At 70.9% G+C, this 461,373-nt stretch carries 371 protein-coding genes and 7 pseudogenes (2 of these 378 cut by a window edge); 183 read left to right on the forward strand and 195 right to left on the reverse strand.

All coding sequences use genetic code 11. The annotated features are described in order from the left end of the window. Positions 1–650, reverse strand: partial view of a glycoside hydrolase family 2 protein gene (locus ABZ928_RS01190; protein ID WP_361514359.1) — the beginning only. 1,723 nt of this gene lie to the left of the window's left edge; only the first 650 of its 2,373 coding nucleotides appear in the window; its start codon is at positions 648–650; its stop codon lies beyond the left edge, outside the window. A gap of 166 nt (positions 651–816) precedes the next feature. On the opposite strand from ABZ928_RS01190, the gene ABZ928_RS01195 reads away from it, so the two are divergent. From ABZ928_RS01195 to ABZ928_RS01205, 3 genes are read left to right on the forward strand one after another with little or no spacing between them, the layout of a single operon-like run. After that, complete coding sequence (locus tag ABZ928_RS01195) at positions 817–2,130, forward strand: ABC transporter substrate-binding protein (protein WP_361514360.1); 1,314 nt, start codon at positions 817–819, stop codon at positions 2,128–2,130. Continuing rightward, positions 2,130–3,071: a sugar ABC transporter permease gene (locus ABZ928_RS01200; protein WP_361514361.1), complete on the forward strand. Its 942-nt coding sequence runs from the start codon at positions 2,130–2,132 to the stop codon at positions 3,069–3,071. Before ABZ928_RS01195 ends, ABZ928_RS01200 begins: the two co-directional genes overlap by 1 nt. Further along, on the forward strand, positions 3,068–3,913 hold the full coding sequence (locus ABZ928_RS01205) for a carbohydrate ABC transporter permease (protein WP_361514362.1): 846 nt from the start codon (positions 3,068–3,070) through the stop codon (positions 3,911–3,913). Before ABZ928_RS01200 ends, ABZ928_RS01205 begins: the two co-directional genes overlap by 4 nt. Before the next feature lie 30 nt (positions 3,914–3,943). On the opposite strand, the gene ABZ928_RS01210 is transcribed toward ABZ928_RS01205, so the two are convergent. The 3 genes from ABZ928_RS01210 to ABZ928_RS01220 form a co-directional block, all read right to left on the reverse strand. Further along, a complete protein-coding gene (locus tag ABZ928_RS01210) occupies positions 3,944–5,212 on the reverse strand; it encodes a ribonuclease D (RefSeq protein WP_361514363.1) in 1,269 nt (422 codons plus the stop codon). Positions 5,213–5,366: 154 nt separating this feature from the next. Continuing rightward, positions 5,367–6,029, reverse strand: coding sequence for a response regulator transcription factor (locus ABZ928_RS01215; protein ID WP_059195623.1), 663 nt, complete (start codon positions 6,027–6,029; stop codon positions 5,367–5,369). A 235-nt stretch (positions 6,030–6,264) separates the two neighbouring features. Beyond that, complete coding sequence (locus ABZ928_RS01220) at positions 6,265–6,933, reverse strand: DUF3000 domain-containing protein (RefSeq protein WP_361514364.1); 669 nt, start codon at positions 6,931–6,933, stop codon at positions 6,265–6,267. A 99-nt stretch (positions 6,934–7,032) separates the two neighbouring features. Between ABZ928_RS01220 and hemE the strand changes: the two genes are divergently transcribed. After that, positions 7,033–8,112, forward strand: coding sequence for a uroporphyrinogen decarboxylase (gene hemE, locus ABZ928_RS01225; RefSeq protein ID WP_361514365.1), 1,080 nt, complete (start codon positions 7,033–7,035; stop codon positions 8,110–8,112). 15 nt (positions 8,113–8,127) lie between these two features. Here the strand turns inward: hemE and ABZ928_RS01230 are convergent, their stop codons facing one another. After that, positions 8,128–8,946, reverse strand: a complete 819-nt coding sequence (locus tag ABZ928_RS01230; RefSeq protein WP_361514366.1) for a rhomboid family intramembrane serine protease — start codon at positions 8,944–8,946, stop codon at positions 8,128–8,130. A 125-nt stretch (positions 8,947–9,071) separates the two neighbouring features. On the opposite strand from ABZ928_RS01230, the gene ABZ928_RS01235 reads away from it, so the two are divergent. Then, positions 9,072–9,395, forward strand: coding sequence for a hypothetical protein (locus ABZ928_RS01235; RefSeq protein ID WP_361514367.1), 324 nt, complete (start codon positions 9,072–9,074; stop codon positions 9,393–9,395). A 3-nt stretch (positions 9,396–9,398) separates the two neighbouring features. Here the strand turns inward: ABZ928_RS01235 and ABZ928_RS01240 are convergent, their stop codons facing one another. Both ABZ928_RS01240 and ABZ928_RS01245 read right to left on the reverse strand, forming a co-directional pair. Further along, positions 9,399–10,784, reverse strand: coding sequence for an FAD-dependent oxidoreductase (locus ABZ928_RS01240; protein WP_361514368.1), 1,386 nt, complete (start codon positions 10,782–10,784; stop codon positions 9,399–9,401). A 106-nt stretch (positions 10,785–10,890) separates the two neighbouring features. Beyond that, positions 10,891–11,886, reverse strand: coding sequence for a DUF4349 domain-containing protein (locus tag ABZ928_RS01245; RefSeq protein ID WP_361514369.1), 996 nt, complete (start codon positions 11,884–11,886; stop codon positions 10,891–10,893). Between the two features lie 159 nt (positions 11,887–12,045). On the opposite strand from ABZ928_RS01245, the gene hemG reads away from it, so the two are divergent. Both hemG and hemQ read left to right on the forward strand, forming a co-directional pair. After that, complete coding sequence (gene hemG / locus ABZ928_RS01250) at positions 12,046–13,497, forward strand: protoporphyrinogen oxidase (RefSeq protein ID WP_361514370.1); 1,452 nt, start codon at positions 12,046–12,048, stop codon at positions 13,495–13,497. A 5-nt stretch (positions 13,498–13,502) separates the two neighbouring features. Beyond that, positions 13,503–14,234 carry a hydrogen peroxide-dependent heme synthase gene (gene hemQ, locus ABZ928_RS01255; protein WP_030605776.1) on the forward strand — a complete coding sequence of 244 codons (732 nt, stop codon included), beginning with the start codon at positions 13,503–13,505 and terminating at the stop codon, positions 14,232–14,234. A 63-nt stretch (positions 14,235–14,297) separates the two neighbouring features. Here hemQ and ABZ928_RS01260 read toward each other — a convergent pair whose 3' ends face one another. The 5 genes from ABZ928_RS01260 to ABZ928_RS01280 form a co-directional block, all read right to left on the reverse strand. Then, complete coding sequence (locus ABZ928_RS01260; RefSeq protein ID WP_361514371.1) at positions 14,298–15,914, reverse strand: alpha/beta hydrolase; 1,617 nt, start codon at positions 15,912–15,914, stop codon at positions 14,298–14,300. 99 nt (positions 15,915–16,013) lie between these two features. After that, positions 16,014–16,814: a TIGR04222 domain-containing membrane protein gene (locus tag ABZ928_RS01265; RefSeq protein ID WP_361514372.1), complete on the reverse strand. Its 801-nt coding sequence runs from the start codon at positions 16,812–16,814 to the stop codon at positions 16,014–16,016. A gap of 85 nt (positions 16,815–16,899) precedes the next feature. Beyond that, positions 16,900–17,667 (reverse strand): DUF4142 domain-containing protein, encoded by a 768-nt coding sequence (locus ABZ928_RS01270; protein ID WP_361514373.1) that lies wholly within the window; start codon positions 17,665–17,667, stop codon positions 16,900–16,902. A gap of 331 nt (positions 17,668–17,998) precedes the next feature. Continuing rightward, positions 17,999–19,330, reverse strand: coding sequence for a DUF692 domain-containing protein (locus tag ABZ928_RS01275; protein ID WP_361514374.1), 1,332 nt, complete (start codon positions 19,328–19,330; stop codon positions 17,999–18,001). Positions 19,331–19,557: 227 nt separating this feature from the next. Continuing rightward, positions 19,558–20,340, reverse strand: coding sequence for an MBL fold metallo-hydrolase (locus tag ABZ928_RS01280; protein ID WP_361514375.1), 783 nt, complete (start codon positions 20,338–20,340; stop codon positions 19,558–19,560). A gap of 131 nt (positions 20,341–20,471) precedes the next feature. On the opposite strand from ABZ928_RS01280, the gene ABZ928_RS01285 reads away from it, so the two are divergent. Next, complete coding sequence (locus ABZ928_RS01285) at positions 20,472–21,377, forward strand: AraC family transcriptional regulator (protein WP_361514376.1); 906 nt, start codon at positions 20,472–20,474, stop codon at positions 21,375–21,377. 34 nt (positions 21,378–21,411) lie between these two features. On the opposite strand, the gene ABZ928_RS01290 is transcribed toward ABZ928_RS01285, so the two are convergent. Next, complete coding sequence (locus ABZ928_RS01290) at positions 21,412–22,128, reverse strand: aminoacyl-tRNA hydrolase (RefSeq protein WP_361514377.1); 717 nt, start codon at positions 22,126–22,128, stop codon at positions 21,412–21,414. Positions 22,129–22,236: 108 nt separating this feature from the next. On the opposite strand from ABZ928_RS01290, the gene ABZ928_RS01295 reads away from it, so the two are divergent. Next, positions 22,237–23,109, forward strand: coding sequence for an ATP-binding cassette domain-containing protein (locus ABZ928_RS01295; protein WP_361514378.1), 873 nt, complete (start codon positions 22,237–22,239; stop codon positions 23,107–23,109). Beyond that, entirely contained in the window at positions 23,106–23,777 is a 672-nt protein-coding gene (locus ABZ928_RS01300; RefSeq protein WP_361514379.1) for an ABC transporter, read from the forward strand. The genes ABZ928_RS01295 and ABZ928_RS01300 overlap by 4 nt, the downstream gene beginning before the upstream one ends. Here the strand turns inward: ABZ928_RS01300 and ABZ928_RS01305 are convergent. After that, entirely contained in the window at positions 23,769–23,948 is a 180-nt protein-coding gene (locus ABZ928_RS01305; protein WP_361514380.1) for a hypothetical protein, read from the reverse strand. The two genes, ABZ928_RS01300 and ABZ928_RS01305, sit on opposite strands and share 9 nt — an antisense overlap. Before the next feature lie 42 nt (positions 23,949–23,990). Further along, the gene (locus ABZ928_RS01310) at positions 23,991–24,848 is read right to left on the reverse strand and encodes a polysaccharide deacetylase family protein (protein ID WP_361514381.1); all 858 of its coding nucleotides are present in this window, start codon (positions 24,846–24,848) and stop codon (positions 23,991–23,993) included. A 112-nt stretch (positions 24,849–24,960) separates the two neighbouring features. Here ABZ928_RS01310 and ABZ928_RS01315 point away from each other — a divergent pair, with 112 nt between their 5' ends. After that, positions 24,961–25,653, forward strand: a complete 693-nt coding sequence (locus tag ABZ928_RS01315) for an alpha/beta fold hydrolase (protein ID WP_361514905.1) — start codon at positions 24,961–24,963, stop codon at positions 25,651–25,653. Between the two features lie 22 nt (positions 25,654–25,675). On the opposite strand, the gene ABZ928_RS01320 is transcribed toward ABZ928_RS01315, so the two are convergent. From ABZ928_RS01320 to zapE, 5 genes are all read right to left on the reverse strand, one after another. Beyond that, on the reverse strand, positions 25,676–27,058 hold the full coding sequence (locus ABZ928_RS01320) for a PhoX family protein (RefSeq protein WP_361514382.1): 1,383 nt from the start codon (positions 27,056–27,058) through the stop codon (positions 25,676–25,678). Positions 27,059–27,149: 91 nt separating this feature from the next. Next, positions 27,150–27,938: an SPFH domain-containing protein gene (locus tag ABZ928_RS01325; RefSeq protein WP_361514383.1), complete on the reverse strand. Its 789-nt coding sequence runs from the start codon at positions 27,936–27,938 to the stop codon at positions 27,150–27,152. Between the two features lie 95 nt (positions 27,939–28,033). Next, complete coding sequence (locus ABZ928_RS01330) at positions 28,034–29,488, reverse strand: SulP family inorganic anion transporter (RefSeq protein WP_361514906.1); 1,455 nt, start codon at positions 29,486–29,488, stop codon at positions 28,034–28,036. An 8-nt stretch (positions 29,489–29,496) separates the two neighbouring features. Next, positions 29,497–30,075: a carbonic anhydrase gene (locus ABZ928_RS01335; RefSeq protein WP_361514384.1), complete on the reverse strand. Its 579-nt coding sequence runs from the start codon at positions 30,073–30,075 to the stop codon at positions 29,497–29,499. Positions 30,076–30,433: 358 nt separating this feature from the next. After that, positions 30,434–31,558, reverse strand: a complete 1,125-nt coding sequence (gene zapE / locus ABZ928_RS01340) for a cell division protein ZapE (protein ID WP_361514385.1) — start codon at positions 31,556–31,558, stop codon at positions 30,434–30,436. 361 nt (positions 31,559–31,919) lie between these two features. Between zapE and ABZ928_RS01345 the strand changes: the two genes are divergently transcribed. From ABZ928_RS01345 to msrB, 4 genes are all read left to right on the forward strand, one after another. After that, positions 31,920–32,669 carry a pyrimidine reductase family protein gene (locus ABZ928_RS01345; protein ID WP_361514386.1) on the forward strand — a complete coding sequence of 250 codons (750 nt, stop codon included), beginning with the start codon at positions 31,920–31,922 and terminating at the stop codon, positions 32,667–32,669. 133 nt (positions 32,670–32,802) lie between these two features. Further along, positions 32,803–33,276 (forward strand): indole-3-glycerol phosphate synthase, encoded by a 474-nt coding sequence (locus tag ABZ928_RS01350; protein WP_361514387.1) that lies wholly within the window; start codon positions 32,803–32,805, stop codon positions 33,274–33,276. 83 nt (positions 33,277–33,359) lie between these two features. Continuing rightward, positions 33,360–34,748, forward strand: a complete 1,389-nt coding sequence (murC, locus tag ABZ928_RS01355) for a UDP-N-acetylmuramate--L-alanine ligase (protein ID WP_361514388.1) — start codon at positions 33,360–33,362, stop codon at positions 34,746–34,748. A 26-nt stretch (positions 34,749–34,774) separates the two neighbouring features. Then, on the forward strand, positions 34,775–35,188 hold the full coding sequence (gene msrB, locus ABZ928_RS01360) for a peptide-methionine (R)-S-oxide reductase MsrB (RefSeq protein ID WP_361514389.1): 414 nt from the start codon (positions 34,775–34,777) through the stop codon (positions 35,186–35,188). A gap of 14 nt (positions 35,189–35,202) precedes the next feature. Here the strand turns inward: msrB and ABZ928_RS01365 are convergent, their stop codons facing one another. After that, positions 35,203–36,066, reverse strand: coding sequence for a helix-turn-helix domain-containing protein (locus ABZ928_RS01365; protein WP_361514390.1), 864 nt, complete (start codon positions 36,064–36,066; stop codon positions 35,203–35,205). Positions 36,067–36,297: 231 nt separating this feature from the next. On the opposite strand from ABZ928_RS01365, the gene ABZ928_RS01370 reads away from it, so the two are divergent. From ABZ928_RS01370 to ABZ928_RS01385, 4 genes and pseudogenes are all read left to right on the forward strand, one after another. Continuing rightward, on the forward strand, positions 36,298–36,624 hold the full coding sequence (locus ABZ928_RS01370) for a ribbon-helix-helix protein, CopG family (RefSeq protein WP_361514391.1): 327 nt from the start codon (positions 36,298–36,300) through the stop codon (positions 36,622–36,624). Positions 36,625–36,653: 29 nt separating this feature from the next. Next, entirely contained in the window at positions 36,654–37,106 is a 453-nt protein-coding gene (locus ABZ928_RS01375) for a hypothetical protein (protein WP_361514392.1), read from the forward strand. Between the two features lie 472 nt (positions 37,107–37,578). Then, on the forward strand, positions 37,579–38,367 hold the full coding sequence (locus ABZ928_RS01380) for a hypothetical protein (protein ID WP_361514393.1): 789 nt from the start codon (positions 37,579–37,581) through the stop codon (positions 38,365–38,367). 171 nt (positions 38,368–38,538) lie between these two features. Then, positions 38,539–38,718, forward strand: a pseudogene (locus tag ABZ928_RS01385) (peptide-methionine (R)-S-oxide reductase); the annotation flags it as partial. Positions 38,719–38,987: 269 nt separating this feature from the next. On the opposite strand, the gene ABZ928_RS01390 reads toward ABZ928_RS01385, so the two are convergent. From ABZ928_RS01390 to ABZ928_RS01405, 4 genes are all read right to left on the reverse strand, one after another. Beyond that, positions 38,988–39,641, reverse strand: a complete 654-nt coding sequence (locus ABZ928_RS01390) for a cutinase family protein (RefSeq protein WP_361514394.1) — start codon at positions 39,639–39,641, stop codon at positions 38,988–38,990. 233 nt (positions 39,642–39,874) lie between these two features. Further along, on the reverse strand, positions 39,875–40,486 hold the full coding sequence (locus ABZ928_RS01395) for a response regulator transcription factor (RefSeq protein ID WP_361514395.1): 612 nt from the start codon (positions 40,484–40,486) through the stop codon (positions 39,875–39,877). Next, positions 40,483–41,664 (reverse strand): ATP-binding protein, encoded by a 1,182-nt coding sequence (locus ABZ928_RS01400; RefSeq protein ID WP_361514396.1) that lies wholly within the window; start codon positions 41,662–41,664, stop codon positions 40,483–40,485. The genes ABZ928_RS01395 and ABZ928_RS01400 overlap by 4 nt, the downstream gene beginning before the upstream one ends. Positions 41,665–42,104: 440 nt before the next feature. Beyond that, a complete protein-coding gene (locus ABZ928_RS01405) occupies positions 42,105–42,362 on the reverse strand; it encodes a hypothetical protein (protein ID WP_361514397.1) in 258 nt (85 codons plus the stop codon). A 175-nt stretch (positions 42,363–42,537) separates the two neighbouring features. Between ABZ928_RS01405 and ABZ928_RS01410 the strand changes: the two genes are divergently transcribed. Then, complete coding sequence (locus tag ABZ928_RS01410; protein ID WP_361514398.1) at positions 42,538–44,676, forward strand: tetratricopeptide repeat protein; 2,139 nt, start codon at positions 42,538–42,540, stop codon at positions 44,674–44,676. Here the strand turns inward: ABZ928_RS01410 and ABZ928_RS01415 are convergent. Next, positions 44,586–45,110, reverse strand: a complete 525-nt coding sequence (locus ABZ928_RS01415) for a hypothetical protein (RefSeq protein ID WP_361514399.1) — start codon at positions 45,108–45,110, stop codon at positions 44,586–44,588. The genes ABZ928_RS01410 and ABZ928_RS01415 overlap by 91 nt on opposite strands. Further along, complete coding sequence (locus tag ABZ928_RS01420) at positions 45,107–46,363, reverse strand: hypothetical protein (protein ID WP_361514400.1); 1,257 nt, start codon at positions 46,361–46,363, stop codon at positions 45,107–45,109. Before ABZ928_RS01420 ends, ABZ928_RS01415 begins: the two co-directional genes overlap by 4 nt. A gap of 286 nt (positions 46,364–46,649) precedes the next feature. Between ABZ928_RS01420 and ABZ928_RS01425 the strand changes: the two genes are divergently transcribed. Then, on the forward strand, positions 46,650–49,841 hold the full coding sequence (locus ABZ928_RS01425) for a tetratricopeptide repeat protein (RefSeq protein WP_361514401.1): 3,192 nt from the start codon (positions 46,650–46,652) through the stop codon (positions 49,839–49,841). A 378-nt stretch (positions 49,842–50,219) separates the two neighbouring features. Here ABZ928_RS01425 and ABZ928_RS01430 read toward each other — a convergent pair whose 3' ends face one another. Continuing rightward, positions 50,220–50,681 (reverse strand): hypothetical protein, encoded by a 462-nt coding sequence (locus tag ABZ928_RS01430; protein WP_361514402.1) that lies wholly within the window; start codon positions 50,679–50,681, stop codon positions 50,220–50,222. Positions 50,682–50,874: 193 nt separating this feature from the next. Here ABZ928_RS01430 and ABZ928_RS01435 point away from each other — a divergent pair, with 193 nt between their 5' ends. Continuing rightward, complete coding sequence (locus ABZ928_RS01435) at positions 50,875–51,219, forward strand: hypothetical protein (RefSeq protein WP_361514403.1); 345 nt, start codon at positions 50,875–50,877, stop codon at positions 51,217–51,219. Positions 51,220–51,235: 16 nt separating this feature from the next. After that, a complete protein-coding gene (locus tag ABZ928_RS01440; protein WP_361514404.1) occupies positions 51,236–53,179 on the forward strand; it encodes a caspase family protein in 1,944 nt (647 codons plus the stop codon). Positions 53,180–53,187: 8 nt separating this feature from the next. Here the strand turns inward: ABZ928_RS01440 and purU are convergent. Continuing rightward, positions 53,188–53,394, reverse strand: a pseudogene (purU, locus tag ABZ928_RS01445) (formyltetrahydrofolate deformylase); the annotation flags it as partial. A 137-nt stretch (positions 53,395–53,531) separates the two neighbouring features. Between purU and ABZ928_RS01450 the strand changes: the two are divergent. Further along, positions 53,532–53,618, forward strand: a pseudogene (locus ABZ928_RS01450) (5'-nucleotidase); the annotation flags it as partial. A 12-nt stretch (positions 53,619–53,630) separates the two neighbouring features. Here the strand turns inward: ABZ928_RS01450 and ABZ928_RS01455 are convergent. The 4 genes and pseudogenes from ABZ928_RS01455 to ABZ928_RS01470 all read right to left on the reverse strand — a co-directional run. Further along, a pseudogene (locus ABZ928_RS01455) lies at positions 53,631–54,056 on the reverse strand (response regulator transcription factor); the annotation flags it as partial. Next, on the reverse strand, positions 54,053–55,621 hold the full coding sequence (locus tag ABZ928_RS01460) for a histidine kinase (RefSeq protein WP_361514405.1): 1,569 nt from the start codon (positions 55,619–55,621) through the stop codon (positions 54,053–54,055). The gene ABZ928_RS01460 and the pseudogene ABZ928_RS01455, both read right to left, overlap by 4 nt. 21 nt (positions 55,622–55,642) lie before the next feature. Next, positions 55,643–56,500, reverse strand: coding sequence for an ABC transporter permease (locus tag ABZ928_RS01465; RefSeq protein ID WP_361514406.1), 858 nt, complete (start codon positions 56,498–56,500; stop codon positions 55,643–55,645). Then, entirely contained in the window at positions 56,500–57,432 is a 933-nt protein-coding gene (locus ABZ928_RS01470) for an ABC transporter ATP-binding protein (RefSeq protein WP_361514407.1), read from the reverse strand. Before ABZ928_RS01470 ends, ABZ928_RS01465 begins: the two co-directional genes overlap by 1 nt. Positions 57,433–57,710: 278 nt before the next feature. Here ABZ928_RS01470 and ABZ928_RS01475 point away from each other — a divergent pair, with 278 nt between their 5' ends. After that, complete coding sequence (locus ABZ928_RS01475; RefSeq protein WP_361514408.1) at positions 57,711–59,426, forward strand: SpoIIE family protein phosphatase; 1,716 nt, start codon at positions 57,711–57,713, stop codon at positions 59,424–59,426. On the opposite strand, the gene ABZ928_RS01480 is transcribed toward ABZ928_RS01475, so the two are convergent. After that, positions 59,423–60,835, reverse strand: a complete 1,413-nt coding sequence (locus tag ABZ928_RS01480; protein WP_361514409.1) for a sensor histidine kinase — start codon at positions 60,833–60,835, stop codon at positions 59,423–59,425. The genes ABZ928_RS01475 and ABZ928_RS01480 overlap by 4 nt on opposite strands. A gap of 39 nt (positions 60,836–60,874) precedes the next feature. Beyond that, a complete protein-coding gene (locus tag ABZ928_RS01485) occupies positions 60,875–61,537 on the reverse strand; it encodes an RraA family protein (RefSeq protein WP_361514410.1) in 663 nt (220 codons plus the stop codon). Between the two features lie 128 nt (positions 61,538–61,665). Here ABZ928_RS01485 and ABZ928_RS01490 point away from each other — a divergent pair, with 128 nt between their 5' ends. Beyond that, a complete protein-coding gene (locus ABZ928_RS01490) occupies positions 61,666–62,910 on the forward strand; it encodes an MFS transporter (RefSeq protein ID WP_361514411.1) in 1,245 nt (414 codons plus the stop codon). A 301-nt stretch (positions 62,911–63,211) separates the two neighbouring features. On the opposite strand, the gene ABZ928_RS01495 is transcribed toward ABZ928_RS01490, so the two are convergent. Then, positions 63,212–64,183 (reverse strand): lysylphosphatidylglycerol synthase transmembrane domain-containing protein, encoded by a 972-nt coding sequence (locus ABZ928_RS01495; protein WP_361514907.1) that lies wholly within the window; start codon positions 64,181–64,183, stop codon positions 63,212–63,214. 217 nt (positions 64,184–64,400) lie between these two features. Here ABZ928_RS01495 and ABZ928_RS01500 point away from each other — a divergent pair, with 217 nt between their 5' ends. Continuing rightward, entirely contained in the window at positions 64,401–65,876 is a 1,476-nt protein-coding gene (locus ABZ928_RS01500) for a glycoside hydrolase family 3 N-terminal domain-containing protein (RefSeq protein WP_361514412.1), read from the forward strand. Positions 65,877–65,907: 31 nt separating this feature from the next. Here ABZ928_RS01500 and ABZ928_RS01505 read toward each other — a convergent pair. Further along, positions 65,908–67,193: pseudogene (locus tag ABZ928_RS01505) on the reverse strand (glycosyl hydrolase). Between the two features lie 8 nt (positions 67,194–67,201). Here ABZ928_RS01505 and ABZ928_RS01510 point away from each other — a divergent pair. Together ABZ928_RS01510 and ABZ928_RS01515 are read left to right on the forward strand one after the other, a co-directional pair. Further along, complete coding sequence (locus ABZ928_RS01510) at positions 67,202–68,242, forward strand: BadF/BadG/BcrA/BcrD ATPase family protein (RefSeq protein WP_361514413.1); 1,041 nt, start codon at positions 67,202–67,204, stop codon at positions 68,240–68,242. Next, positions 68,239–70,470, forward strand: coding sequence for a glycoside hydrolase family 3 N-terminal domain-containing protein (locus ABZ928_RS01515; protein ID WP_361514414.1), 2,232 nt, complete (start codon positions 68,239–68,241; stop codon positions 70,468–70,470). The genes ABZ928_RS01510 and ABZ928_RS01515 overlap by 4 nt, the downstream gene beginning before the upstream one ends. Here ABZ928_RS01515 and ABZ928_RS01520 read toward each other — a convergent pair. The 6 genes from ABZ928_RS01520 to ABZ928_RS01545 form a co-directional block, all read right to left on the reverse strand. Then, positions 70,460–71,347 carry a carbohydrate ABC transporter permease gene (locus ABZ928_RS01520; protein ID WP_361514415.1) on the reverse strand — a complete coding sequence of 296 codons (888 nt, stop codon included), beginning with the start codon at positions 71,345–71,347 and terminating at the stop codon, positions 70,460–70,462. The two genes, ABZ928_RS01515 and ABZ928_RS01520, sit on opposite strands and share 11 nt — an antisense overlap. Next, on the reverse strand, positions 71,344–72,366 hold the full coding sequence (locus ABZ928_RS01525) for a sugar ABC transporter permease (RefSeq protein ID WP_361514416.1): 1,023 nt from the start codon (positions 72,364–72,366) through the stop codon (positions 71,344–71,346). Before ABZ928_RS01525 ends, ABZ928_RS01520 begins: the two co-directional genes overlap by 4 nt. 2 nt (positions 72,367–72,368) lie before the next feature. Beyond that, the gene (locus ABZ928_RS01530) at positions 72,369–73,745 is read right to left on the reverse strand and encodes an extracellular solute-binding protein (protein ID WP_361514417.1); all 1,377 of its coding nucleotides are present in this window, start codon (positions 73,743–73,745) and stop codon (positions 72,369–72,371) included. Between the two features lie 134 nt (positions 73,746–73,879). After that, a complete protein-coding gene (locus ABZ928_RS01535) occupies positions 73,880–74,548 on the reverse strand; it encodes a peptidyl-prolyl cis-trans isomerase (protein WP_361514418.1) in 669 nt (222 codons plus the stop codon). Continuing rightward, complete coding sequence (locus ABZ928_RS01540) at positions 74,545–78,768, reverse strand: glycoside hydrolase (protein WP_361514419.1); 4,224 nt, start codon at positions 78,766–78,768, stop codon at positions 74,545–74,547. The genes ABZ928_RS01535 and ABZ928_RS01540 overlap by 4 nt, the downstream gene beginning before the upstream one ends. Positions 78,769–78,900: 132 nt before the next feature. After that, positions 78,901–79,782: a MurR/RpiR family transcriptional regulator gene (locus tag ABZ928_RS01545; RefSeq protein ID WP_361514420.1), complete on the reverse strand. Its 882-nt coding sequence runs from the start codon at positions 79,780–79,782 to the stop codon at positions 78,901–78,903. A 188-nt stretch (positions 79,783–79,970) separates the two neighbouring features. On the opposite strand from ABZ928_RS01545, the gene ABZ928_RS01550 reads away from it, so the two are divergent. The 9 genes and pseudogenes from ABZ928_RS01550 to ABZ928_RS01590 all read left to right on the forward strand — a co-directional run bounded on the left by ABZ928_RS01550 (position 79,971) and on the right by ABZ928_RS01590 (position 96,141). Further along, positions 79,971–80,744: an SIS domain-containing protein gene (locus ABZ928_RS01550; protein ID WP_361514421.1), complete on the forward strand. Its 774-nt coding sequence runs from the start codon at positions 79,971–79,973 to the stop codon at positions 80,742–80,744. A 636-nt stretch (positions 80,745–81,380) separates the two neighbouring features. Continuing rightward, positions 81,381–84,707 (forward strand): annotated as a pseudogene (locus ABZ928_RS01555) (LamG domain-containing protein). A 238-nt stretch (positions 84,708–84,945) separates the two neighbouring features. Continuing rightward, positions 84,946–91,893: a polymorphic toxin-type HINT domain-containing protein gene (locus tag ABZ928_RS01560; protein WP_361514908.1), complete on the forward strand. Its 6,948-nt coding sequence runs from the start codon at positions 84,946–84,948 to the stop codon at positions 91,891–91,893. A gap of 30 nt (positions 91,894–91,923) precedes the next feature. Continuing rightward, positions 91,924–92,328, forward strand: coding sequence for a hypothetical protein (locus ABZ928_RS01565; RefSeq protein ID WP_361514422.1), 405 nt, complete (start codon positions 91,924–91,926; stop codon positions 92,326–92,328). A 289-nt stretch (positions 92,329–92,617) separates the two neighbouring features. Continuing rightward, the gene (locus ABZ928_RS01570; RefSeq protein ID WP_361514423.1) at positions 92,618–93,067 is read left to right on the forward strand and encodes a hypothetical protein; all 450 of its coding nucleotides are present in this window, start codon (positions 92,618–92,620) and stop codon (positions 93,065–93,067) included. A 741-nt stretch (positions 93,068–93,808) separates the two neighbouring features. Continuing rightward, entirely contained in the window at positions 93,809–94,225 is a 417-nt protein-coding gene (locus ABZ928_RS01575; RefSeq protein WP_361514424.1) for a hypothetical protein, read from the forward strand. Between the two features lie 80 nt (positions 94,226–94,305). Next, on the forward strand, positions 94,306–94,815 hold the full coding sequence (locus ABZ928_RS01580; RefSeq protein ID WP_361514425.1) for a hypothetical protein: 510 nt from the start codon (positions 94,306–94,308) through the stop codon (positions 94,813–94,815). A gap of 87 nt (positions 94,816–94,902) precedes the next feature. Further along, positions 94,903–95,331, forward strand: coding sequence for a hypothetical protein (locus ABZ928_RS01585; RefSeq protein ID WP_361514426.1), 429 nt, complete (start codon positions 94,903–94,905; stop codon positions 95,329–95,331). 405 nt (positions 95,332–95,736) lie between these two features. Further along, complete coding sequence (locus ABZ928_RS01590; protein WP_361514427.1) at positions 95,737–96,141, forward strand: hypothetical protein; 405 nt, start codon at positions 95,737–95,739, stop codon at positions 96,139–96,141. A gap of 106 nt (positions 96,142–96,247) precedes the next feature. Here ABZ928_RS01590 and ABZ928_RS01595 read toward each other — a convergent pair whose 3' ends face one another. Then, positions 96,248–96,439, reverse strand: coding sequence for a hypothetical protein (locus ABZ928_RS01595; protein WP_361514428.1), 192 nt, complete (start codon positions 96,437–96,439; stop codon positions 96,248–96,250). Positions 96,440–96,450: 11 nt separating this feature from the next. Further along, a complete protein-coding gene (locus ABZ928_RS01600) occupies positions 96,451–97,302 on the reverse strand; it encodes a helix-turn-helix transcriptional regulator (protein WP_361514429.1) in 852 nt (283 codons plus the stop codon). A gap of 271 nt (positions 97,303–97,573) precedes the next feature. Between ABZ928_RS01600 and ABZ928_RS01605 the strand changes: the two genes are divergently transcribed. Next, complete coding sequence (locus ABZ928_RS01605) at positions 97,574–98,062, forward strand: ATP-binding protein (protein WP_361514430.1); 489 nt, start codon at positions 97,574–97,576, stop codon at positions 98,060–98,062. A 95-nt stretch (positions 98,063–98,157) separates the two neighbouring features. On the opposite strand, the gene ABZ928_RS01610 is transcribed toward ABZ928_RS01605, so the two are convergent. Beyond that, positions 98,158–101,277, reverse strand: a complete 3,120-nt coding sequence (locus ABZ928_RS01610) for a beta-N-acetylglucosaminidase domain-containing protein (RefSeq protein WP_361514909.1) — start codon at positions 101,275–101,277, stop codon at positions 98,158–98,160. A gap of 310 nt (positions 101,278–101,587) precedes the next feature. Between ABZ928_RS01610 and ABZ928_RS01615 the strand changes: the two genes are divergently transcribed. From ABZ928_RS01615 to ABZ928_RS01630, 4 genes are all read left to right on the forward strand, one after another. Then, on the forward strand, positions 101,588–103,351 hold the full coding sequence (locus tag ABZ928_RS01615; RefSeq protein ID WP_361514431.1) for a beta-galactosidase family protein: 1,764 nt from the start codon (positions 101,588–101,590) through the stop codon (positions 103,349–103,351). Further along, a complete protein-coding gene (locus tag ABZ928_RS01620) occupies positions 103,351–105,666 on the forward strand; it encodes a beta-galactosidase (protein WP_361514432.1) in 2,316 nt (771 codons plus the stop codon). The genes ABZ928_RS01615 and ABZ928_RS01620 overlap by 1 nt, the downstream gene beginning before the upstream one ends. 141 nt (positions 105,667–105,807) lie before the next feature. Further along, the gene (locus ABZ928_RS01625; protein WP_361514433.1) at positions 105,808–106,878 is read left to right on the forward strand and encodes a LacI family DNA-binding transcriptional regulator; all 1,071 of its coding nucleotides are present in this window, start codon (positions 105,808–105,810) and stop codon (positions 106,876–106,878) included. Between the two features lie 219 nt (positions 106,879–107,097). Beyond that, entirely contained in the window at positions 107,098–109,992 is a 2,895-nt protein-coding gene (locus tag ABZ928_RS01630) for a SpoIIE family protein phosphatase (protein ID WP_361514434.1), read from the forward strand. On the opposite strand, the gene ABZ928_RS01635 is transcribed toward ABZ928_RS01630, so the two are convergent. Next, positions 109,964–111,433: a HAMP domain-containing sensor histidine kinase gene (locus ABZ928_RS01635; RefSeq protein ID WP_361514435.1), complete on the reverse strand. Its 1,470-nt coding sequence runs from the start codon at positions 111,431–111,433 to the stop codon at positions 109,964–109,966. The genes ABZ928_RS01630 and ABZ928_RS01635 overlap by 29 nt on opposite strands. Next, positions 111,430–112,182, reverse strand: coding sequence for a response regulator transcription factor (locus tag ABZ928_RS01640; protein WP_361514436.1), 753 nt, complete (start codon positions 112,180–112,182; stop codon positions 111,430–111,432). Before ABZ928_RS01640 ends, ABZ928_RS01635 begins: the two co-directional genes overlap by 4 nt. A gap of 90 nt (positions 112,183–112,272) precedes the next feature. Here ABZ928_RS01640 and ABZ928_RS01645 point away from each other — a divergent pair, with 90 nt between their 5' ends. The 4 genes from ABZ928_RS01645 to ABZ928_RS01660 are packed head-to-tail and all read left to right on the forward strand — an operon-like array spanning position 112,273 to position 115,800. Continuing rightward, entirely contained in the window at positions 112,273–113,613 is a 1,341-nt protein-coding gene (locus ABZ928_RS01645; protein ID WP_361514437.1) for a ferredoxin reductase family protein, read from the forward strand. A gap of 10 nt (positions 113,614–113,623) precedes the next feature. After that, a complete protein-coding gene (locus ABZ928_RS01650) occupies positions 113,624–114,385 on the forward strand; it encodes an FMN-binding protein (RefSeq protein WP_361514438.1) in 762 nt (253 codons plus the stop codon). A gap of 10 nt (positions 114,386–114,395) precedes the next feature. Next, positions 114,396–115,139 carry an FAD:protein FMN transferase gene (locus ABZ928_RS01655; protein ID WP_361514439.1) on the forward strand — a complete coding sequence of 248 codons (744 nt, stop codon included), beginning with the start codon at positions 114,396–114,398 and terminating at the stop codon, positions 115,137–115,139. A 22-nt stretch (positions 115,140–115,161) separates the two neighbouring features. Then, the gene (locus tag ABZ928_RS01660; RefSeq protein ID WP_361514440.1) at positions 115,162–115,800 is read left to right on the forward strand and encodes an SMI1/KNR4 family protein; all 639 of its coding nucleotides are present in this window, start codon (positions 115,162–115,164) and stop codon (positions 115,798–115,800) included. 86 nt (positions 115,801–115,886) lie between these two features. Here the strand turns inward: ABZ928_RS01660 and ABZ928_RS01665 are convergent, their stop codons facing one another. The 13 genes from ABZ928_RS01665 to ABZ928_RS01725 all read right to left on the reverse strand — a co-directional run bounded on the left by ABZ928_RS01665 (position 115,887) and on the right by ABZ928_RS01725 (position 134,295). Then, positions 115,887–117,953 (reverse strand): glycosyltransferase family 39 protein, encoded by a 2,067-nt coding sequence (locus tag ABZ928_RS01665; protein WP_361514441.1) that lies wholly within the window; start codon positions 117,951–117,953, stop codon positions 115,887–115,889. Next, positions 117,950–118,774, reverse strand: a complete 825-nt coding sequence (locus tag ABZ928_RS01670; RefSeq protein WP_361514442.1) for a glycosyltransferase — start codon at positions 118,772–118,774, stop codon at positions 117,950–117,952. Before ABZ928_RS01670 ends, ABZ928_RS01665 begins: the two co-directional genes overlap by 4 nt. A gap of 158 nt (positions 118,775–118,932) precedes the next feature. Then, the gene (fxsT, locus tag ABZ928_RS01675; protein WP_361514443.1) at positions 118,933–122,289 is read right to left on the reverse strand and encodes an FxSxx-COOH system tetratricopeptide repeat protein; all 3,357 of its coding nucleotides are present in this window, start codon (positions 122,287–122,289) and stop codon (positions 118,933–118,935) included. Continuing rightward, positions 122,286–123,593, reverse strand: a complete 1,308-nt coding sequence (locus tag ABZ928_RS01680) for a CHAT domain-containing protein (RefSeq protein ID WP_361514444.1) — start codon at positions 123,591–123,593, stop codon at positions 122,286–122,288. Before ABZ928_RS01680 ends, fxsT (ABZ928_RS01675) begins: the two co-directional genes overlap by 4 nt. After that, positions 123,583–125,520 carry a magnesium chelatase gene (locus ABZ928_RS01685; RefSeq protein WP_361514445.1) on the reverse strand — a complete coding sequence of 646 codons (1,938 nt, stop codon included), beginning with the start codon at positions 125,518–125,520 and terminating at the stop codon, positions 123,583–123,585. The genes ABZ928_RS01680 and ABZ928_RS01685 overlap by 11 nt, the downstream gene beginning before the upstream one ends. A 178-nt stretch (positions 125,521–125,698) precedes the next feature. Further along, entirely contained in the window at positions 125,699–126,640 is a 942-nt protein-coding gene (locus ABZ928_RS01690) for an AAA family ATPase (protein ID WP_361514446.1), read from the reverse strand. Further along, positions 126,637–127,002: a CU044_2847 family protein gene (locus ABZ928_RS01695; RefSeq protein WP_361514447.1), complete on the reverse strand. Its 366-nt coding sequence runs from the start codon at positions 127,000–127,002 to the stop codon at positions 126,637–126,639. The genes ABZ928_RS01690 and ABZ928_RS01695 overlap by 4 nt, the downstream gene beginning before the upstream one ends. 82 nt (positions 127,003–127,084) lie before the next feature. After that, entirely contained in the window at positions 127,085–128,287 is a 1,203-nt protein-coding gene (locus tag ABZ928_RS01700) for an FxsB family cyclophane-forming radical SAM/SPASM peptide maturase (RefSeq protein ID WP_361514448.1), read from the reverse strand. Further along, entirely contained in the window at positions 128,284–128,463 is a 180-nt protein-coding gene (locus ABZ928_RS01705) for a YxD-tail cyclophane-containing RiPP peptide (RefSeq protein ID WP_361514449.1), read from the reverse strand. Before ABZ928_RS01705 ends, ABZ928_RS01700 begins: the two co-directional genes overlap by 4 nt. 160 nt (positions 128,464–128,623) lie before the next feature. Continuing rightward, the gene (gene fxsT / locus ABZ928_RS01710; RefSeq protein WP_361514450.1) at positions 128,624–131,611 is read right to left on the reverse strand and encodes an FxSxx-COOH system tetratricopeptide repeat protein; all 2,988 of its coding nucleotides are present in this window, start codon (positions 131,609–131,611) and stop codon (positions 128,624–128,626) included. Between the two features lie 88 nt (positions 131,612–131,699). Beyond that, a complete protein-coding gene (locus ABZ928_RS01715; protein WP_361514451.1) occupies positions 131,700–132,956 on the reverse strand; it encodes an FxsB family cyclophane-forming radical SAM/SPASM peptide maturase in 1,257 nt (418 codons plus the stop codon). 35 nt (positions 132,957–132,991) lie between these two features. Next, positions 132,992–133,189 (reverse strand): YxD-tail cyclophane-containing RiPP peptide, encoded by a 198-nt coding sequence (locus tag ABZ928_RS01720; protein ID WP_361514452.1) that lies wholly within the window; start codon positions 133,187–133,189, stop codon positions 132,992–132,994. 20 nt (positions 133,190–133,209) lie between these two features. Next, positions 133,210–134,295, reverse strand: coding sequence for a hypothetical protein (locus ABZ928_RS01725; RefSeq protein ID WP_361514453.1), 1,086 nt, complete (start codon positions 134,293–134,295; stop codon positions 133,210–133,212). Between the two features lie 322 nt (positions 134,296–134,617). Here ABZ928_RS01725 and ABZ928_RS01730 point away from each other — a divergent pair, with 322 nt between their 5' ends. From ABZ928_RS01730 to ABZ928_RS01740, 3 genes are read left to right on the forward strand one after another with little or no spacing between them, the layout of a single operon-like run. After that, positions 134,618–135,769 (forward strand): ABC transporter ATP-binding protein, encoded by a 1,152-nt coding sequence (locus ABZ928_RS01730; RefSeq protein ID WP_361514454.1) that lies wholly within the window; start codon positions 134,618–134,620, stop codon positions 135,767–135,769. Further along, complete coding sequence (locus ABZ928_RS01735; RefSeq protein WP_361514455.1) at positions 135,766–136,422, forward strand: ABC transporter permease; 657 nt, start codon at positions 135,766–135,768, stop codon at positions 136,420–136,422. The genes ABZ928_RS01730 and ABZ928_RS01735 overlap by 4 nt, the downstream gene beginning before the upstream one ends. Continuing rightward, positions 136,419–137,087 (forward strand): ABC transporter permease, encoded by a 669-nt coding sequence (locus tag ABZ928_RS01740; RefSeq protein ID WP_361514456.1) that lies wholly within the window; start codon positions 136,419–136,421, stop codon positions 137,085–137,087. Before ABZ928_RS01735 ends, ABZ928_RS01740 begins: the two co-directional genes overlap by 4 nt. On the opposite strand, the gene ABZ928_RS01745 is transcribed toward ABZ928_RS01740, so the two are convergent. From ABZ928_RS01745 to ABZ928_RS01760, 4 genes are read right to left on the reverse strand one after another with little or no spacing between them, the layout of a single operon-like run. Next, a complete protein-coding gene (locus tag ABZ928_RS01745) occupies positions 137,088–137,615 on the reverse strand; it encodes an ATP/GTP-binding protein (protein WP_361514910.1) in 528 nt (175 codons plus the stop codon). Between the two features lie 34 nt (positions 137,616–137,649). Next, positions 137,650–138,075, reverse strand: a complete 426-nt coding sequence (locus ABZ928_RS01750) for a DUF742 domain-containing protein (RefSeq protein ID WP_361514457.1) — start codon at positions 138,073–138,075, stop codon at positions 137,650–137,652. Between the two features lie 41 nt (positions 138,076–138,116). Then, positions 138,117–138,590, reverse strand: coding sequence for a roadblock/LC7 domain-containing protein (locus ABZ928_RS01755; RefSeq protein WP_361514458.1), 474 nt, complete (start codon positions 138,588–138,590; stop codon positions 138,117–138,119). Next, positions 138,587–141,064, reverse strand: a complete 2,478-nt coding sequence (locus ABZ928_RS01760) for an ATP-binding protein (protein WP_361514459.1) — start codon at positions 141,062–141,064, stop codon at positions 138,587–138,589. The genes ABZ928_RS01755 and ABZ928_RS01760 overlap by 4 nt, the downstream gene beginning before the upstream one ends. A gap of 288 nt (positions 141,065–141,352) precedes the next feature. Here ABZ928_RS01760 and ABZ928_RS01765 point away from each other — a divergent pair, with 288 nt between their 5' ends. Further along, positions 141,353–142,318 (forward strand): ABC transporter substrate-binding protein, encoded by a 966-nt coding sequence (locus ABZ928_RS01765; protein WP_361514460.1) that lies wholly within the window; start codon positions 141,353–141,355, stop codon positions 142,316–142,318. Between the two features lie 206 nt (positions 142,319–142,524). Here ABZ928_RS01765 and ABZ928_RS01770 read toward each other — a convergent pair whose 3' ends face one another. The 6 genes from ABZ928_RS01770 to ABZ928_RS01795 form a co-directional block, all read right to left on the reverse strand. Next, positions 142,525–143,115 (reverse strand): ATP/GTP-binding protein, encoded by a 591-nt coding sequence (locus ABZ928_RS01770; RefSeq protein WP_361514461.1) that lies wholly within the window; start codon positions 143,113–143,115, stop codon positions 142,525–142,527. After that, entirely contained in the window at positions 143,102–143,458 is a 357-nt protein-coding gene (locus ABZ928_RS01775) for a DUF742 domain-containing protein (RefSeq protein WP_361514462.1), read from the reverse strand. The genes ABZ928_RS01770 and ABZ928_RS01775 overlap by 14 nt, the downstream gene beginning before the upstream one ends. Position 143,459: 1 nt before the next feature. Further along, complete coding sequence (locus tag ABZ928_RS01780; protein WP_361514463.1) at positions 143,460–143,891, reverse strand: roadblock/LC7 domain-containing protein; 432 nt, start codon at positions 143,889–143,891, stop codon at positions 143,460–143,462. 29 nt (positions 143,892–143,920) lie between these two features. Continuing rightward, positions 143,921–146,491, reverse strand: coding sequence for a nitrate- and nitrite sensing domain-containing protein (locus ABZ928_RS01785; protein ID WP_361514464.1), 2,571 nt, complete (start codon positions 146,489–146,491; stop codon positions 143,921–143,923). Between the two features lie 73 nt (positions 146,492–146,564). Beyond that, positions 146,565–147,548 carry a substrate-binding domain-containing protein gene (locus ABZ928_RS01790; RefSeq protein WP_361514465.1) on the reverse strand — a complete coding sequence of 328 codons (984 nt, stop codon included), beginning with the start codon at positions 147,546–147,548 and terminating at the stop codon, positions 146,565–146,567. A 196-nt stretch (positions 147,549–147,744) separates the two neighbouring features. Then, positions 147,745–149,238, reverse strand: coding sequence for an LCP family protein (locus ABZ928_RS01795; RefSeq protein ID WP_361514466.1), 1,494 nt, complete (start codon positions 149,236–149,238; stop codon positions 147,745–147,747). Between the two features lie 165 nt (positions 149,239–149,403). On the opposite strand from ABZ928_RS01795, the gene tatA reads away from it, so the two are divergent. Beyond that, the gene (gene tatA, locus ABZ928_RS01800; protein ID WP_361514467.1) at positions 149,404–149,616 is read left to right on the forward strand and encodes a Sec-independent protein translocase subunit TatA; all 213 of its coding nucleotides are present in this window, start codon (positions 149,404–149,406) and stop codon (positions 149,614–149,616) included. A 3-nt stretch (positions 149,617–149,619) separates the two neighbouring features. On the opposite strand, the gene ABZ928_RS01805 is transcribed toward tatA, so the two are convergent. The 3 genes from ABZ928_RS01805 to ABZ928_RS01815 form a co-directional block, all read right to left on the reverse strand. Next, positions 149,620–150,861 (reverse strand): cytochrome P450, encoded by a 1,242-nt coding sequence (locus ABZ928_RS01805; protein ID WP_361514468.1) that lies wholly within the window; start codon positions 150,859–150,861, stop codon positions 149,620–149,622. A 194-nt stretch (positions 150,862–151,055) separates the two neighbouring features. After that, positions 151,056–151,526 (reverse strand): DUF6114 domain-containing protein, encoded by a 471-nt coding sequence (locus ABZ928_RS01810; protein WP_361514469.1) that lies wholly within the window; start codon positions 151,524–151,526, stop codon positions 151,056–151,058. After that, entirely contained in the window at positions 151,526–152,164 is a 639-nt protein-coding gene (locus ABZ928_RS01815) for a DUF6230 family protein (protein WP_361514470.1), read from the reverse strand. The genes ABZ928_RS01810 and ABZ928_RS01815 overlap by 1 nt, the downstream gene beginning before the upstream one ends. Before the next feature lie 609 nt (positions 152,165–152,773). Here ABZ928_RS01815 and ABZ928_RS01820 point away from each other — a divergent pair. Next, complete coding sequence (locus tag ABZ928_RS01820; protein WP_361514471.1) at positions 152,774–153,424, forward strand: Tat pathway signal sequence domain protein; 651 nt, start codon at positions 152,774–152,776, stop codon at positions 153,422–153,424. Positions 153,425–153,496: 72 nt separating this feature from the next. On the opposite strand, the gene ABZ928_RS01825 is transcribed toward ABZ928_RS01820, so the two are convergent. From ABZ928_RS01825 to ABZ928_RS01840, 4 genes are all read right to left on the reverse strand, one after another. Further along, positions 153,497–153,859, reverse strand: coding sequence for a hypothetical protein (locus tag ABZ928_RS01825; protein WP_361514472.1), 363 nt, complete (start codon positions 153,857–153,859; stop codon positions 153,497–153,499). Positions 153,860–153,875: 16 nt separating this feature from the next. Continuing rightward, positions 153,876–160,397 carry an RHS repeat-associated core domain-containing protein gene (locus tag ABZ928_RS01830; protein WP_361514473.1) on the reverse strand — a complete coding sequence of 2,174 codons (6,522 nt, stop codon included), beginning with the start codon at positions 160,395–160,397 and terminating at the stop codon, positions 153,876–153,878. A 219-nt stretch (positions 160,398–160,616) separates the two neighbouring features. After that, positions 160,617–163,337 carry a LamG domain-containing protein gene (locus ABZ928_RS01835; RefSeq protein ID WP_361514911.1) on the reverse strand — a complete coding sequence of 907 codons (2,721 nt, stop codon included), beginning with the start codon at positions 163,335–163,337 and terminating at the stop codon, positions 160,617–160,619. Between the two features lie 1,494 nt (positions 163,338–164,831). Continuing rightward, positions 164,832–165,749, reverse strand: a complete 918-nt coding sequence (locus tag ABZ928_RS01840) for a lytic polysaccharide monooxygenase (RefSeq protein ID WP_361514474.1) — start codon at positions 165,747–165,749, stop codon at positions 164,832–164,834. A gap of 348 nt (positions 165,750–166,097) precedes the next feature. On the opposite strand from ABZ928_RS01840, the gene ABZ928_RS01845 reads away from it, so the two are divergent. The 9 genes from ABZ928_RS01845 (at position 166,098) to cyc2 (ending at position 177,381) form a co-directional block, all read left to right on the forward strand. Continuing rightward, positions 166,098–167,900 (forward strand): S8 family serine peptidase, encoded by a 1,803-nt coding sequence (locus ABZ928_RS01845; protein WP_361514475.1) that lies wholly within the window; start codon positions 166,098–166,100, stop codon positions 167,898–167,900. A gap of 299 nt (positions 167,901–168,199) precedes the next feature. Continuing rightward, positions 168,200–168,847 (forward strand): ScbR family autoregulator-binding transcription factor, encoded by a 648-nt coding sequence (locus tag ABZ928_RS01850; RefSeq protein WP_361514476.1) that lies wholly within the window; start codon positions 168,200–168,202, stop codon positions 168,845–168,847. A 22-nt stretch (positions 168,848–168,869) separates the two neighbouring features. Beyond that, the gene (locus ABZ928_RS01855; RefSeq protein ID WP_361514477.1) at positions 168,870–170,051 is read left to right on the forward strand and encodes a damage-control phosphatase ARMT1 family protein; all 1,182 of its coding nucleotides are present in this window, start codon (positions 168,870–168,872) and stop codon (positions 170,049–170,051) included. Positions 170,052–170,183: 132 nt separating this feature from the next. Then, a complete protein-coding gene (locus ABZ928_RS01860) occupies positions 170,184–171,041 on the forward strand; it encodes a TIGR03619 family F420-dependent LLM class oxidoreductase (RefSeq protein ID WP_361514478.1) in 858 nt (285 codons plus the stop codon). Positions 171,042–171,097: 56 nt separating this feature from the next. Continuing rightward, on the forward strand, positions 171,098–172,072 hold the full coding sequence (locus ABZ928_RS01865; protein ID WP_361514479.1) for an ABC transporter substrate-binding protein: 975 nt from the start codon (positions 171,098–171,100) through the stop codon (positions 172,070–172,072). Positions 172,073–172,116: 44 nt separating this feature from the next. Then, the gene (locus ABZ928_RS01870; RefSeq protein WP_361514480.1) at positions 172,117–172,863 is read left to right on the forward strand and encodes an ABC transporter permease; all 747 of its coding nucleotides are present in this window, start codon (positions 172,117–172,119) and stop codon (positions 172,861–172,863) included. Positions 172,864–173,069: 206 nt separating this feature from the next. Beyond that, on the forward strand, positions 173,070–174,038 hold the full coding sequence (locus ABZ928_RS01875; RefSeq protein ID WP_361514481.1) for an ABC transporter permease subunit: 969 nt from the start codon (positions 173,070–173,072) through the stop codon (positions 174,036–174,038). A gap of 47 nt (positions 174,039–174,085) precedes the next feature. After that, positions 174,086–174,835, forward strand: coding sequence for an ABC transporter ATP-binding protein (locus ABZ928_RS01880; RefSeq protein WP_361514482.1), 750 nt, complete (start codon positions 174,086–174,088; stop codon positions 174,833–174,835). Between the two features lie 383 nt (positions 174,836–175,218). Then, positions 175,219–177,381: a germacradienol/geosmin synthase Cyc2 gene (gene cyc2, locus ABZ928_RS01885; protein WP_361514483.1), complete on the forward strand. Its 2,163-nt coding sequence runs from the start codon at positions 175,219–175,221 to the stop codon at positions 177,379–177,381. Positions 177,382–177,400: 19 nt separating this feature from the next. Here cyc2 and ABZ928_RS01890 read toward each other — a convergent pair whose 3' ends face one another. After that, positions 177,401–178,207 carry a hypothetical protein gene (locus ABZ928_RS01890; protein WP_361514484.1) on the reverse strand — a complete coding sequence of 269 codons (807 nt, stop codon included), beginning with the start codon at positions 178,205–178,207 and terminating at the stop codon, positions 177,401–177,403. A gap of 164 nt (positions 178,208–178,371) precedes the next feature. Here ABZ928_RS01890 and phsA point away from each other — a divergent pair, with 164 nt between their 5' ends. Both phsA and ABZ928_RS01900 read left to right on the forward strand, forming a co-directional pair. After that, a complete protein-coding gene (phsA, locus tag ABZ928_RS01895; RefSeq protein WP_361514485.1) occupies positions 178,372–180,258 on the forward strand; it encodes an O-aminophenol oxidase PhsA in 1,887 nt (628 codons plus the stop codon). Between the two features lie 87 nt (positions 180,259–180,345). Then, positions 180,346–180,933: a PDZ domain-containing protein gene (locus ABZ928_RS01900; RefSeq protein ID WP_361514486.1), complete on the forward strand. Its 588-nt coding sequence runs from the start codon at positions 180,346–180,348 to the stop codon at positions 180,931–180,933. On the opposite strand, the gene ABZ928_RS01905 is transcribed toward ABZ928_RS01900, so the two are convergent. Next, positions 180,926–181,669: a phosphodiesterase gene (locus ABZ928_RS01905; protein ID WP_361514487.1), complete on the reverse strand. Its 744-nt coding sequence runs from the start codon at positions 181,667–181,669 to the stop codon at positions 180,926–180,928. The two genes, ABZ928_RS01900 and ABZ928_RS01905, sit on opposite strands and share 8 nt — an antisense overlap. A 138-nt stretch (positions 181,670–181,807) precedes the next feature. Between ABZ928_RS01905 and ABZ928_RS01910 the strand changes: the two genes are divergently transcribed. The 3 genes from ABZ928_RS01910 to ABZ928_RS01920 all read left to right on the forward strand — a co-directional run bounded on the left by ABZ928_RS01910 (position 181,808) and on the right by ABZ928_RS01920 (position 184,726). Further along, positions 181,808–182,440 carry a LysE family translocator gene (locus tag ABZ928_RS01910; protein WP_361514488.1) on the forward strand — a complete coding sequence of 211 codons (633 nt, stop codon included), beginning with the start codon at positions 181,808–181,810 and terminating at the stop codon, positions 182,438–182,440. A 159-nt stretch (positions 182,441–182,599) separates the two neighbouring features. Beyond that, positions 182,600–183,727: an aminopeptidase P family protein gene (locus ABZ928_RS01915; protein WP_361514489.1), complete on the forward strand. Its 1,128-nt coding sequence runs from the start codon at positions 182,600–182,602 to the stop codon at positions 183,725–183,727. 57 nt (positions 183,728–183,784) lie between these two features. Then, positions 183,785–184,726: an aminoglycoside phosphotransferase family protein gene (locus ABZ928_RS01920; RefSeq protein ID WP_361514490.1), complete on the forward strand. Its 942-nt coding sequence runs from the start codon at positions 183,785–183,787 to the stop codon at positions 184,724–184,726. A gap of 110 nt (positions 184,727–184,836) precedes the next feature. Here the strand turns inward: ABZ928_RS01920 and treZ are convergent, their stop codons facing one another. Further along, positions 184,837–186,582 (reverse strand): malto-oligosyltrehalose trehalohydrolase, encoded by a 1,746-nt coding sequence (treZ, locus tag ABZ928_RS01925; protein ID WP_361514491.1) that lies wholly within the window; start codon positions 186,580–186,582, stop codon positions 184,837–184,839. Positions 186,583–186,766: 184 nt separating this feature from the next. Between treZ and ABZ928_RS01930 the strand changes: the two genes are divergently transcribed. The 3 genes from ABZ928_RS01930 (at position 186,767) to ABZ928_RS01940 (ending at position 189,238) form a co-directional block, all read left to right on the forward strand. Continuing rightward, the gene (locus tag ABZ928_RS01930) at positions 186,767–187,318 is read left to right on the forward strand and encodes a DUF1707 and FHA domain-containing protein (protein ID WP_361514492.1); all 552 of its coding nucleotides are present in this window, start codon (positions 186,767–186,769) and stop codon (positions 187,316–187,318) included. A gap of 139 nt (positions 187,319–187,457) precedes the next feature. Then, the gene (locus ABZ928_RS01935) at positions 187,458–188,822 is read left to right on the forward strand and encodes a M14 family zinc carboxypeptidase (RefSeq protein ID WP_361514493.1); all 1,365 of its coding nucleotides are present in this window, start codon (positions 187,458–187,460) and stop codon (positions 188,820–188,822) included. After that, on the forward strand, positions 188,819–189,238 hold the full coding sequence (locus ABZ928_RS01940; RefSeq protein WP_361514494.1) for an SSI family serine proteinase inhibitor: 420 nt from the start codon (positions 188,819–188,821) through the stop codon (positions 189,236–189,238). Before ABZ928_RS01935 ends, ABZ928_RS01940 begins: the two co-directional genes overlap by 4 nt. A gap of 40 nt (positions 189,239–189,278) precedes the next feature. Here the strand turns inward: ABZ928_RS01940 and ABZ928_RS01945 are convergent, their stop codons facing one another. Both ABZ928_RS01945 and lpdA read right to left on the reverse strand, forming a co-directional pair. Then, positions 189,279–190,529, reverse strand: a complete 1,251-nt coding sequence (locus tag ABZ928_RS01945) for a M14 family zinc carboxypeptidase (RefSeq protein WP_361514495.1) — start codon at positions 190,527–190,529, stop codon at positions 189,279–189,281. A gap of 176 nt (positions 190,530–190,705) precedes the next feature. Further along, a complete protein-coding gene (gene lpdA / locus ABZ928_RS01950) occupies positions 190,706–192,124 on the reverse strand; it encodes a dihydrolipoyl dehydrogenase (protein ID WP_361514496.1) in 1,419 nt (472 codons plus the stop codon). Positions 192,125–192,208: 84 nt separating this feature from the next. On the opposite strand from lpdA, the gene ABZ928_RS01955 reads away from it, so the two are divergent. Beyond that, positions 192,209–193,102, forward strand: coding sequence for a LysR family transcriptional regulator (locus ABZ928_RS01955; protein WP_361514497.1), 894 nt, complete (start codon positions 192,209–192,211; stop codon positions 193,100–193,102). A 157-nt stretch (positions 193,103–193,259) separates the two neighbouring features. On the opposite strand, the gene treY is transcribed toward ABZ928_RS01955, so the two are convergent. Further along, positions 193,260–195,617 carry a malto-oligosyltrehalose synthase gene (treY, locus tag ABZ928_RS01960; protein ID WP_361514498.1) on the reverse strand — a complete coding sequence of 786 codons (2,358 nt, stop codon included), beginning with the start codon at positions 195,615–195,617 and terminating at the stop codon, positions 193,260–193,262. A gap of 80 nt (positions 195,618–195,697) precedes the next feature. Beyond that, the gene (glgX, locus tag ABZ928_RS01965) at positions 195,698–197,818 is read right to left on the reverse strand and encodes a glycogen debranching protein GlgX (protein WP_361514499.1); all 2,121 of its coding nucleotides are present in this window, start codon (positions 197,816–197,818) and stop codon (positions 195,698–195,700) included. Positions 197,819–198,011: 193 nt separating this feature from the next. On the opposite strand from glgX, the gene ABZ928_RS01970 reads away from it, so the two are divergent. The 4 genes from ABZ928_RS01970 (at position 198,012) to ABZ928_RS01985 (ending at position 202,413) form a co-directional block, all read left to right on the forward strand. Next, positions 198,012–198,833 carry a Tat pathway signal sequence domain protein gene (locus ABZ928_RS01970; protein ID WP_361514500.1) on the forward strand — a complete coding sequence of 274 codons (822 nt, stop codon included), beginning with the start codon at positions 198,012–198,014 and terminating at the stop codon, positions 198,831–198,833. Between the two features lie 76 nt (positions 198,834–198,909). Then, on the forward strand, positions 198,910–200,223 hold the full coding sequence (locus ABZ928_RS01975) for a copper amine oxidase (RefSeq protein WP_361514501.1): 1,314 nt from the start codon (positions 198,910–198,912) through the stop codon (positions 200,221–200,223). 115 nt (positions 200,224–200,338) lie between these two features. After that, on the forward strand, positions 200,339–201,580 hold the full coding sequence (locus ABZ928_RS01980; RefSeq protein ID WP_361514502.1) for an SAV2148 family HEPN domain-containing protein: 1,242 nt from the start codon (positions 200,339–200,341) through the stop codon (positions 201,578–201,580). A 110-nt stretch (positions 201,581–201,690) separates the two neighbouring features. Further along, positions 201,691–202,413, forward strand: coding sequence for a 3'-5' exonuclease (locus tag ABZ928_RS01985; RefSeq protein WP_361514503.1), 723 nt, complete (start codon positions 201,691–201,693; stop codon positions 202,411–202,413). An 18-nt stretch (positions 202,414–202,431) separates the two neighbouring features. Here the strand turns inward: ABZ928_RS01985 and ABZ928_RS01990 are convergent, their stop codons facing one another. After that, the gene (locus ABZ928_RS01990) at positions 202,432–203,295 is read right to left on the reverse strand and encodes an aminoglycoside phosphotransferase family protein (RefSeq protein ID WP_361514504.1); all 864 of its coding nucleotides are present in this window, start codon (positions 203,293–203,295) and stop codon (positions 202,432–202,434) included. 189 nt (positions 203,296–203,484) lie between these two features. Here ABZ928_RS01990 and ABZ928_RS01995 point away from each other — a divergent pair, with 189 nt between their 5' ends. The 4 genes and pseudogenes from ABZ928_RS01995 to mgt all read left to right on the forward strand — a co-directional run bounded on the left by ABZ928_RS01995 (position 203,485) and on the right by mgt (position 207,789). Continuing rightward, the gene (locus ABZ928_RS01995) at positions 203,485–204,420 is read left to right on the forward strand and encodes a sugar ABC transporter permease (RefSeq protein ID WP_361514505.1); all 936 of its coding nucleotides are present in this window, start codon (positions 203,485–203,487) and stop codon (positions 204,418–204,420) included. Further along, positions 204,417–205,250 (forward strand): carbohydrate ABC transporter permease, encoded by an 834-nt coding sequence (locus tag ABZ928_RS02000; RefSeq protein ID WP_361514506.1) that lies wholly within the window; start codon positions 204,417–204,419, stop codon positions 205,248–205,250. The genes ABZ928_RS01995 and ABZ928_RS02000 overlap by 4 nt, the downstream gene beginning before the upstream one ends. Next, a complete protein-coding gene (locus tag ABZ928_RS02005) occupies positions 205,250–206,536 on the forward strand; it encodes a sugar ABC transporter substrate-binding protein (RefSeq protein ID WP_361514507.1) in 1,287 nt (428 codons plus the stop codon). The genes ABZ928_RS02000 and ABZ928_RS02005 overlap by 1 nt, the downstream gene beginning before the upstream one ends. Positions 206,537–206,546: 10 nt before the next feature. Continuing rightward, a pseudogene (mgt, locus tag ABZ928_RS02010) lies at positions 206,547–207,789 on the forward strand (macrolide-inactivating glycosyltransferase). Between the two features lie 65 nt (positions 207,790–207,854). On the opposite strand, the gene ABZ928_RS02015 reads toward mgt, so the two are convergent. Then, positions 207,855–210,119 carry an MMPL family transporter gene (locus ABZ928_RS02015; RefSeq protein WP_361514508.1) on the reverse strand — a complete coding sequence of 755 codons (2,265 nt, stop codon included), beginning with the start codon at positions 210,117–210,119 and terminating at the stop codon, positions 207,855–207,857. 226 nt (positions 210,120–210,345) lie between these two features. Here ABZ928_RS02015 and ABZ928_RS02020 point away from each other — a divergent pair, with 226 nt between their 5' ends. Beyond that, positions 210,346–210,897: a DUF1697 domain-containing protein gene (locus ABZ928_RS02020; protein WP_361514509.1), complete on the forward strand. Its 552-nt coding sequence runs from the start codon at positions 210,346–210,348 to the stop codon at positions 210,895–210,897. Here the strand turns inward: ABZ928_RS02020 and ABZ928_RS02025 are convergent. After that, complete coding sequence (locus ABZ928_RS02025) at positions 210,866–211,711, reverse strand: transglutaminase-like domain-containing protein (RefSeq protein WP_361514510.1); 846 nt, start codon at positions 211,709–211,711, stop codon at positions 210,866–210,868. The two genes, ABZ928_RS02020 and ABZ928_RS02025, sit on opposite strands and share 32 nt — an antisense overlap. 57 nt (positions 211,712–211,768) lie before the next feature. On the opposite strand from ABZ928_RS02025, the gene ABZ928_RS02030 reads away from it, so the two are divergent. Continuing rightward, a complete protein-coding gene (locus ABZ928_RS02030) occupies positions 211,769–212,803 on the forward strand; it encodes a 2-dehydropantoate 2-reductase N-terminal domain-containing protein (RefSeq protein WP_361514511.1) in 1,035 nt (344 codons plus the stop codon). 49 nt (positions 212,804–212,852) lie between these two features. Next, positions 212,853–213,470, forward strand: coding sequence for a DsbA family protein (locus tag ABZ928_RS02035; protein ID WP_361514512.1), 618 nt, complete (start codon positions 212,853–212,855; stop codon positions 213,468–213,470). Between the two features lie 25 nt (positions 213,471–213,495). Here the strand turns inward: ABZ928_RS02035 and ABZ928_RS02040 are convergent, their stop codons facing one another. Next, the gene (locus tag ABZ928_RS02040; RefSeq protein WP_361514513.1) at positions 213,496–214,782 is read right to left on the reverse strand and encodes an MFS transporter; all 1,287 of its coding nucleotides are present in this window, start codon (positions 214,780–214,782) and stop codon (positions 213,496–213,498) included. Positions 214,783–214,838: 56 nt separating this feature from the next. Here ABZ928_RS02040 and ABZ928_RS02045 point away from each other — a divergent pair, with 56 nt between their 5' ends. Then, positions 214,839–215,822 (forward strand): ArsR family transcriptional regulator, encoded by a 984-nt coding sequence (locus ABZ928_RS02045; RefSeq protein WP_361514514.1) that lies wholly within the window; start codon positions 214,839–214,841, stop codon positions 215,820–215,822. 60 nt (positions 215,823–215,882) lie between these two features. Here ABZ928_RS02045 and ABZ928_RS02050 read toward each other — a convergent pair whose 3' ends face one another. The 20 genes from ABZ928_RS02050 to ABZ928_RS02145 all read right to left on the reverse strand — a co-directional run bounded on the left by ABZ928_RS02050 (position 215,883) and on the right by ABZ928_RS02145 (position 238,301). Next, positions 215,883–216,623: a sirohydrochlorin chelatase gene (locus tag ABZ928_RS02050; RefSeq protein WP_361514515.1), complete on the reverse strand. Its 741-nt coding sequence runs from the start codon at positions 216,621–216,623 to the stop codon at positions 215,883–215,885. Positions 216,624–216,628: 5 nt separating this feature from the next. Beyond that, a complete protein-coding gene (locus ABZ928_RS02055) occupies positions 216,629–217,549 on the reverse strand; it encodes an ABC transporter permease (RefSeq protein WP_361514516.1) in 921 nt (306 codons plus the stop codon). After that, on the reverse strand, positions 217,536–218,321 hold the full coding sequence (locus ABZ928_RS02060) for an ABC transporter ATP-binding protein (RefSeq protein ID WP_361514517.1): 786 nt from the start codon (positions 218,319–218,321) through the stop codon (positions 217,536–217,538). Before ABZ928_RS02060 ends, ABZ928_RS02055 begins: the two co-directional genes overlap by 14 nt. A gap of 36 nt (positions 218,322–218,357) precedes the next feature. Next, on the reverse strand, positions 218,358–219,452 hold the full coding sequence (locus ABZ928_RS02065) for an ABC transporter substrate-binding protein (protein ID WP_361514912.1): 1,095 nt from the start codon (positions 219,450–219,452) through the stop codon (positions 218,358–218,360). 282 nt (positions 219,453–219,734) lie between these two features. Next, complete coding sequence (locus ABZ928_RS02070; RefSeq protein WP_361514518.1) at positions 219,735–221,069, reverse strand: GTP-binding protein; 1,335 nt, start codon at positions 221,067–221,069, stop codon at positions 219,735–219,737. Between the two features lie 2 nt (positions 221,070–221,071). Continuing rightward, on the reverse strand, positions 221,072–222,019 hold the full coding sequence (gene cysD / locus ABZ928_RS02075; protein ID WP_361514519.1) for a sulfate adenylyltransferase subunit CysD: 948 nt from the start codon (positions 222,017–222,019) through the stop codon (positions 221,072–221,074). Then, complete coding sequence (gene cysC, locus ABZ928_RS02080) at positions 222,016–222,579, reverse strand: adenylyl-sulfate kinase (protein WP_361514520.1); 564 nt, start codon at positions 222,577–222,579, stop codon at positions 222,016–222,018. The genes cysD and cysC overlap by 4 nt, the downstream gene beginning before the upstream one ends. Further along, positions 222,576–223,286: a phosphoadenylyl-sulfate reductase gene (locus ABZ928_RS02085; RefSeq protein ID WP_361514521.1), complete on the reverse strand. Its 711-nt coding sequence runs from the start codon at positions 223,284–223,286 to the stop codon at positions 222,576–222,578. Before ABZ928_RS02085 ends, cysC begins: the two co-directional genes overlap by 4 nt. After that, positions 223,283–223,462, reverse strand: coding sequence for a hypothetical protein (locus tag ABZ928_RS02090; protein ID WP_361514522.1), 180 nt, complete (start codon positions 223,460–223,462; stop codon positions 223,283–223,285). The genes ABZ928_RS02085 and ABZ928_RS02090 overlap by 4 nt, the downstream gene beginning before the upstream one ends. Further along, positions 223,459–225,156, reverse strand: coding sequence for a nitrite/sulfite reductase (locus ABZ928_RS02095; RefSeq protein ID WP_361514523.1), 1,698 nt, complete (start codon positions 225,154–225,156; stop codon positions 223,459–223,461). Before ABZ928_RS02095 ends, ABZ928_RS02090 begins: the two co-directional genes overlap by 4 nt. A gap of 128 nt (positions 225,157–225,284) precedes the next feature. After that, on the reverse strand, positions 225,285–225,368 hold the full coding sequence (locus tag ABZ928_RS02100) for a putative leader peptide (protein ID WP_310591794.1): 84 nt from the start codon (positions 225,366–225,368) through the stop codon (positions 225,285–225,287). A gap of 127 nt (positions 225,369–225,495) precedes the next feature. Then, entirely contained in the window at positions 225,496–226,068 is a 573-nt protein-coding gene (locus ABZ928_RS02105; protein ID WP_361514524.1) for a GNAT family N-acetyltransferase, read from the reverse strand. A gap of 17 nt (positions 226,069–226,085) precedes the next feature. Continuing rightward, positions 226,086–227,339: a hypothetical protein gene (locus ABZ928_RS02110; protein ID WP_361514525.1), complete on the reverse strand. Its 1,254-nt coding sequence runs from the start codon at positions 227,337–227,339 to the stop codon at positions 226,086–226,088. Between the two features lie 151 nt (positions 227,340–227,490). Beyond that, positions 227,491–228,780 (reverse strand): GAF domain-containing protein, encoded by a 1,290-nt coding sequence (locus ABZ928_RS02115; protein ID WP_361514526.1) that lies wholly within the window; start codon positions 228,778–228,780, stop codon positions 227,491–227,493. Between the two features lie 294 nt (positions 228,781–229,074). Further along, entirely contained in the window at positions 229,075–230,709 is a 1,635-nt protein-coding gene (locus ABZ928_RS02120; RefSeq protein WP_361514527.1) for an acyl-CoA dehydrogenase family protein, read from the reverse strand. 110 nt (positions 230,710–230,819) lie between these two features. After that, a complete protein-coding gene (gene sbnA, locus ABZ928_RS02125) occupies positions 230,820–231,767 on the reverse strand; it encodes a 2,3-diaminopropionate biosynthesis protein SbnA (RefSeq protein ID WP_361514528.1) in 948 nt (315 codons plus the stop codon). Between the two features lie 42 nt (positions 231,768–231,809). Continuing rightward, the gene (sbnB, locus tag ABZ928_RS02130; RefSeq protein ID WP_361514529.1) at positions 231,810–232,841 is read right to left on the reverse strand and encodes a 2,3-diaminopropionate biosynthesis protein SbnB; all 1,032 of its coding nucleotides are present in this window, start codon (positions 232,839–232,841) and stop codon (positions 231,810–231,812) included. After that, positions 232,838–233,803 carry a TauD/TfdA family dioxygenase gene (locus ABZ928_RS02135; RefSeq protein WP_361514530.1) on the reverse strand — a complete coding sequence of 322 codons (966 nt, stop codon included), beginning with the start codon at positions 233,801–233,803 and terminating at the stop codon, positions 232,838–232,840. Before ABZ928_RS02135 ends, sbnB begins: the two co-directional genes overlap by 4 nt. Positions 233,804–233,817: 14 nt before the next feature. Continuing rightward, positions 233,818–235,884, reverse strand: coding sequence for a non-ribosomal peptide synthetase (locus ABZ928_RS02140; protein ID WP_361514531.1), 2,067 nt, complete (start codon positions 235,882–235,884; stop codon positions 233,818–233,820). Then, positions 235,881–238,301 carry a Pls/PosA family non-ribosomal peptide synthetase gene (locus ABZ928_RS02145; RefSeq protein ID WP_361514532.1) on the reverse strand — a complete coding sequence of 807 codons (2,421 nt, stop codon included), beginning with the start codon at positions 238,299–238,301 and terminating at the stop codon, positions 235,881–235,883. Before ABZ928_RS02145 ends, ABZ928_RS02140 begins: the two co-directional genes overlap by 4 nt. A gap of 444 nt (positions 238,302–238,745) precedes the next feature. Between ABZ928_RS02145 and ABZ928_RS02150 the strand changes: the two genes are divergently transcribed. Further along, positions 238,746–239,888 carry a YihY/virulence factor BrkB family protein gene (locus tag ABZ928_RS02150; RefSeq protein WP_361514533.1) on the forward strand — a complete coding sequence of 381 codons (1,143 nt, stop codon included), beginning with the start codon at positions 238,746–238,748 and terminating at the stop codon, positions 239,886–239,888. A gap of 54 nt (positions 239,889–239,942) precedes the next feature. Here ABZ928_RS02150 and ABZ928_RS02155 read toward each other — a convergent pair whose 3' ends face one another. Beyond that, a complete protein-coding gene (locus ABZ928_RS02155; protein ID WP_361514534.1) occupies positions 239,943–240,779 on the reverse strand; it encodes an NmrA family transcriptional regulator in 837 nt (278 codons plus the stop codon). An 80-nt stretch (positions 240,780–240,859) separates the two neighbouring features. Between ABZ928_RS02155 and ABZ928_RS02160 the strand changes: the two genes are divergently transcribed. Further along, positions 240,860–241,795, forward strand: a complete 936-nt coding sequence (locus ABZ928_RS02160) for an AraC family transcriptional regulator (RefSeq protein ID WP_361514535.1) — start codon at positions 240,860–240,862, stop codon at positions 241,793–241,795. Between the two features lie 34 nt (positions 241,796–241,829). Next, positions 241,830–242,516: a helix-turn-helix transcriptional regulator gene (locus tag ABZ928_RS02165; protein ID WP_361514536.1), complete on the forward strand. Its 687-nt coding sequence runs from the start codon at positions 241,830–241,832 to the stop codon at positions 242,514–242,516. Here ABZ928_RS02165 and ABZ928_RS02170 read toward each other — a convergent pair. Then, positions 242,499–242,900, reverse strand: coding sequence for a VOC family protein (locus ABZ928_RS02170; protein WP_361514537.1), 402 nt, complete (start codon positions 242,898–242,900; stop codon positions 242,499–242,501). The two genes, ABZ928_RS02165 and ABZ928_RS02170, sit on opposite strands and share 18 nt — an antisense overlap. Before the next feature lie 88 nt (positions 242,901–242,988). Between ABZ928_RS02170 and ABZ928_RS02175 the strand changes: the two genes are divergently transcribed. Further along, the gene (locus ABZ928_RS02175; RefSeq protein WP_361514538.1) at positions 242,989–243,597 is read left to right on the forward strand and encodes a class I SAM-dependent methyltransferase; all 609 of its coding nucleotides are present in this window, start codon (positions 242,989–242,991) and stop codon (positions 243,595–243,597) included. Here ABZ928_RS02175 and ABZ928_RS02180 read toward each other — a convergent pair. Further along, a complete protein-coding gene (locus ABZ928_RS02180; RefSeq protein WP_361514913.1) occupies positions 243,584–244,216 on the reverse strand; it encodes a VOC family protein in 633 nt (210 codons plus the stop codon). The genes ABZ928_RS02175 and ABZ928_RS02180 overlap by 14 nt on opposite strands. Before the next feature lie 87 nt (positions 244,217–244,303). Here ABZ928_RS02180 and ABZ928_RS02185 point away from each other — a divergent pair, with 87 nt between their 5' ends. Together ABZ928_RS02185 and ABZ928_RS02190 are read left to right on the forward strand one after the other, a co-directional pair. After that, a complete protein-coding gene (locus tag ABZ928_RS02185) occupies positions 244,304–244,960 on the forward strand; it encodes a ThuA domain-containing protein (protein ID WP_361514539.1) in 657 nt (218 codons plus the stop codon). Between the two features lie 146 nt (positions 244,961–245,106). Further along, on the forward strand, positions 245,107–246,744 hold the full coding sequence (locus tag ABZ928_RS02190; RefSeq protein WP_361514540.1) for a serine/threonine-protein kinase: 1,638 nt from the start codon (positions 245,107–245,109) through the stop codon (positions 246,742–246,744). A gap of 12 nt (positions 246,745–246,756) precedes the next feature. Here the strand turns inward: ABZ928_RS02190 and ABZ928_RS02195 are convergent, their stop codons facing one another. The 7 genes from ABZ928_RS02195 to ABZ928_RS02225 all read right to left on the reverse strand — a co-directional run bounded on the left by ABZ928_RS02195 (position 246,757) and on the right by ABZ928_RS02225 (position 255,318). After that, on the reverse strand, positions 246,757–247,800 hold the full coding sequence (locus ABZ928_RS02195; protein ID WP_361514541.1) for a LacI family DNA-binding transcriptional regulator: 1,044 nt from the start codon (positions 247,798–247,800) through the stop codon (positions 246,757–246,759). Positions 247,801–247,937: 137 nt separating this feature from the next. Further along, positions 247,938–249,599 (reverse strand): family 43 glycosylhydrolase, encoded by a 1,662-nt coding sequence (locus ABZ928_RS02200; RefSeq protein WP_361514542.1) that lies wholly within the window; start codon positions 249,597–249,599, stop codon positions 247,938–247,940. A gap of 22 nt (positions 249,600–249,621) precedes the next feature. Beyond that, positions 249,622–250,527: a carbohydrate ABC transporter permease gene (locus ABZ928_RS02205; RefSeq protein WP_361514543.1), complete on the reverse strand. Its 906-nt coding sequence runs from the start codon at positions 250,525–250,527 to the stop codon at positions 249,622–249,624. Next, positions 250,527–251,411: a sugar ABC transporter permease gene (locus tag ABZ928_RS02210; RefSeq protein ID WP_361514544.1), complete on the reverse strand. Its 885-nt coding sequence runs from the start codon at positions 251,409–251,411 to the stop codon at positions 250,527–250,529. Before ABZ928_RS02210 ends, ABZ928_RS02205 begins: the two co-directional genes overlap by 1 nt. 11 nt (positions 251,412–251,422) lie before the next feature. Further along, positions 251,423–252,760 (reverse strand): extracellular solute-binding protein, encoded by a 1,338-nt coding sequence (locus ABZ928_RS02215; protein WP_361514545.1) that lies wholly within the window; start codon positions 252,758–252,760, stop codon positions 251,423–251,425. A 329-nt stretch (positions 252,761–253,089) separates the two neighbouring features. Continuing rightward, positions 253,090–254,175: a LacI family DNA-binding transcriptional regulator gene (locus ABZ928_RS02220; RefSeq protein ID WP_361514546.1), complete on the reverse strand. Its 1,086-nt coding sequence runs from the start codon at positions 254,173–254,175 to the stop codon at positions 253,090–253,092. A gap of 129 nt (positions 254,176–254,304) precedes the next feature. Further along, the gene (locus ABZ928_RS02225; RefSeq protein WP_361514547.1) at positions 254,305–255,318 is read right to left on the reverse strand and encodes a hydroxyacid dehydrogenase; all 1,014 of its coding nucleotides are present in this window, start codon (positions 255,316–255,318) and stop codon (positions 254,305–254,307) included. Positions 255,319–255,923: 605 nt separating this feature from the next. Here ABZ928_RS02225 and ABZ928_RS02230 point away from each other — a divergent pair. The 7 genes from ABZ928_RS02230 (at position 255,924) to ABZ928_RS02260 (ending at position 267,344) form a co-directional block, all read left to right on the forward strand. Next, positions 255,924–257,273 (forward strand): extracellular solute-binding protein, encoded by a 1,350-nt coding sequence (locus ABZ928_RS02230; protein ID WP_361514548.1) that lies wholly within the window; start codon positions 255,924–255,926, stop codon positions 257,271–257,273. Continuing rightward, a complete protein-coding gene (locus ABZ928_RS02235; protein ID WP_361514549.1) occupies positions 257,270–258,271 on the forward strand; it encodes a sugar ABC transporter permease in 1,002 nt (333 codons plus the stop codon). The genes ABZ928_RS02230 and ABZ928_RS02235 overlap by 4 nt, the downstream gene beginning before the upstream one ends. Before the next feature lie 29 nt (positions 258,272–258,300). Continuing rightward, positions 258,301–259,164, forward strand: a complete 864-nt coding sequence (locus tag ABZ928_RS02240; protein ID WP_361514914.1) for a carbohydrate ABC transporter permease — start codon at positions 258,301–258,303, stop codon at positions 259,162–259,164. Between the two features lie 73 nt (positions 259,165–259,237). Continuing rightward, complete coding sequence (locus ABZ928_RS02245) at positions 259,238–260,764, forward strand: glycosyl hydrolase family 28 protein (RefSeq protein WP_361514550.1); 1,527 nt, start codon at positions 259,238–259,240, stop codon at positions 260,762–260,764. Between the two features lie 53 nt (positions 260,765–260,817). Then, positions 260,818–264,207: an alginate lyase family protein gene (locus tag ABZ928_RS02250; protein WP_361514551.1), complete on the forward strand. Its 3,390-nt coding sequence runs from the start codon at positions 260,818–260,820 to the stop codon at positions 264,205–264,207. A gap of 25 nt (positions 264,208–264,232) precedes the next feature. Next, a complete protein-coding gene (locus ABZ928_RS02255; protein WP_361514552.1) occupies positions 264,233–265,483 on the forward strand; it encodes an alginate lyase family protein in 1,251 nt (416 codons plus the stop codon). Between the two features lie 172 nt (positions 265,484–265,655). After that, the gene (locus ABZ928_RS02260; RefSeq protein ID WP_361514553.1) at positions 265,656–267,344 is read left to right on the forward strand and encodes a carboxylesterase family protein; all 1,689 of its coding nucleotides are present in this window, start codon (positions 265,656–265,658) and stop codon (positions 267,342–267,344) included. Here the strand turns inward: ABZ928_RS02260 and ABZ928_RS02265 are convergent. The 4 genes from ABZ928_RS02265 to ABZ928_RS02280 form a co-directional block, all read right to left on the reverse strand. After that, positions 267,226–269,088: a beta-L-arabinofuranosidase domain-containing protein gene (locus ABZ928_RS02265; protein WP_361514554.1), complete on the reverse strand. Its 1,863-nt coding sequence runs from the start codon at positions 269,086–269,088 to the stop codon at positions 267,226–267,228. The two genes, ABZ928_RS02260 and ABZ928_RS02265, sit on opposite strands and share 119 nt — an antisense overlap. A 256-nt stretch (positions 269,089–269,344) precedes the next feature. After that, positions 269,345–270,400 carry a LacI family DNA-binding transcriptional regulator gene (locus ABZ928_RS02270; protein WP_361514555.1) on the reverse strand — a complete coding sequence of 352 codons (1,056 nt, stop codon included), beginning with the start codon at positions 270,398–270,400 and terminating at the stop codon, positions 269,345–269,347. A 167-nt stretch (positions 270,401–270,567) separates the two neighbouring features. After that, on the reverse strand, positions 270,568–271,500 hold the full coding sequence (mmuM, locus tag ABZ928_RS02275) for a homocysteine S-methyltransferase (protein ID WP_361514556.1): 933 nt from the start codon (positions 271,498–271,500) through the stop codon (positions 270,568–270,570). Between the two features lie 210 nt (positions 271,501–271,710). Next, positions 271,711–273,843, reverse strand: a complete 2,133-nt coding sequence (locus tag ABZ928_RS02280; protein ID WP_361514557.1) for an autotransporter — start codon at positions 273,841–273,843, stop codon at positions 271,711–271,713. A 227-nt stretch (positions 273,844–274,070) separates the two neighbouring features. On the opposite strand from ABZ928_RS02280, the gene ABZ928_RS02285 reads away from it, so the two are divergent. Both ABZ928_RS02285 and ABZ928_RS02290 read left to right on the forward strand, forming a co-directional pair. Continuing rightward, positions 274,071–275,180, forward strand: a complete 1,110-nt coding sequence (locus ABZ928_RS02285) for a glycoside hydrolase family 43 protein (protein WP_361514558.1) — start codon at positions 274,071–274,073, stop codon at positions 275,178–275,180. After that, the gene (locus tag ABZ928_RS02290) at positions 275,177–276,586 is read left to right on the forward strand and encodes an RICIN domain-containing protein (protein ID WP_361514559.1); all 1,410 of its coding nucleotides are present in this window, start codon (positions 275,177–275,179) and stop codon (positions 276,584–276,586) included. The genes ABZ928_RS02285 and ABZ928_RS02290 overlap by 4 nt, the downstream gene beginning before the upstream one ends. Positions 276,587–276,598: 12 nt before the next feature. Here the strand turns inward: ABZ928_RS02290 and ABZ928_RS02295 are convergent, their stop codons facing one another. Further along, positions 276,599–278,284 (reverse strand): rhamnogalacturonan lyase B N-terminal domain-containing protein, encoded by a 1,686-nt coding sequence (locus ABZ928_RS02295; protein WP_361514560.1) that lies wholly within the window; start codon positions 278,282–278,284, stop codon positions 276,599–276,601. A 204-nt stretch (positions 278,285–278,488) separates the two neighbouring features. Between ABZ928_RS02295 and ABZ928_RS02300 the strand changes: the two genes are divergently transcribed. From ABZ928_RS02300 to ABZ928_RS02310, 3 genes are all read left to right on the forward strand, one after another. After that, a complete protein-coding gene (locus ABZ928_RS02300) occupies positions 278,489–279,559 on the forward strand; it encodes a rhamnogalacturonan acetylesterase (protein WP_361514561.1) in 1,071 nt (356 codons plus the stop codon). Between the two features lie 198 nt (positions 279,560–279,757). After that, positions 279,758–281,452 carry a DUF2264 domain-containing protein gene (locus ABZ928_RS02305; RefSeq protein WP_361514562.1) on the forward strand — a complete coding sequence of 565 codons (1,695 nt, stop codon included), beginning with the start codon at positions 279,758–279,760 and terminating at the stop codon, positions 281,450–281,452. A 23-nt stretch (positions 281,453–281,475) separates the two neighbouring features. After that, positions 281,476–283,476: a PE-PGRS family protein gene (locus ABZ928_RS02310; protein ID WP_361514563.1), complete on the forward strand. Its 2,001-nt coding sequence runs from the start codon at positions 281,476–281,478 to the stop codon at positions 283,474–283,476. Between the two features lie 27 nt (positions 283,477–283,503). On the opposite strand, the gene ABZ928_RS02315 is transcribed toward ABZ928_RS02310, so the two are convergent. Next, positions 283,504–284,886 carry a hypothetical protein gene (locus ABZ928_RS02315; RefSeq protein ID WP_361514564.1) on the reverse strand — a complete coding sequence of 461 codons (1,383 nt, stop codon included), beginning with the start codon at positions 284,884–284,886 and terminating at the stop codon, positions 283,504–283,506. Positions 284,887–285,011: 125 nt separating this feature from the next. On the opposite strand from ABZ928_RS02315, the gene ABZ928_RS02320 reads away from it, so the two are divergent. Beyond that, complete coding sequence (locus ABZ928_RS02320; protein WP_361514565.1) at positions 285,012–285,380, forward strand: VOC family protein; 369 nt, start codon at positions 285,012–285,014, stop codon at positions 285,378–285,380. A gap of 32 nt (positions 285,381–285,412) precedes the next feature. Here ABZ928_RS02320 and ABZ928_RS02325 read toward each other — a convergent pair whose 3' ends face one another. Beyond that, positions 285,413–285,997 (reverse strand): WHG domain-containing protein, encoded by a 585-nt coding sequence (locus tag ABZ928_RS02325; protein WP_361514566.1) that lies wholly within the window; start codon positions 285,995–285,997, stop codon positions 285,413–285,415. Positions 285,998–286,124: 127 nt separating this feature from the next. Between ABZ928_RS02325 and ABZ928_RS02330 the strand changes: the two genes are divergently transcribed. After that, positions 286,125–286,817 carry a hypothetical protein gene (locus ABZ928_RS02330; protein WP_361514567.1) on the forward strand — a complete coding sequence of 231 codons (693 nt, stop codon included), beginning with the start codon at positions 286,125–286,127 and terminating at the stop codon, positions 286,815–286,817. A 308-nt stretch (positions 286,818–287,125) separates the two neighbouring features. Here ABZ928_RS02330 and ABZ928_RS02335 read toward each other — a convergent pair whose 3' ends face one another. After that, positions 287,126–288,445: a jacalin-like lectin gene (locus ABZ928_RS02335; protein WP_361514568.1), complete on the reverse strand. Its 1,320-nt coding sequence runs from the start codon at positions 288,443–288,445 to the stop codon at positions 287,126–287,128. A gap of 146 nt (positions 288,446–288,591) precedes the next feature. On the opposite strand from ABZ928_RS02335, the gene ABZ928_RS02340 reads away from it, so the two are divergent. Continuing rightward, positions 288,592–289,191 carry a helix-turn-helix domain-containing protein gene (locus tag ABZ928_RS02340; protein WP_361514569.1) on the forward strand — a complete coding sequence of 200 codons (600 nt, stop codon included), beginning with the start codon at positions 288,592–288,594 and terminating at the stop codon, positions 289,189–289,191. Between the two features lie 32 nt (positions 289,192–289,223). Continuing rightward, positions 289,224–290,528: an MFS transporter gene (locus ABZ928_RS02345; protein ID WP_361514570.1), complete on the forward strand. Its 1,305-nt coding sequence runs from the start codon at positions 289,224–289,226 to the stop codon at positions 290,526–290,528. Between the two features lie 52 nt (positions 290,529–290,580). Here ABZ928_RS02345 and ABZ928_RS02350 read toward each other — a convergent pair whose 3' ends face one another. Further along, positions 290,581–291,129 carry a hypothetical protein gene (locus tag ABZ928_RS02350; RefSeq protein WP_361514571.1) on the reverse strand — a complete coding sequence of 183 codons (549 nt, stop codon included), beginning with the start codon at positions 291,127–291,129 and terminating at the stop codon, positions 290,581–290,583. Positions 291,130–291,289: 160 nt separating this feature from the next. On the opposite strand from ABZ928_RS02350, the gene ABZ928_RS02355 reads away from it, so the two are divergent. Then, positions 291,290–293,242, forward strand: a complete 1,953-nt coding sequence (locus tag ABZ928_RS02355) for a calcium-binding protein (RefSeq protein ID WP_361514572.1) — start codon at positions 291,290–291,292, stop codon at positions 293,240–293,242. A 67-nt stretch (positions 293,243–293,309) separates the two neighbouring features. Here ABZ928_RS02355 and ABZ928_RS02360 read toward each other — a convergent pair whose 3' ends face one another. The 9 genes from ABZ928_RS02360 to ABZ928_RS02400 all read right to left on the reverse strand — a co-directional run bounded on the left by ABZ928_RS02360 (position 293,310) and on the right by ABZ928_RS02400 (position 304,902). After that, complete coding sequence (locus tag ABZ928_RS02360) at positions 293,310–294,110, reverse strand: ABC-2 family transporter protein (RefSeq protein ID WP_361514573.1); 801 nt, start codon at positions 294,108–294,110, stop codon at positions 293,310–293,312. A 4-nt stretch (positions 294,111–294,114) separates the two neighbouring features. Then, on the reverse strand, positions 294,115–294,918 hold the full coding sequence (locus ABZ928_RS02365) for an ABC-2 family transporter protein (protein ID WP_361514574.1): 804 nt from the start codon (positions 294,916–294,918) through the stop codon (positions 294,115–294,117). A 1-nt stretch (position 294,919) separates the two neighbouring features. Continuing rightward, the gene (locus ABZ928_RS02370; RefSeq protein ID WP_361514575.1) at positions 294,920–295,924 is read right to left on the reverse strand and encodes an ATP-binding cassette domain-containing protein; all 1,005 of its coding nucleotides are present in this window, start codon (positions 295,922–295,924) and stop codon (positions 294,920–294,922) included. Between the two features lie 124 nt (positions 295,925–296,048). Further along, positions 296,049–298,913 (reverse strand): glycoside hydrolase family 2 TIM barrel-domain containing protein, encoded by a 2,865-nt coding sequence (locus ABZ928_RS02375; RefSeq protein WP_361514576.1) that lies wholly within the window; start codon positions 298,911–298,913, stop codon positions 296,049–296,051. A 41-nt stretch (positions 298,914–298,954) separates the two neighbouring features. Then, on the reverse strand, positions 298,955–299,842 hold the full coding sequence (locus ABZ928_RS02380; RefSeq protein ID WP_361514577.1) for a carbohydrate ABC transporter permease: 888 nt from the start codon (positions 299,840–299,842) through the stop codon (positions 298,955–298,957). Next, positions 299,839–300,804, reverse strand: coding sequence for a sugar ABC transporter permease (locus ABZ928_RS02385; protein WP_361514578.1), 966 nt, complete (start codon positions 300,802–300,804; stop codon positions 299,839–299,841). Before ABZ928_RS02385 ends, ABZ928_RS02380 begins: the two co-directional genes overlap by 4 nt. A 20-nt stretch (positions 300,805–300,824) precedes the next feature. Continuing rightward, positions 300,825–302,081, reverse strand: coding sequence for an extracellular solute-binding protein (locus ABZ928_RS02390; protein WP_361514579.1), 1,257 nt, complete (start codon positions 302,079–302,081; stop codon positions 300,825–300,827). A gap of 207 nt (positions 302,082–302,288) precedes the next feature. Further along, the gene (locus tag ABZ928_RS02395; RefSeq protein ID WP_361514580.1) at positions 302,289–303,533 is read right to left on the reverse strand and encodes an ROK family protein; all 1,245 of its coding nucleotides are present in this window, start codon (positions 303,531–303,533) and stop codon (positions 302,289–302,291) included. 115 nt (positions 303,534–303,648) lie between these two features. Beyond that, positions 303,649–304,902 carry an FAD-binding protein gene (locus ABZ928_RS02400; protein ID WP_361514581.1) on the reverse strand — a complete coding sequence of 418 codons (1,254 nt, stop codon included), beginning with the start codon at positions 304,900–304,902 and terminating at the stop codon, positions 303,649–303,651. A 117-nt stretch (positions 304,903–305,019) separates the two neighbouring features. Here ABZ928_RS02400 and ABZ928_RS02405 point away from each other — a divergent pair, with 117 nt between their 5' ends. From ABZ928_RS02405 to ABZ928_RS02455, 11 genes are all read left to right on the forward strand, one after another. Beyond that, positions 305,020–306,027, forward strand: a complete 1,008-nt coding sequence (locus tag ABZ928_RS02405) for a hydroxyacid dehydrogenase (protein ID WP_361514582.1) — start codon at positions 305,020–305,022, stop codon at positions 306,025–306,027. Between the two features lie 92 nt (positions 306,028–306,119). After that, positions 306,120–306,818, forward strand: coding sequence for a pyridoxamine 5'-phosphate oxidase family protein (locus ABZ928_RS02410; RefSeq protein ID WP_361514583.1), 699 nt, complete (start codon positions 306,120–306,122; stop codon positions 306,816–306,818). A 57-nt stretch (positions 306,819–306,875) separates the two neighbouring features. After that, complete coding sequence (locus ABZ928_RS02415; RefSeq protein ID WP_361514584.1) at positions 306,876–308,207, forward strand: radical SAM protein; 1,332 nt, start codon at positions 306,876–306,878, stop codon at positions 308,205–308,207. Positions 308,208–308,479: 272 nt separating this feature from the next. Further along, entirely contained in the window at positions 308,480–309,964 is a 1,485-nt protein-coding gene (locus tag ABZ928_RS02420; RefSeq protein WP_361514585.1) for a cellulose-binding domain-containing protein, read from the forward strand. Positions 309,965–310,099: 135 nt separating this feature from the next. Beyond that, the gene (locus ABZ928_RS02425; protein WP_361514586.1) at positions 310,100–311,314 is read left to right on the forward strand and encodes an ROK family transcriptional regulator; all 1,215 of its coding nucleotides are present in this window, start codon (positions 310,100–310,102) and stop codon (positions 311,312–311,314) included. Continuing rightward, a complete protein-coding gene (locus ABZ928_RS02430) occupies positions 311,311–312,414 on the forward strand; it encodes an enolase C-terminal domain-like protein (protein ID WP_361514587.1) in 1,104 nt (367 codons plus the stop codon). Before ABZ928_RS02425 ends, ABZ928_RS02430 begins: the two co-directional genes overlap by 4 nt. Positions 312,415–312,537: 123 nt before the next feature. Further along, positions 312,538–314,121 (forward strand): ABC transporter substrate-binding protein, encoded by a 1,584-nt coding sequence (locus ABZ928_RS02435; protein WP_361514588.1) that lies wholly within the window; start codon positions 312,538–312,540, stop codon positions 314,119–314,121. 15 nt (positions 314,122–314,136) lie between these two features. Beyond that, on the forward strand, positions 314,137–315,090 hold the full coding sequence (locus ABZ928_RS02440; protein WP_361514589.1) for an ABC transporter permease: 954 nt from the start codon (positions 314,137–314,139) through the stop codon (positions 315,088–315,090). 115 nt (positions 315,091–315,205) lie between these two features. After that, positions 315,206–316,054: an ABC transporter permease gene (locus tag ABZ928_RS02445; RefSeq protein WP_361514590.1), complete on the forward strand. Its 849-nt coding sequence runs from the start codon at positions 315,206–315,208 to the stop codon at positions 316,052–316,054. Further along, positions 316,051–316,782 (forward strand): SDR family NAD(P)-dependent oxidoreductase, encoded by a 732-nt coding sequence (locus ABZ928_RS02450; RefSeq protein ID WP_361514591.1) that lies wholly within the window; start codon positions 316,051–316,053, stop codon positions 316,780–316,782. The genes ABZ928_RS02445 and ABZ928_RS02450 overlap by 4 nt, the downstream gene beginning before the upstream one ends. Before the next feature lie 136 nt (positions 316,783–316,918). Then, positions 316,919–318,856, forward strand: a complete 1,938-nt coding sequence (locus ABZ928_RS02455) for a right-handed parallel beta-helix repeat-containing protein (RefSeq protein ID WP_361514592.1) — start codon at positions 316,919–316,921, stop codon at positions 318,854–318,856. Between the two features lie 24 nt (positions 318,857–318,880). Here ABZ928_RS02455 and ABZ928_RS02460 read toward each other — a convergent pair whose 3' ends face one another. The 5 genes from ABZ928_RS02460 to ABZ928_RS02480 form a co-directional block, all read right to left on the reverse strand. Then, on the reverse strand, positions 318,881–319,447 hold the full coding sequence (locus ABZ928_RS02460; RefSeq protein ID WP_361514593.1) for an ATP-binding protein: 567 nt from the start codon (positions 319,445–319,447) through the stop codon (positions 318,881–318,883). Between the two features lie 149 nt (positions 319,448–319,596). Beyond that, the gene (locus ABZ928_RS02465) at positions 319,597–320,553 is read right to left on the reverse strand and encodes an MEDS domain-containing protein (protein ID WP_361514594.1); all 957 of its coding nucleotides are present in this window, start codon (positions 320,551–320,553) and stop codon (positions 319,597–319,599) included. Positions 320,554–320,568: 15 nt separating this feature from the next. Beyond that, on the reverse strand, positions 320,569–323,112 hold the full coding sequence (locus tag ABZ928_RS02470) for a LuxR C-terminal-related transcriptional regulator (RefSeq protein WP_361514595.1): 2,544 nt from the start codon (positions 323,110–323,112) through the stop codon (positions 320,569–320,571). A 199-nt stretch (positions 323,113–323,311) separates the two neighbouring features. Next, positions 323,312–324,082: an SDR family NAD(P)-dependent oxidoreductase gene (locus ABZ928_RS02475; RefSeq protein ID WP_361514596.1), complete on the reverse strand. Its 771-nt coding sequence runs from the start codon at positions 324,080–324,082 to the stop codon at positions 323,312–323,314. A 190-nt stretch (positions 324,083–324,272) separates the two neighbouring features. Beyond that, positions 324,273–325,634, reverse strand: coding sequence for a DUF3500 domain-containing protein (locus ABZ928_RS02480; RefSeq protein WP_361514597.1), 1,362 nt, complete (start codon positions 325,632–325,634; stop codon positions 324,273–324,275). A gap of 466 nt (positions 325,635–326,100) precedes the next feature. Here ABZ928_RS02480 and rsgA point away from each other — a divergent pair, with 466 nt between their 5' ends. From rsgA to ABZ928_RS02495, 3 genes are all read left to right on the forward strand, one after another. Then, positions 326,101–327,216 carry a ribosome small subunit-dependent GTPase A gene (gene rsgA, locus ABZ928_RS02485; RefSeq protein WP_361514598.1) on the forward strand — a complete coding sequence of 372 codons (1,116 nt, stop codon included), beginning with the start codon at positions 326,101–326,103 and terminating at the stop codon, positions 327,214–327,216. 146 nt (positions 327,217–327,362) lie between these two features. After that, on the forward strand, positions 327,363–328,721 hold the full coding sequence (locus ABZ928_RS02490) for an AlkA N-terminal domain-containing protein (protein WP_361514599.1): 1,359 nt from the start codon (positions 327,363–327,365) through the stop codon (positions 328,719–328,721). Beyond that, positions 328,718–329,239: a methylated-DNA--[protein]-cysteine S-methyltransferase gene (locus tag ABZ928_RS02495; RefSeq protein ID WP_361514600.1), complete on the forward strand. Its 522-nt coding sequence runs from the start codon at positions 328,718–328,720 to the stop codon at positions 329,237–329,239. The genes ABZ928_RS02490 and ABZ928_RS02495 overlap by 4 nt, the downstream gene beginning before the upstream one ends. On the opposite strand, the gene ABZ928_RS02500 is transcribed toward ABZ928_RS02495, so the two are convergent. The 3 genes from ABZ928_RS02500 to ABZ928_RS02510 form a co-directional block, all read right to left on the reverse strand. Further along, positions 329,236–329,604, reverse strand: a complete 369-nt coding sequence (locus ABZ928_RS02500) for a PPOX class F420-dependent oxidoreductase (protein WP_361514601.1) — start codon at positions 329,602–329,604, stop codon at positions 329,236–329,238. The two genes, ABZ928_RS02495 and ABZ928_RS02500, sit on opposite strands and share 4 nt — an antisense overlap. Positions 329,605–329,676: 72 nt before the next feature. Next, complete coding sequence (locus ABZ928_RS02505) at positions 329,677–330,159, reverse strand: DUF456 domain-containing protein (protein WP_361514602.1); 483 nt, start codon at positions 330,157–330,159, stop codon at positions 329,677–329,679. A 118-nt stretch (positions 330,160–330,277) separates the two neighbouring features. After that, positions 330,278–331,270 (reverse strand): helix-turn-helix transcriptional regulator, encoded by a 993-nt coding sequence (locus ABZ928_RS02510; protein WP_361514603.1) that lies wholly within the window; start codon positions 331,268–331,270, stop codon positions 330,278–330,280. 177 nt (positions 331,271–331,447) lie between these two features. Between ABZ928_RS02510 and ABZ928_RS02515 the strand changes: the two genes are divergently transcribed. The 3 genes from ABZ928_RS02515 to ABZ928_RS02525 all read left to right on the forward strand — a co-directional run bounded on the left by ABZ928_RS02515 (position 331,448) and on the right by ABZ928_RS02525 (position 338,571). Further along, positions 331,448–335,206, forward strand: coding sequence for a S8 family serine peptidase (locus ABZ928_RS02515; RefSeq protein ID WP_361514604.1), 3,759 nt, complete (start codon positions 331,448–331,450; stop codon positions 335,204–335,206). A 332-nt stretch (positions 335,207–335,538) separates the two neighbouring features. Then, on the forward strand, positions 335,539–336,801 hold the full coding sequence (locus ABZ928_RS02520) for a protein phosphatase 2C domain-containing protein (RefSeq protein ID WP_361514915.1): 1,263 nt from the start codon (positions 335,539–335,541) through the stop codon (positions 336,799–336,801). Positions 336,802–336,828: 27 nt separating this feature from the next. Beyond that, positions 336,829–338,571 (forward strand): pyruvate dehydrogenase, encoded by a 1,743-nt coding sequence (locus ABZ928_RS02525; protein WP_361514605.1) that lies wholly within the window; start codon positions 336,829–336,831, stop codon positions 338,569–338,571. On the opposite strand, the gene ABZ928_RS02530 is transcribed toward ABZ928_RS02525, so the two are convergent. Beyond that, positions 338,568–339,974 (reverse strand): helix-turn-helix transcriptional regulator, encoded by a 1,407-nt coding sequence (locus ABZ928_RS02530; protein ID WP_361514606.1) that lies wholly within the window; start codon positions 339,972–339,974, stop codon positions 338,568–338,570. The genes ABZ928_RS02525 and ABZ928_RS02530 overlap by 4 nt on opposite strands. Positions 339,975–340,198: 224 nt before the next feature. Here ABZ928_RS02530 and ABZ928_RS02535 point away from each other — a divergent pair, with 224 nt between their 5' ends. Beyond that, on the forward strand, positions 340,199–340,813 hold the full coding sequence (locus ABZ928_RS02535; protein WP_361514607.1) for a hypothetical protein: 615 nt from the start codon (positions 340,199–340,201) through the stop codon (positions 340,811–340,813). A gap of 844 nt (positions 340,814–341,657) precedes the next feature. Continuing rightward, a complete protein-coding gene (locus tag ABZ928_RS02540; protein ID WP_361514608.1) occupies positions 341,658–342,110 on the forward strand; it encodes an ATP-binding protein in 453 nt (150 codons plus the stop codon). 75 nt (positions 342,111–342,185) lie between these two features. Here ABZ928_RS02540 and ABZ928_RS02545 read toward each other — a convergent pair whose 3' ends face one another. Both ABZ928_RS02545 and ABZ928_RS02550 read right to left on the reverse strand, forming a co-directional pair. After that, positions 342,186–343,229: a DUF2637 domain-containing protein gene (locus tag ABZ928_RS02545; protein ID WP_361514609.1), complete on the reverse strand. Its 1,044-nt coding sequence runs from the start codon at positions 343,227–343,229 to the stop codon at positions 342,186–342,188. A gap of 315 nt (positions 343,230–343,544) precedes the next feature. Next, a complete protein-coding gene (locus ABZ928_RS02550) occupies positions 343,545–344,390 on the reverse strand; it encodes a (2Fe-2S)-binding protein (protein WP_361514610.1) in 846 nt (281 codons plus the stop codon). 449 nt (positions 344,391–344,839) lie between these two features. Between ABZ928_RS02550 and ABZ928_RS02555 the strand changes: the two genes are divergently transcribed. Next, positions 344,840–345,640 (forward strand): GntR family transcriptional regulator, encoded by an 801-nt coding sequence (locus ABZ928_RS02555; protein WP_361514916.1) that lies wholly within the window; start codon positions 344,840–344,842, stop codon positions 345,638–345,640. 126 nt (positions 345,641–345,766) lie between these two features. Next, positions 345,767–346,060, forward strand: coding sequence for a hypothetical protein (locus ABZ928_RS02560; RefSeq protein WP_361514611.1), 294 nt, complete (start codon positions 345,767–345,769; stop codon positions 346,058–346,060). Between the two features lies 1 nt (position 346,061). Here the strand turns inward: ABZ928_RS02560 and ABZ928_RS02565 are convergent, their stop codons facing one another. Continuing rightward, a complete protein-coding gene (locus tag ABZ928_RS02565) occupies positions 346,062–346,835 on the reverse strand; it encodes a hypothetical protein (protein ID WP_361514612.1) in 774 nt (257 codons plus the stop codon). A gap of 404 nt (positions 346,836–347,239) precedes the next feature. Then, on the reverse strand, positions 347,240–348,913 hold the full coding sequence (locus ABZ928_RS02570) for a PucR family transcriptional regulator ligand-binding domain-containing protein (RefSeq protein ID WP_361514613.1): 1,674 nt from the start codon (positions 348,911–348,913) through the stop codon (positions 347,240–347,242). 501 nt (positions 348,914–349,414) lie between these two features. On the opposite strand from ABZ928_RS02570, the gene ABZ928_RS02575 reads away from it, so the two are divergent. Both ABZ928_RS02575 and ABZ928_RS02580 read left to right on the forward strand, forming a co-directional pair. Next, positions 349,415–350,872, forward strand: a complete 1,458-nt coding sequence (locus ABZ928_RS02575; RefSeq protein WP_361514614.1) for an NCS2 family permease — start codon at positions 349,415–349,417, stop codon at positions 350,870–350,872. 52 nt (positions 350,873–350,924) lie between these two features. Continuing rightward, positions 350,925–352,079 (forward strand): XdhC/CoxI family protein, encoded by a 1,155-nt coding sequence (locus tag ABZ928_RS02580; protein WP_361514615.1) that lies wholly within the window; start codon positions 350,925–350,927, stop codon positions 352,077–352,079. Between the two features lie 20 nt (positions 352,080–352,099). On the opposite strand, the gene ABZ928_RS02585 is transcribed toward ABZ928_RS02580, so the two are convergent. Together ABZ928_RS02585 and ABZ928_RS02590 are read right to left on the reverse strand one after the other, a co-directional pair. Continuing rightward, on the reverse strand, positions 352,100–352,657 hold the full coding sequence (locus ABZ928_RS02585; RefSeq protein WP_361514616.1) for a class I SAM-dependent methyltransferase: 558 nt from the start codon (positions 352,655–352,657) through the stop codon (positions 352,100–352,102). Positions 352,658–352,677: 20 nt separating this feature from the next. Continuing rightward, on the reverse strand, positions 352,678–353,118 hold the full coding sequence (locus ABZ928_RS02590; RefSeq protein WP_361514617.1) for an SRPBCC family protein: 441 nt from the start codon (positions 353,116–353,118) through the stop codon (positions 352,678–352,680). 128 nt (positions 353,119–353,246) lie between these two features. Between ABZ928_RS02590 and ABZ928_RS02595 the strand changes: the two genes are divergently transcribed. Both ABZ928_RS02595 and ABZ928_RS02600 read left to right on the forward strand, forming a co-directional pair. Beyond that, positions 353,247–354,257, forward strand: a complete 1,011-nt coding sequence (locus tag ABZ928_RS02595; protein WP_361514917.1) for a DUF2278 family protein — start codon at positions 353,247–353,249, stop codon at positions 354,255–354,257. Positions 354,258–354,355: 98 nt separating this feature from the next. Next, entirely contained in the window at positions 354,356–355,594 is a 1,239-nt protein-coding gene (locus tag ABZ928_RS02600) for a cytochrome P450 (protein WP_361514618.1), read from the forward strand. Between the two features lie 39 nt (positions 355,595–355,633). Here the strand turns inward: ABZ928_RS02600 and ABZ928_RS02605 are convergent, their stop codons facing one another. The 3 genes from ABZ928_RS02605 to ABZ928_RS02615 all read right to left on the reverse strand — a co-directional run bounded on the left by ABZ928_RS02605 (position 355,634) and on the right by ABZ928_RS02615 (position 359,500). Then, complete coding sequence (locus tag ABZ928_RS02605) at positions 355,634–356,401, reverse strand: polysaccharide deacetylase family protein (RefSeq protein ID WP_361514918.1); 768 nt, start codon at positions 356,399–356,401, stop codon at positions 355,634–355,636. A 111-nt stretch (positions 356,402–356,512) separates the two neighbouring features. Beyond that, positions 356,513–357,961 carry a family 43 glycosylhydrolase gene (locus tag ABZ928_RS02610; protein WP_361514619.1) on the reverse strand — a complete coding sequence of 483 codons (1,449 nt, stop codon included), beginning with the start codon at positions 357,959–357,961 and terminating at the stop codon, positions 356,513–356,515. A 39-nt stretch (positions 357,962–358,000) separates the two neighbouring features. Beyond that, the gene (locus ABZ928_RS02615; RefSeq protein ID WP_361514620.1) at positions 358,001–359,500 is read right to left on the reverse strand and encodes a family 43 glycosylhydrolase; all 1,500 of its coding nucleotides are present in this window, start codon (positions 359,498–359,500) and stop codon (positions 358,001–358,003) included. 156 nt (positions 359,501–359,656) lie between these two features. Here ABZ928_RS02615 and ABZ928_RS02620 point away from each other — a divergent pair, with 156 nt between their 5' ends. Next, positions 359,657–360,067 (forward strand): (2Fe-2S) ferredoxin domain-containing protein, encoded by a 411-nt coding sequence (locus ABZ928_RS02620; RefSeq protein WP_361514621.1) that lies wholly within the window; start codon positions 359,657–359,659, stop codon positions 360,065–360,067. Between the two features lie 156 nt (positions 360,068–360,223). Here the strand turns inward: ABZ928_RS02620 and ABZ928_RS02625 are convergent, their stop codons facing one another. Continuing rightward, entirely contained in the window at positions 360,224–360,790 is a 567-nt protein-coding gene (locus ABZ928_RS02625; protein WP_361514622.1) for an EF-hand domain-containing protein, read from the reverse strand. Positions 360,791–360,921: 131 nt separating this feature from the next. Beyond that, positions 360,922–361,110 (reverse strand): hypothetical protein, encoded by a 189-nt coding sequence (locus ABZ928_RS02630; RefSeq protein ID WP_361514623.1) that lies wholly within the window; start codon positions 361,108–361,110, stop codon positions 360,922–360,924. A 270-nt stretch (positions 361,111–361,380) separates the two neighbouring features. Here ABZ928_RS02630 and ABZ928_RS02635 point away from each other — a divergent pair, with 270 nt between their 5' ends. Further along, positions 361,381–362,679, forward strand: coding sequence for a hypothetical protein (locus ABZ928_RS02635; protein WP_361514624.1), 1,299 nt, complete (start codon positions 361,381–361,383; stop codon positions 362,677–362,679). Between the two features lie 8 nt (positions 362,680–362,687). After that, positions 362,688–363,428, forward strand: coding sequence for a hypothetical protein (locus ABZ928_RS02640; protein ID WP_361514625.1), 741 nt, complete (start codon positions 362,688–362,690; stop codon positions 363,426–363,428). 9 nt (positions 363,429–363,437) lie between these two features. Here ABZ928_RS02640 and ABZ928_RS02645 read toward each other — a convergent pair whose 3' ends face one another. After that, entirely contained in the window at positions 363,438–363,911 is a 474-nt protein-coding gene (locus tag ABZ928_RS02645; RefSeq protein ID WP_361514626.1) for an Lrp/AsnC family transcriptional regulator, read from the reverse strand. A gap of 79 nt (positions 363,912–363,990) precedes the next feature. Here ABZ928_RS02645 and ABZ928_RS02650 point away from each other — a divergent pair, with 79 nt between their 5' ends. Further along, positions 363,991–365,022 carry a Glu/Leu/Phe/Val dehydrogenase dimerization domain-containing protein gene (locus ABZ928_RS02650; RefSeq protein ID WP_361514627.1) on the forward strand — a complete coding sequence of 344 codons (1,032 nt, stop codon included), beginning with the start codon at positions 363,991–363,993 and terminating at the stop codon, positions 365,020–365,022. A 100-nt stretch (positions 365,023–365,122) separates the two neighbouring features. Beyond that, positions 365,123–365,875, forward strand: a complete 753-nt coding sequence (locus tag ABZ928_RS02655) for a class I SAM-dependent methyltransferase (RefSeq protein ID WP_361514628.1) — start codon at positions 365,123–365,125, stop codon at positions 365,873–365,875. 52 nt (positions 365,876–365,927) lie between these two features. Here ABZ928_RS02655 and ABZ928_RS02660 read toward each other — a convergent pair whose 3' ends face one another. Genes ABZ928_RS02660 through ABZ928_RS02670 form a run of 3 tightly spaced genes read right to left on the reverse strand, consistent with a single transcriptional unit; the run spans position 365,928 to position 369,073 of the window. After that, on the reverse strand, positions 365,928–367,067 hold the full coding sequence (locus tag ABZ928_RS02660) for an FAD-dependent monooxygenase (protein ID WP_361514629.1): 1,140 nt from the start codon (positions 367,065–367,067) through the stop codon (positions 365,928–365,930). Between the two features lie 36 nt (positions 367,068–367,103). Further along, positions 367,104–368,123 carry an asparaginase gene (locus ABZ928_RS02665; RefSeq protein WP_361514630.1) on the reverse strand — a complete coding sequence of 340 codons (1,020 nt, stop codon included), beginning with the start codon at positions 368,121–368,123 and terminating at the stop codon, positions 367,104–367,106. 35 nt (positions 368,124–368,158) lie between these two features. Then, positions 368,159–369,073, reverse strand: a complete 915-nt coding sequence (locus ABZ928_RS02670; RefSeq protein WP_361514631.1) for an ornithine cyclodeaminase family protein — start codon at positions 369,071–369,073, stop codon at positions 368,159–368,161. A gap of 69 nt (positions 369,074–369,142) precedes the next feature. On the opposite strand from ABZ928_RS02670, the gene ABZ928_RS02675 reads away from it, so the two are divergent. Further along, a complete protein-coding gene (locus tag ABZ928_RS02675; RefSeq protein WP_361514632.1) occupies positions 369,143–369,751 on the forward strand; it encodes a TetR/AcrR family transcriptional regulator in 609 nt (202 codons plus the stop codon). A 26-nt stretch (positions 369,752–369,777) separates the two neighbouring features. Then, on the forward strand, positions 369,778–370,737 hold the full coding sequence (locus ABZ928_RS02680) for a DMT family transporter (RefSeq protein ID WP_361514633.1): 960 nt from the start codon (positions 369,778–369,780) through the stop codon (positions 370,735–370,737). 11 nt (positions 370,738–370,748) lie between these two features. On the opposite strand, the gene ABZ928_RS02685 is transcribed toward ABZ928_RS02680, so the two are convergent. Further along, a complete protein-coding gene (locus ABZ928_RS02685) occupies positions 370,749–372,200 on the reverse strand; it encodes a PucR family transcriptional regulator ligand-binding domain-containing protein (RefSeq protein WP_361514634.1) in 1,452 nt (483 codons plus the stop codon). Between the two features lie 124 nt (positions 372,201–372,324). On the opposite strand from ABZ928_RS02685, the gene ABZ928_RS02690 reads away from it, so the two are divergent. From ABZ928_RS02690 to ABZ928_RS02700, 3 genes are read left to right on the forward strand one after another with little or no spacing between them, the layout of a single operon-like run. Continuing rightward, positions 372,325–373,860 (forward strand): cytosine permease, encoded by a 1,536-nt coding sequence (locus ABZ928_RS02690; RefSeq protein ID WP_361514635.1) that lies wholly within the window; start codon positions 372,325–372,327, stop codon positions 373,858–373,860. Positions 373,861–373,862: 2 nt separating this feature from the next. Further along, positions 373,863–374,291, forward strand: coding sequence for a nuclear transport factor 2 family protein (locus tag ABZ928_RS02695; RefSeq protein WP_361514636.1), 429 nt, complete (start codon positions 373,863–373,865; stop codon positions 374,289–374,291). Between the two features lie 14 nt (positions 374,292–374,305). Further along, positions 374,306–375,745, forward strand: a complete 1,440-nt coding sequence (locus tag ABZ928_RS02700; protein WP_361514637.1) for a gamma-aminobutyraldehyde dehydrogenase — start codon at positions 374,306–374,308, stop codon at positions 375,743–375,745. 32 nt (positions 375,746–375,777) lie between these two features. On the opposite strand, the gene ABZ928_RS02705 is transcribed toward ABZ928_RS02700, so the two are convergent. Beyond that, entirely contained in the window at positions 375,778–376,932 is a 1,155-nt protein-coding gene (locus ABZ928_RS02705; protein ID WP_361514638.1) for a magnesium and cobalt transport protein CorA, read from the reverse strand. A 145-nt stretch (positions 376,933–377,077) separates the two neighbouring features. Between ABZ928_RS02705 and ABZ928_RS02710 the strand changes: the two genes are divergently transcribed. Next, positions 377,078–378,181 (forward strand): winged helix DNA-binding domain-containing protein, encoded by a 1,104-nt coding sequence (locus tag ABZ928_RS02710; protein WP_361514639.1) that lies wholly within the window; start codon positions 377,078–377,080, stop codon positions 378,179–378,181. A gap of 102 nt (positions 378,182–378,283) precedes the next feature. Here ABZ928_RS02710 and ABZ928_RS02715 read toward each other — a convergent pair whose 3' ends face one another. The 3 genes from ABZ928_RS02715 to ABZ928_RS02725 all read right to left on the reverse strand — a co-directional run bounded on the left by ABZ928_RS02715 (position 378,284) and on the right by ABZ928_RS02725 (position 383,078). Then, positions 378,284–379,075, reverse strand: coding sequence for a serine protease (locus ABZ928_RS02715; RefSeq protein ID WP_361514640.1), 792 nt, complete (start codon positions 379,073–379,075; stop codon positions 378,284–378,286). Between the two features lie 225 nt (positions 379,076–379,300). After that, a complete protein-coding gene (locus tag ABZ928_RS02720; protein WP_361514641.1) occupies positions 379,301–382,114 on the reverse strand; it encodes an AAA family ATPase in 2,814 nt (937 codons plus the stop codon). Between the two features lie 148 nt (positions 382,115–382,262). Next, the gene (locus tag ABZ928_RS02725) at positions 382,263–383,078 is read right to left on the reverse strand and encodes a helix-turn-helix transcriptional regulator (RefSeq protein WP_361514642.1); all 816 of its coding nucleotides are present in this window, start codon (positions 383,076–383,078) and stop codon (positions 382,263–382,265) included. A gap of 113 nt (positions 383,079–383,191) precedes the next feature. Between ABZ928_RS02725 and ABZ928_RS02730 the strand changes: the two genes are divergently transcribed. Continuing rightward, entirely contained in the window at positions 383,192–384,856 is a 1,665-nt protein-coding gene (locus ABZ928_RS02730; RefSeq protein WP_361514643.1) for an AMP-binding protein, read from the forward strand. After that, on the forward strand, positions 384,853–386,442 hold the full coding sequence (locus ABZ928_RS02735) for an AMP-binding protein (RefSeq protein ID WP_361514644.1): 1,590 nt from the start codon (positions 384,853–384,855) through the stop codon (positions 386,440–386,442). The genes ABZ928_RS02730 and ABZ928_RS02735 overlap by 4 nt, the downstream gene beginning before the upstream one ends. Here the strand turns inward: ABZ928_RS02735 and ABZ928_RS02740 are convergent. Both ABZ928_RS02740 and ABZ928_RS02745 read right to left on the reverse strand, forming a co-directional pair. Next, on the reverse strand, positions 386,439–386,942 hold the full coding sequence (locus tag ABZ928_RS02740; RefSeq protein ID WP_361514645.1) for a GNAT family N-acetyltransferase: 504 nt from the start codon (positions 386,940–386,942) through the stop codon (positions 386,439–386,441). The two genes, ABZ928_RS02735 and ABZ928_RS02740, sit on opposite strands and share 4 nt — an antisense overlap. Positions 386,943–387,092: 150 nt before the next feature. Then, positions 387,093–387,773 carry a hypothetical protein gene (locus ABZ928_RS02745; protein WP_361514646.1) on the reverse strand — a complete coding sequence of 227 codons (681 nt, stop codon included), beginning with the start codon at positions 387,771–387,773 and terminating at the stop codon, positions 387,093–387,095. Positions 387,774–387,939: 166 nt separating this feature from the next. On the opposite strand from ABZ928_RS02745, the gene gcl reads away from it, so the two are divergent. Next, positions 387,940–389,727 (forward strand): glyoxylate carboligase, encoded by a 1,788-nt coding sequence (gene gcl, locus ABZ928_RS02750; protein ID WP_361514647.1) that lies wholly within the window; start codon positions 387,940–387,942, stop codon positions 389,725–389,727. A 327-nt stretch (positions 389,728–390,054) separates the two neighbouring features. Here the strand turns inward: gcl and ABZ928_RS02755 are convergent, their stop codons facing one another. From ABZ928_RS02755 to ABZ928_RS02770, 4 genes are all read right to left on the reverse strand, one after another. Then, positions 390,055–390,291, reverse strand: a complete 237-nt coding sequence (locus ABZ928_RS02755) for a hypothetical protein (RefSeq protein ID WP_361514648.1) — start codon at positions 390,289–390,291, stop codon at positions 390,055–390,057. Between the two features lie 299 nt (positions 390,292–390,590). Next, the gene (locus tag ABZ928_RS02760; RefSeq protein ID WP_361514649.1) at positions 390,591–392,048 is read right to left on the reverse strand and encodes a catalase; all 1,458 of its coding nucleotides are present in this window, start codon (positions 392,046–392,048) and stop codon (positions 390,591–390,593) included. 184 nt (positions 392,049–392,232) lie between these two features. Beyond that, positions 392,233–393,126 (reverse strand): 2-hydroxy-3-oxopropionate reductase, encoded by an 894-nt coding sequence (locus tag ABZ928_RS02765; RefSeq protein WP_361514650.1) that lies wholly within the window; start codon positions 393,124–393,126, stop codon positions 392,233–392,235. Positions 393,127–393,154: 28 nt separating this feature from the next. After that, positions 393,155–393,994 carry a TIM barrel protein gene (locus ABZ928_RS02770; RefSeq protein ID WP_361514651.1) on the reverse strand — a complete coding sequence of 280 codons (840 nt, stop codon included), beginning with the start codon at positions 393,992–393,994 and terminating at the stop codon, positions 393,155–393,157. Positions 393,995–394,132: 138 nt separating this feature from the next. Here ABZ928_RS02770 and ABZ928_RS02775 point away from each other — a divergent pair, with 138 nt between their 5' ends. The 7 genes from ABZ928_RS02775 to ABZ928_RS02805 all read left to right on the forward strand — a co-directional run bounded on the left by ABZ928_RS02775 (position 394,133) and on the right by ABZ928_RS02805 (position 399,894). Then, positions 394,133–394,414, forward strand: a complete 282-nt coding sequence (locus ABZ928_RS02775; RefSeq protein WP_361514652.1) for a hypothetical protein — start codon at positions 394,133–394,135, stop codon at positions 394,412–394,414. Further along, positions 394,411–394,779 carry a helix-turn-helix domain-containing protein gene (locus ABZ928_RS02780; RefSeq protein WP_361514653.1) on the forward strand — a complete coding sequence of 123 codons (369 nt, stop codon included), beginning with the start codon at positions 394,411–394,413 and terminating at the stop codon, positions 394,777–394,779. Before ABZ928_RS02775 ends, ABZ928_RS02780 begins: the two co-directional genes overlap by 4 nt. A gap of 124 nt (positions 394,780–394,903) precedes the next feature. Next, on the forward strand, positions 394,904–395,413 hold the full coding sequence (gene uraD, locus ABZ928_RS02785; protein ID WP_361514654.1) for a 2-oxo-4-hydroxy-4-carboxy-5-ureidoimidazoline decarboxylase: 510 nt from the start codon (positions 394,904–394,906) through the stop codon (positions 395,411–395,413). A 6-nt stretch (positions 395,414–395,419) separates the two neighbouring features. Beyond that, positions 395,420–395,818 (forward strand): hydroxyisourate hydrolase, encoded by a 399-nt coding sequence (uraH, locus tag ABZ928_RS02790; RefSeq protein WP_361514655.1) that lies wholly within the window; start codon positions 395,420–395,422, stop codon positions 395,816–395,818. Between the two features lie 5 nt (positions 395,819–395,823). Continuing rightward, complete coding sequence (gene pucL, locus ABZ928_RS02795) at positions 395,824–396,747, forward strand: factor-independent urate hydroxylase (RefSeq protein WP_361514656.1); 924 nt, start codon at positions 395,824–395,826, stop codon at positions 396,745–396,747. Between the two features lie 142 nt (positions 396,748–396,889). Continuing rightward, complete coding sequence (locus ABZ928_RS02800; RefSeq protein WP_361514657.1) at positions 396,890–398,266, forward strand: 8-oxoguanine deaminase; 1,377 nt, start codon at positions 396,890–396,892, stop codon at positions 398,264–398,266. 260 nt (positions 398,267–398,526) lie between these two features. After that, on the forward strand, positions 398,527–399,894 hold the full coding sequence (locus tag ABZ928_RS02805) for a nucleobase:cation symporter-2 family protein (protein ID WP_361514658.1): 1,368 nt from the start codon (positions 398,527–398,529) through the stop codon (positions 399,892–399,894). Here ABZ928_RS02805 and ABZ928_RS02810 read toward each other — a convergent pair. The 3 genes from ABZ928_RS02810 to ABZ928_RS02820 all read right to left on the reverse strand — a co-directional run bounded on the left by ABZ928_RS02810 (position 399,891) and on the right by ABZ928_RS02820 (position 402,220). After that, positions 399,891–400,700: a chitosanase gene (locus ABZ928_RS02810; RefSeq protein ID WP_361514659.1), complete on the reverse strand. Its 810-nt coding sequence runs from the start codon at positions 400,698–400,700 to the stop codon at positions 399,891–399,893. The two genes, ABZ928_RS02805 and ABZ928_RS02810, sit on opposite strands and share 4 nt — an antisense overlap. A gap of 73 nt (positions 400,701–400,773) precedes the next feature. After that, positions 400,774–401,385, reverse strand: coding sequence for a 3'-5' exoribonuclease (locus tag ABZ928_RS02815; protein ID WP_361514660.1), 612 nt, complete (start codon positions 401,383–401,385; stop codon positions 400,774–400,776). 43 nt (positions 401,386–401,428) lie between these two features. After that, positions 401,429–402,220 carry a helix-turn-helix domain-containing protein gene (locus tag ABZ928_RS02820; RefSeq protein WP_361514661.1) on the reverse strand — a complete coding sequence of 264 codons (792 nt, stop codon included), beginning with the start codon at positions 402,218–402,220 and terminating at the stop codon, positions 401,429–401,431. A gap of 86 nt (positions 402,221–402,306) precedes the next feature. Between ABZ928_RS02820 and ABZ928_RS02825 the strand changes: the two genes are divergently transcribed. Beyond that, complete coding sequence (locus ABZ928_RS02825) at positions 402,307–403,170, forward strand: NAD(P)H-binding protein (RefSeq protein WP_361514662.1); 864 nt, start codon at positions 402,307–402,309, stop codon at positions 403,168–403,170. A 143-nt stretch (positions 403,171–403,313) separates the two neighbouring features. Here ABZ928_RS02825 and ABZ928_RS02830 read toward each other — a convergent pair whose 3' ends face one another. After that, positions 403,314–404,750 (reverse strand): MFS transporter, encoded by a 1,437-nt coding sequence (locus tag ABZ928_RS02830; RefSeq protein WP_361514663.1) that lies wholly within the window; start codon positions 404,748–404,750, stop codon positions 403,314–403,316. A 102-nt stretch (positions 404,751–404,852) separates the two neighbouring features. On the opposite strand from ABZ928_RS02830, the gene ABZ928_RS02835 reads away from it, so the two are divergent. After that, positions 404,853–405,281 (forward strand): helix-turn-helix domain-containing protein, encoded by a 429-nt coding sequence (locus ABZ928_RS02835; RefSeq protein WP_361514664.1) that lies wholly within the window; start codon positions 404,853–404,855, stop codon positions 405,279–405,281. On the opposite strand, the gene ABZ928_RS02840 is transcribed toward ABZ928_RS02835, so the two are convergent. The 4 genes from ABZ928_RS02840 to ABZ928_RS02855 all read right to left on the reverse strand — a co-directional run bounded on the left by ABZ928_RS02840 (position 405,241) and on the right by ABZ928_RS02855 (position 408,489). Further along, positions 405,241–405,663, reverse strand: a complete 423-nt coding sequence (locus ABZ928_RS02840; protein WP_361514665.1) for an acyl-CoA thioesterase — start codon at positions 405,661–405,663, stop codon at positions 405,241–405,243. The two genes, ABZ928_RS02835 and ABZ928_RS02840, sit on opposite strands and share 41 nt — an antisense overlap. Positions 405,664–405,718: 55 nt before the next feature. Continuing rightward, complete coding sequence (locus ABZ928_RS02845) at positions 405,719–406,354, reverse strand: hypothetical protein (protein WP_361514666.1); 636 nt, start codon at positions 406,352–406,354, stop codon at positions 405,719–405,721. Between the two features lie 210 nt (positions 406,355–406,564). Next, a complete protein-coding gene (locus ABZ928_RS02850) occupies positions 406,565–407,167 on the reverse strand; it encodes a histidine phosphatase family protein (protein ID WP_361514667.1) in 603 nt (200 codons plus the stop codon). Positions 407,168–407,280: 113 nt separating this feature from the next. Beyond that, the gene (locus tag ABZ928_RS02855; protein WP_361514668.1) at positions 407,281–408,489 is read right to left on the reverse strand and encodes a pyridoxal phosphate-dependent aminotransferase; all 1,209 of its coding nucleotides are present in this window, start codon (positions 408,487–408,489) and stop codon (positions 407,281–407,283) included. Positions 408,490–408,576: 87 nt separating this feature from the next. Here ABZ928_RS02855 and ABZ928_RS02860 point away from each other — a divergent pair, with 87 nt between their 5' ends. Next, positions 408,577–409,218 carry a helix-turn-helix domain-containing protein gene (locus ABZ928_RS02860; protein ID WP_361514669.1) on the forward strand — a complete coding sequence of 214 codons (642 nt, stop codon included), beginning with the start codon at positions 408,577–408,579 and terminating at the stop codon, positions 409,216–409,218. 26 nt (positions 409,219–409,244) lie between these two features. Here the strand turns inward: ABZ928_RS02860 and ABZ928_RS02865 are convergent, their stop codons facing one another. From ABZ928_RS02865 to ABZ928_RS02875, 3 genes are read right to left on the reverse strand one after another with little or no spacing between them, the layout of a single operon-like run. After that, positions 409,245–410,054, reverse strand: coding sequence for a hypothetical protein (locus ABZ928_RS02865; RefSeq protein ID WP_361514670.1), 810 nt, complete (start codon positions 410,052–410,054; stop codon positions 409,245–409,247). Further along, a complete protein-coding gene (locus ABZ928_RS02870; RefSeq protein WP_361514671.1) occupies positions 410,054–411,328 on the reverse strand; it encodes a VWA domain-containing protein in 1,275 nt (424 codons plus the stop codon). Before ABZ928_RS02870 ends, ABZ928_RS02865 begins: the two co-directional genes overlap by 1 nt. A 45-nt stretch (positions 411,329–411,373) precedes the next feature. Then, on the reverse strand, positions 411,374–412,888 hold the full coding sequence (locus ABZ928_RS02875) for an IucA/IucC family protein (RefSeq protein WP_361514672.1): 1,515 nt from the start codon (positions 412,886–412,888) through the stop codon (positions 411,374–411,376). 95 nt (positions 412,889–412,983) lie between these two features. Between ABZ928_RS02875 and ABZ928_RS02880 the strand changes: the two genes are divergently transcribed. Beyond that, positions 412,984–414,435, forward strand: a complete 1,452-nt coding sequence (locus ABZ928_RS02880) for an IucA/IucC family protein (protein ID WP_361514673.1) — start codon at positions 412,984–412,986, stop codon at positions 414,433–414,435. Between the two features lie 136 nt (positions 414,436–414,571). After that, entirely contained in the window at positions 414,572–415,402 is an 831-nt protein-coding gene (locus ABZ928_RS02885) for a class I SAM-dependent methyltransferase (protein WP_361514674.1), read from the forward strand. 12 nt (positions 415,403–415,414) lie between these two features. On the opposite strand, the gene ABZ928_RS02890 is transcribed toward ABZ928_RS02885, so the two are convergent. The 4 genes from ABZ928_RS02890 to ABZ928_RS02905 all read right to left on the reverse strand — a co-directional run bounded on the left by ABZ928_RS02890 (position 415,415) and on the right by ABZ928_RS02905 (position 423,778). Next, positions 415,415–418,381 carry a BTAD domain-containing putative transcriptional regulator gene (locus ABZ928_RS02890; RefSeq protein WP_361514675.1) on the reverse strand — a complete coding sequence of 989 codons (2,967 nt, stop codon included), beginning with the start codon at positions 418,379–418,381 and terminating at the stop codon, positions 415,415–415,417. A gap of 64 nt (positions 418,382–418,445) precedes the next feature. Beyond that, the gene (locus tag ABZ928_RS02895; protein WP_361514676.1) at positions 418,446–419,282 is read right to left on the reverse strand and encodes an alpha/beta hydrolase; all 837 of its coding nucleotides are present in this window, start codon (positions 419,280–419,282) and stop codon (positions 418,446–418,448) included. Continuing rightward, on the reverse strand, positions 419,279–422,362 hold the full coding sequence (locus ABZ928_RS02900) for a BTAD domain-containing putative transcriptional regulator (RefSeq protein WP_361514677.1): 3,084 nt from the start codon (positions 422,360–422,362) through the stop codon (positions 419,279–419,281). Before ABZ928_RS02900 ends, ABZ928_RS02895 begins: the two co-directional genes overlap by 4 nt. 117 nt (positions 422,363–422,479) lie before the next feature. Beyond that, entirely contained in the window at positions 422,480–423,778 is a 1,299-nt protein-coding gene (locus tag ABZ928_RS02905) for a glycosyltransferase (RefSeq protein WP_361514678.1), read from the reverse strand. 123 nt (positions 423,779–423,901) lie between these two features. Between ABZ928_RS02905 and ABZ928_RS02910 the strand changes: the two genes are divergently transcribed. Then, positions 423,902–424,807, forward strand: a complete 906-nt coding sequence (locus tag ABZ928_RS02910) for a HipA family kinase (protein ID WP_361514679.1) — start codon at positions 423,902–423,904, stop codon at positions 424,805–424,807. A gap of 14 nt (positions 424,808–424,821) precedes the next feature. Continuing rightward, positions 424,822–425,100 (forward strand): SelT/SelW/SelH family protein, encoded by a 279-nt coding sequence (locus ABZ928_RS02915; protein ID WP_361514680.1) that lies wholly within the window; start codon positions 424,822–424,824, stop codon positions 425,098–425,100. Between the two features lie 16 nt (positions 425,101–425,116). On the opposite strand, the gene aceB is transcribed toward ABZ928_RS02915, so the two are convergent. Beyond that, on the reverse strand, positions 425,117–426,742 hold the full coding sequence (aceB, locus tag ABZ928_RS02920) for a malate synthase A (RefSeq protein ID WP_361514681.1): 1,626 nt from the start codon (positions 426,740–426,742) through the stop codon (positions 425,117–425,119). Positions 426,743–426,929: 187 nt separating this feature from the next. Beyond that, entirely contained in the window at positions 426,930–427,529 is a 600-nt protein-coding gene (locus tag ABZ928_RS02925; RefSeq protein WP_361514682.1) for a nucleotidyltransferase family protein, read from the reverse strand. A gap of 216 nt (positions 427,530–427,745) precedes the next feature. On the opposite strand from ABZ928_RS02925, the gene ABZ928_RS02930 reads away from it, so the two are divergent. Further along, on the forward strand, positions 427,746–428,030 hold the full coding sequence (locus ABZ928_RS02930; protein WP_361514919.1) for a DUF5955 family protein: 285 nt from the start codon (positions 427,746–427,748) through the stop codon (positions 428,028–428,030). Positions 428,031–428,058: 28 nt separating this feature from the next. On the opposite strand, the gene ABZ928_RS02935 is transcribed toward ABZ928_RS02930, so the two are convergent. Next, positions 428,059–428,853: an IclR family transcriptional regulator gene (locus ABZ928_RS02935; protein WP_361514683.1), complete on the reverse strand. Its 795-nt coding sequence runs from the start codon at positions 428,851–428,853 to the stop codon at positions 428,059–428,061. Between the two features lie 270 nt (positions 428,854–429,123). Between ABZ928_RS02935 and allB the strand changes: the two genes are divergently transcribed. The 4 genes from allB (at position 429,124) to ABZ928_RS02955 (ending at position 433,557) form a co-directional block, all read left to right on the forward strand. Then, positions 429,124–430,461 (forward strand): allantoinase AllB, encoded by a 1,338-nt coding sequence (gene allB / locus ABZ928_RS02940; protein WP_361514684.1) that lies wholly within the window; start codon positions 429,124–429,126, stop codon positions 430,459–430,461. A 60-nt stretch (positions 430,462–430,521) separates the two neighbouring features. Continuing rightward, a complete protein-coding gene (gene alc / locus ABZ928_RS02945) occupies positions 430,522–431,637 on the forward strand; it encodes an allantoicase (protein ID WP_361514685.1) in 1,116 nt (371 codons plus the stop codon). Between the two features lie 93 nt (positions 431,638–431,730). After that, complete coding sequence (locus ABZ928_RS02950; RefSeq protein ID WP_361514686.1) at positions 431,731–432,744, forward strand: hypothetical protein; 1,014 nt, start codon at positions 431,731–431,733, stop codon at positions 432,742–432,744. Positions 432,745–432,756: 12 nt separating this feature from the next. After that, positions 432,757–433,557: a hypothetical protein gene (locus ABZ928_RS02955; RefSeq protein WP_361514687.1), complete on the forward strand. Its 801-nt coding sequence runs from the start codon at positions 432,757–432,759 to the stop codon at positions 433,555–433,557. Positions 433,558–433,560: 3 nt separating this feature from the next. Here ABZ928_RS02955 and ABZ928_RS02960 read toward each other — a convergent pair whose 3' ends face one another. Continuing rightward, positions 433,561–434,307, reverse strand: a complete 747-nt coding sequence (locus ABZ928_RS02960; RefSeq protein ID WP_361514688.1) for an SDR family oxidoreductase — start codon at positions 434,305–434,307, stop codon at positions 433,561–433,563. A 111-nt stretch (positions 434,308–434,418) separates the two neighbouring features. On the opposite strand from ABZ928_RS02960, the gene ABZ928_RS02965 reads away from it, so the two are divergent. From ABZ928_RS02965 to ABZ928_RS02975, 3 genes are all read left to right on the forward strand, one after another. Continuing rightward, positions 434,419–435,237: an AIM24 family protein gene (locus ABZ928_RS02965; RefSeq protein WP_361514689.1), complete on the forward strand. Its 819-nt coding sequence runs from the start codon at positions 434,419–434,421 to the stop codon at positions 435,235–435,237. An 84-nt stretch (positions 435,238–435,321) separates the two neighbouring features. Beyond that, positions 435,322–435,948 (forward strand): dihydrofolate reductase family protein, encoded by a 627-nt coding sequence (locus tag ABZ928_RS02970; RefSeq protein ID WP_361514690.1) that lies wholly within the window; start codon positions 435,322–435,324, stop codon positions 435,946–435,948. Positions 435,949–436,039: 91 nt separating this feature from the next. Then, positions 436,040–436,945, forward strand: a complete 906-nt coding sequence (locus ABZ928_RS02975) for a DMT family transporter (protein ID WP_361514691.1) — start codon at positions 436,040–436,042, stop codon at positions 436,943–436,945. Between the two features lie 123 nt (positions 436,946–437,068). On the opposite strand, the gene ABZ928_RS02980 is transcribed toward ABZ928_RS02975, so the two are convergent. Further along, complete coding sequence (locus ABZ928_RS02980) at positions 437,069–437,455, reverse strand: ribonuclease domain-containing protein (RefSeq protein ID WP_361514692.1); 387 nt, start codon at positions 437,453–437,455, stop codon at positions 437,069–437,071. 86 nt (positions 437,456–437,541) lie between these two features. Continuing rightward, positions 437,542–437,742 (reverse strand): hypothetical protein, encoded by a 201-nt coding sequence (locus ABZ928_RS02985; RefSeq protein WP_361514693.1) that lies wholly within the window; start codon positions 437,740–437,742, stop codon positions 437,542–437,544. A gap of 170 nt (positions 437,743–437,912) precedes the next feature. Here ABZ928_RS02985 and ABZ928_RS02990 point away from each other — a divergent pair, with 170 nt between their 5' ends. From ABZ928_RS02990 to ABZ928_RS03010, 5 genes are all read left to right on the forward strand, one after another. Continuing rightward, on the forward strand, positions 437,913–439,172 hold the full coding sequence (locus ABZ928_RS02990) for a histidine kinase (protein WP_361514694.1): 1,260 nt from the start codon (positions 437,913–437,915) through the stop codon (positions 439,170–439,172). A gap of 435 nt (positions 439,173–439,607) precedes the next feature. Next, positions 439,608–440,735, forward strand: coding sequence for a hypothetical protein (locus tag ABZ928_RS02995; protein ID WP_361514695.1), 1,128 nt, complete (start codon positions 439,608–439,610; stop codon positions 440,733–440,735). A gap of 175 nt (positions 440,736–440,910) precedes the next feature. Next, positions 440,911–441,582 carry a hypothetical protein gene (locus tag ABZ928_RS03000; protein ID WP_361514696.1) on the forward strand — a complete coding sequence of 224 codons (672 nt, stop codon included), beginning with the start codon at positions 440,911–440,913 and terminating at the stop codon, positions 441,580–441,582. A gap of 3 nt (positions 441,583–441,585) precedes the next feature. Beyond that, on the forward strand, positions 441,586–442,260 hold the full coding sequence (locus ABZ928_RS03005; protein WP_361514697.1) for an RES family NAD+ phosphorylase: 675 nt from the start codon (positions 441,586–441,588) through the stop codon (positions 442,258–442,260). Between the two features lies 1 nt (position 442,261). Further along, positions 442,262–445,138 carry a CHAT domain-containing protein gene (locus ABZ928_RS03010; protein ID WP_361514698.1) on the forward strand — a complete coding sequence of 959 codons (2,877 nt, stop codon included), beginning with the start codon at positions 442,262–442,264 and terminating at the stop codon, positions 445,136–445,138. 7 nt (positions 445,139–445,145) lie between these two features. Here the strand turns inward: ABZ928_RS03010 and ABZ928_RS03015 are convergent, their stop codons facing one another. Beyond that, complete coding sequence (locus ABZ928_RS03015) at positions 445,146–446,993, reverse strand: caspase family protein (RefSeq protein ID WP_361514699.1); 1,848 nt, start codon at positions 446,991–446,993, stop codon at positions 445,146–445,148. A gap of 171 nt (positions 446,994–447,164) precedes the next feature. Between ABZ928_RS03015 and ABZ928_RS03020 the strand changes: the two genes are divergently transcribed. The 3 genes from ABZ928_RS03020 to ABZ928_RS03030 all read left to right on the forward strand — a co-directional run bounded on the left by ABZ928_RS03020 (position 447,165) and on the right by ABZ928_RS03030 (position 450,258). After that, positions 447,165–448,220 carry a hypothetical protein gene (locus tag ABZ928_RS03020; protein ID WP_361514700.1) on the forward strand — a complete coding sequence of 352 codons (1,056 nt, stop codon included), beginning with the start codon at positions 447,165–447,167 and terminating at the stop codon, positions 448,218–448,220. Positions 448,221–448,313: 93 nt separating this feature from the next. Beyond that, positions 448,314–449,012: a response regulator transcription factor gene (locus ABZ928_RS03025; protein ID WP_361514701.1), complete on the forward strand. Its 699-nt coding sequence runs from the start codon at positions 448,314–448,316 to the stop codon at positions 449,010–449,012. A gap of 61 nt (positions 449,013–449,073) precedes the next feature. After that, positions 449,074–450,258, forward strand: a complete 1,185-nt coding sequence (locus ABZ928_RS03030) for a cytochrome P450 (RefSeq protein ID WP_361514702.1) — start codon at positions 449,074–449,076, stop codon at positions 450,256–450,258. Positions 450,259–450,298: 40 nt separating this feature from the next. On the opposite strand, the gene ABZ928_RS03035 is transcribed toward ABZ928_RS03030, so the two are convergent. Then, on the reverse strand, positions 450,299–451,300 hold the full coding sequence (locus tag ABZ928_RS03035; protein WP_361514703.1) for a Gfo/Idh/MocA family oxidoreductase: 1,002 nt from the start codon (positions 451,298–451,300) through the stop codon (positions 450,299–450,301). Between the two features lie 129 nt (positions 451,301–451,429). Here ABZ928_RS03035 and ABZ928_RS03040 point away from each other — a divergent pair, with 129 nt between their 5' ends. The 8 genes from ABZ928_RS03040 to ABZ928_RS03075 all read left to right on the forward strand — a co-directional run. After that, the gene (locus ABZ928_RS03040) at positions 451,430–452,167 is read left to right on the forward strand and encodes a GntR family transcriptional regulator (protein WP_361514920.1); all 738 of its coding nucleotides are present in this window, start codon (positions 451,430–451,432) and stop codon (positions 452,165–452,167) included. A gap of 203 nt (positions 452,168–452,370) precedes the next feature. Continuing rightward, positions 452,371–453,375, forward strand: coding sequence for a sugar ABC transporter substrate-binding protein (locus ABZ928_RS03045; protein ID WP_361514704.1), 1,005 nt, complete (start codon positions 452,371–452,373; stop codon positions 453,373–453,375). Next, the gene (locus tag ABZ928_RS03050; RefSeq protein ID WP_361514705.1) at positions 453,372–454,409 is read left to right on the forward strand and encodes an ABC transporter permease; all 1,038 of its coding nucleotides are present in this window, start codon (positions 453,372–453,374) and stop codon (positions 454,407–454,409) included. Before ABZ928_RS03045 ends, ABZ928_RS03050 begins: the two co-directional genes overlap by 4 nt. After that, positions 454,406–455,176: an ATP-binding cassette domain-containing protein gene (locus tag ABZ928_RS03055; protein ID WP_361514706.1), complete on the forward strand. Its 771-nt coding sequence runs from the start codon at positions 454,406–454,408 to the stop codon at positions 455,174–455,176. The genes ABZ928_RS03050 and ABZ928_RS03055 overlap by 4 nt, the downstream gene beginning before the upstream one ends. A 117-nt stretch (positions 455,177–455,293) precedes the next feature. Next, positions 455,294–456,442: an ROK family glucokinase gene (locus ABZ928_RS03060; RefSeq protein ID WP_361514921.1), complete on the forward strand. Its 1,149-nt coding sequence runs from the start codon at positions 455,294–455,296 to the stop codon at positions 456,440–456,442. Between the two features lie 8 nt (positions 456,443–456,450). Continuing rightward, positions 456,451–457,032 (forward strand): sugar kinase, encoded by a 582-nt coding sequence (locus ABZ928_RS03065; RefSeq protein ID WP_361514707.1) that lies wholly within the window; start codon positions 456,451–456,453, stop codon positions 457,030–457,032. A gap of 125 nt (positions 457,033–457,157) precedes the next feature. After that, the gene (locus tag ABZ928_RS03070) at positions 457,158–460,025 is read left to right on the forward strand and encodes an SNF2-related protein (RefSeq protein WP_361514708.1); all 2,868 of its coding nucleotides are present in this window, start codon (positions 457,158–457,160) and stop codon (positions 460,023–460,025) included. Continuing rightward, a protein-coding gene (locus ABZ928_RS03075; protein WP_361514709.1) for an SWIM zinc finger family protein crosses the window boundary here: on the forward strand, positions 460,022–461,373 show its 5' portion. The gene runs 1,111 nt beyond the window's last position; the window shows 1,352 of its 2,463 coding nt (coding positions 1–1,352); its start codon is at positions 460,022–460,024; its stop codon lies beyond the right edge, outside the window. The genes ABZ928_RS03070 and ABZ928_RS03075 overlap by 4 nt, the downstream gene beginning before the upstream one ends.

Below are 461,373 nucleotides of genomic sequence, written 5' to 3' on the forward strand. Positions count from 1 at the left end.
GTCGCCTCCACGTCGAGCGGCGCCTCGACCCGGGTCCGTTCGACGTCGACGGCCAACTCCACGACACCCAGGCCCTGTTCGACGGTCACGAGCGGCCGTACCCGGGAGATCCGGGCCGTCGACCAGTGCTCGAGACGCACCGGCCGCCAGATCCCGGCCGTCACCAGCGTCGGCCCCCAGTCCCAGCCGAACGAGCAGGCCATCTTGCGGATGTACTGGAAGGGCTCGTCGTACGCGGCCGGCCGCTCCCCGAGCCGCCCGCGCACCGCCTCGGCCTCGGCGTAGGCGGAGACGAACCGCACCGACAGCCGCCCTTGGAGGCCGGTCACATCGAAGCGGTACGAGCGGTGCATGTTCCGGGTCCGCCCCAACAGCCGCCCGTCCAGCAGGACTTCGGCGACGGTATCGAGCCCCTCGAAGACGAGGTCGGTCTGCTCCTGCCCGCCGCCGACCGCCCTCAGCTCGGTCTCGTACGTCCACTCCCGCCGCCCCACCCACGCCACCTCGGTCTCGTTGCGCCCGAGGAAGGGATCCGGAATGACCCCCGCGGCCAGCAGATCGGTGTGGACGCACCCGGGGACGGCGGCCGGGAGTGCGGCCCCGTCGTGCAGCAGGGTCCATCCTTCGGCGAGCGGTGTGGCCTGAAGCATGTACGCACTCCCTAAACCGATCAAGTCCAGAGCTACGAAAACATTTCGGCATCCTTGGCGGGATAGGGACTTTACCGGTTAAGACAACGCTGTCAGAGTTCCGAACCAGCCAACCCGCAAGTGCTCGTCCGTCCCGTGAACGTCCCGAGAACGGAGCTGATGCACAATGAACCGCCGTACAGTCCTGGCCCTGACCGTGGGAGCCGCCCTGCTCATCCCGGGGTGCACCGGCACCGGAGGTTCCACAAAAGGTGCCGACGCGAAGGCCGCTGACGACCCGTCAAAAGTCACCGGAACCATCAAGGTCCTCACCGTACGGACCGACCTCATCCAGGACGGCACGCTGAAGAAGTACGCCGCCGAGTTCAACAAGACCTATCCGAAGGTCAAGGTCGAGTTCGAGGGACTCACGAACTACGAGTCCGAGGTCAAGATCCGTATGAACACAGAGAACTACGGCGACGTCCTGCTGATCCCCGCGGTGATCAAGAAGGCCGACTACCCCAGGTTCTTCGCCTCGCTGGGCACCCAGGAGGAGCGCGCCAAGAAGTACCGCTTCACCGACTACACCACCGTCGACGGCAAGGTCTACGGCCAGACCACGAACGGCGGCATGCCCGGCTTCATCTACAACAAGCGCGTCTGGAAGGAGGCCGGGATCACCGAATGGCCCACCACCCCGGCCGAGTTCCTCGCTGACCTCAAGGCCATCAAGTCCAAGACCGACGCCATCCCGTACTACACCAACTTCTCGGCCGGCTGGACGCTCACCTCCTGGACGTACGTCGACGGCGCCGTCCACTGCGACCCGCAGGCGACCACCAAGCTCGCCGAGAGCGACCCGTGGGCGAAGGGCGCGGACCTGCGCGTGGGCGACACCCTCCTCTACGACATCGTGAAGTCGGGCCTGATCGAGAAGGACCCGACGACGAGCAACTGGGAGGAGTCCAAGCCCAGGACCGCCAAGGGCGAGATCGCCACCCAGTGGCTCGGCACCTGGGCCATCGTCCAGTTCCAGGACGCGGCGAGGAAGGCCGGCGCCGACCCCGACGACATCGGCTTCATGCCGTTCCCGTCCCAGACGGACGGCAAGTTCTGCGCGACGGTCGCCCCGGACTACAACCAGGCCGTCAACGTCCACTCGAAGCACAAGGAGGCGGCTCGCGCCTGGATCGACTGGTTCACCGACAAGTCGACCTACGTCGCGGACAACCTGGCCATCTCCCCGCTGAAGGACGGGGCGATGCCCAAGGTGCTCCAGCCGTACGAGGACGCCGGCGTCAAGCTCATCGAGGTCGACGACACCAAGGGCGCCGAGGTCAAGCAGATCGACAACACCTCCGAAGTCGGCATCTACGCCCCCGAGTACCGCCAGAACCTGGTCGACCTGGCCCGGGGCGCGCGCAAGGGCAGCCTCGACGACTTCCTCGCCGACCTGAGCAAGCGCTGGACGGACGCCCAGAAGAACGCGGGGTCCTGATGACGGACACCACCGAGAAGGCGGCCGTGGAGGTGATCCCGGCCGCCCCCGTCCCGGCCCCCGCCGCCCGCAGGCACCGCGTGTGGCGAGGCGTCACCCCCTGGCTCTTCCTCCTCGCCCCGCTCGCCCTCCTCGTCACCTTCACCTACGCGCCGATCGTCAACATGCTGGCGTACAGCTTCACCGACTGGGACGGCGTGAGCCCCGAACTCCACTACACGGGCGTCGAGAACTACCAGGAGGTCTTCACCCGCCCCGACCTGTTCGAGGTCTTCTGGGTCAGCGGCTACTACCTCGCCGCCTCCGTCATCCAGATCGTCGCCGCCCTCTACTTCGCCACGGTCCTGAGCTTCGACGTCCGCTTCCGGAACTTCTTCAAGGGCGTGCTCTTCTTCCCGTATCTGATCAACGGGGTGGCGATCGGCTTCGTCTTCCTCTACTTCTTCCAGGACGGCGGCACCCTCGACTCGGTCCTCAGCCTCTTCGGCTACCACACCGACCACGCCTGGCTGGGCACCCCGGCCTCCGCCAACACCTCACTCGCCGGCGTCTCGGTCTGGCGCTATCTGGGCCTGAACTTCGTCCTTTTCCTGGGCGCGATCCAGTCCATCCCCGGCGAGCTGTACGAGGCGGCCGAACTGGACGGCGCCAACCGCTGGCACCAGTTCCGCTACATCATCGCGCCGGGCATCAAACCGGTCCTGACCCTGACGGTGATCCTGTCCATCTCCGGCTCGCTCTCCGTCTTCGAGATCCCGTACATCATGACGGGCGGCGCGACCGGCACCGAGACCTTCGTGATCCAGACGGTCAACCTGGCGTTCCGCTTCAACAAGACGGGCCTGGCCTCGGCCGCCGCGGTGGTCCTGCTGCTGATCATCCTGCTGGTGACCTGGGTCCAGCGGCGCCTGGTCCCCGACGACAAGGTGGACCTCGTATGACCCGACCTCGTACGACCCGCCGCGCGGTGTCCCGCACCCTCGTGTACCTGTCCCTGATCGCCGCGACGGTGGTGGTCCTGCTCCCGCTCCTGGTGGTCCTCCTCACCTCCCTCAAGTCCGAGAAGGAGATGGCCAATTCGAGCGGCGCCCTCGAACTCCCGGGCAACCTCCTGAACTTCCACAACTACGCGTCGGCGTTCAGGGACGGCGAGATGCTCTCGGCGTTCGCCAACACGGCGATCATCCTGGCCGTCTCGATCGGCGGCACGGTCCTCATCGGCTCGATGACGGCCTACGCCATCGACCGCTTCACCTTCCGCTTCCGCAAGCTGGTGGTGGCACTCTTCCTGATAGCCGCCCTGGTCCCAGGAGTGACGACCCAGGTGGCCACGTTCCAGATCGTCAACAGCTTCGGCATGTTCGACACCCTCTGGGCCCCGATCGCCCTCTACATGGGCACCGACATCGTCTCGATCTACATCTTCCTTCAGTTCGTCCGCTCGATCCCGATCTCCCTGGACGAATCGGCCCGCCTGGACGGCGCCAACACCTTCACGATCTACCGCAAGATCATCTTCCCGCTGCTGAAGCCGGCGATAGCGACGGTGGTGATAGTGAAGGGGATCACCGTCTACAACGACTTCTACATCCCCTTCCTCTACATGCCCTCGGAAGATCTTGGCGTGATCTCGACGTCCCTGTTCCGCTTCCGAGGCCCGTACGCAGCCCACTGGGAGGTGATTTCGGCAGGAGCGGTCTTGGTGATCCTCCCGACGCTGATCGTCTTCCTCAGCCTGCAACGCTTCATCTACAACGGCTTCATGCGAGGAGCGACCAGGTGATGAGCGCCCCGACAGGGGCGCGGCGCCGTATCAAGCGGTCAACGCACTCACAAGAACCGGAGTGACAAGCTCAACCTGCCAGGGCCGAGCCCCCAGCCCCGCAAGCGCGAGCCCCACCGACTCGGCGTCCACGCTCGCCGGCGGCTCCCAGCAAACCCGCCGAACCGTATCCGGAGTGATCAGATTCTCCTGAGGCATGTTGATCCGCTCGGCCAGCGCGGAAACACCGGCCCGAGCCGCCGACAACCGAGCCGCCGCAGCGGGGTCCTTGTCGGCCCAGGCCCGCGGCGGCGGCGGTCCCGTCACCGGCTGCCCAGGCGCGGGCAACTGCGCCTCGGTCAGCCCCTTCGCCCGATCCACGGCCGCCTGCCACTGCTCCAGCTGCCGCCGCCCCATCCGATGCCCGAACCCGTTCAACGCGGCCAGGGCCTGAGCATTGGCAGGCAGCGACAAGGCGGCTTCGACAATGGCCGCATCCGACAACACCTTGCCCGGCGACACATCCCGCCGCTGGGCGATACGGTCCCGCGTCTGCCACAGCTCCCGCACGACCGCCAGCTGCCGACGCCGCCGCACCTTGTGCATCCCGGACGTCCGACGCCAGGGATCCTTACGAGGCTCGGGCGGCGGAGCCGAGGCGATCGCGTCGAACTCCTGCCGCGCCCACTCCAGCTTCCCCTGCCGGTCCAGCTCCTTCTCCAGCGCGTCCCGCAGATCGACGAGAAGCTCCACGTCGAGCGCGGCGTACCGCAGCCACGGCTCGGGCAGCGGCCGGGTGGACCAGTCGACGGCGGAGTGTCCCTTTTCGAGTACGAAGCCCAGGACGCCCTCGACCATCGCGCCGAGGCCGACCCGGGGGAACCCGGCGAGCCGTCCGGCGAGCTCGGTGTCGAACAACGATGTCGGCAGCATGCCTATCTCGCGGAGACAGGGCAGGTCCTGGGTGGCGGCGTGCAGCACCCACTCCACTCCGGAGAGCGCCTCGCCGAGCCCGGAGAGGTCCGGGCAGGCCACGGGATCGATCAGTGCGGTTCCGGCGCCCTCGCGGCGCAGCTGGACCAGGTAGGCGCGCTGTCCGTACCGGTAGCCGGAGGCGCGCTCGGCGTCGACGGCGACGGGGCCGGAGCCGGCCGCGAACGCGGCGATCACCTCGGCGAGGGAGTCGTCGTCCGTGATCACGGGCGGAACGCCCTCTCGGGGTTCGAGCAAAGGAATCGGCGCCGGTTCGACGTCGTCCGGAGGGGCGCCTCCGGTGGTTCGCAGTGAGCTGTCTGCTGCGGTCTCTTGGGCGTCGGTCACATGTCAAGGGTATCTGTGTATGGACAGCGCCCGCCGACGGAACGTTCCGTCGACGGGCGCTTGAGGGTCGTAAACCAGTCAGGTCAGTGAATGATCCGGTTTGCGTTCGGGGAGGGGGCCGGGAGGGGGGGCGGGGGAAGGCGTCGGGACGGGGTCAGTGGATGATTCCGGTGCGCAGCGCCACCGCCACCATGCCGGCCCGGTCACCGGTGCCGAGCTTGCGGGCGATGCGGGCGAGGTGGCTCTTGACGGTCAGCGCGGACAGGCCCATCGAGACGCCGATGGCCTTGTTGGACTGGCCCTCCGCGACCAGTCGCAGCACCTCGACCTCACGGCCGGAGAGCTCGCGGTAGCCGCCCGGGTGGCTCGGGGCACCCGGGGGGCGGCGGTGCATTCCGGCGGCGCGGGAGCCGATGGGGGCGGCGCCGGGTCGGGTGGGGAGCCCGACGTTGGTGCGGGTGCCGGTGACGACGTAGCCCTTGACTCCGCCCGCGAGGGCGTTGCGGACGGCGCCGATGTCGTCGGCGGCGGAGAGGGCGAGGCCGTTGGGCCAGCCCGCGGCGCGGGTCTCCGACAGCAGGGTGAGGCCGGAGCCGTCGGGCAGGTGGACGTCGGCGACGCAGATGTCGCGGGGGTTGCCGATGCGGGGACGAGCCTCCGCGACGGACGAGGCCTCGATGACGTCGCGTACACCGAGTGCCCACAGGTGGCGGGTGACGGTGGAGCGGACGCGGGGGTCGGCCACGACCACCATCGCGGTCGGCTTGTTCGGGCGGTAGGCGACCAGGCTTGCGGGCTGCTCGAGAAGAACGGACACCAGGCCTCCTGGGGTGGGGGACGGCTTTGAGGTCACAGTCGTCTTCGGCACCAAACCCGTAGGCCTTTAGAGAAAGATCACGATCTAGTGAGTAACAATTGGTGCAATTCGGACGTGTGGTCGATCGTTCGGTGAGCGATTGGGTTCGTTCGAGGGTTCACTCCTGACCGAAAGTGGCCGTGTCGACAAAGTGATCCCCAAAAAGATCCCCAGGACGGATGCCTGTGTCATGACGTCAGCGGGACTGCGGACCCCGTCGCTGCGGCAGCGTCACCACCGACGCGTCCCCCGGACCGGCCGGCGGCAGCCCCGCGACCTGGGCCAGCAGATCGCACCACGACGCCAGATGCCCCGCCGTGTCCGGCACCCCGCCCAGACCCTCGCGCGGCGTCCAGGACGCCCGGATCTCGATCTGAGAGGTGGACGGACGCTCGGACAGTCCCCCGAAATAGTGGGAGCCGGCCCGCGTCACCGTGCCGCTCGGCTCGCCGCACGCCAGGCCACGCGCCTGGAGCGCGCCCGTCAGCCACGACCAGCACACGTCGGGCAGCAGCGGGTCCGCCGCCATCTCCGCCTCCAGCTCCGCGCGCACCAGCGTCACCAGCCGGAACGTGCCCCGCCAGGCGTCGTGCCCGTCCGGGTCGTGCAGCAGCACCAGCCGGCCGTCCGCCAGATCCTGGTCGCCGTCGACGACCGTCGCCTCCAGCGCGTACGCGAACGGCGCGAGCCGCTGCGGCGCGCGCGTGGTCTCCATCTCGATCTGCGGCCGCAGCCGCGCGGCCCTCAGCGCGTCGACCGCAGCCCGGAAGGCCGGCGGAGCATCATCGCCCGCATTGCGCTCCCCCTCCTTCGCGTCGTCCATTCCGCCAGCGCCGTCCGACAGTCGTCCCTGAGCCGCAGCCATGCGGGGAAGATTAAGGGGAACGGGGGCTTAGTGCAGGGAGGGACACCCCTCTTGGGGTACGCGGGCTTGTCGGTTCCGGCACCGTGCGAGACTTTCCCCGTGAGTGCCAACGAGACCCCCACGGCCCAGTCGCCGGCCGCCACGCGCGACGCAGTCCAGGATTCGGCCTTCCTCAGGGCCTGCCGACGCGAGCCCGTGCCGCACACCCCCGTCTGGTTCATGCGGCAGGCCGGGCGCTCACTGCCGGAGTACCGCAAGGTCCGCGAGGGCATCCCGATGCTCGAGTCCTGCATGCGACCCGAGCTGGTCACCGAGATCACCCTCCAGCCGGTGCGCCGGCACAACGTGGACGCGGCGATCTACTTCAGCGACATCGTCGTCCCGCTCAAGGCCATCGGCATCGACCTCGACATCAAGCCCGGCGTCGGCCCGGTCGTCGAGAAGCCGATCCGCACCCGCGCCGACCTGGCCCAGCTGCGCGACCTCACCCCCGAGGACGTCTCCTACGTCACCGAGGCGATCGGCCTGCTCACCCGCGAGCTCGGCGCCACCCCGCTCATCGGTTTCGCGGGCGCGCCTTTCACCCTCGCGAGTTACCTCGTGGAGGGCGGTCCGTCCCGGACGTACGAGAACGCCAAGGCGATGATGTACGGCGACCCCGAGCTCTGGGCCGATCTGCTCGACCGTCTCGCGGACATCACGGCGGCCTTCCTGAAGGTCCAGATCGAGGCGGGCGCCAGCGCCGTCCAGCTCTTCGACTCCTGGGCCGGCGCGCTCTCCCCGGCCGACTACACGAACTCGGTGCTGCCGCACTCCGCGAAGGTCTTCGACGCGGTCGCCGGGTACGGCGTCCCGCGCATCCACTTCGGTGTCGGCACCGGTGAGCTGCTGAAGCTCATGGGCGAGGCCGGCGCGGACGTCGTCGGCGTCGACTGGCGCGTCCCGCTCGACGAGGCGGTCCGCCGGATCGGCCCCGGCAAGGCACTCCAGGGCAACCTCGACCCGACCGTCCTGTTCGCCGGCACGGACGCCGTCGAGGCCAAGACCCGCGAGGTCCTGGAGACGGCGAAGGACCTCGAAGGCCACATCTTCAACCTCGGCCACGGCGTCATGCCCTCCACCGACCCGGACGCGCTGACGCGGCTCGTGGAGTACGTCCACACGCGGACGGCCCGCTAGGGCTTTTCAAAAGGGTCACCACGTGTGCCGGGGCCGCGCCTTCCTGCCGAACAGCAGGCCGCGCGGTTCCGGCGGCGGGATCGTGCCCGCCTTGAGCGGCCAGGCGAGCACCATGCCCACCAGGAACCCCACCACGTGCGCCGCGTACGCGACCGTGCCCGCGTCGGAGACGCCCTCGCCGGACGAGTACACCGCCTGGAGCACGAACCAGAAGCCCAGCACCAGCCAGGCCGGCAGCCGCAGCGGCAGGAAGACCAGGAACGGGACCAGCACCCACACCCTGGCCTTCGGATACAGCACCAGATAGGCGCCCAGCACCCCGGCGATCGCCCCGGACGCGCCGATCAGCGGGTCGCCCGAGTCGTCGTTGAGCAGCGCGAAGCCGTACGACGCCGCGTAGCCGCAGACGACGTAGAACAGCGCGAAGCGCACATGGCCCATGCGGTCCTCGACGTTGTTGCCGAAGATCAGCAGGAACAGCATGTTGCCCAGCAGATGCAGCCAGCCGCCGTGCAGGAACATCGCGGTGAACACGGACAGCACGGGCGACTTGTCGTACGTCGGCGGGCCGACCGCGCAGCCCGCGCCGCCGGGGCCAACGTCGCCCGTGGGGACCACCCTGGGCAGCTGATGGTGGATCAGCTCCTGCGGCACCGCCGCGTAGTGGTCCAGGAACGCCTGGAGATGACAGAGCTGGGACAGGCTGCTGTCCCCCGCCACGGAACCGGCGAGGCCGGGCGTGTACAGGAAGACCAGCACGTTCGCGGCGATGAGCGCATACGTCACCACTGGGGTGCGGCGCACGGGGTTCACGTCATGGACGGGGATGACCACAAGGAAGTACTGCCCGGGATGCGGCGGGCAAATCGGTGAACGCCGGTACGCGCGCGTGCGTATGACTCCTCAACCGCCCGCGGCACGGGGAAGGCGGGTCGCGGGATGAACGTGAGGAACAGGCGATGAACGACCGAGTTACTCCTCCGATCCACGCTCTGCCCGACGGCGAGGCGGAAGTCGCGGTGGTGCTGCGGCTGCCCTGGGAAGACGTGGCCCGGCTGGGCCAGGACGCGGGGCGGCTCGCCTCGCAGATGCAGCGGCCGGTGACCCTCGACGAGGCGGTGAGCCACCGGCTGCGGTCCACGCGGACCGCCTCGCACGCGAAACCGGCGGGGGAGCAGCCCCCGGCGGTCGCCGCGCCGAGCGCCTCCGTCTCCTCCCTGCCGCCCCGGCCGCCCGCCGATCAGGCCCGCCAGGCCATCGAGCGGATCAACGGCTCGGCGTAGCCGTCAGGAGGCCCGCACTTTCAGCGCCGCCTTGCGGGCCGCGACCAGGACCGGGTCCCACACCGGGCTGAAGGGCGGGGCGTAGCCCAGGTCCAGGGCCGTCATCTGCTCCACCGTCATCCCGGCCGTGAGCGCCACCGCCGCGATGTCGACCCGCTTGCCCGCGCCCTCCCTGCCGACGATCTGCACGCCGAGCAGCCGCCCCGTGCGGCGCTCGGCGAGCATCTTCACCGTCATGGGGGAGGCGCCCGGGTAGTACCCCGCGCGGGAGGTCGACTCGATGGTGACCGACACGAACTGAAGGCCCACCCTGCGCGCGTCCTTCTCGCGCAGTCCCGTCCGTGCGATCTCCAGATCGCAGACCTTGCTGACCGCCGTACCGACCACGCCGGGGAAGGTCGCGTAACCGCCGCCGACATTGGCGCCGATGACCTGCCCGTGCTTGTTGGCGTGGGTGCCGAGCGCGATGTGTCGTTCCTGGCCGGAGACCAGGTCGAGGACCTCCACACAGTCCCCGCCCGCCCAGATGTTCTCGTGCCCGCGCACCCGCATGGCCAGGTCGGTCAGCAGCCCGCCGTAGCGCCCCACGGGCAGACCGGCGGCCTTGGCCAGCTCGGTCTCCGGGCGCACCCCGATCCCCAGCACCACCACGTCCGCCGGGTACTCGGCGTCCTCCGTGGCCACCGCGCGGACCCGTCCGTCCTCGCCCGTCAGGACCTTGGTGACCTCGGCGTCGTCGACCATGGTGATCCCCAGGCCCTCCATCGCCTCGTGCACCAGCCGCCCCATGTCCGGATCGAGCGTCGACATCGGCTCGCTGCCCCGGTTGACGACGGTCACCTCGTACCCGCGGTTGATGAGGGCCTCGGCCATCTCGACGCCGATGTAACCGGCCCCGACCACCACCGCCTTGCGCCCACGCGTGCGTGCCAGCGTGTCGAGCAGCGCCTGCCCGTCGTCCAGGGTCTGCACCCCATGAACCCCCGGCGCGTCCCCGCCCGGCATGTCAGGGCGGATCGGACGGGCCCCGGTCGCGATCACGAGTTTGTCGTACGACGTCCAGGACTCGGCCCCGGAATCGAGATCACGCGCGCGTACCCGCTGCCCGGCCACGTCGATCTCCGTGACCTCCGTGCGCATGCGCAGATCGATGTCGCGGGCCCGGTGCTCCTCGGGCGTGCGGGCGATCAACTCGTCGCGCTCCTCGACGTCCCCGCCCACCCAGTACGGGATGCCGCACGCCGAGTAGGAGCTGAAGTGGCCCCGCTCGAACGCCACGATCTCCAGCTCCCCGGGCCCCTTCAGCCGACGCGCCTGCGACGCCGCGGACATTCCCGCGGCGTCACCGCCGATCACGACCAGTCGTTCGCTCGCAGCGCTCATGTTCATGCGAACACGCTAGGCCCTGCCCTCACATTCCGGTCGTCCGCCCGAAGGGCGGGCGCCGCGGGGCAGGCGGGAATGTGAGGGCAGGGTCTTGAGGGGGCAGGGCATTTCAGTCCTGTTCGCTGCCCCGCTCCTCGCCCTGCTCCTCGGTGGTCCGGGGTCGCGGCGCCGGGTAGGCGGTCGGGAGCGGGCCGAGGGCGGTCGACACGCTTGCCGGGGCCGGGCGGCGGGGCAGGCGGGGGCGTACCCAGCGCAGCCAGATCAGCAGGATCAGGGCGAGTCCCGCGGCGAAGGGGAGCACCGCGGCCAGGGCGACCACGATCCAGCGCAGCATCGACACGAACGCGCCCCAGCCGCCCGACAGGGCGTCGAGGACGGTCGGGTCGTCGTCCTCGGCGGCCTTCTTCACCGGCTTCTCGGACAGCGACAGCGTGATGGTGGCCAGGCTCGTGCGGTCCTTGAGGGACGCCTGGCGGGCCAGCAGGGCCTCCAGGTCGGACTGACGGGTGCTCAGCTCGCCCTCCAGGGTGACGACGTCGCTCAGCTTGGTGGCCTGGTCCATCAGCTCGCGGATCCGGGCCACGCTCGCCCGCTGCGTCTTGATCCGGCTCTCCACGTCGACGACCTGATCGGTGACGTCCTGCGCGTTCGCCGTGCGCTCCAGGAGCTTGCCGGAGCCCTCCAGTTCGGCCAGGACCTCCTCGTACCGGTCGACCGGCACCCGCAGCGTCACCTGCGTCTCCTCGGCGCCCTCCTCGTCGCGGGAGGTGGACTCCTTGCCGACGTAACCGCCCGCGCTCTCCGTGGTGGTCCGGGCCGCCTCCAGCGCCTTCGGCACGTCCTTGACCTGCACGGTCAGCTCGGCGGTGCGGATGATGTGGCTGGTCGGGAGCTTGGGCGCCGTGGTGGCCTGCTTGGCGCCGCCGCCCGAGCCGTCCGCTGCGCCGCCCGGAGCGGCCTCCTTGGCGTCCGCCTGCCCGGCCTTGTCGGAACCGCTGCCCGAGTCCGAGTCGCTCGCGCCGGAGCAGCCGGTCAGGGCGAGGGCCGCGGCCAGCAGAAGGCCGGCCAGGGCCTGAACAGGTCGTACGGAACGTCGTGCGCGCATCTGGCGTACCCCCCGAGGGTCGTGACGGACTGACGCCCCTTCGACGCCCGGCCGCACCGGAACGTTGGGGCGGAACGGTTCCGATGCGGTCACGGTCGGGACTCGGACAGGCCATGAGGCCCTGGCCGGAGTGTCAGTGGCGTCTGAGAGGGTGGAGCCATGAGCGGATCAGGTACGACGGAGCACGTCGTCGTCATCGGAGCCGGGATCGCGGGCCTCGCCGCCGCGCACCGGCTGCTGCAACGCGGGGCACGGGTGACCGTCCTGGAGGCGTCCGGCCGCGTCGGCGGCAAGCTGCTGCCCGGCGAGATCGCCGGCGCGCGCGTGGACCTCGGCGCCGAGTCGATGCTGGCGCGCAGACCGGAAGCCGTCGCCCTCGCGCGCGAAGTGGGCCTCGACGACCGCCTCCAGCCCCCCGCCACCGCGACCGCCTCGATCTGGACCCGCGGCGCCCTGCGCCCCATGCCCAAGGGCCATGTCATGGGCGTCCCCGGCACCGCCTCCGCCCTCTCCGGCGTCCTCTCCGACGAGGGCCTCGCCCGTATCGAGCGCGACGCCGACCTGCCGCGCACCGAGGTCGGCGACGACGTGGCGGTGGGCGCGTACGTCGCCGAGCGCCTGGGCCGCGAGGTCGTCGACCGGCTGATCGAGCCCCTCCTCGGCGGGGTCTACGCGGGCGACGCGTACCGCATCTCGATGCGCTCGGCCGTGCCCCAGCTCTTCCAGGCCGCGAAGACGCACACCTCCCTCACGGAGGCCGTGCGCGAGATCCAGGCCAAGGCGGCGGCCAACCAGCAGACCGGCCCGGTGTTCATGGGCATCGAGGGCGGCGTGGGCAGCCTGCCGCTCGCGGTCGCGGAGTCCGTACGCGCGCGGGGCGGCGAGATCCTGACCGGGACGCCGGTGACCGAGCTGCGCCGCGAAGGTGCCGAGGGCTGGCGGGTCGTGGCAGGGGACCGCGTCCTGCACGCGGCGTCCGTCGTCGTCGCCGCCCCCGCACCGGCTGCCGCAGACCTCCTGCGCGCCGAGGCCCCCGAGGCCGCCGCCGAACTCGCCGGCGTCGAGTACGCCTCCATGGCCCTGATCACCCTGGCCTACCGCCGCACCGACACCGCCCTCCCGGAGGGCAGCGGCTTCCTGGTCCCACCCGTCGACGGCCGCACCATCAAGGCGTCCACGTTCGCCTCCCAGAAGTGGGGCTGGATCGCCGACGAGAACCCGGACGTGGTCGTCCTGCGCACCTCCGTCGGCCGCTACGCCGAGACCGCGATCCTGGAGCGCGACGACCAAGACCTGGTCGACGTCTCCCGGCACGACTTGAAGGCGGCCACCGGCCTGGACGCCACCCCCCTCGAAACCCGCGTCACCCGCTGGACCGACGGCCTGCCCCAGTACCCCGTCGGCCACCACGCGCGCGTGGCCCGCATCCGCGACCACGTGGCCAAGCTCCCCGGCCTCGCGGTCTGCGGAGCCCAGTACGACGGAGTCGGCATCCCGGCGTGCATCGCGAGCGCGTACGCGGCCGTCGACCGGATCCACGGAGACGACCGCGGTGTGCAGGAGCTCACCGCCAACCCGGTGCAGAGTCTGCACGAAGGAGCAGGAGAATAAGGACCATGAGCAACGACGCCCCCACCCCCGAGGCCGGCCGGATCCCGAACAAGGGCAAGCTGGCCAAGGACCTCAACGAGGTCATCCGCTACACGCTCTGGTCCGTCTTCAAGCTGAAGGACGTCCTCCCCGAGGACCGCGCGGGCTACGCCGACGAGGTCCAGGAGCTGTTCGACCAGCTCGCCGCCAAGGACGTCACGATCCGCGGCACCTACGACGTGTCAGGGCTCCGCGCCGACGCCGACCTCATGATCTGGTGGCACGCCGAGACCGCCGACCAGCTCCAGGAGGCGTACAACCTCTTCCGCCGCACCAAGCTGGGCCGCGCCCTGGAGCCGGTCTGGTCGAACATGGCGCTGCACCGCCCCGCCGAGTTCAACCGCTCGCACATCCCGGCGTTCCTCGCCGACGAGACGCCCCGCAACTACGTCAGCGTCTACCCCTTCGTGCGCAGCTATGACTGGTATCTCCTGCCCGACGAGGACCGCCGCCGCATGCTCGCCGACCACGGCAAGATGGCCCGCGGCTACCCGGACGTCCGAGCCAACACGGTCGCCTCCTTCTCCCTCGGCGACTACGAATGGCTCCTGGCCTTCGAGGCCGACGAGCTCTACCGCATCGTCGACCTCATGCGCCACCTGCGCGCCTCGGAGGCCCGCATGCACGTCCGAGAAGAGGTCCCGTTCTACACGGGCCGCAGGAAGTCCGTGGCTGATCTGGTCGCCGGGCTCGCTTAGGGCTTTCAGGGGCGCGGGGAACTGCGCGACCAGCCCCAACCGGTCCGCAGTTTCCCGACGGCCTTACTTGGCAGCTCGCGGTTTCGGCTCAGCATGCCCCGCACAACCGGCTCGCCGTACCGGCAGCCGACCCTCCAACAGATACGCGTCCAAGTACCCGTTGACGCACCGGTTGGGCCCACCGGCAATCCCATGCGTCCCGGCATCCCGCTCGGTCACCAGCACCGACCCCGACAACCGCCGATGCATCTCCAACGCCCCCTGATAAGGCGCGGCGGCATCCCGCTCGGCGGCCAGGATCAGGACGGGCGGCAACTCCCCGGGCCCCGTCCGCACATCGACAACCTGCTGACGAGGCGCGAGCCAGTACGCGCAGGGCAGGTTCATCCACACGTTGTCCCACGTCTCGAACGGCGCCACCCGGGCCAGCCGCGTGTTGTCCCGGTCCCACACCTTCCAGTCCGTCGGCCAGGACGCGTCATTGCACTCGACGGCCGTGTAGACCGCGTTGGCGTTCTCGGCCTCCTTCGCCGCCTCCGGATGCGGCCCCGCCTGCGCGATCAGCTGCTTCGGGTCGCCCTTGAGATAGGCGGACAGCGCCTCCGCCCGGTGCGGCCAGTAGTCGTCGTAGTACCCGGCGGACAGGAACGCCCCCTGCAACTGCCCGGGCCCCACCTTGCCGCCCGCCGGCTCGGCCGCCAGCTGTGCCGCGGCCCGCTCGTAGCTGCGCAGCACCTTCTCCGCCGTGTCGCCCAGCCCGTACACCTTGTCGTGCTTGGCGATCCACTCCCGGAAGTCCGCCCAGCGCCCCTCGAACGCGGCGGACTGGTCGAGGTTGTTGCGGTACCAGATCTGCGCGGGGTCGGGGTTCACCGCCGAGTCGAACACCATCCGCCGCACGTGCGAGGGGAACAGCGTCGCGTACAGCGCCCCGAAGTAGGTGCCGTAGGACGCGCCCATGAACGTCAGCTTCTCCTCGCCCAGCGCCGCGCGCAGCACGTCCAGGTCACGGGCGTTGTTGAGCGAGGTGTAGTGCCGCAGCGAGCTGCCCGCCCGCTTGGCGCAGCCGCGCGCGTACGCCTTCGCCTGCGCGATGCGCTCGCGCTTGTACGACTCGGAGGGGTGCGTGGGTGCCTGTGAGGGCGCCTTGTAGAACTGCTTGGGGTCCTGGCAGGACAGCGGCGCCGAGCGGCCCACCCCGCGCGGGGCGTAGCCGACGAGGTCGTACGCCGCCGCGAGCCGTTTCCACTCGGGCATGACGCCGATGATCGGGAAGTACATGCCGGAGCCGCCGGGGCCGCCCGGGTTGTAGACCAGGGCGCCCTGCCGGGGCACCTTGCGCTTGCTGTTGGCGGGGTCCTTGTGGGTGGCGCGGACCCGGCTGACGGTGAGTCTGATCTGCTTGCCGCCGGGGTCGGCGTAGTCGAGCGGGACGGAGACCGTGCCGCACTGGACGTTGCCCGGCAGATCCTCGACCGCGGCGCACTTGCCGAAGGCGATCCCCTCGGCACGGGCGACCGCGGCCGCCGTCGCGGTGCCGAGCCGCTCGGCCGCGCCGGGAGCGCCCCACGCGCCCGGCGCTCCCGGCGCGGCCGAGGCGCTGCCGGCCGGGGCGGCGGCGAGGGCTGTCAGGAGCAAGGACCCGGCGGCCGAGTAGAGGGCGGGGGCGGGGGCTCTCATCGCGTTTCCCTTTCGGTGCACGGCAGCAACAAAAGGGATGTTTCGTTCGGTTGTGGGCGAAGGCAAGCACTGTCAAGCCGGTGTCGGCGCCAATGCCCCCTATGCGCCCCTGGTGTGACCGGCGCGCCAGTGCTGCTCGCGGTCGGCGAAGGCCGCCCGCAGGCCGGGTTCACCGACGGCGCGGACGCCTCGTACGGCGACGGTGGTGAGGTACGTACGGTCGTCGCCGCCGCTCGTCCGCCGGGCCAGGGCGCCCAGCAGCCGCTGGCCGGCGGGGGAGGCCCAGCGCGAGTAAGGGTGGACCTCGATGCGGGCGATGGCCAGGCAGCTCAGGGTGAGCGCGAGGGGCAGCGCGAACCAGAGGGCGACCAGATGGCGCGGCATCTCCGACGGGGCGGGCGACAGCAGCGCGGTCGCGCCCAGCGCGAGGACGGCGACGGCGGCGAGCTGCACCTGGCGGACGGCGGCCGCGACCGACGTGCGCGCGCCGTCGGGCACGGCGAGTCCGGCGCGGACGAGACGGTCGGCGAGGCCGCGTACGGGGGCGGCGGTGGCCGCGGCGTCCCGGACCGGGGCGATACGGGACTGCCCTTCCGGCCCGATGGCCCCTATGACGGACCGCTCGATCTCGTCCCGGCCGCGCGGGTCGACGACCGTCGCCCAGCCGGTGTGCGCGAGCAGCAGCCGGCGCTGGCGGGCCATGGAGACCAGGGTGAGGTCGGCGACCCGGCGCGGGCCGCCGGACAGGAACGCCGCCTCGTACAGCGTGAGGTCGTGTCCGCGGCCCGCGACCCCCTTGTCGGTGTCGTCGGCCGCGGCGTGCACGGCGGCCAGGCACAGCCGGGTGCACGCGGTTCCGGCGGCGGCCCAGGCCAGCAGCAGGAGAAGGACCCAGAACATGACGCTGTTCTATGCGAGATGGTCTGACCGGCGCCATGCCTTGTTCACAATCCGGACGGATGTTTGCCGGTATGTGACGTTCCCCTTAGCTCGCACTGGGCGGCGGGCTGGTGGCGGGTGGGGGCAGCGAGTAGCTCGGGGTCACCGGGACGGCCGGGGACGGGCTCGCCGTCGGGCCGGGTGGGGCCGGGGAGCGGGTGAGCGGGGGAGGGTTGGCGGAGGCCAGGTCCTGGGCCAGGGCGTCGAAGTCGACGTAGCCGGTGGCCTCCAGGATCTTGATGTGGTCCAGGACGGTCGAGTTGGCGTCGTCGGCGAGGGTACGGACGAGGGCGTTGCGGGTGCTCGCGCGGACCTGGGCGACGACCGAGAAGACCCTGCCGTGGGCGAGGCGCAGGATGTTGGCGAACTGGCGGTCGTAGTCGACCCCTTGGGCCGCGTCGAGGGTCGCCAGCCACTCCTTCTGCTGGTCGTTCGGTTCGTTGGGGAGCGTCAGACCCAGCTGCGCGGCGACGTCACGGACCCGCTCGTCCAGGAACGTGTGCCCCTCCACGAGATGCCGCCCCGCCGTCCGTACGGCCTCGGTCGTGCCCTTCTGCTGGGCCTGCTGACCGGCGGGCAGCTCCCATAGCCCGGCCAGCCGGACCTTGGTGATGAAGTCCCGGTCCAGTGCCGACAGCGGCCCGTACTGCGTCGACACGGTCTCGGCGTTGAGCACGTCGACTCCGGTGCCCGACCGGTCGGCGTACGACCAGAGCGGGAAGACCAACGCCAGCAGCGTCGCCGTCAGGCCGGTGATGATGATCCCCGTGCCGCTGATGATGCCTCGGCCTTTGATGGGGGGTCGCGGTCGCATGGTGCCTCCTGTTACGGCACCGCACGCTAATGAGATTCGAGTGCGGGGTTGGCATGTTACTGCGGGGTCTACGCCAACTGCCGTACAGGGACGATTGGTTGTATCCGGGACACCAAGGGCGAATGGCGGAGGGAGAGTTGGGGGCAAATGACCGCAAAGGGTGCCGGATCGAGTGTGTGGGGAATGTGTCGCGACGGTGGTGTTATTCCGGGCACACTCGGGCGTGGACGGGGTGGGACCGGGCGTCTGGCCACCGCCCTCCCGCCGACGTAGGCGGGATCCGCCCGTTGCGGTCCGGGCCGACGGTGGGCGGCGGGGCGCCCCCGGACGGTCACCGGCGCAGCAGCACCCGCCGGGTCGCGCGCGCCAGCCGTACGCCCGGCCGGTGCGACCGCGGCCGCGACCCCGAGCGCTCCAGCCACCACTCCCGCAACTCGGCCCGCGCCGACGAGTCCTCCGGCAGACCGGCGTGCGCGTCCGCGCCCAGCAGATACCCGGCGAAGTTCAGCGCGTCCCGCCGGTAACCGTCGGTCATCGGGTGCCCGTGGGCGTACCCGAGGAACGCGGCCCGGTACCCCGCCCCGAGGATCACCGGCAACTCCGGCGCCACCTTCGCCACGACATCGGCCCGCTTCCCGGCCAGCGCCCGCGCCTGCACCCCGACCCGCACCCGATCGAACCCCTCGGGCACCGGCGTCCCGGCGACGAGCGCGGAGAGCAGCGCGGTCTGGGCGAGGGCGAGCCGCTGGCGGGCGGGGGAGGGGGCGGACACCGAGGGGGCGGGGGAGGCGTCGGAGGTGAGGCCGGCCGCCGAGCGAGTGGGCTGCCCGGCCGCACCGCTCCCCTTCGCCAGCGCCTCCCGGATCGCCGCCAACTCCCCCTCCAGCTCGGCCGGTTCGGGGAAGTTCTCGTCGCGCTCCAGGAGGACCCCCGGCGGGGAGACGCGGGAGGCGAGGTCGGTGAGGATGTCGAGGACCGGGCGGGGGACGGGGTGGGCGTGGCTGTCGTGCCAGACGCCGTCCCGTTCGAAGCCGCCGGCGACGTGGACGTAGGCGATGGCCTCCAGGGGGAGGTCGGCGAGGGCCTCCGCGGGGTTCTCGCCCCGGTTGACGTGGTTGGTGTGGAGGTTGGCGACGTCGATCAACAGCCGGACCCCGGTGCGGTCGGCCAGGTCGTACAGGAACTGCCCCTCCGTCATCTCCTCGCCCGGCCAGGCGATCAGCGCGGCGATGTTCTCGACGGCCAGCGGGACCGGCAGGGCCGCCTGTGCGATGCGGATGTTCTCGCACAGGACGTCGAGGGCGTCGCGGGTGCGCGGCACCGGCAGCAGATGGCCGGCCTCCAGGCGCGGCGAGGCCGTCAGGGGCCCGCCCGCCCGTACGAACGCGATGTGCTCGGTGACCAGCGGCGAGCCCAGCGCCTCGGCGCGCTCGGCGAGGGCCGTCAGCCGGCTCTCGTCGGGGCGGTCGGCGCCGCCGAGGCCGAGGGAGACGCCGTGCGGGACGACCGTCACCCCGCGCTCGCGCAGCCGCAGCAGCGACTCGGGGAGATGTCCGGGGCAGACGTTCTCGGCCACGGCCTCGACCCAGTCGATGCCCGGCATGCGCTCCACGGCGTCCGCGATCTCCGGCCGCCACCCGATTCCCGTGCCCAGTCGCTCCATCGTCCCCGTCCCCTCCTCCGGCCGACTCTCCGCTCCACCTGGATCCGCTGTGTCGTCCCCTTCGACGGCCCACTGTTTCCGGCGTGACGGAGGTATGGCCCCGGTGCCCGGTCCCGAATCCCTCCGCCCGGTCGTTCAGAGGAACATTTGAGGTTCCGGGCACCAGTGCCAGGAGGTACGGGGCGCGATGCGGGAACGTTCAGCCCCGCTTCCTCCTGTAGGGCGGTTCAGGCGCCCTGCGCGTCGAAGAGGTACTGGTTGCCGATGTCGATGAGGAACGGGCCGCCGTAGGACGGGTAGCGCTCCAGGATCGCCGTCTTGTACGCCTCGCCGTCGTCGCCGAGCAGTTCGCGCGCGGCGTCGAGGTAGGCGCCCAGTTCGGTGTAGACGGCCGGTGTGGCGGGCAGCCCGTGCCCGGCGAGGATCGTGTCGTAGGAGGTGTCGGCGGCCAGGGTGTCGAGGGCCTTTTGCCAGCCGTCGATGTCGTTGTTGCCCAGGAACAGATGGGTGGCGTGGTAGACGAGGTCCTGTGCGACCAGGACGCCCTGCTCGGGCAGCCTGATGACGAGTTCGTCGGCCGCCTCACCGCCGGCCACGGCCTCGAAGACGAACGGCACACCGTCGATGACCTCGACACCGGGCGTGATCTCGACGGTCGGCGTGACATCGGCGACCGGGATCAGCGTGCCGCTCGGGTCCTGCGCGTCGCCCTGGGCGGCGATCTGGTCCCGTACGGCGGGCAGCGCGTGCACGGGCGCCCCGAAGCGGGCCGCGCCGTGGAAGTGGTCGGGGTGGGCGTGCGTGATGACCAGCCGGTCGATCGGCTTGCCCAGCCCCTCGGCATAGGCGACGACCTCGTCGGCGTACGCCAGCGCGTACTGCGCGTCGACGGCCACGATCCGGGCCGGGGTCTCGATCAGCTGGGTGGTGACATTCAGACTGTCGTCGGGTGCCATGTAGCTGTGGACGCGGACGGTGCCCTTGTCGATGACCGTGACGGTGCCGTTCATGGTGCGCTTCTCCCTGGTCGGGCGGTATCCGGTCCAACCGCCATGCCATCCACTGTCGCCCGCGCGCCACGGATCGGCGAGATACGCTGAAGACCCCTGATGGTCAAAAACGGACATGAGTGAGGTCTCCGATGCCGCCCTCCGAAGCCGGAGAAGCCGGCGCCGGCACGCAGGACGGGCCGATCCCGGGTTTCACCTTCAACCCGACCGCCGCCCCGGTCCAAGGATTCGAGCTGACCGAGCTGACGAGCCTGCACGAGCGCATGAGCGACGGCAGCCTCCAGCGCGTCCACCGCGTCGACTTCCACACCGTCACCCTGATCACGGAGGGCAGCGGGGAACACACGGTCGACTTCGTCACCCACCCCTGCCGCCCCGGCACCCTGATGTGGATCCGCCCCGGCCAGGTCCAGCGCTTCGACCGCCCCGGCACCCTGCGGGGCACCCTCCTGCTGTTCACCCCGTCCTTCCCGCCCGGCCTGGCGGGCATCGACCGCCTGGTGCGCGACTGGTACGGCCCCGTCTGCCGACAGTTGGGCACAGGCCAGGACTACGAGACCCTGTCAGCCCTGCTGAGCAGACTCCGCGCCGAGTTCACCCGCCCGGAAGGCACGGCTTCCCAGGAGATCCTCCAACTCCTCCTGGCCACCGTGCTGTTGCACATCGACCGCCTGCCACCACCGGGCACGGACGCCGACGCACACCGGCACGGCGAGGTCTACGACCGCTTCCGCACCGAACTGGAACGCTCCTACGCCACCACCCGCCGCGCCGAGGACTACGCCCACCTCCTCGGCTACACGGTCAAGACCCTCAGCCGAGCCTGTCTCGCCGCCACCGGACAGCCCGTCAAACAGGTCATCGACGCCCGCGTGGCCCTCCAGGCCCAGCGCCTGCTCGCCCACACCGACGAACCGGTCGCGGTCATCGCCCGCCGCCTCGGCTTCTCCGAACCCACCAACTTCGGCAAGTTCTTCACCCGTCACACAGGGACGACCCCTGGCGCCTTCCGCCACACCCACCACACCGCACAGTGACCCGGTGCGCGTCAGCCCCGCCCCTCAACTCGCGTCACCGCAAAGCCGGATGGTCGGCGACGACCGTGCAGGACCCCGGCGCGATCTCCGTGAACCCGGCATCCCGCACCAACGGCAGCCCACTGCCCACGAGTTCAGCCCACTGCTCCCGCCCGGCGGTCCGTACGGCGACGGGGAACCCGGCATCCCGCCAAGCGGCCCGCTCCTCCTCCGACAGCTCCCACCAGGCGAGTTGGGCCCCATGCCCCGCCTGAGCCATCGCCTTCCCGGCCGACATCTCGACGTCCGGGCTCATCCACAGCACCGGCACTCCGGGACCGGCTTCCACCGGCGGCTCGGGGTCGTCCAGATCGGTCCCCGACACCTGAAGCTTGGCCAGTTCCTTGGGCCACCCGTCCAACGGCACCGGCGGAAACACCCGCACCTCGGCCGACTTCCCGGTCACCGTGATCCCCGGCAGCCCCTCAGCCTTCCGCCACTCACCCCCACGGGCCCGCCGCACGACCTTCCGAATCCGAGCGTCCTGCCAGTCCCGCATCACCTGTGCCCACTCCCCGTCCCCGAGCGACCGAGAGTCACTGAGCATGACGAGCACGGCACGGGCGGCGGTCTCAAGAGCATCGGTGCGGGCGGGGGGCGCGGTGCGCTCGATCCGTACCACCAGGGGCAGCACGAATTGCGGCGCTTGATCACGGGCGGTGGCCGAGTGCTGGAAGGGACTATCGCTGGGAGGCGTCGAATCAGGGCTCACATCAGCCAACCCTAAGGGGCGCGGGGCCGTATCGATTTTGCGGCTACCGCCGCGTGGGCGCGACCAGCCACAGACAACCGTCAGTCACCACACGACATCATGACCACCATGGAACGCGCTCTACAGCTGACCAACGTGGGCCGCCGCTACGGCCTACGCGGTCCCTGGGTCTTACGAGGCATCAACCTGACCCTCCCCCCTGGAACCCTGACCCGCATAGAAGGCCCGAACGGCACCGGCAAATCCACGCTCCTGCGCGTACTGGCCCGCCTGGACTCCCCCTCCGAGGGCAAGATCAAAGGCCACCCCCGCACCGCCTACGTCCCCGAACGCTTCCCCTCCACCCTCCCCTTCACCGCCCTCGGCTACTTGACCCACCTCGCCACCATCCACGGCCTCACCCGCGCCTCGGCGCAGCTGGCCGCCTCCGACACCCTGGACCGCTTCGGCGCCACCCCCTACGCCCACACCCCCATGGCCCACCTCTCCAAGGGCAGCAGCCAGAAGGTCGCCGTGGCCCAGGCCCTCCTCGCCGACCCGGAACTGCTCGTCCTGGACGAGGCGTGGACCGGCCTGGACGCCGACGCCCGCGCCGAGTTGGAGCGGGCCGTCGCGGAGCGCACCGCGGCAGGGGGCGCCGTCGTGTTCGTCGATCACGATCCGAACCGTCTGGCGGGGGTGCCGGACGCGACGTACGCCGTACACGAGGGCGGACTTCACCGCCGTACGACGGACGACACCGTCACCCCCACCGGCCCGCACACGACCGTCGTCGTCCAGGGGCCGCCCGGCGGACGGCTGCCCGAGGACGCGCTCCGCACCGCCACCACCGCCGACGAGACGACCCCCGGCATCTACCGGCTCACCGTCCCCGCGTCGCACTCGGACGTGCTGCTGCGCACGCTCCTGACGGCGCGCCCGTCGTGGCATGTGGTGAGCGTGGGCGACGAGACAGACGAGACAGAGGAAGGCGGCCGATGACCGCGCTGCTCCGCTATCAGGCCGCTCTGCTCGTGCGCTCGCAGCGGTGGCTGCCGCCGTTCATTCTGTACCTCGTGTTTCTGGGGGTCGGGGTGCAGAGCGGGCAGCCGATTCTCGACTCGCTGGGGTACGCGGCCGCCGCGCTGCTGCCGGTCGCCGCGTGGCTGGTGCGGATCTGTGTGTCCAACGAGCCGCCCGCGGCCCGCGCCTGTGTGTCGGCGGCGGTCGGGCCCGCGCGGGCGCATCTCGCCTCGCTGCTGGTGGCACTCGCCGCCGCGGTGGTCCTCGGCTCCGCCGCGACCCTCGTCGTGACGCTGATCAGCGATCCGGTGAGCGCCGACCACCAGATCCGGGTGCCGCGGCTCCCGGCCGGTGCGGCCGGGCTGTGCGCCGCGCTCGCCTGCGCCCTGCTCGGTACGGCCGTCGGGGCGCTCACGACCTGGCCGTTGCTGCGTTCGCCGGGGCGGGCGGTGCCGACGATGCTGCTCGCGGCGCTCATGGCGGTGGTGACGACCGGCTCGCCGGCGCAGGCGGCGGTCAGCGGTCTGGTCGGAGGTTCGCGGGAGGGCTCGGTGCCGGTTCCGCTGCTGCCGCTGGGCGCGGCCGTCCTGGCCATGGCCGGGGCGACCGCCGTGGCCTGCGCGCTGACGTCGAGGAGGTCACCCTGAGCAGGCCGTGCGCTGGGCTTCCTGCCACTCGCAGACCGGGCACAGGGTGATCCCCTTGTACGACTCCGGGTACTCCGTGGGCTTTCGGCACAGCACGCACTCCGCGTACGGCGGCCCCTCGGCGACGGGCGGGTTCGGGACGTCGCCGATCGTGCAGTAGTCCTCTCTCATGCCTCCAGCGTAGGGCGGTCGCCTTCAGCCCCCCTCGACCAGTCAGCGCCCGCCGCCGCCCGCCCCGATCAGCTCGGACACCTTCACGAACCGGTAGCCCTTCGCGCGCAGCTCCGGCACGATCGTGCGCAGCGCGCGTTCGGTCGTCGGGGCGGCGCTGCGGGTGCAGTGCATGACGACCACGGAACCCGGCCGCACGCCCTCCAGCACCTGCCGCGCCACCGCGTCCGCGTCCGTCGCGAACGCATCCCCGCTCACCACGTCCCACTGCACGGCGGTGACACCGGCCGGGATGAGCGCCTTGAGGGCCTCGCGGTCGTAGCAGCCGCCGGGGAAGCGGAAGTACGGCATCGCGTTCGGGACGCCCGCCTTACGGAAGGCGGCGTACGCGCGTTCGACGTCGGCGCGCATCCGGTCCTGGGACACCGTCGGGAGCCCGTAGCAGTCGCCGGTGAAGGCGTAGTGGCTGTACGAGTGGTTCGCGACCTCGAACAGGGGGTCCCGTCCGATCGAGCGGGCCTGGGACGGGTACTCCTCGGCCCACCGCCCCGTCATGAACACGGTCGCCGGGACCTTCATCGCCCTCAGCGTCGCGATGAGCCGCGGGTTGTCGAAGTGCTCGCCCGCCGCCGCCCTCGGTCCCTGATCCGCCGTCATGTCGGCGTCGAAGGTGAGCGCGACGGTCCTGCCGTCCGTGCGGGGGCCGTTCTTGAAGACCGGGGTGAGACCGGCGGGGCCCGGGGCGAGGGTCGGGGGACGGGAGGGAGCGGTGGAGCTGGGGGTGGACGCGGTAGGGGCCTGGTGGGCGGTCCGGGGTGCCTCGGGGGCGGTGGCGCAGGCGGTGAGGGCGGCGGCGCCGAGTGCGCAGGCGGCCGCTGCTTGTCGTACTCGAATGATCACCGGATGAACATAACGGGAGGAAACGGTCGTTCCTGGGATTGTCTTCGCTGAACAATCGTCTTATATAAGCGTCTACCTCGACTTCGGCGGCACCGGCCGGCCGCTCGTCGCCCTGCACGGGCGTCTGTCGGAGGGCGCCACCTTCGCGGAGCTCGCCGCGGCCCTGGCCCCCGAGTGGCGGCTGATCGCGCCGGACCAGCGCGGGCACGGTGAGTCCGACCGGGCCGACGACTACTCGCGCGAGGGGTATCTCGCCGATGTCCTGGCGCTCCTGGACCATCTGGGGCTGGACCGGGTCGTCCTGCTCGGACACTCCCTCGGCGCCATCAACGCCTACCAGTTCGCCGCCCGCCACCCCGAGCGGATCGAGGCGCTCGTCAACGCCGAGGGGTGCGCCTCGCTCGGCCTGGACGGCTCGAACCCGTTCGGTTTCCTGCTGAACCTGCCCTACGACGCCCCGAGCCGGGAGGAACTCGCGGCCGACCTCGGTCCGGCGGGGCCGTACTTCTCCGACCGGCTGCGGGAGAACCCCGACGGGAGCTGGCGGCTGCCCTTCCACCCGCAGGAGATGTACGACTCCGAGGAGCGGGTGCACGGCGATCACTGGGCCGACTGGACGGCCACCACCTGCCCGGCGCTGCTCGTCCACGGCACCAAGGGCATCATCCCGGCCGAGCAGATCGAGGCGATGGTCGAGCGCCGGCCCGGCACGGTGTCCGCCGAGCTCGACGCCGACCACTTTGTCTACACGGCGGCGCCGGAGGCCTTCGCCGCCGCCGTGCGGTCCTTCCTCAGCGCCCTCTGAGGCGCCCCGGCCCTCCGGCGGGTCAGCGGCGCCAGGGGCCCGTCACCGCGAACGTCGTCCCGGGCGTGTAGCAGTTGACGTACATCGTCCGGCCGTCGGGTGAGAAGGTGACGCCCGCGAACTCACCCCACTCCGGCGCCTCCGGCGTCCCGATGTTCTGCCGGCCGCGGGCCATGGCGTACACCTCGCCCCGCCGTGTGACGCCGTAGACGTGCTGCGCCCCGTTGCCGTCCTCGCACACCATCAGGCCGCCGCTGGGGGCGAGGCAGATGTTGTCGGGGGACTCGCCGGGGAGCTGGATGTCGGTGTCGGGGCCGAAGACGATGACCAGGGTGAGGCGGCGCGAGGAGGGGTCGTAGCGCCAGATCTGGCCGAAGTGGTCGGCGGCCGAACCCTCCGCGCTGTGGGCGAAGGACGACACGAAGTACACGCACTTCCCGCCCCAGTAGCAGCCCTCCAGCTTCTGTGCGTGCGTGATGCCCTTCGGGCCGAAGTCCTGGAGGCGGACCGGAGTTTGGGCGGCGAGCGGGTCCGGTACGTCGACCCATTCGACGCCCTCGAACGTGGCGCCGATCTCCTGGATGGACGACAGGTCCGGTACGCCCGGGACCCGCATCGCCTGGAGCCTGCCGCCCGCGCGCAGTGAACCGGGGCCGCCCAGCGGCTGGTTGGGGAGAAAGCGGTAGAACAGGCCGAACGGCTTGAGGAACGCGTCCTCCGTCTCGTAGACGATGCCCCGGTACGGGTCGACGGCGATCGCCTCGTGCTGGAAGCGGCCCATCGCGGTCAGCGGGACCGCGCCCGAGCGGTGCGGGTCGGCGCCGTCGACCTCGAAGATGAAGCCGTGGTCCTTGGTGTAGCCGTTGGTGCCGGCCTTGTCCTCGGTCTCCTCGCAGGTGAGCCAGGTGCCCCAAGGGGTGGGCCCGCCCGCGCAGTTGACCGCCGTACCGGCGATGGCGACCCGCTCCGACAGGACGTTGCCGTGGCGGTCGAGGGTCAGGGCCGTACAGCCGCCCTTGCCCGCGGGGTCGTAGGTGAGGCCCTCCACCGTCGGGACGGGGATGGCCGCGGTGACCCGGTTCTCGTGGTTGCGGACCAGGTGGACCCGGCCGTTTCTGCCGGCAGAACGCCCGGCAAAGGCAGCCATGCCGTCGTGGTTGGAGGGGACCTTGCCCTCGCCGGAGCGGAGCTGGTCGCCCTCACGGGAGAGGACCCGGTAGCGGAAACCTTCCGGCAGGTCGAGCAGGCCGTCCGGGTCGGGGACGAGGGGGCCGTAGCCCGTGTGGCCGAGGTTCTGGGCCGCGGCGGCGGTCCCGGCGAAGAGTTCGGAGAGGGCGCCGGTGAAGGCGATGCCCGCCCCCAGGGCACCGGAGCGGGCGAGGATCTGACGTCGTGTTGCGGACATGGAGCAGCAACCTTCCTGCTGGCGGACAGGATGTGACGCCGCTGTGTCTATCACCTGGGCCCGGCCGCGGGAACCACGCGCGTAGCACGTGTCACTTGTCGGCAGGCTTGTCGGCCGGTCCCTGCTGCGCCTTCTCCAGGAAGCGCAGCAACTCCACCGGGAAGGGCAGGACGAGGGTGGAGTTCTTCTCGGCGGCCACCGCCACCACCGTCTGGAGCAGCCGCAGCTGGAGCGCGGCGGGCTGCTCGGACATCTGCTTCGCGGCCTCGGCGAGCTTCTTCGAGGCCTGGAGCTCGGCGTCCGCGTTGATGATGCGGGCGCGGCGCTCACGGTCGGCCTCGGCCTGCCGGGCCATCGAGCGCTTCATCGCGTCGGGCAGCGACACGTCCTTGATCTCGACCCGGTCCACCTGCACGCCCCACCCCACGGCCGGGCTGTCGATCATCAGTTCCAGGCCCTCGTTGAGCTTCTCGCGGTTGGAGAGCAGATCGTCCAGCTCGCTCTTGCCGATGATCGAACGCAGGGACGTCTGTGCCATCTGGGAGACCGCGAACTTGTAGTCCTCGACCTTCACGAGCGCGCTCGCCGCGTCGATCACCCGGAAGTAGACGACCGCGTCCACCCGCACGGTCACGTTGTCGCGCGTGATGCCCTCCTGGGCGGGGATCGGCAGCGTGACGATCTGCATGTTGACCTTGTGCATCCGGTCCACGAACGGGATCACCATCGCGAACCCGGGCGCCCGTACGTCGTCCAGCAGCCGCCCGAGCCGGAACACCACCCCGCGCTCGTACTGCTTGACGACCCGCGCCCCCGCGGCGACATAGACGACACCGGCCGAACCGGCCGCCGCGGCCACGGTGAGCAGCTCCTGGAGCATGACCCACCCCCTCGATCGGAGGGCTTTTATCTGCTCCTGCAACGATATGCCCGGTGCCTGGTCCGAGGCTACGGACCAGGCACCAGGGGTGCACGCTAGGGCGCGGTCACCCGCACCGGTTCCGTGCCGACCGCGCTGTGGCGCTCGGCCCAGTTCTCCAGGGCCGTACGGCAGGCGTGGTCGAGGTGGTGCAGACCGGAGAGGTCCAGCTCCACCGGACGGTCCTGGGGCAGCGCCTCCAGGCTGTCGAGGATCTTCGGCAGCCGCAGGAAGGTCGCGTTGCCCGACAGATACGCCTGGACCGGGCCCGCGCCCTTGTCCACGACCTCCAGTTTCAGGTGCGAGGCCTCCCAGGCGGTCTTGGCGACCGCCAGCGCGAGACCGATGAGGACGCCCTCGAACATGCTGACCGCGACGATCGACAGCGCCGTGACCACGAGGATCAGCGCCTCACCCCGGTGCTCGCGCCACAGCGACACGATCTCCCGTACGGGGATCAGCTTGGCGCCGGAGTAGACCAGGATGCCCGCGAGGGCCGGGATCGGTATGTACGCGAGGACGCCCGGCAGCAGCGCCGCGAACAGCAGCAGCCATACGCCGTGCATGACCCGGGACGCCTTCGTCCGCGCGCCCGCCTGGACGTTGGCCGCGCTGCGCACGATCACCGCGGTCATCGGCAGCGCGCCGAGCACACCGCACAGCGCGTTGCCCGCGCCCTGCGCGACCAGTTCCTTGTCGTACTCGGTACGCGGCCCGTCGTGCAGCCGGTCCACCGCCGCCGCGCTGAACAGCGACTCGGCGGACGCGATGAGCGTGAACGCGAGGATCGTGGCGAGCACGCCGATGTCCGCGAGTTCGCCGAAGGCGCTGAAGGACGGCGGCTGGATGGAGCCCAGCAGGCCCTGCACCTCGACCGTGGCCACGGGCATCGAGAACGCCAGGGCCGCGAGCGTGGCCAGCCCGACCGCGGCGAGCGGACCGGGGACGGTACGGACCGTCGCCGGCATCCGCTTCCAGAACACGAGTACGGCGATGGTGCCGATGCCGAGCCCGAGCGAGGCCAGCGCCCCGGTGTCCCCGAGGGCGTCCACGAGCGCGCCGGGCAGCCCGGCTATCTTGCCCAGGCCCGAGGCGGGGGCCTTGGCGTCCGCCATCGCGTACAGCTGTCCGGCGATCAGCACGAGGCCGATACCGGCGAGCATGCCCTCGACGACGGAGACCGAGATGGCCCGGAACCAGCGGCCGAGCTTGAGGGTGCCCATGAGGATCTGGAGCACCCCGGTGGCGAGCACGATCACCCCGAGGACGGGCAGCCCGAACTCCCGCACCGCCTCGAAGACCAGCACGGTCAGACCCGCCGCCGGTCCGGAGACCTGAAGGCTGCTGCCGCGCATCAGACCGGTGACGATGCCGCCCACGATGCCGGTGACCAGACCGAGTTCGGCCGGGACACCGGAGGCGACGGCCACGCCCACACAGAGCGGGAGCGCGACCAGGAAGACGACCAGGGAGGCGGCGAAGTCCCGCCGCAGATGAGGGTGGTTGGTCATCTTCATGCTCACAGGGCCCCGAACGTGTCGGTGTCCGCGCTGTGTTCCAGCACCGCTCCCGTATGCACCTCGTAGTACCAGGCGCGGAGCGTGAGTTGACGGTCCGCCAGCTTCTTCTCGATGAACGGATACGAGCGCAGCCGCAGCACCTGCGCCAGGACGTGACTCTGTACTCCCTCGGCGACGGCCGGGTCCTCGGCCGCTCCCGCCGGACGCGGCTCGGCGCGGGCGAGCCAGTCGCGCACGGCCGGTACGGCGGTCAGGTCGTCGCCGCGCACCAGGGCGCCGACGGCACCGCAGTGCGAGTGACCGCAGACCACGATGTCGCTGACGCCGAGGACTTCGACGGCGTACTCGATGGTGGCCGCCTCGCTGGTGGGGTGTTCCGAGGCGTACGGCGGGACGATGTTGCCGGCGGTGCGCAGCTCGAAGAGCTCGCCGGGGCCGGCGCCCGTGATCAGGGCCGGGACGACCCTGGAGTCGGAACAGGTGATGAACAGGACTTGCGGGGACTGCCCTTCGGCGAGCTTGGCGAACTCCTCAGGGCGCTGTCCGAACAGACGGGCGTTGTCGATGAGGGGCTGCATATGTGGTGACTCCTCCTGGCGCGCCTGCGACGGCGCGTCGGGCTTGCACGACAGATGTGGGGGGACGCGGCGATCTAGGGCCGCTGAGCTCTGTGAGCTCTGGTCAGAGGATCACTGACCGTGTGCGCGCATGCGAACGTTGCCGTTACTGCGAACGGTTGGAGGGATTGCGACATGCGTCCCCCTTTCGGCAGTTCACGATCCACGCACGGACCAAGGCTTGGTCAACGCCTGGTCAAGAAACACGTTAACCCTGCAAAGTTGTTTGCAGGGTTAACTTAGCGTTTCGGGCTGAAGAGAGCCTGAAAAGCGTGGTCGGCTGGCCTGAAGTACCTCTTGACCTGGGAGAGTTGCCGGGTTAGAGAGCCTCGACGATCCGCTTGCCGTCGCGGGCCAGCGCCGTGAGCCGGGAGATGGCCCGGAAGTACTTCTTGCGGTAGCCGCCGTTCAGCATCTCCTCGCTGAACAGCTGGTCGAACGGCAGTCCGGACGCCAGCACCGGCACCTCACGGTCGTACAACCGGTCCGCGAGCACCACGAGCCGCAGCGCGGTCGACTGATCCGGAATCGGCTGTACGTCGGTGAGGCACACCGCCTTCAGGCCATCCGCCAGCGCGCCGTACCGGCTGGGGTGGACGCGGGCGAGGTGCTCCAGCAGATGCGGGAAGTCGTCGAGCGAGGCGCCCTCGGTGGCGTACGCCGCCTTGGTGACCTGCTCGTCCGAGTACGGCGCCGGAGCCTCGGGCAGCCCGCGGTGCCGGTAGTCCTCGCCGTCGATGCGCAGCGTACGGAAGTGGGCGCTGAGCCCCTGGATCTCGCGCAGGAAGTCCACCGCCGCGAAGCGGCCCTCGCCGAGCTTGCCCGGGAGGGTGTTGGAGGTGGCGGCGAGCGCGACCCCCGCGTCGACCAGTTTGCGGAGCAGACTGGACACCAGGACGGTGTCGCCCGGGTCGTCGAGCTCGAACTCGTCGATGCAGAGGAGGCGGTGCCCGGAGAGCGTCTGCACGGTCTGCTGGAAACCGAGGGCGCCCACGAGGTTGGTGAGCTCGACGAAGGTGCCGAACGCCTTGAGACCGGGCTCGGCCGGGGTGGCGTGCCAGAGGGAGGCGAGGAGGTGGGTCTTGCCGACGCCGTAGCCACCGTCGAGATAGACACCGCGAGGGCCGGCGGGGACCTTGGGCGCCTTGCCCCTCCCCTTCTCCTTCGCCTTCCCGAACCCGAAGAACCCGCGCTTCCCGCCGGCGACGGCATGCGCCCCGCCGAGTCCGCCCGCGAAGCCTTCGAGGATCTTGACGGCCTCGATCTGGCTGGGCTGGTTCGGGTCCGGTATGTACGTGCTGAAGCGGACCGAGTCGAAGCGCGGCGGCGGCACCATCTCGGCGACCAACCGGTCGGCCGGGACGTACGGCTCGCGGGCGCACAAGGACAGCGGGGCCGCGTCTGCTATAGGGCTGATCCCCTGGGCGGCGGAGGAGGACGACACGGTTCCCCATGCTAAGCGCCGTGCCACACTGCACGACATGCGACGCCTGTTCCCTGTGACCGACCAGACAGCGACGAGGGCCTCCGGCGGTGGGGCCGGGGGTGTGGGGGCGGGGGGTGCCGACGTGGGCCCTGGGGGTGGTGGGCCTGAGTGGGCCTTCGGGTCCGGTGGGGTCGCTGAGGTGCCTGGGGCTGGTGGGGCTGGTGGGGCTGATGGGACCGGTGGGGTCGATGGGGTCGGTGGGCCCACTGGCACCAGTGGGGACCCTACGGGGGAGGGGCGGAGCGCCCGTGTCCGTGGTGCCGACGCCGGACGCTTCCGGTCCGCCGGTTCCGGACTGCGGGTCCTCCCGATCCCGAACGTGGTCGACCTGATCGACCGCGAGTGGAGCCTCGACGAGCTGGCCGATGCCTACGCCTACCCCGAGGCCCTCGCCGGCGGGCAGCCGGTGCCGTGGCTGCGGGCCAACATGGTGTCCACGCTCGACGGCGCCGCGCAGCACGACGGGAAGTCGCAGCCCATCTCCACCGCGGCCGACATGCGGATCTTCGGCGCGCTCAGGGGGCTGGCGGACGTGATCGTCGTAGGCGCGGAAACGGTACGCCAGGAGGGGTACCGCCCGGCACGCGCGCGTGCGGAGTTCGCGGCGCGGAGGGAGGCGGCCGGGCAGAGCCCCGCGGCGGCGATCGCGGTCGTCAGCGCGAGCCTCGATCTGGACTTCTCCCTGCCGCTCTTCACGTCCCCCCTCGTCCCCACCCTGATCCTCACCGGCGCCGCGGCCGCCCCCGACCGGATCGCGGCGGCGGAGAAGGCCGGCGCGCGGGTGGTGACCGCCGGTGACGGGGTCGGGGTGGAGCCCGCCCGCGCCGTACAGGCACTCGGCGATCTCGGATTCACCCGATTGCTCACGGAGGGCGGTCCGCGGCTGCTCGGACAGTTCGTGGCGGCCGGGGTCCTCGACGAGCTCTGTCTGACCGTCTCCCCGATGCTCACCGCGGGAGACGCGCAGCGGATCGCCGGGGGGCCTTCTGCAGCGGTTCCGCAACGGTTCGCACTGGTGTCCCTCCTGGAGGAGGAGGGGTTCCTCTTCAGCCGCTACCAGCGGTCCTGAAATTCGTTCAGCGGTACCGTCGATCCCGAAAACGGCGGAATCTACCGTTCCGTTTAGCTTCCGACGGGCACACTAAATCTCGCAGCCTCCGTGAGATCACGGGGCAGGATGGTTTCCGCAGAAGGGGCGCGCGGTGTTCACAAGCGTACTGATGATCGAAAAGGCCCTGACCTCCGCCGACGTGGAGTTCGTCACCACCTTGCACGGGGACGAGCAGGTCTCCTTCCACGTACTGCTCCAGCCGCGCGGCGACCAGGCGGACCGCCTGCTGCGGGCCATCGACGACGTCGCGCTGGGCGAGCTGGACGAGGCGGCCAAGGAGCGCGAGGTGCCCGAGGGCGATGCGGCGAGGCCCTTCGGGGAGCGGGCGCTGGAGGTTTCGCTCCAGGCGCTGCGTGCGTCCGGGGGTTCGGCGGAGGGGCGGTTGATCGAGGATCATCCGCTGGACGCGCTGAAGGGGCTGGTGGAGGAGGTCGGGGCGGATGAGGTGATCGTGCTGACCGATCCGCACTATGTGGAGGAGTTCTTCCACCGGGACTGGGCTTCTCGGGCTCGGCACAAGGTGGGGGTGCCGGTGCTGAAGTTGTTCTCGCACAGCAAGGCGTGAGAGCCAGCCGCCATCACCCATATCCCATTGCATAGGGTGGTCGCCGTACGTCCGCCGTATCTGTACGCACAGGGAGACATCACGTGGCACCCGGCACCCTTCCCACCGCCATGGACCGACCGCACTTCATCGGCATCGGCGGCGCCGGGATGTCGGGGATCGCGAAGATCCTCGCGCAGCGCGGTGCCAAGGTGGCCGGCAGCGATGCGAAGGAGTCGGAGACCGCCGCGGCCCTGCGGGCGCTCGGGGCGACCGTGCACATCGGGCACGCGGCGGAGCATCTCGCCGAGGACGCGAGCTGTGTGGTCGTGTCGTCGGCGATCCGGCAGGACAATCCGGAGCTGGCGCGCGCGGCCGAGCTGGGGATTCCGGTGGTGCACCGTTCCGACGCGCTGGCCGCGCTGATGGAGGGGCTGCGGCCGATCGCGGTGGCGGGTACGCACGGGAAGACGACGACCACCTCGATGCTGGCGGTCTCCCTGTCGGAGCTGGGGCTGAAGCCCTCGTACGCGATCGGCGGCGACCTGGACGCCCCCGGCTCCAACGCGCTGCACGGCGACGGTGAGATCTTCGTCGCCGAGGCGGATGAATCGGACCGCAGCTTCCACAAGTACGCCCCCGAGGTCGCGATCGTCCTCAACGTCGAGCTCGACCACCACGCGAACTACGCGTCCATGGACGAGATCTACGAGTCCTTCGAGACCTTCGCCGCGAAGATCGTCCCCGGCGGCACCCTGGTGATCTCCTCCGACCACGAGGGCGCGCGCGAGCTGACCCGGCGGGTGGCCGGTGCGGTGCGGACGGTGACGTACGGCGAGGCCGAGGACGCCGACGTACGGGTGCTGTCGGTCGTGGCGCAGGGGCTGAAGAGCGAGGTCACCGTACTGCTCGGCGGGAAGGAACTGACCTTCACGGTCTCCGTCCCCGGCCGCCACTACGCGCACAACGCGGTCGCCGCCCTCGCGGCGGGCGTCGCGCTCGGCGTGCCGGCCGAGGAACTGGCCCCGGCGCTGGCGGCGTACACGGGGGTGAAGCGGCGGCTCCAGCTGAAGGGCGAGGCGGCCGGGGTGCAGGTCATCGACTCCTACGCCCACCACCCGACCGAGATGACCGCCGACCTGGAGGCGATGCGCGCGGCCGCCGGCGACGCCCGCATCCTCGTCGTCTTCCAGCCCCACCTCTTCTCCCGCACCCAGGAGCTGGGCAAGGAGATGGGCCAGTCGCTGTCCCTCGCGGACGGCTCGCTGGTCCTGGACATCTACCCGGCCCGCGAGGACCCGATCCCCGGGGTCACGAGCGAGCTGATCATCGAGGCGGCGCGGGCCGCGGGCGCGGACGTGACGCCGGTGCACGACAAGGCGGACGTCCCCGCGGTGGTCGCGGGAATGGCGAAGCCCGGTGATCTCGTTCTCACCATGGGCGCGGGCGACGTCACGGACCTCGGCCCGCGCATCCTGGACCGTCTCGCGTAGCTGACTTTGGATAGGGGCTGAGCTTCATGTCGTACGACGTCGAAAAGCCGGACGAGCAGTGGCGCGCGGAGCTGAGCCCGGCCGAGTACGCCGTGCTGCGCCAGGCCGGTACGGAGCCCGCGTTCACCGGTGAGTACACCGACACCAAGACGACCGGCGTCTACTCCTGCCGCGCCTGCGGTGCCGAACTCTTCACCTCCACCACGAAGTTCGAGTCCCACTGCGGCTGGCCGAGCTTCTACGACCCCAAGGACACGGACGCCGTGGAGCTGCTCCAGGACCGGTCCCACGGGATGGTGCGGACCGAGGTGCGGTGTGCGCGGTGCGGGTCGCATCTTGGCCATGTGTTCGAGGGGGAGGGTTACCCGACTCCGACGGATCAGCGGTACTGCATCAACTCGATCTCGTTGCGGTTGGTGCCGGAGGACGACGCGGGCTGATGGCTTGCCGTTGGTCATCGCCTGCCATAGCGCGTGCGACCGTGGCTCGGGCGATAGGCGCTCTTCACGATCTCTGCGAGGTCTTCTTCACTGAACATGCGGTGTCCGCCGATCTGGCGGTAAGGAACATGGCCGCATGCTGATTCGGTTCGGAGCCAGGAGAGCGATACTCCGAGGCGCTCTGCAGCCTGGGTGATGGTGTATAGCAACGGGCCCTTCTTTCGGGCGGGTTCGATCTTTGTGTCTGCCCTGTTGCCCGACGCTCGTATCGTGGTTTCGACAGGAAGCCCGAGCACCGCGGCGTCGGCGGCTGCGAGCAGGGCACCGAGTCCGCGTAGCCTGGCCGCGTCGCCGACACCGTCATTAGGACCGGGCAAGCCGAGGGCGCGCCTGCCCTGAGTCGCCGGATCGGAGGACGGCAGGAGCAGGGCGGTGAGGCGGTAGTCCTCTTCGGTCAGAGTGGCACCTGCTTCGAGTTCTCTGCTCAGCCGTTGTCGTTCGGTCTGCAATGTCCGCTTGTTCAGGGTCAGGAGGCGCTCACGCAGCTCTTTCCAGCCGGGGTGGGCCTGCACCGTGGCGAGGGCCTCATCGGCCAGTTCATACCCCGGGTGTCCGGTTGCTTTCCGGTGCAGGGAACAGACCTGCCCGCCCTGCTCGATCGGTAGCTTGCAGGGAAACCCGAAGAACGAAGCCACCGGCTCAGGGCAGCGCGGCCGGTCGGGGGCCAATGAGCCCCACATCCCCTTGCGGATGTAGGTGATCTGCTGCGCCACACGATGGATGTCCTTCGTGGGCACGCCCCACGCCTTGGCGGCATCGCGGGGGGTGAGGTGATCCAAAGCTCGGAGCCGCTCCATCGGCGTTACGGAACTGTCCATCCCGCCCTTTCTCTGGTTCGCGTGGATGTTGTCCGAATTCTCGTGAATCGGCTGCTTGGCGTGTGACTGCTGAATGGATTTGGGTCTATTGGGCTTCGTGCCTGCTCGTTGGGTTTCCGATGATGACCGGCTTTGACTGCGGGCGCAGGTGCCCTCCCTTCGGCACTCGGGCGATTTCCGGGCGAGGTGCTACCGCTTGGCCTTGCGTAATACGCGTCATACACTGCTGGTATGGCGAAGACCCGGATCAGTATCAGTCTCGACGTGGCACAGGCCGAGCGGATCAAGGAGCACGCCGAGCGAGCGGGCTTGGACGTGTCGGCCTATCTGGTCCATGCGGCCACGCGGCAGATGGCGGAGACTGACGCCATAGAGGAGCAGTTCGCCGGTGTGGACGCGCTCATTGCCAGGGCCGAGGCCGAGGCCGACGCGCTGTCGGAGGAGCCGGCGGCGGGCGCTGGGGATCTCACCGAGCAGGAGCGTCGTGAGGTCGAGGAGGCCCTCGGGCTGGTGCATGGCGCAGATCGGAATGCGGATCGTCCGGGGCATGCAGCGTGAGCGCACGGGTCCCGGTCTACGACACCGGGATGCTGATCGCGCTCGCCGACCGCAAGGCCAAAGCCGTCGCCCTGCACGAGGGGCTGCGCTCCGCTCCGCATCGGGCGTTGGTGCTCGGCCCGGTCTTTGCCCAGGTCTGGCGGCCTCGTCCGGCCCTGGTGCATACGCTGTCCGGCGTGCTCAAGGACTGCACGGTGCCGCAGGCCCGTTCCGCTGAGTCTCCGATGCGGGACACGAAGGCCGGACGGCCGGAATGTCTGGCCTGCGCAGCGGGACCGGACCTGGCCGACTGGCGTCGCGTCGCGACCGCGCTCGGGCAGGCGGCCTTGCCTGCGAAGAAGCGCCCGGATGCGGTGGATGCCTGGGTGGCGCTGGCCGCCGCCCGGCACGGCAGCGCGGTCATCTTCACCAGCGATCCGGACGACATCCGCGCCTACCTGGAGGTGCTGGCCCCGTCGGACGTGCACGTGGTCACGATCTAGAGGGCGCAACCCGTTGTCAGCGGTACTGCATCAACAGCATCTCGTTGCGACTGACGGCGGGCGAAGACTGATCCGGACGTGCGCCCGGCTCATCTGCCGTCGGGCTCCGGCCTGGCCTTACGGCTTGGTCATGACCCTTTCTCTGTCGGGGGCTTCTCAATTCTGCCCGGGAGTTCCTGTCAAGGCGTGTACGCGTGGTGCATCGACGGAGGCCGTTGGCGGCTGCTTGACGCGGGTGCGGGGCGCCTCGGGGCGGGCTGGAGATCGAAGTGTGCAGCGAGCCGGGCAGATTCAGCGGAGGGCTGTTGAGAGGGCGTCAGTCACGGCCGCAGTGAGAGCGAGCACTGCGAGGCATGCGGCGGCAGCCTGCATCACCGCAGCCGGGTATGTGGCACGTTCGAGGCGGGCGAGCTTGCCTGCGCCGGCGCCAACCAGCAGCGCGAGCAATACCATCAGCACGGAGGAGCGCGATGTGGCGCTTGCAGAGCTGCGTAGGCGACTCATGGACGGGTTGGCGCACGCTGGGCTGACGAAGACGCAGCTTGCACGCCAGGCGAATCTGGGGCGCACAACTGTGCAAGAGGCGTTCCAGCCCGGTGCCTTCGTTCCGTCAGCCAGTACTGTTTTGGCGCTGGCCGGAGTCCTGCGTTTGCCGGGCGATGAGCTGCTGAATCTTCGCAGGGCGGCCTCCGGAGAGATCCCCGTTACCGGAAAAGACGGCCCCGGAAAGCCGGTCGGCGAGTGGAACGCCTACGACTTGGAGGTTCACCCTGCCGGACTTGCGCTGCGTGGACACGAAAACGGCAAGGCCCCCGAGCAGGCGCTGCCCGGCTATGTGTCACGTGACCACGACCAGATCCTTGCCCACGCAGTGAGGGATGCTGCGCGAGGTCAGAGCCGGATGGTTGTCTTGGTCGGGACCTCGTCGACAGGCAAGACGAGGGCTTGCTGGGAAGCCGTCCAGCCGCTTGCGAACCAGGGCTGGAGACTCTGGCACCCCTTCGGTGTCGGCGGGCGGAGGCCGCACTTGAGGATCTCGAACGGGTTCAGCCGTACACGGTGGTATGGCTCAACGAGGCTCAGCACTACCTGGGAGATGGCGCAGATACGGGACGAAGCTGGGGATCACGGTGGAGCTGATGCCCTCTATCGCCTGGCCGCCGACGTAGGCGACGACGAGGTGTGGAGAGCCCAGGGAGCGGCCTTGCGGTGGCCCCACGGGCTGGAGCCCGACGGGACGCCCACACAGTTTTGGAAGTAGGTGGGCATTTCCGCTCATGTCGTGACCGACTCCGGCTTCCGGCGTCAATGAGCTCACCGCGGGTCGTGTGCTGTGTGCGGTCACGGGCTAGCCGTTGGCCTACTGTCCCCAGCGTGGCTGGTCCTCGGGCCGAAGGGAAGACCCGGGGTGCTGGCGTGAAAGAGACATGTATGGCCGAGCTTCTACGATGCACGCAACTCCGATGCGGTGGAACTTATTGAGGATCGGTCGCGTGGGATGGTGCGGACTGAGGTGCGGTGTGCTCGGTGCGGCTCTCACCTTGGGCATGTGTTCGAGGGGGAGGGGTATGCCACCCCGACGGATCAGTGGTACTGCATCAACAGTATCTAGCTGAGGTTGGTGCCGGACGAGGGCTGACTCGCCGTCCCGGCGAAGCCCTGTCTGGCGGGTCCGAGCCCGAGTCATCTGCGCGCCCTGACGTGCCGTAGCGAGAAGGTGCCCCGACCGGCCGAGGCCGGGGCACCGCAGAGCGGTCCGGTGCCAGGTAGCGGATACGGCCGGTACGTCGCCGGACGCACCGCTCCTGCGCACCGGCCGCCGATGGGCCCGGTTGGTGTGTAGTTGTCAGGAGTTGCGTCGCGGGAGGGCACGATGACCGCTCAGCGGGTCGACAGGCCGGCCAGGAACCTTCCGCCATGGCGCGTGGCTTCCGGAATGTAGGCGCAGTGTGTCGTGCACTTGCGTGTGACGAGCATTGTCGCGGCGTCTGCGGCCTGCCGGGCAGCTTCGCTCGCGCTCGTGCCGTATCCGGTGCCGCAGACCGGGTCACCGGAAACGCACCAGCTCTGGATTCGGCTCATCCACTCCGGAGGGATGTAGGGGTCCTTCTTGGGGTCGAATCCGAAGCCGAAGAGGTGCGCGAGCCCTCGGTTTCCGTGCTTCTCGTCGTACCACTGGGGATCTCCGAGGAGTACGACGCCGACCACTTGGGACTTCAGCGCGGGCGACGCGTTCCGCAGCCAGACGTCGACACTCCACGCACCCGCTGAGTAACCCACGAGGACCAGCCGGGCCGGGCTGCACAGCTTATTGGTGTGGTCGACCATGTCGTCGAGGGCCTCGATGCCCTGCTCTACCGGATTCTCGTCCACCGGTTTGCCGTGGAGCCAGTCCCAGAAGTCCACGCCGGTCCGCTTCGGATGGGCGAGGAAGATCGCGTTGGCGGATTGTCCCCGCTTGTGCATGGCGTCCAGGTAGTGCTCCCAGACGCTGTGGACCATCGGCGACGTGTGGTCCTCGTTCAGACCGTGCACCCCCAAGAAGGTGGCGGTGCATGGCGCGGCAGGCGCTCGGGGCGCTGCCGTCGCCGTTGGTACAACTGTTGCGGTGCTCCCTGCTGCCAGCAGAAACGCGGCAACACTGCAGACCAGCCTCCGCCTGGTTTTCGACCACATGGTGTCCCTCCGGCTCGTGCGGGTGATGCGGAGCTCAGCATGGAGGTCGGTGCAGGCTGTCCGGCAGGTCAGAAATGACGGTCTGGCCAAGGTCAGCGGGAGGGAGGAGAGATGCCGTATTCGGCGGCGAAGCGCAAGAGTTCGATCCGTCGTCGCCGGTGGAGCTTGTCCCGGACGTTGCGGAGATATCCGAGCTCGGTGGTCAGAGCGATACCGAGGCTGCGGGCGATCTGCTTGTCGGTTTCACCGTCGGCCACGAGTTCCAGTACTTGCAGTTCGCGCTGAGTGAGATCGATCTCGCGCCATGACAGAACGTGCGCCGCGAGCGCCGGATCGAGTTGCCGAGGGCCGACGTACAGACCTCCGCGGGCCACAGACCGGACGGCCGCCAGGACTTCGTCCTCCTCGCTGTGTTTGGTCATATAGCCGCGCGCACCGGACTTGATCGCAGCGGTGACCGTGGCAGGGGCTCCCTGGTTCGAGAACACCAGCACCCGGTGACCATGGGTGGCGAGCCTGTGCACCACGGGGATACCGGACAGTCCCCTGAGGGTCAGGTCGAGGAGAACGACATCCGCTCGCACGAACTCCTCGGCCGTGACGTCTTCGACCCTGTCGGCGAAGGCCACCACCGTCATGTCAGGTGTGTTCTCCACCATCTTGACCAGGTGCTCACGGAACATCGGATGGTCCTCGAGGATCACGACTGCGATCGGAGCGGCACCCACAGCGTCACCTTGGTTCCCTCCCCGGGGCACGACTCGATCGCCGCCGTGCCCCCGACGTGTTCCATCCGCCCGACGACCGAGTTGCGGATGCCGAAGCCGGCGCTCTGTCGCTCGACGTCGTAGCCGACGCCCTGGTCCCGCACGGTCACGCGGACAGCCCCGCTCCGCACGGTCAGCCGTACCACTGCGTGTCCTACCCGGGCGTGCTTGACGACGTTCGCGAGGGCTTCCCTGACCGCGCCGGCGATGGCCAGCGTGGCCATCGGCCCGGGCTCCGCAGGTAGTTCATCGGCGATGAGTTCGACAATGAGGCGGCGCGGATGGAATTCGACCACCAAGTCCCTCAGTTCCCTGTCGAGCGCACTCCCGTGGTGTCCGTCGATGGCCGCGAGCACGGTCCTGATGTCGTCGGCCTGTCGCTCCGCGTCGACACGGATCGTGGACAACCGTTCTTCCGGTGGGAGTTCAGCAGCCGTCGCTTTCTTGCCGATGAGCTCGAGTGTCTGCAGCACGCTGTCGTGCAGCGACTTGAGCTGTTCCACACGCCCTGCTCGGAAGGCCGCCGCCGCGCTGGAATAGGCCGCTTCCCATGAGAGTGCCGCGATGATCGCGCTGACGACGAAGCTGGTCAGCAGCCACAGATCCCGAGCGACGATGTCCGCCCAGCCGGGCGAGGTGATGTCGTACCCGTTCAGCCATGCCATGCCGAGCTGCACGGGCAGCGCCGCGCCCACGAGGATCACCAGTCCGGTACGGATTCCTTGTAGTCCTGTCCACAACATGGTGGTTCCCCAGAGGTACGGGTTGAACAGATCGTGGTTCTGCAGATAGACCGTGTGCTCAGGGATGACGGCACTCGCCCAGAAATTCGCCGTCACGGCAAGGCCTAGGTCTGCTGCGCAGAACGCCGTCGACTTCAACAACGATGCCGCCCGGCGCCGGACCACCAGGAACAGCAGGATGCCGTTTCCTGCGATCAAGGCCCCCATGGCCGTAAGGAGCTGGGGCTGCTCGGACAGTAGTTTCGCAGCGGCGACGATCATGATGGCGAGGGAGAGAGTCCGCCAGGCCGCGCCGCCGAGAGCGATCCAGCGGAGGTGATTCACCCGTGCCATGGCATCGGCTTCGGGGGAATCGGCACTGCGGCTGCTCACTCTGCGCATCAGCGGCCCCCCGGATGAACACCGCGCTGTCCTGGAAAGCGTAGTGTGAGGCGCTTACCTCTAGGAATACGGAAAAAGGCGGCTTCGTCCGCACGGTTCCCGTCTCGCCGGCGGTACTTGGCCGTTCTGCGGCAATGAGGCGCGATAGGCCACGGCTGATGGTCGGGCCCGTAGGGCCGCCTGGTGGACGACGGGTGCTCGGTGCGGGTCTCGTCTTCGGCATGCGTTCGACGAGGAGCGGTATGCGACCCCGACTGACCCGCCACGTGCCGACCACACCTGCACCTGGGCGAGGCGTGAGACGGGCTGAGCGAGTGGCTGAACCGTCGGCCTGGACGACCGGTGCCGGCCAGGAGTCCATCTCCGACATTGTCCTGTGAGGGGGGGCAGAGCCCCGCACCGCCGACTGGAGCGGGAGAAGGGGGCTGCTGTTACGCCCACTGGTCCCAAGCGGACGCCAGGTCGGAGTGCAGTGTGACCCGTGGGTCTTCCGTCAGCGGTGTTCGGATCTCGGTGGGAGCGCCGATGAGGTGGAAGGCGATCGCGGGACAGGGTGTGAACGCCTTCTGAATGGATGCGGCGGAGATGCCGTCACCGCAGCGCAGCTTCTGCAGGTCGAGAAAGAACTCGCGGCATCCCGCGCTGCTGCGGGTGCCGAGTTCCTGGCTCGTGCGCTGAGCGGTGGCCAACCAGCCGCGAAAACAACGCTGTTAATATACCTACCGCCTGTTCTGATCCGCGGACACCCCGTCGCCTGGGGCGATGCCGGTGCGCGTGACCCGTCTGGCGTCCCATGGATATCGACCGCGTGTGCGGAAAGGATTCTCCCGACGCATCGGTACGGACGCGCGGTGGGGGGCACACGTGCAGGGCCACGGGCTCGGTTCCCGCAACGAGTTGAGCGGCACGGTGCATGGTGCGGTGGTTCAGACGGGTGTGGTGTATGGCGGTGTGCACTTCGGTTCAGAGGTAAGCCCCGTCGGACAGACGCCCTGGGAGCTGCCGCCTTGCGGGCATGTGGTCGACCGCGTACCGGAGTTGGACGCACTGGAACGGCATCGGGCCCGTGTCATGAGGGAGAAGCGGCACATGCTGGCCGCGGTGAGCGGACTGGGCGGTGTCGGGAAGACCACCCTGGCCCTGAGATGGCTGAACACCCTGCGCCCGCATTTTCCGGACGGTCAGCTCTACGCGGACCTCGGAGCCCAGTCGACCGGTGGGCCGGTGCTGCCGTACGAGATACTCGGCCGCTTTCTGCGGGCTCTGGGAGCTCCCGGGCAGCAGGTCCCCGCCGACCCGGCCGAACGGGCGGCGCTGTACCGGTCGTTGACCGCCGGCCGACGTCTTGTCGTGCTGCTCGACGACGCGGCCACCGCAGCCCAGGTGCGCCCCTTGTTGCCGGGCGGCGGGAACGTGACGGCGGTGACCAGCCGCAGCCGGTTGACCGGGCTGGCCGTCGACGGTTGCTGTGCCGTTCACCTGGAGGCGCTCGCCCCGGAGGCGGCCATAGAACTGCTCGCCGACACGCTGTCCGACGACCGGGTCACCGCGGAGCCCGAGGACGCCCGCACCTTGGTCGAGTTGTGCGCAGGGCTGCCCCTGGCCGTCCGGGTCGCCGGGGCCCGGCTGTCGGCGCGACCGAGGCGGCGTATCACCACGATGGTGCGCGCGCTCGAGGAAGAACACGACCGGTTGGAGGCGCTGGCCATCGACGGTGATCACAATGTCCGGGCAGCGCTGGACGTGTCGTACCGGGTCCTGCCGCCCTCGGCCGCACGGCTCTACCGGCTGCTGGGACTGCACCCGGGCCCCGAGTTCGCCACCGCGGCGGCGACGGCGGTGTCCGGCGCGCAGGACGCGGCGGAACTGCTGGAGACGCTGCACGACGCGAGCCTGCTCTCCGAGGTCGGAGAGGGGCGCCATCGGTTTCATGACCTCGTGCGGCTGCACGCCATCGCGATGGCACAGCAGGACGAACCACGCGCCGAGCGGGAGCGGGCCATACGTCGTCTCGCCGACCACTACCTCGCGAGCGCCACGCGCGCCGAGGCGGTCATCGACCCCCAACACCGCACCATGGCCCGGGACTACGGCGACGGGCCGGTGGTCACCGCGGACGTCGGCCACGACGCCGAGGCGGCCCTGGACTGGCTGGAGCGGGAGCTGCCCAATCTGATGGCGGTGCTCCGCCAGTCCCGCGCCGCCGGATTCCCCACGGTCGGCTGGCAGCTCGCCGACGCCCTGTGGCCGCTCTTCCTGCGGCGGAAGTACTACGACGACTGGCACGCCGCGCACGACGAAGGCGTGGCGGCGGCAAGGGAGTTGGGGGACATCGCGGCGGAGTGCCGGATGCTCACCTCCGGCGGGGTGGGGCGGCTCGGCTCGGGGGATCACGACCTCGCCCTGGAGCTGTTCGAGCGTGCCGCGCGGTTATTCGAGCAGCGCGGCGACCGGCTCGGGCGCGCCCGTACGCTCAACTACCGGGGGCTCGCCCTGCAGCGGCTCGAACGGCTGGACGAGGCAGCCGAGTTATTCCAGCGGGCCGCCGTTGAACTGCCGGCCTGCGGGGACCGGCGAGCCGGTGCGCTGGCCCGGCTGAACCTCGCCGACCTCGCGCTCGCCACCGGAGATCCCGATGGCGCGCTGGAGCACGGCGGTGCTGCCCGCGACTCGCTGGAGGAAACCGGCGACGCGTACAACGCCGCACGGGCGGACACACTCCTGGGCCGCTCGTGTCTCGCGCTGCGGCGGGTCGACCAGGCGGGAGAGCGGTTCTCCGCCGCGCTGGTGACACTGCGCGGGATGGCCGCGAACTACGAGATCGCCCGCGCCGTGGGCGGTCTGGGCGAGGTCGCCGAGCAGCGTGGGGACGCGCGCACTGCCCGGGACCACTACCGCGAGGCGCTGGATCTCTACTCCTCCGTGGGCCGGTCGCAGTCGCCGGACGCGGAGTCCGTACGGCGCCGGCTCCACCGGGCGCCGAGCGGGGAGCCGGAGGACTGACCGCGGAGGAGGCGCAGGGGTCTCATCCCGAACTCCTCGGCCGGCAGCCCGGCCACCAGCCACGCATGGGCCAGCGAGGCGACGGTTCCCCACACGTCCGCCGGTCGCCCCGCCCCGCAGGCGGTGAGTTCGCAGATGGTTCCCGCAAGGCCGATCCGAAGCCGGCAGTGAGAACGCCGGTACGCCGCGGTCACCAGAGCACCCGGATGGAAGTAGGCCAGGGCGTCGGCCCTTGCCGGGTCCGTGTCAGGTTCGATCAGCACATCGCCGAGCTGGGTCCAGCGGGCCGGTGCGGGAAGCCGGGTGCGCGCGTGATCGTCCACGCTCACGCTCCCGGTGACCGGGTTCAGCAGCACGGTGCGGACCCGGTGGACCCGGCCGTGGTGCGACACCGCCGTGTCGTATGCCAGGGCGACCACCGTCCCTGGCGTCATGGCACGGTCGGGGTGCCCGGTTCGTCGTACCGCACCGTGAGCGGCAGACGTGCCGGTTCCGTGGTCGGCCGGGTGGCGGGGGCCCGTAAGCGCAGTTTGCGATAGAGCAGGGCGCGCATCTTGTGGGAGAACCGGCCGGGTTCCGAGGTGATGCGGGCGGCGACCCGCGCGTATCGATGCGGGCGACAGGCCGCGGAACTCCGCCTCAGCTGGGGAAGCAGCGGCCGGTCCGGGCGCAGTCGGGGCGCGAAGGACATGAGTTCGGCCAGCGGCGAGCCCGGATCCACGTCGGGGTCCGCCCGCCCTGCCATCAGGACGGGTACGCCGGTCATGGCGCCGTACAGCGAGACCGAACCGTGGTCGCCCACGATGTAGTCGGCGGCGACGACCGCTCCGGCCCAGTCCCCGTACGGGCTGACCAGGGTCATGCCCGAGCGGGTCAGTCCGGCGAGCCAGGAGCGGACCTGCCAGTCGCCGTGCGCGTTCCAGATGTGGGGATGCAGGAGCGCGGCGATCCGGAACCGGTCCCGGGGCAGTTCGGCGACCAGTCGCTGCAGGACGTCCCAGCCGTGCGCGAGGAGCGAGTCGGGACCCCAGGTCGAACAGACGAGGATCAGCTGCTGCCCGGCCCTCGCGTTCAGCGCCTCCCGGTAGAGGGCCCGGGAGGGGACGCTCGCGGCGATCCGGTCGAAGCAGGGGTCGCCCACCACCTGCGCCGACGGCACCGCCTCGGGGCATTCGTGGCCGAGCCTGGTCAGCTCCTCGTGATGGGCGAGGACGATCACCTCGGGCACGACCATGCCGTCGCGCACCAGCCGCTGCCTGCTGAGCCCGTACACACCGCGCTGCGCCGCTGCTGGACCGTTCCGCCCGGCCGGGGCGATCTTGTTGTGGCCGGCCCCGTGCGGCAGCACGATCACCGGAGTCTGCAGTTCGTGCAGACTGCCGTGGCTGGCGGCCAGCGCGAGGTGGAAGTGCGTCTGCACCGCCTGGTTCCAGGGCAGCACCAGGCCACCCAGCCGGTCCAGGAACTCGGCCACGCCGTTGCTGAACACATCCGGTGCCTGGGTGAAGAAGGTCTGCACCCTTACATCGCCCTCCCACAGGCGTATCGCGTCGAGCAGCCGTTGCCCCGCGATCACCGTGTGCACCACGACCAGGACTCGCCTGTGAGTCCGACGGGTGGCCCAACGCTCGACGTCCAGCCGCACCGGCACATGGCGCCAGTGCGGCTCGGACACGGTCACGCTCATCGTCGTTTCCCCCGGTTTCCCTTCATGCCTGCGCGGGCGTGGCCGGGCACGGTCCGCGAGGGACGCTTGGCGGCCCATGGCAGAGGGGGTGCCCCCGCGGGCAGGATGGCGGACTTGCAGGAACCCTGCACTCCTGTGGAACCCCGGCCTCACCACCGGTGTGCGCCCGTCGCGCTTCGGTGCGCCCCTGCGTCCACCCCGCACTCGGGAGAACGGTGGAACGAGTGTCGTACGTCTGTACGGTCACTGCCGAAGGCGGCAGGAAGAAGCACACCCGTCGGGGGTAATGGTGGAACTTCTTGCGCTGGGGCCGCTCGAGTTGTGGAACGGCCCCCAGCAGTACGAACTCGGATCCCTGAAGGAGCGCTGCGTGTTGGCCGCCCTCGTGCACGCCCGGGGTGAACCGGTCGCCGTAGACACGCTGATGGACCGCGTCTGGAACGGTGACCTGCCGCCAACTGCCGTGGAAACACTGCACAGTTATCTGTCCCGGCTGCGACGGCGGCTGCGTGCGGCGGTCGGCGACGAACGGGCACGGGTGGATCGGCCCTCGCCCCGGCTGTACCAGTTGCGGGTCGACCCGGAGGACATCGATCTGCTGCGCTTCCAGCGGCTTCGGACCGACGCGGCCGCAGCGGCCGTACGAGGGGAGAAGGAGCTGGCCATCGGGCGGCTGCGCACGGCCGAAGCGCTGTGGCGCGGTGAGCCGTTGACGGAGTTCGTCGACAACGTCTGGGCGCTGTCGGCGCGGGCCCGGCTGATCGAGGACCATCGGCGGGTCCGCGAGGAACGGATCGGTCTGGAGCTGTCGCTGGGCCGCCATGCCGACCTGGTCGGTGAACTCCAGGAGCTCGCCTCGCAGAATCCCTTCGCGCAGCAGGTGATCGCCTCCCTGATGCTCGCTCTGTACCGCTCCGGACGCCACGACGAGGCGCTCGCCGTCTACCGTGACACCCGCGGACGGCTTCAGGAGAGCCAGGGCATCGAGCCGGGCGCGGAGCTTCAGGATCTCCATCTGCGGATGCTGGAACAGGACCGCACGCTGCAGGCCGCGGACACCGGCTCCGCCGCTTCGGCACTCGTGCGGGAATCCCGCAACTGTCTGCCCCGTGACACACGTGACTTCACCGGGCGGGCCGGTGAACTGCGCATCCTGCTGGCCGCGTCCGCCGGCGCGTCGTCCGGTACCTCCTCGGGTACGGACGCCGCGGTCGGCGCCCTGCCCGTCACCGTCGTGCACGGCATGCCCGGCATCGGCAAGACCGCGCTGGCCGTGCACGCGGCCCACCGGCTCTGCGCCGCCTATCCCGACGGGCAGTTCTACGTGGACCTGCGGGGCTTCAGCAGCCAGCAGCCCCTCGACGCGGCCGAGGCACTGGCCGTCCTGCTCCACTCGGCCGGATCGTCCGGAGAGCTGCCGGACTCGCTGGAAGAGAGAACGGCTCGCTGGCGGGAGTGGACGGCACGGCACCGTGTGCTCGTGGTGCTCGACAACGCCAGGGACGCCGGTCAGGTCAGGCCCCTGCTGCCGGGCAGCCCCGCCTGCCGCGCCATCGTGACCACCCGGAGCAGGCTCGCCGGGCTCGACAGCGCCGCCTCCCTGCCCGTGGACGCGCTGTCCAGGGCGGAGGCCGTGGCGCTCTTCACCCGGATCGTCGGCAGCTCGCGGACAGCCGCCGAACCGGAGGCCCTGGAGCGGGTGGTGGAGGTGTGCGGCTGCCATCCGCTGGCCGTGCAGCTCATGGCCAGCCGCTTCCGCCACCGGGACTCATGGACTCTGCAGGACCTGCTGGACCGGCTGACGCAGGCGACCGACCCCCTCAAGGAGTTCGACGACCTGATCGCGGCGGTCTTCGAGTTCTCGTACCGGGGACTCGGTGCCCCCACACAGCTGCTGCTCCGCCGCCTCGCCCTGCACCCGGGCCCCGACATCACCCTCCGGGCGGCGACGGCGCTGGCCGGCCCGGAGTTCGGGGGAGAGCCGAGGCTGCTGGAGACGTGCGTCGACGACCTGCTGGATGCCAGTCTCCTCGAAGAACCTTTGCGGGGACGCTACCGACTGCACGATCTGACCCGGGCCTTCGGTCTGAGGGCCGGCGTCCGGACACTCGAGGAAACGGCCCGCCGCGCATCGGTGGGCCGACTCGTCGCCTTCCACCTCGCCACGGCCCGGCGGGCCGACCGTTACGCTCACCCCCACCGGCGGACGATTCCGGTGAGCGCGGACGAGGAGTCGGGCCACGCGGCGGAGTTCTCCGGCGCGGACGAGGCCACGGTGTGGCTGACGGTGGAACGCGCCAACCTCCTGGCCGTCGCGCGCACGGCCGCGGCCGACTACCCCGAGTACGCCGGGCTGTTCCCGAGCGTTCTGGCGCGCTCCCTCAAACTGTGGGGGACCTGGGACGTCGCGGCGGACCTCTTCGACGCGGCCGTACCGGCTCTGCGCGCCCTGGGCGACCGGTCCGCACTCGCCCGCACCCTCACCGACCGGGCGGACCTGTTGGCCCAGCGCAACCACGGCGAGGCCTTACGCTGCGCGACCGAGGCCCTGTCGATCTACGAGGATCTGCTGGACGCCCACGGTCGCGCCGACGCACTCCTGCAGTCGGGCCGTGCCCATCTCGCGGCCGGTCACGGCGGCACGGCGATGCGCGCCCTCGAAGCGTCGCTCGCGCTGTACCGCGAGGCCGGCGACCGGGCCGGGGAGGCGGAGTGCCTCAACGTGGAAGGCGCGGCGCTGTATTACGCGGGGCAGTACGACGAGGCTCTCCACCGGGTGCACCTGATGCAGGGCATCTACGAGGAGCTGCCCGACCCCTACGGGCTGGCCCAGGCCCTGAACAACCGCGGTGAACTCCACCACCTCCAGGGACGCCACGACGAGGCTCGCGACTGCTACGAACGCTCTCTCGTCCTGATGCGGCAGCACGGCGGCCGGCAGGAGGTCGCCATCCTCGACAGCAACCTCGGCGCGGTGCACCAGGCGGCGGGACGGACGGACCGCGCGCTGGCCTGCTACCGCCGAGCCCTCGCCGCGCACCGCGCGGGCGGCGATGTGCTGGGCGAGGCCGATGTGCTGATCAGCATGGGGGTGGCCCACGCCCGATCGGGACGCAGCGGTGAGGCCTTGCTGCACTTCACGATGGCGGAACAGATCGCCGCCCGCATCGACAACCCGTATGAGCGGCTACGGGCGTTGATCGGCGCGGCGGACGTCCAGCGCGACGCGGGACGGCTCGAACTCGCGGCCACGAGTTATGGGCAGGCGCTCGAAGTGGCGCGGAGCGTCGACTTCCCGCTGGGTTCCGCGCACGCGCTCGCGGGCCTCGCGCGCACGGCCGCCCTGCGTCCGCACGACACCGGGCAGGTCTGGCAGTACGGCGAACAGGCGGTCGCCCTGTACCGGCGGGTGGGCGCCGGTGCGGAAGCGGAGAAGCTGCTGCGGTTGCTGATGACGCACGAGTCGACCGGCTCCTGAGCCCCCTCCCAGGAGCCGGTGACATCCGCTGTCACCACATCCAGCGGAAGACCACCACGGTGACGAAGGCGACGCCTGTGACGTGGAACGAGGCGGTGTAGAGCCTTAGTGCGGTTCTCAAAGCACTCCTCAGATGAAGCGGTACGAGTAGGTGAGGCAGGGGTGATCACTCCGGCTGGCGAGTAGTAAAGCGGAGGATCGAGGAGTGCTGCGGCATGTTTGCGGAAGTCGAACTGGCGTGGTAGAAAGCTGCGCGACTGTCGCTGCAACTCTCCACGTGAGCAGCGTTTTTGTTCGAAAGGCGGATCGATGTCGCCGTGCCGGTGACCGTTTGCGACCTCGTAAGCCGCCCTCGCGCCCGCGGCTGCCTTGTCGGACTCAGTCGGACGGAGCGTCCTGGGGAGGGTCGTACGTGTTGTGAAAGGTCAGGCCGGTGAAGGAATGCCCTTGGAACACGGGGCCGTTCACCGTGCCGCCGGTGATGCTGTTGTGCACCGTTGCCGCCGTACCGGCTGTTCCGGCCTCCGCTGCCGGGGCGAACTCCTCCACGAGCAGCCGGAGTTCGGTGACTGCGTCCGAGTCATGACGCAGCAGGGCACGCAGACGCAGCCGCAGCAGCGCGGTGACATCGTCGATGAGGGCCTCCTCGTCGGGGGACCCGGCCGCCGCGATCAACGCGTCCCGGGAACGCTCCAGTTCCCCGCTCACGGCGGCCTCGTCACCGCCGCGCGCGAAGACCCTCAGCACACGTTGCTTCGCCTGCTCCCATGTCTCGGTGACCATGAGACCGACCGCCGTCGTCGCCCCGCTGGTGATGAGTGTCGCCAACTCGGCTTCCACGGCGCCCCCTTGACGGTGTGGACCCTCGCACGGTGTCACGTGTGTCCACGGTAGGCGCGAGGAGCGCGGGCCGCCAGCGGTGTGCCCGGCGCCCGGCCTCTCCCGGACGCGGACGATCGAATGCGTGACATCGAGCGTCAACCAGCTCCACTGTCCCTACAGTTGAGGCACCTCGATGAGCAGGGGGAGCTCAATGGATGCTGCGGAAGTCGAAGCGGGCGGCCTCGGTGAGTCGGCGTTGACCTTCTGGGTCTCGTACGACGAAGAAGCTGAGGGCGCGGGGGACTCGATGGGGCTATTCGGCGGGAGCGGTGAAGCCGTGCTGCGCAGCATTCCCCTGGGACCGTTGCGCAAGAACCTCACGGAGGCGGTCGACGCGCTGCAAGGACTGTTCGCAGACATCACCGCACGCGGCGGCACGCTCCCGTTGCGCGAAGTGCAGTTGTCCTTCCAGGTGTCAGCGGGCGGCGGCGTTCAGTTCGTCGGCACCTCGCAGATGCAGAGCGGCCGCGGCATCGTCCTGGTCTTCCGGCAGTGACAGGCGGCCGGACAGCGTGGGGACCTACAAGGCGCTGCTCGTCGGTGCCAGCGACTACGAGATGCACGGAATCCAGTCCTTGCCCTTCATTCCCGGGGACTTGGCACGCCTGTCGGCCGTCCTGCGGACCCACGGCTTCCAGAGCGTGGATGTCTACTCCCGTGCCGACACCGGCAGACACATCACCGCCAACTTCATCAACGCCCGCGTCGCCGGATTCCTCCGCCGAGCCAGTCCCGGCGACACGCTCCTGATTCTGCTCAGCGGCCACGGCGTCCACGCCCGCGGCACGGACTACCTGGTACCCGAGGACATCGATGAGGACACGCACCCCTTCGAGTCCGGCTGCGTAGCCATCGACTGGCGACACCTCCTCGACGAAACACCGGCCGCTCATGTCGTCATCCTCATCGACGCCTGCCGCGAGGGCATCGACCAGGACTCCATGGGCGTCTCGAGTGTCAAGGGATGGGGTCGGCAGAAGGTCCGTGCCGCGCTGCGCCGCAAAGTGGCGTATGTGTACGCCTGTTCACCAGCTCAGCTCTCGCTCTTCGTCCAGGGACATGAGCAGGTCCAGGACCGCCTGGACCACGGAACCGTGCCGGGCGAGTCTTTCAGCCTCTTCTCCCGTTCGGTGTCCGATGTCGTGGCCTCGCTGCCGCAGGGATTTCCGCTGTCGCTCCTCGATTTCAAGGACCGGACCGAGAAGCGGGTGACGGAACTGCACCGGGCGTACGGGAAGCGAGGTGAGCCCCAGTCGATCCGGGTGGTGACCGACATCGCCCAGCACGACTTCTACTTCCTGCCACCCCCACCCCTGCCTCAGGGCAACGGGCTGTTGCCCGGAGAAACCCTCCGGGCCGGCCGCTCGGTCAGCTCGGCCAATGGTGCTTTCACGTTCACGTACCAGGCCGACGGCAACCTCGTGCTGTACCGCGAGAGCGACGGCCTCCCCTTGTGGAGCGCGGCCACCGGCGACCGACCGGTCGGGGTGTGCATCTTGAACGGCGACGGCAGTCTCGTCGTCTATGACGCAGCGGGCCATGAGATCTGGGCATCCGGCACCCTCGGCAACCCAGGGAGCCGACTGGTCATCGAGGACGACGGGAACGCCGTCATCCGCGGATCGGACGGCACGCCCCTCTGGACGACCGACACAGCCGGACCGCCCGATGGCTCGTCGAGCGCATGGGCGAGCCCCCGGCAGATGCCGATCCCGCAGCTCCCGGACCGGGCAGCCACCATGTCCGGCCCCGGGGACCGGAGTGATACGACCCTTCACGCCGAGCCCGCGACCGCTCCGGACGACTGGTTCAGCCGCTTGTACGGGCCTGACGGGCAAGGGGGCCCCTACAGCGAGGCCGACCAGACCGACCCGCCCGTACCGTCCGCCCCACTGGAACCGCAGCCCGGCCCGGTGCAGCGGGAGCCCCGGCCGCCAGGACGCATCCGGAAGCTGCTGACCGTCTGGCGCTCCCGGCGCAAAACGGCGGCGGAACGGCGCGCCGCACTGCGCGCCCAGCAGGCCCCGGCCGCCCCCGTCTGGTCCGGCTTCTGGCTGCCCAACTCCCCAGTACGAACTCTCATCGCCTGCGTGTTCATGCCAGGCGTCACGCTGCCCGCGCTCGGCATCGCCACGACCGGTTTCACGGCCGGGCTCACTCATCGGAATGGGCCTCCCGTGTACGGCCTTGTCTTCTACGCCGTCATCGTCTCGATGGCGCTGTTCATCCTGTGGGTCTTCGCACTGGCGGCTTGCGTTCCTCTCGTCGAGTACGGCTCCGATCAAGTCATGCAACATCCGCGGCAGGACGTGAGCGGGGCGATCGCGGGGCTCGTCGTCTTCAGCTACATCCCCGGCACCCTCTACACGCTGATCACGGGGCTCGTCGAACCGCGATGGCTCGGTCCCATAAACACTTTGGGATACGAGTTCGCCCATGCCGTGGGCCTGTTCTAGAGCCACCGTCAGCTGAAGACCACGGTCCTGTTGCCGTGGATCAGGTCGCGGCTGTGGCAGTACCAGTTGACGGCACGGGCCAGGGCCAGGCGTTCGGTGTCGCGGCCGACTGTGATGAGGCGGGCGGGGTCGTGGCCGACGCGGATGATCTCCTGCTCGATGATCGGGCCTTCGTCGAGGTCTGCGGTGACGTAGTGGGCGGTCGCGCCGACGACCGTCTCTGCCCAGCTTCCGGCCAGCCATGCGGGCGTGCCTGCCGTGTTGCTCCATGAAGTCGGTGCCCAAGCCCTTGCTGAAGGGACTCAGTACCATGAATGAGGCGTGTGTGCGAATTGATGCTAGGGAGAGTCCCATGGCCTACGAACTTGAAAAGCGCCTGGTCATCGGTATCGCCTCCAGCGCCCTGTTTGACCTGGCGGAGGCAGATGTCGTCTTCCGTGTCGGTGGGGGCCAGGACCTGGTGGGCGTAGGCGTCCAGGAGGCGGCGGGTGAGGCTGGGGGCGACGACGGCGTCGCCGGTGGCCACCGCGTGGATGCCGGCGATGAGTTCCTCGGGGCGGGCGTCCTTGAGGAGGAAGCCGCTGGCGCCGGCGCGCAGGCCTTCGTACGCGTACTCGTCGAGGTCGAAGGTGGTGACGATGAGGACGCGGGTGCGGCCGCCGGAGGCGACGATCCGGCGGGTCGCCTCCAGGCCGTCCATGCCGGGCATGCGGATGTCCATGAGGACGACGTCGGGGCGGAGTTCGGCGGCCAGCCGGACGGCCTCGGCACCGTGGGACGCCTCGCCGACCGGGGTCAGGCCGGGGGTGCCCTCCAGGAGCATGCGGAAGCCCATGCGCTGCAAGGGCTGGTCGTCGGCGATCAGCACGGTGGTCATGGCAGATGGTCTCCCGGAACCGAGGTCTCGCTGGGCACCGACAGCATGTCCAGTACTACGTCCACGGCCCAGCCGTATCCCGTGTCGCGCGGGCCGATGGTGACCGTGCCGCCGTACATGGCGGCGCGTTGGCGGATTCCGACCAGGCCGTGGCCCGGAGCGTCGAGCTGAGCGGGTGGCTGTCGCGGTGTTCCGGGTGGTACGCCGGTGTCGGCCACCCTGATGTGCACCGTAGCGGTGTCGGCTGTGACCGTGACCTCGGCCGTCGTGGCCGTGCCCGCGTGCTTGAGGGTGTTGGTCAATGACTCCTGCACGATCCGGTACACCGTCAGCTGTACGCCGCTCTCCAGCGCGTCGAGGTCGCCCACCGTCCGGTAGGTGACGTTCGGTCCGGCCGCGCGTACCCGGGCCAGGAGGGGGTCCAGGTCGCGGACTCCGGGCTGTGGGGCGAGCAGGCGCTGCTCGGCCTGGTCGGCGCGCAACACGCCCAGTACGCGCCGGAGTTCGCTCATGGCCTGGCGGCCGGTGTCGGCGAGGATGCGGAGGGCCTCGGCGGAGTCCGTCTCGTCGCGGTGGGTGGCCAGGACCGCGGCGCCGTCGGCGAGGCCGACCATGACCGAGAGGTTGTGGCCGACGATGTCGTGCATCTCGCGGGCCACGCGGGAGCGTTCGGCGGCGGCGGTGAGGCGGAGCCGCTGCTCGTGCTCGACCTCCAGGCGGCGGGCCCGGTCCTCCAGCGCCGCCAGGTACATCTCGCGGATCCGCAGGGTCAGGCCGAGGGTGATGGCCGCCGTGGTCGTTCCCAGGAGGAAGAACATGCCCGGGACGGGGCGGTCCACCGGGACGAGGACGCAGACGGCCAGGACCACTTCGACGACGGCGACGGCGGCGGCCCAGCCGAGTACCCGCAGGGGGCCTCGTCTCGCCAGGGTGCAGAGCGCGATGAGCGTGCTGATGCCGGCCGGGGACCAGAGGCCCATGCTCGACTGGACCAGGGTCACGAGCGCGATCACGAAGTACGTGACGGCGGGGGCCCTGCGGCGCCACCACAGGGGTACGGCGAGTGCCGCGAGGAACGCGAGCAGGACGGCTGTCGGTGGCTGGCCCTGGGCGTCCGTGACCGCGAACGGGCCGTCGCCGCCACCGGAGCGCAGGTCGGGCACGCTGGCGGCGGCGACGAACAGCACCACCGCGGTGTCGAGCAGCCAGGGGTGGCGGCGGTCCAGGGACCGACGGTGACGCTGTCCGCGGAGGAGGCTGCCGAGGAGGGGGTGCGACCAGACTGCGTCCAGGGTGGGGGAGGGTGGGGTGGGGGTGAGTTTGGGGGTGGGGGGAGTGGTGTCGCGCCCGGGGGAGGGTGGAGCGGGGGCGAGTCCGGGGGAGCGTGAGCTGGCGTCGAGCCCGGGGGGCGGCGGGAACTCCGTGCCCCCGGCGGCGTCCGCGCCCCGCGCCGGGGCGGCGTCCCGGGCCGTATCCGCGCCCCGCGCCGTGCTCGCGCCCCGGGCTCTGCCCCAGCCCCTGAGGATTCCGCCCCGTAGGCCCCCGCTCCCCGGAAGGATGGACACGATGGCTACCCCAGCCCGGCCTCAGGCGTCCGTCCGGCGGAGCCGGAACGCGGCTGCCGCCAGGGTCAGCGCGACCCAGCCGACGAAGACCGCCAGCCCGGCGCCCGGCGCGAGGGAGTCGGAGGAGTCGTGGAGGGCGTAGACCGCGGAGCCCGCGTTGTTGGGGAAGTAGGGGCTGAGGGTGTCGTACCAGGAGTCGGGGAGGAGGGAGGCCAGGCCGGGGAGGATGAGGAGGATGCCGACCAGGGCGGCGATGGCTCCGGCGGAGGAGCGCAGCAGCATGCCGAGGGCGACGCCGAAGACGGCGACGAGGCCGAGGTAGACGCCGGCGCCGAGCAGGCTGCGGAGCACACCGTCATCGGAGAGTGACAGGGAGATGCTCTCGCCGTCCAGACCCGGGACGCCGAGCTGGAACGCGGCCAGTGCGCCGACCGTGGTGAGGACCAGGGCGACCGGGCCTATCACGGCGGCCTTGGAGAACAGCACCGGCAGCCTGCGCGGTACGGCGGCCAGGGTCGAGCGGATCATGCCGGTGCTGTACTCGCCCGCGGCGAGGAGGACGCCGAGCACGCCGATGGCCAGTTGCGCGAGGGACACCCCGGTCAGGGCCAGGCTGACCGCGTCGCTGTCGGAGGCGGAGCCGCCGGGCGGGCCGCCGGCCGCGGCGCCGTCGGGGCTGTAGGTGTACGCGGCGACCGCGCCGAAGAGAACGAGCAGGAACACGGCGACGCCCAGGGTGATCCAACTGGAGCGCAGCGACCAGAACTTGACCCACTCCGAGCGCAGTACTCGGACGCCGGTCACCTTGTACGTCGTCGGAGACACAGCCGTCTCGGGCTCGGAGGCCGCGGACAGGCGGCGGGGTGCGGTGATGGGCATCAGGCGGCCTTTCGGTGGTCGGTGCCGACGGGCGCGCTCTGGTACTCGACGACATCGCGGGTGAGGTCCATGAAGGCCGTCTCCAACGACACGGCCTGCGAGGTGAGTTCGTACAGCGCCACCCCGTGCTGAGCCGCGATCGCCCCGATCTCGCGGGCGTCGCGCCCGGCGACCAGCAGCTCCTCGGCGGAGGCGGAGGTGATCGTGACGTCAGGACCGGCCAGCAGCGCGCGCAGCCTGGCCGCGTCGGCGGACGCGACCTTCACCCCGCCCCCGCCGGCGTCCCGGGTGAAGTCCTCGACCGTGGTGTCCGCGAGCAGCCGTCCGCGCCCGATGATCACCAGGTGGTCGGCGATCAGCGCGGTCTCGCTCATCAGATGCGAGGACAGCATCACCGCGCGGCCCTCGTCCGCCAGCCCGCGCAGCAGGTTGCGCACCCACAGCACGCCCTCGGGGTCGAGGCCGTTGACGGGCTCGTCGAGCATGACGATCGCCGGGTCGCCCAGGAGCGCGGCGGCGATGCCGAGGCGCTGGCCCATGCCGAGCGAGAACGCGCCCACCCGCTTCCCGGCCACGCTGCTCAGTCCGGCCAGCTCGATCACCTCGTCCACCCGGCGGCGCGGAATGCCATGGGTGTGCGCGAGGGTCGTCAGATGGCTGAACGCGCTGCGGCCCGGGTGGACGGACTTGGCCTCCAGCAGCGTGCCGATCTCGTGCAGCGGCGCCGCGTGCTCGGCGTACGCCTTGCCGTTGACCGTGACCGAGCCTCCGGTGGGGGCGTCCAGGCCGACGATCATCCGCATGGTCGTGGACTTGCCCGCGCCGTTCGGCCCGAGGAAACCCGTCACCTCGCCGGGCTTCACCGTGAAGCTCAGATGGTCGACGACCGTCTTGTCCCCGTACCGCTTCGTCAGCTCACGTGCTTCGATCATGGATGCCGCCTGCCTTTCCCTGCCTCGAACCAGAACTAGAACGAGAACTAGAACTCGAACCCGAATTCGAATTCGAACTTGGCCGGGGATGCGCCGCGGCCTCTGTGATCGACGCTATGGGCGGGGCGGCGCGCGGCCGTGGGACCGCGGGGGAAACCTCGGGGCCCCAGTGGTACCGCGGTACCAGCGGCGCCTCCTCCGCAGGCAGCAGACGCCCGCCGGCATCGGGGGTGCCCTCTCCGCGTGCGCCGGGGTCCGAGCCGTGGTCGGATGCCGGTGTGCGAGAGGAGCGGAGCAGGGAGGACGACGGCCCGGACGACTTCTGGGACGCCTCGTCGGCGCACCTGCCCGCGCTGCTGGCGCAGATCCTCGACGGCACCCCCGCCGCGATCGGCGTCCTCGACACCCGGCTGCGCTACCGGTACGTCAATCCCACGCTGGCCCGGATGAACGGCGTACCCGCCGAGGAGCACGTGGGACGGACCGTCGCCGAGGTGGTGCCGGACGTCGAGGCGCGCGAGGACGTCCTGCTCGCCGTCATCGCCGACGGCATCTCGCGCGAGACCGTCTCCAGCGGCCACACCCGGGCCGACTCGCCCGTGGAACGCCGCTACTGGCACGGCGCCTACCACCGCCTGGAACACGAGGGCAGGCCGATCGGCCTGGTCGGCATCCTGCTGGAGATCTCGGTCGCCCGGCAGGAGCAGCTGGAGCTGCAACGCGCCCAGGAGCGCCTCGCCCTGCTCGACGAGGCCGCCACCCGCGTCGGCACCACCCTGGACATGGCGACCACCTGCCAGGAGCTCGCGGAGTTCCTGGTGGCCAAGCTCGCCGACGCGGCCACCGTGGAGGTCTTCCCCGAGCACGGCACCAGCCGCACACCCCCGGACGGCACCCTGCGGCTGCTCCGCGCGGCCATGGCCTCGACGCCCGAGCTGGAACCGGTGGTACGGGGCCTCGGGCGCCCCGGCGAGTACGTCGACTACCAGCCCGGCTCGGCCATCCCGCACTGTCTGCGCACCGGCCGCCCGGTGATCGACAACGTGCCCACCGACGCCGAGCTCCGCCGCTCCGCGCCCGACGCCGGACGGGTCGCCGCGTACCGGGCGGCGGGCATCCACTCCGCGCTGATCGTGCCGCTGACCGCACGCGGCCACGACGTCGGGACCGTCAGCATGGTCCGGGCCGACGGCTCACCCGTCTTCGACGAGACCGACGCCGTCATCGCCCAGGACCTGGCGGGCCGGGCGGCCATCAGCCTCGACAACGCCCGCCGCTACACCGCCGAGCACAACGCCGTCGTCCAGCTCCAGCGCGCCCTCCTGGCCGAGCCCGGCACCCCGCACCCCAATCTCGACGTCGCCTACCGCTACCGGCCCGCCGGACGCGGGGTCCTGGTCGGCGGGGACTGGTTCGAGACGGTCCCCCTGCCCCAGGGCCGCACGCTCCTCGTCCTGGGCGACGTCATGGGGCACGGCCTCGACGCCGCCGTCGCCATGAGCCGCTACCAGGCCATGCTGCGGGTCATCGCCGCCCGCGAGTCCGCCCCCGACCGCATCCTGCGCGAACTCGACCACCTGCTCCACACCACCGGCGCCGAACGCCCCGCGACCTGCGTGGCCGCCGTCGTCGACCCCCATCAGGGCATTTGCACCTACGCCAGCGCCGGACACCTGCCTCCCGTCCTCTTCGCCCCCGACGGCCGCGCCGCGCTCCTCCCCGTCCAGCCCGGCCCGCCCCTGGGCACCGGCCACCGGCAGTACGTCCCGTACGCGGGGCCCTACGAGCCCGGCCACACCCTCCTCCTCTACACCGACGGCCTCGTCGAACGCCGCCACGAGGACATCGACGCCTCCCTGCACCGCCTCACCCGCATCCGCGCCGCCGCCGGCACCCTCGACCCCGGCGGCCTCCTCGACCTCGTCCTCACCGAGGCCGCGCCGGACGACCCGGAGGACGACATCGCCCTGGTCGCGGCGCGGCTGCGGGGTTAGTCGGCCGCCGGTCCCTCGCCCGCGAAGACGCGCGGTACGTCGAGGGTGACGTCCACGGTCCAGCCGTTGCCCGTGTCGCTAGGGCCGATGGTGACCGTGCCGCCGTACATGGCGGCGCGCTGGCGGATGCCGACGAGGCCGTGGCCGGGGCCGGAGGCGTCGGGCTGCGGGTGCGGGTGCGGTCGTGGGTTCGGTGGTGTTCCCGGTGATACGCCGGTGTCGGCGATCCTGATGCGTACGGTGTCGGCGCCGGCGGTGACCGTGACCTCGGCGGTGGAGGCCGTGCCCGCGTGCTTGAGGGTGTTGGTGAGGGCCTCCTGGACGATCCGGTACACGGTGAGCTGCACACCGCCGCTGAGCCCGCCGAGATCGCCCGCCGTCCGGTAGGTGACCGTGAGGCCGGCTGCCCGTACTCGCGCGAGCAGGGGATCGAGGTCGTCGAGGCCCGGCTGGGGGCTCAGGGCGCCCTTCTCGTCCTGTTCCTCGCGCAACACGCCCAGTACGCGCCGGAGTTCGCCCATGGCCTGGCGGCCGGTTTCGGCGAGGATGCGCAGGGCCTCGGCGGAGTCCGTCTCGTCGCGGTTGCCGGCCAGGACCGCGGCGCCGTCGGCGACGCCGACCATGACCGAGAGGTTGTGGCCGACGATGTCGTGCATCTCGCGGGCGACCCGGGAGCGTTCGGCGGCGGCCGTGAGCCGTACTCGCTGGTCGCGCTCGATCTCCAGGCGGCGGGCCCGGTCCTCCAGCGCCGCCAGATACATCCGCCGGGTGCGCAGGGTCAGGCCGGTGGCGGTGGCCGCGGTCACCGTCCCCAGCATGAAGAAGAGACCGAGCACCCAGTGCCTCGCGGGCACCAACACACAGACGGTCACGGTCACTTGGACGGCGGCCACCACGACCGCCCGGCCGAGCAGCCGCGGGGAGCCGTGCAGGGCCAGCGTGAACAGCGCGATCAGCACGCTGATGCCGGTCGGCTGCCACAGGCCCAGCAGCGACTGGACGAGCGACAGCAGCGAGACGACGAAGAAGACGGCGGCCGGGGCCCGACGTCGCCACCACAGCGGCACGATGAGCGCGACGGCGAAGAGGTACGGGACGGCGGCGGGCAGTTGGTCCCGGGAGTCGGTCGCCCCGAACGGAGCCGCGTCGCCTCCGGCGAGCAGGTCGGGCAGGCTCACGCACACCACGAACACCATCACCGCGACATCCACCAGCCACGGGCTCCGCCGGTTCAGCCGACGCAGCCGACGCTGCGCGCGCAGGAAGCCGCGCAGCATGGGGTGGGTCCAGAGGGCGTCCAGCCCGGAGGGCGCCGGGGGCGCGGGGGCCCTCCGGGCGAGGTCGGCGGGGTCGACGGGGTCGGCCGGCCCGCCCGGGTCGGCGGGGGGTGCGGCGCGGTGCGGGCGCATGGTGCACATTGTCGCCGGTGCGGTGGTGCCCGGCCCGCCTCAGCCGTTGAAGCCCAGTCCCTTCAGCGCCTCGTCGATGCGTGCGCGGTGGTTCGTTTCCCAGGTGTCGAGGGACTCCTCGGCCTCCTGGGCGAGCTTTGCCAGGGCCGCTGTCAGGATCTCCTCCTCGCGGGCGGCCGGGGTGACGACGATACCCTCCTCGTCGGCGACGACGATGTCGCCGGGGTGGATGAGGACGCCGCCGACGTGGGCCGGGGCGCCGAGGGTGCCGAGTTCGTTCTTGGTGCCGGGGATGGGGATGACGCCACGGGCGAAGACGGGGAAACCGGCCTCGCGGACCTCGGCGAGGTCGCGGATGAGGCCGTCGACGACGAAGGCGGCGATGCCCCGGCGCTGGGCCACGGCACACACGTTGCCGCCCGCGAGGGCGTAGTCGAGGTCGCCCGACTCGACCACGACGACCGAGCCCGGCTCGGCGCGGTGGATGGCCGCGTGCAGCATCAGGTTGTCGCCGGGCTCGCAGCGCACCGTGTACGCGGGGCCCGCGACGCGCGGCGCGTCCCAGAGCGGGCGGATGCCGATGTCCATGACCTGGGCGCGGCCGAGGAGGTCGGCGAGGGTGGTGGGGGGAACGTCCGTGAACGCGTGCCGGGAGGCGGGCCCGGAGGCGTCTTCGAAAGCGTCCTTCGATGCGGTGTCCATCGTTCCATTCGACCCGGACCACGCCGTGCTCCTCAAGATCGAACGGGGTAAAGAGATCGCCGCAAAAGTTGCCCGGCGCTGCGACTCATGCCGTCATGGACGGGGGATCACGGAGTCTGGGAGCACGTATGACCGACGTGGCGATGTCCGGTGACGACCGCCCCACCGCTGCCGCCTGGCGCAACCTCGTGATGGCCACGGTCGGGTTCACGCTCACCTTCTGGGCCTGGAACCTGATCGCCCCGCTGGCCTCCGACTTCGACGACGACCTGCACATGTCGTCGTTCGCGCAGTCCGAACTGGTCGCCATCCCCGTGCTGGTCGGTTCCCTCGGCCGGGTGCCGGTGGGCGCGCTCACCGACCGCTACGGGGCGCGGCTGATGTTTCCGCTGGTCAGCGCCCTGACGATCATCCCGGTACTGCTGCTCATCCCGTCCCACAGCTCGTACGTGACGCTGATCATCGTCGGCTTCGTCCTCGGCCTCGGCGGCACGACGTTCGCCATCGGGGTGCCGCTCGTCAACTCCTGGTTCCCGCCCAAGCACCGGGGCGCGGCGCTCGGCGTCTTCGGCATGGGCATGGGCGGCGTGGCCCTGTCCGGCTACTTCACGCCCCGCATGTACCACCACGGCGAGAACCTCCCCTTCCTCGTCCTGGCGATCGCCCTCGCCGTCTACGCCGTCCTCGCCTGGTTCCTCATCAACGACCGCCCGGACCGGCCGATCCCGTCCACCCCGCTCACCACCCGCCTCGGCCAGGCGGGCCGGCTGCGGGTGACCTGGGAGCTGTCCGCCCTCTACGCGATCGGCTTCGGCGGCATCGTGGCGTTCGGTGTCTACCTGCCGACCTACCTGAAGACCTGGTACGAGCTCGACGCCACCGACGCGGGCACCAGGGCCGCCGGATTCGCCCTGGTCGCCGTGGTGTTCCGGCCCATCGGCGGCTGGCTGTCGGACCGGATCCACCCGGCCGTGGTCACCGCGTGGGCGCTGGGCGCGGTGGCTCTCCTGGCCGTCGTCCAGGCCTTCGACCCGACCCTGGTGCCGGGCGCCACGATCTGTCTGCTGATCATGGCCGCCGCCCTCGGTGCCACCAGCGGCTCGGTGTTCGCCCTGGTCGCCCGGGTCACCCCGCAGCCCCAGGTCGGCAGCGTGACCGGCATCGTCGGCGCGGTGGGCGGCCTCGGCGGCTTCGTACCGCCGCTGGTCATGGGCGCCGTCTACAGCGCCAAGGACTCCTACTCCATCGGCTTCATGCTCCTGTCGGACCTCGCCCTGGCGGGCTGTGTCTACGCGTACGGCCGGATGCGCGACGCGGGCCGGGAGACGGCACCGGCGGCGGAGGCGCGGCGGAAGGAACGGGTCCCGGGCTGACCGCCGCGCACCGGAGCCGGGGCGCGGCCTGACGGCCGGGGTACCGGAGCCGGGGCGCGGCCGGTCCCGGCAACGCCCTGACGGTCCCGGAACCGCAGCTCACCGACCATCTGACCGAGGCGATCGCCGAGGCGGTGCCCGAGTCGGCGCGGCGCCGGCTGGCGGGGCCGCGTCACCGGAGCCGGATCCCGGGTCGAGCGCCGCGCACCGGGGCGGCTCCTGGACCGGCCGTTGCCCGCAGGTGCGGCTCGCCGTGTCGATGCGGGAGCCGTTCAGCCCCACGGCGCCCCCCCTCGCGGCCTCACAGCACCTTCCGCCGCACCAGCTCCGACAGCACCAGCGCCCCCGGCAGCAGCGGCACCCACACCGTCAGGACGCGGTAGCCGACGACGGTCGCCGTCGCCAGGCCCATCGTCGTGCCGAAGGCGACCAGGGCGAGGACGAGGGCCGCGTCCACCGGGCCGATGCCGCCCGGCGCGGGCACCGCACCGGCCATCGTGCTCGCGGCGAGGAACGCGAAGGCCACCTGCGTCCAGGACAGCGACAGGCCGAGCGCGGCCCCGACTGAGAAGATCACGCAGGCCTGGAGCAGGGGAGCGGCGGCCGCCCCGCCCCAGAGGGCGAGGATCCGGCACGGGCGGGTGTGCAGGAGCCGTACGTCGGTCAGGGCGGTGCGGACGAGGCCGCGCAGCGGGCGTACGAACGTGACGAGCAGGGCCACCGTGAGCAGACCGAGGGCCATCGCGGCGGCGGCGAGGAACAGGGTCCGTCGGTCGGGGACCAGGTCGCCGAGGTGCAGCAGGCCCGGCGAGGCCACGACGAAGGCCACCAGCACGAACGTCTTCGCGACCGGTCTGACCAGCGAGTACAGGGCGAGGGAGGCGGTGGCGCGGGCCAGCGGGACGCCCTGGCGCTGGAGGAAGCGCAGGGTGACGGCGTGGGCGCCGATGCTCGCCGGGAGGACATGGTTGGCGGCGCCCGCCGCGAACTGCGACGCGAGCAGCGGCCCCGGCGGGAGCGGCTCGGGGACCGCGCCCTGCCGTACACAGGCGGCGGACACCCAGCCAAGGCCGGTGAAGAGGACCCCGGCCAGCAGCCACCAGGGGTCGGCGGCGACGAACAGCGCGGCACCGTCGTACGCGGAACGGCGATCGATCAGCAGCCAGGCCGCGATCAGGAGAAGGGGGAGCAGGAGGGGTGCCGTACGCAGGAGGCGGGTGACTTCGGGGCGGGGGACTGCTTCGGATCGGGGCGCGTCTTCGAGCGGGAGCAGTGTCACGGCGCACGTGGTCCTTCCAGTGGGGACTACCGAAAGGGGACTATCGAAAGGGGACGACCGAAAGGTGCCCCGGCGGCATGACCACGGGGTGTCGAGGAGCCGAAAGCCGCACGACGAGCGGCCGAGCGCAGTGCGTGGGGCCGACGTGGGGTGAATCAAACTATCCATCACAATGTTGACTTCCGGCTGAATCAGCCAGAAGAATCCCGACGTGACCCCTTCAGCGCACCCGCCCCTCGGCCCCGTCCTCCCGTCCGACCTGGACGAGGCCGCGCACCGCTGTCTCGTCGCCGGGTTCGACGGCACCACGGCCTTTCCTGACACCCTGAAACGGCTGGTGGACCGGGGTCTCGGCGGGGTCATCCTGTTCACCCGGAACGTCCGGGACGCCGAGCAGGTCAGGGAGCTCACCGACGCGCTGAGGGCGATCCGGCCGGATCTGCTGGTGGCCATCGACAACGAGGGCGGCGGCATCGGCCACCTGGTCGGCGCGGGCGCGCCCGAGGTCCCCGGCTCCTACGCCCTCGGCGTCGCCGACGACCCGAACCTGACCGCCCGCTGCGCCGACGCCCTCGCCGGGCACCTCGCGACCCTCGGCATCAGCGTCTCGTACGCCCCCGTCGCCGACCTCCAGCACCTGCCCAGCAACCCGATCGTGCGCACCCGCTCGTTCGGCGCCGACCCCGAGGCCGCCGGACGGCATCTGCGCGCCTGGATCACGGCCACCGAGGCGCGCGGCATCGCGTCCTGCGCCAAGCACTTCCCGGGCCACGGCGGCACGGACACCGACAGCCACCACGGCATCGCGGTCGACCCACGGCCCGTCGACGCCCTGCGCGCCGACCTGGAACCGTTCCGGGCGGCCGTGGACGCGGGTGTGCCGATGCTGATGAGCGCGCACGTCGTCTTCCCCGCGCTGGACGCCAACCGGCCCGCCACCCTCAGCCGCCGCATCCTGGGCGACCTGCTCCGCCACGACCTCGGCTTCGACGGGGTCCTCGTCAGCGACGCCCTGGAGATGAAGGCCATCGCCGACGAGTACGGCGAGGCGGCCGGCGCCCGCATCGCCCTCGCCGCCGGGGCCGACCAGGTCATCGTCGCCGTACCGGACCTGGAGGTCACCCTCGCCTGCCGGGACGCCGTCCTCGACGCGCTCGGCACCGGCATCCTGCCCGAGGAGCGGGTCTGGGAGGCGGCGGAACGGGTCCGGCGGCTCGCCGAGCGGTACGCGGCCCCGGCCACGGCCGTCGCCGCGTGGGACGCGGGGGCTGGACTTGAGGCCGCGCGCCGGGCCGTACGCGGTCAGGGCGTGCCGTCCCCGGTGCGCGGCGCACATGTCGTCGACCTCTTCCCGCATCCGCACCCCGCCCTCAACTGGGGCGGCGAGGACCTCCTCACCGAGGTCCGCGCCCTCGACCCCACGGCCGTGGGCACGGCGGTCGCCGGCGAACCCGAGTACGCGGACGCCCTCGTCGACGGCATCCTCCGCAGCGCCCGCCCGCTGGTCGTCGCCACCTCCGACGCCGGCCTCCACCCCTGGCAGGCCCGCCTGCGCGACGCCCTCCTCGCCCGCCGCCCCGACGCGATACGCGTCGACACCGGGCTGCCGGAGGGCGGCGCGCTGTGCTCGTACGGGCGGGGCCGGGTGAACCTGAGGGCGGTGGCGGAAGTGCTCACCGGGGACTGATCAGGAGAATCCCAAACCGGTCAGGACAGTGTCAGGACAGTGTCAGGACTTCCTTGATGCCCCGCGCCGCCAAGTACCCCTCGTCCTCCGCCCGTTCGGCCAGTACGACCGCCAGGCACGCCCCCTCCGACCGAAGCCGCATCCACTCCTCGAAGTACTCCCCGCCCGGCCCCGACACCGACCGCGTACCCGGTGTGCAGTCCAACAGCAGGGCGGTGTCGCGGGGTTGGGCGGCGGACAGCGGCTCGGCGATCGTCTCCCGCAGCGCCTCGGCGATCGGCTTGGGGCGGCCCGCGGCGTCGAACAGGCCCAGCGTGTACTCGAGTTCGGGGAAGTCGGCGAGCGAGCGGTCCACGTCGTGGGAGCACCACCACGTCACACCCCACAGTCCCTCGCACCCGGCCGCGTTCCGTACGGTCGCCCGCGCGAACTCCGGGGCGTCGGCGGCGGGGATGTGCGGTTCCGGCGCGCCCGTCTCCTGGACCCACACCGGACGCGCCGGATCCTCGGCGTACGCCTTCGCCAACTCGGTGCCGTACTCGGCGAGATGGCGCACCTGCGGGGAGCGGGGGCCGTAGCGGCGGGCACAGTCGCCGGAGAACACCCAGGGGTGGACGGTGGTCAGATCGCCCTTGCGGGCCGAGGCCTCGGGGGTGAAGGGGTGGTCGTCGCCGTACCAGGCGGCGTCGTACGCGGAGTGGGTGACCAGGCCGCCCTGCGCGCCGAGTCCGTCCCGGGCGGCGGCGAGGAGCGTGTCGAGGTAGTGGTCCACCTCGGCCGGGGTCACCGGGTTGTGCTCGACGAGGTTGTTGAGCTCGTTGCCGAGCTGGAGCCCGAGGAGATGCGGGCGGCCGGCGAGGGCGCGGCCGAGGGTGCGGAGCAGCTCCGCCTGGGCCTCGATCGCGTCCGGGTCGGTGAAGACATTGCGGTGGTGCCAGCTGCGGGTCCACTCCGGGTAGAAGTCGAAGCTCGACAGATGGCCCTGCACGCCGTCCACGAGGACGTCGAGACCGGCCTCACCGGCGAGGTCGACGAGCTGGACCAGCTGGTCGACGGCGGCCGGGCGGACGAGGTTCCGGTTGGGCTGGAGCAGCGGCCACAGATGGAAGACACGGACGTGGTCGAGCCCGAGGCCGGCTATCTGCTCCAGATCCTCGCGGGCGTGCGCCGCGTCGAAGTCCTGCCAGGAGTGGAACCAGCCGCGGCGGGGCGTGTAGTTGACGCCGAAGCGGAGAGTGCGGATGGGATCCTCCTCGGGTTCGGTGCCAGTCGCCTCTTGCCCTGGCTCTTGTCCTGCGCGAATGTATCAACCACCATAGTCAGTGATGGGCAATGATTTGAACCAGAATTCCGGAAGCCGGGGCAGAGGCCTTTCCGAGGGTCTCGTCGTCGGCCTCGACGCGGGCGGCACCCGCACCCGTGCCATGTGCGCGTCCGCCTCGGACAGCCGGCTGCTGGGCGAGGGCGCGGCCGGTCCCGGCAACGCCCTGACGGTCCCGGAACCGCAGCTCACCGACCATCTGACCGAGGCGATCACCGCGGCGGTGCCGGAGTCGGCGCGGGGCCGGGTCGTCGCCGTGGCCGGCGGCTTCGCGGGCGCGACGGGGGCCTCCGCGGACGACCCCGGGTACCTCCACGCCCGCTCCGCGCTCACCGAGGCTCTCCGGCGCCTCGGCATCCCGTCCGGCCCCGTCGAGATCCGCAGCGACATCGAGGCGGCCTTCGCCTCCGCCCCGGGCACCCCGTCCGACGGCCTCGCCCTGGTCGCCGGCACCGGCGCGGTCGCCATGCGGATCGCCGGGCGCCGGGCCACGACCACGGTGGACGGCGACGGGTGGCTGCTGGGCGACGACGGCAGCGGGTTCTGGATCGGCCGGAGCGCGGTACGGGCGGCGCTGCGGATGGCGGACGGGAGGGGGGAGGGGACGGTGCTGGCGGTGCTGGTGGGGCGGGCGTTCGGGGTGCCGGGTGAGGTGCTGCCGGGGACCGGCAGTGTCCCTGACTGGTCCCCCGCCCACCGCGAGGACTACCGGCGGCACCTCCTCCCCGCCGTCATGGCCGACCCCCCGATCCGCCTCGCCCGACTGGCCCCGCTCGTGGTCGAGGCGGCCGGAGAGAAGGACCCCGTGGCGATGGGCATCCTCGACGAGGCGGCCGGCCAACTCACCGACACCGTACGGGCGTTGAACCACCGCCCCGGCGAACCCCTCGTCGCCACCGGCGGCCTGCTCGGTCCCGACGGCCCTCTCACCGCGCCGTTGACCACCCGCCTGCACGCCCTCGGCCTGACCCTCGACTGGGTCGCCGACGGCTGCCGGGGTGCCGTGGCACTGGCCCGGCTCGCCCAGCAGGGAGACGGACGATGAACGAGCCCCTCTACCGCGACGCCACCGTCCCCGTGGACGCCCGTGTCCAGGACCTCCTCTCCCGTATGACCCTGCGCGAGAAGGTCGGCCAGCTCAACCAGCGCATGTACGGCTGGGACGCCTACCGCCGTACCCCCCAAGGGAGTTACGAACTCACCGAAGCCCTGCACGCCGAGACCGAGCGCTTCGCCGGACTCGGCGCCCTCTACGGTCTCCAGCGCGCCGACGCCTGGTCCGGCGTCGACCACACCAACGGACCCGGCGTCGAGGAAGGCGCGGCCCTCGCGCAGCTCGTGCAGCGGCATGTGGTCGAGCGCAGCCGGCTCGGTATCCCGGCCCTGTTCGTCGAGGAGGTGCCGCACGGGCACATGGCCCTCGACGGCACGGTCCTGCCCGTCAATCTGGCCGTCGGCGCCACCTGGGACCCCCAGTTGTACGAGGCCGTCGCCGCGCATGCCGCCGCCGAACTGCGCGCCCGCGGCGGGCATGTCGCCCTGGTGTCGGCCCTGGACATCGCCAGGGACCCGCGCTGGGGCCGCACCGAGGAGTGCTTCGGTGAGGATCCGTACCTCGCGGCCTGTCTCACCGAGGCGTTGGTGCGCGGGATGCAGGGCGAGCGTTCCGGCGACGGGCGCTTCGACGACGACCGCGCCCCGGTGGTCCTCAAGCACTTCGCCGGTCAGGGCGCCACCGTCGGCGGCCGCAACTCGGCCGAGTCGGAACTCGGCCTCCGGGAACTGCACGAGATCCACCTCCCGGCCGCCCGCGCCGGCATCCGCGCCGGGGCCGCCGCCGTCATGGCCGCGTACAACGAGGTCGACGGGCTGCCCTGCGCCGGAAACCGGGCCCTGCTCACCCAACTCCTCAGAGAACGCTGGGGGTTCGACGGCCTCGTCATGGCGGACGGCCTCGCCGTCGACCGCCTCGCCCGCATCACCGGCGACAAGGTCTCCGCCGGGGCCCTCGCCCTCGACGCCGGTGTCGACCTCAGTCTGTGGGACGAGGGGTTCACCCACCTGGAGGAGGCCGTCGAACGGGGCCTGGTGGGAGCGGAAGTCCTCGACCGGGCCGTCGCCCGAGTCCTGAGGCTCAAGTTCCAGCTGGGCCTCTTCGAGCAACTCGGCCCCGCCGCACCACCCGCCTTCCCGAAGCACGGGCGAGACGTCAGCCTCGCCGTCGCCCGCGCCTCCGTCACCCTCCTCCACAACAGGGACGGCGTCCTCCCCGTCGCCGGAAGCGTCTCCCGCATCGCGGTGATCGGCCCCCAATCCGCCACCACCGCCCACCAGTTGGGCGACTACACCGCCCCCCAACGCCCCGACACCGGCACCAGCGTCCTCGACGGACTACGCCAACTCGCCCCACCCGGAACCGACATCCGCCACGCCCGCGGCTGCGCCCTCACCGGCGACGACCTCTCCGGCATCCCCGAGGCGGTCGCCGCGGCCGCCGCCTCCGATCTGGCGGTGCTGGTGCTGGGCGGCAGCAGCGCACGCACCCCCGACACCGAGTTCGACGCCAACGGCGCCGCCCTCAAGGCCGTTTCCGAGATGACCTGCGGCGAAGGCGTCGACCTGGCCGAGCTGCGGCTGGGCCCCGCCCAGTACCGGCTCCTGGACGCGGTCGTCGCGACCGGCACGCCCACCGCCGTCGTGCTGATCCAGGGCCGCCCGCATGTCGTTCCCGACACGGGCGGTGCGCTGCTCACCGCCTGGTACCCGGGACCGTGGGGCGGGCACGCGATCGCCGAGGTGCTGCTCGGGCTCACGGAGCCCGCGGGCCGCCTCCCCGTCTCCGTACCGCGCTCCGCCGCCCAACTCCCCGTCTACTACAACCACAAGGACACCGAGTACGGCGGTTACGTCGACGAGAGCGCGGAGCCGCTCCACTCCTTCGGGCACGGACTGTCGTACACGACCTTCGAGTACGGCACACCCCGTGTCTCCGGCGGCACTGTCACGGTGGAGGTCACCAACACCGGTGCGCGGTACGGCCGTACGGTCGTACAGGTCTATCTCAGGCGGCTGATCACCTCCACCTGGCCGCGCGCCCTCGAACTGTGCGCGTTCGAGGGCGTCGGTCTGGCACCGGGCGAACGCCGTACGGTCGTTCTGCCGCTCGCCCTGTCGATGACGGAAGCCCGGACCGACTCCGTCGAGATCCGTGTCGCGGAGTCGGCCCGGGAGGCATTGCGGGCCGTGCCTGTGGTGCTGGACCTCAGATCTTGACGGCTCCGGACGAGACGCCCTTGTAGAACCACCGCTGGGTGATCACGAACAGCACCAGCACCGGGATCACGGAGATCACCGAACCGGCCATCACCATCCGCTGGTCGTAGCCGAACGACGAGCTCTGGAGCCGGGAAAGTCCCAGCGTCAGCGTCATGTTGCCCTCGGAGCGCAGCACGATCAGCGGCCAGAGGAAGTCGTCCCAGGCGCTGATGAAGGTGTTGATGACCACCACCAGGATCGCGCCCCACGCGGACGGGAGATACAGATACCGGAAGCGCTGCCACTCGTTCGCGCCGTCGAGCATCGCCGAGTCCTCGATCTCGCGCGGTACGGCGAGGAAGGCGCCGCGCATCAGAAGGACGTTGATGGCGCCGACGAAACCGGGGAGCCAGACACCGGCCAGGCTGTCGACCAGGCCCAGATCGCGGATGCTGATGAACAGCGACACCATGATGGACTCGAAGGGGAACATCATCGAGGCCACCAGGACCACCCAGACCGCCTTGCGGCCCTTCCAGCCGGGCTTGGAGAGCATGTAGCCGGCGGTGGTGGAGAAGACCAGCTGGCTGGTGACCGACAGGGCCACCACGATCAGGCTGTTCTTGATGTACGTGGCGACCGGCACCTGTTCGAAGACCGTGCGGTAGGCGCGGAGGGTGGGGTCGTGGGGGAGGATCGTGGCGTTCGCGCCGAAGACGTCCTCGCTCGTGCTCTTGAGGGACGCCAGCAGTTGCCAGAGGAGCGGGCCGACCGTCAGGCCCAGTACCAGGAACAGCAACAGGTAGCGGACGACGAGTTCGCGCGGGCGGCCGTAGTCCCGCCAACGGGGCATCAGACGGCGGCGCTTGGCCGCCGGGACGGTCGCCGTGGTCATGCGTCGTCCTCCTTCGTCAGGCGCTGCGCCAGCAGGGTCAGGCCCAGGGTGAGCGCGAACAGGGCGACGCTGACGGCCGAGCCGTACCCCGCGTTGCCGGTGATCGGGTCCAGGCCGACGTCCCGGATGTAGAAGGGCAGGGTGCGGTCGGCGCCGCCGGGGCCGCCCGTGGAGCTGCCGAGCATGTAGATCTCGGTGAACACGCGGAGCGAGCCGATGCCGGTGAGGGTGCCGACGAGCATCATGGCCTGCCGTACGCCCGGGATCGTGATGTGCCAGAAGCGGCGGACCGCGCCGGCGCCGTCCATCTGGGCCGCCTCGTGCAGTTCCTTCGGGACGTTCCCGAGGGCGGCCAGGTAGAACACCATGTACCAGCCCAGGCCCTTCCACAGGGTCAGGCCCATCGCGGACAGCAGGATCAGCCACGAGTCGGACAGGAACGGGATCGCCGACTTGATCAAGTGGGCTTTCTCCAGCCAGGTGTTGACCAGTCCGTCGTCCGCGAGCAGCCACTGCCAGCTCAGACCGACGACCACGCTGGAGGCCAGCACCGGGGTGTAGAAGGCGGACCGGAAGAACCCGATGCCCGGGAGGTTCTTCTCCACCAGCACCGCCAGCATCAGCGGCAGCAGCACCATCAACGGGACGACGATCACCGCGTACAGGATGCTGTTGCGGGTCGCCAGCCAGAAGTCCGAGTCGTCCAGCATCCGCGTGTAGTTGTCGAGCCCGACGAAACTCGCCGCGCCGCCCAGGGGTTTGGCGTTCGTGAACGACAACAGGACGGTGTTGAGGAACGGGAACACCCCGAACACCACCGCGCACACGATCGCGGGCGCCGTCCACAGCCACGGCAGCCACCAACGGCGGTACATCGCCGCCCCGTTGGCGCCCGCGGCGGGCCCGGGCAGTACGGCCCGGGCGAGCCGGCGGGCGCGGGACGGGGTGCCCGTGCCCCGCGCGGAGCCGGAACTCTCCGCGCCGGACACGGACACCGGCCTAGTGATCTGAGCCGTCACCGTCAGCTCGCCTGCTTCAGCAGCTCGTTGGCCTTCTCCTGGGCGTCCTTCACGGCGTCCGCCGCGCTCTTCTTGCCCTGCATGGCCAGCTGCACCTGGGAGACGATCGCGTTCTGCACGGCCGGGGAGAGGTTGGTCTGGTTGGTGTCGGCCGTCTTGAGCTGGTCGGCGACGAGCTTGCGGGCCTGCGAGAACGGGTCGTCACCGGTGACGTTCTGGAAGAACGGGTCGTTCAGCGACTCCGTGGTGGTCGGGAAGATCACCACGTCCGGGTCCTTGCACCAGGCCGTCTGGTTCTCGGCGTTGGTGAGGAACTCCGCGAACGACAGCGCCGTAGGAGCGTTCTTGCTCGTCGCGGCGACCGAGATGTACTGCGGGGCACCGGCGGACGCCCGGCCGAGCGCGTCGTAGGGCTGCTGGCCGACGGCCGTCTTCGCGTAGATCGACGGGCTGTTCTGCTTCACGAACCGCACGAAACTCGGGTTCGTCGAACCGTAGGCCACCTTGCCCTGGCTGTAGAGGGTGGACGGGTCGTTGCTGGAGGACAGCGAGTCCTTCGGCATCGCGCCCTCCTTGTACAGCTTCGCCATCCACTCCACCCACTGGGTGGTGCGCGGGTCGTCGCCGAAGACGGCGGACTTGCCGTCGGAGGAGAGGACCTTGATGCCCATCTGGTCGAAGTCGGCGGGGATCCGCCAGATCGGGTTGGCCATCGTGGCGTAGTACTTGCCGTCGGCCGCCTTGGCGATCTTCTCGTAGTCCGCGAACAGCCCGAACATGGTCGTCGGGGGCTTCGCCGGGTCGACGCCGGCCTTCTTCAGCAGGTCGGCGTTGTACGTCAGCAGGACACCGCCGGTGTACCAGGGCAGCGTGGTGTGGATCGACTTGCCGTCGGCGTCCTTGAAGGTCGCGGACTTCCAGAACGACTCGACGAAGGGCTTGGAAGCGGCCGGGTCCTTGGTACCGACGTCGAGCAGGTACCCGGCCTTGGTTAGGGCCGTCGCCGTCGGCGCGTTGACGTTGATGACGTCCGCGAGCGTGCAGGCCTGGGCGTCGGCGACCGTGCGGGTGGTGAATGTGTTGTCGCCGGGGTCGTCGATCCACTTGACCTTGGTGCCGGGGTGGGCCTTCTCGAAGTCGGCGATCACCCCGTTGAAGAAGTCCCCGAAGTCCTTCTTCAAGTTGGTCGTCTGGAAGGTGATGTCACCCTTGACCTCGCCGGTGAGCTTCCCCGACCCGACGTTCCCCTTGTCGACCTTGCAGCCGCCGGCCGTGGCGTCCCCGTCGTCCGAGCCACCGCCCGAGAGGCCGCAGCCGGCGGCGGTGAGCGACAGAACGGCGATACAGGTCAGGGTGCGGGTCAGTCTCTTTGCACGCATGCGATGGGTCCTCCGGCCTGGCTGGTTCAATTAACCAACTTCGACTCTGGTTGATGAAAAGGTGGACCAGAATTCATCGGAGGTCAATGCCTCGCCGTGTTGCTTTTAGGTTCCGTGGGGGATCACGTGGGGGATCAGTGGCGGTGTTCGTGGTCCGGGTGTGACGGATCGCCGGGGTGCTCGTGGCCCGGGGCGTACGAGACGGCCGTCCTTGCTCGGTCCAGCCAGTCGAAGAAGGCGCGGCGGGCCGCTGCGCGGCGGAGTTCGTGGGTGATGGCTTCGCGGACCTCGTCGTAGGGGAGGAGGTCCGACGTCTCGTGGAACGGGTCTGCTCCGCGGGCCAGGGCGGCGGGGGTGAGGTAACGGTCCCGGTTGCGGTCGTAGTAGTCGTACACGGCCTCCTCGGGGATGTGTTGCTCGCGTTCCAGGTGGTCGAGGAGGGTGCGGGCGGCTGAGGAGTGGGCGAGGGCTACGGCGACGATGCTGCCCAGGTCTGCGACGTCGCGCTCTGCGGGGAGGGGAGTGATTTCGGGTGCGGCGCCGTCGTGGCTGGTCGCGCCCCGCGGCGGAGCCGCTGATGGATACAGCCCCGCGCCCCTGAGCGGGCTGCGCTGCGCGCAAGCCCGCTGGGCCAACTCGTCGATCACCACCACCTGCGTGGCCCAGCGTCTGCGCTGTCGCTCGGCCCTTGTGAAGGCCTCTGGGCGGGTCTCCTGGTCGCGAGCCGGGATGGCTTTCAGGAGTGCGTCCACTCGGGCCTTCGCTATGGGGTCTCCGTTCACGGACGCCGCATGGTCCGTCATGGCTTCACCTCCAGCTCCACGGCCTCCGTATACGCCACACAGCCATGCCAGCCGATCTTCGCCATCAGCCAGTACGTCCCTGGCGGCACCGCCGAGCCGTCCACCTCGATGACGGACTCCAGCTCCTCCCCGCCCGCCACCGTGAAGCCCTGGACGCCTGGTCCGACGCCGGCCCACGTGCCCCAGGAGGACACGGCCCAGAGGGTGCCGTTGATGGGGCCCCGGGTGGTGTTGCGGAGGGTCACGGGGACGCGGACGCGTTCGTCTCGGCGTACGACCAATCGGTCAACTCCTAGTTTGGGTAGGAGGGTTGGGCCGGTGTGGCCGTCCGCCACGTCCAGCGCCACCACGTCCTCGTACGTCTGGCCGCCGTACTCCAGCCGTGCGGCGAGCCAGTGGCGGCCCGGTTCCGGGTCGGGCGGCGGGAGGACCGTGACCTCGGTGAGGCTGAAGCCGCCGGGTGGGAGCGTGTAGGGGAGTTCGGCGGGCTCGGTGGACCAGCCGGGGGATGTCTCGAAGGTGACCGTGCCCGAGACCGGCGCGTCGGTCAGTTCCGAGGCGATGCGGACGGTGGCCGTGACGGGGGCGGAGACGGTGAGGGGGCTGGGGGAGAGGTACACGGTGACCGGCATGTTGCCGCGCGGGGCGGGGCCGGAGTTGTGGAGCCAGTAGCGGGTGTGGACGGGCTGGGCGGGTTCGGCGGCGGCGATGCCGGGTGCCGGTGGGGTGCCGGCCGCGTTCGCGGGCGTGGCCAGTACGGTCGCCACCTCGAAGCCCGCCAGGTCGACCAGCAGGCCTTCCTGGGCGTCTGGTGTCAGGGGCTCCCCCGGTGTCTCCAGTACGTCGGCCCGGGCGCCCTCCGTCCAGCCGTGCGGTCGGTGGATGCGGGCCTGGGCCGGGCGGCCGTTCACCTCGTGCATGCGGACCACGACACCGGTGCCGGGGTCCGGCTGTGCCGTGCCGCCTCTGGCGAGGGGGGAGCCGGTCGGTTTGAGGGCGTCCAGCAACACCTCGCCCGCGGGCTCCAGTTGGAGGAGGGTGGTGTTGCGGGGGAGCAGGGCATCCTTGGCCCCGGCGCGTACCCGGGCGGTCAGGGGGCGGTTGAACTCGTGACCTCGTTTGGGGAGTTGGCCGTCACGCCAGTCTCCTTCGCCCGCTACGACGGCGTACTCGAAGGTGTGCGACCAGCGTTGGAGCTGGAAGGCGGATCCGTCGGGGGCCGTACGGCGTGGTGGGTCGACCCAGATGCCGGAGGGCCAGCCGGTGCAGGAGCGCATGAGGGACATGTAGAGGTCGCCGGACGAGGTGACCACGCAGCCCGGGGTGCCCCGGTTGAGGATCGAGAAGCTCCGGCTGTCCCACGCGTCGCCCGGTGGCAGCGCCTCGCCGCCGCCCGCCGCGGTTGCCGTGACGGTGAAGTCGTCCAGGTCGGCGACGAGCGCGTCGACCGCCTTGGTGTCGTCGTCCCCGCCCGCCACGACCAGCAGCGGCAGCCGCTCCAGGTCCCGCAGATCGGCGCCCGGCACCCACTCCTCCCGCAGCGAGGCGCGCGGCGCGACCCATACGGCCGCCACGCCCTCCTCGGCGAGCTGCCGCCGGAGTTCGCGCCCGGCGGCCGGGTCCCAGGCGAGGGCCTCGGCGACCACGGAGTTGCGGTCGGGGCCGCCCACGGCGATCCGGATGTCGGGGAGGTTGGAGTCGACCTCCAGGTCGCCGTAACGGGGGCCGCCCGCGATGGTCGAGGTCGCGGTGACCCCGGCCCGGACCAGCGCGGCGGCGAGCCCGGCGCCCAGTTCACCGGCCACGCCCCAGTCGGCGTAGATCAGTTCGGCGACCCCGATCGAGCGGTGCCCGAGGAGCGTGCCGGAGCCGTCGTGCACGGCGACCCGGGCGGTGGACCCCAGCCCGAACCAGGTGTTGGCCGGGTTGTCGAGCGTCCACGGGAACTGCTCGCTGTCCACCTCCACGAACCCGAACCCCCGCCCGATCACCGCGTCCGCGACCTCGTGCACCGGCAGTCCGCCGCGTACGTCGGACGGCCAGCGGACGCGGATGAGCCGGTCGGCGCCGTCGTAGCCGTCGACGGTGGTGGAGAGGTCGAGGCGGTCGACGCCCTTCCAAAGGGTCAGCCGCTGCGTGTACGTGAAGAGGCCGAGGTCGGCGCGGACGGTGACGCGCTGCCCGGCCGGAGAGTGCTCGACCTCGACGGACGCCTCAACGTCCGTGCTGCGGGCGGCGGTTGTGCCGGTCGGGGTGAGGTGCCAGGGGCCCTCGCCGAAGCGCGGGTGCCTCGGGTACTCCTCCTGTACGACGAGTTCGTTGCCGATGTCGCCGGGGCGCAGCAGCTCCCGGACCCCTTCTTGAAGGGCTCGCAGGCTGCTGACACCGCCGCCGCGTGCCGGGTCGACGGTCAGCTCGTAGAACTCGTTGCGGATCGTGGCCCCTTCGCCCGGAGACCACTGCGAGGCGGTGCCCTCGGCCAGCGGTACGGCCTTGAGCCCCATCCCCGGTACCTCCGGCACGACGACACTCAGCCGGCCGTCTTCCTCGCGCACGGCGGGCAGCGGGAGCCCGGTGCTCTCGTCGACCGGCAGAAGCCCTCCGTTCTCGAAACTGAGCACGTCTTTCCGAGCCCAGGTCGCGGAGTTGAGGACGACCAGGTCCGGGCCGCCGCCCGGCAGCGGGACGACCCGGTCGGCGAGGGCCTGGGTGGCATCGGCGTGCACGGTCCGGGCGAGGTCGTACAACTCCCGCCAGCCGGTGAGGAGATCGATGTAGACCTGGTCCGACTCCGAGCCGGTGATGGCGTCGTGATGCGCGCCGTAGACGAGCTGCCGCCACGCCTTGTCGAGGGCCGCGTCCGGATACGGGTGCCCGGTGGTGAGGGAGGCGAGCGTCGCCCAGGCCTCGGCGTCGGAGAGGAGCGTCTCGCCGTACCGCTGGGCCTGTTTGGTGTCGATGTAGGAGACGTCCTTGCCGGTGTAGACGGGGTTCATGTCCCGCGTCTGCGGCGAGGCCTTGCGGCCCTCGGCGTCGAGCTCCGCGCGCACGGCGGCGAAGAAGTTCCGGGGAATCGCGCTGATGAAGCGCGGCCAGACGTAACGGGCGTTCCAGTCACGGTGGATGGACATCACCCAGCGGCACGGCGGCGCGTAGTCCCCGCCGACCGGCAGCATCACATTGCGGGTGAGCGCGACCTTCTTGAGCCCCTTGAACAGCTTGAACGCGGCCTGTTCGGCCTCCGGCAGCGTGGGCGCGTTGTCGATCGCCCATCCCGCGCCGTAGTGATTGACCATGTACGCGGTGAGGATGGACCGCCCCGAGGGCGCGACCCAGTCGAACTCGGCCGGGAACTGCATCCGTTGGGGATCGCGAGGTTCCTCCCCGAAGACGGACAGCGTCGGCCCCCACTGATGGAACGGCCCGCGAGCCCAGGAACTGGACGTCACCCCGGCGTCCGCCATCAGCCCAGGAAACTGCGGATCGTGCCCGAACGCATCGAGCTGCCAAGCGGTTTCGGGCGACGCACCCATGATCCCGCGCTGGTACCCATCGCCGTACAACGCGTTGCGTACGGTGGCCTCGGCGCCGGTGAGGTTGGTGTTCGGCTCGTTGTAGGTGCCGCCCATGATCTCGACGCGTCCGGTGCGGATCAGCTGGCGCAGGAAGGCGCGCTCCTCCGGGAAGGCGTCCCAGTACGGCTTGAGGTAGTCGACCTCCGCGAGCACGAAGGTGTAGGCCGGGTCGCGCCGCGCGAGGTCGCAGTGGGCGCGCACCAGGCTCATCCCGGACTGGCCGCGCGAGTCGAAGGTGCGCGCCGGGAGCCCGGAGCCGGCCGGGTCGTCGGCGACGTCCCAGGTCTCGGTGTAGGCGGCCTGGGTGTTCCACCAGACGGGGTCGTAGTGGAAGTGGCTGACCATGAACATGGTCCAGCCGGGCTCGGCGGGGGTGAACGGGGCGGTGCGGCGGGCGACCTCGGAGCCGTCCGTGGCGGTCACCGTGATGTGCTCGCCGTCGCCGGCCACGGGTATCTCCGCGCGTACGGTGCCGTCCTCGCCCACGGTGACCCGTGTCTCGCCGACGCCGTGGACGCCCGGCCCCTCGGCGGTGAGGGTCACCGTACGGCCCGGGACGTGCTCGATCTCGGCGACCACCACCTGGTACGCCTGCTCGGGGGTGCCGACGAAAAGCTCGGTCGACTCGACAGAGATGACGCGCATGGGTCTCCTACGAGAGTGCTCGGCGGAGCCCCATCCTGGCATCGCAGGGATGGTTCAAACAACCATCTACGCGTGTTCTCGGTGAATCATCTATGCAATATCACTGTCGGTCGGCAGGCCGCCGCCGGGCCGTCAGCGACCGCGCCGCCCCTTCGCCGAGTGCTGCGGCACGATGTGGTCGGTCAGGGCGAGCGAGGCGCTCGCGCGCTGGTAGGAGAGCTGCGCGACCCGGACGTAGAGGCAGTCGAGCAGTACCAGGACGGAGTGCCGGCCGCCGATGCCGGTGAGGAAGTTGGTCTCCGAGGCCGACGACACGAGCCGGATGTCGGCGGCCTTGGCGAGCGGTGAACGCGGGTCCGAGGTGAGCGCCACGGTGGTCGCGCCCCGCTCCTTGGCCAGCTCGAACGGCTCGATGGTCTCCCGGGTGGCCCCCGAGTGCGAGATGCCGACGGCCACGTCCGCCGGGGTGAGCAGGGCGGCGGAGGTGGCCGCGCCGTGCACCTCGGTCCAGCCGCGCACCGAGCAGCCGATACGGAACAGTCGCGTCTCGGTCTCCAGCGCCACGGCCCCGCTGCCGCCGGTGCCGTACAGATCGATACGGCGGGCCCGGGCCATGGCCTGCGCCGCGCGCTCGATCGCGTCGAGGTCGATCCGGTCAATGGTCTGCTGCACAGCCCGCAGATCGGCGCTGCCCACCACCTGCACGACCCGCTCCAGGCTGTCGTCGGGCGAGATGTCCGGCCCGATCTCGGCGGTGCCCCAGTCGGAGACCTCGCCCCGGCCGTGCTCCTTGGCCAGCTCGATCAGCAGATGCTGGTAGGAGTCGAGCCCGATGGCCCGGCAGAACCGGGTCACCGTCGCCTGGGAGGTGCCGGTGCGGCGCCCCAGCTCGGCGGCCGAACAGTGGGTGACGGCGGCCGGATCCTCCAGGATCAGGTCGCCGACCTTGCGCAGGGAACCGGCCAGCCGGGGCAGCTCGGTGCGGATCAGTGAGGTGACGTCCGTGGGAGGCATGGGGAGAAGGTATCAGCCACCGGGTGGATGGCTCCTTGAATACCAGGACCGGGTGAACCGGGTGGGGAGCGGGTGCGCAGGCGGATTGAATGCAGGGGGCAGGTTGTGATTTATTGATTCACCGATGGAGATGTATAGGGTGGTTCAATCCATCAGCGGTTGATCTACCAGTGGGGAGTGAGTGCCGCGTGTCCGTCGAGTCCGTCGAGTCCGTCAGCGCCCAGGGCTTCGCGCAGCAGAGCCTGGCCGTCCTTCAGCAGATCACCGAGTCCGCCCGCGCCGACGTGGCCCGCGCCGCGGAACTGATCGCCGACTGCGTACGCGCCGACGGGGTCATCCAGGCCTTCGGCACCGGGCACTCCCAGGCCATGGTCCTCGAAGTCGCGGGCCGCGCGGGCGGCTTGGTCCCCACGAACCGCCTCCAGATCGCCGACCTCGTCCTCTACGGCGGCGACGCCCCGTCCGTCCTCGACGACCCGCTCCTGGAGCGGCAGCCCGGGGTGGCCGCGCGCCTGTACGACTTGGCCGCCCCCCGCCCTCAGGACCTGTTCGTCGTCATCTCCAACTCCGGCGTGAACAACGTCATCGTGGAGATGGCCCTGCGAGTCAAGGAACAGGGCCACAAACTGCTCGCCATCACCTCCCTCACCCACACCAACGCCGTCCCCGCCGGCCACCCCAGCGGCAAGAAGCTCGCCGACCTGGCCGACGTGGTCCTCGACAACGCCGCCCCGGTCGGCGACGCGCTGTTGGAGCTGCCGGGCGGGGGCGCGGTGTGCGCGCTGTCCACGCTCACAGGGGTGATGCTGGTGCAGATGGCGGTGGCGGAGGCGTCGGCGGTGCTGCTCGCCGCCGGGGAGCGGCCGCCGGTGTATGTGTCGGCGAATGTGCCGGGGGGGTTCGAGGGGAACCTGGAGCTGGAGAAGCGGTATGCGGGGCGGGTTCGGCGGACGGCGAGCTGATGAGGGTCACCACCGTCGGCGTGTCGGAATGAAGTCGGCCGAAAGGGAGCGCTAAGAAGCGGGCCGATTCATTCCCGAAGCGGGCAAATCACCTGGTGCGGAGAGAGGTTGGTCTGGCCAGTTCGAAGCTGTTGGGGTACCTGATGCATTGTTGCCTTTGGTTGACGGAGGGTGAGGCTGTGGTTTGAATATGGGCACAATTTGAAGATCGTGTGACACGGGGGGCGTGTTTCTGTGCGATTCGGCTCGTCTGCTAGACGCATATCGAAATGTCATGCGCATGATCAACATGCCGATGCGAGGGTCGCGGCGGTCGTGGTCGCCGCCCTGCTGGCAGTCCTGGTGTCACCCGTTCAGCAGACTTCCGCGTCTGCCGCGGAGTCGGATCCCCCTTCTCTGACCGAGGGGCAGCGTGCGTTGGAGCAGGCTGCGGAATCCGGTGAGCGTGTGGAAATGGTCGGGGAGCGTACGGACCGGTCGACGGTCTTCGCGAACCCGGACGGGTTCACGTTCACGCTGGAACAGTCGGTGGTTCCCGTGCGGGTGCCGAAGCCGGACGGCGGGTGGCAGGCGCCGGATGCGACTTTGGTGAAGCGCTCGGACGGTTCGGTGGGGCCAAGGGCCGCGGCGGTCGAGATGGCGTTCTCGGCGGGTGGTGAGCAGGCGCCGTTGGCTTCCATCGAGGATGCGGGCAAGTCCCTGGAGCTGCGGTGGCCGGGGAAGCTGCCGGAGCCGGAACTGGACGGTACGCGGGCGGTGTACGCGGAGGTCCTGCCGGGTGTGGATCTCCAGGTGGCGGTGACACCGGAGAGCTTTCAGCCGGTGTTCGTGGTGAAAACGCCGGAAGCTGCGGCGAGCGACGAGCTGAAGAAGTTGACCTTCGGACTGAAGGCCCAGGGGTTGGACGTAGTTGAGGGGGCGGCCGGGAATCTGACGGCTGTTGACGGAACTGGCCAGACCGTGTTCCGGGCGCCGCCGGCGCGAATGTGGGACTCGGCGGGCGATGCATCGGCAGCGACTGGCGAGACCTCCGGTACGCAGACATAGCTGATGAAGACTCAGGTCCTCACGGAAGGCGAGCCGAGCGGTGCCTCCGCCGACCCCGCCGAGGCGGCTCCCTCAGGTTCGGGTGTTGAGCCGGGCCAGGGCGACACCTTCGCCCGGATGGATGTGCAGGTAACCGAGGACTCGCTGTCCGTCGAGCCCGACACGGCGATGCTCACCAAGACCGACGCGGACGCGTTCCCGCTGTTCATCGATCCGACAGTGACGTGGGGGGAGTCGGAGCGCACCTTGCTGCGCAGTGACGGCTACGAGTCGTACGGCTGGGGAAACGGCGACGACGACCAGGGCAAGGGCGCGGGAAAGTGCGGCACCTGGAACGGCTACTACTGCGGTCCGGGATACGTGCAGAAGCTGTACTTCGAGTTCTCGCCCGCCAGCCTGAAGGGCAAGAAGGTCCTGGATGCAACCTTCCGAGTGACGGAGCCGTGGGCATTCCAGTGCGACCCGCGCTGGGTGGACCTGGTCCGGACGAACAACATCTCCTCCGCCACGACCTGGTCCTCGCGTCCGAAGGAACTGGACCTGATGGTGGACCGGTACGTCTCCGCGGGCCGTGGTTCGCTGTGCGACCCGGACTCCCCGGACGCGCCGATCGAGTTCAACGACAACCCGGAGGAGACCAACGAGAACCTGACCTCGACCGTGGCGAACTTCGCGGCGGGCAGCTTTTCCCGGCTGACTCTGGAGATCAAAGCGCACGACGAGAGTGACGCCTCGGCCTGGAAGCGGTTCAAGAACGACGCCGTCCTCGCCGTGAAGTTCGTGGGTGTGCCCGACAAGCCGAGCGCGATCGGTCTGGTCACCGGTTCCGGCACGGTCTGTGAGTCCGACGAGAACGACCCGGCAGTCATCTCCAGCCCCTTCCCGACCCTGACCGCGACTGCGCAGACCAAAGCGGGCGGTGAGAAGGAAGCGCAGCTGCACATTGCCTACGACCTCGACCAGAAGAGCGGCAGCAGTTGGGTGGACACCCCGGCGGACTGGGGCGACGAGCGCCCCTCCTCCGGCTACGTCGGTGACAACACCAAGGTGAACCTGGTGTGGTCCAACCTCACAGACAGCACGCTCTATCGGTACCGGGCCTGGGTGCGTTCGTACTACAACGACGGTGCCAGCTATCTGGCCGGGCCTTCGAACGCCTCGTCGTCCAACTGGTGCTACTTCAAGGTGGACTCCAGTGCCCCAAAGCAACCGATCATCACGATCGGTACCCCGTACGAGGAATGCGCGACCAACGACTGCACCGCACACGGCGAACCGGGGATGAAGGGAACATTCACCTTTGAACCTGCCGCTGGCGACACCAACATCGCCTACCAGTACAGACTGTCGTCGGATGCTGCCTGGTCGCCCGACCAGAAGGGTTCCTCCGTAACGCTGCCCATCACGCCCACGAAGGCAACCTTGTACACCCTGTACGTGCGGGCCAAAGATGGCATCGGCCGGTACGGTGCGCAGTCCGTTGTCAGCTTTTTGGTAGGCGATGGTCAGAAGCCAGTCGGGCAGTGGCAGTTCACCGAAGCCGACGGTGCCGCAGTGGACACCGCCACCTGGGACGGCCCGGACAACGCGACTCTGGCCGGCGGCGCAGCCCGCGACGACCGCGGCCGCCGAGGCCTGATCACGAGGGATGCCGCGGGCGCACCGCTGCCGACACAAGTCTCCGACAAGGGACTGGCACTCGACGGCAGCACAGGCTACGCGGCCACGACCGGCACGGTCCTGGACACCTCGCAGTCGTACACAGTCAGCGCCTGGGTGCGGGTCGACCCGTCATCCACGAAGACCGTCACGGCGCTGAGTCAGTCGTCGGCGACGACAAGCCCATTCGCCAAGAACTACAGCCCGTTCATCATCTCCTACGGCACCAAGTGGAGCATGCGCGTCCTGGACAAGACCGGCGCATTCCATGAGGCGGCGGCACCGAACGCGATGCCCAAGGGTGTGTGGACGCACATCGCCGGTGTCCATGACGCCGCTGCGAAGAAGATCTACCTGTACGTAAACGGCAAGCTCCAGGCGTCGACCGACGCCGGGGCCGCATGGCACGCCGACGGCGCGTTTCAGATCGGGCGCCTGCTGTACGGCGACAGCTACGTGGATTACTTCAAGGGCAGCATCGACGAACCCAAGGTGTGGCAGCGAGTGGTGTCCGACGGAGAGATCGCCGAAGAGGCGAAGCAGTTGACGTCGAAGACGTACGCGGATGTGGAGTTGGTCGCGAACTGGTCGGCGGACCATGGCTCCGGCACCACCATCGCGGACACCACGTCTGGCTACGGTCGCTCGCTGACCTTGGCCGGCGGTGCCTCGCTCGACGGTGAGGCGATCGTGCTGGATGGCGTGGACGACGCTGCCACGGTGACCGGGCCGGTAGTGGACGACACCGGTTCGTTCACGGTGACCGCCCTGGCGGACTTGGACGGCGACACGCTCAAGAACAAGGGCGTCGGCTACATCGGTCAGGTGGTCGGTCAGCGCACATCAGACGGTTCTGCGTGGGGCTTCTGGTACGAGGTGGAGACACAAGGGGCCGAACTGGACCAGGAGACAGGAGAGGAGAAGACCGTCACGAAGGGCTACTGGCACTTCGGTCGGCTCAACTCCGACGGCACGTTCAGCGCAGTGGCCTCGGAAGCGGTCGCGGTCATGGACAGCATGGTGCGGCTCACCGGTGTTTTCAACGCCCAGGACGGCACGATCAGCCTGTACGTCGGTGCCGTGAACAACGGTGAAAAGGCATTCACCGCGAAGATCGGCACGGGCGACTTCGCCATCGGCAAGGGCTTCAACAGCAGCGCCTGGAAGTACTACCTGCCCGGGCGAGTCGCCGAGGTCCGACTGTGGGCGGGCGCGATGGCCGGCTCGGACCAGGTGGACGAGACCGTCGGCGACTGACCCGGAGGTGGCGGGACAGCACACCAAGCGGCCGCCCCGCCCCCTCCGGCTTTCCACTTCGACCCACCTTTCGGGTCACTCTCCGACCCGCTCTCCGGGTCCTTCAGCCAACACAAGCGGGGGCAGCACGATGACGATGAGCAGAGGGACGTCTCCGTGGGGACGCGTCAGACGAAGTGGATGGCGCAGGTCGGCCAGGCTGCTGGTGCAGTCGTTGGCCTTGGCGCTGGTCGTGCCGATGGGCGTAGCCCAGGTGGCTCAGGCCGCGGAGTCCGGAGGGCTGGGCCGCCCGGACGTCCCCGAGTCTCGGGTGAGCAAGGTCAAGGAGTTCGACGGCCCTGGCGCGAAGAAGGCACGGGAGCAGGTAGCCCGGGACAAGAAAGCCAACAAAGCGCAGGCCGAGCAGGCGCAGACCGAGCGGAAGGCTGCCTGGCCCGGCCAGGGCGAGGCGAAGCTGACCCTTGCCGGGGGCAGAGCGGCCAAGGCGAGTCCTGGCGGGGTTCCGGTGACGCTGGCTCCTCCGTCCAACGACAAGGCTGCGACGGGCCAAGCTCGCGTGACCGTGCTGGACCGGAAGGCCGCCCGCGCGGCAGACATCACGGGCGTGCTGTTGACCGCAGAGGCGGACACAGCAGGTACCGCACAAGTCAGCGTCGACTACAGCGACTTCGCTTCCGCCGTGGGCGGCGGCTGGGCGCAGCGGCTGCACATGGTGCAGCTTCCCGCATGCGTGCTCACCACCCCAGAGAAGGCCGAGTGCCGCATACAGCGTCCACTGCCGTCGCAGAATGACTTCGACCAGCAGTCGGTCTCGGCGCAGGTGCGCGTCGCGGAGTCCACGGACGGCGACTCGACCCAGCTCCTAAAGGCCGTGGACAACACGACCGCCACTGCCACGGTCCTGGCCGTCACCGCCGCGGCGGCCGGCTCCGGCGAGTCGCCCAGCGGCTCCGGAAACTACTCGGCGACCCCGCTTTCGGAATCCTCATCCTGGGAGGCGGGCGGCAGCTCCGGTTCCTTCACTTGGTCCTACCCCTTCACCCTGCCTCCGGCCGCGGCGGGCCCGCAGCCGCCGCTGGCGCTGTCGTACGACTCGGGCAGCGTCGACGGCCGCACTGCCAGGTCCAACAACCAGGGCACGTCTGTCGGTGAAGGCTTCGGGATCACAGACTCCTACATCGAGCGCTCATACGGATCGTGTGACGACGACGGCCACGACGACATATTCGACCTCTGCTGGAAGTACGACAACGCGAGCCTCGTCCTGAACGGCAAATCGTCACGGCTGGTCAAGGACGACGACAGCGGTCAGTGGCGGCTGGAGAACGACGACGCCTCGACGGTGACCCGATCCACCGGCGCGGACAACGGCGACGGAAACGGCGAGTACTGGACGGTCACCACCGGCGACGGCACCAAGTACGTGTTCGGTCTGAACAAGCTGGAAGGTGCAGACACTCAGCGCACCAACTCCACTTGGACCGTAGCGGTGTTCGGTGACGATCCGGATGAGCCTGGCTACAGCAACGGCGACTCCTTCAGCGCCCGGTCGGTGGTCCAGGCCTGGCGATGGAACCTGGACTATGTCGAGGACACCCGCGGCAACGCGGCGACCTACTGGTACTCGAAAGAAGCGAACTACTACAAGAAGAACCAGGCGACAAAGGCGAGCTCGTACTACAACCGAGGTGGATATCTCAACCGGATCGAGTACGGCCTGCGTAAGGACGCACTGTTCACGGACAAGGCTGACGCGAGGATCACCTTCGGCTACGCCGAGCGCTGCACGGCCGCGGATTGTTCCAGTCTGACCGACGCCACCTCGGACAACTGGCCGGACGTACCGTTCGACGCGATCTGCTCGCAGGACGACACCGACTGCGACGCGACCGGCCCGACGTTCTTCTCGCGCAAGCGTCTGACCGGCATCGAAACGTCCTCCTACAACGCCACGAGCGCCGCGTACGACGCGGTGGACTCCTGGGCCTTCACCGAGCAGTACCTGGACGGCGGGGACATCGGTGACAGTTCCGACCAGGTGCTGACCCTGAAGTCGATCAAGCGCACGGCCAAGGCGGGCACCACCAGCATCGCCATGGACCCGATCACGTTCACCTACCAGATGCGGTCCAACCGCGTCGATGCCACGGACAACATCCTCCCGCTGACCCGTCCCCGGATCTCCACGATCACCTCGGAGACCGGTGCCCTCACCACGGTGACGCTGTCGGGCGAGGAGTGCGTGCGCAGCCAGGTCATCTCTGCCGCGCCGGACACCAACACCCGTTCCTGCTATCCGCAGTTCTGGAACATCAACGGTGCCACGGAAGCCTCCATCGACTGGTTCCAGAAGTACCGGGTGCTGGCCGTCACCGTCTCCGACCCGGCCGCCGACAACGAGGCCGTCGAGCACTCCTACGACTACAGCGGCGCGGCCTGGCACTACAACGACTCACCGTTCACGCCGAAGAACGAGCGCACTTGGTCCCAGTGGCGCGGCTACGCCCAAGTCACCGCTTGGACCGGTGCCACGAGCGTCACCCGCTCGAAGACCCTCTCCCTCTTCCTGCAAGGCATGCACGGCGATCAGAAGAGCGACGGCACCACCAAGTCCGTCACGGTCGCCCCACTGTCGTCTCCCGCCCTCGGCGCCGCGTCGGTGAACGACAAGGACGAGTACGCGGGTCAACTGCGCGAGCAGGTCACCTACGACGGCTCCACCGCGATCTCGGCGACGGTCAACGACCCCTGGTCACAGGAGACGGCCCGGCAGAGCCCACCCGGCGCCGGCGACCACGTCGCCCGATTCGTCCGTACCGAGAAGGTCCACAGCTACACCTACTTGACGGCGTCCCAGACCTGGCGCGAACGCCAGACGAGCACAACGTTCGACGGCTACGGCATGCCCGTCACGGTCGACGACTTCGGCCAGGTGGGCAAGGGGTCCGACGAGACCTGCACCCGTACCTGGTACGCCCGCAACGGCGTCGTCGGCATCAACAGCCTTGTCTCCCGCACCCGTACGGTCGCCCGCACCTGCGCCACCACGGACGCCTCGCTCACCCTGCCCGCGTCCATGGACCCGGCCAAGCCATCGCGGGGCGACGTGCTCGCGGACGTGAGCACCGTCTACGACAACACGAGCGCCACGACCTGGTCACCCTCGCAGACGCCCACGACGGGCCTCGCAACCTGGACCGGCCGTGCCACCGGCTACGCCGCCACCGCCAACAGCGACGGCGACCGGCTGCCCTCCGGCTGGCAGCGTGTCTCCGCGACGACGTACGACACGCTGGGCCGCCCCCTGAGCGTCAGCGACGCGACCACGAACCCGCCCAAGTCCCTCGCCTACACCCCGGCCGACGCGGGCCCGCTGACCAAGACGATCACCACCGACCCCAAGACCTACAAGACGACGAGCTTCCTGGACGCGCGACGCGGCCAGCCGCTGCGCATCTACGACGCCAACCTCAAGAAGACCGAGCTGTCCTACGACGCCCTCGGCCGCCTCACCCAGGTCTGGCTGCCGAACCGCGACAGTGCCAGCCAGTCTCCGAACCAGAAGTTCGCCTACCACCTGGACAGCACCCAGTCCTCCTGGGTCTCTACGTCGACCCTGAAGAAGGACGGCGAGACCTACAACACCAGCTACACGCTGTTCGACTCCTCCCTGCGCCCTTTGCAGACCCAGGCCCCGACTCCTGAGGGCGGACGCCTGCTGACGGACACGCGTTACGACACGCGGGGCCTGGCCTACGAGACGTACGCCGACATCTTCGACACCAGCAGCACCCCCAACTCGACCTACACACGCGCCGAGTACGGCGAGGCGCCCACCCAGACGGGGACGGTGTTCGACGGGGCGGGGCGCCCCACAACCTCCAGCCTGCTCGTCTACGGCGTAAAGAAGTGGTCCACCACCACCAGTTACACAGGCGACTCCACCGCCACGACGGCCCTAGCGGGCGGCTCGGCCCAGCGGACCATCAGCGACGTCCGCGGCAAGGCCGTGGAGACCCGCGAGTACGCGAGCACGAGTCCTGCCGACACCGCCTACGGGGCTGGCACCGGTGCCGCGTACACCTCCACGAAGGTCGCGTACGGACTGGACGGCCAGGAGAAGACGATCACCGGGCCGGACAACGCGACCTGGTCGTACGGGTACGACCTGTTCGGCCGCAAAGCGAGCTCCACTGACCCCGACAGCGGGGCGACGCTCACCGAGTTCGACACCCTCGACCGTGCCGTCAAGTCCACGGACTCCCGGGGCCAATCCGTCCTGACCGAGTACGACGTGCTCGGCCGCGTGACGGGAACCTGGAAGACCTCCAAGACAGACATCAACCAGCTCACCAGCTATGCGTACGACACCATTCTGAAGGGTTTGCCCACCTCTTCCACGCGCTATGTGGGCGGCAAGGCGGGCGCGGCCTACACGCAGGCTGTCACCGCCTACGACACCCTTGAGCGGGCCACGGCAACCGAACTGCAGCTGCCTGCCAGCGACGCGCTCGTCAAAGCCAACCCGGCCCTCGCGACACTGAAGTACGAGATGTACTACAACCTCGATGGCACGCTCAAGCAGACGAAGGAACCTGCGGCCGGGGGCCTTTCGGCCGAGAGCCTCGATTACGGATACGACGCCCTCGGCAACCTGACCTCCATCGGCGGCTCGACCGGTTACCTGCTGGACGTGGACTACTCGGCCCTCGCCCAGCCGAACCTGCTGACCCTGGGCGCGGGCGGCACCGACAACAAGAACCTCTACGTCGCCAACAACTTCGAAGCCGGCACCGGCCGTGTGACCCGCAGTTTCGTCACGGACCAGACGCACGGCTACATGCTCCAGGACCTCAACTACGCCTACGACGAGGCCGGAAACGTCACCTCGATCAGCGACCCAGCCCTGCTGGGCGGTGCCAGTTCTGCAGAGACCCAGTGCTTCGCCTACGACGGTCACCGCCGCCTGGTCGATGCCTGGACCCCGTCCTCGCAGAAGTGCTCCGACACCAAGAGCTCGTCGAGTCTGTCGGGGCCGGCCCCGTACTGGACCACGTACTCCTACAACGCGGCGGGCCAGCGGACCGGGGAGACGATCCACAAGTCCACCGGCGACACCAATACGACGTACTGCTACACCAGCACCACCCAGAAGCACACCCTGACCGGCACCACCACCAAGGGCGACTGCGCCAGCCCCGAGCGCACCTACAAGTACGACGCGGGTGGCAACTCCTGGCAACGCCCCGGCAAGTCGGGCACCCAGACACTGGACTGGTCGACCGAAGGCGAGCTCAGCAAGCTGACCGAGAACGGTGTAGCGACCGACTATCTCTACGCCGCTGACGGCAGCCTGCTGATCCGCAACACGCAGAACGGCGAACGCGTCCTGTACGCCGGCTCCACCGAACTCCACCTCCGTGCCAACGGTACGCTCTGGGCTCAGCGCACCTACGGAGCCAGCGGAACCAACTCCGCGGTGCGGTCCAACCAGTCCGGTACCGAGAAGGTCACTTATCTCACCGGCGACCAGCACAACACGGCGTCGTTGTCGGTGAACCGCGACACCGGGCAGACCTTCACCAAGCGCTACACCACACCGTTCGGCGCGGACCGCGGTACCCCCTTGTACGGACCCTGGCCCGACGACAAGGGCTTTCTGGGCCAGACGAGAGATGCCACCACCGGCCTCACTCACATCGGCGCCCGTGAATACGACTCGTCCATCGGTCAGTTCATCAGCGTCGACCCGCTCCTGGACCCGAGCGACGACCAGAGCCTGAACGGTTACAGCTACGCGGGCAACAACCCGGTCACCTTCAGCGACCCGAGCGGTCTGTTCTGCGATGGCTGCAGCGTCGGCAACGACGACAGTGCCTGGACCCCTGAACACGGGCCTGGCTGCACCACCGAGGGCTGCTACGACGAGGACGGCAACAAGACCAGCGGAAGCGGCGGGGGCGGGGGTACTGCCACCAACGACGGCTCCAGCACGACCCCCAGCACTACCCCACCCGTGGTTGACCGGGTCATCATCCCGGATAAGGACCAGCTGTATGCGATGGGCTACGGCGGGGGCTACCCGGACTCGATCACCTACGCCGAGATGCTCTCAAAATGGGCAGAAAAGAAGTGTTACGACCGGAGGAACGTCGAGGCATTCTGCGACACGGCCACGCGTGCGGGGCTAGTGCGCACCGACAGTGCGAATGACCCGTGGGGTGTCAAGGCCACATACCACTGTCTCACCGGCCGCGGGGACTGTGGCGAGGCCATCGTTGATGCCGTCATCAACCTCGCCACGCTTGCCTTCGGATCCACCGGGAAAGCGCTAGCGGCACGTGGCGCGTCACCAGCGGTCGCAGCGGAGGCAGAGGCTGCCGCAGCCAACTTGATGAAGGCATCGTGCAGCTTCACGCCCGATACACCGGTCCTGTTGAAGAGCGGCGAAACCAAAGCAATCAGCGAGGTCAAGGTCGGCGACAAGGTCGCTGCTGCCGATCCTGACACCGGCAAACGCCAAGGAAGCAAGGCCGTCACCCATCGCTTCGCCCACCAGGACGACGACCTAGTCGACGTGACTGTACGTACCACCGACGGTCACACATCCGTCCTGCACACCACCGCCGACCACCCCTTCTGGAACGAGACCCTCCAGACCTGGACGACAGCCGCCACACTCCGCTCCGGCTACCGGCTCAACACCGCGACCGACACTCACGTCCGAGTGGTCGACGTGGTAGACCAGGCTGGTTCCACCGAGATGTACAACCTCACAGTCAACGATCTGCACACGTACTATGTTTTGGCTGGCGAGACACCCGTCCTGGTCCACAACAGTTGTCCCGTCCTCCTAGGGAACAGAGAAGGCATTACGAACTACCGTCTGGATAACCCTGGCAACTTCAAAGTCCTCAACCTTCGAGGCACTATGAACAAGTTGGGAAAAGACGGCGCAAAGGTAATCGGCGCGAAGGGTAACGGAAGATGGAACTGGACCCGCAACAAGCGCTTTATAGATGATGCGCTGGCCAGCGGTACGCCAATTCGCCTGGTGACGGATCCTGGCAAGTCCCTTTACATCGGAGGCAAGGTCTATCAGCGAGAACTCAAATACCTGATGGGTAAGGGCTACAGCTGGCGCCAAGTGGACAACTACTGGGAAGTTTACAGAATTCTTCCCTAGGTCGAACAAGGAAGGCGAAGGAAAGAGCTCGTGGCTCAACGAAAAGTCAGCTTCTTTGACGAGGTCAGTACGGTATTCGCGGACCTGGCGGACGAGTTGAAGCTCACCGGTCCTGAGGAGAACGAGCTGGTCCTGCCATGCTCGATCTATAAGGGATCGGGTGTGGAGTACCGAATCATGCTCAATGACCTGGAAGGAAGGGTGGGGTGCACCATAAAGATCCAAGCTGATACCGTCAGTTTGACGGCGGATATCGAGCCACTAGCCATCGTTTCCGGTGCTGTGGAGAAGCGTGGCGGTATCTCCTACAGTGCCCGAAATCAGAACCAGTTGCAGAAATCTCTCCTAGGGTTGGCCGACTACGTCCGCCGCGTGCATCCCTTCCTCGTCGACCCCGCCACAGCTGTGGACCTGATTCGGAAAGCTAGGGCTTGAGAATGGTACTGGCGGGCAAAATCGTGATCCGGGACCACTAGCCCACCGCCGCCGGTCCACAGATAGTGCCTGTAACCGAAAGACGCTTTCAATACCCTCTTCGTGTCCGGCGAGGGTGTTGAAAGCTATTTTCCAATCACAGGTTGGCCAGTGACGCGAGGTATGCCTGGTCGACGCAGTGATCAAGAATCGGCCAGGATGTTCATGCTAGAGAACTGAAATATCTCGAAGGTGAAGGTTACGGCTGGCAGCAGTTCGTTGATTACTGGGAAGTTTATAAGATTCGGCCTTGAATGGTTACGCAAACAAGGTGAGGGTGTTTGGAATGGCGCCTTCGGCGAAGGTCTTCTTCGGAGAGGTGCGACTGGCGTACTCCGGGGTGTCGGCCAGGTTGGGTTTCGTTGGTCCCGAGGAGAATCTGGATGTCGTGCCGGCTGCGACGTACAGAGGCGACGGACTGGTCTATGAAGTCTGCCTGGATTGGCGCGCTGGAGACGTGGACACGTGGGTGGACTTTAGGAGCGATGCCTACTTGTTTCACGTGGGTCTCGAGGCCTTGGCACTGAGCTTGGAGATTGTGGAAAAACGTGGCGGAATTTCCTATAGCGCTCGTAATCTGAAACAGATGAAAAATTCGCTAGAGGGGCAGGCCGCATATGTGGATCTTGTGCACCCCATAATCGCTGCTGGAGAAGTGGAGCGCCTTATGGTTGAGGCTGGAGCGCAGAGGTTCGGGTGAGGGGCCCAGTGCTGCGGAAAACTTGCGAGAATGCTGCGTAGCGATCTGGGATCACTAGCCCAACCGCCACCGGCCCACACGTAGCGCCTGTAACCGAAAGAGGGTTATCGACACCCTCTTCGTGTACGGAGAGAATATCGATAAGCACTTCCTAATTGCAGGTTGTGGACTGCGCAGGGTTCGAGGTGTCGGGCGGCATGAATGCTGCCGGAGGCGCCATGATTCCCGAGATTGGGTGAGTTGTATGCAAGAAGAGTGGTTGACTGAAATCTCGGACCGACTTCAAGGCGACGGATATGAGCGAATTGATGAGGAGTTGAGTGGGCCTTTCGGGAATGTTCGCATCAGGTTCAAGGGTATGTTGTGCGAAGTGATTGTGGGGAGGGAGAAGGTGGAATGGTACGTTGCAATTGCGCCACGGGGTGGAGAGCCGAGGATGTCGCCTAGCGTTTAGGCTTGCTATATTGACGGCGTGGAGCAGGATATCGAAAATGTCCCACCCTTGGAAAGTGAGCTGGAATTCTTTTATGGCCGCTTGAGGGAGGTAGAGCAAGCCGTGGAGCGAGATGGTGAGGTTGGCGATAAACTCCGCGCCATAAATCGCAAACGCGTCATGGCTAGGCTAAGGCTGGGGCCTGACATGAAAAGGCTTAAAGGGGAATCCTAGGGGCCTGTGGGGGAATCGGCGCAGAGGGTCCATATCTGGATAGCGGGGTATCAGGGTGTATGGCTCGACGGAAATTGAGCTTCTTCGACGAGGTTCGCGCGGCCTTCACTGCCACGGCAGAGGAGCTCAAACTCACGGGTCCCGAGGAGAGTGAACTGATTATGCCGAGCGCCAACTACAAAGGTTCTGGTGTCGAGTACCGGTTCCGTTTCGATAGCCAAGAAGGCACTGTCACATGTAGCGTCAAAATCCCAACGGACACCGCCGATCTGACGGTGGACGTCGAACCGCTGGCTATCGCTGCCGGTATTGTGGAGAAGTGCGGCGGCGTCTCCTACAGTGCCCGGAACCAGAATCAGTTGCAGAAATCCCTACTGGGGCAGGCTGACTACGTCCGGCGTGTGCATCCGTTCCTTACCGACTTCGCGGCAGCCGTGGACCTGATGCGGAAAGCCGGTGCTGATGAATGGCGTCGGCACGGCACGACGTGATCCAGGACCACCACTCCAACCGTAAATGCTAGACGCAAGCGGGGCGAGAATTGGCTGCACGTTCCAGGAGGGGTGATGCAATGAGCTCCAATGGGCGATCATTTGCGATTCTTGCACCCGACAAGAATGTGAATTATGGCCGTCAAGAGTTGCCCTCTGCTCGGGATGGCCAGATTCGAGATCTGTTGCTCGGAGTGACAGAGGAAGTCGGATTCGATCGGATCAAGAACCTGATGCCGCGATATGCTGATCAGGTGCTGAGCGCTTTCGCGGAACGGGCTGCTTCGATCGCGGTGCGTCACCAGGATGCGCGTGAGCTGCGCGCTGGCCTCCTTGCTGCGGCCATCGCTAATTCGATTACCGGAGATGAGAGGGAGGCTTTGCCCGCGCTCGCGCTGCTTCATCGAGCAGCCGAGATGATCGGTAACGATCCGCGCCTGGAATTCTCCTCCGTCTATGAGATCTGGGGCGGCCGTGAAGGTGCCCTCGCCAAGTTCCTGAGGCGATCTCCGGAAGATAAGACAATCGAGGCAATGGGCTACGAGGAAGGCGATGACAAGCGAGGCTTTAGATTCTTCCGCAATTGGTAGGGATGGCTGCTGAGGTGATCGCCGCCATGAAATGGTCGAACACCCACGTGATGCTCCCGTAAGGAAGGTGAGGGGGGAGACGCGCCCGTGACACGACGCAGAGTGAACTTTTTCGACGAGGTCGCTACGGCCTTCGCTGATGTGGCGGACGACTTGAAACTCACCGGTCCGCAAGAGAGGAACCTGGTAGTGCCAGCCTCTATCTACCGGGGCGCTGGTGTCGAGTACAGAATCTGGCTCGACAATCAGGAAGGAACCGTGGGGTGCGACGCCAAAATCCACCTGGAAGCCGTTAACCTGACGGCGGACATCGAGCCGCTGGCCATCGCTGCCGGTGTCGTCGAAAAGCGTGGCGGCATCTCCTATAGCGCCCGCAACCTGAACCAGTTGCGAAAGTCGCTGCACGGCCAGGCTGACTACGTACGACGTGTGCATCCGTTCCTCGCCGACCCTGCCACAGCCGAGAACGTGATGCGGAATGCCGACGCTCGTGAATGGACCCGGCGTGACATGTAGCGATCCGGTATCACCGGCCCAACGGCCGCCACTGCGCCTGGTGAACGCATCACCGAAACACGACGATTGACAGGCCGGCCGACCAGCGCGGTGAGCGCGTCTCCGACGGAGCGAAAGTGTTACCGCTCAAGTCGGTCCCGCAAGCCCCGCGTGACGGGTGGAGGTCGTAGTCCGGGATGAGGACGCCGCACTCGGCGAGGTAACGGCTTCTCAGCGGACTGTTGGGGGCCGAGACCTGAAGCACGCCGTGAATCGACCGTATAGGTTCGTCACGTGATCACCGACGACCGAGCCAATTCCACTACAACGACCAGGAGTCAAACCGTGATAGTCACTCTCGCTCGCAAGAGACCCGTCACAGTCCGCACCCTGCCCTGGGCCGGCCGCGAGGGAGACTTGCCCACCGTGCGGGCCTTCCTCGGTAGCGACCTCGTCGGCGCCGAAGAACGCGACGGTGCGCTGAACCTCCTCATTCGCACGATGGAGCGAGGCTCGGAGCCGGACGAGATCCCGCCCGGCTGGGTGCTGATCGAAGGGGTGCGTGGCGAGCACTACGCCTGTGAAGGCGCCATTTTCGCCGAGACCTACGAGTCGGCTGATGCCGTCGTGACGCCGCCCGTGGACCGGACCGTGGTCCTCCGTGAGGCCGCGGACGCGATCGTGGCGGACCAGACCCGTGAGGAAGACCAGGAGCGAGCCCGGAACGGCGGGCTCAGCCACGAAACCGTTCTGCGAGGCAACGCTGTGCGCGCGAAAGCTGACTTGCTGCGCCGCATGGCCTCGACGCAGCAAGCGGTCGTTGAGCCGTGACCGGGAGGCGCGGCCGCTTCCGCGTACGCGGCACGTACACATACGCCGCTACGTCGTCCGACCAGGGATTCCCCCGCCATGACAGCCCAGTCGGCCGACTGCGTCGTCAGAGTAGGTGGTCCGCCTTGCCGGCCTTGATCTCCAGAATCATGTTTCGGAGCGCTTCGCGAGTGTCAGTGAGGTAGGTGCTCTCGGCACCGGCTATGGCGATGTAGGCGTTGCTGTTCTGGTCGGTGCCCAAGCGGAAGCAGCTGGCTCCCTCGCCGCAGAAGGGTTCTTCCCAAGCAATGTCGTCCATCGGACCTCTCCTCAAAGGCTGCTGGCGATGTCCTGGATGAAGGCCCGCGAGTCTTCGGGTGATGCGGCGATGCGCTCCATCCAGTCCAGATGGGTACGGTACTTGGCCAACTGCGCTTCACCAGCCAGGAATTCCGGGCCATGGGTGCTGTCGATCTGCACGGTGTCCAACTGAGGGACAGGCCCCTCAAGGTAGTTGAAGGTCTGACCGGAGCCGGGGAACGTGCCGCCTGCGAACGGGATGACCAACAGTCGTACGGCAGGGCGCTCGGACACGGTCAGTAGATGGTCGAGCTGCCCGCGAGCAACCTTGGGGCCGCCGAACTGCATCCGCAGGGCGGCCTCATGCACGACGGCGACGTACTCGGGTGGGTTCTCGCCTTCCAGGACCTGCTGTCGTTCCACCCGGTAGGCCAGTCGTAGGGCGACCTCGTGCTCTGGCAGCGGGGGAAGGACGGCCCGGAAGAGCTCCAAGGCGTGGTCGCTGGTCTGCAGCAGGCCAGGGATGTGTGAGATATGGGCCGTCCGCATTCGAGTCGCGGATGCCTCGAACTCGGCGATGTCCAGCAGCCCGGGGGAGAGTGCGCCGCGATAGCGCTCCCACCAGCCCCGCCCGTTGGGCCGGGCCATGCCGACCAGCGCTTCCACGTAGGCTCGGTCGGAGCAGTCGCTGTTGCAAGCGAGGGTGCGCACTCTTTCCGGGCTGATGGCGCGGATACCCGTCTCGATGTTGGAGATCTTTGCCCGGTCGAGGCCGAGCAGCCCGGCAGCCTGGTCGGCTGTTATCCCGGCAGCCAACCGCATCTTGCGAAGCTCGCTGCCCAGACGCCGCTGGCGTTCGGTGGGTGTCGTCCTCGGTGGCATGCCCTTCCTTCCTGTGAGGGTCGTCAGCAGTCTGCCGCGAACTGGTGTCGACGAGCCACGGACGGGCTAATTTCCTCAACGAGGTGGTAATTGAACCATCTCGATCCCTACATTGAGTAACGCATCGCCTGCGTCAAGTAGTTGGAAGTGCATCGCGCGAGCCTGCCCGCAACCTCCTCCCCTGGGAGAGGCGGGCCCGCGTCAGGGAGACAAGCCACCAGTCGCCGCAGGAGCCGGAACTCCGTCCCGTACGCCCTTGAATGGAGCCGCCATGTCCGTCGCCCGTTGTCCGGTCGCCCCCGCGTACTCCGCGGACCCCACCACCCCCACACCCGAAACCCTCGCCTACAGCCTCACGCTCCCCGCTGCTCTGGCCAGCCCGGCACTCGCGAGGGCAGCGGCGCGGGAGGTGCTCAAGGCACACGACCTGCACGACATGCTGGACCCGGCGCTGCAAGCCGTCGGTGAACTCACGGCAGTGGCAGCTCAGTTCACGGAGTCGCCGAACTTCTACTTCTCCCTCCGCTATCGCGCCTCCACCCTCCGTCTGATCGCCTACGACAGTCATCCCCGACACACTCAGTCCAAGCTGGCCGTGGCCTGCGACGCCCGCCGCCGCGCAGCACTCCGAGTCCTCGCCTGCGTCTGCCGGGCCTGCGACGGCACTTGGGGCTTCGGTGAATCCCGCGAACCGGGAGGCGGAACGCGGACCTGGGCCACGTTGCCGAGGGCGGGCGTGGAGGGGTACGGGGGGCGCTGAGTCCCTCTACGCCGTCAACGCGTGCTGGTTGGCTTGAGGGGAGCCCGGAGCGGGAGAAGTGGTACGCCGGACGGATCCGGCGTACCGCCCGTCGATCACTCCACGGGTACGGGCGTCAGCGCGACGGCCAGCGGATAAGCCTCGGTCGCCAGTGGGGACTTGGTGGTACCCGTCGCCGTATCGACCGGTACCAGCGTGTTGCCGTCGGCCGTCGTCACGTACGCCGTACCCCCACTCCAGTCCACCCCCACGTCGAAGGCCGACCTGCCCACCGTGATCCGCGAACCCGGCGCCCCGGTCACCGTGTCGACCGGGGTCACGTAGTCACCGTTGCTCGGGCTCACCCACAGCGTCCGGCCGTCCGGGGACAGGGCGAGGCCGTACGCCTGGCCGGTGACCAGGAGGGTCGGTTCGGTGTCGTTGGTGGCCGTGTCGATCGGAGTCACCGTCGAGCCGCCGGAGTTGGAGACGTAGACCGTCCTGCCGTCCGGGGCGGCGACGACGTTGAAGGGGCGGGGGCCGACGGGGATCGCCGTCCCAGGAGCCAACGCGCCCAGATCGATCGGTGTCACCGTGTTGTCGTGGATGTTCGCCACGTACAGGGTGCGGCCGTCCGGGGTGATCGCCATGTTCTCCGGGCCCGAGCCGACGGTGATGGGCGTCCCCGCCTTCAATGTGCCCGTGTTCACCGGCTGCACCGTTCCGTCCGTGTAGTTGGCCACCCACAGCGTCTCGCCGTCCGGCGTCAGCGCGAGCCCTGCCGGGACCCGGCCCACCGCGACCGTGGCGGTGACCGTGCCGCTCGACACGTCGATCACGCTGACCGTGTTCGAGCCCTGGTTGGCGGCGTACGCGGTACGGCCGTCCGCGCTCACCACCACCTCGCCCGGGTTGTTGCCGACGGCGATGTTCTTGGACGTGCCGGACGCCAGGTCGATCGAACTGACCGACGCGCCACTGAAGTTGGCCGTCAGGGCCCTCAAAGGACCCTTCCCCTCCGTCACTTGTACCGGGATCGCCCGGTCGAGAACTCCCGGTCCCGACACCACGACCGAGTGGACCCCCTCGCTCACTCCGGCCAGCGTGACCGTGGCCGTCGCCGTACCTCCGGCCGGGACTGTCACTGTGCCTTCCATCGGAGAGGCCGTGACCCCGTCCGGCACGTCGAGCTTCCAGGTGACTGTCCTTGCCTCCTGGCTCCGCTTGTCCGAGAAGGAGAGCGTCACCGTCTCCGAGGCGCCCGGCTTCAGGCTCAGCGAGCCGGGCGCGAAGGCGGCGTCGACGCCCGGGTCGGGCGCGTTCTCCAGCATCGTCGTGTACAGGAACTGGTCCATCACGCCTGGTGACACCTGCTCGGGGATCGCATCCAACTCCTTGCGCTCACCCCGCAGTTCCGCCCAGTACTTCGACACCGCGGCCGCGTCACCCCGCTTGTTGGCGAGCAGCAGATCCACCGCCGTCCGCCCCGCGTCTCCGTACCGGCCCAGTTTGTCCAGCCATGCCGATGTCTCGTCCAGGAACCCGGGGTTGTCCAGCCGAGCCCGCAGCTCACCCGGCGTGGCGGCCATGTCGGCGAAGTACGACCGCAGTGCCGCTGCGGCCCGGTCCAGCCCGCTGTCCTCCTCGTACGCCGTGCGGAAGGCGGCGATGAGCTTCGACAGGGTGGGGGACTCGGTCGCGTCCAGCTGGGAGGAGTAGTTGTTCTCGGCGAAGATCCGCAGCCATTTCGCCGCGCCCGGTCCCGCCAGATCGCGGACCGAGGCCAGGAAGGCCGCCCGTGGGTCGTAGGCGGACGGGTTCCACAGGTACGCGGCCGACGTGAAGAGCGCCAGCTTGCTCGCCTCGCCCTGGATCATCGGGTTGGCCGTCACCCCGATCGCCCCGGTCGCTCCGGCCGCCCCGGTCGCTCCGGCCGCCCGGGTCGCTCCGGTCGACGCTCCGCTCACCACACCCGCCTCCCGGCCTGTGTACGGGCCGAGCAGCAGACGGCTGGTGACGTAGTCGTTGACCGGGTAGTTGTCCCAGATCAGGATCGGGTGCCCGAACACCTCACGTGCCTGGGCGACTTGGTCGGCGGTGATCGTCGGAGCGATTACGCCCACGCCGGTCCACTCCACCACCACGGACGGGTCGAGCCGCTCGCGCAGGGCCGTCTTGTACGGGGAGTCGGCGAGGTCGGAGTATTCGGTGGGGACCATCTCCAGGGGTTCGAGGCCGGAGTGGGTCGCCGAGAAGGACTCCCAGACCTTGTTGAGGAGATGGGACTGTGCGGCGCCCGCCGCTCCTCCGCCCGTTCCGAACTTCTCCTCATCCTCGGCGCAGTTCCACTTCGTGTAACTGATGTCGTCCAGCGGGATCGCGAAGGACCGCACCCCGATTGCGTACAGGGAGTCGAACTTCCGGACCAGGGCCGTGATATCGGAATCCGACGAATAGCAGACCGACAGGCCCGGGGAGAGGGCGTACGTGAAGCGGACGTGGTTGGCGGCCGCCCTGTCGACCAGTTCCTTCAGCGCGGACAGTTCGGTGGCCGGGTACTCGTCCCGCCATTGGGCGCGCAGATACGGGTCGTCCTTGGGGGAGTAGACGTACACGTTCTGCTTCGTGCGGCCGTAGAAGTCGAGTTGGCTGAGGCGCTCGGCGTGTGACCAGGGGGTGCCGTAGAAGCCCTCGATGACCCCGCGCAGGGCGGCGGTGGGCCAGTCCCGGACCTTCACCTCGGGCAACCCGCGCGAAGAACCCAGGAGTTGGCGGAGTGTCTGGGCCGCGTAGAAGGTGCCCGTCGCGTCGGATCCGGCGAGGGCGACGACCGTACGGCCCTCCCGGCGGCCGGATGCCAGGGCGTAGCCGCCGGAGGGGAGTCCGGCCGGGGAGCGGGCGCCCAGTCGGCGTAGTGCGTCGGTGGTGCCGGGGCCGTCGAGGTAGACGGTGAAGGCGGCCGGCGTCGAGGGCTTGTCGGTCGTCACGATCCGGTCGGCGCCGGCCTCGCGGAGGGCGGCCTCGACGACCCGGCGGGCCGAGGCGTCCGTGTCCGGGCCGACCACCTCCACGACCCGGTCGGGGACCGTGAAACGGCCGGGTCCCGACCGCATGCTCTGGGGCTGCGGCCACACCGCGGGTTTGCCCGCGGCAGGCGGGGCGGCCGACGCCGATGACGAAGCCGATGGCAAAGCCGACGCCGATGACAAAGACGGGGTGGTGAGGCCGGCGGCCATCAGCAGCACGGCGGCCACCCTCGCCGATCTCCGGGAGAGTCTCGAACGCAAGGTGAATTCATCCACCGGCGGAGTCTATGGATGCTGAATGAATCATTCAATGGCGCCGCCCGCCGGATGCCCCGCCGGATGCCCTGCCGGACGTCCTGTCGGATGTCGTCGGCAATCTTGACGGCCCGAATGTTACCGGTAACATTTTCTGTCGTGTCCGAGAAACCCGTGGCGGGCTCCGCGCTCGACCCGAACTGGCCGCTCGCCTTCGGCCTCATCCGCAGTACCCGATCCCGTTCGTACTGAAGGGAAGTTCCGCATGCCCGCACTGACGACCACGTCCGACGGTTTCCTGCTGCACGGCGAGCCGTTCCGCATCCTCTCCGGCGCCATGCACTACTTCCGCGTCCACCCCGACCAGTGGGCCGACCGGCTGCGCAAGGCCCGGCTCATGGGGCTCAACACCGTCGAGACGTACGTCCCGTGGAACCACCACCAGCCGGACCCCGAGGGTGAGTTGGTGCTCGACGGCTTCCTCGACCTGCCCCGCTACCTGCGGCTCGCCAAGGAGGAAGGGCTCCAAGTGCTGCTCCGCCCGGGCCCGTTCATCTGCGCCGAGTGGGACGGCGGCGGTCTGCCGGGCTGGCTCACCTCCGACCCGGACATCCGGCTGCGCTCCTCCGACCCCCGCTTCACGGGCGCGATCGACCGCTACCTCGATCTGCTGCTGCCTCCGCTGCTGCCGTACATGGCGGAGGCGGGCGGACCCGTCATCGCCGTCCAGGTGGAGAACGAGTACGGGGCCTACGGCGACGACACCGCGTATCTGAAGCATCTCGAACAGGCCTTCCGCGGCAGGGGTGTTGAGGAGTTCCTCTTCACCTGCGACCAGGCCGACCCGGAGCACCTCGCCGCCGGCAGCCTTCCCGGCGTCCTCGCCGCGGGTACTTTCGGCGGGCGCGTCGACTCGGCGCTGGCCCAGTACCGTGCGCACCGGCCCGGGGATCCGCTGCTGTGCGCCGAGTTCTGGATCGGCTGGTTCGACCACTGGGGTGGTCCGCACCACACCCGGGACGCCGCCGACGCCGCCGCCGACCTGGACCGGCTGCTCGCGGCGGGCGCCTCCGTCAACATCTACATGTTCCACGGCGGCACCAACTTCGGCTTCACCAACGGCGCCAACCACAAGCACGCCTACGAACCCACCGTCACCTCCTACGACTACGACGCCCCGCTCACCGAAGCCGGCGACCCCGGCCCCAAGTACCACGCCTTCCGCGAGGTCATCGCCCGCCACGCCCCCGTCCCCGACGAACCGGCCCCGGCGCCGGGTCGCAAACTGCCCGCGACCACCGTCGAGTTGACCCACCGCACCCCGCTGCTGCCGCACGCCGCCACCCTCGCCGCCCCGCTGCGCACCGAGAACCCGGCGATGATGGACGAACTGGGCCTGAGCTCCGGATATGCCCTCTACCGGACCACCGTCCCCACCGCGGGCGCCGGCCTGCTGCGCTTCGCGGGCGGAGTCGGCGACCGCGCCCAGGTCTTCCTCGACGGTGCCCCTGTCGGCGTACTCGAACGCCGCCACCACGACGAGACGCTCCCCGTCCAAGTGCCCCGCCCGGGCGCCACGTTGGACGTGCTCGTGGAGAACATGGGCGGCGTCAACTACGGCCCCCGCATCGGCGCCCCCAAGGGCCTGCTCGGCCAGGTCTCCTTCGACGGCACCGTCCTGCACGCCTGGGACAACCACCCGCTGCCGCTCACCGATCTCACGGCCGTCCCCTTCGCCCCCTCCGAGGCGGCCACGGACGCCCAACCCGCTTTCCACCGCGGCACGTTCGAGGTGACGGAACCCGCCGACGCCTTCCTCGCGCTGCCCGGCTGGACCAAGGGCCAGGCCTGGGTCAACGGCTTCCACCTCGGCCGCTACTGGAACCGCGGCCCCCAGCACACCCTGTACGTCCCCGCACCGGTCCTGCGTCCCGGCGCCAACGACCTGGTGCTGCTGGAACTCCATGCCACCACCGGCACGACCGCCTACCTCACCGACACCCCCGACCTGGGACCGGAGACCTTCTGATGCGGCACCACGTACGCGTACCCGAGCCGTCCGGGCCCCCGCTCACCGGCCACCTCCCCTTCGCCGACGCACCCGGGGTGCCCGACCCGATCGAGGTCACCAGCCGGTATCTCACCCGCGGCGGCCGCCCCTGGTTCCCGGTCTCCGGAGAGTTCCACTACACCCGCTATCCGGTGGAGGAGTGGGAGGAGGAACTCCTGAAGATGAAGGCGGGCGGGGTCACCGTCGTCGCCAGTTACCTCATCTGGATCCACCACGAGGAGATCGAGGGCCGCATCCGCTTCGACGGCGACCGCGACCTGCGCCGCTTCGCCGAACTCTGCGCCCGCCACGGGCTCGACTTCATCCCCCGCATCGGACCCTGGGTGCACGCGGAGGTACGCAACGGCGGTCTGCCGGACTGGGTGCTGGCCCGCGACTGCGTCCCGCGCACGGACGACCCGGTCTATCTGGAGGCGGTGCGGACCTGGTTCGCGGCTGTCGCCGAGCAGTTGCGGGGGCTCGACCGCGGGCATGGCGGACCCGTCGTCGCCGTCCAGATCGAGAACGAGCTCTACGACCAGCCGGGGCATCTGCTGACGCTGAAGCGCATGGCGCAAGAGGCCGGTCTGAGCGCCCCGTTGTGGACCTCGACCGCCTGGGGCGGGGTCCAACTCCCGCCCGACGAACTGCTTCCGCTGTACGGCGGCTACACCGAGACCTTCTGGACCGAGGCCGACGGCGGCTGGCCCGACACCTGCCGCAAGCACTTCTTCTTCACCCACCAGCGGGACGACGAGGGCATCGGCTCCGACCTGCGCCCGGTGACCTCCGTCCGCGGCAGCGCGCCCGACGCCTTCGCCGACCGATTCCCCTGGGCCACCTGTGAGTTGGGCGGCGGCATGGCGGTTTCCTACCACCGGCGGCCACGCGTCGAGGCCGCCGACATCGCCGCGCTCGGGCTGACGAAGATCGGCTGCGGGTCGGTGTGGCAGGGGTACTACATGTTCCACGGGGGGACGAATCCGGTGGGGGAGGTGTCTTCTCTTCAGGAGTCCCACGCCACGGGGTACCCGAACGACCTGCCTGTCCTCACGTACGACTTCCAGGCACCGCTCGGGGAGTACGGGCAGTACCGGGACACGTACGACGAACTCCGGCTCCAGCACCTGCTGTTGGCCGACTTCGGGCATCTCATCGCGCCGATGCGGTCCGTGCTGCCGTCCGTGCGGCCGAGCGGGCAGGCCGACCGGGAGACGTTGCGGTGGGCCGTGCGGGGGGACGGTGACTCGGGGTTCCTGTTCGTCAACAACCATCAGCCGCATGAGGCGTTGCCGGATCATCCGGAGACTTCGTTCACGGTCGAGTTCGACGGCGGTGGTGCGGTGAGTCTTCCGAGTGCTCCGGTGACCGTTCCGTCGGGGGCTACCTTCTGCTGGCCGTTGCGGCTCGATGTCGACGGGGTGCGGCTGGAGTGGGCCACAGCTCAGCCGGTGTGCCGGGTTCAGGACGGCGGTCGTACGGTGCTGGTGCTGGCGGCGGTTGACGGTATCGTGCCTGAACTGGCCCTGGACGAGGGCACGGTGGGGGCTGTTTCCGCGCCGTCCGGAGAGGTGGCGTACGTCGACGGGCGGGTCGTCGTCAGCGGGGTGCGGGCCGGGGTCGAGGCGTTGGTCGAGGTGGAGACCGCCGACGGTGGGCGGGTTGCCTTCCTTGTGCTGGACGCTGCCACCGCTCGTACCGTCTATCGGGGTGAGGTGTGGGGGGCCGAGCGGCTGGTGCTGGCCGATGGTGGGGTGGTGTTCGACCGGGGGGAGGTACGGCTGCACAGTGCGAGTGAGCGGCCGTCGTTCTCGGTGTTTCCGGCGCCGGACGCGGGTGGAGGGTTCGGGACGTACACCTTGCCGTCCGAAGGGGCCTTTGCCGGTGAGGCCACGGTCACTCTTGTGCGGTCTGCCGGGGATGCGCCCGAGCCGGTGACGGGGGTGCAGGGGCGGGCCAGCGCGCCGGCCGACAAGTACTTCGACGCTGCCGCTGCGGAGTACCGGGTTGAGCTGCCGGAGTTTTTGCCGCCGGGGACATTGCTGCGGCTTCACTGGACCGGGGATGTGGGGCGGGCGTATGTGGGGGACGTCCTGGTCGCCGATCAGTTCTTCTCCGGGCGGGTCTGGGAGATCGGGCTGGATCGGGTTCCGGTGGGGGAGTTGCGGGTGAAGGTGCTTTCGGCGGCGGAGGGGGCGGCTGTGTATGTGCCGATGGAGGCTGGGGAGGGGTGGAGGAAGGCTGGCATTGAGCGGGTTGAGCTGGTCACCGTTCGCCGTCGGGCCGTGAGGTGATTTGTTGGGTGCGGGTGTGTGGGGGCTGGTCGCGCCCCGCGGCGGAGCCGCTGATGGATGCAGCCCCGCGCCCCTTAGGGCGTTGCTGCGGGCCTGCGACCTATGCTGACCCCGACATCCCTCGCCTAGGAAGTACCCGCGATGAACGCCCGCGCCGCCGACAACCCCGCCCCCAAGGGGCGCAGTCGACGTAACTTCGCGGGCTCGCGGCCGGTCATGGATGACGTGGCGCGGCTCGCCGGGGTGTCCAAGCAGACCGTTTCCCGGGTGCTGAATGACAATCCGGCGGTCCGGCCCGAGACCCGGGAGGCCGTTCAGGCCGCCATGCGGAGTCTCGGGTATCGGCCCAGTCGGAGTGCGCGGTCATTGGCGAGTGGGCGGACTCGGATGCTCGGGGTGATCTCGTTCGATGCCGCGCGGTACGGGCCCGCCAATATCCTCACCGCTATCAACACCGCTGCTCAGAAGGCGGGTTATCTGCTGAGCTCCATCGCTCTCGATGACACCGCCGACCATGCCACGGTCGCCGAGGCCGTGGATCGGCTGTCGGCCGAGGGGGCGGACGGGGTCATCGCCATCGCCCCGCAGTACCGGGTGGGGCGGGCGTTGGCCGATACCCGGCTCGACACCCCGCTGGTGGTGCTGGAGAACGAGACCAGGGGCGGTACGCCGTTGGCCACGGCCGACTCCCGTGCCGGGGCGCGGATGGCCGTCGGGCATCTGCTGGGGCTGGGGCACGCGACCGTGTGGCACATCGCCGGGCCGAGCGGGTGGAGCTCCGCCGATCAGCGGGTGAGCACCTGGGAGGAGACCCTGAAGGCGGCGGGGGCGGAGATTCCGGAGCCGTTGGTCGGGGACTGGAGCTCCGACTCCGGATATGAGCTGGGGCGTCGGCTGGCCGCGCGGCCGGATGTCACCGCCGTGTTCGCGTCCAACGACCAGATGGCCCTCGGGCTGCTGCACGCCCTGCACGAGGCGGGGCGGCGGGTGCCCGAGGACGTCAGTGTCGTCGGGTACGACGACATTCCCGAGGCCGCGCATCTGCTGCCGCCGCTCACCACCGTGCGGACCGACTTCGCCGAGATCGGGACGCGGTCGCTGCGGCTGCTCCTCGACCGGATCGACGGGCGGACCGGGGAGCGGGACGAGCCGATGATCCCCGTCGAGCTGATCGTCCGGCGGAGCTGCGGGCGGCCTGCGGAAAAGGGCTGACACGTCGGCTCTCGCGGGGCCGGAAACGTACCTGTGTCCGGGGCCGGTCGCACGGGGATTCCCCGCGTCGAACGCGGGGACGAAAGGTGCCTCCGGTGCACTTCGGGAGTTTGTTGTGATCGGTATCACAAAGGGTCTAGGGTGAAAAACGACTGGGAGGTCCGCCGGGGGGCGTGCTGAACGGCGGCGCGCCACCGGGCTCGCCTCCGGGTGAGGGAAGTGATCCTGTTGTCCGTCGCCTGGGACGACATCGGCGGACTCGTCGATGCCCATGAACGTTTCCTGGCCGGTGCGCGGGTCGACGCCGACGTCCGTGACTCCGTGCTGGACTCCTGGAAGCGGTGCAGGTCCGCGGGGGTCGAGCCGGATCGGCTGCGGGTTCCCTACGCGCCCGACCTCACCCTGGACGACCCGTTCCTGCGTGCCGCCGAGCCCGTGCTGAAGAACCTCGCCTCCTCGCTGTCCGAGGCCGGCATGACCATCGCGCTGTGCGACGGACAGGGGCGGATGGTCCAGCGGCTCGGCGGCGGCCGGGTGCTGTGCGAGCGGCTCGACGACGTGAACTTCGCCCCCGGGTTCGACGCCTCGGAACGGGTCGTGGGCACCAACGGCGTCGGCACCGCGCTCGCCGAGCGCAACCCCGTCTACGTCGTCGGGCGGGAACACTTCGCCGACTGTCTTCAGCCCTTCGCCTGCGCCGGTTCCCCGGTCCGCAACCCGCTCAGCGGGCGGATCGAGGCCGTACTCGACCTCACCTGTCTGCGGGACGACGGCGACCCCGCGATGCTGCGGCTGGTCCGTGAGGCCGCGCACGCCATCGAGGCGCGGATGCTGGAGCAGGCCACCCAGCGGGAGCGGGCGCTGCTCGCCGCGTACCGGCGGGCCGCCCGGGCGTCGATGGAGTGGCGGCAGCCGGGCCGTGACCGGGTGACCGGTGACGAACTGGGCCGTATCGACCGGGCCGTGCTGCGCGAGAAGGCCGAGGAACTCCTCGCGTCCCCGCACCGCACCCTCGACGAGGTCACCCTCTCCGGCGGCCGCACCGCCACCCTGCTGCGCCGTCAGGTCCGGGGCGCGGACGGCGAGACGGGCGTCGTCGTCGAGGCCCGCATCCTCGGCAGCCCGCACGTCCGCCAGGTCTGCGTCGCCGCCCCCACCGCCCCGGTCACGCCGACCCTGGCCCTCCCGCAGTCCTCCCTCCCGCAGTCCTCCGTCCCCTCGTCGGTCCTCGCCCAGTCCGCCCGACCGCCGGTGCCGGTCCCCTCTCCGGCACCGGCCCGGCCCGCGGCACGCTCCGCCGGGCTGCGGACCGTCGTACCGGCGCCGGCGGACGTGGACAGGATCGCCGACGCCCCCGCCACCGACGCTCCCGCCACCGATGCCCCCGCCACCGACGCCCGTCTCCTCCTCCTCGGCGAACCCGGCGTCGGCCGCCTCGCCGTGCTCGCGCGCCGGCGGCTGGAGTTGCTGCACGACGCCGGCGTACGGATCGGCACCACCCTCGATGTCACCCGCACCGCCGAGGAACTCACCGAGGTGACCGTCCCCCGGTTCGCCGACTTCGTCGCGGTCGACCTGCCCGACGCGGTGCTCAGCGGCGAGGAGCCGGGCGCGCTGGGCGCGGGTACGCCGTTGCGGAGGGTCGCCCTGGGCGCCGTACACGAGGAATCGCATCTGCATGGTGTCGGGGACCCGGTGTCGTACATCCCGGGCACGCCGCAGGCGCGTGGACTGGAGTCCCGGCGGTCCGTTCTCGAACCGGTGCTGGCGGCGGCCGGGGGGTGGCTCGCGCAGGATCCGGCGCGGGGCGAGCGGGTGCTCGCGGCCGGGGTCCATTCGCTGATCACCGTGCCGTTGCGGGCTCGGGGCGCGACCCTCGGGATCGTCAGTTTCTACCGTTCCGACAAGGCGGCGCCCTTCGAGGACGACGATCTCGCCCTCGCCCAGGAGCTGGCCGGACGGGCCGCCATCTGCATCGACAACGCCCGCCGCTACACCCGCGAGCACAACACCGCGCTGGCGTTGCAGCGCAGCCTGCTGCCGCGCGGGCGGTCCGAGCAGAGTGCCGTCGAGGTCGCCTGCCGGTACATGCCCGCGCAGGCCGGGGTGGGCGGGGACTGGTTCGACGTCATCCCGTTGTCGGGCGCGCGGGTCGCGCTGGTCGTCGGGGACGTCGTCGGGCACGGGCTGCACGCGGCGGCCACCATGGGCCGGCTGCGCACCGCCGTCCACAACTTCGCCTCCCTCGACCTGCCGCCCGACGATCTCCTCACCCACCTCGACGACCTCGTCGGCCGGCTCGACCGGGGTGAGGGCTGGGCGGCGGAGAGCAGCCCCGACTCCGGGATCGTCGGGGCGACCTGCCTGTACGCCGTCTACGACCCGGTGTCCCGGCGCTGCACGCTCACCCGCGCCGGGCACCCGCTGCCCGCCGTCGTCGACCCCGACGGGACGGTGACCTTCGTCGACCTGCCCTCGGGGCCGCCGCTCGGGCTCGGCGGGATGCCCTTCGAGACGGTCGAGCTGGAGCTGGCCGAGGGCAGCCAACTCGTGCTCTACACCGACGGGTTGATCGAGGACCGGCACCGGGACATCGACACCGGCCTTGAGCGGTTGCGCGCGGTCCTCGCCCAGGCGGGCCGGCCGCCCGAGGAGACCTGCGAGGCCGTCCTCGACGCGCTGCTGCCGGCCCGGCCCAACGACGACGTGGCCCTGCTGGTGGCCCGTACGCACAGCCTGGCATCCGACCGGGTCGCCACCTGGGACCTGCCCAGCGACCCCGCGGTCGTCTCCCGCTCCCGCGCCGCCGTCACCGAACAGCTCGCCGCCTGGGGCCTGGAGGACCTCTCCTTCACCGCCGAACTCGTCGCCAGCGAACTCGTCACCAACGCCATCCGCCACGCCACCGGCCCGGTCCAGCTCCGTCTGATCCGCGACCGCACCCTCATCTGCGAGGTCTCCGACGGCAGCAGCACCTCCCCACGGCTGCGGCGCGCGAAGAACGAGGACGAGGGCGGACGCGGTCTGTTCCTCGTCGCCCAGCTGACCGAGCGGTGGGGCACGCGCTACACGCCCGAGGGCAAGGTCATCTGGACGGAGATGCCGCTGCCGTGAGGGGAAGCGTGAGGGGGAGGGTGACCGTGAAGACGGTCCGGCCCGGCTCGCTGCTCAGCTCCACCGTGCCGCCGTGCGCCCGGACCAGGGAGCGGGCCACGGCCAGGCCCAGGCCGCTGCCGCCGCGATCGCGGCTGCGGGCCTTGTCGACGCGGTAGAAGCGGTCGAAGACCTTCTCCCGGTCGGCGGGCGGGATGCCGGGGCCGGCGTCCGTCACGGTGACCTTCGCGTGGTCGGTGCCCGTCGTGACCGCCACCGACACCGGGGTGCCGGGCGGGGTGTGGACGGCCGCGTTGGCCAGGAGGTTGTCCAGAACCTGGCGGATGCGGTGCGGGTCCAGGCGCAGGGCGAGGGTCTCTGGGCCGTCCGTCACCGTCAGGGGACGGTCCGGGTGCGCGGCGCGGAAGGCGTCGGCCGCCTCGTGGACCAGCTCCACCAGGTCGGTGTCCTTGGGCCGCAGTGGCGTCTCCACCTCGGCCGCGTCCAAGCGGGCGAGCAGCAGCAGGTCGTCCAGGAGCACGCCCATCCGCGCGGCCTCGGCCCTCAGCCGCGCCAGGTGCTTGTCCCGTTCCTCGGGCGCGTTGGCGGCGGCGTACTGGAAGAGGTCCGCGTAGCCCCGTACCGACATCAGCGGCGTACGAAGCTCATGGCTGGCGTCCGCGACGAACCGCCGCAGTCGCTGTTCCGCCGCCGCGCGCACCGCGAGGGAGTCGTCGATGTGCTCCAGCATGGTGTTGAAGGCGGTGCGCAGTTCCTCGACCTCGGGGCCGCCGCCCTCGCGGTCGGCGCGCAGCGGCAGGCGGGCCGCCGGGTCGGTGAGGTTGTGGGAGCTGATGCCGTGCGCGGTGTGGGCCATGTCGCTGAGCGGCTTGAGGCCGTTGCGCAGCACCTTCCGGCCGAACAGGACCAGTGCGAGCAGCGCGAGTCCGAACACCACGAGCTGGATCGTGATCAGCTGCGTGACGGTGTTGTCGATCTCGTCCATGGGCGCGCCGCTGACCAGGACGACCCCGGGCTCGACCTCGCAGGCGCGCAGCCGGTAGTCGCCGGCGCCCTTCAGATGCGCGGTCCTCAGCACCTCCGTGTCGGCGGTGGTCTGCTCCTTCGCGACGGCCGTGAAGTCGTCGACGTCCTTCGGCAGGTCGGTGGCGTCCTCGGGGGTACGGAGTTCGGGGGCGCTGTCCTTCACGTCGTACACGGCGTAGTACCAGCGGTAGTACTTCTTGCCGGCGAGCGAGCCGTGGTCCTGGATGCTCTTGGTCTGGGCGACCTGGGCGATCTGGAGCTGCTCGTTGAGCTGGGCCGACAGATAGTCCCGCATGTACGTCGTCAGCGCGGTGCCCACGACGCCGAACACCAGCAGCGCGAGCGCGCCGAGGGCGAGGGCGAGCCGGGTGCCGAGCCGGAGCCTGCGATACGCCTGCCGGAACCGCCGGATCACTCGGCCGCCTGCCGGATGACGTACCCGAAGCCGCGCACGGTGTGGATCAGCGGGTCACCGGATTCGTCGTCCAGTTTGCGGCGCAGCCGGCTGACGACCAGCTCGACGACGTTGGAGCGGCCGCCGAAGCCGTACTCCCACACATGGTCGAGGATCTGCGCCTTGGTGAGGACGGTCGGTGACTTGCGCATGAGGTAGCGCAGCACCTCGTACTCGGTGGGGGTGAGGGTGAGGAGGCGTTCGCCGCGGCGGACCTCGCGGGTGTCCTCGTCCATGGTCAGGTCGGCGACCTGGAGGACGGAGCGCTGGAAGCCGGGCCCGGCGGAGCGGCGCAGCACGGTCCGCAGGCGGGCCATCAGCTCCTCCACCGCGAACGGTTTGACCAGGTAGTCGTCGCCGCCCCGGGTCAGCCCCGCCACCCGGTCGGCGACCGCGTCCCGGGCGGTGAGGAAGACGACCGGCACCATCGTCCCGGAGCGCCTGAGCCGCTCCAGGACACCGAAGCCGTCGATGTCGGGGAGCATCAGGTCGAGCACCACGATGTCCGGCTTGAACTCCGCGGCACGGCTCAGCGCCTCCTCACCGGAGTTCGCGGTCACCGCGTCCCAGCCCTCGTAGCGGGCGACGGTCGCCACGAGGTCGGCGATGGGCGGGTCGTCGTCGACGACGAGGAGGCGTACTTTTTCCACCCGTTCATAGTGCGTCACGCGGCCCACAGCTCCAGAGCCGATACTGCGGCGCGACCACATCGATAACCACTTGAAAGTTCTACGACAGCTTATCGACAGGTCGCTCAAGCCAAGCTCGTTTACCCCGGCCCCGATCAAGGAGCTCCGTCCGTGACGACGACCGTCCAATCGCCCCCGACGCCCCCCACGGCGATACGGCCGAAAGTGGTGGCCCGCACGGGCCTGTACGCGCTGCTCGCCGCGAACGTGGCCGTCGTGGCCGTCTTCTTCGCCCAGGCCGGCTTCGCCTCGAACGCGCTGATCGTCCTCGGCCGCCTCGCCGGCCTCTACGGCGCCCTCCTCATGGCCTTCCAGCTGGTCCTGGTCGCCCGCCTCCCGTGGCTCGACCGCCGCATCGGCATGGACCGCCTGACCTCCTGGCACCGCTGGACCGGCTTCGGCATCGTCTGGACGCTCCTCGCCCACCTCGTCTTCATCGCCTTCGGTTACGCCGAGGACAGCGACGTCGGCCCGATCGGCACGGTCGTCGACCTCGCCGAGACCACCGAGGGCGTGCTCCGCGCGCTCGTCGCCTTCGCGATCATCCTGGTCGTCGGCGCGGTGTCGGCCCGTTACGCCCGCCGCCGGCTGGCGTACGAGACGTGGCACTTCATCCACCTGTACACGTACGTGGCCGTGGTGCTGGCCTTCACCCACCAGGTGGCGGTAGGCACGAGCTTCACCTCGTCGGACGCCGCCACGGCGTACTGGTACGGGGTGTGGGGCGTAGCCCTCGGCTCGGTGGTCCTGGGCCGACTGGTGCTGCCGCTGTGGCGCAACGTCCGCCACCAGTTCCGCGTGGAGGCCGTCGTCCCCGAGTCCGACAACGTCGTCTCGATCTACGTCACCGGCCGCGACCTCGACAAGCTGCCCGCCCGCGCCGGCCAGTTCTTCCTCTGGCGGTTCCTGACGAAGGACCGCTGGTGGCAGGCCAACCCCTTCTCCCTCTCGGCGGCCCCCGACGGCCGCACGCTCCGCCTGACCGCGAAGGTCGCCGGTGACGGCACCGCCGCGCTGCGCCACCTCAAGGTCGGCACGCGCGTCTTCGCCGAGGGCCCGTACGGCGCGTTCACCGCGCTGCACCGCACCCGCCCGGAGGCGGTCCTGATCGCGGGCGGCGTAGGCGTCACCCCCATCCGTGCCTTGCTGGAGGAGCTGCACGGCCACGCGGTCGTCATCTACCGCGTGGCCACGGACCGGGACGCGGTCCTCTACGACGAGCTGCGCGAGCTGGCGCTCGCCAAGGGCGCCGAGCTGCACCTGGTCACGGGCCCGGTGGCCCCCGACAAGCTCGCCCCGGCGGAACTGCTGCGCATGGTCCCCGACATCACCGACCGTGACGTCTTCCTGTGCGGACCGCCCCCGATGATGAACGCCGTGCTGGGCAGCCTGCGCGAGCTGAACGTGCCCAAGGCGCAGACCCACTTCGAGCGCTTCAGCCTGGCTGGATGAGGAAGAGACCGTGAAGCGAGCCATACCTGTAGTCGTCCTCAGCATCGCGGGCCTCGTCCCGGTGTGGATGTACGAGCCGTCGGTCGGCGGCACCACCTCGGGGACGGAGGCGGCGGCCTCGACGCCGTCCGCGACGTCCTCCTCCTCGGGTTCCTCGTCCTCCTCGGGGACCGTCGTCAAGGGCACGACGGTCACCACCGACAAGGGCCCGGTCCAGGTCCAGGTGACCTTCCAGGGCACCAAGATCACCGCCGTCAAGATGCTCCAGCAGCCGAACCATCCGCAGACCGAGGCGGCGGTGCCGAAGCTGATCGCGGAGACGCTGGAGGCGCAGAGCGCGGACATCGACACGGTGTCGGGGGCGACGATCACGAGCGACGGTTATCGGGAGTCGTTGCAGGCGGCGATAGACGAGAACGCGAAGTCGGCGTCTTCCGTCTCGTCCTCTGCCTCGTCTTCTGCTTCGTCCTCGCCGTCGGCTTCCGCCTCGGCCTCGGCGCCTGCCGCGTCCCAGACGCAGACGGTGGACGGCTCGGCGGTGAACACCGAGAAGGGCACCGTGCAGGTGCAGGTGACCTTCGAGGGAGAGAAGATCTCCTCGGTGAAGATGCTCCAGCAGCCGAACCATCCGCAGACGACGGCGGCCGTGCCGAAGCTGATCGCGGAGACGCTGGAGGCACAGAGCGCGGACATCGACACGGTGTCCGGTGCGACGATCACCAGCGACGGCTACAAGGAGTCGTTGCAGGCCGCGATCGACGCGAAGGGCTGAGGGACCGATCATGCTGCACAGGGTCGAGCACGTCATGGGCTTCCCGGTCTCGCTGCGGGTCGACGACGAACACGTCGGCGAGGAGTCGGCGGACGCGGTCTTCGCGTGGCTGCGCGAGGTCGACGCCCGGTTCAGCCCCTTCAAGGCGGACAGCGAGGTGTCGCGCCTGGGGCGCGGTGAGCTGACGGAGGCCGAGGCGAGCACGGACCTCCGGACCGTGCTCGACCTGTGCGAGCACTACCGGGTCGCCACGGGCGGCGCGTTCGACGTACGCCTTCCGGGCCGGGGCCTCGACCCCTGCGCGGTGGTCAAGGGCTGGTCGGTACAGCGCGCGGCCGACCTCCTGTTGGCAGCGGGCGCCAAGCGCTTCGTCCTCAACGCCGGCGGCGACGTCATCGCCGCCGGCGGGCCCTGGCGGGTGGGCGTACGGCACCCCGAACACGCCGACAAACTGTGCACGGTCCTGTCCCTGACGGACGGCGCGGTCGCGACGTCCGCGCGGTACGAGCGGGGGGATCACATCATCGACGGGCGGACGGGGCTTCCGGCGACGGGGCTGCTGAGCCTGACAGTGGTGGCGTCCTCCCTGACGGAGGCCGACTCGGTCGCCACGGCCGCCTTCGCGATGGGGGCGGAGGGGGTCGACTGGGCCGCCTCGCTGCCGGGGTGCGAGGTGTTCGCGGTGGACGGGGAGCGCAGGGTGCTGCGGACGCCGGGGTTTCCTGCGGCGAAGGAACAATCGACGGCGGCTTGACGGCCAGTGCCACAATCCGGCCGTGGCTGAGGAATTGTCGCGCTGGTATCAGGGGCGCTTGGTGGTGGGTCCGTTCACGCCGTTCGACTCCGGTGAACTCGACGTCCTGGAACGGGAGATCGGGCTGCCGTTGCCGGCGCCGTATCGCTCGTTCCTGGAGGCGGCGGGAGGAAGCGCCCTGGAGTACGCCGTCCACCTGTCGGAATGCGAGCCGGAGCCGTTCCAGAGCTTCAACGAGCTCCACAGCCTCGGCAGGGACAGTTCCGGCGGCTACGGCTACGGCACCCTGCTCGGCGAGTATCGGCGTGCGGCGGACTGGTGGCTCGCCCGTGAGGTGCCTCTGTCCGGGCTGCTTCCCATTGCCCGTAATGGTGGCAGCGACACTCTGTTCCTGGACCTCGATCCGGCGAACCAGGGGCGACTTCACGCGTTCGTCCACGGCATTCCCTGGCCGGGACGGCTTCAGGCAGGAGTCTTCACGAAGGTCGCCGATGACTTCGACTCGTACTTCGCGAGTCTGCTTGTCGACCCCGACACGGCACAGGACGTCTGGGCCGATGTGGCTGACCGTGGTTCCTCCGATCCCTGGAGGGGAACCGTCGAGGAGTGGCTGGACCGGGAGTTGGCGGGATGGCGAGCCGAACCGTGGGCCGCAAGCTGATCGTTCCGCGGACATGAGGACGGGCCACCGGCAGGGGAGTCCGGTGGCCCGTCCTGTTCAGGGGAGGGCAGGGGTACGGGGAGCGGTCAGCTGACGTCGGAGGCGTCCAGGCGGTACAGGCCGCTGTAGTCGGTCACCGCTGTGCCGTTCTTCTTGACCCAGGTGGAGATCTCGGAGTTCGACGAGCCCTGGCCGCTGTCGCTGATCACGATGTAGTGCAGCTTGCCTGCCTTCACCAGGCTCTTCAGCTTGGCGAGGGTCATGGCGTTGTCCGAACCGGACCAGCCGCCCATCGAGATGACGGGTTCGCCGGACTCCAGGATGATCGAGGAGGCGGTCTGGTCGGTGGCGACCGCTACCAGCCAGGTGGCGCCGTCCTGGTTCTTCTTGAGGTACGTGATCATCTCGGAGGAGACCTGGGTTCCGCCGCCCATGCCGCCACCGGCGGATGCCTTGTCGGTGTCGGTGTCGGTGTCGGTGTTGGTGTCGGACTGCGCGTTGCCCGACGGCGGCTCGCCCATTGACTGGCCGTCCGAGGTGCCGTTCTCGGTGCTCGTGCTGCCGCCGGGGCCGCCGCTCGGGCGCTGGCCGCTGCCCATGCCGCCGCCTCCGCCGCCCATGCCGCCGCCCGTGCTCGGTCCGGCCGTCGGGTTCGTGCCGTTCGTGCTGGAGGTCGCGGCCGAGGCCGAGTACGCCGCCGGACCGGCCAGCAGGGCGACCACGGCGGCGAGTGCCGCGATACCCGTCAGGCGCTGGCGTCGCGTGAAGCGGCCCAGGAGCAGGCCGATCACCGCCGCGGCGCCTGCCGCACCGGCTGCGAACTCCGCCACCGTGTAGACCGTTCCGGAGCCCGAGACTCGCTGGAGCAGGACCACCGACCAGACCGTGCTCGCCGCGATCGCCGTCGGGAGAACCCAGGCCCACTTCGCCGCCGAGCCCTCCACGAAGGCGCGGTAGAGCATCACAGCGCCGATTCCCGCCAGGGCCGCGATACCCGGGGCCATCGCCGTGACGTAGTACGGGTGGAACGTGCCCTCGGCGAGGGCGAAGGTCAGGTAGTGCAGGACGAACCAGCCGCCCCACAGCATCAACGCCGCTCGCTTGGCGTCTGTGCGCGGAGCGCGACCCCGCAGGATCACACCCGCCACCAGCGCGATCAGCGCGAACGGGATCAGCCATGAGATCTGGCCGCCCATGATGCTGTTGAACATCCGGTACAGGCCCGACTCACCGCCGAAGCTCGCGCCGTTGCCCTGCGAGCCCACCGAGGAACTCGCGCCGAAGATCCGGCCGAAGCCGTTGTAGCCGATGACCAGGTCCCAGACCGTGTTGTCGGTCGAGCCGCCGATGTAGGGGCGCGAGGACGCCGGGATCAGGTCCACGACCACCATCCACCACGCCGAGCTCGCCACCAGCGCCACCGTGCCGACGGCCAGGTTGCGGATCCGCTTGCCCAGAGAGACGTTTGCCGCCCAGAGGTACACGAGGAAGAACGCCGGCAGTACGACGTACGCCTGCATCATCTTCGTGTTGAACGCGAAGCCGATCGCCACCCCGGACCAGACGAGGGGCATCAGGCGGCCCGTGCGTACCGCCTTCATCAACGCCGCCGCGCCCAGCAGCATCAGGAAGACCAGGATCGGGTCCGGGTTGGTGTCGCGGGTGATGGCGACCGTGATGGGGGTCAGGGTCAGGGCGAGGGCCGCGATCGTCGCCGCGACGGCGCCGAAGTCACGCTTGACCATGCGGTACAGGAGGGCTACCGAGCTCACGCCCACCGCGACCATCGGCAGCATCAACTGCCAGGTGCCGTAACCGAGGACGCGGGCCGACAGGCCCATCACCCACAGGGCGAAGGGGGGTTTGTCGACGGTGATGAAGCTGCCGGAGTCCAGCGCGCCGAAGAAGAAGGCCTTCCAGCTCTTGGTGCCGGAGTAGACGGCCGCGTTGTAGAAGGTGTTCCCCGTGATGGAGGACATGTTCCAGGCGTAGAGGGCTGTCGCCAGGAGCAGGATCGCCCACAGGGCCGGGCGGGCCCAGCGGGGGTCCTCGGGGGCGCCGGTGAACAGGCGGCGGACGCGGCCGCCCGGGGTGGGCGGCGCGGCCCGGTGCCGGGTCGCCTCCTGGGCGGGCGGAGGGGCGAGGGTCGTCATGACGCGTACTCCAGGTGGGCGGCGAGGACGGGGACACGGGCGGCCGGCACCTGCGGAGTGCTGGTCCGCCGGGGTACGGCGATGCGGGTACGGGCGGTGCGGAGCATGCGGGTCATGCCCCTCAGGTCGTCCAGCGCGGTGCGGACGATGTCGACCCGGCTGTCGGGGTCGTCGGTCCAGTCGACCGGCACCTCGTGGATACGGAGTCCGTTGCGCTGGGCGAGGACCAGCAGTTCGGTGTCGAAGAACCAGGCGGTGTCCTCGATGTGCGGGGCGAGGGCCCGGAAGACGTCGGTGCGGACCGCCTTGAATCCGCACTGCGCGTCCGTGAAGCGGGCCGCCAGGCCGAGCTTCAGCAGTCTGTTGTAGGAGCGCGAGATGAACTCCCGCTTCGCGCCCCGCTCCACGGCGGCCTGGCGGTGCAGACGGCTGCCGATCGCGAGATCGCTGTGGTCGGAGAGGAGCGGGGCCACCAGAGGGAGGAAGGCCTCCAGGCCCGTCGACAGGTCCACGTCCATGTACGCCACCACGTCGGCCGTGGAACGGGACCACACGTGCTTCAGGGCGCGGCCCCGGCCCTTGGCCTCCAGGTGCGCAGCGTGCACATGCGGGAGGCGGAGGGTCAGGTCCGTCGCCTCCCGCCAGGTGCTGTCGGTGCTGGCGTTGTCCGCGACCGTGATCCGGAACGGAAACGGGAAGGACGCTTCGAGGTAGGTGTGGAGACGGCCGATGGACTCGGCGAGGACGTGTGCCTCGTTGTGGACCGGGACCACGATCTCCACCGATCGCCCCCGGACGCCTCCCGCGTTCGTTTCGTTCATGGCAGTGACGATCGGGGCGGTGTCTGGGGGAACCCTGAGCCGTCGCTGAGGGAAGAGTGAGAATCAGCGGACTCACAGGCAGCCCATAGCCTCGGCATGCCGGAACCCAAGACTCGGGCCCGGAAGGGCAGTTCGGGTCGGCAGTTCGGGTCGGCAGTTCAGATCGGCTGCGGCTCGAAGTCCCAGCCCGGCGGTTCGTCCGCGCCGCCCCCTAGCGCCTCCGTGCAGGCCAGCAGGAGCGGGTGGCCGTCGTCCACGGCGCCCCGTGTGCGGCGCAGGGTGTCCTCGCGCAGGGCGGCGGCCTCCTCCCGGCGGCCCGAGAGATGGCGTACCGCGGCCGTGTTGAGGGCGCAGCCCAGGGTCCAGGGGTGGTCGGCGCCCAGGGCGGCCGTCATGCCGCGCAGCGCCTGGTCGAGCAGGCGCTGCGCCTCCGCGTGGTCGCCGAGGCGCCAGTACACCAGGCCCAGATTGCCCTGTACGCCCACGGTGTTGGGGTGGTCCTCGCCGAGCAGGTGCCGGTAGTCCTCGGCGACCTGGAGCGTCAGGTCGGCGCACTCGACGGGGTCGCCGTGGGAGCGGAGGAAGGAGGCGTGGTCGGCCTGGACCATCAGGGTCATGGGGTGCCGGGCGCCCTGGAGCTGTGCGCACCGCTCCACCAGGCCGCGCAGCAGCTCGCCGGCCGTCTCGTAGTCGCCCGAACGGCGCCTGCACAGCGCCTGGTTGTGCACGGCGTAGAGGGTCTGGGTGTGGTACTCGCCCATGGTCTCGCGGTGCAGCCGGGTGTTGACCTCCTGGAGTTCGGCGGCCTCCTGGTGGCGGCCCAGGAGCCGCAGCGAGCGGGCGTAGGTGAGGCCGGTGAGGAGGGTCTGCCGGTGGTTGGGGGGGAGCAACCGCCGTCGTACGGCCAGGAGTTCGCGGTGGACGGCGGCCGCCTCCAGATAGCGGCCGAGGAGTCCGAGGGCCACGCCGAGGTTGTGCAGCGAACCCTGGGTGTGCGGGGCCTCCGGGCCCTCCAGGGCGTCGTACGCCCGCCACACCCGGTCGCACAGCTGGTGCGCCTCCTCGAACAGGCCCAGCGCCATCAGGGTGCCGCCGAGCCCGACCTGGGCCCGCAGCAGATCGGCGTCGTCGGCCGCCCGCTCGTACTCCAACTGCTCGACCACGGCCCGCCCGACCGCCTCCGCCTCCCGGTAACGGCCGCAGCGGCGCAGCATGTTGGCGTGCTGGTGGACCAGGACCAGCATCGAGGGATGGGTGGGCGGCAGCCGCACCCGCCAGCGCGCCAGCACCTGTTCGCACAGGGTGAGGCCGGTGCTCTCCTCGTCCCGCAGCCGCAGGTACTCGATGCAGTTCAGGACGAGTTCACGCACCGAGTCCTCGGCGCTCTCCAGCGCGCCCGACGGATACAGATGCGGCAGCAGTCCGGCGTACGTCGGCCAGGCGCGCACGTCCGAGGGGCGCTGCGGGTCGGCCGAGACCAGCACCCGGCAGGCCACGGCGGAGAGTTCGTCGCGGTCGGCGGGGGAGAGGGTGCGGCGCAGGAAGCGGTGGTAGAGGCGGTGCATCTCCACGCTGTCGCGGTAGGTGTCGTTGTCCAGGTCGTGCAGGTAGTCCATCCGTACGGCGGTGGACTCCGACAGCCGGGTGAGCGCGTTGCGCCAGCGCACCGGGTCGGCGGCGAGTTCCGCCAGATGCGGCGGCAGATCGCCGGGGTGGGCCTGCTGGATCAGGCGGATCGGGATCGAGCCGGGCGAGAACAGGGCGAACAGGCGCAGCAGTTCGGTGGTTTTGGGGTTGTCCTGTTCCAGGGTGCTGAGGGTGATGGCCCAGCTGGCCTGGAAGCCGATCGGGTAGTCGGAGGAGATCTGGATACCGATGTCGTCCGCGTCGGCCCCGCGCAGTCGTGCGATGTAGTCGGCGGCGGGGATGCGGTTGGTCTGCAACCAGGCCGTGGTCTGCGCCAGCAGCAGCGGGAAGTCCTCGACCGCGTCGGCGAGTTGGTCGGCTTCCTCCTCGGTGAGCCGCTCCACATGGCGGCGGGCGTAACTGACGCTCTCCGCGCGGGTGAAGGGCGCCACCTGGATCTCCGCGACCCCGCCGGAGGCGGCCCAGTCGCGGGTGAGGGTGGTGATCGCGACATGGCCGCCGCTCTCCGGGAGCAGATCGTTGACCTGGTCCATGTCGTCGGCGCTGTCCACGATCAGCAGCCAGCGCCACCGTCCGGTGCGCAGCGCCTCCCGAACGGCCCGTACCCGCTCGCCCAGCGACCGTGCCGCCTCGGTCAGCCGGAGTCGGTCCGCGAGGTCGGCGAACTGCTGGCGGGCGGTGGCCCGGAAGCTCGCGCTGACCCACCAGACCACGTCGTACTCGTTGGCGAACCGATGCGCGTACTCGATCAGGATCTGGCTCTTGCCGACCCCCGAGATACCTCGCAGCGCGACCCGCGCCCCGGCCGGACCTCCGCTCTCGAAGAGCGCGTGGAGATCCTCCAGGACCGGATCGCGGCCCGTGAAACGGAAGTTGCGGCGCGTCACGTTCCACACCTCCGGCGGCGCGTCCGGGAACCGCGGGGCGACGGGTACGTCCTCGTCGGCGTCCGGCGCGGTGTGCTCCAGGCCCAGCGCGGCCAGCAGCCGGCGCAGCGCCTCCGCCGGGTCGAGGTCCCTGAGGGCGGGCGGGCCGAGCACGGCGGCCGCGTCGGGCAGCGCCCGCTCGGACAGGTCGACCGCCGCGAACCGGTCCGGATGCGGGGCGACCACATCGGTCAGCGCCGCGGTCCACTCCTCCTCGGTGCGCTGGCCCAGGCGCAGATAGCCCTCGTCCAGGAGCAGCAGGATCCGGCCCGGCTCGGCCAGCAGATCGGCCAGCAGCCGCTCCAGCGGCACACCCGGCGGCGGGTCCCAGCGCAGCAGGGCGGTACGGCAGCCGTGCCGCTCCAGCTGGTACGCCGCCCAGGTGGCCCAGGCGCGGTGGGTGCCGGCGTAGCTGAGGGTGACGTGGTCGGGGGACGCGGCGCCGGGGGAGCGGGGGGTGGGGAGGGTGCGCAGGGGGCCGGTGTCGGTCGACGACGGGGGGTGCGGTCCGGTCGCCGAGGGCACCAGGACCAGGCCCTGCCCGTCCCGGGCCCGCTCCTCGACGATCTCGCTCTTCAGCTCCACCGTGCGCACGGGAACGCCCCGGTGGTTGCTGATGGTCAGCCGCAGCAGACCCGAGCCGGGCGCCGGGTCCGCCTTCACTACGAAGCGGGCGGGGCCGTAGGTGCCGCCGAAGCGGTGCAGGACGACGCTGGGCTCGTTCAGCGCCTCGCAGACGAAGCGCGGGGCGCCGTCGAGGGCGATGTGGAACTCGAACTCCTCCTCCTCGTACGGCCATTCACCCGCCGCCGAGGGGCCGTCCAGGTCCACCGTGACCAGATAGCTCTGTCCGGCCGTGGCCTCCCGGGGCCAGGCCACGACCGGCTCGATGACGAGCGCCGCGCCCGGCCCCGGAACGGGCCGAGGGGTATCACCGCTCACCACCCCACCTCCTCCGTCCTGCCCCGCAGCCGGAGCGTCGTGAACGGGTGCCCGAAGTACACGAACATGAAGCTGTACAGGGATTCCAGGATCTCGCGTTCCGTGTCCAGCTCGCTGCGGTCTTCACCGTCGAGCCACCACAGCGGTACGGGTAATCGGGCCGCCGCCCCGGCACGGAACTCGCGCAGGGCGCGGGCGACCGGCAGCTCCGGATCGGCGCACACCCGCTTCACCAGCTCCCTGATCTGCTGATGGGCCGTCTTGTCGCCCACCTTCCCCGACGTGGCGATGCACCCGCCCGCCCCCTTGCGCAGGAACAGCTCCGCGAACCCCCGCAGCGCGTTCTCGCCCCGCCCCTGGTTGTCGAAGGCGCGCGCGGAGTCACAGGCGTTGAGGCACACCAGGGTGCGGCCGTCGGCGAGCGCGGGCATGGGCTGGAGATTGAGCCGGCTCCAGCTGACCACGTCGATCTTGACGTCGTGCGCGTCCGGACCGTACTCGGCGTGACACCCCATGTACACGAGCCCCGCGCCCAGTTCACGCCGGGTGAGCTCGGCCAGGAAGGGCCACGGGCGTACGAAGTGCGGGCTGTGCTGGTACTCCTCGAAGACCTCCGCGTCCTGGCGCATCTGCTCCGCGTAGAACCCGAGGACGTGGCCCGAGCAGGCGGCCGGTTCACCGAAGGGCGAGGTCCCGGCGCCGTGCACGGTCGTCCAGCGCACCACGGTCACCAGGGCGCCCAGGATCTCCCTGGCCATGCCCAGTTCCTGACCGCCCGACAGATGCAGCAGCTCCCACGGGATGTCGTAGTCGGTGTCGTCCCAGATCACCAGCTGGAGCTCGGCACCGTGCCGGGCCCGCAGCGCGTTGATCCAGCGGACCAGGGCCTCCTGCCCCCGCGACCACTCCTCAAGACCCATGAGGAGCTCGCTCGGCAGCGACGGCCGCCCGGTCCCCTGCCGCAGATTGTGCAGGGCGAGGTTCTTGGGCCGCAGCTGGGTGTGTTCGGAGTCGAGTACGGTCTCCAGCTCGCCGCCGCTGTGCCCGCGCAGCCGGAACGCCTCCCGCCCGCCGTCGTAGGCGCGGTGCACCGACAGCATCGCGAACTTGGCGGGCAGCCGCTGATGCGGGTCGACGGCCGCCGGGCGCAGGGCCACGGCCTCGTCGAGCTCGGTCACATGCTCCGGCACCGGCGCGGGGCGCGGCGCGGGCAGCGGCTGGGGTGCCGGTGGCCGGGCGGGTGTGCCGGGGCCCAGCGGGATCGCCCCGCCGAGCCCGCGCGGGCCGGACGGTTCAGCGGACACCGGCGACCCCTCTCGTCGTGCGCCCGGCGACGGTCACACCGCCCAGCGCGTCGGCGAGCTGGAATGTCAGATCGGCGTACGGCCGACGCGCCGCGTCCACCACGACACAGTGCAGCCGCATCCGCCCCATCGCCCCGATCCGCCCGGCCGCGGTGAGCGCGTCCTCGACACCCGTACGGCGCACAGGACCCGGCAGCCTTCCGACCACCCCCGTGTCCAGCGGCACGTTCCCCCGGCCGTCCGTGACCACCACCAGCCACGCCTCCACCAGGTTGGAGCGCTGCTGGAAGGCCCGCCGCAGCAACTGGTCGGTCACCGCGAGGCCGTGGGCGAGCGGACTGCTGCGCCCCGCCGGCCGGTGCAGGGCCCGTCCCACGCGCGGGTCGAGGACGCTGCGGGCGACGAAGTGCTCGGCCTTCAGCTCGTGCGCCGCGTCCCGCCCGCCGACCTCGACGACGCACACCGAGGCGCGCCCGGTGTACGCCCACTGGAAGTAGGGGGCGAGCGCGGGCTGCCAGTCCCAGTCGCCGCGGCACGTGTGGTCGAGCAGCAGCACCAGCATCCGCTCGGTCACCGGCAGCCGGGCGTAACTGCGGAAGTCACCGGGCCGCACGACCAGCCGCCCGTCCCCGCCGACCCGCAGCACCCGCCGGGCGGGCAGGTTCTGGTGCTTGGCGGCCTCGATGACGGTGGCCACGAACGCCAGATCCCGCAGCGCGGTCGCGGGCCGTACGCCGATCACCGGGCCGCGCGCCGAACTGGGCTCCGGACGCCGCTGCCAGGGGATGCGCAGCGGGGCGAACTCCCTCAGGAACCGGGCGTCGTCCTCAGGGAACGGCGAGCCGACCCCTTCCCCCGCGTCGGCGGCGAAGGTGTCCAGCGCCTCGGCGGGACCGGCCGGTACGGCGACGGCGGTACCGGTGCCCTGCGCCGCGGGCTCCCCGTCCTCGGGCACGGGGTCCGGCTTGGGCGGCTCGGGCGGCGGATGCCCCTCACCACCCCCGCCCGACGCGACCGGCCCGCCGTCCCCGGGCACCCCGTCGGCAGGCGGTACGGGCCTGGCGGCGACCCCGATGAGCCGCGCGGCCTCGTCGACCTGCTCCGGCCCACACGTCCCGACCCCGCCGAACACGGCCAACGCCCGCGCCAGCCGCGCGAGTCCGAGGGCCCGCCGGCTCCCGGCGTCCGCGCCGAAGAGCCCGACGGCCCGATCGGCGGCCTCCTCGGTGAGCCGACTGGCGGGGCGGGCGGGGGAGGCGAGGACGGCGCGCCAGGACGCCGGGAGTTCACCGAGGGGGGAGACCGAGGTCTCGGGAGACAGGACCCAGGCGCCGTCCGCCCCCTGCACCCCGCGCGCCTCGTCGAGGGCGTCCAGCAGGCGTTCCGCCTCAAGGCCCGCCGCGTTGAGGCGGATCGGGAAGCGGTCCAGGAGGTGGGGGGAGAGCCGGCCCACCTCCGCCTCCCGGCAGGCGGCGAGCCAGCGGGCCCGGGGGCGCCAGCGGGCGCGGAACCCGGAGCGTTCGACCGCGGCGACGTCCGCGCCGAGCAGCTGGACCGCGGCCCGCATCCCGGGCAGGCTCAGCCGGACCAGGTCGGGGACCACGACCAGCGTCGACGCCGCCGGGTCCGTGTCGACCAACGGCCCGGGAGCCAGCGAGAAGTTCATGCCGGCGCCCTCCTGCCGCAGCGTCGGCCGCAGCCACAGCTCGTCGTCGCCGGTCACCGACCCGAGCATCGCGCGCCGCACCGGCCGCCCGTCCCGCCACCGCAGCACCTGCGCGAACGCGTCCGTCACCGGCGCCACCATCTCCGGCTCCAGATCGAACAGCAGCACCCCGTCCAGGCCGGGCCCCAGCGCGGAACAGGCCAGCACCTGAAGCAACCGCTGCCGAGGCCCGCCCTGCGCCCCGTCGAGGAAGCCGCTCACCGCGACTCCCCGGCGTGAGGTGCGTGGAGGCCGGCGGTGGAGCGCGGTGATGGGCAGATCCGTTCCAGCCTCGGGAGGCAGAACCGCAGGTGACCGAAGCCCGCCGACGGAACAGATCTGCCCATCACCGGGCCGCCCGACGTCCGCCGACTCCTCCGTATCGGCCTTCTCCGTACCGTCATCCCAGCAGCCTGTCGAGGAGCGCCCTCTCCTCGTCCGTCCACTCCACAGGGCCCCCGTGCGCGGCCTCCGGGCGGCGGTGCCGCAGGGACAGCGGGACCACCTCGCGCACATGCCGGGACGTCACCTCGGCCGCGCCCTCGAACGCCGCCAGCGCCCGGGCCGCCCACGCGGTGACCACCTCGCCGCGATGGCCGACGGCCCGCAGCTGGGTGGCGACGTCCGCGCAGAGCTTCGCGGTCTCCTCGCTCAGGCGTACGTCCTGCACCGCCGCCCGCGCCGCGTCGAGACGCTCACGCAGCGCCCGGTCCCGGGCGAGCCCCTCGGCCAGCCACGAGGACTCCGTGCCGGACTCGTCGTCGAAGCGCAGCACCGCCAGCACCATCGCCCGCCGCGCCTCCTGGTCCAGTTCGGACACGGCGACCATCAGCCCGAACCGGTCGAGCAACTGCGGCCGCAGCCCGCCCTCCTCGGGGTTCATCGTGCCGACCAGCCCGAAACTGACGCTGCGCACGGTGTCGATGGCCTCGCGCTGCACCGACAGCACCCCGGTGGAGACGACGTCGAGGATGATGTTGACGATGTGGTCGTCCAGCAGATTGACCTCGTCGATGTACAGCATCCCCTTCTCGCCGGCCTCCTCCAGAAGCCCCCGCTGGGTGCGCGCCTCGCCGTGCATGAGCGCGTCGAGCTCCCAGCCGCCGAGCACCCGGTCGTCGGTGGCGTTGATCGGCAGCGTGACCGGCAGCTCGCCCCGGGTCAGCAGCGAGAACGCCCGTACCACCGTGGACTTGGCGGTGCCGCGCTGCCCGCTGACGAGGACGCCCCCGATCCGCGGCGCGATGTAGTTCAGCTCAAGGGCGAGCTTCAGCTCGGCCTGTCCGACCACATAGCTGTACGGCAGGATGTGGATCTCGGCGCCGGCGGTCCCACCGGTCACGAGGCGCCGCCCGTGCGCCAGCGGAACGTGACCTGGAGCTGCGCCTCCGCCCCCGACTTCACCAGCACCGCCCCGAGTTCGGCGTCCAGCTTGATCGACAGCTGGAGCTCCACCTCGTCGGGCTTCAGCCCCTCACCGAGGTCCTGCAACCGGTCCGCGGCCTGCCGCGCGCACCGCCGGGCCAGGTCCAGGCCGTCGGCGTAGACATCCCGCGCCACCTCCAGCACGCGTTCGGCCGGGTTGCCCCGGGTGTCGATGCCCCGGTACACGTCGTCGGGGCCGCCCACGTCCGCGACGGCGTCCACTTCGACGTAGACCGGCCCGTCGAGGCCGTCCGCCGTCACCCCTGTCACGATCGTCATGAAGCACTTCCCCCGTCCAGCGAGCCGGATCCCTGTGCGTGCTTACTTTCCCAGTTCTGGCCTTTGGTCAACAGGCTTGGGGTCAGCGGGTGTTGATTGCCTCAGATGAACCACGACGATCGGCCGCGCCCCGCACCCGGTCCGCGATGTGCCGGATCAGTCGCTCCAGGTCCGCGCAGTACACCGACCGGTTCAGGAATCCCTCGCCCGCCCGGTACCGGTGCGCGTAGTTCCCCCCGCCGCACACGTCGGCCAGCGGACACCCGAGGCACTCCGGGGCCAGGCCCGCGCGCCCCAACTGCCGTGCGACGACGCCGGGATGGTCCAGGGCGTCGTCGAAGGAGTGCCGGAAGACGTCGTAGCCGGTGGCCGGCGCCCCCGCGTACGCCGTCTTGAGTGAGTCCACCTGCTCGATGGCCCCGTCGGTGTCCACGACCACCGCGACCACCGGCGAGTTGCCGACCGCCTCGGCCTGTCCCGGCACCCCGAGCAGCAGCCCGACGATCTCGTTGAAGAGGCGGACCGGCACCGGCGGGGTGTCGGCGCCGAACCACAGGTCGAACACCTCGATCAGCCAGTCGGCGTAGGGGTGCGGGCCCCGGGCCGCGGGCGGGTGCGCGTGGTTGGCGTGCGGCAGCAGCAGGTCCATGGAGGGCGGCCGCAGCGCGGTCAGCGAGGTGTACACCTCGACGGGGTCGGAGGCCGGGTCGATCACGCTGAGGATCCCGGCGTACGCGTCCGGGCGCCGCCGCAGCACGTCGAGGCCCGCCGAGGTCGCCGCCCATGAGGAGCGTCCGGCGTGGTCGAGGCGCCGCCGGTTCAGCCAGGGGGTGCCGCCGTCCAGGCTCACCCCGATCCGGATGCCCGCGGCGGCCAGCCGGTCCACCGCGTCCTCGGTGAGCAGCGTGCCGTTGGTCTGCACACTGGCGTCCACCCGGCATCCCGGGCCGACCGCCTCCCGTACCGCCTCGACATAGGCGACCAGCGTGTCCACCCCGGCCAACAGGGGTTCCCCGCCATGGAGGTTGACCTGGACCGAGTCCAGCCGGTGGGCCGCGACATGCTCGGCGATCCGGCTCGCGGTACGCCGGATCACCCCGGGCGGCACCCGCCGCGGACGGTCCCGCCAGCTGCTGTCGGCGCCCTCGTAGACGTAACAGTAGGAGCAGGCCAGGTTGCAGCGGCCGTGGACCTTCAGGACGAACTGGCGGAAGGGCACGGCCCGGACCCCGGACCGTCGTAAGCCGTCGACGTCCAGGGTCTCAAGAGGCCACCGGGCGGTCACAGTTGATACGGACCGTCCTCGTAGAAGGCGACCGCGGGGCCGCCGCCGCGCACCCGGGGCAGCAGGCCCGTGGCGACCGCCGCGAGCACCGGATGCGATGACTCACGGGACAGTGCCAGCAGGTCGAGATCGGTGAGGTCGGGCAGCGCGCCGCCCGGACTCCGGTCCCCACGCATGGGTGGCCTGTCCCCTTCTGTACCCCGCACGTTCACCTCTCCAGGACGGCCGAACCTGCCTCTTGGCACACGGCCCGGCCCATGCTAGCCCTGCTGAGTCACCGTCAGGTACCAGGCTCGGCACGGTGCCGAATCCAAGTCGACCGCCTGGCCCTCGGCTCTAGGTCGGAAGCGGCTCGAAGTCCCAGTACGGCCGCTCCCGGCGGCGGATCGAGAGGGTGTGGGGATGCTGTGCGCCGAGGGTGTCGGAGAGCTGCTGCAACGCCTCCTGCTCCAGCTTGGACGCCTCCTGGCCGCGTCGCAGTATCCGCAGGTCGGAGGCGAGAGCGGCCTTGACCGACAGGGTCAGCGGGTGGGTCTCGCCCATGACCGTGCGCGCCGACTCCAGGACCGTGCGGGTGAGTTCGGCCGCCCCCTCCTCGTCGCCGGCGAGACTGCGGGCGCCCCCGGCGTTGAGTCCGGCGCCCAGCGCCCAGGGATGGGTCGGACCGACCGCCGCACGCATCCCGACGAGCGCCTGTTCCGCGATCCGGAGCGCTTCGTCGCGCTCTCCGTACTCCCAGAGCGCCAGCGCGACATTGCCCGCCGTGCCGACCGCGTACGGGTGGTGCGGGCCGACCAGCCTGGCGTACTGGGCGGCGATGTGGGAGGCCAGTTCGCGGGCCTGTTCAAGGTTGCCGTGCTCGCGGTTGAAGGTGGCGAAGTCGGCCTGCACCAGAAGGGAGTCGGGGTGGCTGGGGCCCTGCCGCTGCACGAACCGCTCGACCACGCTGCGCATCAGCGACTCGGCGCCCAGCAGGTCGCCGTTGCGTCTCATGCAGAGGGCCAAGTTGTGTTCGGCGAACAGGGTTTGGGGTGTGTAGCGGTCCATCACCTGCCGGTGGGCACGGACGTTGAGCTCCTGGCGGGACGTCGCCTCCGCGTAACGGCCCAGCAGGCGCAGCATCCAGGCGTTGAACATGCCGGAACGCAGGGTGAGATGGTGGCGCGGGCTCAGCAGGCGTTCGCGGAGCAGCAGGATGTCCCGGTGCTGGCGCAGGGACTCCTCGTAGCGGCCCAGCAGACTGGTGACGACGGCGAGGTTGCCGCGGTCCTGGAGGGCGCGCAGATGGTCCGGGCCCAGGCTGCTGGTGTACGCCTGCACGCACTCCTGGAACATGTCGTGCGCCTCGTCGTAGCGGCCCAGCGACACCAGGGTGCCGCCGAGGCCGTTCTTGGCGCGCAGCAGATCGGGGTCGTCGTCGGCGCGGGTCTCGGCGAGCTGGTCGAGGACGGCGCGGCCGACGGCCTCGGCCTCCAGGTAACGGCCGCTGCGGCGCAGCATGTTGGCGTGGTCGTGGATCAGGATCAGCATGTCCCGGTCGTCCGGTCCGAGCCGGCCCCGCCAGCGGTTCACGGCCTGCTCGCACAGTCGGAGCGCGGCCCGGTTCTCGCCCCGCACCCGCATGTACTCGATGCAGTTCAGGACGAGCCCGCGCACCACCGGGTCGGAGCTGTCCAGCACGCCCGCGGTCTCCAGGTGCGGGATGAGCTCCGCGTACCGGGTCCACTCGCGGGTGTCGGCCGGGCGCCTGGGGTCCGCGCCCGCCAGCAGCCGGCAGGCGATCGTCGACAGCGCGTCGCGGCGCTCCTCGGTCAGGGTGCTGACCAGGAAGGAGTGATAGAGGCGGTGCATGGAGACGCGGTCCACGGCCGGTTCGGCGTCGGCGGACTCGACGTAGTCCAGGCGGACGGCGGTCGACTCGGAGAGTCTGCGCAGTGCCGTGTGCCAGCGGATCGGATCGCCCGCGAGCGCCGCGAGATGGTCGGGCAGGTCGGAGGGGTGGGCGGCCTGCATCAGCCGGACCGGGATCGCGTCGGGGGAGAACAGGGCGAACAGATGCAGGAGTTCGACCGCCTCGGGGTTGTTCTCCTGGAGCGTGTTGAGAGTTATCGACCAGCTGGTCTGGAAGCCCATCGGGTAGTCGGAGGAGATCCGGATGCCGATCTGGCTGGCCTCGCCGCGCCGGATCATCGAGATGTAGTCCTTGGCCGGCATCGCGTTGGCGTCCAGCCAGGCCGCCGTCTGCGCCAGCAGCAGCGGCAGGTCCTGCACCGCGTCGGCGAGCTGGTCGGCCTCGGTGTCCGTCAGCCGCTGCGCCCGGCGGCGGACGTAGGCGACGGACTCGGGCCGCCGGAAGGGCTGCACGTCGATCTCGGTGACGGTGCCGGAGGCCGCCCAGTCCTGGGTGAGCGTGGTGATCAGGATGTGCCCGTTGCCCTCCGGCAGGAGGTCCTCGACCTGCTCCATGTCGTCCGCGGAGTCCAGGATCAAAAGCCACCGCTTGTACGGCTGTCCCGTGCGCAGCGCCTCGTGGACCGCGCGGATCCGCTCACCCAGCTCCTGGCCGACCGGCAGCTCCAGACGCGGGGCGAGCTGGGCGAACTGCTCACGCGCGGGGCCCCGGAAGCGGGCGCCGACCCACCACACGATGTCGTAGTCGTTGGCGAAGCGGTGCGAGTACTCGTTGGCGATCTGGCTCTTGCCGACACCCGAGATACCGCGCAGCGCCACCCGCGCACCGCTGCGGCCGCCGCGCTCGAAGCGGGTGTGCAGCTCCTCCAGGATCGCGTCGCGGCCGGTGAAGCGGACGTTGCGGCGGGGCACGTTCCACACCGACGGCGGGTCGTTGGGGAAGCGGGGCGCGGGAGCGCCGGACGGGGCGGCGGGCTGGGCGGACGGCTCCAGGTCGAGGCGGCGCAGGATACGGCGGCGGGCCTCGCGCGAGTCCAGGTCGCGCAGGTCGACCGGGCGCAGCGGGGCGGCGGTCGCGGGCAGCGCCCGGGTGGCCACGCTCACCGCCGAGAACCGGTCGAGGGCGGCCGGCACCACCTCGTGCAGCGCCTCCGTCCACTCCGCGTCCGAGCGGGGGCCGAGCGAGAAGTACCAGTCGTCCAGGACCAGCAGCACCCGGCCGGGCGCCTGGAGCAGATTGCGCAGCGCGTCCGCGAGCGCCATCCGCAGCGGCGGGTCCCAGCGCAGCAGCGTCGTCTCATGGCCCAGCTGCTCCAGCTGATGCGCGATCCACGTCGCCCACGGCCGGTTGAATCCCGCGTAGCTGATGGTGAAGTGCTCGTGGGACTCGGCGCCCTTGGACCTGTCGGCCATCCGACCGTCTCCCCTTACCAGACATGGGAATAATTAGGCTTATTGATACTTTTCGGAAGTTTTGCGTGCACTGTAAGCGATCCGCCGCTCAATCCGGGGGCATCACCGCGCTCAGCCGCCCGGCCGCGTGCCGTATCAGCCGCTCCAGGTCGGCGCAGAACACGGACGGGTGCAGAAAACCGGTGCCGCGCGAGAACCGGTGGCCGTAGTTCCCGCCCCCGCACACCCGGCCCACCGGACAGGCCCGGCACTCGGCGGCGAGCCCTTCGAGGCCGAGCTGCCGGGCGACGATCCCCGGATGGTCGAGGGCCGCGTCGAAGGTGTGCCCGAAGACGTCCAGGCCGGTCGCGGTCGCCTGGTCGTAGGCGAGGTTCAGGGAGTCGATCTGCTCCACCGAGCCGTCGGTGTGCACCACCACCGCACAGGTCGGCGACAGCCCCACCGACTCGGTGGTGCTGGGCACCCCGAGCAGCAGCGCCACCACCTCCGTGAACAGCCGCACCCGGGGCTGCGACCCGTCGGGCGCCCCGTCCCACCACAGATCGAACGCGGTCGCCAGCCAGTCGCCGTACGGCGTCGGTACGGCGGTCCGGACGGCCGGCGCACGCGCGGGCAGCCCCGGCGGCGGGCTGGACCAGTTGGCGTGCGGCAGCAGCAAGTCGAGGCGGGGCGGCCGGAGTTCGGCCAGCGAGGCGTACACCTCGGCGGGGTCGCTGGTGATGTCGATCGCGCACAGGATCCCCGCGTACAGCTCGGGCCGGTCCGCGAGGAGCCGCGCCGCCCGCTCCGCCGCCGGCCACGAGGAACGCCCCGCGCGGTCGACACGGCGCCGGTTGAGATGCGCGGAGCCGCCGTCCAGGCTCAGCCCGACCCTGATGCCCGCGTCCGCGAGCCGGTCCAGGGTGCGCTCGGTGAGCAGCGTGCCGTTGCTCTGCACGGTGGTGCGCAGCGCGACCCCGGCGGGCAGCGCCGCCCGCACGGCCGCCGTGTACGCCAGCGCCGTCTCCGGGCCGGACAGCAGCGGCTCCCCGCCGTGCAGATCGATCCGCACCTCCGACAGGCCGTGCGTCTCGGCGTGTTCGGCGATCCGCGCGGCGGTCTGCCGCATCACGCCCGGCGCCACCCGCGTCGGCCGCTTGCGCCAACTCGCGTCCTCGCCCTGGTAGATGACGCAGTAGGCGCAGTCCAGATTGCAGCGGCTGTGCACCTTCAGGACGAACTGCCGGAAGGGGAACGGCCGATGACCCGCGCGCCGCAGCGCCGCCACGTCCAGCTCGGCGTGCGGCCACTTCGCGAACTCCCGGTCCCGGGCGCTCCGTAAGCTGTCGTCCGAAGCCGTCTGCACAGCATTGCCTCCCCCCGGCCGGCCCCGTGCCGCCGCTACCGTTCTACCCCCGGCGAGTCCTCGTGATACGCCACGAGGCCGCCGTCGGCGGCGCACGAGCGGGCCAGCAGCGTGGCCAGCACCGCACCGAGCACGGGGTGGTCCACCCGGGCGCGGAGCGCGGCCAGATCGACGTCCCGGTAGTCGGGCAGCGGGGTCCCCGCGGGTCCCTCCCGTCCGGCCAATTCCGTCACCCTGCACTCCCTTTCGGCTCTCAGCCCGTTCCGCCGAGCGCGGTCATGCGCTCGTAGGTCGACTGGGCGGACTGGGCTTGTGGCCCCTGTGCCGCCCCTGCCCGCTGCCACAGGGTCCATGCCGCGCGATACGACTCAAGTGCGTGTTCCGGCCCCGCCGTTCGTTCCAGGACCACCCCGCGCTGGTGGTGCGCCCGGGCCGCGAGGAGCGGTTCACCGGCCCGGTCCGCACGGCGTACGGCGTGGTGGTACGACTCCGCGGCCCGGTCCAGCCACTCGGGCGCCCCGGTGCGGTCGGCCAGCGTGAGCAGCACGTCACCGCGCTCCAGCCACGCCAGCGCCGCCGTACGGTCGGCGGGCGCGTCCCGGGCCGCGCGGGCCAGCACCCACTCGGCCTCGTGCAGATCGGTCGGCGTTCCGCCCGCGCCGTGATGATGACGCAGCGCCCGTCCGAACAGAAGCTGCCGGTCGGCCAGATGCGGATCACTGCCCGGCGTCAGCGCCAGCGCCGACCGCAGCACCCGTACGGCGTCGGTGGCCACCGGCAGCCCGTCACCCCGCTCGGCCCGCGCCACCAGCACCTCGCCGTGTCCCGCCAGCAGCTCCGCCCGCTCCGGGTCGTCCCGGCCGACCAGGGCCTCGGCCTCGGTGAAGTGACCGTCGGCGGCGACGAGTTGGGCCGGATCGGCGGTGTGCCGGTAGCGGGCGGTGTGCGCCTCGGCCAGCCGGCGCAGCGCCGGTACGCGTAAGTCGGGGCCCTGGTCGCGGACCGCCTCCACCGCCTGCTCCAGCGCTTCGAGGACCCCGGGATGCCCCGTGTCCCCGGCCGCCACCGCCCGCGCCTCCGCCAGGTCCAGCAGCGCCCGGCAGCGCACCGCCGACGGGGCGCTGTGCCGGCCGCTCAGCCGTACGCCGTGCTCGAAGTCCGCCGCCGCCCGCAGCGCCAGGGTCCGCGCCTCGTCGGCCGCGTCACGGCCCCGGGCGTCCCCGGCGAGGGCGAGCAGCAACCGCCCCCGGGCCAGCACCGCCGGGTCGAAACCGGGCCGGCCGGGCAGCGAGGAGGGTATCCGGGGACCGCCGCCCGCGGCCGATCCGCCGGAGGCCACGGCGGTCACCGGACCCGGCGGGCGGTGAGAGTGACGGGTGGGGCGTTTCGGTCACCCGCGTGGGACGTGCGCGCGACGGGGCACCGCGCCGGGCGGCTGTGCCACTCACTCACGTCGCGCTCCTCGTCCTGGACGGCCGGATGCGTGCGAACTCCATGACAGTACCCGCGCACGGCCCGGTCAACAGTGCTTTTTGGCCGCCGGGACGCACTGTGCCCCCTGAGGCGCGTCAACACGAGCGGTCTAGACTCACCCGCAACGACCGGTCCCACCGCGGTCGTCGGCGGTCGGTCACGGCCACACCCGAAGGGCGTTCGGCGTTTTGATACGGATAGATTCAGTCACCAAGCGGTACCCGGACGGCACGGTGGCGGTCGACCGGCTCTCGTTGGAGATACCCGACCGCTCGATCACCGTCCTCGTCGGCCCCTCCGGCTGCGGCAAGACCACCACCCTCAGAATGATCAACCGGATGGTCGAACCCTCCGAGGGCACCATCTCCCTCGACGGCCAGGACATCCAGCAGCAGCCCGTCAACACCCTGCGCCGGTCCATGGGTTACGTCATCCAGAACGCCGGACTCTTCCAGCACCGCACCATCGTCGACAACATCGCCACCGTGCCCCGCATGCTCGGCTGGGGCAAGGACAGGGCCCGCGCCCGCGCCCGCGAACTCATGGACCGGGTCGGCCTCGACGGCTCGCTCGCCAAGCGGTACCCCTACCAGCTCTCCGGCGGCCAGCAGCAGCGCGTGGGAGTGGCCCGCGCCCTCGCCGCCGACCCGCCGGTCCTGCTGATGGACGAGCCGTTCTCCGCCGTGGACCCCATCGTCCGCAAGGGCCTCCAGGACGAACTCCTGCGCATCCAGGCCGAGTTGGGCAAGACCATCGTCTTCGTCACCCATGACATCGACGAGGCCGTCAAGATCGGCACGATGGTCGCCGTGATGCGCACGGGCGGCCGGCTGGCCCAGTACGCGCCGCCCGCCGAGCTGCTGTCGAACCCGGCGGACGAATTCGTCGAGGACTTCCTGGGTGCGGACAGGGGTGTTCGGCGGCTCTCCTTCTTCCCCTCCACGGGCCTGGAGCTGACGATGTCACCCGTCGTCACCGCTGGCGGCGGTACCGAACGGGCGGACACCGACGCCGAGTTCCTGCTGGTGACGGACGCCGACGGCCGGCCACTGGGCTGGACCACACCGGAGGATCTCGGCACTGACGGCCAACTGCTGCCCTACGGACGCCCGTTCGTCGCGGGCACCGACTCGCTGCGGGCCGCCCTTGACTGCGCGGTGCTCTCGCCCACCGGGTGGGCCGTGGCGGTGGACGCGGACGGCAAGGTGACCGGTGTGGTCTCCCAGCAGACGATCGCCCTGGCGATCAGGGGCGCCCACGCCGAGAGCCGTACGGACGCGCAGGTCTCGAACGGCAAGGTCTCGACCGACGAGGTCGCGAACGACAAGGTCTCCGGATGAACTGGGACCGTATGTTCGACATCCCCAGCGACCTCCAGCACACCTGGCTCGGCCTGGTGGGCCTGCATCTGCGCGAGGCCCTGCTCCCGGTCCTGGCCGGCCTGCTGATCTCGCTGCCGCTCGCCCAACTCTGCGTGCGCTTCCGCTGGTTGTACCCGCCGGTGCTGTGGGTGACGACGGTGCTCTACGCCGTCCCGTCCCTCGCCTTCTTCGTCCTGCTCATCGACTACACCGGCATGACCGAGCTGACGGTGATGATCCCCCTCACCGTGTACAGCCTCGTCATCCTGGTCCCGGCGATCGTCGACGGCGTCCGCTCGGTCCCGCAGGAGACCCTCGCGGCCGCGAAGGCGATGGGCTTCGGCCCGGTACGCCGGTACGCCCAGGTCCAGTTGCCGATCGCGGTCCCGGCGATCATCGCGGGCACCCGCGTGGCCACGGTGTCGAGCATCAGCCTCGTCAGCATCGGCACCCTCATCGGCAACCAGGGCGCCCTCGGCAACCTGATCAACGACGCCAACATCTACAACCGCCCCGAACTCGCCGTGAACGCGGTCCTCTCCATGGCCGCCCTCGCGATCCTCGCGGACGGCGCCCTGGTCCTCGTACGCCGTCTGCTGACGCCGTGGATGCCGAAGGAGGCAGTCCGATGAACCTGCTCAACTTCATCAACGCCTTCTTCAGCGACAGCGCCCACTGGCACGGCTACGACGGCATCCCCGCCCGCCTCGGCGAACACATCGGCTACACCCTGGAGGCCCTGGCCCTCGCCACCGCGATCGGCCTCCCGATCGGCCTGATCACCGGACACACCGGCCGCGGCGGCAACGCGCTCTCCCTGATCGCCACCGCGGGCCGCGCCCTGCCGACGTTCGGACTCCTGGTCCTGATGACCCTGCTGCTGGGCTTCGGCCTGGTGAACGTGATGATCCCGCTGGTCGTCCTGGCCGTCCCCCCGATCCTCGTCACCACCTACGAGGCCATGCGCTCGGTGGACCCGGCCCCCGTGGACGCCGCCCGGGGCATGGGCATGAGCGAGACAGGCGTCCTCTTCCAGGTGGAACTCCCCGCCGCCCTCCCCCTGATCCTGAGCGGCCTGCGCTCCGGAGCCATCCAGATCGTCTCGACGGCGACGGTGGCGGCGTACGTCAGCCTCGGCGGCCTGGGCCGCTACATCGTGGACGGCCTGTACCAGCGGGACTACGAGAAGGTGGTGGGCGGAGCGACGCTGGTGGCGGGACTGGCCCTGGTGACACTGGCGATGTTCTGGGCGGTGGGAAGGCTGACGGTCTCACGCGGAGTGCGCCGGCCTACCTGATCACTGCTCCGCCTTCTTCAGGGCCAGTTCCAGTACGACCAGCAACGCGTCCCGTACGGAACCCTGTTCACGCGCGTCGAAGACGATGACGGGGACCTGCTCGGAGACATCCAGGGCCCACCGGATCTCGTCCAGGCTGTGCTCCACGTGCCCGTCGAACGCGTTCGCGGCGACGGCGAACGGGATCTTCCGGTGCTCGAAGTAGTCGACAGCCGCATAGCAGTCGTCGAGGCGGCGGGTGTCCACGATCACCAGCCCGCCCAGCGCCCCCTCGACGATGTCGTCCCACATGAACCCGAACCGCTCCTGCCCGGGCGTACCGAACAGATACAGCTTCAGCGTCGGGTCGATCGTGATGCACCCGAAGTCCATCGCGACCGTGGTGGTCGTCTTGCGCGGGGTATGGGTGAGGTCGTCCACACCGGCGGCGACCTCGGTGATCGCCGCCTCGGTCGTGAGCGGCTCGATCTCGGAGATCGCGCCGACGGCCGTGGTCTTGCCCACGCCGAAGCCGCCCGCGATCACCATCTTGACCGGCAGCGGCGGCCGTACGACGGCCCGTTCAGCCGTTGTCGCCGTTGTCACGGGGCACCTTCCGGGAGTCCGGGATGGCGCGCAGGCCATCGATCAGTCGTCGCAGGACGGTAGCGTCGTGCGTCGCGTCGGAGTCGGGCACGTGCACCGTCAACTGCCCCTCCGCGCGCAGATCCTCGGCGAGGACCCGCACCACGTTGAGGTGCAGCCGCAGCCGCGCCGCCAACTCCGCGATGGACTGCGGGAGCCGGCAGGCGGCGACGATGTCGTGCTGCTCGAACGAGAGCCGGGCGAGCGCGTCGAGCCCCTCGGTGGTGGCCACCACCTGGGTCTCGACGGGCATCGTCCGGCCGGAGTGGCCGGCCGTCACCCGGCCTGCGGTGACCAGGAACGGCCGTACGGCGGGCGCGGGGCCGACCGGGTCGGGTCCCGGGGGCGAGGAGCCGTCCGCCATGGCGTGTCCGTCCTGGTCCTTGTCGGTGAGCCTGGTCTGGGTCAGAGCGCCGACGGCGAGCCGACGCTGTTCTTCAGCGCCAGCACCAGCTGGGGGCTGAGCGCGCTGCCGGCCCGGTTGGCGAACACCGTCATCTCGTAGGCGATGTTGCCCAGCTTGGCCTCCTTGTCGGTGACCACGCCGAGGACGGCGCCGCTGCCGATCGCGGAGACCAGGACATGGCCGCCCTCCAGGTCGATGATGACCTTGTTGAGGCCGCCCAGACCGTAGTTGCCGGAGGCCCCGGCGGCGAGGCTGGTGATGCCGGAGACGATCGCGGCGAGGCGCTCGGAGTCGGCGTGCTCGCGCAGTTCGGAGACGGCGATGAGCAGTCCGTCCGAGGACACCGCGATGGCGTCCACGACACCCGCGGTCTCGGTCGCGAAACGATTCAACAGCCAGGTGAAGTCGGCCGCTGCGGCCTTCAGTTCGTCCTGCGTGTTTCCGGTGGGAGTGTCACCTGTCGACGCACTCACTGCTCCGCTCCTTCCGGGAGGTGGTTCGGGTCCTGCTGGTGGGGGGTGGGGGTGTGGGGCTCAGTGGGTGCGGCGTCCTTGCCGCTGTCCCGGTGCGCGCGTTCCACCGCGGCCTCGAACTCCTCGAGGGCGCTGCGGACGGCTTCCGCGTCGGCGGGGCGGGGGGCCTGGCGGGTGCTCGACTGGGTCGCCGTGCCGGTCGTCGTAGTCGTACGGAGCGTGGCTCCGCGGACGCGACGGCGCAAGGGGCGCGAGGTGCCGGAGTCGCCGGCGGGGGATACCGGTGCCGGTTCCTCGGTACGGGCCTTGGGGATGAAGGGGAGGCCTTCCTCAGGGGCGGGAGTCTCCTCGGCCGCAGTCACCTCGGGCACGGTCTCCTCGGCCGGAGTCTCCTCGTCGCGGCGCACCCGCCGGGGCAGCGGCCCCTGTCGGTCGGCGGCCGGGAGGGCGTCCGTCTCCGACGGGCGGGGCCCGGAGTCCTCCGTGTCCGCGGCGGGCGTGGTCGGCGCCGGTGCCACCGCGCTCTTCGCGAGCAGCAGGGAGGGCGGGAGCGTCACCTCGGCCGTGACACCGCCGCCCGGCGTGCGGGCCAGGGCGACATCGATGCCCCAGCGGCGTGCCAGCGCGCCGACCACGAAGAGGCCGAGCACCTTCGTCGGCACCAGGTCGAGACGCTCGCGGCGGACGATACGGGCGTTCTCCTCGTCGAGCCGCTCGGGGTCCATGCCCAGACCGTGGTCGGCGATCACGATCACCGCGCCGTCGACCGAGTTCTGCACGAACACCTCGACGGGGCTGTCCGCGGGCGAGAACGACACCGCGTTCTCGACGAGTTCGGCCACCATCAGCGTCAGGTCGCCGATGACGTCCGGCTCCACCAGGACCTCGGTGCGCGCGAGCAGCTGCACCCGCTGGAAGCCCTCGATCTGGCCGAGTGCGGCCCGTACGACGTTGGTGAGCGCGGTGGGTCCGGCGCCGAGGGCGGCCTCCCGGATGCCGGCGAGCAGCATCAGGCTGTCGGCGTTGCGGCGCAGACGGACCGCGATGTGGTCGATGCTGTAGAGGCGTTCGAGGAGCTCGGGGTCGGTCTCGCCGCGCTCCACCGCGTCGATCAGGGCCAGCTGGCGGCTGGTCAGGTTGCTGACGCGGCGGCCGACGTTGCCGAACATCTCGGCGGTGTTGCGGCGGCTGAGGACCTGGCGTTCGAGGAGCGCCACGGCCGTGGTCTGGACGTGGTTGAAGGCCTCGGCGAGATCGCCGATCTCGTCGCGGGCCGTCACCGGCATCTCCCGCAGCAGCGCCGGGCTGTCGTCCTCGGCGTCGTCGGCGGCGACCCGGGCCAGTTCGCGTTCGGCGACCTCGGCGACCTGCTGCGCGGCGCCGGTCAGCGCCTGCACGGGGCGGACCACGGAGCGTCGTACCAGCACCGAGAACGCGAGCCAGAGGACGAAGCCGGACACCGCGAGGGCCAGCAGCAGGACCGCGTTGCGCAGGGCGTCGTCGGAGGCGGCCTCGGCGCGGTCGGCGATCTGGTCGATGAGCGCGGTGGTGACGCCGAGCCGGATGCCCGCCTGCTTGCGGTAGGCGGGGTAGGAGTCGAGGGCCGACTTGAACGCCTTGCGGATCTCGGCGGGCGAGCCCGCCTGGAGCGAACTGGGGTCGATCTGGAGCTCGGCGTACTGCCGGTCGATGACGGCCTGGGCGGTGTTGTGGTCGATGCCGCCGAGCCGGTCCGCCTGCTCCTCGGTGGCGAACCGGGCGAAGCGGTCCGCCTGGTGGGTGTACTCGTCGTGGGAGCCGACCGCGCCGATGAACTCGATGAGCGCGTTCGAGTCGCCCGTCGTCGCGGAGAAGACACCGGTCTCGAAGGAGCTGTGGGCGGCGTCGGCGCGCAGCAGCGAGTCGAGGAGGTTGCCGGTGAAGGTGGCCGCGAGGGCCGGGTTGCGGTCGAGGCCGAGGCCGTCGATGAGGCCCTTGGCGGCGCTGGTGTACGCCGGGTCGATGTTGTCGGCGGGCAGATAGGCGCCCTCGACGGTGTCGCGCAGGCTCTCCAGGCCCTCGATCTCCGTGAGGGCGCGGGCCTCGTCGGCCGGGAGGCTGTCGCCGAAGGCCTTGCGGACCTGCTTGACCTGGGCGTCCGTGGCGACTTGCGCGTCGCGGTAGGCGGACTGTGAGGGGGTGCCGCCGTCGTTGGTGGCCTCGTGCCGCACGGAGAGCAGGATGGCCTGCTGGTGCTCGGCCTCCAGACGGTCCACCAGCGTGGCGACCTCGGTGCTGCTGCGCACCAGCCGGGCCGCGTCCGCCGCGTCCGAGGACTGCTCGACCTGGTCGACGATGAGGTAGGCGAGCAGCGCGGCGACCACCGCGAGCGGCACGCCGACGAGCAGGTTGAGCTTGTGCCGGAACGGCCGGCGGTCGGCGAACCCTCGTATGCCACCCGGGGCCGACGGCGGTGCCGCCTCTTGCGTGGACACCAGGCCTCCTTCATGGGGGTCTACGGCTTCATGGAGGTCTACGGCGTGTTCTAGGGAGGTCTACGGCGTACGAAGACTTCACGCCAGTGTGTCCGAACGCCAACGACCCGGAGACTACCTGCTCTTCGGACAGTCGATCATGCCACCCTGAGTCAAGAATCCGTTACATCACGGAGGCGGTGAGATGTCGGGTGATCCGCCGCTCTTTCACAACCGGACGCGCATTGACGCCAATTGGTGACCAGAGCGCACTTGACTCACCAAGAACCGGCTGGATTGGATCAGCGTGTGACTTACAACGCCCCACGCAGCAGGTCCATCCGGAAGCATCCCGGCGCGGCCGCGGTCGCGCTCGCCGCGGCGGCGGCCCTGCTCGCGGGATGCGGTTCCTCGGACGACACGTCCGATCCGCTCAAGAACGACAAGGGCAGCGGCGGCAGCGGCGACACGGTCGTCGTCGGCTCCAACAACTTCGCCGAGAGCATCCTCCTCGGCGACATCTACGGCGAGGCCCTCAAGGCCAAGGGCATCAAGGTCAGTTACAAGCCCAACATCGGCAGCCGCGAGGTCACCTACGGCCTGCTCAAGAGCGGCTCCGTGACCGTCCTGCCCGAGTACAACGGCTCGTTGCTCTCCTACCTCGACCCGAAGGCCGAGCAGAAGACGGCCGACGCGGTGAACGCGGCGGTGAAGACCAAGCTCGACAGCAAGCTGACGCTGCTCGACTCGGCCGCGGCCGAGGACAAGGACTCCGTCAGCGTCAACGCGGAGACCGCGAAGAAGTACGGCCTCACCGCCGACTCCACCCTCGCCGACCTCAAGGACGCGGCCCCCGACCTGGTCATCGGCGGCTCGCCCGAGTTCCAGACCCGCCAGCAGGGCCTGCTCGGTCTGAAGTCCGTGTACGGCCTGGAGTTCAAGTCCTTCAAGGCGCTCGACGCGGGCGGTCCGCTGACCCAGGCGGCCCTCACGAAGAACACCGTGCAGGCCGCGGACATCTTCACCACGGACCCGACCATCACCAAGGAGGGCTTCGTCGTCCTCCAGGACCCGCAGAACCTCTTCGGCTTCGCCAACGTGACCCCGCTGGTCTACAAGTCCGGCCTCTCCCAGGAGGGCGTGGACGCGCTCAACGCGGTCTCCGCCAAGCTGGACACGAAGACACTCCTCGACCTGGGCTCCCAGGTCGGCCTCGACAACAAGGACCCGCTGGACGTCGCCCAGGCCTGGCTGAAGTCCGCCGGACTGAGCTGACGCGACGCGCCGGACCCGACGCACACCCCGACGCGGGTGCCCTCCGCCATGGAGGGCACCCGCGTCGTCCGCTGCCGGGTCCAAGCGGACCAGGTGAAGTCGACTGCGGTTCCGTAGCGCCCTGAAGGGGCGCGGGGAACTGCGCGACCAGCCACGACGGCGCCGCAGCCGACCGACAACCTCTCGCCGCTCTTCCAGCGGAGCGCTCAGCGCTTGGCGGCGGCGATCAACTGGTCCAGGAGAGCGATCAGTACGTCCCGGGACGACGCGCGCTCGCGGGCGTCGCACAGCAGGACCTGGACATGGTCCGGGAGGGCGAGGGCGTCGCGTATCTCCTCGGGCGGGTAGGGGTGGTCGCCGTGGAAGCCGTTGACGCCGACGACGAAGGGGATGCCCCGGCGTTCGAAGAAGTCGATCGCGGCGAAGCTGGATTTCGGGCGGCGTACGTCTACGAGGACGACCGCGCCCAGGGCGCCGAGCGCGAGGTCGTTCCACATGAACCAGAACCGCTGCTGCCCCGGGGTCCCGAAGAGATACAGCACCAGTTCGCGGCTGATGGTGATCCGGCCGAAGTCCAGGGCCACGGTGGTGTGGCTCTTCTCCTCGATGCCGTCGAGATCGTCGATGCCGAGGCCCGCCACGGTCAGGGGTTCCTCGGTGCGCAGCGGGGCGATCTCGCTGACCGAGCCGACCATGGTGGTCTTGCCGACGCCGAAGCCGCCGGCGATGAGGATCTTGACGGTGTCGGGGGCGGGAGTCGTGGCAGGGGCGGTGACGGGGGTGTCAGAGGCGGCCAAGGCCGTCCCTCACTTTCTGCAGCAGGTCCAGATCCGCGGCCGTGGCGACCGGGTGCGGCGGGTGGGCGGTGATCCGGCCCGCCTCCAGCAGGTCGCAGAGCATGATGACGACCACGCTCATCGGCAGGTCCAGCAGGGCGGCGAGCTCCGCGACGGCGACCGGCGCGGCGCACCTGCGCAGGATGCGCTGATGCTCCGGCTGCGGGCGGGGCGCCCACTCCGGCGGCGGGTCCACCGCGGTCACCGTCGTGATGAGGGTGAAGTCGGCGCGGCTGGGCCGGGTCCGTCCGCCGGTCAGGGCGAACGGCCGTACGAGACGGCCCGCCGTGTCGCCTCCGCTCACCTCACGCGCCGGACTCGGCGGTGGGGCCGACGCCTGCCCGCGGCGCCGCGCTGAGATGCTCGCCGATCTTCTTCACCAGCATGTTCATCTGGTACGCCACCACACCGACGTCGGCGCCCTGGCTGGTGAGGACGACGAGATGGGCACCGGGTCCGGCGGAGGTGAGTATCAGAAAGCTGTTGGCCATCTCGATGAGCGCCTGCCGCACCGGCCCGCCCCGGAAGTCCATGCTGACCCCCTTGCTCAGGCTCATCAGCCCGGAAGCGGTCGCGGCCAGCCGCTCGGCGTCGTCCCGCAGGAACCCGATGGACTTGCTGACCACCAGTCCGTCCTCCGACAGCACGACGGCGTGGTTCACCTCGGCGACCCGCTCCACGAGTCCGGTCAGCAGCTGGTCGAGCTGGGTGTGGGTGGCGGGGGTGGGGCGTGTCATCGGGGAGTCCTTCGTCGGCGGGAGGGGGGTCAGAGATCGGCGGACGGGGTCGTGGACGCGGGTTCCGCGGGCGGGGCGGCCTCCTCGTCCCGCGCCCGGAGCGTGCCGCGCTGGAAACCGCCCAGCGAGGAGGCGGCGCGCTCGGCGGTGAAGTCGTCGTGGTCGTCGTCCTCGGGGCGCCTGACGACGTCCTCGCGCAGTTCGGTGGCCAGGCTGGTCTGCGGGACACGCCGGGGGAGCGGGGCGGGGCCGCCGGGGCGGGTGCCTCCGTCGGGCCGCGCGATTTCGGCGGGCCGCACGGCTCCGTCGGGCCGTCCGGCACCTGCCTTGCCACCGGCTCCGTCCGGCCGCCCGGCGGGTTCCGTGCCGTCGGCTCCGTCCGGCCGCCCGGGAGCTCCCGTGCCATCGGTCCCGTTCCGGTGCCCGGCAGCTCCCGTGCCCGCGGTTGCACGCGCCGCTCCGGCTCGTTCCGCGTGACCGGTGTCCGGCGGCTCCGCGCTCTCTCCCGCGCCCTCTTCCGCGCGGGCGTGTTCGCCGGGCTCGGCGGCGCGGTGCCGACGCTGGGCGAGGACCTGGGGCGCGGCGGTTTCCGGGACCCGTGCCGGGACGGGCGGTACGACCTCGGCCGGATCGGCGCCCGGAGCCTCCGCGGTGACCGGGGCCTCCGAACCCCCTGACTCCCGTACGACGATCTCGTGCGGCAGCAGCACGATCGCCGTCGTGCCGCCGTACGGGGACGACCGCAGGGTGACGTTGATGCCGTGGCGGGTGGCGAGCTGGGCGATGACGAACATGCCGAGGCGGAGGTCGTCGGCGAGGGCGACCACGTCGAACTGCGGAGGGACGGCCAACTGGGCGTTGAGGGAGGCGTATTCGTCCTCCGGCATGCCGAGGCCGCGGTCCTCCACCTCCACCGCGAGGCCCTTGGCGACCAGCGCGGCCCGTACCGTCACCGGCGCCGGGGCGGGTGAGTACACCGTCGCGTTGTCGATGAGCTCGGCCAGGAGATGGATCACGTCGGCCACCGCGGGCGGCGCCAGATACACGTCCTCCTCGGTGTGCACCTCGACCCGCTGGTACTCGGCGACCTCCCCGACCGCGCTGCGCAGGATGTCGACCAGCGCGACCGGCTCCGACCAGCTGCGTCCGGGGCGCGCCCCGCTGACCACCACGAGATTCTCCTCGTAGCGCCGCAACTGGCTGGCCGTGGAGTCCAGTTCGTACAGGTCCCGCAGTATCTCGGGGTCGGTGTGGCGGCGCTCCAGCGCGTCCAGCTTGGTGAGCTGGAGGTTCACCAGGTTCTGGCTCTGCCGGGCGATACCGAGGATGATCTTCTGGAAACCCCGCCGGGTGTCGGCGAGTTCGACCGCGGTGTGCACCGCGGTGCGCTGTGCCTTGTTGAACGCCCGTGCCACCGTGCCGAGTTCGTCACCGCCGTAGTCCAGCGGCGGGGCCGCGAGGTCGACGTCGACCGTCTCGCCCCGGTCCAGGCGCGCGACCACGTCCGGCAGCCGCTCCTCGGCGAGGCTGAGGGTGGCCTCCCGCAGACCGCGCAGGCGCCGGGACAGGGAGCGGGTGATCCGCCAGGACATGCCCACGCACAGCAGCAGGCCGACCAGTCCGCCCGCGCTCAGCGAGGCGGCGGTGAGCAGGAGGCTGTCCGCCTTGTCGGCGCTGCGGTCCAGCAGTCCGGACGTCTGCTCCTGGATCAGCCGGGTGTAGGCGTCGGCGACCTTGTCAAGGGCGGCCGTCCACTTCTTCTCCGCGTCCGGCAGCACGACCTTGCCGTCGGCGGAGCTCGCCCGCGCGGCGAGCACCTGGTCCTCGACGGTCTGGAGGGTCCGCCACTCCGGGCTCTGCAGGATGCGCTCGGTCTGCGCCTTCGCGCTGCCGCTCAGCTGCGGGACCACCTGGTCCTCGACGAGCCACCGCTGGGCGTCGACCAACTGCGCGAACGCCGTCCACTCCTGGTCCGTCAGCTTCCCGGACGGCCAGGCGAGGGTGAGCCGCGCGTCCTCCTGGGAGACCAGTTCCGCCGCGTGCTCCAGCGCGACCAGCGGCCCTGCCTGCGAGGTGAGGTCGCCGTCGTCGACCTGGGAGAGCTCCTGGAAAGCGTGGATCTGCTCGTCGATGATCGAGCTGTACTGGTCCAGGACCTGGGCCGGGGTGATGTCGGTCGGGTCGTCCACCTGGCTCCGGTAGTACTCCAGGCTGGCCACCGAACCGAGCACCGAGTACAGCCGCTCCGAGACCCGGGACGGCGCCTTCTCGATCGCGTCGGACCGCCCGACCAGCTTGGCGACCTCCTTGTCGGTGGCCTTGCGCTGCGCGTCCAGCGCGGTACGGGAGCCGTGCGGGGCGGCCAGCCAGGCCGCGGACAGACTGCGCTCGCGTTGCAGGGCGAGCGTGGCGTCGGTGCCCATGGCGCCGGTGGACAGGCTCAGTTCGGTCTGTTCACGCAGGCGCAGGCCCTCGGCGAACATCTGCGTCGTGGTCACGCCCCACAGGGCGGTGAGCGTGACGCCGGGCACCAGGGCCAGCAGGATCAGGGAGAGACGTATGGAGCCGAGACGGCGCCGGGCACCTGTCCGTGGAGACATTTCGTCGTCCTAGGCGATGAGCGGGGGAGGGGGGTGGTCAACGCGGGGAGCGGAAGCGGGGGTTCGGGTGATGCTATCGGGCGACGGCGTCGACGTTCGTCCTGGTGACGAACGCCGGACCGGTGAGCACGGGGGACACCCCGCCGCCGCTCATGTTGCCGTTGGTGCGGTACAGCCACAGCGAGTCGACCGCGAGATAGCCCTGGAGATAGGGCTGTTGATCCACGGCGAACTGCACATCGCCGCCGCGGACCGCCGTCACCAGGTCCTTGTCGATGTCGAACGTGGCGACGTGTGCCCTGCGGCCGGCCGCCTTCACGGCCGTGACCGCGGTGAGCGCGAACTGGGCGCCGTTGGTGACGACTTCGTCGATCGTCGGGTCCTGCCGCAGCTGGGCGGTGATCGAGGCGGCGACCGCCTCGCTGTCGGTGCCCTCCACATAGAGATTCTCCGTCTCGCCGCCGAAGGTCTTCTTCACCCCGGCGCAGCGGGCCTCCAGGGCGACATTGCCGCGCTCGTGGATCACGCACAGGGCGTGCTTGACCCGGAGTCCGTCCAGCCTGTCGCCGACGGCCCGCCCGGCGACGCTCTCGTCCTGGCCGAAGTACGCCAGCAGACCCGCCGACTGCCAGGAGGAGATACCGGAGTTGAGGCCGACCACGGGGATCCCGGCCGCCTTCGCCGCCGCGACCGGCCCCCGCATCGCCTGCGGCTTCGCCAGGGTCACCGCGATGCCGTCGACCTTCTCGCGCACCACGTCCCGCACCAGCCCGGCCTGCCCGGCCGCGTCGGGATCCCCGGCGAACGTCAGCTCGACACCGTCCTTCGCGGCCGCCGCCCGCGCGCCCTTCTCCACCAGGTCCCAGAAGGTGTCGCCCTCGGGGGCATGCGTGATCACGGCGATCCGCAGCCGGTCCCCGCCCGCCTCACCGACGGAATCCGTGCCGGAGTCCGACGCGCTCCCGGACGCGGAGCAGCCGGCCGCGAGCAGACAGGCGGCGACGGTCAGGGCGGCAACTCGCTTGAAGAGGACGGGAGGTGGGGGAGGGGTGTTCATGAGGGGGCGGCACCTCGCTGTGCGGCTGAGCTGGAGGAACGACGAGAAGGAGCACCCGCGGGCGTTCGACACGTCGTACGCCGTCCGGGTGACTCTCGTTGGCCGGATCACATCGCGTGTGACCACCGGTAGTCAAGTGAGCAACCACATGCGGTGAGTTCTCGGTGCCGCTTCGTGATGTTCAGGTGCGGACCAGTCACCCGTACGTCAGGTTCGAGCAGGGATCGTCGTCCGCGGACCGCGCCCCGTCGGCGACGGCACTGGGCACCGCCGTCGGTGCCGCCGTGGGGGCGGTGGCGTACGACTCGCCCAGTACGACGGCGATCCCGGCCCTCGTGACGGACTCCAACTCGGCCCCCGTGAACGCCTTCGCCACGGTCCGCGCCCGCGACAGCTCGCCCGGCCCGTACTCGACCAGCGTGCCGGTGTGATCCTGGGTCGCCGCCGTCGCCGTACCGGTGACGGTGAACCCGTCCGAGGTGAGCGTCGCGGCGGCACGGGCGGCCAGGCCGGTGAGTGTGGTGCCGTTGTAGACGGTGACGTCGATACCGGCGCCGGAGACGGGTGGCGCGGTGGCCGTCGGCGTCGCCTTCCCGCCGCCCGTCTTCTTGCCGCCCGCGTTCTTGCCGTCGATCGTGCGGTCCGCCTTCAGGGCGGCGAACAGGGCGCTCGCGTCCGGCTGGACGATGGCGACGCGCGACCCGTCGTACCGCCAGGGCACGGTCACGAACTTGGTGTTGTGCAGGTCGATGTCCTTCAGCGACATGGCGAAGGAGATCAGCTTGTCGGCCGAGCCGAGCCCGGGGTCCACGGTCAGCGATTCGGTCGCCGCGTCGGCCAGGGGCAGCAGCTTCGTCGGCGTCAGACCCCTGCTCTTCACCTCATTCAACAGGCTTGCCACGAACGCCTGTTGGCGTTTGATGCGACCGATGTCGGAGCCGTCCCCGATGCCGTGCCGGATACGGACGTAGTCCAGGGCCCGCTGCCCGGAGACGGTCTGCACGCCCTTCTTGAACAGCAGCTTGCCCGGGGTCGTGCGATGGGGGTTGAGGTCGTTCTCGTAGACGTTCCCGGGCAGGCACACCTTCACCCCGCCGACCACCTCGGTCAGCCGCGCGAAGCCCTTGAAGTCGACGACGACGGTGTGGTCCACGCGCAGCCCGGTCAGCCGCTCGACCGTGTTCTGGGTGCAGGCCGGGTTGCCCTGGGCGGTCTCGCCGACCGAGTACGCGGCGTTGAACATCGTGTCGGTCCGCGTCTTCGTCCAGCTGCCGTCGGGGAGCTTGCAGGGCGGGACGGTGACCAGGGAGTCGCGGGGGATGGAGACGGCGAGGGCGTGCCGGTGGTCGGCGTAGACGTGCAGCAGGAACGTGGTGTCGGAGCGGCCTATGTCGTCCTTGTCGCCCCCGCCGAGCTTGTCGTTGCCCCCGGTGCGGGCGTCGGAGCCGATCAGCAGGACGTTCTCGCCCTTGGACGAGCCCGCCTCGGGGCGATGGTCGGAGAGGCCGCCCGAGTCGAAGGTGTTGATGTTGCCGTCGAGCTTGAGATAGAGCCAGCCGGCGCCCGCGGTCGCGAGCACCACGACCGAGAGGCAGATCAGCAGCGCGAGCCGTATTCGGCGGCCCCGGCGGCGGCCGACGTGCTTGTGCCGCGGGGGTGCGGGTGGCCTCCGCGTACCGGTGATCGTCATCCGCGCCCTCTTGCGTATTGCCGGGGTTTGTCACGTTCGCCCCGAGTTGTACAGTTGCGCGAACAGAGCAACCGTCATCCGACGGGCGGCCGGGGCAAGTGTGCTCGACCGACGTAAGAGGGAGTTGAGAAGAACTCCCAGGAAATCCGAGGAAAGAGGCCGCCCGTGCTCCGCAACGGACTGGAACCCTGGCACCTGCTGATCGTGGCGATAGTCGTCATCGTGCTGTTCGGCTCGAAGAAGCTGCCCGACACCGCGCGGGCGCTCGGCAGGTCGATGCGCATCCTCAAGAGCGAGGCGAAGGCGATGAAGGACGACGACACGGCCGCGGAGACGCCCGCGGAGACGCCCGCCACGGGAGCCTCCGCCGCTCGGTGAACGTCAGCCCGTGCGCACCGGCAGCGCCGTGTGGCCGTTCGAGATGAACGAGTCCACCGGCTCAAGGTCCCCGGGCGCCGCCGCCACCGTGAGCCCGGGGAAGCGCTCGAACAGCGTCGGCAGGGCGACCCGCGCCTCCAGCCGGCCCAGCGGTGCGCCCAGACAGTGGTGGACCCCGTGCCCGAAGGCCAGATGGTCCTTCTCGGCCCGGGTGACGTCGAAGACCTCGGCGTCCGGGCCGTGGTGCCCCGGATCGCGGCCCGCGGCGGCGTACGCGGCCAGGATCGCCTCACCCTCGCGGATCACCGCGCCCTGCGGACCGCCCAGCTCGCCGAGGGACAGGTCCTCCACGGCGTACCGCAGCGGCAGGCTCGCGACCGGCGTCCGGACCCGCAGCGTCTCCTCGATCACATCGTCCCAGGAGGCCTGCCCGGCGCGGACCAGCGCCAGCTGTTCCGGGTGGGTCAGCAGCGCGTGGACGGCGTTGTCCAGCAGGTTGACCGTGGTCTCGTGACCGGCGCTGATCATCAGCATCAGGGTGTCGAGGAGCTCCTGCTCGGTGAGCCGGGTGCCGTCCTCCTCATGGGCCGCGATCAGCGCCGAGGTGAGGTCGTCGCCCGGTGACTCCCGCTTCGTGGCGACGAGTTGACGCAGGGCCGCGTAGAACCTGGCGTAGATGTCGGCGACCTTCTCCGGGTCGGCCGAGGTGTGGAAGACGCCGTCCACCACGGCCCGCAGCTCCGGGCCCTGCTCCTCGGGCAGGCCGAGCAGTTCGCCGATCACCTGGATGGGCAGCGGGTAGCAGAACTCCTCGCGCAGATCGACCACTTGACCGTCCGCGCCGGCCTCGGCGACCCGGTCGAGCAGGGCCGCGGCGATCTCCTCGACCCGCGGCCGCAGGGCGGCCGTACGGCGGGCGGTGAACGCCTTCGCCACCAGGGTGCGCAGCCGTTTGTGGTCGTCGCCGTAGGCGGTGAACATGTTCTGCACGGCCACCCAGCTGAACAGCGGCCAATCCGGCTTGATCTCGCCCTCGATCCAGCGGGGCCAGTGCCGGCGCGGGTCCTTCGAGACCCTCGGGTCGGCCAGCAGCCGCTTGAGGAGGACGGTGTCGCTGACGGCCCAGGCCGGTACCCCGTGGGGGAGTTCGACCGGGGCGACGGGGCCGCGGGTCCGGATCCGGGCGGCCTCCCCGTGGATGTCACGGCCGGTCGGGTCGATCACGATCGGGTGCTTGAACTCCATGTAACTTCCCTGCACACTCGGCTGCTCGTACCGGCCACGCTAGGCGGGCCGGTCGTGGCAGCGCGAGTGCGCAGGGTGACTTCCAAGCCGGACTGAGTGCGCCCGGTGGGTGACTCGCGAGCCGGAGTCCAGGCGCTCGCCCGGTACCTTCCGAGCCGGAGTCCAGCCGCTTGCCCGGTGTTTTCCGGCCCGGCTCAAGCGAGTTCGCCGGCCTCCGGCCCCACGGCCCCCGACAGTGCGGCCTTCGCGGCCTTCGCCGCCCGGCGCCGCTTGCGCCGGCTCACCCGCGGCTCCTGGTCAGGGAGCCAGCCGAACGCCATGCAGCTGCCGACCACGCCCAGCAGGAGGCCGATGAAGAAGCCGCCCAGGTTCGAGGTGAGCCAGGTGCCCAGGGCGAGCAGCACCCCGATGATCGAGTAGAAGAGCCGCTGGGCCGGGTTGAACAGGATCAGCAGCCCCGCCACGACCATCACGGCCGGCAGCAGATAGCCCGCCAGGCCCTGCATGCCGATGTGCAGGACGACCTTCAGGGAGGCCTTCTCGGTGAGCAGGATCTCCGCCCCGCCCAGGGTGAGCAACAGCCCGCCCCAGAAGGGCCGGTCGGCCCGCCAGGCGCGGAAGGCCGCCCGTACGCCCGCTCGTTCCGGCGTGGGAGTCTTCGACATCAGCAACCCGAGCTGCTGAAGCTGAGCTTGAGGCCGGGAAGCTTGAACACCGCCGCCGTGGTGGCGTAGTTGGTCTGCCGAAGGTTGGCGATGTGCACGGTGTCGGCCTGCTGGCTGAAGACCCCGATCGGACCCTTGACCCCGGCCTTGGTGAGCGTGCTGGCGTCGTTGCCGATCTCGATGTTGTTGAACTCGGCGTCGCCCGACAGCTCGGTGGAGTCGGTGGTCAGGTCGGTCGCCGTCACCTTCTGCGAACCGCTGCCCGCCTTGATGAGCAGGTTGGTGCCGCCGAGGTCCACGCTCTGGCACAGGCTGTCCAGCGTGGCGCTCTTGATCGCGGAGGTCACGACCAGCACCTGGCCCCCGGTGTCGCCCGCGTTCGGGCTGTTCTCCGCCATGTTGTCGAGTCCGCCGAACTGCTCGAACCCGGTGCCGTTGAGCTCCTTCGCGGTGACCGTGAACGGCATGCCGGAGATGGCGAACTGAACCCCCAGCGCGCCCTCCGCGGTGAGCACCGCGAGGGTCGCGGCGACCAGCGTGGCCGGCACGGCCATCACGGCGGCCCGGCGGGCCCGGACCCGACCCCGTCTGACGGGCTCGGTCGAGGAACCGCTTTCCGGGTTCTCGGAGGTGTCCATGTGTCTGCTCCCAGGTGCATAGAAAGTGCGGTCTGGCATCACTGGCACGTTGTCCTGGCGCGGACAGCGCATGCGGCGCGCGAACCCTCTCAACTCCCGGCGGATGCAAGGGCTTTCTCGCTACTCCGCAGTAGCCGCTGAGGAAGTTACCCGTGGTTACTTTCGAGGGTCAAGAGAGTTGTGAAAAAAGGGTGTCGGTTGTGCCCCACCTGTGGCTCAAGGGGTCCCGACGGTCCGGCAAAACAATTGACTATTCGTCAAGTCCCTTGATTCTTCTTGACGTTGACTGACCATCAGGTCTACAACTCTCCCTGGTTCACCCCGGATCCGTGGCGCCGGATCCGTAGCGCGGCACCGCCCGCGCCTCCCGGACGTTCTGTCCGCCCAGGCACCCGCACGGTCGGCTTCCCCCCTCGGTCCGTGCTGAGTGCCCTTCCCCGCCCGGCCCGGCCGGAGGCCACCCCACGGTTTCCGGCCGGTCCCCGGCCGGTTGTCGTCGCCGGTCCGTCACGTACGGAGAAGGCGTGACGGACCGGCGACGGCGGACGCCGCGTCGCGTCCCTCAACCCCCCTTGCAACCCCCCCCACCTCGGAAAGAGGCACCCCCGCATGCGTACGCGTACCCTGCTCACCCTCACCGCCGCTCTCGCCGCCTTCACCCTCCCGGCGATCGCCCCCGCGTCTGCGGCCGACAACGTTCTCACCACCGGTTCCGCGGCCGGCGACGCCGTCGCCGAGCAGGCCGAGGTCACCGCGAGCCTGGCCAGCGGCACCACGGCGACGCTCTACTCCAGCGCCACCGGCACCACGGGCATCACCTGCACCACCTCGCAGTTCACCGCGACGGTCGACAGCAACCCGACCGCCCCCGGCACGGCCTCCGAGTCCCTCACCGCACACACCTTCAGCAACTGCACCTCGAACAACGTGGGCGTCACCGGCGTCACCAGCGTCACGGTCAACAACCTGGCGTACACCACCACCGTGGCCTCCGACGGCACCGTCACCGTGTCCCCCGGCACCAGCGGGGCCATCCAGACCACCGTCGTGCTCAGGACCCTGCTGGGCACCGTCACCTGCGTCTACCAGGCGACGAACGGCACCCTCGCCGGCACCGCCGCCAACACCGACAACAGCATCCAGTTCACCAACCAGCAGTTCACCCGGAGCTCCGGCTCCTCGCTCTGCCCGAGCAGCGGCTACTGGACCGCGAAGTACGCCCCGGTGACCACCGGGGGCTCGGCGGTCTACGTCAACTGACACGCCAAAGGGTTCGCACCCCCACGCCCGGTGGGGGTGCGAACCCTGTGTGCCGTCATCAGCGGACCGTGCTCACCGGTCCTTGTCGCACATGCCTTCCTCCAGCTCGGAGATCTCGCGATCGCCGGAGGCGACACAGAACCACTGCGTCGGATGCTCGGAGTACTCCCAGCTGCGCGGGTCCGCGAGCAGCTCGGTCAGCGCCTCGCCGGTCACTTCCTCACCCGTGTAGTAGGCCGGCGGCGAGTCCGACCGGAACACCTTGATGAACCCCAGCGGCTGCCAGCAGCTGATCAGACGGGCGAAGCGCGGGATGTGCCGCTTCCACTCCTCCTCGTCCTCGCTCTGCGTCCAGTCGGCCAGAACACTCCAGAGATCGGAGCCCTCTCCGCCGTTGATGAAGAGGCAGTACTCGTCGTCCTCCCATTTCTTCACGGGGTGACCTCCTTTCTCACTGATCCAGCGCGGGGTTGCCGGCCAGCGGGACCCGGTAGGCCTTCTTGCCCTGCTGGATCTTGACATAGGGCGCCCGGTGCAGGATGTCGCGCAACTCGTACTCGCCGTTCTTCTTCGCGCTGTTCCCCGCCTCGAAGATCATGACTCCGCCGGGGATCTTGATCCGGAATCCGCCACCGGTCGCGGCGGGCGCGGGAATGCGCTCCTTTCCGGCCAGCAGCTTCTCCAGTTCTCCCGCCGTCGCGCCGCGCAGCGACTCCGGATCGTCCAGGCTGCGCACGACCTTCTCGGCCTTGTTGGCGCCCTTGCCCGCCGCCTCGGCGGCCTCCATGACGTCGTCCAGATGCTTCAGCTGGTGCGGGAACTTGGCGAAGTCGCCGAAGAACGGGATGAAGCCCGACATGCCGAGCGTCGCCCCGACGGCGTCCTTCTCGTCGACCGAGCGCTTGACGTCGTAGGCGTCGCAGCCCGCGCCCAGGACCGGGATCCAGCCACAGACGATGAGACCGATCTCCTTGATCAGAACCGCGTTCTTGCCGTCTCCCTCGCCCGACATGGCGCCCGGAGCCACCGGATACCCGCCGGTGTACCCGGAGTTCCCGGCACTGCTGTAACTGTCCCCCGGCCCCGCGACCGCGCCGCCGCCACCGCCGGTGCAGTAGTTCATGCCCATGGCGTAGTAGCACTGGCTCTCGGTGGTGCCGGTGCTGGTGGTCGTGGCCGTACCGCCGCCGCCACCGCCGCCCGTGCCGCACGGGTCCAGCAGCACGTAGTAGCAGGTGCCGCCACCGCCCCCGCCCGGTGTGCTCGTGGTGCCGCCGCACGGGTCCAGCAGGACGAAGTAGCAGGTGCCGCCCCCGCCGCCGCTGTCGTGCACCGGCTTGAGACCGGTCGGGTCGCTCGCCGTGACCGGGGTGTTGTTCGAGTAGCTGTAGCCGTTGAGCGACTGGTGCTGGTCGACCGCGAGGAGCGGGTCGAGGCTCACGAACTGCCCGATGCCCGGGTCGTACTCGCGGGCGGCGACATGGGTGAGACCGGTGGCCGCGTCGGCGGGCTTGCCCAGGAACCCCTTGTCGTCGGGCCAGGCGGTGGCCTTCGCGCCGCGGGTCCCGCCGAACGGGGTCGAGTACCGCTTGGTGATCGCGTACGTGCCCGCCTCCAACGACAGGCTGGAGGTGCCGTGTTCGTCGGCGGCGAGGAAGCAGAGCTTCGACCCCGTCGTACCGGACACCGCGGTACGCACCGCGACGGTCTGCCCGTTGGCCTGGTAGTAGCGGGTGCCGGACACCGTCTTGGCGGTGCCCGCGACCGTCAGCCGGACCTCGGTGCCGTCCAGATACAGGACCGTGTCGCCGTCACCCTTGGCCCGGCGGATCAGCAGTTCGCCGCCCGCGTCGTACAGGTAACCGGTCTCCTTGGCGCCCTCGGTGAGCTTGGCGAGCTTGCCCTCGCCGTTCCACAGCAGCGTCTGCTGCGCCGAGGCACCGGGCCGCGAGGTGGTGTTGCCGGTCTTGTCGTACCCGTAGGCGGCCGTGGTCGCGCCGGAGGTGCGGTCGAGGGTGTGCGGCCTCTTCTCCGTGGTGTCGTCGTAGGTGTATGTCGTGGTCTTGTCGGCCGAGACGGTGTGCTGCGTCTCGGTCTTGCGCTGGCCCGCCGCGTTGTAGGAGTACGACGTCCAGTACGGGGCGGCCCCGTCGATGTTGGTCACGGTCCGTCCGGAGGCGGCGCAGTCCGCGGTCTTCGGGGTCCAGGCCTCGGTCAGCCGGCGGTGGCCGTCGTACGCGAAGCACTGGAAGTCGGCCTTCGTGGTGCCGCCCTGGGTGGTGGCGTCGAAGATCGAGGTGACGTTGCCCGCGTCGTCCCGGGTGTACTTCAGCTCCTGCGGCATGAAGCCGTGCACGTCGTCGGTGACGTACGACCGGGTGAGCCGGCGGGTGCCGGTCTCGTAGTCCCAGTTGAGGTACGCCTTCTTCGCCGAACTCGTGCCGTCCGTGCCGAGGGTGAGCTGCCGCAGATCGCCCTGCGGGGAGAACGCGGCGCCCTGGAGATAGCCGGTGGTGCCCTTCGAGGTGAGCTGGTGGCCGGTGGAGTCGTAGGTGTACGAGACCGTCTCGGCGGCGAGCCCGCCGACCGCGGGCGCGCCCTGCTGGCTGACCGTGCCGTCCAGGTTGTAACCGGTGCTGAACGACAGCGTCTTGGGCACACCCGCCGTCACCAGCGCATCGGTGTCGGGCAGGATCAGCTGGCTGCCGGTGACCTGGTAGAGGCTGTCGTAGCCGGTCACCTTCTGGGTGTACGCCTTCCCGGCCACCCCGCCGTCGTAGCGCACCGCGGTGTCCTGCTGCCCCTTGGCCAGCGTGTCGAACGTCCAGGCGGCGAGCTTGTTGGCGTCCGTCTTGTCGGTCTGCCACATGCCGGTCCGGCGCCCCAGGTCGTCGTACTCGTACAGGACCTTGCGGTTCTCCGAGTCCAGCGTCCAGTCGGCCTGGTCGAGGGTGTCGTAGTGGGTGGTCGTGGTGCCCCGGTCCGGGTCGGTCACCGCGGTCTGGCGGCCGAACAGGTCGTAGGTGTAGGACCACGAGGTCTGGTCCGGGCCGGTGACGGTCTTCTGCTGTCCGGCGGCCGTGTAGGTGAAGCCGGTCGTGGTGAAGTCCTGGCCGGCCGGCTGCGGGCCGCCGTACTCACGGCGTTCCGTCGTCCGCCCCAGGGCGTCGGTCACCACGGCCGTGGCCTGACCGCCGGCCGGCGCGGTGGTGGTCATGGTGTCGCCTGTGTACACCGTGTCGACGGACCAGCGGGTCACGCCGTGCACCTTGGTCACCGCCTTGATCGCGCGGCCCGCGCCGTCGTAGGTGGTGTCCGTCTGCATCGGCGCCTGACCGCCGTCCGTCTCGACGGGCGTCGACGACGGGGCCGAGGTGCTGTCCCAGATGTCCGACTGCGCGCTGACGGCGAGCCCGCGCGCGTCGTACAGGTTCAGACCGATGAGCCGGCCGCCGGACGGCGACGGGGACTGCGTCTGACGCGGGCGCAGCAGCGAGTCGTAGAACTCGTAGGTCGTGTTGTACCCGGAGCCGTCGCCCTTGAGGCTGCCCGTGGACACCCACGACATGGCCGCGCTGGTGACCTTGTAGTCGTAGACGAAGTTCGGCGTCTTGCCCAGCGCCCGGGACCGGTTGGGCAGCCACAGCCGGACCACGCGGCCGAGACTGTCGTACTCGGACTCCGTGATCTTGCTGTTGGGGTCGGTGACCTTCACCGTCGCACCGGTCGCGAAGTCCACCGCCGTGACGGTCTTCTGCGTCTTGGCGTTGGTCGCCGATGACGAGGTCAGCGGGCCCGCGGCCGGCGGGTTGTACGTCGTGGTGGCGGTGGGCACGTCATTGGTGTTCTTGGTGATCAGCGGACGGCCGAGCGGGTCGTACGTCGTCGTCGCCGTCTTCTGCCACAGCGCGCTGTCGTCGGCGCCGTAGCCCTTGGCGCGGCCCGACCACACCGGGTCGCCCTTGGTGGGCTGCTGGATCGCCGACCAGGCGGTGGCCGTCGCGTCGTCGTAGACCGTCGCCGTGTCGGAGACGACGTCGCCCGCGCGGGTCGAGTCCGCCGGCAGGTCGAGCGCCGAGTCCGCCGTGGCACACGTCTTCGCGACCGTACGGGTGCGGGAGACCAGGGAGCTGATGCCCTTGGCCGCGTTGCGGGCGTACCAGGTGCGGGCGCAGGTCTCGTCGCCGGTGACCGCGTCGTCGCCCAGATCCTCGACGGTCTCGGCCATGCCGTAGGCGTCGTAGGAGGTCTTCACCGTGTGCACCCGGTCGTACGGGGTGAGCTTGCTGGTGACGTTCGTACGCTCATGGGTGGCGCCGGTGCGCACGAAGTACGCCTCGGTGTCCGCGTACGACTTGTGCTGCGTCGCCGTCCGCTTCGACCAGGGGTCGTGGACCGTGCCGGACACCTCCGTCGAGCCGTCGTAGGTGACGGTCTCTCGGGTGAGGCCGGCGTACTGGTCGGAGTCGGTGATCGCGGCGGCCTTGATACCGGACACCGTCACCGACTTACGGGCGTCGGGGTCCGGAGTCTTGCCGTCGCCGCCGAGGACGCGGTCGCCGTTCATGCCGCGCAGATAGACGGCGACCGTCTTGCCGCGCGTGCCGGTGGAGATGCCCACGAGGTGGGTGACCTGCTCGTAGCCCCGCCAGATGGACCAGGTGCGCTGCTTGGCCGGGGTCAGCGGGTCGTCGTTGTAGTGCCAGGCGCCGCCGCCGGAGTACTGGTAGCTGTGCTGCACCGCCTCCGAGCCGCCGCGCGGGTCCGTCGTCGACACCGAGGTGACCGGGTACTTCTGGAACCAGTCCAGGACCGGGTCCTTCTCCCCGTTCGGCGACCAGTACACCGGGTAGCAGCGCCGGGTGTTCTCGTCGACCTTGGGCATGGTCTGGCCCGCCACACAGTCCGCGTCGGCGTACGTCGCGATGGTCTGCGCGCCGGTCTCCGAGGTGACCGTCTTCAGCCGGGGCCGGTTGAGCGGCAGGATGTCGTCGGCCGCGCCGTCGACGCGGTTGGGCCGCATCTCGTGCGTGAACTTCACCGGGTCCAGAGAAAGATCGGTGCCGCGCTTGCCGGTGTGCCTGATCTCGTCCAGCCACAGCGACTGGTCACTGGAGTCACCCGTGTCGCCCGGGTCCAGGTACAGCTGCTTCAGCGTGAAGGCGTCGACCGCCTCGAACGCGGGAGTGGCCGCGGCGGCGTTCCACGCGTACGTCGTGACGGCGGTCAGCCTCTTACGCGTGAAGAACGCCGGGCCGACATTGCCGGTGCACTTGTCGCCGTCCTTGCAGATCGCGTCGAACGGCACGTCCGGCCAGTTGTCCCGGGTGTCCTCGGTCAGCGCGTCACAGCCGGTCCCGGACGCCGTGCAGCGTTCGTCGTACGACAGCACGACCTTGTCGGAGGCCGCCGGGGAGCCCGAGAACAGGGCGCCCGCCCGCTGGCCGTAGCGGATCTCCTTGAGGTAGCCGCCGCGGATGTAGTCGGTGCCGGTGGTGTCGTCGCCGAGCTTGTCGTAGTTGTTGTGCTCGGCCGTGTACCAGTACGACATCGCGTTGCCGTGGGTGTCCTCGACGTAGTCGAGGTTCCAGCGCCAGGCCTGCTTCTTGTCACGGCCCGAGAAGGAGGTGCCGTCCGCGTAGCCGGGCTCACCGCTGTCGTCGCCGAAGACCGGGACCGTCCACACGGAGTCCGTGCGGTCGTCGGTGCCCGCGCCGTCGAGCTTGTTCAGGCCGAACACGTACTTCGTGCCCTCGCCGGTGACGACGGTCCAGTACTCGCCGTTGTCGTCACCGTTCTCCGCGCCCGTGGAGCGCGTGACCGTGGAGGCGTCGTCGTCCTTCAGCCGCCACTGGCCGTCGGTGTCGTCCTTGACCAGCTCGGTCGCCTTGCCGTTCAGCACGATCGAGGCGTTGTCGTACTTCCAGCACAGGTCGTACTTCTCGCTCTGCCCGTCGTCGTCGCACGAGCCGTACTGCCGCTCGATGTACGACGAGGTCAGGTCGAAGCCGGTACCGACCGTCGTGCCCTGGTTGTTGGTGGTCGCCGTCTGGCCGTCCACACTCCCCGAGTCGTAGGAGATCGCCAGATCGGGCTGGGGACCCGCGGCCGCCGGGGGCACCCGCAGCGGGTACGACCACGTGAACGTGCCCGACGAACCGCCCGCCTCCCACGTCGAGGAGGCCGCGAGCGGCGTCGCCTTGTAGTCACCGGAGCCGGACTGCGTGCCGGTGCCGGCGGCGAGCGCCAGCATCATCGGCGCGCCGCCGGAGGAGAGGTTCAGCGGCGCCGAGACCTCCTCCTCCACCCGGTCGTTGGTCGAGCCGACCTCGTCCCGGGTACGGCACTTCGCCCGACCGGGCTCCGTCAGGGCACAGCCCGGCAGCCGGAACAGCCGCAGCCGCCCCGCCCAGTCACCGCCGTACGCCGAGGCGAACGCCGCGTAGTCCACGCCGAGCCGGGCCTTGCCGCCGCCTTCGGGCGCGCTGACCTTGAGGACCACGCCGTTGACGCCGAGGGCCTTGGTCTCCTCGCGACCGAGGACCTGAACGGTGACGGACGGGGCCTGCTTGCCCGTGGCCTTGCTCTTGCCCTTGGCCGCCGCGCTGAGCGTGACGGGCAGGGCACCGGGCCGGGCCGTGCGCGCACCGGAGGCCGGCGCCGTGAGCGTGGCCTTCCCGGCCGACGGCCAGCTGACCGTCCGCGCCCGGTCCTCCGCCGCCCGCTCGGCGGCGCTCCGGTCGGCGGCCGCCGAACGAGCCACCGTCCGGCTCGCCTTCTTGTTCACGGCGGCCGTCAGCGCCCGCACCTTCGCGGACTGCGGAGCCTTCAGATCGGGCTTGCCCAGAGGATCCGTATCGGCCGCGAACGCGACCGGCGACAGCAGCCCGGGAACCATGAGCAGACCGGCGACCACGGCAAACCGCCGCGACCACCGCCCACTGGCGGCCCGGGACATCCCGAAGAGGTTCATATGAGTTCTTCCTGCGCACCACAAGTCACGGGGCGCGGTGGCCCGGCGCGGTGGCCGGGGTTAATGAATGAAGGGGGGCAGAGGGGGAGGCACTCCCACGGGTCACGACTAATCGCAGGTCGGCGCCAACCCACCCAGGGGCGCGGGGCTGTATCGATATGCGGCTCCGCCGCGTGGGCGCGACCAGCCCCCACTCAGCCGCACCCGACACGAAGGCCGTTAAACGGCGTCCGGCGTAGCAAGAACCTGATGACGAACCTGGTCGGCAGTCATCGCCCCGGTCCAGACACGAAGTTCGGCCAGCCCACCCGGCAGATGGTTGCCTACCGTGCCCGCGTTTGCGCCACGGCCCATGGCCAGTTCGCCCGTGCCCTGCTGAGCCGCGGTGAAGCCCGCGTCACCCTCCGACGGCTGGTCGTACTCACCGACGTACAGATGCAGCTTCCCGTAACGGATCTCCGTGCCGGAACCGCCCGGGTCGGTCCACTCCCAGCGCTCCTGCGCGTCGAAGACCCCGGTGACCTGCACCCACGTGTCCGTCTCGGCGATGTCCGCCCCGGGCACGACCGCGCTCTGCGTGACCTTGCCGTCCGAACCGACCGCGGTACGCGTGAACTTCCACTGGTAGACACCGTCGGCGGGCTTGACCACCCACAGCGCCCAGGACGACTCGCCCCCGACCCGCTGCCCGGCCACCTGCCCCTGATAGCCCACGGGCTTCCCGGCGAGCTTCGCTGAGTCCAGCTTGACGAGGGCCGAGGCGGTGAAGGAGCCGCCCTCGTCGACCACCGGCCCGGTGGCCGCCGCGTAACCGGCGCTGCCGTCGAGGACGAGCGCGTTGTCGGCCTCGTCCAGCACGGCCCCCGTGGCCGACAGCTTCATCGACGGCACCGGATACGACGTGCCCTCGGCGACCTCGGTGCCCTTGGCGGACGTGGCGTCCCAGCGGGCGACCAGCTCATTGGCGGGCACCCCGTCCTGCAATGCCTGTGCCTCCTCGGCCACCTGCTCCGGCGCGAGGGCCCGCTGCCACACCGCGACCTCGTCCAGCAGACCGAAGTAGTGGGCGCCGTAGGAGCCGTCGCTCTTCGAACGGCCGAACTGCAGACCGCCCGTGGCCGTCCACGGGGTGTACGTCGGCGTGGCCGTGGCCAGCACGACCGGCTTGCCCTGCGCCCGCCCATTGACGAACAGCTGGATCGTGTCGTTCGCGGGATCGGTGTCGGGGATGTTGTCGTCGCCCTCGGTCTTGAAGACGCCCGTGAGATGCGTCCACACGTTCAGCGGCGGATTCTCCTGGTCGGCGAAGGACCGGGCGAACGCGGGGCCGTTGATGTCCTTGTCCGTACGGTTGAAGATCCACTTCTTGTACGCGGAGGAGTAGTACAGCGCGAACGCGCTGCCGTTGGCGCCGGGTTCGGAGAGCACCACACGGTTCGCCGAGGCGTTGGACAGCTGTACCCACGCCGAGACCGTGAACGAGTCCTTGGTGTTCACCGCCGGGGTGGCGGTGGCCGCGTACCCGGTCTGAAGCGCCGGGTCGGTGGTGTCGTCGTTCAGCCGCAGCGAGTAGTCCGCGTCACCGCGCCGGGCCCGGCTCGACCAGCCCGTGCCGTCCGCGCCGACCAGCGTGGCGTTGTGCCGGGTGCCCTCGGTCGCGGTGTCCGTCGCGGTCATCGTCCCGGAGCCGGGCACCCCGTTGAGGTTCCAGCGGCCCACCGCACCCGCGGCCGGGGACACCTTGAAGGAGAACTCGCTGTACGCGCCCCAGCGGTTGCGTACGTCCTTGGCCCGGACGGACAGCACCTGGCTGCCCGACAGCGGCGGCGTCACGTCCTTCACGGTCACCGTGGACCCGGAGACCGACCTGGCGGAGGTGGACAGCAGCTTCCACTCGTACGCGGTGATGTCGGTGTCGGCCGCGTTCGGCTTGAAGGTGAAGCTGCCGGGCGTACCCGGACCGCCGTGGCCCTCGCACAGATTGGCGGTGCACTCGGTGTACGGCGAACCGGCGGTGATCTGCGGGGCCTTGGGCGCCGTGGAGTCGATCTTGAAGTAGCACCACGACGAGTACGAGGACCACAGGTCGCCCGACTTGCCGCTGTAGGACCAGTGCGACTGCGTCCGCGCCTTGTAGCGGTACAGACCCCCGTCGGCCCGGTCGGTGGTGCGCTGCTTCTCCAGCGTGCCGTCCGGATGCCAGCCGGTGTCCGGCATGTGCCCGGACCACACCGAGTGCCAGGCGGCGTCGTCACCGCGCTCCACGACGTACTCGGCCTGCAACGAGCCTTCCTCGGCGCCCTTGTTGGACTCCACCTGCGTCTGCACCCGGGCCTGGACCATCGGGTCCTTGCGGGTCACGATCAGCGGGTCGGACGAGGACTTCTTGCAGTACGCGGTGGTCCCGTCACCCGGGATGAGGCCGACGTCCGTCGGCACACCCGGCTTGTAGGCGAAGGTGACCTGGAGTTCGGCGTTGTCGTCGAACCGCTTCCAGGCGCGCGGGTCGGACTCGTCCTTCGCGCGCAGCATCAGCGTCAGACGGTTGATCTTGCCGTCCGCGAAGGAGCGGACGGTGCTCTTGAGGTTCTCGTCCGTTTCGTCGGGGTTGTCGTTGAACTCGATCCAGGCGTCCGGCTGGTCCGGGCTGCACAGACCGCCGCGGCCCGCCGAGACATACCGGTCGCCCATCTGGTCGAGCTGGGCCGGACCGGGCCAGTTGGTGCCCTCGGAGATGTTGTCGGTGCGCTCCAGGTCCACCCAGTGCGGATCGCAGTTGAACGACCAGGTCTCGTGCGCCCGGAACGTGGCGTCGAGCACGTACTTGCCCGCGAGCTTGGTCGGCGCGAACTCGAAGTACATGCGGTCGACATAGCCGCCGCCGCAGGAGTAGCCGTCCGCGGTGCCGCACTTGCCGACGCCCTTGTCGCCGTCGAACATCCAGAACTCGTCCTCGTCGGAGGAGATCTTCGTACGTTCCGAGGCGCCGAGGCCGATCGAGGGGTCGATGAAGACCGGGTAGACGGTGTCCTCGCCGCGCAGCAGCTCCAGATCGGGCCGCACGGCGACGGTCCCGTCGGCGACGGCGACCGGCAGGACGGCGGTGGTGTCGCCCTCGCCCGGCTGGGAGGGGTCCTCCTGGGCGGGGGCGCCGGAGGCGTCGAGCGGGTCTCCCGAGGCGTCGGTGTCGGCAGGGTCCGCCGAGCCGGTGACATCGGCGCGGGACAGCAACTGCGTTTGCGGTCCCGTCTCCTCGTCGCCCGCGGAGTCCCACATCTGCCCGGCCGGCCCGCGGAAGACGGCGTTGCCGTCCTCGTCGAGGGCGCGCAGGCCGCCGCCCGCACCGGGCACGATGCTCAACCCGTCGCCGGAGGCGGCGAGTTCGACGTGCTCCAGCTCGGGGTTCTTCGCGGCCTCGGGCGTCTTGACCACGAGCACCTCGCGGTACCCCTCGGCGGTCGCCGTCAGTTGCAGGTCCACCCCGGCGAAAACGTTCGGGTAGGTGGCCGTCGCCCCGTCGAGCACCGGCTCGGGCAACGCGTCGGGCCAGCCGAGCGAGACGGCCCGGTCGTCCTCGGCGAGCCGGAGCATCCCCGCACCGCTGCCCCCGCCCGAGAACGACAGGTCGACCACGGCCCCCTTGGGCGCGATCCGGCCGTCGGACCGGCGCTCCAGGGTGGGGTCGACCGCACCCCAGGTGCCGTCCGCCCGCTCCACCCGCTGCGGAGTCGTGGACTGCGTGAGGGTGAACGAACCGTCCGGATTCGCCTCGGTGGTCGAGTACTCCGTGCGGTCGCCGGTCACCTCGACCGGCTCACCCGAAGCCTTCGCCTGTGCGAGCGCGGTGACTTCGTCGATGCTCCCCGACGAGGTCCCGACAGCCGCCGCCGTGGTCACGACCGGCGAACCGGGCAACGCCGACACTCCGATCGCGGCGACCACGGACAAACTCAAGATCGCGGAGCGCGATCTTCCCCACCCCAACTTCACGGCGCCTACCTCAGCGTCACAAGTCCTCCATGAACCCACGGAGTCAATGCCGGGTGGTAGCTCTCCGTCAATGTGGCATGTGTCACGTGATCACATTCCTGCAACGCCCTGACCTGCAAATATCGGCGATTGAGGGGCTCGGGGGTCGACTCGTGCATCACGGAGAGTGACATTGGCGGCGTGGTGCGGGCGCGGGTGGCGCTTACCCGTAGTGATCAACTTCGGCGCAACACCCCCAAGCGTGGCGAGAGTTGACCGATACGGGCTTGTAAACCATGCGAATGCCAAGAGGATTCACTGATTCCACCAAGGGAACTCACAGTGAAGGTGACTCCGACCGGCTCGGCCCACGGGGTGACCGACCCGCCCGCACCGCGTCCTCTGGAGTGTCTTAGAGTCGCTTCTTTTGCGAACCCTGTGGACCGGCTGTGCCGGACCGGTGGTTCAGCCGAGCCCCCGGCGCAGTCGCAGCGCGAGCGCGACACCCCCGGTGAGCACCAGCACCGCCGCCGCGCCGCCTGCCAGGAGCGGGGCCGAGGGGCCCGAGTCGGCGGTCGGGGTGGCGGCCACCGGAGTGGGGTCCGTGCTCGGAGACGTCTGCGAGGGTGCCGCAGTGCTGGGGGAGACGCTCGGCGAGGCGCTCGCGCGGGTCTTGGTGCCGGCCGCCGCGGAGCGTGAGGGGGACGGCGTGTTCCGCTCCTTTTGCTCCGCTTCCTTCTTCTCCGCCGCCGGGAACACCACGTCCGAGCACGAGTAGTACGTGTCCGGCGTACTGCTGTTCTGCCAGATCGTGTACAGCACCTGACGCCCGGTCCGGTCCGACGGCAGCGTCGCGCGCAAGCGGTACGCGCCGTTCGTCAGCGTCGGGTCCTTGATCTCGGCGAAGGGCTGCGACGGCAGGTCGGACCAGGTCAGCGGCTTCGTCGGGTCGTACCCGGGCTTGGTCAGGAAGAGCTTGAAGGTGCCGGTGTGGGGGATCGTCGAGGCGTACGTCATCGTCATCGTCGCGCCCGGAGTGAGGCGGGTCGAGGGCCAGTCCGTACGGGCGAGGTCGAGGCCCTTGTAGGCCGGGAGGCCGCCGCTGCACAGCTCGCCGTCGGGGACGGTCTGCCGGTCACGGCCGTTGACGTTCGCGATGCGCAGGTTGTCCCAGGCGGCGAAGGAGCCGCCGTTCGCGGCGATCGCGGCCCGGCAGGCGGCGGTCGCGGCCCGGCCGCCGTCGGGGGAGCAGGCGTAGACCCGGCTCACCGGGTCCGTCGGCGCGCCGTGCGCCTGTGCCGGACCCGCCGCCCAGACGGTGAGCAGCAGCGGGGCGGTGGCGGTGGCCGCCAGAGCGGTGCGGTATGCGGTCATCCGGGGCATCCGGGACGTCTCCTCGGCCGGCGCGGGAACGGTTTGCTCCCGTGCAGTACGGGAGAAGTGCCCGGCGCGTTCAGTCCGGAACGGGACGGGTGAAAGGGTTCATTCCCCCTCAACTCCTCGACGACGAGGGTGTGTTTCTCGCCGGATCGAGGGTTTCCCCTGTATTCACATGACCTTCCCTTTGCCTATCGTTCCAGCACAGCCGAACCACAGGTAACCCCTTCACCATTCGGCGATGCGCTTGGCCGGCCACCGCGCCGCTTTTCGACCCACCCCCCGCCGCTTCACCGACGAAGCGATCAGACCGCCGCTCCGACCTGCCCGGAGACGGCTACGAAAGGCAAGCCCTTGCGTACCTCCCCCTCCCTGCGACGGAAGCTGATCCCCGTCGTCGCGGTTTCGGCCGCCCTGTTCACGGCGGCCGGCGCCACGGTGGCCACGGCCCAGGAGGCCGCCGCCCCGAAGGCAGCCGCCGTTCCCACCGCGCAGACCGAGGCCGCCCCAGGCGTCACCGCCGAGCGCCTCATCGTCGGCTACAAGTCCGGCGCCACCGAGGCCAAGTCGAACGCGGCCGCGAAGGTCGACGCCGCCGCCAAGGGCAAGGAGGCCGGCGAGGACGTCGACTTCCAGCGCCGCCTGGGCACCGGCGCCGCCCTCGTGGACCTGGGCGCCGACGCCACCCGCGCGGACGTCGCCGACGTGGTCGCCGAGTACAAGGCGGACCCGCAGGTCGCCTACGTCGTACCGGACCGCCTGAACAAGCCGCAGGCCGACCCGAACGACACCGAGTACGCCAAGCAGTGGGACCTGTTCGAGGCCACGGCCGGCATGAACGTCCCCGGCGCCTGGACGACCGCGACCGGCTCCGGTGTGACCGTCGCCGTCATCGACACCGGCTACGTCGCCCACACCGACCTCGCCGCGAACATCGTCGCCGGCTACGACTTCATCTCCGACACCGCCGTCTCGGTGGACGGCGACGGCCGTGACTCCAACCCGGCCGACCCGGGCGACTACTACGCCGCCAACGAGTGCGGCTCCGGCATCCCGGCGTCCAACTCCTCCTGGCACGGCACGCACGTGGCCGGCACCATCGCCGCGGTCACCAACAACAGCAAGGGCATCGCGGGCATCGCCTACGGCGCGAAGATCTCCCCGCTGCGCGTGCTCGGCAAGTGCGGCGGCTACGACTCCGACATCATCGACGCCATCACCTGGGCGTCCGGCGGCACCGTCTCCGGCGTGCCCGCCAACACCAATGTCGCCAAGGTCATCAACATGAGCCTGGGCGGCGACGGTGCCTGCACCTCCGCCACCCAGAGCGCCATCACCGCCGCCGTGAACCGCGGTACGACCATCGCCGTCGCCGCGGGCAACGACAACGACAACGTCGCGAACCACTCGCCGGGCAACTGCAACAACGTCATATCGGTCGCCGCCACCAACCGGACCGGCGCCAAGGCGTCGTACTCCAACTACGGTTCCCTCGTGGACATTTCGGCCCCCGGCGGCCAGACCAGCACCGGCACCGCCAACGGCATCCTGTCCACGCTGAACTCCGGCACCAAGACGGCGTCCACCGAGAACTACGCCTACTACCAGGGCACCAGCATGGCCACTCCGCACATCGCGGGCCTCGCCGCGCTGCTGAAGTCGGCCAACTCCTCGCTGACCCCGGCCCAGATCGAGTCGGCCATCAAGACCAACGCCCGTGCCCTGCCCGGCGCTTGCTCGGGCGGCTGCGGCGCGGGTCTCGCCGACGCGGCGAAGACGGTCGCGGCCGTCAGCGGCGGTACGACCACCGGCACCACGTACTCCAGCACCTCCGCCGTCGCCATCCCGGACAACAGCTCGGCGATCGAGTCCTCCATCGCCGTCAGCGGCCGTACCGGCAACGCCCCTTCGACCCTCAAGGTCGCGGTGGACATCACCCACACCTACCGCGGTGACCTGGTGATCGGTCTCGTCGCCCCGGACGGCACGGTGTACAGCCTGAAGACCGCCAGCTCCTCGGACTCCGCGGACAACGTCAACACCACCTACACCGTGGACGCTTCGAGCGAGACGGCCAACGGCACCTGGAAGCTGCGCGTCCAGGACACCGCCGCCCAGGACACGGGCACGCTCAACAGCTGGAAGCTGACCTTCTGAGGCATAGAAGGTCCCCTTGAACAGGCGGGTCGGCCGGTGCGGATGGGGCACCGGCCGGCCCGCCTTTCCGTGGCACTTTCGTACTGCTTTCAAGTACCGTCCACCCTGTTTCTCCGGTAGGCGACTGCATGGTCGGCACATCTGACCTATAAGTTGTGGGAGCCCTGGAGACTGGACGGAGTTGGAGTGCCCCCTGTTGGTTCCCGCTCCGTGAGATATCGTCTACGGGGAGTAAGAAACAAACGGCACGGCCTGTTCTTTTCAGCCACCGTTCTTTCGGCCCCAGGAGAGTCCCCCCGATGGCGAGGCAGTTACGAGCCGAACAGACCCGCGCGGCGATCATCACCGCCGCAGCGGATCTGTTCGACCGACGTGGATACGAGTCGACCAGTCTGAGCGACATCGTCGAATACGCCCAAGTGACCAAGGGCGCCCTCTACTTCCACTTCGCGGCGAAGCAGGACCTCGCCCACGCCATCATGGAACTCCAGTCCAGAAACCTCCAACGGCTGGCCGCCGAGATGGACAGCCGCGGCTACACCGCCCTGGAGGCCCTGATCCGCACCACGTTCGCGATGGCGCGGCTCTCCGTCGAGGGGCCGGTCCCGCGCGCCGGACTGCGCCTCGCCGCCGACGGGTTGGCGCTCCCACCTGCGTTTCCGCACCCCTTCGCGCAGTGTCTGGAGCTCAGCACCCGCAGACTCCACGGCGCCGTCAAAGAGGCCGACCTCCAGCCCGACATCGATGTCGACGCCGCCGCCCACTCCCTGGTCTGCTCCCTGGTCGGCACCCGGATCGTCGGCCACCACCTCGAACCCGTCACCCGGCAGCCGCGCCGCCTGGCCGAGATGTGGCACATCCTGATCCGCGGCATCGTCCCGGTACCCCGCCGGGCCCGCTATCTCAGCCTCGTCACCCAGCTGGAGCGGGAGATCAGAACCGTCTGACCCGCGCGGTACGGTGGCGCGCATGCCCGACACCGTGCCCGCAGCCCCCGTGATCCTCGGCGACGAACCCGGCTCGTTCCCGCACAGCGTCCTCGCCGAACGACACCCCGCGATCGTGCGACAGGTGCGGGACGCCTTCCCCTACGGCCCCGAACAGCACCGCGCTCTCGACGCCCTGCTCGAGAACTGCACGAAGGGCACTATCGAACCGCTCGAGGCCGGCTCGCACGACCGCGGCCTCTGGAAGGCCTGGGGAGCGGACGAACAAACCGGCCGCTCCTGGTTCGACGTCCCCTGGCTGTGGTCCGAGAGCTGGTTCTACCGCCGACTCCTCGACGCGGTCGGCTACTTCGCCCCCGGACCCTGGCAGGGCATCGACCCCTTCCGCCCGTTCAAGCTCGCCGAACTCAACGCCCCCGAGACGGACGAGGAGTTGGCCGCCCTCGACGCCCTCGCCGACCGCCCCCTCGACGAACAGGCCACGGCCCTGCTGCACGGCTCCCTCTGGGGCAACCGCGCGGACCTCGGCTTCCGCCTCTCCGACACCGGCGCCGAGGACCGGGCCGCCGCCCCGGCCCTGGTAGCCGACGACAGCGCCGCCCTGTGGCCGCTCCTCGACGGCGCCGGCACCCTCTGCCTTGTCGCCGACAACGCGGGCCGCGAACTCATCCCCGACCTGCTCCTGATCGCCCACCTCCTCACCCACGGCCGCATCGGGCGGGCGGTCCTGCACGTCAAGCCGTACCCGTACTACGTCTCCGACGCCACCACCGCCGACGTCGTCGACGCCCTGCGCCGGCTGACCGAGGCACCGGGCGCGGCCTCCGTGTACGGCCGCGCACTGTGGTCGGCGATGGCCGACGGCACCCTCACCGTGCGCGCCCACCCCTTCTCCTGCGCCCCGCTGCCGTACGAGGCCATGCCCGACGACCTCCGCGCGGAACTCGCCGGGGCCGCGCTGACCGTCGTCAAGGGCGACCTCAACTACCGCCGCCTGGTGGGCGACCGGCGCTGGCCGCCCACCACCCCCTTCGCGGACGTCGCCGCCCACTTCCCGGGCCCGGTCGCCGCGCTGCGCACCCTGAAGTCCGACGTGATCACCGGCCTCACCCCCGAGACGGAGGCCGCGCTGGTGGCAGCGGAGGGACAACGCTGGCGGACCGGCGGAACGCACGCGCTGATCCAGGTGCGCGCCGTCAAATAACCCGCACCGGCAGCACCCGCACCACGTCCGCGTGCCGCCGCGTCACCGCCCAGCACCAGCGGGCGTACGGGCATGAAGGCGGGCGGCGGTTTGTTGGCGACGGTGCCGACAGCGTCGTACGAGGGGACGATCATGCGTATCGGAGTGGCACCGCACCGACTGTGGCCCGCGCGGGAGGACGAGCTCGACGGCGTCGTCGGGACCGCGAGGACCGCCGAGGAACTGGGCTTCGACCACGTCATCGCCAGCGGGCACGTGATCGCGGGACCGACCGGGGTGACCCCGGATCCGCTGGTGCTGCTGTCCGCCGTCGCCGGGGCGACCGAACGGATCGGGCTGGTCACCAGCGTCCTGGTCCTGCCCCTGTACGAGCCGGTCGTGCTCGCCCACCAGACCGCCACCCTCGACCGGCTCTCCGGAGGCCGGTTCGTGCTCGGCGTCGGGACCGGCTGGGACGCGGGGGAGTTCGAGGCGGTCGGGGTGCCGTTCGCGGGGCGGGGCCGTCGTGCCGACGAACAGCTGGCCGCCGTAAGGGAGTTGTGGAAGGGGGACCGGCTCGGTGTCCGGCCGCGCACGGTCGGCGGGCCCCCGGTGTGGGTCGGCGGACAGGGGGACGCCGCGCTGCGCCGGGTGCTGCGCTTCGGGGACGCCTGGCACGGATCCGGGGTCGACACGGCCGGACTCGCCGCGGTGCGGAGGCGGTTGACGGTGCTGGGGGAGGATGTGGGGCGCGATCCGGCCATGCCGGAACCGGAGTTGACGGCCGGTCACTTCCTGTTGCCGCCGGGCTTCGAGGCCGCCGTGGAGATTCCCGGGCGGCCGCTCGGGGGAGTCGGCGCGACGGCCGCATCGGTACGGGAGGAGCTCGCGGGGCTGGCCGAAGCGGGGCTCGCCGCCTGTTCGTTGTGGCTGCCGGTGGCCACGGACGCGTTGCCCGACGCGCTCGGCTGGGCGGCCGAGGAGGTTCTCGCGTATTTCTCCAAGGTTTGACGATTCGGCTTGCTTGTATGTAGTGATCATGCCAAGCCTGCAGTCATCATGCGCGGATGGCGCTACGTCTTTTGTGTTCGGGAAGAGGAAAGGCGGCGGCCGGCGCGCTCGCCCTCGCGCTCGCACTCACGGCCTGCGGCGACGACAACGACTCCGCGTCCACGGACGGCGGGCGGCAGACGGTCACCGTCGCCGCGCTGCCCCTGGTCGACTGCGCCATGCTCTATATCGCGCAGGACCGCGGCCTGTTCGAGAAGGAAGGCCTCGACGTCCGCATCCAGCAGATCCAGCAGAGCCTCCAGGCGCTCCCCGCCCTCTCCAAGGGCCAGATCGACATGGTCGCGAGCGCGAACTACGTCACCTACTTCCAGGCCCAGGAGAAGGGCACCCTCGACATCCGTATCGTCGCCGAGTCGATCAGGGCCGCGCCGAAGATGATGGACGTGCTGGTGCCGAAGGACTCCGACATCAAGTCCGTCGCCGACCTCACGGGCCGCAAACTCGCCGTCAACGTCCTCAACAACGTCCAGTCGCTGACCCTCAACGAGATCCTCGCGGAACAGGGCGCCCCCGGTAAGCCCGTCTACCGGCAGATCCCCTTCCCGCAGATGGGCGCCGCCCTCGACAAGGGACAGGTCGACGCCGTGCACGCGGTCGAGCCCTTCGACAGCGCCATCCAGGACGAGTTGGGCGCCCGCGTCCTCGTGGACGGGGCGTCCGCGCCGGTGCAGAACATCCCGCTCAGCGGATACATCACCACAGAGAAGTACGCCGGGAGGCACGCCGAGGCGCTGGCCGCGTTCCAACGGGCCATCAAGGCGGCCGTGAAGATCGCGGACGCGGACCCCGAGGCGGTCCGCAAGATCCTGCCGACCTACACCAAGGTGACCGAGAAGCAGGCCGAGTCGATCGACCTGCCGGTCTTCCCGGCCGCCATGGACGGCGCGCAGATCGGCCGGATCAGTGAACTCATGGAGAAACAGGGGATGTTGAAGAAGCCGCTCGACCCGGCGACGCTGCTGGTGAAGTGAAACGGACGCGGCGCCACCAGGATTGGTCGCTGGGAGTACTCGGCGTGCTGCTCGCCTTCGGGGTCTGCGAGGCGGTGAGCCGGGCCGGGCTGGTGCGCCGCGCGTATCTGCCGCCCGCGTCCGAAGTCCTGGGCCGCGCGGTGGAGTTGGCGGGCGACGGGGCGTTCCTGGACTCCATCGGCTCCACCTTGCGCGCCTGGGCGCTCGGCCTCGCCCTCGCCTGCGTCATCGCCGTCCCGCTGGGCCTCCTCCTGGGCAGCGTGCCGGTGGTGGACGCGGCGGTACGCGCGATCGTGGAGTTCCTGCGCCCCCTGCCCTCCGTGGCCCTGATCCCACTCGTCTCCCTGCTCCTCGGCTCCGGCACGGAGACCAAGGTCGCGCTCGTCACCTACGCCTCGGTCTGGCCGATCCTCTTCAACACCGTCTACGGCCTCGGCGAGACCGACCCCCTCGCCAAGGACACCCTGCGCGCCTTCGGCTTCGGCCGCCTCTCGATCCTCCTCCGCGTCGAACTCCCCGGCACGGCCCCCTTCATCGCCGCCGGCATCCGCATCTCGGCCGCCGTCGCCCTCATCCTCGCCATCGCCACCGAGATCCTCGCCGGCTTCGGCGAAGGCCTCGGCATCTTCATCGCCCAGGCAGGACTCGCCACGGACGGCACCCGCGACGTCCTCGCGGGCGTGGTGTGGGCGGGAGCCCTCGGCCTGGTCATCAACGGGGCGCTGGTATGGGGGGAGCGGCGACTCTTCCCCTGGACGCCGGCGCACCGCGAGACCGGAGGCCCGGTGTGACCGGGGATGCAGGTGTGCCGGGGGAGCGGAGGCCCGGTGTGACCGGGGATGCGGGTGCGCCGGGGGAGCGGAGGCCCGGTGTGACCGGGGATGCAGGTGTGCCGGGGGAGCGGAGGCCTGGTGTGACCGGGGATGCGGGTGTGCCGGGGGAGCGGAGGCCTGGTGTGACCGGGGATGCGGGTGCGCCGGGGGAGCGGAGGCCCGGTGTGACCGGGGATGCAGGTGTGCCGGGGGAGCGGAGGCCCGGTGTGACCATGGACGCCGGTACGTCGGGGGAGCGGAGGCCCGGTGTGACCATGGACGCCGGTACGTCGGGGGACCGGAGGCCCCAGGTGGCCACCACCGCAGCCCCCGGCCCGCCGCAGCGCGCCGCCGAACGCCGTGCCCTCCCGGCCGGTCTCCGCCACGCCCTCCTGCGCTGGCTCGTCCTCGCCCTCGCCGTGGCCGTCTGGGAAGCGGCCGCACGCGCGCACGGCAGCGTCTACTTCCCGCCACCCGGCCGTATCGCCCACCACGCCTACGAACTCTGGTTCTCCGGCCCCGTCCGGCACCTGTTCCTCTCCGAGGCCGCCGTCGCCGACATCCTGCCCAGCCTCGGCCGGATGGGCGCCGGGTTCGGGCTCGCCGCCGTCGCCGGGATCGCGCTCGGCGTCGCGGTCGGCAGGTCGCGGCGGGCGTACGCCCTGTGCAACCCCGTCCTCCAGTTCGCGCGCGCCGTACCGCCACCCGCCCTGGTCCCGGTCTTCGTCGTGGTCTTCGACTTCGGTACGCCGATGCAGATCGCGTCGATCGTCTTCAGCGCCGTCTGGCCGGTGCTGATCAACACCGCGGAGGGCGCCCGCGACACCGACCCGCTCCGCCTCGACGTCGCCGCCGTCCTCCGCCTTAACCCCGTCGAACGCCTCTGGTTCCTCATCCTCCCCTCCGCCCTGCCCCGCATCTTCGCGGGCCTGCGGCTGAGCCTCTCCCTCTCCCTCATCCTCATGGTCTTCTCGGAACTGCTGCCGGGCACCGCCAACGGCATCGGCTTCACCCTCACCGACGCCCAGTCCCGCTCCGACCTGCTCACGGTCTGGGCAGCGCTGGTCCTCCTCGGCGCCCTCGGCTACCTGCTCAACACCGGCCTGCTGGCGGTGGAGAAACGGCTCGTCGGCAGAGGGAGGGCGACCGCATGACGCTCAGGAACGCAATCCACGACCCCCGGGCCAGGTGACACCACCGCATGCTCCGCCTAGACGCAGTCGGCCAGTACTACGGCGACCACCCGGTCCTGCACGACCTCACCCTCACCGTCCCCGACGGCCAACTCCTGTGCGTGGTCGGCCCGTCCGGCTGCGGCAAGTCCACGCTCCTGCGCACCGTCGCCGGCCTGCTGCCCGCCCGCGAGGGCGAGGTCACCGTCGACGGCACCCCCGTCACCGGCGTCCCCGACCGGCTCGCGGTCGTCTTCCAGGACTACGGCCGTTCCCTCTACCCCTGGCTCACCGTTCGCGACAACGTCGCCCTGCCCCTGCGCCGCCGGGGCATGGGAAGGGCCGAACGCCGCGCCGAGGCCGAACGCATCCTGGACCGCGTCGGCCTCGACGGCACCGCCAGACGCCACCCCTGGCAGCTCTCCGGCGGCATGCAGCAGCGTGTCGCCATCGCCCGCGCCCTCGTCTGCCGCCCCTCCCTGCTCCTCATGGACGAACCCTTCGGCTCCCTGGACGCCCAGACCCGCGAGGACCTGGAGGACCTCCTCCTGGAGGTCCACCGCACCGACGGCACGACCATCGTGTTCGTCACCCACGACATCGACGAGAGCGTCTACGTCGGCGACCGCGTCGTCGTCCTCTCCTCGGGCCCCGGCTCCCATGTCGTCCTGGACCTCCCGGTCGAACTCCCCGGCAAACGGGAGCAGATCGCGACCCGGGGCCTGCCGGAGTTCGTGGCGCTGAGGACGGAGGTGGGACGGGCGGTGCGGGGCACATAGCGTGCGGCGCGGACACTCGACACCGTCGTCCCGTTCCCCGCCAGCCGGTACAGGCGGTTGTCCGACGTCGGTCGGACGTGTCGTACGCCGGATCACCGATGTGCGAGGCGACAGGACGGCCACGGGTCGCATCCACCACAGCGCGGTGCGGGACCGTTGGCGAGGCCCCACACTGGAGCAGGTCCAGCGACTTCCGTCTGGTCGGCGCCGTTGAAACCGTGTCCCCGGCAGGCCGGTTCGTGCCTTACAGGGTCACGAACGGATAGGAGCGCCATAGCGGCGAACTGCGTTGCCCTTGACCAACCTTGGCCCTGATTCACGCGATGGTGTGATCATGTGCCGCGTCGCGGGTGCCCCCGGATGGGGGTGGGTAGGGCCCGCGCATGACGCAGCCCTTCGAACTCCCGCACTTCTACATGCCGTACCCCGCGCGGTTGAACCCGCACGTCGACGAGGCCCGCGCCCACTCGGCGGCGTGGGCGCGCGAGATGGGCATGCTGGAGGGATCCGGGATCTGGGAGCAGTCCGACCTGGACGCGCACGACTACGGCCTGCTCTGCGCCTACACCCACCCCGACTGCGACGGCCCCGCGCTGTCGCTGATCACCGACTGGTACGTGTGGGTCTTCTTCTTCGACGACCACTTCCTGGAGATCTTCAAACGCACCCAGGACCGCGCCGGCGGCAAGGCCTATCTCGACCGGCTGCCGTTATTCATGCCGATGGACCTCGACACCCCGATGCCCGAACCGGAGAACCCCGTGGAGGCCGGCCTCGCCGACCTGTGGACGCGGACCGTGCCCGCCATGTCGGCCGACTGGCGCCGCCGCTTCGCCGTCGCCACCGAGCATCTCCTCAACGAGTCCCTGTGGGAGCTCTCCAACATCAACGAGGGCCGGATCGCCAATCCGGTCGAGTACATCGAGATGCGCCGCAAGGTGGGCGGCGCCCCCTGGTCGGCGGGGCTCGTCGAGTACGCGACCGCCGAGGTGCCCGTCGCCGTCGCCGGATCGAGGCCGCTCAGGGTGCTGATGGAGACGTTCTCCGACGCCGTCCATCTGCGCAACGACCTCTTCTCCTACCAGCGGGAGGTCGAGGACGAGGGCGAGAACAGCAACGGCGTGCTGGTCCTGGAGACCTTCTTCGGCTGCACCACCCAGCAGGCCGCCGACACCGTCAACGACGTCCTCACCTCCCGCCTCCACCAGTTCGAGCACACGGCCCTCACCGAGGTGCCCGCGCTCGCCCTGGAGAAACGTCTCACTCCGAGCGAGGTCGCCGCGGTGGCCGCCTACACCAAGGGACTTCAGGACTGGCAGTCCGGCGGCCACGCATGGCATCTGCGCTCCAGCCGCTACATGAACGAGGGCGCCACCTCCACCTCGCCCTGGCACGGCCTCACCGGCCCCGGCACCTCCGCCGCCGACGTCGGCGCCCTGCTCGCCTCCGCCGGCGCGGAACGCCTGCGCGCCTACACGCATGTGCCGTTCCAGAAGGTCGGGCCGGCCCGACTGCCCGACTTCCACATGCCCTTCCAGGTCGAGCACAGCCCGCACCTGTCCGCCGCCCGCCCCCGGCTCACCGCGTGGATGCACCGGATGGGCATGCTCCAGGAGGGCGTCTGGGACGAGGACCGGCTCGCCGCCGCCGACCTGGCCCTGTGCTCGGCGGGCCTGGACCCGGACGCGACCCCGGAGGCCCTCGACCTCAGCGCCCAGTGGCTCGCCTGGGGCACCTACGGCGACGACTACTACCCGCTCGTCTTCGGCCACCGCCACGACCTCGCCGCCGCCCGTCTGGCCACCCGGCGCCTGGCGGACTGCATGCCCGTGGCGGGCGAGGAGATCCCGGCGCCCCTGAACGGCATGGAGCGCGGCCTCATCGACCTGTGGGCGCGCACCACGGCGGAGATGACCCCCGACCAGCGGCGCACCTTCAAGGACTCCGTGAACGTGATGACCGAGAGCTGGGTCTGGGAGCTGTCCAACCAGTTCCAGAACCGGATCCCCGACCCGGTCGACTATCTGGAGATGCGCCGCGCCACCTTCGGGTCCGATCTCACCCTGAGCCTGGCCCGGATGGGCCACGGCCCCGCCGTCCCGCCCGAGGTCCACCGCAGCGGACCGGTCCGCTCGCTGGAGAACGCGGCCATCGACTACGGCATGCTCATCAACGACGTGTTCTCGTACCAGAAGGAGATCGAGTACGACGGCGAGATCCACAACGCGATCCTGGTCGTCCAGAACTTCTTCGGCATCGACTACCCGACCGCGCTCGCCGTCGTCCACGACCTCATGACCCAGCGCATGCGGCAGTTCCAGCATGTCGCCGAGCATGAACTACCGGTCGTCTACGACGACTTCGGCCTGTCGGAGGAGGGGCGCGAGATCATGCGGAACTACGTCACCGACCTCCAGAACTGGATGGCGGGCATCCTGCACTGGCATCGCACGGTCGACCGCTACAAGCCCGAGTATCTGGCCCGCCGCACCCACGGCTTCCTGCCGGACCGCGCTCCGGCCCTGACGCTGCCGATGGTCGGCTGACCCGGCGGTCCCGCCCCCGTCACCGCGTTCTTGAGCCGTCCGGTGTCTCGCGGAGTGCCGCGTGGAGACGCCGGGCGCCCTCAGCCGGAAGCGGCTCGCCGACGCGCTCCAAGCGGTCGGCGAGCAGCGTCAGTTCGGCCGTGTCCAGACGGGTGGGGTCGTCCGCCCGCCGCAGCAGCCCCTGATCGAGGTAGATGGCGTCGAACCGCTGTATGAGCGCCGCCCGGGCGACGTTGCTCAGGCCCTGCTCCAGAGCCAGGTCGGTCCATGTGTACAGCGGTTCGTCGGCGGGGTCGCCCGCGAAGCCGTCGGGCCGTCGCACGCACTCCCACAGCGGGGGCGGGGGCGGACCGATGAGCTCGTAGGCGCACCCCTCCTCGGCGTTGAGCAGCAGGAAGTCGGGCCAGGTGCGCGCCTGAGCGGCGTCCAGGAGTGCTTCGAGTTCCACACGGGAGCGCTCCGGAAAGCCCAGCGCGGCCCGCAGTTCGGCCCGTGCCACCTCGTAGCCGAAGTACTCCTCCTCTTCCTCGTCCAGATCCTCCTCGCCGCCCAGTCCGATCAGGATCTCGAACGCCTCGTCGAATCCGGATCCGATGATCCCGGCCGAACCCTCGGAGTCGGCGTACAGCACCGAGCCGTCCTCGCACACGAAGTACGAACCGCCCCCGGCATCCCCGGCCACGATCTCCAGGGCGCCGCCGGAGACGAGACGGACCGGCTCCACATGGCCGTACTCCGCACGGTCGAGACAGAAGTCGAACGGGAACTCGGCCAGCGCGGCCAGCCGCGGGTTCTCGCGCAGGAGCCGGAGAGCGTGATCAGTCATGTCACCGAACGTAACAGCGGCCACTGACAACGGGAGTTCACGCGTCCAGGACGTTTTTCGGACCTTCTTGTGCGGAACAGGATATTCCGGGAACTTCGGCGGTGCGCCAGGAGTCTTCCGGGGTGAGGGAAACAAGACCACAGAACACACGGGGGTGTTCGACCTTGACCGACATCATCGAGAGGATCACCGAGAGCGACCAGGGAGAGCGGGGGAATCAGGAGGCGGCGCCCGGCGAACTCACGCCGTACGTGGCCCCCTTGCCCGTCCCGCCCGTCATGCGGCCCGCCACCGGCGATGTGCTGCGTGAGACGGAGATCGCCCTTCAGTCGACCTGGGTGCGGCTGCACCCGCAGCTGCCGCCGACCCTGATGTGGGGCTACGAGGGCATGGTGCCCGGCCCCACCATCGAGGTGCGGCGCGGACAGCGCGTCCGTATCGCCTGGACCAACCGCGTTCCCAAGGGCAGCGAATACCCGGTCACCGCCGTCGAGGTGCCGGTCCGCCCGGCGGGCACCGCGCCCGCGAACACCGAACCGGGCCGTGAGGGCGTCGCGCCCAACGGGGACGTCGCCGTCCTGCCCGCCTGGTCGGTGACCCATCTGCACGGCGCGCAGACGGGCGGTGGCAATGACGGCTGGGCGGACAACGCTGTCGGATCCGGGGACGCCCAGCTCTCCGAGTACCCGAACGACCACCAGGCGGTCCAGTGGTGGTACCACGACCACGCCATGAACATCACCCGGTGGAACGTGATGGCGGGTCTGTACGGCACCTACCTCGTCCGCGACGAGGAGGAGGACGCCCTCCATCTCCCCTACGGGGAGCGGGAGATCCCGCTGCTGCTGGCCGACCGCAACCTCGACACGGACGAGGACGGCCGACTCAACGGCCGGCTGCTGCACAAGACGATCGTGGTGATCCCGGCCCACCCGGAGACCGGCAAACCGGTTACCACACCGTTCCAGGGGCCGTACACCACGGTCAACGGCCGTATCTGGCCCTACGCCGACGTGGACGACGCCTGGTACCGCTTCCGTCTGGTGAACGCGTCGAACGCGCGGATCTACGACCTGGTCCTGCTGGACGAGGACGACAACCCGGTGCCCGGCATCGTGCACCAGATCGGCAGCGACGGCGGACTGCTGCCACGCCCCGTGCCGATCGACTTCGACGACACGATGCCCACCCTGACCGCCGCCCCGGCCGAACGCTTCGACCTGCTCGTCGACTTCCGGGGGCTGGCCGGACGCAGGCTCCGCCTGGTCAACAAGGGGCCGGGGCAGCCGGCGGGCGTGCCCGACCCGGTGGGCGGGGTGCGCTACCCGGCGGTCATGGAGTTCCGGATCCGCGAGTCCTGCGAGACCGACACCTTCGAGCTGCCCGAGGTGCTCTCCGGCTCCTTCCGCCGGCTCACCCACGACGTGGGGCACGGCCACCGGCTGATCGTGCTCACCCCGCCCGGCACCAAGGGCGGCGGGGGACACCCGGAGATCTGGGAGATGACCGAGGTCGAGGACGCGACCGGCATCCAGTTCCCGGCCGAGGGCATCATCCAGGTCACCGGCCCGGACGGCACCACGAAGACGTACCGGCGCACGGCCCGGACCTTCAACGACGGCCTGGGCTTCACCATCGCCGAGGGCAGCCACGAACAGTGGAGCTTCCTCAACCTCGCCCCGATCCCGCACCCGATGCACATCCACCTGGCCGACTTCCAGGCACTCGGACGGGACCCGTACGTGGTGACGGGCTTCGACCCCGCTGTCGGCGGCACCCGCACACCGCTCGCGTACGACCCGACCAAGGCGATCCCGCTGGCGCCCAACGAGCGCGGGTACAAGGACGTCTACCGGGTGCCGGGCGGTCAGATGCTGCGCATCATGGGGAAGTTCGACGGCGCGTACGGCCGGTTCATGTACCACTGCCACTTCCTGGAGCACGAGGACATGGGCATGATGCGGCCCTTCGTCGTGCTGCCCCCGGAGGCCCTGAAGTTCGACCACGGCGCCGGTCACCATGGCGGCCACGAGGAGGGGCACACGGGCTGACCGACCCCGCTTCCCGTTCTTGACCGCCGGTCAGTCTCACTCGTTCGTGGCTCGTCCGGCACCGAAGTCCCGGGTAGAGCATCAGCCATGGAACAGACCGCGTTGCGTCCGAAGCCGATGCCTGGACAGGAGCCGAGCGGAGGCGGGACATCCCGTCCCGCTCGGCACCCGCACGCCGCTCCCCGCCGCGGCCGCAGGGTGCGGACCGTGCTGTTCGCGCTGTTCGTGGGGACGGTCCTCGTCCTGTCCGGGGTCGGCCTCGGCACGCTCGGCGCCACGGTGATCGGCATGAGCAGACTCGCCGAGATGCAGCGCCAGATGGAGCGGACCCCACCGGTGCCGGCCCACCCCGCCCCCACCGCCTCGGCCACGCCGTCCGTCGCCTCGCCCACGCCCTCCACGGCACCCGTCGCGGCGACCCTCGGCGTGGAGGCGGTGGACGCGGAGAAGGCGGGCGCCCTGGTCGTCGGCGTCCATGTGCCCGGACCGGGCTACACCGCGGGCCTGGTGCGGGGCGACGTACTCCTCCAGGTCGGCAAGGCCCGCGTCGACTCGGCCGCCGATCTGGCCCGCGCCGTGGCCGACGCCCGCCCCGGCAAGGAGGTCACCCTGACGGTCCGTCACAAGAGCGGCGGCTACCAGCAGTTGACCGCCGTACCCGGCATCGTCACATGACCACCCGGAAGTGGCTGGTGAGCCGCCCGGCGTCGTCGAGGACATGGAACGCGAACCCGACCGGCGCGTCCCGGTCCGCGATCCGCTCGCCCTCCCAGGGCAGCCGCAGCGTCCAGGTCACCCCGGGGCCTACCGTCAACGGCCGCCCGGCGAAGACGCTCGCGGCCGGGGTGTGGGCGTGGCCCACGATGAGCCCCGCGATCTCGGGACGGCGTCCGAGCAGCTCCGCCAGCCGTTCGGGCTCCCGCAGCCGGTAGGAGTCCGGCAACGGATGGTGCAGCGCCACCGGCGGGTGGTGGAAGGCGAGCAGCGCCCGCCGCTCCCCGCCGAGCCCGTCCAGCGTCGCCTCGATCCAGTCATACGTCTCCTCGTCCAGGGCCCCTTCGTCCTGCCCCGGGATGCTGGAGTCGCACATCAGCACCGCAGTGTCGTCGAAGACCCGCACGCTGTTGACCGGCCCGTCCGCCGGGGGCTGCCCCAGCAGTGCCTTGCGGTAGGGGGCGCGGCTGTCGTGGTTGCCCGGGCAGGTCAGCACCGGGAAGGGTGCGTCGCCGAGGATCCGCGCGACCTCCTCGTACTCCGTCTCCGCGCCGTGGTCCGCGATGTCCCCCGTCACCAGCAGCGCGTCGACCCGCCCCGGCAGCTCCCACAGCCGGTCGCGCACCCGCTCCACGCGCTCGGTGGCCCGTTCGCTCCCGTCCAGATGCAGATCGCTGATGTGCGCGAGTACGAGCACGGTCGTGCGCCTCCCCTGAGATCGACTCTAATGGCGTATGGAGATCTAAGCATTAGATCTAATGCTTGAGCAATCCTCACCCATTAAGGAAGAGAAAACGGGTGGTCGCCCTCCCCGGCGCGGGCCACGATGAGCCCCATGCTGAGCACCCTCATCGCCTTCCTCGGGGCCTGCACCCTCGTCGCCGCCTCACCCGGCCCGAGCACCGTGCTGATCATCAAGCAGTCGCTGCGCAGCAGGCGCTCCGGATTCCTCACCGTGCTCGGCAACGAGACCGGCGTGTTCGTCTGGGGCCTCGTCGCCGCGTTCGGCCTGACCGCGCTGCTGACGGCCTCCGAGGTGGCGTACGACGTCATGCGCGTCGTCGGCGCGGTCGTCCTCGTCGCCTTCGGGGTCCAGGCCCTGTGGCAGGCCCGCCGCGGCAAGGCCGACACGGCCGGCACGGCCGACGACGGCTGGGCGGGCGGCGAGAAGAGCGGCTGGGCGGCCTACCGGGGCGGGCTGCTGCTCAACCTCGCCAACCCCAAGGCGGCCGTCTTCGCGATGTCCTTCCTCCCGCAGTTCGTCCCGGACGGCGCCCCGCACCTGCCGGCCATGGCCGGCCTCGCCGCGCTCTGGGCGGTCTACGAGATCGGCTACTACGGCCTGTACGTGTGGTTCGTCGGCCGGATGCGCACTCTGCTGTCCCGGGCCGGAGTGCGCCGGCGCCTGGAGCAGGTCTCCGGGGGCGTGCTGCTCCTGCTCGGCGTCCGGCTGGCGCTGGAGAACTGACGCGATGACCGGCAGGCCTCCCGAAACAGCCGGCGAACCCGCCGGAAGACCCGGCGAACCCCGTGAAAGCCCCGCCGATCGGCTCGCGCGGCCCCCGCTGTCCGGGCAGGATGCTGCCCGTAGCCCCCGTTGTCCCTCTGTCCGCCCTGGGAGGCCCGGATGACCGGCAGCACGCCCGCGCCCTTCACCGCCGACGACTACCGGGCCCGGATGGAGCGCGCCGCCCGGGCGGCCGCCGACGCCGGACTCGCCGGGCTCCTCGTGGCCCCCGGCCCCGACCTGGTCTGGCTCACCGGCTACACCCCGACCGCGATCACGGAACGGCTCACCCTGCTGGTCCTCGCCCCCGGCCAGGACCCCGTCCTCGTCGTCCCCACCCTGGAGGCCCCGGACGCCGCGCACGCGACCGGCGCGCCCGCCCTGACCCTGCGGGACTGGACCGACGGCAAGGACCCCTACGCCGCCACCGCCGCCCTCCTCGACTCCGGCGGCCGGTTCGGCGTCAGCGACAACGCCTGGGCGCTGCATCTGCTGGGCCTCCAGAAGGCGCTGCCCGGCACCTCGTACGCCGCGCTCACCGACGCGCTGCCGATGCTGCGGGCCGTCAAGGACGCGGCGGAACTGGAGCTGTTGGCGGCCGCGGGAGCCGCTGCTGACGCAACGTTCGAGGAGATCCGGAAGGTTCCCTTCGGCGGCCGCCGGGAGTCCGAGGTCGCCGCCGACCTCACCGGACTGCTGCGCCGGTTCGGGCACGAGCAGGTCGACTTCACGATCGTCGCCTCGGGCCCCAACGGTGCCAACCCGCACCACGAGGTCGGCGACCGGGTCATCGAGCGCGGCGACATGGTCGTCCTCGACTTCGGCGGCCTCAAGGACGGCTACGGCTCCGACACCTCCCGCACCGTCCACGTCGGCGAGCCCACCGATGAGGAACGCCGGGTCCACGACCTCGTCCGCGAGGCCCAGGAGGCCGGCTTCCGCGCGGTACGCCCCGGCGTCGCCTGCCAGGAGGTCGACCGGGCCGCCCGCGAGGTGATCGCCGACGCCGGGTACGGCGAGTACTTCATCCACCGCACCGGCCACGGCATCGGCGTCACCACGCACGAACCGCCGTACATGATCGAGGGCGAACAGCAGCCCCTCGTCCCCGGCATGTGCTTCTCCGTGGAACCCGGGATCTATCTCCCCGGCCGCTTCGGGGTACGCATCGAGGACATCGTCACCGTCACCGAGGACGGCGGCCGCCGCCTCAACGACACCACCCGCGACATGGTCATAGTGGACTGAGCAATGGACTGAGCAGCCATCAGGAGCCCCACACCCCCGAGTGACTACGGCGCGACCATGACCCAGGCACCGACACCCACCGCGGACACCGTCCGCCGGCTGGTCCGTTCCCTCCTCAAGGACGCATCGAGCGGCGCCGGACCCGAGGTCCGGCCGGTCGTCGAGAGCGCCGAACCCGCCACCTGGTGGGTCGGCGCCCGCCATGTGCTGCGCCTCGCCCCCGACCGGGAGGCCGCCCTGCGCCAGCGCCGCGAACTGCGCCTGCGCGACCTCGTCCGCCCGCACATCCCGGCCGCCGTCCCGACGAGCGTGGCGCACGGCGAATGGACGCCGGGACTGACCTACACGCTGGACACCAAGCTGCCCGGCGGCTCCGCGCGCGAGCACGACGTCTCCGCCGTCGGCGAGGCCGACCTCGCCGCACTCCTCACCGGCCTGCGCGAGGTGCCCGCCCGGCAGGCCGAGACCCTCGGCGTCCCGCGCACCTCCCCGCGCTCCCTGGAACAGCTGCGCCGCGCCGCCGGGAACGCCGCCGAACTCCTGGGCGCCGCCGACGAGTTCGACCCCGGCCGGCTCCACCAGTTCGGCCTCCCGGCCGCCGCCCAGCTCGCCGCACAGCCCGGCACCGCCGTCCTCGTCCACCACGCCCTCACCGGCGACCACCTCGTCGTCAGCGCCGACGGACGGGTACGCGGCGTGCTCGGCTGGGCCGACGCGATCGTCGGCGACCCCGCCGAGGACATCGCCGGACTCGCCCTCGCCGTCGGATCCCCCGCCGCCGTCCGCGCCGCCACCCTCGCCGGCTACGGCGCCCGCCCCTGTCTGCGCGGCCTGTGGCTGGCCCGCTGCGACACGGTGATCCGCCTCGCCGAACACCTCGCGGGCCGCGACGACACCCCGCTGCCGGAACTGCGGGTACGGCTGCGGCACGCCTGGGAGGCGATCCTGCTGGAACGCGTGACGGAACTGCGGGAGGACGACGGGGACGAGGAGCTCTAGGGGGCTCTGGATAGGGTTCCGCACGCGGGTTTCCGCACGCGGGTTTCCGCACGCGAGGTTCCGCAAGCGGGTCTCGCGAGAGCGGCTCCACCGGCACTCCCACGGGCCGCTCACTCCTGGAGCAGCACCACGCACGACTCCCCGGGCACCTGGAGCACCCCGTCCGCCCCGGGCCCCGCCACCGGCTCCCACGCGGCCAGTACACGCGCCTGACGGGGCCCCAGAGGGATCGCGGCGGTCTCCTTGGCCAGATTCACCGCCACGCGTACGTCGCCCCGCCGGAAGGCCAGCCAGCGCTCCCGCTCGTCGTAGGCCACCCTCGTGTCGGCGAGGTCCGGATCGGTGAGGTCGGCCTGCTCGTGGCGCAGGGCGATGAGCCTGCGGTACCAGTCCAGCACGCGTGCGTGGGGCTCGCGTTCGAGCTCGGACCAGTCCAGGCAGGAACGGTCCCGGGTCGCCGGGTCCTGCGGGTCGGGCACGTCCTCCTCCGCCCACCCGTGCGCCGTGAACTCCCGCCGTCTGCCGCGCCGTACGGCCTCGGCGAGCTCGGGGTCGGTGTGGTCGGTGAAGAACTGCCAGGGTGTGCCCGCCGCCCACTCCTCGCCCATGAACAGCATCGGCGTGAACGGCGCGGTCAGCGTCAGCGCGGCCGCGCAGGCCAGCAGCCCGGGGGAGAGCGACGCCGAGAGCCGGTCGCCCTGGGCCCGGTTGCCCACCTGGTCGTGGGTCTGGGAGTACCCGAGCAGCCGGTGCGCGGCCACCCGCGCGCGGTCCAGCGGCCGCCCGTGGCGGCGGCCCCGGAAGCTGGAGTACGTGCCGTCGTGGAAGTAGCCGCCGGTGAGCGTCTTCGCGAGCGCCGCGAACGGGGCGCGCCCGAAGTCGGCGTAGTAGCCCTGGGACTCGCCCGTCAGCGCGGTGTGCAGGGCGTGGTGGAAGTCGTCGTTCCACTGCGCGTGCAGCCCGAGCCCGCCCTCCGCGCGGGCGGTGATCAGCCGCGGGTCGTTGAGATCGGACTCGGCGATCAGGAACAGCGGCCGGCCCGCCTCGACGGCGAACGCGTCCACCGCCCTCGACAGCTCCTCCAGGAAGTGGCACGCGCGTGTGTCCGCCAGCGCGTGCACCGCGTCCAGGCGCAGCCCGTCGATCCGGTAGTCCCGCAGCCACGCCAGCGCGCTCTGGAGGAGATACGCGCGCACCTCGTCCGACCCGGGCGCGTCCAGGTTCACCGCGGAACCCCACGGCGTGTGATGGGTGTCCGTGAAGTACGGCCCGAACGCCGGCAGGTAGTTGCCCGACGGCCCCAGATGGTTGTGCACGACGTCCAGGACCACCCCGAGCCCGAGCTCGTGCGCCCGGTCGACGAACCGTTTCAGCCCCTCGGGCCCGCCGTACGGCTCGTGCACGGCCCACAGGGAGACGCCCTCGTAGCCCCAGCCGTGCCGCCCGGGGAAGGGGCACAGGGGCATCAACTCGACGTGGGTGACGCCCAGTTCGACGAGATGCCCGAGCCGCTCGGCCGCCGCGTCCAGGGTGCCCTCGCGGGTGTACGTGCCCACGTGCAGCTCGTACAGGACCGCGCCCGGCAGCGGGCGGCCCGCCCACTCCGTACGCCACGCGTACCGCCCCTGGTCGACGACCGCGCTCAGCCCGTCCGGGCCGTCGGGCTGCCGGCGCGAGCGGGGGTCCGGCAGTACGGGGCCGTCGTCCAGGGCGAAGCCGTAGCGGGAGCCGTCTTGCGCCTCCGCCTCGCCCCGCCACCATCCGGCCCGTTCAGGATCGCGCTCCAACGCGCGCGTGGCGCCCTCGCACTGGAGCGTCACACGGTCGGCCTGCGGTGCCCACACCTCGAACTGCACGGACGGTTCCCCTTCGTCTGCTCACCGTGATGTAGCCCGTCCATGGTGCTTCAAACGAGATCAATCCGCTTCTGAACGCGCCCATTTGCGCGGGTGTCGTGGCCGTCGGCGTCACGCACGCGCGTGGGGCGGCTGTTCCCGTGTTTTCTGGACACCCGGCGTCCACTGCCCGACAATCACGAGCGTGACGTCGTCCTTCGAGTTCAACACGTACCCCGCGCGGCTCTCCGACGCGGAGCGCGACAAGGCGCTGAAGGTGCTCCGTGACGGCGTCGCCATGGGCCGGCTCTCGCACGACACGTTCATCCGGCGCATGGAACTGGCCCTTGCCGCCCGCCGCTCGGACGAACTCGCGGCGCTCACCGCCGACCTGCCCTCGGAGGGACGTCTCTCCCGGCTGGTCTTCGGCTCGGTGGAGGCGGTCTCCGGGTTCACCCAGCGGCTGCGCCGCGCCTGGCAGGCCGAGCGGCTGCCCAAGCTGCTGCTGCCGCACCCCGGCAACGGCCACCCGCTGCGGATCGGCCGCGACCCCGCCAACGGCCTCCGGCTGAGCCACGAGACGGTCTCCCGGGTGCACGCCGAGCTGAGCCGGCAGGGCGGCATGTGGGTGCTGCGGGACCTCGGTTCGACCAATGGCACGACGGTCAACGGACGGCGGGTCATCGGGGCCGCCGTGGTCCGCGAGGGCGACCAGGTGGGCTTCGGCCGGATGTGGTTCCGGCTCGCCGTGAACTGAGTGCGACCTTAGCTCTGGCCTGGGATTTACTGCCCGTCCAGCGCTCAAATCCCTTTTCCGAACGCGGTGTTGACGTACCCCGCAAGTCGTGACTCACTGTGCGTACACCATGCACACCAGGTGAACCGACGGCACCACATTGTGGAGGTGTGCCCTGCCGCCCCTCCTCCGCTACCCGACCGTCGACGAACTGGGCGCCCGGGCGGCCGCACTCGTCTCCGACCACCCCCGGGACGCCGGACTCCGCCGAGTCGGCACCTCCCGCGCGGGCACGCCCCTGTGGCTGCTCTCCGTCGGCCACGGCAGCCGCCAGGCCCTGATCGTCGCCGGGCCGCACGCCAACGAGCCCGTCGGCGGCGCCACCGTCCTGCGGCTCGCCGAACGCGCCCTCGCCGACCCCGGGCTCACCGAGGGCGCCGACGCCACCTGGAACCTGCTGCTCTGCCTCGACCCCGACGGACTGCGCCGCAACGAGGGCTGGCTGCACGGCCCGTACACCCTCGGCCGGCACTTCCGGCACTTCTTCCGCCCCGGCTTCCTGGAACAGCCCGAGTGGCTGCCCGACGGCGCCGCCGAGGTCGCGCTCCCCGAGACCCGCGCCCTGCTCGACCTCCAGGACGAACTGCGGCCCTTCCTCCAGTGCTCCCTGCACGGCGTCGACATAGGCGGCGGCTTCGTCGAGCTCACCCACGAACTGCCCGGCCTCGACCGCCGCGTCACCCAGCACGCGGCGCGCCTCGGCATACCCCGCGAACTCGGCCCGTACGACACCCTGTACTGGCCCCGCCTCGGCCCCGCCGTCTTCCGCATCCCGCCCCCGCGCCGGGGCGACCTGGCCGCCGCGATCACCGAGGCCGCCGTCGAGTCGACCTGGTTCCACCCCCACCGGTACGGCACCGTCACCGCGATCGTCGAGGCCCCCATGTGGGGCGTGCCCGCCGTCGAGGACGGCTCCCCGCCCGCCGACCCCGCCGCCGCGCTCCGTACCGTCAGCCGGACACTGCGCCGCGACACCCGGCTCCTGGAGCGGCTGTTCACCCGCGTCCGCCCCTTCGTCGCCGCCGCCCCGGACGCGGAGCGGCTGCTCGCGCCGGTCGACGACTATTTACTGGTCTGCCCCGGACTCGCCGACGCCTGGGACCCCGACGTCGACGACGGCTCCCATCCGCTGCCGCCGCTCAGCACCGCCCACCTCGCCGCCCTGCGCATCTCCGGACGGCGCCTGGCCCTGCGGACGGCGGGGCTGCTGCACCAGCTGGTGACGGCCGCCGGGACCGACCCGGCCGGGGCGCTGCCCGAGCTCGACCGGCTCATCGACGAGTGGTGCGCCGACTACCGCGACGGCTGCGGGGCGTGCTGGATCCCCGTCGCGCGGCAGGTGGAGTACCAGGCGCGGGTGGTGCAGAGCGTGTTCGAGCTGGCCGGACGGCACGCGCGCGTGGGCTCCCGTTCGGGTGAGTCGGGGTGGGGTTCGCAGAGCGCCGTGCCGATGCATCTGGAATGAAGAACAGCACCGCAACCAAGGCCGCGCGAGGCGCCCTGCTCGCCGTTGCCGCCCTCCTCGTCACCGGTACCGCCCCCGCCCAGGCGGCCTCCCAGGACTCCCGCACCGGCAACTGGCTCTATCTCACGGTCACCCAGGGCGACGCCCGGTCCAGCGACACGCGCGGCACCCTGCTGCTGTGCGACCCGCCCCAGGGACACGCGCACGCCGCCGAGGCCTGCGCCGAGCTGGACGCGGTGGACGGGGACATCACCGCGCTGCCGACGCGGAACACCTACTGCCCGATGATCTACGCCCCCGTGACCGCACGCGCGCGTGGGCAGTGGAACGGGCGGCCGGTCGACTACGCGGAGATCTTCTCCAACGGCTGTGTGATGGCCGGCCGGACCGGCTCGGTGTTCGCGCTCGACGGCTGACGCCTCGACAGCTGACGCGCGCGGGGTGGCGCGGTGGCGCTCACGCGGCCCTGTCGCGTGCGTGGACCGCCGCCGCGACCACCGTGCGGGACTGGTGCTCGATCTGGTGCTCCAACGGCACCCAGCGGGCCCGGAAACGGTCCGCGAAGGTCTCGCTCCAGGTCGCCACGAGCCGCTCCAGACGCGGCGCGGCACGGTCCTCGTTCTCCAGCAGCACCCGCAGCAGCATCGACGCCGCCCGCAGCGGCAGCCGGCGCGCGAACGCGTCCACACTGCCCACGTACGCGCGCGTGTTGTCGGCGGGCGGGGTGTGCATCCAGTCCGCGGCCAGCCCCGGCACCAGCTCAAGACCCCACTTGGCGGCCCGCAGCAGCGGCCCGTCGTCGCCGGGCAGCCGCGGCGAGGCGTCCGCGAGCACCCGCTCCACCTGGAGGGTGTCCTGGAGCAGCCGGCCCGCGAGGCGCCGCAGCGCGACCGCCGGGGCCGGATGCGGGACCGGATCGTCCACCAGGTCGCTCGCCCACATCGGCACCTCGACGATCGCGGTCAGACCGCCGTACCGATGCGCGTGGTACCAGGTGCTGTTGCGCGCGTCGTCCGGCATGCTCGGATACGCCGCCCCCGCGCCCGGAGACGGCATCACATGCACCCCGGGCCCGGACGCGGGCCAGCCCGCGGCGTCCGAAGCCCCGGTCTCCACCGGGATGTTGAGCTCCGCCGCCGACTTCGCGAACGGCTCCGCCAGCCCCGGGATGTCCTTCGTCAGCTGCACCCAGCTGCCGCCCAGGTCGGTGCCGTGCAGGGTCACCTGGAGGTAGGGGCGCAGCTCGTCGATGACGGCGGTCAGGGCGCGGGTCTCCGGCGGCAACCGGTCCGGCGGCAGCACCGCGGGCGACCACTCCGGCTGCTCATGGCCGGCGGGGCGGAAGAAGCCGAGGTGGTAGTCGAACAGGCTGCGCGGCGCCGGAGTGACGTGCAGGCTCGCCCCGTCGGGATCCGCGCACAGCAGGAAGTGCCAGGACGTGCCCTCCCGCAACTCCCGTTCGTTCAGCACCCGTTCGGCGACCGCGAGGAGCGTCGCGCCACCGGTCGGCTCATTGGAGTGGGCGCCCGCGACGACGAGCACGGCACGCCGGGCATGGCCCACGGACAGCAGGTGGAGAGGCCTGCCCGCCCGGGAGCGGCCGATCTCCCGCAGGGCGCAGAGGGCGGGCCGGCGCGCGGCCAACGCCCTCGCGGACGCGACGACTTCGGCGACTGAGGGGTAGCGCAGCTCCGGCAGGAGACTCACCCCCGACCATCCGCCCGGCTTCGCAATCCGCAGTACCCCACGGTCTCTGTGAACTGTCAAGGACGCCTCGGGGGAGGCTCCAGGGGGCGCCCAGATGCATTTACCGCCAGCGGGAAGGGCCGTGGGTGCCAGCAGGAGTGCGGGGCCTTACGGGGGCGTTCGCGGGCACCGGGCGCTCACTGCTGGTGCAGTCCGCGCCCGGCGAGCGTCAGGAACGCCTCACCGACGGCCTCCGACAGCGTCGGGTGCGCGTGCACATGCCGGGCCACGTCCGAGGGCGTGGCGTCCCAGCCGACGATCAGCTGGCTCTCGGCGACCATCTCGGACACATGCGGACCCACCAGATGCACCCCGAGCACCCGCCCGTCCCCGGCCTCCGCGACGATCTTCACCATGCCGCCCTGCCCGTGCACCATGCCCTTCGCGACCGCCGTCAACGGCATCGAGTTGACGAACACCTCGTACCCACGCGCGCGTGCCTCGGCCTCACCGAGACCCACGGCCGCGGTCTGCGGCGCCGAGTAGGTGACCCGGGGGACCGCCGCGTAGTCGACCGGCACGGTCGGCACTCCGGCCAGCGTCTCCGCCACCAGCAGGCCCTCCGCGAACGACGCGTGGGCCAGACCGAGGGACGGCGGCGGCAGCAGATCGCCCACCACATGGATGCCGGGCACCGCCGTCTCCAGGCGGTCCCAGTCCGCCGGTACGACGAAGCCGCGCGGGTCCGTCGCGAGCCCCGCGGCGGCCAGGTCGAGCCCGTCGGTGACGGGTTCCCGGCCCACCGCCACGAGCAGCCGCTCCGCCGCCACGACGCGCGTCTCGCCGCGGGCCGTGCGGACACGCGCGCGTACGCCGTCGTCGAGCACCTCCGCGTCCAGCAGCCGCGCACCCGCCTGTACGTCGATGCCGCGCTTCTTCAGCCCGCGCACCAGGTGCCGGCTCACGTCCACGTCCTCAAGGGGCACGATCCGGTCGGCGGCCTCCACCAATGTCACCTCCGCGCCCATCGAGCGGTGGAACGAGGCGTACTCCACACCGATCGCGCCCCCGCCGAGGACCAGGACGGAGGCCGGAAGCCCGGGCGCGAACAACGCGTCGTCGCTCGTCACCACACGCCGGCCGTCCGGCACGAGCCCCGGGAGCACACGCGGGCGTGAGCCGGTCGCGAGCACGAGACCGCGGCGCGCGGTGAACTCCCGCACGCCCGCCGCGGGTTCACCCTCGACCCGGATCGAACGGGTTCCGGTCAGCCGCGCGGTGCCGCGCACCACCCGCACGCCCGCGTGGGCGAGATGGGCCTCGACGCCCCGGTGGTTGCGGGTCACGATGTCGTCGCGCGTGGCCACCAGGGCGGACCAGTCGACGGCGTCCAACGTCGCCTTCACGCCCCAGCGTTCCCGCGCCTCCGCGATGCCGTCGACGAGTTCCGCCGCGTGCAGCATCGCCTTGCTCGGGATGCAGCCGCGGTGCAGACACGTCCCGCCGACCTTGTCGCGCTCGACCAGCACGACGTCGAGACCGAGGGCGGCGGCGCGCAGGGCGGTGCTGTAACCGCCGGTGCCGCCGCCGATGACGATGACGTCCGAAGTGTTCATACGGTCAGGGTGCGGCGACGGCTTGCCATGAGTCCAAGGCAATGTTCTTGTGGATTCGATGAACGATGTTTATGGGGGATCGGGATGAGCCTGCGGCAGATGGAGTACTTCCTCACGGTCGTCGAGGAGGCGTCCTTCACGCGCGCGGCCGAACTGCTGCATGTGACGCAGCCCGCGCTCTCGCACCAGATCAAGGCCCTGGAACGGAGCGTGGGCGGCGAGCTCCTCGAACGCATGCCGCGCGGGGTGCGCCTCACGCCGATGGGCCGCGCGTTCCTCCCGCACGCCGAACGTGCCGTCCGCAGCGCCGAGCAGGCGCACCGGGCGGCCCGTGCCGCGGCGGGCGCCGAGGGCGGTGAGCTCCATGTGGCGGCCCTGCACTCGGTGGCCGTCGGCATCCTGCCGGACGTCTTCGCCCTGTGGCGTGCCGCACACCCCCGCGTGGCCCTGCACCTGCACGAGTACGCCACGTCCCAGGCGCTGGAGGACGAGGTCGAACGCGGCACCGCGGACCTCGCCGTGGGCCCCGCGCCCGTGGACTGGCCCGGCACGGTCGTCCCCCTCGGCGAGGAGGAACTCGTCCTGGTCGTGCCCTTCGACGACCGTTTCGCGGGCCGTACGACGGTGACGCTGCCCGAACTCGCCGACCGCGTCTGGATCCGCTGCGCCATGGAACCCGTCGTCCACGGCGAACGTTTTCTCGACTGGGCCTGCGGCCGGGCCGGCTTCACCCCGCGCACGGCGGTGTACACCGAGCACACGTCGACGGCGGTACGGATGGCCGCGGCGGGTGTCGGCGTGAGCGTCGCCCCCTCCCACATCGTGCGCGGCGCGGTAGGCGAGGACTGCGTCCTTCTCACCCCTGACCCCGCCTGGAAACGCCCCCTGACCGCGTTCGCCCGAGTCCCCCCGTCAGGCGCGGCAGAGGCCTTCGTCACCCTCTTGAGAGACCACTGGCCACACCCCGGTCCGGCTTGACGTTTGACGTTCGCCTGCTCAGCCTGCGGGCAGGCGTGCCGCGAGGGGCGGCACGGGTGGGCGCTGGGGGTCCCCCCTCTGGGGGAGGCACCCCGCCAGCGCGGGCGAGCGCACCCACCGCACCTCAGCCCCCACCCCGCGCACCCAGCCCCCGACCTCACCCCTCCACGCGCTCCAGCAACGCCACCGGCACCCCCTCGAACAGCGCCCCCACCCGCACACCCCCCGAGAACTGCCGCCCCGAACCCAGCACATCCCCCCACCGTCCCGGCGGCAGTGGCAGGACGGTCTCGCCCCACCCACCCCCCTCGGCCAGCCGCGACGAAAGCCGGGTGACCGCCACGACAACCTCCCCGGACCGCGCGAACGCCAGACAATGCCCCGCCGCCGGACCGCCCTCCGCCGCCAGCGGAACGTACGTCCCCCGGTCCCCGAACACCGCGGGACGCCGCGCCCGCAACCGAAGCGCCGCCGCGGTCACCGCCCCCTTCTCACCCGTGTCCCCCGGAGGAAACCGCACGGGCCGCCGATTGTCCGGATCCACCAGCGCCAGGTACTCGCCCTCCGTCCCCTGGTACACGTCCGGCACCCCCGGCATCGTCAGATGAAGGAGCGCCGCCCCGAGCACATTCGCCCGGATCGCCGCCCCGAGCGAACCCCGGAACGCCGCCACCCGCTCACCCGGCGCCCCACAGGGCCCCGCCTCGACGAACGCCGCCACCGCCTCCTCGTACGGCGGCTCCTGCTCCGTCCAGCTCGTGTACAGCCCGGCCTCCCGGACATGCTTCAGCAGCGCCCCCCGCACCCGCTCCGGGTCGTCCACCGGACCGAGCCCGAACACCGTCTGCCAGGCCGCCCACGCCACCTGCGCGTCCGGCACCCCCTCACCGGTGCGCGTCACCTCGGCGAGGACGTCCCCCCACCGCTGCGGACACTCGGTCAGCACGGCCAGCGCGGCCCGTACATCGGCGCTCCGCTTGGTGTCGTGCGTCGACACGACCGTCCCGCTCGCCGGCCAGTCCCGCTGCACGCGCGCGCAGTACGCGTGGAAGGCGTCCGGGGACACCGCGGGGGCACCCGGGTTCCCGCCCACCTCGGTCGCCGACAGCAGCGGCACATAGCGGTAGAACGCCGTGTCCTCCACGGACTTGGCCCGCAACGCCGACGAGGTCTGCGCGAACCTGGCCCGGAACTCCTCGTGCGAGGGCCCGTCACCGGCCCGCCCCAGCACCAGGTCCCGCACCACGTCCACCGCCCCCGCCTCCTCGGGCACCACGAACGCCTGCCGCGCCTCCTCCGCGGCCTCCGAGGTGACGACGGACGCCGCGTCGACGGAGGAGTACGGCCGGTAGACCTCCATCCGGACCAGCAGCTCCTGAAGAGCCGTACGCAGCGCCCACGGCGCCCGGTCGCGCAGCGCGGGATCCGGGGACGCGGCGCACAGCCGGGCCGTGACCCGGGTCAGCCGCTCCGTCTCGGCGGCCAGCTCGTGCGTGAGCACCTTGTAGGCCGCCCGCCGCACCGTCGCCTCCCAGTGCCCGCCCCGGTCGGTCTGCGGGGCCGCGAACCGCCGGTACTGGCCGAGGAGTTCCCCGAACCCCGCCGGGTCCACGAACACCCCGTCGATGTGCCGCAGGGCGTCGTACCCGGTGGTGCCCGCGACCGGCCAGGACGCCGGCAGATGCTCCCCGTCGGCGAGGATCTTCTCGACCACCGTCCAGCGGCCCCCGGTCGCCTCGTGGAGGCGTGCGAGATACGCGTCGGGGTCGGCGAGCCCGTCGGGGTGGTCGATCCGCAGCCCGTCCACCACGCCCTCGTGGAGCAGCTGGAGGATCTTGCCGTGGGTGGCCTCGAACACCTCCGGGTCCTCGACCCGCACCCCGATCAGCTCCGAGATGCTGAAGAAACGCCGGTAGTTGAGCTCGGTGCGCGCCAGCCGCCACCAGGCCGGGCGGTACCACTGCGCGTCAAGGAGCTGCGGCAACGCCAGCTCCTGGGTGCCCTCGCGCAACGGGAGGACATGGTCGTAGTAGCGCAGTACGTCGCCTTCGACCCGCAGCTCGTCGATGACCGAGCCCAGCGGGCCGCCCAGCATCGGCAGCAGCATCTGCCCGCCCTGCGCCTCCCAGTCGATGTCGAACCAGCGCGCGTACGGCGACTTGGGACCCTCCCTGAGGACCTCCCACAAGGCGCGGTTGTGGCGCGGGGCCATGGCCATGTGGTTCGGGACGATGTCCACCACCAGGCCGAGGCCGTGCTCCCGCGCGGTGGCGGCCAGTGCGCGCAGCCCCTCCTCGCCGCCCAGTTCCTCGCGCACGCGCGCGTGGTCCACGACGTCGTAGCCGTGCAGGGAGCCGGGGACCGCCTCCAGGACGGGGGACAGATGCAGATGGGAGACGCCGAGCGCGGCCAGGTGGGGAACGGCCGCCGCCGCGGCGGCGAAGGGGAACTCGGGCTGCAACTGCAGCCGGTACGTGGCGGTCGGCACCACCGGGTCGGGACGCGCAGGTGTCATGCCAACCTACGTACCCGCCCGGCCGCCTTTCGTGTCACCGCCCGCCCCACGTCCCCTCGCACGCGCGCGCCCGGACCCGCTCAGACGGGCCGCTGCAACACCGTCATGCTCCGGTCCACCAGCGTCAGCCGGTCCCCGGCCCGCACCTTCGGGCCCGTGCCCTGCGGCAGGCCGTCCGCCCGCGCGGTGTCGACGACGACTTCCCACTGCCGGCCGTGGTTGACCGGCACGACGAAGTCCAGCGTCTTGTGGGAGGCGTTGAACATCAGCAGGAACGAGTCGTCGCCGATGCGCTCCCCGCGCGGTCCTGGCTCGGAGATGGCGTTGCCGTTGAGGAACACCGAGATGGCCGACGCCTTCGCACGGTCCCAGTCGCGCTGGGTCATCTCCTCGCCCTCCGGGGTGAACCAGGCGATGTCCGACAGCTCGTCGTGGGTGCCCTCCACCGGCCGCCCGTGGAAGAAGCGCCGCCTGCGGAAGACCGGGTGGTCCCGGCGCAGCCACACCATCGCGCGCGTGAAGGCCAGCAGATCGCCGAAGACCTCGCCGTCCTCCTCCGGCCACTCCACCCACGCCAGCTCGCTGTCCTGGCAGTAGGCGTTGTTGTTGCCGCGCTGGGTGCGGGCGAACTCGTCACCGTGACTGAGCATCGGCACGCCCTGGGACAGCATCAGCGTCGCGATGAAGTTCCGCATCTGCCGGGCGCGCAGCTCCAGGACGTGCGGGTCGTCGGTGTCGCCCTCGACCCCGCAATTCCAGGACCGGTTGTGGCTCTCGCCGTCCCGGTTCTCCTCGCCGTTGGCCATGTTGTGCTTGTCGTTGTACGACACCAGGTCGTGCAGGGTGAAGCCGTCGTGGCAGGTCACGAAGTTGATGGAGGCCAGCGGGCGCCGCCCGTCGTCCTGGTACAGGTCCGAGGAGCCGGTCAGCCGCGACGCGAACTCCGCTACCGCGCGCCGCTCACCGCGCCACAGATCCCGTACGCAGTCCCGGTACTTGCCGTTCCACTCGGTCCACAGCGGCGGGAAGTTGCCCACCTGGTAGCCGCCCTCGCCGACGTCCCACGGCTCCGCGATCAGCTTCACCTGGGAGACCACCGGGTCCTGCTGGACCAGGTCGAAGAACGACGACAGCCGGTCCACCTCGTGGAACTGCCGGGCCAGGGTCGCCGCGAGGTCGAAGCGGAAGCCGTCGACATGCATCTCGGTGACCCAGTAGCGCAGCGAGTCCATGATCAGCTGAAGGACGTGCGGGGAGCGCATCAGCAGGGAGTTGCCGGTGCCCGTGGTGTCCATGTAGTAGCGGGGATCGTCCGTCAGCCGGTAGTACGACGGGTTGTCCAGGCCCCGGAACGACAGCGTCGGGCCCAGATGGTTGCCCTCGGCCGTGTGGTTGTACACCACGTCCAGGATGACCTCGATACCGGCCTCGTGCAGCGCCCGTACCGCCGACTTGAATTCCAGGACCTGCTGGCCGCGGTCGCCCCAGGAGGCGTACGCGTTGTGCGGGGCGAAGAAGCCGATGGTGTTGTAGCCCCAGTAGTTGTTGAGGCCCATGTCGACCAGCCGGTGGTCGTTGACGAACTGATGGACCGGCATCAGCTCCAGCGCGGTCACCCCGAGTTCGGTGAGGTGCTCGATGATCGCCGGATGCGCGAGGGCGGCGTACGTGCCGCGCAGTTCCTCGGGCAGCCCCGGGTGCCGCATGGTCAGGCCCTTCACATGGGCCTCGTAGATCACCGTGTGGTGGTAGTCGGTGCGCGGGCGCCGGTCGTCGCCCCAGTCGAAGTACGGGTTGACCACGACCGACGTCATCGCGTGCGGCGCCGAGTCCAGGTCGTTGCGCCGCTCCGGGGCGTCGAAGTGGTAGCCGTAGACCTCCTCGCCCCACTGGATCGAACCGCTGATCGCGCGCGCGTACGGGTCGAGGAGCAGCTTCGCGGAGTTGCAGCGCAGCCCGCGCTCCGGGGCGTACGGGCCGTGCACGCGGAAGCCGTAGCGCTGACCGGGCATCACCCCGGGCAGATACGCGTGCCGGACGAACGCGTCGCTCTCCCGCAGTTCCACCGCCGTCTCCGAGCCGTCGTCGTGCAGCAGACACAGCTCTACTCGGTCCGCGGCCTCGGTGAAGACCGCGAAGTTGGTCCCGGCGCCGTCGTACGTGGCACCGAGTGGATACGCCTCTCCAGGCCAGACCTGCATGGACAAGACTCTTTCAGCTCGCGCTCGCCGCCGGGGCGCCTTGGCCCCGAGTCACCCCCGAGTCTCCCCGAAAGTGATGGAACCACCTACGACTTACGTCCCTCTTACCGGTCGACCAGTGCATACGCGGTATGCGCAAACCTGTGGGGCAATCACATACTCCCTTTCGACCAAGGGGGAGTAAGGGGAAGACGTGCGCGAAATGGTGCGCCGCCATCTGGGAAAGGTGGTGGCCGGTACGGCCATAGCGGTGGCCTCCACCGCCGTGATGGTCGGGATCACCCTGCCGGGAACGGCCGGGGCGGACGAAACGGGAGGGACCAAGGCGGGCGGCCAGGCGGCCGCCGCACAGCAGTTGGGGCAGGACGAGAAGGGCAACCCGGTCGCGCCGGGTGTCGTCGAGGAAGCCCCCGCCGAGGGCGACAAGGGCACGGGCAACGACCCGCTCACCGACGACGAGATCGCCCGCGCCCAGAAGCTCGCCGTGAACCGGCAGACGTTCGCCGCGAGTGAGAACGTCGAGGGCGAGCGCGGTCCGCAGCAGCTCACCGTCGACCTCGCCGAACCCGACGACAGCGCGAGCGGTGGCACGGGCGCGTCCCGGCGCGCCGACGTGACGTACTACGACTACCGGGACGACACCCTCGTCACCAAGACCGTCGACCTCGACAGCGGCAAGGTCGTCGACACCGTCGAACGGCAGGGCGTCCAGCCGCCGCCCAGCCGCGCCGAGACCACCGAGGCGACGAGCCTGCTCATCGCCGACCTGCTCGGGGCCGGCCTCAAGGCGGACTACAAGGACGCCACCGGCAAGGAGCTCACCTCGCCGGACCAGCTGCGCCTCAGCGGTGGCGTCTACCGCTCCACGCCGGGCTCCCAGCCCACCGCGCTGGACAAGTGCGGCGAGCACCGCTGCGTGACGCTGTTCACGAAGGTCAAGAACGGGCCGTGGATCGACACCAGGCATCTGGTGATCGACCTCAGCGCCCGCAAGGTCGTCGAACTCGCCCACTGAGTCCGGCCTTCCGCCGCTGAGCGGACCTTCGATTCCTCTTCCGAACCCGCATCTCCTGCGAGGGAGTCACCTCTTCATGCGCGCCAACAGAATTCGTCATGCCCGCAGCCGGACGGCGGTCCTCGGTCTCGCCGTGGCCGCGCTGGCCGCCGGACTGACGACCGGAGCCGGGCCCGCCGCCGCCCAGCCCAGAACCGCCGCCGCGGCCGCCGCCGACTGCAGCGCCGCCTACCGCATCGAGCAGAAGCTCGCCGGCGGCACCACCTGGCGGATGTGCTGGCGGTACGACGGCATGGCCGGCCTCGTCCTGGACGACATCACCTACCAGCCCAAGGGCGAGCCCAAGCCGATCAAGGTCCTGGACAGCGCCCGCCTCGGCCAGATCCACGTCCCGTACGACGACGGCAAGGCCGAGTACGACGACCTGACGGGCCAGGACTTCGCCAAGGACCTGATGAACCTGGCGCCCGGCGAATGCCCCGGCGGCACCATCAAGACGGTCAAGGTCCCGGACCAGTACCCGGGCATCGACCCGAACGTGAAGGGCCTGTGCACCACCACGCGCGCGCGTGGCCACGCCTACCGCATGCAGGGCGACAGCGCCAACAAGGTCTACCAGGCCCAGGGCAAGGACCTCCTCGTCTACACGGTCAACCAGGTCGGCTGGTACGAGTACATGACTGAGTACCGCTTCCAGGACGACGGCACCATCAACATGAACGTCGGCGCGACCGGCACCCTCTCGCCGATCGACTACGACGCCGGCGACGGCCGCGGCTGGCCCATCGGCAAGGGCGCCAAGGCCCAGGCCACCAGCCACAGCCACAACGTCTTCTGGCGGCTCGACTTCGCCCTCGACGGCTCCACCAAGAACCGCGTCGAGCAGTACGACTCCACGGTCACCCCGCGCGGCAACCAGACCCCGACCACCAAGACCGTCCGCACCAAGGTCACCAAGGAACTCGCGGGCGACGCCAAGACGTACCGCTGGTGGCGGATGGTCAGCGCGACCGGCAAGAACAAGGACGGCCACGCGCGTTCGTACGAGTTCGTGCCCGGCCCCACCACCCGTTACCCGGGCCGGAGTTTCACCAAGCACGACATCTATTTCACTCAGTACGACAAGTGTGAGCTGTTCGCGAGCAACAACCCCAAGTGCGACCGCGCCCACCCCAAGGACGTGGACAAGTGGGTCGGCGGACAGACCCTCACGCACCCCGTCGCCTGGGTCAACGTCGGCTTCCACCACATAGCCAGGGACGAGGACCAGCAGCCGATGCCGGTCCACTGGCAGGGATTCTCCATCGCCCCGCGCGACGTCACCGCTATGAATCCGCTCACTCCGGCGGCGCTGGCCGGGCAGAACGGCAACTACACGGGCGGTAGTTGAGAAACGACCCTGTCCATCCGGCTGCACCGCCGACCGCTCCCGGAGTACCCTTCCTTGATCGTTGGGTGGGGCGAGTCCCCCGGGAGTGCTCGGGGGAGCGGAAGGCGGTGCGCGGGTGGGCTCGGGAGGGCTGGAGTTGCCCCCTGGTGACGAGGGTCACGAGGGGAACTCCGCAGACGTCCCGCCCGGCACGGTGAGCCTGGCACGGCCCATGGACGCCGCCGGTTCCATCGGGCCGGAGCTGGACTGGGACGCCGACGCCTGGCGCGAGGTGCGTACGCGCGCCCAGCGAGCCGGCCGGGCCTACATCTGGCTGAACCTCGTCGAACAGCGGCTGCGCGCGGTCGTGGCCGCCGTTCTGCGTCCCATCTACGAACCCGTCCACGGCGACGACTGGGTCGTCGCCGCCGCCGGACCCGCCGGACAGGAGTGGGTGCAGCGGGCGGTCGCCGTACGCGAAGTGAGCCGCCGCAAGGGCTACTTGCTCGACCCGGCCGACGACAACGTCCTCAGCTTCCTCACGCTGCCGCAGCTGCGCGAGCTGATGGTGCAGCACTGGCCGTGCTTCGAGCCCTACTTCGACGAGCGCCGGGACGTCGAACTCGCCCTGGACGAGCTGGAAGTGACCCGCAACGTCGTCTCCCGCAACCGCGCCCTCTCCGAGGCCGTCCTCGGCCAGGCCGAACGGGCCTCCGCGCGGCTCCTGGAGATACTCGGCGCGGGCGGTGACGTGCCGTCCTCCCGCCGGCTCCCCGTGGACGCGGTCGAGGACCTGGTCGGCGACCGGTACGCGGACGTGGTCGCCGTCCACCCCGACCGGGTGCGGCTGCTGCGCCAGTTCCCCGCCGAGGACATCTTCGGCGGCGCCCGCCGCCTCGACGCCGTCGGCATCGGCCTCAACCTGCTCGTGCAGAACTTCTCCGGCCGCCGGCTGGTGCGCCTCGCCGAGGCCGGCTGCCGGGTGCGGCTGCTGTTCCTGAACCCGGCCTCCAGCGCGGTCAAGCGACGCGAGCGTGAACTCGGCCTCAAGCGCGGTGAGTTGGGCCGTGCCGTGGAGATGAACATTCTGCACATGCGCCGGGTGCGGTCCCGGCTGCGGGACCCGGGCGCCTTCGAGATCCAGGTCTACGACGAGACCCCGCGCTTCACCGCCTACCTGGTGGACGGGGACGGTTCGGACGGAGTGGCCGTCGTGCAGTCGTATCTGCGGCGGTCGCGGGGCATGGAGGCGCCGGTGCTGGTGCTGCGCAACGGGAACAAGGTCGTCAAGCCGGGCGAATTGGACGACAGCGGCCTTTTTCCGACGTACCGCGAGGAGTTCGAGACGTCCTGGGCGGATTCGCGGCCGGTGTCCTGAAAGTCGCACCGAAGAGGCAGGGAAGCGGAACGCGGTCCTCTGATTGTCAGTGGCGCATGGGATCGTGGAGACCACTGGGGGAAAGCACCACCAAGAAGGGGGGCCGCCGCATGGGCTGGCACCAGGAGCTGCTGATCGGCTTCGACCTGGAGACGACCGGGACCGATCCGCGCGAGGCGCGCATCGTCACGGGGGCCGTGATCGAGGTCAGGGCGGGGCAGCCCATAGGGCACCGCGAGTGGCTGGCGGATCCGGGCGTGGAGATCCCGGCCGACGCGGTGGCGGTCCACGGGATCAGCAACGAACGCGCGACCGCCGAGGGCCGCCCGGCCGACGAGGTGGCGGACGCCATCGCCGACGTCCTGACGGCGTACTGGAAGACCGGTGTCCCGGTGGTCGCCTACAACGCGGCCTTCGACCTGACCCTGCTCTCCGCGGAGCTGCGCCGCCACGCCCTGCCCTCCCTCCGGGACCGCCTGGGCGGAGTGGACCCCGCCCCGGTCATCGACCCCTACACGATCGACCGCTCCGTCGACCGCTACCGCCGCGGCAAGCGCAACCTCGAAGCCGTCTGCACGGAGTACGGAGTCCCGCTCGACGCCGCCCACAACGCCTCCGCGGACGCCCTGGCCGCGGCCCGGCTGGCCCACGCGATAGCCGACCGCCACCCCAAGATCGCCGCCCTCGGCCCGGCGGAACTCCACCGCCGCCAGATCGAGTGGTACGCGGACTGGGCGGCGGACTTCCAGAAGTTCCTGCGCGGCAAGGGCGAGAAGGACGCGGTGGTGGACGGCACGTGGCCGCTCAGAGAGCCGGCGGACGAAACGGTCTGAACCGCCGGGCGGGACACCTCAGAACGGATACCACCGCACCGTCTCGTCCCCGTCCCGCAGAGACGCCACCCGGCGCTCGAACTCGGCCAGCGCCTCAGGATTGCTGGGCGCGTGCTGGGCCACCCACGCACAGCTGGCCGTCTCCCGGGCGCCCCGGAGCACCGAGCAGCCCTCCCACTCGCGCACATCCCAGCCGTAGGCCGCGGTGAAGTTGTCGTAGGCCGCCTCGGGCAGCGCGTACCGGTCCCGGGACAGGGCCATCACCACCAGGTCGTGCTCCCGCAGATCCGAGGAGAAGGTCTCCAGGTCGACCAGCACCGGACCCTCGGGCCCGATGTGCACATTGCGGGGGAGGGCGTCGCCGTGGATCGGGCCGGGCGGCAGATGAGGGGTGAGCGCGGCCGCGGCCGCCGCGAAACCGTCCCGACGCGACCGCAGATACGCCGCGTCCGCCGGGTCGATCGCGTCGCCCGCGAGCCGCAGCCAGCGCTCCACACCGCCCAGCAGCTCACGGGGCGGCAACGGGAAGGAGGGGGAAGGAAGGGCGTGCACCACCCGTAGGAGTTCGGCCAAATCCCGCGGCTCGGCGGGCCGCACGGGATCGGGCAGCCGGTGCCACACCGTCACCGGATGGCCCTCGACGAGCCGCGCCTTCGGCTCGGCCGCCCGCACCGCCGGCACATCCGCCTCGGCGAGCCACGCCGCGATGTCCAGCTCCCGCCGTGCCCGGTCGAGGAGCTCGGCGTCCCGGCCCACCTTGACGACCAGATCACCGGCGGCGAACACCGCGTTCTCGCCGAGCGCGAGCAGCCGCGCCCCGGCGGCCGGCCCCGGCAGCACCTCCGCCGCGGCCAGTACGTCCCGCGCCCGTGCCTCGTCCATCGTCCGCCTCCGTGTCCTGTGCGTGCGTGTGTGCGTCGAGCTTGCGTCGAGTTCGCGCCAACCCTCGCCAGTCTCGCATTCGCACAGGTCGGAGGGTGTGCGCGGTGCCTTGACGGCGCATACGCCCTTCACGACCATGACGGAGGCCTGCCCAGGTGATCCCGTCACCAGCGCAAAGGAGCCGATCACGTGACATCGCTGACCGCGACGAAGCGGTCGACGCAGCGCGCGAGAGGGGAACCCGGGGGACGGCGGACGGTCGACCGCGGCGCCTGGTTCCTGGTGCTGCCCGCGCTGATCCCGATCCTCGTGCTGAGCGTCGGCCCGCTGCTGTACGGCATCCTGCTGGCGTTCACCGACGCCCAGTCCGGCCGGACGAGGGCCACGCAGTGGATCGGCACCCTGAACTTCCAGGACCTGCTGCACGACACGCTGTTCTGGGAGTCGTTCCGGATCGGCCTGGTGTGGGCCGTCGGGGTGACCGTGCCACAGTTCCTGCTCGCGCTCGGCCTCGCCCTGCTGCTCAACCAGGACCTCAGACTGCGCTGGCTGGCCCGCGCCCTGGCGATCGTCCCGTGGGCCATGCCCGAGGTGGTCGTCGGAGTGATGTGGCGGCTCGTCTACAACGCGGACGCCGGGGTCCTCAACGAGACCCTGAGCGACCTCGGCCTCGGTGACGGCCACGACTGGCTCTCGGGACTGTCCACCGCCCTGCCCGCCGTCATCGTCGTCGGCGTCTGGGCGGGCATGCCGCAGACCACGGTCGCCCTGCTCGCCGGCCTCCAGAACACCCCGCGCGAACTCCACGAAGCGGCCGCCATGGACGGCGCGGGAGCCTGGCGCCGCTTCCGCACGGTCACCTGGCCCGCGCTCCGGCCGGTCGCCCTCTCCATCACCGCGCTCAACTTCATCTGGAACTTCAACTCCTTCGCCCTGGTCTACGTCCTGACCAGCGGCGGACCGGGCGGCCGCACCCGGCTGCCCATGCTGTTCGCCTACGAAGAGGCCTTCCGCTACGGGCAGTTCGGATACGCGGCGGCGATGGGCTGCGTGATGGTCGCGGTGATCTCCGTCCTCCTCGCCGTCTTCCTGGCGGGCCGGCTCAAGGGCGGTGACGAGACATGAGGACCAGCGCCACGGGCCGCGCCGGACAGTACGCCGCCCTGCTCGGGTATCTCGTCTTCCTCGCCTTCCCGTTCCTGTGGCTGATCTCCACCGCCTTCAAGTCGCCCCGGGAACTGGGCAGTCTGCACCCCACCTGGATCCCCGAGGACCCCACCCTCGACAACTTCCGCCAGGCCTTCGACGAACAGCCGCTGCTGCGCGCCGCGGGCAACTCCCTGCTCGCCGCGCTCGGCGCCGCCCTGATCGCCGTACTGATCGCGACCCCGCTGGCCTACGTCATGGCCCGGCGCCGCACGCTGCTCGCGCGGGCGGCGACCGGCTGGGTGGTGGTCAGCCAGGCCTTCCCGCTGGTGCTGGTGATCATCCCGCTGTTCCTGGTGCTGAAGAACCTGCGGCTGATCAACTCACTGTTCGGGCTGGTGCTGGTGTACGTGGTGTGGGCGCTGCCGTTCGCGCTGTGGATGCTCGTGGGATACGTCCGGGCGGTGCCCGTCGAACTGGAGGAGGCGGCGGCCGTCGACGGGGCCGGGCGGCTCAGGACCCTGGTGTCGGTGACCGCGCCGCTGCTGGCGCCGGGGATCGTGGCGACGGCCCTGTTCGCGTTCATCACCGCGTGGAACGAGTTCTTCTTCGCGCTGGTCCTGCTGAAGACCCCGGAGAAACAGACCCTGCCGGTCGTCCTCACCCACTTCATCGGCGCGGAGGGCGTCGCCGACCTGGGTCCCCTCGCGGCGGCCGCGTTCCTCGCGACCCTGCCCTCACTGATCGTCTTCGCGATCATCCAGCGGCGGATCACCAGCGGCATGCTGGCCGGGGCGGTGAAGAGCTGATGCGGACGAAATGCTTCATCGGCCTGGCGCTGACCTTGACCTTGCTGCTCACCGGCTGCACCGGCGACGACTCCGGCTCCGACGACGGCAAGATCACCCTCCGCTTCCAGTCCCTGGCCTGGCAGGAGGAGTCCGTCGCGGCGAACAAGCAGCTGGTGAAGGAGTGGAACGCGACCCACCCGGACGTCGAGGTCGAGTACGTGCAGGGCAGTTGGGACAGCGTCCACGACCAGCTCCTCACCTCCTTCGAGGGCGGCGAGGCCCCGGACATCATCCACGACGCCTCCGACGACCTCGCCGACTTCGCGTACGGCGGCTACCTCGCCGATCTGACCGACCTGCTGCCCGCCCGCCTCAAGTCCGATATCCCGCAGCGCAGTTGGGAGACGACGACCTTCGGCGACGGGATCTACGGCGTGCCCTTCCTCCAGGAACCGCGGGTCCTCATCGCCAACGCCAAGTGGCTGAAGGAGTCCGGCGTACGGATCCCGACGCCCGACGACCCCTGGACCTGGGACGAGTTCCGGCGGATCACCGAACAGCTCAGCGGCGACGGCAAGTACGGCGTCGCCTGGCCCCTCAAGGAACCCGTATCGGCCACGCTCAACCTCTCCCTCTCGGCGGGCGGACAGCTCTTCCACCGGGGTGCCGACGGCAAGGTGACGATCCGGTTCGAGGCGGGCGACGAGGTCGTGCCGCGCACCGTCCACGACCAGGCGAACACCGACCACAGCGCCTCGCCCACCACCCTCGGCAGCGGCGGCTCGGACACCCTGCCCGGTTTCTTCGGCGGCAAGTACGCGATGGTCCCGCTCGGCTTCTCCTACCGTCAGCAGATCGTGCAGCAGGCGCCGAAGGGCTTCGACTGGCAGGTGCTGCCCGCCCCGGCCGGCGCCGACGGACTCAGACAGGGCGTCAGCCCGCAGACCCTCTCCGTCGCCGAGGACAGCCCCCACAAGAAGGAGGCCGTCGAGTTCGTCGACTTCCTGCTCCAGCCGAGGAACATGGTCCGGCTCGCGCTCGGCGACTGGATGCTGCCCACCGGCACCGAGGCCCTCAAGGACCCGGCCCTGCGCACGACCGACGACGACTGGGCCACCGGCACCGCCCTCGCCGCCCACCTGCGCTCGGCCCCCGCCCAGTCCGTCCGCGGCTACCCCGAGTGGAAGGACAAGGTCGCCACGCCCGCGTTCCAGGAGTACTACAGCGGGGCGATCGGACTCGACGAGCTGCGCGAGCGGCTGGAGAAGGACGGCAACCTGGTGCTCGCCCGCTACCAGCGCTGAGGCCACACCAATTCATTTGCACGAGACGTCTCGTCTCGCCTACCGTCGACGCCATGACCACCCCCGCACACATCGCCATGTTCTCCATCGCCGCCCACGGGCACGTGAACCCGAGTCTGGAAGTGATCCGGGAACTCGTCGCACGCGGCCACCGGGTCACGTACGCCATCCCGCCGGTGTTCGCGGAGAAGGTCGCCGAGACCGGTGCCGAGCCCAAGCTCTGGAACTCCACGCTGCCCGGCCCCGGCGCCGACCCGGAGGCGTGGGGCAGCACGCTGCTGGACAACGTGGAGCCGTTCCTGGCCGACGCGATCCAGGCGCTGCCGCAGCTGATCGAGGCGTACGACGGGGACGAGCCGGACCTCGTCCTGCACGACATCACCTCCTACCCGGCCCGCGTCCTGGCCCACCGCTGGGGCGTGCCCGCCGTCTCGCTCTCGCCGAACCTCGTCGCCTGGGAGGGCTATGAGACGGAGGTCGCCGAGCCGATGTGGGCGGAGCCGAAGAAGACCGAGCGGGGACAGGCGTACTACGCCCGGTTCCACGCCTGGCTGGAGGAGAACGGGATCACCCTGCACCCCGACGACTTCGCCGGCCGGCCCGCGCGTTCCGTCGTCCTGATCCCCAGGGCGCTCCAGCCCAACGCCGACCGCGTGGACGAGACGACGTACAGCTTCGTCGGTGCCTGTCAGGGCGACCGGAGCGCGGAGGGGGACTGGCGGCGGCCGGAGGGGGCCGAGAAGGTCGTGCTGGTGTCGCTCGGGTCGTCCTTCACCAAGCAGCCCGGCTTCTACCGGGAGTGTCTGAAGGCCTTCGGGGAGCTGCCGGGCTGGCATCTGGTGCTCCAGATCGGCGGGAGCGTGGACCCGGCCGAGCTGGGGGACATCCCGGCGAACGTCGAAGTGAGTTCCTGGGTACCGCAGTTGGCGGTCCTGCGGCAGGCCGACCTGTTCGTCACCCACGCCGGCGCCGGCGGCAGTCAGGAGGGGCTGGCCACGGCCACGCCGATGATCGCCGTACCGCAGGCCGTGGACCAGTTCGGGAACGCCGACATGCTCCAGGCGCTCGGGGTGGCCCGGCAGGTTCCCACGGAGGAGGCCACGGCCGAGACCCTGCGCTCCCTCGCCCTCGCCCTCGTGGACGACCCCGAGGTCGCCCGGCGGCTGAAGAGCCTCCAGGCCGAGATGGCCGAAGAAGGCGGTACGAAGCGGGCCGCCGACCTCATCGAGGCCGAACTGCCCGCCACCGCGTGAGCAAAAGAAAGCAGGGCCCGTTGGCTCCCCTGTGGCCAACGGGCCCTGCGGTTCATGCGGCGGGATCAGACGGGTACGCGCTCACCCTCGTCGTCCCGCGAGGACCGCACCACGGCCTCCGGGGCCTCGTCGTGGGTGAGGTCCGGCAGCCGGTTCAGCCACTTCGGCAGGTACCAGTTGCGCTCGCCCAGCAGCGCCATGACCGCCGGGAGCAGCACGCCCCGGATGATCGTCGCGTCGATGAGGACCGCGGCCGCGAGGCCCACGCCCATCTGCTTCATGGACTGCATGGACAGCGTGCCGAAGATCGCGAACACGGCGACCATGATGACCGCGGCGCTGGTGACGACACCGGCGGTGGTGACCACCCCGTGCTGGATCGCGTCCTTCGTCGACCGGCCCCGCAGCCGTGCCTCGCGGATCCGGGAGACCACGAACACGTGGTAGTCCATCGACAGGCCGAACAGGATCACGAAGAGGAACAGCGGCAGCCAGCTGATGATCGCGCCGACGCCCTCCGCGCCCACCAGGGACGCGCCCCAGCCGTGCTGGAAGACGGCGACGAGGATGCCGTAGGCCGCGCCCACCGACAGCAGGTTCAGCACGATCGAGGTGACCGCGATGGTCAGTGAGCGGAAGGACAGCAGCATCAGCAGGAAGGCGAAGACCACGACGAAGGCGAAGACCGGGACGACCGCGCCGGTCAGCTGGTCGTTGAAGTCCTTGGAGCCCGCCACCTGACCGGTGATCGGGGCCTCGACGCCGTCCACCTTGCCGAGGGTGGCGGGCCGTACCTCGTCGCGCAGCTTGTCCAGGCTCTCGCCCGCCTTGTCGAGGTCGGAGCCGCCGACCAGCGGGACGTACACGAAGGCGAGGTTCTGCGCGTCGTGCAGCTTGATCTCCACCGGGCCGCGCGAGGCACCGGAGGCGATCGCCTCCTGCTTGAAGGCGGCCAGCGCGTTGGTGACCTCGGGGGCGTTGATGTCGTCGGCCTTGACGATCACCTCGGCGGGCTCGGAGCCGCCGGGGAAGGCCTCGTTGACCCGGTCGTAGGTCTGCACGATCGGCAGCGAGTCCCCGAACTCCTGGTCCAGCGTGAGGTTCTGCGTCTTCATGCCGACCGCGGGTGCCGCGATGGCGAGCAGGACGCCGGCCGCGACGACCACCGAGACCATGGGCCGCTTGAGGACGCCGCCCAGGACGGCGGTCCAGAACCGGCTCTCCGGGTTGCGGCGGCCGCGGTTGCGGCGCAGCCGGCTCTCCGGGTGCAGGAAGGGGATCTTGCCCTTCTCGACGCGGTGGCCGAGGAGCGACAGCACCGCCGGGAGCACGGTGATCGAGCCGACCATGGCGACCGCCACGACGATCAGCGAGGCCAGGCCCATCGCCTCGAAGTCGGCGATGCCGGTGAAGAGCATGCCGGCCATCGCCACGCACACCGTGACACCGGAGACGATGATCGCGCGGCCACTGGTGGCGGCGGCGATCCTGAGCGCGGTCTGGGCGTCCCGGCCGGCCTCGCGCTCCTCGCGCTCACGGCGCAGATAGAACAGGCAGTAGTCGACGCCGACGGCCAGACCGACAAGGAGCATCACCGAGTTGGCGACATCGCCCATCGGCATGACATGGCTGACGATGCCCATCAGGCCCATCGTCGCCATGATCGCGGTGATCGCCAGCAGCACCGGCACCAGGGCCGCCACCAGCGCGCCGAAGGCCACGAGGAGAATGCCGAGGGCCACGGGCAGCGCCGAGTACTCGGCCTTCTGGAAGTCGTCGCCGAACGCGTCGTCGAACGTCTTCTGCATGCTCGCGCTGCCGATCTCCTCTATTCGTACCGAGGAGTGGTCCTCCTGGACCTCGGCGACCGCGTCCAGCACCGGCTCGACCCGCTCGGCCGCGGTCTCCGCGTCACCGCGCATGTCGAACTGGACCAGCGCGCTGCGGCCGTCCTTCGAGATCGTGTCGGTGGTGTACGGCGACTGGACGTCCGTGACCTTCCCGGTCGCGTCGACGGCCTTGACGACCGCGTCCACGGCGGCCCGGAACTCGGCGTCCGTCGCCTTCAGACCGCCGTCCTTCGCCTGCACGAGGACCGTCTCACCGGCCGGTTCCTCGATGTCGGCGTCCTTGATGATCGTCGCGGCGGTGTGCGTCTCGCCCTTCAGGCCCTCGCTCTCGTCGACGTCGACCCGGCCCGCCGCCGAACCGAGTCCCATCGCCAGGACCACGAACAGCACCCAGATGCCGACCGCCGCCCAGCGATGCCGGGCGCTCCAGCCGCCGGCCCGGGCCGCGAGGCCCCGCACGCGTGTTTCTCCGTTCCCCATGACGGGCTTGCCCCCTTGAGTGGGGTGACGGCCCCCTGCCGCCACCGGTCGATGACGACCCCCTGCCGCCACCGTTCGATTCGAAGGTATGGGCCGGATAAAGCCATCTCGTCGTGCTGCCCGGTGAAGTGCGGGTCGGCCGCTCCTTCTCTCGGACCAGCGCGATCTCCCCACTGGGGTGGAGTGTGCCCCCTACAACTACACACGGTCGTCCTATGGTGAGCGCATGACGACGACGTATGCGGCGCTGCTGCGCGGGATCAACGTGGGCGGCGCGAAGAAGGTCCCGATGGCCGAGCTGCGCACGCTGATGGAAGGCCTGGGGTACGGCGGCGTACGGACGTACCTCCAGAGCGGCCAGGCCGTGTTCGACAGCGGCCACGGCGACGAGGAGTCCCTCGCCGCCGAGCTGACGGCCGCGATCGAGAAGGGCTTCGGCTTCTCCGTGGACGTGATCGTCCGCGACCACGCCTACCTCGCCGCGATCGCCGACAACTGCCCCTACCCGGCGGCGGAGTTGGAGGCCAAGCAGCTCCACGTCACCTACTTCTCCGCCCCCGTCGACGCGGACCGCTTCGCCGCCATCGACCAACCAGCCTTCCTGCCCGAGGAGTTCACGCTGGGCGACCGCGCCCTGTACCTCTACGCCCCGAACGGCCTGGGCCGCTCCAAGCTCGCCGAACAGCTCGCCAAGCCGCGCGTCAACAAGGGGCTGATCGCCACCACCCGCAACTGGAACACCGTCGTCAAGCTGGTGGAGCTGACCGGCGCAGCGTGACCTGTCGTACGCCGGTGTAGGTGGTGTACGAGGTGATGGTGTCCGGCACGGCCGCCAACGCGTCGGGCACCTCACCCGCGGCGACCGCGTCCATCAGGGCCAGGTCGTCGGCGGTGAGACTCGCGTCGTCCATGATCTGCCGGGGTCCCCAGCCGTCCCAGGGGAGGGGCTCGACTCCGTTCAGGGCCGCCAGATCCTGGAGGAGCCGGGCCCGCACGAACCACAGCCCCCGCAACGTGTCGACGCTCGAGAAACCGAACGTCGAGGGATCGGCCGTCCCGCTCCGGCACGCCCGCCACGCGTCCGCCGCGAGCAGGAAGCGGTCGCGCGGTATGTCGAGCGGGTCGAAGTCGAGTGCGTACGACGCGTGCAGGACCTGTGGGTCGACGAGCCGCCAACTCCCGTCCGGGAGACGGTACTCGGTGACCCAGTGGTCCTCGTGGAAGCCCTCGACGAAGTAGCCGGCGAAGCCGCCGCGGATCCGCGAGGGCGTCCCCGTCGCCCGCAACAGGGAGCACAGCAGCAGCGAGAAGTCCCGGCAGGTGCCGACGAATCGCTCCTCCGGCGCCCGCGCCTCCGTGAGCGGTGCGTCCCGGCGCTCTCGCAGGATCCGCAGGATCTCGGTGACGTACCGCGACTCGGCGTCCTCGTGCAGCCGTTCCTCCGGTACGGCGTACCCGAAGCGTCCGCCCTCCAGCCGATGGATGATCAGATCCCGTACGAGGTGGGCGAGTTCGCCCGGATCGCGGGGCAGGCCGGTGACGTCCAGGTCGCCGGGGTCGCTGAACACGGTCTGCGTCAGGTAGCTGTCCATGGACGCCGACCCTCGGCCTTTACCCAAGGGCAAGGTCAAGCGTGCGAGGCTCGTCCCATGCGCTACATCATCATCGGAGCAGGAGCGGTCGGCGGCACGATCGGCGGGCGGCTCGCGGGGGCGGGACACGAGGTCGTCCTGGTCGCGCGCGGCACGCACCGGGCCGCGCTGGAGGACGGAGGGCTGCGGCTCCTGGTGCCGGAGGGCGAGCTGACGTACCGGCTGCCGGTCGTCGACGGACCCGCCGGGCTCGGCGAACTGCGGCCCGACGACGTACTGATCCTCGCCGTGAAGACCCAGGACACGCAGGGCGCCCTCGACGCCTGGGGCCCCGCGCCGGTCGAGGGCGGGGGCACCGCGGGCGAACGGCTGCCGCTGCTGTGCGCGCAGAACGGTGTCGAGGGGCAGCGGCTCGCCCTGCGCGCCTTCCGGCGGGTGTACGGGGTCTGCGTGTGGCTGCCGGCGACCTTCGTGGAACCCGGCGTCGTCAGCGCCGCGGGCACCCCGCTCACCGGGATGCTGCACCTCGGCCGCTTTCCGCACGGCACCGACGAGACGCTGCGCCGGATCGCCGCCGACCTGGAGAAGTCGAGGTTCGAGGCACCGGTCGTCGCGGACGTGACGCGCTGGCAGTACGCGAAACTGCTGACCAATCTCGGCAACGCCCTCCAGGCGCTGTGCGGGCTCGACGAGAGCGGGGCCGACCGCGCCGCCCTGCGCGACCGGGTGTGGGCCGAGGCCGCGGCCGTGCTCGACGTGGCCGGGATCGCCTACGCGAGCGTCGAGGAGCAGCGGGCGGTACGCGGCGACAAGATCACCCTCGTCCCGCTCGACGGCGCCCCGCGCGGCGGCGGCTCCTCCTGGCAGTCCCTCGCCCGGGGCACCGGCACCATCGAGGCCGACTACCTCAACGGCGAGATCGCCCTCCTCGGCCGCCTCCACGACGTACCGACCCCGCTGAACGACCTGCTCCAGCGGCTCGCCAACACCTTCGCGCGCGAACGCCGGGCGGCCGGGTCGATGCCGCTGGCGGAGCTGGTACGGCTGGCCGACGAAGTGGAGGGAGCGGGCAAAGTGGACCACGGAAAGTGAGGCTGATTGGGCCAGGAATCTGACCCATTTCCTGGCTAGCCTCGACCGCATGACCACCGCCGAACCCACTCGCGTCGACTTCTGGTTCGACCCGGCCTGCCCCTTCGCCTGGATCACCTCCCGCTGGCTGCTGGAGGTCGAGCGGACCCGCCCGCTCGACCTCCGCTTCCACGCCATGAGCCTCTACCTGCACAACCTCGGCAACGAACTCCCCGACTGGTACCGGGACCTGGTCGACCGTTCCATCGGCCCGGTGCGGGTCGCCGTGGCCGCCGCCGAACGGCACGGCGAGAAGGTCCTGCGCGACCTCTACACCGCCTTCGGCACCCGCATCCACGAGCGGAAGGCCGAGGACTTCGACGCCGTCGTCGCCGAGTCCCTCGCCGAACTCGGCCTCCCCGCCGACCTCGCTGCCGCCGCGCACGACCCGGCGTACGACGAGGCCGTACGCCGCAGCCATGAGGCCGGGGCCGAGCCGGACTCGGGCGGCTATGTCGGCACGCCCACGATCCACGTCGACGGCACGGTGTGGTTCGGCCCCGTGTTGCGGGCCATCCCGCGCGGGCAGCGGGCGGCCGAACTCTTCGACGGTTTCCGGGTGTTGGCCACCGAGCCCGACTTCTTCGAACTCAAGCGGACCCGCACCGGGCGCCTGTCGTTCGACTGAACCCGCCCGATACGCCGGACAGGCTCTATCCCTTGTCGCCCCGCCACTCGCCGTTCCGCTGCGCCCAGTGGACGGCGGGGGTCACGGCGAGCCCCGCGACCGCGAACAGGGCGCCGAGCATCGCCCAGCCCGCCGAGCCGTGCTGGATCGCGGTCACCGTGACCAGCGCCGGGCCGGCCATCATGCCCGCCGACATGCCCGCGCCGAAGACGCCCTGGTACACCCCGTGGGCGCGGGAGTCGGCGAGTTCGTAGCCGAGGGTCCAGCCGCCCGCCGCCGACAGCACCTCGGCGAAGACCTGCACGATCGCACCGACGCTCAGCGCGAGCACCGCCCACACCGGGGACAGGCCCGCCGACAGCGCGTACACCGCGCACGCCGCCGCGAGCAGCAGCCCCGACCAGCCCATCGCCCGTACCGCGGACGGGACTTGGGAGGCGCGGCGGGCCACCCGCACCTGGAGCAGCGCCACCAGCACACAGTTGAGGATCATCAGCAGGGCCGCCGTCCAGCGCGGCGCCTCGGTCCGCTCGACGATCCACAGCGGCAGCCCGACCTCGCTCAGGGTGTACTGCGCGACCAGGATCGCGTTCAGCACGGTCACCGCGAGGAACGGCAGATCCCGCACCGCACGCCAGCGGTCGGCGGCCGGGGCGTCGTCCGGCAGCGCGGCGCGCTCCAGGGCGTGCGGGGCCAGCGGGAGCCGGGGGAGCAGCAGCGCGGGGCCCGCGAAGGTCACGGCGTTCACCAGAATCACCGTCACATACGCGGCCCGCGTGTCGAGTTGGAGGGCGATCGCCCCGAACGCCCCGCCCACGCCCATCCCGACGTTCACCACCATCCGCAGATACGCCCGCGCCTCCACCCGGGTCGCCAGCGGCAGCACATCGGCGTAGATCGCGCCCTGCACCCCACGGCTCGCCATCTGGAGCCCGGTGGCGCACAACACCGCGACGAGGAAACCGGCATACGTCTGCACGAACACATACGCGGCCGTCGCCACCCCCGTCCCGGCCCACAGCCACGCCCCGACCCGCCGCGCACCCCAGCGGTCGGCCGCCCGCCCCGCCGGTACCCCGGCCGCCACCCCGACCAGCCCCGCGGCCGTCATCCCGAGCCCGACCGAGGTGGCGTCGAGGCCGACGATGCGGGTGAAGTAGAGGACGCCGAGGGGGAAGTAGAGGCCGTTGCCGAGGGAGTTGATCGCGGTCAGCAGGGTGGCGCGGCGCAGAGTGGGGTCGGTGCGCAGCAGGGAGCCGCGCTGGGGCCGTATGTCCTCTTCGGACGGGGCGGCGGCGGGTGTCGTGGTCATGAGGACATCCCACCCGGCCGCGGGTGCACTCCGACAATGATTTAGCGTGGCGCTCAATGATCGAGTTCCGCTTCGAGGTCGACGACCTCGCCACCACATCCTTCGCGTACTCCCCGCTCCAGGAGGCCGTGTTCTCGCTGCGCTGCCTGCACGACCCGGCCCGCTACCCCCACCACCGGCCGTGGCTGCGGCGCATGCGGCCCAGCCTGGACGCCCTCGACCACGAGCTGCTCACCGCCCTCACCGCCTCCTGGGGATGGGTGCCGGATTTCCTCACCCCGCGCCCCGAGCGGGCCCGCCCCGCCTTCGCGGACGAGCTGGAACGGGTCCGCCGTACGCCGCTGTACGTCATGGCGGCCGACTTCCGGGCCGCCTACCGCACCGAGGAGGCGCTGCCGCCCGTCGTCGCGCGCGGACTCGCCGACCCCGGGACCTTCCTCGCCCGGGTCGCGGACGCCCTCGACGCGTACTGGCACGCCTGCCTGGCCGGAGACTGGTGGCCGCGTGTGCAGAGCATCCTGGAGGCCGATCTCGCCCACCACGGACGGGTGCTGGCGGAGCAGGGAGCCGGTGCGCTGTTCTCGGGCCTCGACGCACGGCTCGCCTGGGCGGAGGGTCTGCTGCGGCTGTCCACGCGGGACTTCATGCTCCAGGCACCGTGGGCCGACATCCGCATAGCCGGACGTGGCCTCGTACTGCTGCCCACCATCTTCGCCCGAGGCGCCCAGCCCCTCATCGACCCCGACCGCCCACCCACGATCGTCTATCCGGCCCGCGGCCGAGCCACCCTCTCCGAGGAACCGCCCCCGGTCACCGATGATGCGCTGGCGCGACTGCTGGGCCGCCCGAGAGCCAGACTCCTCCTGCTCCTCGCGGAACCGGCCTCGACAACAGAACTGGCCCACCGCCTGAAGGTGACTCCAGGCGCGGTGAGCCAGCACTTGGCGGTGCTCTACGACGCGGGACTGCTCAGCAGAACGCGACAGGGGAGAGCCGTAAGGTATGAACGGACGGCACTGGGAAACGAACTGTGCCGCTAGAAGCGCCCCTTCAGGGGCGCGGGGAACTGCGCGACCAGCCCCCACCGGGCCCGCAGACAACTACGCGCCGACAACCGCCAGCGCAGGCACCCGAGCCTCGTCATACCGCTCCAACAGCACCCGGGCCACCTCCGGCGACGGGCCGAGCACATCGGCAAGCACATCCGCCTCGGCCGCGCCCCGCGCGATCCGGTCCGGCAGGAAGCCGGGAGCGAGGACGTACGGTGCGACGGCCACCCTTTCGCAGCCCAGGAAACGAAGCTCCCGCACCGCATCCTCCGTACGAGGCAACGCCGCGGAGGCGAACGCAGGCCGCACGGCGCACCAACCGGTACGCCGCCACTCCCGCGCGATTTCTGCGATCACTGCGATCGCCTCCGGGTCCGTGGACCCCGCCGAGGCCAGCACGACCCCGGTCGAGGACTTGTCGGCGGGCGTCAACCCGGCCTCGTACAAACGTCGTTCGAGCGCGGACAGCAGCAGCGGCGACGGGCCGAGCACCTCGGCCTGCCGGATGCGCAGCTGTGGCGGCGCGTCCCGCAGGACCGCCGGGATGTCGGCCTTCGCGTGGAACGCGCGGGTGAGCAGCAGCGGGAGGGCGACGACATCACGGACGCCCTCCGCCGCCAGGGATTCCAACACCCCTTGGACGGAGGGGATGTTGAAGTCGAGGAAGCCGGTCTCGACCCGCAGCCCCGGCCGCAGCGACCGCACACGCCGGACGAGGGCGTGCACCGTCGCGGCGTGCCGCGGATCGCGGCTGCCGTGGGCGATGACGAGAAGAACGGGCTTCCTCAGCAAGGGACTTACCCCTTCACCAGCAGACCGCGGCCGCGCAGCACCCGCCGCTCCAGCGGGCTGAACACCAGCAGGTCGACCGCGATACCGACGAACAGGATCAGGAAGATCGCCTCGAAGATCATCGGCATGGAGCTGGCGTTGCGGCCGTTCTCCAGGAGCGCGCCGAGGCCGATGCCCAGGTCGGGCGAGGAGGCGATGATCTCCGCCGCCATCAGCGAGCGCCAGGAGAACGCCCAGCCCTGCTTCAGACCGGCGAGATAGCCGGGCAGCGCGGCCGGGAGGACGATGTGCCAGGCGCCCTTCAGGCCGGTCGCGCCCATCGTGCGGCCCGCCCGCAGGAACAGCGGCGGCACCTGGTCGATGCCGGAGACGAGACCGTTGGCGATGGAAGGGACCGCGCCGAGCAGGATGACCGCGTACATCATCGAGTTGTTGAGGCCCAGCCACAGTACGGCCGGCGGCACCCACGCCACCGACGGCAGGGACTGGAGGCCCGACAGGATCGGTCCGATCGCCGCGCGCACGAACTTCACCCGGGCCACGATCAGGCCCAGCGGGGTGCCGATCGCGAGGGCCAGCAGGAAGCCGAGCAGACCGCGCTCGACGCTGGTCCAGATGTAGCCGAGGAGCTTGCCCTCCAGCCAGGCGTCCTTGAACTCGGTCGCCACATCGCCGGGGGAGGGCAGCTTGGTCGGGTCCGTGACGATGTTGAACGTGATCAGGCCCTGCCAGATCACCAGCACCACGACGGTCGCGACGACCGGCGGGAGGATCTTGGTGCGGGCGGTCACCGAGAACGGCGTACGCGCGGTGGCGACGATCTCCAGGGCGTCCAGACCGGCCTCCAGGCCGGCGATCTGGTGGTTGCCGTCGGCCCGCGCCTGACGGGTGTCCGTCAGGCCCGACTTCGTGTCACTGCTGGCCATGACGGCGGATCTCCCCACGCAGTTGTTCGGTGATCTCAAGGGACAGTTCGGCCACGGGGGCGTCCTCGATACGGCGCGGCTGCGGGATGTCCACCGTCCACTCGTGGGCCACCCGGCCCGGCCGGGACGACAGCAGCACGACCCGCTGCGCGAGCCGCACCGCCTCGCGCACGTTGTGCGTGACGAACAGGACGGACAGTCCCGTCTCCGTCCAGATCCGGGTCAGTTCGTCGTGCAGCACGTCCCGCGTGATGGCGTCGAGCGCCGCGAACGGCTCGTCCATCAGCAGCAGCCGGCTCTCCTGGGCCAGCGCCCGCGCCAGCGCGACACGCTGCCGCATACCGCCGGACAGCTCGTGCACACGCTTGCCGTACGAGCCCTGGAGCCGTACGAGTTCGAGCAGTTCCTCGGCGCGGGTGCGCCGATCGTTCTTCGGAACTCCCCCCAGTTTCAGGGCGAGTTCGATGTTCTTGCCCGCGGTCAGCCACGGGAAGAGGGCGTGCTCCTGGAACATCAGGGCGGGGCGCCCGTGGGTCTGGATGCTCCCGGCGCTCGGGTCGTCGAGACCGGCGACCAGGTTGAGCAGGGTGGACTTGCCACAGCCCGAGGCCCCCAGGAGGGTGACGAACTCGCCCGGCGCGACATCGAGGGTGATGTCGTCGAGGACGAGCTGCTGCCCGCCGGGCCCGGCGAAGGACTTCGAGACATGCTCGATGCGGGCGGCGTACTCGACTGACTCGGCCGGTTCGGCCTTGGCGATCGCGGTGGCCATGGTCGTCACCTCCTGGGGACTCGGGTTCAGGGGTTGCTACGCGCCGAGACCGGCGTCGTCGACCGTGGACTCACCGTCGGCCTTGAGGACCTTGTTCAGGATCGTCAGGTCGTAGATGCCCTTGAGCAGCGGGTCCTCCAGCAGACCGGCCTTGACCGCGTGCTCCGCCTCGGTGTTGAGGGTGGAGGCCAGCGGGTCGTTGGTGAACTTGATCGACTTCCAGGCCGGGTCCAGGACCTCCGCGGGGAGCGCCTTGCCGGAGTCCGCCTCCAGCTGCTTGTTCGCCGCCGCCTTCGCCGCGTCCGGGTTGGCGTTGATCCACTTGTTGGCCTCGACGGAGGCCTTCAGGACCGCCTCGACGGCCTTCGGGTGCTCCTTGAGGAAGTCCTGCCGAACGATGATGTTCGTGATCACGAACTCCTTGTCCGGCCACAGGTCGGCCTCGTCGAGCAGCACCTTCGCGCCCTCGGCGACCAGCTTGGACGCGGTCGGCTCCGGCACCCAGGCGCCGTCGATGGAACCGGCCTTGTAGGCGTCCGGGGTCACCTTGTTGTCGGTGCGGACGACCGAGACATCGCCCTTGCCGCTCTCCGCGTCGACCTTCCAGCCCTGGTCCGAGATCCAGTTGAGGAACGCCACGTCCTGGGTGTTGCCCAGCTGCGGGGTGGCGATCTTCTTGCCCTTGACGTCCTTCAGGGACTTGATCTTGTCCGGGTTGACGACGAGCTTCACACCGCCGGACGCCGAACCGCCGATGATGCGGAGGTTGGTGCCCTTGGACTTGGTGTAGCCGTTGATCGACGGGGAGGGGCCGATCCAGCCGATGTCGATGGAGCCGGAGTTGAGGGCCTCGATCTCCGAGGGGCCGGCGTTGAAGGTCGAGTACGAGGCCTTCGTGGCGCCGAGCTGCTTCTGGAAGATCCCCTGCTCACGGCCGACCAGCGCGGTCGCGTGGGTGAGGTTGCCGAAGTAGCCGATCTTGACGGAGTCGAGACCGTCGATCTTCTCGGAACCGGCGGCGACCTTCTCGTTGGAGTTGTCGTCCTTGGAGTCCGACCCGTACCCGCAGGCGCCGAGCGCCAGCAGCGGAAGAGCGGCGACCACGGCTATGCCGCGGCGAAGGAAGGGAATGGGGGTGCCCCCATTCGAGCGAAGCCGAGAAAGGGGGAGGTTGACAGGCACGGGAGGTGTTCCTCTCGGAGGCCCGGCGGTCACGGTCTCTCAGGTCGTGGCCGGGAGGTCGGCAGGTCTTCGTCGCTTCCGGGACGTCGGGTGGGGGGACGGGGCGCGCAAGCGGTGCGCGTACGTCAAAGCGCACATCGCGCCACTCCGCCCTGCCCGCTCCCGAGGGCACCGCTGCCGACGCGGCCGCCCTCCTTCGCGAACGTGGAGTAGTAGTCCGTGGAGTTCATGTCAGAAGTCCCACCCGTCGTCCTCGGCCTCGTCCTTGACGGGCTCGGGGGACGCGAACGACTCGCCGACCATGCCCGCGGTGAGCGTGGTGCCGTCGCTGGGGTCGATCAGGATGAACGAGCCCGTGCGCCGGGAGTCGGCGTAGGAGTCCACCGGCAGGGGTTCCGCGGTGCGGACCTTCACCCGGCCGATGTCGTTGGCGACGAGCTGTCCCGGGTGCGGGTGCAGGGACAGGTCGTCGAGCGTGAGACGGGAGGGGATGTCCTTGACGATCGCCTTCACCGTGCGGGTGCCGTGCTTGAGCAGGACCCGGTGGCCGACGGTCAGCGGCGCGTCGGCCACATGGCAGACGGTCGCCTCGATGTCCTGGGTGGTCGGCGGGGCGTCCTTGCTGGGCACGATGAGGTCGCCGCGCGAGATGTCGATGTCGTCCTCCAGGAGGACGGTCACCGACTGGGTGGTCCAGGCGATGTCGACCGGCTCGCCGAGCAGGTCGATGCCGGCGATCTTCGAGGCGTGGCCCGAGGGCAGCACGGTCACCGACTCGCCGACCCGGAACGAACCGGCGGCGATCTGACCGGCGTACCCCCGGTAGTCGGGGTGTTCGGCGGTCTGCGGACGGATCACGTACTGCACGGGAAGGCGCGCGTGGCAGTGGCTCAGGTCGTGGGTGACCGGGACCGTCTCCAGGTGCTCCAGGACGGTCGGGCCGCCGTACCAGTCCATGTTCGCGGACGGCTCCACGACGTTGTCACCGGCGAGCGCCGAGATCGGGATCGCGGTGACCTCCGGGACGCCCAGCTCGGTCGCGTACGCCGTGAACTCCTCGGCGATCGCGGCGAAGACGGACTCCTGGTAGTCGACGAGGTCCATCTTGTTGACCGCGAGCACCACGTGCGGGACGCGCAGCAGCGCCGCGAGGGCGGCGTGCCGACGGGTCTGCTCGACGACGCCGTTGCGGGCGTCGATCAGGATCACCGTCAGCTCGGCCGTGGAGGCACCCGTCACCATGTTGCGGGTGTACTGCACATGCCCCGGGGTGTCCGCGAGGATGAACCGGCGCTTGGCGGTGGCGAAGTAGCGGTACGCCACGTCGATCGTGATGCCCTGCTCCCGCTCGGCGCGCAGGCCGTCGGTGAGCAGCGCGAGGTCGGGACCTTCCTGCCCGCGCGCAGTCGAGGCGCGCTCCACGGCCTCCAGCTGGTCGGTGAGGACCGACTTGGAGTCGTGCAGCAGCCGCCCGACGAGCGTGGACTTGCCGTCGTCGACGGAGCCCGCGGTGGCGAACCGCAGCAGGGTCGTGGCCGAGAGCGCCTCGGAAGTCGTCGTGCTCATGCTTAGAAGTACCCCTCGCGCTTACGGTCTTCCATCGCGGCCTCGGACATCTTGTCGTCGGCGCGGGTGGCGCCCCGCTCGGTCAGCCGGGACGCCGCGATCTCGGCGATGACGTCGTCCAGCGTCACCGCGTCCGAGTCGACGGCACCGGTGCAGGACATGTCCCCGACGGTCCGGTAGCGCACGAGCCGCTTCTCGACGGTCTCGCCGTCCTTCGGGCCGCCCCACTCGCCGCCGGTCAGCCACATGCCGTTGCGCGCGAACACCTCACGCTCGTGCGCGAAGTAGATCTCCGGCAGCTCGATGCCCTCGCGGGCGATGTACTGCCACACGTCCAGCTCGGTCCAGTTGGACAAAGGGAACACCCGTACGTGCTCACCCGGCGCATGCCGGCCGTTGTACAGGTTCCACAGCTCGGGCCGCTGCCGCCGCGGGTCCCACTGCGAGAACTCGTCCCGCAGGGAGAACACCCGCTCCTTGGCGCGCGCCTTCTCTTCATCCCGGCGCCCGCCGCCGAAGACCGCGTCGAACTTCTCCGACTGGATCTTCTCGGTCAGCGGCAGCGTCTGGAGCGGGTTGCGGGTCCCGTCCGGACGCTCCTTCAGGACACCCCGGTCGATGTAGTCCTGCACGGAGGCGACATGCAGCCGCAGCCCGTGCTGGGCCACGGTCCGGTCCCGGTACTCAAGCACCTCGGGGAAGTTGTGCCCGGTGTCCACGTGCAGCAGCGAGAACGGAACCGCCGCCGGCGCGAACGCCTTCAGCGCCAGGTGCAGCATGACGATCGAGTCCTTGCCGCCGGAGAAGAGAATCACCGGCCGCTCGAACTCACCCGCCACCTCACGGAAGATGTGGACCGCCTCGGACTCCAGCGCGTCCAGGTGGGAGAGCGCGTACGGGGCGTCCGTGCCCTCATCGCCCCCCTTGACCTTCGCCACGGTCGTCGTCATGCCAGTCCCCTCTCGGTGAGCAGCGCGTGCACGGCCGCGGCGGACTCCTGGACGGTCTGGTCCTGCGACTCGATCCGCAGGTCCGGCGACTCGGGCTCCTCGTACGGGTCGTCGACACCGGTCAGCCCGGACAGCTCGCCCGCGGCCTGCTTGGCGTACAGACCCTTCACATCGCGTACGGAGCACACCTCGACCGGAGTCGCCACGTGGATCTCGATGTACGCCGCCCCGCTCTCCTGGTGGCGCTTGCGCACCGCCTCACGGCTGTCCGCGTACGGCGCGATCACCGGGACGAGCGCCTTGACGCCGTTGCGGGCGAGCAGCTCGGCGAGGAAGCCGATGCGCTGCACGTTGGTGTGCCGGTCCTCGCGGCTGAAGCCGAGGCCCGCGGAGATGAACTCGCGGATCTCGTCGCCGTCGAGCACCTCGACGAGGTGGCCCTCCTCGCGCAGCCGGCCGGCCAGCTCGTACGCGATGGTGGTCTTGCCGGCACTCGGCAGACCCGTGAGCCAGACGGTGGCTCCGGTCGTCACGTGCGACTCCTTCTCGATGGTGGTCATTCGTGCAGCCCGCACTCGGTCTTGCCGCGCCCCGCCCAGCGCCCGGCGCGCGCGTCCTCGCCCTCCAGGACCCGGCGGGTGCAGGGGGCGCAGCCGACGGAGGCGTAGCCGTCCATCAGCAACGGGTTGGTCAGTACGCCGTGTTCGGCCACGTACGCGTCCACGTCGTCCTGGGTCCAGCGGGCGATCGGGGAGATCTTGACCTTCTGGCGCTTCTCGTCCCAGCCGACCACCGGGGTGTTCGCCCGAGTCGGGGACTCGTCGCGGCGCAGCCCGGTCGCCCAGGCCAGGTAGTCCTTCAGGCCCTGCTCCAGCGGCTCGACCTTGCGCATCTTGCAGCACAGGTCGGGGTCGCGGTCGTGCAGCTTCGGGCCGAACTCGGCGTCCTGCTCGGCGACCGTCCGCGTCGGCGACAGCGTGATGACGTTGACGTCCATCACGGCCTCGACCGCGTCCCGGGTGCCGATGGTCTCCTCGAAGTGGTAGCCGGTGTCGAGGAACACCACGTCCACGCCCTTCATGGCACGGGACGCGAGATGCGCGACGACCGCGTCCTCCATGGAGGAGGTCACACAGAACCGCTTGCCGAAGGTGTCGACGGCCCACTGGAGGATCTCCAGCGCGGACGCGTCCTCCAGGTCACGGCCCGCCTGCTCGGCGAGCGCCTTGAGATCGTCGGTCGTACGTTCTTCCTGAACGGCGGTCATATCTGCTCTCCCCCTGCTTCGTTCTGCCGAAGACCCCGGGCGAGGAGCCCGAGGAACTTCAACTGGAAAGCGCGGTTGCACGCGGCGCATTCCCACGCGCCGTGGCCCTCCTCGGACGGACGGAGGTCCTCGTCGCCGCAGTAGGGGCAGTAGAAGGGGGCGGCCCGCTCGCTCATGAGAGGGCCTCCTCGGACGCACGCGTGACCCAGGCGGCGAAGCGCTCGCCCTCCTCACGCTCGGCCTGGAAGCGCTTCAGGACCCGCTCGACGTAGTCGGGCAGCTCCTCGGAGGTGACCTTCAGCCCGCGCACCTTGCGGCCGAACCCGGCCTCCAGGCCGAGCGCGCCGCCGAGGTGCACCTGGAAGCCCTCGACCTGCTCGCCCTGGGCATCGAGGACCAGCTGGCCCTTGAGACCGATGTCCGCGACCTGGATACGGGCGCAGGCGTTCGGGCAGCCGTTGATGTTGATGGTGAGCGGCTCGTCGAAGTCCGGGATACGGCGCTCCAGTTCGTCGATCAGCGAGGAGCCGCGCTGCTTGGTCTCGACGATGGCGAGCTTGCAGTACTCGATGCCGGTGCAGGCCATGGTGCCGCGCCGGAACGGGGACGGCTTGGCGGTCAGGTCCAGCGCCTCCAGGGCCTCGACCAGCGACTCGACCTGCGCCTCCTCGACATCGAGGACGATCATCTTCTGCTCGACGGTGGTACGGACCCGGCCCGAGCCGTGCGCCTCGGCGAGGTCGGCGATCTTCGTCAGGGTGGTGCCGTCGACGCGGCCGACGCGCGGGGCGAAGCCGACGTAGAAACGGCCGTCCTTCTGGCGGTGCACCCCGACGTGGTCGCGCCAGCGGGCGACCGGCTGGTCCGGGGCGGGGCCGTCGACGAGCTTGCGCTTGAGGTACTCGTCCTCCAGGACCTGGCGGAACTTCTCCGCGCCCCAGTCGGCGACGAGGAACTTCAGCCGGGCGCGGGTGCGCAGCCGCCGGTAGCCGTAGTCGCGGAAGATCGAGATGACGCCCTCGTAGACGTCCGGGACCTCGTCCAGCGGGACCCAGGCGCCGAGCCGGACGCCGATCTTCGGGTTGGTGGAGAGGCCGCCGCCGACCCAGAGGTCGAAGCCGGGGCCGTGCTCGGGGTGGTTCACGCCGACGAAGGCGATGTCGTTGATCTCGTGCGCCACATCGAGCAGCGGCGAGCCGGAGATCGCGGACTTGAACTTGCGGGGCAGGTTCGAGAAGGCCTTGTTGCCGATGATCCGGCGCTGGATCTCGTCGATCGCGGGGGAGCCGTCGATGATCTCGTCCTCGGCGATCCCGGCCACGGGCGAGCCGAGGACCACGCGGGGCGTGTCACCGCAGGCCTCGGTGGTGGACAGGCCGACCGCCTCCAGGCGGTTCCAGATCTCCGGCACGTCCTCGATGCGGATCCAGTGGTACTGGACGTTCTGCCGGTCCGTGATGTCGGCGGTGCCGCGCGCGAACTCCTGCGAGATCTCGCCGATCACCCGCAGCTGCTCGGTGCTGAGACGGCCGCCGTCGATCCGGACGCGCAGCATGAAGTACTTGTCGTCCAGCTCCTCCGGCTCCAGGATCGCGGTCTTGCCGCCGTCGATCCCGGGCTTGCGCTGGGTGTACAGCCCCCACCAGCGCATACGGCCACGGAGGTCGTTGGGGTCGATCGAGTCGAACCCGCGCTTGGAGTAGATCGTCTCAATGCGTGTCCGCACATTGAGACCGTCGTCGTCCTTCTTGAACTGCTCGTTGCCGTTGAGCGGGGTGAAGTGCCCCGCGGCCCACTGACCCTCACCGCGGTGACGGCTCACCTTGCGGCGGGGAGTCGCGGCGGCAGGCTTCTGCGGGGTGGCGGCCATGATTGTTTCGTCCTTCGGGACAGGCGGGAATGCGGCTCTGACCTGCGCGTACGGGCGCATGAATGTACGTGCGCACCATTGCGCGGGAATGAGACCAGTACGAGAAAACCGGGCGACGCTGCGGCTCGCTAGCGCGCCGGACAGATGGCGCTGGACATGCGGCCGAGGTCGACGTGCCGCCGACTCACCAAGGCAATTCCAGTTCCAGACATGACGGAAGCGTGTCACGGCGATCTGGACACAGTCCAGCTTCGTCCGTCATGCGGACACCCTTGTCTCGAAGTGCGAGACAAGGGTGTCGTCGATCACATGCGCCGCACGCGGTCTTGTCGGCGCAGGTCAGGCCGGGTATGCACCGGGCCAGGGGCCGGGTGCGGAGACCTCCGGCTGCTCCTCGACCTTGGTGTCGAAGAGCTTGAAGCCCCGGCGCTGGTAGTTGTCCATGGCGTGCTCCCCGTCCAGGCTGCACGTATGCAACCAGACCCGCTTGGTGGGGGCGAGCCCCGGCCAGCGGTCCGCGAGATCCCAGGCGCGGGCGGCGCCGTACGACAGCAGGTGCCCGCCGATGCGGCGGCCCCGGAAGGCGGGGATCAGCCCGAAGTAGACGATCTCCACGACCCCGTCGTCCTGCGGTTCCAGCTCCACGTATCCCGCGGGCGTGCCCCGGTCGTACGCCACCCACGTCTCCACACCCGGCCGGCCCAGATGCTCCTCCCAGCGCGCGTACGACCAGCCGAGCCGGTCGATCCAGCGGATGTCACCGCCGACGGAGGCGTACAGGAAGCGGCTGAACTCGGGGGAGGGGACCTCGGAACGCACGATCTTGACATCGCCGTCCGGCGCGGCCGCCGGGAGGACGTCGGTCGGAGCGGTCTGTTCCAGGGACCAGGTGGTGACGGGGATCTTTGCCATGCCCGTCAGGGAACCATCTAGCTCAGCGATCTGTCGATCGCGTTCAGCGGCAGCGCAAACAGGACCCGGCCGGACTGGGACCAGAGCTCGCCCGTCGCCTCCCAGTAGGAGAAGGACTCCGCGTCCGTGCTCCAGCACCGGCGGCTCTCGTCCGTGCCGCAGCCGGTGGCCTCGGCGCCGGTCGCGTCCTGCCGCCACAGCGTGCCGTGGTCGCCGTCGGTGTCCGCGGCGCGGCCGAGATACCAGTCGGAGCCGTACGACAGGACGGCGCCGACGCCCGGGGCCTTCGTCTGGTACGCCTCGTTCACGCGCGCGTACCCGGCGCCGTCCGTGCTGAGGAGTCCGGTGCTGTCGGCGGCGCGGCTGAAGTCGTACCGCCACAGCCGGACGTCACGGTCGTCGTCCGTGGAGACCCAGTCGCTCGCCACCAGGCTGTCCGGCGAGGTGCTGCGGTCCAGGGAGATGTAGTCGGGGCGGGTGCCGGTGACCCGGTAGCTGCCGACGGCGGGGAGGACCCACTGGCCGCCGTGCGCCGCCCAGCCGCCGTCCACGCGGCCGACAGCCGGGCTGTCCACCGTGGCGCGCTGCACGCGGTTCATGTCGTACACGTACAGGCCGTCGGCGGCGGTCACCAGCAGTTTGTCCTGGTACCAGACCATGCCGGAGACCTGGGAGTCGAGGGCGCGGTAGTCGCGGCCGCCGTCGACCGGGACGGTGAGCAGCACCCAGGAGTAGGTGAGGCGCTCCATGTCGTTGGCGTCGATGAACGCCACCCGGGCCAGCTGGTTAGCGTCCTGCGACCAGGCGGAGAGGATCACCCGGTTCTGCCCCCACAGGCCGTCGTCGTCCGCGTCGCCCGAGGTGGTCACCGCGCCGGCCCGCCAGGACCGGGTGTCGGCGGCGTCCCAGCAGTACGCGCGCGTGGCGGCCGGCTCGACGGGCAGGGCCTCGCGCTCGGCGGAGGTGCAGTCGGCGGTGGAGCGCAGGGTGCGGTCGGCGCCGGCGAGGACGGTGCCGACCCCGACGGGCCTGCCCATCGACGCGGCCAGCCGGTCGAGCGTGTCCTGCGGCTCCAGGTGCTCCCGCAGCGCGAGCCGGTCGGTCTGGGCGGCGGAGGCGAGCGGCCTGAGGGCGCCGGGATCGGTGGCGACCGTGGCCTGGGAGGCGCTGATCATGGTGGCGGCGGCGGTCAGCGCGAGGGCGGTTCCGGCGAGGAACCCGCGCAGCGCTCTGCCCCTCTTCTGCCTGCGGTGCCTGCCACGATGCTTCATGTCGTCCTCCCGAGGCGGGCCAACTGCGCCTGGTGATCCGTACGTTGACCGAGGAGCAGGTGGGGTGGCCCGTAGAGGGATGCTACGGCAGTGTGACCCGGCCGGTGGCGAAGACCCCGCAAATATGCGGAAGATGCCGCTCTTGGGTGCCTTACGGGAGCCGCGCGGACAACCGTTTGCCGGTCACCGCCGGGGCCGTCGAGTGCGGGAGCAGGTCGCGCGGGTCTTCGGGGAAGAGCACCGAGACCTCCGCGCCCTCGGAGAAACGATACGGCCGATGCTCCAGAAGTCCCCCGAGATAGCGGCGTATCCGGGACATCTCCGCACGCACCGTCACCCGGCGGGCCGGGTCGGCGAACACGTCCTCGGCCAGGCCCGCCGCGCTGCGCCCGGAGCGGTTGACGGCCAGCAGATACAGCAACTCGGCGTGCCGGGGGCTCAGTTCGTGACTCCACCCCCCGACCGTCCCGGACACCGTCACCGACCAGCGCCGCGGCTGCGACAGATCGAGCACGATGCGCGTGCCGCCCGGCGGCACCGGCTCCACGGCGGCCCGCACGAGCCAGCCCCCGGCCATCGGCTCCACCGTGCACAGCCCCAGCGTCGGCAGCCACCTCCGGCCCGCCGACAGCGACTTGGGCAGCGCCACCCGGCTCTGGTACGGCATCCCGGTCACCGCCGCCGTCCAGCCCTCCGCGTCCACCACCAGCGCCCGTCCGCCCAGGCGCGCCAGCACTGGCGCCGCCACCGCGCGCAGCCGCTCCAGCGAGGCCTGGTGCAGCTCCCGCAGCCGCGCCTCGGCGAGCTTGGCCACCGAGTCGACCCAGGCGAGCGTCGCCGGATGCATGGTCTCCAGCGGCCCGCTCACATCCACGACACCGATCAGCCGGCCGTCCCGCGGATCCGTGATCGGCGCCCCGGTACAGGTCCAGGTGGTCTGGGAGCGCACGAAGTGCTCGGAGGCGAAGACCTGCACGGGCCGCCGCGCCACCACCGGCGTACCGATGCCGTTGGTGCCGACCACGCTCTCGCGCCAGTCGGCGCCCAGCTCGAAGCCGGTCCCGTCGGCCTTGCGCAGCACCGGGGAACTGCCCTCCCGCCACAGCACCCGGCCCTCCTCGTCGGCGATCACCATGATGTGGTGGGCGACGTCCGCGACCGACAGCAGTCCCTGCCGCAGCACCGGCAGCACATGCCGCAGCTCCGAGGTCTCCCGGCGGCGCTGCACCTCCTCCCGGGACAGCAGTCCGGTCCGGAAGTCGTGGTCCGGGTCGACCCCGCCGCGCAGCATCCGCTCCCAGGACTGCTCGATCACCGGCCGGGGCGCGACCCGCGTCCGCTGCCCGGAGAGCGTCGCGGACCGGACGTCGCTGAGCACCCGCGCCGCCCGGGCGGCGTCCACGGCGGCGAGCTGGGTGACGTCCGTCGGCGAGTGCGCCACTGGTCCTCCCGGATGAAGGGCGATGGACAACCGGTTTCCCGTCGTCTTTCGGCCACTTGTGCGAAATCCGTCCTGACTGTCCGTCTCATAGTGCCTTTCGCCCCTGGCGGACGGACACACTCCGGCCACAGTCAGCAGCAAGTTGCAACCCCCTGCAACCCTGGTGGACGGCCGGACCGTGTTTGAAACTTGACCCAACGCCGTCCCGAGCGGCGTTCGCGGCCTCGAACGGGCCAAGTGCAGGGGTGGTGCCGTGTCGGCGCAGCACCACCCCTGTGTTCCTCTCCGCGCAGGTCAGGACAGCGGGCGCGCCCGCTCCACCACGGACGCCAGATCCAGGCTCGACGGCAGCGTCCCGAACGCCGCGCCCCCGTCACCGCCCAGCCGGGACGCGCAGAACGCGTCGGCGACCTCCGCGGGCGCGTACCGCACCAGCAACGCGCCCTGGAGCACCAGGGCGAGCCTTTCGGCCAGCCGCCTGGCCCGGCCCTCGACACCGTCCAGGTCGGCCAGTTCGGTCAGCAGATCCTTGATGGCGCCGTCGAGACGGTGATCGGCGCCGCGCGCCCTGCCGACCTCCTGGAGATAGGCGTTCAGGGCAAGGGGCTCGCGTTGCAGGGCCCGCAGCACGTCCAGCGCCTGGACGTTGCCCGCGCCCTCCCAGATCGAGTTCAGCGGGGACTCCCGTACCAGCCTCGGCAGCCCCGACTCCTCGACATAGCCGTTGCCGCCCAGGCACTCGGCGGCCTCCACCGCCACCGGCGGACACCGCTTCGTCACCCAGTACTTGGCCGCCGGCACCGCGATCCGCAGCAACGCCCGCTCCTGCTCACCGCCGTCGTCGTACGCGGCCGCGAGCCGCAGCGCGAGCGTCGTCGCCGCCTCGGACTCCAGGGCGAGATCGGCCAGAACATTGCGCATCAGCGGCTTGTCGACGAGCTTGCCGCCGAACGCCTCGCGGTACGCGCAGTGGTGGATCGCCTGCGCGACGGCCTGCCGCATCAGGCCCGCCGAGCCGAGGACGCAGTCGAGCCGGGTCGCCGCGACCATCTCGATGATCGTCCGTACGCCACGGCCCTCGTCGCCTACGCGCCTGGCCCACGTGCCGTCGAACTCGACCTCGGCGGAGGCGTTGGAGCGGTTGCCGAGTTTGTCCTTGAGACGCTGGATGCCGAACGGGTTGCGGGTGCCGTCGTCCAGGACGCGCGGGACGAGGAAGCAGCTGAGGCCCTCGGGGGCCTGGGCGAGAACCAGGAAGCCGTCGGACATGGGGGCCGAGCAGAACCACTTGTGGCCGGTCAGGGTGTACGTGCCGGTCTCGGCGAGTGGGGCGGCCTGTGTCGTGCCCGCCCGTACGTCGCTGCCGCCCTGCTTCTCCGTCATGCCCATTCCGAACAGGGCGCCGGCCTTCTGGTGGGCGGGGCGCAGCTCACGGTCGTAGACCATCGAGGTCAGGAGGGGTTCCCACTGCTCGGCGAGAGTTGGGTCCGTGCGCAGTGCGGGGACCGCCGCGTGGGTCATCGACAGGGGGCAGAGGTTGCCCGCGTCCACCTGCGTCCAGATCAGGAACGCGGCGGCCCGGCGGACGTGGCCCGCGGGGCGGGTCCACGCGGCGGTGAGGCCGGCGGAGACGCCCTTGCCGAGGAGGCGGTGCCAGGCGGGGTGGAAGTCGACTTCGTCGACGCGGTGGCCGTAGCGGTCGTGGGTGCGGAGGGTTGGCGGGTTCTCGTTGGCCTGCGTGCCCCATGCCTGGACCTGGGCGGAACCGGAGGCCTTGCCGAGTGCCGTCAGTTCGCCGCGGACGTCGTCCAGGGCGGTGGGGTCCGTGTGGCGTTCCACTGCCGCCACCAGGGAGTTGTCGGCGTTGTAGACGTCGTAGCCGATCAGGGGTGGGGGCTGGTTGGTCACGGTGTGCGTGCTGCCTGCCATGTGTGGAACCTACCCGCCGTGGGGGTGTGATGTCGTTCGGCGGGTGCGGGTCGTTTGTGGCTGATCGCGCCCACGCGGCGGTAGCCGCACATCGATACAGCCCCGCGCCCCTAACGGGGCGCTGCTAGCAGGCCTGCTCGCCAGTTCTCTCGGTAGACCGTGTCCAAGTAGCGTTCGCCCAGATCGGGGGCCAGGGCGACTGCCGTCAGGGGGCGGCCGCCCTGGCGCTCCAGCCACTCGCTCGCCCCGCTCACCACCGTTCCGGTCGAGCCGCCGAACAGGAAGCCTCTGGCCGCCAAGGCGCGGCACATCCGGACCGTGTCCTGTTCCTCGACGTGGATCACCTCGGCTATGTACGACGTGTCCAGGAGGGCCGGGGGCACGCTCGTGCCCAGGCCCGGGATCATGCGGCGGGCCGGGGGGCCGCCGAAGCTGACCGAGCCGACGCTGTCGACGGCGACGATGTGGACGCGGCGGCGCCACTGCCAGAACCAGCGGGCGCAGCCCATGAGGGTGCCGGTGGTGCCGGCCCCGACGAAGAGGACGTCCAGGCGGGGGAAGCGGTGGGCGATGGCGGGGGCCGTGGTGCGGAAGTGGGCCTTCCAGTTGTTCTGGTTGGCGTGCTGGTTGAGCCACACGTAGCGGTCGTCGGAGGCGCAGAGACCCCGGACGTACGAGGTGCGCGCGCCGAGGAAGCCGTCGTGGGTGTCCGGTTCCTCGATGATGTGGACCCGGGTGCCGAGCGCCTCCATCAGGCGGACGCTCGACTGGTTGCAGCGGACGTCGGTCACGCACAGGAACCGGTAGCCCCGGCTCGCCGCGATGACGCTGAGCGCCACGCCCAGGTTGCCCGACGAGGACTCGACCAGGACCGCGCCCGGCCGCAGCCTGCCTTCGCGTTCGGCGGCCGTCACCATCTCGGTCGCGGCCTTCATCTTGATCGACCCGGCGAAGTTGAAGCCCTCGCACTTGAGATACAGCGGAAGGCCGAGGGCGGCGCGCAGGTCGACGTACAGCTCCTCCTCGTTGAACTGTGTGGGATCGGATATGACGGGCATGGTGTTCCCCCTGGTTGTTCTGGTGCGCCACGTGCGCGTCGGTCAGCCGTACCGGCGCAGCTCGTGGAAGAACCCGTCGACGACGTGCAGTTCCCCCCGCCTGGCCACTTCGTCATGGACGAACCTGCCGACCGCGAGGTCGAGCACCCCGAGGCCGAAGGGGGAGAAGACCACCGTCCGGTCCGCGGGTACGGGCACGCGTGAGGTGAGGACGTCGTCGAGCGTGCCGTCGATGAAGTCCCGGTTCCCGGTGAGCTGTTCGACCAGGTGCGGGGAGGTGTCCGCCTTGAGGCAGTGCTCGACGTCGTCGACGAAGTTGGCGGACGTCAGCAGGATCTCCGGGGCGAGATCGCGCAACGACACGTGCAGGACCAGGGGGTGGTGGTCGAACCAGGACGGGTCGTGGACGTGGGGCTTCGCGGCGATCGTGGCGAAGACCAGCAAGTCACTGGTGCGGATGAGGGTTTCGGGGGTCTCGTGGATCTTCACCCTGCCCCTCGCGCCCGAGCGTTCCAGGTAGCCGCAGAAGCCCGCCGCGCTCTTCGGCGACAGGTCGTGCACGGCCGTCTCCTCGAACTCCCAGCCGGTCGCGGCGAGATGGGAGTGGATGTAGCGGGCGATCAGGCCGGTTCCGATGAAGCCGACGCGGGTCGGGCGGGTCCTGGAGCGGCTGAGGCGGTCGGCGGCCAGGGCGGCGGAGGACGCGGTGCGGGTGGCGCTGATGACCGAACTCTCCAGGCAGGCGTACGGGTAGCCGGTGTCCGGGTCGTTGAGGATCAGGACGGCGGAGGCGCGGGGGAGGCCGGACCGGGTGTTCTCCGGGAAGCTCGATATCCACTTCAGGCCGTCCACCCGGAGCGGGCCGCCCAGCGAGGCCGGGAGCGCGATGATGCGGGAGGCCGGGCGGTCCGGGAAGCGCAGGAAGAACGAGGGCGGGTTCACCGCGTCGCCCGCGCCGTGCAGCCGGTACACGGCCTCGACCAGATGCGCGATGTCCAACTCCTGTCCCTTCAGGGCCTGTTGGACTTGGGCGCCGGAGATCACGGCGAACGGCGGTGCGGTCAGGGCGGTCATGCGGTCCTCACTTCGCGGTCGGCGCGCCGGACCGGATCGGCCAGCGCCGCCAGCACCTCGCGCGGGCCGTCGAACGGCTCCCGGCTGTGTGCCGTACGGATGTTGTCGACGAGCAGCAGATCGCCGGAGCGCCAGGGCTCGCGCGCGGTGTGCTTCTCGTACACCTCGTTGATCGTGGCCACGACGTCCTCGTCGATCGGATCGCCATTGCCGTGGCGGGTGGTGAAGGGCAGCCCGTCGGGGCCGTACTCCTCCACCAGGAACGCGCGCACCTCGGGTTCCATCGTCCATTCGCTGAGGAAGGCGATCTGGTTGAACCAGCAGCGGCGGCCGTCGGCCGGGTGGCGCAGGACGGCGGGGCGGTGCTGGCGGGTGCGCAGGGAGCCGTCGGGCTGCCAGGCGAAGTCGATGGACCGGTCGCGGCAGCAGCGTTCGACGACGGCGCGGTCCTCGGTGCCGAAGGCCTCGGCGAACGACGCCCCGATCTCGTCGTGGTACGTCCGCGTCAGGATCCAGCCCTCCCGCTCGAACCGGTCCGTGAGCCCGGCCGGCAGCGCCTCCAGCACGGCGGCCGCGTCGGCGACTCCGGTGGCGCCGCCGGACGCGGGCGCCTCCAGACAGGCGAAGAGCAGCAGGCCGGGGAACTCCACGCCGTAGCTCGTCTCGTGGTGCATGCACATCTGCTGGTTCGGCGGCCACTTGGACGACGAGTACACGCCGTCCGCGTAGGAGCGCCGGGGTGCGAAGGGCTCCCGGTCGGGCATCAGGGTGTCGGCGAGGCGCCGGAAGACGGCGGCGGTGGTGGCGGGGTCGGCGAGACCCAGGCCGCGGACCAGGAGACAGCCGTGTTCTGCGACGGCGGCCCGCAGCTCGTCGCGGTGTGCGGCGGCCCAGGCCTCCGGGTCACCGGCCGGGTCGGCGGCCAGCCGCGGGGGACGGCCGGCCGGAGTGGAGAGCGGCATCGAGGTGGTTCCTTTCACGTGGCTGCGTCCAGCAGTCCGGCGAGGTCGGCGAAAACCGGATACCGGGTGACGTCCTTGAGGCTGATCGCCCGGTCCAGGGCGATCGCCAGCTTCACGGCGGCCAGCGAGGTGCCGCCCCGGTCGAAGAAGTGGTCGTGGCGGCCGATCCGCTCCGCCGGGATCCCGAGCACCTCGGCCCACGCGGCCGCCAGCCGCCGCTCACCCGGCGTACCGGGCTCGTCCGCGGCGGCCCCGAGCGGCGAACCGGGCTCCTCCGAGCCGGTGTCGAGTCCCTCGGCGAGCGCGGTCAGCGTCTTGCGGTCGGTCTTCCCGTTGGCGGTCAGCGGCAGCCGCTCCCGCCAGTGCACGACGGCCGGCACCATGTACGGCGGCAGCGACGCGCCCAGCCGAGCCCGTACGGCGTCGGCGGCGACCGGCGCCGGACCGGTGCAGAACGCGACCAGCCGAGTCCCGCGTACGACGACCACGGCACCGTCGCGGACCCCGTCGACCCGCAGCAGCGCGTTCTCGATCTCGCCGATCTCGATCCGGAACCCGCGGATCTTCACCTGGCTGTCCCGGCGGCCCAGGAACTCCAGCTTCCCGTCCGGCAGCCAGCGCCCGTGGTCCCCGCTGCGGTACAGCCGCTCCCCGGGCCGGTACGGGTCCTCGGCGAACGCGGCCCGCGTCCGCTCGGGGTCGTTGACGTACCCGCGGCCCACGCACACCCCGGAGAAGACGATCTCGCCGGGCGCCCCGAGCGGTACGGGCACCAGCTGCTCGTCGACGACGTAGATCCGCACATTGGCGACCGGCCGCCCGAGCGGCACCCGGGGTTCGTCCGGCACCCGGTCCATGACCTCGTGGTTGGTGTCGTCCGAAGTCTCCGTCAGGCCATAGGCGTTGACGAGCGGGATCCCGGCGCAGGCCGCGAACCAGCGCTGCACCAGCTCCCGCTTCACCGCCTCCCCGGTCACCGACACCCGCCGCAGCTCCGGGAGTTCGCGGGGCCGCTGCTCCAACTCGGCGAGCACGGCCTCCAGATAGGAGGGGACGACTTGGAGCACATTGACCCGGCCGCGCTCGATCGTGTCCACGAACCGCGGCACGTCCAGGATGGTGTCCTGCCCGATCAGCAGGGTCCGCCCGCCCACCAGCAGGGCGGACAGCAGCTGCCACAGGGAGATGTCGAAGCACTGCGGCGCGGTCTGCGCGACCACCTGCCCGGGGCCGATGTCCAGGTCCTCCAGCTTGGCGAGGACGTGGTTGAGGAACCCGGCGTGCTCGCACATGGCGCCCTTGGGCTCGCCGGTGGAGCCGGACGTGAAGTAGATGTAGGCGAGTTGGTCCGCCGTGACCGGGATGCCGAGGTCGGTGTCCGCGTGTCCCTCGGTGTAGGCGGCGGCCACGGAGTCCTTGGTGAGGATCAGGTCGTAGTCGGCGCGGGTCAGGATCGCCCGGATCCGTGCGGCCGGGAAGTGCGGCTCGATCGGCAGATACACCCCGCCCGCCTTGAGGACGCCGAGCACGGCGGCCAGCCAGTCGAGGTTGCGCTCCATGATGACGGCGACGACCCCCTCGGCCCGCAGCCCGTGCCCGATCAGAGCCCGGCCGATGCGGTTCGCCCGGGCGTTGAGCTCGCCGTACGTCCACGCGGTGTCCTCGTGGACGGCGGCCACCGCGTCCGGATGCGCGGCCGCCCGCTCCTCGAACAGCTGGTGCACCCGCCGGTCCGGCAGCCCGCGCTCGGGGCCCGCCAACTCCTCCAGCTGGAACCGGAGTTCGGACTCGGACAGCAGGCTCCGCCGTACGGGTGTGGTGAGCGCGGTCAGGTGGTAGCCGGCGATCCGGGCGGCGGCCTCGCGGTCGAGGACGTCGGTGCGGTAGCGCAGGCGCAGCGTGCGGCCGGTGACACCGACGTGCAGCGTGGTGTCGTCGCGGTCCGCGGACAGGGCGGCGAGCACGCGGTCGTGCGCGGCCTCCACCGCCTGATGACTGATCAGGAGACCGTCGGGCAGCGGGAGTTCGTACTCCGCCGAGCCCGGCCTCGGGTCCAGGGTCCATCGCGGGATCGTGTTCATGGCCTCGATTGCCTCCCCACCGCGGGATTTCCGCCCCAGTGCGCCCGCGCGGGCACTTCCTCGCCCTTCATCAGGAAGGAGTCGGGGGCGAGCACGGCGCCGTCGCCCATCGAGACGCCGTAGTGGACGAGTGCGCCGGTGCCGAGCGTGCAGTCGGCCCCGATCGCGATGTGGCCGGACTTGAAGGTGCCGTCCTCCTGCGAGTGCGACTGCACCTTGGTGTGCGCGCCGAGCGTGCAGTCGTCACCGACCGAGGCGAGGGTCCGCTCGGTGATGGAGACACCGTCGTCGAAGACCCGGCGCCCCACCCGCACCCCCAGCAGCCGCCAGACGACGTTCTTGAACGGTGTGCCGTTGAAAAGGACGAGATGGTCGTCCGGCACCTTCCACAACCGCTCCTGCCGCCAGAACCGCGGATCGTAGATCGAGCACAGCATCGGCGTCAGCGGCCGGAAGCGGCACAGCAGCCGCTCCACGAGCACGTAGTAGCCGACGCTGAACAGCAGCCCGGCGACCATCGACACGCCGATCAGGAAGACGCCGACCCGCTCGTACAGATCGATCGCGGCGAACCCGATGACCATCAGCGCGAACCAGTGCAGCCACCTGATGAACAGGAACAGCCCCATCGAGCGCAGGTTGTATCCATTCTTCGCGGCCAGCCGCCGGTCCAGCTCGGCGCCCTCGCGCAGCTGGTCGAAGCGGCTGTCCCGCTCCACCGACCGCGGGATCTCGAAACTCGGCGAGCCGAGCAGCCCCACCCCCTCGCGGACCTCGCCGTCCAGCGGCACCAGCACCTTCGTCGCGAGGAGCACGTTCTCGCCGGTACGCCCGCCCACCGGGTAGGCGATGTGGTTGCCGAGGAAGTTACGCGGCCCGATCGAGGCGCGGGCGACCCGGAACGACGTACCCGAGAAGTCGGCGTTCAGGATCGACAGACCGTCCGCGACCATCGTGCCGCTGCCCACCGTCGCCAGATACGGCGTCTCGTGCTGCACCTCCGTACCGAAGTTGGAGCCGGTCTGCTCCACCCGCGAGAGGTCGTATCCGATGGACCGCAGATAGGGGACGATGTACGAGCTGTCGCCGCACAGCCACTTGAAGAACTTGATGTTGGTCAGCCGGGCGATCGTCCGGTGCGCCGAGTAGGCGAAGCCGTACAGCGGATACGTCCGCCCCGCGCGCACCAGCGGCTTCAGAGCACGCGGCACCAGCGTCACCACGGCAAGGCCGAGGACGACGAACGCCAGGAAGCAGCCGATCGACAGCCCGAGGGCCTCGCCGTAGAACGCCGCCGACGTCAGATCCCGCGAGCCGGGCGCGAGCAGCACGTCGAGCCAGGGCAGTTCGGTGAGCAGCAGATAGCTGCCGCCGACCGCGAGCGGCACGAACACGAGCAGCGCCTGCCCCAGCGCGGCCAGCGCGTACCCGGCCCGGCGTACGGCGGAGCACTCGGCCGGGGGCACCCGCACATAGTCGACGTCCGTCGGCTGCGCGGGGGAGCCGTGCCACCGCTCGCCCGCCGGGACGCGGACACCCCGGTACAGCGCGGACGCGTGCCCCAGCTGGGAGCCGTCGCCCATCGAGCTGCCGATGTCGAGGACGGTCTTCTCCCCGACGAACACATCCCGCCCGAGCGTGACGGCACCCGTCTGTATACGACCCTGGTGCGCCCGGTAGCAGAGGAAGTACGCCTCCTTCCGCACGACCGTGCCGGCGCCGATCGTCAGCAGATCCGTGCAGACCGGCACCGAGCGGGACAGGATCGTCACCCCCGGACCGATGCGCGCGCCCAGCAGCCGCAGATAGCCGACATACAGCGGGTTGCCGGCGAACAGCGCCAGCGGATTGGCGTGCAGCAGCGCCTTCACCGTCCAGAAGCGGACGTACGCCAGGCTCCACACCGGGAACTCGGTCTCCCGCCACCGCCCGACCAGCAGCCACTTCGCCACGACGGGCAGCGCGCAGGCACCGGCGAACAGCGCGCCGCCGAACAGCACGGACCGCGCATAGACGTCGACGGCCCCGGCACCGGCGGACACCCACTCGTAGCCGCGGGCGGTCACGGCCCCGGCGAGCAGGCAGTACCCGACGAAGACGAGCAACTGCAGAACCCCGCACAGGACATACCGCGGCGTGCTCCCGGGCGGGGGCGGCGGCTCCTCGACCGGCACCACCGCGGCCTCCGGGACCTGTTCGAGGGCCGCCGCCAGACTGCGGATGGTGGGATTGCCGTAGATGTCCCGCATCGACACCGACGGCAGATCCGGGCGCTTCCGGACCCGGGCGCAGAAGTGGGCCATGACGAGAGAATTGGCGCAGAGATCGTCGAAGAAGTGGCTGTCGGGCGGTACATGGTCCACTTGGACGACACCGGCCAGGACTTCGGCGAGAACACGTTCGGTGCCGGTCGGCACATGAGCTCCTCGGTGACTGGTGCAATTCCCCGGGGGCGGTGAGAAATGCGGTGCGAGATGTTCCAAGACACGCGGGAAGAGCCCGGCCATGGTCAGTGACCTGCGAAGTTCCCCCGTGTCGTATGCGCCCGAGTGATCCTCGGCATGCGCAACGAATCCAATCCGAATTGTTTCGGACGATTCATGAACGCTTCAAGCACGTTTCTGACAATGGCGATTTCCGGATACCGATCCATGACAGGCTCATGCCGTATATGCGGCCCGAATGCGGGCCCCGCCAAGGAACTCACCGAAAGAGGGCGTAATCGAATGTTTCGATTCCGTTACGCACCACCGAACAATTCGGCCACCGCGGCCATGACAGCGCAACAACCCCGCCCACCCGCACACCCCCGACCGGCCCGGGGGATGAGTGCGACCTCCCGCGGCGGATACCTTTAGGGCGTGCAGCCAGCAAGTGAATCCCCTCAGCGGCCCCCCTCCGGCCGTCTCCACCGGGCGCGTGCCCTCTACCGGAACGTCTCCAAGCGCAGGACCGCCTGGCTGCTGCTCAAGGACACCGTCAACTCCTGCATGGAGTACCGCATCCTCGGCCTCGCCGCCGAGGCCGCCTTCTTCACTCTCATGTCCGTGCCGCCGCTGCTGCTCAGCATGATCGGCCTGCTCGGCTACGTCGACGACTGGACCGGCACCGACACCATCAGCAGCCTGGAGGCCAACCTCCTGGAAGCCTCCCGCACGGTCCTCTCCGACAAGGGCGTCCGCCAGATCGCCCAGCCGATCCTCGACGACGTCATGAACGGTGGCCGCCCCGACGTCATCTCCATCGGCTTCCTCTTCGCCCTCTGGTCCGGCTCCCGCGCCGTCAACGTCTTCATCGACACCATCACCGTCATGTACGGCCTCGACGGCGTCCGCGGCATCGTCAAGACCCGCCTGGTCGCCTTCCTGCTCTTCCTCGCCGCACTCCTCATCGGCTCGATCGCCCTCCCGCTGATGGTCGCCGGCCCGGACGCGGTGGTCCGGATCGTCCCGTGGTCCGAAACACTCGTCCAGATCCTGTACTGGCCGGTGGTGATCGTCCTGTCGGTCGCTTTCCTGACCACGCTCTACCACGTGTCCGTCCCCGTCCGCTCCCCCTGGATCGAGGACGTCCCAGGCGCACTCGTAGCCCTGGCGATGTGGGTCCTGGGCAGCTTCCTGCTCCGCATCTACCTCACCAACACCATCGAGGGCGCCTCGATCTACGGCTCCCTGGCCGCCGCCGTCGCCGTCATGCTCTGGATCGGCGTCTCCGCCTTCGCCGTCCTCGTGGGCGCCGCCGTCAACGCCGCCATCGACCGCGTCTGGCCCGCCGCGTCTACGGCAGCGGCCCGCGCGGCGAACGAGAGGGCACGGGAGGCGCAGGTCGCGGACTACGTGGCGAGGGCGGCGACCCACAAGGAGATCGACCCGGAGGACCCGGACATGCCGTCGGAGTTCCCGGAGCGGTGGTCACGGTTCCTGCCGCCGGAGGACGTGACGTCGAGGCTGCGCACGCATGTGAAGAGCACGCATCCGCCGCACAAGGAGGCGGACGGTTCCTAGGGTTGGCCCAGGGGCGCGGGGCTGTATCGATTTGCGGCTACCGCCCCTACGGCGCTACTCCTTCCAAACCCCCGCTGCCGCCGCCTCCCGGGCGAACTCCGAGAAGTCCCGAGGCTCCCGCCCCAGCACCTGCCGCACCCCGTCCGACAGATAAGAGTTACGCCCGTCCAGCAGCGCCCCGAACAACTCGACGAGGAACTCCACCTCCTCGCCCGGCACCCCGAACCCGCTCAACACCTCGCCGTACGCACGCGGAGACACGGCCCGATACGTCAACTCCCGCCCACTCGCCTCGGCGACCTCCGCGACCGCCTCCCCGAAGGTCAACAACCGCGACCCCGAGACGGCGACGACGTCACCCACATACCGGTCCCCAGAAGTCAGCACACCCGCCACCACATCCGCGATGTCCCGCACATCGATGAACGGCTCCCGCACCTCACCCCCGGGAAACACCAACTCCCCGGTCCGCCGCAGCCCCTCCACCAACGGCCCCTCACTGAAGTTCTGCGAGAACCAAGCGGCCCGTACGATCGTCCAGTCCGCCCCCGACGACCGCAGCGCGTCCTCCGCCGGCCGCGCCCGCTCCTCCCCGCGCGAGGAGAGCAGCACCAGCCGCCGCACCCCCAGCCCCACCGCCTCCCGGGCCAGCGCCCCGACCGCCTCGGCGGCCTCCGGGGAGCCGACGTCGGTCGGGTACGCGAGATACGCCGCGTCCGCGTCCCGCAGGGTCTCCGCCCAGGTCGTCGGGTTCTCCCAGTCGAACCCCTGGGCCCGCGACACGGCCCGTACGTCAAGGCCCGCCGCCCGTACCGCCTGCGCCACCCGGCTGCCCGTACGACCCGAGGCACCGGTCACCACTACCGTCACGTTCCCTGTGTGTTCCGTCATGCTTCGAGTGAACTGTCCGCCGCGCCAACTGCCCATCGCTGAACGGCTCATTCCCATGCGCGGGCGTCTACGCTGACGGCATGGACGCTCTCGCAGGCCTCTTGGAAGGCCCCCGCGCGCGGGGCGCCTTCATGATCCGAGCGTGTTTCGAACCCCCCTGGTGCGTACGCATCGAGGACCGCGCGCCCCTCACGGTCATGCTCATGGTCCGAGGCGAGGCCTGGATCATGCCGGACGCGGGCGAACGAGTACGGCTGACCGCCGGCGACCTCGCCATCACCCGCGGCCCCGACCCGTACACCTGCGCCGACGACCCCGGAACCGCCCCGCAGGCCGTGATCGGCCCCGGCGCCGAGTGCAGCTACCCCGACGGACGCTCCCTCAACGGCGTCATGGACCTCGGCGTACGGACCTGGGGCGACCGGCTCGACGGGTCGACCGTCATGCTCATCGGCACGTACCTGTGGCAGGGCGAGGTGAGCGGGCGGCTGCTGGACGCGCTCCCGCCGCTCCTGACCCTCACCTCCGACGTGTGGGACTGCCCGCTCACGCCCTTCCTCATGGAGGAGATCGTGCGCGACGAACCCGGCCAGGAGGTCGTCCTCGATCGCCTGCTCGACCTCTTGGTCATCGCCGCCCTCAGGGCATGGTTCTCCCGCCCCGAGGCGGCGGCACCGGCCTGGTACCGGGCCCTGGCCGACCCCGTCGTCGGACGGGTCCTGCGACTCCTCCAGGACGACCCCGCCCACCCCTGGACCGTCGCCTCCCTCGCCGCGAAGGCGGGGGTGTCGCGGGCGGCCCTCGCGCGGCGGTTCACGGAACTGGTCGGGGAGCCGCCGATGACGTATCTGACGGGGTGGCGCCTGGCGTTGGCGGCGGACCGGCTGCGGGACAGTGAGGCGACGCTGGAGGCGATCGCCCGGCAGGTGGGGTATGGGAGTGCGTTCGCGCTGTCCAGTGCGTTCAAGCGGGTGTACGGGGTGAGTCCGCAGGAGCATCGGGGGAGGGTGGCGTAAGGACCCTGAGCTGATCGAGCGTAGCCTTGTTCGCATGTACTCGGAGTGGTCCTCCCGGCTTGCTGGTGCCGTCGTGTGGACCAATGTGCCGTCCGGAGCCGAGACCGGGCGCGTTCTGCCCGACGGGTGCATGGATCTGCTCTGGCACGACGGGCGGTTGCTCGTTGCCGGGCCGGATACGCGTGCGTACGTCACTCAAGGCGAGGCAAGCCCCTGGGCCGGGGTGCGTTTCTATCCCGGTACCGCACCCGCGCTCCTCCGCGTTCCCGCCCACGAACTGCTCGACCGGCGCGTCGAACTCGCCGACCTCTGGCCCGCCGCCTCCGTACGCCGGCTCACCGCGCGCGTGAACGCGGCCGCCGACCCCGCGAGCGGGCTCGAAGAGGTGGCGCTGGCGTGGGCGGCCGACAGCGGGGCGCCGGATCCGCTGGTACGACATGTCGTGGACGCCCTCGACGAGGGCCGGTCGGTCGCCGTCGTAGCCGGTGAACTCGGGCTCAGTGCACGGCAGTTGCAGCGTCGGTGCGGGGCGGCGTTCGGGTACGGGCCCAAGACCCTCGCCCGGATCCTGCGGTTGCGGCGCGCCCTTGTCCTGGCTCGGGGCGGAGTGCCGTACGCGGAGACGGCGTTCCGGTGCGGGTTCGCCGATCAGGCCCATCTCGCGCGTGACGTACGGGAGTTGGCGGGCGCACCGCTGACGGAGCTACTGGGCCGACGGTAGCGGCGCGAACAGGTCGACGCCGTTGCCGTCCGGGTCGTGCAGGGTGGCGTACCGCTGGCCCCAGAACGCGTCCCACGGCTTCAGCTCGCCATGATGTCCGGCGGTCACCATCTCCTCGTAGACCGCGTCGACCTCGGCGGGGCTGTCGCACCGCAGGGCGAGCGCCGCCCGGCTGCCGCCGCTCGGTGCTTCCCAGCCGGGGTGGAAGGAGCGCACCACCGTCTCCGTGTCCAGCAACAGCCGCAACCCGCCGTGGAGTTGGGCCTCGGTGTGTCCCTCCGATTCCGAACCCTCGGGGAAGGCGAAACCGAGCCGGCGGTAGAAGGCGACGGAGGCGGCCATGTCGGAGACGACCAGGCCGATGGCATCGAATCGTGGAGTCATGCGGTCACCGTAGGCAGGGCGGGGGAGGCCGGTCTTGAAGGAATCGGACGTGTTGTGCGCGCCGCCCCCGGCCTCGCATGCTGTCCCGATGGACGACACTCCCCTCCGCACCCCAGCCGCCCTGCCCGCCCTGCGCGCCGCCGCCCGGGACGCCGGCTTCACCATGTCCTGCGACGCCCGCACCGGAAGCCTCCTGAGCGTGCTCGCGGCGGCTCGCCCGGTCGGCAGGATCCTGGAGCTCGGCACCGGCGTGGGCGAGGGCACGGCCTGGCTGCTCGACGGGATGGACCCGGACGCCCGCCTGGTCACCGTCGAACTCGACGAGTCCGTCCAGGCCGTCGCGCGTGGGGAGTTGGGCGGCGACCCGCGTGTGACGTTCGTCGGCGCGGACGGCGGCACGTGGTTGGAGGAGTACTTCTCGGCGGCCGACGAAGGTGACGCGGAGCCCTTCGACCTCGTCTTCGCGGACACGTGGCCGGGGAAGTTCACCCACCTGGAGCGAGCCCTGGACCTGGTCGCACCCGGCGGTACGTACCTGATCGACGACCTCGACCCGCAGCCCGGCTGGCCCGAGGGCCACGAGGCGTCCGTCGCACGGCTGTTGACCGAGTTGGAGGCGCGCGAGGACTTCCGTACCGTCCGGCTGGCCTGGGCGAGCGGGCTGCTGATGGCGGTACGGACGGTTAGTCGAAGGTGACCGGCCCCCGTGGGGTGTCCACGGTGAAGGAGAGCCCCACCGGCCCCTCGGTGACGGCGAGTTCGGTGTCAAGGGTGGCCAGCAGGGCGCGGATCTCCTCCGGGTCGGGAGCGGTCGCCGACAGCGAGAGCAAGGGAGTGGTGGGCAGACCCGAGGCGGTGGGGTGGACCGTGCCGCTCCAGTCGATGAGGAACGGCACCAGACCGGACGGGTGTTGGGTGTCGCCGTCCGTCAACCGCCACTGGAGCAGGGTGCCGTCCGGTCTGCGCCGGCTCATCGGGTGCACGTCGCCGGGGTCGTAGCCGCGGGCACGGGCGGTGGCCACCGCCGCGTCCAGATCAGGCGGACTGATCGCCCACGTCACCGTCCGCGCCGAACTGACCGCGTCCACGTCGAAGGGCCGAGGCCCCTGCGGATCCGGCTGCTCGGGGTCAGGACCGATGATCTCCAGATAGCCGGTGCCGCCCAGGGACACCAGGAAATTGCGGGTGCCCCGCCCGATGTGCACACCGCCGGGCGCGGGCGCCACACCGGTACGCCGGGTGAAGCCGGCGACCGTGGCCGCCAGATCGGGAGTCGCGAGGACGAGGTGGTCCAGCCGTGCGGGAATCGTGTTCATCGTGTGGTCGAGGCTACGCAGAGGCGTGTCCATGATGGAACACCTGTGCGGCGGGTCGGCTGTCCCATCCCCCGTAGGGTCGACACCATGACACCCCGACTCCCCCGACTCCTCGTCTACACCCGAACCACCGGCTACCGCCATGACTCCATCCCGGCCGCCGTCACCGCCGTACGCACCCTGGGGGAGTTCGAGGTCGACGCGAGCGAAGACCCGTCGGCCCTCGAAGCGCCCCTGGACCGGTACGCCGCCGTCGTCTTCCTCTCCACCAGCGGCGAGGTCCTGACACCGACCGGCCGGGAACGGCTCGCCTCGTACCTGGAGTCGGGCGGCGGCTTCGTCGGCGTACACGCGGCGGCCTGCACGGAGTACGAATGGCCGTACTACGGCGAGCTGTTGGGCGCCCGGTTCGACCGCCACCCCGACTACCAGCCGGGCAAGGCCGTCATCGAGGACCACGACCACCCGGCGACCCGACACCTGCCCGCCGTATGGGACTTCACCGACGAGTGGTACGACTTCCGCAGCAACCCGCGTGGTGCGGTAAGGGTGTTGGCGCGCGCCGACGAGTCGTCGTACACGGGCGGCGGCATGGGCGACGACCATCCGCTGGTGTGGTGCCGGGAGCAGGGCGCGGGGAGGGTCTTCTACACGGCGCTCGGCCATGCGGCGGAGGCGTACGAGGATCCGGACTTCCGGGCGCATCTGCTGGGCGGGATCAGGTGGGCGGCGCGGCTGGACTGATCCGGCGATCCGGTACCCCGAATTCCCCAGCAGTCACGTCAGTCACAGCAGTCACAGAAATCGCTTTAAGCTGCTGCTGTTCGTCGGATCATCGGACCGACGGATGCGGGGCTCAGGGGCTCAGGGGACCAGGGGGAAGAGAACAGGTGAACAGTGCGGCGGACGACGTGTTCCAGCCACTCCAGGTGGACGATCCGCCCGTGGTGGCCGGCTACCGTCTCGCCGCCCGGCTAGGCGCGGGCGGCATGGGCCGGGTCTATCTGTCGCACACGGCGGGCGGCCGACCGGTGGCGATCAAGGTCGTCCGCCCGGAACTGGCCGACGACCCCGACTTCCGTCGCCGCTTCGGCCGCGAGATCAAGGCGGCCCGGCGGGTGCGGGGCGCCTACACCGCGGAACTGATCGACGCCGACGCGAACGCCAGTCCGCCGTGGCTGGCCACGCTCTACGTCCCCGGGCCCTCCCTGGCGGAGGCCGTGCACCGGCGTGGACCGCTGCCGGTACCGGCGGTGCTGTGGCTGATGGCGGGGATCGCCGAGGCGCTCCAGTCCATCCACGGCGAGGGAATCGTCCACCGGGACCTGAAGCCCTCCAACGTCCTGCTGGCCTCCGACGGCCCCCGCGTCATCGACTTCGGCATCTCCCTGGCCGCCGACACGACGGCCTACACGGCGACGGGCGCCGCCGTCGGCACGCCCCAGTTCATGGCGCCGGAGCAGGCGGTCGCGGGCGAGATCACGTCGGCCACGGATGTCTTCGCGCTGGGGCAGACGGCGGCGTTCGCTGCGCTGGGCGGGCCGCTGTACGGGGACGGTCCCTCCGCCACCGTCCTCTACCGGATCGTGCACTCCGAGCCAGACCTGTCCCTCCTACCCGAACCGCTCCGATCACTGCTCAAACAGTGCCTCGCAAAAGATCCTCAGGAGCGGCTCACCCCTGCGGAGGTCATCGAGTGGTGTCGGCGGCAGTTGGACCGGGACGCCGACGCGGGTGGCGGACCGGCGGTCTGGCGCGATGTCACGGGCCCCATAGTGACCGTCCCGGCTCCGGTCCCCGACCTCACCTCGGCGCTCACGATGCCGCTGATCGCGCCGGCGCGGCCGACAGCCCCGACGGTACCGGCACAGCAACGGCCCCGCCGACGCCGTATCGCCCTGATCTCGGCTGCCGCCGTCACCGTGGGGGCGCTACTGGTGACGGGCCTGGTCTGGAAGCTCCAAGACGGGTCAGGAGCAAACCAGGGCCACGACACGGCCTCGCTCACCTCGACACCGGACCCGACGGCGTCCGGGCGGACGTCGGGAGCTTCGCCGACGGCCGGAGGTGGGGCGGGGGAGGCGTCGAGTTCGAGTTCCTCCTCGGCTTCGGGCGGGCAGCCTCGTGCGGTGCCGGCGTTCAACCCCGTGATGCTGGACGAGAAGAACTCCTTCTACATCCACGACGGCGTGCGCCCCGAGACGCGCGACGACCGCAAGGGCGACATCCGTTTCACCTGCAAAGAAGTCGGGTGCGCTCTGGAGAGCGACAGCAGCGCGATTCTCCAGATGTTCGGCAGCGGGGGCAGCACCTACGAGGACTGCAGCTTCATGCTCACCGGCGCCAAGGGCGACGACTTCCACTACTTCGAGCTGGCCGCGGCCTCTGCCGGCAGCGAGTTCTGCATTCAGCACCCTTCCGGAGACATCGCGTTGCTCGTGGTGCAGGTGAAGTCGACCGCGCTGTGGGACAAACCCGGTTTGAGCTTCCTGACGGTGGACGCCTCGGTCTGGCGGGCAGCTACCTAGGGCGAGGCCCACTCATCCCCGCGGCCGCCCCGTACTCGCCCGCTCCACCAACCGCGTAGACAACTCCGTCCGCGTCCCCTCCGGCCGAGTCCCCTCCATCATCCGCGCCAGCAACCGCATCGCAGTCGCCGCCATCTCCGACAGCGGCTGCCGGACCGTGGTGAGCGCGGGGCTCGCCCAGCGGGACTCCGGGAGGTCGTCGAAGCCGACGACGCTCATGTCGTCCGGGATGCTCAACCCCCGTTCCGCGAGGGCCTCGTAGACGCCGAGGGCCATGCGGTCGGAGCAGACGAAGACTGCGGTGGGGGGTTCGGGGAGGTCGAGGAGTTCGAGCATGCGCGTGCGGGCGACGGACTCGTCGAAGCCCGCGTGGCGTATGTACTCCGGGCGGTGGCGTACCCCCGCCGACGCGAGGGCCGAGCGGTACCCGGACACCCGGGCCGTGCTGCACATCTTGCGCCGGTGCCCGGCGATCACCGCGATCCGCTCATGGCCCAGCGCCAGCAGATGCTCGGTCGCGCTCACCCCGCCCTGCCAGTTCGCCGCGCCCACGGACACGACCCCCGCAGGCGGCTCGACCACGGGGTCGATCATCACGAACGGGATCCGGTGCTGCTCCAGCCAGGCGTACTGGGAATCCGTCAACTCGGCCAGATTGAACAGCACTCCGGACGAACCACGGGCAATCAGCTTGTCCAGCCAACCCCGTTCAGGAGTGCCGCACCGCCTGCGGGTCAGGCCGGCCGAGACGACCACCTCAAGTCCCGCGTCATGCGCGGCCTCCTCCACACCGTGCAGCACCGCGCCCGACCAGGAACTGTTCAGCGAGTGCACGACGAGGTCGACCAACGCCGGCGGCTTCGCCGCGTCGAACCGGGGTCTGCGCACATAACCGAGCCGGTCCAGGGCCTCGGTGACCCGGCGCCGTGTCTCCGGCGCCACGTCCTCCCGGCCGTTGACGACCTTGGACGCGGTGGGCACGGACACCCCCGCCTCCCGCGCCACCACGGCCAGCGTCGGACCGGCGGCCACACTCGCACTCCCCGTACGGACCATCGGGAACCACCTCTCCGGCCCGCCCGAGGGCCATGGAAAGTTTCGACCAGGGTGGATAGTAAGCGCTTCCTACCCTAGATTCGCCGCGGAAAGTCGGGAAGAGGCCCGCCGACTACCAGCAGGACGAGGACGACTCACTACCAGCAGTTCAGTCGAAACCCCGTGAAATCGGCGGTGAACGCCGCGTCGACGAGGTCCACGGCGTGAATACCGGCCATGGCACCGGTGAAGCGGAGCTTGGATCCGTGATCGTCGGAGAGCTTGCCGAAGTCGAGGGGCTCGCCGAGCGGGGTGCGTATGCCGTCCGTCAGGAACCAGAACTGCGCGTCCGCGCCGTTGACGGAGACCCCCAGGGTGATCGGGGCGCCCGCGTCGACCTCCACGCGGGCTGCTTGCCGGGTGCCGTCCTCGTCCCGCTCGACGAGGCTGAGCACGGTACGGCCGGCGCCCCGCCATTGCTGGCCGTGCTGCCCTTCGCCCTCGGGCTCCGCCCAGGTCAGGTCCAGAGCGAAGTAGGCCTCGGTGTTGTACCAGAGCACGAGTCCGGCGGCCTGCGTGAAGGTGCGGGGGCGCGCCTCGACGGTGACCTCGGCTTCGGCGCGGTGCTCGGTGATGCGCTGGGCGAGCAGGCTGTGGGCCCAGTGGGACTCGGGGCCGTGACGGCCGCGCAGGCGGATCCAGCCGGGGCGGATCGTGGGGTCGGCCCAGGAAGGGTCGGGGGGTTCGCGCAGCGTGCTCCAGGGCCAGCCCAACGGGTCATCGGTAACCGGCGGTTGGCACTCAACCGCTGGTTGGAACTCATACCGAGGCGTCGCCACGTCGACCTCCACCGCCGGATGATGCCCCCCGTGCCGCAGCCTCGGCCACCCCTCCTCGTCCCACACCACCGCCTGGATCGCGGTCTCCCGGCCGAGTGGACACCGTCGACCCTCGTCGGCTGTCTGCATACAGTCGGCAGCGTGCCGACCGTCGACTGTATGCCGAGTGTCGACGGTATGCAGTGGACGGGCGACGAGATGACTCAGCACCCACTCCCCACCCGCCGTCCGCACCAACTCCCCGTGCCCCGCCTTCTGCAACGGCACCGTCGGATCGTCCCGCGTCGTCAGCAGCGGCCGGTCGTCCACCTCGTACGGTCCCGTCAGCGCACGGCTCCGTGCCACCAGCACCCCGTGCTCGAAGCCCGTGCCGCCCTCCGCCAGCAGCAGGTAGTACCAGCCGCCCCGGTGCAGCAACTTCGGTCCCTCGACGAGCCGTTCGTGCTGGAGGAGCAGGTGGGTGTCGCCGATGGGGGCCAGGGTCTTGCGGTCCAGTTCCGTCGTCACGATGCCGGCGAAGCGGCGGCCGCCCGGGCGGCAGTCGTTCTGGAGGTTGAGGAGCCACAGGCGGCCGTCCTCGGCGTGGAAGAGCGCGGGGTCGAAGCCGTGGCTCGCGATCCTGCGCGGGGGCGTCCACTTGCCGGTCGCCTCCGTCGCCGTACTGACATACGTGTCCGCGTCGAAGTACGGCGTGCCCACCGAGCGGACGATCGAGTGGACCACCCAGAAGCGCTCGCCGTCCCAGCTCAGCGAGGGGGCCCAGAGGCCGCCCGAATCGGGCACACCCGCAAGGGAGTTGCCCGCGGCGGCGCCCTCGACGTGGCCCGCGTACTCCCAGTGCGCGAGGTCGCGGGAGCGGTGGATCGGGATGGTCGGGAACCATTCGAAGGAGCTGGTCGCCACGTAGTACCAGTCGCCTACCCGGACCAGTGAGGGGTCGGGGGCGAAGCCGCGGATGACCGGGTTGTGCAGCAGCGTCACTTCAACACCTTTGGCCTGGCGGTCACTTGAGGGCTCCCAGGGTCACTCCGGTGCGCCAGTAGCGGCGCATCGCGATCATCATGATCGCCATCGGGATGATGGACAGCAGGGCGCCGGTCAGCACCAGGCTGGTGAGGTCGATGCCGGATTCGGAGCGTTTGCCGGACCAGTTGTACAGGCCGAGGTTGAGGGTCCAGTTCTCCTCGCCGCGCAGCACGGTGAGGGGGAGGAAGAAGGCGTTCCAGGTGTTCACGAAGGCGAGGAGGAACACCGTCGCGCCGCCCGTCGTCATCATCCGCAGCACGATGCTGAAGAAGATCCGCAGCTCGCCGGCGCCGTCGATGCGGGCGGCTTCGAGGAGTTCGTACGGGATGGTGGCTTCTGTATACACCTTGGCGAGGTAGACGCTGAACGGGTTGATCAGGCAGGGGATCAGCATCGCCCAGGGGGTGTCGACGAGGCCGATCTCCGAGAACAGCAGATACAGCGGGAGGGTCAGCAGCGCGAGGGGGACCAGGAAGGAGCCGACCACGCTCGCGAAGACCAGGTTGCGGCCGGGGAAGTCGAAGCGGGCGAGGCCGTAGCCCGTCGCGAGGGCGATCAGTGTGCCGCCGAGGGAGCCGACACCGGCGTACAGGAACGAGTTGAAGGTCCAGCGCAGGAAGATGCCGTCCTCGTAGGTGAACACCTGATGGAGGTTGTCCCACAGGTGCCAGCCGGAGAACCACAGGCCGTTGGACTGGTACAGGCCCGTGCGGTCCTTCGTCGCGGCGACGATCAGCCACCACACCGGGAACAGGCTGTAGACGCTCGCCAGGACCAGGCCGATGAGCAGGAAGCGCTGGCCGCCTCGTGAACGAGCCCTGGGATCAGGCCTGTTGAGGCGATGGACCGTGGGCGTGCCGGAGCGCTCCTTCGTGAGCGTCATCAGTCGACCTCCCTCGAAGTGAGCCGGTAGAAGAGGAAGGAGGCGACACCGAGGATCAGTGCGAGGAGCACCGAGAGGGTCGCGGCGTAGTGGTAATTCCCGGCGTTGAACGCCTGGTTGTAGATGATCATGATCGGGGTGAAGCTGTCGTCCACCGTCTCCGGGGTGATGTTCCGGAACAGTGCGGGCTCGTTGAAGATCTGTAGCATCTGGATGATCGAGAGCATGCCGGTGAGCACCAGCGCGGCCCGTACGAACGGGATTTTGATGCTCAGCGCGATACGCCACTCCGACGCGCCGTCCAGCCGCGCCGCCTCGAAGAGCTCGCGCGGGACGCCTTGCAGCGCCGCGTAGATGATGACCATGTTGTAGCCGATGCCGTGCCAGGTCAGCAGGTTGCCGATGGACGGCCACACCATCGACGGCGAGAAGAAGTTCCAGTGGAGGCCGAAGAAGTCGCCGAGCGGGGTGAGCGGGCCGACGTCCGGGCTGTAGAGGTTGATCCACACGATCGCGGCGACCACGCCGGGGATCATGTAAGGCACCAGCAGCATGATCCGGAACTTGCCGGCCGCCTTGGCCGTCACCGCGTCGAGGAGCAGCGCCAGCACCAGGCTGATCAGCAGCATCACCGGGATCTGCACGAGCGCGAACAGCACCACCCGCAGCACCGAACCCATGAACTTCGAGTCGGTCAGGCCCTGTTGGTAGTTGTCGAAGCCGGAGAACTCGTCGGTGGTGCCGCCCAGGCCGAGGCCCGAGGACTGCGAGCGGTACAGCGACTGGTAGACGGCGTACCCGATCGGCAGCAGGTACAGGAAGACGAAGCCGAGCTGGAAGGGCACCGTGAAGGCGGCGCCCTTCCAGCGCAGGGAGCGAATCATCGGGGTGTGCCTCAGCCCTTGACGTTGATGCCGCGGGACTTCAGGTCCTTGACCGTCCACTCCTGCATATGGGCGAGGAGGTCGGTGACCGTCTCCTTCTTGGCGACGACCTGACCCCACTGGCTCTGCAACTCGGTGAACATCGCTGTCCAGTTGGGGCCGAAGGTCCAGTCGGTGGTGACGGTCTTGAGGCTGTCCTTCACGATCTGCTGGGCCGGCTCGTAGTTCTTGCCGAGCAGCTTCTCGGAGATCGCCTCGGGCACGTACGCGTCGCTGTCGGCCAGCGCAGGCATCACACCGCTGCCGGTCTCCGGGCTCGCCATGGTCTTCACCGCGCCGGTGTCGGTGGACATCCACAACGCCGCCTCGGCGGCCTGCTCCTGGTGCTTGCACTGCTCGGACACCAGCGTCAGATTGCCGCTCTGGTTGGTGCCGGCCGGCGTCTTCGCCGCCTCGCCCGCGAACGTCGGCCAGGGCGAAAGCGCCCATTTGCCGAAGGACTTGGTGAAGTTCTGCACCATGCCCGACATCTGCCAGGTGGAGATCTGCCGGGTCGCGGTGTCGCCGTTGTCGAAACTGCGCTGCACGGCCGCGTAGTCGGCGAACGACAGCTTGGCGTTGAGGTCGTTGTCGATGATCTCCTGGATCACCTTCGCGGCCTTGAGGGTGCCCGCGTCCTGGAAGTCCACCTTCCAGGCGTCGCCGTCGATGGCGTACCAGTGCGCGCCCGCCTGCATCGCGAGCACCTCCAGCGTGCTGGGGTCCTCACCGGCGTAGTTCGTGATCTTGATGCCGTGCTTCTTGAGGACCTTGCCCGCGGCGATGAACTCGTCCCAGGTCGTGGGGGCCTTGAGGCCGTACTTCTCGAAGATGTCGGTGCGGTAGATCGTGAACGCGGGCGCCGAGGCGGTCGGGACGCCGTACGTCTTGCCCTGGACCTGACCGGTCGCCCACGAGCCGGAGTTGAACTGGCCCTTGCTCGACTCGACGTACTTCGTGATGTCGGCCAGGGCGCCCTGCGCGACCCAACTCGTCACGTACTCACCGGTGTTCTGGAGGAGGCAGGGGGCGTTGTCGGCCTTGACCGCGTTGCTCAGCTGCTTCTGCATGGTCAACTGGTCGGTGACCTTCGTGTACTTCAGCTGGATGTCCTTGTGCGAGGCGTTGAACGCCTTCACGACGGCCTCCTGGCCGTTGGCCCAGCCCCAGAAGTCCAGGGTGACCGGACCGGAGGACTTGGACCCGGAGTCTCCGGAGTCGGAACCGCCGCAGGCGGCGAGCAGACCCGTCAGCGCGATACCCGCGACGGCGGCGTGGGCGAACCTTCTCCGGGGGCTGGTGAAGTTCATCTGACCGTGTTCCTTCGGAAGTTGGGCGTCTCGGAACGAACGAGGACGACGGCTCGGCCAAGCGGAAGTGGTAGTAAGCGGTTGCTGGGACGGTAGGGCGACGGATCCGGCCAGAGCAAGAGGCGCGCGGAAATTTGTTACGGCGCGTTGTCCGGTGTGTTATGCCGGAGCCGACCTGGGGTGGCGCTCGACCTTGAGGTGTATACGCAGGTCGGCGCCTGTTTGGTGAGGTCTGCGCAGGGCCCGGCCGACCATCGGCGCGGGCCCTGGAGGCTGCGTAAAAATCTCTGGAAAACGTTTACGAAACGATCGCTAGAAGAGCGGCTAGATCATGCGCGTGGCGCGGGCGGCCGGACGGAGTTGCGTACGACGACATGGGTGCCCAGCACGAGATGGTCGCCGTCGCCCTTGCGACGGCCCGCGCCCCCCTCGCGACGGTCGGCGACCGCGCGCAGCGCGACCCGGCCCATCTCCTCGTACGGCACGTGCACGGTGGTGAGTTGGGGGGTCAGCTGGGACGCCAGCGGGATGTCGTCGTACCCGACGATCGACACGTCCTCCGGCACCCGCAGCCCCGCCGCGCGCAGCGCCTGCATGGCACCCGCGGCGACCACATCGGTCCCGGCCAGCACCGCGGTGAAGTCCAGCCCGTCGCGCAGGCTGTCCTGGACGGCGTCGTAACCGTGCTCGTAGTCGTAGAAACCGTGCCGGACCATGCCCGGTTCGAACGGCACGCCGTACGCCTCGAAGGCGCGTTGCGCTCCCCTCAACCGGCCCTGCGCGGTAGTGAGTTCGGCATGTCCCGGCAGGACCAGGACCTTGCGGTGCCCGGCGGACAGGAGGTGGCTGGCCATGGCGTAGGCGCCGCCCTCGTTGTCGTAGTCGACCGTCGTGGCCGGTACGTCGCCCTCCAGCGGTGGCCTGCCCACCAGGACGAGATGGGAGCCGGCCGCGTCGAGGGAGCGGGCGAAGCGGGCCATGCGCAACTGGTACTCGTCGTAGTCGTAGGCACCGCCGAGCAGCACCACTGCGGCGACACCCTGCTGGCGCATCATGTTGACCAGGGCGAGCTCGCGCTCGGGGTCGTCGCCCGTCGTACCGACCAGCGAGAGCCAGCCGCGCAGGGTGGCGGCCCCCTCGACACCCCGCGCGACATGGGCGAACGCGGCGCCGGTGATGTCGTTGATGAGGATCGCCACGGTGGGTGTGCCGCCGCCGGCCAGGGAGCGTGCGTGGGCGTTGGTGACGTAGTCGAGGTCGCCGACCACCTTCATCACCCGGCGGCGCAGCTCCTCCGAGACCGGGTAGTTGCCCGACAGGACGCGGGAGACGCTGGCGACGGAGACCCCTGCCCGTTCCGCCACGTCCCGGATGGTGGCCCGTCCGGCGTCGCCCGAAGCCTTGCGCTGACTCACCCTGGGGGCTCCTTCACCGTCGCGATCGCCCCACCGGGGGCCGGGAGGACACCGGTCGGGGGCCCGGCCCGGAGCCGGTGCGGAAAACCGTATCCCATTGTTTCCGTCGGCCGAGAGGTGCCGGTTCGCTCAGGCGACACGGGTCAGATCCGCGTGCCGCACCTCGTGCGCCAGGGCCCCGCCGGACGCCACCCGTTCCAGCTCCTCCACCACGATCCGCCCGAGTCTCTCCAGCTCGTTGCCGAGCGACCCGGCGATATGGGGGGTGAGGAACACGTTCGGCAGCCGGTACAGCGGTGACCCCGCGGGCAGCGGTTCAGGCTCGGTCACATCGAGTACCGCATACAGTCGACCGGCGACGAGCTCGTCGGTCAGCGCGTCGGGGTCGACCAGTGCGCCCCGGGAGGTGTTGATGAGCACCCCGCCGTCCCGGATCAGCGCGAGCCGCCCGGCGTCGAGCATGCGGTAGGTCTCGGGGATGTCCGGGGCGTGCAGGCTGACGATGTCGCACTGGCTCAACAGGTCGTCCAGCGAGACGAGTTGTGCGCCGAGCGCGGTGGCCTCGGCGGGGCTCACATAGGGGTCGTGGAGCAGGACCGTGAAGTCGAAGGACCGCAGTAGCTCCAGCAGCCGGCGGCCCACGCGGGAGGCCCCGATCACGCCGACGCGGCGGCCGACGTTGCCGGTGTGCGCGGTCTCGGCCGGCGGGGGATAGGCGTGGGTGGTGCGGAACCGCTCGCGGTGGGTGAAGGCCTCCTTCCCGGCGAGCAGGATCATCGCGAGGGTGTACTCCGCGACCGGCAGCGCGTTGCCGGTGACCGCGCTGGACACGCTGATGCCGCGTTCCCACAGTTCCTCGCCGACGAGCGAGCGGACGGAGCCCGCCGCGTGCAGCACGGTGCGCAGCCGGGGGGCGGCGGCGAGGACCTCGGAGTCCAGGCTCGGGCAGCCCCAGCCGGTGATGAGCACCTCGACCGTGGCGAGGGCCTCGGCCGCCGCGGGATCCGCGAAGTCCCGCAGGACCAGGCCGGGTTCGAGGTCGGCCACCTGCCCCAGCCGGGCCATGAGCGCCGGGGGGAACAGCAGGGGGAGGTGCACCGGGTCCATCGCGAACACGGCCCGCGGCAGCTGGGGGGTGGGCATGAGACTCCTGACATGCTGAGTAGTAACAGTTTCAGAAAGCGTCTTCTACCGTAGATCTGCCGGGAACGGCGGGTCAATCGGTCCGGCGGATCGCACGAGCGCGGATTTCGGCGGGCTTCGGCCGGCTCCTTCTCGCCGCGTATGCGCATGTCACGGCGGGGTGGGGCGGTGGAAGCGGGAGTTGGGGCCAGGGTGGGCGGGTTGACGCCGAGCTGTGGGACGGCCCTTTGATCCTCCATGGCAACCGGTTCCCCGCCATGCCGTCAAGAGAGCCTTCTGGCGACTGCCCCTCTGGGGCGGTCGAGTCGCATCCCGTGCTCTCCCGGGTGGCTGAAGTGGCCGTGGTGCGGGGCTTTTCCGATCGGCTCGCACGCCAGAACCGAGGTGGTCCACATCCTCGTACAAGAAGGCTATGACCTGCACCTTCATCGATCGGCGCGACTTTGTCGGCCGCCCTGCGCGTGTCACCGAGGTTACACAGTCTTTTCGAAAACTCGTCGGGCCTCTTGACGCGGTTTCCGGACAGGAAGAAGCTCTGCCCCACTGCCCAACAACCGGTTGCCACGCAATCGAGCCAACTAGGTGAAGCGGGAGGTGGTGCGTTCATGCACCGTCAAGTCGGTGCTTCGATGGGCCGCCGCCGATTCCTCGCCCTGTCGGCGGGAGGTGCCGCGGCCGGCGCTGCCGCGCTGAGCGGCTGTGCGATGCAGGTGTCCAGCGGGGTCAGCGGCTCGGGGGAGACCGTCACCGTGATGGTCAACTCCGGGGACATCCTCCCGGAGCAGGTGCGGCAGGCGAACAAGGCCCTCGGCATCAAGATCGTCCTGGTGAAGTACGACATCACCAAGCTGATCGCGATGCTGACCAGCGGCAGCCCGCCCGACCTGGTGCGCGGTGTGGGTGCCGTGGACGCGCCGTTCTTCGCGGCGCGGGACGTGGCCGAGGAGCTGGACCCGTATTTCGCGGGGAGCGGTGTGCTCAAGCTGGACGACCTGGATCCCGTCAACGACCTGTGGCGGTTCGACGGCCGGACCCAGGGCAAGGGCCCGCGCTACGGCATGGCGAAGGACTTCTCGCAGGATTCCATGTACTGGTACAACACCGCGGCCTTCGACAAGGCCGGTGTCGACCGCCCGGCGGAGACCGAGCCGATCACCTTCGAGGAGTGGCAGGACACCGCCAAGCGGCTCGTGCAGCGCAAGAACGGTCAGACCACCGTCTTCGGCGGCAGCTACGGCGGCCTCACCCGGGCCACGCTCCTGTCGACCCTGACCGCGTCCGCCGGCGGCAACCTGTTCAACGACGACTTCTCCCGCGTCGACTTCACGACCCCCGAGGCCCGCAAGGCCCTGGCCTGGTACATCGACTACTGCGCCACCAAGGTGGGGCCGAGCCTCATCCAGCCCGACCCCAACGGCTGGGACGGGCCCACCTATCAGGCCGGACGGCTGGGCATGTCGAACTCCGGCTACTGGCTGGGCGGCATGATCTACCCGGACAAGAAGCTGGCGCAGGTCTCCCGGCTGGCGCCCGCCCCGGTGTTCGCGGGCGGCGCGCGGATCAGCGCCTGCCAGGGCGGCACCGGACTGTGGATGCCGCGCGGAGCCAAGAACAAGGACGCCGCCTGGCGGGTCTTCGAGTGGTTCTTCGGCGAGGAACCGGCCAAGGCACGCGCCTCCGGCGGCTGGGGCATCCCCACGCTGAAGTCCCTGCGCTCCCTGATGCCCAGTCAGGAGGATTACCAGAGACGGGTGTTGAAGGTGCAGAACAACGAGCTGAAGCATTTCTCGGTCGTCTCCTTCACCCCGTACACCAGGGCGGACGCGTTCGACGCGCTCTTCAACCAGATCGCCCCCGCCGCGATGAACGGCCAGATCTCCGTCGACACCCTCGCCGGGCGCTTGAACTCGGCCATCAACGAGCAGCTCAAGCGCGGTAAGGAGCAGGTGGGATGACGGTCGATCAGATCTCCTCCGTCGCGGACCGGCCCGACGCCACCGCGGGCCCCGGACGCGCCCGCGCCGCCACCGGCCGGCCGCGGACCTCCATGACGGCCCGCAGACACCGCGCGTTCTATCTGTTCACCTCACCCTGGATCATCGGGTTCCTGCTGCTGACCGTCGTGCCGATGGCGTACGCGCTGTGGCTGAGCTTCACCACCTTCGACGGCATCTCGCCCAACTGGAAGTACGTCGGCCTCGGCAACTACCGTGAGCTGCTGGGCGATCCGGTCACCTGGGACTCCCTCGGCCGCGCCGGACTGTTCGCTGTCACTTCGGTGCCGCTGTCGATCATCGCGGGCCTCGGCCTCGCCGTACTGGTCAACCGGCCGCTCAAGGCACGCGGGCTCTTCCGTACCCTGCTCTATCTGCCCGCCGTGGTACCGCCGGTGGGCGCGGGCCTCGCCTTCAAGCTGCTCTTCGACCAGAACTCCGGTGCCACCAACGGCGTTCTGACCTTCTTCGGCATCGACGCCGTCGCCTGGCTCGCCGACCCCTACGCCCGCTACGTCCTGCTGATGACCGTGCTCTGGGCGGCCGGCAACATCATGATCATCTCGCTGGCCGGGCTCCAGGACGTCCCCCGCGAACTCCACGAGGCGGCCCGCATCGACGGGGCGAGCGCCTGGCGCACCTTCCGCAGCATCACCGTGCCGCTGCTGTCGCCCGTACTGCTCTTCCAGACGGTCACCGGGATGATCGCCTCGGTGCAGACCATCATGCCGCTGCTGCTGGCGCCGCTCGGCGACACGAGCGGGATCACCACCGTCCCGCAGTCCAACTACCTCTACATGATGCATGTGTTCGCGCAGTACTTCGCGCTCGGCCGCTACGGCTACGCGTCCGCGCTGCTGTGGGTGCTCTTCGTCCTGATCCTCGTCGTGACCGGACTCATCTTCAAGTTCACGTCCGGCGCCGTGTTCTACAACGTCGACCCGGAGGCGAAGAAGTGACCGCGACCAGCCTGCCGCCCAAGTCAGCGATCTCCGGCCCGCGTTCAGCACCGGCAGCCGGCGTCCGCGTTCGGGTGCGCGCCAGACGCCTCGCCCTCTACACGGTCCTCGTCTCCGTCACCGGCCTGTTCCTCGGCCCGTTCGGCTGGCTGATCCTCTCCGGACTCAAGACACAAGGGGAGTTGGCCGCCTCACCCGTGCACTGGCTGCCCGACGCCTTCCAGTGGCACAACTTCGCCGACGCCTTCAACCAGATCGACTTCCTCGGCTACGCCCGCAACTCCCTGATCATCGCCCTGCTCTACGCCACGCTCGTCACCCTCAGCTCGGCCTGGGTCGGCTTCGGCTTCGCCCGCCTCGACGCCCCCGGCAAGAAGGTGCTGTTCGGGGTGCTGCTCGGCTCGATGATGCTCCCGCAGATGGTCACCCTGCTGCCCACCTACCTGATCTTCGCCAAGCTCGGCATGGTCGACACCTACTGGCCATGGGTGCTGTGGGGGCTGTCCGCCGCGCCGTATCTCGTCTTCCTCTTCCGGCAGTTCTTCGCGGGCATGCCCCGCGAACTGGAGGAGGCCGCCATCGTCGACGGCTGCGGCTACACCTCGATCTTCTGGCGGATCTTCCTGCCGCAGTCCTGGCCCGTCCTGTCGGCGAGCTTCATCATCGCCTTCACCTGGACCTGGGGCGACTACATCGCCCCGCAGCTGCTGCTGTCCACCGACCGCACCACACTCGCCGTCGCCGTGATGACCACCTACATCAACGAGGCCGGCACACCCGTCCCCGAACTCCAGGCCGCGGCCTCCGTGATGTACGTCGTCCCCATCCTGCTGATCTTCCTCATCGCCCAGCGCGGCTTCGTCGCCGGGATGTCCACGACGGGCCTCAAGTAGCCACGTCCTGGGGCGAGTTGCCCGCTCACTCTGTAGGCCTTCTGGCCTTTGAATTTTCGCGAGGAGTACTGAGATGAACACGCCCCTGTCGCGCCGTACCGCCCTCCAGGCGGCGGGCGCCACCGTGCTCGCCGCCGGTCTCACCAACCTGACGGCCGCGGCGGCCCGGGCCGACGACGCCGCGGTCGAGCCGGAGTTGGTGACGTACCCCGTACCGTCCGGCGCCCCCGTGAACACCGGCAGCTACACCGTCAAGGTCCGGGTGCCTGGCGGTAGTTGGGAGACACTCGGGGTCTACCGGCCCACGCTCGCCGAGATCAACGCCACCACCGGCAGCAAGAAGCAGTACAACTCCTCCCTCGCCTACTTCGACTTCTGCGGTCAGGTCGAGGTCGAGGTGACGTACATCAAGGGCGGCACCCAGAAGGTGCGGGTGCGGCCGGACTCGTACGGCATCGCACCCGAAGTCCTCGCCGACACCCTGCGGTTCACCCTGGACAGACCGCGCAACATCGTCGTCCAGATCAACGACGACCTCTTCGACTCCCTGCACCTCTTCGCCCGCCCGATCGAGAAGCGCAAGCCGAAGGCGGACGACGCCGACGTCCTCTACTACGGCCCCGGCGTCCACACCACCGCCGACGGGTACCTCAACGTCCCCTCGGGCAAGACCGTTTACCTCGACGGCGGCGCCCTGCTCAAGGCCACCGTCGTCTTCAAGGACGTACAGGACGCCCGGATCACCGGCCGCGGCGTGCTCGCCGGCACCAAGGCGGGCGGCATCCTCGTCGAGGGCTCGACCGACATCCGTATCGACGCCGTGACCGTGCTCAACCCCAACGGCTACGCGGTCCAGATCGGCGAGTCCACCGACGTCTCCATCAAGGGCCTGTGCGCCTTCAGTTCCAAGGGCTGGGGCGACGGCATCGACGTCTTCTCCAGCACCGACGTCACCATCGACGGTGTCTTCATGCGCAACTCCGATGACTGCATAGCCATTTACACCCACCGCTGGGACTACTACGGCGACACCAGGAACATCACCGTCAAGAACTCCACCCTCTGGGCGGACGTCGCCCACCCCATCAACGTCGGCACGCACGGCAACACCGAGAACCCCGAGACGCTGGAGAACCTGGTCTTCCGGAACCTCGACATCTGCGACCAACGCGAGCCCCAGATGAACTACCAGGGCTGCATCGCCCTCAACGTCGGCGACTCCAACCTCCTGGAGAACGTCCGCGTCGAGGACGTGCGGATCGAGGACATCCGCTGGGGGCAGGTCATCTACCTCAAGGTCATGTACAACACGAAGTACAACACCTCGGTCGGCCGCGGCATCCAGGACGTGTACGTCAAGAACCTGACCTACACGGGCACCCACGCCAACCCGTCGCTCTTCCTCGGCTACGACGCCGAACACGCCATCGACAACGTGACGTTCGAGAACCTCGTGATCAACGGCCAGGTCATCGCCGACTCGATGAAGAAGCCGAGCTGGTACTACACCACCGACTCGATCCAGTGGTACTACAACGAGCACGTCACCAACCTGAAGTTCCTCACCACCGCCGAGGCCGAGGCGGCCGCGGCGTCGTGATCACTCCCCGTACTTCCGGTACCTCCAGTAGTCACAGCACTCCCGGCACTTCGGTGACGAGCCGCCGAGGGCTTCTCGGCGGCACCGCGGCCCTGCTGCTGGCGGCGGGCGCCGGCGGACTGCTCGTGCCCGGCACGGCGCGGGCGGCGGACGGCGAGTCGACCGCATACGACGAGTCGACCGCATACCGCGAGACGACCGTAGACGGTAGACAGTTCACCCACCCCGGCCTACTTCATACAGTCGACGACATATCGCGGATGAGATCTGCCGTCGCCGCCAAGGAATCCCCGATCTACGACGGCTATCTCGCGTTCGCCGCTCACGCCCGCTCGCAGTCGACGTACACGGTCCAGAACACCGGCCAGATCACCTCCTGGGGCCGCGGCCCCACCAACTTCCAGAATCAGGCCGTCGCCGACTCGGCCGCCGCCTACCAGAACGCCCTCATGTGGGCCGTCACCGGCAACCGCGCCAACGCCGACAAGGCCCGGGACATCCTCAACGCCTGGTCGGCCTCGCTGACCATGGTCACCGGAGCCGACGGGCCGCTCGGCGCGGGGCTCCAGGTCTTCAAGTTCGTCAACGCGGCCGAACTGCTGCGGCACTCGGACTACGACGGCTGGAGCGACGCCGACATCGCGCGCTGCGAGGAGTCCTTTCTGCGCGTCTGGTATCCGGCGATCTCCGGCTACATGCTGTACGCCAACGGCAACTGGGATCTGACGGCCCTTCAATCCATCCTGGCCATCAGTGTGTTCTGCGAGGAACGCACCCTCTTCGAGGACGCCCTGCGGTTCGCCGCGGCCGGTGCCGGCAACGGCAGTGTCCGCAACCGCGTCGTCACGGCCGACGGCCAGGGCCAGGAGAGCGGCCGCGACCAGGGCCACGAACAGCTCGCCGTCGGCCTCATGGGCGACGCCGCGCAGGTCGCCTGGAACCAGGGCGTCGACCTCTGGGCCTTCGACGACCACCGCATCCTCGCCAACGCCGAGTACGCCGCCCGCTACAACCTCGGCGGCGCCGTCCCCTTCACCCCCGACCTCGACCGCACCGGCAAGTACATCAAGACCGCCGTCTCCGACAAGGTCCGCGGCACCCTGCCGCCGATCTACGAGATGTACTACGCCCATTACGCGGGCGTCCGTGGCCTCGACACCCCGTACACCAAGGCGGCCGTCTTCCGGGGGACCGGCGGCGCCCGCGTCGTCGAGGGCAGCAACGACGACCTGCCGGGCTGGGGGACGTTCGCGTACGCCGGGACGACGGCACCGGTATCGGCATCGGCCGGGTCGACCGTGCCGACGGCGCCGGCGGGTGTCACGGCGGTGGGCGACGACGACGGTGTGTCGGTCATCGTGGCGTGGCTGCCGTCGGCGTGGGCGACGGCGTACAGCGTGCGCCGGGCGAGCAGGCCGCAGGGGCCGTACGCCGAGATCGCGTCGGCGGTCGACGGAACATCGTATGCAGACGACGGTGTACGGACCGGGCGGACCTACTACTACACGGTCACCGCCGCGAACCCCCAGGGGAGCAGCGGAGCATCGAGCCCCGTCGCCGCCACCGCCGGCCTCCCGGAACCCTGGGCCACCCAGGACATCGGCGATGTGAAGATCCTGGGCTCCGCCGCCTTCGACGGCGAAAGGTTCCTCCTGGAGGCGAGCGGCACCGCCGACACCCACCGCCTCGTCCACCTTCCCCTGCGCGGCGACGGCTCCGTCACCGCGCGGATCGTGTGGCCGCTGACCTCGCAGTACTCCAAGATCGGCGTCAGCCTCCGAGCCGGCCTCGACGCGGACGCCGCGCACGCCTCGATGCTGATCCAGGGCCTGCCGCTGCACACCTGGAGCGGCGTGTGGACCGTACGCCCCTCGGCCGGCGCGGACGTCTCCACCACCGGCAGCACCCCGGTACCGCCCTCCCAGCAGGACGCGATCACGGTGAACGCATCCTTCCCGATCTCCGACCTCGGCGCGCTGCCGGAGTCGGCGACCCCGCTCGAAGCCCCGTACGTCGAGGGCGCCGGTGACGGCTACCGGCTGCGGGCGCCGTACTGGGTGCGGGTGACCCGCAGGGGCCGTTGGTGCACCGGGGCGATCTCGCCCGACGGCATACGGTGGACAGAAGTCGGTCGTACCGAGGTCGACGGTCTACCGCACATCGCATACGCCGGTCTCGTCCTCACCTCCTGCCTCGGAGTCGACGAGGACTACGCCGAAACCGGCACCGGCGCCTTCGACCACGTCAGCGTGGTCTCCAGCGCGGCAGGCGAGGTCTGGTCCACCCCCCGCCCCGCCCGCACCGCCACCGACCTGCGGGCGGCCACCGGCGCCGACGCCGTCGAGCTGGCCTGGACCGACCCGGATCTCTCCGCCCAGTACAAGGTGCTGCGCGCCACCACCGCCGACGGCCCCTACGAGACGATCGCGAGCCGCGTCGCCCCGGTCGGCTTCGGCACCCGCATCCGGTACACCGACGCCACCGGCACTTCCGGCACGGAGTACCACTACGTCGTCGCCAAGACGAACAGCTCCGGACGCGGCCCCTTCTCGGAACCCGCCTCCGCACGGATGCCTACACCCGGCGCACCCCAACTCACCTCCGTCACCACCGCGTTCGCGAACAAGGGAGAACCCTTCCGGCACCTTCTGCGCGCCTCGCACGAGCCCATACGGTTCACCGCCGACGGGCTCCCCGACGGCCTGCGCCTCGACCGACGCACCGGCCTGATCTGCGGAACCCCCACCGGGACAGGGGAGTTCACGATCACGACCGGCGCGGGCAACGCGGCCGGCGAAGGCACCGGCACCCTGGCCCTCACCGTCGGCACGCCCCCGCCCACCCCCTGGACCCACGGCGACCTCGGCGACCCCGTCCTCGACGACCGTGCCTACGGCACCCTCGGAGTCGTAGCGGTCGCGACACCCGGCAGCACCTCGTACGCCGACGGCACTTTCACCGTCCGCGGCGCGGGTACCGACCTCTCCGTCAACAACCAGGGAATGACAGGGCAGTTCGTGCGGCAGCCCGTCACCGGAGACTGCGAGGTCACCGCCCGTCTGGTCTCCCGCACCGGCGCCACCGCCGACCGGGTCGGCCTGTTGATGGCCAAGTCGCTCTCCCCGTTCGACCAGGCGGCCGGAGTCATCGTCACCGGCGGCACCACCGCACAGCTCATGCTGCGCAAGACCGTCGCCGGGGCCTCCGCCTTCTCCGGCACCGCCACCGTCCAACTGCCCCTGCTGCTACGGCTGAAGCGCACCGGGACCGCCTTCACCGCAGCTGTCTCCACCGACGACGGCGCCACCTGGACCGACCTCGCCTCCGGCGAGATCCCCGGCTTCGGCGACGCCTCCTACCACGTCGGCCTCGTGGTCTGCTCCCGCAGCCCGCTGGTCCGCTGCACCACCCAGTTCGAAGAGGTGAGTGTCACCTCTCTCTAGATCCCCCCACGGATTGGAGACGCACATGAGCCGCACCTCCCCCCACCGGCCCGTCCAGGAAGGCGAGTTGAGCCGCCGCGGTCTGCTGAGGACCGCCGGCGGACTCGGGGCCGCCCTCGCCCTCGGTGGCGGTGCCTTCGCCGCCACCACGGCGGACGCCGCCCCGTCCACCTGGACCCACCCCGGCATGCTCCACAACGCCGGTGACATCAACCGCGCCAAGGTCAGGGTCGCCGCCGGTACCGACCCCTGGCTGTCCGGCTGGAACCGGCTGACCGCCAACTCCCACTCCCAGTCCACCTGGACCAACCGGGCCACCGCCACCGTCATCCGCGGCGGAACCGGCGAGAACTACGGACTGCTCTACAACGACATCGCCGCCGCCTACCAGAACGCCCTGCGCTGGAAGGTCGGCGGCACCGAGGCCAACGCCGTCTGCGCCGCGAACATCCTCAACGCCTGGTCCACCACGCTCACTTCGATCAGCGGCAACGCCGACCGCTTCCTCGCCGCCGGCCTCTACGGCTGGCAGTTCGCCAACGCCTGCGAACTCATGCGGGACTACGACGGGTTCGACCTCGCCGCCGCCCAGGAGCTGATGGCGAACGTCTTCTACCCGATGAACAACAGCTTCCTCACCAACCACAACGACGCCTGCATCACCAACTACTGGGCCAACTGGGACCTCTGCAACATGGCCTCGATCCTGGCCACCGGCATCCTCAACGAGGACAGCGCCAAGTACGACCAGGCCGTCACCTACTTCAAGTCCGGCGCGGGCAACGGCTCCATCGCCCACGCGGTCCCGTACCTCTACACCGACAGCGACGGTTACGACCTCGGCCAGTGGCAGGAGTCCGGCCGCGACCAGGGGCACACCGTCATGGGCATGGGCCAGATGGGCGCGATCTGCGAGATGGCCTGGAACCAGGGCGACGACCTGTACTCCTACGACAGTCGCCGCTTCATGAAGGCCGCCCAGTACGTCGCGAAGTACAACCTCGGCAACGACGTCCCCTTCACCACCTACACCTGGGGCACCGGCCAGAGCTGCGCCCAGTCCTCCCAGACGGTCATCTCCTCCGCCTCCCGCGGCCAGGTCCGCCCGGTCTGGGCCATGCTCCACTTCCACTACAACCGGCGGCTCTACCTCGACGACAAGTACATCTCCGCGTTCTACTACGCCAACGCCCCCGAGGGCGGAGGCGGGGACTACGGCACCACCAGCGGCGGCTTCGACCAGCTCGGCTTCGGCACGCTGATGTACGCGAAGTAGCGTCGCCCACCGACCGCATGCAGGTGATTGCCGACCGTATGCAAGCGGTCGCCGACTGTATGCGATGTACCTCGAACAGCCTCCAGTTCGCCTCGTGCACCGGAATAGCCGGCCGTGATGTGGTGCTCTGTTGTTACCGGTGCACGAGCGCGGCGAGGAGGCTGGTGGTCGAATGACAGCAGTCCGGACAGACCCCGTGGTGAGCACGCCGTACGGATCCGTACGCGGCCGGTACGAGAACGGGATCGCGGTGTTCCGCGGCATCCCCTACGCGGCGCCCCCCTTCGGCCCCCGCAGGTTCCGGCCGCCCGTCCCGCCCGAGCCCTGGGACGGCGTCCGCGACGCCGGAGCCTTCGGGCCGACGGCGCCGAAACCGCCGTACTCCGAAGCCTTCGCCCAGTACCTGTCCGACCCGGTCGTGCCCGGTGACGACTGCCTCAACCTCAACGTGTGGACACCGGAGCCGGGCCGCGGAGCCCGGCTCCCGGTTCTCGTCTGGCTGCACGGCGGCGCCCTGACCAGGGGATCCTCCGCCGTACCGGTCTACGACGGGCAGGCCTTCGCGCGCGACGGCGTCGTCCTCGTCTCCGTGAACTACCGGCTGGGAGTCGAGGGCTACGGCCTCTTCCCGGACACCCCCGCCAACCCCGGCCTGCGCGACCAGCTCGCCGCACTGGAATGGGTGCACCGTTCGATCGAGAACTTCGGCGGCGACCCCGCCCGCGTCACCCTCGCCGGCCAGTCCGCCGGCGCCATCAGCACCGGCGCCCTGCTCGCCGCACCGCAGGCGCAGGGCCTGGTCCGGCGCGCGATCCTGCAGAGCGGGCCGCCCGAGGCCGCCGACCGGGACAAGGTACGGCGGATGGTGCGCCGCATGGCCACCCGGCTGAAGATCCCCGCCACCGCCGCCGCCTTCGCCGAGGTCGACCCCGAACTGCTGCTGCGCACCCAGGGCGAGGTCGGCCGGCTCAGCAGCCCGGTGCTCGGCGGCCCCGCCTTCGGCATCGTCGTCGACGGCGACCTCGTCCCGCGCGACCCCCTGGAAGCGCTCATCGACGGCGACGTCGCCCGTGACGTCGACCTGATGGCGGGCTGGACCCGCGACGAGTACCGGCTCTGGCTGGTCCCCGGCGGCCTCCTCGAACGCGTCGACCGCCTCGGCCCCGTCGCCCTCGCCGGCGCCATGGCCCGCTGCCACACCGGCCACGAGATACCGCGCGGCTACCGCACCCTGCACCCCGAGGCCGGCACCGCCGACATCGTCGGCCAGATGGTCACCGACCACCTGCTCCGCATCCCCTTGCACCGCCTGGCCGAGGCCCGCCCCGGCACCTCGTACGTCTACGAGTTCGCCTGGCCCTCCAACCTCCCCGGCCTCGGCGCCTGCCACGCCCTGGAACTCGGGTTCGTCTTCGGCACGGGCGACAGCCCGGAGTCCGTGAAACTGGCGGGCGAGGGCGCCCCGCACGAGCTGACCGAGGCGATGCACGGGGCGTGGGTGCGGTTCGCGGTGGAGGGTGATCCGGGGTGGGAGGCGTGGGACGCGTCGCATCCGGTGCGGATCTTCGGAGACGGTGGACGGGATACCGTAGGCTCCGCGTCTACGGTATACGATCCGCGGCATACCGTAGACACTCTGAACGCCGCATACGATCCGCGGGGTACCGTACGCACCCCGTACACCGCATACGGTCCACGGGATCCGGAATTCGCCCTCTGGGACGCCGAACCCACCGCCGACCTCACCCCTCCGGAATCCACACCCGCATCGGCCCCTCCTCACGGTTCGCCCACGCGTAGTACGGAACTGCGGTCAGTGGTACGGCGTCTGCGCCTCCCCGGCGCAGTCCGTCGGCCGTGACCACGGTGACCCCGCCCAGCAGGTCGGGGTCGTGCCGGACGGTGAGACGGGAGCCGTACGGCAGGGTCAGGTCGTCGAAGCGGACGCCGGGCTGCTGGTCCACGCCCTCCAGGCAGTGGACCAGCGGGCCGCGCTCGATGGCGACACAGCCGCGTACGGCGTCCACGCGCGGGTCGGGGCGGGTGAGGCGGGGGTTCAGTTCCAGGTCGAGGGTGAGGGTGTCGCCGGGGGACCAGTGGCGGCGCAGCCCCAGCCAGCCGGGGAGCGTCTCGGCGGGCGGTTCGCCGTCGGGGGCGGTGGCGGTGAAGTCCGTGCACCAGGACGGGATCCGCAGCGACAGTGTCCAGTCGGCGTCCGGCGCCTCCTCGACGGTCACCGTGATCCGCCCCTCCCAGGGGTAGGCGGTCGCGACGCTGACCCGGCCGCCCCCGGCCTCGTACACGCCGGTCGCGTACTGGTGCAGCTGAAGGCCCGCGTCGTCCCCGGTGGTCCCGCTCGCCATGTAGTGCGGGAGGGAGGCCAGGAGCCGCATCACGTTCGGCGGGCAGCAGGCGCAGCGGAACCAGGCGGTACGACGGGCCGCCTTGTCCGGCTCGAACGCGCCCTCGTACTCCTCGCGCACGTGCAGCGGGTTGACGTACAGCCAGCTGTCGCCGTCCAGGCCGACGCCGGCCAGGAAGCCGTTGTAGAGGGTGCGTTCGACGAGGTCGGAGTACTTCGCTTCGCCGGTCAGCAGCGCCATCCGCCAGGAGAACTGGATCGACGCGATCGCCGCGCAGGTCTCCGCGTAGGCCCGGTCCGACGGCAGTTCGTACGGCTCCCCGAACGCCTCGCCCTCGTGCCGGGCCCCGACGCCGCCCGTCAGGTATGTCTTCGACGCCACCATCGCGTCCCACAGTCGCTCGGCTACTGCATACAGTTCACGGTCGCCCGTCTCCGAGGCCAGATCCGCCACGCCCGCCAGCAGATACAGCTGCCGTACGGCGTGCCCGGTGACCGTCGTGGCCTCGCGCACCGGCGTGTGGTCCTGCCAGTACGCCCGGCCCAGATGAGGGTTGACGTCGGCGTCCAGCAGGCCGTGGCCGCGCCGGTCCACGAAGTGTCCGGCGAGGTCCAGCCAGCGCCGTTCCCCGGTCTCCCGGTACAGCTCCACCAGCGCGGTCTCGATCTCGGGATGCCCGCAGACACCGTCGATCCGCCCGCCCGGACCGAGGACCGACGCGATGTGTACGGCGAACCGTTCGGCGACGTCGAGGAGTTCACGGCGTCCGGTCGCCCGGTGGTGGGCGACCGCGGCCTGGAGAAGATGGCCCGCGCAGTACAACTCGTGGCCCCAGCCCAGCTCTTGCCAGCGGCGTTCCGGGCGGGCGACCTGGTAGTACGACTGCAGGTAGCCGTCCGCGTCCTGCGCGGCGGCGAGCAGCGCGACCAACTCGTCGACATGAGCTGTCAGTTCAGCGTCCTCGGGGTGGTCGGCGAGGTGCCATGAGGCCGCCTCCAGCCACTTGTGCACGTCCGAGTCCTGGAACGGGAAGTCGCCGTTGAAGGAGCCCTTGCCGTCGGCGGCGGCGCGGAGGTTGGCGAGGTTTCCGGCCTCCTCCAGCAGCGCGGGGCCCCGGGGGATGCTCGCCTCGGCGTTGGTGCGGCGGCGGGCGGCCCAGAATCCGCCGGTGATGCGGGCGGCCGCCGCCGGGTGGAGGGCAGTGTGCGCGCCGGGAGTCGGGCGGATGGGGCCGGTGCTCATACGGGGTGGCTCCGAAGGGCGAGAGTGCGGGTGGAAAGCGGTTTCCGCGGCCTGAGCATAGGAATCAACCGGCTCCCCCGACAAGAGGGGAACTATTCCTGCGGCGGCGCGACTGTTTCGTTCGCTGCGCCCTTCGGCGTGGTGGTTCGCTGCCCCCTGTCGGCGTTGCCGTTCGCGTTCTCCCTGTCGGGCGCGACGGTTTGCCGCCGCTCCAGGGGTGTGCCCCTCGCCGTGCCCCCGCCCGCGCCACGCCCCGCTAGTCCTTGAGCGGCGCCACCGAGTCCCGTACCACCACATGCGTGCCCAACAGCAGGTGTTCATCAGGGGTGTTGGGCTCGCGGCCCAGCGCGGTCCGCACCGCGAGCCGCCCCAACTCCTCGTAGGGGACGTGCACGGTCGTCAGCGCGGGATGCAGGTCCCGGGCGAACGGGATGTCGTCGTACCCCGCCAGCGACACATCGTCCGGCACGCTGAGCCCCGCCTCGTGCAGCGCGGTGAGCGCGCCGGCCGCGACCATGTCGGTGGCGGCGACCACCACCGTGAAGTCCAGCCCCTGTTCGAGCGCCCCGCGCATCAGACGGTGCCCGGAGTCGCGCGTGAAGTCGCCGTGCAGCACCAGCTCCGGGGCGGGCTCGACGCCGCGTGCCCGGTGAGCCGCCAGATAGCCGCGCTCGCGGCCCTGCGCCGTGGAGTGGTCCGGTTTGCCGCCGAGGAACAGCACCCGGCGGTGCCCCTGGGCGAGGACGTGCGCGACCAGGGCATAGGCGCCGCCCTCGTTGTCGTACTCGATGACCGTGACGGGCGCCCCGGGCCCCAGCGGCGGGCGGCCGCACAGCACCAGGCGGGAGCCCGCCGAGGCCAGCGAGTCGGCCATGCGGCGGGTGCGGTCGCGGTACTCGACGGTGTCGGCGCCGCCGCCGACCAGGATCACGGCGGCCGCCCGCTGCGCGCGCATCATCTCCACGAACTCCACTTCGTGCCGCGCGTCCCCCTCCGTGCTGCAGACGAGGCACAGATGCCCGAGCCGCATCGCCTCGCGCTCCACACCGTGCGCCATCAGCGCGAACGACGGGCCGGTGATGTCCTCCAGGACGAACGCCAGCGTCGGCGTGCCGACACCGGCGATCGCCTTGGCCCGTGCGTCGGCCACGTAGTCCAGGTCACGGACCGCGCGCATCACCCGGGTGCGGGTCGACGCGCTGACCGGATAGACCCCGCCGAGTACCCGGGACACCGTCGACGCGGACACCCCCGCACGGGCCGCCACGTCCCGGATCGTGCTGCGGCTCGCGTCCTCGCTCTTTCTGGTCATGCCTGCCTCGTCCCTCTCCCCGGGCCTGGTGGGCCCACCCCTCGGGAACTGCGGCAACATGATGGCAACCGGTTCCCGATGCGGAGGCTAGCAGCGGGGGAGGGCGGGGACGAGGGGGTGCGGCGGGAACCGCGGCCGGAACCGCGACGGGTTCCGGAGGCGAGGGTTTACGCCGCCGTCAACGTCCCCGCGATCGACGTGATCGCCTCCGGTCCCACCCGGCAGCACCCGCCGATCAGCCGGGCCCCGGACTCCCGCCAGGCGCGGACCTGGCCCGGGGTGAAGGAGGAGTCGCCGTTCCAGGCACGGGCCTCGGCGTCCCAGGCCTCGCCGCTGTTGGGGTAGACGACGACCGGCTTGCCGGTGACACGGGCCGCGATCTCGATCGCCGCGTCGACGTCCTCGGGGGCGCAGCAGTTCACGCCGACCGCGATCACCTCGTCCGCGTCGGCGGCCAGGGCGAAGGCGTCCTCCAGCGGCTGGCCGGCGCGCGTGTGCCGACCGTCGATCGAATACGAAAGCCAGACGGGTGTATGCAATCCACGGACCGCCCGCAACAGCGCCTCCGCCTCATCGGCGTCCGGAACGGTCTCCAGGGCCAGCACATCGGGCCGAGCGGCGGCGAGAACTTCGAGACGGGGCCGGTGGAAGAGTTCGAGCTCGTCGACGCTCAGACCGTACCGGCCGCGGTACTCGGAACCGTCCGCGAGCATCGCCCCGTACGGGCCCACCGACGCGGCCACCCACAGCGGCCGCGTGACGCCCTTCTCCCGCGCTTGCCGCGCCGCCTCACGTGCCAACTCGACGCTCGCCGTGAGCAGTTCGGCCGCCCGCTCGCGGTCGATGCCGCGCTTGGCGAAGCCCTCGAAGGTGGCCTGATAGCTGGAGGTGATGGCCACGTCCGCGCCGGCCTCGAAGTAGGCGAGGTGCGCCTCGGTGATCGCCTCGGGCCGCTCGGCGAGCAGCCGCGCCGACCACAGCTCGTCGCTCAGGTCATGCCCGGCGGACTCGAGCTGGTTGGACATACCGCCGTCGAGCACGACGGTCCCGGCGGCGAGCGCCTCGGCGAGGGTCTCGGCTGAGGAGGAGTTGCTGGTCATGCCATCGACGGTAGCCGCTCGGCGCCCGGAACCCCCACTGATGTCCACCCCGCGAACAGGTCGGCCTGCCGGGAGGTGATCGCGTCGCCCGCTGTCCGGCCTAGTCAGGGGGATGCCCGCTGCCAGTGCCGCTGACCGTTCCGCCGTACTGAAGGTCCTCACCCGCGGCAGGAGGCACCGAGCGGGCGCTCACGGGTGAGGCTCATAGGCTCATCCGTGAGACGCATGCCGCCCGCCCCGCCGCTGCCCTCCGCGGCGGTGTCGGGTCGCCGGGACCGCGAGGCCGCCGAGCAGGCCGAGTCCCAGTGCGTACGGCCACCAGCCCATACGGTCGTCCGTGGCGGCCCCCGCGTTCTCGGTCACCGCGGCACCGGAGCTCGAAGTCGTGGGCGCGGAAGGGGACTTGCTCGGCGTCGCCGCAGGGGTGAGTACGACGTCGTTGCCGTCGCCGCCCCGGTAGCTGATCCGGTACGTGGTGTCGGCGAGCTTCACCTTCGCACCCTCCTTCAGGCCGGTGAACGCGCCTGAAGTCTTCGAGTCGCCCGTGTGGTTGAGCACGGTGATCTCGTCGGCGGGCTCGGCCCCGGCCCCGGCGGCCGCGGCAGTTTCGGCCGCTCCGGCGGTCGCCAGGTCCAGGTCACCGGCCAGCCGGACCGCGCCGGTCACCTTCAACGGCTTGTCGCGCAGGACGAGTTCGCCTTTCGAGCTCTGTGTGTAGTTCCCGGAGACCGTGATGCCGCCCGCGACGACACCGTCGTTGGTCACCGAGCCCTGCACCGTGCCCTTGCCGCTCAGGGAGGTCGACAGCCGCAGTCCCGCCGTACCGACGTCGAGACGTGCGCCGGCGGTCGTCAGCCGGATCGCCCTGGTGTGCCGGAGGGTCGCGCCTTGCCGCAGGGCGAGGGTGCCCTTCTTCACCGTCGTCGTGCCGGTGTACGTCACTCCGCTCCCGGTCAGTGTGGTCGTCGCGGCGCCGGCCTGGGTGAGCGAGCCGTTGCCGCCGATGCGGGGGAGGGACAGTGCTTTGCTGACGTTGTTCACGACGAGCGAGCCATGGTTGACGATCTTGTACAGACTGCCTGCGGTATACAGTCCACCGTCGCCACCCGACCGGCCGCTGCCCAGCCGCAGCACCGCACCCTTCTCGACGGTCGTCGAACCGTTGTAGTACTGCACCGCCGCGAACGTGACGTCGTTCCCGCGCGTCCCGGCGATGACGACGTCCCCGGCACCGGGCGCCGCGAGCGTGTCGTGGAACTTGCCGCCGCCGATGGGTGCGCCCAGCGTCACCGGCCCGTTGTAGTCGAAGGTGAGCAGCGAACGGGAGCGCGCGGCGAGGAGGTTGATGTAGACGGTCTCCGCCGTGCCCGGCATGAAGATCTTGTGCGTCGTGCCGTCGCCCCACTGGACGTTGGCGCCCTTGATGTTGGTGCCGCGCTTGTTGACGTTCTTCCGGGCGGGCGTCCAGTTCAGGGACGGGTCGCTGAGCGAGGGGTTGGTGTCGCCGCCCTGGTTCGACCAGCTGTACTGGCCCGTCAGGATCACCTTGCTGCCCGGCCGGGACTGGACGTTGATGTCGCTGCCGTACTCGCGCTGGTAGAAGTCCATGCCCATGGTGACGGTCTGGCCCAGCGGGGTGTCCACGGTCCAGGTGCCCTGGTTGAGGATCTTGCGGACATTGGGTAGCGAGGTCGCGAACTCGGGTCTTCCGGCGTTGAGTTGGGTGCCGTTGTCGATCACGCCGGAGAAGGGGTGGGTGCCCGACAGGTCCCAGGTGCCCCAGAGGAACCGCGGTTGGGTGATCAGGCCGGAGCCGCTGATGGTGCCCAGGTTGTAGCCGACGTCCTTGAGGGACAGCCGCAGGGTGCCGTCGACACGGATGTTGTCCTGGTTGAGCGCGAACTGCGGGGTGCCGTAAGGGAAATGGCCGATCAGGCCGGTCGTGCCGCCGTTGCCGTACTGCAGGGTCGCCCCGCGCGCGACCGTGATGGCCGGTGGGTCGGGGTTGGCCGTGGTGACGTACGGGTGGTTGCCGCCCTGGATCGAGACCTTCTGTCGCTGCCGGGACTTGGGCAGGGTGAAGTCGCTGTCCTTGGTGAGGATCAGGGTTCCGTCGCCGCGCACGGTGAGGGTGCCCTCGCCGCGGAAGACGCCGTTGTACGTCGTCGTCCCGGACGGCACGGTGACGACCGTGTCGCCGGTGAGCGTGACGTCGCGGCCCGCGAGGACGTCGGCGGTGGCGTCCCGGATGCCGGCGGCCGCGGCCGGGGGAGCGGTGACGAGGAAGGCGACCGCCGCGAGGGCGCCGGCGGCCGCTGCTGTCTTGTGGGGATGGCTGCGCACGGATACGGAGACGCGCCGGACCGTCCGCCGATAACAGAAAAGTGCCGACCCTGACCCAGCCCTGTCCCGGCCCTTGGCGCGGCAGCGTAGAAAGCGCCTTCTCTTATCGCGTCCGACCCGTTGACCTCCCCGTTCCCCAGCCTTACCTTTCGGCTGTTCGCAATAACAACAGATGTTCTCAATTTCGAACATCACTCTCAGGACACCCCATCCGAGAGGCAGACCGCATGAGCCGCGTTCCCCCCGTTCCCATTCCCGTCCCCGACCGCCGATCGCTGCTGAGAGGTGCCCTGGCCGCGGGCGCCCTGGCTGCCACCCCCACGGTTGCCGCCGCCGGCCCCGCGATCGCCGCGGACGCCCCGAGCCCACGGAAGGCAGCCCCCTTCGTGAACCCGCTCGTCCGCAACCGCGCCGACCCGCACATCCACCGGCACTCCGACGGCCACTACTACTTCACCGCCACCGCGCCCGAGTACGACCGGATCATCCTGCGCCGCTCCCGCACCCTCAACGGCCTTGCCACGGCCGCCGAGTCGGTCATCTGGACCAAGCACGCCACCGGCCCGATGGGCGCCCACATCTGGGCGCCGGAGATCCACCGCATCGGCGGCAAGTGGTACATCTACTTCGCCTCCGCGCCCGCCGAGAGCGTGTGGGACATCCGCATCTGGGTCCTGGAGAACGCCAACCCCGACCCCTTCAAGGGCACTTGGACCGAGCGCGGCCAGATCAAGACCGCCTGGGAGACCTTCTCCCTCGACGCCACCACCTTCGCCCACCGCGGCACCCGCTACCTGGCGTGGGCCCAGCACGAACCCGGCATGGACAACAACACCGCGCTGTGGCTGTCGAAGATGGCCGATCCCTGGACTCTGACGGGTCCTCAAGTCCGGCTCTCCACACCCGAGTACGACTGGGAGTGCATCGGCTACAAGGTCAACGAGGGTCCGGCCGTCATCGCCCGCAACGGACGCCTCTTCATGTCGTACTCGGCCAGCGCCACCGACTTCAACTACTGCATGGGACTGCTGACCGCCGAGGCGGACGCCGACCTCATGGACCCCGCGAACTGGTCCAAGTCGCCGGTCCCGGTGTTCACCAGCAACGACACCACCCAGCAGTACGGCCCCGGCCACAACAGCTTCACGGTCGCCGAGGACGGGCGCAGCGACGTCCTCGTGTACCACGCCCGGCAGTACAAGGAGATCGTCGGCGACCCGCTGAACGACCCCAACCGGCACACCCGCGTCCAGAAGCTCGGCTGGCACGCGGACGGCACCCCGGACTTCGGCATACCGGTGGCGGACACCGCCACGAACATGGAGGTCGCGTCATGAGACGTGCGTACGCGGTACTGCTCGCCCTCTGTCTGGCGCTCGCCGGCGCCCTGGTCACCGCGGGGCCCGCCCAGGCCGCCGCCCTGACGATCCCCAACGGCGTCCAGTTCACGGACAGTTCGGGCAACGCCCTGCACGCGCACGGCGGCGGGGTCATCAAGGTCGGCTCGTACTACTACTGGTTCGGCGAGAACCGCAACGCCGACAACACCTTCCGGTACGTGTCCGCCTACCGCTCCACCGACCTGAAGAACTGGGAGTTCAGGAACAACGTCCTGACCCAGTCCTCCGCCTCGGAGCTCGCCACCGCCTACATCGAGCGGCCGAAGGTCATGTACAACGCGTCCACCGGCAAGTTCGTGATGTGGATGCACAAGGAGAACGGCACCGACTACAGCGAGGCCCGCGCGGCCGTCGCCGTCTCCGACACCATCGACGGCGACTACACCTACCAGGGCAGCTTCCGGCCGTTCGACACCTACATGTCGCGTGACATCACGACGTTCGTCGACACGGACGGCACCGGTTACATGGTCTCGGCCGCCAACGAGAACTACGACCTGCACATCTACAAGCTCAACTCGTCCTACACCGGCATCGACAGCCTGGTCGCCAACCCCTGGGCGGGCGGCCACCGCGAGGCCCCGGCGCTCTTCAAGCGCAACGGCGTCTACTTCATGCTGACTTCGGGCGCGACCGGCTGGAGCGCCAACCAGCAGCAGTACGCCACCGCGACCTCGCTCGCCGGACCGTGGACCTCGATGGCGAACGTCGGCGACTCCACGACGTACAACTCGCAGACCGCCTACGTCCTTCCCGTGCAGGGCACTTCGGGCACTTCTTACCTCTACATGGGCGACCGCTGGGGCAACTCCTTCGGCGGCACCGTCAACGACTCCCGTTATGTGTGGCTGCCGTTGGCCTTCCCGAGCTCGACCACCATGTCGATGTCCTGGTACCCCGAGGTCACCGTCGACGCGGCCGCCGGGACGATCAGCGGTACGAGCGCGACGTACAACACGCTGATCGCCCGCAACAGTTCCAAGTGCGCGGACGTGCCCAACCAGTCGCTGTGGCAGTCCATCGCGATCAGCCAGTACACCTGCAACAGCGGCGGCAACCAGAAGTGGTGGTTCAAGGACCTCGGCACCGGCTACTACCAACTGGTCGGCCGCGGCAGCTCCCTGTGCCTCCAGGAGAACGCCTCCACCGTCACCCAGGAGAACTGCGGCAGCGCGACCACCCAGCAGTGGAGCCTCACCGCCTCCGGCAGCTACTGGCTGATCAAGGCCCGCGCCACCGGCGAGTGCCTGGACGTGAACGGCGCGTCCACCGCCAACTCCGCCGCCATCATCACGTACACGTGCAACGGAGCGACGAACCAGCAGTGGACGCGCGGAACATGACGTCCCCTCAGCTCACGCGAGCAGGTCGATCGCGTCGATCGACGTGCCCGCGCTGAGGTAGGCCGTCGTCCCCGAACCGCTCACCACGTTGATCTTCAGGATGTTGTACTGGCTGGTGTCCGTGAGCCAGGCACTGGCCGGAACGCTGTAGGTGAACGTGTAGTTGTTGCCCCGGTAGGACCCGTTGGTCAGCGACCGGGTGCTCGGCTGCGTGGGCGGGGAGGGGATCGCCGACGTCCAGGTGTCGTTGACGACGACCTGCGGCCGGCCGTTGGCGTAGGCCGTCGTCACGCCGATGCGCAGGGTGTGCGCGGCGGCGGCCTGGGCAGCGGTCAGCTTGAAGTACACCAGCAGACCGCTGTTGACGTCCTTCCAGAGGTAGCACGGGAAGGCCGAGGTCTCCGTGCCGCTGCCGATGACCACGTTGCCGGTCCAGGCGGCGGCGCGGACGTCGGACGGATGGGCGTACGTCATCAGGTCGGCGTTCTTGAAGCCGCTCGGTGTGCCGTTCCAGTCGTTGATCCGCCAGATCGCGCTCGCGTTGCTCGGGTCGTTCGAGGACGGGATGGCGATGGTGTTCAGTGTGGTCGTCCCACCGGCGGATACGGTCACCGATGTACTGTATACAGCCAACTCGCCCTTGTAGACGGTCAGCGTGTACGTCCCCGGCAGCGCCCCCGGGATCGAGAAGTAGCCGTCCGACGCCCGCGCCGAACCCCAGTACTGGGCGGCCGAGTTGGCGAGCCCGACCGTGTACGCGTACGAGGTGTCCCGCCCGGTGATCCCGACGCCCGCGACCCGGCCCCGGCCGCCCGAGGCCACGTATCCGGAGATGCCGAGCGAGTCCGCCCATGAGGTGGTGAGCGTGCCCGGGTACAGCGACGAGGAGGGCGCGCCGCCGTCCGTGAGGGCGATGACATACGGGCCCTGGAGGCCGAAGCGCTCGTCCTCGGTCTGGTTCTGGGCGTAGTGCAGGATCTCGTACAGGCCGCCGCCGTCGGCGCTCTGGTGGCGCAGCAGGGAGCGGTAGAAGGGGCCGCCGGAGGCCTTCTCGTGGTTGGAGCGGACGATCCACAGGCCGACGCTGCCCGTCGTCCAGCCGATGTAGTTGTAGTCGATGACCCGGAGTTTGGAGTAGTGCTTGGAGCGGGTCTGGCCGTCGGACTTGGCGAAGACGTCCGAGGCCTCGATGGTGGTGGGCGCGTAAGTGTAGGAATCGGGCTCGTCGTTGAGGAACAGGCCCGCCTTGACGCGCAGGATGAAGCGGGTCGACGCGACCGACGTGTCGGCCCGATTGGTCCACAGATAGACGTTGTTCTCGCCGCTGCGGGCCGCGTAGTAGTGCCTCAGCGTGCCGTAGGCGACCGAGATCAGGATCGTCGAACCGGACTGACTGATCGTCACCGTCGAGGTGCCCAGGCCGGATTCGATGTGCGAGTTCTTGCCGCCGTAGCCCTGGTACTCGGTGCCGCGGTAGACGAGCGAGGTCAGGTCGCCGTTGGTCTTGCTGACCTTGAAGACGAGGTTGGCGCCGGTGTCGACGACGTAGTTCGAACCGTCGTCCGTGTAGCCGAAGGTCGCGGCCGAGGCCGTCTCGGCGAGCGGTCCGGCGGCGAGTGCGGCCGATCCGGCGGCGGCCGCGGTGCCGAGCACGAAGGTGCGGCGGCGGACCGGTCTGTTCGCTGCGGATCCGGACATGGGGGTGCCTCCTTCGGGAGGGTGTGGGGGTGGTGCGGGTGAGAGCGAGGGTGACAGTTGAATCGATTTCGCGAAAGGGCTTTCGCTTGCGGGAGGTTGGCAATCTTGTGAAATCAGTCCAAGGACTAGAAAGCGCTTGCCGAGACGGGTACGGTCCCAGCCGCCAGGTCTTGCCGCCCTGCCGCCATGACTGAGGAGCCGTGAATGAGACGTTTCAACCTCGCCCTGCTGGCGACGGTCGCCCTGAGCACCGCACTGACCGCCGCACCGGCCCACGCGACCACTCACGCGACCGCCCGCGCGACAACCGAAGGCCACCGCCCGCTCGGTCTGGAGAACTGCGCCGCCGGCGCCTGCCACTTCGACGTCCCCGCCGGTACGTACGACGTCAGGGTCCTCCTCGGCGGCGACGCCGAGTCGAGCACGAGCATCAGCGGCGAGACGCGCCGCTCCCTGCTCCCCGAGACGGCCGCGGCGGCCGGTGAGCGCGTCGCCCGCAGCTTCACGGTGAACGTCCGTACGCCGGAGGGGGAGCCGACCGGTGTGGAGGGCGCCCCGGGCCTCGATCTCGTGCTCGGTGGCTCCGCGCCCGCCCTCGCCGGCATCCAGGTCACGCCGGCCCGTCATGCCCGGCAGATCTTCCTCGTCGGCGACTCCACGGTCTGCGACCAGCCGGGCGACCCGTACTCCGGCTGGGGCCAACAGCTGCCCCAGTACCTGCGGAAGGGTCTCTCCGTCGCCAACTACGCGGACTCGGGCGAGAGTACGGTGACGTATCTGTCGAACCCTCAATTGTTCGCCACCGTACAGCCGTTGATCCGTCCCGGTGACTTCGTCCTGGTCCAGCTCGCCCACAACGACAAGACCACCGACGAGGTGACCTACCGGACGAACCTGGAGACACTGGTCGCCGGGATCCGCGAAAAGGGCGGTGAGCCTGTCCTCGTGACGCCGATCGTGCGACGCTGGTTCAACTCCGACGGCACCCTGAACAACAACACCGCACTCCTGGTCAACGGCCTCGGCGTCGACCACCCCGCAGTCATCCGCTCGGTCGCCGCCGCGCAGGACGTCCCGCTGATCGACTTGACGGCGAAGACGAAGTCACTCGTGGAATCCTTGGGAGTCGAGGGTTCCAAGTCGATTTACCTCTACAACGAGAAGCGGGACAACACGCACACCTCCGTGCACGGGGCCACGGTGTACGCCGGCCTCGTCCGCGACGAACTCGTCGCCCAGCGCCTGGTGCCGGAAGGCCGGGTGCGGGTGGGATGAGCCCCTGGGGCGCCTCGACCGGAACCGAGGCGCCCCAGGCCTATACGTTCCACTGGGGTGAGCCGCTGAGTAACCTGCGGGCCGGTGGGGGCTGGCCGCGCCCACGCGGCGGATCCGCAAACCGACGCAGTCCCGCACCCCTAAAAGACAAAGGCGTGTTTCCGTGCCGGGTGTTGTCACGATCTGAAAGAGAGCTCCATGCACCTTCCTCCCGACGACCGCATCCGTAGCCCGTACACCGGATACACCCGTGCCCACTGGGAGGCCGCCGCCGACGCGCTGCTCGCCGCGACCGAGCCGTATGCCGCCGAAGGGGGTGCCCTCTACTACTTCCCCGGTGACCGCACCAGCTGGTCCGGGCGGCTCTCCGACGGCCTTGAGGGGTACGCCCGTACGGTCCTGCTGGCCGCGTTCCGGCAGGACGAGACCGTGCTTCAGCGGTATGCCGAGGGGCTCGCGGCCGGGGTGTCCGGGGTGTGGCCCCGGATCGAGGACCGCAGTCAGCCGTTGGTGGAGGCGGCGTCGATCGCCGTGGCGCTGCGGCTGACACGGCCGCTGCTGTGGGACCGGCTGGAGGACTCGGCGCGGGAGCGGGTGGCCGGGTGGCTCGGTGACGCGCTGAGCGCCGAGGCGTGGCCCTGCAACTGGGAGTTGTTCCCGGTCACCGTCGGGGGGTTCCTCGAAGAGGTCGGATACGAGGTCGCGGCGTCTCGGAAAGCCGTCGAGCGTGGGCTGGAGCGGATCGAGGAGTGGTACGTCGGTGGCGGGTGGTACACCGACGGCGAGGGGCGGAAGTTCGACTACTACAACGGCTGGGCGATGCATCTGTATCCGGTGTTGCATGCCTGGTTCGCCGGCGACAGTCGGCTGTCGACTGCATACGGTGAACGGTTGTCGGCCCACCTTGCCGACTACAGCCGACTGTTCGGCGGCGACGGCGCCCCCATGCATCAGGGCCGCTCGCTGACGTATCGTTTCGCCACCGCCGCCCCCCTGTGGCTCGGCGCCCTCACCGGTCATACGCCGCTCACGCCCGGCGAGACCCGGCGGCTGGCGTCCGGCGCGCTGAAGTACTTCCTCGACCGGGGCGCGGTGAACTCCGACGGGCTGCTCACCCTCGGCTGGCACGGGCCCGACGAAGCCGTTCTCCAGGGCTACTCGGGGCCCGCCTCCCCGTACTGGGCGAGCAAGGCCTTCATCGGCCTGCTTCTGCCGCCCGACCACGAGGTGTGGACGTCCGTGGAAGAACCGGGGCCGGTCGAGCGCGCCGATGAGGTGCGCCCGGTCGCCGCGCCCAACTGGCTGATCCAGTCGACCCGTTCGGACGGTCTGGTCCGGCTGCACAACCACGGCAGCGAGGACATCCGCTACGACCCGTACTACACCCGCCTCGCGTACTCGACCGTGACGGCGCCCTCGTCGTCGTACGACAACAGCGTGATCGTCGGCGACGATCCGAGCCGTACGGGCATCGAGCCGCTCGGCGTCGGGGATGGCTGGGTGGCCTCGCGGCATGTGGGCGGTGGGGATACCCGGGTGACGAGTGTGGTGCTGGCTCGGGGGGCCGTGGAGGTGCGGGCGTATCTCGTGTCCGGGGCCGAAGTCGGGACGTCGGTGCGGGTCACCGGGTGGGCCGCACCGGACGGGGTGCGGGCGGAGTTGGTGCCTGTCCTCGGGCTCGATGAGGCGCTGGGCGGGGTCGTCGGGGAGGGTGACGGGACGCTGTTCGTCGCGCTGGCCCGGCTCACGGCGGAAGCGGATCCCGTGCCGTTGGGGGAGGCCGTGACCGTGGCGGGCGAGGGGGAGGGCGAGTTCACGGTTCGCTGGTCCGTCGGGGGCCAGGTGCGGGTGCGGCTTGCGGACTCCGGGGTGGAAGTCGTCGCCTCCGGCTGAGCGGGTCCGGCAGTATGGGGATCATGGGTGGGGGATGCGAACACATACAGCGGCTGGAGCGGGCCGGGCTTGAGGTTGTGGAGGACTGGCAGGCCGAGGAGGTGCTGCCGGTTCCGTTCGCTCGACGGTATGTCGTCGGGTGGGAGGCCGAACCGGCCGTGAAGGTCGGGTCGGAGCGGTCCGACCTGATCGATGAGGTCAACGCGCAGTGGTACCGGCTGGCCTCGGAGGCGGGGGTCCTCGGGGAGGACGGGGTGTTCCTCGTCGACGTCGGCTGCTCGCCGCCGCGGTGGGTACGGGTTCGGCTCGGCGCCGCATGGGATCTCGCCGGGGTGCTCGGGGAGCGGCCCGGGCGGCCGGAGTTCCTCACCCTGTCCCTGGACGGGGACGCGCTGGTGGGTGCCACGAGCGGGGAGTACGACGTCCGGCTCGTCGCCGTCGACCGGGTCGAGGAGCGGCAGGAGGAGGATGCGCGGGCCGTCGGGCGGGAGACGGCGGCGGAGCGGGCGGCCGCCTGGGAGTCGCTGTTCTCGGGGCCGGAGCCCACGAAGGCGCTGCTCGAGTCGTGGGCCGGCGGGCTCTCGCTCAATCCGGCCACCCCGGGGGAGCTCCGGCCGCTGTTGGCGTTGGCGGACAGCTCGGTGTATGGGATATACGGCCGACTGCCGACGGAGAGCGTGGACGCGCTCCTGGACCACCCGGAGTGGAAGACGCGGCTCCGCGCGGTCGAGCACCAGAAGCTCACGCCCGGACAGTGGGACCGTGTGATCGCCGGCGAGGAGCCCGAGCGTCACCGGTTCATCCTCGCCATGCTGGCCGCGGACTACCGGGTCGAGCTCACCGAGGACACCTGCCGGAGGCTCGCCGCGGATCCGTCGGCGCGCGTGCGCTCGGAGGCCGCGCGACTGACGGCCCTGCCCGTCGATCTGGCGGTCACGCTCGCCGCCGACCCCGACGGCTCCGTACGGGCCATGGCCTGTCAGACGGCATGGCCCCGACTCGACGCCTCCGCACGGGAGTTGCTCCTCGCCGATCCGGACGCCACCGTACGCGCCCGGGCCCGGCTGCTGCATCACCGGGAACACCCCATGCCCCGGCCGGTGTTCGAGGCCGTGGAAGTGCCCGAGATCCGCGCCAAGGCCCTGGAGACCTGCCTTCTGGAGCGTGAACTCGCCGAGCACCTGGCACGCCACGGCGAGTACACAGAGCGTCGGGCCCTCGCCGAGAACCCGCGCCTGGACCTGGACCTCGTCCTCCTCCTCGCCGAGGATTCCGACGCGTACGTCCGCTCGGCCGTGGCGAAGCGGGCCGACCTCACCGAGGAGCAACGCGCCGCCATCGACTACGAGTTCGACCCGAAGGTCCACTACTGGGACCTCGACTGGGTGGTCGCCCTGCACGAGGACGAGGACGCCATGCGCCGCCTCGCCGCCTCCGCCCACCCCCTCGTCCGCAGAAGCGTCGCCCGCGCCCGGCATCTGCCGCCGGACGTCGTCGAACGCCTCGCCCGTGACGAGGACCGTGTCGTCCAGCTGTTCCTCGCCGAGTCCTGCGACGACGCCCCCGCGGACATGCTTCTGTCGGTGTGGAAGTGGTGGGACGGCAGCCTCACCGCCCCCGACCGGCCGCGCGGCCACCCCAACTTCCCCCGCCACGACCTCCTTCGGTACGCCGACGACCCCAGCCCGCGCATGCGCCGACTGGCCCTGGACGACCCGGAGTCGACCCCCGAGCTGGTGGAACGGCTCAGCCGCGACCCCAGCGAGGAGGTGCGCTACCGCGCCGCGACCGACCCACGGCTGCCGGCCGGCGCTGCCGCGCGGCTGCTCCAGGACCCGCACGACGGTGTACGGCATGCTGCCGCGCTCCACCCCCACCTGCCCGCCCGGCTCCTGGTCTGGCTGCTGAGAGGCGGCGGCGCGGAGACGGCCGCCCGGAATCCGGCGCTGCCCGAGGAGGTCATACGCCGGATGGTCGGGGTCCTCACCGCCGAAGCCGCCGAAGCCGCCGAAGCGGACGGCTGACCGCGGGGGCCGCCGCCGGGACCGTCCTCAGGGGGTGAGGCGGGTGATCCTCAGCGTCTTCGTGGTCGGGGACGCGCCGTTCAGGGCGGACGCGTACGACGGGGTCACCGGCACCGATGCCCAGGTCAGCGTGCCGTCCTTCTGGACCGCGATGTCACCGGTGATCCGCGTGTTCACGATCTTGTCCGCACCCTGGAACTTGCCGTTCCAGTCGATGAGACGCAGATGCGTGCCCGCGAAGGTGCCCGTGCAGGTCCCCGCCTTGCACTTGGCGTTCTTGACGGACTCCCAGGAGAGCAGCAGCCGGTCCTTGCCGTACGGGGCGAGGCGGACGTTGACATGGTCCGTGCCCTTGGTGGTGGAGAGGTAAATCGCCTTGCCGGGACCGGAGTTGCGGTTCTTCATGAAGGCGACGGCGACCTGGTGGGTGCTGGTCCTCGGTGTCACGGACCAGCCGCGCCCGCTGGAGTCGTCGGGGTTCTTCTTGGCCGACGCGGCACCGCGCGAGGCGAACGCGGTGGCGTAGCGGCCGGTGGCGGACTTCACCAGGTCGCCGGTGCGGCCCGCGAACGTACCGCCGCAGTAGCCCGCCCAGCACTGCTCGCGCTGCACCACCGGGGCGTTGTCCGGGGCGCCGATCTTCGTCGACACGAACAGGCCCGAGCGCCAGTCGTCGAAGCAGAGGGAGGTGAAGGCGCCGGACGTCTCGGCGTGCAGCGCGATGCCCTCGTTGTGGCTGCACCCCCAACTCCAGCCGCCGCTCGCCTTCTTGCCCTTGGCGGTGACGTACTGCATCTTGTCGCCGAAGTGCCCGTCGGCGAAGCCGCCCGCGCCGTGCACCACGAAGTAGGCGCCGTACTTGGTGCCGTTCCAGGTGAGTTGGCCGTCCAGCGTCGGGGACGTGTCGTGGGTCGCGGTGCCGGTGAGCTTGGTCTGGAAGGTCTTCTTGCCGTTCGTGTAGCGGACGATCGCGGCCGCGGTCTCCTTCCACTTGTTGGTGTCGGAGACCCGGGTGAGCAGCGCGAAGCCGTCGTTGTGGGCGACCAGCCCGCCGACCTCCTTGGCGCCCTTGACGATCGTGTCCGCGCCCGCGCGCTTACCGGCCGTCGTCAGCGGGGTGACGTGGATACCGTCGGAGGCGGGCCAGGCCACGCGCAGGGTGCCGTTCGGGGCGGCCGCGGTCGCCGTCCGCGTCCACTCCCGGGCGTTGTTGTAACCCGCCGACAGATAGGGGAACTTGGCGGACAGGGAGACCGTGGTCGTGGAGACGGCGAGCCCTGTGGTGGTGCTCGCGCCGGCGGTGGCGTACCAGGCGCCGACGAGTGCCGCGGTCGCGGCGAGCCCCGCGACGAGCGGCTTGCGGGCGCCGCGGATGCGGCGGTGGGAGGTGGTGTGTCTTGCCGAAGTCATGCCTGCTTGTCGCCGCCGGGGGCGGGAAGGTTGCCCCACTGGTGGCCTGAATTCACAGCGGCCGGCTGCCTGATCTCACAGCGGTCGGTTGCCTGATTTCACGGCGGTGCACCAAGATCGCTCGCATGACCTCCGCAATCCGCCATACGACGATCGACTGCGCCGACGCCTACGCCCTCGCCGGCTTCTGGTCCCAGGTCCTGGACCTGCCCCTGCACGAGGACGACAACCCCGGCGACCCCATGGCCCTCATCGAGGGCGCGAGCCTGCTGTTCGTCACCGTCCCGGAGCCCAAGACGGCCAAGAACCGCGTCCACCTGGACCTCCAGCCGCAGGACCGCACCCGCGACGAGGAGGTCGAGCGTCTCCTCGCCCTGGGCGCGACCCTCGTCACCGACCAGCGCAGGCCGGACGGTACGGGGTGGGCGGTCCTGGCCGATCCGGAGGGCAACGAGTTCTGCGTGGAGCGGAGTTCGGGGGAGCGGGGGGAGTGACGGCGCCCTGGACGCCGTACTCGTAACGCGTCTCAGTCCTCGGCGCGCTCCTCGCGGGGCCAGTTCTCCAGCAGGACGTGCAGGGCGTCGATCGTCCGGTCCCACGACTTCCGTACGTCACGGGGGGCGCCGAAGCCGCCGCCGGCCTCCAGGGCGCAGTAGCCGTGGAAGGTGCTGCGCAACAGGCGTACGGCGTCGGTGAGATCGGGTTCCTCCAGGCCGTAGGCGCGGAGCATGCCGTAGGTGATCTCGGCGGTACGGCGGAGGTCGGGGGAGTCGGCGACGAGGGACTGGTCGATACGGATCTGGGTGGCGGCGTACCGGCCGGGGCGCTCCAGGGCGTACTCCCGGTAGGCCCCCGCGAACGCCGCCAGCGCGTCCTTCCCGGCCCGGCCCGCCACGGCGACCGCGATCCGGTCGATCATCTCGCCGCCGGCGAGCAGGGCGACGCGGGTGCGCAGCTCCTGGAGGTTCTTGACGTGCGAGTACAGACTCGCGTCCTTCACCCCGAAGTGGCGGGCCAGCGCGGAGAGGGTGACGTTGTCGAAACCCACCTCGTCGGCGAGGTCGGCGGCGGCCTCGGTGAGGCGGTCGGCGGTGATTCCGGCGCGGGCCATGGGGGTCTCCGGGGGTGAACGGTGAACCTGAAGTTCCTGCCTAGGGTTTCTAGGGAGCATCCTAGTTAGGCAAGGGTCCGGACGCAGGCGCCGTATTCTCAGGGCCTTCGGCGTGGTGGGGAGAGGTATGGGAGACGGTCGCGACGGTCCGGACGACCTCGCTGACCCGTGGGGCCGTCTCTGCGCGGACGTCCTCTCCGTGGGCGCGCCCTTCCCCCTCGCACTCGGCGGGAGCCGCGCGGTTCGGGCCCACGGGCTGACGGGCTGCGGCGGCACGGGCGTGAGCGTCGCCACCGAGCACCCGGCGCGGATGGAGTTCCTCGCCGCGACCGTCCGGACCGGCTTGGCGGGCCTGGGGTGGCCGGTCCGCACGGCGGAGCGGGGCCCGCTGTCGGCTCACCTCGTCGTCACCGACCCGCGAACCGGCGCGGAGTGCGAGGTCGATCTCCGCAAGGAGGCGCTCTGGCGCCCGCCGGTGCCGACGGAACCCGGTCTCACCCTCGCCCTCGAAGACGTCATCGGCACCAAGGTCCGAGCCTTGGCCGACCTCGGTCTCGCCCCCGACCTCATCGACGTCCGCGCCGCCCGGCACCACTGGAGCCACCCCGAACTGGAGGAACTGGGCCGCCGGCACACCCGGGGCCCCTTCGACCTCACCGACCTTCACGCCCGTCTCTCCGGCACGGACTGGATCGACGACACGGAGTTCACCGCCCACGGCCTCGGCGACCGGGACGTCCTGGAACTGCGGCGGTGGGCGCAGGAATGGGCGTACGACATCGCGGAGCGGCTCATCGAGGGGCGACCACCAGAGGAGTGAGGCCTGCCGGAGGAGTGAGGCCTGTCGAAGACCCTAGCCACAGCCACTGACAACGCCCCACCCACGAGAAATCGGCCTGCTCGCCGGCCCCCTGGTCGCCTACGGTTCGGCGATCCCGGCGCCGACACCGGAAGACCACCGCTACGCCGGTCGGCGAGCGAGGTCAGCAGGCGAACCCGGCGGTTGAACGGTCCAGGAGCCTCTGGTGTCACCGGTCCCCCTCCAGCTCCAGCGTGTACTGATCACTCCTTGAGTACCTTGAGTGCAGGCCGGGCGCCGGTGACACCAACTCGGGCGGTGCCCGATCGTCAGGCGATCGGCGCGTACACCACGCCGAGCTTGTCGATCTCGTCCCCGGACCGCCCGGTGAACCCGACGATCTGCCAACCGGACGGTGCCGTGAAGGTCTTGGTGTCCGAGGTGGCCGTGCCGGAGGACAGGGAGCGGCCCTTGTCGGTCGTGAAGGCGGCCGAGAAGATCCTGGTGCGGCCGTCCTTCTGACCCTGCGTCAGCTTCACCGACGTGAGGTGCTCACCGGACGCCAGGGTCAGCGACGTCGCCGTGCCGCCCGTACCGCCGTGGCTGAGCGTCATACCGCCGTCGTGGGTGAGGGACACCGCGTCGAGGCGGGAGGCGCCGCGCAGGGTCAGGGTGCGCGGGGAGACGGCGGACGGCAGGTCGTCCGCGTCGTTGAACGCCGTGCCGTGGGGGCCGCCGAAGAAGTCGCTCGCCTTCAGGGACGAGTTGAGGGTGTAGGAGAAGTCGACGGTGTGCGGGAAGTGGTCGGAGAGGTTGCCGCCCGCGGAGTCGAGGAACGACGCCCACTCGTTGTTGTAGCGGGTGGCCGTCAGCGAGAACAGCTTGCTGCCGCGGTACAGGACCTTGTCCACGACCTCGCAGTCGTTGGTCGGCGCGGTCGTCGGGCACACCAGCGCGTCCGCGCCCTGCGTCGGCCGCACACCGCCCTTGACCAGCTGCACCCACGCGTCGGTGAGGCCGTTCTCGTCGGCCAGCGTGCGGATGTTGTCGCCCGCGCGCGTGTAGCGGGTGTTGGTGTCACCCATGACGATCACGGCGTTGCCCGCGGAGTTCGCCTGGATGAAGTCGGAGAGCTGCTCGACGTTGGCGCGGCGGGCGGCCAGCGCGTCGTCGCTGTCGTCCGCGTTGGTGTGGACGTTGTACAGGTCCACGAAGACACCCTCGGCGAGCCGCACCCGGGCCAGCGAGAAGCCCTTGGGCGTCAGGCAGTTGGTGCCGGTGCAGTTGTTCCACTTCACCCGCTCGAAGTCGTCGAAGGCGTAGTCCGAGAGGGTGTTGAGGCCGTCGCCGAAGGGCACGCCTCCGCTGGTCGCCGTGCGGTACGGGTGGTTGTCGCCGGCGTACAGGGCCGCGTGGTAGTTGAAGTCCTCCTGGACGTTCACGATGTCGTACGGCGCCAACCGCGGGGAGATCAAAGGGGTGTTGGTCTCCGGATGGCCGGAGCTCAGGCCCTCCGGCAGACCGGCGACGTTGTACGTCAGCACGTTGAACGAGCCGGTGGTGGCCGCGGCCGCGGGCGCGGCGCCGGTGCTCGCGAGGCCGGTGACGGCCAGCGCGGCGGCCGCGAGGGCGCCGAGGAGTCTTCTCATGGGGGGCTCCGGTCGGGAGGGGGCGGACAGAAGGTGAACGGTGTTCAGGTTCTGCGGCAACCAGTGTGACGCGCAAGGGCAGTTGGGGGAACAGTGAGAGACATGAGAGTTGACTCTCATACTTTGTGAGAGGACACTCTCATGCCATGGATTCCGGCAACCGCTTCGGCGACATGGAGATCACCGACCCCAAGGCCATGCGCGCCCTGGCCCATCCCGTACGGCTCGCCGTCCTGGAGCGGCTCCAGCGGCACGGGCCCGCCACCGCCACCCAGCTCTCCCCGTACGTCGGGGCCACCCCGTCCGTGACCAGCTGGCACCTGCGTCACCTCGCCGGGTTCGGGCTGGTCAGGGACGCGGAGGCCGGGGCGGACCGGCGGGAGCGGCGCTGGGAGGCGGTGGCGCGCGGGTACCGCTTCGAGGTGCCGGAGGACGAGGAGGGCCGGGCCGCCGCGCAGGTGCTCGCGGGGGAGATGTTCGCCAGTCGGGCGGAACTCCCGATGCGCTGGCTGACCGAGACCGCCCCGGACCTGGAGCCGGAGTGGCTCGGCGCCGCCATGTCCAACAACACCGGCATCATGGTCACCGCCGAGGAACTGGCCGCGCTGAAGGACGCGTTGGAGGAACTCCTCGCCCCGTACGTCACCCGCGAGGCCGACCGGCGGCCGGCGGGGAGCAGGGCCGTGCGGATGCTCCTGTACGCCCTCCCGGAGGCGGTGGCCGACGAGCCCGGAACGCCGGAATGAGGCGCCCCCGGGCAGTCGTCTCCGGGAGGACGGTGATCTCCGGGACCTCCCTGTGGCGGGACCGTCCGTTCCTCCTCACCTGGACCAGCGGCGCCGTCTCGCAGTTCGGCGACCGGGTCTCCGAGGTGGCGGTGCCCCTGATCGCCGTCGGTCTCCTGGACGCCTCCGCCGCCCAGGTCGCCTGGCTCACCGCGCTGGCCTGGGCGCCCAACCTGCTCGGGATCGTGCTCGGCGCCTGGGTCGACGGCCGCCGGCGCAAACGGCGGCTGCTGATCGTCACCGACCTGGTGCGGGCCGGCGTACTGCTGTCGCTGCCCGCCGCGTATCTGTGGGGCACGGTCACGCTCGGCCAGCTGTACGCCGTGGCCCTGCTGACGGGCCTCGCGGGTGTGGTGGCCGGGTGCGCGTGGCAGCCGCTGTTCGCACGGCTGGTGCCGCCCTCGTCGTACGTCGACGCCAACAGCAAGTTCAGCGCCGCCCGTTCCGCCTCCTTCGTGGCCGGACCCGCGGCCGGCGGAGGCCTCGTGCAGGCGCTGAGCGCACCGGTCACCGTCGCCGTCGACGCCCTGTCCTTCCTGGTCTCCGCGGTGCTCCTCGGCCGCGTCCGGATCGAGGAGCCGCCGCCCCCGCCCCGTACCGGCGCCGCCGTGCCCGCGCTGCTGCGGAACGCCCGCGACGGCCTGGCCTTCGTCGTCCGCCACCCGGTGCTGCGGGCGAGCCTCGGCTGCTGCACGACCGTCAACTTCTTCACGTTCCTCGCGGGCACCGGCCTGGTGGTGCTGTTCGCGGACCGGATCCTCCAACTCTCCCCGGGCGCCATCGGGTTGACCCTGGGCATCGGGGCGACCGGCTCCCTCGTCGGTGCCCTGACCGCGCCCTGGCTGTCCCGCCGTATCGGAGTCGGACGCGCGGTCGCCGTCGGGGCCGTGCTCTTCCCCTCTCCCTACGCGCTCGCCGCCCTCGCCGGCGGACCTGCCTGGGCCGCCGCGGGCTGCCTCGGCGGCGCCTACTTCCTGATGGGCCTCGGGGTGATGTGGTTCGACGTCAACCTCAACTCCCTCCAGACCGCGGTGACTCCGGACGCCCTGCGCAGCCGCGTCACCGGCGCCTTCAGTACCGTCAACTACGGCGTACGCCCCCTCGGCGCACTCGCCGGAGGTGCGCTCGCCACGGCCTTCGGACTGCGGGCCACCCTGGTCACGGTCGCCGTCGGCGGGGTGCTGTCGGTGCTGTGGCTGCTGCCGTCACCGATCCCCGGGATCCGCTCCCTGGACCGGATTCCCGCCGAACACGCCCCACAGACCGCTGAGTTGAGCCCGCTGGACAACCCTGTGTAGGAAGCCGATGCCGTGCAGGGGCGAACGGGTGTCCCCGACGGCCGCGCCGAACTCACGCCGCGTCCCGGCAGGTTGCCGTCAGCCTCTCCAGCGCCCGCCACACCGCGTCCGGTCCCTCGGCGTCGTACACGTACTGGGTGCCCTCGCCGTCCGGGACGGAGACGACGTACGACACCGGCGAGAACGACAGGGCGCCCCACGACTCGTGCCGGTGCTCCAGGGCCAGGATGCGGCCGCAGCCCACGCACTGCATCCACGGCACCAGGGCCATGCCGTCCCTGCCGTCGACCGGCTCCAGGTTCCAGAACATCCGCAGGGTCCCCTGCGCTCCGGGCAGCGCGACGATGTCCTCGCCGAGCGTGTCCCACACCGACCACAGCGAGGCCATCGCGGCGAGCTCGGCCCGCGCCAAGTCGCCGACGGACAGCTCCAGTTCGAACAGCCGGTCCACCAGCAGGCAGAGGGCGGCCTCCTGTTCGGCGATCTCCCGGCACTCCAGGACCGCCGCCGCCTCCTCGGTGGTCCGGAGCAGCCCGGCCAGCCGCGGCCACACCTGGTCCTCGTACGTGCCCGCCTTCTCGCCGCTCTTCTCGTCGCTCATCGCACCCGACTCTAGGGCGCGGGCCGATTGTCGGTCCGGTCACCCCGGGGGGTGGAAGTGTGCGGACCAGTGGGACCAGCCGTTGGCCAGTCGCCCCCGCACCTCGCACGGGCGTCCGGAAGCTGGGCGCATGTCCACCCTTGCTTCCCTACGGGGATCCTTGAGAGCGGCCGCACTGCGCGCCGCCGTGGCGTTCGCGCTCGTCCTGGCCGTACCGGGCAGCGCGCTCGCCGCACCCGGTGATCTGGACGCGACCTTCGGCAGTGGCGGCAAGGTCACCGTCCCGAACGGCCTCGCGGTCGGCACCGGGGACGTCGTCGTACAGGGCGATGGCAAGATCGTCACCGTGCGGTCAAGCCAGAGCTTCGACTTCTCCGTGATGCGCCACAACGCCGACGGCAGCCTCGACACCGCATTCGGCGCCGGTGGGGAGGCGCGCCTGGACATGGACGGTGGCGAGGATGTGGCCGAGGGGGTGGCGCTCCAGAACGACGGGAAGATCGTCGTGGTCGGCCGTCACCAGGAGACCGAGGACGAGTTCGCGGGCTGCTGCTGGTTGACGGTCTCCCGGTTCAACGCCGATGGCAGCGTCGACACGTCCTTCGGCGGTGGCGACGGCTGGGTCAGCCCCGGCCTCGCGGGCGGCGCCGAGGACGCGGCCGGAGTCGCCGTCCAGGACGACGGGAAGATCCTCGCCGGAGCCGCGGCGGGCGGTTCGTTCGCGCTCGTGCGCTACGACACCTCCGGCAACCCCGACACCTCCTTCGGTGACGGCGACGGGGTGGTCTTCACCTCGTTCTCCGAGGAGGGCGGCGCCGTCGCGCGGGACATGGTGCTCCAGTCGAACGGCAAGATCGTGCTGGCCGGCTACTCGGGCGAGACCTCCTTCGACTTCGCGCTGGCCCGCTACCTCCCGGACGGCAGCCTCGACACCGGTTTCGGCGGCGACGGCAAGGTGACCACGGACCTCGGCGGCTACAACTGGGGCGATTCCGTGGCCGTGCAGTCCACCGGCAAGATCCTGATGTCCGGCTGGTCCGGCGAGGACTTCACCCTGGTCCGCTACAACCTGGCCGGCACCCTCGACGGCGGCTTCGGCACGGGCGGCGTCGTCACCACCGACTTCGGCCCCTCGTCCACGGTGTACGACCTCGCGGTCCAGCCCGACGACCGGATCCTCGCCGCCGGTGCCGCGGGCGGCGACTTCGCCCTGGCCCGCTACCAAGCCGACGGCACGGCCGACACCGGCTTCGCGAGCGGCGGCCGGACCACCACCGACTTCGGCGCCTACGACACGGTGGGAGCCCTCGCTCTCCAGACCGACGGCAAGATCGTCGCGTTCGGCGACACCGGCGAGGACCGCGCCCTCGCCCGCTACCTCGGCGGCACCGGCACCCCGCCGCCGCCCCCGCCCACCGGCGTCGACCTCTCGGTCACCAAGACCGGCACCGGCACCGTCAGCATCGGCGACCGGGCGACGTACACCGTGACCGTCACCAACAACAGCGCCACGACGAACGCCACCGGCGTGACCCTCACCGACGCGCTCACCGGCCCGGCCGGCACGGTCATCTCGGCGACCCCCTCCCAGGGCACCTGCACCACCGCCGTCAGCTGCGCCCTCGGCACGCTCGCCCCCGGCGCCAAGGCCACCGTCACCGTCGTCGCCGAACCGCGGGCCACCGGCACCCTCACCGAGAAGGCCACGGTCACCGCCACCCAGACCGACCCCGCGACCGCCAACAACTCCGCCACGGTGACCACCACGGTCAACAACTCCCGCGGCTGCACCCGCATCGGCACCAGCGGCAACGACACGATCACCGGCACCTACGGCACCGATGTGATCTGCGGCCTGAGCGGCGACGACACCATCAACGCGAGCTACGGCAACGACACCGCGTACGGCAACTACGGCAACGACCGCGTGGACGGCGGCCTCAACGACGACACCCTCAACGGCGGCCCCGGCAACGACAATCTGATCGGCAACTACGGCAACGACCGCCTGAACACGGTCGACAGCGTCTCCGGCAACGACACCGCCAACGGCGGCTACGGCACCGACACCTGCACGACCGACACGGGGGACATCCGCCTCAGCTGCCCCTAGGGAGCACCAACCCCACGGCCGGGCCCGCCACTTGGCGGGCCCGGCCGTCCGTCGTCCGAGGCGGATGTCAGCCGTTCACCCCGGTGTAGTGCCTCAGGCTCCACCGCCACAGCCACCGCGCCCCCAGATACCCCAGCACCCCCAGCAGCGGCGAGGCCGCCGCCAGCCAGTACGGGACTCCGGTGGCGTGGCCGTGGCCGGTGAGGACGGCGGCCGGGAAGTAGGCGACGAACGCGAGCGGGAGGCCGTATGTCAGGAAGCCGCCCACGGCCTTCGGGAGGACGTTGAGGGGGTAGCTGCCGAAGGTGCCGAGGAGTTCCTCCAGCCAGCGGCCCCAGTAGTCGGCGGCCGGGAAGCGCAGGGAGGCGCAGGCCACGGCCGTGAACAGGGCGGCCTCCAGGAGCATGCCGCCCAGTACCGCCGCGATCAGGTACGAGATCCGGCCCGCCGTCCAGTCGAGGTCGCTGCGGCTCAGCGCGCCCGCCATCAGGCCGACGGCCACCGTGAGGTCGCCGATCGCGTTGGTGGGGAAGTGCTGGAGCTGGAGCTGGCGGTACACCGGCATCGGGCGGACCAGGTAGGTGTCGATGACGCCCTCCTGGATGTGCCGGCCCAGACCGTGCACCCGGCCGAGGAACAGCACGAACAGGCCGTGCGCCAGCATCCGGGTCGCCGGGATCAGCAGCACGTCCGAGCTGTCCCAGCCGCCCATCCCGGCGAACCGGGTGAGCAGGACCGTCGCGAACACGATCACCGAGACCTGCCAGACCGCGCCGATCGCGATCATCATCAGGAACTCGGAGCGATACTCCAGCTGGGCACGGAAGTTGAGGCGCGTGATGCGCCACATGATCCGTACGGCGTTCACGGCCTCAGCCTCCTTGCGAGATCACTCGGCGGGCGGCGCGCCGCCACAACAGACGCGTGAACAGGGCCAGTACGACGACCCAGGCGCCCTGGATCGCCAACTGCGGCCAGGCGTCGGAGAGTTCGATGCGGCCGATGTAGATCGACAGGGGCGCGCTCAGCGTCGCCTGGAACGGCAGGAACGTGCTCAGCGTGATGAACCAGTCGGGGAAGAACCACAGCGGCGCGTACACGCCCGCCATGAGGTTCTGCGCGAAGATCAGGATGAGCATCGCGGCACCGTTGCGCAGGGTCCAGAAGCACAGCTGGTCGATGACGAGCATGACGTAGTACAGGACCCACTGGCCCAGCAGCAGACTCAGCGCGAACACCCCCGCCACGGCCGCCGACTTCGGGGGTTCCACCACACCGAGCGCCAGACAGACGGCGTATCCGCCGAGCGCCCAGGCGAGACCGTAGAGGCGCTCGCCGATCGCGCGCAGGGCGTAGTACCGCTGGGGCTTCAGCGGGCGCAGATACCAGTAGATGATCGTGCCGAAGTGCATGTGCTGGAGGACGGTGTCACGGCCCGCGTACTGGTCCAACTCCCGCAGCCGGGACGCCAGTACGGCCAGGACGGCGTAGGTCACCGCCTGGTCGCGGTCGAGGCCCGCCGTGGTGCCGGTGTTCTCGTACAGGCCGTGCCACAGGGAGGCCACCAGGACCACCTGGACGGTCAGGCGGAGCAGGGCGGCGGTCATGCGGGGCGGGGTGTGCAGTTCGCCGAGCGGGGTGACGCGGGCGGCGCGCCAGGCGTGGATCGCCGCCATGTCAGACACCGTCCGCATGGACGTAGGCGGCCCGCATCACGTCCTCCAGGTCCGCCTCGTCGAGCGCGATGTCCGTGACCTCGTACCGCTCGACGACCGCCTTCAGCGCCTGGTGCACGGTCGGCGCGCCGGCGCCCTCGCTGCCGTCCGGGCCGAACACCAGCCGGGCGCCGGTCTGTTGGAGCAGCGCGATGCCGGGCAGCGGGACGATCTCGGTGTGCGGGTCGGCGAGGGTGGTCCGTATCTGCCAGGTCGAGCCGAACTTGCGGCGGATCTCGTCGAGGGTGCCGTCGAGGACCAGGCGGCCGTGGTTGACCAGGACGACCCGCTCGGCGAGACGCTCGACCTCGGTCATGTCATGGGTGGTGAGCAGGACGGTACGGCCGCGCTGCTCGACCTGGTGCCGCAGGAACTCCCGCACCTGCTCCTTCACCACGACGTCCATGCCGATGGTCGGCTCGTCGAGGAAGACGACCGGCGGGTCGTGAAGGAGGGCGGCGGCCAGGTCGCTGCGCACGCGCTGGCCGAGGGAGAGATGGCGGACCCGGGTGTCCCAGAAGGAGGAGAGGTCGAGGAGGTCGTCGAACTCCTTGAGGCGGGCGGCGTGTTCGGCCTTCGGCACCTCGTAGATGTCCCGCAGGATCGCGAACGACTCGCGCACCGGGAGGTCCCACCACAGCTGGGTGCGCTGCCCGAACACGGCACCGATGTTGCGCGCGTTGCGCTCGCGTTCCTCGTACGGGACGACGCCCGCGACCCTGGCGTGTCCGGAGGTGGGGGTGAGGATGCCGGTGAGCATCTTGATGGTGGTGGACTTGCCGGCACCGTTCGGGCCCAGCAGGGCGAGGAGTTCGCCCGGGGCCACGTCGAAGGTGATGTCGGTGACGGCGTGCTTGGCGACCCGCTCCGGGTTGACCAGGGAACGGACCGCGCCGGTGAAGCCCGGTCGGCGGACGGTGGAGTGGAAGGTGCGGGAGAGTCCGCGGACCTCGATACTGCCAATCAAGTGACATCAACTCCCTTGTGTGCGAACAGAGTTGCGGCCGGTCGGCAAGGATGCCGACCGGCCGTGGACGACGTCCCGACGGTGTCGGAATGTCGATCAATCAGTCAATCGATTAATGGTTCTCTTACTCGGCGGTCGAGAAGACGAACGAGAACTCCGCCGGTTCCGCGCCGAGGTGGTACTGCGGCAGCGGGCCCGGGCCGCAGGACTGCGAGCCCACGCCGTGGTGGCCGTGGTCCAGGTTGACCCACACCGTCTCGCCCGGGACGAGGTCGGGGCGGTGGGTGGCCGCGTCCAGCTGCTCGGTCGTCCAGCGGCGGGCCGTGAACCAGAACTCCGGGTCGCCCTCGATCCGCAGACCGCCGATCTCGGCCCAGCGGACGTCGGCGCGGGCACCGTTCTCCTGCGGACGGACGTACGGCGTCTGAAGACTGTCCACAGTCGACCGCCAACGGCCGACCGTCGACGCCAGACGGCTGTCCGGATACGCCTCGCCGGGACCGCCGCCGAACCACTCCACCGCGTCCGCCTCGGCGAGCCCGAGCCGGATGCCCAGTCGGGGCAACGGCACCTGCCACTCGCCCTCGGGCGCCACGGACACCGTCAGCTTCAGCTTGTTGCCGTCGGAGGTCCAGCGGTAGACCGCCGCCAGGCCCACTTCACGCGCGGCCGGTGCCACCCGGGTGCGGACCGTCAGCGCGTCGTCGGACAGCTCCACCGCGTCCAGCCGATGCCGCATCCGGTGCAGTCCGACGGCGCGCCACAGCTTGCTGTAGCAGATGCCGCCGTTCCACTCGCCCTCGTCGTTGTCGGTGGTCGCCCGCCACACGTCCAGGCGCGGGCTCTCCACCGCGACCCCGCCGATCGACTTCAGCGCACCCGTACGGGCGTCGAAGGCGGCCGGGCCGAGGGTGATCCGCCGCTCGCCCGCGTCGAGCGCCGGGCCGTCGGTGGGCGCGACGGTCGGCAACGCGCGTGCGGTGACCGGGACTTGGCCCCACGCCACCACATGGCCCTTCGGCCCCCACGCCGTCTCGTCCGCCAGCACCGCCCGCACGGTCCATCGCGTCTCCGCGCCCCGCGCGTCCGCCGCCGGCTCCGGCAGCTTCACCTCGGCCGTCTCGCCGGGCCGCAGCGCGGGCACCGACAGCGAGCCGGACTCCACCGCCTCGCCCTCGACCTCGTACGACCACGCGAAGGCGAGCGCCGACAGATCGGCGAAGTCGTACTTGTTGGTCACGCGTACGGCGCCGCCGTCGCCCTCGATGCGGACCGGCTCGATGACCTTCTTGAACTCGATCAGCCCGGGGGACGGCGTGCGGTCGGGGAAGATCAGGCCGTCGCAGACGAAGTTGCCGTCGTGCAGTTCCTCGCCGAAGTCGCCGCCGTAGGCGTAGCCCAGCTCGGGATGCTCGATGCCGTGGTCGATCCACTCCCAGATGAAGCCGCCCTGGTTGCGGTCGTACTTCTCGAAGAGCTCCTGGTAATCGGCGATGCCGCCGGGGCCGTTGCCCATGGCGTGGCCGTACTCGCACTGGATGAAGGGGAGCTGGCGGCGCTTGAGGGTGCCGCCGTCGAGCCGCTCGCCGATCTTCTCGACCTCGGCGTGGTCGGCGTACATCCGTGAATAGACGTCCGTGTCACGGCAGTTCCAGTCGCCCTCGTAGTGCACGAGGCGGGAGGAGTCACGGCCGTGGATCCACTCGGACATCGCGGTGAGGCCGCGCCCTGTGCCGGCCTCGTTGCCCAGCGACCAGAAGACGATCGACGGGTGGTTCTTGTCGCGCTCGACCATCCGGGATGCGCGGTCCAGGAGGGCCGGGGTCCAGCGGTCGTCGTCGACGGGGTTGTCCCGCCAGTCCTGTTCCCCGAAGCCGTGGGTCTCCAGGTCGCACTCGTCGACGACCCACAGGCCGTACTCGTCGCACAGGTCCAGGAAGGCCGGGTGCGGCGGGTAGTGCGAGGTGCGGACGGCGTTGATGTTGTGCCGCTTCATCAGCAGCACGTCCTCGCGCATGGTCGCGAGGTCGAGGGCGCGGCCCCTCTCGGGGTGCCACTCGTGGCGGTTGACGCCCTTGAGGAGGATCGCCCTGCCGTTGACCTTGATCAGGCCGTCCTCCAGGGCGATCGTGCGGAAGCCGATCCGCAGCGGGACCCGCTCGCCCTCGGTGACCAGCTCGCCGTCGTACAGCTGCGGGGACTCCGCCGTCCATGGCTCGACCGCGACGGTCACCGGCTCACCGGTCGTGACATCGATGTCGAGCGCGGGGACCCGCACCCGCCCGTCGACGTCCGAGTCGACGCGCAGGGTGCCCTCGCCGGTGACGTGGTCGTAGTCGGCGTGCACGAAGAAGTCCAGGACGCCGCCCGCCGGGCGGTGCAGCAGCGTGACGTCCCGGAAGATGCCGGGCAGCCACCACTGGTCCTGGTCCTCCAGATACGAGCCCGCGGACCACTGGTGGACCCGTACCGCCAGCACATTGCCCGCGGGCTTCAGCAGATGGCCGACCGCGAACTCGTGCGGCACCCGGGAGCCCTTGAACTCGCCGATGTCCGTCCCGTTCAGCCAGACCCGGGCGCAGGACTCGACCCCGTCGAAGCGGATGACCGCCTCGCCCTCGGACCGGTCCGGCCAGTCCGCCGGCAGGTCGAAGACCCGCAGGTGGTCGCCGGTCGGGTTCTCCGTCGGCACGTGCGGCGGGTCCACCGGGAAGGGGTACACGACGTTCGTGTAGATGGGCGAACCGTGCCCTTGCAGGACCCAGTGCCCGGGGACCTGGACCTCGGCCCAGTCCCCGGCGTCGTAGCCCTCCTCGGCGAACGAGTCGTCCTCGGCGTCGATGGTCGGCGACACGCGCAGCCGCCAACTACCGTTGAGGGAAAGGGACTTGGCGTCCGAGGACGCGCACCAGGCGCGGGGCGGAAGGGCCCCGCTGCCGGGCGATACGTCCTCTACGTAGTCGACGTCTGTGGTGGTGCGGAAAGACATCGGTCTCCAGGTCGGTCTTGTGGAACGGGGGTGTCGGGGCCTCAGCCCTTGATGCCCGTCTGCGCGATCCCCTGCACCAGCCAGCGCTGGAGGAAGAGGAACACGAACACGAGGGGCAGGATCGAGATGGCCGTCGCCATGAAGATCAGGTGGTAGTTGACGGTCTGGTTGGTGGCGTACGAGGAGAGCGCGACCTGCACGGTCCACGCACTGGGGTCCTGGCCGATGACCAGGGGCCACAGGAAGGCGTTCCAGCCCGCGATGAACGTGATCGTCGCGATCGCCGCGAAGAAGTTCAGCGAGTTGGGCACCACGACACGCCAGTACGCACCCCAGTAGCTGAGTCCGTCCACGCGCGCCGCCTCCTCCAGCTCCTTGGGGAACCCCAGGAAGTACTGCCGGAACAGGAAGCAGGTGAAACCACTGAACAGGCCCGGGATGATCAGACCGCGGTAGGTGTCCACCCAGCCGAGCGAGGAGACGAGCACGAAGCTCGGCACGAAGGTCACGGCCGTGGGCACCATCAGGGTGGCCAGGACGGCGTAGAAGACCTTGTTGGCGTGCCGGTACGGGATACGGGCGAGGCCGTAGCCGGCCAGCGAGCAGACCAGCAGGATGCCCGAGGTGTGCAGGACGGCGACGACCAGGGAGTTCCACATGGAGCGCGCGAAGTCGACGGTGACGTCGTCGAACGGCTCCTTGATGTTGCTCCACTGGATGTCGGTGGGGAACCACTTCCATTCCTCGCCCGTGATCTCCGGGTCCGTCATGAAGGCGTTGCGGACGATCAGATAGAACGGGACGAGGAAGAGAAGCGCGGCCACGCCGGTCGCGACATACAGGCCGGTGCTGCTCATGACGCCGCCGAGACGCCTGGCCTTGACCGGCTTCGCGGGAGCCTTGCCGACATCGGGTGCTGTGGTGGTCACTGGGACTCCTCACCCCTTCCGAAGCCCATGATCTTGCCCTGGAGGAGCGTGACGAGGCAGATCAGCGCGGTGAGCACCAGGGCGCCCGCGCTGCCCGCGCCGTAGTTCTGGTTCTCGCCCAGAGCCATCTTGTACAGCTCGACCAGCGGCGGCATGCCCCAGGTCGCCTTGCCCAGCAGGATGAAGAACTCGTCGAAGGCCTGGTACGCGGCGATGAGCAGCAGCAGGATCACCGCGGTCGACGTCGCCCGCAGCTGGGGCAGTGTGATGTACCGGAAGGTCTGCCAGCCCGGCTTGGCGCCGTCGATGGCGGCGGCCTCGTACAGCTCGCGCGGGATGTTCTGGAGCGCCGCGAGGAAGAGGATCATGTAGAAGCCGGACTGGAGCCACAGCCGGACGGTCACGATGACCAGCCAGTACCACGGCGGGTCGGGGTTGCCGAGCCAGGCGATGTTGTCGACGCCGAACCAGCCGATGACCGTGTTGGCCAGGCCGAAGCGGACGCCGTTGAAGATGGACATCTTCCAGATCAGCGCGGCGGCCGCGTAGCTGACCGCGGTCGGCAGGAAGAAGACCGACCGGAAGAACGCCTTCATGAACCGCAGCCGGTTCACCAGCAGGGCGAGACCGAGGGACATGGCCCAGGTGGTCGGCACGATGAAGGCGGCGAACACGGTGAAGGTGACCAGGGAGTTCCTGAAGTCCGTGTCCGACAGGATCGTCCGGTAGTTCTCGAGCCCGACGAACTCGCTCGGGGTGACCGTGAACCGGGCCTCGAAGAAGCTCAGATAGAGGCTCCAGCCGATCGGTACGAACACGAAGACGATCAGGCCGATGAGGAACGGCCCTGTGAAGAGCCAGAAGTTGAAGGTGCTGCTCGCCCTCAGGCCCCGCCGCGGCCGGTCCTTGGAGACCTTGGCCGGGGCGGGGGAGGCGACCCCGCGTGTGGTGGTGGTCGACATGTCGAGATCCGTCCGCCGGCCTATCCGAACAGCTTCTTGAGTTCGGTGTCGACCTTCTTCTCGGCCGCGGCGAGCTGGGACTTCGGGTCCTCGTTCTTGCGGACGGAGTTCGCGATCACGTCGTTGACCGCGGCGATCATGGCCTGGGTCCAGCCGATGTTGTCGAAGTGGCCGAACTCGTTGAAGAGCTTCACGCCCTCGGCCGGCAGGCCCGTCTTGAGCTTGGTGGCGGTCTCGGCGATGGATGTGCGCGGCGGGATGTGGAAGCCGTAGGAGAGCGCCCAGTCCTCCTGGTACTTCTTCTGCTCGATCCACAGCCACTTGACGTATTCCTTGGCCGCGTCGACGTTCTTGCCCTTGGCGTTGACGAACATCGACCAGCCGCCGTTGGTGACCGACTGCTTCCCGGCGGAACCGACCTTCGGGAAGGGGAAGATGCCGATGTCGTCGCCGAGCGCCTCGATCATCGCGGGCATGGCCCACATGCCGCACCACTGGATCGGGGTCAGGCCCTGGGTGAAGGCCGACGGGTCCCACCAGTCGGTGGGGGCGTCGAGCAGCAGGTTGCCGCTGGTGAACAGGGAGCGCAGCTGCTTGAGGCCTGCGGCGACCTCGTCGGTGTTGAAGGCGGGCTTGTTGTCGGCGGTGAGGGTGTCCGCGCCGGCCGACCAGATCAGCGGGTTCTGCACGGTGGTGAGGTCGTTGCCGAGGAAGGCGCCCTTGACCTTGCTGGTGGTCAGCTTGTCGGCGGCCTCGAGCAGCTCTTCCAGCGTCTGCGGGACCTCGATCTTGGCCTTCTCGAACACCGACGGCCGGTAGAAGAAGAACTGCGGGTCGTCGATCATGCGGACGCCGTATATCTTCCCGTCGACCGTGTGCGACGCGATGTCGGCCTGGTTGAAGTCGCTCTTGACCGGCTCGATGATGTCGGTCAGGTCGGCCACCTGACCGCTCTTGATGAGCTGGATCTGCGGGTGGAACTCGAAGACGTCGGGCGCGTTCTTGGTGAGCAGCGCGGCGAACAGCTTCTGCTCGAAGTTGTTGCCGGTGATCCACTGGGTGGTGATGTTGGCGTCCTTGTAGGCCTTGGCGTACCGCTTGATGGCCTGCTCGGTGCCCGCCTCGCCGTAGGCGTGGAAGTACTGCACCAGGCTGTCGCCGGAGCTGCTGCGGCCGGTGTTCCCGCCGCACGCGGCCAGGGTCCCGGCGGCGGCCATGCCGGCGGCGGCCCGGAAGAGGGATCGGCGGGACCAGTTGGTGTTGCTCGATGCCGACATGCTGACGTCCTTGTCTCGAGTACGGCTGCGGCTCAACGCCCATGGCTCAAAAGGAGTTGCGGTGCGGGACGTTAACCTTCGGCTAAGGCTTCGGCAAGGGGTTGGACGAAGCCTGTTCGAAGCGTTGTGTGACGTTCGGGATGCCGGACGTCACGAGGTGCGGGCCGTCGTCCGGGCGGCCCGCGATCCCCTTACAGGGGTGCGGAGTTACTGCCGGTGCCGCGCTTTGGCCCGCACCGGAGCGGAGCGTTTGGACTGCCTCTGCCCGACGGACTGGAGTGCCCCTTCCAGCGCGAACGTCGCCGCGCCCAGGCACACCGGGTCGGTGGGGATCGGGGAGAGGACGATCTCGGTGGCGGCCATCGGCCGGGGCAGCGCGTGCCGGGCGACGGCCTCGCGCACCTCCGCGACCAGTGACTCGCCGAGGGCGGCCGCGACCCAGCTGCTGAGCACGATCACCTCGGGGTTGAACAGATTGACCAGGTTGGCGATCCCGGCGCCGAGATAACGGACGGTGTGCCGCAGGGCGTCGACCGCCACCGGGTCGTCCCGTCGCAGCCCCTCGGCCAGCGCGGCGATCGTGGCCGTCTGGTCGTCCGGATGCAGCAGCGGGCTGTCGGGGCTCAACTCCCGCAGATTCAGCATGATTCCGGACGCGCCGACGTACGCCTCCACACAGCCGTGTTTGCCGCAGCGGCACTCCCGGCCGTCCAGCACGATCGTGGTGTGGCCCCACTCACCCGCGCTGTTGCTGACACCCCGGTGCAGCCCGCCGCCCAGGACGAGTCCGGCGCCCACGCCGGTCCCGAGGTTCACCACCACGGCGTTCCCGCGCCCGCGCGCCGCCCCGAACCACAGCTCGGCCACCGCGGAGGCCCGCAGCGGATTGTCCAAGTACAGGGGGTACGCGATGTGTTCGGTGAGCAGATCGAGCAACGGCACGTCGTGCCAGTCCCAGTTGGGCGCGTACTCGGAGAACCCGGTGTCCCGGTCCACCTGACCCGGCACGCTCACCCCGACCCCGAGGACACGCGCGCCCTCTACGCCGGCCTGCGCGACCACCTGGCCGACCACCGCCGCGACATGCCCGACGACCTGCTCGGGCAGGCTCTCCCCGGGCCTTACGTCCTCCTCGGCGCGGGCCAGCACGTTCAGCGCGAGGTCGAACAGTTCGACATGGACGTACGTCTCCGCGATGTCGACGCCGATCAACGCGCCCCCCGACGCGTTGACCGCGACGAGTCCCCGGGGGCGCCCGCCCGCCGAGTCCTCGAACCCGACCTCCGTGATCATCCGGAGGTCGAGCAGTTCACCGACGAGCGTGGCGACCGTGGCCAGGCTCAGCCCGGTGGCGGCCGCCAGCTCCTGCCGGGAGGTGGGCGACGCGGCGATGATCTGGCGCAGCACCTCATAGCGGTTCGCGGTGCGGATGTCACGTGAGGTGCGCTTCATCGGGCCGTGCCCCCATCCCTTCGGCTCCCGCCGGGACGACATCGGCACCGGCGCGGCGCAAGGCTATGGCCCGCCGGACCTTTCGACAAGGGGTTAGGAAAGGGGCTTTATAAAGTCAGTCGGCGAGCACTTCCCGGACAAACGCGTTGGCGAATTTTGCGTCAGGGTCCAGGTCGTCCGCAAGCGCCCTGAAGTCGTCCAGCCTCGGATAGCGGCCGCGCAGGACCGCGCCCGGCGTGGTGAACACCTTCCCCCAGTGCGGCCGCGGCGCGAAGCCGTCCAGCGCCTCCTCCAGCCGCCGTACCACCGGCAGTACGGCCGCCGTGTCCTCGATCCAGGTGAAGTGCAGCGCCACCGTGTCCCGCCCGTATGCCGGGCTCAGCCACTGCTCGTCGGCGGCGACCGTACGCACCTCGCAGGTCTGCAATACACCGGCGACGGTCTCCCGGATACCGTCGATCGCATACAGCGCGTCGACGGCATACCGCCGCGGCAGCAGATACTCCGACTGGAGCTCCGCCCCGCTGCTCGGCGTGAACTCCGCCCGGAAGTGTGGCAGCCGCTCGTGCCAGGGCCCCGGCACCCCGAACTGCTCGGTGCAGTTGACCGCGGGCATCCCCGGCACCGGGTGCAGCTTCTCCGTCGCGGGCGCGGCCCACGGGAAGCCGTCGAGCGGCTGATCCGTCCGCCGCTTCAGCCACACCTGCCTGAAGCCCGGCTCCCGCCAGTCCGTGAACAGGCTGACGCTGTACGCCGCCGACATGACCGTCTCGAAGGTCCCCGAGTCCAGCCCGTCCAGCGGCAGTTCGGTGAACACGTACTGCTCGACCTCGTAGGCCGGCTCCAGGTCCAGCGTCAGCGCGGTGACGACACCCAGGGCGCCCAGCGAGGTCACGGCGCCCCCGAACCGCGCGTCGCCGCGCCCGATCGTCACCGTCGATCCGTCGGCGACGACCAGCTCCACCTCCCGCACCGCCGAACCCAGCGGACCGTTGCCGACACCCGAACCGTGCGTCCCCGTCGCCACCGACCCCGCGACCGAGATATGGGGCAGCGAGGCCATGTTGGGCAGCGCGAACCCCTGGGCGTGGACCGCGCGGGCGAGTTCCGCGTACCGCACACCGCCCCCGACCCGCACCGTGCGCTGCGCCGAGTCCACCTCGATCACCGGAGGGAAGCCGGCGATCGACAACAGGACGCCCTCCGGGCCCGGTTCGGCGATCTCGTTGAAGGAGTGCCCGCTGCCCAGCACCCGCACCTTGGCGCTCCCGGCCACGAGGGCGCGGAGCGTGTCGAGCGAGTAGGGGCGGTGCAGTTCCTTCGCGCTGTAGGTGATGTTGCCCGCCCAGTTGGCGACCGTCTCCGTCATCCCTGTCGTTCCTTTCATGCAGTGCAGGTCCGTTGACCCTCTCATCCGCCCCCGCCTAACGTGGAGAACGACGTAGAGAGCGGTTTCTATCCCTTTCCTCGACCGGGGGTCACCACCTTGCCCGAGCGTCCGCAGGCGCTGTTCGCCATGACCGCCGCCAACCTCCCGCAGGTCTTCCCGCCGGAGGTACTGGCACGGCTGAGGAAGTCGGTGGACATCGACCCGGACGTCGTCGCCGAGGACTTCACCGACCCGCGCGTCCGCGAGACCCTCGCCCGCACGGAGATCCTCGTCACCGGCTGGGGCTGCCCCCGCATCGACACGACTGCCCTCGACGCCGCTCCGGGACTCCGCGCGGTCCTGCACTCCGCGGGCTCGGTCAAGGGCTTCGCCACACCGGAGATCTGGCGGCGCGGCATCCAGGTCTCCTCGGCCGCCGAGGCCAACGCCCTGCCCGTCGCCGAATACACCCTCGCCATGATCCTCCTCGCCGGGAAGGACCTCTTCGTCGCCCGCGAGCACCTGCGCACCTCACGCGCCCACCCCGGCTGGGGCATCGTCCCCGGCATCGGCAACCACGGCCGCCGGGTCGGCGTCATCGGCGCCTCCCGGATCGGCCGCCGGGTGCTGGAACTGCTGCGCCCCTTCGACCTGGTGCCCGCCCTCACCGACCCGTACGTCGACGAGGCGCGGGCCGCCGAACTCGGCGTACCCCTCGTGCGGCTCGACGACCTCCTGCGCACGTCGGACATCGTCACCATCCACGCCCCCGAGACCCCGGAGACGCGCCACCTCATCGGACGCCGTGAGCTGTCCCTGATGCCCGACGGGGCGGTCCTGATCAACACCGCGCGCGGCGGCCTCGTCGACCACGACGCCCTCGCCGGCGAACTCCGCTCCGGGCGCCTCAGCGCGATCCTCGACGTCACCGACCCCGAGCCGCTCCCCGCCGACTCACCGCTCTACGACCTCCCGAACGCCTTCATCACCCCGCACCTCGCGGGCTCCCAGGGCAACGAGCTGGGGCGGCTCGGTACGGCGGTGGCGGAGGAGGCGGAGCGGCTGGTGTCGGGCGGGAGGCCGGCGTATCCGGTGGAGCTGGCGGGGCTGGAGCGGGGGGCCTGAGTTCTGCGGATTTCGTCGTGCGGGGCGCGATCGAGTATCCGTATTCGTAAAGATCTGGCGATCCCCGCGCGATATCAGTAGCGTCCCTCGTCATGACCCTCGACCCGCTCGATCCGCTCGACCTGCCTGACCCACTGGATTCCTTCCCCGAGACCGACCTCACCCGCCACCGCCGCCTCCGCGACCAGGGCAGCCTCGACCGCGCCGACCTGAACGCCATCCTGGACGCGGGCTTCGTCTGTCACCTCGGAGTGGTCGTCGAGGGCCGCCCGCTGGTCGTGCCCACCGTGTACGGGCGCGACGACCGGCAGCTCTACCTCCACGGCTCGGTGGCGAGCCGCAGTCTCTGCGGCGGCGTCCCCGTGTGCGTCACCGTCACCCACGTCGACGGACTGGTCCTCGCCCGGTCCGTCTTCGAGCACGGGGTGAACTACCGCAGCGCGATGATCCACGGAGAGGCCCGCAAGGTCACCGACCCGGGGGAGAAGCTGGAGGGGCTGCGCCGGCTCACCGAGCATGCCGCGCCAGGGCAGTGGTCGTACGCCCGGAGCCCGAACCGCAAAGAACTCGCCGCGACCACGCTCCTCGCCCTCTCCCTCGAAACGGCCTCCGTCAAGATCCGCACCGGCCCGCCGGAGGACGGCGACGGGCCCGACGCCGAACTCGGGCTCTGGGCCGGGACCCTGCCCCTGACCTCGGTCTGGGGCGCGCCCGTGGCGGACCCTCTGCTGCCGTCGGGGATCCCCATACCAGGACACATCGCGCGCCACGGGGGGACCCGGCACGGCTGACCGCCGAGGGGAGGCATACGGTGGGGAGTCGAACGCCTGAGCCGGGAGGAGAGTCGGATGGGCAGCCGTACCGCACTGGTCGAGGATCTGATGGAGCGGTTCCCGCACGTACCGCGGGAAGCCGTCTTCAAAGAGGACCTGCTGCGAGGTGGCGTGGCCTTCGACCCGTCCGCCCTCAGCGACAACGAGGGCGGGGAGGTCAAGCCGAAGTCGTACTTCATCTTCTCCTTCGACCACGGCACCCTGCCCGAGCTCGGCGAGGCCGCGCTGCGCCGGCCGCCGGAGGAGATCATCCTCACCGGCGGGCCGTACGACCTGCGCCGCACCGTCGTCTCGGTGCGCGTGAACCCGACGTCGCCGTACCGCGTCGCCGCCGACGACGAGGGCATGCTCGGCCTCTACCTCGACGGCAAGCGGATCGCCGATGTCGGGGTGCCGCCGATGCCGGAGTACTACAAGCACAAGCTCTCCAACGGGAAGTCCGTCATGGAGGTCGCGCCCACCATCCAGTGGGGGTACCTCATCTACCTGACCGTCTTCCGGGTCTGCCAGTACTTCGGCGCCAAGGAGGAGTGCCAGTACTGCGACATCAACCACAACTGGCGCCAGCACAAGGCCGCCGGACGGCCGTACACGGGTGTCAAGGACGTCGACGAGGTCCTTGAAGCCCTGGAGATCATCGACCGGTACGACACCCAGAAGGCGTCCACCGCCTACACGCTCACCGGCGGCGCGATCACCAAGACGGTCGGCGGCCGGGACGAGGCGGACTTCTACGGGCGGTACGCCAAGGCCATCGAGGAGCACTTCCCGGGGCGCTGGATCGGCAAGGTCGTCGCGCAGGCGCTGCCCAAGGACGACGTGCAGCGGTTCAAGGACTACGGCGTGCAGATCTACCACCCCAACTACGAGGTGTGGGACGAGTATCTGTTCAAGATGTACTGCCCCGGCAAGGAGCGGTACGTCGGCCGCGACGAGTGGCACAAGCGGATCCTCGACTCGGCGGACATCTTCGGCGCCCGCAATGTGATCCCCAACTTCGTGGCCGGCGTGGAGATGGCCGAGCCCTTCGGCTTCAAGACGGTCGACGAGGCCATCGACTCCACCACCGAGGGGCTGCGCTTCTTCATGTCGCACGGCATCACACCCCGCTTCACCACCTGGTGCCCCGAGCCGACCACCCCGCTCGGCAAGGCCAATCCGCAGGGCGCGCCGCTGGAGTACCACATCCGGCTGCTCCAGGCGTATCGCCAGACCATGGAGGACTTCGGTCTCTCCTCGCCGCCCGGATACGGTGAACCCGGGCCCGGCCGTGCCGTGTTCTCCGTCAGCTCCTTCATGGACAGCCTCCCCGCTCACGAGCCCGCTCAGGAGCCGGTGGAGGCGTAATCGGGGGAGCGCGAACAGAACAGTCAGGGCCCGGATCGAGACGTCCGGGCCTTTTCTGCGTATGTCTCCAGGAGCAACAGGAGTAACTCCAGGAGCAACACGCACAACAGGGGCAACACGGTGTGGGCGTGCGCAGACGCCCGGTAACCAGATTTGAATAGTGAGCTTGTCAGTTGTGTGGAACCCGTGAAAAGCTCGGGCGCTGTCGCGAGGTTCCCCACAACTCCATTGCCAATAAGGTGAGTTGACCTCGCTTTCCATGCAGGAGTCTGATGCCCGACCTGCCGACCCCCCAGGACGCCACCGAGGCCGCGCTGTTCACCGAGTGCTGGGACGCGGTGCTCTCGTACGCCGACCTGTGCACGGCCGGCTCCGAGGCCGCCACCCAGCTGGCCACGGAGGCGTTCGCCCTCGGTATGCGCGAGGCCCGCACCGACGCCGGCGGCACCGTCAGGAGTGCCGGCCGGCGTGCGCCCCGGCTGCCCGTGATCCCCTTGCTGCTGACGGCCGTTCGCGCCACGGCGGCCGACTGGGAGTCCGGCGGTCAGGGGCACCGGCTCGACCCCGATCTGCGGCTGTGGCTCAACTCGGCGAAGGCCGACCGCTACACCGGCCCGCCACTGCAACGCCCGCTCGCCGCACGGGGGTTGCGCGACTTGCAGGAGGCCGACGCCGATCTGCTGTGGCTGGCCGAGGTGGAGGCGCTGCCGCTGCCCGTGGTGGCCCGCCGGCTCGGCCTCGACCCGGCCAACATCGCCGAGGAACTGAACCAGGTGCGCGGCCTGTTCAGGGACCGCAGCCACCGCAACCACCTCGACACGCCGATGGACGCGCAGTGCCGCAGCTACGCCCGCCTCCTCGACGCCGTCACCCGCTCGTCGGCCGCCGACACCCCGGGCGACCTCTCCCGCCACCTCGCCACCTGCGTGCAGTGCGCCGAGGCCGCCGCGTGTCTGCGGCTGCACGGCGGCGGACTGCCCGGCGCGCTCGCGGGCGGAGTGATCGGCTGGGGCGGCCTCGCCTACCTGGAACGCAGGCGCCGCGCCGCTGAGGTACGGCTGGGCGCCGGCCGCCCGGAACCGATCGAGGCCAGGCCCGTCGACCCCGGCGCGCAGCGGGCGCGGGTCGTGCGCAACGGGCTGCTCGTCACCGCCGTACTCGTCTCGCTGCTCGCCCTCGCCGTCTCGGTGATGCCGATGGGCGGCGGCAGCATGGACGACGGCGCCGCCACCCCGGGCGACTCCGCCGACCGCCAGCCGGTGGCCGACCCCGGCGCCCCCCTGCCGTCACCGTCGTCGTCCTCCGCGACCGACCGCCCTTCCGCGTCCCCCGCGCCCTCCGGCAGCACCACCCCCCGCAAGGAGAACCCCGACCCGGAACCCCAGGGCACCACCTCCTCCACCGCCCGCGACGACGAACCGGCCCCCAGCGAGAGCGCGGCGGCCACCTGCGAGGTCCGCTACGACCTCGTCAACCAGTGGCCCGACGGCTTCCAGGCCAGCGTCACGGTCACCACCGACGAGGCCCTCGACAGCTGGCGCGTCGCCTGGTCCTTCGACGACGGCCAGAAGGTCGGCCAGATGTGGGACGCCACCTTCGCCCAGAACGGCTCCCGGGTCACCGCCACCGCCGCCGACTACAACAAGTCCGTCGCCGCGGGCAGCAGCCTCTCCTTCGGCTTCCTCGCCTCCTGGCAGGGCACCAACTCCCCGGCGTACGACTTCACGCTCAACGGCCGCAGCTGCGCCACGTCCTGACCGCGCCACCGCACCTGTCCACCTGCCGAGATCTTCGGCGGTGGCGGTTGCGCGCCGACCCCTGGCTGACTTAATTTCTGAAATTAAGTAGAACGGTCAAGGCCGAAGAGTTAGAAGAGTCAGGGGGAGCGCCCGATGAGAGCGGAAGGCATGCGCCGCGGCAACGCCTCGGCGGTCCTGCGCGCCGTCCTCGCCGACGGCCCGCTCTCCCGCGCCGACATCGCCCGTCGTACGGGGCTGTCGGCGCCCAGCGTCACCAAGCTCACCGCCGTCCTCGCCGAGGCCGGGCTGCTGGCCGAACACGCCCCGCTGGAGGCGACCCAGGGGCGACCCCGGGTCCCGGTCGGCATCGCCGCGGGCGGACCGGCCGCGCTCGGCATCCACATCGGTCTGCTGCGCACCACGCTCGGCCTGGTCGCCCTCGACGGCACCGTGATCTCGCAGCACGTTCTCGACCACGACGGCGACCTCGACCCGCGCCGCATCGCCGACCAAGCGGCGGCCGGGGCAGGGGAGTTCCTCGCCGCGCGGCTCGGCGCCCGCACCCTCCTCGGTACCGGCATCAGCCTCGGCGGCTGGGTCGACGGCGACACCGGCACCGTCGTCGAGCACAGCGCGCTCGGCTGGGACGACGTACGGCTGCTGGAGCTGCTGGACGGGCGGGTGCCGGGACCGGTCCTGCTCGACCAGAACGTACGGGCCGCCGCCCGCGCCGAGTTGTGGTTCGGCGCCGGGCGCGAGGTCGACGACTTCGTGTACGTCTTCTTCGGAAACATCCTCGGCGCGGCCGTGGTCGTCGACCGCTCGGTGCACCGCGGCCCGGGCGCGGCGGCGGGCGGCATCGAGCACCTCCCGGTCAGCGGCGTCGAGGGCGGCCCGTGCGCCTGCTGCGGCGCCGCCTGCCTGTCGGCGGTCGCCAGCGACGCGGCCCTCGTGACACGGGCCCGCGAGCTGGGCATCCTCGCCGCGACCGACGAACACCTCCCGCTGGAACGGATCGTGGCCGCCGCCCGCCCCGCCGGAACCGGCACGGGCGACGTCCGCGCCCAGGACCTGCTCCGCACCCGCGCCCGGCACGCCGGCCGCGCCGTCGCCACCGTCGCGGACCTCCTCAACCCGAGCCGCGTCATCCTCGCCGGCGGCATCGTCGCCGCCGACGAGTACCTCACCGACCTGCGCGAGGAGGTCAACAGCCGGGTGCACCGCGGCTGGAACGCCGACGAGCGGATCGTGCCCAGCACCTTCGGCACGGGCACGCTGGTCGTCGCCTCGGCGATCCCGCTGCTGGAGGGCGTCTATCTGGACCCGCTCGCGCGCTCGGGCGTGGACGAGCAGGAGGTGGCGTCGTGAGCGCTGCGCTGTCTCCCGCCGAGTGCTGGGAGTTGTTCCGGGTCGCCGTGAGCGCGCGGACCGAGTGGCTGGTGCTGCGGGTCGGCGGCGCGGACGGCTCGTACGGGTACGGGGAGTGCTCGGACGCCGGTTCACTGGACGCCGTACTGAAGGAACTCGATGTACTGAAGGAATTCGGTGCACTGAAGGAACTCGACGGCTGCCCGGGTGACGAGGGCTTCGTCGCGATCACCGTACGAGGCGGCCTCGAACAGGCTCGGCTGGACCGCGAGGCGCGGCGGACCGGAGTACCGCTGCGGCGGCTGCTGACCGGTGAACAGCCTCCGCAGCGAGTGGAGTTGTACGCCAACATCAACCGCGCCCCCGGCGGCCGCACCCCGCGCGAGGTCGCCCGGGTCGCCGAGGCGGCCGTACGCGACGGCTTCCGGGCGGTCAAGCTCGCCCCCTTCGACACCCCGGACACCGAGGGGCGGCGCACGCTCGCCGAGATCGGCCTGGACCGGGTACGTGCCGTCCGGGACGCCGTCGGGGACCGGGTGGATGTCATGGTCGACGCCCACGAACGCCTCACCCTCGCCGAACTCACCTCGCTCCTGCGGCCGTTCGAGGAACTGGACCTGCACTGGCTGGAGGACGGCGTGGGCATCGGACGCCCTGCCGAACTCGCCGAGCTGCGGTCCCGCACCGAACTCCCGCTCGCCGGAGGCGAGTTCGCCTCCCGGGCTGCGGAGGTTCACCCCGTACGCGGACTGCTCGATGTCTTCCTGCCCGACGTGAAGCACGCGGGAGGACCGCGGGCCGCGCTCGAACTGGCCGCTCACTCGGGCACGGCCCGCATCTCCCACCACAACCCCTCGGGCCCCGTCGCCACCCTGCACGCGGCCCAGCTCACGCCCGCGCGGCTCGCCGAACGCCTGGAATACGCCTACGGCGAGGTCGACTGGCGCCCCGACCTCGTGCACGGCGCCGAACGCGTCCACGACGGCCGGCTCACCCTGACCGACGCCCCCGGCATCGGCCTCGAACTCGACACCGAGCACCCGGCGGTCACCCGAGTGTGGAGCGGGCGCCTCGAACCGCGCCCGTCCTGTCGCGCCTGACGTCCGCCTCAGCCCCGCACAGCTGACGCTCCCTCAACTCATCGGCCCCGGCCGACCTTTCACCTGCCTGCACATCACCACCTGCCTGCACGTCACCTGCCTTCCCAACCCCGGAGTTCCGTCATGCCTTCGCACACCCCTGCCCGCACGCCCGAGAGACTCGTCCTGTCCCGCCGTGGCCTCCTCGCCGCGATCGGCGTCGGCGGCGCCCTGCTCGCCGTCCCCGCCTGCCGCAGCGCCGCCGAGGAGTCCACCGGCAAGGGCAGCGCGCGGAAGGGCGGCACGCTGAAGATCGCGCAGACCGCCGACATCGCGCCCGCGACCCTCTTCGGCCAGAACAACCCCAACTTCACGATCGCGCGCACGGTCTTCAACACCCTGACCGAGTACGACCACAAGACCCTCGACCCCAAGCCCGGCCTCGCCGAGTCCTGGACCATCGCCGCCGACCAGAAGTCGATCACCCTGAAGCTGCGCAAGGGCGTCACCTTCCACAGCGGCCGCCCCTTCACCTCCGCGGACGTCGCCTTCGCCCTGGAGAACCTCACGAAGGAGACCACCGCCTCCCAGCTCAAGCACGTGGCTCTCGCCATCGAGAAGATCACCGAGGACGACGAGCACACGATCACCCTCGACCTGGCCCACCCGGTCAGCAACCTCTTCGACCTCTTCGAGATCCTGCTCATCGTCGACAAGGAGTCCATCGACGAGCTGCTCAAGGGCACGAAGATCATCGGCACGGGCCCGTTCGAGGTCGCGAACTACACGCCCGGCACCGGCTTCGAGCTGAAGAAGTACGACGGCTACTGGGAGAAGGGCGTCCCGAGCCTCGACGCCGTCGAGGTCACCGTCGTCGGCCAGTCCTCCTCGATGGTCTCCTCCCTGCGCTCCGGCGGCACCCACCTCCTCGTCGACGTGGCCCCCCTGGACGCGGCGGCCGTCAAGGGCGACGACCGCTTCGAGGTCACCGTCTCCGACGCCCACGACTCCGGCTTCTACGTCGCCTCCAACGTCAAGGTGAAGCCCCTCGACGACAAGCGCGTCCGCCAGGCCGTCGCCTGGGCCGTCGACCGCGACCGCATCCTCAGCCAGGTCCTCGGCGGCATCGGCACGGTCACCTCCCTGCCCTGGGCGACCAGTTCACCCGCCTACGACAAGACCAAGGCCGCCCACTACCGCCGCGACCTGGCCAAGGCGAAGGCGCTCATCAAGGAGGCGGGCGCGAGCGGCAAGACCGTCAAGGTCGTCTACAACGCCGGTCTCGCCACCAACGCCAAGATCGCCGAGATCGTCCAGTACGACCTGACACAGATCGGCCTGAAGGCGAAGGCCGAACCGCTCCAGGCCCCCGACTTCCTCGCCAGGCTCCAGTCCGGCGCCCTGCCCGGCCTGTTCATCAACGGCCACGGCTTCGGCCAGCTCCACCCGGCCACCCTGGTCAAGGGCGCGTTCCCCTTCAACGCCGAGAAGAACGCCTCCAACTTCGACAGCGACGAGTACCGCGCCCTCGCCGACGCGCTGTGGAAGGCCACGGAGGAGTCGGCGGCGAAGGAGGCCTCCGACCGGCTCAACGACCTCCTCCTGGAGGAGCAGTTCGTCTCGGACCTCGTCGCGAGCTCGCACACCTTCACCCGCAGCACCAAGGTGCGGGGCCTGAACTGGACGATGTACGACTACCTCGACCTCGACGCGACCACGGTCGGCTGAGGCCGGTCTCCCGCCATGCTCCGCTACGCCCTCCGCCGCGTCCCGTCCGCCCTCCTGGTGCTGGCCGTGGCGTCCGTGCTGGTCTTCGGTGTCCTCCGGCTCGCCCCGGGGGACCCGGCCGTCGTCCTCGCCGGCCCGGACGCCTCCCCGGCCACGGTCGCCGAGGTCCGCGCCTCCCTCGGCCTCGACTCCCCGCTGCCCGCCCAGTACTGGACCTGGCTCACCGGCCTCCTCACCGGCGACCTCGGCACCTCCTTCATCCTGGGCGCCCCCATCGCCACGCTCATCGGCCACGGCCTCGGCAACACCCTCGAACTCACCGCCGCCGCCCTGCTGCTGGCGCTGACCTTCGGGGGAGCGGCGGGCGTCGCCCTGGGCACGGCCCGGCGTCCGCTCGTCCGCCGCCTCCTCGGCGGCGCGGTGAACCTCGCCCTCGCCGTCCCGCCGTACGTCACCGGCGTCGCCCTCGTCCTGGTCTTCGCCGTCACCTTCCCCCTGCTCCCCGCCGCCGGTCACGAGTCCCTGCTCGCCGACCCGGTGATCGGCGTCCAGTACCTGCTCCTCCCCGCCCTGTGCCTCGCCCTGCCCACGGGCGCGGTCCTGGCCCGCTTCCTCGCCACGTCCCTCCGCAAGGCCGGCCAGGAGGACTACGTACGCACGGGACACGGCAAGGGCCTGTCCCCCCGACGCCTCCTGGCCCGGCACGTCCTACCGGGCGCCCTGCCCCCGGTCGTCACCGTCCTCGGCATCCAGACCGGGCAGCTGCTCGGCGGGGCGATCGTCGTCGAGGCGGTCTACGCCTGGCCGGGGCTCGGACAGCTCCTGCTCCAGGCAGTGCTCGGCCGGGACTACCTCCTCGTCCAGGACCTGCTGCTCTTCGCGGTGGCGGTGTTCGTGGCACTCCAGACGCTCACCGACCTGGTACAGGCGGGGCTGGACCCCCGGGTGCGGATCGGAGGGGCGGGGTGAGCGGCGCCACCGCGTCACCGGGCCGCAGCGCGCCACGAGGTGGCCTCCCGGCCCGAGGACGTCGCAGAGGTACAGGCACCCTCGCGCGACCGCCGGTGCGTGCCGGAGGCGCCTCATGAGCACCGCCCTCGCCCTCCGCGGCCGGGTACGCCGAGTCACCCGCTCCCGTGCCCTCGCCTCGCCCGCCGCCCGCTGGGGCCTCGCCCTCGTGCTCCTGCTGACGCTGGCCGGGTTCGCCGCACCGCTGCTCACCTCCTACTCGCCGCTCACCCAAGGCCCGGACGCCCTGCTCGGCCCGAGCACCGAACACCCCCTCGGCACCGACGAGTTCGGCCGCGACCTGCTCAGCCGGACCCTGTACGGCATCCGACTCGACCTCCTCGTCGCCGCCACCGCCGTCCCCCTGGGCGCCCTCGTCGGCATCACCCTCGGAGTGCTCTGCGCACTCCACCCCGCCCTGGACGTCGTCCTCCAGCGGGCCTTCGACGTGATGCTGGCGTTCACCGCGCTGATCCTCGGCGTCACGCTGGCCGCGCTGCTCGGGCCGGGCACGGCGGCCGTGTTCTGGACCGTCACGGGTATCAACGTTCCGCTGTTCGGGCGCATCGCGCGGGACGCCGTCCGCTCGGAGCAGGACCGGGAGTACGTGCTCGCGGCGGTCGCGCTGGGGGCCGGGCGGGTGCGGATCCTGTTCGGGGACATCCTGCCGAACATCCTCGACGCGCTGATCGTGCAGGCCGCGCTGTCCCTGTCCACGGCCGTGTTCGTCGAGGGCGCCATGAGTTTCGTCGGCATCGGGGTCACCCCGCCCACGCCCTCGCTCGGCGCCCTGCTGCGGACCGGCGCGACCTTCCTGAACGGCAGCCCGGCGTACGCGCTCGGTCCGATTGCCGTGGTCACGGCGCTCGTGATCGGCTTCAACCTCCTGTCCGACGGGCTGAACAAGGGGTTGCTGAAACGATGACCACCACCGCCGTCGTCACCGGTGCCGCCCGTGGCATCGGGCGCGCCATCGCCGCCGAACTCGCCCACCGCGGGCATCCGGTCGTGGCCGTCGACATCCTGGAGTCCGTACGGGACATCGCCGACCCGCGGATCCGGCCCGTCGTCGCCGACCTCACCGCCCCGGACGCACCCGCCCGGATCCTGGCCGCCGCCGGCCCGGACGCGGGCGTCCTCGTCAACTGTGCCTTCGCCGAGGAACGCGCCTCCCTCCTCGACGGCACCGAGGACGGCTGGCAGCGCACCCTCGACGTGAGCCTGCACGCCGCCGTACGCCTCTCCCGCGCCTTCGCCGCCCCGCTGATCGAGTCGGGCCGGCCGGGCGCGATCGTCAACATCGCCTCCGTGCACGCCTCGTTCGCCGCCGAAGGCTTCGGCGCGTACTCCGCCGCCAAGGCCGGACTCGTCGCCTTCACCCGCACCGCCGCCCACGAGTGGGGCCCGCACGGCATCCGTGTCAACGCGGTCGCCCCCGGCCTGGTCCTGGTCGAGCGCAACGCCCATCTGGCCGCGGACCCCGAGGAGTTGGCCGAGCGGGTCCGGCCCTATCCACTGCGTCGCCCCGGACAGCCCCATGAGGTGGCCCGGGCCGTCGCGTTCCTCGCCGGGGACGACGCCTCGTTCGTCACCGGTGCCGTACTGCCCGTCGACGGCGGACTGTCCGCCCGTATCCCGGAGGTGTCCCTGTGACCCGACGTATGCCCCGACGCACGACCGGACGCGTGGCCCGATGTAGGACGACGCCCCACGCCGCATACCCAGTCGTCCCCTTCATCCCCCTCGCCCCCCTCGTCCACCCCCTTCCCGTCCTCCACGGAGTCCCTCCATGCGCCTGCGCAGAACCGCCCTGCTCGTCTGCCTGACGGCCCTCGGCACCGGCCTCGCCGCCGCGTCACCCGCCCAGGCCGCCGCCACGACCTACTACGTCGACTGCTCCGCCGCCTCCAACGGCAGCGGCACCTCCACCTCCCCCTACAACTCCCTGACCTCGCCCAACGCCCTGACCCTCACGGCCGGCGACCAGGTTCTCCTCAAGCGCGGCACGGCCTGCTCCGGCCAGTTCGCCCCCGACGCCACCGGAACCGCCGCCGCACCGGTCGTCATCGGCGCCTACGGCACCGGCGACGCGCCCGCGATCAACGCGGACGGCGAGGTCAACGCCGTACTCCTCGACAACACCCCGTACACCACCGTCCAGGACCTGGAGCTGACCGCCGACGGTGACAACACCGCCTACCGGCGCGGGGTCTACGTGTACGCGAAGGACGCGGGCCTCGTCAGCGGCATCACGCTCCAGCGCCTCGACGTCCATGACGTACGCGGTGTCCTGCCCGCCACGGTCAGCGGCAACTACCACGGCACCGGCAAGTACGCGAACGCCACCGGCGGCATCGTCATCGAGGCGCAGGGCACCACCACCCCGACCGCGTTCGCGGACACCAGCGTCCTCGACAACGAGATCCACTCCGTGGACCGCGAGGGCATCTACACCTGGTCCAACTGGTGCAAGCGCGACCAGCTCGCCGCGTTCTGGCAGGACTCCCTGTGCTTCGCCGACTGGAAGGCGTCCACGGGTCTCGTCGTCCGCGGCAACGATCTTCGGGACATCGGCGGCGACGGCATCGTGGCCAAGGGCCAGGACGGGGCGCTCGTCGAGCACAACACCGTCACCGGGTTCAACGAGCGGGCCGGCAGCGTCAACATCGGTATCTGGACCGCGAACAGCGACAACGGCGTCTTCCAGTACAACGAGGTCTCCGGCGGCAACACCACCAAGGACGGCCAGTCGTACGACGTCGACCACTCCACGAAGAACACCCTGTTCCAGTACAACCTCTCCCACGACAACGACGGCGGGTTCTTCCTGCTCTGCCCGTACGACACCCCGGTCACCGACTTCGTGATCCGGTACAACATCTCCGTCAACGACCGCACCCGCACCTTCCAGGTGTGCAGCGGCCAGATCGACGGCGGGCAGATATACAACAACACCATCGCGGTCGGCAGCGGGCTCAGCCCCGTCTTCCTCACCGAATCCACCTCCGCCTCCCTCGATCTGGCCTTCACCGACAACATCGTTCGCAAGACCGGCAGCGGTTCACTCAGCTGGAACTTTTCTGATGCGGGCGTCACCTTCGACCACAACGCCTTCTACGGCGTCACCGCCCCGACCGGTGCGACCAACACCGTCAGCACCGCACCCGGCCTGGTCGCCCCCGGCACCCGCGACCCCCACGGCTACCGGCTGATCAGCGGTTACGGCACCCTCGGCACCGGCGCGGTCGTCGCCGACAACGGCGGGCTCGACTACTACGGCAACACCGTCTCGTCGACCGCCGCCCCCAACATCGGCGCGTACAACGGCAGCGGTACGGCCACTCCCGTACTGACCGACATCTTCGACACCCTCTCCTCCTCGTGGACCGTCACCGGCACCGCCGCCGTCGCCGCCGACCCAGCGGGCGACCTGGGCAACTCCGGGAAGCTGACCGGTACTTCCTCCCTCACCCGGTCCCTCTCCGGGAGCACCTCGCGCCGGGTCGCGGCGCTCGTGCGGTCCGACTCGGCGTCCGCGCCCGTGACGGTCGAGGTGCTCGACTCCTCGGGCACGGTCGTCGGTAGGGCCACCGCCGCCGACACCACGGCAGGGGAGTGGCACCGCGTCGAGCTGACCGCTCCGGCCACGGCGACGACGCTGCGGCTGCGCGCCACGTCGAGCGGGACGTCGTACGTGGACGATGTGATCGTGCAGCCGGTCGGCTGAGCCGGCGGCGGCCAGGCGCGCCGTTCAGCGCGTCTGGCCGGGGGCGGCCGGGGTCAGGTGCAGCACCGTCGGTACCGTGGCCCGGTCGGTGAGCCGCCACTCGAGTGCCGGGGTGGTGACGGCACGGTGGGAGTCGCCGTCCTCAGGCATCTCGACCTTCAGCTCGAACCACACCTCCTTGCCGACCCCTCCCTCGACGCGCCCGCTGCCCCACCGGTCGGCGAGCGCGTCGACCAGCAGCAGGCCGCGGCCGCCCTCCGCGTCGGTGTCGGGCGCGTCCACGCCCCGGTTGGGGCCGTCGGGGCCGTCGGGCGGGAGGTCCGGGCTCTCGTCCGCCACCGCGCAGCGCAGCAGGCCGGCGTGCGGGTCCAGGGAGAGGGTGAGGCGGTAGCGGCCGGGGGCGTGCCGGACCGCGTTGGTGGCGAGTTCGCTGACCAGGAGTTCGACGGTGTCGGCGGGGTCCTGGAGGCCGTACTCCGTCAGCCAGGTGCGGACGACGGCTCTGGCCCGGCGGACCGAGGATCCTCCCGGGCCCAGAATCGTCGTACAACCGCCGCCCACCGGATGGCCGCGCGGATGGTCGTTCGGCATCGTCGTTTCCCCTCGACCCTTCGGCTCGCGTCCACCATGCGCCGGGCGGGCCGTGCGGGTCGCGGGGGAAACTACGTGTATCCGCGCGCGGGTGCGTCAAGCGCACGCCATGCGCGTTGTCGTTGTCGTTGTCGTTGTCGTTGTCGCTGTCAGCCGGTGGCCGTGAGGGCTGTCTCCATGCGGATCGTCCAGCCGCCCTCGGCCGCGTCCTCGGACCTCAGGTCCACGAACTCGCAGATCTGGCGGGTGCGCCACAGTCCGTCCTCCGGGCGTGGCTCGGGGCCGGGCGGCCGGAAGCCGAGGAACGGGTCGGTGATGCGGCCGCGCGGGGCGCGTACTTCGCAGAGGATGCGCTCGCGGACCGACCACAGCAGCAGGTGCGCGCTGTCGAGGCCCTGGGCGGCGGCATAGCCGGTGGCGCCGGAGACGGCCTCGCCGAAGCGGTCCGCCGGTTCCGGTGCCATGCCCAGGGACCTGGCCTGCTGGGTGGCGAAACGGTGGGCGGCGGTCATGTCCCCGGCGAGGCCGAGCGCGAGCGCCTCCGGTGGCGGGGCGGGGAGCGGGGAGAGGTCCTGGGTCACGTAGACGGCGGGGTCCGTGAACTCGGGGCCGGTGTGCACGCCGTGCCGGTCCAGTTCCGTGGGGTGGGTGCGGCGGGCGGCGTCGATGACGGCCGGGGGCGCGGTCCGGGTGTCGTACAGGCACATCGCGGTGATCGGGTACGGGGCGAACAGGTCGGTGACCAGGGCCTCGTAGCGGGTCCATTCGGCGGTCTGGCGTGCGGAGCGGCCGTCCCAGACCGGCTCGCCCGCCATGTGGATCCGGCCGGTGGGACCCGCGTGCCCGGCGTAGTAGTCGAGGGCGACGGCCAGTCCGTTCGCCGGGGTGCCGCTGTACCACCGGGTGGACTCGCGGAGGTCCACGCGGCGGGCGTCGGAGCCGAGCGCGTCCCGCAGCAGGACGAGCTTGCGGGCGGGGACGACGGCCAGCGGATCCGGTTCGTCCTCGGCGGCGATGCCCTCCCTGAGGAACGGCACCAGGACCGCCAGGAACTCCTCGTCACCGGAGTGGATGCCGACGTGGTGCCCTGCGGGTGTGCGGGTCATGTGTCTGTCCTCCTGTCATGTGTCTGCCTCCTGCGTGCGCCGACCGTTGTCCACGTCATGGCGCCCGACGGCCCACAGGGCGACCTGACTGCGCGAGGTCAGCCCCAACTTGCTGAGGATGCGCTCCACATGGCCCTCGGCGGTGCGCCGGGCGACGACCAGCCGGTCGGCGATCTGCTGGTTGGTCAGCCCCTGGGCGATGAGTCCGGCGACCTCGGCCTCACGCCGGGTGAGACGGCCGTCCAGACCGGGGTGGCGCGGGGCGGTCCGCTTGCCCAGCGCGTAGTCCGCGGCCTGGTCGAAGGAGAGCTCCAGGCCTTCGCGGTGGGCGTTCTCGAACCCGCTCTCGCCCAGCAGCCGGCGGGCCCGCTCCTCGGCGGCGCGGCGTACCGGGCCGTGCGACTCGTTGCGGGTGGTGGTGGAGCGGGTGTGCCGCCAGATCCGGTCGGCCGCGCCCAGCAGTACGGCGGCGGGCCGGCCCTCGCCGTCCCCGGCATGGACGGCGGCGAGCAGCTCCAGCGTCATCGCGATCCCGAGTACGTCGCCCACGACCCGCTTGAGCCGCAGGCACTCCCGGGCATGGGTCCTGGCCCGCGCCCGGTCGCCCTTGGACCACTCGGCGAAGGCGAGCATGCGCAGCAGATACGAGTGGACCCACTGCTCGCCCGCGGCCAGACAGGTCTGCCGGAACTCCTCGCACAGCGCCGTCGCCCGGTCGTACTCGCCCTGGATGGTCAGGACGAAGGCCAGCTCGACGTGTTTGAAGCCGACCAGGCCCATCAGCTCGTCCTCCCGCGGCGGCCGGGACAGCGCCTCCTCGTACACCTCCCGCGCCCGCCCGAAGTCACCCCGGATCAGGGCGGATCCGCCCCGGGTGAGGAAGGTGTGCGCGGCCTCGGTGTCGTCCGCCAGGCGCAGGCTCAGCTCGTACGACTCCTCGGCGAGGGGCTCGGCCCGGGCGGGGTCGGCCTGCACCAGCAGCATCAGGGCCAGCGCCCAGAGGCCCCGGGCCCGGGCGCGGGTCGGCTCGGGAGCGGCGGCGAGGAGCCGCTCGTACCAGTAACGGCCCTCCACCCAGGTGCCGCAGGCGAACCAGAAGAACCACAGATGCCCGGCCAGCCGCAGCCCCGTCCGCGCCTCGCCCGGTGTGACCAGACAGAACTCCAGCGCCGAGCGGACGGTGTCCAGCTCGGCGTGCAGCCGCCGCACCAGCTCCGGCTGGTCGGGGCCGAACCAGCGCCGCTCGCACTCCTCGGCGAACCGCAGACACCAGTCCCGGACGCGGTACCGGGCCGCCTCCTCCGCCCCGTCGCCCGTCTCGCGCAGCCGGTCGAGGCCGTACTGCCGGATCGACTCCAGCATCCGGTACCGGGCGTGCACCGCGTCGCCGTCCCGCACCAGCAGCGACTTGTCCACCAGCCCGGTGAGAGCGTCCACCAACTCGTCGCGGTCCAGGCCGGGCCCCGCGCAGACCTCTTCCACGGCGTCCACGTCGAAGCTCCCCGGGAAGACCGAGGCGCGCGCCCACAGGGTCTGCTCCTGCGGGGTGCACAGGTCATGGCTCCAGTCGACGGCGGCGCGCAGGGTGCGGTGACGGGGCAGCGCCTGGTCGTGGCCGGGGGTGTCCCCGGCGGGGTCGCGGGGGTGTTGCCCGGCCCGGTTCTCGGCGTGTTCCTCGGCCCGGTCCTCGGCCGGATCCCCGGCACGGTCATCGCCATGGTCATCGGCCCGGTCATCGGCTCGGCTCTCGGCGAGCAGCCGGTAGCGCCGGTCGAGGCGTTCCAGCAGCTGCCGTACGCCCAGCACCCGCAGCCGCGCGGCCGCCAGCTCGATGGCGAGGGGCAGCCCGTCGAGCCGGCGGCACAGCGCGGCCACCGCGTCCTGGTTGTCCGCCGTGAGCGCGAACCCCGGCAGCACGGCCGCGGCCCGGTCGGCGAACAGGGCGAGCGCCGGATACTCCAGAGCGGCGTTCGCCGGGAGTCGCTCTCCCGGCGAGGGAGTCGCCAGCGGCTGCACCTCCAGAACGTGCTCACCGTCCAGGGCCAGCCGATGCCGGCTGGTGGCCAGCACGCGCACGCGTGCGCTCTCTTCGAGGAGGGTCGCGACGAGTTCCGCGCAGGCGTCGGCGAGATGTTCGCAGTTGTCCAGTACGAGGAGCAGCTCGCGGTCCCTGACATGGTCGACCAGCGTTTGGAGAGGCGAACACCCCGACGCGTCAAGGATGTTCAGCGCCTCGATCACCGCCAGCGGCACCAGTGACGCGTCCCGCACCCCGACCAGCTGCACGACATGCGCCCCGTCACCGAACGCCCGCGCCAGTCCCGGTACGGCGTGCAGCGCCAGCCGCGTCTTGCCGACCCCGCCGATCCCGGTCAGCGTCACCAGCCGGTGCCCGGCCAACAGCCGCTTGACCTCGGCGACTTCCTGCCGCCGGCCTACGAGACCCGGTGCTCTCAGCGGCGGTTCGGCGTATCCCCGCGTCGCGGATGCTTGCAGAATCGGAACCCGCCTCCGAACGTCGTGCACCGTGCCCGCCATGGCTCCGCAGTGGGCGGACACGCGGACACTCCGAGAACACTAGGGGCGGGGCGGGACGAAGGCGTCTGTAGTGCGACATTGCCAACTGAAGGCGCATTCCTGACCGGGCGTGATCATGGGCTGTCGCGCGGCGAACAGTGCTGATGCGGGAAGTGATATCCGTACCCGGCGGAACAACGAGTCACGGCCTGACCCGCGGCACCGGAATCGATGCGGTGGCTCACCGGGAAGCCATGGCGCGCAGGATCCGGGACGACAGCGGTACGGGCAGGGTGCGCAGCGCGCGGACCAGGGTGGCGGTGGTCCAGGGGAAGTGGGAGTTGGCCGGTTCCTTCTCCAAGGCGCGGATGACATGGCGAGCCGCGCGTTCCTGGGTGATCTGGAAGGGCTTGGGCAGTCCGTCCGCGCCGACACGGTCGGTCGCCACGAACCCGGGGTGGATCGTCGTGAACCGTATGCCCTGGGGGGCCAGTTCGACGCGCGCGGAGTCGATCAGGGTCCGTGCCGCCGCCTTGGCCGCCGAGTAGGGGCCCTGGCGCGGGATACCCATCAGCCCCGCGAGGGAGTTGGTGTGGGCGATGAGGCCGCCGTGGGTCTGCCGCTTCATCTGCTGGATCAAGGGGATCAGATAGTTGACCACCACGTCGTAGTTCAGCGCCATGATCCGTGCGACGTCGTCCGTGCCGACCTCGTCCATGGACATGTCCGGCCCCTGGCCGGCGTTGAGCAGCGCGATGTCGACGGAGCCGAACGCCGCGACGGCGGCGGCCACCGCATCGGCGGCCGCCCGCGGATCCAGGGCGTCGCCGACGATGTCCAGGCAGCCGCTCCCGGCGGCACGGACGTCCTCCGCCACGGAGGCCAGTTCGGGGGCCCGCCGTGCCACCAGCACGAGCCGGTTGCCGCCCGGGGCGAGCTTGCGGGCCACTTCGGCGCCGATGCCGGAGGAGGCGCCCACGATGAGAACCGTCCGGTCGATGACCTTCCCCATCTCGTTCAGTTTCCCTTCGTGGCGGGCCGACGGAGGAAGCGGCAGCCGGGCCGGGGTCCTTGCCCTCGGCCCGGCCGCCCTTCAAGGGCCATGATCCCCGACGGTACGGCGCCGCGAGGAGCCGTACGCCCGTGGGCTCCTCCGCGGCGACGTCCAAGGGCTCAGCGGCGGTCGTCGCGGACCGCGTCGGTCACCGGTGGTGCGGTGACGTCAGGTAGTGCCGGCGCAGCAGCTCGCGGCCGTAGTCGTTGCCGTTCGGGGTGCGGACGACGGAGTGGATGTGCCTCTGGCTGGGGCCGTCCGCGCGGGTCTTGCCGTACGCCGGGCCGAGCGGGCCGGCCGCCTGGCAGTCGACCTCGATCCAGATGACCGGGCTGTGGAGGCGCAGATAGAAGGGGTCGTCGTCGCCCGTCCCGCCGATCCAGGCGGCGTGGGTGTCGTCGAGGTGGGCGCGGATCTCGGCCATGCGCACCTTCGCCGCATCCGCCTTGGCCCGGTTCACGAACGCCTCGGCGACCGCGAGGAGCTTCCTCTGCTGCGCCGGGGTCAGCGCGCCGGCCCGGATACCGGCGTACGCCTCGACCGCGTTGTCGGCGAAGGCGCCCGCCTTCATGTCCTCGTCCGCCTTGGTGGCCGAGATGATCGCGGTCTTCCGCTGGGCCTCGGTCAGCGACTGGATGAACGCCAGACTCGCCTCCACCTCCTCCTGGCACACCGACACCGTCTCCCCGTCGATCTCCAGCGAGGTCGGTTCGGAGCCCCAGAAACAAGGGCTCATGACGACCTGGTCGCCGAGCACGAAGTAGTTGACGACCAGATGGTGGCCGTCGAACTGGAAGCCCCAGGGCTCGGTGTCCGACGGGGTGCCCATCACCGTCCAGTAGAAGAGCTCGTCGTTGAACACATCGCTCTTGCCGACCAGTTCACCGGCGGCCTTGTTCAGCCGGCGGATCCTCTCGGTCGTCTCCAGACCGTCGGCGCTGAGTGCGGCCTTCATCAGGGCGGTGCCCAGGGCGTTCTGAGTATCCGTCAGATCGGCCAGGGAGACACCCTGCCGCTTGAACTCGCCCGGGTCGAGATTGCTCCACTGACGCCACTCGGTGGAGCGGACCGTGAACTGGGTCGCCTTCTTCTGGGTGTCGGTGAGACCGGCCAGGAACGCCCGCGCGGCCGCGACGACCGGCGCGGTGTCCACGCCCTGGGAATGGATGGTGAACAGGTCGTCGACCTGCTTGCCGTCGGTGGTCAGACCGTAGAAGTCCTCGGTGATGGTCAGACCGGCGAGCGGGTTCCCGCCCGCGGCACGCGTGGCGCTGCTGCTCGGCGACGGGCTCGCGCTGTCGCTCGCCGAAGCCGAAGCCGAAGCCGAAGGGGTGGCGGTGGAGCCGTCGTCGGCGAAGGCCAGCGCACCGGCGCCCATCGAGGTGAACGCCGCCGCACCGCCGGCGAGGAACACCTTCCGCATGAAGCCACGCCTGTCTGATGCCTCCGGATGTACCTCCTCCTGCTGGGCTCCGCTCACCGTGTTCCCGACCATGTCGGCGTCGCTCATGGCACCGCACCTCGCAATTCTCGAAGCTGTGGGGGTTCTTCAGCGGTCAGGGCGTGACTGTGCTCGGCAGGGATGAGAGGCCGATGAAAAGGCGACCGCGGACCGCGAGGCGTCGAAGGCCGCTCAGCGCGTCCCGGTGGCGACGGCCCTGTCCGGGGGCTGCGAGGCCTTTCTCAGGCGCTTCTCAGCTGGTTGGGCAAACGGCAGGTAAATCCCTGGAGGGGCGAGAAAGAGGAGCGAGAAATTCGGTGGCGCGGGTCCACGGGCGTCCCTAGGCTGAGGGTCGCTTCTCGCGGTGGCCGGTAGGGCCGCCGCTGTCGCCGAGTCGAGAACGGGAGGTGTCGACCGATGGCTGTCTCTGTGATGGGCGCTGCCCGCATCCAGGAGTTCATCAAGTCCACCTCCGTGGCCACCGGCTGACCTCACTCCAACTCTTGTGCCGGGGCCGCCCTTTGAAGGGTCTCCCTTGACTTCCAGCAGTTCCGTCAGTTCCAACAGTTCCGCCAGTTCTGTTTTCACCGCGCTCGCTCCCTACGGCTGGGACGACGCATGGGCGGACGAGTTCGCCCCCTACGAGCCAGAAGGGCTCCTGCCCGGACGTGTGGTCCGGGTCGACCGCGGCCAGTGCGACGTACAGACCGCCGACGGTCTGCTGCGCGCCGACACCGCGTTCGTCACCCCGCACGACCCGCTGCGGGTCGTGTGCACCGGGGACTGGGTCGCCGTCGAGCCCGGCGGCAACCCGCGCTACGTCCGGACGTATCTGCCGCGCCGGACCGCCTTCGTCCGCTCCACCTCCTCCAAGCGGTCCGAGGGGCAGATCCTCGCCGCCAACGTCGACCACGCGATCATCGCCGTGTCGCTGGCCGTCGAACTCGACCTCGGCCGCATCGAACGGTTCCTCGCCCTGGCCTGGGAGAGCGGCGCCCAGCCGATCGTCGTCCTCACCAAGGCCGACCTCGTGCCGGACGCGGTGACACTCGCGCATCTCGTCCAGGACGTGGAGATGACGGCGCCGGGGGTGCCGGTGCTGACGGTCAGCGCGCTGGAGGGGGACGGGCTCGATGTGCTCGTCGCCGTCGTCTCCGGCGGTACGAGTGTGCTGCTCGGGCAGTCCGGAGCGGGCAAGTCGACCCTCGCGAACGCGCTGGTCGGGGAGGACGTCATGGATGTCCAGGCAGCTCGGGACGTCGACGGGAAGGGGCGTCATACGACGACCACCCGCAACCTTCTCGCCCTGCCGGGCGGGGGAGTGCTGATCGACACTCCGGGGCTCCGTGGGGTCGGGCTGTTCGATGCCGAGAGCGGCGTCGGGCAGGTGTTCTCCGAGATCTCCGAGCTGGCCGAACAGTGCCGGTTCCATGACTGTGCGCACGAGGCCGAGCCGGGGTGTGCGGTGCTTGCGGCCGTCGAGGACGGTTCGCTGGCGGAGCGGCGGCTGGAGAGCTATCGGAAGTTGATTCGGGAGAATCAGCGGATCGTGGCCAAGACCGATGCGCGGGTCCGTGCGGAGCTTCGGCGGGAGTGGAAGCGGAAGGGTGCCGAGGGGCGGGCGGCGATGGAGTTCAAGCGGGGGCGGTGACGCCGTAGGGGTGCGGGTGAATCGCGGGCCGCGGGCCGTGTGTGGCTGGTCGCGCAGTTCCCCGCGCCCCTTTCGGGGCGCTCCTGAGTGCCGTGTCTGATTTCCGCCAGCCCTGTGTTCGTTCACGTCGCACACTGGACCCTGTGATGGATGAAGACAGCAGGTACGAGGCGGTGCGGAGTCGGGACGGGCGGTTCGACGGGGAGTTCTTCTTCGCTGTCGAGACGACCGGGATCTACTGCCGGCCCAGTTGTCCCGCTGTCACGCCCAAGCGGCGGAACGTGCGGTTCTTCGCGACGGCCGCCGGTGCGCAGGGGTCGGGGTTCCGGGCCTGTCGGCGGTGTCGGCCGGATGCCGTGCCGGGGTCGGCGGAGTGGAATGTGCGGGCCGATGTGGTGGGGCGGGCGATGCGGCTGATCGGGGACGGGGTCGTCGACCGGGAGGGCGTCGCCGGGCTCGCGGAGCGGCTGGGGTACAGCGCTCGGCAGGTGCAGCGGCAGCTCACCGCGGAGCTCGGGGCCGGTCCCGTCGCCCTCGCCCGGGCGCAGCGTTCGCACACCGCGCGCGTGCTGTTGCAGACGACCGAGCTGCCGGTCACGCAGATCGCGTTCGCCGCCGGGTTCGCCAGTGTGCGGCAGTTCAACGACACGATCCGGACCGTGTACGCGTCGACCCCGAGCGAGCTGCGTGCCGCCGCGCCCGCGTCCCGTCGTACGGCCACCCCGGCGGCGGGGGTCCCGCTGCGGCTCGCCTACCGGGGCGCGTACGAGTCCGGGGCCGTCTTCGACCTCCTCGCCGACGAGGCCGTACCCGGCGTCGAGGAAGTGAGCGGCCCTCGCGGGAAGCGCACCTACCGGCGCACCCTCCGTCTCCCGTACGGCTCCGGGATCGTCGCCGTCGAGGAACCGCCCCACGGCTGGCTGGACGCCCGGCTCCACCTCACCGACCTGCGGGATCTCACCACCGCCGTGCAACGGCTTCGGCGGCTCTTCGACCTCGACGCTGACCCGTACGCCGTCGACGAGCGGCTCGGCGCGGATCCGAGGCTCGCCCCGCTGGTCGCCGCCCGGCCCGGACTGCGGTCGCCGGGGGCGGCGGACCCGGAGGAACTCGCGGTACGGGCACTCGTCGGGCCGACCGAGGCCGAACGGCTCGTGCGGCGGTACGGCAAGGCCCTCGACGCGCCCTGCGGCAACCTCACCCACCTCTTCCCCGAACCGGCGGTCCTCGCGGAGGCCGAACCCGACGGCCCCCTCGGCGCGCTCACCGCCGCCCTCGCCGACGGCGCCGTACGCCTCGACCCGGGCGCCGACCGCGACGACGCGCAGTCGGCCCTGCTCGCCCTGCCCGGCCTGGACGCCCGTACCGTCGCCGTCGTCCGCACCCGCGCCCTCGGCGACCCCGACGTGGCGCCGCCCGACCTCGACATCCCCGACACCTGGCGCCCCTGGCGCTCGTACGCCGTACAACACCTGCGCGCCGCAGGGGAGTTGGAGCACCGATGACCGCCCGTACGACTGGCCCTGCGACCCTCCACTGGACGAGCGTGGACAGCCCCGTCGGCTCCCTCCTCCTCACCGCCGACCCGACCGGCGTCCTCACCTCCCTGTCCGTGCCGGGACAGAAAGGCGGCCGCACGGTCCAGGACGGCTGGCTCCACGACCCCGCCCTCTTCCGCGAGGCCGAGGAGCAGCTCGCCGCCTACTTCGCCGGCGAGCTGAAGGAGTTCCGGCTGGAGCTGCGGGCCGAGGGCACCGAGTTCCGGGAGCGGGTCTGGGCCGCCCTGGACGACGTCCCCTACGGCGCGACCACGACGTACGGGGAGATCGCCGCGAGGATCGGGGCGCCCAGGGCGGCGGTACGTGCGGTGGGCGGGGCGATCGGCGCCAACCCGCTGCTGATCGTCAGGCCGTGCCATCGGGTGATCGGGGCGGACGGGGCGCTGACGGGGTACGCGGGCGGGCTGGAACGCAAGACGGCACTGCTGAGCTTGGAGGGCTTCCTTCAGGACTCCCGCCCTTAGCCCTCCAGACCCCAGCTGTGGATCCGCCGCGGATGGATCCGGATCACCTCTTCGCTGAAGTGCGGCCCCAGCTCGTGCGGACCCACGAGCAGCTCGGCCTCGCCCCGGATGTCGACCCCGCGCACCTTCCACGGCCGGAGGCTGACGATGTCGTCGACGACGAGGGCGACCTTCGGGTTCTTCTGAAGGTTCCGCCACTTCTTGCTGCGGCCCATCTGGTACCCGCCGACCAGGACCGTCCCGTCCTCCTGGGGAAAGAAGCCGACCGGGTTCGCCTGCGGCTGCCCCTGGGGGTCGACCGTCGCCAGCCGCCCCAACCGCTGCGACCTCAGATACGCGCGCTCCGCCTCGCTGAATTCGGTCATACGGCCACCCAAACACGCCCGTCCCGCCCGCACATCGGCTCCTCGGCCTAGGGCCGCAGGCCTACGCCCCCGTCACCCCCAGATCACCGCCCCCAACCACGCCCCCGCGATCAGCAGACACGTGAACAGTTCCGCCAGCACACTGGACCCGCCCGACCGCATCACCGTCCGCAGCGCGGCCATCGCCTCCCCGTGGCGGCCCAGCCGGAGCCGCTCGTGCAGATAGACCCCGCCCATGAAACCGGGGATCGCCCCCAGCACCGGCACCAGGAAGAATCCGAGAAACGCGCCGACCCCGGCGTACACCCCCATCCGAGGGGTCGCCCCGCTCGTCCGCAGCCGTCGTGGCGGCAGGGCCCAGCGCACCACCTGGGACAGGAACAGCACGGCCGTGGCCCCCACCAGTACCCACCAGGCGACCGGCCGGGGATCCTTCAGCGCCCACCACAGAACCGCGGCCCACACGAGCCACGACCCCGGCACCCCGGGCACGAGTACTCCGCACAGGCCGAGCAGGAGGACCAGGCCGACCAGCAGGAGGTCCCACACTCCCATGCGACCAGGGTGCCGGACGGCCGGAGAAACCGCAGGTCAGGAAGGTTCACTCAGGACACTCCCGAGCCCCCGGGGGCACTGCTTCCGAGCCCCCGGGCCACCCCTCCCGAGCCCCCGGTCACAGCTCCCTGGCCACCCAGCCCCGCTCGTACGCATGCCACCCCAGCTGGAGCCGGGTCGTCACCCCGCTCAGCTCCATCAGCCGCTTCACCCGGCGCTGCACGGTCCGAAGGCCCAGGTCGAGCTGTTTCGCGACGCTCGCGTCGGTCATGCCGGCCAGGAGCAGGGACAGCACCTCCAGGTCGGTGGCGTCGGGGGCGTCCGCCGATTCCTCGGTGACGCCGGTGGCTCCGGTGCCGCCGAGGCGGAGCGGCAGGGCGTCCCGCCAGACCGACTCGAACAGGCCGGACAGCAGCTCCAGCAGGCCGCTCGCCCGTACGACCAGTGCGGCCGGTTCGGCGGTGCGTGAGGTGAGGGGGACGAGGGCCTGGGTGCGGTCGGCGACGACCAGCTTGGTCGGGACCCGGTCCACGACCCGTACCTCCTCGTCGCGGCCCAGCGCGGCGGACAGCTCGGTGATGCCGTCGGGGAGGTCCAGGACCGAGCGCTCGACCACGACCCGGTAGCGGACCCCGCGTACCGCGGCCTGCTCCTCCGCGTCGTTCTCCATGCCCGAGACGACGGCCGGATTGCCGGTGACCAGCGCGCACACCTCCTCGGTCGCCCCCAGCTGCAACTGGAGGAAACGCTGGGCGACCGCGCCCGCTCCGCTCACCACCTCGACCAGGTCGTGCACGGCGGGCTCGCCCGCCGACGCCCGGTACTCCTCGGCGAGCAGTGCCGCCGCCAGCTCGGCCTTCTCCAGCTCGTGCCGCTGCTGGGTGAGCAGCGCGCCCAGCGCCACGCCGGGCGGGGCGGCGACCCAGCGGCCGGGCCGCGCGGAGGACTGCGCGGCGAGTCCGTGCCGTTCCAGCAGCCGCAGCGCCCGCTCGGTGTCCCGTTCGCCGAGCAGCAGCCGGCGCGCCAGATCGGGCACATCGGCCGCGCCCACGGACACCAGCGCCCGGTACGCGGACTCGTGCCGCTCGTCGAGCCCCAGCACGCCCAGCATGGGCCAGCCCCCTCCCCAGTGGTGCCGTGGCGGAAATCGGCCACGGCGCAAACCCGCCTCGGCACATCATCGCCGCACCACCCGCCACTCTGCCAAGGTGGCGCCACCGCAGCATCAACCACCGTCCGCAATGCCCGACTTGGGAATCTTCGGCGTGCGCGTCTCGCGCTCGCGGGCATGCGGCGACACGGCAGGAGAGCGATCTTGGCGAGAGCGATACGCCGGACGGCCCTGGGGGCGGCGACCGCCGCCGTACTGGCCGTAACGACCGCCGCGCCCACGCACGCGGCCGAGGAACCGGGCCCGTCGAGAACACTGCCCGGCGGCCGGACCACCCCCGGCGCCGGTTCCGTCGTCACCCTCGTCACCGGCGACCGGGTCCTCGTCACCAAGGACGGGGCCGTCGCCCTGCCCGGCGAGGACGGCAGAACCCCCCTCACCCAGACCCGCCAGTCCGGCGACGACCTGTACGTCTATCCGGAGGGCGCCGTCGAGGCGCTCGCCGCGGGCCGCGTCGACGAGGAGCTCTTCAACGTCACCGGCCTGGTCCGGCAGGGCTACGACGACGCCCACAGCGACTCCATTCCGCTGATCGCGACGTACGACCGCGCGGTCACCGCCCGCAGTGTCCCGAAGACCCCGCGCGGCGCCGAACGCGACCTCGTCCTCGACTCGATCGACGGGGTCGCCCTCGACGCGGACAAGAAGAAGGCCGCCGCCTTCTGGGCCGATGTGACCAACGGGTCCGCCGCGAAGGGGTCTGTGGCGAAGGGGTCCGTCGCGAAGCTCTGGCTCGACGCCAAGGTCGAGGCAACCCTCGACCAGTCGACCAAGCAGGTCCACGCCCCGGAGGCCTGGGCCGCCGGCTACGACGGCAAGGGCACCAAGGTCGCCGTCCTCGACACCGGCGTCGACGCCGACCACCCCGACCTCAAGGGCCGCATCACCGCGGCGCAGAACTTCACCGACTCCGCCGACGCCGACGACCACCAGGGCCACGGCACCCACACCACCTCCACCGTCGGCGGCACCGGCGCGGCGAGCGGCGGCAAGAAGAAGGGCGTCGCCCCGGGCGCCGACCTCCTCAACGGCAAGGTCCTCAACGACTACGGCTACGGCGAGACCTCATGGATCATCGCCGGCATGCAGTGGGCCGTCGACCAGGGCGCCGACGTCGTCTCCATGAGCCTCGGCAACCCCGACGAGCGGGACTGCACCGACCCGATGGCCCAGGCCACCGAGGAACTGGCCCGTTCGCACACGAACACCCTCTTCGTCATCGCGGCAGGCAACTCCGGACCCGGCGACAACACGGTCTCCTCGCCCGGTTGCGCCCCCAGCGTCCTCACCGTCGGCGCCGTCGACCGCGACGACTCCACCGCCAACTTCTCCAGCCGCGGTCCGGTCTACGGCTCCCACACCCTCAAGCCCGAGATCACCGCGCCGGGCGTCGCCATCTCCGCCGCCGCGGCGGGCGGCCGCGGCGTCTACGCCTACCGGTCCATGAGCGGTACGTCGATGGCGACCCCGCATGTCGCGGGCGCGGCGGCCGTCCTCAAGCAACGTCACCCCGACTGGAGCGCCCAGCGGATCAAGGCGGCCCTGGTCTCCTCGGCCGACGCGGACATCCCTGGCGACGTCCGCGAGACCGGCGGCGGACGCCTCGACGTGAAGGCGGCGATCGACCAGACGGTCCTCGGGGCGCCCGCCGTGCAGGCCGGTTCCTTCAACTGGCCGCAGGACAGCAGCGATCGCACCACCGTCGCCGTCCCCTACACCAACACCACGGACAGAGCGGTGGAGTTGAGGCTGTCGGTGGCCGGGATCACCGGCAACGACGGCTCCGCCGTCCGCTCACCCATCGCCCGCCTCGGCGCCGGATCGGTGACCGTCCCGGCCGGGAAGACGGTCGAGGTCCCGCTCCGCGTCGACCCGACCGCCTCTCTCAAGCGCGCCCAGTACGGCGACATCACCGGCCGCGTCCTCGCCACCGCCGCCGGGGTCACGGTCTCCACGCCCTTCGCGCTGTACGTCCAGCCGGAGACGGTGACGCTGCGTGTCAAGCTCATCGACCGCCTCGGCAACCCGGCCACCGGCGCCTCCTCCCTCGACGTCATCGGCACCGACGACGCGAGCGGCGAGCGCCGCTTCAACGACGGCGCCACCGACCAGACGTACGAGATCCGCCCCGGCAGCTACTTCCTCTCCAGCTTCATCACCACCCCCGAGACCGAGGGCACCCTGCTCAACTCCCTCTCCTACCTGGCCCGTCCACAGCTGGAGATCCGCGGCGACACCACCGTCGTCCTGGACGCCCGCAAGGCCCACCGGCTGAGCGTGAAGACGGACCGGCCCACCGAACTCCGCGGCGCCACCCTCGGTTTCGCCCGCTCGTGGGACGACACCTGGCTGCACGCCGGCACCGCGGCCGGCGGCAGATCGCTGCGCGGCTACTACGCCTCCGTGACCGGCAAGGCCACCGACGGCACCTTCGAGTTCGACAGCTTCTGGCGCGCGGCGGCCCCGCAGATCACCGAACTCGCCGCGGTGGGCGGCCAGAAGCTCCACCCCGTCACCGCGTCCACCAGCTCGGCCAATCTGGACGGCAAGGGACAGGCGCGGCTCTACGACGCCAAGTCCGGTACGGAGGAGGAACTTTCGGGAGCCAAGGGCAAGATCGCGCTGGTGAAACTGGACGACAGCGGAAGCGCCTACGAGGTCGCGACACGGGCGAAGACGGCCGGGGCCGTCGCGGTGATCGGCTACCGCGAGGCACCGGGCCGCTGGTACCCGTCGGCCGGATTCACCGGCGGCACGCTCCCGGTCCTCGGCATCCCGACGGACGAGGCGAAGGCACTGCTGGCGGCCGGTGACGTGACCCTGCGCTGGACGGCCACGGCCAAGAGCCCCTACGTCTACAACCTCGCCCACCCGGAGACGGGCCCGGTCCAGGACGACCGCACCTACCGAGTCCGGGACCGAGAACTGGCGGCGACGACAGCGACGTACGACTCGATGGCCGGCACCGCCACCGACCACATCGACCTCCAGTCGATGACCCGCCCGAGCGGACTGACCGGCTACTTCGGCGAGATCGAGACGGTCCCGGCACCCTTCGAGCGCACCGAGTTCCACACCCCCGGCACCACCGGCTGGGAGCACGAGGTGTCCAGCAGCTTCCCCTGGGGCGAGTTCATGATCGACCCCGTGCGGACGTACGAGAAGGGGGAGCGGCGGACGGAGGAGTGGTACGGCGGTGTCCTGGCGCCGACGACCCCGCTCGACGCGAACGGCGACCAGGCCCTCGCCGCCGAACGCCAGGGCGACCTCATCGGCGTGGCACCCGCCTTCTGGGGAGACGGCCAACACCAGGGCGTCCAGGGGAGTTTCGGCGACATCGGCAACATGGTGCTGAAGCGGGACGGCGAGGTCATCGGCGACAGCCCCTACCCGTTCGGGGTGTTCACGGTCCCGTCGGCCGAGTCGTCGTACGAACTCACCCTCAACACGGCCAAGTTCGGCGCCCCGGCCCGGGCCTGGCAGCGCTCGACGGTCACCTTGACGACCTGGTCCTTCCGCTCCGCGCGGGACGAGAACGCGTACTCCCAGGGCATCCCCCTGCTCTTCCCGCACTACGGCCTCCCGGAGGACGGCCTCAAGACCCTCCCCGCCGAGAACGACCAGCGGATCACCCTCACGGCGACCGGCCACGCGGGCTACCGGCCCGGCACGCTGACCTCGGTGAAGCTGGCCTACTCGTACGACGACGGGGAGACGTGGACGCAGGCGCGGATGGCCGTGGGGTCGGGAGTCTGGACCGCCTCGGTCGACCACAGCGGAGCGACAGGTAAGCAGGTCACACTCAGGGCGGAGATGACCGATGCCAACGGCAACTCGGTCAGCCAGATCGTGTCCCGGGCCTACGACGTGCGCTAGCGCGTAGGGGATCGACGGCCCCGGACACCCCGGGTGCCGCCGGGCGGTTCTCCCGTGGGGGGTGGAACTGCCCGGCGGCACTTTTCGCACGACTGTTCCCCGACTCACCCGCTATGCGGCGAGCCGCCGCTTTTTCCGGATGCCCCGTTTTCATCCGGCCCGTGCGGTGGACAATTAGGGGCATGAGCCAGCAGGGGGGAAGGCCCACCGGTCACGAGGACGACTGGTGGGGTCAGCTGTACGACGACACCACCGAGGACGCGGGCCCCGCACCCGCGCCCGACTCGCTGGACGACAGGTTCGCGTCGGCGGCGGACACGGTGAACACGGGGGTGGGGGTACCGCCACCGAGGCCGGCGGCCGGCCCGTCCGCGGGGTCCGCCGACGCTGCGGCCGCGCGGCCTGCGGACGAGCCACCCGCGCAGCCCGCCGCCCCCGTACCCGCCCAGCCTGCGGGCAGTCGTGCCGCTGGGGCGGCTCCCGACCCAAAGAGAGGCGGCACCCCGCCGACGCGGGCAAGCGATCCCAACCCCCCGGCACCAGCACAGGAGGACTCTGAACCCCCGCCCCCCGAAGCACCCCCCATCCGCACAGCAACCCGCCTCGACATCCCAACGATCCCTCCCGCCACCCCCGTCGACTACGTGGGCTCCGGCCCTCCGACCTACGACGCAGAACCCACCGCCCTCCCACCCGCAGACCCCGACGAACTCGACGACCTGGTAGCCGACACCGTCCTGGACGGTGCCCGCTACGGCGCCTGCACCCTCCGCGCCGCCTCCGTCCGAGGTGACTCCGCCCGCTTCCGAGGCGAACCGAGAAGGGACTCCCTCCTCACCGCCCGCTTCGGCACCGGCGACCACGCCCTCGTCCTCGTGGCGATGGCGACCGGCGCCAGGGCCACCCCCGGCGCCCACCGGGCCGCCGCGGAGGCCTGCCACTGGATCGGCAGGGCGATCGGCCGCAGTCACGCGAGGCTCGCCGAGGACATCCGCGCCGCCCGCCGAGGCGACCTGAAGTCCGGCCTGCATCGCCTCACCGACCGCAGCCTCGGCAAACTCCGCGCCAGCGCCGCGGAACAGGGCATCGCCCCGGAGGAGTACTCCGCGACCCTGCGCTGCCTGCTCCTCCCCGCCGACCTCCACTGCCGTACGCGCGTGTTCTTCGGCGTGGGCGCGGGCGGCCTGTTCCGCCTGAGGGACGGCGAGTGGCAGGACATCGAGCCCCGGATCACCGACATCACCGGCGAACCGGTCGTCGGCTTCGGCTCCCTCCCCGCCGAGACCCCCGAGGGCGACCGCCTCACCATGGACCTGGGCATCCCCACCCCGCCCAGCCCCTACGAGGCCGCCCCCGAACCACCCCGCGAACCCTTCCGCTTCCGCGCCTCGGTAGCCCGCCCGGGTGACACGCTCCTGATGTGCAGCGGCGGCCTCGCGGAGCCCCTGCGCGGTGAGCCGGAACTGTCCGAGTACCTCACGGGACGGTGGACCGGCCCCACCCCACCGGGCCTCGCCGCGTTCCTCGCCGACACCCAGGTGCGGGTGAAGGGCTACGCCGACGACCGAACGGCCGCCGCCGTGTGGGAGGCGTAACGGCGGGGGTTGTGGATTGATGGACCCATGGCCAAGCAGAACGTCGCCGAACAGTTCGTCGACATCCTCGTCCGCGCCGGAGTCAAGCGCCTCTACGGCGTCGTCGGCGACAGCCTCAACCCCGTCGTCGACGCCGTGCGCCGCAACGCCGCCATCGACTGGGTGCACGTCCGCCACGAGGAGACCGCCGCCTTCGCGGCCGGCGCCGAGGCCCAGGTCACCGGGCAGCTGACGGCCTGCGCGGGCTCCTGCGGCCCCGGAAACCTGCACCTCATCAACGGCCTGTACGACGCCCACCGCTCCATGGCCCCGGTCCTGGCCCTCGCGTCGCACATCCCGTCCAGCGAGATCGGCCTCGGCTACTTCCAGGAGACCCACCCGGACCAGCTGTTCCGCGAGTGCAGTCACTACAGCGAACTCATCTCCAACCCGAAGCAGATGCCGCGCCTGCTCCAGACCGCCATCCAGCACGCGGTCGGCCGCTCCGGCGTCAGCGTCGTCTCGCTCCCCGGCGACATCGCCGACCAGCCCGCCCCGGACCAGCCCGTCGAGACCGCCCTCGTCACCACCCGGCCGACCGTCCGCCCCGGCGACACCGAGATCGACAAGCTCGTCGAGATGATCGACGCGGCCGACAAGGTCACGCTGTTCTGCGGCAGCGGCACCGTCGGCGCGCACACCGAGGTCATGGAGTTCGCGGAGAAGGTCAAGTCCCCGGTGGGGCACGCGCTGCGCGGCAAGGAGCACATCCAGTACGACAACCCGTACGACGTCGGCATGAGCGGACTCCTCGGCTACGGCGCCGCCTACGAGGCCACCCACGAGTGCGACCTGCTGATCCTGCTCGGCACCGACTTCCCGTACAACGCGTTCCTGCCCGACGACGTCAAGATCGCCCAAGTCGACGTCCGCCCCGAGCACTTGGGTCGCCGCTCCAAGCTCGACCTCGCGGTGTGGGGCGATGTGAAGGAGACCCTGCGCTGTCTGACCCCGCGGGTGAAGGAGAAGCAGAACCGGCGCTTCCTCGACAAGATGCTCAAGAAGCACGCCGACGCGCTGGAGGGCGTCGTCAAGGCGTACACCCGCAAGGTCGAGAAGCATGTCCCGATCCACCCCGAGTACGTGGCGTCCGTACTCGACGAACTCGCCGACGACGACGCGGTGTTCACGGTCGACACCGGCATGTGCAACGTCTGGGCCGCCCGGTACATCTCACCCAACGGCCGTCGCCGCGTGATCGGTTCGTTCTCCCACGGCTCGATGGCCAACGCGCTGCCGATGGCGATCGGCGCCCAGTTCACCGACCGGAAGCGGCAGGTCGTGTCGATGTCCGGCGACGGCGGATTCACCATGCTGATGGGCGACTTCCTGACGCTGGTGCAGTACGACCTCCCCGTGAAGGTCGTCCTCTTCAACAACTCCTCTTTGAGCATGGTCGAGTTGGAGATGCTGGTCGCGGGCCTCCCCTCCTACGGCACCACCAACAAGAACCCCGACTTCGCCGCCGTCGCCCGCGCCTGCGGTGCCTACGGCGTGCGCGTCGAGAAGCCCAAGCAGCTGGCCGGAGCCCTGAAGGACGCCTTCAAGCACAAGGGGCCCGCCCTCGTCGACGTCGTCACCGACCCCAACGCCCTGTCCATCCCGCCGAAGATCAGCACCGAGATGGTCACCGGATTCGCCCTGTCCGCCTCGAAGATCGTGCTCGACGGCGGAGTCGGGCGGATGCTCCAGATGGCCCGGTCCAACCTGCGCAATGTGCCCCGGCCCTAACTCCCGGACACCCACACGCGGTTGGACGTGTCGTACGAGTACTGCGGCAGCTTCTTGTCGGCGGTCGTGCGGAACGGTGTGCCGCGGTCGTCGATGCGGACGGTGCCCTTGCGGCCCTGCGAGGACCAGTCCAGTTCGAGGTACCAGTCGCAGTCGCAGGTCACGGTCCGCGCGGTGACCAGCAGGACCTCCGGGTCCTCGGCGGAGACGCGGTAGGGCATCTGGATCGCGGGGATCTCGTTCTCCCCGTCGAAGCCGGCCACCGAGTGCGCGACCGGGCGGTCCGCGTCGAGGTCGACGGTGAACTCGCGGGGCGTGAGCGCTCCGCCGCAGCCGTTGTCCATGGCGTAGGAGTTGCCCTGGAACGGCGCGGCACGCCCCACGACCCGCACGCGGACCGCCTCCAGCACCACGGCCGTGGAGCTCCGCCCCTGCACCGAGATCTGCACCATCGTGCTCCCGCCGTGCAGCGCGCCCTGCGCCGCCGCCCAGGTCGCGGCGTCCTGTGCGGTAGGGGGCGGCGGCACCTGGCCCGGCGGTTTGTCGATGACGTACTGATGGCCGCAACCCGCGAACCAGACATGGGAGTTGACGGTCCACGTGAGCGGGACGGCCGCGGCCGGACCCGCCCCGCCCGTCGGGCTGTCACCGGTGACCGTCCCGGACGGGGCGGGGGATCCCCCGCCGGCACCGGCGCTGGGGGAGGCGGGCGACGAGCTCCGGCCCGCGGAGGGCGAGGCGCTGCCCGTCGGCTTCTTCGACACGCCGGAACCGGGTGACTCGGGGGCCGCCGCGCTCGTACGGGCCGGATCGGTGGGGTGTACGGCGTCGGAGGACGAGGAACGGCCGTCGGACAGGGCGGACACCCCGGCGAGCGTCACCGCCGACACGACGGCGACGGCCGCCGTCACCAGCACTCGCCGCCGGCGGTACCAGGGCCGCGACCCGTCGGTGCCGACAGCACCGGCCGGTAAACCGACACCCACGACGTCGTCGGCATCCGTGCCGTCCCCGTCCCCGTCCCCCGTCGCGTCCGCCTCCGCCTCCGCCTCCGTCTCGGCCCGGTCCTCCGCCGAGTCCGCGCCCGGCGTGCCTTCCTCGCCGCCCGCGGCCACCGGCGTCCTCGGCCGCTGCCGGGCCGCCACCGCGAGCAGCCACAGCCGGTGCAGCTCCAGGCGTTCCTCCGGGGTCGCCCCGCAGAGGGCGGCGAAGCGCTCCACCGGGGCGAAGTCGACGGGGACCGCGTCGCCGGCGCAGTAGCGGTGCAGGGTCGAGGTGTTCATGTGCAGCCGCCGGGCCAGCTGGCCGTAGCTGCGGTCCGTACGTTCCTTCAGTCGCGTCAGTAACGCGGCGAACTCCGCCACGTCCTGCCCGCTGTTCTGGCCGTCATCCTGTCCTGACAACGTTCCCCCCGCGTCTCCCGGACCCGTGTCCCCATCCCAGGCACCCCATGTACCTGCACGTCAGACGGCCTGGGATGGTTCCACCGTGGTGGATCGGGCGCCGGCTGTTGCGCGGGCCGACTGTGACGGCTGATGCTCTTGGTGTCGCACCGACCGGCCGGACCGACCATCCGCCGTCGGCGGCATCCCACATCCAAGCACTCACTCGTACACGGGGGACACCCATGCCCATGCGCACCCGAGTTGGCGCGCTGATCGCGGTCGCCGTCACGGGCCTCGCCCTCGGCGCGACGCTCGCCGCACCGGCGGACGCCGCACCGGCGGCCGCGCCGAAGTTCCTGTCGGCCTCCGAACTGCCGCCGCACCCCTCGTCCGCCTGGAAGGCGGGCAAGGTCACCGACGGCGTCCCGGACGACCTGCTGAGCTGTCTGACGGAGGCGCTGCCCGGCTACGACTCCCGGTACCGCTCGTTCACGACCGAACTGGAGACCAACGCCCAGCAGCTCACGATCGTCGTCGGCACCGAGGCCAAGGCCAAGGCGCTCGCGAGCCGCTTCGACAAGGACATGCGCTCCTGCGCCACGCGGATCGAGCAGGCCGAGCCGGAGACCGACGCCACGTACAAGGGCTACGGCACGCTGCCGGTGGAGGAGGGCGCCCGCGTCCACGGCCTGCACACCGCCACCTCCTGGGGCGCCTCCGACATCCATCTGGTGTCGGTGGGCCGGGACGGACGGACCGTCACGGTCGTGCAGTGGGGGCAGATGGGCGACTTCGAGGACGCGCCGGTGAAGGCGTTCAAGAAGACGACGACCACCGCGGTCCGCAAGCTGTACTGAGACCGGAGACCACACCGGAAAGAGCGGAGCCGCCCTCCTGCCACGGGGGTCGGGAGGGCGGCTCCCGCTGTAGGGGACCCGGTGTAGGGGATCCGGTACGGAAGCAGTGATTTCAGGCCAGATTCCCAGCACGGCGGCACCCCGTGCCCGCCGGGCGTCCAGGACCAGCCGCCCCAGCTCTTCGCCGTATACGACCGGATCGGCAGACGGCGCTAGACATCGCGGCGGAGGCCGTGCGGTCACCGCGTCGCCCGGGTGTGCGGGCCCGGAGCCATGCCGGAGCACGGGGGCGCCCGCGGCCCGCGGGGGCAGATGCACCGGCTCGCCTCCGCTTCCGGCGGCCCGCACACGGCCCGGGCGTACGCCGTCCAGGGGAGCGTCCGGAATGCCGTGCGGCGGCGTCGGAGGCGGGCGACCGGGGCGGCGAGGGCCCTGACCGCCTTCGCGCGGGCCAACCGGAACCTGTGGGTCGACCAGCGCTTTCCCCCGGGCGACGGCAGCGGCGCCGGACCGGCGGAGGTCGCGGCACATGCCACCCGGCGGAACCGGCGGCACGCGCACCCCGTACCGACCGTCCGCACACACCGCCCCACGGGCCACGCCCGCCACGCCGCCTACGGCCCCCGGCACACCCCGCGCCCCGCCCCACGGCGCCCGATCAGGGCCCGCCCGGTACCGTCGCGGCGCCCTTCAACCGTGGCCGAACACCTGGTCGTTGACGATTCGACATGACTGCCGGTGCCCCGAACGGGCATGGATCCCGTGAACGTGTTCGAGCAGGAGGGGAACCGACATCGGCACGCGGGCGGGGGTCATGAAGAGGCAGGCACGAGGAGGCGGTCCCATGGCGATCGGGGCCTTCTCGGCGGAGACAGTGGAGGAAGTGGCCGCGGGCGCCGGGGATCAGGCGCAGGCGTCTCAGCTCAAGCGCAGACTCGGCAAGGCGGACCTGCGGGCGGTGCCCGAAGTACGCCGCGCCCTGCGGGAGTTGTTACGGCAATGGGGGAGGCCCGGACGATCCGAGATAGCGGAACTGCTCACCAGTGAGCTCGTCACCAACGCGCTCATCCACACCGACCACGACGCGGTGCTGACGGCCACCGTCGGACCCCGTGGACTCAGGGTGGAGGTACGGGACTTCGTGGCCCGCCGCCCCAGACTGCGCGTACCGAACGCCGACGACGGTACGCACGGCCGGGGCCTGGTGCTCGTCCAGTCCCTCGCCGACGCGTGGGGTGTACGGGCGCACGGCGTCGGGAAGGCGGTGTGGTTCGAACTCGACGCCGGAGCCGCGTGATCCGACATACGAGAGGGGGTGTACGGCCGGCCGGCCGTACACCCCCTCTCGGTGTCCTCGTAACGCCCGATGGGCTTAACCGAACTGCTGCTCAAGGTCCTTGAGCTTGCGCTCCAGGGAGTCGAGGCGCGGCAGGGCCATCGTGTCGTCCTCCGCGGTGAGGTCGACGGTGATCGGGTCAGTACTGTGGCGGACGGGTTGAAGCGACGGCCGTGAGCGTACGGGCAGTTGCTCCGGCGCCGATATGGCAGGCTCCGCGGTGACTCGGTCGGAGCCCCGCTCCAGGGCCTGGGGGTTCTCCGTGGGGCGGCCGCCACCGCGGCCGATGAACCCGCGGTGTCCCCGGCTGATGGCCTTGAGCTGGGCGCGCTCCAGGCGGTCCGCCTCGCGGCGGCGCAGCCGGTTGACCTCCTTCTGCCGCTTGTCCTCGCGCACCTCGTCAACTGCCTCGTCAAGGCTGCGGACGCCTTCCAGGAGCATGAGCGACCAGGCCTTGTAGGTCTCCCGGGGGGCGCGCAGCCAGCGGACGATACGGATCTGCGGCAGCGGGCGCGGCACCAGACCCTGCTCGCGCAGGGCGGCCTTGCGGGTCTGCTTCAGCGCGCGGTCGAAGAGCACAGCCGCGGACAGCGACATGCCGGCGAAGAACTGGGGAGCGCCCGCGTGGTCGACGCCCCTGGGCGCGTGCACCCAGTTGAACCAGGCCGCGGCGCCCGCGAACGTCCACACGAGTATCCGGGAGCCGAGGGCCGCGTCACCGTGACTCGCCTCGCGCACCGCGAGGACGGAGGAGAACATCGCCGCGCCGTCCAGACCGAACGGCACGAGGTACTCCCAGCCGTCGGAGAGGCCGAGGTTCTGCTGGCCGAAGCCGACGAGGCCGCGGAACGAGAGGGCCGCGGCGACCGCCGCCGAGCAGAACAGGAGCGCATAGGAGACGGTGCCGTATATGGCCTCCTTGCGCCGACGGCGCTCCTCGCTGCGCTCCCACGAGTCGTCCTTGGCGTGCTCCCCGCCGGACCGCTTACTGCGCGCCAGCACCGCTACCGCCGCCAGCATGCCCAGGAGCAGTACGGCGCCCGGAAGCAGCCAGTTCAGCGATATGTCGGTCAGTCTCATCTGGGGTCCCTTGCATTGGGATAGGGCGTAACGCCCGCCATAGTGGCCCAATCCCAACGGCCCTCAGGCGTTTTCGGGGCAAGAGGCCGCCAAGGAAGTGCAAGGGGATGCCCAGGGCGGCGTTCTGCTCGAACTGCCGCATGAGGGGCGGGAGTTGAGTTCGAATAAGACTACCCGTACGGGTGGTTCCACGGAAAGTTCCTGCGGCAGGTGAGGAAATTGTGAATCCCCTGTAACCCGGCTGGGAGCCCTGTTCGCGGTGATCTTACGGGACCCGGTGCGCGGCCTCGAACGCGGGTCGCCCCTGAGGGGGCCTCAACTGGCGGCTTCGGCCAGGAGCTTGACGACCCGGTCGGCGTCGCAGGTGCGCGGGCAGGTGGCGCAGGTGTCCCGCGGATCCAGCGTGTAGTACATGCAGCAACTCGCCCGGTCCCGGGTGGCCAGCGACTCGCCGCCGGGCCCGGTCAGCTCGCGGAAGGCGGCCGCCCCGACGTACGGCTTCGTCGTCCCCGGCAGCAGCAGCTCCAGTTCGCGTGCGGCGCGCGCCTGCTCGTTCTCGCCGAGGAACTGGGCCACGTACCAGAGTCCCTCCACGATCTCGTCCGTCACCATGCCCCACAATGCCCGCCCGCGCCGCCGCATCCGCGGCCCGAACCCGCCGAGCACGGGCTCCATGTGCGCGGCGATCGCGTCCCGCACCTCGGCCCGCAGTGCCTCCTCGTCGGGGACCACCCGGGCGCCGGGCAGGGCCGCTGCCGGGTCGTCGGGGAGGCAGGCGAACTCGCCCGTCCGTACGGCGAAGGCCATGGGGCCCTCGGTCCGGTCGTACGAGACATGCGTCACGGGGAAGCGCGGCACGCGGCGCCGCAGGAACCACGGCGCGGTGATCAGGAGGCAGGCCGGCCAGGCGTACCGGTGCAGTCCGAAGCTCGCTATGACGTCCGGCCGTCCGGGGCGGCCGTGGTCCCGCAGGACCTGGGCGTCGTCCCAGGCCAGGAACGCGTCGAGCCCGGCCCCGCCCTCCGCGAGCGCGGCGGCGGTGACCCAGCCGCCGCCCGTCGGGGCCGGTTCGCCCGCGGCGAGCTCGGTGACGGTGAGCCCCGGAAAAGCCTCGGTCAGACGGTGGTAGGCGTCCGTGAGAGGCGACAGGGGCACGGGCATGCGGGGACCACCGTTCCAGGACGGTTGTGCGACTGTGTTGTGGAGGTAAGCCTTACCTTACCCAAGATCCTTGGGATTTGAACCAGCCGCTTCTGCGCCTAAGGTGCTTGACGGACGAGTAACAACCCGCCGTAATGACCCCAAGTACCGACACGTCCCCAGGAGGACCCGTGAAGCAGGGCGCGCAGGGCTCCGCAGGCACGGGGACGCCGCACGCGGTACGCGTGCCGCCGCAGCTCATGGCCGCCGACGTGGACCGCGAGCGCGAGGGCCTGCGAGGCGCGGGCGCCGGGGCGGCTCGGGGTGAGCACACGCACGGGGAGCGGCCCAGGGGCGAAGGAACGGTTCCGCGGGGGCCGGGGGAGCGACCCGGTTCCGAGGAGTCCGGAGTGGAGCGGCCGCGTGCCGAGGGCGCGGCGGCGGGGCGTCCCCGGTCCGCCGACGCCGTCGTGCCCGAGCCGCGTGCCGGGCGCTCCGGGCCGCGTCCTGGGCGCCTTGTGCCCGAACCCCGTACCGAACGCAACCGTGCCGACGACGACGCCGCCCCGCAGGCCCGTTCCGGGCGCCCGCCCGCCGAACCGCCGCTTGCCGCACCCCTCACCGCGCCCGTGCCCCCCGCCCGGCCCGTCGTGCAGCGGGCCTCCGTGCGGGGGCAGATCCTCGACGCGCTGCGCACCGCGCTGGTGTCGGGGGAGCTGACCCCCGGCGAGGTCTACTCGGCGCCCGCCCTCGGCGACCGCTTCGGCGTCTCCGCCACCCCGGTCCGCGAGGCCATGCAGCAACTCGCCCTGGAGGGCGCCGTCGAGGTCGTGCCCAACCGCGGCTTCCGGGTCGTGGAGCGAGGGGTGCGGGAACTGGCCGAACTGGCCGAGGTCCGCGCGCTGATCGAGGTCCCCGTGATGCTGCGGCTGGCCCGTACCGTGCCGGCGGAGCGGTGGGCGGAACTGCGGCCCCTCGCCGAGGCGACGGTCCGTGCCGCCTCGACCGGCTGCCGGGCCACGTACGCCGAGTCCGACCGCGCCTTCCACCGCGCGGTCCTCGCCCTGTCCGGCAACGAACAGCTCGTCCAGATCGCCGAGGACCTCCACCGCCGCGCCCAGTGGCCCCTGGTCGGCCCGCCCGCCTCCCGGGGCCGCGCGGAACTGGTCGCGGACGCGGCGGAACACACCGCGCTGCTCGACGCGTTGATCGCCGGGGACGTGGATGTGGTCCGGGTGCTGGTGGGGGAGCACTTCGCGGGAGCGTCCTGAGCTTGTGACGGCGGTCACAGAATCGTCGGCTCCGTGCAACGGTCCGCGACACCGGGAACCCGCCCGTGCCGTCCCGCGTGGCATCCCCTGCGCGGCACGCCTGGTGCCGACAGCGGAGGTGACCCCATGGACCCGTCCTTCATGGCCCAGCAGCAGGCGCAACAGGCCAGTCAGCAAGGCCAGCAGGCACATCAGCAAGCCGTGAACTCCCACCGGCAGGCGCACCAGCAGCACGTCCGGCACGGCTACCACCGCCCGCCGACGCACACCCCGATGCCACACCGCGGCGGCCGCGGCGGAGGCCTCGTCTCCCTCCTCCTGGTGATCGTCGTGGTCGTCGTCTTCGCCCGCGACCCCGAACTCCGCGACACCGTCCTCAACGAGGCCCAGAAGCTGGTGGACCAGGTCAAGAATGGCTAGCTCAGGCCGTCGCGGCAGGCGGCGGCGCCAACTGCCGTGACAGCCACGTCGGTACGCCGCCCAGCAGCCGGAACAGCCGCCGCGCCTCCTCCCGCAACCGCGAGGCCTCCGGCTCGACCTCCGCGTCCGCCAGCGACGCCAGCGCGGGAGCCGTCCCGACGAGGTAGCCCAACTCCTCCCGGATCCGCAGCGATTCGGCGAAGCCGTGCCGCGCCTCCGCCAACTCCCCGTCCCGCAGGGCGAGTCCGGCGAGATGGCGCCAGGTGAAGGAGAGCAGCAGCGGATCGGCATGGGCCACGGCACCGGCGTGGGCCCGCCGGTACGCCGCCCGCGCGGCCTGCGGCGACCGGGCGAGGTTCTCCGCGAGCAGCCCCCGCCGGAAGTCCAGCAACGCCCGCCCGGGCGCGCCCGGAGCGATCAGCGCCGCCGCCCGGCCGAGCGCGGCACGCGCCTCGTCGGCCCGGTCCCGTACGGTGTGCAGCGTGGCGGCGTACGCAAGTTGCCCGCGTTCACAAGCGGCCGCGCCCCGCTCGTCGTCGCTCTGCGCCAGCGCCTCGGCGGTGCGCAACGCGTCCTCCGCCTCCTGCCAGCCCTGTTCGGTGTAGAGACACCGCTCCACCAGCAACGACGCCCGTTGCAGCGCCGCGTCCGCCGTCACCGGGTCGAGCAGGGCTGCCGCGTCGGCCCAGCAGGCGCGTGAGCGCAGCCGCCATACCGCGGTCTGGAGTGGATCGTCAGGGGTCGTTCCGTTACCAGACATGGCGGTATACGCCACCTCGCCCTCCCCGGCACACCATTGAGCTGTTGAGTGGTGGCCGCATCTCAGCACGAATCAGCGGGCCCGGCCAAGGGGGTGTGTGTGAAAGATTTCACTTGCGCTATTCTGGCGCGCGGTCTGGGAGCCCTTTGAAGGCACGAACCGGTTTACCGGGGACACGGTTGTTGTTGGCGCGGATCAGGCTGAAGTCATCGGGGTTTTCCCGGTGTGGGGCCTTGTCATCGGTCCCGCGCCCCAAGGGGCGGATGCGACCTCACCGCGGCAGCCAGTGGCGGCGGGGAGCGCGACGAGGCGTGAACTGCCGGGCGCACACGCTCGGTTGTGCACGGCCGAGAGGGTGGCAAAGTCGTGGGATCACCACACGGGGCGGGAGCGGCGCGTCGGCCACCCGCCCCACCACCTCAACTCATTCGCAGCGCCAAGAAGAAGTCCAGCTTGTCCTCCAGCCTCGACAGGTCCCGACTCGTCAACTGCTCGATCCTGCCCACCCGGTAGCGCAGTGTGTTGACGTGCAGGTGGAGGCGGGTCGCGCAGCGGGTCCAGGAGCCGTCGCAGTCGAGGAAGGCCTCCAGGGTCGGGATGAGCTCCGCGCGGTGGCGGCGGTCGTAGTCGCGCAGGGGGTCGAGGAGACGGGCGGTGAAGGCTCTGCGGACGTCGTCCGGGACGAAGGGGAGCAGGAGGACGTGCGAGGCCAGTTCCTGGTGGCCCGCCGCGCAGACCCGGCCGGGGCGGGCCGCCGCCACCCGCCGCGCGTGCCGTGCCTCCTCCAGCGCGCCCCGCAGGCCCTCCGCCGAGTGCACGGCCGCGCTGACGCCGAGCGTGACCCGGCCGTCGTCGTCGAGACCGGCGGCGAGGGGGTCCCGTACGGACTCCAGGAGGACGTCGGCGAGGATGCCGGTCTCGGAGCCGTCGTGCTCGGTGGAGACGGACGGCAGCGGGACGAGGGCGATGGCCTCGTCGCCGGTGTGGGCCACGGCGATCCGGTCGGAGGGCTCGGGGCCGGTGGCCAGCGGGTCGACGAGGATCTCCTCCAGGAGCGACTGCGTCACCGGGCCGCCCTCGATCTCCGCGCCGTCCCACTCGACGCGGGCCACGACGACCTGCCAGTGCGGGGCCGCGCCGAGGCCGGGCAGCAGCACGGGGGCGGCCACCCTGAGGCGCGCGGCGATCTCGGCGGGCGCGGCGCCCGTCTGGACCAGCTCCAGGACCTCCTGGGCGAGCCGACGGCGGACCGTACGGGCCGCGTCGCGCCGGTCGCGCTCGACGGAGATCAGCTGGGTCACGCCCTGGAGGAGGTCCAGGCGCTCCTCGGGCCAGTCCCCGGCGTCCGCCTCCACCGCCAGCAGCCAGTCCGACAGCACCGTCTCGCGCACGTCCCGGGAGCCCTGCGGGGAGCGGCCGCTGCTGCGCACCGGGAAGAGTGAGTACGTCGTCGAGCCGAGCGTCAGCCGGTGCGGTCCGCGGCGGCCGGTGCGGGCGGCCGCCAGGTGCTCGGCGGCGAGCTTGGCGCACACGTCGGCGGGCAGCGCCGGGCCGGTCGTCTTCGAGCCCGCGATCAGCCGCCCGGTCGGCGACAGCACCCACGCCCGCAGGTCCAGGTCGGAGCCCAGCAGGTCCAGGACCACGTCCGGGCCGCCGCCCGCCGGGCCCGAGGTCATCATCCGGCGGTGCCGGTCCACGACCGCCGCGAGGTCCCCGGCACGCTCGCCCGACACCTGCCGTACGACATGCTCGGTGATCGTCGCGAACGCCACCGACTCGTGCACCGCGAACAGCGGCAGCCGGTTCCTGGCACAGGCCACCACCAGGTCGTCCGGCACATCGCCCAGCTCCGCCTCACCCGCCGCCAGCGCCGCCACCCCGGCCTGCACGAGGATGCGGACGAACGCGTCGGAGTCCTCGGCGTCCCTCCGCCACGCCAGCCCCGTCAGCACCAGCTCCCCGCCCGAGAGGTAGCGGCTCGGGTCACGCAGGTCGGTGGTCATCACACCCCGCACGGTGCGGTCCAGCTCGTCCTCGCCGCCGAGCAGCCGCAGGCCCAGCGCGTCGGTGTCCAGCAGTGCGCGCAGCCGCATTCTCGTCGCCGCCGATCTTTGTCTCGAAATCTACGATGAACATAGAGGGTCTCGGGGTGGCAGGGGCCCGTCGGGCGGGCCGAAGGGCGCCGTTTCCCGGTCCTCCGGGCCCGGTCCCAGGTCACGCCCGCTGTGGCGCGCGTTTCCCCAGGAAAACACGGAGGCCACTGAGGACCTCTGTTCATATGAATCTACAAGATGCCCGGCCCGACCAGCCAACTCCTTCGGAGTTTCCGTGACTGACCCGGTCCGAGGGCGCCGCTGTGTACTGAGCCCACTCCGCGTTAACAGCACGTGAACGAGCCGGCCCGGGCACCCTCGATCTGGCTCGATCTGGCTCGATCCTCGCGGTACCCCAAGCAGTCCCCGTACCACCCCTGTTCGTTTGTTCGTTCGTCTCGGGCCGTCCCCCGGGTCGTGCGGCCGAAGCACCTTCCCAAATCCCGCAGCCGCTCCGGCGGTTGACACGGGTGCCCCTTTGAACCTTGGGAGTAGGCCCACATGACCCAGCAGTCACTGGAGCCGAAGACCGTTGCCGAAGACGCGGGCGAAGGCACCTGCGTCCCGGCCGGCCGGTCTTGGCTCGACCGGTACTTTCACATCACCAAGCGAGGTTCCACGGTCGCGCGCGAGGTGCGCGGCGGTACGACCACCTTCATGGCGATGGCGTACATCCTCCTGCTCAACCCCCTGATCCTGTCCGGCAAGGACGCGGCGGGGGACACGCTCGGCCAGAAGGCCCTCATCACCGCGACCGCGTTCGCGGCGGCCTTCACCACGCTGCTGATGGGCTTCTTCGGCAAGGTGCCGCTGGCGCTCGCCGCCGGCCTCTCCGTCTCCGGCGTCCTGTCCTCCCAGGTCGCCCCGCAGATGACCTGGCCGCAGGCCATGGGCATGTGCGTGATGTACGGCGTCATCATCATGCTGCTGGTCGTCACCGGCCTCCGCGAGATGATCATGAACGCCATCCCGCTGGCCCTCAAGCACGCGATCACCATGGGCATCGGCCTCTTCGTCGCCCTGATCGGCTTCTACAAGGCCGGCTTCGTGCACCAGGGCAAGGCGACCCCGGTGACGCTGGGCCCGACGGGTGAACTGGCCGGCTGGCCGGTCCTGCTCTTCGCGGTCACCCTCCTCGCGATCTTCATGCTCCAGGCCCGCGGCATCCCCGGCGCCATCCTGATCGGCATCCTCGGCGGCACGCTCCTGGCCGTCGTACTCAACGCCCTCGACGTCATCGCCCCCGGGCAGTGGGCCAGCGGCGCCCCCGAACTGCACGGCAGCGCGGTCTCGATGCCCGACTTCTCGATCTTCGGCGACGTCGAGTTCGGCGGCTGGGGCGAGGTCGGCGCGATGACGGTCGGCATGATCGTCTTCACCCTGGTCCTGGCGGGCTTCTTCGACGCGATGGCGACCATCATCGGCGTCGGCACCGAGGCCAAGCTGGCCGACGAGCAGGGCCGGATGCCGGGCCTGTCCAAGGCCCTGTTCATCGACGGCGCGGGCGGCGCGATCGGCGGAGTCGCGGGCGCGTCCGGCCAGACGGTGTTCGTGGAATCGGCGACGGGCGTGGGCGAGGGAGCCCGCACCGGCCTCTCCTCCGTGGTGACGGGCCTGTTCTTCGCGGCCTGCCTCTTCTTCACCCCGCTGACGGCGATCGTGCCGGGCGAGGTCGCCGCCGCGGCCCTGGTGGTCATCGGCGCGATGATGATGATGAACGCCCGCCACGTGGACTGGGCGGACCGCGCGACGGCGATCCCCGTCTTCCTGACCGTCGTCATCATGCCCTTCACGTACTCGATCACCGCGGGTGTCGCCGCGGGCGTCATCTCCTACGTCGCGATCAAGGTCGCCCAGGGCAAGGCCCGGGAGATCGGGGCATTTATGTGGGCCCTCACAGTGATCTTCTTCGTCTATTTCGCCCTCAATCCCATTGAGAGCTGGATGGGCGTGCACTAGACGTGCACCGGCGGGCCCGTCCACAGGCCCGCTGCCGCGAGGAGACCGACACATGCTGGACATCGCCGAGGAACTGCACCGGTGGGTCGAGCAAGGACGCGACTTCGCCGTGGCCACCGTGGTCACCGTCACCGGCAGCGCCCCTCGCCCACCGGGCGCCGCCCTCGCGGTCGACACCGACGGCACGGCGATCGGCTCGGTCTCCGGCGGTTGTGTGGAGAGCACGGTGTACGAACTGTGCCGCCAAGCGCTCCAGGACGGCGAAACCGTCCTGGAGCGCTTCGGCTACAGCGACGAGGACGCCTTCGCGGCCGGTCTGACCTGCGGGGGCACCATCGATGTCTTGGTCGCGCCGGTACGCGCGGGCGACGCCGTCCGTACGGCGGTCGAGGCCGCGCTCGGCGCCGCCGCGAGCGGGGAGACGGCGGCCTTTGCCCGGATCGTCTCCGGCCCGGCGGAGCTCGTCGGCCGGGCGCTGCTGGTCCGCACCGACGGCTCCTACGACGGCGGCCTCGGCGCCCATCCCGAACTGGACCGCACGGTCGCCGCGGAGGCCGGCGCCTTCCTGGACACCGGCCGGACCGGCACCCTGGAGATCGGCGAGCAGGGCTCGCGCTGCGGCGCCCCGCTCACGGTCCTCGTCGAGTCGTCCGTCCCCCCACCCCGCCTGATCGTCTTCGGCGCGATCGACTTCGCCTCGGCGCTGGTGCGGATCGGCAAGTTCCTCGGCTACCACGTGACGGTGTGCGACGCCCGCCCGGTGTTCACGACGCCGGCCCGCTTCCCGGACGCGGACGAGATCGTCGTGCAGTGGCCCCACGAGTACTTGGAACGCACGGAGGTCGGCGCCCGGACCGTCCTGTGCGTCCTGACCCACGACGCCAAGTTCGACATCCCGCTGCTGCGGCTGGCGTTGCGACTGCCGGTGGCGTACATCGGCGCGATGGGCTCCCACCGGACCCACCTGGACCGGATGGAACGACTGCGCGAAGTCGGCGTGACCGAAAGGGAGTTGGCGCGGCTACGGTCGCCGATTGGGCTGGACCTCGGCGCCCGCACCCCGGAGGAGACGGCGTTGTCGATCGGGGCGGAGATCGTGGCGAACCGGCGGGGTGGGAGCGGGGGTTCGCTCACGGGGGCGCACACGCCGATCCACCATGACGTGACGCCGCCGTCCGAGGCCGGGCGGGTCGGGTCGGGGGTCTGAGCCCTGCCGCTACGGCGTCCTCAGGACCGCAGCACGAAACACCGCAGCCCACCCGCCTCCAGGTCGTACCACTGCCCCCGTCCCCACCCGTCCGTCACCACCGCGACGTCCTCCGCCGTCACCCCGATACTCCGTCGCTCCTCGGGCAGCCGCTCGGTCAGCGGTGTCGTCACCACCCACACACCCCTCGGCGCGAGCAACCCCCGTACCCGCTCGGCCACCGCGGCCTTGTCGGTCATGAACGCCAGTACCAGCCGCATCGTCACGATGTCGAACCCGCCCGGAGGCAGGTCCGTGGCCTCCTCGAAGTTCAGCCGACGCACGGACAGGAGAGGTTCCAGATCGGCGTACCGATCCCGTACCGCCGCTACCGCGGCCTCCGCCCAGTCCACAGCGAGCGTCCGACAGCCGAGGCCGGCGAGCGCGGCGGCGTAGGCGCCCAGCCCGCACCCGACATCCAGCAGCCGCGCCCCGGCCCGGGGCCGCACAGCCCGCTTGAACAGCCGCATCTCGTGCGCGTCGACGCCTCGGAACCCCCGCCCCGCCGCGAAGCGCTCCTCCCAGTCCTGCCGCCCCACGTTCACCTCGCGCCTGGCCCTCACGCCCGCCGCAGCAGCCGATTCACCGCCCGCCCGAACACATACCGAGCCGTCCCCCGCACCACGGAATCCAGGAAACCCGGCAGAAACCGGAACCCCAGCTCCTCCCGCCACACCACCCGGCTCCGCCCACCAGGACCCGGCCCCACCTCGATCTCGGCCCACCCGGTGACGACACGCCCCCGCTTCTCCAGGCGGCAGAACCCGGGCTCGGTGTCCGTCGGCGGATGCCACGCCACGACCTCCATGCGGTCGTCAAAGCCGAAGGGCCCGACCCCCGTTCGGGCCACGAACACCGTGCCCTCGCGGGTCGGACCCGGCGTCAGCACCGTCACCCGGGTCAGGGGGACCACGTCGCCATGGCGGGGCCACTCCGTGAGGCGGCGCCAGGTCTCGGCGCGGGGGAGTGGGGCGGTGCGTTCGAGGAGGAAGGTGACCACCTGCCGATCTTATGGAATCCGGCCAGCTCAACGGCGTATTCATATCCGGCTCACAGACGGGGCCCGCAACCCCTACGATTCCTCCCATGGGTGGGCATTCCGCCCGCCCCCAGGGGGAGTTGGTCACCATGCCACTGAAGGCCTACGGCGTACTGATCACACGGGCGGTCGACACCCGGCGCGAGGGCGCCGCGGACACGCCGCACTACCAGATCCATCTGACGGACGACCAGAACGTGCACTACCGCGCCGCCGTCAACGTCCTGTCCCAGGAGCGGCCCTCCGAGCTGCTCTATCTCGTCGACGAGGACTTCCGGCACCCGGTGACGGCCCGGCTCGCGGGGCTCGCCAGTGGGTGGAACACCCTGCCGCCCGGACCCGGCGGCCCCAACCTCGACTTCGTGCGCGGCAACCTCTTCGACCCGGCGAAGATGCGCACCCTGCCCCCGGACGCACCCGGCGCCGACAACGACCTCGCCGACCTCCTCGACCACTACGTACGGCGCGCCGTCGCCGACCCGGACGCCCGGCTGTACGTCTTCGGGGAGCGCTTCGGGCCCGAACCCCGCGTCAAGGACAAGGTGTTCGGCTTCCTCCCGGGCAACGGCATCCACGACATCCACATGAACCAGGGCAACAGCCGTAAGTTCCGGGGCGACGACGGAGTCTGGCAGGACGGGGGGATCCTCATTCACTTCCCCGGCACGGACCGCTGGGTCGCGATCTTCCTCGCCTTCCAGAGCCAGTCCTGGCACACCGACGACGTCACCGGACACGCCCTGGAGGACGTCGACGGCAACCGGCCCGAGCCGGGCACCCTGCCCGTCCGGATCGTCGCCGCGCTCGTCAACCCACGCGGCCCGGCGCCCGAGGCGGAGACGGTCACCCTCCTCAACGCCTCGCCCGACCCCGTCGACCTCACCGGCTGGCACATCGGCGACCGCCTCGGCCAGAAGTCCCCGGTGCCGGGCGGCCCCCTCGCCGCCGGAGCCTGGCTCACCGTCCCGCTCGCGGGCGGCGCCCAACTCGGCAACCACGGCGGCGAGATCACCCTCCTCGACGCCAAGTCGCTGAAGGTGCACGGCGTTTCCTACACCGAGGCACAGGCCGCGCGGGAGGGGTGGTCGGTCGTCTTCTGACGGAGCGACAGGCGTGCCCCGATGGCGTCTATCGCATCCGCACACCCATACGGCACCATGAGCCCGACCCCGCACCACCGGCGGCCGGAGGGCGTCTCGTGGACCGTGAACTCCAGGGCAGGCGTGACGAGTTGCAGCGGGATCCCTACCCGCACTACGAACGGGCGCGGCAGGCCGACGGGCTGACGTACCTCGACGAGCTGGACGCCTGGCTGGTCGCCCGGGACGTGGACGTGCGTGAAGTCCTGCGCAGGACCGAGGAGTTCTCGTCGGCCAACGCGCTGATCCCCGACGTCCTGCCGTCGCCCGCCGCGCTCGCCGTCCTCGGCGGCGGCTTCGGCGGGCGGCCGGTCGTCGTCACCTCCGACGGCGCCCGGCACCAGGAGCTGCGCGCACCGATCGTCCGGGGACTGTCACCGGCCCGGGTCGCCGCCGTCCTGCCGTACGCCGCCCAGCGTGCCGCCGAGCTTGTCGAGGGGTTCGCCAAGGACGGCGAGGTCGAGCTGATGTCGGCGTACGCCAGACGGCTGCCCGGTGACGTCATCGGCCGGATCGTCGGGCTCGCCCCCGATGACGTGCCCGGGATCGTGCACGGCGGCCACCGTGCCGAGGAGCTGCTGTTCCGGCCGCTGGCGGAGGACGAGCAGGTCGCCGCCGCCGAGGACGTCGTCGCGATGCAGCGCACCCTGGAGCGGTATGTGCGGGAGCGGCACGCCGAGCCGCGCGAGGACCTCTGCACCGAGCTCGTCACGTCCCTCACGTCCCTCACGTCCCTCACGGACCCGGAATCCGGCGAACTCACCCTCGAACAGCGGCATGAACTCGTCGCCCACCTCCAGAACCTGCTGATCGCCGGGCATCTCACCACCACCGCGCTCATCGGCACGACCGTCCTGCATCTGCTCCGGCACCCCGAGCAGTGGGAGCTGCTGTGCGCCGAGCCGGAGCGGATACCGGCGGCGGTCGAGGAGGCCGCCCGCTACGACAGCGCGTTACAGGGGTTCCGCCGGGTCACCACCCGCCCCGTCACCCTCGCCGGGACCGAACTCCCGCCCGGCGCCTCGGTGTTCGTGGCCTTCGGCGGCGCCAACCGGGACGCCGCCCGGCACCCTCGTCCCGACGAGTTCGACATCGGCCGCGACCCGGGTCGCCACCTCGCCTTCGGGTTCGGCGCGCACAGCTGCCCCGGATCACAGCTCGCCCGCGAGCAACTCCGGCTCACCCTGGAGGAGTTGACCCGACGCCTGCCGGGCCTGCGGCTCGCGGACGACCAACCCGTGGAGATGCGACCGACGATGATCCACCGCTCCCCGTACCGACTGCACCTCACCTGGTGAACCCCGAGACACGGTGAACCCCGAACGGCACAAAAGCCCTCAGCGGTACACCTTCCCCGCCTCCGCCTTCCCCGGCGCCAGCAACTGCGGCACGGTCACGAACACATACCCGCGCGCCTTCAGCGCGTCGATGATCCCCGGCACGGCCGGGACGGTGCCGTCGTAGAGGTCGTGCAGCAGGATGATCCCGTCCCGGTTCACCTGGTTCAGGACGCGCTTCTGGATGAGCGCGGAGTCGTTCGTCGTGTAGTCCTTGGCGGTCACGCTCCACAGCACCTCCGCCATGCCCAGCTCACGGCAGACGTCGTGGACGGTGTCGTCGGTACGGCCCTGCGGCGGACGCATCAGCGTCGGTCGCTGCCCGGTGAGCCGCTCTATCTCCCGGTTGGGGCGCTCCAGCTCCTCGCGTATCTGCTCGGCGGTCAGCTTCGTCAGGATCTTGTGGTCCCAGGTGTGGCTCGCGATCTCGTGGCCCTCGTCGGCCATGCGCTTGACGAGCTCGGGGTACTTCTCGATGTGCCGTTTGCCGAGGAGGAAGAAGGTCGCCGGGACCTGTTTCTCCTTGAGTATGTCGAGGAGCCGGGCCGAGTGTTCGCTCGGCCCGGCGTCGAAGGTGAGCGCGACGCACTTGGCCTCGCGGCAGTCGACGGTCCCGAAGGCGGCCGCCCGGGCGCCGGCCGCGGCCTGGTTCCGGGCCGCGCTGGGCGCGGTCGTGTCGAGTGATCCGCAGCCGGTCAGCGCCAGCGCGAGACACGCTGCCGCCGCCGACATCAGCGTGGCCCGGAACCTGTTCCCCGTTTTGTTCATCTTGTTGGTGGCAGAAGGCATGCCGGGACTATACACAGCGATTATACTCGCGGTTTATAGTCTGTTCGGTCATGCCTGCCGGACTGCCTGCCGGGCCGTCTGCCGGGCGTACTACTGGGCGTAGAACGTCGCATCGGCCTGTGCCGTGGTCGTACTCGCGGCCTGGACGTACAGCAGGTAGTCGTAGTGCCTGATGTAGCGCCCCGCGTAGTTGTACGCCTCGTACGAGACCCCCGCGGAGTCCGCGAGCCCCGCCCGCTGGTAGAAGCTGGCGTCCGAGGCGAAGGCCGTCGTGCCGTCGTTCTTCTCGACCCACACCTCGAAGTTCTTGTGCCGCAGGTAGTAGCCGGGGAAGTTCGTCGACTCCAGCGAGACCGTGCCGGTACCGGCGAGACCCGAGACCACCCGGAACTGCGAGTCGGCCAGCGGCGAGACGTTCGCCTCGATCTTCGCCCGGTACTCCCAGTGGCGGATGAAACGGTCCGCGAAGTTGTACGAGGAGAAGCGCTGCGGCGTGACCCCGTCGGCGACCGGGATCCCGAAGTCCGGGGTGCCGTCCGCCTTCCAGTACACCTTCTGCACGCGGGTGCGGCGGTTGGGGTCGTTGAGCGGGTCGCCGCTGATGTCCTTGTAGCTGCGGTCGTGGTAGACGAGGATGTCCGACTTGCCGTCCTCGGAGACGGTGAAGGAGTTGTGGCCCGGCCCGTACTGCGAGGTCGCGGCGCTCGTCTGGAAGACCGGCGTCGAACTCTTCGTCCAGGACGCCGGGTTGGTGAGATCGGCGGTGGCCGACGCGGTGAGCATGCCCAGGCAGTAGTTGGCGTCGGTGGCGCTCGCCGAGTACGTCAGGAAGACCTTGCCGCCGTGCTGGATCAGCGCCGGGCCCTCGTTGACCTTGTAGCCGACCGTCTCCCAGGACAGCGTCGGCTGCGACAGCTCCGCCGGAGTCCCTTGAATCGTCCAGGGGTTGGCCATCTTCGCGATGAACAGACTGGTGTTGTTGTCCTCCGACGGATTGCGCTGCGCCCACGCCAGATAGCGCACCCCGTTCACGACGAAGGTCGTCGCGTCCAGCGAGAAACTCTCCCAAGTGGTGGTGATCTGGCCCTTCTCGGTCCAGGTCGCGGTCAGCGGGTTCGCGCCGGTGCCCTCCAGGACGTACATCCGGATCGCCCACACGTCACTGGTCGACCCGGCGGCGAAGTACACGTACCACTTGCCGTCGATGTAGTGGATCTCCGGCGCCCAGATGTGCGCGCCCATGACCCCGCTGCTGTGCTTGGTCCAGATGGTCACCTCGGAGGCCGTCGACAGGCCCTGGATGGTGGTGGCCCGGCGCAGCACGATGCGGTCGTACTCGGGGACGGTCGCGGTGAAGTAGTAGTAGCCGTCGGTGTGTTTGAAGATGTGCGGGTCGGCCCGCTTCTCGGCGATCGGGTTGGTGTAGGTCACGGCGGGCGAGTCCGGCACGGCGGCCTGGGCGGGGGAGCCCGGCGCGACCAGCCATGCGGCGAGGGCCACCAGCATCGCCAGGAGCAGGCGAACGGCGTTGCGTCTCAAGGGAGTTCTCCAGTTGCGCGATCGAACGGGGAGGAAGGGTCAGGTCGTCGGTACGAGGCGCCACTGCTGGCAGGTGTTGTTCAGCCAGGTCCACTGGCGTACGTCGGTGCCGTTCGCGGTGCCGCAGTCGGCCACGTCGGCGACCTTGCCGGTGGACTCGTTGACGATCCGCACGTAGTCACCGGTGGCGGTGAACACCAGCCGGAAGCGCTGGCACTTGTTGTTCAGCCACGACCACTGGCGGATGTCGGCGCCGTCCGAGGCGGAGCAGTCCGCGATGTCGGCGACCTTGCCGGTCGCCACGTTCACCAGCCGGCTGGTGTCGTCGCCCAGGTCCTCGATCTTCCACTTCTGGTTGGTCCCGCCGTTGCAGGTCCACTGGAAGATGTTCGTCCCGTCGGCCGTACCGCCGCCGTTGACGTCCAGGCACTTGCCGCTGTTGCGGTTGACGAGGGTGTACGACGTCGGGGTCGCCGCCGTCTCCCCGGACGGGCCGGGCAGGCTGGTGCCGAGGGCGACCGGGGTGCCGAAGTCCGGGGTGCCGTCGGCGTTCCAGGTGAACTCCTGGGCGCGGGTGGTCCGTCCGTTGCCGCAGCCGCCGGACGAGGACGAGTTGGCGTGGTAGACGATCCAGTTCTCGGTGCCGTCGGGCGAGCTGAAGAAGCCGTTGTGCCCGGGGCCGTACACGCTGTTCGCGTCACTGCGCTGGAAGACCGGCGTCTGCTTCTTCGTCCAGGAGGCCGGGTCGAGCGGGTTGGATCCCGTCAACTCCAGTTGGCCGAGCTTGTAGTCGGCGGTCTGGCAGGAGCTCGCCGAGTACGTCAGGAAGGTGCGGCCGTCGTGATAGAGCGGCTCGGGGCCCTCGTTGACGGGGGAGCCCGAGGTCTCCCAGCTCAGGGTCGGACTGGAGATGACCGTGAAGGTGCTGCTGGCGAGCGTGTAGGGGTTGCTCATCGGCGCGATCACCAGGCTCTGCGTACTGCCGTTGATGAATCCGCTGCCGACGAGATACAGGCCGCCGTTGTGTTCCAGCACGCTCGCGTCGATCAGCCAGCCGCCCGGCGTGAGATTGGAGCCGGTGAGCGAGCCCTTGTAGGTGTACGTCCCCATCGGGTCGGTGCCGGAGCTCTCCAGCACATGGGTGCGCTGGGAGTCGCAGCAGGCCACACCGCTCTGCCCGGCCGAGTAGTAGAGGTACCAGTGGCCGTCGAGGAAGTGCAGCTCGGGCGCCCAGATGTTGGTGTTGCGGGTCGACGTGGTGTCCGACCACACCTGCACGTTCGGCGCGGTGGCCAGGCCCGCCAGCGTCGGCGACTTCCGGATGCCGAGGATGCCGGTGAAGGTCGTGGTGACCAGGTAGTAGCTGCCGTCGTAGTACTCCAGCCAGGGATCGGCGCCCTTGGACGACTTCAGCGGGTTGGTGTACGGGCGGCCGTCCGCCGCGGCCGCCGGTTGCATGGCCGCCACCAGCGCGAGGAGGAGGGTCAGCACGCAGACCAGCAGCGGTCCGCGGCGTCTCCCGTGGTGAGTCCGAGGCATACGAGACCGTCCCTGTTCGTAATGTCGAACGTAGTTCGTGATGTCGGTCAGAAGGTAGGGGTGGGGCATGTGCGCGTCAATGGTTTCGTCATGTGCACGAAACCCTTTCGCGCACGTACGATCTTGGACGGTGATGGTGTGCGGGGAGGGGAACGTATGAGCGGCCGGGCCGTGTTCGGGGCCGCGGGTGCCCGGCCGTGCACCCTTGTCGTGTGCCGGGGCTGCTGCTGCGGCAACGCGGGCAAACATCCCGGTGTCGACCACCAGTGGCAGCTCGACCGGCTCAAGGCCGCCGCCGCGGACTCCGGGGGCCGCCTCGCGGTCCGTACGACCGACTGCCTGGGCCCGTGCGACCAGGCCAACGTCCTCGTGGTCCAGCCCTCAGGTGAGGGCCGCCGCCGTGGCGGCCGTGCCACCTGGGTCGGCTGGTCCGGCGACGACGACTGCACGGACGACGTCCTGACCTGGGTCGCGGCCGGCGGCCCCGGCCTGGCCGAGCCGCCCGCGACCCTGACACTCCAGTTCATACGGCCACCCCGTCCCGAACTCCGACGGGCGCGCCGCTGACGCACGGCTCAGGGGGTGGGGCGGCCGTATACGGGCTCCGGGCAACGCGAAGCCGGGGCGAGGCTCACGCTGCCTCACCCCGGCCGGGTATCGCTGTGTCGGACGTGCGGCCGGAGCGAGGCTCGCGCTGCCTCGCTCCGGCCCGGTGTCGCAGTGTCAGGCGGCGGCCGTCGGCCGGCCGAAGGCCCAACTGCCCGGGACCGTCGGGTCGTTGCTGGTGAAGTACTCGACGTTCGCCCGGTGCAGCTCCTCCCGGGTGATCTGTCCGTCGCCGTCGATGTCGAGGTGCCGGAACGCCTCCGCCACCTCAGCCGACGGCATGCCGGGCGCGTGGCCGGCCATGAAGGCCGCGTACTCCGCCGGGTCGATACCGCCGTCGCCGTCCCGGTCGGCGATGGCGAAGAAGCTGTCCGTGAGGTTGCCGATCAGCCGCTCCGCCATGGCCGGGTCCTCGGACAGCTTCGAGGTCGCGGCGATGAACTCGTCCATGTCGACCTTGCCGTCGCCGTCCGTGTCCATCGGCAGATGGAGTTCCTTCCAGATCCGGAGGTAGGCGTCGATGATCCGCCGCTCCTCCGCCGAGCCTTCCGGGTGCCCGAGGGCCGCGGCGACCCGCTTGCCCTGAAGGATGTGGTCGTCCTCGGTGATGACGTGGTCCCCGTCGGCGTCGATGAAGTCGAAGCTGGCGCGGATCTTCTCCATGACATAGGGCTGAACGGTCATGCTGGGGGTTCTCCTCGGAGTGGGGGACAGCGAGCGAGCGCCCCCCGACAAGCGGCTCTGCTCCGTGTGTTCAGGCTGTGACAGAGAGCCAGGCCCCGCAACCCGACACCGCCGGTCAGTCGGTCGGCCGGTCAGCCGATCATCTTGATCTCGGGCGGCCACAGCACATTGCGGGCCAGCAGCAGGGAGGGCCCGAGATGTTCCGGGCAGACCGGCAGCGGGAAGTCCACGTGCCGGCCGATCTCGAAACGGGCCCGCGCCGTGCAGGCCCGCCCTTCGTCGGGGCCGGCGAACCGGCCCTTGCACACAGGGGCGTCCATGGTCACCTCGCTCGATGGGCCCGGCGGACGGCCGCCGCCGTGAACCGGCGGGACCACGGGGAGAGTTGTCCACGCGGGCGGGCGGTCGGGGGCATACGGCCACGCTAGGAAGCCCAGGGGCGGGCCGCTCGCAGGGCGGGCCGTCCGGGTGAGCGAGCCGACGGGCGGCCGGTCCGGGGCCCGGCATCGGAGTGAATCGCGCCGGGTGGCCGCGGGTGTGACGGCGTGCCGTCGGAGGGCCGCCGGGGCGCCCGTGGTGAGCATGCTGGTGTGATCATCGTACGGAGATCCGGCGGGCGGCACGGGCTCGCCCTGCTGCTGCCCGCCCTGCTCGCCGCCGCGGTCGGCGGGGGGTTCGCCACGCCCGCGGCCGCGGACGGCACGGGCGACCACGGGCTGGCGCTGCGGGTCACGGTGAACACCCGGCCAGGGCTCGGCGCGACCCGGCCGGGGATCCGGGTCGGCGCCGCCGTGGTGAAGGCGTACCGGCTGATCAACCTCGGCGGGGCCGACCTGTACGACGTCCGGGTGTCCGACCCGGCGCTCCCCGGCGCGCGGGTCCGCTGCCCGGGCGGCGGCGACCGGGTCCGGATGCTGACCGGGCTGCGCTCGGTGACCTGCACCGCCGAGGCCCCGGCACGCCGCGGCATCTGGGCCGGACAGGTCGTCGCGAGCGGCCGTATCCCCTATCTGCGCAGCACGTCCCGGGCCACGGCCCGTTCGGGGTACGCCGGTGTGGGCGGCGGACTCACCCTGACCGAGTCGGTCCGGGTCAGCGGCCCGCAGGCCGTCGTCCGGTACGTGGTGCGCAACGGCGGCAATCTCCCGGTGCACGGCATCCGGCTCACCGACCCCGTGCTGGACCCCGCCCGCATCGACTGCCCGGGTGCCACCGCGACCGTACGGCGCCTCGACTCCGGCCGTTCGACGACGTGCACGGCACAGGTACGGCGCGCTCCGGGGACGTACTCCAGTGCGGGACGCGCCGACGGCAGCGACCGCACCCGCACGCTCGGCCGCCGCGGCGACCGCGTCCCGCCGCCCGCCCTGCACGCCACGGCCACCGCCGCGTTCGCCATCCCCCGGCCACCGGCCCGCCCCCCGGCCACCACGCCCACCCGGCGCCCCGCGGCCCCACCACCAGCGCCCCCGGCGGCGGAGCCCCCCGCCGCACCCCCGGAGCCACCACCGCCCCCGCCTCCGCCGCCCGCCGCCGAAGTCCCGCTCCCCGGCGCCCTGTTGCCCCCGCCGGTGCTCCCCGTGCCGCTGGACGCCGAGGCGGTGCTGCCGCCAGCCGTCGCCGCCGCACCGGGCGTCCTGCCGGAGGGAGCGGCGGCGGAAGCGGGCGCGGCGCAACCCCCCGCCGCTCAGCCTCCCGCCGCCCAGCCGCCGGGCCGGCCACCCGCCGCCCAACCGCCCGCCGCCCAGCCCCGGCAGCGCACCCCGCTCCTCGGCCGCTTTTACCGCGACGGCTCCGGGCCGACAGGCCTCGGTCTGCTGACCGCGCTGTTCCTCGTTCTCGTCCCGGCCGCCCTCGCGGCGGTACTGCTGGGCTCACGCCGAAACTGAGTGCCGACATGATCGAAAACTTCGCCATCGTCCTCGGGGTCGCCCTGTTCGCCGCGGCGATCGTCCTGGTCAAGCACCGCTACTGGCCGATGGGCCCGGACGACGAACCCCGCGAGGACGTCGCCGAGTACATCTCCATGATGGTCGGCGTGCTCTACGCCCTGGTCCTGGGCCTCGCCCTGGTGTCCGTGTGGGACACCCGCTCCGGCGCCGAGGAGCACGCGCTGACCGAGGCGAGCGCCGCCCACCAGATCCATCTGCTCGCCGCCGGGCTGCCCGCGCCGCAGGGGGAGCGGGTGCGGGCCGACCTGGAGACATACATCCGCCATGTCACGGACGACGAGTGGCCGGCCATGGCGAAGGGGCAGCCGCTGGGCACGGAGGGCTGGACCATCCTCGACGAGGTACGGGCCGGTGTGCAGGTGTCCGCCGACGCGACACCCGCCCAGCAGGCCACCACCCAGGAGTCGCTCGCCCAGCTCAGCACCCTGGACGAGGCCCGGCGCGGCCGGGAGAGCGACGCCGACCAGGGGCTGTCGCCGGTCCTGTGGTTCGGGCTGATCGTGGGCGGCGCCCTCACCGTCGCCTTCATGTTCATGTTCGGCGTGCAGCGGAGCTTCACCCACGTCGTGATGGTGATGGGGCTGACCGCCCTCATCACCTTCACCGTGCTGCTCGTCTACCAGCTCGACCAGCCCTACACCGGGATGTTCGCCGTCGACACCACGCCCTACAGCCGCTACTTCTGAACTCCCGCCTCAGATCTGCGGGTTGACGTCGGGCAGCGGCTCCAGGACCGGGTTGGCCAGATGCTGGAAGATGATCGAGGTACGGATGCCGATGATCTCCCGGCGCGCGGTGAACCGTTCGAGCAGGAACGTGTGCAGATGCTCGATGTCCTGGGCGGTGACATGGACGAGGAAGTCGTCGCTGCCCGCCATCGTGTACACGGACAGCACCTCCGGCAGCCGGGACACCGACCGCTCGAACTCCGCCACCACCTCCCGGTTCAGTGGCCGCACCTGCGCCGACACCATCGCCTGCACCCCGCGGTTCAGCGCGGGCAGGGCGACCTGGGCGTGATAGCCGCGGATCACCCCGCGCCGCCGCAGCAGCCGGATCCGCTCCAGACAGGTGGACGGAGCGATCCCCACCTTCTGCGCGATGGCCCGGTTCGGTTGCCGCGCGTCCTCCTGAAGATGCCGCAGGATCGCCGTATCAAGTTCGTCCACGTCCGTCTCCCGGTCCCGAATTCCGAAGGAAGTTCGGCACCTTCCCCGTGTGCGGGAACGTGAACCTAGCGTCCGGACCATGACTCCGACACTCGAACACGAAGAGATACGGATCCGCCGCGGCCCCCGCTCCGGACTCCCGCTGATCGTCGCTGTCCACTCCCGCGCACTCGGTCCCGCAGTCGGCGGCTGCCGGTTGCGCCGCTACGACGACTGGCGCGGCGGACTGGAGGACGCGCTGCGGCTGTCCGAGGCGATGACGTACAAGTGCGCCGCCTCCGGCCTCGACTTCGGCGGCGGCAAGAGCGTGATCGTCCTCGACGGCCCCGAACACGCCACGCCCGCACCGGAGTTGCGTGCCGCCGCGCTGGCCGACATGGGCGAGTTCATCGCCTCCTTCGACGGGACCTACCGCACGGGCCCCGATGTCGGCACCTCGCCAGCCGACATGGCCGTCCTGCGCCGCTCGACACCGTACGTCCACTGCCTGCCCGAGGAGCACGGCGGCAGCGGCGACTCCGGAGGCCCCACGGCCCTCGGGGTGCTGGCCGCGCTGCGCGCCGGAGTGGAGCACGTCTTCGGGGCGCCGTCCTTCACAGGACGTACGGCCGTCGTGAGCGGCTACGGCTCCGTCGGCGCGCGGGTCGCGGCGGGCCTGGCGGCGGACGGGGCGCGGGTACTGGTCTCCGACGTGGACGACACCAAGCGGGACGCCGCGCAGCGGGCGGGGTTCGGCTGGATCGGCCCCGAGGAGGCGCTGGTCACGGCCGCGGACATCCTCGTCCCCGCCGCCGTCGGAGGCGTGCTCACCCCCGACACGGCCGCCCGTCTCGCCGTACGACTCGTCGTCGGCCCCGCCAACAACCAGCTCTCCGACGACACCGTCGCCGACGCCCTCGCCGCCCAAGGCATCGTCTGGGTACCGGACTTCGTCGCCAACGCGGGCGGGGTCGTCTACACGCTGGGCCGGGAGAGCGACGGCCTGGACCACGAGAGCGCGGTCCGCCGGGTGGAGGGGATCGGGGACACCGTACGACTGCTGCTGAAGAGCGGGAATCCGCTGCGCGAGGCGAAGGAGCGTGCGGTGGAGCGGTGTTCGGCGGCGAGGTGACCGCTGACGCGGTGCCAGGGGTCTGCCGTCGGGTCGGTCGGTGGGTCGGCGGGGGGAAAATCCCGTGCGTGCCCGGCCGCCGTCGACGTACCGTCCGTCCGTGACGGACGAGGACGGTTACTTCGGAGAGAGCATCGCGGCGACGTACGACGACCCGTCGTCGGACACGTTCCAGCCGGACACCATCGACCCGGCGGTCGAGTTCCTGACCGGGCTCGCCGGTGCCGGCCGGGCCCTCGAACTCGGCGTCGGGACAGGACGTATCGCCCTTCCACTGGCGGCTCGTGGCGTGCCGGTGCACGGGATCGACCTGTCCCGCGCGATGGTGGCCCGGCTGCGCGCCAAGCCCGGCGGGGACGCGATCGGGGTGTCGATCGGGGACTTCGCGACGACGAAGGTGGAGACGAAGACGGACGGGATGTTCTCCGTCGCCTACCTGGTCTTCAACACCATCATGAACCTGACGACGCAGGAGGCGCAGGTGGCGTGCTTCCGCAATGTCGCCGAACACCTGGCGCCCGGCGGCTGCTTCGTCATCGAGGTCATGGTCCCCGAACTGCGGAAGCTGCCGCCCGGGCAGACCGCCGTGCCGTTCCATGTCGGGCCGGAGCGGCTGGGGTTCGACACCTACGACGTGGCGACGCAGTCGATGAGCTCCCATCACATCAAGATCGTTGACGGGCGAGGGGAGTACACCGACATCCCCTTCCGGTACGTGTGGCCCGCCGAACTCGACCTCATGGCCCAACTCGCGGGGCTGCGGCTGCGCGAACGCTGGGAGGGGTGGAAGCGGGAGCCGTTCACGCACGACAGCGGCACGCATGTGTCGGTGTGGGAGAAGCCCGCCGACTGAGCAACGCAACTGCGGGGAGGGGAGCGGGAGTTGGGGGCGGTTGTCGGCGTGGTCAGGCGACGACCGCGGTGTTCCAGTCCAGCAGGCGGCCCAGGTCTTCCTCCCGTGGCCGGGGGACACCCCCGCTGCTGCCACCGCCCCCGTTGCCACGGGAGATGCTCCCGCTGACCGCGATGTTGTGCTCCACGCGCGGGCGGCGCAGTGCCTCGTACAGTGACAGCCCGGTCGCCGTATCGGGCGTGTCCCGCAGGGACTTGGCGAGGACGACCGCGTCCTCCAGTGCCATCGAGGCACCTTGCCCGGTCGCGGGGGAGGCGGCGTGGGCCGCGTCGCCGATCAGCAGGGTCCGGGCGGAGCGCCAGGGGGTGCCGGTGGGTATCTCGGTGGCGTTGGTGACCAGTACGTCGTCGGAGGTGGCCGCGACGATGTCCGCGGCGGGGCCGGTGTCCTCGCGCAGCAGTGACACCAGTGGCTCGCGCAGGGCGGCGCCGCGCTCCAACTCCTCGGCGGACAGGGGCTCGTCGGCCACCCGAGCGAACCAGTACGTCTCCCCGTCGGGCGACACCGTGTACCCGAAGGCGGCCCGGCTGCCCCGCACCATGGTGATCTGCTCGGGCTCGCCGGGCGGGCGCGCGTCGCGGGTGTAGCCGTAGAAGACGCGTTGCGCCGCGTAGACGGGTGCGATGCCGGGCGCGATCGTCCGGCGGACGGTGGAGTTGAGGCCGTCGGCGCCGATGAGGAGGTCGCCGGTCGCGTGGCCGCCGTCGGCGAAGCGGGCGGTGACGGCGTCGGGGCCCTCCTCGACGGAGACGAGCCGTGCGCCGTGCCGGACCTCGATTCCCCGGCGTGAAGCCTCCTTCTGGAGCGCGGAGTTGAGGTCGCCGCGACGCAGACAGCGGAAGCGGAGGGACGGGTCGTCTGCCTCGCCGAGGGGCCCGGACGCCACCTCGGTGCCGGTCGCGTCGAGCAGCCGCAGGGACCGCAGCGGGAAGCCGATCGCGGTGACCGCGTCGGTGGCGTCGATCTGCGCAAGCGCCCGCATGCCGTTGCTCGCCAGGGTGAGGAACGCGCCCAGATCCTCGGCCGAGTCGGGATGCGCCTCGTGCACGACGACGTCGAAGCCCGCCTTGCGCAGGGCGAGCGCCGCCGCCGTACCGCCTATTCCGCCGCCGATGACCAGGATGCGCAACATCCCTCGACCGTACATGCTTGCGTCAACTGGGCTCCCTCAGCTGGTGAGCGCGGACCGCTGGACGGCGAATGCGGTGAACGCCTCCGCCACCGCCTCGCGTTCCGCGCCCCGGACGAGGAGTTCGTGGAGCAGGAGCCGGGCCCGGTACGGACCGAGCGGGCCGGCGGGGATCAGGCCGCGGCCGATCAGGTCCTTCTCGGAGCCCGGATATCCGTAAGTGCGGGTCAGGACAGGGCCGTTGTCGATACGCGAGGCCAGCACCACGGGCACGCGGGCGGCGAACCGTTCGAGGTGCGCGACCAGCCGCTCGGGGACGTGGCCGACCCCGAACGCGGCGACGACGAGCCCGTCGCACCGTCCCTCCCACGCGGAGAGGAGCTCCCCGTCGTCACCGAGGCTCACCGTGTACAGACCGACCCGCGCGTCACGGACTCTCGGACCTGTCAACGGGCCGCTCCGGCGCGGCGGTTGGGCGGTCAGCCGTACCTCCCCCTCGGTGATCCCGCCGAGCGGGCCCGTGCCGGGGGAGGTGAAGGCGGCGGTGCTCGTGGTGTGGGACTTGCGGACATGGCGGGCCGCGTGGATCTCGTCGTTGAGGACGACCAGCACCCCGGCACTCCGCGACCGGGGGTCGGACGCGGCGAGTACGGCCGCGTACAGGTTGGCGGGTCCGTCGGGGCCGGCCATGGTGGGGTTGCGCATCGCGCCGGTGACGACGACCGGCTGCTCGTGACCGTGCCACAGGTCGAGGAGGAACGCCGTCTCCTCGATCGAGTCCGTCCCCTGCGTGATCACCACCCCGTCGACGTCACCGCCCGCCAGGGCCGACTCGATCTCCGCGTGGAGCGCCACGAGGTCGTTGAAGCCGAGCGAGGCCCCGGGCATCCGCCGGACGTCACGCACCCGCAACTCGACGCCCATGCCGTCCAGTTGGGGCACGGAGGCCAGCAGTTCCCCGGCGGAGAGCGCCGGGACGACCCCGCCGGTCACCGGGTCGGCGGTCATGGCGATGGTGCCGCCGAGGGAGAGGACGGCCACGGTTCTGGAAGTGCTCATGCCGCTGATTCTCCGGTTTTCTCAGGCTTCTCCGGTCAGGGGAGGTACTTGTCGGCCAGGAGCCGGGCGATCGCCCAGTCCTGCATGGCGATGCCCACGCTCTTGAACACCGTGCGCTTGCCGGGCGGCGCCGGGACGGCGGTCAGCGCGGTGCCCAGTTCGGTGAGGTCGTCCCGGGTGAGGGCACCGGAGCGCAGGGCGTGGAGGATCTCGCCGGACTCCTCCAGGACGGCGGCGAGTTCGTCGATGACGACGGTGCTGTCGGCCAGCAGCTCGTCCGGCAGTTCCCGCATGGTCGGGCGGAACGCGCCGATGGCGTTGACGTGCACCTGGGCGGGGAGCGCGGACGCCGGGAAGAGCGGGCTGGTCGCGGGCGTGGCGCAGCACACGATGTCGGCGTCGCCGACCGCGGCGGCCGGGTCGGTGGCGGTGCGGATCTCGGTGCCGTCCAGCTCGGTGCGCAGGGTGTCGGCCAGGGCCCGGGCGCGGTCGCCGCCGACGATCGTCAGAGCGCGGAGGGGACGGACGGCGTGGACCGCGCGAACCTGGTCGGCGGCCTGCCCGCCCGCCCCGATCAGGGTGAGCCGGCCGGCGTCCGGCGCGGCGAGGAGATCGGTGGCGACCCCGACGGCCGCGCCCGTGCGCAGGGCGGTCACCGCACCGGCGTCGGCGATCAGATGGTCCGGCCGGTCCAGGGTGCTCCACACCACGGTCCCGGCGATGGCGGGCACCCGGTCGAAGTTCAGGCTCAGCGTCTTGACCATCGCGGACCCCGTCGGCCGGTGCTGCGCCGACATCACCAGGAACCCGCCGTCCCGCAGCACGGTCCGCGTCGGCATCTCGAACTCCCCGCCCGCCAGCCCGAGAAACCCGCGGCGCACGGCATCGACCGCCTCCCGCATCGACACCGCCGCGCGTACCTCGCGCTCGCCGAGGCTGATGGTCTTCATGACACTCCGTCCGTCGCGCATCCAAAGACTAGGTAGACAGGTCTACCTAGTATCAGAAAAGATGACTCCATGAGTGAGACTCCCACCCCGGCGGCGCGGCCCCGCAAGCGGCAGGGCAGCGCCCGGACCCGGCTGCTCGACGCCGCCGCGCGCCGCTTCTACGCGGACGGTGTGTCGGCGACCGGGATCGACACGATCACCGCCGAGGCGGGCGTCGCGAAGATGAGCCTCTACAACAACTTCTCCTCCAAGGCCGACCTGGTGATGGCCTACCTCGACGCGCGGCACGAGGAGTGGCTGGGCCTGTACCGGAAGCGGCTCGAAGAGGTCCGGGACGGGCGCGGCGGTGTCCTCGCCGTCTTCGACGCGTACGCCGATCACGCCGCCTTCGCCTACGAGCACGGCTTCCGGGGCTGCGGACTGCTCAACGCGGCCGCCGAACTGCCCGCCGGGCACGAGGGGCGGGACGTGGTGCGCCGGCACAAGGAGGAGGTCGAGGCCCTGCTCGCCGTACACCTCACGGAACTCCTGCCCGACCGGCCCGAGGAGGTCCGAGCGCTGGCCGAGCATCTGTCCTTCCTCCTGGAGGGCGCGATGGCGCGTGCGGGGCTGGAGGGCGCGGGGACGCGTCTGGAGCATGCGCGGACCATGGCGACGACCCTGCTGGACCGCCTGTGAGCAGGCCGCTTTCGCCCAGGCCACTTGTGGCACGCCCGGCCGGAGCCGCGGCCGGCTCGCTCTGCGTCCTGCTCGCCTCGTTCCTATGGGGCACCACCGGCACCGCAGCGACCTTCGCCCCCGGCGTCGGCCCGCTCGCGATCGGCGCCGCCGCCATGGGCCTCGGCGGACTGCTCCAGGCGCTGCTGGCCGCACCCCGGATCCGCCGGGAGGCGTCCGCGCTGCGCGCGCGGCGCGGGGTCGTCGTCCTCGGAGCGCTCTCGGTGGGCGCCTACCCCCTGGCGTTCTACAGCTCCATGCACCTGGCCGGGGTCGCCGCCGGAACCGTCGTGTCGATCGGCTCGGCCCCGCTCGCCTCGGCCCTGATCGAGCGCGTGGTCGACGGCCGCCGCCTCACCCGCCGCTGGACGACCGGCGCCGCCCTCGGCCTGACCGGAACCCTGCTGCTGTGCCTCGCGAAGACGGACTCCGGCACCGGAACGGACTCCCCGAGCACAACCGTCCTGGGCATCGCCCTCGGCCTGGTGGCCGGCGTCACCTACGCGCTGTACTCCTGGGCGGCCCACCGCCTGATCAGCGGCGGCATCACCTCCGGCGCGGCCATGGGCACGGTCTTCGGTCTGGGCGGCCTGCTCCTCCTCCCCGTCCTGATCGCCACCGGCGCCCCGCTCCTCGACTCCTGGTCCAACGCGGCCGTCGGCGCCTACATGGCCCTCGTGCCGATGTTCCTCGGGTACGTCCTGTTCGGCTGGGGCCTGGCCCACGTCCCCGCGAGCACCGCGACCACCCTCTCCCTCCTGGAACCCGCCGTCGCCGCCGTCCTCGCCGTCCTCGTGGTCGGCGAACGCCTGCCCGCACTCGGCTGGACCGGCGTGGCCCTCGTCGTCGCCTGCCTCGCCGTACTGACGGCACCGCCCCGCCCGCTCCGGAGAGCAGCACCGCACCCTGGCGCACGGGCCGACAGAGTGGACGCACATGCAAGGTGAGTGAGCGGCCCTCAGTCGGTCAGGCCCAGCGCCCCCGCCGCCTGGATCGCCAGCCACACCTCGGCCAGCGCCCCGGTCGAGGTCAGGTCGCGGTCGGCGAGCGTGCCGAAGCGGCGCAGTCGGTAGGCGAGGGTGTTCGGGTGGATGTGGAGCGCGGCCGCCGCTGTCTCGGTCCGGCGGTCGCGCTCCATCCAGGTGCGGGCGGAGACCAGCAGCTGCGAGTCGTGGGACGCGTCGTAGCGCAGGACATCGCCGAGGACGTGCTCGACCAGCGCGGTCAGGACGGCGGGGTCGTCCGGCAGCCACCGGCCCGTCGAGTCGTCGCCGTACCGCACGACCGGGCGGCCCGACTCCACCGCCTTGGACACCGCCCACAACGCCTCCCGCTGGGCGACCCGCAGCGCGTCCCCCGGCAGGAACGGCCTGCTCATCCCGGCCGCCACGCCCGACAGCTCACCGACGGCCGCCGCCAGCTCCGGCGAGCCCAGGACGTAGTGGTCCTCGCCCCGGGCGAGCAGCAGATGGGGATGGTCCTCCAGACAGCACACCAGCGCCTCGTCGGTGGTGTGGCGGACCACCAGGAGCACGGTGTCGCCCTCGATCGCGTGCCGGGCGAGCCGGCGCCGCGCCGCCTCCGGGTCGAGCACCTCCTGCAACAGCTCGGCCAGCGTCTCCGCGCCCTCGCGGCGCAGTGTCTCCCGCTCGTTGCGGACCATCGCGAGCCGCAGCGCCGCCACCGTGGCGATGTGCTGGGCGACGGCGAGCCCCGCGGGCTGGGCGCCCTGTCGCTCGTACGCGACCAGGAAGCCCGCCGGGCCGCCGGGCGCGGGCACCGGCAGGACGAAGCCGCCGGGGATCGTCGGCGGCGCGTCGACGGACGCGGGCAGGACGGCGGGGTCCGGGACGCGTACCCCGGGCAGGAGGGGGCGGCCCTGCGGGGTGCAGAGGTAGACGTCGTAACCGGAGAGGTCTTCGAGGCGGCGCAACAGCGTCGGAGTGTCCAGATCCTCCGCGACCAGCCAGCGCAGCGCGCCGAACACCTGGAGCTGGGCGCCCAGCCGGTGCCGGGTGTCCTCCTGTTCCGCGGCCGCGATCTCCTGGGCGACGGCGATGAAGGGGACGGCGAGCGGGACCTCCAGGACGGGGAAGCCCCGTTCCTCCGCCGCCTCGAAGAACGCCTCGTGCAGCGGGGGCATGTGCAGCTGCGCGGAGAGCGCCAGCGCGGAGACCCCGGCGTCGTCGAGGCGCTCCAGATAGGCGCGCTGTCCGGCCGCGTCACGGGGGACTGCCAGACCGGCCGTCATGATCACCTCGGCGCCCAGCAGCCAGGGCGTCGGATCGGCGAGCTCACTGGCGTGCGCCCAGGACACCGAGCGGCCCAGACCGGCGTGGCCCGCCTTCACGGTGAGCTGGAGGGCGGGGAAGGAGAGCAGGTCCCCGACGGTGAGCTTGTGGTCGGCCACATAATCCAGCGTACATCTCCGTGGTGGACACAATTGTCGCTGGTCAGGCCGGGGCCACAGACTGTGGAACCGTCCCCCTGCATGACTGTGCAGGGCTTTGCATGAATGGAAGGTTGGAGGGCCCGTGACGAACTCGATCACCGAAATCGAGACCTACGGTGTCGAGCGGATCCCGGACGAGGACCGCACGGCCCGCCCGATCGATCTGTTCCGGCTCGCCTTCGGCGGCGCCAACACCTTCGCGACCTGCGTCCTCGGCGCCTTCCCGATCCTCTTCGGCCTGTCCTTCTGGCAGGGCCTCGCGGCGACCGTCCTCGGCCTGGTCGCGGGCGCGCTGCTGCTCGCCCCGATGGCCCTGTTCGGCCCGACGAACGGCACGAACAACGCCGTCTCCTCCTCCGCGCACCTGGGCGTGCACGGCCGGGTCGTCGGCTCCTTCCTCTCCCTCCTCACCGCCATCGCGTTCTTCTCGATCTCGGTGTGGTCCTCGGGCGACGCCCTCGTCGGCGGCGCGCACCGGCTCGCCGACGTCCCCGAGACCGACGTCACCTACGGCATCGCGTACGCGATCTTCGCCGTGCTCGTCCTCGCCGTCTGCATCTACGGCTTCAAGTTCATGCTGCTGGTCAACAAGATCGCGGTACTGGCGGCCTCGGCCCTCTTCGTCCTCGGCGCCTTCGCCTTCGCCGGCGACTTCGACCCGTCGTACGCGGGCGCCTTCACGTCCACCGCCGACCCGCTGTTCTGGCCGTCCTTCATCGGCGCCGCGCTGATCGTGCTCTCCAACCCGGTCTCCTTCGGCGCGTTCCTCGGCGACTGGTCCCGCTACATCCCGGCCGGGGCCCCGCGCCGCCGCGTGATGGGCGCCGCGTTCCTCGCCCAGATCGCCACCCTGCTGCCGTTCCTCTTCGGCCTGGGCACCGCGTCGATCATCGCCGAGAAGGCCGCCCCGTACGTCGACCCGGCCGCCCCCAACTACGTCGGCGGACTGCTCGCGATCTCGCCCGGCTGGTACTTCCTGCCGCTCTGCCTGATCGCCCTGATCGGCGGCCTCTCCACCGGTACGACGTCCCTGTACGGCACGGGTCTCGACTTCTCCAGCGTCTTCACCCGCTTCAGCCGCGTCCAGGCCACCTTCTTCATCGGCGCCCTGTCGATCGCGTTCATCTTCGTCGGCCGGTTCGCGCTCAACCTCGCGCAGTCCATCTCCACCTTCGCCACGCTGATCATCACCTGCACGGCCCCGTGGATGATCGTCATGACCCTCGGCTACGTCACCCGGCGCGGCTGGTACGACGCGGAGGCGCTCCAGGTCTTCAACCGCCGTCAGCGCGGCGGGCGTTACTGGTTCACGCACGGCTGGAACTGGCGCGGCATGTCCACCTGGCTGGTCTCCGCCGTCGTCGCCCTCCTCTTCACCAACCTGCCCGGCCAGTTCGTCGGCCCGCTCGGCGACCTCGCGGGCGGCACGGACATCTCGCTGCCGGTCGGCCTCGGCCTCGCGGTCGTCCTCTACCTGGCGCTGCTCACCGTGTTCCCCGAGCCGCGCGAGGTGTACGGGCCGGCCGGCCCCCGCTTCGTCCGGGCGTCGGACGCGCCGGTGCCGCCGATCACCGGTGCCCCCGAGGAACCCGCCCTCACCCTCGCTTCCAGGAGCTGAGCATGAGCACCACCACCACCGTCCAGGAAGTCCGCGCCGCCGCCGACGCGCTCGTCGCCGCCTTCGCCGAGGGTCGCCTCGACGACTACTTCGGTGCCTTCGCCCCGGACGCGACCTTCGTCTTCCACACCACCCCGCAGCGGCTCGGCTCGACGGCCGAGTACCGCGCGCTGTGGGAGAAGTGGGTCGCGGAGGACGGCTTCCGCATCCTCGCCTGCACGTCCTCGGCCCAGCTGATCCAGGATCTCGGCGACACCGCCGTCTTCAGCCATGACGTGGAGACCCGCATCTCCACCGACTCCGGCGAGGAGACGGTCCAGGAGCGGGAGACGATCGTCTTCACCCGCGCCGAGAACGGTGCCGAGGGCGGTGCCGGAGACGGCCGCTGGGTCGCCGTACACGAGCACCTGTCCGCCCGCACCGCCGCCTGACCAGGAGACGTTCCATGAGCACCACGTTCCGCAACTACATCGACGGTGCCTTCGCGGACGCCTCGGACGGCCGCACGCTCGACGTCGTCGACCCCACCACCGGTGACGTCTACGCGACCTCCCCGCTCTCCGGCGCGGCGGACGTCGACGCGGCGATGGCGGCAGCGGCGGCGGCGTTCCCCGTCTGGCGGGACACCACCCCGTCCGTACGGCAGCGCGCCCTGCTGAAGATCGCCGACGCGATGGAGGCACGGGCCGACGAACTCGTCGCCGCGGAGAGCCGCGACACCGGCAAGCCGCTCCACCTCACCCGCAGTGAGGAACTCGCCCCCGCCATCGACCAGATCCGCTTCTTCGCGGGCGCGGCGCGGATGCTGGAGGGGCGGAGCGCGGGCGAGTACATGGAGGGGATGACGTCGATCATCCGCCGTGAGCCGGTCGGGGTGTGCGCCCAGGTGGCACCGTGGAACTACCCGTTGCTCATGGCGGTCTGGAAGTTCGCCCCGGCACTCGCGGCGGGCAACGCGGTGGTCCTGAAGCCCTCGGACACCACCCCCGCTTCCACGGTCCTGATCGCCGAGATCATCGGCGGCGTCCTGGCCGAACTCGGCCTCCCACGGGGCGTGTTCAACGTGGTGTGCGGCGACCGCGAGACCGGCCGTCTGATGGTCGAGCACCCCACTCCCGCGATGGCCTCCATCACCGGCTCGGTGCGCGCCGGTATCCAGGTCGCCCAGAGCGCGGCCAAGGACGTCAAGCGGGTCCACCTGGAACTCGGCGGCAAGGCCCCGGCGGTGGTCTTCGAGGACGCCGACCTGACGAAGGCCGTCGAGGACCTGATCGTCGGCGGCTTCTTCAACGCGGGTCAGGACTGCACGGCCGCGACCCGCGTCCTGGTCCACGAGTCGGTCCACGACGAGTTCGTGGCGGCGCTGGCGAAGGCGGCGGCGGACACGAAGACAGGGCAGCCGGATGACGAGGACGTCCTGTACGGCCCCCTGAACAACGCCAACCAGCTCGCCCAGGTCAGCGGCTTCATCGACCGCCTCCCCGAGCACGCGACGGTCGAGGCGGGCGGCCACCGCGTGGGCGACAAGGGCTACTTCTACGCCCCCACCGTCGTCTCCGGCCTCCACCAGGACGACGAGATCATCCAGAACGAGGTCTTCGGCCCCGTCATGACCGTCCAGTCCTTCAAGGACGAGGCCCAGGCGGTGGCATACGCCATCGGCGTCGACTACGCCCTCGCCTCCTCGGTCTGGACCAAGGACCACGCCCGGGCGATGCGCATGTCCAAGTCCCTCGACTTCGGCTGCGTCTGGATCAACACCCACATGGCCCTCGTCGCCGAAATGCCCCACGGCGGCTTCAAACAGTCCGGCTACGGCAAGGACCTCTCCGCGTACGGCTTCGAGGACTACACCCGCATCAAGCACGTCATGACGTCACTCTGAGCCGCGGAGGCCGGCTCCTCGGAGCCGGCTTCCTAGAGCCAGTCCCGTCGCTTGAAGATGACGTACAGGCTGACGCAGATGATCCCCATCAGGCCGATGGCGAAGGGGTATCCGAAGTGCCAGCCGAGCTCCGGCATGTTCTCGAAGTTCATGCCGTAGATGGTGCCGACGAGGGTGGGGGCGAAGAGGATGGCCGCCCAGGAGGAGATGCGTTTGATCTCCTCGTTCTGTTCGAAGCCGGCTTCCGCCAACGCCCGCATCTCCGCGTTCTGTTGCTGGGTGACGAGGGTGGCGTTGACCGTGAGGATCTCGGTGAGGGCCTGGCGGAAGCCGTCGACGCGTTCGCTGGTGTGGGTGACATGGTCGGCGACGTCCCGTAGGTAGCGCTGGAGTTCGTCGTCGGTGCCGTACTTCGAGAAGCCCGCCATCAGGCCGTGCAGCATGCCGACCAGGGGGCGGGTGGCGCGCTGGAACTCGACCATTTCGCGGGAGAGTTCGTAGATGCGGCGGGAGACCTCCGGGTCACCGCGGAAGACCTCCGTCTCGATCTCGTCGATGTCGTTCTGGACACCGGCCACGACCGGGACGTAGCCGTCGACGACCGCGTCGAGGATGGCGTACAGGACCGCCTCCGGGCCCAGTCTCAGGAGTTCCGGCGACTCCTCCATGCGGTGGCGCACCGCCGAGAGGTCGGGGGCCGCGCCATGGCGGACCGTGATGACGAAGTCGGGGCCGACGAAGACGTGCAGCTCGCCGAAGTCGACCTCCTCCGGCGCGTCCAGGTAGCGGGCCGCGCGCAGGACGACGAAGAGCGTGTCGCCGTAGCGCTCCAGTTTCGGCCGCTGATGGGCCTCCATCGCGTCCTCGACCGAGAGCGGATGGAGGTCGAACTCGGCGGCCAGGGAGAGGAGTTCGGCCTCGGTCGGGCGGGCCAGGCCGATCCAGGCCATGCCGGCCGGCTGGTCGCGCAGTTCGCGGAAGGTCTCGGCGAGGGTCGTGGGGGAGGAGACGCGGACGCCGTCGCGGTACAGCGCCGCCTGGACGATCGACGCCGGTTCCGACTCCTCCGCCTCGGCCGGCCGCGCGGGCCGCTGCTCCGGCGGTGGGGGAGCCGGCGGGGTCAGGGCACGGCGCCAGGCGGACCTGCCCCGGTTCTTCGAGGACGGACGGGCGCGTCGCTCGGACATCGCGGCTGCCTCCCGGATCGAGCCCACGGCTGCGTGATCACGGGCAGGATATACGGGGCAAACGGCGCCCGCGTGTCCGCGCGGGGCGGGAAACGGTGAGAGTCGAGGACAGAAGGTGTCCGCAAGCCTCAGTAGCGTGCTTCCCATGACGAAGACGACGACGGCCCCCGTGCTCGACACCCGCGCCCTCAACCGCGCGACCCTCGACCGGCAGCTCCTCCTGCGCCGCGCGGCCCTCCCCGCGAAGGCCGCCGTCGAGCACCTCCTCGGCCTCCAGGCGCAGAACGTCAAACCCCCGTACTACGCCCTCGCCGCCCGCCTCGACGGCTTCCGCCCCGAGGAACTGTCCGGTCTGATGGCCGACCGCGAGGTCGTCCGCATCGTCAGCATGCGCTCGACCATCCACACCCACACCGCCGATGACGCCCTCACCCTGCGCCCCCTGGTACAGCCCGCCCGGGAACGCGAACTCACCCAGTTCCGCAAGGGACTTGAAGGCGTCGACCTCGACCGTCTCGCCGCCCTCGCCCGTGACCTCGTCGAGGCCGAGCCGCGCACCATGAAGCAGCTGCGCGAGGAACTCCTCATCGAGTGGCCGGACGCCGACCCGCAGTCCCTCGGCATCGCCGCCCGCTGCCGTCTCCCGCTCGTCCAGGTCACCCCGCGGGGACTGTGGGGACGCAGCGGCCAGGTCGCCCTCACCACCGCCGAGCACTGGCTGGGCCGCCCCGCCGAGCCGACCCCGGCACCGGACGCGACCGTACTCCGCTATCTCGCCGCCTTCGGGCCCGCCTCGGTGAAGGACATGCAGACATGGGTGGGCCTGACCCGGCTGAAGGAGGCCTTCGAACGCCTCCGCCCCCAGCTGCTCACCTTCCGCGACGAGCACGGCGTCGAACTCTTCGACCTCCCCGACGCGCCCCGCCCCGCCGCCGACACCCCGGCCGCGCCCCGCTTCCTCCCCGAGTTCGACAACCTCCTCCTCTCCCACGCCGACCGCACCCGGGTGATCCCGCCGGAGTACCGGGGCCGCAGCTGGGTCGGGAACATGGTCCACAGCACCTTCCTCGTCGACGGCTTCCTCGCCGGGGTCTGGAGGCTGGAGGAGGACGCCCTCGTCATCGAGCCCTTCGGCAGGCTCACGAAGGCCGAGCGGGACGAGGTCGCCGAGGAAGCCGCGCGCACGCTCGCCGTCATGCACCCCGGGTCCTCGTACGACATCCGGTTCGGGACCGTCGTACGACCGTGAAGGCGTGCTCAGGACATGGAGAGGGGGCGTTGCGGGCCGCTCGTGGAGGCCCGCAACGCCCCCTGGTATGTCACCTGAGGGGTGCTCAGGAGATCTTCTGGGTTATGAGTTGACCTGTGTGGTCACCAGGCTGGAGAAGGTGGTCAGCCGGGTGTAGACACCCGGGTAACCGGCCTCCGCGCAGCCCTCTCCCCAAGAAGTGATCCCTGCCAGGACGCCCCCGATGAGCAGGGGACCGCCGCTGTCGCCCTGGCAGGTGTCTACGCCACCGGATGTGTATCCGGCGCAAACCATGTCGCTCGCGATGAAGGACGAGCCGTAGGAGCTCTTGCAGCTGGAGTCGGACACGATCGGGACGGTCGCGGTCCGCAGCTGGTTGGAGGAGCTGCCGTTCTCCGAGGTGGTGCCCCAGCCGAGGATGCGGGCCGTGGTGCCGGCCGCGTACACGCTGGTCTGGGACGAGGAGACGTACGACGCCGGGGTGTACGACATCGCCGTCGAGAGGGTCAGGACGGCCACGTCGTCACCGTTGGTGGCGTCCGTGTAGTCCGGGTTGATCCAGATCTTGCTGACCCGGCTGACCGTGCCGTTCGTCCCGTTCAGGTACGTGCGTCCGCCGACGACTCTCACGCTGCTCGTGGTCTCGCCGACCATACAGTGGGCCGCCGTCACGACCTTGGTGGACGAGACCAGGGTGCCGCCGCAGAACTGGTTCTGCGAGGCGTCCGTGATCTGCATCATGAAGGGGTACGAGGTCGTCGTGGTCGTGGAACCGCCGACGATGGGCTGCGGGGCGGCGACAGCGGTGGGGGCGCTGACGAGGGCTGCCGTGGCGGCGGCAGCGGTGGCCGCGGCGAGTGCGGCGGCCTTCTTGGCGCGGTTGAGCCCGAACATGAGTCTCCTCAGTGGGGGTTGCCGGTGGGGGGACGCGCGGGTGTGGGGGGGTGGTGCACGGGGGTCGCGGGACCGACCCCCGTATGCCCGGGCGAGCGGCACGTTCATAACCTAGAACTCGGAAGTTCCCCTTCCCAATGAGGGAACCCCCTAGGGGAGTTGGACAGGGAAAACCCTCGGTGAGCCCTCGGCAAACGCAACCGGGTCAGTAAAACCCGCGGTCCCTCACTTCGTACGGCGCCCCGCCGCCAGTCGGACGATGTCCACCCGCGAGCGGATCCCCAGCTTGCGGTAGACCCGGGTGAGGGTCGCCTCGACCGTCTTGACGCTGATGAACAGGCGGGCGGCTATCTCCCGGTTGGTCGCGCCCTCCATGACGAGCGCGGCGACCTGACGCTCCATCGAGGCCAGGCCCTCCAGGGCGTCCGCCGCCGGCGCGGGGGCCGGCTGCTCCGGCTCGGGCGCCGCGGTCGCGCTCGCGCTCGCCGCGTCCACCTGCCGCAGCCACGGCAGGGCCCGGCAGCGCCGGAAGAGACGGGCCGCCTCGTCGTACGACGTCGGGCCCGGCCTGCGGGTGCGCAGCTGGGCCAGGGCGAACGCGGTGCGGGCCTCCTCCAGGCCGTGCCCGAGCTTGGCGAGCCGGTCCTGGACCGAGGTCAACTGGGCGAGTGCGGCCTCGTGTTCGCCGCGCCGGGCCCGTACGAGGGCCTCCGCGCGGTCCAGGACGGCCAGCACGCTCTCCCGGCCCAGGCGCAGCGCCTGCTCGCGGGTCACGTCGATGACGTCCTGCGCCTCGCGCACCTCGCCGATCCGGACGAGGGCCTCGGCGAGGTCGCCCTGCCAGCGGCCGCGCGCCGGGTCGGTGATGCCGAGCCCGTGCTCCAGCTCGCGCACCCGGCGCAGCGAGCGAACCGTTCCCTCGGCGTCGCCGGCGACCAACTGGGCGTACCCCAGGGCGGCCAGGGCGCGGGAGACGTACATCTGGTCGCCGTCCTCCTCGGCGTGCGCCACCGCTTCCCGGGCCAGTTCGAGGGCCCGTTCCACATCGCCGCCGGAGGCCTCGCCGAGCGAGGTGAGGACCGCGGAGGCCACCTCGCCGATGCCGGTGTCCCGGGCCAGCAGGAGGCTCTCCCGGGCGAGGTCGAGGGCGCGCCCGCAGTGTCCGGAGCGCAGCTCGGTCTCGGCCACCCCGCGCAGGAAGTGCACCTCGCTCTCGACGGCCCCGGTGCGCCGCACCTCGCGCAGCAGCGCGGTGACCGTGGCCCGGGCCTCGGGGAGCTGGTCGCTCATGATCAGCCAGCGGAACCGGGAGTAGCCGGCGCCGTTGTGATGGCACGCCACCCGCGGGTCCTGGGGCTCCTTCAGGGCGCGCTTGATGGTCGAGGGCGCGTCCGGGTGGCCCATGAGGGTCTCGATCTGGGCCTGGAAGGCGAGCGCCATCAGCTCGTTGTAGCGGTCCCCGGCGCGTGCGGCGAGCGCCGCCGAGCGCGCGGCCTCCTCGCGGGCCTGGTCGAAGTCGCCGTCCACGAGGACGGCCCGCCAGGTCAGCTGGTAGTGGATCAGGGCGAGCAGCTGCGGGTCGTCGCCCGCGTCCGCGAGGGCCTGCGGGAAGACCGAGTCGACCTCCGTCATGGCGTGGCCCGCGGTGTCGATCACGATCATCCAGGCCCGCACCCGGTCCGCGGGCACGGTCGCCCGGGTCAGCACGTCGTGCGCGATGTCCCGGGCGAGGTCGAGCTCGCCCGCGGTGATCGCGTCCTCGGCCGCCTCCAGCCGGCGCGCGTCCGGGGCCGGGTCGGCGTCGGCCGGGGTGTGCCGGGCGGCGAGCAGCCCGAGGGAGGCGGCGACCGAGGGCGCCCCGCGGTCCCGGGCCTGGGCGGCGGCCTCGGCGAGGCTGTTCGCGGTCTCCGGGTCGGCCCCGGTGGTGGCCAGGGCGAGATGCCGGGCCCGCTCGATCGGGTCGGAGGCCGCCTTGGACAGCGCGGCGTGCGCGGCCCGCCGCTCGTGCGCGGGCGCCTCCGCGTACAGCGCGGCCGAGATCAGCGGATGCGCGAACCGTACGGCGGGACCCTCCGGCTCGGTCGCCAGCAGACCCAGCGCCGCCGCCTGGGCGGTCTCGGCCTCGGCGTTCTCGCGGCCGGCCGAGCGCAGCAGGGCGAGGGTGGGGCGGGCGCCGGCGCTCGCCACGAGGAGGGTGCGGCGGGCCTCGGCGGAGAGCATCTCCAGCCGGTTCAGCACGAGGGCGCGCAGCGAGGTGGGCACGGGCAGCGGCTCGCCCGGGCGGGGCGGGGTGGGGTTCTCGCCGAGGGCGCGGCCCAGTTCCAGGGCGAAGAGCGGGTTGCCGCCGCTGGTGCGGTGGATGTCCCGGACCGTGGAGCGGGGCAGGCCCGTGTAGCCGCGGTGGCCGAGCAGTTCGGAGACCTGGGTGCGGGTCAGCGGGTTGACGCGCAGGGCGAGGGTGTCGGGAGGTGACGCGCGTAGGTGACGGTCGTACTCCTGCCCCTCGGTGCGTACCGCGCACAGCATCCGCACCGGGGTGTCGCCGAGGCGGCGGGCGGCGAAGCCGAGGAGTTCGGAGCTGGCGGAGTCCAGCCACTGCACGTCGTCGGCGACGATCAGCACCGGGCCCTCGGCGGCCAGGGCGCGCAGCGCGGACAGTACGGCGAGGCGCAGGGCGAGGCCGTCGCGCTGGAGGGTGGACTCGCCGCGGCCGGTGAGCGCCGACTCCAGGGCGGTGCGCTGGGCCGCGGGCAGCTTGCCGGAGACCTCGTCGAGGACCAGGCCGAGCAGGTCGGCGAGGGCGAGGAAGGGGAGATGGGATTCGGACTCGGTCGCCGAGCAGCGCAGCACGGTGCGGGCCGCGCCGCCGTTTTCCGCGGCCAATGCCCGCAGGACGGTCGACTTTCCTATTCCGGCCGGGCCGTGCAGGAGCACGCTGCCACCCCGGGCGAGCTGCTCACGGGCCCGGCCGAACACCTCCTCCCGGCCGATGACCAGGTCAGGGCGGCATCTCGCAGGCTCCTGGAAGTCCCGTTGCACGGTCGCCGCTCCCCTCGTGTCGTGTCCGGGCCAAATTCTAGGCAACGTCTCTTTGAAATTCGGAGCGACGACGTGGTGAGGGAAATAACAACCTTGCAGCATGGGGAAATTCAAAGCGCCGTTACATGAATGAATTGTCAACAGATTGTTACGGCAGTACCCCCGCCCGGCGCGCCGCCACCACCGCCTCACCCCGGGTGTGCGCCCCCAGCTTCCGCATCGCCGAGCGCAGATACCCCTTGACCGTCTCCGACCGCAGTCCCAGCCGCTCCGCCGCCACCGCGTTCGTCGCCCCGGCCGCCACACACGCCAGAACGTCCAGCTCACGCGGGGCGAGCCCGACCTCCTCGGCCGGTGCCCGCGAGGTCAGCAGTCCGCAGGCGTCGAGTAGTTCGGCCCGCAGTGCCGGGTCGGCGATCCGGGGTGCCAGCGCCCGCAGCGCCGCGTGGGCCTCCCGCACCTGCTCCCGGCCCACCGGGTCGGCCGGACGCGCCGCCCGGGACGCCTCCGCCAGCCCCCGCGCCTCGTCCCGCACCACCAGCGCCTGCTCCACGTCCCGCGCCACGTCCACCGCCGCGTTCAGCGTGCGGTCGCCCAGCGGATGGGCCGACCGGAGGGCGCCGTAGAGGACACCGCGCACCCGGCGTCGTACCACCACGGGCACCGCCAGGATCGACCGCAGCCCCTCGGCGGCGACCGGCGCGTCGTACTCATGGCTGATCTGCCGCGAGGAGGAGTAGTCGGTCACCGCGCACGGCCGGGCGAGGGCGACGGTCCGGCCGCCGAGCCCGCTGCCCGAGACCACCGCGAGCGAGAGCAGCGAGGCGGTGGCCGTGCCGCTCAGTTCGCTGATCCGCAGCTGCGGCCGCCCCGCCTCCACCAGCCCGCCGAAGGCGACGGGCAGCCCGGTGGAACGCCGCAGCCGTACCAGCGCGTTCCGGATCTCCGCCGCGTCTGTCACCACCTGTTCGCCCTTTCAGCGCGGGGCACACCCCCGTTCGGGGGTAGTGAGACCCGCATCACGGAGTAAACGATGGCAGAGAGCCGCCCGGCAATGGTCCGGTACGAGGAGGACAGATGACGACCGAGATGTTCCGCGGGGCGCGGGACTTCCTGCTGCAGCATCGCGAGGACTACGCGACGGCCTACGACGGCTTCGTCTGGCCCCGCCCCGACCGCTTCAACTGGGCGCTCGACTGGTTCGACGTCATCGCCGACGGGAACGCCGCGACCGCGCTGCACATCGTCGAGGAGGACGGCCGCGAGACCAAGCTGTCCTTCGGTGAGCTGTCGGTCCGCTCCGACCAGGCCGCCAACTGGCTGCGCGCCCAGGGCGTGACCGCCGAGGACCGCATCCTGGTGATGCTCGGCAACCAGGCCGAACTCTGGATCACGGCACTCGCCGCGATGAAACTGCGCGCCGTCGTCATCCCGGCCACCCCGCTGCTCGGCCCCGCCGACCTGCGCGACCGGGTCGAGCGCGGACGCGTCCGGCAGGTGATCGCGCGCTCCGAGGACACCGGCAAGTTCGCCGAGGTGCCCGGCGCCTACACGCGGATCGCGGCGGGCGACCCGGTCGAGGGCTGGCTGTCGCTGGACGACCTGTACGAGGCGGACGCCGCCTTCACCCCGGACGGCCCGACCCGGGCCGACGACCCGCTGATGCTCTACTTCACCTCCGGCACCACCGCCCGCCCCAAGCTGGTCGAGCAGACCCACACCTCGTACCCGATCGGGCACCTGGCCACCATGTACTGGATCGGCCTCAAGCCCGGCGATGTGCACCTGAACATCTCCTCGCCCGGCTGGGCCAAGCACGCCTGGTCCAACCTCTTCGCCCCGTGGAACGCGGAGGCGACCGTCTTCCTCTACAACTACACACGCTTCGACGCGGCCCGCCTCATGACGGAGATGGACCGCGCGGGCGTGACGACCTTCTGCGCCCCGCCGACGGTGTGGCGCATGCTCATCCAGGCCGACCTGACCCAGCTCCGGACCCCGCCGCGCGAGGTCGTGGCCGCGGGGGAGCCCCTCAACCCCGAGGTCATCGAACAGGTGCGGCGCGCGTGGGGCGTGACCATCCGCGACGGCTTCGGCCAGACCGAGACGGCCGTCCAGGTCTCCAACAGCCCCGGCCAGCCCCTGAAAACGGGCTCCATGGGCCGCCCGAGCCCCGGCTACCGGGTCGAACTCCTGGACCCGGTGACGGGTGCGCCGGGCGCGGCCGAGGGCGAGATCGCGCTGGACCTCTCGGTGAAGCCCGTCGGCCTGATGACCGGCTACCACGGGGACGCGGACCGTACGGCGGAGGCGATGGCGGGCGGCTACTACCGCACGGGCGACGTGGCCTCGCGCGACGAGGACGGCTATCTGACCTACATCGGCCGGAGCGACGACGTCTTCAAGGCGAGCGACTACAAGATCAGCCCCTTCGAGCTGGAGAGCGCGCTGCTGGAGCACGAGGCGGTGGCCGAGGCGGCGGTCGTGCCCGCGCCGGACGAGCTGCGCCTTGCGGTGCCGAAGGCGTATGTGGTCCTGGCGGAGGGCTGGGAGCCCGGCCCTGACACCGCGAAGGTCCTGTTCGAGCACTCCCGGGACGTGCTGGCGCCGTACAAGCGCGTCCGGCGCCTGGAGTTCGCGCCGCTGCCCAAGACCGTCTCCGGCAAGATCCGCCGCATCGAGCTGCGCGAGGCGACCGCGGCCGGGTCGGACGCCGAGTACCGCGAGGAGGACTTCCGGTGACCGTGGAGCTGTCGTACAGCCATGGGACGAGCGGGACCGCACTGCTCGGGGACACGATCGGCGCCAACCTGGACCGGGCGGTGGCGAGTTGGCCGGACCGTGAGGCGCTGGTGGACGTGCCGTCGGGGCGCCGCTGGACCTACGCCCAATTTGCCGCCGACGTCGACGAGTTGGCGTACGGGCTGCTGGCGAGCGGGGTCGTCAAGGGCGACCGGGTGGGCATCTGGGCGATCAACTGCCCCGAGTGGGTGCTGGTCCAGTACGCCACCGCCCGCATCGGGGCGGTCATGGTGAACATCAACCCGGCGTACCGGACGCACGAGGTCGAGTACGTCCTGAAGCAGGCCGGGATCTCGCTGCTGTTCGCCTCGCTGAGCCACAGGACGAGCGACTACCGGGCGATGGTGGAGGAAGTGCGGGGCCGCTGCCCGCAGTTGAGGGAGACGGTGTTCATCGGGGACCCGAGCTGGGCGGCCCTGATCGCGCGGGGGACGCCGACGGCGTACGGGGAACTGTCCTGCGACGACCCGATCAACATCCAGTACACGTCGGGCACGACAGGCTTCCCCAAGGGGGCGACCCTCTCCCACCACAACATCCTCAACAACGGTTATTTCGTAGGGGAGATGATCGCCTACACCGAGCAGGACCGGGTCTGCATCCCCGTGCCCTTCTACCACTGCTTCGGCATGGTGATGGGAAACCTTGCGGCCACCTCCCACGGCGCCTGCATGGTGATCCCGGCCCCGTCCTTCGACCCGAAGGCCACCCTGGAGGCGGTCCAGCAGGAGCGCTGTACCTCCCTCTACGGCGTACCGACCATGTTCATCGCGGAGTTGAACCTGCCCGACTTCGCCACGTACGACCTCTCCTCCCTCCGCACCGGCATCATGGCGGGCTCGCCCTGCCCGGTCGAGGTCATGAAGCGGGTGGTCGCGGAGATGCACATGGCGGAGGTGTCCATCTGCTACGGCATGACGGAGACCTCCCCGGTCTCGCTCCAGACCCGGCGTGACGACGACCTGGAGCACCGCACGGGCACGGTCGGCCGCGTCCTGCCGCATGTCGAGGTGAAGGTCGTCGACCCGGCCGGGGTGACCCGACCCCGGGGCACGGCGGGGGAGTTGTGCACCCGCGGCTACAGCGTGATGCTCGGCTACTGGAACGAGCCCGAGAAGACCGCCGAGGCCGTCGACGCCGGACGCTGGATGCACACCGGGGACCTCGCGGTGATGCGGGAGGACGGGTACGTCGAGATCGTCGGCCGCATCAAGGACATGATCATCCGGGGCGGCGAGAACATCTACCCGCGCGAGATCGAGGAGTTCCTCTACGCCCACCCGAAGATCGCGGACGTCCAGGTGGTGGGGGTGCCGCATGAGCGGTACGGCGAGGAGGTGCTGGCCTGTGTCATCGCCCGGGACCCGGCGGACCCGCCGACCCTGGAGGAGGTCCGCGCCTTCTGCGACGGGCGGCTCGCGCACTACAAGGTGCCGAGCCGGTTGCAGGTGCTGGAGTCCTTCCCGATGACCGTCTCCGGAAAGGTGCGGAAGATCGAGCTGCGGGAGACGTACGCGGCCGGCTAGTCCCGGCGCATACAGACCCTGGGCCACCGGTCGAGGCCGAGCTCCGCCTCATGGGTGCGGATCTTCCGTAGTCCGGGGGTGAGTTCGGTTTCTTCCAGGGCGTCGAATCCGAGGCGTGCGTAGTAGGGGGCGTTCCAAGGGACCTCGGCGAAGGTGGTCAGGGTGAGGCCGGTCAGCCCTTCCTCCCGGGCGTGCCTGGCGGCGTACTCGATGAGGGTGTGCCCTATGCGGAGGCGCGCGAAGTCCGGGTGGACCGAGACCTGCTCGATGTGCAGGGCACCGTCGACGGGCTCGGCGACGAGGTAGGCGACGGGGCGGTCCGCGTCGTCGGCGGCGACCCAGGTGCGTCCGGCCGCGCGGTACCGCTCCAGCACCTCCACGGCGGGCGGCTCGTCGTCGGCGATCGCCGTCATGCCGAGGTCCCGGAAGGGGACGCCGGCGGCGCGCTCGATGTCCTGGAGGGCAGGGAGTTCGTGGGGTGCGGCGGGCCGGATGCGCATCGGGCGAGTATGCCGGAGCGGGGCGCCGGGCGTGGCTGAGATTCCGTGGCCGCCGTCGCCCTGCCCGTCGGTGCTCCTGGCCGCCCCTGCCGGGGCGCATCTGGCCCGTCCCGGCCGTGCCCTCTTGACGCCCGCACCACCGCCGGAGGCCTACGCTCCCGTCGAGTCCAGCTCGTCCGCCAGGCTGTTCACCGGCTGCGGAGTCCCCGTCAGGTCCAGCACGAACAGCGGCACCCCCAACGCATCGGCCACCGCCCGTGCCTCCGTGGCGTACCCCGCGAGGGAGAAGTAGACGCAGGACGCCGACTCCGTCATCGCCGTCAGCCACAGGCATTCCACGTCCCGGAGGGAGGCCGGGCGGACCGTCGGATCGACCTGGGCCAGGAGGCCTCGGGCCGCGATGCCGATGCCGTTGGGCGGGCGTTGGTCGGCGCGGCGGATGTCGCGGTAGCCGAGCCAGCGGAGGTAGAGGGCGGCGGCCGTGACCGCGTCGCGTGCGGTGCGGATCGTCACCGGCTGGAAGGCGCGCCGCGGGGCCGGGGTCACGCGCTCGGCCGCGGTGCCCGCCGAGACCGGGACGCGCAGGACCGTGCCGCACGGGCAGCCCAGCTCCGGATGCGGCCACTCGCCGGAGCGGCCGCAGGAGGCGCACGCCACGGTGACCCAGTCGTCCTCCCAGGAACGGTGCGAGACCGCCGTGGCCCGCGCACGCGGATCCAGCGGCGGTATCACGGGCGCACCGCAGACGCACGGGTACTCCGGCGCCGTATAGAGATGCTCGCGCCGGCAGACCGGGCAGCGCACCGCCACGCTCTCGGACATGGGGCCCATCGTCCTCCTGGGACCCCCTGCTTGTCCGTCTCTTTCCGTCTCTTGACGACCCAAGCCTCCCCACTTACATTGCTTCCAGATAGTAGAAATTACTTTCCGCATTACGGAAGTACTCGCGGCGGGGCGCGACGGGAGTACAGGTCCGACGGCCGAAGCAGGAGTACTCATGCCTCGTATGACAGCCGCCGCGGCGGCAGTGGAGATCCTCAAGCGCGAAGGCGTCACGAACGCGTTCGGTGTGCCGGGCGCCGCGATCAACCCCTTCTACAAAGAGCTCAAGAACGTCGGCGGGATCGGCCATACGCTGGCCCGGCACGTCGAGGGCGCCACGCACATGGCGGAGGGGTACACCCGCACCCACCCCGGCAACATCGGTGTCGCCATCGGTACGTCGGGGCCCGCCGGCACCGACATGATCACCGGTCTGTACTCCGCGATCGGTGACTCCATCCCGATCCTGTGCATCACCGGGCAGGCCCCGAGCCACCTCCTGCACAAGGAGGACTTCCAGGCCGTCGACATCGCCGCGATCGCCAAGCCGGTCAGCAAGATGGCCGTCACGGTCCTTGAGGCGGCTCAGGTCCCGGGCGTCTTCCAGCAGGCCTTCCACCTCATGCGCTCCGGGCGTCCCGGGCCCGTCCTCATCGACCTGCCGATCGACGTCCAGCAGACCGAGATCGACTTCGACCCGGAGACGTACGAGCCGCTCCCCGTCTACAAGCCGGTCGCGACCCGCGCCCAGATCGAGAAGGCCCTGACCTTCCTGCTGGAGTCCGAGCGGCCGCTGATCGTCGCCGGTGGCGGCATCATCAACGCCGACGCCTCCGACCTGCTGGTCGAGTTCGCGGAACTCACCGACACGCCTGTCGTTCCGACCCTGATGGGCTGGGGCACCATCCCGGACGACCACGAGCTGAACGCCGGCATGGTCGGCCAGCAGACCGGGCACCGGTACGGCAACGCCACGTTCCTGGAGTCGGACTTCGTCCTCGGCATCGGCAACCGCTGGGCCAACCGCCACACCGGCTACAAGCTGGACGTGTACCGCGAGGGCCGCACGTTCGTCCATGTCGACATCGAGCCGACCCAGATCGGCAAGATCTTCGCCCCGGACTACGGCATCGCCTCCGACGCCAAGGCCGCGCTCGAACTCTTCGTCGAGGTCGCGCGTGAGCTGAAGGCCGCCGGCAAGCTGCCCGACCGTTCCGCCTGGGTCGCCTCGCACCTGGAGCGCAAGGGGTCCCTGCACCGCCGTACGCACTTCGACAACGTGCCGATGAAGCCGCAGCGCGTCTACGAGGAGATGAACAAGGCGTTCGGGCCCGACACCCGCTACGTCACCACCATCGGCCTCTCCCAGATCGCCGGCGCGCAGATGCTGCACGTCTACAAGCCGCGCCACTGGATCAACTGCGGCCAGGCGGGCCCGCTCGGCTGGACCATCCCGGCCGCGCTCGGTGTCGCCACCGCCGACCCGGACACCCAGGTCGTCGCGCTCTCCGGTGACTACGACTTCCAGTTCATGATCGAGGAGCTGGCGGTCGGCGCGCAGCACCGCATCCCTTACGTCCATGTCCTCGTCAACAACGCCTACTTGGGCCTGATCCGGCAGGCGCAGATCGGTCTGGACATCAACTTTCAGGTCAACCTGGAGTTCGAGAACCAGAACTCGCCTGAGCTGGGCGTCTACGGCGTCGACCACGTCAAGGTCGCCGAGGGTCTGGGCTGCAAGGCCATCCGCGTCACCGAGCCCGACCAGCTGCTGCCCGCCTTCGAGGAGGCCAAGAAGCTGGCCGCGCAGCACCGGGTGCCGGTCGTCGTGGAGGCGATCCTGGAGCGCGTCACCAACATCGCGATGAGCCCCACCGCCGACATCAGCGCGGTCAAGGAGTTCGAGGACATCGCGACCGAGGACTGGCACGCGCCGACCGCGATCATTCCGCTCAAGGCCTGACCAGCCGATAGCTCGACCACTGCCGAGGGGCGGCCCAACCGGGGGGATGGGCCGCCCCTTCGGCGTGCCCATCCCCCGCTGCTGCCCCCGTGCGATCCCCCGTGCATCCCCCGTGAGTTCCCCCGTCGGGGCCCGCCGCCCCCGTGCCGGCGGGCCCCGCACAGACGAGAATGTGCCCGCGCCCAGGGGCAGTTGAAGCCCCCGGGCGCGGGTTCAGAGGTTGATTTGAGGATTCCGTAGCCCGTGTACGCCCGGTGGCGTAGGCGGGCTGTGTGCGTACGGTGCTCAGTGCTCAGTGCTCAGTGCTCAGTGCTCAGTGCTCAGGGCTCAGGGCTCGTGGTGTTCGGACAGCCCCGGCCAGTCGTCGGGGCCGCCGCCCTGCCACTCCACGATGTCCTCGTCCTCCACCTCGATCCGGTCGAGGTCGGCGAGGCGCAGTAGCTCCACGACGTCGTCCAGGTGGGAGGCGACGCCGAGGTTGTGGTCGTCCGCGGTGACCCGCCGGGAGCCGTCCAGGGCCGGTGAGTGCACCACGACATGCGGGTGATGCGGTGCGGGTGCCATGCCTCCAGAGTCCTGCGTACGAGGCCGGTGCGCACCCCGTGGACGGCAAAGAGCGCCTGCCACGGGACCGTCCGTGATCAGGCGCTCTTCGTCTGTACTGGGACCGCGGCGGCGGCGACGGAGTCCGCGACGCCCTTCCCTCAGGTCGAGAAGGGGGTCCGGTCCTTCACCACCGCACTGGCTCGCACGCCGCCGCGGTCCGCACCCTGCCCGGGCCCCGTACCGAGGACCACCCCTCATCCGGGTCTCTCAGTGTTCGGGCGCGAGCAGGGAGTTTGTGTGTGCCTGGCCGGTGAGGCTCAGTCCTCGCGCAGGGCGCGGACCGCCTCCTCCACGCGCTTGCCGTACTCCGGGTCGGCGGCGTGGAAGTGGGCCAGGTTCTTCTCGATCACGTCGTCGCGGGAGACCTGGGACAGGCCGCCGGCGATGTTCGCGACCAGACGGGACTTCTCGTCCTCGGACATCAGGCGGTACAGCTCGCCCGCCTGGAAGAAGTCGTCGTCCTTGGTGTGCTGCGGGGCCTCGTGCGTGCCGGTCCAGCCGCTGACCGCCAGCGGGGCGGAGAGCGGGCGGCCGGTCTCGGCCGGGCCGTCGTAGGAGTTCGGCTCGTAGTTCTTCGCCGCGCGGCCCTGGGAGTTGGTGGCCATGAGGCCGTCACGGCCGTAGTTGTTCGCCACGGTCGCCTTCGGGGCGTTCACGGCGAGCAGGGTGTGGTTGACGCCCAGGCGGTAGCGGTGCGCGTCCGCGTAGGCGAACAGGCGGCCCTGGAGCATCTTGTCCGGCGAGGGACCGATGCCCGGCACGAAGTTGTTCGGCGAGAACGCGGCCTGCTCGACCTCGGCGAAGACGTTGTCCGGGTTGCGGTCGAGGACCAGGCGGCCCACGCGCTGGAGCGGGTAGTCCTTGTGCGGCCACACCTTGGTGAGGTCGAACGGGTTGAAGCGGTAGTCCGCCGCCTCGGCCGCCGGCATGACCTGGACGTAGAGGGTCCAGGACGGGTTCACCCCGCGCTCGATGGCCTGGAGCAGGTCCGTCTGGTGCGAGTTGGGGTCCTTGCCCGCGAGCTCGGCGCCCTGCTCGGCGGAGAGGGAGCGTACGCCCTGGTTGGTCTTGAAGTGGTACTTGACGAAGAAGGCCTCGCCCTCGGCGTTCGTCCACTGGTAGGTGTGCGAGCCGTAGCCGTTCATGTGGCGGTACGACGCCGGTATGCCGCGGTCGCCCATCAGCCAGGTGATCTGGTGCGTGGCCTCGGGGGCGTGCGCCCAGAAGTCCCAGACGTTGTCCGGCTCCTGCTTGCCCGTGAACGGGTCGCGCTTCTGCGAGTGGATGAAGTCCGGGAACTTGATGGGGTCCTTGATGAAGAACACCGGGGTGTTGTTGCCGACGAGGTCGTAATTGCCCTCCTCGGTATAGAACTTGACCGCGAAGCCGCGCGGGTCGCGCACCGCGTCCGCGCCGCCGAGCGAGTCGGCCACGGTGGAGAAGCGCAGGAAGACCTCGGTGCGCTTGCCGACGCCGCTCAGGAAGTCGGCGTACGTGAAGCCGGTGACGTCGTCCGTCACCTCGAAGTAGCCGTACGCGCCGGAGCCGCGGGCGTGCACCACGCGCTCCGGGATGCGCTCACGGTTGAAGCGGGCGAGCTTCTCCAGCAGGTGCTGGTCCTGGAGGAGGAGCGGACCGCCGGCGCCGGCGGAGGCGGAGTTCTGGTTGTCGGCGACCGGGGCGCCGGACTCGGTCGTGAGCACGCGCTTCGACATCAAGGACCTTCCGTACGGGAGTCAGCGGAGGCTTCGGAAAGGAACTTCCGCTTTGTGGAGCCTAGGTTTGGGGCGATCTGGACGTCAACACTTTGTTGAAGTGGATTCCGGGCGGCGCCGCCGCTTGGGCGCGACAGGACAGGTGTCAGCAGCGTGCGCCGCCCGGGGTTTTGGGTGCCGTGCGTCAGATCTGGGCGCCGGAGAGGCGCTCGACCGCGCGCAGCAGTGCGGAGTGGTCCAGGCCGCCGTCGCCCTGGGCGCGCAGCGCCGCGACCAGCTGGGCGACGACCGCGCCGACGGGCAGGGCCGCGCCGACGTTGCGGGCGGCGTCGGTGACGATGCCCATGTCCTTGTGGTGGAGGTCGATACGGAAGCCCGGCTTGAAGTCGCGCTGGAGGAAGTTGTCCTTCTTGCGCGTCAGCACGGTCGAGCCCGCCAGGCCGCCGTTGAGGACGTCGAGCGCGGCCTTCAGGTCGACGCCGGACTTCTCCAGGAAGACCACGGCCTCGGCGCACGCCTGGATGTTCACGGCGACGATCAGCTGGTTGGCGGCCTTCACGGTCTGCCCCGAGCCGTGCGGACCGCACAGCACGATGGTCTTGCCGAGCGCCTCCAGGATCGGCTTCGCGGTGTCGAAGTCCGCCTGCTCGCCGCCGACCATGATGGACAGCACGGCCTCGATCGCCCCGGCCTCGCCGCCGGACACCGGGGCGTCCAGGACCCGGATGCCCTTGTCGGCGGCGGCCTTCGCGAGGTCCACCGAGGTCTGCGGGGTGATCGAGGACATGTCGATCAGCAGGGCGCCGGGCTTCGCGTTCTCCAGGATGCCGTCGGGGCCGTACGCGATGGCCTCGACCTGCGGAGACGCCGGGACCATCGTGATGACCACGTCGGCGTCCCTGACGGCCTCGGCGATCGAACCGGCGGCCTTGCCTCCGGCGGCGGCGAGGCGGTCCAGCTTGTCCTGCTCCAGGGTGAAGCCGGTGACGTCGTACCCAGCCTTGATGAGGTTCTCGGACATGGGGGAGCCCATGATGCCGAGGCCGACCCAGGCGATCTTCGGAAGTGCGTTGCTCATGATGGGGGTGCCTTTCACGTAAGGGGGGTCAGCGGGCGGCGCGCGCTTCGCGCGGGAGCCAGTCGAAGGCCTCGGCGCTCGGGCGGTCGCCCGGCTTGTACTCCAGGCCGACCCAGCCCTCGTAACCGGCCTTCTTCAGCTGGTCGAGCAGCTCCTCCAGCGGCAGCGTCCCCGTGCCCGGCGCGCCACGGCCCGGGTTGTCGGCGATCTGGACGTGGCCGGTCCTGGCGGCGTACTCCTCGATCACCGACGGCAGGTCCTCGCCGTTCATGGACAGGTGGTAGAGGTCCATGAGGAAGCGCGCGTTGTCCAGGCCGGTCGCCTCGTTGACCTTGTCGACGATCCCGATCCCGGCCGGTGCGGACACCAGCGGGTAGAGCGGCGACTCGGGCTTGTTCAGCGTCTCGATCAGCAGGATCGCGCCGATCCGGTCGGCCGCGCGGGCCGCGAGGACCAGGTTCTCCAGCGCGAGCGCGTCCTGCTCGGCCGGGTCCACGCCGTCGACGCGGTTGCCGTACAGGGCGTTGAGCGCCTTGCAGCCCAGTGACTGGGCGAAGTTCGCGGCCACGTCGATGTTGGCGCGGAACCTCTCCGACTCCTCGCCCGGGATCGACAGCGCGCCCCGGTCCGGGCCCGGCAGCCGGCCGGCGTAGAAGTTCAGCCCCGTGAGCTGGACGCCCGCGTCCTCGATCGCCTTCTTCAGGGCGTCGAGCTCGGACTGCTCGGGGGTGGGGGAGTCGACCCAGGGCCACCACAGCTCGACCGCGCCGAAGCCCGCCGCGGCGGCGGCCGCGGGGCGCTCCAGGAGCGGGAGTTCCGTGAAGAGGATCGACAGGTTGACGTTGAAGCGCTGCTCTGCGAATCCCATAGGGCCAGGCGCTCCCTTCCGTGTCGAGTGATTCCGTATTGCGGAAGTTCGTTTCTGCTTAATGGAAGATTGCCGCCGTGTGTCGCTGCTTGTCAAGAGGGGTCGGCGGAAGTCGGTGCCGCGCGTTAGGTTGTGCGCGTGCGATTGAGAGTGGAGTTCACGACCGAGCCGTTCGACCTCGACGAGGCCCCCGCGCACGCGGTGGCGGCCCGTGAGGTGGTCGAGAGTGCCGAGCTGGACGCGGTGGACGTCGGCCCGTTCGGCAACACCGCGGAGGGCGGCGCCGACGCCGTGCTCACCGCTGTCGACGCACTGCTGCGCAAGTCCCTGGCGGCCGGTGCCACCCGGGTCTCGCTCCAGGTCAATGTGATCGGGGAGAACGTGATCGGGGAGAGTGTCATCGGGGAGGGCGGGAAGTGACCGGCACGGGGGACGAGCCCTTCATCACGGCCGTGAAGCCGCTGGTCGACGCCATGGGCGGGGAGATGGTCCCGCCGGACGAGGCCGGCCCCGACGACGTCGTGCTCGCCTGGGAGGGCGCCGACGTGGTCGCCGTACGGCTGCCGCAGCTCGCGGACTCCCTCGATCACATCCTGGCCGCCATGGAGCGCAAGCAGGGCAAGCCGCTGGCCGACCTGGACCGCAAGGCCAAGCAGGAGGTCGTACGGATATTGGAGGCGCGCGGCGCCTTCTCCGTACGGCACGGCGTGGAGACCGTGGCGAGTGCCCTCGGGGTCAGCCGGTTCACGGTGTACAACTACCTGAACCGGGACAAAGGGGTCTGATCTGCGGGTTCGCCGGTTTCGTAACCCCGAATTTTCAACAAAGTGTTGACGCTGTGTCTCGAAGGGCGTTAGCTAACGGGAGCCCGCTTCAGTACGAAGGCCGTTCGCGGCCACGGAGGCTCCCGTGACTTCGACTCCCACGCCGCCGGGCCTTGCTCGGTTCAACGTCCTTGAGGAGCACGCGGCGTTCGCCGCCCTCCACGAGGCGTGTGCCGCCACGGCATGGGCGAAGCGGCTGCTCGCCGCCCGCCCGTACCCGACGGCAGACGCCCTCTACGCCGCCAGTGACGCCGCCATGGCCGAGCTGACCACGGCGGACCTGGAGGAGGCGATGGCCGGACACCCGCCCATCGGCCGCCCCAAGGAGGGCGACCCGACCTCGGCGCGGGAGCAGCGCGGCATGGCCGGCGCCTCCGAGGACCTCAAGACGGAGATGCTGGAACTGAACCTGGCCTACCAGGAGAAGTTCGGCCATGTCTTCCTCATCTGCGCCACCGGCCGGACCGGCGAGCAGATGCGCGACGCGGTCAAGGAGCGGATCGGGAACGCGCCGGAGCAGGAACGGGAGATCGTCCGCACCGAACTGGGCAAGATCAACCGTATCCGCCTCGCCCGACTCGTCGAAGAGGACTGACGCACCATGAGCACCAGCACCACCGCCTCGGTGTCCACCCACATCCTGGACACATCCGTCGGCCGCCCCGCCGAGGGCGTCGCCATCCAGCTCGCGGCCCGCAGCGGCCGCACTGCCGACTGGCAGGCGCTCGGCGGCAGCGCGACCGACGCGGACGGGCGGTGCAAGGACCTCCCGGCCCTGCCGGAAGGGACGACACACGTACGGCTCGACTTCGCCGTCGAGACGTATTTCGAGAAGAAGCAAGCCGATGCGCAGCAGGACGCCCCCGCGAATCGGGACAGCGGTGCAGGGGCAGTGTTCTTCCCGGAGGTGGCGATCACCTTCGCCGTCGTGCCGGGCGAGCACTACCACGTACCGCTGCTGCTCAACCCGTTCGGCTACTCCGTTTACCGAGGGAGCTAGCAGACATGCCCACGATCCTGGGACAGAACCAGTACGGCAAGGCCGAGAACCGAGTCGTAAAGATCACGCGGGACGGCGCCACCCATCACATCAAGGACCTCAATGTCTCGGTCGCCCTGTCCGGCGACATGGACGAGGTCCACTACTCCGGCTCCAACGCCAATGTGCTGCCGACCGACACCACCAAGAACACGGTGTACGCGTTCGCCAAGGAGCACGGCATCGAGTCGGCCGAGCAGTTCGGCATCCACCTCGCCCGGCACTTCGTGACCTCGCAGGAGCCGATCAAGACGGCGCGGATCCGTATCGAGGAGTACCAGTGGGAGCGCATCGCCGCCTCCGACGCCAACTCCCAGTTCATCGGCGCGGACGAGGTCAAGCACTCGTTCGTGCGCAAGGGCCAGGAGACCCGGGTCACGCAGATCACGTATGACGGCTCGTCATGGGAGGTCATCTCGGGTCTGAAGGACCTCGTCGTGATGAACTCGACCAACTCCGAGTTTTGGGGCTACGTCAAGGACAAGTACACGACGCTCCCGGAGGCGTACGACCGCATCCTGGCGACCCAGGTGTCCGCCCGCTGGCGGTTCAACTGGACCGACGACGAGCAGCGGATGCCCAACTGGGAGAAGTCCTACGAGCAGACCAAGAAGCACATGCTCCAGGCCTTCGCCGAGACCTACTCGCTCTCGCTCCAGCAGACCCTGTACCAAATGGGTTCGCGGATCATCAACAACCGCAGCGAGATCGACGAGGTCCGCTTCTCCCTCCCGAACAAGCATCACTTCCTCGTGGACCTGGAGCCGTTCGGGTTGAAGAACGACAACGAGGTGTACTTCGCCGCCGACCGGCCCTACGGCCTGATCGAGGCGACCATCCTGCGGGACGGCGTCGAGCCGAAGATCCCGGTGGACCTCACCAACCTGTAGGGCAACGCCCTTCAGAGCAACGCCCTTCCGAGCAACGCCATTTCGGCACCCGCGGCCGGCGAGTACGTGCGACTCCCGGCCGCGGCACTCAAATTCCCGGGGTCCTGCCGTGCCCTCACCGCACCAGCGCTAAGGACGAACCATGGCAGCAGCCCAGCGCATCGTCATCGAGAACTGTTCGATCGCGACCGTCGACGCCGACGACACGGAGTACGGCAGCGGGTACGTCGTCATAGCCGACCGCCGCATCGAGTCGCTCGGCGCGGGCAAGGCCCCCGAGGGCCTGGAGAACGTCGTACGCCGTATCGACGCCACCGGCCACCTCGTGACCCCCGGCCTGGTCAACACCCACCACCACTTCTACCAGTGGATCACCCGGGGCCTGGCCACCGACCACAACCTGTTCAACTGGCTCGTCGCGCTGTACCCGACCTGGGCGCGTATCGACGAGCAGATGACCTATACGGCCGCGCAGGGCTCGCTGGCCATGATGGCCCGCGGCGGTGTCACCACCGCGATGGACCACCACTACGTCTTCCCGCAGGGCTCCGGCGACCTGTCCGGCGCGATCATCCGCGCCGCCCGCGAGACAGGCGTCCGCTTCACGCTCGCCCGCGGCTCCATGGACCGCGGCGAGAAGGACGGCGGACTGCCCCCGGACTTCGCCGTGGAGACCCTCGAAGGCGCCCTGGCCGCGACCGAGTTGACGGTCAAGGAGCACCACGACTCCTCCTTCGACGCCATGACCCAGGTGGCCGTCGCCCCCTGCTCGCCCTTCTCCGTCTCCACCGAACTCCTGCGTGAGGGCGCCGAGTTGGCCCGCCGCCTCGGCGTACGCCTGCACACGCACGGTTCGGAGACCGTCGAGGAGGAGCGGTTCTGCGAGGAACTGTTCGGCATGGGCCCCACCGACTACTTCGAGTCCACCGGCTGGCTCGGCGAGGACGTGTGGATGGCCCACTGCGTCCACATGAACGACTCCGACATCGCCGCCTTCGCCCGTACGAAGACGGGTGTCGCCCACTGCCCGTCCTCCAACGCCCGCCTGGCCGCGGGCATCGCGCGCGTCCCCGACCTGCTCGCCGCCGGCGTCCCGGTCGGCCTAGGCGTCGACGGCACCGCTTCCAACGAATCCGGCGAACTCCACACCGAGTTGCGCAACGCGCTCCTGATCAACCGCCTCGGCGCCCACCGCGAAGCCGCCCTGAACGCCCGGCAGGCCCTGCGCCTCGGCACCTACGGCGGCGCCCAAGTCCTGGGCCGCGCCGCCGAGATCGGCTCCCTCGAACCCGGCAAGCTCGCCGACCTCGTGCTCTGGAAGCTGGACACGCTCGCCCACGCCTCCATCGCCGACCCGGTCACCGCACTGGTCCTCGGCGCGGCGGCCCCGGTCACGGCCTCCTTCGTGAACGGCCGTCAGATCGTGGAGGCGGGCCGCCTGTTGCACGTGGACGAGGACGCGATCGCGCGCTCCACACGGGCCGAGGCGCGGCGCCTGGCGGAGATCGCCGGGCACTGAACACCGTACGGACCGAAGTACTCAGGTACTGACGTACGGCACTCGATCTCCGGCTGGGAGGGACGGCTCCCGGCCGGCGGCCGTGAACCCGAACGGGGTTCATGGCGGCCGTGTCCGGGGCGCACGCCACACGTGTGCGCCCCGGAACGGTCACACCGCATACCCCATGCACCCGTCCCCCCTCGGTCCCGCACGACCGTGCACCACCTCCAAGAAACCCACGTCAGAGCCGACGTGTTAGCTGACCCGGAGGAACCGCCGTGACCGCCCACCCCGTCGACGAAAAACTCCCCGCCCTGAAAATGGCGACGACCGGCCTCCAGCATGTGGCCGCCATGTACGCGGGAGTCGTCGCCCCGCCCCTGATCGTCGGAGCGGCCATCGGCCTGACCGGCACCGAACTCACCTTCCTCACCGGCGCCTGCCTGTTCACGGCCGGCCTCGCCACCTTCCTCCAGACGCTCGGCATCTGGAAGATCGGCGCCCGCCTGCCCTTCGTCAACGGCGTCACCTTCGCCGGTGTCGCCCCGATGACCGCGATCGTCGCTTCCACCGACGACAAGTCCGACGCCCTGCCGATCATCTTCGGCGCGGTCATCGTCGCCGGAGTCCTCGGCTTCCTGGCCGCCCCCTTCTTCAGCAAGGCGGTCCGCTTCTTCCCGCCGGTCGTCACGGGAACGGTGATCACGCTCATAGGCGTGTCCCTGCTGCCGGTCGCCTTCGGCTGGGCCCAGGGCCCCAACCCCGCGGCGGACGACTACGGTTCGACCACCTACCTCGGCCTGGCAGGCGCGACGCTCGTGATCGTGCTCCTGCTGCGCCGCTTCACCCGCGGCTTCGTCAAGCAGATCGCCGTGCTGCTCGGCCTCGTCATCGGCACGCTGGTCGCGATCCCCTTCGGCGTCACGGACTTCGGGCCGGTCGCGGAAGCGGACGTCGTCGGCTTCCCGACGCCGTTCCACTTCGGCGCCCCGCAGTTCCAGGTCGCCGCGATCGTCTCGATGATCGTCGTGATGGTGGTCTCGATGACCGAATCGACCGCGGACATGCTGGCGTTGGGCGAGATCGTGGACCGCCCGGCCGACGAGAAGACCATCGCCGCCGGCCTGCGCGCCGACACCCTCGGCTCCGCGATCAGCCCGCTCTTCAACGGCTTCATGTGCAGCGCCTTCGCACAGAACATCGGCCTGGTCGCGATGACGAGGATCCGCAGCCGGTACGTCGTGGCGACCGGCGGCGCCTTCCTCGTCCTGATGGGCCTGTGCCCGATGGCCGCCTCGCTGATCGCCGTCGTACCGCGCCCGGTGCTCGGGGGCGCGGGCGTGGTGCTGTTCGGCTCGGTCGCGGCGAGCGGCATCCAAACCCTCGTCAGGGCCGGTCTGGACAAGGACAACAACGTCCTGATCGTCGCCGTCTCGCTGGCCGTCGGCATCATCCCGATCACGGCGCCGGAGTTCTACCACGCCTTCCCCGAGACGGCGAGGATCGTGCTCGACTCGGGGATCTCGACGGGCTGCCTCGCCGCGGTGCTCCTCAACCTCGTCTTCAACCACCTGGGCGAACAGCGCGACGCGCAGGACGTGACGCACCCGATGGAGGCGGGCGAGGAGATCGCGGCGGCGCACTAACCGATGGTGTAACTGTCCCCGTACACCTTCCACTTGAGCGGCGTGTCCAGGTCGAGATTGCCCTTCTTCAGAAACACCCTCTGGGCGGTCTCGACCCGGCTCACATCACTGTGGGCGACCTCCTGCTTCATCGCCCACACGCGCGCGTCGAGGAAGGCGTGCAGATACGTCGTCTCGTCGCCTCCGCCGGCAGGGGTGTCGGCGTTGCCGAGGGCCCGCTTGCGGATACCGCCGAAGCTCACGGCGTCCGTGCCGGGGCCGTGCATGACCATCGCGTCGTAGTAGATGAACTGGCCGAGCGTGCCGAGACCGTCCTTCTTGGCGCGCGCGACGGCCGGATCGAAGTAGACCCGGTCCCGCTCGTCACGCTGGGTCTTGCGGAAGGCACTCGTCTTGGCGGCCTTCCGCCAAGCGGACGGAAATCCGGGATCCAGCCCTTCGTGCGAGTCGCTCCCGTCGACCGCGCGCAGGGCGGGCAGATAGCCGGTGAGCGGATTGTCGGCGTCCCGCTCCGTGTACAGCTCGACCAGCGCCAGCATGTCGCTCGTACCCGAGCAGAAGCCGATGATCCCGGCCGTGTACCCGCGCCCGTCCCCGATGTCCTCGATGTACTTGTACTGCGCCTTCCAGTCCAGGGAGGAGTTCTCCGCACTGGACACCAGCCGCATGGCGATGTCCTTCTTGTCCGGATCGTCGAGCCCGGTCGAGTCCGCGGCCTCGGCGGAGGGCCACTGGGTGCTCAACACGGCCGTCCCGAGGGCGGCGAGCACGGTACGGCGGGCGGCTTTTCCGGACAGGAAGGGCACGTCTTCTCCAAGGCAGGCGCTGTGAGCGGCAGTCGAGAGTCGCGCGCCAACTTGGGAATGCCGTGGGGTGCCCTTAGCAAGTCTCTGTGAGTTGCTGTCCGGGCCATGCCATGAGGTTCGCGAACAGTTCGGCCTGCTCGATGGCGTCGTCGAGGGCGTGATGCGTGTGCCGGCGTGTGGACAGCAACTCGCGCGGCATCGTGCCCTTCGCCACCGCCCGCAACGGAAGCCGCGCCTTCGTGGCGTACAGCGTCTTCATGTCGAGACACCCCGAGTGCCCGAAGGGACTCGCCCCGGTGAAGCGGATCAGGTACCAGTACAGAAACGTCCAGTCGTACGACGCCGGGTACCCGCACATCACGGCCTGCGCACCCGCGCTCACCTCCCGCACCCACGCGCTGAACTCCGCCATCGCCACGCCGGGTTCGGCGCCCTCCGTCCACAGCCGCCCCCGGTCGAGCCCGCTCACCGCCAGCGCCTCTGGCACGAACTCCTGGCTGATCGGCCGGAGTTCACGGTAGAAGGTCCGCTCCTCGGGATCGGCCGGGGTGAACCCGTCGGCGTCCTGCACCCCGGCGACCGCGGCACCCAGGCTGATCATGGAGTAGGGGCCGGGGATGGGCCCGTCGGCCTCGATGTCGACGGAGATGTAGAGGCTTGGCTTGACGCGTCGTCGTGCGGACATGGCCCGGAGCATCGCAGGCCGGAGCCGCCCGCCGCATCCGAATTCAGGCGCGGGGACCCGCCTGGCAGGGCGTGGCGGCGGGCAGTCGGCCGGTGAAGTAGGAGCGGGGCGGGACGCCCATCAGGGCGCGGAAGTCGGACGTCATGTGCGACTGGTCGTAGTAGCCGGTGGCGGCGGCGAGTTCGGCCCAGGGCGCGGTCGTGGCGTGGGTGAGGACCGCGTGGACGCGGTTGATCCGGGCGTAGTGCTTGGGGGAGAGCCCGACGCCCTCCGCGAAGAGGTTGCGCAACTGGCGCTCGCTGACGGCCAGTTCGCGAGCCACCTGACCGACCTGCCCGGGCGTGCGCCCGATCCGCACCGACATGGCGTCGACCCCGGCCCGCACCAGCTCGGCGCGGCCGGACGTCTCGGTGAGCCGCTCGGGCAGCACGTCCGCGAGATGGCCCACGGTCTCCTCGGGCTCCAACCACCGCAGCTCGCGATTGAGTCGGCGAGCCATGTCACCAGGCAGTTCACCCAACGGCACGACCTTCCCGACCAGCGAGACGGCCGGAACTCCCAGCAACGGCTGGGCCGTTCCGGGCGTGAGCCGCACCTCCACACAAGAGGCGAGCGCCTTCCCGTCGTGGTACGAGGCCCGCACCCGGGGCCCCACGGCGAGAACATCGCGGTGCCCGCCCACCCCCACCCGCACCACGACCTTCGTACCGACGTCCGGCAGATGCACGAACGCCTCCTCCGGCGGCCCGACCGCGGCCACGGTACTGATCCCGGCGACCCAGGGACGCAGGGCCTCGGGCAGCGAAAGAGCCTGCTCGGCACGGGAGTTCGTCACCCCTCCACGGTAGACGAGCCGCACGCCGCGCAGCCGGTAGAGCTGTGCCGGAATTTCCAAGAGACCGGGCCACCGACGGGCCCACCGTGGAAGCCATGATCCTCATCACCGGTGCCACGGGCACCATCGGCAGTGAACTCGTACGACAGCTCGCCGCACGCGGCGAGAAGACCCGCGCCCTGACCCGCGACCCGGCGAAGGCCCAGACGCCGACCGGGGTCGAGGTGGCACGCGGGGACTACCTCGACCCCGGCTCCCTGGAGGCCGCGATGACCGGGGTGACGGCCGCGTTCCTGCTGGGCGCCCCCGGTCCGGACTCCGGCCACGACCAGGCCCTGGTGGCGGCGGCCACCGCGGCCGGCGTCCCCCGCCTGGTGAAGCTCTCCGCGATCGGGACGGGAAACCCCGACGTCGGCCCGTCCGGCGAGTGGCACGTACCCGGCGAGGCGGCGGTACGGGACAGCGGCACCGAGTGGACCATCCTCCGCCCCTCGTCCTTCGCCTCCAACACGCTCAGCTGGACGGCGGCCATCGGCCAGGGCGACCCGGTGCCCAACATGACCGGCGACGGCCTGTCCGGGGTGATCGACCCGAGGGACGTCTCCGAGGTTGCGGCCCGCATCCTCACCGACGGCGGCCACGGAGGACGCACCTACACCTTGACGGGCCCGGAACCGATCAGCGTCCACGACCAGGCCGCCGCACTGGCCTCGGCCCTCGGCCGCCCGGTGACCACACGCGACCTCACACCGGAGGAGACCCGAGAGCATCTGCTCACGGTATGGGGCTTCAACGAGGCACAGGCGGCGGGCGTTCTGGCAGGGACGGCGTTCGTGCGCGGGGGAGGGAACGCGGTGGTCACGGACGATGTGCGGGAGGTGCTGGGGCGACGGCCGCGGACGTACGGGGAGTGGGTGGAGGACCACAGGCGGGAGTTCGGAGCGGAGTGAGGGGACGGCGTGGCGGCGGGTGCGGGGGAACCTGTCGCCGCGCGGAGTCGCCTTGCTGATGCATTCCGGGCGCGCTGCCGCGCCCCTTCAGGGGCGCGGGGAACTGCGCGACCAACCCCCACCTGCCCGCAGATCCCCACTACCTACTTCCGCCCCGGCCGCAGCAGACCCGCAGCCACCCCCAACGCCACCACCGCAATCCCCGTCCCCACCCCAAAGGCCAGTCGATACCCCTCGGCCGTCGCCACCAGCCGCGCCGCACCCCCGTCGACCAGCCCCTCAGTCCGCCCCGCAGCCAACACCGACAACACCGCCAGCCCCAACGAACCCCCCACCACCTGCGTCGTGTTGAACAACCCCGACGCCACCCCCGCGTCCTCCTCCCGCACCCCCGCCATCGCCAGCCCCGTCAACGCGGGCATCGCCGCGGCGAACCCGGCGCCCAACAGAAGCAGCGACGGCAGTACGTCGGTGACGTACGCCCCGTCGACAGGCGCCCGGCTCAGCAGCCCCATGCCGACGACGATGAGCACGAGCCCACCCAGCAGCACCCGGTACGCACCGAACCGCCCGATGGCCCGCGCCGACAGCCCCAGCATCAGCGCCCCGATCAGAACCGGCGCCGGAAGAAACGCGGTGCCGGTAAGCAACTCCCCGTACCCCAGAACCCGTTGGAGATAGAGCGCGGCGATGAACTGAAACCCGTACATCGTGCCGATCATCAGGATCTGGACGGCGTTGGCACCACTCAGCATCCGGGAACGGAACAACCGCAACCGCAACAACGGGCGTTCGATCCGCGCCTGACGGACGATGAACGCCACGAAGAGCACCACAGCGAGGGCGGCCAGCAGGACCGTTGCGGCCGCTTCACGGTCCCCGGCACCGACGATGACGTAGACCGTCAGCATCAGCGCGGCCGTGACCAGAGCGGCACCCGGATAGTCGGCCCCCTTGCCGAGCCCCTCGCCACGGTCCGGCGTCAGGACACGCGCCGCCGCCACCCACGCGACGATGCCGATGGGCAGGTTGATGAGGAAGATCCAGTGCCAGTTCAGAGCCTCGGTCAGCGCCCCGCCGAGAAAGGTCCCGAGAGAAGCACCCCCCGCGCCCACCGCACTGAACACCGCGATGGCACGGGCCTGTTCGCGAGGTTCAGGGAAGAGCGGCACCAGCATTCCCAGCACCACCGCCGAGGACATCGCCCCGCCCACGCCCTGGAGGGCACGCGCCGCGATCAGCACCCCCTGCCCGGTCGCCACCCCGCACAGCACGGACGCCCCGGTGAACACGGCGAGCCCCGCCGTGAACATCCGCTTGCGGCCCACGAGATCACCGAGCCGGCCGGCGAGCAGCAGCAGCCCGCCGAAGGCGATGAGGTAGGCGTTGACGACCCAGGCCAGGCCCGAGGCGGAGAAGCCGAGGTCGCTCTGGACGGCCGGCATGGCGACCGTGACGATGTTGCCGTCGAGGATCGTCATCAGCGTCCCCGCGCACAGGACGACGAGGGACGCCCAGCGGGAGTACGTTCGTTGCGTTCGGCGCGGTGTCCGGTCCTGGGATTCGATGATGGCCGTCATGGCGGCGTTGCCTCCGGTCTTCCCTGGTCTTCCCTTGGTGCACGACTTGTAACGGGGTTCATCGTGGGTGACCATGGAGGCCGGTCGTAAGGAGGCAGTTCGATGTCCCAGGGGAACACCGGTGTTACCGTCCAGGCAGTGAACGCGCACGCCTGCCCCGTCCGCGAGGTTCTTGACAGGGTCTCCGGCAAATGGAGCGTCCAGATCCTGGTGGCCGCCGCCCACGGACCCATCCGCTTCACCGAGTTGGAGCGCAGCATCGAGGGCATCAGCCGCCGCATGCTGACCCTGACCCTGCGCAACCTGGAGCGCGACGGCCTCGTCATCCGCACCGTCCATCCGACGGTCCCGCCCAAGGTCGAGTACGAACTCACCCCGGTGGCCCGGGAATTGCACGAGACCCTGCAACGCCTGACCGACTGGGCCGAGCGCAACAGGGTCTACATCGCCGAGTCGAGGGCCGTCTACGACGACGAACGGCAACCGGACTCTACAGTCCGAACAGGCCCGGATCGGCGGCCAGTTCCTTGAAGTACTTGCGCGGGTCCGGCACCAGCCGCCGTTCCTTGAGGTCCAGCAGGCCGCCGACGGCCGTGATCTCCGCCGCCACCGTGCCGTCCGTCTTGCGGATGGTCTGCTCGATCCGGAAGGTCTTGCCCTCGCCCCAGGTGAAGTCGCACGTCACTTGGACGTCGTCGCCCGCCACCAGCTCCCGTCGGTAGCGGATGGTCGTCTCCAGGGCCACCGGTCCCACCCCGCTGCCGATGAGGGCGGCCTGGGTGATCCCGGCGGCCTTGAGTATCGACCAGCGTGCGTGTTCCGCGTAGTTGATGTAGACGCTCTGGTTGAGGTGGCCCTGCACGTCCGTCTCGTACCCGCGGACGGTCACCGGCACGGAAAACTGCTCGGTCACGTCAATCCTCTCTCGTACCACGGCAGTTGATGGACCCGATCCTGACACGTGTGCCCTACACGCGGCGCGGCGAGGCCAGCAGATAGCGATCTCTGGTCCGCGGCTCGGTGTACTCGCCCACCTGCCACCCGGCCTCCTCCAGCGTCCGCGCGCAGGCCCCCAGCGCGACGGCGTCCGGTTCGCGCACGGCGACGGCCTCCGGCTGCGGGGTCACTCGCACCCGGTACCCCTCGGTGTCCGCTCCGGTCGCCGGACGGTGCCCGGCCGCCTCCAGGGCGAGCGCGGCGGCCTGCACCAGATGCGCCCGCTCCCAGCCGCAGGGCCGGTCCGTGGCCCCGTCCGGATTCGTCATCCGCCGCAGCTCCAGCAGGCCCTGCCAGGCACTGTGCACCTCCCGCACCCGGGCCGGACCTGCGGGCGGCGGATCCTCCTCCCCGCCGATGCGCGCGGCGAACACCCCGGCGGCGGCCGAGGGCGCCGAGGGCTCGGGCGGCGGCGCCTCCGGTTCGGCCTCCCGTATCCGATGCCCCGCAGGCGTCAGGAAGTGATCGTGGGGTGGCCTCGGATGCCGGAACGCCAGCCCGTGCCTGACCAGCGCGGCAAGCTGCGCCTCCGTACCCCTGATCCGGCCCGTCACGGGATCGGCGGCATCGATCACACGCCGCTGCGCGGCGGTCGGCGGTCGTGTCACGGCGTGCTCCTCCCCGTGTCCGGGCCGACCGTCCCCTGTGGCAGCCCTGCGCGACGGGCGATCACCCGGCCGCGATCAACCCACTCGAAGACTACGACGGCCCACTGACAACGACCCCTGAGCCCAGGAGCGCCTCCGGTGCCTCCGGGTGCCCCCGGGGGCCCGACCACCACCTGCGCCGTGCCCCACGCTGGGCCCCTGCGCCCCGCCCTACGCCCCCGGCGGCCGCACATTCCACCCCGCCACCACCGGCCGCCCATGCTCCGTCCCCAGCCGGCACAGTGTCCCCGTCGCCAGCTGGAACAGCGCCCCCTGCGCCGCAGGAAGCCCGAGCCGTCGAGCCGTCAGTACGCGCAGGAAGTGCCCGTGGGCGACCAGCAGCACCACGCCCTCGGTGTTGGCGAGGGCCGCGTCCGCCTTGGCCAGCACGCGGTCGGCTCGCTCGCCGACCTGGTCCGGGGTCTCCCCGGGGTGGTCAGGGGGTCCGGGGGCGACCCCGTCCGTGAAGAGGAACCAGCCGGGCCGGGTGCGCTGGATCTCGACGGTGGTGATGCCCTCGTAGCCGCCGTAGTCCCACTCCCGCAGGTCCACGTCGACCCGGGCGTCCGTCACCCCGATGAGCTCCGCCGTCTCCCGGGCCCGCTGCGAGGGACTGACGAAGGCGGCCCCGATCCGGTGCGAGCGGATCAGCGGTACGAGGCTCCGCGCCTCCGCCCGCCCGTGCTCGGTCAGCGGTACGTCCGTCCACCCGGTGTGCCGCCCGGACCGCGACCACTCGGTCTCACCGTGCCGGACGAGAAACAGATCACCCACGCCGTCCTCCTGCCACGCCTGCCTCCCGGCACGGTGTCACGCGGCGAGGCCCACCCGCACGACGGACTCGGCCAGACGGCCTCCCGCAGCGGCTGTGCCCGAACAGGGGCGGGCTACTGCCGGTACCCGCTCAGGAACCGTCCGATCCGCCCGATCGCCGCCTCCAGGTCATCGGCGTGAGGGAGGGTCAGGATCCGGAAGTGGTCCGGCGTCGGCCAGTTGAAACCGGTGCCCTGGACGACCTGGATCTTCTCCCGCAGCAGCAGGTCCAGGACGAACTTCTCGTCGTCGTGGATCTTGTACACCTTGGGGTCAAGACGCGGGAACGCGTACAGCGAGCCCTTCGGCTTCACGCACGACACCCCGGGGATCTCGTTCAGCTTCTCCCAGGCCACGTCGCGCTGCTCGTACAGCCGCCCGCCCGGCACGGTCAGCTCGCGGATGGACTGGCGGCCGCCGAGCGCGGCCTGGATGGCGTACTGCGCGGGCGCGTTGGCGCACAGCCGCATGGAGGCCAGCATGGTCAGGCCCTCCAGGTAGTCCTTGGCGTGCTGCTTCGGGCCCGTGATGACCAGCCAGCCCGAGCGGAAGCCCGCCACGCGGTACGTCTTCGACAGGCCGCAGAAGGTCAGGACGACCAGGTCCGGGGCGAGCGCGGCGGCCGAGTGGTGGACGGCGTCGTCGTACAGGATCTGGTCGTAGATCTCATCCGCGAAGACCATCAGACCGTGCCTGCGGGCGAGGTCGAGGATGCCCTCGACGATCTCCTTCGGGTAGACCGCGCCGGTGGGGTTGTTGGGGTTGATGATCACGACGGCCCGTGTGCGGTCCGTGATCTTCGACTCCATGTCGGCCAGGTCCGGGTTCCAGTCGGCCTGTTCGTCGCAGAGGTAGTGAACGGCCTTGCCGCCCGCGAGAGTTGTCACCGCCGTCCACAGCGGGAAGTCGGGGGCGGGGATGAGGACCTCGTCGCCGTCCTCGATCAACGCCTGTACGGCCATCGAGATCAACTCGGAGACACCGTTGCCGAGGAAGACGTCGTCGACGCCGACCTCAAGGCCCAGGGTCTGGTAGCGCCCGGCGACGGCGCGGCGGGCGGAGAGGATGCCCTTGGAGTCCGTGTAGCCGTGCGCCTGCGGGAGCATCCGGATCATGTCCTGGACGATCTCCTCGGGCGCCTCGAAACCGAAGAGTGCCGGGTTGCCGGTGTTGAGGCGCAGCACGCTGTGGCCCGCCTCCTCCAGCGCGTTGGCGTGCTCGATCACCGGTCCGCGGATCTCGTAACAGACCTCGCTGAGCTTGCTGGACTGCCGGAACTCCATGCGCTGCTGCCTCTCCGGTTTCTTGTGTTGCTTGGTTTTACCAAGTAGGAGCTTGGAAAGTCCAACAACTTGTCTAGACTGCGTCGCATGTCACCTCGCCGAAGCTACGACCAGTACTGTTCCGCCGCTCGCGCGCTCGACACCGTCGGCGACCGCTGGACCCTGCTGATCGTCCGCGAGCTGCTCGCCGGACCGCGCCGCTACACCGACCTGCACGCGGACCTGCCGGGCGTCAGCACGGACGTACTCGCCTCGCGGCTGAAGGACATGGAACGGGACGGGCTCGCGACCCGGCGCAAGCTGCCGCCGCCGGGCGTGGCGTACGTCTACGAACTCACCGGGCGCGGGCGGCAGTTGCTGCCCGTACTCCAGGCCCTCGGCGCGTGGGGCGAGGCGGAGCTCGGCGAGCTGCGGCCCACCGACGCCGTACGGGCGCACTGGTTCGCGCTGCCGATGCTGCGGGCCCTGCGGGGCATGGGTGTGGGGGAGGGCCTCGTCGAAGTGCGGCTGGAGGAAGGGGACTTCCACCTGTATGTGGGTGCCGAGGACGGGCCGGTCTACGGTGACGGTCCCGCGTCCGAGGAGCCCGACGCGCGGCTCGTGCTGGACACGGTCACCTGCGCGGCGATCAGCCGGGGGGAGTTGAGCCTGGAGGACGCGGTGCGGGACGGCCGTATCGAGGTGGGCGGTGACGGGATGGCGGCGAAAGCCGTGAAGGCCCGCTGCTGAGCGGCAGCGGGCCTCCACGCTCGATGTCAGGCGCCCGGCGGCACCCGCCGCGGCCGTCCCGGCCCGCGTGTCAGGGCGTATCCGCCGACCCCCGCGAGCGCGGCCAGCACACCGCCCACGCCGGTCCACACCCAGCGGTCGGACCACCAGCCGGAGGCCCAGCCGTCCTCGGGCTCGATCGCGGACAGCACCGCGGACGACTCCGAGGACTCGTCGTCGGAGTCGGAGGCGGACGTGACCGCGATCCCCGGCACCAGCGGCTCGGACAGCGAGCCGTCCACCGCCGCCGCGCCGCCGATGTCCTTGGAGCCGACCTCCACCGAGGCGTCGACCGGCTGGCCGAGGTCGGCCGTGGCGAGATCGACGGCCGTCAGCCGGATGTAGTACGTGCCCGGCAGCGGGTCGTCGGCCCACGGCTCCGACCAGCCGCGGACCGTGCGCAGCACGCACGCCAGCTCCACGGACGTGGTGTCCGCGGCCGCGGTGCGGGTCTGGGCGCCGTACTGGCAGGCCTGGCGGCGGCGCAGTCCGTCGTAGACGTCGACCTGCCAGGTCTGCGCGGAGTGGGTCTCCGGCAGCTTCAACGTCGCTGTGACGGTGGGGCGTTGGCCCGCGTCCGCCGGGAACGACCAGTACAGGTAGTCGCCCGTGGAGCCGGTCGCTGTGGCCTGCCGGCCCTGCTCGATCTCGGTCGCCGTACGGAACGACGTACCGGCCGAGGTGGGCGCGTCACCGTCGGCCGAGGCCGAGGGGGACGGCGAGGAGTCCGCCGCCGCAGGAGAGACGGCGAGTCCCAGGGTCAGGAAGGCCGCGCTCAACACGCGTGTGATCCGCATCAGTTGGTCCTCCAGACCGCGACCCGCCAGCGAGAGACCCAGCCCCACACGAGGCCGGCGAGGAACCCGACCAGCACCAGCAGACCGAGCAGCCACCAGCCGCGCCCGAGGCCGAAGGAGGCCACGTCGCTCGACGAGGACGGGGCGTCCACGACGTCGATGGTCAGCTCGACGGGCAGACCCGGCGTGGTCTTCACGCCGGAGGCGGGGGAGAAGGAGTTGGTCAGCTGGAGGCACACGACCTCGGGGGCCGGCTTGTCGCTGTCGTTGTCGTCCCGCTCGGGCTTGGGGTAGCGAAGGCCGGTGGAGATGACGTCCGTACGCCCGTTGCCGGCGGCCTCGCCGCGTACGATCTCACGGCCGTGCACGGTGACGGCCCGCAGCAGCGTCCCGTAGTCGGGGCTGACGGCCCGGTCGGCCGCCACGCTCACCGAGGCGCGCAGCTCCTGGCCGTCGAGGACCTCGACCCGGTACCAGCGCTCCTGCCCGAACTCCTCGCGGTCCGTGTAGAGACCGCTCTTGAGCGTCGGCGCCTTCGCGCACTGCGCGGCGCCCTCGGTGGCCACCGGCGTCACCACCGGGTCGGCCGCACGGTCCACCAACTGGTTGACCTTGTCGGTGAGTTCCTCGGTGTGCTCCACCGAGGTGTACGTGCCGCCGGTCGCCTCCGCGATGCAGCTCAGCTGCTGCCGCATCTTGGTGTTGGGGACCAGGCCGAGCGTGTCGATAGTCAGGCCGATGCCCTTGGCGGCGATCTCGCGGGCCACCTCGCACGGGTCGAGCGGGGCGCAGGTGTCCTCGCCGTCGCTGATCAGGACGATCCGCTTGGAGCCGGAGCCCTCGGTGAAGTCGTCGGCGGCCTTCAGCAGCGCGGGGCCGATCGGGGTCCAGCCGGTGGGGGAGAGGGTCGCCACCGCCGTCTTCGCCTCGGTGCGGTCCAGCGTGCTGACCGGATAGAGCTGCGCGGTGTCCTTGCAGCCCGTCTTCTGGTTGTCGCCCGGGTAGTTGGCGCCGAGGGTCCGGATGCCGAGCTGGACCTCCTCGGGCGTCGCGTCCAGCACCTCGTTGAACGCCTGCTTCGCCGCGGCCATCCGGGTGCCGCCGTCGATGTCCGCCGTCCGCATGGAGCCGCTCACGTCGAGGACGAGGTCGACCTGGGGCGCGGTCTCGCCCGTGGGTTCGCCGGCGGCCGCCCCGGCCGGGAGGGCGATCCCGGCCGTGAGGGCGGCGAGCAGGGCGCACACTCCCGCTGCCAGCCGTTTACGTGTGATCATCGGCGGATCCTATTGATCAGGAGCGCCGCGCTCCAAAACGGCCCGTCACGGCAGCGGGTTCGGCAGCTCCGCCCACTGGTCCCCCGGCGTCCCCGGCGACAGCCTCATCAGCGTCAACGCCTTCGCGGGCACCGGGGTTCCGCTCAGCGCCACCAGATCCGGCGTCCGCGGAAGATCCCGTACGACGGTCTCCAGCGCCGCCCCCAGCGCCGCCCCCGAACCCGCCGTACCCGCCAGGGTCCCCGCCACCAGCGCCCCGAACAGCTTGCGCCGCAGGGCGGTTTCGTCGTCGGTGACGACCCGCCCGCTCAACTCCGGTACGGGGACGCCGTGCCGGGCCAGCCGGGCCGGGCTGACGCGGATGTCGGCGAGGTCGCGGTAGACGAGCCGCAGCGGGGCGCCCGTCTCGGACAGCACGACGAGGAGGTTCTGGCCGTGTGCCTCCAGGGCCACCCCCAGGTCCAGCAGCCGCAGCCCGACGGTGAGGGCCAGCCGCGTGAAGTCCGCGAGCCACGCCGCGCGCGTGGGCAGTTCGGTGCCGGCGAGCGCGGCCACCGGCACGACCCGCTCCCCGCTTCCGGCGTACTGCTGCGGCGACTCGCGCACCACGGCGGCCAGGTCGGGAGAGCCGGCGGTCGCCGCGCCCAGGGTGCGTGTGAAGTGCAGGAGACCGTCCGTACGCGCCGCCAGCGACTCCGCGAAGGACGACAAGGTGGCCGACAAGCCGATCGAGTACACCGAGATGTCCCGCACCGACGACGTCAGCCGCGTGCTCAACGCCGTCTTCACATGCGGGCCTTCACCGGTCAGGGCCAGCGTGCGCAGGGACATCAGCGGATGCGCGCCCGGACCCTCCTCGCCCGCCCGCTTCAGCACATGGGCCGCCTGCCAGGGATGCACCGGGATCAACAGCCGTCCCCCGTCCCGCATCCCGTCCGGCCAGACCCCCGACACCAGGCACTCGTCCGCCGGAACAGGGACCGACCGCAGCCCGACCAGCGGCCGGTGCTCCGGCCCGTACGCCAACTGCTCCGCCACCGAGAAGCCGGGCCGGGAACGGCAGTTGGGGTGGAACGGATGCCCGTCCACGACCCGCTGCTCCCACTCCCAGTCGGCCACGGGCCACTCGGTCAGGGGCCACTCTTTCGAGGGGTTCGCCGGCTGCCCGGCCCGCGACAGCGCCAACGAGGCCACGCTGTGCCCGAGTTCGGCCGCCAGGCCGTCGCCGTGCGGCACGCCGAGGCCCGTCATGAGCCGAGCGGGATCGTCGTACGCCGTGCCGTCGAGCCGTACGGCGGTGACGTACGCGGCGGTCGCGTACGGGTCGGCCGCCGGGCCGTCGAGGCGCCGCCCGCCCCGAAGGCGCAGGGTGAGGCCCTCGCCGCCGGGGACGCGGCCGGTGATCCAGGGCAGCGGCTCGAACGCCAGCGCCCGCCACAGCCGGGTCAGCACGGCGGCCCGGGCGCCCGGCAGCTCGGCCGTGTACCGCGACACCAGGTCGGGGCGCACTTCGGCCAACTCCTGGGCGACCTCGGCCTCGGCGGTCGGAGAACGGTGCACGGGTGGGCTCCTCGGGTACGCATAGGGGACACGGCGGGGGCCGACGACAGAGATACTGATCGTCTCCGCCCGCACGTAGAGAACGAGTGAAACGCGTGGACCTCATCTCCCCGGCCGCCGCCGACACCTATGCTGCCGCGCCGCTGCTCAACTGCCTGCTGCGGGAGGTCGCCGAGCCGCTCCCGGGCGCCGGCGAGCAGCACGCTTTCAGGCTGCCGAGCGGTCGGCTGCTGCGGGTGCGCGGCGAGCGGCGGCCGGGCGAACCCGAGGTGAACACCGACGGCCACTGGCGCCGCGTCGACCACACCGAACTCGTCAAGCTGGTCGCCGAGGAACTGGCCCTCCACACCGGCCTGTCCAACCACGAACTGCCCGCCGAGATGATCGACAGCCGCGACGCCGTGGCCGCGATCCTGACGGCACGCGCGCGTGCGACGGCGCCGACAGACCCGTATCTGCTCTCCGAGCAGTCCCTGATCACCGGCCACCCGCACCACCCGGCCCCCAAGGCACGCGGCGGCGGTCCCGTCGCCGGCTGGCTGCCGTACGCGCCCGAGGCGCACGCCCGCTTCCCGCTGACCCTGCTCGGGGTGCGCGAGGACGCGGTGGTGGAGGAGGGCGACACCTCGGCCCTGGACGCCCTGAGCGAGGCTCCGCCCGGCTACCGCCTGCTGCCCGCCCACCCCTGGCAGCTCGCGCTGCTCGACCTCACGGACGCCTTCGCCGACGGCCGTCTGATCCGCCTCGGCACGACCGGCTTCGACACCTGGCCCACGGCCGCGATCCGCACGCTCTACGCCCCCGAGCACGACCTCTTCCTCAAGTTCAGCCTGGACGTGCGTATCACCAACGACATCCGCCGCCTGTGGCGCCACGACCTGGAGAAACTCCGCAGGACCGACACGGCGGCGACCCGGGCGTTCGCCGGGAGCCCGGCGGCCTGGCTGTCCGACCGGGGCTACCGCACCGCCGACTTCGCCTTCGAGGAACTGGCGGTCCTGGTCCGCGACGGCTTCCGCGACCACGTTCTTCCCGGTGCCACTCCGCTGCTCGCGGCGGGCCTGGTGGAGGGCTTCGAGGGCTGCCCGTCCGGCGGTGCGGGCTGGTGGGAGGCGTATCTGCGCGCGGTCGTCCCGCCCGCCCTCGCGGCCTTCGCGGACCACGGCGTCGTACTCGAAGCGCACCTTCAGAACACCCTGGTCGCCGTCGACACCGACGGCATGCCCGTGCAGGCGCTGTTCCGGGACGCCGAGGGCGTGAAGCTGCTGTCGGACGTGGACCGGGCGGCCGGGTGGGAGCGCCTGGTGTACACGCTCGTCGTGAACCACCTGTGCGAGGTCGCCGGCGCCCTCGCCGAACGCCACCCCGGCCTGGACCCCTGGCCCGCCGCCCGCCGGGAACTGGCCCGCCACGGCCTCCCGGAGATCCCGGCCCTGCTCGCCTCGCCCACCCTCCCGGGCAAGACGAACCTCCTGCTGCGCTGGGCCGGCGCCGACGGCGCGGACGCGCGCTACCTGCCCCTGCCGAACCCGTTGGCCGGTTCATGAGCTGAACTCCGGCCCGGGGGCGGGCGACCCCCGTTCCCGCCGCCGTTCAGAGCGCACCCACTTCACCTGCACAAGCGCTCCGTAGATTCCGCCCGTCGCCAACGACAGGCAGCGGATCCAGCGGGAGGACGGCACCATGACGGAACAGGACGCGTACATACTCGGGAGCTCGGAGACCGAGCACCGGCGGCTCATGCTCCAGGCGCGGATCCTGCGCCCGTGGACCGAGCACTTCCTCCGGGCCGGGGGCCTCCGGCCCGGGATGTCCGTGCTGGACCTCGGGTCGGGCATGGGCGATGTGTCGATGCTGGCCGCCGGCATCGTGGGACCGCGGGGCCGGGTCGTCGGCATCGACCGGGATCCGGTCGTCACCGGCAAGGCCCGACTCCGGGCCGAGCGCGAGGGATTCGGCGACAGCGTCGCCTTCGAACTCGCCGCCCTCGACGACTTCGACACCGACGAACACTTCGACGCCGTGATCGGCCGGTTCGTCCTGCTGTACCAGCCCGACCCGGCCGCCACGCTCCGCCGCTTCGCCCGTTTCCTGCGGCCGGGCGGAGTCATGGTGTTCCACGAGATCGACCTCACCAACGAGTTCTCCAGCTGGCCGCCCAGCCCGGTCTGGGACGAGAGCTACCGCCTCCTCGCCGAGGCGTACCGGCGCGGCGGCACCCCGCCGGACTTCGGCCGCCGTCTCACCCGGACCTTCCTGGACGCCGGACTGCCCGGCCCCGCGGTCGAATGCCTGACCCCCGTCGGAACGGACGCGTCCTCACCGGTGGTCCGGTGGATCGCCGACTCCGTCCGCAGTCTCGCCCCGATGCTGGAGCGCACCGGGCTGTCCCTGCCCGCGGGCCTCACCGCCGACGACACCTTGCCGGACCAGCTGGAGAAGGCCGTACGGGAACAGGGCAGCCAGATCCAGGGGCCCCTCCAGTACGGCGCGTGGACCCGCAGGGGGGAGTAGGGCCCGTCCCTGTCAGGTCGTCGGGGGACGCGGGGACGCCGGGACGAGGGCGATCCGCGGTGCGGGCACCTCGTGCCCGAGGGCCAGCAGGCGGGTGCGGAGTTCCTCGGCCGCGGTCGGGTCGGTCCGGGCCAGGAGCCGCACCGCGCGTTCCCAGACCGTGCGGGCCGCGCCGGGGTCGCCGGTGGCGAGGTAGGTGTCGCCGAGGTGACGGAGGGTCCCGGCCTCGCTGAACAGGTCGCCGACCTCGCGGTAGAGCCGTAGCGCGCACTGGTACGCGGCGACGGCACGCCGGTGCTCGCCGAGGTGATGGCGGACCACACCGAGGCTGTCCCAGGTCCCGGCCTCGGCGTACCGGATGCCGTCGAGTCCGGCGAGGCCGCCGAGCGCCTCCTCGAAGTAGGCGGCGGCCCTGCGGTGTTCGCCCCGCAGGACGTGGGTCCAGCCCAGCGCGTGCAGGGCGCTGGTCTCCGCGACTCGGTCCCCGAGGTCCCGGTAGAGGGCGAGTGCCCGGCCCGCCGCGTCGAGCGCCCCGCCGTGCTCGCCGAGGCGGTCGAGGAGCCAGCCGTGACTGCGATGGGCGTGGGCGAGGCCGAGCCGGTCGCCGAGTTCGGCGAACAGGTCCAGGGACTGCCGGATGTGGGTGCGCGCGTCGTCGTACCGCTCCAGGCGGGCGGAGGCGCGGGCCAGGCCGCGGTGCAGATGGGCCTCGGCCGTACGGTGGCCGTCCCGGACGGCCGCGTCGAGGCCGAGCCGCTGGAGGGCGGCGGAGTCGTGCCAGTGGCCCTGCCGGTCCATGAACCGCTCCAACGCCCAGGCCAGGCCCCAGACATGGGCGTGGTCCCCGCGCGCGACCGCCCGCTCGGCGACGGCGGAGAGCACCTGCGCCTCGGCCGTGTACCAGCGCAGTGCCCGCGCGTCGTCGGGGAAGGACTCGGGACCCGCCCCGGGTGCGGCGGCGGGCAGCGGGCCGAGCCGCCAGAAAGGCGAGTAGACCCGGCCGGCGGCGTGCGCGGTGTGCAGATAGTGGTCGAGGAGACGCCGTACGGAGGCCTCCCGCTCGTCCGCGTCCTCGTGCTCCGCCTCGAGTTCCGCCGCGTACCTGCGCAGCAGGTCGTGGCAGGCGTACCGGCCGGGTGCGTGCTCGGTGAGCAGATGGGTACGGGTGAGCTCGGCCAGGAGCCGGCGGACCGCCGTCGGGTCGCCGCCCGCGACGGCCGCCGCGGCCGGGAGCGTGACGTCGGGGCCGGGGTGCAGGGACAGCAGCCGCAGCAGGCGTGCCGCGCCGGGGCTCAGCGCCCGGTAGGACCAGGAGAGCACCGCCCGTACGTCCCCGGCCGGGTCCGCGTCCGTGAACGCGTCGAGGCTGCCGTGGTGCGCCCGCAGTTCGTCCGCGATCGCGGCCAGCGGGAAGTGCGGGTGGGCGGCGGCCCGGGTGGCGACGACGGCCAGCGCCAGGGGGAGTCCCGCACACCGGGTGACGATCTCGTCGACGGCCTTCGGGTCGGCCAGGACACGGTCGGCGCCGAGGCGGCGGGTCAGCGACTCGCGGGCCTCGGCGGCGGACAGCCGGTCCAGTGCCAGGGGGCGGGCCGCCTCCGCCGTGACCAGACCGAGGAGGCGGTCGCGGCTGGTGACGAGCACGAGGCAGCCGGGGCTGCCCGGCAGCAGTGGGCGCACCTGTTCGGCGTCCCGCGCGTTGTCGAGCAGGATCAGCACCCGGCGCCGGGCCAGGAGACTGCGGTAGAGCCCCGCCTGGGCGTCGGTCCCGGCCGGTGTGCGCTGCGGGGGCACGCCGAGGGCCTCCAGGAACCCGCGCAGCACCTGTTCCGGATCCGCCGGTTTCCCGCCCGGGTCGAAGCCGCGCAGGTTGAAGTACAGCTGCCCGTCGGGGAAGCGGTGGGCGGCCCGGTGTGCCCAGCGCACGGCCAGTGTGGTCTTGCCGATGCCGCCCATCCCGCTGATCACGGCGATCCGGGTGCCCGGGGCGTCCTTCGCCGACAGCTCCGCCACGTGCGCGAGTTCGGACCGCCGGCCCGCGAACGTGGCCAGGTCGGCGGGCAGTTGGGCGGGACGGACGAAGGGCGCGGCGGCAGGCGGGGAAGCCGCCGGAGGAGGGGTGGCGGCCGGGGTGTCCGGAACCACGGTCAGCCGTACCGGCCCGTTCCGGGCGCCCCGGTCCGGTACGTTCCCGGTGCCCCGGCCCGGCTCGGACGGCCGCGTACGGGCGTCGTCCTCGCGCAGCACCTCCTGCTGCGCGGCCCGCAGTTCGGAGCCCGGCTCGACCCCCAGTTCGGCGGTGAGCCGGGCTCGTACGGCCTGCCAGGTGTCGAGCGCCGCCGCCCGCTGCCCGGTGGCCGCGAGCGACCGCACCAGACGGGCCTGGAGCGGTTCGTCGAGCGGGTGCTCGGCCGCGGCGCGGTGCAGCACGGCGAGCAGCCGCCCGGCCTGACCCGTGGCCAGGGCCACGTCGGCCGTCTCCTTCACCACCGCCAGGTGTTCGCGCTCCAGGGCGTTGAACGCGGGGTGGGAGCGCGCCTCCACGGGGACGCCGGTGGCGACCGGCCCGGTGCGCAGATCCAGCGCCTCCAGCAGAAGCGGCACGGCCGCCTCCGTGCCCCGGGTCCCGCCCTGCCGCGCCCGCCGCACCAGCTCCCGGAAGCGCAGCAGGTCCAGCGTCTCGGGCGTCGCGTGCAGCCGGTACCCGCCCGCGTCCCGTACCAGCCACCGGCCCGGGGAACGGACCGGCAGCTCGGGTTCCAGCAGTCGGCGCAGCACCCCGATGTGCCGGTAGACCGCGTTGGCGGGCGAGCCCGGCGGCGACTCGCCCCACAGGGCGTGCTGCAACTCCTCCATGGCCACGGGCAGTCCCGCGTGGGCCATCAACTGGGCCAGCAGCAGGCGTTGCTGGGCCGCGCCGAGCCCCACCTCCCGGCCGTCGCGCCAGACCCGTACCGGTCCCAGGACCTCGAACCGCATCGTCACCCTCGTAGTCCCCGTGTTCCCTCGCCCCGTGTGATCCGCCCCCGTGCCCCGCCCGCGGTCACACGGCCGGCAGCCCTTCGATCCAGCCCAGGACCAGCGCGTTGAACTCGGCCGGACGCTCCTGGAACAGCCAGTGCCCGACCCCTTCGAGGACCGCCGAAGCGCTGTAGGGGTGCCGGCTCAGGGACTCCTCCCACTCCCCGCCGATCCCCTTGGCCTTGAGCGAGGCGGCCGCCGACAGCGACAGCACCGGGCAGTCGCGGCGCGACAGATAGGTCTCGACGCCGGGCCGCACGGTCAGCGGGACGCCCGCCTCGTCGAACAGGCCGTGGAAGACGTCCCGTACGGTCATCGGGTCCATGGCGAGGACCCGGCGCCGGTGCCACACCCGCAGCGCCTCCGCTTCCGGACCGGCCGTGGCGGGGTTCTCCAGCCCGCCCAGGACCGCGACGGCGGTACCCACCGGGTCGGGCACGCGGAAGGCGGCGGCGAGCTGCGGCGCGAACTCCGCCTCGAAGCCGTAGCCGGGGTCGACCGCGACGACGGCCCGTACCAGTGACGGGTGTTCGACGGCCAGGACGGAGGCGACCACGGCACCCATCGAGTGGCCTATGACGACCACCGGACCGGCGTCGATGCCGTCGAGCAGCTCCGCGAGGTCGGCGGCCAGCTCGCGGGGGCGCATACCGCCGGTCAGCCCGGTGGAGCGGCCGTGGCCGCGCAGGTCCGGGGCGATCACCCGGTGCCGCGCCGCGAACGCCCCTATCTGCGCCGACCAGTCGTGCGAGTCGCAGCCCCCGCCGTGCACCAGCAGCAGCGTCTCCCCGGCCCGGTCACCGCCCGGCCCCTCGTCGGTGTGGAACAGCCGGTTGCCGTTGATCATCGTGTACGTCACTTAACTCGCTCCCCGTGGAAAGGTGTTGGTGGTGCCGGGAGCGTAGGCGCGGGGCAGTGGACGAAGTGTGCCTGGCTTGTGACCGGGGGCCGTGCCCCATGGCGGTCGATCTTCCGTTGCGCCTCGGCCGCCCACACCGGGTCGAAGTCGTGGAGGGCGTCCCGCGCGCTCCGCCAGGCGTGGAGCGCCTCGTCGGAATCGCCGGCCGAGTGCAGGGCGTCGCCGAGCCGGTCGAGCACGCAGGCCTCGTTGAACAGGTCGCCGGCCTCCCGGAACAGGGCGAGGGCACGTCGGCAGCAGTTCACCGACCGCTCGGGACGGCCGAGTTGACGATGGATGTGGCCGAGGGCGTCCCAGGTGTAGCCCTCGGCGAGCGGGATCCCGAGCTCCTGGAAGAGAGCGAGCGCCCGGTGCGCGTGCGCGAGCGCGGCGCGTGCCTCGCCCAGGCAGGCCTGCCCCCAGGCCGTCGCGACGAGCACATGAGCCTCCCCGCGCCGGTTGCCGGCCAGCCGGTACAGCGGCAGCGCGGGACCGAGCAGGGGCAGGGCTTCCCGGTGGCGCTCCTGACGGGTCATCAACTCCCAGCGGCAGAGCAGGATCAGGGCTTGTCCAGGGCTGTCGTCGCCGAACAGCTCCCCGGCCGCCCGGAAGTGCTCCTCGGCCTCGGCGTGGCGGCGCAGCAGCATGCAGGCCCGGCCCAGCCCGCGGTGGGCCTCGGCGAGTGCGCCGGGGTCGGCCAGGCGCCGGGCGGCCGCCAAGGCGGTGCGTTGCAGGGCGAGATACTCCGGCCAGTGGCCGTAGCGCTCGTGGAAGCGCTCCAGACACCAGGCCAACTGCCAGACATGAGCGTCGAGTCGGAGATCAGCGGCCTGTCCGAGGGCGCCGCGGAGCACCGCCCGTTCGGTGCTGAACCAGGCCAGGGCCGCCTTCTCGTCGGCGAGCGGCTGCGGCCGCGGGGGCGGCTCGGCGGGCGCCACGGGGTCGATCACCAGGATCGGCGGGTCGAACAGCAGCGCGGCGGCATGGGCGGTGTGCAGGAAGTGGTCGAGCAGCCGGCGCAGGCTCGCCCGGCGCGCGTCCTCGCTCTCGGTGGCGCGCACCAGTTCGCCCGCGTAGGTGCGCAGCAGGTCGTGACACGCGTAGCGGCCGGGCGTGCGCTCGGCGACGAGATGCGCGTCGGCCAGCTCCCTCAGCAGCGCCCGGGCCCTGGGGACCGGCTCACCCGCGAGCGCGGCGCCTGCGTGGACGGTCAGCTCCGGCCCGGGATGCAGGGCGAGCAGCCGGAACATACGGGCCGCGGAGGGGCCGAGCGCGTCGTACGACCAGGAGAACACCGCCCGTACGTCGATCGCGGGGTCGTCGCCGCGGAACGCCTCCAACCCGCCCTGCGCGGCCCGCAGTTGTTCGGCGAGCGTCTCCAGCGGGAACGTCGGCCGGTCGGCGGCACGGGCGGCCACCACGGCCAGGGCGAGGGGCAGCCGCGCGCAGAGCCGGACGATCTCCTCCGTGGCGCGGGGTTCGGCGGCCACCCGGGCGGCCCCGATCCGCAGCGCCAGGGCCTCGCGGGCCTCGTCCGGCGCGAGCGTGCCCAGGGTGACCGGGTGGGCGCCGTCGGCGGAGACCAGCCCGCCGAGCCGGCTGCGGCTGGTGACGAGCACCAGACAGCCGGGCGTGCCGGGCAGCAGCGGCCGGACCTGGGCGGCGTCCCGCGCGTTGTCGAGCAGGACGAGCAGTCTGCGCCCCGCCGCCAGACTCCGGAACAGGGCGGCCTGGGCGTCGAGCCCCTCGGGCACGCGGGCGGCCGGTACGCCGAGGGCGGCCAGGAATCCCCGTACGGCGTCCTCCGGTCGGGTGGGCAGGGCGCCCGGGTCGAACCCCCGCAGGTCCACATACAACTGCCCGTCCGGGAAACGGTCGGCCGCCTCGTGCGCCAGACGCACGGCGAGCGCGGTCTTCCCGATGCCGGCCGGGCCGATGATGGTGCTGATCACGACGGTGGACGCGGCTCCACCACCCTCCGTCGCGGCATCGTCGAGCAGGGCACGCAGACGGTTCAGCTCCGGGGCCCGCCCGACGAAGACCGGGAGGGAGGGCGGGAGTTGGGCGGGGGTGACGGCGGGGTGGGCCGGGGCGTCGTCGAGGTGACCGGACGCATGGTCTGAGGTGTCGGGGCGTACGGAGGGACGGTCCGGGGCGTCGGGGCGTACGGAGGAATGGTCCGCGGTGTCGGGGTGAGCGGACGGACGGTCCCCGGTGTCGGCGTGAGCGGCCGGCGGTTCCGGCCCGGCCGGTGCGCCGCCCCACGAAGAGCCCTCGGGCCCGGGGTCCGCGTCCGCCCGCGCCTGTGCCCGCGCGGCGCTCAGCTCGGGGCCGGGATCGACGCCCAGCTCGTCCGCGAGCCGGCCGGCCGTCGCACGGAACACGTCCAGCGCCTCGGCCCGCCGGCCGGTTGCCGTGAGCGCGCGGACGAGCAGGGCCTGGAGCCCCTCGTCGAGCGGGTGCCGGGCCGCGCTCTCGGCCAGGGCGGGCAGGACATGGTCCGCGAGGCCGCCGCGCAGCGCCACCTCGGCCGCCTCGCGCACCACGGCGTCGTACTCCCGGTCCAGCTCCGTGAAGACGGGATGTGCGGGTGCCCGGGCAGGGCATCCGGCGGCCCGGCCGCGCCGCAGGGCGAGCGCTTCGGCGTACGCCCCGACGACCTGCCCCACCTCGCCGTGCTCCCTGGCCCTCGCCACGAGCCGGCGGAACAGCAGCAGGTCCACGGAGTCGGGCGGGGCCAGGAGCCGGTAGCCGCCACCGCCGCGCAGCAGTAGACCGCCCTCGGCCCGCTGCGGCAGCCCCGGCTCCAGTAGCCGCCGCAGCTCGCCGACGTGGCGGTGCACCATGTTCACCGCGTGCGCGGGCGGCCGGTCCGCCCACAGCGCGTCGACGATGTCCGGCAACGCGACCGGGGAGCCCGCCCGGGCCAGCAGCAGGGCGAGCAGGGTACGGCGCAGCGGCGGCCCCGGGTCCACCTCGGTCCCGTCCCGCCAGACCCGTATCTCCCCGAGCACCGCGAACCGCAATGGCATCGATGTCATCGCCCTGTCCTCCCCTGCCGGACTCCGATGCTAGGCAGCGGCGGGGCGGCACTCACAGGGGCGGACATTTCAGGCGTGGCACGCCGAGAGTAGAGCTGAGGGCAGAGCTGGGGGCGACTACGGGGCCGTCGCGACCACCTCCGCGACGGCCTCCAGCGCGTCATGGCGCTCGAACGCGGCCCGCAGCTCCCGCGCACGCTCGCGGTACCCGGGCTCGGCGAGCACGGTCAGCACGGCGTCGCGGACCTCCCGCGGCGAGGGATCCCCGGTGCACAGATCGACCCCGGCCCCGCTCCACTTGACGCGGGCCGCCACCTCCGGCTTGTCCTCCCCGTCGCCGCCCACCACGAGCGGTACGCCGTGCCGCAGCGCCTCGTGCACACCGCCGTACCCGCCGTTGGTGACCAGCACGGACGCGTGCGGAAGAAGGGCGTCGAAAGGCACGTATCCGCTGATCCGCGCGTTCGCCGGTACCGGCCCGGCGGCCTGGATCGCCGCCGGGCCGTCCGCACGCCCCGTCGCCGCCACCACGAGGACGTCCTCGTCGGCCAGGGCGTCGAGGGCCGGCCGTACGAGCCTGCCGAGATCACGGTTGGCGAACGTCCCCTGGGTGACCACGACGACCGGCCGCTCCGTGTCCTCCACCTCCGCCCACCAATCCGGAAGCGGCCGCGGGGGACGCGGCGCGGCGGGCAGCGGACCGACGAACCGGAACGACGCCGGCAGGTTCTCGCGCGGATACTCGAACTCGGGGACGGTCAGCTGGAGATAGTGGTCCGGCGCGGTGACCAGGCAGTCGAAGATGAACCCGGGCAGCTCGGTGCCGCTCTCCCCGAAGTTCTCCTCGATATGCCGCTGGGCGCCCGAAAAGACCTCCCTGACCTGGTCGTTCATCTCCCGGTGCCGCTTCTTCGCGCCCTCCCCGGCCAGCGGCGGCATCGCGAGCCCGAGGGGTGGCGCGTCCTCGCTGAGCAGGGTCGGCATGGTGATGCCCAGGCCGATGGTGAGCGGCCGGCGGCCGGGCGGGGCGGACAGGCTGAGGGCCGTCGCCCCCAGGAACAGCGGATCGCTGAGGACCACGGACGCCGGGAACCGACGGGCCAGCAGGGTCCGCAGGGCGCGGTACTGGGCGGCGGTCGGATCGCCGAAGACATGCTTCAGGTCGTACTCCAGCTGCGCCGGACCCGGCGGGAACGCGGCACGGTCGGGGAAGTACAGATCCAGCTGCCGGTCGTCGAAGTCCGCGGCGGGCGGCAACGACACATGGAGGGCCCCGGCGGCCCGTACGTCCTCGGCGAACCGGCTCCCGGTCAGCACGACGACCTCGTGCCCGCGCCGCACCAGGTCCGAGGCCACGGTGAGGACCGGCTGGACATGGCCGTGGAACGGCGATGCGGCGGCGACGATCAGTGTCACGGACGACTCCCTGCGCTCGGTGGACGGTGCCACGGGAGCGTAGGAACCCCTTGTGCAAAAGAAGTGCGGCCCTCTGTGCGATCACCCGCGGTTACTATGCTCACTCAGTGCCGGAGGTCGGAAATGCTCAGAGAGGTCACCGCGACCCGCTACGTCGCCCCCCTGCGCTCCGGCGGCTCCGTGCCCGGAGTCGTCGAGGCCGACGACCTGGGGACGTACGTCGTCAAGTTCACCGGCTCCGCACAGGGCCGCAAGGCGCTCGTGGCCGAGGTGATCGTCGGTGAGCTGGCCCGGGCGCTCGGCCTGCGCTTCCCCGAACTGGTCCTGGTCCACTTCGACCCCGCGATCGCCGACAGTGAGCCCCACCAGGAGGTGCGGGAGCTGCACAGCGCCAGCGCGGGGATCAACCTCGGCATGGACTATCTGCCGGGCGCCGCGGATTTCACACCGGAGGTCGCGAAGACCTTCCCGGTCGACTCCCTGGAAGCGGGCCGGATCGTCTGGCTGGACGCGCTGACCGTGAACGTGGACCGTACGGTGCACAGCTCCAACCTGATGGTGTGGCCGACGCTCGGCGTCGCGCCGCCGCGCCTGTGGCTGATCGACCACGGTGCCGCCCTCGTCTTCCACCACCGCTGGGACGGCTCGGACCCGACGAAGCGGTACGACTTCCGGCACCACGCCCTCGGCCACAACGCCCCGGACGTACGGGCGGCGGACGCGGAGCTGGCGCCCAGGGTCACGGAGGAGTTGCTGCGGGAGATCGTCGCCGAGGTCCCCGACGCCTGGCTGACCGACTTCGCGACCCCCGACGAGGCGCGCGAGGCCTACGTGACGTACCTCCACGCGCGCGTGCGGGCCTCCGCCGCCTGGCTGCCCACCGACTTCCCCACCCGGGAGGAACTCGCCGCCGAGGAGGCCCTCCGGGCGGCGAAGACACAGCAGGGCCGTCCGAACTGGCTGAAGCGGGTCCCCGACCTGCACGGCAAACCGGCGGCGGAACAGGATTGGTCGGTACACCTCGGATGAGCCCCGCGAGCCCCGTGAGTCCCGTCGTACAGATCGAGTACTGCACCCAGTGCCGCTGGCTGCCCCGCGCGGCCTGGCTCGCACAGGAGCTGCTCACCACCTTCGAGCAGGAGCTGGGCGAGCTGTCCCTCAAGCCCGGCACCGGCGGCGTCTTCGTGGTCCGCGTCGACGGCGAGGTCGTCTGGGACCGCAAGGAGCGGGGCTTCCCGGAGCCGACGGCCGTGAAGCAGGCCGTACGCGACCGAGTGGCCCCGGGAAAGTCCCTGGGCCACTCGGACAAGTCGGCTTCCTAGAAAGCTTCCTGGGAGGTCAGCCCTTGAGCTGCTCGTACGCCGGCAGCGTCAGGAAGTCCGCGTAGTCGGCGTCGAGGGAGACCTCCAGGAGCAGGTCGTGCGCCTGCTGCCAGTGACCGGCGGCGAACGCCTCCTCGCCCAACTCGGCGCGGATGTTGGACAGTTCCTCGGCGGCGACCTTGCGGGCCAGCTCCGGCGTCGCCTTCTCACCGTTCTCGAACTCCACGCCCGCGTTGATCCACTGCCAGATCTGCGAGCGGGAGATCTCGGCGGTGGCCGCGTCCTCCATCAGGTTGAAGATGGCGACCGCGCCGAGCCCGCGCAGCCAGGCCTCGATGTAACGGATGCCCACCTGAACGGCATTGACGAGACCGTTGTACGTCGGCTTGGCGTCCAGCGAGTCGATGGCGATCAGGTCGGCGGCCTCGACGTGGACGTCCTCGCGCAGCCGGTCCTTCTGGTTCGGCTTGTCGCCGAGGACCCGGTCGAAGGACTCCAGGGCGATCGGGACCAGGTCGGGGTGGGCGACCCAGGAGCCGTCGAAACCGTCCCCGGCCTCGCGGTCCTTGTCGGCGCGGACCTTCTCGAAGGCCACCTTGTTGACCTCGGCGTCCCGGCGGGACGGGATGAACGCCGCCATGCCGCCGATCGCGTGCGCGCCGCGCTTGTGGCAGGTGCGGACGAGGAGTTCGGTGTACGCCCGCATGAACGGGGCCGTCATCGTGACCAGGTTGCGGTCCGGGAGGACGAACTTGGCGCCGCCGTCACGGAAGTTCTTGACGATGGAGAAGAGATAGTCCCAGCGGCCGGCGTTCAACCCGGAGGCGTGGTCGCGGAGTTCATAGAGAATCTCCTCCATCTCGTACGCCGCCGTGATCGTCTCGATCAGGACGGTGGCGCGGATGGTGCCCTGCGGGATGCCGACGTAGTCCTGCGCGAAGACGAACACGTCGTTCCACAGGCGGGCTTCGAGGTGCGACTCGGTCTTCGGGAGGTAGAAGTACGGGCCCTTGCCGAGGTCGAGCAGGCGCTGGGCGTTGTGGAAGAAGTAGAGCCCGAAGTCGACGAAGGCGCCCGGGACTTGGGAGCCGTCGGCGTCGACGAGGTGGCGCTCGTTGAGGTGCCAGCCGCGCGGGCGCATGACGACCGTCGCGAGCTCCTCGTTCGGGCGCAGGGCGTAGGACTTGCCGGACTTCTCGTCGGTGAAGTCGATGTTCCGGGTGTAGGCGTCGGCGAGGTTGACCTGGCCGAGGACGACGTTCTCCCAGGTGGGCGCCGAGGCGTCCTCGAAGTCCGCGAGCCAGATCTTCGCGCCCGAGTTGAGCGCGTTGATCGTCATCTTGCGGTCGGTCGGGCCGGTGATCTCGACGCGGCGGTCGTCGAGGGCCGCGGGGGAGGGGGCGACCTTCCAGGAGTCGTCCGCGCGGATCGCGGCGGTCTCCGGGAGGAAGTCGAGCGTGGAGGTGCGGGCGATCTCGGCGCGGCGCTCCGCTCGGCGGGCGAGGAGCTCTTCACGACGGGGCGTGAACCGGCGGTGCAGCTCGGCCACGAAGGCGAGGGCCGCGTCGGTGAGCACCTCCTCCTGCCGGGGCAGGGGCTCGGCGTCGACGATGGCCAGCGGGGACGGCGCTGGTGCGGACATGAGCTGTCACTTCCTTCAGCGAGCGTGGCACCGGGTGCCAGTCGAACCGGGTACGGCGAGCAACGCCCCAGGAGCGGTAGGGCGCTTCTGAACAGTGGATACTAGTTTCCTCATCGTGGAAGTTCAATGGTTTGTTGATATCGAGATTCTCCGAGTCGAGGCAGCGTGGCGCTCAGTGCCACCCCGCTCACTCAAGGTGGTACAGATCTTCGGCGGTGTCGATGTCGAAGGGCCGGGCGATGTCCCCGCACTCGATGAGCGAGACCCGCGCGGCGTGTTCCCTCAGGTACGCGCGTGCCCCTCGGTCCCCGGTCGCAGTCGCGGCGATCCCCGCCCAGTGCGCGGCACCGAACAGCACGGGATGCCCCCGTACGCCGTCGTAGGCGGCGGCGACCAGCGACTGCGGCGACTCGTACGCACCGAGCACGCGCGCGTACGCCTCGGCCCCGATACCGGGCTGATCGACGAGCGACACCAGCACGGCCCGCGCGTCCGTGCCGGAGAACGAGTCGAGCCCCGCTCGAAGCGAGGACCCCATGCCCTGCTCCCACTCGGGGTTGTCCACGAGCACACAGCCGTCGAGCCGCGCGGTCTTCCGTACGGCGTCGGCGGCGGCGCCCAGCACCACGTGCACGCGCGTGCAGCCGGCCGCGCGCAGGGCGCCCACCGCGTGCTCCACGAGCGGCCTTCCGCGATGTCCGAGCAACGCCTTGGGCCGCCCGCCGAGCCGCCGGCCGCCCCCCGCGGCGAGGATCAGCCCGGCCACCTGGTGTTCGTCGTCCGTCATGCGTCCTGCATACCTGAAGCCCCGGTGAGTGGCCGGTTTCGCAGGGCTGAATTTCGGTCCGCGGAGTGGCGCGCGCCCTCCCGGGTGGCGTTTACTGACCGGCGTCCCCGGCGCCTGACCAACGCCACGGGGCGGTTTCGGGCGGGATCACGACGGAGGGCGCACAACGGCGTGCGCGGGGGGAGAGCTGTGTTGCGGAGCTTGGGGCAGAGGCCAGTGACCGGCAGCGACGAGGACCCTAGGGTGGCGGGCCTGCGGACCGCGGTGTCCCGGCTGCGCCGCGAACTCGCCGCGCACCCCGCCGAGTTCCCCGACCGCGCCATCGCCGAGGACGAACTCGCGGCGCTGGCCGCGATGACCACCGACGGCGCCCCGGAGATCCCCCGCCTGCGCCGCTCCCTGCTGCTGATCGCGGGCGCGATCGGCTCGGTCAGCGCACTGTCGCGGGGGCTGTCGGACGTACGGGACGCGGTGGACCTGTTCGGGGAGCCGCGCCGGTAGCGGACGTTCCCCCGGGCCCTCCGGTCCGTTACGAGGGGTTCTGGGTGGCCAGCGCCTCGGACAGCTCGCCCGCCACCTGCTGGAGCACGGGGACGATCTTGTCGGTGGCCGCTTCCGTGACCCGTCCCGCCGGACCGGAGATCGAGATCGCCGCGGCGGTGGGGGAGTTGGGTACCGACACCGCGAGGCAGCGCACGCCGATCTCCTGCTCGTTGTCGTCGACCGCGTAACCGGTGCGGCGCACGTCCTCCAGGGCCGCGAGGAACCCCTCCGGAGTGGTGATCGTCTTCTCCGTGGCGGCCGGCATGCCCGTACGGGCCAGCAGCGCGCGCACCTCGTGGTCCGGGGTGTTCGCGAGCAGTGCCTTGCCCACACCCGTGGAGTGGGGGAGCACCCGCCGGCCGACCTCGGTGAACATGCGCATCGAGTGCTTCGACGGCACCTGGGCGACGTACACGATCTCGTCCCCGTCGAGCAGCGCCATGTTCGCCGTCTCGCCGGTCTCCTCGACCAGGCGGGCCAGGTAGGGGCGGGCCCAGGTGCCGAGCAGGCGGGACGCCGACTCGCCGAGGCGGATCAGACGGGGGCCGAGCGCGTACCGGCGGTTCGGCTGCTGACGGACGTATCCGCAGGCCACGAGCGTGCGCATCAGACGGTGGATGGTGGGCAGCGGCAGCCCGCTGCTCGCGGAGAGCTCGCTGAGGCCGACCTCGCCGCCCGCGTCCGCCATCCGCTCCAGCAGATCGAAGGCGCGCTCGAGGGACTGGACCCCGCCACTGGCGGACTTGGCGGAGTCGGTGGTGCTGGCGCTGGACGCAGGCACGGCGCGTTCCTTTCGGGTGGCAGGAAGGGCAGAAGCCTACCCGCCAGTCGGTTGACTGCCCGCTGGTACGTAGCTACGTTCTGCCTGTCGGAATTCTAATTCCGCTTTGTGGAAACGTCCAGAGTGTGGCGGGTCGAAGCCCTGTGAAGCAGTGTGCCCTTGACGGCGCGGAAGCGGGAGTGAAGACTCCTTCAACAGAACGTTGAATTCCGTTACGTGGAAGTAAATCCCGTTTCTCGGAAGTAACAACGGCGACAGAGAGGGGTCCGGGTGTCCGACGTAGAACTGGTGCTGCGCTCGACGCACGTCATCACTCCGGAAGGGACGCGCGCCGCATCGGTCGCCGTCTCCGCCGGGAAGATCACGGCCGTCCTGCCGTACGACGCTCCCGTCCCGGAGGGTGCCCGTCTGGAGGACGTCGGCGACCATGCCGTCCTGCCCGGACTGGTCGACACCCATGTGCACGTCAACGACCCGGGCCGCACCGAGTGGGAGGGCTTCTGGACCGCCACGCGCGCGGCGGCGGCCGGCGGCATCACCACCCTCGTCGACATGCCCCTCAACTCCCTGCCGCCCACGACGACGGTCGACCACCTCCGTACGAAGAAGGACGTCGCCGCCGACAAGGCCCACATCGACGTCGGCTTCTGGGGCGGCGCCCTGCCCGACAACGTCAAGGACCTGCGCCCGCTGCACGAGGCGGGGGTCTTCGGCTTCAAGGCGTTCCTGTCCCCGTCCGGCGTCGACGAGTTCCCGCACCTCGACCAGGACCGACTCGCCCAGTCCCTCGCCGAGATCACCTCCTTCGGCGGTCTGCTGATCGTGCACGCCGAGGACCCGCACCACCTGGAGGCGGCCCCGCAGCAGGGCGGCCCGAAGTACACCGACTTCCTCGCCTCGCGCCCGCGCGACGCCGAGGACACCGCGATCGCCCAACTCATCGCCCAGGCGAAGCGGTTGGACGCGCGCGTGCACGTCCTGCACCTCTCGTCGAGCGACGCGCTCCCGCTGATCGCCACCGCCAAGGCCGAGGGTGTCCGCATCACGGTCGAGACCTGCCCGCACTATCTGACGCTGACCGCCGAGGAAGTCCCCGACGGCGCCAGCGAGTTCAAGTGCTGCCCGCCGATCCGCGAGTCCGCCAACCAGGACCTGCTCTGGCAGGCGCTGGCCGACGGCCTCATCGACGTCGTCGTCACCGACCACTCGCCGTCGACGGCCGACCTCAAGACCGATGACTTCGCGACCGCGTGGGGCGGCATCTCCGGCCTTCAGCTGAGCCTGGCGGCCGTCTGGACCGAGGCACGCAAGCGCGGTCACTCCCTGGAGGACGTCGTCCGCTGGATGTCCACGCGCACCTCCGAACTGGTCGGCCTGGACCAGAAGGGCGCCATCGAGGCCGGCCGCGACGCCGACTTCGCGGTCCTCGCCCCCGACGAGACCTTCACCGTCGACCCGGCCGCACTCCAGCACCGCAACCGTGTGACGGCGTACGCGGGCAAGACCCTGTACGGCGTGGTCAAGTCGACCTGGCTGCGCGGCGAACGCATCGTCGCGGACGGCGAGTTCACGGACCCGAAGGGCCAACTCCTCACGCGCACCCACTGATCTTCCCCCGAAAAGGGGCCCCGCACCCGCAGCGGCCGACGACCGAAAGGCACACATCAAGTGACGGCGATTCCGAGCTTCACCGGCGACGCGAACCCTTACGGCGGCGGCGACCCGTACGCCGACTACCGCACCGCCGACTTCCCCTTCACCCAGTACGCCGACCTCGCCGCCCGGCAGCTCGGCGCCGGAGTCATCGCCGCCAACGACGAGTTCTTCGCCCAGCGCGAGAACCTGCTGCTGCCCGGGCGCGCCGAGTTCGACCCCGAGCACTTCGGGCACAAGGGCAAGATCATGGACGGCTGGGAGACCAGGCGCCGCCGGGGAGCGTCCGCCGAGCACCCGTGGCCGACGGCCGAGGACCACGACTGGGCCCTGGTCCGCCTCGGTGCGCCCGGCGTGATCCGCGGGATCGTCGTCGACACCGCCCACTTCCGCGGCAACTACCCGCAGGCGGTGTCGGTCGAGGCCACCTCGGTGGCGGGCTCGCCCTCCCCCGGGGAACTCCTCGGCGACGACGTGAAGTGGACGACCCTGGTCCCCCGCACCGCGGTCGGCGGCCACGCGGCCAACGGCTTCGAGGTGGCGGTCGAGCAGCGCTTCACCCACCTCCGCGTCAACCAGCACCCCGACGGCGGCATCGCCCGCCTCCGCGTCTACGGCGAGGTCGTCCCGGACCCCGAGTGGCTGTCGGTCCTCGGCACCTTCGACGTGGTCGCCCTGGAGAACGGCGGCCAGGCCGAGGACGCCTCCAACCTCTTCTACTCCCCGGCCTCCAACACCATCCAGCCCGGCCGCTCCCGCAAGATGGACGACGGCTGGGAGACCCGCCGCCGCCGCGACCAGGGCAACGACTGGATCCGCTACCGCCTGGTGTCCCAGTCCCAGATCCGCGCGATCGAGATCGACACGGCGTACCTGAAGGGCAACAGCGCCGGCTGGGCGTCGGTCTCCGTGAAGGACGGCGAGAACGGCGACTGGCGGGAGATCCTCCCGCGCACCCGCCTCCAGCCCGACACCAACCACCGCTTCGTCCTCCCGACCCCGGCGGTCGGCACGCACGCACGCGTGGACATCTTCCCGGACGGCGGCATCTCGCGGCTGCGGCTGTTCGGTTCGCTGACGGAGACGGGGGTGGCGACGCTGACGGCTCGCCACCAGGAGCTGGGCGGCTAGCGCGGCTTGCCCCCGTGAGGCGCACCGGAGGGTCAACTTCGGTGCGCCTCGCTATCGTTGATCCCGTCGGTGTCGAGGGGCCGGGGGGATCCGATGGGCGTGCTGCTGTACTACCCGACCGTCAACCCGCCCACCGAGGTGCTCCACCAGGCGCTGCTGTACTGGGACGGGATCGCCTCCGTCGTACCGCGCGACCCACAGGTGTACGACGCCGTCGTGGGCGAGGAGCTCAAGCGGCTGGAGGAGCGGGAGCTGTACCGGCCGCTCGCGTTCAGCGAGGAGTCCTTGGACGTGCTCGACCCGTTGGGACGGGCCGGCCCCTCCTGGCGCTCGGGGCAGGCCTCGACCGTCCTCATGGAGGAACTCCGGCGGCTCGCCGCGCGTCCGGACCCACCGCGGCCCACGACGCCGGCCGAGGCAGTGCTCTACACGTCGAAGATCAGCTACCCGGTCGAGGCGGCGCTGCGGGCCATGGGACTGGCGACCAGCGACGGCTGGGGGACGCTGAACGTCTCCCGAGAGGTGCAGGCACTGATCGTCGGCGTCCTGGCCCGTGAGTTCGCCCACCACCCGGACGTCGCCTTCTTTCCGTACACGGACAACGAGACGGCGTACCGCAACAGCCTGCGCCCCGCGTCCCCGGCGGTGCGGGCCCTGGCCTGGGAGGTCGAGCTCGGGCGGCTGCTTCCGGTGCCCGCCCCCGGTACCCCGACCGCCGATGTCCTCGCCTTCCGGGACAGGTACCCGGACGAGCGGCGGCGTCTGATGCGCGCCCTGCACCGCCTGCTCGGCGATCTGCGCCGCGACTACGAGCACCCGGCGGACGTGTTCGCCCAGCTCAGGCACGAGCTCTCCGAGGCCCTGGAGGACTACCGGGCTGCCGGTCGCAGCAGCCGTACGGCCTGGGTGCACCGCTCGGTCACGGTGTCCGTCGCGCTCGCGGCCGCGGCCAGCGGGGCGCTGCTGCTGCCGGACCTCGGCTGGCTCCTCGGCACGGTCGGCGGCTACGCGCTCAACGTGGCCACGCGAGAGATCCGCCCGCTCCGCGAGGCACGTGAGGAACACGAGTTCAGCTACCTGCACCGGGTGCGCGGCGGACTTGTCTGAGGGAGGCGGCGGATGACGCTCAAGGCACGGGTCTTCGGCAGAGCACGGCTGGAGTCGGGGCGCCTGACCGTTCGTATTCTCACCAAGAGTGGTTGGCAGGAGGTGTTCTCGGTGGAACTGGAGACGCACCGCCGCCGGATCGCCCGATGGCCCATGGTGTGGGACGAGATCGACCGGCACCTTCGCAGGCACGGGTACGAGCGCAGTACTCCGGTGCCGGTCGATGAGCCGGAGGAGGGTGTGGAGTTCGCCGTGGCGGGCTGGAGCCAGAGGGCCCCACGCGCGCGATACGCGGCCGCGGGCATGGAACCGGACCTCGTCGCGCTGACGCTGCCGCCGACCGAGGTGGGGGAGATACGGCGAGCTCTCGACGCGCTCGGAACCGGCCTCGACGACTGGAGCCGGCGTGCCGTTGTCTCGCTCACGACGGGGCTGGACGAGGCCGACGCGGTGACGGTGCTGCTGCCGGCCGACCACGCGGGCTCTCTCTGGTACCTGCTCGGCGAGGCCGACCACTGGCAGCGAGGACTCGACGACGACTCGGTACGCGCGCTGGAGAGCCTCGCCGGGCACCTGGAACGGAGCCGACTCGTCGTCGGTCCGCTGCCGCACGTCCGGGAGACCCTCCAGACCGCCCTCCACGAAGCCCTCACCCGCCCGGGCGCCGAAGGGCTCGCCGCCCGCGACGAACTGCTCGGCATCGTCCGCAGATTCGCCGACGCGCACCGCACCGCCACGGCCGCGGACGACGAGGAACAACGGCGCCTCCAGGCGGAACGGACCGAGCCTGAGCAGCCCGGCCCGCCCCGCTGACCCTCACGCCGCGTGGCCCCCGTCCACCGCGAACTCGGCGCCGGTGACGTACTCCGAGCCGGCCAGGTACGCCACCATCGACGCCACCTCGTCGGCCGTCCCGAACCTCCCCAGCGCGGTCATCTCCGCCTGCCCGGAGGCATACGGCCCGTCCGCCGGGTTCATGTCCGTGTCGGTCGGGCCCGGGTGGACGATGTTCGCGGTGATCCCGCGCGGCCCCAGTTCCCGGGCGAGGGCCTTGGTGAGGCCGACCAGGGCCGACTTGCTCGTCGCGTAGAGGGTCCCGCCCGGGCCCGGCACACGCTGGGTCATGCAGGTGCCGATGGTGATGATCCGGCCCCCGGACGGCATCCGCCCGGCCGCCGCCTGCGAGGCCAGGAACACCCCCCGGACGTTCACCGCCAGCACCCGGTCCACCTCCGCGAGCGACAGCCCCTCCAGCGGACCCAGTACCCCCACCCCCACGTTGTTCACCAGCACGTCCAAGCCGCCCAGCGCCTCCGCCGTACGCTCCACCGCCCCCGCCGCCTCCTCGGCGTCCGCGGAATCCGCCCGCAGGGCCACCGCCCGCCGCCCCAGCGCCTCGACGCGCCGTACGACCTCCTCGGCCGCCTCCTTGCCGCTCGCGTACGTCAGTGCCACGTCCGCGCCCTCCCGGGCGAGCCGCAGGACCGTCGCCGCGCCGATGCCCCGGCTGCCCCCGGTGACCAGGGCGGCCTTGCCGTGCAGAGTTCCGTGAGTCGTTGTCATGCCTCCATCCCAGCGGCCCGCACGCGCGTGTGCTGGCGGCGAACGGACACGTAGCTCAGGCGGCCGTCAGCCAGGCGGAACTCTTTCCTCCGCCTCCCGCGTTCTCCTCACGTGACCCTTCAGCAAGACATCGTCGGCAACGCCATGCAGATGGCGGTCGTCAGCCTCCAGCCCGGCCAGACCGTGTACTGCGAGGCCGGAAAGTTCCTGTTCAAAACCACGAACGTGACCATGGAGACCCGCCTGAGCGGCCCGTCCGGCAGCGGCGGCGGTCAGCAGCCGCAGGGCGGCGCCGGCGGCATGGGCGGCATGCTCCGCCAGGCCATGGGCACCGCCATGCAGGTCGGTCAGCGCGCCCTCGCGGGCGAGTCGCTGGCGTTCCAGTACTTCACCTCGACCGGCGGCGAGGGCACCGTCGGCTTCGCGGGCGTCCTGCCGGGCGAGATGCGCGCGCTGGAGCTGGACGGCACGCGCGCGTGGTTCGCGGAGAAGGACGCGTTCGTCGCCGCAGAGTCCACCGTCGACTTCGGCATCGCCTTCCAGGGCGGCAAGACCGGCCGCAGCGGGGGCGAGGGCTTCATCCTGGAGAAGTTCACCGGCCGCGGCACCGTGATCATCGCCGGCGCCGGCAACTTCATCGACCTCAACCCGGCCGACTTCGGCGGCCGTATCGAGGTCGACACGGGCTGTGTCGTCGCCTTCGAGGAGGGCATCCAGTACGGCGTCCAGCGTGTCGGCGGCCTGAACCGGCAGGGGCTCATGAACGCCGTCTTCGGCGGCGAGGGGCTGTCGCTGGCCACCTTGGAGGGCAACGGCCGCGTCATCCTCCAGTCCCTCACCATCGAGAGCCTCGCCAACGCCCTGAAGAAGGCCCAGGGCGGCGACAAGCAGGGCCCGACGGGCGGCCTGTTCTCGACGAACGCCGGCTGATCCACGCGCCGCCGATGAGTTGCGGGTGCCGGTGGGGTCTGAGGTGATGACAACAGACCCCACCCACGAGAGAAGGCACCCGTCATGGGCAAGCTCGTCTCGCAGATCTTCGTCAGCCTCGACGGCGTCTACCAGGCCCCCGGCGGACCCGAGGAGGACCCCAGGGGAGGCTTCTCGCAGGGCGGCTGGACCGCCCCGTTCGACGACGAGGACTTCGGCCGCTTCGTCACCGAGGTCTTCGGCCAGGTCGGCGCGTTCCTCCTCGGCCGCCGTACGTACGACATCTTCGCCGGGTACTGGCCCAAGGTGACCGACCCCGACAACCTCATCGCCGCCCAGCTCAACACCCTGCCGAAGTTCGTCGCCTCGTCCACCCTCACCGACCCCGAGTGGGCCAACACCACCGTGATCAGCGGCGACCTGGCCAAGGAGGTCACCGCCCTCAAGGAGCGCACCGACGGCGAGCTCCAGCTCCACGGCAGCGGCGCCCTCCTCCAGTCCCTGGTGAACCTGGACCTGATCGACACCTTCCACCTGATCACCGTCCCGGTGGTGCTGGGCGCGGGCCGCCGCCTCTTCGCCGAGGGCAGCCTCCCGACCGCCTTCCGGCACCGCAGCGGCCTGATCACTTCGACCGGCGTCTCCATCCAGACGTACGACAAGGCCGGGCGCCCGGAGTACGGCTCCTTCGACCTCCCCGAAAACGCCTAGCCCAAGATCCGTGCCGCCGGTACGGTGATCGCTCCGCGTGCGAGCCGCCGATGTCTCCACATGACCGTGGGAGACCGGGAGAGCCGCCCAGATGTCCTCGATCGCCGTACCGGGCGCCCTCGCGCCCCGCCGCACCTGGCTGACCGACCTGCCCGTCCTGCTCGTGGCGGTGGTGTGGGGCGCGAGCTATCTCGCCGCCAAGGACATCACCACCGCGCGGACGGTGATCGCGGTCCTGGTGCTGCGCTTCGCGATCGTCCTGCCGGTCCTGGCCATCGCGGGATGGCGCTCGCTGCGCGCCCTGAGCGCCGCCCAGTGGCGCGGGGCCGGACTGCTCGGGCTGATCCTCAGCGGGATCTTCCTGCTGGAGACGTACGGCGTCGTCCACACCTCGGCCACCAACGCGGGCCTCATCATCAGCCTCACGATGATCTTCACGCCGCTCGCCGAGGCCGCCGTCACCCGGACCCGCCCCTCCCGGGCGTTCCTCGGCGCCGCCGCCCTCTCCGTGCTCGGCGTCGTCCTGCTCACCCAGGGCGGCGGCTTCACCAGCCCCTCCCTCGGCGACCTGCTCATGCTGCTCGCGGCCCTCGCCCGTACGGTCCACGTCCTCGCCATGTCCCGCGTCAAGGCCGTCCAGGGCGCCGACGCGCTCTCCCTGACCACCGTCCAACTCGGCGCCGCCGTAGCCGTGTTCGCGGTCCTGGCGACCGGCGCCGACGCGACACCGTGGGCGACGGCAGCGGAGTTCGGGCCTCGCGAGTGGGGAGGCCTGCTGTTCCTCTCCGCCTTCTGCACGCTGTTCGCGTTCTTCGTGCAGATGTGGGCCGTCCGCCGCACCTCCCCGTCCCGGGTCAGCCTCCTCCTCGGCACCGAGCCCCTGTGGGCCGCCCTGGCCGGCATCGCCCTCGGCGGCGAACGGCTCGGCGTGCTCGGCCTGTCGGGCGGCGCGCTGGTGCTGGTCGGGACGGCGTGGGGGCGCCGGTCGGCGGGCTGACGCAGAACCGCCCTGTCCCGCGCGGTGACGATGTGGGGGGTGCGCGGGACAGGGCGGTTCAGTGGTGCGTGCCACCTGACGGGTGGCGGGTCGCACTGTTCCTCGGGCCGATCCGTGGGGGGACTAGCAGCCGTAGTCGATCAGATCGAACGTCGCGTAGTGGTCGGCGGTGTAGTAGTCCTCCTGGTACTCCTCACCGGTGACGATCCGGCGAGCTCCGCGCGTAGACGAACCAGGTGTCTTGACCGTGTACTCGTGGTAGTACCCGCTCGACTGCGCGGGCAGGACGCCTTCCCGGTTCTGGAAGACGCTGCCGTCCTGCGAGTACGGGAAGGGACCGCCGGCCTCGATCAGCTCCAGCGTGTCGTACGCCTGCGAGGGCAGGTCGCTGTAGCAGATGCTGCCGACCGCGGCGGCCGCCGGCGTGGCGGTGACGGTGCCGCCGATGAAGAGCGCGGACAGAAGAGCGGCTGCGGCGCCGATTCGAGTGGCGCGTGGGGGGAATCTCATGCCGACATGATGACGCGCGTAGACAGTGGCATGTCAATGACAACTCCGGAGATTTTTCCCGTCAAGTCCGATGAGTTTTCCCGGAGTTAACTTCGCCCACGGCTCCCGGCGGCGGCGAACAGCGCGACCGCCAGCACCACCAGGGCCACGCTCGCGTAGATCTCGTAGCCGTCGAGGAAGCCGAGCCGCTGGACGAGCCCCCAGTGCAGATCGGTGAACTCGTGCAGCAGACCGGCGACGCCCTGCACCAGAGCGAGGAATCCGAGTGCTTCCAGCAGTTGCTTCATACCGCCCACGCTCGCCTCTCGGTGCTTTCGCCGTCATCGGCCACGGGGCGGGACGCGGCCGCGGAAGGTCGCGCCCTCCCCGCCCCGGCCGCGCCGAAAGTCTCCGGTCCCGCGACTTTGGTCGGCGATCCCGTCCGCACGGAGGTGCCCGGGTCCCCGGCTGCGTAGATTTGTCGACCGTGAGCGCAGACAAGCCGGTGGCGGTGCCCCGGACATACGCGGGGCCGCGCTGGCTGCTGCCCTCGGCCGTCCTCAAGGAACTCGACCCGGACACCGAGCGCCCCGGACGGCGGCCCCGGCGCACCGCGCGCGACTGGCTCGTCGACTTCAGCTGCTTCGCGGTGGCCGTGTTCATCGGCCTGGTCGGCGCGGACGCCGTGACCTCCAACCCGCATGTCCCGGACAGCGTCGCCCGCCTGGACCAGATCCTCGGCGCGGTCGCCTGCGCCGCGGTGTGGCTGCGCCGCCGCTGGCCCGTCGGACTGGCCGCCGCCTCCCTCCCCGTCGGGCTCGTCTCGGACACCGCGGGCGGCGCCTGCGTCATCGCCCTGTTCACGCTCGCCGTGCACCGGCCCTTCCGGTACGTGGCCTGGCTGGGCGGCGCCAACATCGCGCTGATCCCGCTCTACTTCTGGATGCGCCCCGACCCCGAACTGCCCTACCTGGCCGCCGTCGTCATCTTCGTCCTCATGGCCGCGGTGGTGATCGCCTCGGGCATGGTCGTACGGTCCAAACGCCAGCTCGTGATGAGCTTCCAGGACCGGGCCCGGCGCGCCGAGACCGAGGCCCGGCTCCGCGCGGAGCAGGCGCAACGGCTGGCCCGCGAGGCCATCGCCCGCGAGATGCACGACGTCCTCGCCCACCGCCTCACCCTGCTCAGCGTCCACGCGGGCGCGCTGGAGTTCCGGCCCGACGCACCCCAGGAGGAGGTCGCCCGCGCGGCCGGCGTCATCCGGGAGAGCGCGCACGAGGCACTCCAGGACCTGCGCGAGATCATCGGCGTCCTGCGCGCGGGCGACCACGACGACACCGGGCGCCCCCAGCCGACCCTCGCCGCCCTGGACGCACTCGTCGCCGAGTCCCGCGAGGCCGGCATGAAGGTCACCCTCGACACCCGCGTCACCGACCCCGCCACCGTCCCCGCCTCCATCGGCCGCACCGCCTACCGCATCGCCCAGGAAGGCCTCACCAACGCCCGCAAACACGCCCCCGGCACGGAAGTCACCGTCGCCGTCGAGGGCGCCCCCGGCGAAGGCCTCACCATCACGGTCCGCAACCCGGCCCCCGAGGGCGAGGTGACCCCCGTACCGGGGTCCGGGCAGGGGCTGATCGGGCTACGGGAGAGGGCGACGCTGGCTGGGGGGAGGCTGGAGAGCGGGGCGAGGGCGGAGGGCGGGTTCGAGGTGCGGGCTTGGCTGCCGTGGGGGTGAGGGGCGGGGTACTAGCCTGCCGCAGCGGCTGACGCGAGGGGGCGAGGTGCTCGCCGCCCGCCGCCGCGGCTGACGCCCCCGCTTCACCCCGCCCCGTCTCCGCCCCCCGCACCGACTCTGCACCATGCGCCACCTGATCCGCCCAACACGCCCCAACTCCGCCCCGGCCGCGACCGGGTGACGCCCTGTCAAATTCCGTTCGGCGCTTCCCGAAGCCGCCCTCACCCCGCTCCGCCCGCGATCCGGTGACGCTCTGTCGACGCCTCTTCGCCGCTCCCCGAACCAGCCTCACTCCGTCAGTCACCGCCCCAACTCCGCCCCACCCGCGACCGGATGACGCCCCGTCAACCCCCCGTCTCCGTCCCCCGAACCCGCTAGCGTGGTCCGTTGTGCGGCACTTGTGGCCGGTGCGGCGGGCCCGCGATCATGGGGGGCATGTCTCCTGGTGCTGCGGAGTTCGAGGTCGCGTCGGTCCTCAGGGAGGTGAAGATGGTCCGGGTGGAGGGCCTGGTCCGGATCCGTGACCTGGACCTTCCGCTGCTGAGGCGGGCGGCCGCCCCGCACTCCGGCGCGCTCACCGACGCCTGGCCCGTCGAGGTCGAGGACCTGCTGCGGGTCGCCGTGGCCCGGCTCGGCGGAGGCACGCTCCAGACGGCGGCCGAGTTCACGCTGGGCCTGGCACCGGGGATGCGCGACCGCCCCGCGGCGGACCGGCGCAGGCTCGCCGCACGGGCGTACAGCGTCAGCGTCGAGCGGTTCCGCAAGAGCCAGGAGGAGATGGTCCTCGGCCAGATCGCCGAGCAGGTGTGCTGGCTCGCCGGCGTCGGCGCGCGACGCGCCACGGGGACCGGCCCCGCCCTGCTCGCCCCGCATCTGCAACACCGCTTCCTGCGCGTCGGGCCCCTCGACGTGACACTCCATGTGCACCCCGTCGAACTCCTCCGGAACGTGGACGTGATCGTTTCACCGGCCAACACCCATCTCGCCCTGCCCGAGATCTTCAAGGCATCCGTACCGGCCGCACTGCGCCGCGCCGGTGCGGTGCGCGACGCGCGGGGCGACGTGACCCACGACCCCGTCCACGAGGAACTGGACGAGTGGCGCCGGAAGAACGGAGTTTCGGGACGACCGGTCCTCCCCGGAACCGTCGCGCCGACCGGGCCCGGGGCTCTCGCCGCGCGCGGAGTCCGCCGTATCTACCACGCGGCCGTCACCGTCCCCCGGCCCGGCACCAACGACTACGACGTCACCCCGCAGGACGTCGCCGGCGCCGCGGCCCGCGCACTCGCCCTGATGGACGAGGAACGCGACGCCCACGACCCGCCGTTGCGCACGATCTGCTTCCCCCTGCTGGGCGCGGGACGCGGCGGTCTGCCCCCGCAGTACAGCGTCAGCGCCCTGTGGTCCGCGCTGGCCGCCGACCCCACCGCCGACCGCGAACTCCATCTCGTCGTCCGCAGACCCCTCCTCGCGGAGCTGGTCACGGAGGTGCTCGGCGCGACCCAACAGCCCTTGAACGCGGCGGAGTCGGCGGAGTCGGCGGGGGAGGGCGCGTGCGGATGATCCCCCTTCGTCGCGCCCAGGCGCGCGTCCCAACAGCTTTCGAGGACACCGGAGTCACAGAGGGAGCGTGCGTGCGGCAGAACGCCTTCGTCGTGCGGATGATCCCCTTCGCTGTGCTCGGCCCGCCCCAACAGCCGTTACCGACACCGGAGTCGACCAGGGAGCGTGCCCGCCGATGAACCCCTTCGTCGTACTCGCCGCGTTCGCCGCCGACTTCGGCCGTCTGTCCCGGCTGCTCGCCCCTGCCGCACTGCGAGCCCTCGGCGACCGGCTCGCCGAGCTGCGGGCCGCCGGGCCGGATCAGCGCACCGCAGCCGAGCGGGCGGCCCGGACCCTCCTGGACGCCCTCCCGGCGGCGGAGGCCGCACGGCTGGGCCGGGACGGTGGCGGCGGCGATGGTGACGGTGACGGTCAGGGGCGGTTCGTGGACGCGTCAGACGCCGCGCAGTACGAGGGGTTCGACGCCGCCGACCTGTGCCTGCTGGTGCTCGACGGGAACCCGATGGTCGGGCCGGTCCTGGGCGCCGTACGACAACGACTGCTCGCACAGCCCATGTCGGAGTGGTGGCCCGAGGCCGATCCGCGGCTCATAGCCCTGTCGGGGGACGACGGCCGGACACTGCTCCCGCTGTTCCAGTTCGAGGCCGGGACCATGCCGTGGCGGATCGTGCCGGAGGTCAACGCCGTGCTGCGCGCCGAGGCCGATCCGTGGGGCGCCGCCGACTGGTGGCTGTCCCGCACGACATGGTGGGACGGTACCCCCGCCGGTCTGCTCGGCCGCGACCGGGACGCCGAACTGCTGGGCGCCGCACGGGCCTTGGTGGCCGCCGACGGGGAAGGGGAGTGACCGATGGGCAAGTACCCGCCGCCCGAGAAGCTGCCCGGCGAACCCACCCGCGCCGTCCTGCGCGCCGGCACGCCCGTCTACCGGGTCCACTCCACGCACCGCGCGCCGACGGCGTACAACTCCCGTCCCTCGCACCCCTTCTACTACGGCGGCCGCTTCGACAGCACCCCGTACGACCCCTACGGCTACCTCTACATCGGCTTCGGGGTCGGCGCTGCCGTGAGCGAGGTGCTGCTGCGCTCGCTGCCCTTCGAGGGCGACGGCGGACCGCGGCTGCTGCCGCGTGTCGCGTTCGAGCGGCGGAGTCTGTCCTTCCTGCGGCTGACCGCCGACGTCGAGGTGGTGTCGCTGATGTCCGGCGCGGACCTCGCGGCGGTGGCGCAGGACACCTGGCTGGTGCACACCGAGGGCGCGGACTATCCGCAGACCCGGGACTGGGGACACTGGATCCGCCATCGGACGAAACCCTGGGCGCAGGGCTTCGTCTGGCCGTCGAAACGCGAGCCCGCCGACCGGGTCGCCGTGCTCTTCGAGGACCGCGGCGGGGGAGCGGTCCTGGAGGCGACGGGCGCGCCGTCCGTCGACTTCGGGACCGAGGAGGGCGAGCGCTGGCTCAACGGCGTCCTCGCGCCGTACAGGACACAGGCCGCGCCACGGCGGCCGGAACGGACGATCTGAAGTGCCGCAGCACGCCTACGACTTGCACGCGCTGCTCTACGAGATCCAGCAGGGCGCGCACCAGGGGCTGAATGACGCCCAGGACATGGTCCGGCTCACCTCCCTGGTGCTCGGCCATCTGGGCTGTGCCTCGGGGCGCGAGGCGTACGACATGCTCTACGAGGACTGGAAGGCGTTGCCCCGGGGCACCACGATGTCCGGTCTGCGCGCGGGGCAGATCATCAGCATCCTTCCCCACCTCATGTTCGACCGGCCGGTCGCCGACGAGGGGCGGCAGCGGGAACTCCTCGACGAGGCGCGGAAGTACGGGCCGCAGGAACAGGCCTGGCAGGCCGGCGTTCTGGGCGTGAGCGGCATGCAGGCGATGCAACACCTGGGCGACCCGGCGGAGTTGGAGGCTTCGCTGGCCCGCCTGGAGGAGGCCCGCGACATGCTGCCGCCCGGCAGCCCCCAGCGGGACGCGGTCGAGGTCTCCCATGCCGGAGCCCGTATCCTCCTGGCCCAACTCGGCGGCGGCGAGGACGACTTCGACTCCGCCGTCGAGGACCTGGCCCGGCTCGTCGACTCCCCCGCCTTCGGTGAGCAGCAGCGGCTGCTCCTGGCCGTGCAGCTGGCCGGATACCGCTCCCACCAGGCCACCCGGCGCGAGGACGAGGCCGAACTCGCCCTGCGGATCGCGGAGATGGAGTCCGGCCTGGCGCGCATGTCGCCCGACCAGATGGACCGGCCCAACCTGGAGGCCTACCTCGACGCCGCCCGCGGCAACCTGGTGGTCCTCCGTGCCCGCCGCACCGGCGAAGACCTCACCGCGGCGGACTTCCCGCCCGCGACTCCCCTGGACGAGGTGCGACGTCAACTCGCCACCGTCCCGGAGAACGCGCGGATCGACCGGCTCGGCGACGTCGGCCTCACCCGGGCGACGCGCGCCATGCTCGCCGGCGACCACCGGGGCACGATGGAGGCGCTCGCCCTGGTCGAGGGGGCCATGGATCTGCTGGAGCCCGACGACGAACGGTGGCTCCGCAACGCCGGCATCCTCGGCATGGCCCACTGCATGCTCGCCATGAACGCCATCGCACCCCCCGCCGACTGCCCCCACCACCTGGACCAGGGCATCTCCTGGCTGCGCCACACCCTCAAGCTGACCGGCGGACCGGACCATCCCATCTGGGGGAACACCGGGATGGCGCTCGCCATGGCGTACCGGGTGCGCGGCGACTACCTGCATCCGCGCGACCGCCACGCCAAGCGCCGCAACCACGAGGAGTCCCGGCGCGTCGGCCTCGACGCGCTGCGGGCCGCGGCCTGGCAGGGCATCCTCCAGTCCGGTACCGCCCACGCCGCCGAGACCGCCCGGCGGGCCGGCGAGAACGCGCTCGACGTGGCCCGCTGGTGCATCGCCGACGGCGCCCACGCCGACGCCGTCCGCGCACTCGACGCCGGACGGGGCCTCGCCCTGCACGCGGCGACGGTGTCGACCACCGTGCCCGACCTGCTGGCCGCCGCGGGGCAGCCGCAACTCGCCGACGAATGGCGCCGTGCCGGTGCCGTGGTCGCGCCTCAGCCGGAGGCCGGGCTGACCCTCGCGGGGCAGCTGCCCCTCTCCGGCCCGTCCAGCCGGCTGCGCCGCCGGGTCCTCCAGGCGCTCTCCGCGTCCCCCCTGCGGCAGCGGCTGCTGGACGCGCCGTCCCCCGAGGAGATCGGCGCGGCCCTGCGCACCATGGGGAGGACCGCTCTCGTCTACCTGGTCCCCGGCAGCGCGGAGGATCCGAGCCTGACGGACCGGATGTTCTTCGGCCGGTACGCCGACGAAGGGCAGGCGCTCATCGTCTCGGCCGACGGCAGCACCCGGGCCCTGCCCCTGCCCCGACTCCTCGTCGAGGCAACGGAGTTGGCCTCCTACCGCGCCACCGGCACCCCCGGCCGCGACGCCGGCGGCCCGCCCACCGACCCCACCCCCGCCCCGCCGCCCCGCCCGGAGGTGAGCCGGGCCGCCCTGGAACGGCTCTGCGACTGGGCCGGTACGGCGGTGATGGAACCGCTCCTCAAGCACCTCCCGCGCGGTTACGGCCGGGTGCCCTCCGTCGTGCTGCTGCCCATGGCGGAGCTCGGCGCCGTGCCCTGGCACGCGGCCCGGATGCCCGGACGGCGCGGCCACCGTCACGCCTGTCAGGAGACGGACATCTCCTACCTGCCCTCGGCCCGGCTGCTGTGCGAGGTCGCCGCCCGGCCCGCCGCCCGGACCCGGCAGGCCCTCGTCGTCGGCAACCCCACCCGCGACCTCCACCACGCGGGCGAGGAGGCCGACGCCATCCGCCGCGCCTTCCATCCGCAGGGCGAACTGCTGGGCCCCGGCCGGGCCACGCCCGCCGCCGTCACCGACTGGCTGCGCCGGCAGCGCGGCGGACTCCTGCACCTCGCCTGCCACGGAGTGGTGCGCCAGGGCGAGCGGCACAGCGCCTATCTCGCCCTGTCCGGCGGCGAGTTGGCGGCCGAGGAACTCACCGAGGGCAGTAGCCGCTTCCGGGAGCTGGAGCTGGTCGTGCTCGCCGCGTGCCGCACCAATGTGTCGGGGCGCGGCTACGACGAGGCGTACAGCCTGTCCACCGCGTTCCTCGTGGCCGGTGCCCGCTCGGTGATCGGCTCCCTGTGGCCGGTGCCCGACGAGGCGACGTCCCTGCTGATGTACATGACCCACCACTTCATGAGCCGCGACGGCCTCGCACCCGGACCCGCCCTGCGCAGCGCCCAGTTGTGGATGCTGGACGACCACCGCCAGGCCCCGCCCGGCATGCCCACCCAACTCCAGGGCCGCGTAGGCCGTATCAGCGGCGCCGACCTGACCGCCTGGGCCGGCTTCACCCACCTGGGCTGGTGATGCGGGGTCAGGTGACCTCGGTGCGCACCACGACCTGGGCCGTCCCCCAGCGGCCCACGTCGTGCGCCGGACCGCCCGCGTCCCGCCCGTACGTCGGCGTGGCGAGCCGCAACAGCCCGCCACCGTCGCCCTCTTGCTGCTCGCGCGGCCCCTCGCCGGGCCCGGCAGGAGGCCAGGCGGACATCCGGAACGGCGCGAGGTTCAGCTCGTTCTCGGTCACGATCACCTTCAGCCAGTCCCGCGCGAAGGCCCCCCGCACCAACGCCCGCCCCGGCGGCAGCCGCAGCCACACCGGCTCCCCGCGCCGCGCGAGACCGGCCTTGCCGGCCGCGACGAACTCGCCCTCATACAGATGCGGAGAGCTGGCGTAACGATCCGTCAGGTCCAGCAGTACGCACCACAGTTGACGGTCGGAGGCGTTGTGGACGCGGACCATCACCTGCGGCTCCCGGCCGTCCGGGGTGTACCCGCAGACGATCTCGCCGTCCGCGGAGTACTCCACCCGCCCCACCGACGTGCCCTCGACGGTCACCCGGACCAGCGACGACAGCAGGGGATCGGGATTGTGCAGCTCCAGGATGTGATGCCAACGGGCCAGATGCGTCAGGCAGTCGACGACCCGCTCCGCGTCCGCCCCCGTCCGCAACGGCAGATCGGGCACCGGATACCCGGCCCCGCCCGACACCCGCGCCCATCCGCCCGCCACGTCCACCCGCAACGGCAGCCCCTTCCCGCCGAGGGCGAGCACCGGCACCGGCGCCATGGCCGCCGACAGCAGCCGCACGGTCCCGGGGTCCCCGGAGAGCGTCACGGCGGCGGGCGTGAACGCGAGCGCGGTCGGTGTCACCGGGTGCGCCAAGTACCGGTCGTGCGGCCCCGGTTGCCAGCCGTCCGGTTCCACCAGACAGGACTCGGGCAGCACTTGGCGTACGACGACCTTGCGCGACGTCGGCCCGCCCAGCAGCGTGAACTCCGCGCCGGTCGCCCGCAGCCCGTGCGCCCTGCCGCAGTTGACCTCCCAGCCGGACGTCGTGTGCCGGAGCAGGAACGGCTCGGTCGAGACCGGATCCCCCGATAGAAAGCCGCCGTTCTCCGGGCCGCGCAGCTCGGGATGCTGGAGCGGCGTCCTCGCGCGCACCCCCTCCTCCGCCAGGGCGTGCAGCGCGCCGTACGCGGCGGTGGGCCCCAGCCGGTCGAGCGCGCCCAGCAGCGCGTGACTGAAGTAGCCGCGGAACCGCCCGTCGATGGCGTTCTCGTGCGCACGCTCGTCCGGACGGCAGGCCGCGAGCAGCACATGCCGGGCCGCCTCGGGGCCCGCGCCGCTGGCCTCCCGGACCCTGGTCGGGATCGGCCACCAGGGCTGCCAGTCCACGCCCCGGCCGGTCCCGCCGGGCGGCCCGAAGCCGAGGTCGCGGGTCGCGCCGCCCGCGTGGCAGCAGTCGAGGACCGCGAGGACATGAGTGCCGCGCGCCGCGATGCCGTCGAGCAGCGCGCCCAGCTCGGTGTCCTGGAGCATCGGTCGGCCGCGCGGCCCCAGACTGTCCTGGCACACCAGCGCCTGCGCCCAGCCGGTCGCCTCGCGCGGATCGTCCGTGCGGTACTCGCTGCCGTGCCCGCTGAACCAGAACAGCGCGGTGTCGTCCGGACCGCACCGCCCGAGATGCCGCTCCACGGCCGCCAGCACGGCCGCCCTGGACGCCTCCCCGTCGTGCAGGGCCTTGACCACGGGCGTCAACGTCCCGGTCTGCCGCCGCAGCCAACTCTCCGCTTCCCGCGCGTCGTTGACACAGCCCCGCAGCCGATGGCGTCCCGGATAGTCGTCGATGCCCACGAACAGGGCGTACACGGTGCGCATGCGACGATCTTGCCAGCAACGACAGGGCGCACACAGGGCGTTCACGGGGCGTGTGCCGGTCGGATCCGCACAACCCTATGACCCCGTGGCGTGAAGCGAGTTGACTGGGGTGAACAGATTCGGTCGGCCTCACACGGCCGCGGCACCACCAGCACCGGAAGGAACAGCAGCGTGAGCTTCGGGGGACCCGGCAATCCGTACCAACCGCCGTATCAGCCACCGCCTTCGAACCCGTACCAGCCGCCACCGGCGAACCCGTATCCGCCGCCACCGCCGAACTACGGGCCCTACGTCCCGCCCCCGCCGTATCCGAACCCCTACCCGCCGTACGTCCCGCAGCCGCGCCCGTACGTCCCGCAGGGAGGCCTGCTGGGCGGTCTGCGCGGCGCCGAATGGCCGCCGCTGCGCGACCTGTTGCGCGGCCTGCGGCAGCGGGTCCACGGCTGTGCGTGGGTGCTCCTGCTGGTGCCGTGCACCTGGTTCGTGGTGCCGGGCCTGATGGTGGCCTACGTGTTCGCCCGCTCGGCCCGCGTCAGGGCGCACCGCCTCTTCCCGCCCCGCGCCCACCGCCTCTTCCACGACCCTCAGGTGACACGCCTTCAGAAGGCGCGGGCGCTGAGCGCGGCCGCCATGACCCTCGCCCTGCTCATCGCCTACGGCAAGCCGGAGGACTTCGGCGAGGCACAGGAGCAGTACCTGATGCGGCTCGTGGTCACCCCGCCGCTGCTGCTCCTGAGCGCCCCCGTGGTGATCGCCGTGCTGTTCCGCTGGGCGCCGCCGCACGCCAGGCCGCACATGCGGCAGCGGGTGCGCGCCGCGGGCAGGGCCGCGCTGTGGTACGTCGGCGCGGTGACGGCCATTCCCCTGATCACGGGCCTGGTCGTGCTGCTCGAACGGGAGGGGCTGTCCACCCCCGACGTGCCCTGGTTCACCGTCGTGCTCATGGTGCCCCTGTTCTGGCTGCTGTTCTTCCTGGCGTTCGCCACCGGCCCCGCCGTGCGCAGCGGGTTCAACTCCGCCGAGGTGCACGCGGCGCTGCCCGCCCTGCTCACCGGCGTCCTGGTGTGGGAGTTCGCGATCATCAGCCTGGCCGCGGGCGGACCGCCACCGGGACCGCCCGTCATCTCGGTCCTCGCGTTCGTCGGCGGCCCGGCCTCGGTGTGCGCGGTGGCCTGGTGGGAGATCCACCGGCTCCAGACCCGGCACGGCGTACGGCTGCGCGGCTGACGGCGTACGGCACGACGAGCCGGAACCTACGGCACCACGACCCCGGAACCGTACGAGGCCACCACGCCCCGAAACCGTGATTACGTAAGGCCCATGACCGCGATCAGACTGCTCCTCGTCGACGACGATCCACTGGTGCGGGCCGGCCTGTCCCTGATGATCGGCGGCGCCGACGGCATCGAGATCGTCGGCGAGGCCGCCGACGGCAAGGACGTCGACGCGCTCGTCGACCGCACCCGCCCGGACGTCGTCCTCATGGACATCCGGATGCCGTCCGTGGACGGCCTCACCGCCACCGAACGGCTGCGCGCCCGGCCCGACGCGCCGCAGGTCGTGGTCCTCACCACCTTCCACGCCGACGACCAGGTCCTGCGCGCCCTGCGCGCGGGCGCCGCCGGGTTCGTCCTCAAGGACACCCCGCCCGCTCAGATCGTCGACGCGGTACGCCGGGTCGCGGCCGGCGACCCCGTTCTGTCGCCCACCGTCACCCGGCAGTTGATGCACCACGCGGCCGGCACCGCCGCCGACACCCGCCGGGCACGCGCGCGTGAGCGGGTCGCCGCCCTCAACGACCGCGAGACCGAGGTCGCCGTCGCGGTCGGCCGGGGCCTGTCCAACGCCGAGATCGCCGCCGGACTCTTCATGAGCGTGGCCACCGTCAAGACCCACGTCTCCCGCGTCCTCGCCAAGCTCGACCTCAACAACCGGGTGCAGATCGCGCTGCTGGCGTACGACGCGGGGCTGTTGGAGGAAGCGGAGGAAACGGAGGGAACCGGGGAGGGCGGGCACTAGCGGGGCGTGCCGAACGTTCTTGAGGCCGAGCGTTCTTCAGCGCGAGGGGGAGAGGATGGTCATGGCAGAAGTGGTCGACCTGGGCGAGTTCGGGGACGCGTTCCGCAGGGATCCGCATCCCGTGTACGCGCGGCTGCGCGAGCGCGGACCGGTGCATCGGATCCGGCCGCCGGGCTCCGATCCCGACTACTGGGCCTGGCTCGTCGTCGGCCATGAGGAGGCGCGGGCGGCGCTCGCCGACCCCCGGCTCTCCAAGGACGGCCGCAGGATCAGCGTGACCTTCCACGAGGAGGAGCTGATCGGCCGGCATCTGCTCGGTGCCGACCCGCCCGAGCACACCCGGCTGCGCGGCCTGGTCTCCCGCGCCTTCACGATGCGCCGGGTGGAGCGACTGCGGCCCAGGATCCAGGAGATCACCGACGAACTACTCGACGTGATGCTGCCGTACGGCCGCGCCGACCTCGTCCAGTCCCTCGCCTACCCGCTGCCGATCACCGTCATCTGCGAACTCCTCGGCGTGCCCGAGATGGACCGCACCGAGTTCCGGAAGCTGTCGACGGAGGTGGTCGCCCCGACCAGCCCCGAGGCCTCGTACGACGCCGTGGTCCGGCTCGACGCGTACCTCCGCGAGCTGATCGAGGACAAGCGCTCCGCGGGGCCTGGCGACGACCTGCTGAGCGACCTCATCCGCACCACCGCCGAGGACGGCGACCGCCTCTCCGCGCGCGAACTGCGCGGCATGGCCTTCCTCCTGCTGATCGCCGGCCACGAGACCACGGTCAACCTCATCACCAACGGCGTCCACGCCCTGCTCACCCACCCCGGCCAACTCGCCGCCCTGCGCGCCGACATGAGCCTCATCGACGGTGCCGTGGAGGAGACACTGCGCTACGAGGGACCGGTGGAGAACGCGACGTTCCGCTACGCCGCCGAGCCCCTGGAGATAGCGGGCACCGCGGTGGCCCGGGGCGACCACGTCATGATCGGCCTCACCGCGGCCGACCGCGACGCCACCCGCTACCCGTCCCCGGACACCTTCGACATCCGCCGCGACCCCCGCGGCCACCTCGCCTTCGGCCACGGCATCCACTACTGCCTCGGCGCCCCCCTGGCCCGCCTGGAGGCCGCCACCGCCCTGGAGACCCTCCTGCGCCGCACCCCGGACCTCGCCCTCGACGGACCGCCGGGGGAGTGGCTGCCGGGGATGCTGATACGGGGGCTGCGGAGTCTGCCGGTGCGCTGGTAGGGCGGCCTGGCGGGACGCGGGGCCGGGTGCCGGTCGCCTTTCAGCCCGGCAGCTCCGCCAGCCGTACCGGCCGCCGCTCCCGCCGGGACACCTCGCACGCCTCCGCGATCCGCAGCGCCTGGAGGGCCTCGCGTCCGTCGCAGGGGTTGGTCCCGCCGTCCCGGACCACCTCCACGAACGCGTTCAGCTCGGCCTCGTAGGCGGGCCCGAACCGCTCCAGGAACCCGGTCCAGGGCTTGGTGGCGGCGGGCGGACCCGACGGCTCGGTGGAGGCGATCGGCGTGCGGTCGTCCAGGCCGACGACGACCTGGTCCAGTTCCCCGGCCAGCTCCATCCGTACGTCGTACCCGGCGCCGTTCAGCCGCGTCGCCGTGGCCGTGGCGAGCGTGCCGTCGTCGAGGGTGAGGACGGCCGCGGCCGTGTCGATGTCACCCGCGTCCCGGAACATCGGCGGCCCGGCGTCGGACCCGGCCGCGTACACGTCGACGACCTCCCGCCCGGTCACCCACCGCAGGGCGTCGAAGTCGTGGATCAGCGTGTCCCGGTACAGCCCGCCGGACAGGGGCAGCCACGCGGCGGGCGGCGGCGCCTGGTCGGAGGTCAGCGCCCGTACGGTGTGCAGCCGACCGAGCCGCCCCGACCGTACGGCCTCCCGCGCGCCCACGTACCCGGCGTCGAAGCGCCGCTGGAACCCCATCTGGAGCACCGTCCCGGCCGACTCGACCTCCCCGATCGCCTGGAGCGTGCCCGGCAGGTCGAGGGCGATCGGCTTCTCGCAGAACACCGGGAGCGCCGACCGCGCGGCCCGCCCGATCAGCTCCGCGTGCGCCGACGTGGCGGTGGTGATCACCACCGCGTCCACGCCCCACTTGAAGATCTCGTCGACCCCCGGCGCGGCCGTCTCCCCCAGCCGGTGCGCCAGCTCCTGCGCCCGCGCGCCGTCCGCGTCCGTGAGGATCAGGGAGCCGACATCACGATGGCGACTGAGTGTGTTCGCGTGAATGGTGCCGATCCGGCCCGTCCCGATGACCCCGATGCGCATGTGAACAAAATGTGGCCGAGGCCCCCACCCTGTCAATGCATATGTCCGGACAATCTGACTACACAACTTCCCGTCAACAGCGCGCGGAGCTACGCTCGGCCCGTGCCGAAACCAGATGTGGACCCGACCGTGTCGCTCGAACTCAGTGTGGACCGGAGCAGCCCGGTGCCGTTGTACTTCCAGCTGTCCCAGCAGCTGGAGGCCGCGATCGAGCACGGCAGCCTCACCCCCGGCAGCCTGCTGGGCAACGAGATCGAGCTCGCCGCGCGCCTGGGTCTGTCCCGGCCCACCGTCCGCCAGGCCATCCAGTCGCTCGTCGACAAGGGCCTGCTCGTCCGCCGCCGCGGCGTCGGCACGCAGGTCGTGCACAGCCAGGTCAAGCGCCCACTGGAGCTCAGCAGCCTCTACGACGACCTGGAGTCGGCGGGCCAGCGCCCCGCCACCAAGGTCATCGTCAACACCATGGTCCCGGCGTCCGCCGAGATCGCCGCCGCGCTCGGCGTGGCCGAGGACAGCGACGTCCACCGCGTCGAGCGGCTGCGCCTCGCGCACGGCGAGCCGATGGCGTACCTCTGCAACTACCTCCCGCCGGGCCTGCTCGACCTGGACACCGCCCAGCTGGAGGCCACCGGCCTCTACCGGATGATGCGGTCCGCCGGGATCACCCTGCACAGTGCCCGCCAGTCCATCGGCGCCCGCGGCGCGACCGCCGCCGAGGCCGACCGGCTCGCCGAGGAGGAGGGCGCCCCGCTGCTCACCATGCAGCGCGTGACGTTCGACGACACCGGGCGCGCGGTGGAGTTCGGCACCCACACCTACCGTCCGACCCGCTACTCCTTCGAGTTCCAGCTGCTCGTCAGGCCCTGAGAACGGCCTTGAGAATGGCCCTGGGGACGGCCGCGAGATCCCTCGAAGATCGCCGCATTGGTCGCAATGTCCGGACAATGCGACCGACGCGCGGTCCCCGGTCACGCGATGTGCGAGGCCTGTGTTCAACAATGGGGCGTTTGGGGCTGGTGAGGTCACCAGCCCCTTAGTACGTCAGAACACAGCAAGAAGGGCACGGCCTCGTGGCACGACTGAGGACCTGGGCAGGAATCGCGCTGGCAGGGGCACTCTCCGTGTCACTCGCCGGATGCAGCAGCACCGGCGGCAAACGCGCCGAGGACGCCCGCGAGGCCGCGGCCGCCCAGGGGAGGGCGGCGGTGAACACACCCCGCTGGACCTTCGCGATGATCACCCATTCCGGTGATGGCGACACCTTCTGGGACATCGTCCAGAACGGCGCGAAGCAGGCCGCCGTCAAGGACAACATCGACTTCCTGTACTCCCACGACGACGAGGCCCAGCAGCAGGCCCAGCTCGTGGACGCGGCCGTCGACAAGAAGGTCGACGGCATCATCGTCACCCTCGCCAAGCCCGACGCGATGAAGGCCGCCGTAGCCCGCGCCGAGAAGGCCGGCATCCCCGTGATCACCGTGAACTCCGGCTCCGAGGAGTCCAAGGAGTTCGGCGCCCTTGCCCACATCGGCCAGGACGAGACGATCGCGGGCCAGGCCGTCGGCGAGGAGCTCAACAAGCGCGGGAAGAAGAAGGCGGTCTGCGTCCTGCACGAGCAGGGCAACGTCGGCCACGAACAGCGCTGCGCGGGCGTCAAGGAGACCTTCGACGGCACCGTCCAGAACCTCTACGTCACCGGCACGAGCATGCCCGACGTGCAGTCCGCGATCAGCGCCAAGCTCCAGGCCGACGACTCCATCGACGCCGTCGTGACGCTCGGCGCCCCGTACGCCGACACCGCCGTGAAGGCCAAGCAGGACGCGGGCAGCGAGGCCGAGATCGACACCTTCGACCTCAACGCCAAGGTCGCCGCCGAGCTCACGTCCGGCACCCTCGGCTTCGCCGTCGACCAGCAGCCCTACCTCCAGGGCTACGAGGCCGTCGACCTCCTGTGGCTGTACAAGTACAACGACGACGTCCTCGGTGGCGGCAAGCCCGTCCTCACCGGCCCGCAGATCATCACCAAGGACCAGGCGGCGGCCCTGGAGCAGTACACCGAGCGAGGCACCCGATGAGCGCGGCGACAGCCTCCACGGACGACCGCCTCCTGGAGACCTCCCGCCTCCGCAAGCTGCTCGGCCGCCCCGAACTCGGCTCGGTGGTCGGCGCGCTCGCCGTCTTCGTCTTCTTCGCCCTCGTCGCCGACGGCTTCCTGCGCCCCGCCAGCCTCAGCACGGTCCTCTACGCCTCCTCCACGATCGGCATCATGGCCGTCCCGGTGGCGCTCCTCATGATCGGCGGCGAGTTCGACCTCTCGGCGGGCGTCCTGGTCACGACCTCCGCGCTGGTCTCGTCGATGTTCAGCTACCAGATGACGGCGAACACCTGGGTGGGCACAGGAGTCTCGCTCCTGGTCACCCTCGCCGTCGGCGCCTTCAACGGCCTGATGCTCACCCGCACCAAACTCCCCAGCTTCATCATCACGCTCGGCACCTTCCTGATGCTGACCGGCCTGAACCTAGGCTTCACCAAGCTCATCGACGGCACGGTCTCCACGAAGTCCATCTCCGACATGGAGGGCTTCCCGAGCGCCCACGACGTCTTCGCCTCGACACTGACCATCGGCGACGTCGACTTCAAGATCACGATCCTCTGGTGGTTCGCCCTGGTGGCACTGGCCTCCTGGATCCTCCTGCGCACCCGCGCCGGCAACTGGATCTTCGCGGTGGGCGGCAACCAGGACGCGGCCCGCGCGGTGGGCGTCCCGGTCACGAAGACCAAAGTCGGCCTGTACATGGGCGTGGCCCTCGGCGCCTGGATCTCCGGCCAGCACCTGCTCTACTCGTACGACGTCGTCCAGTCCGGCGAGGGCGTCGGCAACGAGCTGATCTACATCATCGCGGCCGTCATCGGCGGCTGTCTGATCACCGGCGGCTACGGAAGCGCGGTCGGCTCGGCCGTCGGCGCTCTTATCTTCGGCATGACCAGCAAGGGCATCGTCTTCGCCGAGTGGAACCCCGACTGGTTCAAGTTCTTCCTCGGAGCGATGCTGCTCCTCGCGACCCTGCTCAACGCCTGGGTCCGCAAGCGCGCGGAGGCGACCAAGTGACCCTCGTCGAATTGACCGACGTCAGCAAGCACTACGGCAACATCCGCGCCCTGGAGGGTGTCTCCCTGGAGGTCGACGCGGGCGAGGTCACCTGTGTCCTGGGGGACAACGGCGCGGGCAAGTCGACCCTGATCAAAATCATCGCGGGCCTGCACCGGCACGACGGCGGCACCCTGCGGATCGAGGGCGAGGAGACCCGCCTGTCCTCTCCGAGGGAGGCCCTGGACCGCGGCATCGCCACGGTCTACCAGGACCTGGCGGTCGTCCCCCTCATGCCGGTCTGGCGGAACTTCTTCCTCGGCTCGGAACCGCGCAAGGGCGCCGGCCCCTTCAAGCGCATGGACGTCGACCTCATGCGCCGCACGACCCACGCCGAACTCCTGCGCATGGGCATCGACCTACGAGACGTCGACCAGCCCATCGGCACCCTCTCGGGCGGCGAACGCCAGTGCGTGGCGATCGCGAGAGCGGTGCACTTCGGTGCCAAGGTCCTGGTCCTGGACGAACCGACGGCGGCGCTGGGCGTCAAGCAGTCGGGAGTGGTCCTCAAATACGTGGCGGCGGCCCGCGACGAGGGCCTGGGCGTGGTCTTCATCACCCACAACCCGCATCACGCGTACATGGTGGGGGACAGGTTCGTCCTGCTGAAGAGGGGCGAGATGGTAGGCAATCACACGCGGTCCTCGGTCACGCTGGACGAGCTGACAAGGCAAATGGCAGGCGGAACAGAGCTGGACGATCTACGCCATGAACTGCAACGCCGCTAGGGGCGCGGGGAACTGCGCGATCAGCCACAACGCACCCGCACCCGGCAAACATCTCGCACCACCCCATTGCTCCCCCGCACAGCACCCTTACTCACGGTGAGGCAGAATCGGGCGGTGATGAGCACCTACGGCAACTTCACCGCCCCCATCGGCTCCCGCCGCGCCCCGGTACTGCGCACTGTCGGCACACGGGAGCGCCGCTCACACCTGACCGCACCCCGCGTGCCAACGGTCGGCATCGACATCGGCGGCACAAAGGTGATGGCAGGCGTGGTCGACGCCGACGGCAACATCCTGGAGAAGCTCCGCGCGGAGACCCCGGACAAGTCCAAGAGCCCCAAGGTCGTAGAGGACACCATCTGCGAACTGGTCCTGGACCTGTCCGACCGCCACGACGTGCACGCGGTCGGCATCGGCGCGGCCGGCTGGGTCGACGCCGACCGCAACCGCATCCTGTTCGCCCCGCACCTGTCCTGGCGCAACGAACCCCTCCGCGACCGCCTCGCGGGACGGCTCGCCGTACCGGTCCTGGTGGACAACGACGCCAACGCCGCCGCCTGGGCGGAGTGGCGCTTCGGCGCCGGCCGCGACGAGGACCACCTGGTCATGATCACGCTGGGCACCGGCATCGGCGGCGCGATCCTGGAGGACGGCCAGGTCAAGCGCGGCAAGTTCGGGGTCGCCGGAGAGTTCGGCCATATGCAGGTCGTCCCCGGCGGACACCGCTGCCCGTGCGGCAACCGCGGCTGCTGGGAGCAGTACAGCTCCGGCAACGCGCTGGTCAGGGAGGCCAAGGAGCTGGCCGCGGCCGACTCCCCGGTGGCGTACGGGATCATCGAGCACGTCAAGGGGCAGATCGGCGACATCACCGGCCCGATGATCACCGAGCTGGCCCGTGACGGCGACGCGATGTGCATCGAGCTGCTCCAGGACATCGGCCAGTGGCTCGGCGTCGGCATCGCCAACCTCGCGGCCGCCCTGGACCCGTCCTGCTTCGTGATCGGCGGCGGTGTGTCGGCCGCCGACGAGCTGCTGATCGCCCCCGCGCGGGACGCGTTCAAGCGCCAGCTCACCGGGCGCGGCTACCGCCCCGAGGCACGCATCGTCCGCGCCCAGCTCGGTCCCGAGGCCGGCATGGTCGGCGCCGCCGATCTCGCCCGGCTGGTCGCCCGCCGCTTCCGGCGCGCCAACCGGCGCCGGGTCGAGCGGTACGAGCGCTACGCCAAGTACACGGAGTCCCGCCGTACGACTCAGGGACAGGCGTGACTCCGGCCGTGACCGCTTCCGTACCGCGTCAGGGCGACGCCCCGGACGAGCCGCCCCGGCCGACCGAGGACCGCCGCCACCGCAACCGCCGCCGTGCGCTCACGCTGCTCATCATCGTGCTGCTCATCGGCGTCCCGGCCGGCTATCTGGTGATCTCCGCGAACCAGAGCCGCAACAGCGGCAAGGACAAGGAGGCGAAGTACTCCGCGACCGGCCTCACGGCGGGCTGGCCGTCCAAGGTGCAGCGCCGCATCTACCAGGTGCCGATCCCGCACCCCGCGGACCGGATCGCGTACTACGAGACCAACAACTGGCGGACCAGCCGCCTCTACGTCCAGTTCCGCACCTCGAACGCGGGCCTCGACACCTTCCTGGCGGGTATCGGCGTCAACCGGGACGACCTGGAGGCGGGCGAGATCACCATCAGCGCCCGCGACCAGAAGATCACCGGCTGGAAGTTCACGGGTCCGGGGCTCTGGTCGGGCCTCGTCCACGAGCAGAAGAACCCGGCGCCGACCCACGACATCGTGGTGAACACGGCGGACCCGGCCAACCCGATGGTGTACGTGGTCTCGCGCACCGTCCCGTAGCCCACCGGCCCTTGTCGCACGCTCCCGGACCGCCGTGCGGCCGGTCGTCGGCACCGATTGTCAGACCCCGCCCGTAGAGTCGAAGACGTCTGATCCGACACGCGGGACGGGAGGTGGCAGAACGTATGAGTGACATGCTCGCCGTGGACGGGCGACCGGCGGAGGGGGTCCCGGTGCAGCCGGTGTCCGTGCGCCTCGCCGCCGTCTTCCTGCCCGCGCCCCTCCCTCGCGAGGGCCGGATGGCCTTCTGGGACCCCGAGGACGGACCGCTGCCCGGAGGCGACAAGGACTTCACGGACCCCACAGCCCCTGCCGAACTCACGGAACTCACCGTCGTACGGCCGCACGGCGCCGGAGTACGCCGCAGGAGCGCCCCCGCGCTCACCCTGCCCCTCGTCGACGCCCTGCCCCTCCTCGTGCGCGCCCGGCGCGACCCCGCCGCCCACCCCGCCACCGCCTGCTGGGGCGCGGCGGCGCTGCACGCGCTGCGGCTCACCGCGCGCGGCCGCCTCCTGCCCGGCCTCACTGCCACCGGCCACGACGCCTGGCGGGCCGGCCCCCTGGACCCGGACGACATCGCGCACCTGCGCGCGGTCGCCGCCGCCCTGCCCTACGAGGGCCACGCGGTCCCGCTGCCCGGCCCCGGCCCGCTCCGGCTCCCCGCACCGGAAGCGCTGCTGCGCTCCTTCCTGGACGCCGTCGCCGACACCCTCCCGCGCACCCCGGCGGCGCCCCTCGCCTCCGGCCGCCCCTTCGCGGACCGCCGCCCGCAGCGCCTGCCCCAGGCGCAGGACTGGGCCGCCGAGGTCGCCGCCGGCATGGACGCGGGCGTGCGGATCTCGCTCCGCCTCGACCTGTCGGCGTACGACCTGTTCGACGAGGGCGGAATGGCCCGCGCCGCCGGTGCCGCGATCGTCCAGGTGCACAGCCTCGCCGACCCCACGCTCGTCGCCGACGCGGCGGCCCTGTGGGCGGGCGAGGCGGACGCGGTGTTCGGCCCACGCGCCCGCGTGGACGCGGCCCTGGCCGTCCGGCGCGCCGCGCGCGTCTGGGCGCCCCTGGACCGGCTCTCCGAGCAGGACGTGCCCGACGTACTGGCCCTGTCCGAGACGGAGTTGGGCGACCTGCTGGGCGTCGCCGCGACGCGGCTCGCGGCGGCCGGGGTCGCCGTGCACTGGCCCCGAGACCTGGCGCAGGACCTGAGCGCGGCAGCGGTGGTACGGCCCGCCCCGGGCTCGGCGACCGACGGCACGGGCTTCTTCGAGAGCGAGGAACTCCTCCAGTTCCGCTGGCAGTTGGCGCTCGGCGGCGACCCGCTCTCCGAGGCCGAGATGGACGCGCTCGCCGAGGCCCACCGGCCCGTGGTCCGGCTGCGCGACCAGTGGGTGCTGGTCGACCCGGCGCTTGTCCGCAAGGCCCGCAAGCGCGAACTGGGCCTGCTCGACCCGGTCGACGCGCTGTCCGTCGCGCTCTCCGGCACGGCGGAGGTCGACGGCGAGACGGTGGAGGCGGTCCCGGTCGGCGCGCTGGCGGCACTGCGGGACCGGCTGACGGCGGGGGTGCGGTCGGCCGAGCCGCCGCCGGGTCTCCGGGCCACGCTGCGGGACTACCAACTGCGGGGTCTGGCCTGGCTGGACCTCATGACCTCCCTCGGCCTCGGCGGCTGCCTCGCCGACGACATGGGCCTGGGCAAGACCATCACGCTGATCGCCCTGCACCTGAAGCGCGCCCGCAGCGAACCGACCCTGGTGATCTGCCCGGCCTCCCTGCTCGGCAACTGGCAGCGGGAGATCACCCGGTTCGCGCCCGGCGTCCCCGTGCGCCGCTTCCACGGCCCCGACCGCACCCTGGACGACCTGGACGGCGGCTTCGTCCTCACGACGTACGGCACCATGCGGTCGGCGGCGGCGAGGCTGGCCGAGCAGCGCTGGGGCATGGTCGTCGCGGACGAGGCGCAGCACGTGAAGAACCCGTACTCGGCGACGGCGAAAGCCCTGCGCACGATCCCGTCCCCCGCGCGCGTGGCGCTGACCGGCACGCCCGTCGAGAACAACCTGTCGGAACTCTGGGCCCTGTTGGACTGGACGACCCCGGGCCTGCTCGGCCCGTTGAAATCCTTCCGCGCCCGCCACGCACGCGCGGTGGAGAACGGCGAGGACGAGGAGGCGGTTGGTCGCTTGGCCCGCCTGGTCCGCCCCTTCCTCCTCCGCCGCAAGAAGTCGGACCCCGGGATCGTCCCCGAGCTGCCGCCCAAGACGGAGACGGACCACCCGGTCCCGCTCACCCGTGAACAGGCCTCCCTCTACGAGGCGGTGGTACGCGAGTCGATGCTGGCGATCGAGACGGCGGAGGGCATCGCACGCAGGGGCCTGGTGCTGAAGCTGTTGGGGGCGCTGAAGCAGATCTGCGATCACCCAGCGCTCTACCTGAAGGAGGAGTCGGGCCCGGCCGACCGCCTGGCGGCCCGCTCCGGCAAACTCGCCCTCCTGGACGAGCTGTTGGACACGCTGCTGGCCGAGGACGGTTCGGCGATCGTCTTCACGCAGTACGTAGGAATGGCCCGTCTGATCACCGCCCACCTGGCCGACCGCGCGGTCCCGGTGGACCTGCTCCACGGCGGTACGCCGATCCCCGAGCGCGAGCGCATGGTGGACCGTTTCCAGAGCGGCGCGACCCCGGTGCTGGTCCTCTCCCTGAAGGCGGCAGGCACGGGCCTGAACTTGACCCGCGCGGGCCACGTGATCCACTTCGACCGCTGGTGGAACCCGGCCGTAGAGGAACAGGCCACCGACCGCGCCTACCGCATCGGCCAGACCCAGCCCGTCCAGGTCCATCGCCTCATCACCGAGGGCACCGTCGAGGACCGCATCGCCGAGATGCTGGAAGCGAAGCGCGCCCTCGCCGACGCCATCCTCGGCTCCGGCGAGGCCGCCCTCACCGAACTGACGGACCGCGAACTCTCCGACCTCGTCTCCCTGCGGAGCACGTCATGACCGGCGGCCCGGCAGACGAGGCCCGCCGGGCCCTCCGGGAGGCACGGCAACGCCGGGAGGCGGAGCGGCGGGGGAGGGGCGAGGGGTGCGACTCCGAGGCGGCGGGAGCGGCGGGTGAGAGGCCTGGAGAGCTGGCGGGTCGTGCGGTCGCGGCTGAGGGAGCTCGTGGGGAGCAGGGGCTGACGGAGTCCGAGCGGTCCACTGGGGGCTCGGAGGGTCCGGTCATGTCTGAGGGCGCTGCGGAGGAGCCCGTGGTGTCGGGGAGGGTGTCGGATTCGGGGGAGGACCCGACCGTTCCCGTGAGCTCGGCGGAAGGGGGTCCGAGGCCCGGACCGGCCGTCGGTGCACCGGCCGCGGCTGAGGAGCCGCAACCGCGTGGTGCGCGGCCGGGTGATGCCGCCCGGGCCGCGCTGCGGGGTGCGCTCTCCAGCCGACATGTCGAACTCGGTGGAGGAGAGCGGCGCGTCGACACGGCTCATGCTGAGGCGGACCCATCGGGGGTCGCCTCGACTACGGGAACAGCCTCGCCGTCCGGTGCGCCCGGGACATCCGACGCCTCCGGCGCGGAGACCGGACAGCTCGGCGACGCGGCGAAAACCACCTCCGGCGGCGGGGGAGGAGAAAGCGCTCCGCAGCGCCCGCGGCCCGCGGACCGGGTGCGTGAGGCGTTGCGGATCGCACGTGCCGAGGAGCGGCGAAACCGCCCGGAGACCACGCCTGGGCGCTCCGACAGCGGGGACCGCCCCCGCCGCACGCCACCGCCGGCTCCCGCCGCGCGAGGCGGTGCGGGCGGCCGTACCGCCGCGGAGCGCGCCCGTGTCGTACGGGAGTCGATGGCCGACGCGTTCCGTATGCCCGACGACGAGGACGAGACCGGCGGGCGGGACACCGGCCTTGCCGGCGAGCGACCGTCCTCGGCGGGGCGCGCCGACGGCGCAGCGGACCTGGGGAGTTCGGCGGAGAGGCCCGCTGGACCCGCCCACGCCTCGGAGCCCACCGATCCCGCCTGGTACGGCACCGGCCACGCCTCGGACGGCGCCGACTACGCGCCGCCTGGCACCGCCCCCGCCTCGCAGGGCGCCGACCCCACCCCGCCCTCCTCTGCCCCCACCCCGTCCGCCACCGCCCACTCCGCCCCCCACCCCACCCCCTCGCCCTCCCTCACACCCCCCACCCCCCACCACCCCCGCTCCATGGCCGCCCCCGGCCGAGACGGTGAACTCCGCCGCACCTTCCCGCCGTTCACCCCCCGCGTCTCCGACGACAACCCCGGGTTCGCCGAGACCTGGTGGGGCAATGCGTGGGTGGAGGCGTTGGAGAAGGGGGCGTTGGACGCCAAGCGGCTGGC

Source organism: Streptomyces sp. NPDC046909 (genome assembly GCF_040644695.1).
GTDB lineage: Bacteria > Actinomycetota > Actinomycetes > Streptomycetales > Streptomycetaceae > Streptomyces.

Excerpts from the sequence above, each read along its gene's own strand:
- ABZ928_RS01195 (WP_361514360.1), top strand. The coding sequence starts at position 817 with ATGAACCGCCGTACAGTCCTGGCCCTGACCGTGGGAGCCGCCCTGCTC.
- ABZ928_RS01200 (WP_361514361.1), top strand. The coding sequence starts at position 2,130 with ATGACGGACACCACCGAGAAGGCGGCCGTGGAGGTGATCCCGGCCGCC.
- ABZ928_RS01205 (WP_361514362.1), top strand. The coding sequence starts at position 3,068 with ATGACCCGACCTCGTACGACCCGCCGCGCGGTGTCCCGCACCCTCGTG.
- ABZ928_RS01220 (WP_361514364.1), bottom strand. The coding sequence starts at position 6,933 with ATGGCTGCGGCTCAGGGACGACTGTCGGACGGCGCTGGCGGAATGGAC.
- ABZ928_RS01235 (WP_361514367.1), top strand. The coding sequence starts at position 9,072 with ATGAACGACCGAGTTACTCCTCCGATCCACGCTCTGCCCGACGGCGAG.
- ABZ928_RS01240 (WP_361514368.1), bottom strand. The coding sequence starts at position 10,784 with ATGAACATGAGCGCTGCGAGCGAACGACTGGTCGTGATCGGCGGTGAC.
- ABZ928_RS01245 (WP_361514369.1), bottom strand. The coding sequence starts at position 11,886 with ATGCGCGCACGACGTTCCGTACGACCTGTTCAGGCCCTGGCCGGCCTT.
- hemG (WP_361514370.1), top strand. The coding sequence starts at position 12,046 with ATGAGCGGATCAGGTACGACGGAGCACGTCGTCGTCATCGGAGCCGGG.
- hemQ (WP_030605776.1), top strand. The coding sequence starts at position 13,503 with ATGAGCAACGACGCCCCCACCCCCGAGGCCGGCCGGATCCCGAACAAG.
- ABZ928_RS01260 (WP_361514371.1), bottom strand. The coding sequence starts at position 15,914 with ATGAGAGCCCCCGCCCCCGCCCTCTACTCGGCCGCCGGGTCCTTGCTC.
- ABZ928_RS01265 (WP_361514372.1), bottom strand. The coding sequence starts at position 16,814 with ATGTTCTGGGTCCTTCTCCTGCTGCTGGCCTGGGCCGCCGCCGGAACC.
- ABZ928_RS01270 (WP_361514373.1), bottom strand. The coding sequence starts at position 17,667 with ATGCGACCGCGACCCCCCATCAAAGGCCGAGGCATCATCAGCGGCACG.
- ABZ928_RS01275 (WP_361514374.1), bottom strand. The coding sequence starts at position 19,330 with ATGGAGCGACTGGGCACGGGAATCGGGTGGCGGCCGGAGATCGCGGAC.
- ABZ928_RS01280 (WP_361514375.1), bottom strand. The coding sequence starts at position 20,340 with ATGAACGGCACCGTCACGGTCATCGACAAGGGCACCGTCCGCGTCCAC.
- ABZ928_RS01285 (WP_361514376.1), top strand. The coding sequence starts at position 20,472 with ATGCCGCCCTCCGAAGCCGGAGAAGCCGGCGCCGGCACGCAGGACGGG.
- ABZ928_RS01295 (WP_361514378.1), top strand. The coding sequence starts at position 22,237 with ATGGAACGCGCTCTACAGCTGACCAACGTGGGCCGCCGCTACGGCCTA.
- ABZ928_RS01300 (WP_361514379.1), top strand. The coding sequence starts at position 23,106 with ATGACCGCGCTGCTCCGCTATCAGGCCGCTCTGCTCGTGCGCTCGCAG.
- ABZ928_RS01305 (WP_361514380.1), bottom strand. The coding sequence starts at position 23,948 with ATGAGAGAGGACTACTGCACGATCGGCGACGTCCCGAACCCGCCCGTC.
- ABZ928_RS01320 (WP_361514382.1), bottom strand. The coding sequence starts at position 27,058 with ATGTCCGCAACACGACGTCAGATCCTCGCCCGCTCCGGTGCCCTGGGG.
- ABZ928_RS01325 (WP_361514383.1), bottom strand. The coding sequence starts at position 27,938 with ATGCTCCAGGAGCTGCTCACCGTGGCCGCGGCGGCCGGTTCGGCCGGT.
- ABZ928_RS01330 (WP_361514906.1), bottom strand. The coding sequence starts at position 29,488 with ATGACCAACCACCCTCATCTGCGGCGGGACTTCGCCGCCTCCCTGGTC.
- ABZ928_RS01335 (WP_361514384.1), bottom strand. The coding sequence starts at position 30,075 with ATGCAGCCCCTCATCGACAACGCCCGTCTGTTCGGACAGCGCCCTGAG.
- msrB (WP_361514389.1), top strand. The coding sequence starts at position 34,775 with ATGTCGTACGACGTCGAAAAGCCGGACGAGCAGTGGCGCGCGGAGCTG.
- ABZ928_RS01365 (WP_361514390.1), bottom strand. The coding sequence starts at position 36,066 with ATGGACAGTTCCGTAACGCCGATGGAGCGGCTCCGAGCTTTGGATCAC.
- ABZ928_RS01370 (WP_361514391.1), top strand. The coding sequence starts at position 36,298 with ATGGCGAAGACCCGGATCAGTATCAGTCTCGACGTGGCACAGGCCGAG.
- ABZ928_RS01375 (WP_361514392.1), top strand. The coding sequence starts at position 36,654 with ATGCTGATCGCGCTCGCCGACCGCAAGGCCAAAGCCGTCGCCCTGCAC.
- ABZ928_RS01415 (WP_361514399.1), bottom strand. The coding sequence starts at position 45,110 with ATGACGCCAGGGACGGTGGTCGCCCTGGCATACGACACGGCGGTGTCG.
- ABZ928_RS01420 (WP_361514400.1), bottom strand. The coding sequence starts at position 46,363 with ATGAGCGTGACCGTGTCCGAGCCGCACTGGCGCCATGTGCCGGTGCGG.
- ABZ928_RS01425 (WP_361514401.1), top strand. The coding sequence starts at position 46,650 with ATGGTGGAACTTCTTGCGCTGGGGCCGCTCGAGTTGTGGAACGGCCCC.
- ABZ928_RS01435 (WP_361514403.1), top strand. The coding sequence starts at position 50,875 with ATGGATGCTGCGGAAGTCGAAGCGGGCGGCCTCGGTGAGTCGGCGTTG.
- ABZ928_RS01465 (WP_361514406.1), bottom strand. The coding sequence starts at position 56,500 with ATGCCCATCACCGCACCCCGCCGCCTGTCCGCGGCCTCCGAGCCCGAG.
- ABZ928_RS01470 (WP_361514407.1), bottom strand. The coding sequence starts at position 57,432 with ATGATCGAAGCACGTGAGCTGACGAAGCGGTACGGGGACAAGACGGTC.
- ABZ928_RS01480 (WP_361514409.1), bottom strand. The coding sequence starts at position 60,835 with ATGCGCCCGCACCGCGCCGCACCCCCCGCCGACCCGGGCGGGCCGGCC.
- ABZ928_RS01485 (WP_361514410.1), bottom strand. The coding sequence starts at position 61,537 with ATGGACACCGCATCGAAGGACGCTTTCGAAGACGCCTCCGGGCCCGCC.
- ABZ928_RS01490 (WP_361514411.1), top strand. The coding sequence starts at position 61,666 with ATGACCGACGTGGCGATGTCCGGTGACGACCGCCCCACCGCTGCCGCC.
- ABZ928_RS01510 (WP_361514413.1), top strand. The coding sequence starts at position 67,202 with ATGGGCAATGATTTGAACCAGAATTCCGGAAGCCGGGGCAGAGGCCTT.
- ABZ928_RS01515 (WP_361514414.1), top strand. The coding sequence starts at position 68,239 with ATGAACGAGCCCCTCTACCGCGACGCCACCGTCCCCGTGGACGCCCGT.
- ABZ928_RS01520 (WP_361514415.1), bottom strand. The coding sequence starts at position 71,347 with ATGACCACGGCGACCGTCCCGGCGGCCAAGCGCCGCCGTCTGATGCCC.
- ABZ928_RS01530 (WP_361514417.1), bottom strand. The coding sequence starts at position 73,745 with ATGCGTGCAAAGAGACTGACCCGCACCCTGACCTGTATCGCCGTTCTG.
- ABZ928_RS01535 (WP_361514418.1), bottom strand. The coding sequence starts at position 74,548 with ATGACGGACCATGCGGCGTCCGTGAACGGAGACCCCATAGCGAAGGCC.
- ABZ928_RS01540 (WP_361514419.1), bottom strand. The coding sequence starts at position 78,768 with ATGCGCGTCATCTCTGTCGAGTCGACCGAGCTTTTCGTCGGCACCCCC.
- ABZ928_RS01545 (WP_361514420.1), bottom strand. The coding sequence starts at position 79,782 with ATGCCTCCCACGGACGTCACCTCACTGATCCGCACCGAGCTGCCCCGG.
- ABZ928_RS01560 (WP_361514908.1), top strand. The coding sequence starts at position 84,946 with ATGGGCGTAGCCCAGGTGGCTCAGGCCGCGGAGTCCGGAGGGCTGGGC.
- ABZ928_RS01580 (WP_361514425.1), top strand. The coding sequence starts at position 94,306 with ATGAGCTCCAATGGGCGATCATTTGCGATTCTTGCACCCGACAAGAAT.
- ABZ928_RS01595 (WP_361514428.1), bottom strand. The coding sequence starts at position 96,439 with ATGGACGACATTGCTTGGGAAGAACCCTTCTGCGGCGAGGGAGCCAGC.
- ABZ928_RS01600 (WP_361514429.1), bottom strand. The coding sequence starts at position 97,302 with ATGCCACCGAGGACGACACCCACCGAACGCCAGCGGCGTCTGGGCAGC.
- ABZ928_RS01605 (WP_361514430.1), top strand. The coding sequence starts at position 97,574 with ATGTCCGTCGCCCGTTGTCCGGTCGCCCCCGCGTACTCCGCGGACCCC.
- ABZ928_RS01610 (WP_361514909.1), bottom strand. The coding sequence starts at position 101,277 with ATGGCCGCCGGCCTCACCACCCCGTCTTTGTCATCGGCGTCGGCTTTG.
- ABZ928_RS01615 (WP_361514431.1), top strand. The coding sequence starts at position 101,588 with ATGCCCGCACTGACGACCACGTCCGACGGTTTCCTGCTGCACGGCGAG.
- ABZ928_RS01620 (WP_361514432.1), top strand. The coding sequence starts at position 103,351 with ATGCGGCACCACGTACGCGTACCCGAGCCGTCCGGGCCCCCGCTCACC.
- ABZ928_RS01625 (WP_361514433.1), top strand. The coding sequence starts at position 105,808 with ATGAACGCCCGCGCCGCCGACAACCCCGCCCCCAAGGGGCGCAGTCGA.
- ABZ928_RS01640 (WP_361514436.1), bottom strand. The coding sequence starts at position 112,182 with ATGTGGTCGCGCCGCAGTATCGGCTCTGGAGCTGTGGGCCGCGTGACG.
- ABZ928_RS01655 (WP_361514439.1), top strand. The coding sequence starts at position 114,396 with ATGCTGCACAGGGTCGAGCACGTCATGGGCTTCCCGGTCTCGCTGCGG.
- ABZ928_RS01665 (WP_361514441.1), bottom strand. The coding sequence starts at position 117,953 with ATGACGACCCTCGCCCCTCCGCCCGCCCAGGAGGCGACCCGGCACCGG.
- ABZ928_RS01670 (WP_361514442.1), bottom strand. The coding sequence starts at position 118,774 with ATGAACGAAACGAACGCGGGAGGCGTCCGGGGGCGATCGGTGGAGATC.
- ABZ928_RS01695 (WP_361514447.1), bottom strand. The coding sequence starts at position 127,002 with ATGACGATCGTGACAGGGGTGACGGCGGACGGCCTCGACGGGCCGGTC.
- ABZ928_RS01705 (WP_361514449.1), bottom strand. The coding sequence starts at position 128,463 with ATGCGTGGGGACCGGAGTCCGGGCGGCGCGCTGCCCGACCTCACCGAT.
- fxsT (WP_361514450.1), bottom strand. The coding sequence starts at position 131,611 with ATGGCCGACAGGTCCAAGGGCGCCGAGTCCCACGAGCACTTCACCATC.
- ABZ928_RS01735 (WP_361514455.1), top strand. The coding sequence starts at position 135,766 with ATGAACTGGGACCGTATGTTCGACATCCCCAGCGACCTCCAGCACACC.
- ABZ928_RS01740 (WP_361514456.1), top strand. The coding sequence starts at position 136,419 with ATGAACCTGCTCAACTTCATCAACGCCTTCTTCAGCGACAGCGCCCAC.
- ABZ928_RS01745 (WP_361514910.1), bottom strand. The coding sequence starts at position 137,615 with ATGGTGATCGCGGGCGGCTTCGGCGTGGGCAAGACCACGGCCGTCGGC.
- ABZ928_RS01750 (WP_361514457.1), bottom strand. The coding sequence starts at position 138,075 with ATGGCGGACGGCTCCTCGCCCCCGGGACCCGACCCGGTCGGCCCCGCG.
- ABZ928_RS01780 (WP_361514463.1), bottom strand. The coding sequence starts at position 143,891 with ATGACACGCCCCACCCCCGCCACCCACACCCAGCTCGACCAGCTGCTG.
- ABZ928_RS01785 (WP_361514464.1), bottom strand. The coding sequence starts at position 146,491 with ATGTCTCCACGGACAGGTGCCCGGCGCCGTCTCGGCTCCATACGTCTC.
- ABZ928_RS01790 (WP_361514465.1), bottom strand. The coding sequence starts at position 147,548 with ATGAACACCCCTCCCCCACCTCCCGTCCTCTTCAAGCGAGTTGCCGCC.
- ABZ928_RS01795 (WP_361514466.1), bottom strand. The coding sequence starts at position 149,238 with ATGACGATCACCGGTACGCGGAGGCCACCCGCACCCCCGCGGCACAAG.
- ABZ928_RS01805 (WP_361514468.1), bottom strand. The coding sequence starts at position 150,861 with ATGGAGTTCAAGCACCCGATCGTGATCGACCCGACCGGCCGTGACATC.
- ABZ928_RS01810 (WP_361514469.1), bottom strand. The coding sequence starts at position 151,526 with ATGTCGAAGACTCCCACGCCGGAACGAGCGGGCGTACGGGCGGCCTTC.
- ABZ928_RS01815 (WP_361514470.1), bottom strand. The coding sequence starts at position 152,164 with ATGGACACCTCCGAGAACCCGGAAAGCGGTTCCTCGACCGAGCCCGTC.
- ABZ928_RS01820 (WP_361514471.1), top strand. The coding sequence starts at position 152,774 with ATGCGTACGCGTACCCTGCTCACCCTCACCGCCGCTCTCGCCGCCTTC.
- ABZ928_RS01830 (WP_361514473.1), bottom strand. The coding sequence starts at position 160,397 with ATGAACCTCTTCGGGATGTCCCGGGCCGCCAGTGGGCGGTGGTCGCGG.
- ABZ928_RS01835 (WP_361514911.1), bottom strand. The coding sequence starts at position 163,337 with ATGTTCGACGGCGACAAGGGCGTCGGCAAGTGCGGCACCGCGGACGGC.
- ABZ928_RS01840 (WP_361514474.1), bottom strand. The coding sequence starts at position 165,749 with ATGCCCCGGATGACCGCATACCGCACCGCTCTGGCGGCCACCGCCACC.
- ABZ928_RS01850 (WP_361514476.1), top strand. The coding sequence starts at position 168,200 with ATGGCGAGGCAGTTACGAGCCGAACAGACCCGCGCGGCGATCATCACC.
- ABZ928_RS01855 (WP_361514477.1), top strand. The coding sequence starts at position 168,870 with ATGCCCGACACCGTGCCCGCAGCCCCCGTGATCCTCGGCGACGAACCC.
- ABZ928_RS01860 (WP_361514478.1), top strand. The coding sequence starts at position 170,184 with ATGCGTATCGGAGTGGCACCGCACCGACTGTGGCCCGCGCGGGAGGAC.
- ABZ928_RS01865 (WP_361514479.1), top strand. The coding sequence starts at position 171,098 with ATGGCGCTACGTCTTTTGTGTTCGGGAAGAGGAAAGGCGGCGGCCGGC.
- ABZ928_RS01880 (WP_361514482.1), top strand. The coding sequence starts at position 174,086 with ATGCTCCGCCTAGACGCAGTCGGCCAGTACTACGGCGACCACCCGGTC.
- cyc2 (WP_361514483.1), top strand. The coding sequence starts at position 175,219 with ATGACGCAGCCCTTCGAACTCCCGCACTTCTACATGCCGTACCCCGCG.
- ABZ928_RS01890 (WP_361514484.1), bottom strand. The coding sequence starts at position 178,207 with ATGACTGATCACGCTCTCCGGCTCCTGCGCGAGAACCCGCGGCTGGCC.
- ABZ928_RS01900 (WP_361514486.1), top strand. The coding sequence starts at position 180,346 with ATGGAACAGACCGCGTTGCGTCCGAAGCCGATGCCTGGACAGGAGCCG.
- ABZ928_RS01910 (WP_361514488.1), top strand. The coding sequence starts at position 181,808 with ATGCTGAGCACCCTCATCGCCTTCCTCGGGGCCTGCACCCTCGTCGCC.
- ABZ928_RS01915 (WP_361514489.1), top strand. The coding sequence starts at position 182,600 with ATGACCGGCAGCACGCCCGCGCCCTTCACCGCCGACGACTACCGGGCC.
- ABZ928_RS01920 (WP_361514490.1), top strand. The coding sequence starts at position 183,785 with ATGACCCAGGCACCGACACCCACCGCGGACACCGTCCGCCGGCTGGTC.
- ABZ928_RS01940 (WP_361514494.1), top strand. The coding sequence starts at position 188,819 with ATGAAGAACAGCACCGCAACCAAGGCCGCGCGAGGCGCCCTGCTCGCC.
- lpdA (WP_361514496.1), bottom strand. The coding sequence starts at position 192,124 with ATGAACACTTCGGACGTCATCGTCATCGGCGGCGGCACCGGCGGTTAC.
- ABZ928_RS01955 (WP_361514497.1), top strand. The coding sequence starts at position 192,209 with ATGAGCCTGCGGCAGATGGAGTACTTCCTCACGGTCGTCGAGGAGGCG.
- treY (WP_361514498.1), bottom strand. The coding sequence starts at position 195,617 with ATGACACCTGCGCGTCCCGACCCGGTGGTGCCGACCGCCACGTACCGG.
- glgX (WP_361514499.1), bottom strand. The coding sequence starts at position 197,818 with ATGCAGGTCTGGCCTGGAGAGGCGTATCCACTCGGTGCCACGTACGAC.
- ABZ928_RS01975 (WP_361514501.1), top strand. The coding sequence starts at position 198,910 with ATGCGCGCCAACAGAATTCGTCATGCCCGCAGCCGGACGGCGGTCCTC.
- ABZ928_RS01985 (WP_361514503.1), top strand. The coding sequence starts at position 201,691 with ATGGGCTGGCACCAGGAGCTGCTGATCGGCTTCGACCTGGAGACGACC.
- ABZ928_RS01990 (WP_361514504.1), bottom strand. The coding sequence starts at position 203,295 with ATGGACGAGGCACGGGCGCGGGACGTACTGGCCGCGGCGGAGGTGCTG.
- ABZ928_RS02000 (WP_361514506.1), top strand. The coding sequence starts at position 204,417 with ATGAGGACCAGCGCCACGGGCCGCGCCGGACAGTACGCCGCCCTGCTC.
- ABZ928_RS02005 (WP_361514507.1), top strand. The coding sequence starts at position 205,250 with ATGCGGACGAAATGCTTCATCGGCCTGGCGCTGACCTTGACCTTGCTG.
- ABZ928_RS02015 (WP_361514508.1), bottom strand. The coding sequence starts at position 210,119 with ATGGGGAACGGAGAAACACGCGTGCGGGGCCTCGCGGCCCGGGCCGGC.
- ABZ928_RS02020 (WP_361514509.1), top strand. The coding sequence starts at position 210,346 with ATGACGACGACGTATGCGGCGCTGCTGCGCGGGATCAACGTGGGCGGC.
- ABZ928_RS02025 (WP_361514510.1), bottom strand. The coding sequence starts at position 211,711 with ATGGACAGCTACCTGACGCAGACCGTGTTCAGCGACCCCGGCGACCTG.
- ABZ928_RS02030 (WP_361514511.1), top strand. The coding sequence starts at position 211,769 with ATGCGCTACATCATCATCGGAGCAGGAGCGGTCGGCGGCACGATCGGC.
- ABZ928_RS02035 (WP_361514512.1), top strand. The coding sequence starts at position 212,853 with ATGACCACCGCCGAACCCACTCGCGTCGACTTCTGGTTCGACCCGGCC.
- ABZ928_RS02040 (WP_361514513.1), bottom strand. The coding sequence starts at position 214,782 with ATGACCACGACACCCGCCGCCGCCCCGTCCGAAGAGGACATACGGCCC.
- ABZ928_RS02045 (WP_361514514.1), top strand. The coding sequence starts at position 214,839 with ATGATCGAGTTCCGCTTCGAGGTCGACGACCTCGCCACCACATCCTTC.
- ABZ928_RS02055 (WP_361514516.1), bottom strand. The coding sequence starts at position 217,549 with ATGGCCAGCAGTGACACGAAGTCGGGCCTGACGGACACCCGTCAGGCG.
- ABZ928_RS02060 (WP_361514517.1), bottom strand. The coding sequence starts at position 218,321 with ATGGCCACCGCGATCGCCAAGGCCGAACCGGCCGAGTCAGTCGAGTAC.
- ABZ928_RS02070 (WP_361514518.1), bottom strand. The coding sequence starts at position 221,069 with ATGAGCACGACGACTTCCGAGGCGCTCTCGGCCACGACCCTGCTGCGG.
- cysD (WP_361514519.1), bottom strand. The coding sequence starts at position 222,019 with ATGACGACGACCGTGGCGAAGGTCAAGGGGGGCGATGAGGGCACGGAC.
- cysC (WP_361514520.1), bottom strand. The coding sequence starts at position 222,579 with ATGACCACCATCGAGAAGGAGTCGCACGTGACGACCGGAGCCACCGTC.
- ABZ928_RS02085 (WP_361514521.1), bottom strand. The coding sequence starts at position 223,286 with ATGACCGCCGTTCAGGAAGAACGTACGACCGACGATCTCAAGGCGCTC.
- ABZ928_RS02090 (WP_361514522.1), bottom strand. The coding sequence starts at position 223,462 with ATGAGCGAGCGGGCCGCCCCCTTCTACTGCCCCTACTGCGGCGACGAG.
- ABZ928_RS02095 (WP_361514523.1), bottom strand. The coding sequence starts at position 225,156 with ATGGCCGCCACCCCGCAGAAGCCTGCCGCCGCGACTCCCCGCCGCAAG.
- ABZ928_RS02100 (WP_310591794.1), bottom strand. The coding sequence starts at position 225,368 with ATGTCTGGAACTGGAATTGCCTTGGTGAGTCGGCGGCACGTCGACCTC.
- ABZ928_RS02105 (WP_361514524.1), bottom strand. The coding sequence starts at position 226,068 with ATGGCAAAGATCCCCGTCACCACCTGGTCCCTGGAACAGACCGCTCCG.
- ABZ928_RS02110 (WP_361514525.1), bottom strand. The coding sequence starts at position 227,339 with ATGAAGCATCGTGGCAGGCACCGCAGGCAGAAGAGGGGCAGAGCGCTG.
- ABZ928_RS02120 (WP_361514527.1), bottom strand. The coding sequence starts at position 230,709 with ATGGCAGGCAGCACGCACACCGTGACCAACCAGCCCCCACCCCTGATC.
- sbnA (WP_361514528.1), bottom strand. The coding sequence starts at position 231,767 with ATGCCCGTCATATCCGATCCCACACAGTTCAACGAGGAGGAGCTGTAC.
- sbnB (WP_361514529.1), bottom strand. The coding sequence starts at position 232,841 with ATGACCGCCCTGACCGCACCGCCGTTCGCCGTGATCTCCGGCGCCCAA.
- ABZ928_RS02135 (WP_361514530.1), bottom strand. The coding sequence starts at position 233,803 with ATGCCGCTCTCCACTCCGGCCGGCCGTCCCCCGCGGCTGGCCGCCGAC.
- ABZ928_RS02140 (WP_361514531.1), bottom strand. The coding sequence starts at position 235,884 with ATGAACACGATCCCGCGATGGACCCTGGACCCGAGGCCGGGCTCGGCG.
- ABZ928_RS02155 (WP_361514534.1), bottom strand. The coding sequence starts at position 240,779 with ATGACGGAACACACAGGGAACGTGACGGTAGTGGTGACCGGTGCCTCG.
- ABZ928_RS02160 (WP_361514535.1), top strand. The coding sequence starts at position 240,860 with ATGGACGCTCTCGCAGGCCTCTTGGAAGGCCCCCGCGCGCGGGGCGCC.
- ABZ928_RS02165 (WP_361514536.1), top strand. The coding sequence starts at position 241,830 with ATGTACTCGGAGTGGTCCTCCCGGCTTGCTGGTGCCGTCGTGTGGACC.
- ABZ928_RS02170 (WP_361514537.1), bottom strand. The coding sequence starts at position 242,900 with ATGACTCCACGATTCGATGCCATCGGCCTGGTCGTCTCCGACATGGCC.
- ABZ928_RS02175 (WP_361514538.1), top strand. The coding sequence starts at position 242,989 with ATGGACGACACTCCCCTCCGCACCCCAGCCGCCCTGCCCGCCCTGCGC.
- ABZ928_RS02180 (WP_361514913.1), bottom strand. The coding sequence starts at position 244,216 with ATGAACACGATTCCCGCACGGCTGGACCACCTCGTCCTCGCGACTCCC.
- ABZ928_RS02185 (WP_361514539.1), top strand. The coding sequence starts at position 244,304 with ATGACACCCCGACTCCCCCGACTCCTCGTCTACACCCGAACCACCGGC.
- ABZ928_RS02195 (WP_361514541.1), bottom strand. The coding sequence starts at position 247,800 with ATGGTCCGTACGGGGAGTGCGAGTGTGGCCGCCGGTCCGACGCTGGCC.
- ABZ928_RS02205 (WP_361514543.1), bottom strand. The coding sequence starts at position 250,527 with ATGACGCTCACGAAGGAGCGCTCCGGCACGCCCACGGTCCATCGCCTC.
- ABZ928_RS02210 (WP_361514544.1), bottom strand. The coding sequence starts at position 251,411 with ATGATTCGCTCCCTGCGCTGGAAGGGCGCCGCCTTCACGGTGCCCTTC.
- ABZ928_RS02215 (WP_361514545.1), bottom strand. The coding sequence starts at position 252,760 with ATGAACTTCACCAGCCCCCGGAGAAGGTTCGCCCACGCCGCCGTCGCG.
- ABZ928_RS02225 (WP_361514547.1), bottom strand. The coding sequence starts at position 255,318 with ATGCCCACCCCCCAGCTGCCGCGGGCCGTGTTCGCGATGGACCCGGTG.
- ABZ928_RS02230 (WP_361514548.1), top strand. The coding sequence starts at position 255,924 with ATGCACCGTCAAGTCGGTGCTTCGATGGGCCGCCGCCGATTCCTCGCC.
- ABZ928_RS02235 (WP_361514549.1), top strand. The coding sequence starts at position 257,270 with ATGACGGTCGATCAGATCTCCTCCGTCGCGGACCGGCCCGACGCCACC.
- ABZ928_RS02245 (WP_361514550.1), top strand. The coding sequence starts at position 259,238 with ATGAACACGCCCCTGTCGCGCCGTACCGCCCTCCAGGCGGCGGGCGCC.
- ABZ928_RS02255 (WP_361514552.1), top strand. The coding sequence starts at position 264,233 with ATGAGCCGCACCTCCCCCCACCGGCCCGTCCAGGAAGGCGAGTTGAGC.
- ABZ928_RS02260 (WP_361514553.1), top strand. The coding sequence starts at position 265,656 with ATGACAGCAGTCCGGACAGACCCCGTGGTGAGCACGCCGTACGGATCC.
- ABZ928_RS02265 (WP_361514554.1), bottom strand. The coding sequence starts at position 269,088 with ATGAGCACCGGCCCCATCCGCCCGACTCCCGGCGCGCACACTGCCCTC.
- ABZ928_RS02270 (WP_361514555.1), bottom strand. The coding sequence starts at position 270,400 with ATGACCAGAAAGAGCGAGGACGCGAGCCGCAGCACGATCCGGGACGTG.
- mmuM (WP_361514556.1), bottom strand. The coding sequence starts at position 271,500 with ATGACCAGCAACTCCTCCTCAGCCGAGACCCTCGCCGAGGCGCTCGCC.
- ABZ928_RS02285 (WP_361514558.1), top strand. The coding sequence starts at position 274,071 with ATGAGCCGCGTTCCCCCCGTTCCCATTCCCGTCCCCGACCGCCGATCG.
- ABZ928_RS02290 (WP_361514559.1), top strand. The coding sequence starts at position 275,177 with ATGAGACGTGCGTACGCGGTACTGCTCGCCCTCTGTCTGGCGCTCGCC.
- ABZ928_RS02295 (WP_361514560.1), bottom strand. The coding sequence starts at position 278,284 with ATGTCCGGATCCGCAGCGAACAGACCGGTCCGCCGCCGCACCTTCGTG.
- ABZ928_RS02300 (WP_361514561.1), top strand. The coding sequence starts at position 278,489 with ATGAGACGTTTCAACCTCGCCCTGCTGGCGACGGTCGCCCTGAGCACC.
- ABZ928_RS02305 (WP_361514562.1), top strand. The coding sequence starts at position 279,758 with ATGCACCTTCCTCCCGACGACCGCATCCGTAGCCCGTACACCGGATAC.
- ABZ928_RS02310 (WP_361514563.1), top strand. The coding sequence starts at position 281,476 with ATGGGTGGGGGATGCGAACACATACAGCGGCTGGAGCGGGCCGGGCTT.
- ABZ928_RS02315 (WP_361514564.1), bottom strand. The coding sequence starts at position 284,886 with ATGACTTCGGCAAGACACACCACCTCCCACCGCCGCATCCGCGGCGCC.
- ABZ928_RS02320 (WP_361514565.1), top strand. The coding sequence starts at position 285,012 with ATGACCTCCGCAATCCGCCATACGACGATCGACTGCGCCGACGCCTAC.
- ABZ928_RS02325 (WP_361514566.1), bottom strand. The coding sequence starts at position 285,997 with ATGGCCCGCGCCGGAATCACCGCCGACCGCCTCACCGAGGCCGCCGCC.
- ABZ928_RS02330 (WP_361514567.1), top strand. The coding sequence starts at position 286,125 with ATGGGAGACGGTCGCGACGGTCCGGACGACCTCGCTGACCCGTGGGGC.
- ABZ928_RS02335 (WP_361514568.1), bottom strand. The coding sequence starts at position 288,445 with ATGAGAAGACTCCTCGGCGCCCTCGCGGCCGCCGCGCTGGCCGTCACC.
- ABZ928_RS02340 (WP_361514569.1), top strand. The coding sequence starts at position 288,592 with ATGGATTCCGGCAACCGCTTCGGCGACATGGAGATCACCGACCCCAAG.
- ABZ928_RS02350 (WP_361514571.1), bottom strand. The coding sequence starts at position 291,129 with ATGAGCGACGAGAAGAGCGGCGAGAAGGCGGGCACGTACGAGGACCAG.
- ABZ928_RS02365 (WP_361514574.1), bottom strand. The coding sequence starts at position 294,918 with ATGGCGGCGATCCACGCCTGGCGCGCCGCCCGCGTCACCCCGCTCGGC.
- ABZ928_RS02375 (WP_361514576.1), bottom strand. The coding sequence starts at position 298,913 with ATGTCTTTCCGCACCACCACAGACGTCGACTACGTAGAGGACGTATCG.
- ABZ928_RS02385 (WP_361514578.1), bottom strand. The coding sequence starts at position 300,804 with ATGTCGACCACCACCACACGCGGGGTCGCCTCCCCCGCCCCGGCCAAG.
- ABZ928_RS02390 (WP_361514579.1), bottom strand. The coding sequence starts at position 302,081 with ATGTCGGCATCGAGCAACACCAACTGGTCCCGCCGATCCCTCTTCCGG.
- ABZ928_RS02395 (WP_361514580.1), bottom strand. The coding sequence starts at position 303,533 with ATGAAGCGCACCTCACGTGACATCCGCACCGCGAACCGCTATGAGGTG.
- ABZ928_RS02400 (WP_361514581.1), bottom strand. The coding sequence starts at position 304,902 with ATGACGGAGACGGTCGCCAACTGGGCGGGCAACATCACCTACAGCGCG.
- ABZ928_RS02410 (WP_361514583.1), top strand. The coding sequence starts at position 306,120 with ATGACCCTCGACCCGCTCGATCCGCTCGACCTGCCTGACCCACTGGAT.
- ABZ928_RS02415 (WP_361514584.1), top strand. The coding sequence starts at position 306,876 with ATGGGCAGCCGTACCGCACTGGTCGAGGATCTGATGGAGCGGTTCCCG.
- ABZ928_RS02420 (WP_361514585.1), top strand. The coding sequence starts at position 308,480 with ATGCCCGACCTGCCGACCCCCCAGGACGCCACCGAGGCCGCGCTGTTC.
- ABZ928_RS02425 (WP_361514586.1), top strand. The coding sequence starts at position 310,100 with ATGAGAGCGGAAGGCATGCGCCGCGGCAACGCCTCGGCGGTCCTGCGC.
- ABZ928_RS02435 (WP_361514588.1), top strand. The coding sequence starts at position 312,538 with ATGCCTTCGCACACCCCTGCCCGCACGCCCGAGAGACTCGTCCTGTCC.
- ABZ928_RS02440 (WP_361514589.1), top strand. The coding sequence starts at position 314,137 with ATGCTCCGCTACGCCCTCCGCCGCGTCCCGTCCGCCCTCCTGGTGCTG.
- ABZ928_RS02445 (WP_361514590.1), top strand. The coding sequence starts at position 315,206 with ATGAGCACCGCCCTCGCCCTCCGCGGCCGGGTACGCCGAGTCACCCGC.
- ABZ928_RS02450 (WP_361514591.1), top strand. The coding sequence starts at position 316,051 with ATGACCACCACCGCCGTCGTCACCGGTGCCGCCCGTGGCATCGGGCGC.
- ABZ928_RS02455 (WP_361514592.1), top strand. The coding sequence starts at position 316,919 with ATGCGCCTGCGCAGAACCGCCCTGCTCGTCTGCCTGACGGCCCTCGGC.
- ABZ928_RS02460 (WP_361514593.1), bottom strand. The coding sequence starts at position 319,447 with ATGCCGAACGACCATCCGCGCGGCCATCCGGTGGGCGGCGGTTGTACG.
- ABZ928_RS02465 (WP_361514594.1), bottom strand. The coding sequence starts at position 320,553 with ATGACCCGCACACCCGCAGGGCACCACGTCGGCATCCACTCCGGTGAC.
- ABZ928_RS02475 (WP_361514596.1), bottom strand. The coding sequence starts at position 324,082 with ATGGGGAAGGTCATCGACCGGACGGTTCTCATCGTGGGCGCCTCCTCC.
- ABZ928_RS02480 (WP_361514597.1), bottom strand. The coding sequence starts at position 325,634 with ATGAGCGACGCCGACATGGTCGGGAACACGGTGAGCGGAGCCCAGCAG.
- ABZ928_RS02490 (WP_361514599.1), top strand. The coding sequence starts at position 327,363 with ATGGATGAAGACAGCAGGTACGAGGCGGTGCGGAGTCGGGACGGGCGG.
- ABZ928_RS02495 (WP_361514600.1), top strand. The coding sequence starts at position 328,718 with ATGACCGCCCGTACGACTGGCCCTGCGACCCTCCACTGGACGAGCGTG.
- ABZ928_RS02500 (WP_361514601.1), bottom strand. The coding sequence starts at position 329,604 with ATGACCGAATTCAGCGAGGCGGAGCGCGCGTATCTGAGGTCGCAGCGG.
- ABZ928_RS02505 (WP_361514602.1), bottom strand. The coding sequence starts at position 330,159 with ATGGGAGTGTGGGACCTCCTGCTGGTCGGCCTGGTCCTCCTGCTCGGC.
- ABZ928_RS02510 (WP_361514603.1), bottom strand. The coding sequence starts at position 331,270 with ATGCTGGGCGTGCTGGGGCTCGACGAGCGGCACGAGTCCGCGTACCGG.
- ABZ928_RS02515 (WP_361514604.1), top strand. The coding sequence starts at position 331,448 with ATGCGGCGACACGGCAGGAGAGCGATCTTGGCGAGAGCGATACGCCGG.
- ABZ928_RS02525 (WP_361514605.1), top strand. The coding sequence starts at position 336,829 with ATGGCCAAGCAGAACGTCGCCGAACAGTTCGTCGACATCCTCGTCCGC.
- ABZ928_RS02535 (WP_361514607.1), top strand. The coding sequence starts at position 340,199 with ATGCCCATGCGCACCCGAGTTGGCGCGCTGATCGCGGTCGCCGTCACG.
- ABZ928_RS02540 (WP_361514608.1), top strand. The coding sequence starts at position 341,658 with ATGGCGATCGGGGCCTTCTCGGCGGAGACAGTGGAGGAAGTGGCCGCG.
- ABZ928_RS02545 (WP_361514609.1), bottom strand. The coding sequence starts at position 343,229 with ATGAGACTGACCGACATATCGCTGAACTGGCTGCTTCCGGGCGCCGTA.
- ABZ928_RS02550 (WP_361514610.1), bottom strand. The coding sequence starts at position 344,390 with ATGCCCGTGCCCCTGTCGCCTCTCACGGACGCCTACCACCGTCTGACC.
- ABZ928_RS02560 (WP_361514611.1), top strand. The coding sequence starts at position 345,767 with ATGGACCCGTCCTTCATGGCCCAGCAGCAGGCGCAACAGGCCAGTCAG.
- ABZ928_RS02570 (WP_361514613.1), bottom strand. The coding sequence starts at position 348,913 with ATGCGGCTGCGCGCACTGCTGGACACCGACGCGCTGGGCCTGCGGCTG.
- ABZ928_RS02575 (WP_361514614.1), top strand. The coding sequence starts at position 349,415 with ATGACCCAGCAGTCACTGGAGCCGAAGACCGTTGCCGAAGACGCGGGC.
- ABZ928_RS02580 (WP_361514615.1), top strand. The coding sequence starts at position 350,925 with ATGCTGGACATCGCCGAGGAACTGCACCGGTGGGTCGAGCAAGGACGC.
- ABZ928_RS02595 (WP_361514917.1), top strand. The coding sequence starts at position 353,247 with ATGCCACTGAAGGCCTACGGCGTACTGATCACACGGGCGGTCGACACC.
- ABZ928_RS02605 (WP_361514918.1), bottom strand. The coding sequence starts at position 356,401 with ATGAACAAAACGGGGAACAGGTTCCGGGCCACGCTGATGTCGGCGGCG.
- ABZ928_RS02615 (WP_361514620.1), bottom strand. The coding sequence starts at position 359,500 with ATGCCTCGGACTCACCACGGGAGACGCCGCGGACCGCTGCTGGTCTGC.
- ABZ928_RS02620 (WP_361514621.1), top strand. The coding sequence starts at position 359,657 with ATGAGCGGCCGGGCCGTGTTCGGGGCCGCGGGTGCCCGGCCGTGCACC.
- ABZ928_RS02625 (WP_361514622.1), bottom strand. The coding sequence starts at position 360,790 with ATGACCGTTCAGCCCTATGTCATGGAGAAGATCCGCGCCAGCTTCGAC.
- ABZ928_RS02630 (WP_361514623.1), bottom strand. The coding sequence starts at position 361,110 with ATGGACGCCCCTGTGTGCAAGGGCCGGTTCGCCGGCCCCGACGAAGGG.
- ABZ928_RS02640 (WP_361514625.1), top strand. The coding sequence starts at position 362,688 with ATGATCGAAAACTTCGCCATCGTCCTCGGGGTCGCCCTGTTCGCCGCG.
- ABZ928_RS02650 (WP_361514627.1), top strand. The coding sequence starts at position 363,991 with ATGACTCCGACACTCGAACACGAAGAGATACGGATCCGCCGCGGCCCC.
- ABZ928_RS02660 (WP_361514629.1), bottom strand. The coding sequence starts at position 367,067 with ATGTTGCGCATCCTGGTCATCGGCGGCGGAATAGGCGGTACGGCGGCG.
- ABZ928_RS02665 (WP_361514630.1), bottom strand. The coding sequence starts at position 368,123 with ATGAGCACTTCCAGAACCGTGGCCGTCCTCTCCCTCGGCGGCACCATC.
- ABZ928_RS02670 (WP_361514631.1), bottom strand. The coding sequence starts at position 369,073 with ATGAAGACCATCAGCCTCGGCGAGCGCGAGGTACGCGCGGCGGTGTCG.
- ABZ928_RS02675 (WP_361514632.1), top strand. The coding sequence starts at position 369,143 with ATGAGTGAGACTCCCACCCCGGCGGCGCGGCCCCGCAAGCGGCAGGGC.
- ABZ928_RS02695 (WP_361514636.1), top strand. The coding sequence starts at position 373,863 with ATGAGCACCACCACCACCGTCCAGGAAGTCCGCGCCGCCGCCGACGCG.
- ABZ928_RS02700 (WP_361514637.1), top strand. The coding sequence starts at position 374,306 with ATGAGCACCACGTTCCGCAACTACATCGACGGTGCCTTCGCGGACGCC.
- ABZ928_RS02705 (WP_361514638.1), bottom strand. The coding sequence starts at position 376,932 with ATGTCCGAGCGACGCGCCCGTCCGTCCTCGAAGAACCGGGGCAGGTCC.
- ABZ928_RS02710 (WP_361514639.1), top strand. The coding sequence starts at position 377,078 with ATGACGAAGACGACGACGGCCCCCGTGCTCGACACCCGCGCCCTCAAC.
- ABZ928_RS02715 (WP_361514640.1), bottom strand. The coding sequence starts at position 379,075 with ATGTTCGGGCTCAACCGCGCCAAGAAGGCCGCCGCACTCGCCGCGGCC.
- ABZ928_RS02730 (WP_361514643.1), top strand. The coding sequence starts at position 383,192 with ATGACGACCGAGATGTTCCGCGGGGCGCGGGACTTCCTGCTGCAGCAT.
- ABZ928_RS02740 (WP_361514645.1), bottom strand. The coding sequence starts at position 386,942 with ATGCGCATCCGGCCCGCCGCACCCCACGAACTCCCTGCCCTCCAGGAC.
- ABZ928_RS02745 (WP_361514646.1), bottom strand. The coding sequence starts at position 387,773 with ATGGGCCCCATGTCCGAGAGCGTGGCGGTGCGCTGCCCGGTCTGCCGG.
- gcl (WP_361514647.1), top strand. The coding sequence starts at position 387,940 with ATGCCTCGTATGACAGCCGCCGCGGCGGCAGTGGAGATCCTCAAGCGC.
- ABZ928_RS02755 (WP_361514648.1), bottom strand. The coding sequence starts at position 390,291 with ATGGCACCCGCACCGCATCACCCGCATGTCGTGGTGCACTCACCGGCC.
- ABZ928_RS02760 (WP_361514649.1), bottom strand. The coding sequence starts at position 392,048 with ATGTCGAAGCGCGTGCTCACGACCGAGTCCGGCGCCCCGGTCGCCGAC.
- ABZ928_RS02765 (WP_361514650.1), bottom strand. The coding sequence starts at position 393,126 with ATGAGCAACGCACTTCCGAAGATCGCCTGGGTCGGCCTCGGCATCATG.
- ABZ928_RS02770 (WP_361514651.1), bottom strand. The coding sequence starts at position 393,994 with ATGGGATTCGCAGAGCAGCGCTTCAACGTCAACCTGTCGATCCTCTTC.
- uraH (WP_361514655.1), top strand. The coding sequence starts at position 395,420 with ATGAGCACCAGCACCACCGCCTCGGTGTCCACCCACATCCTGGACACA.
- pucL (WP_361514656.1), top strand. The coding sequence starts at position 395,824 with ATGCCCACGATCCTGGGACAGAACCAGTACGGCAAGGCCGAGAACCGA.
- ABZ928_RS02800 (WP_361514657.1), top strand. The coding sequence starts at position 396,890 with ATGGCAGCAGCCCAGCGCATCGTCATCGAGAACTGTTCGATCGCGACC.
- ABZ928_RS02815 (WP_361514660.1), bottom strand. The coding sequence starts at position 401,385 with ATGTCCGCACGACGACGCGTCAAGCCAAGCCTCTACATCTCCGTCGAC.
- ABZ928_RS02830 (WP_361514663.1), bottom strand. The coding sequence starts at position 404,750 with ATGACGGCCATCATCGAATCCCAGGACCGGACACCGCGCCGAACGCAA.
- ABZ928_RS02835 (WP_361514664.1), top strand. The coding sequence starts at position 404,853 with ATGTCCCAGGGGAACACCGGTGTTACCGTCCAGGCAGTGAACGCGCAC.
- ABZ928_RS02855 (WP_361514668.1), bottom strand. The coding sequence starts at position 408,489 with ATGGAGTTCCGGCAGTCCAGCAAGCTCAGCGAGGTCTGTTACGAGATC.
- ABZ928_RS02860 (WP_361514669.1), top strand. The coding sequence starts at position 408,577 with ATGTCACCTCGCCGAAGCTACGACCAGTACTGTTCCGCCGCTCGCGCG.
- ABZ928_RS02865 (WP_361514670.1), bottom strand. The coding sequence starts at position 410,054 with ATGCGGATCACACGCGTGTTGAGCGCGGCCTTCCTGACCCTGGGACTC.
- ABZ928_RS02870 (WP_361514671.1), bottom strand. The coding sequence starts at position 411,328 with ATGATCACACGTAAACGGCTGGCAGCGGGAGTGTGCGCCCTGCTCGCC.
- ABZ928_RS02885 (WP_361514674.1), top strand. The coding sequence starts at position 414,572 with ATGACGGAACAGGACGCGTACATACTCGGGAGCTCGGAGACCGAGCAC.
- ABZ928_RS02890 (WP_361514675.1), bottom strand. The coding sequence starts at position 418,381 with ATGCGGTTCGAGGTCCTGGGACCGGTACGGGTCTGGCGCGACGGCCGG.
- ABZ928_RS02900 (WP_361514677.1), bottom strand. The coding sequence starts at position 422,362 with ATGACATCGATGCCATTGCGGTTCGCGGTGCTCGGGGAGATACGGGTC.
- ABZ928_RS02910 (WP_361514679.1), top strand. The coding sequence starts at position 423,902 with ATGCTCAGAGAGGTCACCGCGACCCGCTACGTCGCCCCCCTGCGCTCC.
- aceB (WP_361514681.1), bottom strand. The coding sequence starts at position 426,742 with ATGTCCGCACCAGCGCCGTCCCCGCTGGCCATCGTCGACGCCGAGCCC.
- ABZ928_RS02925 (WP_361514682.1), bottom strand. The coding sequence starts at position 427,529 with ATGACGGACGACGAACACCAGGTGGCCGGGCTGATCCTCGCCGCGGGG.
- ABZ928_RS02950 (WP_361514686.1), top strand. The coding sequence starts at position 431,731 with ATGGGCGTGCTGCTGTACTACCCGACCGTCAACCCGCCCACCGAGGTG.
- ABZ928_RS02955 (WP_361514687.1), top strand. The coding sequence starts at position 432,757 with ATGACGCTCAAGGCACGGGTCTTCGGCAGAGCACGGCTGGAGTCGGGG.
- ABZ928_RS02960 (WP_361514688.1), bottom strand. The coding sequence starts at position 434,307 with ATGACAACGACTCACGGAACTCTGCACGGCAAGGCCGCCCTGGTCACC.
- ABZ928_RS02970 (WP_361514690.1), top strand. The coding sequence starts at position 435,322 with ATGGGCAAGCTCGTCTCGCAGATCTTCGTCAGCCTCGACGGCGTCTAC.
- ABZ928_RS02975 (WP_361514691.1), top strand. The coding sequence starts at position 436,040 with ATGTCCTCGATCGCCGTACCGGGCGCCCTCGCGCCCCGCCGCACCTGG.
- ABZ928_RS02980 (WP_361514692.1), bottom strand. The coding sequence starts at position 437,455 with ATGAGATTCCCCCCACGCGCCACTCGAATCGGCGCCGCAGCCGCTCTT.
- ABZ928_RS02985 (WP_361514693.1), bottom strand. The coding sequence starts at position 437,742 with ATGAAGCAACTGCTGGAAGCACTCGGATTCCTCGCTCTGGTGCAGGGC.
- ABZ928_RS02995 (WP_361514695.1), top strand. The coding sequence starts at position 439,608 with ATGTCTCCTGGTGCTGCGGAGTTCGAGGTCGCGTCGGTCCTCAGGGAG.
- ABZ928_RS03000 (WP_361514696.1), top strand. The coding sequence starts at position 440,911 with ATGAACCCCTTCGTCGTACTCGCCGCGTTCGCCGCCGACTTCGGCCGT.
- ABZ928_RS03005 (WP_361514697.1), top strand. The coding sequence starts at position 441,586 with ATGGGCAAGTACCCGCCGCCCGAGAAGCTGCCCGGCGAACCCACCCGC.
- ABZ928_RS03015 (WP_361514699.1), bottom strand. The coding sequence starts at position 446,993 with ATGCGCACCGTGTACGCCCTGTTCGTGGGCATCGACGACTATCCGGGA.
- ABZ928_RS03025 (WP_361514701.1), top strand. The coding sequence starts at position 448,314 with ATGACCGCGATCAGACTGCTCCTCGTCGACGACGATCCACTGGTGCGG.
- ABZ928_RS03030 (WP_361514702.1), top strand. The coding sequence starts at position 449,074 with ATGGCAGAAGTGGTCGACCTGGGCGAGTTCGGGGACGCGTTCCGCAGG.
- ABZ928_RS03035 (WP_361514703.1), bottom strand. The coding sequence starts at position 451,300 with ATGCGCATCGGGGTCATCGGGACGGGCCGGATCGGCACCATTCACGCG.
- ABZ928_RS03050 (WP_361514705.1), top strand. The coding sequence starts at position 453,372 with ATGAGCGCGGCGACAGCCTCCACGGACGACCGCCTCCTGGAGACCTCC.
- ABZ928_RS03060 (WP_361514921.1), top strand. The coding sequence starts at position 455,294 with ATGAGCACCTACGGCAACTTCACCGCCCCCATCGGCTCCCGCCGCGCC.
- ABZ928_RS03070 (WP_361514708.1), top strand. The coding sequence starts at position 457,158 with ATGAGTGACATGCTCGCCGTGGACGGGCGACCGGCGGAGGGGGTCCCG.